General features: G+C 56.9%; 371 protein-coding genes, 7 tRNA genes, 3 rRNA genes, 3 pseudogenes, 1 riboswitch and 3 other annotated features (1 of these 388 cut by a window edge). Of the genes and pseudogenes, 123 read left to right on the plus strand and 261 right to left on the minus strand.

What is annotated here, in order from left to right; all coding sequences use genetic code 11:
* The 3 genes from VA597_RS15795 to VA597_RS15805 all read left to right on the plus strand — a co-directional run.
* Positions 1 to 700, plus strand: partial view of an MFS transporter gene (locus VA597_RS15795; RefSeq protein WP_246419221.1) — the 3' portion only. It extends 491 nt beyond the left edge of the window; 700 of the gene's 1,191 nt are visible here — the last part of the coding sequence; its start codon lies off the left edge, out of view; its stop codon occupies positions 698 to 700.
* A gap of 66 nt (positions 701 to 766) precedes the next feature.
* The gene (locus VA597_RS15800; RefSeq protein WP_326974861.1) at positions 767 to 1,432 is read left to right on the plus strand and encodes an ABC transporter ATP-binding protein; all 666 of its coding nucleotides are present in this window, start codon (positions 767 to 769) and stop codon (positions 1,430 to 1,432) included.
* Positions 1,429 to 2,187 (plus strand): ABC transporter permease, encoded by a 759-nt coding sequence (locus tag VA597_RS15805; RefSeq protein ID WP_066648709.1) that lies wholly within the window; start codon positions 1,429 to 1,431, stop codon positions 2,185 to 2,187. Before VA597_RS15800 ends, VA597_RS15805 begins: the two co-directional genes overlap by 4 nt.
* A gap of 252 nt (positions 2,188 to 2,439) precedes the next feature.
* Here the strand turns inward: VA597_RS15805 and VA597_RS15810 are convergent, their stop codons facing one another.
* Positions 2,440 to 2,583 (minus strand): hypothetical protein, encoded by a 144-nt coding sequence (locus VA597_RS15810; protein WP_243112480.1) that lies wholly within the window; start codon positions 2,581 to 2,583, stop codon positions 2,440 to 2,442.
* Between the two features lie 18 nt (positions 2,584 to 2,601).
* Positions 2,602 to 2,730, minus strand: a pseudogene (locus VA597_RS15815) (hypothetical protein); the annotation flags it as partial.
* A gap of 54 nt (positions 2,731 to 2,784) precedes the next feature.
* On the opposite strand from VA597_RS15815, the gene VA597_RS15820 reads away from it, so the two are divergent.
* The 17 genes and pseudogenes from VA597_RS15820 (at position 2,785) to VA597_RS15900 (ending at position 15,873) form a co-directional block, all read left to right on the plus strand.
* Positions 2,785 to 3,225, plus strand: a complete 441-nt coding sequence (locus VA597_RS15820; RefSeq protein WP_066648712.1) for a MarR family winged helix-turn-helix transcriptional regulator — start codon at positions 2,785 to 2,787, stop codon at positions 3,223 to 3,225.
* A 41-nt stretch (positions 3,226 to 3,266) separates the two neighbouring features.
* Positions 3,267 to 4,076, plus strand: a complete 810-nt coding sequence (arsM, locus tag VA597_RS15825; RefSeq protein ID WP_212506667.1) for an arsenite methyltransferase — start codon at positions 3,267 to 3,269, stop codon at positions 4,074 to 4,076.
* Positions 4,077 to 4,090: 14 nt separating this feature from the next.
* The gene (locus VA597_RS15830) at positions 4,091 to 4,585 is read left to right on the plus strand and encodes a GNAT family N-acetyltransferase (RefSeq protein ID WP_212506666.1); all 495 of its coding nucleotides are present in this window, start codon (positions 4,091 to 4,093) and stop codon (positions 4,583 to 4,585) included.
* 349 nt (positions 4,586 to 4,934) lie between these two features.
* Entirely contained in the window at positions 4,935 to 5,393 is a 459-nt protein-coding gene (locus tag VA597_RS15835; protein ID WP_212506665.1) for a C-GCAxxG-C-C family protein, read from the plus strand.
* A 178-nt stretch (positions 5,394 to 5,571) separates the two neighbouring features.
* Positions 5,572 to 5,901 carry an ArsR/SmtB family transcription factor gene (locus tag VA597_RS15840; protein WP_212506664.1) on the plus strand — a complete coding sequence of 110 codons (330 nt, stop codon included), beginning with the start codon at positions 5,572 to 5,574 and terminating at the stop codon, positions 5,899 to 5,901.
* Entirely contained in the window at positions 5,889 to 7,532 is a 1,644-nt protein-coding gene (locus VA597_RS15845) for an FAD-dependent oxidoreductase (protein ID WP_212506663.1), read from the plus strand. Before VA597_RS15840 ends, VA597_RS15845 begins: the two co-directional genes overlap by 13 nt.
* A 120-nt stretch (positions 7,533 to 7,652) precedes the next feature.
* Positions 7,653 to 7,841 (plus strand): hypothetical protein, encoded by a 189-nt coding sequence (locus tag VA597_RS15850; RefSeq protein ID WP_212506662.1) that lies wholly within the window; start codon positions 7,653 to 7,655, stop codon positions 7,839 to 7,841.
* Between the two features lie 70 nt (positions 7,842 to 7,911).
* Positions 7,912 to 8,265 carry an ArsR/SmtB family transcription factor gene (locus VA597_RS15855; protein ID WP_212506661.1) on the plus strand — a complete coding sequence of 118 codons (354 nt, stop codon included), beginning with the start codon at positions 7,912 to 7,914 and terminating at the stop codon, positions 8,263 to 8,265.
* 45 nt (positions 8,266 to 8,310) lie between these two features.
* Complete coding sequence (arsB, locus tag VA597_RS15860) at positions 8,311 to 9,387, plus strand: ACR3 family arsenite efflux transporter (protein ID WP_175391784.1); 1,077 nt, start codon at positions 8,311 to 8,313, stop codon at positions 9,385 to 9,387.
* A gap of 23 nt (positions 9,388 to 9,410) precedes the next feature.
* Complete coding sequence (gene arsD / locus VA597_RS15865; RefSeq protein WP_212506660.1) at positions 9,411 to 9,803, plus strand: arsenite efflux transporter metallochaperone ArsD; 393 nt, start codon at positions 9,411 to 9,413, stop codon at positions 9,801 to 9,803.
* Positions 9,804 to 9,947: 144 nt separating this feature from the next.
* Complete coding sequence (gene arsA / locus VA597_RS15870) at positions 9,948 to 11,684, plus strand: arsenical pump-driving ATPase (RefSeq protein WP_212506659.1); 1,737 nt, start codon at positions 9,948 to 9,950, stop codon at positions 11,682 to 11,684.
* 73 nt (positions 11,685 to 11,757) lie between these two features.
* A complete protein-coding gene (locus tag VA597_RS15875; RefSeq protein WP_128742608.1) occupies positions 11,758 to 12,027 on the plus strand; it encodes a hypothetical protein in 270 nt (89 codons plus the stop codon).
* Positions 12,028 to 12,122: 95 nt separating this feature from the next.
* Positions 12,123 to 12,214, plus strand: a riboswitch (cyclic di-GMP riboswitch).
* 410 nt (positions 12,215 to 12,624) lie between these two features.
* The gene (locus VA597_RS15880; RefSeq protein WP_128742609.1) at positions 12,625 to 13,074 is read left to right on the plus strand and encodes a sigma-70 family RNA polymerase sigma factor; all 450 of its coding nucleotides are present in this window, start codon (positions 12,625 to 12,627) and stop codon (positions 13,072 to 13,074) included.
* A 535-nt stretch (positions 13,075 to 13,609) separates the two neighbouring features.
* A pseudogene (locus tag VA597_RS15885) lies at positions 13,610 to 13,948 on the plus strand (type II toxin-antitoxin system PemK/MazF family toxin); the annotation flags it as partial.
* Positions 13,949 to 13,982: 34 nt separating this feature from the next.
* Entirely contained in the window at positions 13,983 to 14,315 is a 333-nt protein-coding gene (locus VA597_RS15890; protein ID WP_212506657.1) for a recombinase family protein, read from the plus strand.
* The gene (locus tag VA597_RS15895) at positions 14,312 to 14,629 is read left to right on the plus strand and encodes a helix-turn-helix domain-containing protein (RefSeq protein ID WP_212506656.1); all 318 of its coding nucleotides are present in this window, start codon (positions 14,312 to 14,314) and stop codon (positions 14,627 to 14,629) included. The genes VA597_RS15890 and VA597_RS15895 overlap by 4 nt, the downstream gene beginning before the upstream one ends.
* Complete coding sequence (locus VA597_RS15900) at positions 14,626 to 15,873, plus strand: tyrosine-type recombinase/integrase (protein WP_212506655.1); 1,248 nt, start codon at positions 14,626 to 14,628, stop codon at positions 15,871 to 15,873. Before VA597_RS15895 ends, VA597_RS15900 begins: the two co-directional genes overlap by 4 nt.
* 185 nt (positions 15,874 to 16,058) lie before the next feature.
* Here the strand turns inward: VA597_RS15900 and VA597_RS15905 are convergent.
* The 3 genes from VA597_RS15905 to VA597_RS15915 form a co-directional block, all read right to left on the minus strand.
* A tRNA-Ser gene (locus tag VA597_RS15905) sits at positions 16,059 to 16,147 on the minus strand.
* 697 nt (positions 16,148 to 16,844) lie between these two features.
* On the minus strand, positions 16,845 to 19,079 hold the full coding sequence (locus tag VA597_RS15910; protein WP_128743817.1) for a glycosyltransferase family 39 protein: 2,235 nt from the start codon (positions 19,077 to 19,079) through the stop codon (positions 16,845 to 16,847).
* Positions 19,080 to 19,256: 177 nt separating this feature from the next.
* Entirely contained in the window at positions 19,257 to 20,342 is a 1,086-nt protein-coding gene (locus tag VA597_RS15915) for a M20/M25/M40 family metallo-hydrolase (RefSeq protein WP_128743818.1), read from the minus strand.
* Between the two features lie 855 nt (positions 20,343 to 21,197).
* Here VA597_RS15915 and VA597_RS15920 point away from each other — a divergent pair.
* From VA597_RS15920 to mscL, 3 genes are all read left to right on the plus strand, one after another.
* A complete protein-coding gene (locus tag VA597_RS15920; RefSeq protein WP_128743819.1) occupies positions 21,198 to 21,539 on the plus strand; it encodes a DUF1292 domain-containing protein in 342 nt (113 codons plus the stop codon).
* A 343-nt stretch (positions 21,540 to 21,882) separates the two neighbouring features.
* Positions 21,883 to 22,758, plus strand: coding sequence for a DegV family protein (locus tag VA597_RS15925; protein ID WP_164919098.1), 876 nt, complete (start codon positions 21,883 to 21,885; stop codon positions 22,756 to 22,758).
* Positions 22,759 to 22,890: 132 nt separating this feature from the next.
* Positions 22,891 to 23,340 carry a large conductance mechanosensitive channel protein MscL gene (gene mscL / locus VA597_RS15930; protein ID WP_128743821.1) on the plus strand — a complete coding sequence of 150 codons (450 nt, stop codon included), beginning with the start codon at positions 22,891 to 22,893 and terminating at the stop codon, positions 23,338 to 23,340.
* Positions 23,341 to 23,464: 124 nt separating this feature from the next.
* On the opposite strand, the gene ruvX is transcribed toward mscL, so the two are convergent.
* From ruvX to VA597_RS15965, 7 genes are all read right to left on the minus strand, one after another.
* Positions 23,465 to 23,902, minus strand: a complete 438-nt coding sequence (gene ruvX / locus VA597_RS15935; protein ID WP_128743822.1) for a Holliday junction resolvase RuvX — start codon at positions 23,900 to 23,902, stop codon at positions 23,465 to 23,467.
* Positions 23,899 to 24,573 carry a histidine phosphatase family protein gene (locus VA597_RS15940; protein WP_128743823.1) on the minus strand — a complete coding sequence of 225 codons (675 nt, stop codon included), beginning with the start codon at positions 24,571 to 24,573 and terminating at the stop codon, positions 23,899 to 23,901. Before VA597_RS15940 ends, ruvX begins: the two co-directional genes overlap by 4 nt.
* Positions 24,574 to 24,709: 136 nt before the next feature.
* Complete coding sequence (locus VA597_RS15945) at positions 24,710 to 25,621, minus strand: dihydroorotate dehydrogenase (protein ID WP_205703173.1); 912 nt, start codon at positions 25,619 to 25,621, stop codon at positions 24,710 to 24,712.
* Positions 25,622 to 25,623: 2 nt separating this feature from the next.
* Complete coding sequence (locus VA597_RS15950; protein ID WP_128743825.1) at positions 25,624 to 26,391, minus strand: dihydroorotate dehydrogenase electron transfer subunit; 768 nt, start codon at positions 26,389 to 26,391, stop codon at positions 25,624 to 25,626.
* Positions 26,388 to 27,320, minus strand: coding sequence for an orotidine-5'-phosphate decarboxylase (pyrF, locus tag VA597_RS15955; protein WP_128743826.1), 933 nt, complete (start codon positions 27,318 to 27,320; stop codon positions 26,388 to 26,390). Before pyrF ends, VA597_RS15950 begins: the two co-directional genes overlap by 4 nt.
* 13 nt (positions 27,321 to 27,333) lie before the next feature.
* Positions 27,334 to 28,611, minus strand: coding sequence for a dihydroorotase (locus VA597_RS15960; RefSeq protein ID WP_326974865.1), 1,278 nt, complete (start codon positions 28,609 to 28,611; stop codon positions 27,334 to 27,336).
* A gap of 39 nt (positions 28,612 to 28,650) precedes the next feature.
* Positions 28,651 to 29,415, minus strand: a complete 765-nt coding sequence (locus VA597_RS15965; protein WP_128743828.1) for a YdcF family protein — start codon at positions 29,413 to 29,415, stop codon at positions 28,651 to 28,653.
* Between the two features lie 324 nt (positions 29,416 to 29,739).
* Here VA597_RS15965 and serC point away from each other — a divergent pair, with 324 nt between their 5' ends.
* Both serC and VA597_RS15975 read left to right on the plus strand, forming a co-directional pair.
* A complete protein-coding gene (gene serC, locus VA597_RS15970; RefSeq protein WP_326974866.1) occupies positions 29,740 to 30,825 on the plus strand; it encodes a 3-phosphoserine/phosphohydroxythreonine transaminase in 1,086 nt (361 codons plus the stop codon).
* A 19-nt stretch (positions 30,826 to 30,844) separates the two neighbouring features.
* Positions 30,845 to 32,023, plus strand: a complete 1,179-nt coding sequence (locus tag VA597_RS15975; RefSeq protein WP_128743830.1) for a phosphoglycerate dehydrogenase — start codon at positions 30,845 to 30,847, stop codon at positions 32,021 to 32,023.
* A gap of 66 nt (positions 32,024 to 32,089) precedes the next feature.
* Here VA597_RS15975 and VA597_RS15980 read toward each other — a convergent pair whose 3' ends face one another.
* The 39 genes from VA597_RS15980 to acpP all read right to left on the minus strand — a co-directional run bounded on the left by VA597_RS15980 (position 32,090) and on the right by acpP (position 53,716).
* Positions 32,090 to 32,254, minus strand: coding sequence for a hypothetical protein (locus tag VA597_RS15980; RefSeq protein WP_164919099.1), 165 nt, complete (start codon positions 32,252 to 32,254; stop codon positions 32,090 to 32,092).
* A gap of 111 nt (positions 32,255 to 32,365) precedes the next feature.
* Positions 32,366 to 33,286 carry an N-acetylmuramoyl-L-alanine amidase gene (locus VA597_RS15985; protein WP_128743831.1) on the minus strand — a complete coding sequence of 307 codons (921 nt, stop codon included), beginning with the start codon at positions 33,284 to 33,286 and terminating at the stop codon, positions 32,366 to 32,368.
* A 162-nt stretch (positions 33,287 to 33,448) separates the two neighbouring features.
* On the minus strand, positions 33,449 to 33,790 hold the full coding sequence (gene rplQ / locus VA597_RS15990) for a 50S ribosomal protein L17 (protein WP_128743832.1): 342 nt from the start codon (positions 33,788 to 33,790) through the stop codon (positions 33,449 to 33,451).
* Positions 33,791 to 33,827: 37 nt separating this feature from the next.
* Positions 33,828 to 34,781, minus strand: a complete 954-nt coding sequence (locus VA597_RS15995) for a DNA-directed RNA polymerase subunit alpha (RefSeq protein WP_128743833.1) — start codon at positions 34,779 to 34,781, stop codon at positions 33,828 to 33,830.
* A gap of 68 nt (positions 34,782 to 34,849) precedes the next feature.
* The gene (gene rpsD, locus VA597_RS16000; protein ID WP_128743834.1) at positions 34,850 to 35,476 is read right to left on the minus strand and encodes a 30S ribosomal protein S4; all 627 of its coding nucleotides are present in this window, start codon (positions 35,474 to 35,476) and stop codon (positions 34,850 to 34,852) included.
* Between the two features lie 27 nt (positions 35,477 to 35,503).
* Positions 35,504 to 35,917, minus strand: coding sequence for a 30S ribosomal protein S11 (gene rpsK / locus VA597_RS16005; RefSeq protein ID WP_128743835.1), 414 nt, complete (start codon positions 35,915 to 35,917; stop codon positions 35,504 to 35,506).
* A 19-nt stretch (positions 35,918 to 35,936) separates the two neighbouring features.
* Positions 35,937 to 36,305 (minus strand): 30S ribosomal protein S13, encoded by a 369-nt coding sequence (rpsM, locus tag VA597_RS16010; RefSeq protein ID WP_128743836.1) that lies wholly within the window; start codon positions 36,303 to 36,305, stop codon positions 35,937 to 35,939.
* Positions 36,306 to 36,340: 35 nt separating this feature from the next.
* Complete coding sequence (gene rpmJ, locus VA597_RS16015; protein ID WP_066650268.1) at positions 36,341 to 36,454, minus strand: 50S ribosomal protein L36; 114 nt, start codon at positions 36,452 to 36,454, stop codon at positions 36,341 to 36,343.
* Between the two features lie 30 nt (positions 36,455 to 36,484).
* Positions 36,485 to 36,703, minus strand: coding sequence for a translation initiation factor IF-1 (gene infA / locus VA597_RS16020; protein ID WP_066650266.1), 219 nt, complete (start codon positions 36,701 to 36,703; stop codon positions 36,485 to 36,487).
* The gene (locus tag VA597_RS16025) at positions 36,685 to 36,972 is read right to left on the minus strand and encodes a KOW domain-containing RNA-binding protein (protein WP_128743837.1); all 288 of its coding nucleotides are present in this window, start codon (positions 36,970 to 36,972) and stop codon (positions 36,685 to 36,687) included. The genes infA and VA597_RS16025 overlap by 19 nt, the downstream gene beginning before the upstream one ends.
* A 9-nt stretch (positions 36,973 to 36,981) precedes the next feature.
* Positions 36,982 to 37,734, minus strand: a complete 753-nt coding sequence (gene map / locus VA597_RS16030) for a type I methionyl aminopeptidase (RefSeq protein ID WP_128743838.1) — start codon at positions 37,732 to 37,734, stop codon at positions 36,982 to 36,984.
* Between the two features lie 2 nt (positions 37,735 to 37,736).
* The gene (locus VA597_RS16035) at positions 37,737 to 38,369 is read right to left on the minus strand and encodes an adenylate kinase (protein ID WP_128743839.1); all 633 of its coding nucleotides are present in this window, start codon (positions 38,367 to 38,369) and stop codon (positions 37,737 to 37,739) included.
* A 16-nt stretch (positions 38,370 to 38,385) separates the two neighbouring features.
* Positions 38,386 to 39,720, minus strand: a complete 1,335-nt coding sequence (secY, locus tag VA597_RS16040) for a preprotein translocase subunit SecY (RefSeq protein WP_128743840.1) — start codon at positions 39,718 to 39,720, stop codon at positions 38,386 to 38,388.
* 1 nt (position 39,721) lies between these two features.
* On the minus strand, positions 39,722 to 40,162 hold the full coding sequence (rplO, locus tag VA597_RS16045; protein WP_128743841.1) for a 50S ribosomal protein L15: 441 nt from the start codon (positions 40,160 to 40,162) through the stop codon (positions 39,722 to 39,724).
* 19 nt (positions 40,163 to 40,181) lie between these two features.
* Positions 40,182 to 40,361: a 50S ribosomal protein L30 gene (gene rpmD, locus VA597_RS16050; protein ID WP_128743842.1), complete on the minus strand. Its 180-nt coding sequence runs from the start codon at positions 40,359 to 40,361 to the stop codon at positions 40,182 to 40,184.
* Positions 40,362 to 40,376: 15 nt separating this feature from the next.
* Positions 40,377 to 40,877, minus strand: coding sequence for a 30S ribosomal protein S5 (gene rpsE, locus VA597_RS16055; RefSeq protein ID WP_128743843.1), 501 nt, complete (start codon positions 40,875 to 40,877; stop codon positions 40,377 to 40,379).
* 20 nt (positions 40,878 to 40,897) lie between these two features.
* Positions 40,898 to 41,257, minus strand: coding sequence for a 50S ribosomal protein L18 (gene rplR / locus VA597_RS16060; RefSeq protein WP_128743844.1), 360 nt, complete (start codon positions 41,255 to 41,257; stop codon positions 40,898 to 40,900).
* A gap of 18 nt (positions 41,258 to 41,275) precedes the next feature.
* Complete coding sequence (gene rplF / locus VA597_RS16065; RefSeq protein WP_128743845.1) at positions 41,276 to 41,824, minus strand: 50S ribosomal protein L6; 549 nt, start codon at positions 41,822 to 41,824, stop codon at positions 41,276 to 41,278.
* Positions 41,825 to 41,839: 15 nt separating this feature from the next.
* Positions 41,840 to 42,238, minus strand: a complete 399-nt coding sequence (rpsH, locus tag VA597_RS16070) for a 30S ribosomal protein S8 (protein WP_128743846.1) — start codon at positions 42,236 to 42,238, stop codon at positions 41,840 to 41,842.
* A gap of 15 nt (positions 42,239 to 42,253) precedes the next feature.
* A complete protein-coding gene (locus VA597_RS16075) occupies positions 42,254 to 42,439 on the minus strand; it encodes a type Z 30S ribosomal protein S14 (RefSeq protein WP_326974869.1) in 186 nt (61 codons plus the stop codon).
* A gap of 12 nt (positions 42,440 to 42,451) precedes the next feature.
* Positions 42,452 to 42,991 carry a 50S ribosomal protein L5 gene (gene rplE / locus VA597_RS16080; protein ID WP_128743847.1) on the minus strand — a complete coding sequence of 180 codons (540 nt, stop codon included), beginning with the start codon at positions 42,989 to 42,991 and terminating at the stop codon, positions 42,452 to 42,454.
* 11 nt (positions 42,992 to 43,002) lie between these two features.
* Positions 43,003 to 43,320 (minus strand): 50S ribosomal protein L24, encoded by a 318-nt coding sequence (gene rplX, locus VA597_RS16085; protein WP_205703259.1) that lies wholly within the window; start codon positions 43,318 to 43,320, stop codon positions 43,003 to 43,005.
* Between the two features lie 18 nt (positions 43,321 to 43,338).
* On the minus strand, positions 43,339 to 43,707 hold the full coding sequence (rplN, locus tag VA597_RS16090; protein WP_128743849.1) for a 50S ribosomal protein L14: 369 nt from the start codon (positions 43,705 to 43,707) through the stop codon (positions 43,339 to 43,341).
* An 18-nt stretch (positions 43,708 to 43,725) separates the two neighbouring features.
* Positions 43,726 to 43,983 carry a 30S ribosomal protein S17 gene (gene rpsQ, locus VA597_RS16095; protein ID WP_128743850.1) on the minus strand — a complete coding sequence of 86 codons (258 nt, stop codon included), beginning with the start codon at positions 43,981 to 43,983 and terminating at the stop codon, positions 43,726 to 43,728.
* Positions 43,984 to 44,002: 19 nt separating this feature from the next.
* On the minus strand, positions 44,003 to 44,209 hold the full coding sequence (rpmC, locus tag VA597_RS16100) for a 50S ribosomal protein L29 (RefSeq protein ID WP_128743851.1): 207 nt from the start codon (positions 44,207 to 44,209) through the stop codon (positions 44,003 to 44,005).
* The gene (gene rplP, locus VA597_RS16105; protein WP_128743852.1) at positions 44,206 to 44,634 is read right to left on the minus strand and encodes a 50S ribosomal protein L16; all 429 of its coding nucleotides are present in this window, start codon (positions 44,632 to 44,634) and stop codon (positions 44,206 to 44,208) included. The genes rpmC and rplP overlap by 4 nt, the downstream gene beginning before the upstream one ends.
* Positions 44,634 to 45,299 (minus strand): 30S ribosomal protein S3, encoded by a 666-nt coding sequence (gene rpsC, locus VA597_RS16110; RefSeq protein WP_128743853.1) that lies wholly within the window; start codon positions 45,297 to 45,299, stop codon positions 44,634 to 44,636. Before rpsC ends, rplP begins: the two co-directional genes overlap by 1 nt.
* Before the next feature lie 19 nt (positions 45,300 to 45,318).
* Complete coding sequence (gene rplV / locus VA597_RS16115) at positions 45,319 to 45,654, minus strand: 50S ribosomal protein L22 (protein ID WP_128743854.1); 336 nt, start codon at positions 45,652 to 45,654, stop codon at positions 45,319 to 45,321.
* A 21-nt stretch (positions 45,655 to 45,675) separates the two neighbouring features.
* On the minus strand, positions 45,676 to 45,957 hold the full coding sequence (gene rpsS, locus VA597_RS16120) for a 30S ribosomal protein S19 (protein ID WP_128743855.1): 282 nt from the start codon (positions 45,955 to 45,957) through the stop codon (positions 45,676 to 45,678).
* Positions 45,958 to 45,983: 26 nt separating this feature from the next.
* Positions 45,984 to 46,817 carry a 50S ribosomal protein L2 gene (gene rplB / locus VA597_RS16125; protein ID WP_128743856.1) on the minus strand — a complete coding sequence of 278 codons (834 nt, stop codon included), beginning with the start codon at positions 46,815 to 46,817 and terminating at the stop codon, positions 45,984 to 45,986.
* An 81-nt stretch (positions 46,818 to 46,898) separates the two neighbouring features.
* Entirely contained in the window at positions 46,899 to 47,189 is a 291-nt protein-coding gene (gene rplW / locus VA597_RS16130; RefSeq protein WP_128743857.1) for a 50S ribosomal protein L23, read from the minus strand.
* Positions 47,190 to 47,813 carry a 50S ribosomal protein L4 gene (gene rplD / locus VA597_RS16135; RefSeq protein WP_128743858.1) on the minus strand — a complete coding sequence of 208 codons (624 nt, stop codon included), beginning with the start codon at positions 47,811 to 47,813 and terminating at the stop codon, positions 47,190 to 47,192.
* A gap of 17 nt (positions 47,814 to 47,830) precedes the next feature.
* Positions 47,831 to 48,472, minus strand: coding sequence for a 50S ribosomal protein L3 (gene rplC, locus VA597_RS16140; protein ID WP_128743859.1), 642 nt, complete (start codon positions 48,470 to 48,472; stop codon positions 47,831 to 47,833).
* Positions 48,473 to 48,546: 74 nt separating this feature from the next.
* A complete protein-coding gene (gene rpsJ / locus VA597_RS16145) occupies positions 48,547 to 48,858 on the minus strand; it encodes a 30S ribosomal protein S10 (protein WP_066650219.1) in 312 nt (103 codons plus the stop codon).
* A 395-nt stretch (positions 48,859 to 49,253) separates the two neighbouring features.
* Positions 49,254 to 50,081, minus strand: coding sequence for a hypothetical protein (locus VA597_RS16150; RefSeq protein ID WP_128743860.1), 828 nt, complete (start codon positions 50,079 to 50,081; stop codon positions 49,254 to 49,256).
* Positions 50,082 to 50,500: 419 nt separating this feature from the next.
* A complete protein-coding gene (gene proS / locus VA597_RS16155) occupies positions 50,501 to 51,937 on the minus strand; it encodes a proline--tRNA ligase (protein WP_128743861.1) in 1,437 nt (478 codons plus the stop codon).
* A gap of 54 nt (positions 51,938 to 51,991) precedes the next feature.
* The gene (locus VA597_RS16160) at positions 51,992 to 52,168 is read right to left on the minus strand and encodes an OadG-related small transporter subunit (protein WP_164918889.1); all 177 of its coding nucleotides are present in this window, start codon (positions 52,166 to 52,168) and stop codon (positions 51,992 to 51,994) included.
* Between the two features lie 12 nt (positions 52,169 to 52,180).
* Positions 52,181 to 53,260 carry a sodium ion-translocating decarboxylase subunit beta gene (locus VA597_RS16165; protein ID WP_128744356.1) on the minus strand — a complete coding sequence of 360 codons (1,080 nt, stop codon included), beginning with the start codon at positions 53,258 to 53,260 and terminating at the stop codon, positions 52,181 to 52,183.
* A gap of 228 nt (positions 53,261 to 53,488) precedes the next feature.
* Complete coding sequence (gene acpP / locus VA597_RS16170) at positions 53,489 to 53,716, minus strand: acyl carrier protein (protein ID WP_066650204.1); 228 nt, start codon at positions 53,714 to 53,716, stop codon at positions 53,489 to 53,491.
* Between the two features lie 190 nt (positions 53,717 to 53,906).
* Here acpP and aroE point away from each other — a divergent pair, with 190 nt between their 5' ends.
* On the plus strand, positions 53,907 to 54,758 hold the full coding sequence (aroE, locus tag VA597_RS16175; RefSeq protein ID WP_164919100.1) for a shikimate dehydrogenase: 852 nt from the start codon (positions 53,907 to 53,909) through the stop codon (positions 54,756 to 54,758).
* Positions 54,759 to 55,105: 347 nt separating this feature from the next.
* Positions 55,106 to 55,879 carry a shikimate kinase gene (locus VA597_RS16180; RefSeq protein WP_164919101.1) on the plus strand — a complete coding sequence of 258 codons (774 nt, stop codon included), beginning with the start codon at positions 55,106 to 55,108 and terminating at the stop codon, positions 55,877 to 55,879.
* Here VA597_RS16180 and VA597_RS16185 read toward each other — a convergent pair.
* Both VA597_RS16185 and VA597_RS16190 read right to left on the minus strand, forming a co-directional pair.
* A complete protein-coding gene (locus VA597_RS16185) occupies positions 55,839 to 57,206 on the minus strand; it encodes a sensor domain-containing diguanylate cyclase (protein ID WP_326974871.1) in 1,368 nt (455 codons plus the stop codon). The genes VA597_RS16180 and VA597_RS16185 overlap by 41 nt on opposite strands.
* Entirely contained in the window at positions 57,188 to 57,547 is a 360-nt protein-coding gene (locus tag VA597_RS16190) for a hypothetical protein (protein WP_326974872.1), read from the minus strand. Before VA597_RS16190 ends, VA597_RS16185 begins: the two co-directional genes overlap by 19 nt.
* A 431-nt stretch (positions 57,548 to 57,978) precedes the next feature.
* Here VA597_RS16190 and aroF point away from each other — a divergent pair, with 431 nt between their 5' ends.
* The 7 genes from aroF (at position 57,979) to VA597_RS16225 (ending at position 65,183) form a co-directional block, all read left to right on the plus strand.
* Positions 57,979 to 59,004, plus strand: coding sequence for a 3-deoxy-7-phosphoheptulonate synthase (gene aroF, locus VA597_RS16195; RefSeq protein ID WP_128743864.1), 1,026 nt, complete (start codon positions 57,979 to 57,981; stop codon positions 59,002 to 59,004).
* Between the two features lie 59 nt (positions 59,005 to 59,063).
* Positions 59,064 to 59,903, plus strand: a complete 840-nt coding sequence (locus tag VA597_RS16200; RefSeq protein ID WP_128743865.1) for a prephenate dehydrogenase — start codon at positions 59,064 to 59,066, stop codon at positions 59,901 to 59,903.
* Entirely contained in the window at positions 59,900 to 60,955 is a 1,056-nt protein-coding gene (gene aroB / locus VA597_RS16205) for a 3-dehydroquinate synthase (protein ID WP_326974873.1), read from the plus strand. Before VA597_RS16200 ends, aroB begins: the two co-directional genes overlap by 4 nt.
* Positions 60,952 to 62,178, plus strand: a complete 1,227-nt coding sequence (gene aroA / locus VA597_RS16210) for a 3-phosphoshikimate 1-carboxyvinyltransferase (protein WP_128743867.1) — start codon at positions 60,952 to 60,954, stop codon at positions 62,176 to 62,178. Before aroB ends, aroA begins: the two co-directional genes overlap by 4 nt.
* Positions 62,165 to 63,235, plus strand: coding sequence for a chorismate synthase (aroC, locus tag VA597_RS16215; RefSeq protein WP_128743868.1), 1,071 nt, complete (start codon positions 62,165 to 62,167; stop codon positions 63,233 to 63,235). The genes aroA and aroC overlap by 14 nt, the downstream gene beginning before the upstream one ends.
* A gap of 29 nt (positions 63,236 to 63,264) precedes the next feature.
* Positions 63,265 to 64,380: a bifunctional chorismate mutase/prephenate dehydratase gene (locus tag VA597_RS16220; protein WP_128743869.1), complete on the plus strand. Its 1,116-nt coding sequence runs from the start codon at positions 63,265 to 63,267 to the stop codon at positions 64,378 to 64,380.
* A gap of 233 nt (positions 64,381 to 64,613) precedes the next feature.
* Positions 64,614 to 65,183 carry a hypothetical protein gene (locus VA597_RS16225; protein WP_128743870.1) on the plus strand — a complete coding sequence of 190 codons (570 nt, stop codon included), beginning with the start codon at positions 64,614 to 64,616 and terminating at the stop codon, positions 65,181 to 65,183.
* 64 nt (positions 65,184 to 65,247) lie between these two features.
* Here VA597_RS16225 and prmA read toward each other — a convergent pair whose 3' ends face one another.
* Positions 65,248 to 66,174: a 50S ribosomal protein L11 methyltransferase gene (prmA, locus tag VA597_RS16230; RefSeq protein ID WP_128743871.1), complete on the minus strand. Its 927-nt coding sequence runs from the start codon at positions 66,172 to 66,174 to the stop codon at positions 65,248 to 65,250.
* 121 nt (positions 66,175 to 66,295) lie between these two features.
* Here prmA and VA597_RS16235 point away from each other — a divergent pair, with 121 nt between their 5' ends.
* Entirely contained in the window at positions 66,296 to 67,681 is a 1,386-nt protein-coding gene (locus VA597_RS16235) for an MATE family efflux transporter (RefSeq protein WP_128743872.1), read from the plus strand.
* A gap of 59 nt (positions 67,682 to 67,740) precedes the next feature.
* Positions 67,741 to 68,556, plus strand: a complete 816-nt coding sequence (locus tag VA597_RS16240) for a putative ABC transporter permease (RefSeq protein ID WP_128743873.1) — start codon at positions 67,741 to 67,743, stop codon at positions 68,554 to 68,556.
* 2 nt (positions 68,557 to 68,558) lie between these two features.
* Here the strand turns inward: VA597_RS16240 and VA597_RS16245 are convergent, their stop codons facing one another.
* The 4 genes from VA597_RS16245 to ilvB form a co-directional block, all read right to left on the minus strand.
* Positions 68,559 to 69,032 carry a GNAT family N-acetyltransferase gene (locus VA597_RS16245; RefSeq protein WP_128743874.1) on the minus strand — a complete coding sequence of 158 codons (474 nt, stop codon included), beginning with the start codon at positions 69,030 to 69,032 and terminating at the stop codon, positions 68,559 to 68,561.
* Positions 69,033 to 69,120: 88 nt separating this feature from the next.
* The gene (locus VA597_RS16250; RefSeq protein WP_205703174.1) at positions 69,121 to 69,495 is read right to left on the minus strand and encodes a RidA family protein; all 375 of its coding nucleotides are present in this window, start codon (positions 69,493 to 69,495) and stop codon (positions 69,121 to 69,123) included.
* Between the two features lie 15 nt (positions 69,496 to 69,510).
* On the minus strand, positions 69,511 to 70,707 hold the full coding sequence (ilvA, locus tag VA597_RS16255; protein ID WP_205703175.1) for a threonine ammonia-lyase: 1,197 nt from the start codon (positions 70,705 to 70,707) through the stop codon (positions 69,511 to 69,513).
* Positions 70,704 to 72,416, minus strand: coding sequence for a biosynthetic-type acetolactate synthase large subunit (gene ilvB, locus VA597_RS16260; protein WP_128743875.1), 1,713 nt, complete (start codon positions 72,414 to 72,416; stop codon positions 70,704 to 70,706). The genes ilvA and ilvB overlap by 4 nt, the downstream gene beginning before the upstream one ends.
* A 52-nt stretch (positions 72,417 to 72,468) precedes the next feature.
* Positions 72,469 to 72,707: a binding site (T-box leader), on the minus strand.
* Between the two features lie 189 nt (positions 72,708 to 72,896).
* Positions 72,897 to 73,152, plus strand: a binding site (T-box leader).
* An 87-nt stretch (positions 73,153 to 73,239) separates the two neighbouring features.
* Between ilvB and VA597_RS16265 the strand changes: the two genes are divergently transcribed.
* Positions 73,240 to 74,934: a carbon starvation CstA family protein gene (locus VA597_RS16265; protein WP_128743876.1), complete on the plus strand. Its 1,695-nt coding sequence runs from the start codon at positions 73,240 to 73,242 to the stop codon at positions 74,932 to 74,934.
* Between the two features lie 82 nt (positions 74,935 to 75,016).
* On the opposite strand, the gene ybaK is transcribed toward VA597_RS16265, so the two are convergent.
* From ybaK to VA597_RS16340, 15 genes are all read right to left on the minus strand, one after another.
* Positions 75,017 to 75,499 carry a Cys-tRNA(Pro) deacylase gene (gene ybaK, locus VA597_RS16270; protein ID WP_128743877.1) on the minus strand — a complete coding sequence of 161 codons (483 nt, stop codon included), beginning with the start codon at positions 75,497 to 75,499 and terminating at the stop codon, positions 75,017 to 75,019.
* Between the two features lie 30 nt (positions 75,500 to 75,529).
* Positions 75,530 to 76,750, minus strand: coding sequence for an NRAMP family divalent metal transporter (locus VA597_RS16275; RefSeq protein WP_128743878.1), 1,221 nt, complete (start codon positions 76,748 to 76,750; stop codon positions 75,530 to 75,532).
* Positions 76,751 to 76,805: 55 nt separating this feature from the next.
* The gene (cysS, locus tag VA597_RS16280; protein WP_128743879.1) at positions 76,806 to 78,212 is read right to left on the minus strand and encodes a cysteine--tRNA ligase; all 1,407 of its coding nucleotides are present in this window, start codon (positions 78,210 to 78,212) and stop codon (positions 76,806 to 76,808) included.
* Positions 78,213 to 78,226: 14 nt separating this feature from the next.
* A complete protein-coding gene (gene cysE, locus VA597_RS16285; RefSeq protein WP_128743880.1) occupies positions 78,227 to 78,901 on the minus strand; it encodes a serine O-acetyltransferase in 675 nt (224 codons plus the stop codon).
* A gap of 50 nt (positions 78,902 to 78,951) precedes the next feature.
* Positions 78,952 to 79,159 (minus strand) — a binding site (T-box leader).
* A gap of 78 nt (positions 79,160 to 79,237) precedes the next feature.
* Positions 79,238 to 79,840 carry a CDP-diacylglycerol--glycerol-3-phosphate 3-phosphatidyltransferase gene (gene pgsA, locus VA597_RS16290; RefSeq protein WP_128743881.1) on the minus strand — a complete coding sequence of 201 codons (603 nt, stop codon included), beginning with the start codon at positions 79,838 to 79,840 and terminating at the stop codon, positions 79,238 to 79,240.
* A complete protein-coding gene (gene rimO, locus VA597_RS16295; RefSeq protein ID WP_128743882.1) occupies positions 79,837 to 81,183 on the minus strand; it encodes a 30S ribosomal protein S12 methylthiotransferase RimO in 1,347 nt (448 codons plus the stop codon). The genes pgsA and rimO overlap by 4 nt, the downstream gene beginning before the upstream one ends.
* Positions 81,184 to 81,201: 18 nt before the next feature.
* Complete coding sequence (locus tag VA597_RS16300; RefSeq protein ID WP_205703176.1) at positions 81,202 to 81,627, minus strand: pyridoxamine 5'-phosphate oxidase family protein; 426 nt, start codon at positions 81,625 to 81,627, stop codon at positions 81,202 to 81,204.
* Positions 81,581 to 82,228: a regulatory protein RecX gene (locus VA597_RS16305; RefSeq protein WP_128743883.1), complete on the minus strand. Its 648-nt coding sequence runs from the start codon at positions 82,226 to 82,228 to the stop codon at positions 81,581 to 81,583. The genes VA597_RS16300 and VA597_RS16305 overlap by 47 nt, the downstream gene beginning before the upstream one ends.
* Positions 82,225 to 83,379, minus strand: coding sequence for a recombinase RecA (recA, locus tag VA597_RS16310; protein ID WP_128743884.1), 1,155 nt, complete (start codon positions 83,377 to 83,379; stop codon positions 82,225 to 82,227). The genes VA597_RS16305 and recA overlap by 4 nt, the downstream gene beginning before the upstream one ends.
* A 90-nt stretch (positions 83,380 to 83,469) precedes the next feature.
* A complete protein-coding gene (locus VA597_RS16315) occupies positions 83,470 to 84,273 on the minus strand; it encodes a class I SAM-dependent methyltransferase (protein ID WP_128743885.1) in 804 nt (267 codons plus the stop codon).
* A 14-nt stretch (positions 84,274 to 84,287) separates the two neighbouring features.
* A complete protein-coding gene (gene prmC, locus VA597_RS16320) occupies positions 84,288 to 85,142 on the minus strand; it encodes a peptide chain release factor N(5)-glutamine methyltransferase (protein WP_128743886.1) in 855 nt (284 codons plus the stop codon).
* Entirely contained in the window at positions 85,142 to 86,107 is a 966-nt protein-coding gene (locus tag VA597_RS16325; RefSeq protein ID WP_128743887.1) for a DUF1385 domain-containing protein, read from the minus strand. Before VA597_RS16325 ends, prmC begins: the two co-directional genes overlap by 1 nt.
* A 200-nt stretch (positions 86,108 to 86,307) precedes the next feature.
* Positions 86,308 to 87,741: a sensor histidine kinase gene (locus VA597_RS16330; RefSeq protein WP_243112547.1), complete on the minus strand. Its 1,434-nt coding sequence runs from the start codon at positions 87,739 to 87,741 to the stop codon at positions 86,308 to 86,310.
* Positions 87,742 to 87,839: 98 nt separating this feature from the next.
* The gene (locus VA597_RS16335; protein ID WP_128743888.1) at positions 87,840 to 88,550 is read right to left on the minus strand and encodes a response regulator transcription factor; all 711 of its coding nucleotides are present in this window, start codon (positions 88,548 to 88,550) and stop codon (positions 87,840 to 87,842) included.
* Between the two features lie 21 nt (positions 88,551 to 88,571).
* Positions 88,572 to 89,921 (minus strand): FG-GAP repeat domain-containing protein, encoded by a 1,350-nt coding sequence (locus tag VA597_RS16340; RefSeq protein ID WP_128743889.1) that lies wholly within the window; start codon positions 89,919 to 89,921, stop codon positions 88,572 to 88,574.
* 385 nt (positions 89,922 to 90,306) lie between these two features.
* Here VA597_RS16340 and VA597_RS16345 point away from each other — a divergent pair, with 385 nt between their 5' ends.
* Together VA597_RS16345 and VA597_RS16350 are read left to right on the plus strand one after the other, a co-directional pair.
* The gene (locus VA597_RS16345; protein ID WP_326974874.1) at positions 90,307 to 90,858 is read left to right on the plus strand and encodes a PadR family transcriptional regulator; all 552 of its coding nucleotides are present in this window, start codon (positions 90,307 to 90,309) and stop codon (positions 90,856 to 90,858) included.
* A complete protein-coding gene (locus VA597_RS16350) occupies positions 90,855 to 92,477 on the plus strand; it encodes an NAD(P)H-dependent oxidoreductase (RefSeq protein ID WP_128743891.1) in 1,623 nt (540 codons plus the stop codon). Before VA597_RS16345 ends, VA597_RS16350 begins: the two co-directional genes overlap by 4 nt.
* 125 nt (positions 92,478 to 92,602) lie before the next feature.
* Here VA597_RS16350 and VA597_RS16355 read toward each other — a convergent pair whose 3' ends face one another.
* From VA597_RS16355 to VA597_RS16380, 6 genes are all read right to left on the minus strand, one after another.
* Positions 92,603 to 93,874 carry a M14 family metallopeptidase gene (locus tag VA597_RS16355; RefSeq protein WP_326974875.1) on the minus strand — a complete coding sequence of 424 codons (1,272 nt, stop codon included), beginning with the start codon at positions 93,872 to 93,874 and terminating at the stop codon, positions 92,603 to 92,605.
* A gap of 98 nt (positions 93,875 to 93,972) precedes the next feature.
* Positions 93,973 to 94,980, minus strand: coding sequence for a 1-phosphofructokinase (gene pfkB, locus VA597_RS16360; protein WP_326974876.1), 1,008 nt, complete (start codon positions 94,978 to 94,980; stop codon positions 93,973 to 93,975).
* Positions 94,981 to 95,029: 49 nt separating this feature from the next.
* Entirely contained in the window at positions 95,030 to 96,508 is a 1,479-nt protein-coding gene (gene malQ / locus VA597_RS16365) for a 4-alpha-glucanotransferase (protein WP_128743894.1), read from the minus strand.
* A gap of 42 nt (positions 96,509 to 96,550) precedes the next feature.
* On the minus strand, positions 96,551 to 97,657 hold the full coding sequence (locus tag VA597_RS16370; RefSeq protein ID WP_128743895.1) for a uridine kinase family protein: 1,107 nt from the start codon (positions 97,655 to 97,657) through the stop codon (positions 96,551 to 96,553).
* A 136-nt stretch (positions 97,658 to 97,793) separates the two neighbouring features.
* The gene (locus VA597_RS16375) at positions 97,794 to 98,981 is read right to left on the minus strand and encodes a GH25 family lysozyme (RefSeq protein WP_128743896.1); all 1,188 of its coding nucleotides are present in this window, start codon (positions 98,979 to 98,981) and stop codon (positions 97,794 to 97,796) included.
* 110 nt (positions 98,982 to 99,091) lie between these two features.
* Positions 99,092 to 99,436, minus strand: a complete 345-nt coding sequence (locus VA597_RS16380) for a winged helix-turn-helix transcriptional regulator (protein ID WP_128743897.1) — start codon at positions 99,434 to 99,436, stop codon at positions 99,092 to 99,094.
* A 155-nt stretch (positions 99,437 to 99,591) separates the two neighbouring features.
* Here VA597_RS16380 and VA597_RS16385 point away from each other — a divergent pair, with 155 nt between their 5' ends.
* Positions 99,592 to 99,987: a pyridoxamine 5'-phosphate oxidase family protein gene (locus VA597_RS16385; RefSeq protein ID WP_326974877.1), complete on the plus strand. Its 396-nt coding sequence runs from the start codon at positions 99,592 to 99,594 to the stop codon at positions 99,985 to 99,987.
* Between the two features lie 73 nt (positions 99,988 to 100,060).
* On the opposite strand, the gene VA597_RS16390 is transcribed toward VA597_RS16385, so the two are convergent.
* From VA597_RS16390 to VA597_RS16415, 6 genes are all read right to left on the minus strand, one after another.
* The gene (locus VA597_RS16390; protein WP_128743899.1) at positions 100,061 to 100,513 is read right to left on the minus strand and encodes a GNAT family N-acetyltransferase; all 453 of its coding nucleotides are present in this window, start codon (positions 100,511 to 100,513) and stop codon (positions 100,061 to 100,063) included.
* Positions 100,514 to 100,557: 44 nt separating this feature from the next.
* Complete coding sequence (locus VA597_RS16395; RefSeq protein ID WP_128743900.1) at positions 100,558 to 102,069, minus strand: AAA family ATPase; 1,512 nt, start codon at positions 102,067 to 102,069, stop codon at positions 100,558 to 100,560.
* Positions 102,059 to 103,420, minus strand: coding sequence for a vWA domain-containing protein (locus VA597_RS16400; protein ID WP_128743901.1), 1,362 nt, complete (start codon positions 103,418 to 103,420; stop codon positions 102,059 to 102,061). The genes VA597_RS16395 and VA597_RS16400 overlap by 11 nt, the downstream gene beginning before the upstream one ends.
* A 23-nt stretch (positions 103,421 to 103,443) precedes the next feature.
* On the minus strand, positions 103,444 to 104,406 hold the full coding sequence (locus VA597_RS16405; protein ID WP_243112835.1) for a leucine-rich repeat protein: 963 nt from the start codon (positions 104,404 to 104,406) through the stop codon (positions 103,444 to 103,446).
* Between the two features lie 37 nt (positions 104,407 to 104,443).
* Positions 104,444 to 105,463: a M42 family metallopeptidase gene (locus tag VA597_RS16410; protein ID WP_128743903.1), complete on the minus strand. Its 1,020-nt coding sequence runs from the start codon at positions 105,461 to 105,463 to the stop codon at positions 104,444 to 104,446.
* 87 nt (positions 105,464 to 105,550) lie between these two features.
* On the minus strand, positions 105,551 to 106,165 hold the full coding sequence (locus VA597_RS16415) for a Type 1 glutamine amidotransferase-like domain-containing protein (protein ID WP_164919105.1): 615 nt from the start codon (positions 106,163 to 106,165) through the stop codon (positions 105,551 to 105,553).
* 304 nt (positions 106,166 to 106,469) lie between these two features.
* On the opposite strand from VA597_RS16415, the gene VA597_RS16420 reads away from it, so the two are divergent.
* The 10 genes from VA597_RS16420 to VA597_RS16465 all read left to right on the plus strand — a co-directional run bounded on the left by VA597_RS16420 (position 106,470) and on the right by VA597_RS16465 (position 113,485).
* Complete coding sequence (locus VA597_RS16420) at positions 106,470 to 107,327, plus strand: patatin-like phospholipase family protein (RefSeq protein WP_128743905.1); 858 nt, start codon at positions 106,470 to 106,472, stop codon at positions 107,325 to 107,327.
* A gap of 172 nt (positions 107,328 to 107,499) precedes the next feature.
* A complete protein-coding gene (locus tag VA597_RS16425) occupies positions 107,500 to 107,964 on the plus strand; it encodes a LytTR family DNA-binding domain-containing protein (protein WP_128743906.1) in 465 nt (154 codons plus the stop codon).
* Positions 107,954 to 108,670 carry a LiaF transmembrane domain-containing protein gene (locus VA597_RS16430; protein ID WP_128743907.1) on the plus strand — a complete coding sequence of 239 codons (717 nt, stop codon included), beginning with the start codon at positions 107,954 to 107,956 and terminating at the stop codon, positions 108,668 to 108,670. The genes VA597_RS16425 and VA597_RS16430 overlap by 11 nt, the downstream gene beginning before the upstream one ends.
* 28 nt (positions 108,671 to 108,698) lie before the next feature.
* Entirely contained in the window at positions 108,699 to 109,118 is a 420-nt protein-coding gene (locus VA597_RS16435; protein WP_128743908.1) for a bis(5'-nucleosyl)-tetraphosphatase, read from the plus strand.
* Positions 109,119 to 109,326: 208 nt separating this feature from the next.
* Positions 109,327 to 109,503 (plus strand): hypothetical protein, encoded by a 177-nt coding sequence (locus VA597_RS16440; RefSeq protein ID WP_164919106.1) that lies wholly within the window; start codon positions 109,327 to 109,329, stop codon positions 109,501 to 109,503.
* Positions 109,500 to 110,369 (plus strand): GH25 family lysozyme, encoded by an 870-nt coding sequence (locus tag VA597_RS16445; RefSeq protein WP_128743909.1) that lies wholly within the window; start codon positions 109,500 to 109,502, stop codon positions 110,367 to 110,369. The genes VA597_RS16440 and VA597_RS16445 overlap by 4 nt, the downstream gene beginning before the upstream one ends.
* Positions 110,370 to 110,381: 12 nt before the next feature.
* Positions 110,382 to 110,660 (plus strand): hypothetical protein, encoded by a 279-nt coding sequence (locus VA597_RS16450; protein ID WP_128743910.1) that lies wholly within the window; start codon positions 110,382 to 110,384, stop codon positions 110,658 to 110,660.
* A gap of 37 nt (positions 110,661 to 110,697) precedes the next feature.
* A complete protein-coding gene (locus VA597_RS16455) occupies positions 110,698 to 110,958 on the plus strand; it encodes a hypothetical protein (protein ID WP_243112548.1) in 261 nt (86 codons plus the stop codon).
* A gap of 303 nt (positions 110,959 to 111,261) precedes the next feature.
* The gene (locus tag VA597_RS16460; RefSeq protein ID WP_326974878.1) at positions 111,262 to 112,332 is read left to right on the plus strand and encodes a hypothetical protein; all 1,071 of its coding nucleotides are present in this window, start codon (positions 111,262 to 111,264) and stop codon (positions 112,330 to 112,332) included.
* 19 nt (positions 112,333 to 112,351) lie between these two features.
* Positions 112,352 to 113,485, plus strand: a complete 1,134-nt coding sequence (locus VA597_RS16465; RefSeq protein WP_128743962.1) for an anaerobic sulfatase maturase — start codon at positions 112,352 to 112,354, stop codon at positions 113,483 to 113,485.
* 60 nt (positions 113,486 to 113,545) lie between these two features.
* Here VA597_RS16465 and VA597_RS16470 read toward each other — a convergent pair whose 3' ends face one another.
* The 5 genes from VA597_RS16470 to VA597_RS16490 all read right to left on the minus strand — a co-directional run bounded on the left by VA597_RS16470 (position 113,546) and on the right by VA597_RS16490 (position 118,852).
* Positions 113,546 to 113,959 (minus strand): DUF3842 family protein, encoded by a 414-nt coding sequence (locus VA597_RS16470; protein ID WP_128744366.1) that lies wholly within the window; start codon positions 113,957 to 113,959, stop codon positions 113,546 to 113,548.
* 60 nt (positions 113,960 to 114,019) lie between these two features.
* The gene (locus VA597_RS16475; protein ID WP_128743963.1) at positions 114,020 to 115,504 is read right to left on the minus strand and encodes a lactate racemase domain-containing protein; all 1,485 of its coding nucleotides are present in this window, start codon (positions 115,502 to 115,504) and stop codon (positions 114,020 to 114,022) included.
* On the minus strand, positions 115,501 to 116,454 hold the full coding sequence (locus VA597_RS16480; RefSeq protein ID WP_128743964.1) for a triose-phosphate isomerase family protein: 954 nt from the start codon (positions 116,452 to 116,454) through the stop codon (positions 115,501 to 115,503). Before VA597_RS16480 ends, VA597_RS16475 begins: the two co-directional genes overlap by 4 nt.
* A gap of 62 nt (positions 116,455 to 116,516) precedes the next feature.
* Positions 116,517 to 117,677: a diphosphate--fructose-6-phosphate 1-phosphotransferase gene (locus VA597_RS16485; protein ID WP_128743965.1), complete on the minus strand. Its 1,161-nt coding sequence runs from the start codon at positions 117,675 to 117,677 to the stop codon at positions 116,517 to 116,519.
* A gap of 17 nt (positions 117,678 to 117,694) precedes the next feature.
* Positions 117,695 to 118,852 carry a class II fructose-bisphosphate aldolase gene (locus tag VA597_RS16490; RefSeq protein WP_128743966.1) on the minus strand — a complete coding sequence of 386 codons (1,158 nt, stop codon included), beginning with the start codon at positions 118,850 to 118,852 and terminating at the stop codon, positions 117,695 to 117,697.
* A gap of 166 nt (positions 118,853 to 119,018) precedes the next feature.
* Here VA597_RS16490 and VA597_RS16495 point away from each other — a divergent pair, with 166 nt between their 5' ends.
* Entirely contained in the window at positions 119,019 to 120,059 is a 1,041-nt protein-coding gene (locus tag VA597_RS16495; RefSeq protein WP_164919109.1) for a LacI family DNA-binding transcriptional regulator, read from the plus strand.
* A 5-nt stretch (positions 120,060 to 120,064) separates the two neighbouring features.
* Here VA597_RS16495 and VA597_RS16500 read toward each other — a convergent pair whose 3' ends face one another.
* The 7 genes from VA597_RS16500 to VA597_RS16530 all read right to left on the minus strand — a co-directional run bounded on the left by VA597_RS16500 (position 120,065) and on the right by VA597_RS16530 (position 126,464).
* On the minus strand, positions 120,065 to 120,583 hold the full coding sequence (locus VA597_RS16500) for a response regulator transcription factor (protein WP_326975691.1): 519 nt from the start codon (positions 120,581 to 120,583) through the stop codon (positions 120,065 to 120,067).
* Positions 120,584 to 120,595: 12 nt separating this feature from the next.
* Entirely contained in the window at positions 120,596 to 120,739 is a 144-nt protein-coding gene (locus tag VA597_RS16505; protein ID WP_326974879.1) for a hypothetical protein, read from the minus strand.
* A gap of 55 nt (positions 120,740 to 120,794) precedes the next feature.
* The gene (locus tag VA597_RS16510) at positions 120,795 to 122,321 is read right to left on the minus strand and encodes a sensor histidine kinase (protein WP_128743969.1); all 1,527 of its coding nucleotides are present in this window, start codon (positions 122,319 to 122,321) and stop codon (positions 120,795 to 120,797) included.
* A gap of 131 nt (positions 122,322 to 122,452) precedes the next feature.
* A complete protein-coding gene (locus tag VA597_RS16515; protein ID WP_128743970.1) occupies positions 122,453 to 123,508 on the minus strand; it encodes an ABC transporter substrate-binding protein in 1,056 nt (351 codons plus the stop codon).
* A gap of 18 nt (positions 123,509 to 123,526) precedes the next feature.
* Positions 123,527 to 124,312, minus strand: a complete 786-nt coding sequence (locus tag VA597_RS16520; protein WP_128743971.1) for an ABC transporter ATP-binding protein — start codon at positions 124,310 to 124,312, stop codon at positions 123,527 to 123,529.
* Positions 124,294 to 125,073, minus strand: a complete 780-nt coding sequence (locus VA597_RS16525) for an ABC transporter permease (RefSeq protein WP_128743972.1) — start codon at positions 125,071 to 125,073, stop codon at positions 124,294 to 124,296. Before VA597_RS16525 ends, VA597_RS16520 begins: the two co-directional genes overlap by 19 nt.
* Before the next feature lie 476 nt (positions 125,074 to 125,549).
* A complete protein-coding gene (locus VA597_RS16530) occupies positions 125,550 to 126,464 on the minus strand; it encodes a LysR family transcriptional regulator (protein ID WP_205703178.1) in 915 nt (304 codons plus the stop codon).
* 133 nt (positions 126,465 to 126,597) lie between these two features.
* Between VA597_RS16530 and VA597_RS16535 the strand changes: the two genes are divergently transcribed.
* Genes VA597_RS16535 through VA597_RS16545 form a run of 3 tightly spaced genes read left to right on the plus strand, consistent with a single transcriptional unit; the run spans position 126,598 to position 128,351 of the window.
* Positions 126,598 to 127,149: a hypothetical protein gene (locus VA597_RS16535; RefSeq protein ID WP_128743973.1), complete on the plus strand. Its 552-nt coding sequence runs from the start codon at positions 126,598 to 126,600 to the stop codon at positions 127,147 to 127,149.
* 18 nt (positions 127,150 to 127,167) lie between these two features.
* On the plus strand, positions 127,168 to 127,782 hold the full coding sequence (locus VA597_RS16540; RefSeq protein ID WP_128743974.1) for a chromate transporter: 615 nt from the start codon (positions 127,168 to 127,170) through the stop codon (positions 127,780 to 127,782).
* Positions 127,779 to 128,351 (plus strand): chromate transporter, encoded by a 573-nt coding sequence (locus tag VA597_RS16545; RefSeq protein ID WP_128743975.1) that lies wholly within the window; start codon positions 127,779 to 127,781, stop codon positions 128,349 to 128,351. Before VA597_RS16540 ends, VA597_RS16545 begins: the two co-directional genes overlap by 4 nt.
* 139 nt (positions 128,352 to 128,490) lie before the next feature.
* On the opposite strand, the gene VA597_RS16550 is transcribed toward VA597_RS16545, so the two are convergent.
* The 8 genes from VA597_RS16550 to VA597_RS16585 all read right to left on the minus strand — a co-directional run bounded on the left by VA597_RS16550 (position 128,491) and on the right by VA597_RS16585 (position 136,893).
* The gene (locus tag VA597_RS16550) at positions 128,491 to 130,113 is read right to left on the minus strand and encodes a mannitol dehydrogenase family protein (protein ID WP_128743976.1); all 1,623 of its coding nucleotides are present in this window, start codon (positions 130,111 to 130,113) and stop codon (positions 128,491 to 128,493) included.
* A gap of 66 nt (positions 130,114 to 130,179) precedes the next feature.
* Positions 130,180 to 130,947, minus strand: a complete 768-nt coding sequence (locus VA597_RS16555) for a GntR family transcriptional regulator (RefSeq protein ID WP_164919110.1) — start codon at positions 130,945 to 130,947, stop codon at positions 130,180 to 130,182.
* A 142-nt stretch (positions 130,948 to 131,089) separates the two neighbouring features.
* The gene (uxuA, locus tag VA597_RS16560) at positions 131,090 to 132,154 is read right to left on the minus strand and encodes a mannonate dehydratase (protein WP_128743978.1); all 1,065 of its coding nucleotides are present in this window, start codon (positions 132,152 to 132,154) and stop codon (positions 131,090 to 131,092) included.
* Positions 132,155 to 132,370: 216 nt separating this feature from the next.
* On the minus strand, positions 132,371 to 133,654 hold the full coding sequence (locus tag VA597_RS16565) for a TRAP transporter large permease (RefSeq protein WP_128743979.1): 1,284 nt from the start codon (positions 133,652 to 133,654) through the stop codon (positions 132,371 to 132,373).
* Positions 133,651 to 134,139 (minus strand): TRAP transporter small permease, encoded by a 489-nt coding sequence (locus VA597_RS16570; RefSeq protein WP_164919111.1) that lies wholly within the window; start codon positions 134,137 to 134,139, stop codon positions 133,651 to 133,653. The genes VA597_RS16565 and VA597_RS16570 overlap by 4 nt, the downstream gene beginning before the upstream one ends.
* An 82-nt stretch (positions 134,140 to 134,221) precedes the next feature.
* Positions 134,222 to 135,274 carry a TRAP transporter substrate-binding protein gene (locus VA597_RS16575; protein ID WP_243112550.1) on the minus strand — a complete coding sequence of 351 codons (1,053 nt, stop codon included), beginning with the start codon at positions 135,272 to 135,274 and terminating at the stop codon, positions 134,222 to 134,224.
* Between the two features lie 48 nt (positions 135,275 to 135,322).
* The gene (locus VA597_RS16580; RefSeq protein ID WP_243112551.1) at positions 135,323 to 136,345 is read right to left on the minus strand and encodes a zinc-binding alcohol dehydrogenase family protein; all 1,023 of its coding nucleotides are present in this window, start codon (positions 136,343 to 136,345) and stop codon (positions 135,323 to 135,325) included.
* A 56-nt stretch (positions 136,346 to 136,401) separates the two neighbouring features.
* Positions 136,402 to 136,893 carry a hypothetical protein gene (locus tag VA597_RS16585; protein ID WP_326974880.1) on the minus strand — a complete coding sequence of 164 codons (492 nt, stop codon included), beginning with the start codon at positions 136,891 to 136,893 and terminating at the stop codon, positions 136,402 to 136,404.
* Positions 136,894 to 137,306: 413 nt separating this feature from the next.
* Here VA597_RS16585 and VA597_RS16590 point away from each other — a divergent pair, with 413 nt between their 5' ends.
* The 6 genes from VA597_RS16590 (at position 137,307) to eda (ending at position 144,061) form a co-directional block, all read left to right on the plus strand.
* Complete coding sequence (locus tag VA597_RS16590) at positions 137,307 to 138,761, plus strand: NAD(P)/FAD-dependent oxidoreductase (RefSeq protein ID WP_326974881.1); 1,455 nt, start codon at positions 137,307 to 137,309, stop codon at positions 138,759 to 138,761.
* A gap of 45 nt (positions 138,762 to 138,806) precedes the next feature.
* Entirely contained in the window at positions 138,807 to 140,042 is a 1,236-nt protein-coding gene (locus VA597_RS16595) for an NAD(P)/FAD-dependent oxidoreductase (protein WP_128743984.1), read from the plus strand.
* Complete coding sequence (locus tag VA597_RS16600) at positions 140,036 to 140,398, plus strand: DUF1667 domain-containing protein (protein WP_128743985.1); 363 nt, start codon at positions 140,036 to 140,038, stop codon at positions 140,396 to 140,398. Before VA597_RS16595 ends, VA597_RS16600 begins: the two co-directional genes overlap by 7 nt.
* 90 nt (positions 140,399 to 140,488) lie before the next feature.
* Positions 140,489 to 141,187 (plus strand): FadR/GntR family transcriptional regulator, encoded by a 699-nt coding sequence (locus tag VA597_RS16605; RefSeq protein WP_442861464.1) that lies wholly within the window; start codon positions 140,489 to 140,491, stop codon positions 141,185 to 141,187.
* A gap of 135 nt (positions 141,188 to 141,322) precedes the next feature.
* The gene (locus VA597_RS16610; RefSeq protein ID WP_164919112.1) at positions 141,323 to 142,357 is read left to right on the plus strand and encodes a LacI family DNA-binding transcriptional regulator; all 1,035 of its coding nucleotides are present in this window, start codon (positions 141,323 to 141,325) and stop codon (positions 142,355 to 142,357) included.
* 18 nt (positions 142,358 to 142,375) lie between these two features.
* Entirely contained in the window at positions 142,376 to 144,061 is a 1,686-nt protein-coding gene (gene eda / locus VA597_RS16615) for a bifunctional 4-hydroxy-2-oxoglutarate aldolase/2-dehydro-3-deoxy-phosphogluconate aldolase (RefSeq protein ID WP_243112552.1), read from the plus strand.
* Between the two features lie 160 nt (positions 144,062 to 144,221).
* Here the strand turns inward: eda and VA597_RS16620 are convergent, their stop codons facing one another.
* The 4 genes from VA597_RS16620 to VA597_RS16635 form a co-directional block, all read right to left on the minus strand.
* Positions 144,222 to 144,398 (minus strand): DUF1540 domain-containing protein, encoded by a 177-nt coding sequence (locus VA597_RS16620; protein WP_128743987.1) that lies wholly within the window; start codon positions 144,396 to 144,398, stop codon positions 144,222 to 144,224.
* Positions 144,399 to 144,553: 155 nt separating this feature from the next.
* Entirely contained in the window at positions 144,554 to 145,162 is a 609-nt protein-coding gene (locus VA597_RS16625) for a hypothetical protein (protein ID WP_128743988.1), read from the minus strand.
* Between the two features lie 15 nt (positions 145,163 to 145,177).
* Positions 145,178 to 146,092, minus strand: coding sequence for a hypothetical protein (locus tag VA597_RS16630; protein ID WP_326974883.1), 915 nt, complete (start codon positions 146,090 to 146,092; stop codon positions 145,178 to 145,180).
* A complete protein-coding gene (locus tag VA597_RS16635) occupies positions 145,989 to 146,864 on the minus strand; it encodes a CocE/NonD family hydrolase (RefSeq protein ID WP_326974884.1) in 876 nt (291 codons plus the stop codon). Before VA597_RS16635 ends, VA597_RS16630 begins: the two co-directional genes overlap by 104 nt.
* A gap of 436 nt (positions 146,865 to 147,300) precedes the next feature.
* Here VA597_RS16635 and VA597_RS16640 point away from each other — a divergent pair, with 436 nt between their 5' ends.
* A complete protein-coding gene (locus tag VA597_RS16640; RefSeq protein WP_326974885.1) occupies positions 147,301 to 148,845 on the plus strand; it encodes a PucR family transcriptional regulator in 1,545 nt (514 codons plus the stop codon).
* A 127-nt stretch (positions 148,846 to 148,972) separates the two neighbouring features.
* Here VA597_RS16640 and VA597_RS16645 read toward each other — a convergent pair whose 3' ends face one another.
* Entirely contained in the window at positions 148,973 to 149,233 is a 261-nt protein-coding gene (locus VA597_RS16645; RefSeq protein ID WP_326974886.1) for a hypothetical protein, read from the minus strand.
* Positions 149,234 to 149,299: 66 nt separating this feature from the next.
* Here VA597_RS16645 and VA597_RS17810 point away from each other — a divergent pair, with 66 nt between their 5' ends.
* The 3 genes from VA597_RS17810 to VA597_RS16655 are packed head-to-tail and all read left to right on the plus strand — an operon-like array spanning position 149,300 to position 151,013.
* A complete protein-coding gene (locus VA597_RS17810) occupies positions 149,300 to 149,788 on the plus strand; it encodes a CBO0543 family protein (RefSeq protein WP_442872800.1) in 489 nt (162 codons plus the stop codon).
* Between the two features lie 34 nt (positions 149,789 to 149,822).
* Positions 149,823 to 150,380, plus strand: a complete 558-nt coding sequence (locus tag VA597_RS16650) for a CBO0543 family protein (protein ID WP_326974887.1) — start codon at positions 149,823 to 149,825, stop codon at positions 150,378 to 150,380.
* Positions 150,381 to 150,395: 15 nt separating this feature from the next.
* Positions 150,396 to 151,013, plus strand: coding sequence for a CBO0543 family protein (locus tag VA597_RS16655; protein ID WP_326974888.1), 618 nt, complete (start codon positions 150,396 to 150,398; stop codon positions 151,011 to 151,013).
* Between the two features lie 237 nt (positions 151,014 to 151,250).
* Here VA597_RS16655 and VA597_RS16660 read toward each other — a convergent pair.
* The 4 genes from VA597_RS16660 to VA597_RS16675 all read right to left on the minus strand — a co-directional run bounded on the left by VA597_RS16660 (position 151,251) and on the right by VA597_RS16675 (position 155,065).
* A tRNA-Arg gene (locus VA597_RS16660) sits at positions 151,251 to 151,327 on the minus strand.
* Positions 151,328 to 151,450: 123 nt separating this feature from the next.
* Entirely contained in the window at positions 151,451 to 151,894 is a 444-nt protein-coding gene (locus tag VA597_RS16665; protein ID WP_326974889.1) for a hypothetical protein, read from the minus strand.
* 78 nt (positions 151,895 to 151,972) lie between these two features.
* Positions 151,973 to 154,633, minus strand: coding sequence for a pyruvate, phosphate dikinase (gene ppdK, locus VA597_RS16670; RefSeq protein ID WP_128744001.1), 2,661 nt, complete (start codon positions 154,631 to 154,633; stop codon positions 151,973 to 151,975).
* A 174-nt stretch (positions 154,634 to 154,807) separates the two neighbouring features.
* Complete coding sequence (locus VA597_RS16675; protein WP_326974890.1) at positions 154,808 to 155,065, minus strand: hypothetical protein; 258 nt, start codon at positions 155,063 to 155,065, stop codon at positions 154,808 to 154,810.
* A gap of 266 nt (positions 155,066 to 155,331) precedes the next feature.
* Between VA597_RS16675 and VA597_RS16680 the strand changes: the two genes are divergently transcribed.
* The 6 genes from VA597_RS16680 (at position 155,332) to VA597_RS16705 (ending at position 163,223) form a co-directional block, all read left to right on the plus strand.
* Positions 155,332 to 156,375 carry a sugar phosphate nucleotidyltransferase gene (locus tag VA597_RS16680; RefSeq protein WP_128744003.1) on the plus strand — a complete coding sequence of 348 codons (1,044 nt, stop codon included), beginning with the start codon at positions 155,332 to 155,334 and terminating at the stop codon, positions 156,373 to 156,375.
* A gap of 14 nt (positions 156,376 to 156,389) precedes the next feature.
* Entirely contained in the window at positions 156,390 to 157,346 is a 957-nt protein-coding gene (locus tag VA597_RS16685; protein WP_128744004.1) for a ribose-phosphate diphosphokinase, read from the plus strand.
* Between the two features lie 98 nt (positions 157,347 to 157,444).
* Positions 157,445 to 158,059: an aminoacyl-tRNA hydrolase gene (pth, locus tag VA597_RS16690; protein WP_128744005.1), complete on the plus strand. Its 615-nt coding sequence runs from the start codon at positions 157,445 to 157,447 to the stop codon at positions 158,057 to 158,059.
* A gap of 51 nt (positions 158,060 to 158,110) precedes the next feature.
* On the plus strand, positions 158,111 to 158,569 hold the full coding sequence (locus VA597_RS16695; protein WP_326974891.1) for a DUF3592 domain-containing protein: 459 nt from the start codon (positions 158,111 to 158,113) through the stop codon (positions 158,567 to 158,569).
* An 11-nt stretch (positions 158,570 to 158,580) separates the two neighbouring features.
* A complete protein-coding gene (mfd, locus tag VA597_RS16700) occupies positions 158,581 to 162,048 on the plus strand; it encodes a transcription-repair coupling factor (RefSeq protein WP_128744007.1) in 3,468 nt (1,155 codons plus the stop codon).
* 122 nt (positions 162,049 to 162,170) lie between these two features.
* The gene (locus VA597_RS16705) at positions 162,171 to 163,223 is read left to right on the plus strand and encodes a peptidyl-prolyl cis-trans isomerase (protein ID WP_128744008.1); all 1,053 of its coding nucleotides are present in this window, start codon (positions 162,171 to 162,173) and stop codon (positions 163,221 to 163,223) included.
* 261 nt (positions 163,224 to 163,484) lie between these two features.
* On the opposite strand, the gene VA597_RS16710 is transcribed toward VA597_RS16705, so the two are convergent.
* A complete protein-coding gene (locus VA597_RS16710; protein ID WP_128744009.1) occupies positions 163,485 to 164,660 on the minus strand; it encodes a hypothetical protein in 1,176 nt (391 codons plus the stop codon).
* 125 nt (positions 164,661 to 164,785) lie between these two features.
* Here VA597_RS16710 and VA597_RS16715 point away from each other — a divergent pair, with 125 nt between their 5' ends.
* Both VA597_RS16715 and VA597_RS16720 read left to right on the plus strand, forming a co-directional pair.
* The gene (locus tag VA597_RS16715) at positions 164,786 to 165,058 is read left to right on the plus strand and encodes a Smr/MutS family protein (RefSeq protein WP_243112553.1); all 273 of its coding nucleotides are present in this window, start codon (positions 164,786 to 164,788) and stop codon (positions 165,056 to 165,058) included.
* A gap of 24 nt (positions 165,059 to 165,082) precedes the next feature.
* On the plus strand, positions 165,083 to 165,826 hold the full coding sequence (locus VA597_RS16720) for a DUF1287 domain-containing protein (protein ID WP_128744010.1): 744 nt from the start codon (positions 165,083 to 165,085) through the stop codon (positions 165,824 to 165,826).
* Between the two features lie 2,116 nt (positions 165,827 to 167,942).
* Here VA597_RS16720 and VA597_RS16725 read toward each other — a convergent pair.
* Both VA597_RS16725 and VA597_RS16730 read right to left on the minus strand, forming a co-directional pair.
* Positions 167,943 to 168,950, minus strand: a complete 1,008-nt coding sequence (locus VA597_RS16725) for a glycosyltransferase family 2 protein (protein WP_128744011.1) — start codon at positions 168,948 to 168,950, stop codon at positions 167,943 to 167,945.
* 20 nt (positions 168,951 to 168,970) lie between these two features.
* Entirely contained in the window at positions 168,971 to 171,457 is a 2,487-nt protein-coding gene (locus VA597_RS16730; protein ID WP_243112554.1) for a YfhO family protein, read from the minus strand.
* 152 nt (positions 171,458 to 171,609) lie between these two features.
* Here VA597_RS16730 and yfbR point away from each other — a divergent pair, with 152 nt between their 5' ends.
* From yfbR to VA597_RS16780, 10 genes are all read left to right on the plus strand, one after another.
* Positions 171,610 to 172,194 carry a 5'-deoxynucleotidase gene (gene yfbR / locus VA597_RS16735; protein ID WP_128744013.1) on the plus strand — a complete coding sequence of 195 codons (585 nt, stop codon included), beginning with the start codon at positions 171,610 to 171,612 and terminating at the stop codon, positions 172,192 to 172,194.
* Positions 172,195 to 172,379: 185 nt separating this feature from the next.
* Entirely contained in the window at positions 172,380 to 173,588 is a 1,209-nt protein-coding gene (locus VA597_RS16740) for an LCP family protein (protein WP_326974892.1), read from the plus strand.
* A gap of 155 nt (positions 173,589 to 173,743) precedes the next feature.
* Positions 173,744 to 175,030 (plus strand): aminotransferase class I/II-fold pyridoxal phosphate-dependent enzyme, encoded by a 1,287-nt coding sequence (locus VA597_RS16745; RefSeq protein ID WP_128744014.1) that lies wholly within the window; start codon positions 173,744 to 173,746, stop codon positions 175,028 to 175,030.
* Positions 175,031 to 175,081: 51 nt separating this feature from the next.
* Positions 175,082 to 175,405: a cyclic-di-AMP receptor gene (locus VA597_RS16750; protein WP_128744015.1), complete on the plus strand. Its 324-nt coding sequence runs from the start codon at positions 175,082 to 175,084 to the stop codon at positions 175,403 to 175,405.
* A gap of 2 nt (positions 175,406 to 175,407) precedes the next feature.
* Positions 175,408 to 176,277: a DNA polymerase III subunit gene (locus VA597_RS16755; protein ID WP_128744016.1), complete on the plus strand. Its 870-nt coding sequence runs from the start codon at positions 175,408 to 175,410 to the stop codon at positions 176,275 to 176,277.
* 29 nt (positions 176,278 to 176,306) lie between these two features.
* Positions 176,307 to 177,176: a PSP1 domain-containing protein gene (locus tag VA597_RS16760; RefSeq protein WP_128744017.1), complete on the plus strand. Its 870-nt coding sequence runs from the start codon at positions 176,307 to 176,309 to the stop codon at positions 177,174 to 177,176.
* A gap of 69 nt (positions 177,177 to 177,245) precedes the next feature.
* Positions 177,246 to 177,419: a DUF362 domain-containing protein gene (locus VA597_RS16765; RefSeq protein ID WP_128744018.1), complete on the plus strand. Its 174-nt coding sequence runs from the start codon at positions 177,246 to 177,248 to the stop codon at positions 177,417 to 177,419.
* Positions 177,420 to 177,505: 86 nt separating this feature from the next.
* Positions 177,506 to 178,285 (plus strand): tRNA1(Val) (adenine(37)-N6)-methyltransferase, encoded by a 780-nt coding sequence (locus VA597_RS16770; protein ID WP_128744019.1) that lies wholly within the window; start codon positions 177,506 to 177,508, stop codon positions 178,283 to 178,285.
* The gene (gene rsmI, locus VA597_RS16775; RefSeq protein ID WP_128744020.1) at positions 178,282 to 179,124 is read left to right on the plus strand and encodes a 16S rRNA (cytidine(1402)-2'-O)-methyltransferase; all 843 of its coding nucleotides are present in this window, start codon (positions 178,282 to 178,284) and stop codon (positions 179,122 to 179,124) included. The genes VA597_RS16770 and rsmI overlap by 4 nt, the downstream gene beginning before the upstream one ends.
* A gap of 108 nt (positions 179,125 to 179,232) precedes the next feature.
* Complete coding sequence (locus VA597_RS16780; protein ID WP_326974893.1) at positions 179,233 to 180,585, plus strand: chloride channel protein; 1,353 nt, start codon at positions 179,233 to 179,235, stop codon at positions 180,583 to 180,585.
* 53 nt (positions 180,586 to 180,638) lie between these two features.
* Here VA597_RS16780 and VA597_RS16785 read toward each other — a convergent pair whose 3' ends face one another.
* The 14 genes from VA597_RS16785 to mreC all read right to left on the minus strand — a co-directional run bounded on the left by VA597_RS16785 (position 180,639) and on the right by mreC (position 197,323).
* Complete coding sequence (locus VA597_RS16785) at positions 180,639 to 181,841, minus strand: AfsR/SARP family transcriptional regulator (RefSeq protein ID WP_128744021.1); 1,203 nt, start codon at positions 181,839 to 181,841, stop codon at positions 180,639 to 180,641.
* An 81-nt stretch (positions 181,842 to 181,922) separates the two neighbouring features.
* Positions 181,923 to 182,435, minus strand: a complete 513-nt coding sequence (nrdG, locus tag VA597_RS16790) for an anaerobic ribonucleoside-triphosphate reductase activating protein (RefSeq protein ID WP_128744022.1) — start codon at positions 182,433 to 182,435, stop codon at positions 181,923 to 181,925.
* A complete protein-coding gene (locus VA597_RS16795) occupies positions 182,425 to 184,755 on the minus strand; it encodes an anaerobic ribonucleoside triphosphate reductase (protein WP_128744023.1) in 2,331 nt (776 codons plus the stop codon). Before VA597_RS16795 ends, nrdG begins: the two co-directional genes overlap by 11 nt.
* A 168-nt stretch (positions 184,756 to 184,923) precedes the next feature.
* Positions 184,924 to 186,933: a WD40/YVTN/BNR-like repeat-containing protein gene (locus tag VA597_RS16800; RefSeq protein WP_128744024.1), complete on the minus strand. Its 2,010-nt coding sequence runs from the start codon at positions 186,931 to 186,933 to the stop codon at positions 184,924 to 184,926.
* Positions 186,934 to 186,957: 24 nt separating this feature from the next.
* A complete protein-coding gene (locus VA597_RS16805; RefSeq protein WP_128744025.1) occupies positions 186,958 to 187,356 on the minus strand; it encodes a winged helix-turn-helix transcriptional regulator in 399 nt (132 codons plus the stop codon).
* Positions 187,353 to 188,000 carry an epoxyqueuosine reductase QueH gene (locus tag VA597_RS16810; protein WP_128744026.1) on the minus strand — a complete coding sequence of 216 codons (648 nt, stop codon included), beginning with the start codon at positions 187,998 to 188,000 and terminating at the stop codon, positions 187,353 to 187,355. Before VA597_RS16810 ends, VA597_RS16805 begins: the two co-directional genes overlap by 4 nt.
* 87 nt (positions 188,001 to 188,087) lie before the next feature.
* A complete protein-coding gene (aspS, locus tag VA597_RS16815; protein WP_128744027.1) occupies positions 188,088 to 189,884 on the minus strand; it encodes an aspartate--tRNA ligase in 1,797 nt (598 codons plus the stop codon).
* A 45-nt stretch (positions 189,885 to 189,929) separates the two neighbouring features.
* Positions 189,930 to 190,844 carry a serine hydrolase domain-containing protein gene (locus tag VA597_RS16820; protein WP_128744028.1) on the minus strand — a complete coding sequence of 305 codons (915 nt, stop codon included), beginning with the start codon at positions 190,842 to 190,844 and terminating at the stop codon, positions 189,930 to 189,932.
* An 18-nt stretch (positions 190,845 to 190,862) separates the two neighbouring features.
* On the minus strand, positions 190,863 to 192,188 hold the full coding sequence (hisS, locus tag VA597_RS16825) for a histidine--tRNA ligase (RefSeq protein WP_128744029.1): 1,326 nt from the start codon (positions 192,186 to 192,188) through the stop codon (positions 190,863 to 190,865).
* Positions 192,189 to 192,479: 291 nt separating this feature from the next.
* Positions 192,480 to 192,884: a methylglyoxal synthase gene (locus tag VA597_RS16830; protein WP_128744030.1), complete on the minus strand. Its 405-nt coding sequence runs from the start codon at positions 192,882 to 192,884 to the stop codon at positions 192,480 to 192,482.
* A gap of 24 nt (positions 192,885 to 192,908) precedes the next feature.
* A complete protein-coding gene (locus VA597_RS16835; protein ID WP_128744031.1) occupies positions 192,909 to 193,655 on the minus strand; it encodes a P-loop NTPase in 747 nt (248 codons plus the stop codon).
* Between the two features lie 98 nt (positions 193,656 to 193,753).
* Positions 193,754 to 195,892: a penicillin-binding transpeptidase domain-containing protein gene (locus VA597_RS16840; protein ID WP_128744032.1), complete on the minus strand. Its 2,139-nt coding sequence runs from the start codon at positions 195,890 to 195,892 to the stop codon at positions 193,754 to 193,756.
* Between the two features lie 2 nt (positions 195,893 to 195,894).
* Positions 195,895 to 196,416: a rod shape-determining protein MreD gene (gene mreD, locus VA597_RS16845; RefSeq protein WP_128744033.1), complete on the minus strand. Its 522-nt coding sequence runs from the start codon at positions 196,414 to 196,416 to the stop codon at positions 195,895 to 195,897.
* A 1-nt stretch (position 196,417) separates the two neighbouring features.
* Positions 196,418 to 197,323 carry a rod shape-determining protein MreC gene (mreC, locus tag VA597_RS16850; protein ID WP_128744034.1) on the minus strand — a complete coding sequence of 302 codons (906 nt, stop codon included), beginning with the start codon at positions 197,321 to 197,323 and terminating at the stop codon, positions 196,418 to 196,420.
* A 222-nt stretch (positions 197,324 to 197,545) separates the two neighbouring features.
* Between mreC and VA597_RS16855 the strand changes: the two genes are divergently transcribed.
* Genes VA597_RS16855 through VA597_RS16870 form a run of 4 tightly spaced genes read left to right on the plus strand, consistent with a single transcriptional unit; the run spans position 197,546 to position 200,186 of the window.
* Complete coding sequence (locus VA597_RS16855) at positions 197,546 to 197,920, plus strand: GntR family transcriptional regulator (RefSeq protein WP_128744035.1); 375 nt, start codon at positions 197,546 to 197,548, stop codon at positions 197,918 to 197,920.
* Positions 197,910 to 198,779, plus strand: a complete 870-nt coding sequence (locus VA597_RS16860; protein ID WP_128744036.1) for an ABC transporter ATP-binding protein — start codon at positions 197,910 to 197,912, stop codon at positions 198,777 to 198,779. Before VA597_RS16855 ends, VA597_RS16860 begins: the two co-directional genes overlap by 11 nt.
* Positions 198,776 to 199,546 (plus strand): hypothetical protein, encoded by a 771-nt coding sequence (locus VA597_RS16865; protein WP_128744037.1) that lies wholly within the window; start codon positions 198,776 to 198,778, stop codon positions 199,544 to 199,546. The genes VA597_RS16860 and VA597_RS16865 overlap by 4 nt, the downstream gene beginning before the upstream one ends.
* Positions 199,547 to 199,574: 28 nt before the next feature.
* Positions 199,575 to 200,186 (plus strand): methyltransferase family protein, encoded by a 612-nt coding sequence (locus VA597_RS16870; RefSeq protein ID WP_128744038.1) that lies wholly within the window; start codon positions 199,575 to 199,577, stop codon positions 200,184 to 200,186.
* A gap of 59 nt (positions 200,187 to 200,245) precedes the next feature.
* Here the strand turns inward: VA597_RS16870 and VA597_RS16875 are convergent, their stop codons facing one another.
* From VA597_RS16875 to VA597_RS16910, 8 genes are all read right to left on the minus strand, one after another.
* On the minus strand, positions 200,246 to 200,797 hold the full coding sequence (locus VA597_RS16875) for a TIGR01440 family protein (protein WP_128744039.1): 552 nt from the start codon (positions 200,795 to 200,797) through the stop codon (positions 200,246 to 200,248).
* Between the two features lie 96 nt (positions 200,798 to 200,893).
* Complete coding sequence (locus tag VA597_RS16880; protein WP_128744040.1) at positions 200,894 to 201,367, minus strand: late competence development ComFB family protein; 474 nt, start codon at positions 201,365 to 201,367, stop codon at positions 200,894 to 200,896.
* 6 nt (positions 201,368 to 201,373) lie between these two features.
* Positions 201,374 to 202,135, minus strand: a complete 762-nt coding sequence (locus VA597_RS16885; RefSeq protein WP_128744041.1) for a ParA family protein — start codon at positions 202,133 to 202,135, stop codon at positions 201,374 to 201,376.
* A 127-nt stretch (positions 202,136 to 202,262) separates the two neighbouring features.
* Positions 202,263 to 203,210, minus strand: a complete 948-nt coding sequence (locus VA597_RS16890) for an L-lactate dehydrogenase (protein WP_128744042.1) — start codon at positions 203,208 to 203,210, stop codon at positions 202,263 to 202,265.
* A 25-nt stretch (positions 203,211 to 203,235) separates the two neighbouring features.
* Positions 203,236 to 204,102: a DMT family transporter gene (locus tag VA597_RS16895; protein WP_128744043.1), complete on the minus strand. Its 867-nt coding sequence runs from the start codon at positions 204,100 to 204,102 to the stop codon at positions 203,236 to 203,238.
* A 48-nt stretch (positions 204,103 to 204,150) separates the two neighbouring features.
* Positions 204,151 to 205,242 carry an A/G-specific adenine glycosylase gene (gene mutY / locus VA597_RS16900; RefSeq protein ID WP_243112556.1) on the minus strand — a complete coding sequence of 364 codons (1,092 nt, stop codon included), beginning with the start codon at positions 205,240 to 205,242 and terminating at the stop codon, positions 204,151 to 204,153.
* Positions 205,243 to 205,354: 112 nt separating this feature from the next.
* Positions 205,355 to 205,693: a thioredoxin gene (trxA, locus tag VA597_RS16905; protein ID WP_326975692.1), complete on the minus strand. Its 339-nt coding sequence runs from the start codon at positions 205,691 to 205,693 to the stop codon at positions 205,355 to 205,357.
* 213 nt (positions 205,694 to 205,906) lie between these two features.
* Entirely contained in the window at positions 205,907 to 206,788 is an 882-nt protein-coding gene (locus VA597_RS16910; protein ID WP_128744045.1) for an NAD(P)/FAD-dependent oxidoreductase, read from the minus strand.
* Positions 206,789 to 206,967: 179 nt separating this feature from the next.
* On the opposite strand from VA597_RS16910, the gene VA597_RS16915 reads away from it, so the two are divergent.
* From VA597_RS16915 to VA597_RS16930, 4 genes are all read left to right on the plus strand, one after another.
* On the plus strand, positions 206,968 to 207,621 hold the full coding sequence (locus tag VA597_RS16915) for a cytochrome c biogenesis CcdA family protein (RefSeq protein ID WP_128744046.1): 654 nt from the start codon (positions 206,968 to 206,970) through the stop codon (positions 207,619 to 207,621).
* Positions 207,622 to 207,633: 12 nt separating this feature from the next.
* On the plus strand, positions 207,634 to 208,206 hold the full coding sequence (locus VA597_RS16920) for a TlpA family protein disulfide reductase (protein ID WP_128744047.1): 573 nt from the start codon (positions 207,634 to 207,636) through the stop codon (positions 208,204 to 208,206).
* Between the two features lie 25 nt (positions 208,207 to 208,231).
* Entirely contained in the window at positions 208,232 to 210,688 is a 2,457-nt protein-coding gene (locus VA597_RS16925) for a DsrE/DsrF/DrsH-like family protein (RefSeq protein WP_128744048.1), read from the plus strand.
* Between the two features lie 183 nt (positions 210,689 to 210,871).
* Positions 210,872 to 211,843, plus strand: a complete 972-nt coding sequence (locus VA597_RS16930; RefSeq protein ID WP_128744049.1) for a type I phosphomannose isomerase catalytic subunit — start codon at positions 210,872 to 210,874, stop codon at positions 211,841 to 211,843.
* Positions 211,844 to 211,939: 96 nt separating this feature from the next.
* Here the strand turns inward: VA597_RS16930 and ymfI are convergent, their stop codons facing one another.
* The gene (ymfI, locus tag VA597_RS16935; protein WP_128744050.1) at positions 211,940 to 212,665 is read right to left on the minus strand and encodes an elongation factor P 5-aminopentanone reductase; all 726 of its coding nucleotides are present in this window, start codon (positions 212,663 to 212,665) and stop codon (positions 211,940 to 211,942) included.
* Between the two features lie 172 nt (positions 212,666 to 212,837).
* Between ymfI and VA597_RS16940 the strand changes: the two genes are divergently transcribed.
* Complete coding sequence (locus VA597_RS16940; protein WP_128744051.1) at positions 212,838 to 213,359, plus strand: BclA C-terminal domain-containing protein; 522 nt, start codon at positions 212,838 to 212,840, stop codon at positions 213,357 to 213,359.
* A 328-nt stretch (positions 213,360 to 213,687) separates the two neighbouring features.
* Entirely contained in the window at positions 213,688 to 214,293 is a 606-nt protein-coding gene (locus VA597_RS16945) for an exosporium glycoprotein BclB-related protein (RefSeq protein ID WP_326974894.1), read from the plus strand.
* A gap of 58 nt (positions 214,294 to 214,351) precedes the next feature.
* On the opposite strand, the gene VA597_RS16950 is transcribed toward VA597_RS16945, so the two are convergent.
* The 8 genes from VA597_RS16950 to polA form a co-directional block, all read right to left on the minus strand.
* Positions 214,352 to 215,731, minus strand: coding sequence for an NCS2 family permease (locus tag VA597_RS16950; RefSeq protein ID WP_128744053.1), 1,380 nt, complete (start codon positions 215,729 to 215,731; stop codon positions 214,352 to 214,354).
* Between the two features lie 220 nt (positions 215,732 to 215,951).
* Positions 215,952 to 217,715 (minus strand): phosphoenolpyruvate carboxykinase (GTP), encoded by a 1,764-nt coding sequence (locus tag VA597_RS16955; RefSeq protein ID WP_128744054.1) that lies wholly within the window; start codon positions 217,713 to 217,715, stop codon positions 215,952 to 215,954.
* 162 nt (positions 217,716 to 217,877) lie between these two features.
* Entirely contained in the window at positions 217,878 to 218,894 is a 1,017-nt protein-coding gene (gene tsaD, locus VA597_RS16960; RefSeq protein WP_128744055.1) for a tRNA (adenosine(37)-N6)-threonylcarbamoyltransferase complex transferase subunit TsaD, read from the minus strand.
* Complete coding sequence (locus tag VA597_RS16965) at positions 218,882 to 219,094, minus strand: hypothetical protein (protein ID WP_128744056.1); 213 nt, start codon at positions 219,092 to 219,094, stop codon at positions 218,882 to 218,884. Before VA597_RS16965 ends, tsaD begins: the two co-directional genes overlap by 13 nt.
* Positions 219,095 to 219,220: 126 nt before the next feature.
* Positions 219,221 to 219,673, minus strand: coding sequence for a ribosomal protein S18-alanine N-acetyltransferase (gene rimI, locus VA597_RS16970; protein WP_128744057.1), 453 nt, complete (start codon positions 219,671 to 219,673; stop codon positions 219,221 to 219,223).
* On the minus strand, positions 219,673 to 220,839 hold the full coding sequence (locus tag VA597_RS16975; protein ID WP_128744058.1) for a hypothetical protein: 1,167 nt from the start codon (positions 220,837 to 220,839) through the stop codon (positions 219,673 to 219,675). Before VA597_RS16975 ends, rimI begins: the two co-directional genes overlap by 1 nt.
* Complete coding sequence (locus VA597_RS16980) at positions 220,836 to 221,666, minus strand: putative RNA methyltransferase (protein ID WP_128744059.1); 831 nt, start codon at positions 221,664 to 221,666, stop codon at positions 220,836 to 220,838. Before VA597_RS16980 ends, VA597_RS16975 begins: the two co-directional genes overlap by 4 nt.
* A 1-nt stretch (position 221,667) precedes the next feature.
* Positions 221,668 to 224,235 carry a DNA polymerase I gene (gene polA, locus VA597_RS16985; protein ID WP_128744060.1) on the minus strand — a complete coding sequence of 856 codons (2,568 nt, stop codon included), beginning with the start codon at positions 224,233 to 224,235 and terminating at the stop codon, positions 221,668 to 221,670.
* A gap of 223 nt (positions 224,236 to 224,458) precedes the next feature.
* On the opposite strand from polA, the gene dusB reads away from it, so the two are divergent.
* On the plus strand, positions 224,459 to 225,448 hold the full coding sequence (gene dusB, locus VA597_RS16990) for a tRNA dihydrouridine synthase DusB (RefSeq protein ID WP_128744061.1): 990 nt from the start codon (positions 224,459 to 224,461) through the stop codon (positions 225,446 to 225,448).
* Here the strand turns inward: dusB and VA597_RS16995 are convergent.
* Complete coding sequence (locus tag VA597_RS16995; RefSeq protein ID WP_128744062.1) at positions 225,445 to 226,470, minus strand: GNAT family N-acetyltransferase; 1,026 nt, start codon at positions 226,468 to 226,470, stop codon at positions 225,445 to 225,447. The two genes, dusB and VA597_RS16995, sit on opposite strands and share 4 nt — an antisense overlap.
* A gap of 28 nt (positions 226,471 to 226,498) precedes the next feature.
* Positions 226,499 to 227,341, minus strand: coding sequence for a DegV family protein (locus tag VA597_RS17000; RefSeq protein ID WP_128744063.1), 843 nt, complete (start codon positions 227,339 to 227,341; stop codon positions 226,499 to 226,501).
* Positions 227,342 to 227,472: 131 nt separating this feature from the next.
* On the opposite strand from VA597_RS17000, the gene VA597_RS17005 reads away from it, so the two are divergent.
* Positions 227,473 to 228,537 (plus strand): InlB B-repeat-containing protein, encoded by a 1,065-nt coding sequence (locus tag VA597_RS17005; RefSeq protein WP_128744064.1) that lies wholly within the window; start codon positions 227,473 to 227,475, stop codon positions 228,535 to 228,537.
* Positions 228,538 to 228,592: 55 nt separating this feature from the next.
* Here the strand turns inward: VA597_RS17005 and VA597_RS17010 are convergent, their stop codons facing one another.
* Entirely contained in the window at positions 228,593 to 228,856 is a 264-nt protein-coding gene (locus VA597_RS17010; RefSeq protein WP_128744065.1) for a hypothetical protein, read from the minus strand.
* Positions 228,857 to 228,912: 56 nt separating this feature from the next.
* Positions 228,913 to 229,620 (minus strand): ABC transporter ATP-binding protein, encoded by a 708-nt coding sequence (locus VA597_RS17015; RefSeq protein ID WP_128744066.1) that lies wholly within the window; start codon positions 229,618 to 229,620, stop codon positions 228,913 to 228,915.
* A gap of 74 nt (positions 229,621 to 229,694) precedes the next feature.
* Between VA597_RS17015 and VA597_RS17020 the strand changes: the two genes are divergently transcribed.
* Complete coding sequence (locus VA597_RS17020; protein ID WP_128744067.1) at positions 229,695 to 231,215, plus strand: phosphomannomutase/phosphoglucomutase; 1,521 nt, start codon at positions 229,695 to 229,697, stop codon at positions 231,213 to 231,215.
* A 107-nt stretch (positions 231,216 to 231,322) separates the two neighbouring features.
* Here the strand turns inward: VA597_RS17020 and spoVAD are convergent, their stop codons facing one another.
* Together spoVAD and spoVAC are read right to left on the minus strand one after the other, a co-directional pair.
* Positions 231,323 to 232,345, minus strand: coding sequence for a stage V sporulation protein AD (gene spoVAD, locus VA597_RS17025; protein WP_128744068.1), 1,023 nt, complete (start codon positions 232,343 to 232,345; stop codon positions 231,323 to 231,325).
* A 15-nt stretch (positions 232,346 to 232,360) separates the two neighbouring features.
* Positions 232,361 to 232,804 (minus strand): stage V sporulation protein AC, encoded by a 444-nt coding sequence (gene spoVAC, locus VA597_RS17030; protein WP_326974895.1) that lies wholly within the window; start codon positions 232,802 to 232,804, stop codon positions 232,361 to 232,363.
* 215 nt (positions 232,805 to 233,019) lie between these two features.
* Between spoVAC and VA597_RS17815 the strand changes: the two genes are divergently transcribed.
* Both VA597_RS17815 and VA597_RS17035 read left to right on the plus strand, forming a co-directional pair.
* Positions 233,020 to 233,307 carry a PadR family transcriptional regulator gene (locus VA597_RS17815; RefSeq protein WP_442861496.1) on the plus strand — a complete coding sequence of 96 codons (288 nt, stop codon included), beginning with the start codon at positions 233,020 to 233,022 and terminating at the stop codon, positions 233,305 to 233,307.
* Entirely contained in the window at positions 233,304 to 233,819 is a 516-nt protein-coding gene (locus tag VA597_RS17035; protein ID WP_128744069.1) for an HAAS signaling domain-containing protein, read from the plus strand. The genes VA597_RS17815 and VA597_RS17035 overlap by 4 nt, the downstream gene beginning before the upstream one ends.
* A 72-nt stretch (positions 233,820 to 233,891) precedes the next feature.
* Here the strand turns inward: VA597_RS17035 and VA597_RS17040 are convergent, their stop codons facing one another.
* From VA597_RS17040 to VA597_RS17060, 5 genes are all read right to left on the minus strand, one after another.
* On the minus strand, positions 233,892 to 234,779 hold the full coding sequence (locus VA597_RS17040) for a hypothetical protein (protein WP_128744070.1): 888 nt from the start codon (positions 234,777 to 234,779) through the stop codon (positions 233,892 to 233,894).
* Between the two features lie 18 nt (positions 234,780 to 234,797).
* A complete protein-coding gene (locus VA597_RS17045; RefSeq protein WP_128744071.1) occupies positions 234,798 to 236,438 on the minus strand; it encodes a hypothetical protein in 1,641 nt (546 codons plus the stop codon).
* 252 nt (positions 236,439 to 236,690) lie between these two features.
* Entirely contained in the window at positions 236,691 to 238,079 is a 1,389-nt protein-coding gene (locus tag VA597_RS17050) for a TrkH family potassium uptake protein (RefSeq protein ID WP_128744072.1), read from the minus strand.
* A 25-nt stretch (positions 238,080 to 238,104) separates the two neighbouring features.
* Positions 238,105 to 238,623 carry a QueT transporter family protein gene (locus tag VA597_RS17055; protein ID WP_128744073.1) on the minus strand — a complete coding sequence of 173 codons (519 nt, stop codon included), beginning with the start codon at positions 238,621 to 238,623 and terminating at the stop codon, positions 238,105 to 238,107.
* Positions 238,624 to 238,741: 118 nt separating this feature from the next.
* A complete protein-coding gene (locus VA597_RS17060) occupies positions 238,742 to 240,148 on the minus strand; it encodes a hemolysin family protein (RefSeq protein WP_128744074.1) in 1,407 nt (468 codons plus the stop codon).
* A 332-nt stretch (positions 240,149 to 240,480) separates the two neighbouring features.
* Here VA597_RS17060 and nifJ point away from each other — a divergent pair, with 332 nt between their 5' ends.
* Entirely contained in the window at positions 240,481 to 244,044 is a 3,564-nt protein-coding gene (nifJ, locus tag VA597_RS17065; RefSeq protein ID WP_128744075.1) for a pyruvate:ferredoxin (flavodoxin) oxidoreductase, read from the plus strand.
* A gap of 83 nt (positions 244,045 to 244,127) precedes the next feature.
* On the opposite strand, the gene VA597_RS17070 is transcribed toward nifJ, so the two are convergent.
* The 8 genes from VA597_RS17070 to VA597_RS17105 form a co-directional block, all read right to left on the minus strand.
* A complete protein-coding gene (locus VA597_RS17070; RefSeq protein WP_128744076.1) occupies positions 244,128 to 244,550 on the minus strand; it encodes a CBS domain-containing protein in 423 nt (140 codons plus the stop codon).
* A 74-nt stretch (positions 244,551 to 244,624) separates the two neighbouring features.
* Complete coding sequence (locus VA597_RS17075; protein WP_128744077.1) at positions 244,625 to 245,083, minus strand: hypothetical protein; 459 nt, start codon at positions 245,081 to 245,083, stop codon at positions 244,625 to 244,627.
* Positions 245,084 to 245,342: 259 nt separating this feature from the next.
* Positions 245,343 to 245,678 carry a hypothetical protein gene (locus VA597_RS17080; RefSeq protein WP_128744078.1) on the minus strand — a complete coding sequence of 112 codons (336 nt, stop codon included), beginning with the start codon at positions 245,676 to 245,678 and terminating at the stop codon, positions 245,343 to 245,345.
* Between the two features lie 21 nt (positions 245,679 to 245,699).
* A complete protein-coding gene (locus tag VA597_RS17085; protein WP_326974896.1) occupies positions 245,700 to 246,311 on the minus strand; it encodes a hypothetical protein in 612 nt (203 codons plus the stop codon).
* Between the two features lie 432 nt (positions 246,312 to 246,743).
* On the minus strand, positions 246,744 to 247,253 hold the full coding sequence (locus tag VA597_RS17090) for a hypothetical protein (protein WP_128744080.1): 510 nt from the start codon (positions 247,251 to 247,253) through the stop codon (positions 246,744 to 246,746).
* Positions 247,254 to 247,314: 61 nt separating this feature from the next.
* Positions 247,315 to 247,995 carry a hypothetical protein gene (locus VA597_RS17095; RefSeq protein WP_128744081.1) on the minus strand — a complete coding sequence of 227 codons (681 nt, stop codon included), beginning with the start codon at positions 247,993 to 247,995 and terminating at the stop codon, positions 247,315 to 247,317.
* A gap of 106 nt (positions 247,996 to 248,101) precedes the next feature.
* A complete protein-coding gene (locus VA597_RS17100; protein WP_128744082.1) occupies positions 248,102 to 249,217 on the minus strand; it encodes a C10 family peptidase in 1,116 nt (371 codons plus the stop codon).
* Positions 249,218 to 249,589: 372 nt separating this feature from the next.
* A complete protein-coding gene (locus VA597_RS17105) occupies positions 249,590 to 250,369 on the minus strand; it encodes a helix-turn-helix domain-containing protein (protein ID WP_128744083.1) in 780 nt (259 codons plus the stop codon).
* A 249-nt stretch (positions 250,370 to 250,618) separates the two neighbouring features.
* On the opposite strand from VA597_RS17105, the gene VA597_RS17110 reads away from it, so the two are divergent.
* Entirely contained in the window at positions 250,619 to 252,022 is a 1,404-nt protein-coding gene (locus VA597_RS17110; RefSeq protein WP_243112557.1) for a S1C family serine protease, read from the plus strand.
* 181 nt (positions 252,023 to 252,203) lie between these two features.
* On the opposite strand, the gene tnpA (VA597_RS17115) is transcribed toward VA597_RS17110, so the two are convergent.
* From tnpA (VA597_RS17115) to VA597_RS17135, 5 genes are all read right to left on the minus strand, one after another.
* Positions 252,204 to 252,674, minus strand: coding sequence for an IS200/IS605 family transposase (tnpA, locus tag VA597_RS17115; RefSeq protein ID WP_128742696.1), 471 nt, complete (start codon positions 252,672 to 252,674; stop codon positions 252,204 to 252,206).
* 211 nt (positions 252,675 to 252,885) lie between these two features.
* Complete coding sequence (locus VA597_RS17120; protein ID WP_128744084.1) at positions 252,886 to 253,365, minus strand: hypothetical protein; 480 nt, start codon at positions 253,363 to 253,365, stop codon at positions 252,886 to 252,888.
* Positions 253,366 to 253,387: 22 nt separating this feature from the next.
* A complete protein-coding gene (locus tag VA597_RS17125; RefSeq protein WP_128744085.1) occupies positions 253,388 to 254,671 on the minus strand; it encodes a competence/damage-inducible protein A in 1,284 nt (427 codons plus the stop codon).
* A 16-nt stretch (positions 254,672 to 254,687) separates the two neighbouring features.
* On the minus strand, positions 254,688 to 255,866 hold the full coding sequence (gene thiI, locus VA597_RS17130; protein ID WP_128744086.1) for a tRNA uracil 4-sulfurtransferase ThiI: 1,179 nt from the start codon (positions 255,864 to 255,866) through the stop codon (positions 254,688 to 254,690).
* A gap of 13 nt (positions 255,867 to 255,879) precedes the next feature.
* Positions 255,880 to 257,019: a cysteine desulfurase family protein gene (locus VA597_RS17135; RefSeq protein ID WP_128744087.1), complete on the minus strand. Its 1,140-nt coding sequence runs from the start codon at positions 257,017 to 257,019 to the stop codon at positions 255,880 to 255,882.
* A 237-nt stretch (positions 257,020 to 257,256) separates the two neighbouring features.
* On the opposite strand from VA597_RS17135, the gene VA597_RS17140 reads away from it, so the two are divergent.
* The 7 genes from VA597_RS17140 (at position 257,257) to VA597_RS17170 (ending at position 263,304) form a co-directional block, all read left to right on the plus strand.
* Positions 257,257 to 257,604 (plus strand): hypothetical protein, encoded by a 348-nt coding sequence (locus VA597_RS17140; RefSeq protein ID WP_128744088.1) that lies wholly within the window; start codon positions 257,257 to 257,259, stop codon positions 257,602 to 257,604.
* Positions 257,605 to 257,632: 28 nt separating this feature from the next.
* Positions 257,633 to 259,177 (plus strand): ABC transporter substrate-binding protein, encoded by a 1,545-nt coding sequence (locus tag VA597_RS17145; RefSeq protein ID WP_128744089.1) that lies wholly within the window; start codon positions 257,633 to 257,635, stop codon positions 259,175 to 259,177.
* 29 nt (positions 259,178 to 259,206) lie between these two features.
* A complete protein-coding gene (locus VA597_RS17150; RefSeq protein WP_128744090.1) occupies positions 259,207 to 260,151 on the plus strand; it encodes an ABC transporter permease in 945 nt (314 codons plus the stop codon).
* 14 nt (positions 260,152 to 260,165) lie between these two features.
* The gene (locus VA597_RS17155; protein WP_243112558.1) at positions 260,166 to 260,942 is read left to right on the plus strand and encodes an ABC transporter permease; all 777 of its coding nucleotides are present in this window, start codon (positions 260,166 to 260,168) and stop codon (positions 260,940 to 260,942) included.
* Positions 260,943 to 261,079: 137 nt separating this feature from the next.
* Positions 261,080 to 261,748 (plus strand): GNAT family N-acetyltransferase, encoded by a 669-nt coding sequence (locus tag VA597_RS17160; protein ID WP_164919115.1) that lies wholly within the window; start codon positions 261,080 to 261,082, stop codon positions 261,746 to 261,748.
* Positions 261,735 to 262,265, plus strand: coding sequence for an RNA polymerase sigma factor (locus tag VA597_RS17165; protein ID WP_326974898.1), 531 nt, complete (start codon positions 261,735 to 261,737; stop codon positions 262,263 to 262,265). The genes VA597_RS17160 and VA597_RS17165 overlap by 14 nt, the downstream gene beginning before the upstream one ends.
* Positions 262,240 to 263,304: a DUF4179 domain-containing protein gene (locus VA597_RS17170; protein WP_243112559.1), complete on the plus strand. Its 1,065-nt coding sequence runs from the start codon at positions 262,240 to 262,242 to the stop codon at positions 263,302 to 263,304. The genes VA597_RS17165 and VA597_RS17170 overlap by 26 nt, the downstream gene beginning before the upstream one ends.
* 34 nt (positions 263,305 to 263,338) lie before the next feature.
* Here the strand turns inward: VA597_RS17170 and pstA are convergent, their stop codons facing one another.
* The 14 genes from pstA to lepA form a co-directional block, all read right to left on the minus strand.
* Positions 263,339 to 264,226: a phosphate ABC transporter permease PstA gene (gene pstA, locus VA597_RS17175; RefSeq protein ID WP_128744094.1), complete on the minus strand. Its 888-nt coding sequence runs from the start codon at positions 264,224 to 264,226 to the stop codon at positions 263,339 to 263,341.
* Complete coding sequence (gene pstC, locus VA597_RS17180) at positions 264,223 to 265,107, minus strand: phosphate ABC transporter permease subunit PstC (RefSeq protein WP_128744095.1); 885 nt, start codon at positions 265,105 to 265,107, stop codon at positions 264,223 to 264,225. The genes pstA and pstC overlap by 4 nt, the downstream gene beginning before the upstream one ends.
* 84 nt (positions 265,108 to 265,191) lie before the next feature.
* A complete protein-coding gene (locus tag VA597_RS17185; protein ID WP_128744096.1) occupies positions 265,192 to 266,118 on the minus strand; it encodes a phosphate ABC transporter substrate-binding protein in 927 nt (308 codons plus the stop codon).
* 331 nt (positions 266,119 to 266,449) lie between these two features.
* Complete coding sequence (locus tag VA597_RS17190) at positions 266,450 to 267,412, minus strand: P1 family peptidase (protein WP_128744097.1); 963 nt, start codon at positions 267,410 to 267,412, stop codon at positions 266,450 to 266,452.
* Positions 267,409 to 267,963, minus strand: a complete 555-nt coding sequence (locus tag VA597_RS17195; protein WP_128744098.1) for a flavoprotein — start codon at positions 267,961 to 267,963, stop codon at positions 267,409 to 267,411. Before VA597_RS17195 ends, VA597_RS17190 begins: the two co-directional genes overlap by 4 nt.
* A complete protein-coding gene (locus tag VA597_RS17200) occupies positions 267,960 to 268,754 on the minus strand; it encodes a phosphopantothenoylcysteine decarboxylase domain-containing protein (RefSeq protein ID WP_128744099.1) in 795 nt (264 codons plus the stop codon). Before VA597_RS17200 ends, VA597_RS17195 begins: the two co-directional genes overlap by 4 nt.
* A 92-nt stretch (positions 268,755 to 268,846) precedes the next feature.
* Positions 268,847 to 269,773 (minus strand): C39 family peptidase, encoded by a 927-nt coding sequence (locus VA597_RS17205; RefSeq protein ID WP_243112560.1) that lies wholly within the window; start codon positions 269,771 to 269,773, stop codon positions 268,847 to 268,849.
* Between the two features lie 234 nt (positions 269,774 to 270,007).
* A complete protein-coding gene (locus VA597_RS17210; protein WP_128744100.1) occupies positions 270,008 to 270,541 on the minus strand; it encodes a hypothetical protein in 534 nt (177 codons plus the stop codon).
* A gap of 264 nt (positions 270,542 to 270,805) precedes the next feature.
* Positions 270,806 to 271,966, minus strand: coding sequence for a molecular chaperone DnaJ (dnaJ, locus tag VA597_RS17215; RefSeq protein ID WP_128744101.1), 1,161 nt, complete (start codon positions 271,964 to 271,966; stop codon positions 270,806 to 270,808).
* A gap of 133 nt (positions 271,967 to 272,099) precedes the next feature.
* A complete protein-coding gene (gene dnaK / locus VA597_RS17220; protein WP_128744102.1) occupies positions 272,100 to 273,956 on the minus strand; it encodes a molecular chaperone DnaK in 1,857 nt (618 codons plus the stop codon).
* 55 nt (positions 273,957 to 274,011) lie between these two features.
* Positions 274,012 to 274,617, minus strand: a complete 606-nt coding sequence (locus VA597_RS17225; protein WP_164919116.1) for a nucleotide exchange factor GrpE — start codon at positions 274,615 to 274,617, stop codon at positions 274,012 to 274,014.
* A gap of 17 nt (positions 274,618 to 274,634) precedes the next feature.
* Positions 274,635 to 275,666 carry a heat-inducible transcriptional repressor HrcA gene (gene hrcA / locus VA597_RS17230; protein ID WP_128744104.1) on the minus strand — a complete coding sequence of 344 codons (1,032 nt, stop codon included), beginning with the start codon at positions 275,664 to 275,666 and terminating at the stop codon, positions 274,635 to 274,637.
* A 729-nt stretch (positions 275,667 to 276,395) separates the two neighbouring features.
* A complete protein-coding gene (gene hemW / locus VA597_RS17235) occupies positions 276,396 to 277,529 on the minus strand; it encodes a radical SAM family heme chaperone HemW (RefSeq protein ID WP_128744105.1) in 1,134 nt (377 codons plus the stop codon).
* Entirely contained in the window at positions 277,522 to 279,330 is a 1,809-nt protein-coding gene (gene lepA / locus VA597_RS17240; RefSeq protein WP_128744106.1) for a translation elongation factor 4, read from the minus strand. The genes hemW and lepA overlap by 8 nt, the downstream gene beginning before the upstream one ends.
* A 171-nt stretch (positions 279,331 to 279,501) precedes the next feature.
* Between lepA and VA597_RS17245 the strand changes: the two genes are divergently transcribed.
* Both VA597_RS17245 and VA597_RS17250 read left to right on the plus strand, forming a co-directional pair.
* Complete coding sequence (locus VA597_RS17245) at positions 279,502 to 279,945, plus strand: MarR family winged helix-turn-helix transcriptional regulator (protein ID WP_128744107.1); 444 nt, start codon at positions 279,502 to 279,504, stop codon at positions 279,943 to 279,945.
* A 59-nt stretch (positions 279,946 to 280,004) separates the two neighbouring features.
* Complete coding sequence (locus VA597_RS17250; RefSeq protein WP_128744108.1) at positions 280,005 to 281,222, plus strand: MFS transporter; 1,218 nt, start codon at positions 280,005 to 280,007, stop codon at positions 281,220 to 281,222.
* Positions 281,223 to 282,934: 1,712 nt separating this feature from the next.
* Here the strand turns inward: VA597_RS17250 and VA597_RS17255 are convergent.
* The 4 genes from VA597_RS17255 to gpr form a co-directional block, all read right to left on the minus strand.
* Positions 282,935 to 283,543, minus strand: a complete 609-nt coding sequence (locus VA597_RS17255) for a hypothetical protein (protein WP_128744109.1) — start codon at positions 283,541 to 283,543, stop codon at positions 282,935 to 282,937.
* A gap of 19 nt (positions 283,544 to 283,562) precedes the next feature.
* Positions 283,563 to 283,790 (minus strand): hypothetical protein, encoded by a 228-nt coding sequence (locus tag VA597_RS17260; RefSeq protein WP_128744110.1) that lies wholly within the window; start codon positions 283,788 to 283,790, stop codon positions 283,563 to 283,565.
* Positions 283,791 to 283,887: 97 nt separating this feature from the next.
* A complete protein-coding gene (gene spoIIP / locus VA597_RS17265; protein WP_128744111.1) occupies positions 283,888 to 284,943 on the minus strand; it encodes a stage II sporulation protein P in 1,056 nt (351 codons plus the stop codon).
* A 316-nt stretch (positions 284,944 to 285,259) separates the two neighbouring features.
* On the minus strand, positions 285,260 to 286,072 hold the full coding sequence (gene gpr, locus VA597_RS17270) for a GPR endopeptidase (protein WP_128744112.1): 813 nt from the start codon (positions 286,070 to 286,072) through the stop codon (positions 285,260 to 285,262).
* A 93-nt stretch (positions 286,073 to 286,165) separates the two neighbouring features.
* On the opposite strand from gpr, the gene rpsT reads away from it, so the two are divergent.
* Positions 286,166 to 286,432 carry a 30S ribosomal protein S20 gene (gene rpsT / locus VA597_RS17275; RefSeq protein WP_128744381.1) on the plus strand — a complete coding sequence of 89 codons (267 nt, stop codon included), beginning with the start codon at positions 286,166 to 286,168 and terminating at the stop codon, positions 286,430 to 286,432.
* 155 nt (positions 286,433 to 286,587) lie between these two features.
* Positions 286,588 to 286,740 (plus strand): hypothetical protein, encoded by a 153-nt coding sequence (locus tag VA597_RS17280; protein WP_164918890.1) that lies wholly within the window; start codon positions 286,588 to 286,590, stop codon positions 286,738 to 286,740.
* 256 nt (positions 286,741 to 286,996) lie between these two features.
* On the opposite strand, the gene spoVAE is transcribed toward VA597_RS17280, so the two are convergent.
* Positions 286,997 to 287,353 carry a stage V sporulation protein AE gene (gene spoVAE, locus VA597_RS17285; protein WP_128744113.1) on the minus strand — a complete coding sequence of 119 codons (357 nt, stop codon included), beginning with the start codon at positions 287,351 to 287,353 and terminating at the stop codon, positions 286,997 to 286,999.
* 62 nt (positions 287,354 to 287,415) lie between these two features.
* On the opposite strand from spoVAE, the gene VA597_RS17290 reads away from it, so the two are divergent.
* Entirely contained in the window at positions 287,416 to 288,207 is a 792-nt protein-coding gene (locus tag VA597_RS17290; RefSeq protein ID WP_326974900.1) for an HAD hydrolase family protein, read from the plus strand.
* A gap of 2,158 nt (positions 288,208 to 290,365) precedes the next feature.
* Here VA597_RS17290 and secA read toward each other — a convergent pair.
* From secA to VA597_RS17320, 6 genes are all read right to left on the minus strand, one after another.
* Positions 290,366 to 293,116: a preprotein translocase subunit SecA gene (secA, locus tag VA597_RS17295; RefSeq protein ID WP_326974901.1), complete on the minus strand. Its 2,751-nt coding sequence runs from the start codon at positions 293,114 to 293,116 to the stop codon at positions 290,366 to 290,368.
* A gap of 178 nt (positions 293,117 to 293,294) precedes the next feature.
* On the minus strand, positions 293,295 to 294,437 hold the full coding sequence (locus tag VA597_RS17300; protein ID WP_326974902.1) for a GerAB/ArcD/ProY family transporter: 1,143 nt from the start codon (positions 294,435 to 294,437) through the stop codon (positions 293,295 to 293,297).
* Positions 294,438 to 294,477: 40 nt separating this feature from the next.
* Positions 294,478 to 295,623 (minus strand): GerAB/ArcD/ProY family transporter, encoded by a 1,146-nt coding sequence (locus VA597_RS17305; protein ID WP_326974903.1) that lies wholly within the window; start codon positions 295,621 to 295,623, stop codon positions 294,478 to 294,480.
* Positions 295,624 to 295,633: 10 nt separating this feature from the next.
* A complete protein-coding gene (locus VA597_RS17310; protein ID WP_326974904.1) occupies positions 295,634 to 295,843 on the minus strand; it encodes a hypothetical protein in 210 nt (69 codons plus the stop codon).
* Entirely contained in the window at positions 295,844 to 296,998 is a 1,155-nt protein-coding gene (locus tag VA597_RS17315; protein WP_326974905.1) for a Ger(x)C family spore germination protein, read from the minus strand. It abuts the gene before it with no gap.
* Complete coding sequence (locus tag VA597_RS17320; protein ID WP_326974906.1) at positions 296,995 to 298,503, minus strand: spore germination protein; 1,509 nt, start codon at positions 298,501 to 298,503, stop codon at positions 296,995 to 296,997. Before VA597_RS17320 ends, VA597_RS17315 begins: the two co-directional genes overlap by 4 nt.
* 335 nt (positions 298,504 to 298,838) lie before the next feature.
* Here VA597_RS17320 and galE point away from each other — a divergent pair, with 335 nt between their 5' ends.
* From galE to VA597_RS17335, 3 genes are all read left to right on the plus strand, one after another.
* The gene (gene galE / locus VA597_RS17325) at positions 298,839 to 299,837 is read left to right on the plus strand and encodes a UDP-glucose 4-epimerase GalE (protein WP_128744121.1); all 999 of its coding nucleotides are present in this window, start codon (positions 298,839 to 298,841) and stop codon (positions 299,835 to 299,837) included.
* Between the two features lie 127 nt (positions 299,838 to 299,964).
* Positions 299,965 to 300,447 carry a hypothetical protein gene (locus VA597_RS17330; RefSeq protein ID WP_326974907.1) on the plus strand — a complete coding sequence of 161 codons (483 nt, stop codon included), beginning with the start codon at positions 299,965 to 299,967 and terminating at the stop codon, positions 300,445 to 300,447.
* Positions 300,448 to 300,535: 88 nt separating this feature from the next.
* Positions 300,536 to 300,838, plus strand: coding sequence for a DUF2087 domain-containing protein (locus VA597_RS17335; protein ID WP_326974908.1), 303 nt, complete (start codon positions 300,536 to 300,538; stop codon positions 300,836 to 300,838).
* Between the two features lie 65 nt (positions 300,839 to 300,903).
* On the opposite strand, the gene VA597_RS17340 is transcribed toward VA597_RS17335, so the two are convergent.
* The 3 genes and pseudogenes from VA597_RS17340 to VA597_RS17345 all read right to left on the minus strand — a co-directional run bounded on the left by VA597_RS17340 (position 300,904) and on the right by VA597_RS17345 (position 301,620).
* Positions 300,904 to 300,999: an aminomethyltransferase beta-barrel domain-containing protein gene (locus tag VA597_RS17340; protein ID WP_326974909.1), complete on the minus strand. Its 96-nt coding sequence runs from the start codon at positions 300,997 to 300,999 to the stop codon at positions 300,904 to 300,906.
* Positions 301,000 to 301,081: 82 nt separating this feature from the next.
* Positions 301,082 to 301,188, minus strand: a pseudogene (locus tag VA597_RS17820) (tRNA 2-thiouridine(34) synthase MnmA); the annotation flags it as partial.
* On the minus strand, positions 301,189 to 301,620 hold the full coding sequence (locus tag VA597_RS17345) for a hypothetical protein (protein ID WP_128744124.1): 432 nt from the start codon (positions 301,618 to 301,620) through the stop codon (positions 301,189 to 301,191).
* Between the two features lie 153 nt (positions 301,621 to 301,773).
* On the opposite strand from VA597_RS17345, the gene VA597_RS17350 reads away from it, so the two are divergent.
* Both VA597_RS17350 and asnB read left to right on the plus strand, forming a co-directional pair.
* On the plus strand, positions 301,774 to 302,430 hold the full coding sequence (locus VA597_RS17350; RefSeq protein WP_128744125.1) for a CpXC domain-containing protein: 657 nt from the start codon (positions 301,774 to 301,776) through the stop codon (positions 302,428 to 302,430).
* Between the two features lie 24 nt (positions 302,431 to 302,454).
* Positions 302,455 to 304,320 carry an asparagine synthase (glutamine-hydrolyzing) gene (gene asnB / locus VA597_RS17355; RefSeq protein WP_128744126.1) on the plus strand — a complete coding sequence of 622 codons (1,866 nt, stop codon included), beginning with the start codon at positions 302,455 to 302,457 and terminating at the stop codon, positions 304,318 to 304,320.
* 45 nt (positions 304,321 to 304,365) lie between these two features.
* Here the strand turns inward: asnB and VA597_RS17360 are convergent, their stop codons facing one another.
* A complete protein-coding gene (locus VA597_RS17360; RefSeq protein ID WP_164919117.1) occupies positions 304,366 to 304,527 on the minus strand; it encodes a hypothetical protein in 162 nt (53 codons plus the stop codon).
* A 215-nt stretch (positions 304,528 to 304,742) separates the two neighbouring features.
* Between VA597_RS17360 and VA597_RS17365 the strand changes: the two genes are divergently transcribed.
* Positions 304,743 to 304,943 carry a helix-turn-helix domain-containing protein gene (locus tag VA597_RS17365; RefSeq protein WP_326974910.1) on the plus strand — a complete coding sequence of 67 codons (201 nt, stop codon included), beginning with the start codon at positions 304,743 to 304,745 and terminating at the stop codon, positions 304,941 to 304,943.
* An 81-nt stretch (positions 304,944 to 305,024) separates the two neighbouring features.
* On the opposite strand, the gene tnpA (VA597_RS17370) is transcribed toward VA597_RS17365, so the two are convergent.
* From tnpA (VA597_RS17370) to VA597_RS17385, 4 genes are all read right to left on the minus strand, one after another.
* On the minus strand, positions 305,025 to 305,495 hold the full coding sequence (gene tnpA, locus VA597_RS17370; RefSeq protein ID WP_128742696.1) for an IS200/IS605 family transposase: 471 nt from the start codon (positions 305,493 to 305,495) through the stop codon (positions 305,025 to 305,027).
* 214 nt (positions 305,496 to 305,709) lie between these two features.
* Positions 305,710 to 306,237, minus strand: a complete 528-nt coding sequence (locus tag VA597_RS17375) for a hypothetical protein (RefSeq protein ID WP_128744127.1) — start codon at positions 306,235 to 306,237, stop codon at positions 305,710 to 305,712.
* A gap of 323 nt (positions 306,238 to 306,560) precedes the next feature.
* Positions 306,561 to 308,243 carry a phospho-sugar mutase gene (locus VA597_RS17380; RefSeq protein WP_128744128.1) on the minus strand — a complete coding sequence of 561 codons (1,683 nt, stop codon included), beginning with the start codon at positions 308,241 to 308,243 and terminating at the stop codon, positions 306,561 to 306,563.
* Between the two features lie 50 nt (positions 308,244 to 308,293).
* A complete protein-coding gene (locus VA597_RS17385) occupies positions 308,294 to 308,758 on the minus strand; it encodes a YfcE family phosphodiesterase (protein ID WP_128744129.1) in 465 nt (154 codons plus the stop codon).
* Between the two features lie 80 nt (positions 308,759 to 308,838).
* On the opposite strand from VA597_RS17385, the gene VA597_RS17390 reads away from it, so the two are divergent.
* The 3 genes from VA597_RS17390 to VA597_RS17400 are packed head-to-tail and all read left to right on the plus strand — an operon-like array spanning position 308,839 to position 309,770.
* Entirely contained in the window at positions 308,839 to 309,009 is a 171-nt protein-coding gene (locus tag VA597_RS17390) for a hypothetical protein (RefSeq protein ID WP_164919118.1), read from the plus strand.
* The gene (locus tag VA597_RS17395; RefSeq protein WP_128744130.1) at positions 309,010 to 309,387 is read left to right on the plus strand and encodes a hypothetical protein; all 378 of its coding nucleotides are present in this window, start codon (positions 309,010 to 309,012) and stop codon (positions 309,385 to 309,387) included. It begins immediately after the preceding gene.
* Between the two features lie 8 nt (positions 309,388 to 309,395).
* Positions 309,396 to 309,770: a hypothetical protein gene (locus VA597_RS17400; RefSeq protein WP_128744131.1), complete on the plus strand. Its 375-nt coding sequence runs from the start codon at positions 309,396 to 309,398 to the stop codon at positions 309,768 to 309,770.
* 101 nt (positions 309,771 to 309,871) lie between these two features.
* Here VA597_RS17400 and VA597_RS17405 read toward each other — a convergent pair whose 3' ends face one another.
* From VA597_RS17405 to proB, 3 genes are read right to left on the minus strand one after another with little or no spacing between them, the layout of a single operon-like run.
* Positions 309,872 to 310,963 (minus strand): hypothetical protein, encoded by a 1,092-nt coding sequence (locus tag VA597_RS17405; RefSeq protein ID WP_128744132.1) that lies wholly within the window; start codon positions 310,961 to 310,963, stop codon positions 309,872 to 309,874.
* A gap of 16 nt (positions 310,964 to 310,979) precedes the next feature.
* Complete coding sequence (locus VA597_RS17410) at positions 310,980 to 312,224, minus strand: glutamate-5-semialdehyde dehydrogenase (protein ID WP_128744133.1); 1,245 nt, start codon at positions 312,222 to 312,224, stop codon at positions 310,980 to 310,982.
* Positions 312,225 to 312,263: 39 nt separating this feature from the next.
* Positions 312,264 to 313,064 carry a glutamate 5-kinase gene (gene proB, locus VA597_RS17415; RefSeq protein ID WP_128744134.1) on the minus strand — a complete coding sequence of 267 codons (801 nt, stop codon included), beginning with the start codon at positions 313,062 to 313,064 and terminating at the stop codon, positions 312,264 to 312,266.
* A 225-nt stretch (positions 313,065 to 313,289) separates the two neighbouring features.
* Between proB and VA597_RS17420 the strand changes: the two genes are divergently transcribed.
* On the plus strand, positions 313,290 to 313,604 hold the full coding sequence (locus VA597_RS17420) for a helix-turn-helix domain-containing protein (protein WP_128744135.1): 315 nt from the start codon (positions 313,290 to 313,292) through the stop codon (positions 313,602 to 313,604).
* Between the two features lie 39 nt (positions 313,605 to 313,643).
* Here VA597_RS17420 and VA597_RS17425 read toward each other — a convergent pair whose 3' ends face one another.
* From VA597_RS17425 to VA597_RS17480, 12 genes are all read right to left on the minus strand, one after another.
* Positions 313,644 to 315,857: a polyribonucleotide nucleotidyltransferase gene (locus VA597_RS17425; protein ID WP_128744136.1), complete on the minus strand. Its 2,214-nt coding sequence runs from the start codon at positions 315,855 to 315,857 to the stop codon at positions 313,644 to 313,646.
* Positions 315,858 to 316,041: 184 nt separating this feature from the next.
* Positions 316,042 to 316,305 carry a 30S ribosomal protein S15 gene (rpsO, locus tag VA597_RS17430; RefSeq protein ID WP_128744137.1) on the minus strand — a complete coding sequence of 88 codons (264 nt, stop codon included), beginning with the start codon at positions 316,303 to 316,305 and terminating at the stop codon, positions 316,042 to 316,044.
* Between the two features lie 190 nt (positions 316,306 to 316,495).
* A complete protein-coding gene (gene ribF / locus VA597_RS17435) occupies positions 316,496 to 317,431 on the minus strand; it encodes a riboflavin biosynthesis protein RibF (protein ID WP_128744138.1) in 936 nt (311 codons plus the stop codon).
* 264 nt (positions 317,432 to 317,695) lie between these two features.
* Positions 317,696 to 318,598: a tRNA pseudouridine(55) synthase TruB gene (gene truB / locus VA597_RS17440; RefSeq protein WP_128744139.1), complete on the minus strand. Its 903-nt coding sequence runs from the start codon at positions 318,596 to 318,598 to the stop codon at positions 317,696 to 317,698.
* Entirely contained in the window at positions 318,595 to 319,551 is a 957-nt protein-coding gene (locus VA597_RS17445; protein ID WP_128744140.1) for a DHH family phosphoesterase, read from the minus strand. The genes truB and VA597_RS17445 overlap by 4 nt, the downstream gene beginning before the upstream one ends.
* A complete protein-coding gene (gene rbfA, locus VA597_RS17450; protein ID WP_128744141.1) occupies positions 319,538 to 319,897 on the minus strand; it encodes a 30S ribosome-binding factor RbfA in 360 nt (119 codons plus the stop codon). Before rbfA ends, VA597_RS17445 begins: the two co-directional genes overlap by 14 nt.
* 324 nt (positions 319,898 to 320,221) lie before the next feature.
* The gene (gene infB, locus VA597_RS17455; protein WP_326974911.1) at positions 320,222 to 322,804 is read right to left on the minus strand and encodes a translation initiation factor IF-2; all 2,583 of its coding nucleotides are present in this window, start codon (positions 322,802 to 322,804) and stop codon (positions 320,222 to 320,224) included.
* Between the two features lie 15 nt (positions 322,805 to 322,819).
* Positions 322,820 to 323,125, minus strand: a complete 306-nt coding sequence (locus VA597_RS17460) for a L7Ae/L30e/S12e/Gadd45 family ribosomal protein (RefSeq protein WP_128744143.1) — start codon at positions 323,123 to 323,125, stop codon at positions 322,820 to 322,822.
* Positions 323,115 to 323,387 (minus strand): RNase P modulator RnpM, encoded by a 273-nt coding sequence (gene rnpM / locus VA597_RS17465; protein ID WP_128744144.1) that lies wholly within the window; start codon positions 323,385 to 323,387, stop codon positions 323,115 to 323,117. Before rnpM ends, VA597_RS17460 begins: the two co-directional genes overlap by 11 nt.
* Before the next feature lie 33 nt (positions 323,388 to 323,420).
* The gene (nusA, locus tag VA597_RS17470; protein ID WP_128744145.1) at positions 323,421 to 324,491 is read right to left on the minus strand and encodes a transcription termination factor NusA; all 1,071 of its coding nucleotides are present in this window, start codon (positions 324,489 to 324,491) and stop codon (positions 323,421 to 323,423) included.
* The gene (gene rimP, locus VA597_RS17475) at positions 324,488 to 324,991 is read right to left on the minus strand and encodes a ribosome maturation factor RimP (protein ID WP_128744146.1); all 504 of its coding nucleotides are present in this window, start codon (positions 324,989 to 324,991) and stop codon (positions 324,488 to 324,490) included. The genes nusA and rimP overlap by 4 nt, the downstream gene beginning before the upstream one ends.
* Before the next feature lie 126 nt (positions 324,992 to 325,117).
* Positions 325,118 to 325,654, minus strand: coding sequence for a stage V sporulation T C-terminal domain-containing protein (locus VA597_RS17480; protein WP_128744147.1), 537 nt, complete (start codon positions 325,652 to 325,654; stop codon positions 325,118 to 325,120).
* A gap of 215 nt (positions 325,655 to 325,869) precedes the next feature.
* Here VA597_RS17480 and VA597_RS17485 point away from each other — a divergent pair, with 215 nt between their 5' ends.
* Complete coding sequence (locus tag VA597_RS17485) at positions 325,870 to 326,316, plus strand: hypothetical protein (RefSeq protein WP_326974912.1); 447 nt, start codon at positions 325,870 to 325,872, stop codon at positions 326,314 to 326,316.
* Between the two features lie 518 nt (positions 326,317 to 326,834).
* Here the strand turns inward: VA597_RS17485 and VA597_RS17490 are convergent.
* The 23 genes from VA597_RS17490 to VA597_RS17600 form a co-directional block, all read right to left on the minus strand.
* The gene (locus VA597_RS17490) at positions 326,835 to 327,572 is read right to left on the minus strand and encodes a hypothetical protein (protein WP_326974913.1); all 738 of its coding nucleotides are present in this window, start codon (positions 327,570 to 327,572) and stop codon (positions 326,835 to 326,837) included.
* Between the two features lies 1 nt (position 327,573).
* Positions 327,574 to 328,020 carry an NUDIX hydrolase gene (locus VA597_RS17495; RefSeq protein WP_128744150.1) on the minus strand — a complete coding sequence of 149 codons (447 nt, stop codon included), beginning with the start codon at positions 328,018 to 328,020 and terminating at the stop codon, positions 327,574 to 327,576.
* The gene (locus tag VA597_RS17500) at positions 328,021 to 328,608 is read right to left on the minus strand and encodes an Rnf-Nqr domain containing protein (RefSeq protein ID WP_128744151.1); all 588 of its coding nucleotides are present in this window, start codon (positions 328,606 to 328,608) and stop codon (positions 328,021 to 328,023) included.
* Positions 328,608 to 329,252 (minus strand): Rnf-Nqr domain containing protein, encoded by a 645-nt coding sequence (locus tag VA597_RS17505; RefSeq protein ID WP_326974914.1) that lies wholly within the window; start codon positions 329,250 to 329,252, stop codon positions 328,608 to 328,610. The genes VA597_RS17500 and VA597_RS17505 overlap by 1 nt, the downstream gene beginning before the upstream one ends.
* Complete coding sequence (locus tag VA597_RS17510) at positions 329,242 to 330,219, minus strand: RnfABCDGE type electron transport complex subunit D (protein ID WP_326974915.1); 978 nt, start codon at positions 330,217 to 330,219, stop codon at positions 329,242 to 329,244. Before VA597_RS17510 ends, VA597_RS17505 begins: the two co-directional genes overlap by 11 nt.
* Positions 330,216 to 331,238 carry a 4Fe-4S binding protein gene (locus VA597_RS17515; protein WP_128744154.1) on the minus strand — a complete coding sequence of 341 codons (1,023 nt, stop codon included), beginning with the start codon at positions 331,236 to 331,238 and terminating at the stop codon, positions 330,216 to 330,218. Before VA597_RS17515 ends, VA597_RS17510 begins: the two co-directional genes overlap by 4 nt.
* A 15-nt stretch (positions 331,239 to 331,253) precedes the next feature.
* On the minus strand, positions 331,254 to 331,904 hold the full coding sequence (gene rpe / locus VA597_RS17520) for a ribulose-phosphate 3-epimerase (RefSeq protein ID WP_128744155.1): 651 nt from the start codon (positions 331,902 to 331,904) through the stop codon (positions 331,254 to 331,256).
* Positions 331,905 to 332,112: 208 nt separating this feature from the next.
* Positions 332,113 to 332,373, minus strand: coding sequence for a hypothetical protein (locus VA597_RS17525; RefSeq protein WP_128744156.1), 261 nt, complete (start codon positions 332,371 to 332,373; stop codon positions 332,113 to 332,115).
* Between the two features lie 123 nt (positions 332,374 to 332,496).
* Complete coding sequence (locus VA597_RS17530) at positions 332,497 to 333,957, minus strand: G5 domain-containing protein (protein ID WP_326974916.1); 1,461 nt, start codon at positions 333,955 to 333,957, stop codon at positions 332,497 to 332,499.
* 377 nt (positions 333,958 to 334,334) lie between these two features.
* The gene (locus VA597_RS17535; protein ID WP_128744158.1) at positions 334,335 to 334,610 is read right to left on the minus strand and encodes a hypothetical protein; all 276 of its coding nucleotides are present in this window, start codon (positions 334,608 to 334,610) and stop codon (positions 334,335 to 334,337) included.
* A 222-nt stretch (positions 334,611 to 334,832) separates the two neighbouring features.
* Positions 334,833 to 335,234 carry a 30S ribosomal protein S9 gene (gene rpsI / locus VA597_RS17540; RefSeq protein ID WP_128744159.1) on the minus strand — a complete coding sequence of 134 codons (402 nt, stop codon included), beginning with the start codon at positions 335,232 to 335,234 and terminating at the stop codon, positions 334,833 to 334,835.
* A 15-nt stretch (positions 335,235 to 335,249) separates the two neighbouring features.
* Positions 335,250 to 335,678, minus strand: a complete 429-nt coding sequence (rplM, locus tag VA597_RS17545; RefSeq protein WP_128744382.1) for a 50S ribosomal protein L13 — start codon at positions 335,676 to 335,678, stop codon at positions 335,250 to 335,252.
* A 524-nt stretch (positions 335,679 to 336,202) separates the two neighbouring features.
* Positions 336,203 to 336,607 carry a DUF1284 domain-containing protein gene (locus VA597_RS17550; RefSeq protein ID WP_128744160.1) on the minus strand — a complete coding sequence of 135 codons (405 nt, stop codon included), beginning with the start codon at positions 336,605 to 336,607 and terminating at the stop codon, positions 336,203 to 336,205.
* Entirely contained in the window at positions 336,604 to 337,155 is a 552-nt protein-coding gene (locus tag VA597_RS17555) for a biotin transporter BioY (RefSeq protein ID WP_326974917.1), read from the minus strand. Before VA597_RS17555 ends, VA597_RS17550 begins: the two co-directional genes overlap by 4 nt.
* A 359-nt stretch (positions 337,156 to 337,514) precedes the next feature.
* A 5S ribosomal RNA gene (rrf, locus tag VA597_RS17560) occupies positions 337,515 to 337,630 on the minus strand.
* A 153-nt stretch (positions 337,631 to 337,783) separates the two neighbouring features.
* Positions 337,784 to 339,376 carry a putative ABC exporter domain-containing protein gene (locus VA597_RS17565; protein WP_164919120.1) on the minus strand — a complete coding sequence of 531 codons (1,593 nt, stop codon included), beginning with the start codon at positions 339,374 to 339,376 and terminating at the stop codon, positions 337,784 to 337,786.
* Positions 339,348 to 340,082 (minus strand): ABC transporter ATP-binding protein, encoded by a 735-nt coding sequence (locus VA597_RS17570; protein WP_128744163.1) that lies wholly within the window; start codon positions 340,080 to 340,082, stop codon positions 339,348 to 339,350. The genes VA597_RS17565 and VA597_RS17570 overlap by 29 nt, the downstream gene beginning before the upstream one ends.
* Before the next feature lie 44 nt (positions 340,083 to 340,126).
* Positions 340,127 to 340,582 (minus strand): hypothetical protein, encoded by a 456-nt coding sequence (locus tag VA597_RS17575; protein ID WP_128744164.1) that lies wholly within the window; start codon positions 340,580 to 340,582, stop codon positions 340,127 to 340,129.
* Positions 340,583 to 340,809: 227 nt separating this feature from the next.
* Positions 340,810 to 341,109 carry a hypothetical protein gene (locus VA597_RS17580; RefSeq protein ID WP_128744165.1) on the minus strand — a complete coding sequence of 100 codons (300 nt, stop codon included), beginning with the start codon at positions 341,107 to 341,109 and terminating at the stop codon, positions 340,810 to 340,812.
* 96 nt (positions 341,110 to 341,205) lie between these two features.
* Positions 341,206 to 344,145, minus strand: a 23S ribosomal RNA gene (locus VA597_RS17585).
* A 504-nt stretch (positions 344,146 to 344,649) separates the two neighbouring features.
* Positions 344,650 to 344,726, minus strand: a tRNA-Ile gene (locus tag VA597_RS17590).
* A gap of 178 nt (positions 344,727 to 344,904) precedes the next feature.
* Positions 344,905 to 344,980 (minus strand) — tRNA-Ala (locus tag VA597_RS17595).
* A 246-nt stretch (positions 344,981 to 345,226) separates the two neighbouring features.
* Positions 345,227 to 346,745 (minus strand): 16S ribosomal RNA (locus VA597_RS17600).
* Together the 16S and 23S rRNA genes with 2 tRNA genes alongside form the textbook arrangement of a ribosomal RNA operon.
* A 420-nt stretch (positions 346,746 to 347,165) precedes the next feature.
* Between VA597_RS17600 and sleB the strand changes: the two genes are divergently transcribed.
* On the plus strand, positions 347,166 to 347,852 hold the full coding sequence (sleB, locus tag VA597_RS17605; RefSeq protein WP_243112561.1) for a spore cortex-lytic enzyme: 687 nt from the start codon (positions 347,166 to 347,168) through the stop codon (positions 347,850 to 347,852).
* Between the two features lie 219 nt (positions 347,853 to 348,071).
* Here sleB and VA597_RS17610 read toward each other — a convergent pair whose 3' ends face one another.
* The 18 genes from VA597_RS17610 to rpmH all read right to left on the minus strand — a co-directional run bounded on the left by VA597_RS17610 (position 348,072) and on the right by rpmH (position 364,862).
* A complete protein-coding gene (locus VA597_RS17610; protein ID WP_205703181.1) occupies positions 348,072 to 348,668 on the minus strand; it encodes a GNAT family N-acetyltransferase in 597 nt (198 codons plus the stop codon).
* A gap of 76 nt (positions 348,669 to 348,744) precedes the next feature.
* The gene (locus VA597_RS17615; RefSeq protein WP_128744167.1) at positions 348,745 to 349,455 is read right to left on the minus strand and encodes a hypothetical protein; all 711 of its coding nucleotides are present in this window, start codon (positions 349,453 to 349,455) and stop codon (positions 348,745 to 348,747) included.
* Positions 349,456 to 349,796: 341 nt separating this feature from the next.
* Positions 349,797 to 349,873: transfer RNA gene (locus VA597_RS17620), tRNA-Val, on the minus strand.
* A 6-nt stretch (positions 349,874 to 349,879) separates the two neighbouring features.
* Positions 349,880 to 349,954 (minus strand) — tRNA-Glu (locus VA597_RS17625).
* Between the two features lie 6 nt (positions 349,955 to 349,960).
* A tRNA-Met gene (locus tag VA597_RS17630) sits at positions 349,961 to 350,037 on the minus strand.
* A gap of 126 nt (positions 350,038 to 350,163) precedes the next feature.
* Positions 350,164 to 350,898, minus strand: a complete 735-nt coding sequence (locus VA597_RS17635) for an acyl-[acyl-carrier-protein] thioesterase (RefSeq protein ID WP_128744168.1) — start codon at positions 350,896 to 350,898, stop codon at positions 350,164 to 350,166.
* A complete protein-coding gene (gene serS / locus VA597_RS17640) occupies positions 350,895 to 352,175 on the minus strand; it encodes a serine--tRNA ligase (protein ID WP_128744169.1) in 1,281 nt (426 codons plus the stop codon). Before serS ends, VA597_RS17635 begins: the two co-directional genes overlap by 4 nt.
* Positions 352,176 to 352,210: 35 nt before the next feature.
* Positions 352,211 to 353,065 (minus strand): ParB/RepB/Spo0J family partition protein, encoded by an 855-nt coding sequence (locus VA597_RS17645; protein WP_128744170.1) that lies wholly within the window; start codon positions 353,063 to 353,065, stop codon positions 352,211 to 352,213.
* 63 nt (positions 353,066 to 353,128) lie between these two features.
* Complete coding sequence (locus VA597_RS17650) at positions 353,129 to 353,893, minus strand: ParA family protein (protein WP_128744171.1); 765 nt, start codon at positions 353,891 to 353,893, stop codon at positions 353,129 to 353,131.
* Positions 353,894 to 354,340: 447 nt separating this feature from the next.
* On the minus strand, positions 354,341 to 355,153 hold the full coding sequence (locus VA597_RS17655) for a ParB/RepB/Spo0J family partition protein (RefSeq protein WP_243112562.1): 813 nt from the start codon (positions 355,151 to 355,153) through the stop codon (positions 354,341 to 354,343).
* A gap of 453 nt (positions 355,154 to 355,606) precedes the next feature.
* On the minus strand, positions 355,607 to 356,320 hold the full coding sequence (gene rsmG / locus VA597_RS17660) for a 16S rRNA (guanine(527)-N(7))-methyltransferase RsmG (RefSeq protein ID WP_128744173.1): 714 nt from the start codon (positions 356,318 to 356,320) through the stop codon (positions 355,607 to 355,609).
* Positions 356,317 to 358,197 (minus strand): tRNA uridine-5-carboxymethylaminomethyl(34) synthesis enzyme MnmG, encoded by a 1,881-nt coding sequence (mnmG, locus tag VA597_RS17665; protein ID WP_326974918.1) that lies wholly within the window; start codon positions 358,195 to 358,197, stop codon positions 356,317 to 356,319. The genes rsmG and mnmG overlap by 4 nt, the downstream gene beginning before the upstream one ends.
* A gap of 2,409 nt (positions 358,198 to 360,606) precedes the next feature.
* The gene (gene mnmE / locus VA597_RS17670; protein WP_128744175.1) at positions 360,607 to 361,995 is read right to left on the minus strand and encodes a tRNA uridine-5-carboxymethylaminomethyl(34) synthesis GTPase MnmE; all 1,389 of its coding nucleotides are present in this window, start codon (positions 361,993 to 361,995) and stop codon (positions 360,607 to 360,609) included.
* Between the two features lie 57 nt (positions 361,996 to 362,052).
* On the minus strand, positions 362,053 to 362,865 hold the full coding sequence (jag, locus tag VA597_RS17675; RefSeq protein ID WP_128744176.1) for an RNA-binding cell elongation regulator Jag/EloR: 813 nt from the start codon (positions 362,863 to 362,865) through the stop codon (positions 362,053 to 362,055).
* A gap of 39 nt (positions 362,866 to 362,904) precedes the next feature.
* The gene (locus tag VA597_RS17680; protein WP_128744177.1) at positions 362,905 to 363,909 is read right to left on the minus strand and encodes a YidC/Oxa1 family membrane protein insertase; all 1,005 of its coding nucleotides are present in this window, start codon (positions 363,907 to 363,909) and stop codon (positions 362,905 to 362,907) included.
* A 98-nt stretch (positions 363,910 to 364,007) separates the two neighbouring features.
* Complete coding sequence (yidD, locus tag VA597_RS17685) at positions 364,008 to 364,274, minus strand: membrane protein insertion efficiency factor YidD (RefSeq protein WP_128744178.1); 267 nt, start codon at positions 364,272 to 364,274, stop codon at positions 364,008 to 364,010.
* A complete protein-coding gene (gene rnpA / locus VA597_RS17690) occupies positions 364,271 to 364,606 on the minus strand; it encodes a ribonuclease P protein component (RefSeq protein ID WP_128744179.1) in 336 nt (111 codons plus the stop codon). Before rnpA ends, yidD begins: the two co-directional genes overlap by 4 nt.
* Positions 364,607 to 364,727: 121 nt before the next feature.
* Entirely contained in the window at positions 364,728 to 364,862 is a 135-nt protein-coding gene (gene rpmH / locus VA597_RS17695; RefSeq protein WP_128744180.1) for a 50S ribosomal protein L34, read from the minus strand.
* Between the last annotated feature and the right edge of the window lie 297 nt (positions 364,863 to 365,159).

Below are 365,159 nucleotides of genomic sequence, written 5' to 3' on the forward strand. Positions count from 1 at the left end.
GAAATATCGCTCGGCGTTCCTCTGGTCCGTCATTCCGGGCGTCGTCGCCGTGACGATCATCCCGCTGATCCGGGAGGAAAAGGGAGCCGCCCCAAAACAGCGGAGGCTGGCCTTTCGGGGCCTGAAACTGGACGCAAGACTGAAATGGTATTTCGCCGTTCTCTTCCTTTTCTGCCTCGGCAACTCTTCCAACGCCTTCTTGCTGCTCAAGGCGCAGTCGCGCGGGTTTTCCACCTCCGAGGTGATGCTGCTCTATCTGATTTTCAACGTTTCCGCGTCCATTCTGGCGATCCCGGCCGGCCGGCTGTCGGACCGGTTCGGCAGAAGCAGGGTCCTGATCCCCGGCTATCTGATCTACGGCCTGGTCTATCTGGGGTTTGCCCTGCTGACGTCGAAAGTCTCCCTGCTGATCCTGTTCGTCGCCTACGGCGCTTATACCGCCTTTATCAGCGGGGCGGAACGGGCGTTGATCGCGGAGGCGTCGCCGGCGGAATATAAGGGGACCGTGCTCGGCGTCTACGGCATGCTGCAGGGCTTCGGCCTCCTGTTTTCCTCCATAATCGCCGGCGGGATGTGGAATGTCTGGGGCTCCGACGCGCCGTTCTGGTTCGGCGGCGTTCTGGGCATCGTCTCCGCCCTGCTGATCGCTGTCATCCTCCGCTCCGGGAAAGGGCGGAAAGCGGCGGACCGTTCGGATTGAAGCCGGAACAGGAGGAAATTTTCAGAAAAAGCGGCCGCTGCCGCCGCGGAAAGTCTTGATCTTGAGGTGAAAGCATTGGAACAGCTCACATTCCGGGATGTTTCCTACCGGCAGGGCGGAAAAGAGATTCTCAAAGACGTTTCGGCACAGTTTTCAGCCGGCGACTTTGTCTCCATCGTCGGCCCCTCCGGAAGCGGGAAGAGTACCTTTTTACGGCTGTGCTGCCATCTGATCAGCCCGACGGAAGGAAAAATCTTCTTCCATGGGAAGGATATGCTTCAGGAAGATCCGATCGGGCTGCGGAAAAAAATCAGCTACTGCTTTCAGGAGCCGGTCCTCTGGGGGAATACGGTGGAAGACAACGTCGCGTTTCCCTACCGCGTCAGGGACCGGAAGATCGACCGGGAAAAAATCGTTTCGCTGCTCGCCCGCTTCAATCTGGACGAAAGCTACCTCTCGCATGAGGTCAAAGGGCTGTCGGGAGGGGAAAAACAGCGGATCTCCCTGATCCGCACGCTGCTTTTCGAACCGGAAATTCTGCTGCTGGACGAAGTGACTTCCGCACTCGACGCCGAGAACACGGAACTGATTGAAAAAGAAATCCTCCGGCTGAACCGGAAGGGCGTCACGGTCCTGTGGGTCACCCACAACACCGCCCAGAGCCGGAAATACGCCAGCCGGCTGCTGCCTCTGGAAAACGGCCGAATCCAATCATCGGAGGAAATCAAATGAACGGTGCGAATATCAGCGACGCCTCTCTTCTGATGGCGTCTTCGTTAGTTCTCGTCTCTCTGCTGTTTTCCTATTTTCAGAAACTTAGGCTGGAAAAAGAGACCCTCATCAGCGTCATACGGGCGGTCATCCAGCTCTTTGCGGTGGGATATGTCCTTCAATTTATCTTCAGACTCCGCAACCCGGCCGTCACGACGCTGATTGTGCTCTTCATGATCTTTAACGCGGCCTTTAACGCGGCCAAGCGGGGAAAAGGGATCAAAAACGGAATTCTGATTTCTTTCCTTTCCATTTTAGTCGGCGCAGGCGCCACGCTTTCCGTCCTGGTCCTCTCCGGCGCGGTGCGGTACGAGGCGAATCAGATCATTCCGATCAGCGGCATGATCATCAGCAACGCCATGGTCGCCATCGGCCTGTGCTACCGGCAGCTCACCGGCGATTTCAAAAGCCGGAGGAACGAAGTGGAAATCAAGCTTTCGCTGGGCGCGGACCTTCTTCCGGCTTCGATGGATATTCTCCGGGACTCGATCCGCACGGGGATGGTTCCCACCATCGACTCCACGAAGACGCTGGGAATCGTCTCCCTTCCCGGCATGATGACGGGGCTGATCCTTGCCGGCACATCCCCGCTCATGGCAATCCGGTACCAGATCATGGTGACATTCATGCTGCTGTCTACGACGGCGATTTCCTCATTTATGGCCTGCTTTCTCTCTTACCGGACCTTCTTCAATGAGAGAAAGCAACTGCTATAGCGCTTTTAAAATAAACGGCCCCTCGCGGACTGCTCCAGCGTGTGGGGCAGAATCGCCGCAAAAGGGCCGCTTTTTGCCGGGTATAGGGCAAAAAGCAATTTTTCGCCTTTGCCCCGGACATAGGAAAAAGGGCCATTTTGCAACAGCCCCTTCTGTTTGGTTGCGGAGGCAGAATTTAAACCAACGGCCTTTGGGTTTTACCGCTGACACAGAAAGCCTTGGACTGGGAACTGAAACATTGAATTTTCTGGTTCACTTTGGCCAATTGCTTTTCATGGAGGCGATGCGACCTTCCACATCCCTTTTATGTGCCATTAGAATTTCGCAGCGCTGAGGCAGAGTCTGCTCCGCCCTGCGGCTCAGATCGACGAATTCCCTGATCTTTTTGATTGGCATTCCGGTGTTTTTCAGGCAAAAAACCAGACCAAGCCACTCCAGGTCTTCTTCCGAAAAACGCCGGACGCCGCCGCAGATAGTCTTTTGCCGGCAGAGGTAGCAAGCTGGCCCCCACTCCCTACCCCCAACGTAGGCAAATATTTTTATTTAACTATTGCAATATACAACTGTTGTATGATAGAATATGCACGAGGTGATGAAATGATTGACCAAGGGAGCGCAATCCTGAGAGAGCTGATCCGGGTGCTTGTAAGGAACTTAGGCATCCTGGAAAAAGGCGATGCCTCTTGCTGCGGCGTTACGATCACGCAATGTCACGCCATTGTCGAAATTGGCCGGAAAGAAAAAATATCACTGGTGGACCTTGCCGACTTATTGGGCGTGGACAAAAGTACCATGAGCCGGACTGTCAATAACCTTGTGGAAGCGGATTTAGCGGTGCGGGAACTGGATGCTGAAAACAGGAGATATGTTACAATTCAGTTGACAGAAAAGGGCAAAGATGTATTCCGGAATATTGAAAAAAGCATGGAGAGCTACTACAAAGGGATATTCGGTTCCATTCCAGAGGATAAAAGAAGTCAGGTGCTGGAAAGCTTGAAGCTCCTGGCGGACGCGGCGCAACGCAACAAATGCTGTTAATCGGAAATGATTTTATTGCTAATTTTAAGGAGGCTATCTTTATGTCGAAGAACATTCGGGAAGAAATCAAGGAGCATTACGGCGATATTGCAAAAAAAGTGTCTGAAACCGCAAAAAGTTCCTGTTGCGGTGGCGGGTCTTGCTGCGGTGATATATCGAATGATCTGTATTCTGTAGAATATGTTGCCGGATTGCCGGAAGAAGCGATCCGGGCCTCGTTGGGCTGCGCGAATCCGGTTGCCCTTGCAAACCTGCAAAAGGGTGAAACGGTGCTGGATTTGGGCAGCGGCGGCGGGATAGACGTGCTGATTTCCGCAAAATTTGTGGGCGAAACAGGCAAAGCCTATGGATTGGATATGACCGACGAAATGCTGGAACTGGCGAATCGCAATAAGGAGAAGATCGGCGCGAAAAATGTTGAATTTATTAAAGGATACATTGAGAATATTCCACTGCCAGACGAATCTGTTGACGTTGTTACATCGAACTGTGTAATCAACCTGACTGAGAACAAGGAAGTCGCTCTGAGAGAGGCTTATCGGGTCTTGAAAAAGGGCGGAAGACTTGCGATTGCTGATATTGTTGAACTGAAAGCCGTTCCGGATGAGATTCGCAAAAGCGTCCAAATGTGGGTCGGCTGCATTTCCGGGGCATTGAGCGTCGCAGAATATGAACGAATTCTGAAAAAAGTCGGCTTTACAAACGTAGAAATTACGCCTGTCAATATCTATACAAAAGAAATCATCCGAAGTATTGCGGAAGAAAAGGAACTTGGTGAGATTTACTCCCACCTAAACGAAGATGCCTTGGACGGTGCTTTTGCGGGCGCACATGTAAAGACATATAAATAGAGAAAGGCTTTGAAATGGACTTTACGATTGAGAAGATGGAACCGGCCGACTGGCCTCAGGTTTCTACCATCTATTCGGCAGGCATCAAAACCGGGATCGCAACTTTCCAAAGAGACGTTCCAAGCTGGAAGGAGTGGGATCAAAGCCATCTGAATTCCTGCCGTTTTATTGCACGATTCAATGATGTGATTTTGGGATGGGCAGCTTTATCCCCAACCTCCAGCAGATGTGTCTATGCGGGAGTAGCCGAAGTCAGCATATACATCGATCCGGAATATAAACATCAGGGCATAGGAACTAAACTCCTGAAAAATTTAATTCAGCAGTCGGAAAAAGAAGGTTTCTGGTCTTTGCAAGCCGGAATCATCAAAGAAAATACCCACAGCCGAGAATTACATCAGAAATGCGAGTTTCGGGAGCTTGGCTTCAGAGAAAGATTAGGACAGATGTCAAATGAAAAATGGCATGACGTCGTTTTAATGGAGCGCAGAAGCAAAGCTGTTGGCTGAATCAATCTATTTCAAGTAGAAAGCAGTGGCATAAAATGGTTCTTCTTTTCATAACTTTACTGATCATCGTCGCGGTAACTCCAAGGGAAAGCAACTCCGATTATGAGGAATATTGCCGGATGGAATGCTGGAGCAGGAGATTTCCGAAATCGTCGAATTAGTCAGAAGGCGGCTTCACGAACAAAATTCGTGAAGCTCCTTTTCTTGTCAGGCATTTACCAGTTCTAAAAATATTTATAAATTCGATTTTTCGATTTAAAGATACTGACAATCATCGATATTGACTTTATACTGTATCATAATATATATTACATATCCGATTACTTTAATTTAGAGGGGAGCAACAGCAATGACATTACAAAAAGAAGTGTTGGCCACCCAAGCCGTTGATCTATTCAGAAATGGGCTCTATTGTTCGGAAGCAATTCTTCAGGTTTTTAATAAGGAGCTTGGCCTGGGATTGAATGACACTGCCATAAAAATGGCAACCGGATTTGGCGCAGGTTTAGGTGCGTCGAAATGCTGCTGTGGCTCGCTGACAGGTGCAGTGATGGTTTTAAGCGCCGTGAAAGGCAGAACAAGTACAGAAGGCAATGTAGATGAGGTGTTTTCCTTAACTCAGGAATTGCATAATGAGTTTAAAAAAAGATATAAAGCTACCTGCTGCCGTGTGCTGACGAGATCAGTAAAATGGGGAGAACCGGAGCATCATCAGCTCTGTGAGCAATATGTCAGAGGTGCTGTAGAAATATTAACTGATATTTTAGAGAGGGAAAGTAAGCCAGCACCAGTAAAAAGCAATGGGTAACCTGGAACTGAACTAAATTAAACCCAAGGCCGCAGAAACAGCTTGCCGCCTTGGGTTCTATTTTATAAAAATTTTTCTCCGACATATTGACATTCATCGATATAAGTATATAATATAGATGAATTTGAATGAAATTGATGCATGTCTATCTTGCGCAAAACTGGGAGGTGTACAGAAAATGAGATATTCCCACGCGGAATATGCCCCGGTGTTTAAGGCGCTGTCCGACGAAACGCGGCTGAAGATCGTCGAGATGCTTTCCTGCGGCGAAATGTGCGCCTGTGACATACTGGAATCCTTCAAGATCACGCAGCCTACTCTTTCCTACCACATGAAGATCCTGACGGATTGCGGCCTTGTGAACGGCAGGCGCGAAGGAGCTTGGATGAGGTATACAATCAACGTCAAAAAGGTTTCCGCCATAAAAAAATTCTGGGACGAAATCACATCGGAGCATCGGGATTGTATCTGTAATAATGTCGAGGAGGCAGGAAAATGCGAATCATAATCATAGGTGCAGTTGCTGCCGGAACTTCCGCAGCGGCAAAAGCAAGAAGGAACAGCGAAAGCGCCGAAATTGTCGTCTATGACAAGGACAGCTTTATTTCTTATTCCGGCTGTGGTATGCCCTATTACATCGGCGGCGAAGTCGAAAACGCAGACGAACTCACCCCACGCGATCCCGCGTTTTTCAAAAGTAAATACAATGTGGATATTTTGATCCGTCATGAAGTGCTCTCGATTAACCCCGATCAAAAGGTTCTGAAAGTCAAAAACCTTACCACCGGAGAGGTGTTTTCCGATTCGTATGACAAGCTGGTGATCGCAACCGGCGCGCAGGCGGTTGTTCCGCCGATCAAGGGCGCGGACGGACGACATATCTTTACCCTGCGCAATATCAACGACATGAACCGCATCAAGGTTTATATCGATGAAAACCGTCCGAAGCGTGCGGCGATCATCGGGACGGGCTTCATTGGGCTGGAAGTGTGTGAAAATCTGAAAAAGCTCGGCCTGGAGGCGACCCTGCTGGAAAAATTACCGCAGGTGACGCCGGGGCTCGACAGCGATATGGCCGTCTATGTACGGGACCATATCGAAAAGAACGGCGTTCCCGTCCTAACGGCCGTTTCTGTCGTGGAGATCACGGAAAGCGGTGTCATCCTATCGGACGGCAAAGAGATTCCCGCGGATCTGGTCCTGATCTCCGCCGGGGTCCGCCCCAACACAGTGTTGGCGAAGGCGGCGGGGATCGAACTCGGCGTCTCCGGCGCGATCCGCGTGAACACAAAGATGCAGACCAGCCAGCCGGAGATCTATGCCTGCGGCGACTGCATCGAGCAGTTTCATACGGTGACGGGGAAACCGGTTTACCGGCCATTGGGTTCCACTGCCAACAAGACCGGCAGAATCGCCGGTGACAGCATGACGGGCGGCGATCTGGAATTCAGAGGCATCCTCGGTACCGGAATCTTCAAAATATTTGATATGACGGTAGCGCAGACCGGTCTTTCCGAACATGAGGCGCTTGCTTTGGGTTATCAAGTCCAGGTTTGCCACAACATCAAGCCCAACAGGCCGGAATACATGGGCGGCCGGGAAATGGTCATCAAGGGAATCGCCGACCGCGTGAGCGGCAGACTCCTGGGTGCCCAGATTGTCGGGTATGAGGGCGTGGACAAGAGAATCGACGTGTTTGTGACAGCGATCACCTTCAAGGCGAAAGTGGAAGATCTTTTCCATCTCGATCTGGCCTATGCCCCGCCGTTTTCCACCACAAAGGATCCGGTGATGTACACCGGCATGATCCTGGACAACGCCATTCACAGGGGCAGGCCGCTGATTACGGCGCAAGAGCTCGATACCCTGGTGCAGTCGGGACAAAAGTATACGCTGATCGACGCCAGAGCTGCCGCTCAATATGAAAAGAATCATATTGAAACCGCGAAGAGCATCCCCCACGCCAAAGTGAGAGCCGCGGCCGAGTCGTTGGATAAGGACGCGATTACGGTTACCTACTGCAATAAGGGCGTAACCGGAAACGCAGCGCAGAACATCCTGATCAACGACGGATTTCAAAAAGTTTATAATCTCTCGGGAGGTCATAAGCACTACTGCAAAATACATTCAGAGAAATAAACCGGTATTATGTTCTTGTAACAAATAGTCAACGAGAACATATAGTATGCGTATATGAGCATCTAAGTATAAAAGCTTTAAAGGTAAATCCTATTTAACTGAAAGGAGGAGGATTTTGGTATGAAAAACGATTTGAGTATTAACAACTTCAATGGTGTTTCATACAGAGATGATATTTCTTTCAGTATTATTAACATGAACGGAATTACAAATAAGGATGATATTTCCTTAAGTGTTAATGACATGAACGGCGTTTCAAATAGGGATGATATTTCCTACAGTATAAATAAAATGAACGGTATTTTATAAGGACAATGTCCGGATTTGGCTACGATCCAGCCAAAAGAAACATATAAAGCTCATAGGAAGGGAGTTGTAAATGGTTGAATTTTTCAAAGCCCTGTCGGAGGAAAGCCGACTGCGGATTCTTTCTTTGCTGCTTGAACGGGAGATGTGCGTGTGTGAAATTGAAGCATCCTTAAAAATGACACAGTCCAATGCTTCACGTCATCTGACCGCCTTAAAAAATTGCGGAATTCTTGACAGCTTCAAAAAAGCACAATGGACTTATTATCGGATCAATAACTGCTTCAAGCGCGATAATGCTGAGCTTTGGGAGTATCTCCAGTATCACTTGAGGGAACTTCCAACTTACAAAATTGATCTGGCAGAGTATCAAAAGTGCAGCGGTCAAAAGTTATGTGACACGATTTCTCCACAACAGAAACATTGAGATTGCAATTCAAGTTTTTTAGTATGATATTTAGGGGCGATTATAATGAGTGATGAAAAAACACAAGGCATTGGTTTCTTTGAGAAGTATCTGACGGTTTGGGTGCTTCTCTGTATGGCGGCAGGCATTCTGATCAGTAAATTTCTGCCGGTAATTCCTGCATTTCTGGAAAAACTTCAGTACGCGCAGCAGAATATTCCGATCGCGATTCTGATCTGGATCATGATTTATCCCATGATGCTGAAGATCAATTTCCAATCCATTAAAAACGTGGGAAAGCATCCCCTCGGTATCCTCATATCGAGCGGGAGCAGTTGGGTGATCAAACCATTCCTGATGCTGGGGCTGGCAACTCTCTTTCTTAAAATAGTATTCAGCGCCTTTATCCCCGCCGACCTGGCACAAAATTTTGTTACAGGCGCGGTCCTGTTGGGGACGGCTCCCTGCACCGCGATGGTGTTTGTCTGGAGCAATCTCGCCAAAGGCGATCCAGCGCACACCCTTGTACAGGTTTCGGTCAATGATCTGCTGATTCTTGTTCTGTTTGTACCGCTGGTTTCCTTCCTGCTCGGCGTGAACAACGTTCAGATCCCTTGGGATACCCTTATTTTCTCAGTCGTGCTCTTTGTTGTAGTCCCTTTGGTCGGGGGTGCTGTTACACGAGTTACGATGATCAAAAAAATGGGAGAAACGGCTTTCAATGAAAAATTTGTTTCCAAGTTTGACAATGTAACGACGCTGGGCTTGTTGCTGACTTTGATCATTATTTTCTCATTTCAAGGCAACATCCTTCTGGAAAAACCGCTTTATGTCCTGATGATCGCCGTACCGCTGATCCTCCAGAATCTTATCTCCTCTACGTTTACCTATTTGCTGTGCAAATGGACAAAACAGCCGCACAATATAGCGGCGCCGGCATCCCTGATTGCCGCTTCCGACTTCTTTGAACTTTCAGTCGCGGTAGCAATCTCGCTGTTCGGCCCAAACTCGCCGGTCGTGCTGGCCTGCACTGTCGGCGTCCTTACGGAAGTCCCTGTGATGCTGATGCTTGTCAGAATCATTACGAAAACCAAAGACTGGTATTACAAAGGCTGGCATTCTAAACCTGCCGTTAACAACTAATTTTATTTTAGGAGATGTCTTATATGAAAAAAATGCAAATCTTTGAACCTGCCATGTGCTGCTCAACCGGCCTTTGCGGAGTTGGAGTCGACTCCGAGCTTCTCAGGATTTCGACTGCCCTGAATACACTCAAAAAAAACGGGATCAATGTTGAACGGTTCAATTTGTCCAACGCTCCGCAGCAGTTTGTAAACGATAAGACAGTCAACCACTTTATCAACACAAAGGGCGTTGAAGGGCTGCCCGTCACTGTTTTGGATGGAGAAATCGTGATTGCAGGCCGGTATCCGACCAATGAAGAATTTGCCAACCTGCTCGGCGTTCCGGAAACTCTGTTCGGCGGAAAGCCGAAGGCCGTTAAAGTTACTCCGAGAAGGTCAGGCGGATGCGGCTGCTCGGGAGGAAAGTGCTGCTGATTTGGTTCATACTTTCTGCTGAGAAAGAGATTTAGCACTTCTAACAAGATGATAGGAGCATATCTTCCCAAATCAGTTATGTGAATTTTTCACAAGGGACGAGGATGCTCCTTATCTTTTTATCGAAAATTGGAGGTTATCATCATGGAGAATTTTAATCCGCAATCGATCAGGTTGACAAAATATTTATTTTACACGGGAAAAGGTGGAGTTGGAAAAACATCGACGGCGTGTGCTACGGCCGTTACCCTTGCGGATAGCGGAAAAAAGGTCCTCTTAATCAGCACGGACCCCGCCTCGAATTTACAGGACGTTTTCCATACGGAGCTTACGAACAAAGGGGTAGCGATTAAGGAAGTCCCCAATCTGGTTGTTTCCAACCTCGATCCCATACAGGCAGCAGCAGAATACAGGGAAAGTGTCATCGGCCCCTATCACGGCAAACTACCTGATGCGGTGATTAAAAATATGGAGGAACAGCTTTCCGGTTCGTGCACGGTCGAGATTGCAGCCTTCAATGAGTTTTCAAAGTTCATCACGGATGAAACGGTGCGAAAAGGCTATGACCACATTTTGTTTGATACCGCCCCGACCGGGCATACCCTCCGAATGCTGCAACTGCCGTCTGCGTGGAGCAACTTCATAAGCGAAAGCACGCACGGAGCTTCCTGTTTAGGCCAGCTTTCGGGATTGGAAAGTAAAAAGGAAGTTTATAAAAAAGCCGTCAAAACCTTATCCGACGGGAATCAGACGACGCTGATTCTTGTTTCGCGTCCGGAAGAAGCACCTTTGAAAGAAGCGGAACGAGCATCCAGGGAACTGGCGGAGATTGGTATCAACAATCAAACACTGGTGATCAATGGTGTGCTAACTTCTTACGATGACAGCGTTTCCGAAAGTCTGTATCGGAAACAGCAGGATGCGCTTCTGAGTATCCCGCAACGCTTGAAAAAACTGGTCGCATACCGGATTCCGCTCCGAGCCTATAACATTACCGGAATTGACAATGTCAGGGCTTTTCTGACCCAGAATCAGTATAGGGTCCGCGATGAAAAAATCAGGGCTAAATCGATTCCTCATCTGGAAGATGTCATTGACGATCTGTATCGCACGAATAAGAAGGTCATCTTTACCATGGGGAAAGGCGGCGTCGGGAAAACCACCATTGCGGCTGCGATTGCACTGGGTCTTTCAAAAAGAGGCAGGAAGGTTCATCTGACCACCACAGACCCGGCCGGGCACCTGAAATCCGTAATCAGCGAGGCCAGCGGCATCACCATGAGCCATATTGATGAACAAGCCGAACTGAAAAAATATCAGGAAGAAGTGCTTACCAAAGCGAGGAAAACCATGTCCGCTGATGATATCGCTTATATCGAGGAAGATTTACGTTCTCCCTGTACGCAGGAAATCGCAGTATTTCGGGCTTTTGCTGAAGTTGTAGAGAAAGCGGAAGACCAGACCGTCGTGATCGATACCGCTCCGACAGGACATACCCTTTTGCTGCTGGATTCCACCCAAAGCTACAATCAGGAAATCAAACGCTCCCAGGGCGAAATCCCGGAATCCGCGAGAAAACTTCTGCCTCGCCTCCGCAATTCTGATGAAACCGAGGTCATTATTGTAACTTTGGCCGAGGATACGCCCGTCTATGAAGCACTGCGCCTTGAGGAAGATTTAAAGCGTGCCGGCATCGAAGCAAAATGGTGGGTAATCAATTCCTCCTTCTACCGGACCGGTACAACGAATCAAATACTTTCTGCGAAGGTGAGCAACGAAATCGAGTGGATCAACAAGGTGGATGAACATTCCAAGGGAAATTTTGCGGTAATTGCATGGAGCGCTGAGGAAATCGAAGGAGATAAACTGCTGACAATATAAGCTAACACTTTCCAATGGGACGATTGTGTCATTATAAAGATATCATAAAATGATAGAACTGGAGAAATGAAAGATGAAAATTACAGAAGAAGCAAAATCCTTGATTCAGGCGGCATTTGATTCCAATGATTGTGACTGTTTAAAAGTATCACAGCAGCAATCCTGCTGCGGCACATCCTTGCAATTTGAACTGATCAAATTGCAAGCAGGCGAGAAGTCCGTCTCCATTGACGGGGTCCCTGTTATGATGGATGACCAGACTCAAACAAGGACAGAGGCTGTGACACTTGCAGCTGAAAATGGCGAGCTGACCATTCAGGACGATCAGTCATGCTGCTGTTGATGGAAACAGTAATATGGAATCCCCCCATTCCCTGCAAATCACGTGCGCCTATCATACGGAAGCACAAGCCGAAAGATGTTAAAACAACAAAATAGTCAAACCAAGGGCAAACCCATTTAACGATGGGGACGCAAAGCCATAGGGTCTAAAGTGCGTAAAAGCGCGCTATGACAGCCTGGCTGCCGGAAGTCGCACTTGAAAGCTTGCCCTTTTTACGGGCAGGCTTTCATTGTTTTTATAGCTTCTGACGGATAATTTGAACAAAGATCATTCATGGCTCTGCTATGTCCCTTGGTGAAAGGGGAACCCATGAGTATTCTTTACTTCTTCCTTTTCCGGAGGTTGAAATAAAGACGGCGAATCCCGTACACACTCGCCTCCATTAACTGAATATATTCAAAAATCAGCACTTTGCCGTCCCGGGCAAAGTGCTGATTTTTTATTTTCGACAACAAAAGCCCCGCCTCGACCGCTAAAGAACAGTTTCGATTTTAAGCTCTTTTCTTTTTGTAGAAGCGTGTCGAATCGACATTGCCGATCCCCTCCGCTTGTTCTTCATTTCCGGATTTCAACAATCACGAAATGGAGGACAAGCTTATGGCAAAGTATCGGAGAAAAACAAATTACCGGGATAAATATCCCGATGTAAGCAAAGAAATTATCGAGGTTCTGGAGAAAAGCGACCGCCTGATGGAATACCAGCAGTACGACATCAAAGTCGAACGGTGCAGGATTGATTATGGCAGTGGGACCGTTACATACATTCCAAGCCGGGAGGACTCCTACGAGCGGCTTCTGGAGGAAAACAGACAGTTTGTCACCGAGATTGAAAGTGTTGAGGATGCCGCGATCAAGACGGTGCTGATCGGGAAAATGCTGGCCTGCCTCAAACATCTCGCCCCGGAAGAACAGGAGTTGATCACCGCTCTCTTTTTTATGGATAAGAGCGAGCGCCAGCTATCCAGAGAAACCGGGATCGCGCAGCGGACAATTCACGATAGAAAGGTAAAAATCCTGGCGGAATTAAAAAAACTTATGGGAAAATAAAAATTTATCCGCTCAACCCCCTCACTCAACGTGGAAATAAGTGAGGGGGTTTTACTCTTCCCTCATTGCTCTTTGAAAATTTCATATCCGGCAGCATAAATACATGATCTGTCCGGCCGTGATGAGCGGCAGCGACATTGACGGGCGCGCCAAGACTACCTGCGGATGGGTGACAGACATCCGTTGAACCGATGGCATCGAAGGCGACGAGCGGCAAAGCCCGGTTATAAAGCAGCCCGTGGTGGGTTGTTTCGCAATGAAACGGACAGTGCTAACGCTACTTCCGTCCAGCCACAGCCCCGCCTGAAAGCGGGATCACGCAATGGGGGCGGCTCGGTGAGAACCACGGAGAGGTGAAATCCCTATGGTGTTTGCTTAACCGGCAAACCATTTATGTTGCCGCCCTCGCTTCGGGAAGCAGTGCCGAATAGAAGCGTCCAATCGATAAAATGAAGAACAAGCTTTATATAGATTTGAGGGACAGCCATGTCAAAATGGCTGTCCCTTGTTACATACAGTGGCGGAGGTGCTCGGCATGAATGTGAGCAGAGGCGATATTTTCTATGCGGATTTGACGCCGGTAGTGGGCTGTGAGCAGGGCGGCGTCCGCCCCACCCTGATTATTCAGAATGACATTGGCAACCGATACAGCCCCACCGTAATCGTTGCAGCCATCACCAGCCGCATGGAAAAGAATCCTTTGCCTACCCACGTACCGTTGACGGGAGAGCAAATCGGACTCCGGCAGAATTCAGTCGTAATGCTGGAGCAAATTCGCACCATTGACCGCTCCCGCCTGCGCGCGTATCTGGGGCATGTTGGCAGCGAGTGCCTTCGGAATGTTGACGAGGCCCTGGGCGTCAGCCTGGGCCTTTTTATCAAACAAGCTGAGATAAAGGAGGAGCAGTATGAAACGAGCATGGCTTTATTGCCGTATAGACGCGCCGGAGGATCGAAACGGCGCACTGAAAAAGCAGGAAAAACAGCTTTATGATTTTGCGGAACAGCTGGGATATCAAATTGCCGGAGCAAGCGTTGATCTTGATCAGAATACTGAATTGGAGAAGCTGATACAGGCAGCCGCCATGGGACGTTTTGACATTCTCCTTGTCGACAGCCTGTTTCATATTCATCGCGACCGCCGTCAGGCGCTTGCCTGTGTGCGTGAATTTCAAAGTCTTGAGATTGAAGTTTTTTCTCCTTTGGAAGTTTATATCTCCGCAGGGGAGGGTTCGAAATGATTGCCGTTTCTGAACGAGTCTACCTCTCCATGTTCAAGGATGAGCCGGAAGTTCTCACCGTTCCCGAGGCCGCCAAACTGCTGCGAATCGGTATTAATCAAACCTATCGCTTAGCACGGAACGGCCAATTGGGAAGCATCCGGATCACCAACAAGGTGCTGGTTCCCAAGCTGTCCGTTGTGGCGTTTCTGGTCGAAAATAACCCGTGCAGGTTTGTACCGTTTGACACCTGGCTTTCTCCGTCCGAGTGTGGTATTGTGTGTACTGCCGACGGCAGTACCGGAGAAAATCACGTGAAAGGAGAACGGAAATGAAACGAATTACAGGCCGTTTGGCCACGAAAAATCAGAAATGGTACGCCGTATTAAATTTGTATGACACAGAAGGAGTCCGCAAGCAAAGATGGGTCAGTCTTGACCTAGAGGACAAGCGCGGCACGAAAACGGAAGCCAATCACCGGCTCGCCGAGGTGTTGGCGCAGTACAACGTCGGGGATTTATACCTTCAGGAAAACATGACCCACGCGGAACGGGAACGCAACCGGATCGCCAATATGTTGGTGGAAAATTATCTTCCGGAATGGCTGGAGCAGCACAAGCCCAATATTTCAAGCTCCACCTACCTGAATTACAAGAGAATGATCAACGGAAGGATGACAGCTTTTTTCAAGCCGATGAAGCTCAAGGTAAAGGAGGTCACCGGCGACGAAATCAACGCCTACTACACGACGATCCGCTCCGACGGGCTGAAGGGCACGACGGCACAGCGCCACCACGCCATGCTGCACAGGGCTTTCCAGCAGGCGGTAAAGCGGCGCATCATTCCCACCAATCCCTGCCTGCAAGCGGACAGGCCCAAATCCGTGCCGTTCATTGGCAGCTACTACAACGCCGAGGAACTGAAGGAGCTTCTGAACTGCGTCGAGGGGGACCCGATCCGCTTGGTCATTATGCTAGCGGCCTACTACGGCCTGCGCCGCAGCGAGGTGCTGGGGCTGAAATGGTCGGCGGTAGATTTTACCGCCAAGACGGTCAGCATCCGGCACAAGATTCTGGAGGAGGAAACCAAAAGCGGCGTTGTGCTCAAGGGCTACGATGTGATGAAAACAAAATCCTCCTACCGCACCCTTCCGCTGATCCCTCACATTGAGGAGGAGCTTCTGGCGGAGCAGGCAAGACAGGAGGAAATGCGAAAAGTCATGCGCGGCGTTTACGACAAAAAATATTCGGAGTACATATGCGTGGACGCGCTGGGCGGCCTGATTACCCCGCAGTATGTCAGCAGTCATTTCCAAGTCATTCTGAAAGAAAACGGGCTTCGGAAAATCCGCTTCCACGATTTGCGGCACAGCTGCGCCTCGCTCCTGCTGGCAAACAATATCCCCATGAAAATGATCCAGGACTGGCTGGGGCACTCCGACATGGCGACCACCGCCAACATCTACTCGCACATCGACAGCTCCAGCAAGCTGACCAGCGCAAACATGATTGAAGAGGTGCTTGGAGTGACCGAGGAAGAGGAAAATCCAGAGAGTCGCAAGGGCAAAAATCCGGAATAAATTCTCCGCAAATTCGAACCCTCGCAACGTGCTTATAACGCAGGAGACTTTTCCATCTTGCAATTTTCTTGCAGGAAAGCCGCAAACCCGCTTGCTCCAATTTCCTCGCAAGTGGGGGAAGCAATGCAAAAGTTGGCATAAAAACGTCCTAAAAGACCAGAAAAGCCGGACTTTTAGGACGATTGTGGCGGAGAGGATGGGATTCGAACCCATGTGACGTTGCCGTCAAACTGATTTCGAGTCAGCCCCGTTATGACCACTTCGATACCTCTCCATGTATTTTCAACCGATTGCTCGGTGAAAAGGCGATATTCAGTTGATTGCAAAATTGCAAGAAAACTGCAAGATGAAAATTAAAACTACTGTAAAACCAGAGCCGCAAACCCGCATGAATACAGGCTTTGTCGAACCTGTCCCATCGCTGACCACACGCGATTTCGAGTCAGGCCCGTTATGACCACTTCGATACGCTTCCATATTCAATTTTACCCCGCTTTTCAGGGTGGCACAGGCGTTAGAAACGTGTTAGAATAGAACCGTGGATTCCTGAGTATTGCGGCTCGGAAACCCAGCAAACACGGGCATCTGCGGAATTTGGCCACGGATTTGGACAAGCCCGTTTCGAGTGCGGCCCGTTATGACCACTTCGATACGCTTCCGATTAAATTATTTCAAAGGATTAACGACCAGCGCATAAGCTCAATTGCAACACAAAGAATACCAAAGAATTCAGGAATCAGGGATTTTCTAAGCAATGAGCTATTGGGTCCACTACGACTTCCTGCAATTGCTTTGGTAGGCCCTATAGCACCTCCCAAATGTGCTTTTTTATTGTACCGGTAAACGTAAAAAAAGTCAAGGGTTTTCCCCGAAAGCAGTCGGTTATAGGAGCATTTGTCTCAGCTCATATCTGACAAGCCTCAAGAACCAAACTGAAAAGGCGCAAAAAGCGCGCCTTTTCAGTTTGGGACTTATGAAGCATTTTGATAAGCAGACAGATCATAAAGCGTTTGGGAGCCGCCGGTCACCAGACCCGAATCAGAGGAAGAACTCCACACGCTGGAATCCACTGCCGTGCCGTGTTGCTCGACCCATTGGGTCACTTCGTCAGAGGAATTTCCGCCCATGCCTCCCCTCCCTCCAACCATGTAATATTTCAACTCACCCGATTTCACCATCTGCTCCAGTTTTTCCACGGTCAGAGACCGGTTGGTCCCACTGAACCCCCCCACCGCCATGACCGGCTTGCCGGTGGCTAAAATAATCGGTTCCGCTTCACTGGCACTCGATACCGCAAGCAGATATTTCTCTCCCGTATTATTCTTTTCAAGAAATGTAATTAGAGCTGAATCGGAGGAAGTACCGGACCGATTCCCGAAGTTTCCGCCGTCCTGCCGGCCGGTTTCCACATTGCCGCTTTCGGTTCTGTCGCCATCAGACGGCATGTCCCGATTACCGCCCGCCTGTCCGAACATCGACGTTTCCTCCGCGGAAGGGCCGGCGGAGGGAATGGAAGAATTGATGTTTCCCCACAGCGCGGAGTATCCCGTCCACACCGCCGGCGCAATCAGAAGCCCGGCAAAGCCGACGACAACGCATGCCAGCGCCAGTTTGCCGCCCGGATTTTTTTTGAAGAAGCGCAGAAGGAGCAGGAAAACAGCCGGTATTCCCGCTGCCACACAGATTAAAGGAATCAAAATTTTTGAATAGCCTGAATAGGACTGAAGCATTACAGCCTGAACGGCAGCCGTCGAAACAAAGGACGCCGGAAGCAGATAACCCGACGGGCCGCCGCTGCGGTAAAGCCTCCACAGTTCGGTCGCGCCGATGCCGGCCAGAGCGGCGAGATACGGTGCCATGGCTGAAATATAATAAGGGTGGAAGAACTGTGCCACACTGAAATAGCCGACCATCGTCACGACGGAACCTCCCCAGAGCAGAACCCCGCGCAGCAGCTTCCGGCGCCGTTCTTCATCGGCGCCGCGCATCCCGATCAGCATCGCCAGAACGGAGAACAGGCCGAACGGGAGAAGCCAGCTGTCCTGCCCGCCAAGGGTGGTGTTGAACATGCGCAGAATCCCGGCGCTTCCACCGCCGTTGAACATATTTCCCCCGCCCCCGTTGCCTCCGGGGCCTCCGGGAAAGCCGTCTGTTCCACCCTGCCCGAAAGTTCTTCCGTCATCCCTCTGGGTATCCCCGTCCGCACGTGATTCCGAACCGCTTACGCTGTCCGAACTCGAACCCGACGACAGTGATGACGTCTGCCCGCTGTCCTGAGTCCCAACTGGTCCATCACCCTCCAGCCAGCCCTGCATGCCGCCGTCGGGCACGCTGTTCTCCTCGTCCGTTTCGGCCTGTCCCGGCATCCCGGAGCGGTTTCCGCCGAATGTGCCGCCCGACTGTCCCGTGATCCTCTGGATCCCGTTATAGCTGAGGGCAAGCTCCAGTTCGGAATTATTCGAGCTGTTGTCCACATAAGGCCGCTCGCTCGCCGGAGTCAGGTCTACGATCACGGACCAAGACAGGGACACCGTCAATAGGACGAGCGCCGCCACTGCGAGATGCCATATCCGCTTTCTCCACCTGAGGCTCGTGCCGAAAAAGTAAACGGCGTAAAGGGCCGGAAGGATCAGGAACGCCTCCAATGTTTTGGCATTATAAGCGATTCCCAGGAAAACCATGGACAAAATCAAATAGCGGAGCTGCCCCCGGTCTGAAGCCGCCACCATGGCCCACGCGGAAAGCGCCATGAAGAAAATCAGCACCGAATCGGTGTTGTTGGTTTTGCTGATCACAATGAAAATCGGCGAGAGCGCAAGCACCAGCGCGGAGATGAGGCCGGCAGCAGTGCCGAAATGGCGTTTGACGGCGCAATAGACAATCGCAACCGTCGCCACCGCGGCCAGGCACTGCGGCAGAATGATGCTCCAGCCGTAAAATCCGAACACCTTCGCAAAGGCGGTCTGCACCCACAAAGAAACGGGGGGTTTGTCCACCGTGATCCATCCGCCGGGATCCAGCGAAGCAAAGAAAAAATTTTTCCAGCCGGTCAGCATGCTTTTCACGCTGGCGGCGTAAAACTCATTGCTGTAACCGAGATTCCAGATATGATAAACGGACAGGAAGGCCGCCAGAAACAGAATCAGGGTCAGCGCGGCCGCTTCACGATATTTTCTGATGATCCTCACGTTTTGCATTTTCAGCATTTCAAATTCACCCTGTCTTTACTTTTTTGTAGGATACCCCTTGTTTATGAAGGCAGGATGAATGGTTCATTAGGAGGTGATGAAAGAATGCGGGCAATCTTTTCCAGGCGTTCCGCCAGCCATGCAAAGCTGGGCGTCAACGGCTCGGGCCGCCGGGCGGAAGCCAAAACAAACCGGTCAGCCGAATCGGGCAAGGGCAGAAAACAGGGCGAGCGCGGACGGGAGGATCCGGTCGTTGAACTCGTAACACTCTGTATGGAGCTGAGGCCAATCCCGACCCGCGCCGATTCCCACCATAACCGCCCTTGCACCGGAACCGTAATATCCGAAATCCTCCGACCAGCGGAAAGGCTCCGAGATCTCGTCACAGTCCAACCCGGCTCTGAGGCTGACTCCCTTCAACCGCTCCAGGGTTTCGCCATCGTTTATCGTCGCGGGAAAAACATCGCAGAAAGAATCGGATTCTTCCACCCCGTCCGGCGCCGCTTCCGCTCGGGCGCTCTGCCGGATGGAAGCAATCAGCCGATCCAAGTCGTCCTCCAGCCACGCCCGGAGCGTAAGCCAAACCTCCGCCGTGCCGGCGGCGGAGCCGAAAGCCTTTTCACCGATTTTCGCACCGATCAGGGTTGCCATCGTCAGCCCCTTGTAACGAACCGGCTCTGTAATCGAGGGCAGAGCGCTTAGGAAACGGGCCGCGGCAAATCCAGGATTGCGTCCGTTTTCCGGATAAGCGGCGTGGGACGGCCTGCCGGCAAAAGACAGGGTCATCCCTCTGGAAGCGCACGCGAAGGTGCCGCGGCGCAGCAGCACGGTCCCCTCCTCCCATCCGGGAATATTATGGAAGGCATAAATCCGATCGATCCCGTATTTTGAAAGAGCCCGGCAGCAGACCTTTCCTCCGGCGCCGGTCTCTTCCGCATGCTGAAAGAGGAGAACGATGTTCCGCCCCAGCTTTTTGTGTTCGAGAAAAAGGCCCAGCCCGGCCAGAGCCGCGCAGTGTCCGTCATGCCCGCAAAGGTGGGCGCTGCCGCCCCGGAACGGCAGCGCGTCCATATCCGCCCGGAAAGCGACGGTTTCAGCGGCGCCCGGTTCCTCGTGAACGGCGCAGAACCACGCCCCCTCATCCTCCAGTCTCAGGGAAGTATGGGCGCGCAGAAATTTCATCAGAAACGCTTTCGTTCTCTTTTCGCTGCCGGATGGTTCGGCAAGGCGGTGCAGGCCGCTCCTGAGCGCCAGCACCATTCCAATGATCTGTTGTTCCAATCGTACGCCTCCGGATCAGACTGTATTCGACGAAAAATCGCCTTTCCCGATTATATTCCAGCCCTGCGGAGGATTCAATAGATTGCCGCAAGAAAATGACCGCGGTTTCCCCCATAATGGAAAAGCGCGGCGGAAACCATTCCACCGCGCCGCAATTCGATAAAATCAGCCGGGCCTCCGGCGGAAAACCGCCGAAGGCCCAAACGATAAACTGTGTCAACTGTTTCATTTTCCGCCCCGGCAAAGACCGATTCTCCAGAAATCAGCTGCCGCGGTAAAAACTCCCCAAATCAATACATCGGAATCACCTTTGCCGTTTCCTCCGGTCTGTTCGCCGCCCGCGTTTCATCCTCTGAACCGCCCTGAAAAATCTGTTCCGGAAGAACTGGCTTCATTCGAAGCCGGGATTCAGCTTTCAAAGGGATTTGCAGCGTGCCGGCCAAACAAAATCTTCTGCAACAGGCCGTCTCGCACCTCATTCCTTTCTCTGTTTTTACTCTTTTGCGGATGCATCCGTCCAACAAACGTCAATTGCCTTTCGCCGGTCCTCTTCCCTGTCCATTGGACTCACTCCCTTCAGCGAAAAAGTCCGTTTTCATCCCGATGCCAGTCTCTGTTTTCCATCTTCCGCAGCGGCCGCCGCTCGGGAAAACTGCATCGTCCTTTCTATCGTCCCTTTTCCTTACGGCTTTATTATAAGGGCAAATATGGTATAAGTCAATAGTTTCAATTAAAATAAAAATATTTTTTAGTATATTTTTGTTGCATATAATTTTCCTGTTGACTTGCGGGTCCTTACAGCGTAGAATAGTAACGACAGCAAAGACGGAAATGAATCTTAAGGAGAGTACCTCGATGCAAGATGAATTCGGCCCTGATATTCTGACTTTGGTTGACGACGAAGGCAACGAGCATGAATTTGAAGTCTTGGACGTCATCGACAACGACGACGGGTGCTTTTACGCCCTGCTCCCCGTTCTCAGCAGCCCTCAGGACAAGGTCGACGCAGAGGGGACCTATTACATCTTCGAGTCAATCGAGGAAAACGGAGAACAGCAACTGGCCGAAGTGGAAGACGAAGCCCTGCTTGACCGGCTGGCAGAACAGTTCGAGAACCGGTTTGAAGAGCTGTATGGCGACGAAGACGAGGACTCCGACGATGTTCCGCCGGAAGAGGAAGACAATATCGAAGATTGATTTTTTTCGCTGGCATCCTGCCTGGTGCGCGGATTTGTGCAGAAATAACCCTACAATATTGAATCGGGAGCATCGGCTCCGGCGGCGGACTTCAGACCTCCCGGCATTTGCCGGACGAAGGGAGTGCGAAACCGTCGGGCGGGCACCCACCTGCTACGAGTAGCAGGTTATTCAACACAGTACGGCCAGGCGGGTCTTTATATTTTTAACGGTTTGTCCCTGATTTCAGGGGCTTTTTTTATTGGCCGCTACAGTTTCGCGGATTTGTCGATGGACAATCCGGGCAAAAAAAAGTATAATCAGGATGATATCATACTCTTGGCTGAAGATTAGGAGGCGTAGTATGGCGGATTATGTGATTGCGGCGGCCTCCACCGCCGACCTTCCGAGGGAGTTTTTCGAGGAGCATGATGTGCCGCTGATCAGCTATTCCTTTATGCTGGGCGACAAAATCTGTGAGGACGACTGCAGGGAAAAATCCCGGGAGGAAATGTACAGGCAGATGCGGCAGGGAGCCATTCTCACCACGTCGATGATCAACGTTCTGACTTACTATGAGTTTTTCAAAAAGCTTATGGATACTGGAAAAGACGTTATTTTCCTCGATATGTCGCGCGAGCTTTCTCACTCGTATGTCACAGCCGGGGAAGCTGCGGAGAGAATCCGGAAAGAATATCCGAACCGGCGCTTTTATCAGATGGATACGCGCTGCGTATCCGGCGGGCTGGGCCTGCTCGTCATCAATCTGGTGCGTCTGCGCGACGAGGGAAAAAGCTTTGACGAAGTGATTGCTTGGGGAGAGGCGAACAAGCTGAAAATCATCCACCGCTTCACAGTCGACGACCTGAATTACCTCAAGCGCGGCGGCCGCGTTTCCAACGCATCCGCGCTGGTCGGTTCGCTGCTTTCCATCAAGCCCGTCCTGTATGTATCGGACGAGGGAAAGCTTGTCGTCGCTTCAAAGGTGCGCGGCCGGAAAGCCGCTCTGCTCACCATTCTGAACCGGATGAAAGAAGACCTCGTTTCCCCCGACGGTCAGGAAATACATATTCTCCACGCCGACTGTCTGGCGGATGCGGAACTCATGCGCGACAAAATCCTGGAAACTTTCCCCACGGTTGGAAAAGTCGTTATCACCAGCCTGGGCGTCGTCATCGGCGCTCACTGCGGGCCGGGCCTTTTCACCATCTTCTATTTCGGGGATAAACGCTGCCCGTAAAGCTAGACAGGGCAGCCGCCCCTTCGCTGCGAAAGGCCATCCTTTCGCAGTTTTTTGTTCTCTCCGCCGGGCCCCCGGCACCGGGAAGGTCCGGATGGAAAAGCCCAAAAAACACGAAAGGGATGAAGCATCATGCTGAAAGAATTTAAAGAATTTATCTCCCGCGGCAACGTGATGGACCTGGCGATCGGCGTCATGATCGGCGCGGCGTTTTCCTCCATCGTTTCGTCCGTGGTAAACGATCTGATCACGCCTGTGATCGGCGCCGTTTTTGGAAAAATCGATTTTTCCAATCTGTACCTTGTCCTGGACGGGAAAAGCTTCCCGTCGCTGTCCGCCGCCAAAGAAGCGGGCGCTCCCGTGCTTGCCTACGGCAGTTTTCTGACGGCGGTGATCAACTTCCTGATCATCGCGTTCTGCGTCTTTCTGCTGAGCAAAGCCATCAACCGCCTCGTCCACCGGAACGAAGCGGACCAGGCGGAAGAAACGGTCGCGCAGACGAAGATCTGCCCGTTCTGCAAAACGGAAATCCCCAGGGACGCGACCCGCTGCCCGAACTGCACGTCCGAGCTGGCGGACTGAGCCTGTGTGCATGCCCGCCGTTCCGCATCCGGCGAAAGGACATGCTTTGGAAAGCGAAAGCCGCGCCCGGTAAAAGCAATTCAGCTGCGGCAAAAACGGAAGGGTTCCCGGCCCCCTTGGGGCATCAGGAAAGCCTTCCGTTTTTTTGCCGGTTGCGGCGGTAGCTGAGATAGTCCTGCAGGATAACCGTCGCCGCGACGGCATCGATGACCGCTTTTCGTTTCTTCCCGCGCGTGTCGGTATCGTTGAGATACCCGTGCGCGGTGATTGTCGTGCCCCGCTCGTCCCACAAGACGACCGGAAGGACGCTCAGCGTTTTCAGATGCTCCGCGAAAGCGCGCGCGTTTTGCGCGCTCTCTCCTTCCGAACCGTCCATATTCCGCGGCAGCCCGACGACAATGCGACCTGCGGAAAGGGCTTTTGCCTCTTCGGCCACCATATCGGCCAGACGGTCCCAGTTTCGTTCCGCAATGGCGCGAACGGGCGAGGCGAGAACCTCGTCTTCATCGCAGACGGCGAGGCCCGTGCGCGCCTTTCCAAGGTCCACGGCAAGAATCCTCACGGTGCGATCGCCTCCGCGCCTGAAAGATCCTCTCCGTTCTTTCGGTAAACGGAATATTCCCGCGGAAGATGGGAGGCATCGTTCATCGTGACGACCTTCGCCTGCAGGCTGTCATCAAAATCCACCACACTGACCGCCGTATTGTCGCACCAGCCGATTTCTCCCACCCGATCCAGCGGCCGGCCGAGCGCGCGGCACAGGAAATTGCGGATCGCACATCCGTGGGAAACAATGCAGACCATCTTTCCGCGGTTTGCCCCGGCAATGTCAACGGCTGCCGCCCAGACGCGGTCGTATACCTCTTTCATCGATTCGCCGCGCTCCGCCTGGAATTTTTCCGGAGATTCGTTCCAGATTTTTACCATCAGGGCATCTTCCCGTTCGATTTCTTCCCAGGAACGTCCCTCCCACGCGCCGACGTCGATCTCGGACAGGCGGGGATCGATCTGAATCGGAAGGTCATGATACTGATTGATGGCCTGGGCCGTTTTAAACGCGCGTTTGAGCGGGCTGGAGTAGACCGTCGCGAACGGCTCGTTGCGCAGGCGCAGCGCGATCAGTTCCAGCTGGACCGCGCTGTTCCCGCTGACGTCGCAGTCCGTGCGCCCCTGCAGGACGCCCTTGGTGTTGCCTTCCGCCTCGCAGTGGCGGACAAAGATCAGCCTTGTCAATTTCTTTTTCCCTCCGATTTTTTCTTTCGCTCGCAGTACGGGGGATTTCCCGGCCTGTGATGATGTTTTCTGCACGCTTCGCAGTCGCCGTGCCGTCCGCATTTGACCTTCGGGCACGGACAGGCTCCGTTTCTCTCTACCATGGCCTCACCTTCCCGGTCAGTTCCGCAGCTGATTTCAGATGATTCTCTTCCAGATAGGCTTCCAGGCCCGCGAGGATTTTGACCGGCGCATAGGGGTCGGAAAACAGGACGGTGCCGATCTGCACGGCCGACGCGCCGGCCAGCAGCATTTCGACGGCGTCCCGCCAGGTGGTGATCCCGCCGAGGCCGACGATGGGGATCTTCACGCGGGAACTCGCCTGCCAGACCATCCGCAGCGCGACCGGAAGCAGCGCCGGGCCGGAAAGCCCGCCCGTGTTGTTCCGAAGAACCGGACGGCGGGTTTGAAGGTCGATGCGCATGCCGGTCAGGGTGTTGATCATGGAAAGCGCATCCGCGCCCGCGTTCTCCACCGCAGCCGCGATTTCCCCAATATCCGCCACATTCGGGGAGAGCTTAACCATCAGCGGCTTTTTACAAAACCTCCGGACCGCTGCCGTGACCGCCGCCGCGCTTTCGCAGGACGTCCCGAACGCCGCGCCGCCCTGCTTCACATTCGGGCAGGAGATATTCAGTTCGATCATGTCCACATCCGAATCGGAAAGGCGCTCCGCCATTTTACAGTAATCCCGCGGCGTGTTCCCGGCGATATTCGCGATGACCGCCGTTCCCTGCTTTCTCAGCCAAGGCAGGTCTTCCCGGATAAAACGCTCCACGCCCGGATTCTGCAGCCCGACGGAATTGAGCATCCCGCCCGGCGTCTCGGCGATGCGCGGCGGCGGATTGCCGGGGCGCTCCTCCAGCGTGAGGCCCTTGCAGGAAATGCCGCCCAGCGTGGAAAGCGGGTAGAATTCCGCGAATTCCTTTCCGAAGCCAAAAGTCCCGGAGGCGGCGATCAGCGGATTTTGAAGCGGTACGCCCGCAAGGTTGAGTTTTAAATCCGCCATGCTCATTCCTCCCATACGACGGTCCGCGCGTCGAACACGGGGCCGTCCTTGCACACATGCCCGTAGTACGGCCCGTTTCCGCCGCGCAGCCTGACCGCGCAGCCGAGGCATGCTCCGATGCCGCAGGCCATGCGCTCCTCCATCGAAACATAGCACGGAACGCCGCGCCGCGCCGCGGCTCCGGCGGCCGCGCGGAGCATCGGTTTCGGCCCGCAGGCAAAGACTACGTCGAATTCAATGTCATCCATCAGGTCGGCGACAAGCCCGTGATACCCAAACGAGCCGTCGTCGGTAGCGACGCGCACCTGACAGCCAAGCGATTCAAAATCCTCCCTTAAAGTCACCGCGTTTCGGCTGCGGAAGCCTGCCGCCAGCACCGCGCGCGCTCCGAACGGCTTTGCGGCTTCAAGCAGCGGCGGAACGCCGATCCCCCCGCCGACAAACAGCGCCCTGCGGGACGGATCGCCCAAATCGAAGCCGTTTCCAAGCGGCGCGAGCAGGTTGACCGTTTCTCCCGGATTCAGGAGCGACAAAAGCCGCGTTCCGTCTCCGCGGATCTGAAAGACAAAGCGGAGCGTCCCGTCTTCCCGGCTGATCTCACAGATTGAAATAGGACGGCGCAGTGTTTTTCCCGGCACCTGAAACTGTGCGAACTGGCCCGGGCGGGCGATCCGCGCCGCTTCCGGGCAGAAAACGGTCAGATCGAAGATACCGGGCGCAAGCTCCGCCTTTTTCAAAACGGCGCAGTCCGCCGTGTCATAGCGCTTCACAGGCGGATCCTCCCGATCCCTTTCAGAATCGCGTCCCGCATAGTCTCGGCTTCCTGAGCGGCCGCCTTTGCATAGTCTTCCGGCGCAACGTTCCTCTTCTGCCAGGCGCAGAGAATGGAGCGGGAGGCATTCACCACCGCTCCGAGGCCGTTTTGGTCAAACGCAGGCGCAACGTCCCCGGCGCCGCCGCCCTGCGCCCCATAGCCCGGGACCAGAAAGAACGTATGGGTCAGCATGTTTCGCAGCTCGCCGAGCTGTTCCGGCCAGGTCGCGCCGACCACCGCGCCGACGCCGGTGTAGCCGTACTTGCCGGGCAAATCTTTTCCCCATTCCTCGCAATATTGCCCCATCGTTTCATAGAGAGGCTCGCCGCCCTCGAACAGCTGGTTCTGCAGCTCGTCGGAAGACCGGTTGGAGGTTTTTACCAGGACAAAGATTCCCTTGTCCTCCTCGCGGCAGACATTGATCAGCGGCGAGATCCCGTCCGATCCGAGGTATCCGTTGACCGTCAGCGCATCGCCGCCGAACGCTTCCGCCGTTTCCCCGGCAAGATCGGTTCTGCCCAGATGCGCCGCCGCATAGGCCTGCATGGTGCTTCCAATATCGTTGCGTTTACCGTCCGTGATGACGAACAGGCCTTTTTCCTTCGCATACGCGATGGTATCGTGCAGGGCCTTTACTCCCTGCCAGCCGTACATTTCATAATACGCGCACTGCGGCTTGACGGCGGGCACGATGCCGCACAGCGCGTCGATCAGGCCCTTGTTGAATTCCAGAATCGCGGCGGCGGCCCCGTCCAGCGTCTTCCCGTATTGCCCAAATGCTTTTTCCTTGATAAAATCGGGGATATAGTCGAGTTTCGGGTCAAGTCCCGCCACCGTGGGGTTCTGTTTTTGCGCGATTGCTTCGATCAGCCGGTCCAGAGCCATAGTCGAATCCTCCTTATTCCTCCTGTTGATAGACGATCTTCCCGCTGAGCAGGGTCATCCGGACCCTGCCGGTCAGTTTCATCCCTTTGAAAACCGCGTTGCGGCTTTTCCCGTGCAGCTTTGCAGGTTCCACCGTCCACGTTTCATTCGGGTCAAACAGCACAAGATCCGCCGGGGAGCCCGGCGCCAGTGTTCCGCCGGGAACGCCGAGCAGCCGCGCGGGCGTGCAGGACATGAGTCCGATGAGCTGCGCAAGAGTTAAAATCCCCGGCAGAACCAGAAATGTGACGCCCGCCGCCAGGCTGGTCTCCATGCCGATCACGCCGCTCGGCGCGGCGAGAAAATCGGTCTTCTCCTCCGGTGTGTGCGGCGCGTGGTCGGTCGCGATGACGTCGATCGTGCCGTCCCGCAGCCCCTCGGCGACGGCCGCCCGGTCCTCCTCCGCGCGCAGCGGAGGGTTCATGCGGTAATCCGCGTCGCGGCGCAGCAGCTCGCGCTCCGTCAGAGCAAAATAATGCGGGGCGGTCTCACAGGTCACGGGAACGCCCCTGCGCTTTGCATCCCGGATCATCCCGACGGAGGTTTTCGTGCTGACATGGCAGATGTGTACCGGCAAACGGTATGCCTCCGCCAGAGACAGTTCCCGCGCGGTGCCGCAGTCCTCCGCGGCGGCGGGGATTCCGGGGACGCCAAGGGCGCGGGACACCTCCCCCTCGTTCAGCTTGCCTCCCGCGGCGAGCGAAAGGTCCTCGCAGTGAGACGTGACAAAGAGGCCGAGTTCCGCCGCCCCCTGCATCGCACGGGCCATCAGCGCGGAGTCCGCCACCGGCCTGCCGTCGTCGCTGACGGCCCTTGCTCCGGTCTCCCTTAGTTTCCTCAGATCGGTCGGCTCCGCGCCGGAAAGCCCCTTGGTGATTGCTCCGGCGGCATAGACGCGGGCGTCCGCGCCTTCCGTCCTTTGCAGGAGGCTACTTACTGTCTCCGCATTATCGAGCGCGGGCCGCGTGTTCGGCATGCAGAGCAGGCTGGTCACCCCGCCCGCCGCCGCCGCGCGGCAGCCGGAAAGCACGTCCTCTTTTTCGGTGAAGCCGGGGTCGCGCAGATGGACGTGCAGATCGATCAGGCCCGGCGCGGCCACAAGGCCGGAAGCGTCGATCACCCGCGCGTCCTCACAGGCAACGGCCCCGCCGATCCGTTCAATCTGACCGTCGCAAACCAGCAAATCCCCTGTTTCATCCGTCCCATGGGACGGGTCCAGGATTCGGGCACCCCGAAGCAACAGTTTTTCCAAATGATTCCCTCCGTCCGGTGATAAAAAACAGGCTCCGCCTTACGGCAGGAGCAGATAGGCGGACAGCGCCAGCAATTCCCGCGCCCAGCAGGCCGAGAAGATATACCACGGAGTCCGGGCGGGAGCCGCATAGGCCGCCGCGCCGCACCCGCGCGCGATTGATCGGGCGCGGTATTCATGATATTCGTCGGTCACGATCGCCAGTGTGCGGTTCAGGCCGTTTTGATCGATAATTTTCAGGGCGTTCCCGATATTCTCCCGTGTGGAAGTCGACCGGTCCTCCAAATAGAGGCGCGAGGGATCGACTCCAAGGCTGACAAGCCCTTCCCGGATCACTTCGGCCTCCGTGCGGTTTTCACCGCGGCCCCGTCCGCCGCAGGCAACGCAGGCGGCCTTCGGATGCGCGTTCAGATAATCCGCCGCCGCTTCGATGCGCACCCGCAGATCGGCGCTCGGAACGTCGCCGCTCACCTTGCTGCCGAGCACCAGCACCGTCGCCGTTTCCGGCGGGGCGGCCGCCGCGCCGGAAATCATCAGGCCGGTCAGCACCGCGGCCCACGCAAGGCCCGCGCAGAACAGAACCAGAACCGCCTTCGCCGTGTTCCGGGCCGCTCTGCTCCGTTTACAGACGGCACGGATCCTGCCGGAAAGCAGGACACAAAACAGAATCAGCAGGCATACTGTGATACCAAAAACATTGCCGATATTCAGCACGTTCCAGTGAATCGGTCCAAGAAACCAGAAAAGGCCCAGAACGGACAGAATTCCAAGGACCCAAAGCGCGGCGCGTCTGAATTTTCCCAATGGGATCACCTCCCGGTTATTATAGCATAAAACTATGCCGCTTCAAACATACGTACCGAAAAAAGCATATACCATTTGTATATTCATAAACTTATATTGCAAAATGTTCCTTCTTTCTTCAAAAAACGGTGAATTCTTCTTTCTTCTGCCTGTAATGGTGTTTCACTTTACATTGGAAAATTAATTAAAAATTAAAAAAATTAGACATCTTTTTTAAAAAATTATCGCTTTAGCAATGCAATTCGATGCTTGCCTTTTCCAGCCTGGCGCATTATAATTAATAATTATGGCAAGGCTGTAAAAATATACAATTGGAGGTTCATCATGAAACGTGTTTACAACTTTTCCGCGGGCCCGTCCATGCTTCCGGAAGCCGTACTCCGCCGCGCGGCGGACGAAATGCTCGATTACAAGGGCTGCGGCCAGTCCGTCATGGAGATGTCCCATCGATCTAGCGAGTACGAGGGGATCATCAATTCCGCGGAGAGCTTGCTTCGCGAAGTAATGGGAATTCCATGCAGCTATAAGGTTCTGTTCCTGCAGGGCGGCGCCGCCACACAGTTCGCGATGGTGCCGCTGAATCTGATGAACAAAAACAAAAAAGCGGATTTCGTCGTAACCGGGCAATGGGCGACAAAGGCGTGGAAAGAGGCTTCCCGTTATGGGGAGACCAAGGTGATTGCCTCTTCCAAGGACAAAACCTTCACGTACATCCCGGAACTGGACCCCTCCTCGTTTTCCAGGGACGCCGATTATTTTCATATCTGCATGAACAATACGATCTACGGCACAACCTACCAGGACCTGCCCCAGACCGGTGACATTCCTCTGGTGGCGGACGTTTCCTCCTGTATTCTGAGCGCTCCGCTCGACGTTTCCAGATTCGGGCTTCTTTACGCCGGCGCGCAGAAAAACATGGGTATTGCGGGTCTGACCACCGTCATCATCCGTGAGGACCTGATCGGCAGCGCGATGGAGATCACGCCGACCATGCTGGATTATAAGACGCACGCCGACAACGGTTCCATGTACAATACCCCTCCGTGCTATTCCATCTATATCTGCATGCTGGTGCTCGACTGGCTGAAAAACACCGTCGGCGGGCTTTCCGAAATGGAAAAGATCAATCGGAAGAAGGCCGGAATCCTCTACGATTTTCTCGATCATTCCAGACTGTTCCACGGCACGGTCGTCCCGAAGGACCGCTCGCTGATGAATGTTCCTTTCGTCACGGGAAATGCCGAAACGGACGCGAAATTTGTCTCCGAGGCGAAGGCGGAAGGCTTTGTGAACCTGAAGGGACACCGCACGGTCGGCGGGATGCGCGCATCCATCTACAACGCCATGCCGGTCGAGGGCGTGGAAAAGCTGGTTGCCTTCATGGCCGAATTCGAACGGAAAAATGCTTGATGAACGGAGGATTCAACCCATGTACCATATCAAATGCCTGAATAAAATCTCGCCCGTCGGAATCAGCCGTTTCGGCGAAGGCTATGCCTGCTCGGAGGGCATGGAAAACCCGGAGGCGGTCCTGGTCCGCTCCGCTTCCATGCTTGAAACGGAACTGCCGGAAAACCTGCTGGCCATCGCCCGCGCCGGAGCGGGAGTCAACAACATCCCGATCGACCGGTGCAGCGAGCGGGGCATCGTCGTCTTCAACACCCCGGGCGCGAACGCGAACGCGGTCAAGGAGCTGGTGATTGCCGGCCTCCTGATGTCTTCGCGCAAAATCGTATCGGGAATCGAATGGGCCAAAACGCTGAAGGGCCGCGGCGAGGAGGTCGGCAAGCTGGTCGAAAAAGGCAAAGGGCAGTTCTCCGGTCCTGAAATCAGCGGAAAAACGCTCGGCGTCATCGGCCTCGGAGCCATCGGGATCCTGGTCGCGAACGCGGCGCATTCGCTCGGAATGGAGGTCCTCGGCTACGACCCGTATCTCTCGGTCGACGCCGCGTGGGGTCTGTCCCGTGCGGTCCGGCACGCGCGGTCTCTGGACGATATCTTCGCGGAAAGCGACTATATCACGATCCACGTGCCGCTGCTGCCGGACACCAGGGAAATGATCAACGCGGAAGCCATTGCGAAGATGAAGGACGGCGTCCATCTTTTGAATTACGCGCGCGGCGGGCTGTTCAGCCGGCCGGACGTGCTGGCGGCGGTCAAATCCGGAAAAGTTGCCACTTATGCGACCGACTTCCCCGACGACAGCCTGATCGGCGTCCCTAACGTGCTTGTCACCCCGCACCTCGGCGCTTCCACTCCCGAATCGGAGGACAACTGCGCGCGCATGGCGGCAAACGAGCTGATCAACTACCTGGAGGATGGGAACATCTGCAATTCCGTCAACCTGCCGAACGTTTCGATGCCGCGCAACGGCTACACCCGCATCTGCTTGTTCCACAAAAACGTGCCGAATGTCATCAGCAAGCTCTCCGGCATTCTGGCGAACGCCAATATCAATATCGAGAACATGCAAAGCAAGGCGAAGAAGGAATATGCTTATGTGATCCTTGACGTAACCGGCGAAATTTCCGGGGACACGGCGGCGCACCTGGAGCAGCTCCCGGAGATCGTCCGCGCGCGCGTTATCCCGCCAAAGAACAAATCATGATCTGCTTATGATTCGAAAGGCCGCTTCCCGGCTGGGGAAGCGGCCTTCTGTCTCTTTCCGGATCTTTCAGCCGCAATGGCGGACCTTCGTCTGCAGCCGGTGAACCAGGCGGCTCATAAAGTTGAAAAGCAGGCAGGCCAGGAGGTAGGCAACGTGAAAAAATGCGGCAATCGTCATAATAACAAGAAAGAGGACCCCGCCAAGCCTCAGCGCGTCAATGAAAACTCCCATCACAAACCATTCCCCTTTTAATTTACGATATCTTTGTCCTCTTCGTTTTACAACAGCGGAATCAACAAAATTTTCAATCCAAATCGTGCAAGTAAATCGGATGTCAGGGCCTCAGGTTACCGTAACCAGGCATTTGGCCGTCAGGCCGTTATCCGTTCTCGCCTCGATGGTGGTGCATCCCCTCGCCACGCCGAGGACCGTCCCGCTTTGGACCACCGCCACCTGGGAGTTGTAGGAACTCCACGAGGTCCGGTTCTGATAAACATTGGTATTGATCAGCGTCACAATGGAATTCAATTCACAGGTTTTACCGGCCTTCACATTCACGGAAGCCCGGTCCATCTCAACGGCAACCGGCACATACGCATTCATTGCAACGCAGGTCGCAAGGCTCTGCGCGATGGCGTTCGTACTGCTCTCAATCCACTGAACGTCGCTCGGATTGTCGTGATAGGCTGTTTCAATCAGGCAGTGCGGCATGGACGGCATGGACATCTCCCACAAAGCGTCGTTCGTATCGAGGCTGACCGCGCTTTTGTCAGGATAAATAAAATTTCCCTTGACCAGATTGGCGAAACGCAGGCTCTGCGCATCCCCGGTCGGATAAAAGATTGTTGTCCCGTTCGTCTTGGGCCCTCCGTCTTTTGCATTGGAATGAATGGCCAGATAGAGATCGCATTTTGCCGCGGAGGCTTGCTTTGCGCGGTTCACAATCGTATTCCTCTGGTTGGAGCGGCCGCCGGTCTGTGCCGCCGCCAGAACCGATTCGATCCCATAGGCGTTCAGGCAGGGCACCATTGCCTCCGCGACCTGCCGCATGTGGTATTCCTCGCTGCCGGAACCGTCGCAGTAGGGGTTCCACGTCTGGCAGGAAGGGCTGAGATAGACGCGGTAGGTATGGGCGGTATAGACGGGCCGCGCCGTAAAAATCCCCGTTGTGCTTTTTGCCTCTGCCTTGCCGGTACCGGAACCTAAAATTACCGCGCCGGCGAAAATGAGTGACAAGGCTGTTTTCCATTTCCCGGTCTTCATCCAATCCCCTGTCTTTCCAAAATTTGCTTCCTTTACATCTTACCCTGAATTAAATTGAAATTGTTTCTTGTTTCGCAAAATAAAAGGCATAAAAAAAGTCGCCCCCAGGTTATATCCCGGAAAGCGACTGACAAATTCCCTTCGTTTTACCGCAAAGAGAACTTATAGAAGTTCGATGATTGCCATTTCGGCCGCATCCCCGCGGCGGGGTCCGATTTTGGTAATGCGCGTATATCCGCCGTTGCGGTCCGCGTATTTCGGTGCGATTTCCGTGAACAGCTTGTGCGCGACGTCTTCCTTCGTCACAAAGCCGCCAATCAGGCGTTTATGGGCAAGCGTGTCTTCTTTTGCAACGGTGATCATTTTTTCCGCCAGGGAACGGACTTCCTTGGCGCGGGTCACCGTCGTTTCGATTTTTCCTTTTTCCAAAAGAAAGGTTACCATCGCCCTGAGCATGGCCGTTCTGTGGTCGGTGGTCCTTCCGAGCTTTCTGGTACCGGGCATCGAACTATCACTCCTTTACCTTAGGTTCCGCAAAGGACTATTCGTCGTCCTTGCGCAGATTGAAACCGAGAGAGGCCATCTTCCAGACAACCTCTTCGAGGGATTTGCGTCCAAGGTTGCGTACCTTCATCATGTCGTCCTCCGACTTGCTGATGATGTCGCCAACCGTGTTGATTCCGGCGCGTTTGAGGCAGTTGAAGGAGCGAACCGACAGGTCCAGTTCCTCAATCGTCATCTCCAGCACTTTTTCCTTGCCCTTGTCGTCCTTTTCCACCATGATCTCGGTGCTGCTTCCCTTGTCGGACAGGTCGACAAACAGGTTCAGATGTTCAGTCAAGACTTTCGCGGCAAGAGAGACCGCCTCCTGAGCCCCGATCACTCCGTTGGTGGAAACCTCAAGCGTCAGCTTGTCGAAATCGATGCTCTGACCGACGCGGGTCGGCTCCACATTGTAATTCACCTTGTAAACGGGAGTGTAAATGGAATCCACCGGGAGCACGCCGATGATGCTGGCGTTCATATTCTGCTTGTTCCGCTCTGCGGAGACATAGCCGCGCCCCTTGTCCAAAGTGAGTTCCATGTACAGTTTGGCGCCGTCCCCCAGCGTCGCAATGTGCATGTCCGGGTTGAGAATTTCCACCTCGCTGTCGCACTTGATTGAGTCGGCCGTCACTTCACACGGCCCCTCGGCGGAGATCTCAACTGTTTTGGGCCCGTCGCAGTGCATCTTTGTCGTCAGTCCCTTGATATTCAGGATGATTTCCGTGACATCCTCCTTCACGCCGGGGATCGTGGAAAACTCATGCAGAACGCCATCTATTTTAATGGAAGTGACTGCCACGCCTTGAAGCGAAGACAGGAGCACGCGCCTGAGACTGTTGCCCAGCGTGGTGCCGAACCCGCGTTCGAGGGGTTCGACAATAAACTTGCCGTACGTTCCGTCGCCCGATAACATACTCGTCTCAATTTTTGGCTTCTCAAACTCGATCATTAGCGACCCTCCTTGACCTGTAGCGGATCAAATTATCTGCCGTGATGGCTCCTGCACTGCAGAACACGTTACTTGGAGTACAACTCAACAATGAGAGTCTCGTCAACCGCAAGGTCAATTTCCTCACGCGTAGGCAGCGCAAGAACTTTGCCCTCCAGAGTCTCGCGGTTCACGTCAAGCCATTTTGGAACCGGGCGGGAGGCGTTCGCCTCGAGCACGGACTTAATTTTGTCGCTCTTGCGGCTTTTGTCCTGAATGGAGACCACATCCCCCGGCTTTACCAGGCAGGAGGGAATATCCACGCGGCCCCCGTTTACGGTAAAGTGCCCGTGCACAACAAGCTGGCGGGCTTCCGCTCTGGAGCTGGCCCAGCCCAGGCGGTAAACAATATTGTCAAGCCTGCGTTCCAGAAGGATGAGCAGCTCGTCGCCGGTCTTTCCTTCCTTTTTGGTGGCCATTTCATAATATTTCAAGAACTGGGATTCCAGTACGCCGTAGTACCGCTTCGCCGTCTGCTTTGCGCGAAGCTGAAGGCCGTACTCAGAGGTCTTTTTGCGTCCCTGGCCGTGCTGGCCGGGCGCATACGCCCTGCGCGTCACCGCGCATTTGTCCGTGTAGCATCTCGCCCCTTTCAGAAAGAGCTTCTGGCCCTCCCTGCGGCAGAGTTTGCAGACGGAATCTGTATATCTTGCCATCTTTTGGTTGCACCTCCTAAAAATCGGTTACACGCGTCTTCTTTTCGGCGGACGGCATCCGTTGTGCGGAATCGGCGTTACGTCCTTGATCATGCTGACCTCCAGCCCCGCGCCCTGCAGCGCGCGGATGGCGGCCTCACGCCCGGAGCCGGGGCCCTTTACGTATACTTCAACCGACTTCATGCCGTGTTCCATGGCCGCTTTCGCCGCGGTCTCCGCCGCGGTCTGCGCTGCAAAAGGAGTGGACTTTCTGGAACCCCTGAAACCGAGTTCGCCGGAGCTTGCCCAGGAAACCGCGTTGCCCTGAACATCGGTGATAGTGACAATCGTATTGTTAAAAGTGGACTGAATATGGGCGGAGCCACGATCGATATTCTTGCGTTCACGGCGCTTACGCACGCTGGAGGATTTTTTCGCCCCCGCGTTTTTCTGTGCTGCCATTTATGATATCCCTCCCAGATTATTTCTTCTTGTTGGCCATGGTTTTTCTCGGTCCCTTTCGGGTGCGCGCGTTTGTCTTCGTGCGCTGGCCCCTGACTGGCAGCCCTCTGCGGTGGCGGACACCGCGGTAGCAGCCGATTTCGATCAGCCTCTTGATATCGAACGCGACGTCGCGGCGAAGGTCGCCCTCCACGCGGCAGTGATGGTCGATGTATTCCCTGATTTTCGCCGCGTCATCCTCCGTAAGGTCCCTGACACGGGTGTCCGGATCCACGCCCGTTTCCGCGCAGATCTGAGTCGCGGTCTTGCGGCCGATTCCGAAAATATAAGTTAGAGCAATCTCAATGCGCTTATCTCTCGGCAGATCAATACCTGCTATACGCGCCATACTGGTTGCACCTCCGTTTTAAATAGGTTTGCGCCTTAGCCCTGGCGCTGTTTATGCTTTGGGTTTTCGCAGATCACCATGACCTTGCCCTTGCGCTTGATGACTTTGCATTTTTCGCACATTTTCTTTACAGAAGGTCTGACTTTCATGTTAAGGTCCCTCCTTGCAGAGATCTCCGGTTATTTCGAACGCCACGTGATTCGCCCGCGCGTCAGGTCATACGGCGACAGCTCAATGGTAACTTTGTCGCCGGGCAGAATCCGGATGAAATTCATCCGCAGTTTGCCGGAAATATGCGCGAGTATCGTGTGGTGGTTGGGAAGCTCCACCGTGAACATGGCGTTCGGCAGGGCTTCGGTTACGATACCTTCGGTTTCAATTACGTCCTGTTTCGACATACATTTGCCTCCTCATGGGGAAAGCGGTCCCCCGCTCGATAAGCGGCCAGGGCCCGGCGTATTTCACGGTTGGTCTGCAATGACTGTTCGGGCAGCAGCGTGCTGGTTGGAAAAAGGTGTTTCACATTTTTTCGTTTGGGATGTTCCAAGCTGCGCCGCTTCCCGTCGCAGATCGTGACGGAAAGCGCATCCGCCTTCAGCACTGCAAAAAAACCGCCCTTGTCTCGCCCGGCAGCGGACCGAACCACCAGTCCTCTGATGAACTCCATGTCTGCCCCCTAGTCCGGAATGGTCAGAATCACCGGCCCGTTGGGAGTGATTGCAATGGAATTCTCAAAGTGCGCGGAAAGTTTTCCGTCCGCGGTCACGGTCGTCCAGCCGTCCTCGAGGACTTCGACCTCTTTGACGCCCTGATTGATCATCGGTTCAATGGCGATGGTCATGCCCGGCAACAGGCGCACGCCCCTTCCGGGCGTGCCGTAATTGGGAACACTTGGGTCTTCATGCATCTTCGCGCCTACTCCGTGGCCGACAAAATCGCGTACCACCGAGTAACCGCGAGCTTCGGCATACTGCTGAACCGCGCTGCCCACGTCGCCCAGCCGGTTTCCGGCCACAGCGGCGCGGATCCCCTCGTACAGGCTTTCGCGCGTCGTTTTCATCAAGGCCTGCGCCTCCGGGCTGACCCGGCCGCACGGGAAGGTAAAGGCATTGTCGCCGACAAAACCTTCGAAGGTCGCGCCGACGTCGATGCTGACGATGTCGCCCTCCTTGATGAGGTGTTTCTTGCTCGGTATGCCATGGATGACTACATTGTTGACGGAAACGCAGGCGCTTGCGGGATACCCGCCATACCCGAGGAATGTGGGCGCAGCGCCCTCCCCCTCGATGACCCGGCGGGCCACGCGGCTGATCTCCCACGTTGAAACGCCGGGCTCCACCGCGGCGCCGGCAGCTTTCAGGGCATTGGCCGCGATCCGGCCCGCCTGCCTCATGATTTTAAGCTCTCGTGCTGTTTTTAAAACGATCATAATCAAGCCTCGATTGCTTTGAGTACGGCGCGGGTCGTATCGGAAACGCTGTCGCATCCCTGCACCGTGCAGAGTCTGCCCTGTTTCCCGTAATAACCCTTTAACGGTTCCGTCTGCTCGTGATATATTTTCAGCCGCGCCTCTATGGTCTCCGGCTGGTCATCCCTGCGCTGAACCAGGGTGCCTCCGCAAAGGTCGCAAACGCCTTCCACCTTCGGTTTTTTGTTGACGATGTGGTAGGGAGCGCCGCATTTTTCGCAGACACGGCGTCCGGACAAGCGGGCCATGATCGTTTTTTCCGGGACCTCAAGGTCGATGACCCGGTCGATTACGACGCCCATTTTGTCCAGAGCCTCGGCCTGGGGAATGGTGCGCGGAAAGCCGTCCAGAATAAATCCGTTCCTGCAATCCGGCTCGGCAAGGCGTTCCTTGATGATCCCGATGACGATCTCATCCGGGACCAGCCCGCCGGATTCGGTATAGGCTTTCGCGCGCAGGCCCATTTCCGTGCCGCTTTTCAGCGCGCTTCTGATAATATTGCCCGTCGATATGGCGGGAATGCTCTTTTCGCGGGAAAGGACTTCCGCCATGGTGCCTTTTCCCGCTCCGGGTGCGCCAAGAAATATAATGTTCAATTCCAACACTCCTTCATCAATCGAGGAAGCCTTTGTAATGCCGCATCATCATCTGGGATTCCATCTGCTGCACGGTTTCCAGGGCTACGCCGACCAGAATCAGGATGGACGTGCCGCCGACCGAAAGGTTGCTCATGCCGGTCGTGGCACCGAAAATAATCGGCATCAATGCAATGAATCCCAGGAACAGCGAACCGATAAAGGTCACCTTGGAAAGGACCCTGGCAATGTAATCGCTGGTCGACTTGCCCGGACGGATACCTGGAATGGTGCCGTTGCTCTGACGGAGATTATTGGCCATCTCAATGGGATTATACTGGATTGTCATATAAAAATACGCGAAAAGAATAATAAGAAGAAAATACAGGAATGAGTAAAGCCACCCTGTCGAGGAAAACGCATCGAAGAAGCTTTTCCAGAAACCCGTCGCCACACGATTGCCCATCAACAGCTGAATCGTGCTGGGAATGACGAGGATCGAACTGGCGAAGATGATCGGCATCACGCCGGACATACCGATCTTGATCGGTATATGGCTGCTCTGCCCGCCGTACATCTTCCGTCCGACCACGCGCTTTGCGTACTGTACGGGGATGCGGCGTTCGGCGTCATACATAAAGACGATGACCCACATGATGACCAGAAACAGGACGGCGAACAGCGGAACGAGGAAGTAATATTTCCCGAAGCTGGTCGGGTCCTGACCCGCGGCCTGCCAGAAGGTCCCCAGCGTGTTGATCGTGTGCGGCATTCTTGCGACAATGCCGGCAAACAGCAGGATGGAAATTCCGTTGCCGATGCCGAACTGGTTGACTTGCTCGCCCAGCCACATCATCAGCGCGGCGCCCGCCGTAAAGGTCATGACAATGACAACCGCGGCGAACACGGCCTGCCAGCCGTGGTTGTATTGGGTAATTGCGGTTCCCTGATAGGAACTGTTCCGCAGATAGAAATAGTAGGAAGTGCCCTGAATCAGCGCCAGGATCACAGCCACATAGCGGGTCAGTGCCCCCAGGCGCTTCCGGCCTTCCTCCCCTTCCTTTGCCATGCGTTCCAGCGCCGGAATGGCGACTGTGAGCAGCTGGATGACAATGGAGCTGTTGATATACGGGGTCACGCTCATGGCGAACAGCGTCGCGTTCGCAAAAGCGCCGCCGGACAGCATATCCAGATAGCTCAGCGCCGTTCCGGTCTTTCCGACCTCCGTCATCAGCCCTTTCAGGGCATCCGTGTTCAAAAACGGAACAGGGATGGCCGCCCCGAAGCGGAATACGATGATAATAAACAGCGTGAAGAGCATCTTTTTGCGGAGATCGGGAATCGACCAGGCATTCTTGATGGTTTTGAACACCTCAGATCACCTCGGCCTTCCCGCCAGCGGCCTCTATCTTCTGCTTGGCGGATTCTGAGAAGGCAGAAACCTTTACATTCAATTTTTTTTCGAGCTTGCCGTTGCCCAGGATTTTCACCCCGTCGCAGCAAACCTTGACGATGCCGGTGTCGATCAGGGCCTGTGTGTCCACCGTCGCGCCGTCTTCAAACCTGTTGAGCGTGCCGACGTTCACCGCCTTGATGCTGCTGGCGAACACATTGGTGAAGCCCCTCTTCGGAAGACGGCGCTGCAATGGCATCTGGCCGCCTTCAAAGCCCGGACGGATCGATCCGCCAGAACGCGCCTTCTGTCCTTTATGGCCCTTGCCGGCGGTTTTGCCCTGGCCGGAACCAATTCCCCTGCCGATTCTTTTCGGCTCTTTTTTGGACCCCGGTACCGAAGTTAGATCATGTAACTTCATTAATTCGCACCTCCTTATCTTACGCTTTGCTTACCTCGATGAGGTGGATGATCTTCTGCACCTTGCCCTTGGTCTGAGCGTTATCGGGCTGAACCGACTTGTCGCCGATTTTTGTCAGGCCAAGCGCCCGGGCGGTTGCAATCTGGTCCTTTTTGCTGCCGATCAGGCTCTTGACCAGCGTGATTTTCAGCTGTTCCATCCTGCGCGCCCTCCTTTATGCAAATAATTCCTTGACCGATTTTCCGCGCGTCTTTGCGACCTGCTCCGCGTTGCGGAGCTTCTTCATGCCGTCCAGCGTCGCGCGGACGACGTTGCACGGGTTGTTGGAGCGAAGCGCCTTGGTGCGGATATCGCGGATGCCGGCGGCCTCCACAACCGCACGGACCGGGCCGCCGGCGATGACGCCGGTACCGGGTGCCGCGGGCTTCATCAGGACCCTGCCCGCGCCGTACGTGCCGATGATTTCATGCGGGATGGTCGAGCCGCGCATGGCAACCTGAATCAGGTTTTTCTTCGCGTCCTCGATCCCCTTGCGGATGGCGTCGGGAACTTCGCCCGCCTTGCCGATGCCGAAGCCGACGGTTCCGTTGCCGTCGCCGACGACGACCAGCGCCGCAAACTTGAAGATGCGGCCGCCCTTTACGGTTTTGGAAACGCGGTTGATGGCAACCACATGTTCTTTCATTTCCATGGATGATGCGTCAATTCTAGCCAAAAGTTTTTCCTCCTCCTTCGTCAGAACTTGAGGCCGCCCTCGCGGGCGCCTTCGGCCAGCTCTTTGACGCGGCCGTGGTACAGATAGCCGCCGCGGTCAAATACGACCTGTTCAATGCCCTTTTCGGCGGCGCGTTTTGCAATCAGCCCGCCCACCTTGCGTGCGGCTTCCTTGTTTCCGCCGTTACCAGTAAACTCCTTGTCCAGTGAGGAAGCCGCGGCAAGCGTTACTCCCCTGACATCGTCAATCACCTGGGCGTAGATGTTGTTGGTAGAGCGAAATACATTCAGGCGCGGGCACTCGGCCGTGCCCGAAATCTTGCCGCGCACCCTGCGGTGGCGGTTCAATCTGGCCTTGTTGGTGTCAGCCTTGTTCACCATTTGTGATTCACTCCTTCATTACTTCTTTGCGCCCTTGCCGGCTTTGCCTTCCTTGCGGCGGACGTGTTCACCGGTGTAGCGGATTCCCTTGCCCTTATACGGCTCCGGCGGACGCTTCTCGCGGACTTCCGCCGCAAACTGCCCGACCTGCTGTTTATCCGGGCCAAGGATCACGATCTTGTTCGCCGTGGGGCATTCGATGGTAATGCCGTCCACTTCCGGAACCGTCACCTGATGGGAATAGCCGAGGTTCATGACCAGGTTCTTCCCCTGCTTCTGCACACGGTAGCCGACGCCGTTGACGTCCAGCTCCTTTTTGAAGCCCTCCGTCACGCCCGTAACCATATTGTGGATCAGCGAGCGGGTCAGGCCGTGCAGGGATTTGTTCTCTTTTTCATCGTCGGGACGGGTCACGTGGATCTCGCTGTCCTCGACGCTGACAGTCATGTTGGGATGGACCTTTTGCGTCAGGGCGCCCTTCGGGCCCTTCACCGATACAACGCTGCCGTCAACCGAAACGGTGACGCCGGCGGGAATATTTATGGGTTTTCTTCCAATTCGCGACATTGCTGCACCCCCCTGTTACCAAATAAATGCGAGAACTTCGCCGCCCACGTTCTGCTTGCGGGCCTCGCGGTCCGTCATGACCCCCTTGGAGGTCGAAACGATCGCGATGCCCAGGCCCTTCATCACCTTGGGCAGGTCCTCGGCGTTGGAATAAATGCGAAGGCCCGGCTTGCTCACCCTGCGCAGGCCGTTGATGACGGCGGTCTTTCCTTCGCCGTACTTCAGGTTTACCTTGATGATTCCCTGCTTGCCGTCCTCTATCACCGTATAGTTTTTGACATAACCCTCGTCCACAAGAATCTGCACGATCGCTTTTTTCATATTGGAAGCGGGGATCTCCACGGAATCATGCTTTGCGGAACTCGCATTGCGGATGCGGGTAAGCAAATCGGCAATCGTATCTGTAATCTGCATGCCGTCTCCTCCTTTTTACCAGCTCGCCTTTTTTACGCCGGGAATCTCGCCCTTGTAGGCAAGCCCCCGAAAGCAGATGCGGCAGATTCCGAATTTGCGAAGATAGGCGTGCGGCCTGCCACAGATTTTGCAACGGTTGTATTCGCGGGAAGAAAACTTCTGTTCTCTTCTCTGTTTGACTTTCATGGAAGTTTTGGCCACAAGAATCCCTCCTTATTTCGCAAACGGGGCGCCGAGCAGCGTTAAAAGCTCTCTGGATTCCTCGTCGGTTTTCGCGGTCGTCACAAAGCAGATGTCCATTCCGCGGACCTTGTCGATTTTGTCGTAATCGATTTCCGGGAAAATCAGCTGTTCTTTGACGCCCATGTTGTAATTGCCCCTGCCGTCGAAGGAATTCGGGTTGATGCCGCGAAAGTCCCTGACGCGCGGGAGCGCCACGTTGAAAAGCCGGTCCAGAAACTCATACATCCGGTCGCCGCGCAGCGTCACCTTGACGCCGATCTTCATGCCCGCGCGGACCTTGAAGTTCGCAACCGACTTCTTTGCTGTGGTCACCACGGGCCGCTGCCCGGTGATGGCTGCGATATCGCCCATCGCGGAGTCGATCACCTTGGAGTTCTCCTTGGCTTCGCCGGCCCCGATGTTGATGACGATCTTATCCAGCTTGGGAATCTGCATGACGCTTTTGTAGGAAAACCTCTTCATCAGCGCCGGTGCGATTTCCTTCCGATACTGCTCCTTCATTCTTGCCATGTTCATCCTCCTTACAGCGCTTCGCCGCATTTTCTGCAAATGCGTTCCTTCGTGCCGTCCTCATACAGCTTGTGGGAGACACGGGTGGGTTTGCCGCAGTGGGGGCAGACAAGCTGGACCTTGCAGGCGTACAGGGCGCCCTCGGCTTTCACGATACCGCCCTCTTCGCCCATTTTGCGGGGCTTCACATGTTTACTCACCATGTTGATCCCCTCGACGATGACCTTGCCCTCCTTCGGGCTGACCTGAAGGACTTTGCCCTTCTTGCCGCGGTCCTTGCCGTTTAAAACAATCACGGTGTCACCGGTTTTAACATGAATCTTTTTAATCATCAGCGAACACCTCCCTTAAAGCACTTCAGGGGCAAGACTTAAGATCTTTACGTAGTCCCTGTCGCGCAGTTCCCTGGCCACCGGGCCAAAGATGCGCGTGCCCGTTGGGTTTTTGTCGTCCTTGATCAGAACGGCGGCGTTCTCGTCGAACCGGATGTAGGTCCCGTCCTCGCGGCGAACACCCGAAGCAGTACGCACGACCACCGCCTTGACCACGTCGCCCTTTTTCACGGTGCCGCCCGGCGCCGCCTTCTTGACCGACGCTACGATGACATCGCCGATATTCGCGTACCTCCTGCCGGTACCGCCAAGCACGCGGATGCACATGAGCTGCTTCGCGCCGGTGTTGTCGGCAACGTTGAGGTATGTCTGCTGTTGTATCACGGTGCGTTCCTCCTTTGCTTACTTGGCCTTCTCCAAAATCTTGACCAGACGCCATCTTTTATCCTTGCTCAACGGCCGGGTCTCCATGACGCGCACGCGGTCGCCGACGGAGCATTCGTTGTTTTCGTCATGCGCCTTCAGGCGCACGGTGCGCTTGACAACCTTTTTGTAAAGCGGGTGCTTCACGCTGTCTTCCACCGCGACGACGATGGTCTTATCCATTTTGTCGCTGACGACCTTGCCGACCTCGGTTTTTCTGATATTCCTGTCGCTCACGTTTCATCTCCCCCTTCCGTTACGCATTGGCGCTGTCTCTGAGTTCATTTTCGCGCAAAACGGTCTTGATGCGTGCGATATCCTTTTTAACAGCCTTAATACGCATCGGATTGTCGAGCTGATTAATGGTAAGCTGGAAACGGAGGTTGAAAAGCTCGGCCTTGAGATCCTTCAGCTTGCTTTCAAGCTCTTCCGCGCTTAATTGTCTGACTTCCGCTGGCTTCATGACTGCTCACCATCCGTTTCTTCCTTGGCAACAAATTTGCACCGGATCGGCAGTTTGTTGGACGCGAGGCGAAGGGCTTCCTTCGCGGTTTCCTCGGAAACGCCGCCCATTTCAAACAGCACGCGTCCCGGCTTTACGACGGCCACCCAGTACTCGGGCGCGCCTTTACCGGAGCCCATGCGGACCTCGGCGGGTTTTTTCGTGACCGGCTTATCCGGGAAAATTTTGATCCAGACCTGCCCGAAACGCTTTGTGTAACGGGTCATGGCAACACGGGCCGCCTCGATCTGGTTGGCGGTGATCCATGCCGGTTCCAACGCCTGAAGGCCGAACTGGCCGTAGTCGATCTTGTTGCCGCGGGTGCATTTCCCGGTCATGCGGCCGCGCTGTACTTTGCGGTATTTCACGCGCTTTGGCATCAGCATTACTTGCTGCCCCCTTCCCTGCGGGGCTTACGGCTGTCCTGCAGGACTTCGCCCCTGTAGATCCAGACCTTCACGCCGATGCGCCCGTAGGTCGTGGCGGCCTCGGCAAACCCGTAATCGATGTCGGCACGGATGGTCTGAAGAGGAATCGTGCCGTCGTGGTATTGCTCTCTTCTGGCGATTTCAGCGCCGCCCAGACGGCCGGAAACCTGCGTCTTGATCCCTTTGGCGCCCATCTTCATGGCGCGGCCGATGCTCTGCTTCAGCGCGCGGCGGAAAGAAATTCTTTTTTCGAGCTGCTGCGCGATGTTTTCCGCGACCAGCTGTGCGTTCAGGTCCGGGTTTTTCACCTCTACGATGTTGATCGTAACGGGTTTTCCCAGCTGCTTTTCGCACTGCAGGCGAAGCTTTTCAATTTCAGCGCCGCCTTTGCCGATAACGATGCCCGGCTTTGCGCAATGGATGTGAAGGCGCACCTTGGAGGCGTCGCGCTCGATCTCTATTTTTGGAACGCCGGCGGGTTTCAGCTGCTTAAGCAACATCTTGCGCAGCTTGTAGTCTTCGACGAGCGTGTCGCCGAAGACGTTGTCCTTTGTAAACCAGCGGGAATCCCAGTCTTTGATAATGCCCACACGGAACCCGTGCGGATTGACTTTCTGGCCCATAATTTACCTCCTCCTCAGCTTATTCCTGTTCTTTCAGCACCATGGTCACGTGCGAAGTCCTCTTTAAAATCTGGAACGCACGCCCCTGCGCTCTCGGACGGATGCGTTTGAGGATCGGACCAGGAGAAACAAAGCACTGAGAAACATACAGTTTGGAAACGTCCATGCCGTGATTGTTCTCTGCGTTGGCCATAGCCGATTTCAGCAGTTTTTCAAGGCTCTCGCTCGCGGCTTTCGGCGTGTGCTTCAGGATAGCCATCGCTACGTCGACCGGTTTGTTGCGGATCAGGTCGAGAACGATCTGAACCTTGCGGGGAGAGATGCGGGCATATTTCAGATAAGCCCTTGCTTCCATGCGATACACTCCTTTCAGCCGTTATTTGCCCGGCGCCGTTGTCTTGGAGCCGGAATGTCCCTTGAAGGTGCGGGTGGGGGCGAACTCGCCCAGCCTGTGACCCACCATGTCCTCCGTCACGTAAACCGGGACATGCTTGCGGCCGTCGTGAACCGCTATCGTATGGCCGACAAAATCCGGGAAGATCGTGGAGGATCTGCTCCAGGTCTTGACGATCTTCTTTTCGCCGGCCGCGTTCATCTCCTGAATCCTTTTAAGCAGCACAGGCTGAACATAAGGACCCTTCTTTACGCTTCTGCTCATAACTGACAAGCTCCTTTCTGCACGCCTTATTTGCCGTTTCTGCGCTTGACAATCATCTTGTCGGAGCGGTTGTGGTGAGCGCGGGTCTTGTAACCCAGGGTCGGCTTGCCCCACGGGGTGACCGGTCCGGGACGTCCGATGGGGGCTCTGCCCTCGCCGCCGCCGTGCGGGTGGTCGTTCGGGTTCATGACGGAACCGCGGACTGTCGGCCTCCACCCCATGTGGCGTTTGCGCCCTGCTTTGCCGATCTTCATGTTTTCATGGTCGCCGTTGCTGACCTGGCCGATGGTCGCCATGCAGGAGATCGGCACGTTGCGCAGCTCGCCGGAAGGCAGGCGCAGCAAAGCCATCCCGTTTTCCTTGGCCATCAGCTGGGCCATGATGCCGGCCGCGCGGGCCAGCTGGGCGCCCTTGCCGGGGTACAGCTCCACGTTGTGGACGAAGGTGCCGACGGGGATATTTTCCAGTGGAAGCGCGTTGCCCGGCTTGATGTCCGCAGAAGTGCCGGAAACCACCGTGTCTCCGACCTTGAGGCCCTCGGGGGCGATGATATAGCTTCTGTCGCCGTCCTCATACTGAACCAGCGCGATGAACGCGGAGCGGTTCGGGTCGTACTCGATGCTGGCGACCTTGCCGGGAGCGTCGAATTTCTGGCGTTTGAAGTCGATCAGGCGGTACTTTCTGCGGTTCTTGCCGCCGCGGTGGCGGACGGTGATGCGGCCGTAGCTGTTGCGGCCGGAATTGTTCGGAAGAGACTCTAAAAGGCTCTTTTCCGGCGCCTTTTTGGTCAGGACCTTATAGTCCATGACGGACATATTGCGCCGTGAAGCCGTAGTCGGCTTAAAATTAATGGTTGGCATTCTTTCACACTCCTCATGATGGCTTTGCGGGGAGATGCCGGCTCCCCATCCATGCCTCTGCTCTTTTCCTGCAGGCAGAGATTACATCATGCCTTCAAAAAATTCAATCGTTTTGCTGCCTTCGATCAGGGTGACGACCGCTTTTTTCCAGGAACTGGTGTAGCCCTGGCTTTTGCCCTGGCGGCGCAAATGGCCGCGGACGTGAAGAGTATTGACCCTGTCGACCTTGACGCCGAACAGTTCTTCCACCGCGCGGGCAATATCGATCTTCGTCGCGGATTTGGCGACCTCGAAGGTATACCGTTTTGCGCCGATTCCGGACATGCTTTTCTCCGTCACGACCGGGCGGAGAATAATATCCTGTGCTGCCATTTAAGCATACACCTCCTCGATCTGAGCGACCGCATCCTTGACGACGATGAACTTGTCTGCGTCCAGAATATCGTAAACGTTCAGGGTATTGACCACTGCGGTTTTCACGCCGGGAAGGTTCCGGGAGGAAGCGATGATCTTTTCATCCGCGCTCGGCAGAACGATCAGGGCCTTCCTGTCGGAGCCGACCGCGCTGAGCATGGACGCGATGGTCTTGGTCTTGTATTCCTCCAGCGAAAGGCTGTCGAGCACGATCATGTCGCTGTCGAGGACCTTGCTGGAAAGAGCGGATTTCATGGCGAGACGGCGTTCCTTCTTGTTCAGCGTATAGCTGTAGTCGCGCGGCTTGGGGGCGAAAACGACGCCGCCGTGCCTCCACTGAGGAGCGCGCGTGGAGCCCTGTCTCGCATGGCCCGTGCCTTTCTGTCTCCACGGCTTTCTGCCGCCGCCGGAAACTTCCGCGCGGGTTTTCGCCGCCTGCGTGCCCTGGCGCAGGTTCGCAAGGTGGTTGACCACCAGGTCGTGCATCACCTTTTTGTTCGGTTCGATTCCGAACACGGTCTCGGACAGGTCCATCTTTTCGACTTCCTTGCCGGCCATGTCAAGTACTGCTACTGTAGGCATTCCGATTCCTCCTTCCCTCACGCCCTGGCAGCTTTCACGCTGTCGCGGATAACCACGATGCCGCCGTTGGGGCCGGGAACCGCGCCCCGGATGGCGATCAGGTTGTTTTCAGCATCCACCTTGGCGACGGTCAGGTTCTGCACCGTCACCTGCTCCGCGCCCAGATGGCCGGCCATTTTCATGCCGGGCAGCACCCTGGACGGGGTCGAACACGCGCCGTTGGAGCCGCCGTGGCGGGCAACCGGGCCGGAGCCGTGGCTTTCCTTCAGGCGCTGGAAGTTCCAGCGCTTGATGACGCCGGCATATCCCTTGCCCTTGCTGACGCCGGTCACGTCGATTTTGTCGCCGGTCTCGAACACGTCCGCCTTGACCAGATCGCCTACCTTGTAGGCCTCCGGGTCGTCAAAGCGGAATTCGCGCAGCGTCTTCTTCGGGGCCACGTCCGCTTTTGCGAAATGCCCTTTCACCGGTTTTGTCACCTTCGCCGCTTTCAGGTCGCCGTAGCCCATCTGAACGCTTGCGTAACCGTCGTTCTCCACGGTCTTTTTCTGCGCGATCACGCAGGGGCCGGCTTCCACGACCGTTACGGGGATGACTTTTCCCTGCTCGTCGAAGATCTGCGTCATGCCGATCTTCTTGCCGATAATCCCTTTTTTCATTCCTACATTTACCTCCTGTGCAGGTTATTGGTTGGCTTTAAAACCAACTTGACCCCGGCCGCCGGTTGGTTGAATCAGAGTTTGATCTCCACTTCAACGCCTGCGGGGAGCTCCAGGCCCATCAGGGCCTCAACCGTCTTGTTCGACGGCCGCAGAATGTCGATCAGTCTCTTGTGGGTCCGCATCTCGAACTGCTCGCGGCTGTCCTTGTACTTGTGGACGGCGCGCAGAATCGTGATGATCTGCTTCTCGGTCGGGAGCGGAACCGGTCCGGAAACTCTCGCGCCCGTGCGCTTTGCCGTTGCAACGATCTTTTCGGCGGACTGGTCCACCAGCTGGTGGTCGTACCCTTTGATTCTGATCCTGATTTTCTCCTTGACTGCCACTGGAAAATCGCCTCCTTATCATAGTTGGCGGGCGGCGCTTAAAACCTGAACACCGTGCCGGGTGTTTCTTCAACCCCAAATGAAAAACCGGATTCCTTTTTGGGCGAAATCCGGGTGCAGGTTCAAAACGTCTGAGCGCAAAAGGCCGCAGAGCGGAACCTTCCGCATGCTCAAAATTATTTGTCGCCCGGTTTAAAATCGGACATACTCCACGGAAAAACCGGCGCTATCGCGCCGCAACCTCCCGCTTCAACGCATATCTGTCGCAGTCGTGCCTTATTATAGTACCACATGGCCGGATGTTTTGCAACAATTATTTTTCTCCCGCGAGAGGAAATTTATTCCGGTCCCCTGAAAATTTCAGGCGGAGAAAGCTTTCTCCGCCCAGAACCCGCTTACTTTTTGACAAAATAACTCCAGGCCGCATTGCCGGTCCTGAACCCGGAGGTCTGGTCGTAATCCACGATCAGCTCCTCGTGGTCGTCCAGCGCATGGGAAACAGGGATGCTGACTCCAAGACTGTCGTCCTTAAAATAAACGCTGCAGTTCTGCATTCCGGACTGAAGGACCGCAGAGGTGTAACTGACCGCTTTTTTATCCGACATCTGCTTCTTTACGGCGTTCTGCAAAGCGGTCAGCATCGCGCTGTTCTTCTGAACCATATCGGCAACGGAAACGGCCTTCTTGTTTTTTAAGTCGTAATTGACCGCACGGAAATAGGAGACGCTGTCGTTTCCGTCGGATTTATCCACGGTCTCGCGGAAAGTCACGCTGATAAAATCGTCTCCCTGGTAGGATACATGATCGGATACCTTGACTTTCACTTCTTTCGCGGCTTTTGACGTTCCAAGGGAATTGATTGTCTGGAGCGCCGCATTCTTCAGGAGAGTATTGACGGCGTCATAATTGGTTCCATCTGAGGAAAGCTGGGGATAGGAAGCCTTATAGCTTCTGTTGTTTTGGTCGTATTTGTAGTCCACCGTCTTAACGGTGTAAGGGGATTTCTTGATAACGACCGGAGGCCTGGAGACTGCCCCGGAAACCGTAACCCCGGAATACAGGCTGTCGGAGGATGTCCCGCTTGATGCCGAGGACGAACCGGTTCCTTCGGACGACGCGGCCGCGCCGGAAGAAGTGCCGGAAGACGAGCCGGTCTGTCCATGGCAGGCGGCCATGGACAGCAACATGGAAGCCGATAAAAGGAAGATTAAAAATTTTTTCATAAGTATCGATTCACACTCCTAACGATTAACAACGTTATTCAATACGGTCAGCCAAGCGGCCGGTTCACCGGCAAAGGCGACGGGAAAAGGAAACCTTTTCTTGATTATTGCGCTATTATTTTACACGCAATCATCCGCCGATTCAAGTTACAAAACTTTGCGAAAAGATCACAAAACTGTGAACAAATCGGAAAAACAGGTTGCGAAACGCTGAAAGTACCGTTCGGCGCTGCCTTTTTTCATCGCTTCGGGAACGGCCGTTCCCTTAAATTGGAAATCAGGGCGTTGTGCCGCCCGGCTCCGGCCTTGAAGCCCCTCGGCATCCTTTTAACGCAATATATAGAAAAAGCCGCGTTGAAAATCCGCAGCTTTTTAAGATTTTTATAAGCTGATAAACTGATTCTGTCAAGGGCAGACCGTCAATACGCCTTGCCCCAGACGACCAGCTTTTCCGCCGGCTTTCCGCAGCAGACGCAGGTTCCGGAGCCGTGCTCGTGACCGAACGGGATGCAGCGGGAGGAAACGCCCGCCACCTCCTTGAGTTTTTCCTCGCACGCGGCGTCTCCGCACCACATTGCTTTGATGAAGCCGGGTTTCGAGCCGGCGATCTCCTTCATCTCATCGAGCGTTTTCGCTTCATAGGTCTTGCCTTCGCGGTTTTGCAGCGCCTTCTCGTACATGTCGTTCCGGACTTTCCCAAGCTGTTCCGCAACGGCCTCTTCCAGATTGCCGAGCGGGACGAAGACCTTCTCCCGGTCGGTGCGGCGGACCAGCACGCACTGGTCTTTCCCGATGTCCTTCGGGCCGATCTCCAGGCGGAGCGGAACGCCCTTCATCTCATACTGGGAAAATTTCCATCCGGGGGACTGGTCGGAATCGTCCGTTTTCACGCGGAATTGCTTTTTCAGCCGCGCCTGAATCTCCCCGGCTTTTTCGAGCACGCCGGGCTTGTGCTGCGCGACCGGCACGACGACGACCTGGATCGGCGCGACCGCGGGCGGCAGGACAAGGCCGCTGTCGTCGCCGTGGGTCATGATGATCCCGCCGATGATGCGGGTACTCAGGCCCCAGGAGGTCTGGAACGGATGGCACAGGGAATTGTCCCTGCCCTGAAACGTCACGTTGAACGCTTTTGCAAATCCGTCGCCAAAGTAATGGCTGGTGCCGGACTGAAGGGCCTTTCCGTCATGCATCATGGCTTCGATGGTATAGGTTGCCTCCGCGCCGGCGAACTTTTCGCTTTCGGTCTTTTGTCCGCGCAGAACCGGAATGGCAAGCTGCTTTTCGCAGAAGTCCGCGTAAACCTCCAGCATCCTCAGGGTCTCAGCGCGCGCCTCTTCGGCGGTTTCGTGCATCGTGTGGCCCTCCTGCCAGTGGAATTCCACCGAGCGCAGGAAGGGGCGGGTCGTCTTTTCCCAGCGGACCACCGAACACCACTGGTTGTACAGCTTCGGCAAGTCCCTCCAAGAATGGATCACGCGTGCATAATGGTCACAGAACAGCGTCTCCGAAGTCGGGCGCACACACAGGCGCTCCGGCAGCTTCTCGCTGCCGCCCATCGTCACCCAGGCAACCTCCGGCGCAAACCCCTGCACATGCTCCTTTTCCTTATTCAAAAGGCTTTCCGGAATAAAGAGGGGCATTGAAACATTTTCATGCCCAAGCTCCTTAAAGCGCCCGTCCAGATATTTCTGGATGTTTTCCCAGATGGCCCAGCCGTACGGCTCGATGACCATGCAGCCGCGGACGCTGGAATAGTCCATCAGCTCCGCCTTTTTTACGATATCCGTATACCACTGGGCAAAATCCTCCTCCATGGGAGTGATTGCCTCCACCAGTTTTTTCTGTTCCGCCATTGCTGTTTCCCCTTTATGCTGAAATCCGCGGCCCCATCCGGGGCCGGCGGTTCGTCATTCCCTGTTTTTCGTCGCGCGGTTCAAAATCACGATCACCAGAAAGATCAGAAGCATCACGAGAAAGATCCCCGCCATGCCCTTGCCCATCAGTTCCAGCGAACGGCCGATATCGGCGCCGTTCACCGGGCCGACCGGCCCCCGATACGCACTCAGCAGAAAACCGTAGCTCATTGCGGCGCCCCCCTATCCTAAAAAGTTCTTTGCAAGCGACAGAATAATGCCGCCCGCAACCACCGAACCGATCTGCCCCGCCACATTCGCGCCGATCGCGTGCATCAGCAGGTGGTTCTGGTTATCCTCCTGCAAACCCATTTTCTGAATCACGCGCGCCGACATCGGGAATGCGGAAATTCCTGCCGCGCCGACCATCGGGTTGAATTTCCTTCCCTCCGGAAGAAAGAGATTCAGAAATTTTGCAAACAAAACTCCGCCGGCGGAGTCGAATACAAAGGCAACCAGGCCGAGCGCCATAACCGCCAGCGTGTTCCAGCGCACGAACACGTCCGCTCGCATCTGGAACGCGATCGTGATGCCGAGAAAAATCGTGATCAGGTTCGCCAACGGTCCCTGCGCGGCCTTCGAGAGGCTTTCGAGCCTTCCGCATTCCCGGATCAGATTGCCGAACATCAAAAGGCCGACCAGCGCGACGGAATCGGGGGCGATCAGCCCGGCGATCATCGTAACGATGATCGGAAACAGGATTCTCGTCGTCTTTGAGACGGAATCCGGCCGGTAGGGCATCCGGATCTGCCGCTCCTTCCGGGTCGTGACCAGCCGGATGGCAAACGGCTGGATCAGCGGGACCAGCGCCATGTAGGAATAGGCCGCGACGGCAATGGCCCCTTTGTAATCGCTGTCCAGCACCTGGGAAACCAGGATGGACGTCGGCCCGTCCGCCGCGCCGATCACGCCGACCGACATGGCGTCCCTGAGCGGAAAGCCGAGCAGCACCGCCGCCGTGACGGTAAAAAAGATGCCGAACTGCGCGGCGGCGCCGAACAGGATCATCCGCGGGTTCGACAGCAGGGGCCCGAAATCGATCATGGCGCCGATGCCGACGAAGAGCAGCAGCGGCATGGCCTCCGAAGCGGCGATCCCCTTGTTGAACAGCCACTCGATGATCCCGTTGTCCCCCAGGACGCCCGAATAGGGCAGATTGACCAGAATGGCGCCGAAACCCATCGGCAGAAGCAGCGAAGGTTCAAAATCCTTTTTAACGGCCAGCCAGATCAGCAGCCCGCCGACAGCCCACATGACAACCATCTGCGGGGTAATGCCGAAGACCCCCTTCAGCAAAAAGTCGAATTGACTCAACAGCTTTGACACTCCTTTGTTTTCAGCAGCCCCGGCAAACGGAACAGAGTATTTGGCCACATGCAGTTATTATAGCGGAAACTCCGCGCCTTTTCAAGAAAAAAGCGGCCGCACCCGCCCTCAACGCAAAAAAAATCCGCCATGCTTCCGCACGGCGGATCGAAGGACCAGTCCTGTTCAGACGTGATCTTCAATGTATTTTACCAGTTCTCCGACCGTCTTGATGTTTTCGACTTCTTCGTCGGGAATCTCGATCTCAAACTCATCCTCAATCGACATCAGAAGATCGACGACATCCAGAGAGTCCGCCCCAAGATCATCGGCAATATTCGTATCTGCAGTAATCGTGTCCTCCTCAACGTCAAACTGCTCGCTTAAAATCGCCTTAACCTTCTCAAAAACCATGTTATATCCTCCTTAGATCTTAAAAATCACTCGTGTGCAACCAAAAATCCCAGTGTGGACAAAGGAATCCCGACTGTGCTACAATTGCACGGGTGATGGGACCCGAAATCCCGGGTTCCGAATGCCTATCCACATATTATTAGCAATGCTCCGCTTTGTCAATATTTTTTTTCGCCGGAGGTTGTTTGATTTGAAAATTTTAAAATTCGCTGTCATCGGGCACCCGATCGGACATACGATGTCCCCGTTCATTCAATCCCGGCTTTTCTCTCTCTCAGGAGTAAATGCGCAGTACGGTTCGATGGACGTCGCGCCGGAATCGCTGAAAGAGTTTCTCTCCCGCCGGGACGGCTGGGACGGATTCAACTTCACTATCCCCCACAAACGCGCCATTATACCCTTGCTGGACTCATTGGACCGAAAAGCGCAAATGACCGGCTCGGTCAACACCGTGAAGATCGAAAACGGAAGGCTCGCCGGTTTTACGACGGACGGGGACGGATTCCGTCTGTCCCTGCAGGCGGCCGGAGTCCCGCTGAAAGGCCGGACGGTGATACTCGGCGCGGGCGGAGCCGCGCGCGCCATAGCCTTTGAGGCCGCGCTCGCCGGCTGCGGGGTAACCGTCGCGGCGAGAGAGCACTCTTTCCCCGCGGCGGCGAAGCTTTGCGGCGATCTGAACCGGAAAATCCCGGGCGCCGGCGTCCGGGCGTGCCGGATCGGCGAAGTCGAAGGGACCATGGACCTGCTGGTCAACGCGACGCCGGCGGGCATGTATCCGGACGTGAAGTCCTGCGCGGCGGATGAAAATCTGGTCCGGCGGGCCGGCTGCGTGTTTGACGCGGTTTACAATCCTCAGGAAACCCTGCTGATCCGGCTCGCGAAAAAAAGCGGCATCCCGGCAGTCGGCGGCATGGCCATGCTGGTATGGCAGGCAGCGGCGGCGCAGACCGTCTGGACCGGCGCGGGATTCCCTGTGAGCGAAATCGACCGTCTGTGCAGCGACGCCATCCTTGAAATGAAGAAAAAATTCGGGAACGCATGAATTAAAAAAAGACTTGACACTCTCCAAGAGTTGTATTATGATACAGAAAAGATTCGGAGAAGGGAGTTTCAACATGAAGTTTCCGTTCAGTGTGCGATTTATGTTTTACGGATACCCCCGCTATTATTTCGCGGATGGGTTTACTTTCGCATACCCGGAAACTGACTGTGAGCTTTCTCGTGCCGGCAGGCGAAGGCCGTAATGGAATTTTATTTTCGGTCTTTCCCCTGACATTAAAGATGCATCGGCGGAGCTGGCAGCAGCCCCGCCGTTTTTTTTATGCATCCGGGCTTTTGCCCTCCGGACGGCGTCAGGCGCAGCCCCGTCAGAATCAGGGAGGAACTGTAATGATTATCGTACTGAAACCCGGCTGTACACAGCAGCAGATCAGCGATTTCTGCGCATCCCTTCGCGGGGAATACGGCGTCGGGATCAACACCTGGTCCGGCACCCAGAGTACCATGCTCGGTCTGATCGGGGACGATTCCGCGATCGACATCGACTCTGTCGCGGCACAGGAGCTTGTGGAAAGCGTCAAACGCGTGCAGGAAATCACCCGTTTTTACGAAGAAACTGCTTTCGAGATAAAGAAAAGGCTAGGAAATATCGTTCTGTGCGGATTCATGGGCAGCGGAAAGACTACGATCGGCGGCTTGCTGGCCGGCCGGACCGGCCGGACCTTTATCGATATGGACCAGTGGATCGAACAGAGAGAAGGCTGCACGGTCCCTGAAATTTTCGCCAGATACGGAGAAAGCCGCTTCCGCCGTCTGGAGCGCGAGGCCTCCCGCGAGCTTTCGCTTCGGACCGGGATCATCATCGCCACAGGCGGCGGGACGATCATCAACCCGGACAACGCCTGGGAGCTGAGATCCGGCGGAACCATCATTATGCTCGACGCGTCCCTTCATTCGGTGCGGACGCGGCTGCAGGGCGACCTCACCCGGCCGCTGCTGCGGAAGAAGGACGGCGGGCGGGCAATGGAACAGCTATACCAGGAGCGCCTGCCCGTCTACCGCGGACGGTCTGAGCTGATCGTCCCGGCGGACGGGTCGCCGGAGCAAACGGCGGATCTGGTCCTCAAAGCCCTTCAGCCCAATTCCGAATCCCAGCCTGCGTGATTTGATCGATTTCCCTCGTATAAATACGAAACGAATTTTTACCGCTGTTTTTTGCCGCATACATGGCGGCATCCGCTTTTCGGAACAACTCCTCATAGGAGGATCCGTCATGCGGATAAAAGGAGATCCCAACGCTGCCCGAGAGGCCGCAGCAGCCGGAAGCCCGGCTGGCGCGGAACGCGTCCCCGATGCTTTCCGCTTTCTTTACGGCCAGCTCCACCGACAGGATCCTTCTCAGGAATACCACGAATTCGTCCCCGCCGACGCGGGCGACAACGTCCTTCTCGCGGAACAGCCGTTTGATGCGGGAGGCCGTCTCGACAATCATCTCGTCGCCTTTCAGATGGCCCAGACGGTCGTTGATCTTCTTAAAATTGTCGATGTCGATGACAAAGAGCGCATGGCGCTCGCCCTTCCCGCTTTGCGCGATGATCCGGTTGATTCTTTCCGTTGCGGTCACCCGGTTGAACAGCCCGGTCAGCAGGTCGTGCTCCGCCTGCCGCCTCAAAGCGATCGATTCCCTTTTGCGGCGGTCGATGTTTGAAATAACGACGATCAGGCGCGTTGCCTCCCCCTGGTCGTCGAAAAACGCCGTGGGATGCACATTGCACCAGATATAACCCCCGCCGGCCTCGCGGAATCGGAACTCGCCGTCTTCCATCGGTTTCCCCCGCAGCAGACGGAGGGTCCTGTCCAACAACAGCCTGCGGTCCTGGCCGTAAATGACGGAGCTTTTCTCAAGATATTCCAAAAGGTTCCCGCACTGCGGGAATCCGGTCCCGAACTTCGCCGTAAATGTGGGCGAATAGTAAATCTTCCCGGTTTTCAGGTTGAAATCCAGGATCGGGTCCGCGGCGTGTTCCAAAAGCATGCGGTAACGCTCTTCCGTGACTGCGAGCTCCTCCTGCGTCTTCTGGGCTTCCGTAATGTTCATTAAAACGCTGTACAGCCAGATATTGCCGTTGCAGTCCTCCTGCAGCCTGGTTTTGTCCAGAATCCAGATCAGGCTTCCGCCCTTCCCCGCGATGCGGTAGGTGATCTCCGCCGCGCCGTCCTGCTTTCTGCGTCCAACCGCCCTGCGAAGCAGAAGGCCGCGGTCCTTTTCACAGACCATGCGGATAAACCGATCGTCAAATTGAGAGGCGATCTCCCCCCTGCCAAATCCGGTCATCCGGCAGAAGCCTTCGCTGACAAAATTCAGCGTCAGGAACTCGTCGTTCCGGCAGCAAAGCACTCCGCAGGGGACGTTGGCGGTCAGGGCCTCCAGCTCCCGCGCCTGTTCCAGCCTCAGCCTGCGGGAACGCCTGCTCAGAGTGATGTCTTCCACCACCCCGCAGAAATATTCGTCCCCCCGGGTCCTTTTTGCAGCCTGACCCGGTAGGAAGCCCAGATGTGGTGCCCGTCCTTTTTGATCAGCCGGAGCTCCGGTTTCGCATATCCTTTTTCCGCAATTTCTTCCTCAAGGCGCTCCCAGTCGACCGGGGGGCTGTTGCGCAGCACCGGCGCCGGACCTCCGTCCAGCAGCGCCGTGACCTCGCCGTTCGCGAAGCCCAGCGTTTTGTAAAAGGAACCGCTCGCATAGAGAATCGAAAGTCTTCTGTCTTTCCGGCAGCACAACAAGCTGCAGCCAAGGCCTTCGATCAGTTCTTCCAGATTCAAGCTCTCCATTGCGCTGCTTCCTTCCGGAGAATTTCCAAATTGTGGTAATAAATACATTCTATCAACACCGGGAAGAGAATGCAAGTACCGCCCGCATATTTCCATAAATATCTTTATCGAACCGGTCCCGCGCCTTTGGGACGCCGGACACGGAGAAAGGAATCCCCTCATGAGGCTTTTTTCGTTCAGTGAGCGATTTATATTCTACGGATACCCCCGCCATCCTTTCGCGGACGGGTATATTTACGCATACCCGAAAACCGACTGTAAGCTTTCCCGTGCCGGCAGGCGCAGGCCGTAGCAACATTTCGGCCTTTGTCCTGACATGAAACGCAACGGCGGAGCTGGCAGCAGCTCCGCCGTTTTTTACGCGTCCGGGCCCTTTTGCCCGCCAGACGGAACCAGGTGCCGCCCCGCCCTTTAACATAGGAGGAACTGTGATGATCATTGTACTGAAACCCGGCTGCACGCGGCAGCAGATCAACGATTTCTGCGCATTCCTGAGAGAGGAATACGGCGTCAGGGTCAACACCTGGGTCGGCACCCAGAGCACCGTGCTCGGCCTGATCGGGGACACCTCCGCGATCGACATCGATTCCATCGCGGCGCAGGAGCTTGTGGAGAGCGTGAAACGCGTGCAGGAACCGTACAAAAAGGCGAATCGGAAATTCCACCCGGACGACACGGTGGTGACCCTGCCGGACGGGCGGAAAATCGGCGGCGGCGGACTCGCGCTGATCGCCGGCCCGTGCTCGGTGGAAAGCCGGGAGCAGATCTGCGGCATCGCGCGGCAGGTCAAAGCGGCGGGAGCCGGTTTTTTGCGGGGAGGCGCGTTCAAGCCCCGGACATCGCCGTATTCGTTCCAGGGCCTGAAGGCCGAGGGGCTTGAGCTTCTGCGGGAGGCGAAAAAAGAAACCGGCCTGCCGATCGTCACCGAGCTGATGAGCGAAAGGCACATCGACCTGTTTCTGGAAAGCGGCGTGAACATCATCCAGGTCGGCGCGCGGAACATGCAGAATTTCGAACTGCTCAAAGCGCTGGGCAAAATCCGCAAGCCGATCCTGCTCAAACGGGGCCTGTCGAACACGGTCGAGGAACTGCTGATGAGCGCCGAGTATATCATGGCCGGCGGGAACAGCCAGGTCATCCTCTGCGAGCGCGGCATCCGCACGTTCGAGCCTTACACGCGCAACACGCTGGACATCTCCGCCATCCCGATCCTGAAGCGCTTCTCCCACCTTCCCGTCGTCGCGGACCCGAGCCACGCCTCCGGCCACTCCTGGCTGGTGGAACCCCTCGCGCTGGCCGCCGTGGCCGCCGGAGCGGACGGCCTGATCATCGAGGTCCACAACAACCCCGCCAAGGCCCTTTCCGACGGGGCGCAGTCCCTGACGCCCGGCCAGTTTGAACGGACTGCCTCCCTCCTGAGGATGGAAGCGCAGGCTTTCGGAAGACGGTTGGACTAACGGATGCGTTTCTGATATACTATGTGAAAATTTATCCGTGCAGAAGGAGGCGTTTCCAAATGAATCAGAACGTCGTCGTGGCCGGTCTGGGACTGATCGGCGGCTCGCTTGCAAAGGCGTTTCGGAAATACAGCGACTGTACCGTGACCGGAATCGACAGCGACCCCGGGGTGGTCGCCGCCGCGCTGAGCTGCGGGGCGATCCGGCGCGAAGCGGGACTGGAGGACCTTGAGAGCGCGGACCTGCTGTTTTTATGCCTGTATCCACAGGCGGATATCGACTTTCTGCTCAAGCATGCCTCTTCCCTTCGCCCCGGCTGCGTCGTCACGGACGTGTGCGGGATCAAATCCTTTTTAAGCCCGCGCCTTTCGAGGATCGCGGCGGAGCACGGCCTCACCTATATCGGCGGGCACCCAATGGCCGGAAGGGAAAAAGGCGGTTTTGCGAACAGCGACGCCGACCTGTTCCTGGGGGCGAGCTATCTCCTGGTGCCGTGCGGCGCGGCGCGCGATGCAGTCGATACGATGACCGCCGTTGCGGTGGAGCTTGGCTTCGGCGGCACGGTCGTCACTACGCCGGAAGAGCACGACAGGGAAATCGCCTTCACCAGCCAACTGCCGCACGCCCTCGCCTGCGCTTATGTCAAAAGCCCGCAGTGTCCCGGCCACGCGGGATTTTCCGCGGGGAGCTACCGGGACGTGTCGCGCGTGGCGGCCATCAACGAGGCCATGTGGGCCGAACTGTTTCTCGACAACCGCGAAGCCCTGACGGAAGAGCTGGACACGCTGATCGGCAACCTGCGGGAGATCCGCGACGCGGTCGACGGACACAGTGAAGAAGCTCTGCGCTCCCTCCTGCGGGAGGGACGGCTGATCAAGGAAAGGCTGGGAGAGGCATGATTTTGACAGTCAATACGTCAAGGCCCTACCGGATCCTCATCGAACGCGGCTGCCTCGGCCGCGCCGGGGAAGAGGCAGCGAGGGTTTTTCCGAAAGGGGCGAAGGCCGCGGTCGTCACCGATTCCAACGTGGGACCGGTTTACGCCCGGCGCATTGCCGCATCTTTCAGCGCCGCCGGTTTTCAAACGTCCGTTTTCACCTTCCCCGCCGGGGAAGAGCACAAACGTTTATCCGTGGTTTCGGAGATGTACGCGGCCTTTTCGGAGCAGGAGCTGACGCGCAGCGATTTTATCGCCGCGCTCGGCGGCGGAGTGACGGGCGACCTGGCCGGATTCGCCGCCGCGACCTATCTGCGTGGAATCCGCTTTCTGCAGATTCCGACCTCCCTGCTCGCGCAGATCGATTCGTCCGTCGGCGGGAAAACGGGAGCGGACCTTCCGGAGGGCAAAAACCTGGTCGGCGCGTTCCACCAGCCTTCGCTGGTGCTGATCGACCCGGATACGCTTTCCACCTTGCCGGAACCGTTTTTCGCGGACGGGATGGGAGAGGCGGTCAAATACGGCTGTATCCGGGACCGCGCGCTGTTCGAAAAAATTGCCGAAGGAAATATAAAAGAGGAGATGGAATCGATGATCTGCCGCTGTGTGGACATTAAAAGGGAACTGGTCGAGCGCGACGAGCTGGACAACGGCGACCGGATGCTCCTGAATTTCGGGCACACGTTCGGCCACGCGCTGGAAAAGCTTCACGGCTACAAGGGCCTGACGCACGGCGAAGCGGTCGGGATCGGCATGGTCATGATGTGCCGCTGCTCAGAGGCCGCCGGCCTGACCGAGCCGGGGACGGCGGGGAAAATCGCCTCCGCGCTCCGGACGTACGGTCTGCCGGTTTCGGATCAAATGGAGCCGAACCGTATCGCGGAAGCCGCCCGCCTGGACAAAAAGAGCCGCGGAGGCAGCATCAATCTGGTCCTCCTCCGGAAAATCGGCGAAAGTTTTCTGCACCCGGTTCCCCGCGGGGAACTCGGACGGTTCCTGGAGGCGCTGTCATGAGCCTCATACGGTGCTCCCCCGCCGTCCTGTCCGGCCGGGTGCGGGTCCCGATTTCCAAAAGCGCGGCGCACCGCGCGATGATCGGCGCTTTCCTCGCGGGCGCGCCGGACCCGCTTCCCGCGGGCGAAACCGTCAGCGAGGACCTGACTGCGACCCGCTCGGCGCTCGCGGCCCTGTTTGCCGCGGAGCGGAACGGGGAACCGGCGCTCGCCGACTGTGGGGAATCCGGCTCCACGCTGCGGTTCCTGATCCCGGTCGCCGCGGCGCTCGGGACCCCGGCGGTTTTTTCCGGCCGCGGGCGGCTGCCGCAGCGGCCGCTCGGCGTTTACCTCGACTGCCTGCCCCGCCACGGGACGGCATGCGAAAGCGCCGGCGGGCTTCCCCTGAGCGTCTCCGGCAAACTGCAACCGGGCACCTACTTTCTGCCCGGAAATGTAAGCTCCCAGTTTATCACGGGGCTCATGCTCGCCCTGCCGCTTCTGGACGGGGACAGCGAGATCCGCCTGACCTCCCCGCTGGAATCCGCCGGATACACGGATATGACGATTGAGATCCTGAAGGGCTATGGGATCGAAATATTTCCGGCTGAAGCGGGCTGGAACGTGCCGGGGACGCAGGAATTCCGCCCTTCCGGAGCCGGCATCGAGCGCGACTGGTCGCAGGCCGCGTTCTTCCTCGCGGCGGGGGCACTTGGAGGGCAGGTGGAACTTCCCGGGCTGCGGCCCGATTCCACCCAGGGCGACCGGGCTGCGGAAGAGCTGTTCCGCCGGTTCGGCGCGCGGCTCTCCTGGAACGGCGGCGTGCTGAGCGCCGGGCCGGGCGAGCTGCGCGGAATCGAGATCGACGCTTCCCAGATTCCGGATCTCGTGCCCGTTCTCGCCGTCACCGCAGCGGCGGCCCGGGGCCGCACCGTCATTCGGAACGCCGGGCGGCTGCGGCTCAAAGAGAGCAACCGGCTTGCCGCAATGGCGGACGGACTCCGCGTTCTCGGCGCACAGGTCCGGGAAACGGAGGACGGTCTGGTGATCGACGGCGCCGGCCGTCTGCGCGGCGGGACAGTGGAAGGCCGGGACGACCACCGCATCGTGATGGCGATGGCGGTCGCCGCGCTTGTTTCGGACGGGGACGTCACCGTGACGGACGCCGGAAGCATCCGGAAAAGCTACCCGGATTTTTTCCGGGACTACAATCTGTTGGGAGGAAAAGCGTATGATCTGGGGTGATCGGGTCCGGCTGACGGTCTTCGGAGAAAGCCACGGTCCGGCAATCGGCGCCGTTCTGGAGGGGCTTCCCGCGGGAGAGCCGGTAGACCTGGACGAAATCAGCGCGCAGATGGCCCGGCGCGCGCCGGGGCGGGACGCTTCCGCCACTCCCCGAAAGGAGGCGGACGCGCCCGGAATCCTGAGCGGGCTGCTGGAAAACCGGACGACCGGCGCGCCGCTGTGCGCAGTCATCGAAAATGCCGATACCCGCTCCGGCGATTATGAAGACCTCCGGAATGTCCCTCGCCCGGGTCACGCGGATTTCACGGCGAATATCCGCTACGGCGGGTTTAACGACGTGCGCGGCGGCGGGCATTTTTCGGGCCGCCTGACCGCGCCGCTGGTGTTCGCCGGGGCGGTCTGCCGGCAGATCCTCCGGCGCCGTGGAATCGCGATCGGCGGGCACGTCCTGTCCGTCCACGGCGTTTCCGACACGCCGTTCGACCCGGCGGATATCCCCGTCTCCCTTTTGGACCGCCTCTCTTCCCTTTACTTTCCCACCATCGACCCGAAGGCGGAAACCGCCATGCGCGCGGAAATCGAGGCCGCCCGGCAAAGGCTGGACAGCGTCGGCGGCGTGGTGGAATGCGCCGCGGCGGGAATCCCAGCCGGAGCGGGCGGGCCGCTCTCCGACGGGACGGAATCCCTATTCTCCTCGATCCTGTTCGGCATCCCCGCCTGCAAGGGAGTGGAGTTCGGCGCCGGTTTTGCTTCCGCCGCCCTGTTCGGCAGCGAGAACAACGATCCGTTTGTGTTCGACGATGCCGGGAACGTAAGGACCGAAACCAACCACTCGGGAGGCATTCTCGGCGGCATCACGACCGGAATGCCCGTCGTTTTCCGCGCCGCGTTCAAGCCGACCCCCTCCATCGGCCTGCCCCAGCGGAGCGTGAACCTGAAAACGGGCCTGACGGAAGAATCGGCGGTAAAGGGACGGCACGACCCATGCATCGTGCCCCGCGCGGTTCCCGCAGTGGAAGCCGCCGCCGCGCTCGCCGTGATCAATCTTTTGCCGTAATAATGATAATCCAGAGAAAGGTCGCTGTCATGGAACTGGAAGAATTGAGAAAACAAATCGACGGAATCGACGACGGGATTCTGGAGCTTTTCCTCCGCCGGATGGAATGCGCAAAACAGGTTGCCGAAGTGAAGCGCCAAAAGGACCTGCCGATCTTCAACGAGGCGCGCGAGCAGAAAATCCTGGATGATATCTCCCGCAAGGCCGGGGAATCCGGCGGGCAGGCCCGCATTCTGTACGCCAATCTGATGGCGATGAGCAGAGAAGTCCAACACCGCGCGCTCGGCAGCGGGGATTCTCTGCGCCGTTCGGTGGGAAACGCTTTTCATCCGACGGAGAAACCCCGCATCGTAGCGTGCCTGGGACAGAAGGGCTCCTACTCCCACGAGGCGGCGGCCCGTCTTTTCTACGAGGCGGAACCGGTCTTCTTTTCCGACTTTCCGTCGATCTTCGCATCCGTCGATCGCGGGACCGCCAGCCTCGGCGTGCTGCCCGTGGAAAATTCCACGGCGGGTTCCGTCAATGAAGTCTACGACCTCATTTTGAAATACCGTTTTTCAATCGTCGCCGCCGTAAGCCTTCCGGTGAGGCACTGTCTTGCCTCGCGGGAAACGGAATCGGGCCGCGTCCGCGTCGCGTATTCCCACCCGCAGGCGCTGCGCCAGTGCGCGGGATATCTGCAGGAACACGGGATTCCCGGCCGGGAGTGCTCCAGCACGGCGGAAGCCGCGGCCCGCGCGGTAAGGGAAAGCGGGGCGGCGGCGATTTGCTCGGAGCACGCGGCGGCCGACTTCCGTCTGAATCTTCTGGAGCGGAACATCCAGGACAGCGACGGCAACCGGACGCGCTTTATCGCCATCGGGCGCAGTCTGCTGATTCCGCCGAAGGCGGACAAAATCAGCCTGTGTTTCGCCGTACCGCACCGCATCGGCACGCTCTGCTCGGTGCTGGCCCGCTTTGCCGCCGCCGGCCTCAATCTGACTAAAATCGAATCCCGTCCGATTCCGGGAAGGAATTTCGAATACGATTTTTATCTCGATTTTTCCGGTTCCGCCGCGGATGCGAAAACCCTTGACCTGCTCTGCGCCCTGTCGGAGGAACTGCCGCGCTTTTCCTTCCTCGGGAATTATGTCGAGACAGAATAGCGGCGCCGCAACTTTACTTTTCCCGGCCTGAAGTCAAAAACAACGTGACAATTTGTTTCTTTTTTCCAGATGGTACATCAGCCCAAAATTATCTTAGAGAAAATTATTATTCTATTTCATGATATGATATAAATTATTGAATTTCAATAATTTCAGCATGTAAACCTAGATACGCTTGACAGGAAACGACCTGCCGGCAAACTGGGCCTGAAACCTGCGGAAGGGGGACTGAAATGATAAAAAAGTTCTTTTTGATCTGGATTGGAGTGATCCTGCTGGCCCTGCCGTCCTGCGCGGCGGGCCCTTCCGCCGATAAAGCAGAAAGCCACAGCCAAACTTCGGCTGGCAGTCAGGTATCTGTAAGCAGTCAGGCACCCATGAGCGGCGGGGCATCCTCGGCAGGCCCGGCACTTTCCAGCAGCCGGGCACCCGCGTCAAGCGCAGATTCCAGCAGCACTTTAAGCAAAACAGCCTCCAATATTGTGTTTCGGGAGGGAACCGCAAAGGATGGAAAGGTGATTCTGTCAAGCTCCGATCTCACCGGATTCTATACGGAAGACGATACGTTCAACCACAGTTATAAGATGATCGGATTCAAGCTGAAGAAAAGCGCGGAAGAGTCTTTCTCTGAGGAAACGGAAAGATTAGCCAAATCCGAGGGCACCCTGTCTCTCTGGGCGGGGGAAGAGCGTCTGAACAGTTCAACCCTTTCCGATCCGATCATCGGAGACACGTTTGTGCTTTCGCATCTGGAGGAAGACCAACTAGACGGCATTTGTAAAAAACTGAAAAGCGCGGATTGAAATTTATCCCATTGATATAAAAATATGGCGCCCGCCGGAAATCCGGCGGGCGCCTTTATGCACATCATCTATCCGCCGTTTGTCTGACGGCAAGGGCAACCCAGCCCTTTTCCTCTTTTCTGCCGACGACCGCAAAGGAATTCTTCAATCCGTCCAGCACATCCTGTTCCCGCTCGTCGATGATGCCGCTCAGGATCAGAATCGAATCAGGGACCATGAAATTCCCGATGTCTTTCAGAAGTTCCAGAATTACATCCGCCACAATATTTGCCGCGACGACTTGAAATTTCCCCTCCACCCGGTCGGTCAGGCTGCCGCAGATGCCGGTGAAGCGATTTTCAACATGGTTGCGCTCCGCGTTCTGCACGGCGGTTTTGACCGCAAGCGGGTCGATGTCCACGCCGACGGCGCGCTCTGCGCCGAGCAGCAGTCCGGCGACCGAAAGGATTCCGCTGCCGCAGCCGACATCGAGCATCGAGCAGCCGGGGACAACAGATTCCTCAAGAAATTCCATGCACAGCCGCGTCGTCTCGTGCGTTCCCGTGCCGAACGCAATACCCGGCTCCAGATCGAGCACCACGCGGCCCTCCGGATTTTCAGCCTGTTCCCAGTCAGGGCGGATCAACAGCCTTTTCCCGACCGGGATGGGGTGAAAGTACTGTTTCCAGTTATTGATCCAGTCCTCCTGCGCGCAGGAGGCTGTTTCAATACCGTATTTGATTCCCGACGCCGCGTATCGCTCGCGCAAAAACGCGATTGCCTCCGCGGGACTGTCCTCCGGAGCGATATAAACATGAACGACCGCTTTCGAGCGGTCTTTTTTCAGCAGGTCCTCGTCGATCAGGTCGATATGGGCGATCTGCTCCACCTCTTCCTGAAGATGTGAATAATCTTCAATATAAATCCCATACGGCACCGTCATCTGCGCAATATCGCCCGCCGCATCCGCCTGAGCCGCGTCCACCGTGATTTTTACTTCCGTCCAGTCCATCCAGCTTCCTCCGCTTTTTATGATTTCAATCTCAATTATAACGGAATACCGGAAGAAAATACAGATTTATTTTGGCCGCCGCGCGAATACATTTGAGTAAAAGAAAAAAAGGTGGCCTCAAATGAACCGGAAACGCGTATTTATCCGAAACGCGGTCCTCATGACGCTGGGCTCCGCCGCCCTGCGGTTTTCCGGACTGTGGTTCCGCACCTGCATCTGTTCCTGGATCGGCGCGAGCGGAGTTGGAATTTACCAGTTGATTTTCTCCATTTTTTCACTCGGCATTACGGCATGCACCTCCGGCATCGGGCTGGCAGTCACGCGCATGGTCGCGGAGGGCAAGGGTTCCCGGCGGTATCTCCGGGGCTGCATGGGCTTTGCGCTGACCATGAGTCTGCTGGCGGGCGGCGTTCTCCTTGCCGTTTCAGACTTTGCGGCCAACCGGCTGATCGGCACCCCCGCGGCGGCGGACCCGCTGCGCCTGCTCGCCCCCGGACTGCCGTTCATCGCGGCCTGCGCCTGTCTGAAAGGATATTTCTTCGCAAACCGGAATATCGTCGTTCCCATGATCGGAGAATTTTGGGAACAGCTTGCGACCATCGGAATTTCGTATCTTCTGCTCACCCGTACCCCGCTGCCGGAGCTGAACGCGCTGATGATCGGTTCCACCATCGGCGAAGCGGCGGCGCTGGCCTACGTTGCCGCCGCGTTCTTCTTCTATATCCGCAGGCACGGCCTCCCGGAAGGCGGCGGGACAAACTCGCGCGTGCTGCGCAATATCCTGCACATCGCGGGACCGATGCTGGTCGGCTCCTTCCTGCGCAGCTCGCTGTTCAGCGCCGAAAACCTCCTTATCCCGGCAGGTCTTAGAAAGTTCGGCGCCGGCGGAGTCGCGGCGCTGGCGCAGTACGGCGTAATGCAGGGAATGGTGATGCCCGTCATCTTCTTCCCGATGTCGTTCGTGAGCTCCGTCGCCATGCTGCTGATTCCGGAAATCGCGGAGGCGGTGGCGCGCAACCAGAGAAGCACGGTGAAATCCTCCGCGGAACACGCGTTCCGAACAACCCTGATGTTCGGCTTCGTGACCAGCGCGATCCTGATTGTTTTCGCGGACGAAATCGGCGGGATTTTTTTCGGGAACGCGCAGGCCAGCAATATTCTTCGCATCATGGCCCCGATTGCTCCGCTGATGTACCTCGACAACGTGGTGGACAACATGCTCAAGGGGCTGGATCAGCAGATGTACTCCCTCAAATACAATTTCAGTGATTCCGTGATGCGCGTCGCGCTGATCAGTTTTCTGATCCCCGTTTTCGGCATCCGGGCCTACCTCGCCATTTTGTATTTCAGCGAAATCTACAACGCCTCCCTCAGCATCAGCCGTCTGCTGAAGGTTACCAAACTCGAAGTCGACATCCTTGGCTGGATCGTTTTCCCCGCAGTGACGGGCGCCCTCCTCTATTACGTTCTGGTTCTGCTGAAAAAGACCGTTTTCTATTTCATTTGACAAACCCCGCCCGAATCGTTAAACTGTTACTTAATACTCAAGGTAGGGGAAAAAGACACATGAGCGATATCCGAACTCTGCTCCTTATTTTCGCGCTTTACAGCTTCCTGGGCTGGGCGATCGAAAGCATTTACTGCTCCATTCCCGCCGGAAAGCCGATCAACCGGGGATTTCTGGCCGGACCGTTCTGCCCGATCTACGGCGCCGGCGCCATGCTGGTCGTCGAAGTTCTGACCCCTTTCAAGGAAAATATTCTTCTTCTGTTCGCCGCGGGCGCGCTTCTGACCAGTCTGGTTGAATATCTGACCGGCTGGCTGCTGGAAGTGCTGTTCCACACGAAATACTGGGACTATTCGTCTCATCGCTTTCAGATTCACGGCAGGGTGTGCCTGAAAAACTCCCTGCTGTTCGGCGTGATGAGCGTCGCCGCCGTCCATGGTTTTCAGCCCTTTTTGCTCTCGCTGGCGGAGCGAATCCCAAGCCGCGTTCTTTCCTGGCTTTCGTTTGGACTTGCCCTGTATTTTCTGGCGGACACCGCGCTGTCCGTCATGGAAGTCACCCGCCTGAACGGGATGCTTTCCGAACTGCAGCAGGTGATGGACGAGATCAAAGAAAGGGCGCACACCGCGCGCGTGGAAACACGGGAAGTCCTTCAGGACATGATCGCCGCGCGACTGGATGGAATGGACGAAAATACAAAAGCGCGCCTGCGCGCGCTCTATGAGCAGAAGGAAAAGCTGGAATCCGGCTTTCACCTGCTCCAGCGCCGCATTCTCCGCGCGTTCCCGACCATGCGCAGCGCGAAAAGCAACGAATCCCTGCTGCGCATCCGCGAGCTTCTGCAAAACTACGGGAAATTCATCCGCCGCGGATAAGTTCAAAGCAGACGTTCAAACCTGATTTCATGCCGGATCGGAATGCCGTCCTCCCCGGTCAGCAGAATTTCAGGTTTGATTTTCCGCGCCCGTTCGACCGCGCCGCGGAAAAAAGCCGCCATATCGAAGCCGCGCTTCTGATAAAACCGCATCGCGCGGGCGTTGTCGTTCGTCGTGTACAGATACACCATATGGCAACCCTTCCCCTTTGCCGCACTCACGGCGGCGGAGAGCAGCGCCGATCCGGTGCCCCGGTTTTCGTTCACGCTGTCAAGCGATACGACTTCACATTCTTCGCCTTCCACAAGAAAGGTGACGGCGCCCGTGACGGTTCCGTCCTCCACGGCAGCAAAGCCGTCCAGGCCCGTGAGCCGGATCGAGCGCCCGCCGGAAACCATCACGTCCGATCCCCATTGCCGTGCGAGAAATTCCATAACTTCCCGGCGGCTGCGGTCCGTAATTGCCCAAAGCTCCATGAAAAGGTCTCCCCCAATTCACCGGATTTCTTTCTGTTGCGCCGCATGCGGCAACCAGCGGGCACGGTTCGGAAAGCCGTCCGTTCCGTTACAGCGCCGCGATGGCTTCCACTTCGACGAGGGCGCCCTTCGGCAGCTCGCGCACCGCGACGCAGGAGCGCGCGGGCTTGCCTGTAAAGTACTTTGCATATACGGCGTTGAACGCCGCAAAATCGTTCATATCCTTCAAAAAGCAAGTTGTTTTTACGACGTCTTCAAAGTCGGCGCCGGCGGCTTTTAAAACCTCGCCGACATTTTTGCAGGACTGTTCCGCCTGCACCGAGATGCCGCCCTCGACGACCGCCCCGGTCGCGGGGTCGATCGGAATCTGCCCGCTGGAAAACACAAGATTCCCGGCCACGATCGCCTGGGAGTACGGGCCGACGGCTTCCGGCGCTTTTTTGGTATATACGGTTTGATTCATAGGTAACTCTCCTTTTCAGCTCTCCAAGATATGGTATCCGGCGCGCACGACGGCGTCGCGGATTCGGTTCAGATGGTCGCGGTCGCGGGTTTCCACGCCGATGGACAGCGTGCAGGCGGTGATGTCCGCCTCGTCGCCGGAGTGGTCGTGCCGCACGGAGACGACGTTTCCCCCCAATTCCGCGATGACGGTGGAAACCTCCCGCAGCTCGCCGGGCTTGTCGACCAGTTCGATCACCAGTTTTCCCTGCCGCCCCGCCCGGGTCAGGCCCCGGCTGATGACGCGGGAAAGGATAGTCACGTCGATATTTCCTCCGGAGACCAGGCAGACGGCTTTTTTGCCCCGGACGTCCACCCGGTTGAACATCGCGGCGGCGACCGCGACCGCGCCGGCGCCCTCCGCGATCAGCCGGTGCTGCTCCATCAGGGCCAGGATCGCCGCCGCCGTCTCGTCGTCCGTCACGGTGACGACCTCGTCCACATACCGTTCGCACAGGTCATAGGTCAGCTTTCCGGGGCATTTGACCGCGATTCCGTCCGCAAAGGTCGAAACGCGCGGGAGCGGCGCTACTTTTTTGTCCTTCAGCGCCCTCGCCATGGAGGGCGCGCCGGTCACCTGCACGCCGTAGACCCTGCACTGCGGCCGCAGCGATTTGACCGCGCACGCGACGCCGGAAACGAGTCCGCCCCCGCCGACCGGAACGATGACCGCGTCCGCGTCCGGCAGTTGCTCCAGGATCTCAAGCCCGACGGTCCCCTGGCCGGCGATGACGTCCGGGTCGTCAAACGGATGGATAAAAGTCGCCCCGCTCTCCTTCTGCAGCCGGCGGGCCTCCTGATACGCGTCGTCGTAGACGCCCTTCACCAGCCGCACCTGCGCGCCGTAGGATTTGGTGGCCTCCACCTTGGAGATCGGCGCGCCCTCCGGGATGCAGATCAGCGCGGGGATGCCGCTTTTCGCCGCCGCCAGTGCCACGCCCTGCGCGTGGTTTCCGGCGGAGCAGGCAATCACGCCCTTTTCCTTTTCCTCTTCGGACAGGCGGCTGATCTTATTGTACGCCCCCCGCACCTTGAAGGAACCTGTCACCTGAAGATTTTCGGGCTTCAAATAGAGCTTTCCCTCCGGATGGAGGCGCGGGGCTTCCATCAAATCTGTCCTTCGGACAACGCCCTCGAGAGTGCGGGCCGCCTCCTGAATCCGTTCCAGCGTCATAAAATGCACACCCTGTCCCTATCATAGCAGATTTTTTCTTCCATTTCCAGAATCGGTTCCTCCACCGAGCCGCTCGCGGGCACCATCGGCAGCACGTTCAGGTCCTTGCGGACGGGGCAGTTGACCAGCACCGGCCCGCCGCACGACAGCGCGCGCTCCAGCACCGTCTCGATCTCCGATCTGCCGGAGACCGTCATCGCCCGCACGCCGAACGCCTCCGCCAGCTTTTCGCAGTCCACCGCGTCCTCGACGTCCGACTGGGAAAAGCGCCCGCCGTAAAACAGCTTCTGCCACTGGCGCACCATGCCGAGGGTGGAATTGGACAGAACCAGTTCGATCACCGGAATTCTCTCCCGTGCCAGAGTGGAAAGCTCCGCGCAGTTCATGCGAAAGCTTCCGTCCCCCGCAATATTGACGACCGTGCGGTCCGGCTTCGCCATTTTCGCGCCGATCGCCGCGCCGAGGCCGAACCCCATGGTTCCCAGGCCTCCGGAAGTCAGGAACGTCCTCGGTTTTCGGAATGTGCCGAACTGTGCCGCCCACATCTGGTGCTGGCCGACCTCCGTCGTCAGAATCGCGTCCGGCCCGGCCAGCCGGCAAAGCGTTTCAAGAACCTCCTGAGGCAGGATCTCCTCTTCTTCCCTTCCCTCCTGGTGCAGCGGATAGTCCCGTTTCCACTCTTCGGCCTGTTCCAACCATTCGCCGTGGCTCCGCGGCCTGAAAAGCGGCAGCAATTCTCTCAGCACCGCGCCGACGTCCCCCTGCAGCCGGAGGTCGACGCCGATGTTTTTGCCGAACTCCGCGGGATCGATATCGATCTGAAGGATCCGGCAGTTCCGGGCGAAATGTTCCCCATCGCACAGCACGCGGTCGGAAAAGCGGGTGCCGACAGCGACCAGCAGGTCGCACCGCTTCAACGCCTCTGCGGAGGCCTTCGTGCCATGCATGCCCAGCATCCCGAGGTATCGGCTGTCCTCCTGGTCAAACCCGCCCTGGCACATCAGCGTGCAGGAAACCGGGGCGTCCAGCGTTTTTGCCAGAAGAGCGAATTCGTGTGAGGCGTCCGAGGCGACAACGCCGCCCCCGCCGTACAGGAGCGGCCGCTCGCTCTCCTCCAGCATCGCCGCCGCCCTGCGGAAGCTCTCCGGCGAAGGGAGCGCCGGTTTTTCTGCCTTTTTGGGGGCGGCCGGAACAAATTCCGTCCTTTGGGCGGAAACGTCCTTCGGAATGTCGATCAGCACGGGACCCTTCCGCCCGGAGCCGGCCAGATCGAACGCCTCGCGCACCACATTCGCCAGCTCCGAAACGTCGCGCACCAGAATGCTCTTTTTCGTCACCGGGCGGGTGATGGAGGTGATGTCCACCTCCTGGAAGCTGTTCTTTCCCAGGAGGGCCCGCTCCACATTCCCGGTGACCGCGACCAGCGGGGTCGAATCCGCATAGGCCGTCGCGATGCCGGTCACCAGATTCGTCGCGCCGGGGCCGGAGGTCGCGATGCAGACGCCCGTTTTCCCGCTCGCCCGGGCATAGCCGTCTGCCGCGTGGGCGGCCGCCTGCTCGTGCGCCGTGCGGACGTGCCTGATTTTCGTCCGGTATTCATACAGGGCGTCGTACAGGTTCAGCACCGCCCCTCCCGGATAGCCGAAGACGGTGTCCACCCCCTGTTCCAGCAGGCATTCCATCAGAATCTGGGATCCGGTCAGCATCATGAAAACTCCTCCTTCATTCTTCGCGCGGACAACAAAAAAAGCTTTCGCCTCAAAAAGAGGCGAAAGCTGATCGCTTCGCGGTACCACTCTTATCCGCCGCCGAAAAGGCGGCATCTCTGCGCGCATCCAACAATGCGCTCTCCTGTAACGGGGAGTTCCGGGACGGCCTACTCGCGGACTTTCAGCCTCCTGCTCAAGGGCGATTTCGTGCGGGCTCCGCGCCGCCTCGCACCACCCGGCGGCTCTCTGAACGCGGAGGGACCCTCAGTCCTTCCCTATCAACGCAATTGAAATATTTTTATTATCATACTTTGATTTCCGGTGTTTTGTCAATCATTTTCATTGATTCACATAACATTTCATCTATTCCAACAAATTATTTTGACTGAATTTGGCTATTTATTATCATATCTTCTAAATCATAAAAAAATAATTGACAAGTTAATGCCTCCGTGCTAAGATGGTCCACAACAGAATATCAAAAATGCAGTGAGCGGGCAAAAGTTCGGTTACGACCCCTTTCAGAGAGCCGCCGGGGGTGCGAGGCGGCAGGAAGTTCCGATACGACATCACCCGTAAGCAGCCGGTTTGAAAGGCTTTGGGCCGATTAGATCCGGACGGTTCCGTTCCGTTAAAGGCGGACGTATTTGGTGGGCCCGCCTGATACGGTTGAGGTGGCCGCAGTGCTGCGGCAAACAGAGTGGTAACGCGGAGAAATGAAACCCCCGTCTCTGATTTAAAAAATCAGAGACGGGCTTTTTTTATCCTTTAACGGCCCGATATTCTGGAGAACCCGTGACGATTGAGGAAGGAAGCAAGCATTATGAACGGATTGGCTATCATTATCGTTTCCATTGCCGTTTTGGGCGGCGGCTACGTCTTTTACGGCAGATGGCTCGTAAAAAAGTGGGGGATCGATCCAAACGCGGAGACTCCCGCCTACACGCATGAGGACGGGCAGGACTACGTTCCGGCCCCGAAGGGGATCGTCTTTGCGCACCAGTTTTCCACCATCGCGGGGGCGGGCCCCGTCACCGGCCCGATTCTCGCCGCCATGTTCGGGTGGCTCCCGGCGCTTTTATGGATCCTGGTCGGGGGCGTGTTTTTCGGCGCGGTGCAGGATTTCGGCGCGCTGTACGCCTCCGTCAAAAACGAGGGCAAATCCATCGGCCTGATCATCGAGCAGTATATCGGCAAGACCGGCAAGCGCCTGTTCCTGATCTTCTGCTGGCTGTTCTCGCTTCTGGTCATCGCGGCGTTCGGAGACATGGTGGCCTCCACGTTCAACGCCTACGCCGTTGCGGGCCAGGTCAGCAAGCCGAGCGCGGCGGCCGGCTCCATTTCGCTGTTCTATATTCTCGGCGCCGTCCTGTTCGGCCTTTTCATGAAATACGCCAAGCCCAACCAGGGCGTGACCTTTGCGGCCGGCCTGATCCTGTTCGTCGCCATGATGGCGGCCGGGATGGCGTTCCCCGTTTATCTTGATAAAATGCAGTGGCTGCTGGTCGTGTTCGCCTATATTTTCTTCGCGGCGGTCGTCCCGATGTGGATCCTGATGCAGCCGCGCGACTACCTGAGCACCTTCCTGCTGATCAGCATGATCCTCGGCGCGGTCGTCGGCATTTTCATGACCAATCCGGACATGAACCTGCCCGCGTTCACCTCTTTCAACGTCGACGGCAAAATGCTGTTCCCCACGCTGTTCGTCACCATCGCCTGCGGCGCGATCTCCGGATTTCACAGCCTGGTTTCCTCCGGAACCTCCTCCAAACAGGTGAAAAACGAAAAGGATATGCTCGGCATCGGCTACGGCGCCATGATCGTCGAATCGCTGCTCGCGGTCGCCGCGATCGTCGTCGCGGGCGCCGCCGCGAAGAGCGGCAAGCTGCCGGCCGGCACCCCGTTTCAGATCTTCTCCGCCGGCGTGGCCGGATTCTTCCAGAAATTCGGCATGTCGGAATATGTCGCGAAATGCAGCATGACGATGTGCGTTTCCGCGCTCTGCCTGACGACCCTTGATTCCGTCGCCCGCATCGGCCGCATGTCGATGCAGGAACTGCTCTACGACGAGGATGGAAAGGCCCACACTCCGGTCACGATTTTTCTGACAAACAAGTATGTGTCCACGATTGTTACTCTGTTTTTCGGCTTTGTACTCTCGCTCGGCGGGTACAACAACATCTGGTCGCTGTTCGGCGCAACCAATCAGCTGCTCGGCGCGCTCGTGCTGATCGCGCTGGCCGTATTCCTCAAAACGACGGGACGGGAGGGTTGGATGCTCTACGTGCCGATGACGGTGATGCTGGTCGTCACCATGACCGCGCTGGTTCAGGCCGTGATCAACATCTTCGTGAAGATCGGCGCGGGCAAATTCGTGTTCCTGACCGACGGGCTCCAGCTCATCGTCGCCGTGCTGCTGATGGCGCTGGCGGTGATGGTCGCCTTTCACTGCCTGCAAAAATTGTTCGGCAAGGAGAAAGACAAGAACACGCCCTCCGTTGCCAAAGAAGCGACCTGAGCGGACCCTTTCCTCTCATGTGAAAACCGCCGGGCGGGTGAAATCCCCGTCCGGCGGTTTTTGTACGCTTTGCGGCCACTCTTCATCGGATCGCGACCGGCGCGGTCTTCGCTCCGGTCAGGCGCATCAGGTCCGTCGGGGCCAGCTCCACCTGCGTCCCGATCTTTCCGCCGCTGACGATCATGCTCTCCAGCGCTTCGCAGCTTGAATCCAGCACGGTGGCGTACTGCTTTTTCATGCCGACCGGCGAACAGCCGCCGCGGATATATCCCGTGACCCTGTTGATTTCCGACACATGGATCATCTCGACGGATTTTTCCCCGACGCTCCTCGCCGCCGTTTTCAAATCGAGTTCCTCCGCGACAGGCAGGACAAATACAAAAAAGCCGCCGGACGCCCCCCGGGTCACAAGGGTCTTAAACACCCGGTTCACGTCCTGCCCCAGTTTGGCCGCGACGGAAACGCCGTCGATCTTTCCGTCCTTATTTTCATAATAATACGAACGATATTTTACGTTTTCCGCTTCCAGAATCCGCATGACATTTGTTTTATTTTCCTTTGCCATCAAAAATCTCCTTTGCCCGTTCCTCTTTTATTATAGCGCCATATGGAAAAATGTAAAGGCGCAGACCGCCGCCAGGACCGCGACGCAGAGCCATGCGCGAAGCCTCTGCCCCGCCGAGTTCGCCTCTTCCCCCATCACCTCGCGGCTGGAAGTCAAAAGCGTCAGGAAAATGAGCACCGGCGTCATCAGAACGCCCCCCGCAACCTGGACAAACACGGCGGCGGAGTTCAGAGGCAGGCCGGGAATCAGCACCGCGGCGGCCGACAGCAATACGCTGACGCCGTAAACCGCATAAAAGCCGGGGGCATCGCGGACGCTGTCGTTCAAACTGCCCGGCCACCCGAACGCTTCCGCGATGCTGAAAGAGGAGGACAGCGACACGGTGATGGCGGCGAGAAACCCGGAGTTAAACAGACCCAGCGCAAACAAAATTCCGGCGGCGGGACCGATGCGCGCGGAAAGCGCCGCAACCAGGCCGGCGGGATCCGACGTCTCCAGATCCGGCACTATTCCAAAGACGGAAGAACCGGCGACGATCAGCGCCGCCGCGACGGCAACCTGGCAGACGCACCCGGCGAAAACATCCTTCCTGCCGTCTCGGATCCGGCGCGACCGGGCGCCCTGGTCCGCATAGGCGGAATTCTGATAAAAGATCATCCAGGGGGCGACTGCGTTTCCGATCAGCGCCGCCGCATACCACCGGAAATCGCCGCCGGTGGAAAGGCGCAGGCTTTCCGCAGCGCCGACGCCGGACCTCGACGCAAAAGCCAGGAAAAGGAATACAAGATTGTACATTCCGATGAAGAGGCCCAGGCGTTCTTTTTTTTGGTATCCTCCGAACAGGGCAACGGAAAGGATCAGCGCGGCGCTGAGCAGCACCGCCGGAACACGGTCCAGCCCAACCAGCCGAAGGCCGGCGGACATGCCGACAAACTCGGTCAGAAGCGTCAGGAGATTTTCGATCATCAGGGCAGTTACCTGGCAGATCATCCAGCCGCACCCGTAGCGTTCCCGCAGCAGGCGCGTATACCCGACCCGCGACACGATGCCGAGCCGCATCGCCATCTCCTGCACCGTATAGGTCACCGGCATCAGGCAGAGCGCCAGCGGGACAAATACGGCGGGGCCGAATTTCGCCCCCGTGAGCGCATAGGAAAGAATGCCGCCCGCGTCGTTGTCGGCCATTGCGGCGAGCATTCCCGGCCCGAGAAAAAGGAACAGAAAAAAGGGACCGCGCTTTCTTCCGGACATGAAAACACCCCCAAGGGCAGTCTATGCCCTGGGGATGTTTTCTGCTCATGTGAAATTATCCTTCCGGTTTCCACTTGACGCCCTGCGGCGTATCCTCCAGCACCACATGGCGTGCCTTCAGCTCATCGCGGATGCGGTCCGCGGTGGCCCAGTCCTTTTCGGCGCGCGCTTTGGTCCGCTCGGCGATCAACCGCTCAATTTCTTCGTCCGCGCCGGTCTCCGCCTTCGTGTACAGCAGGCCCAGGACCTCCGCGAGGCCGTTGAACAGGTCGAGAGCAAACAGGCAGATCTCTTTGGAGGGATCTTTTTCCGCCGTCAGATTCGTATTGATGTCCTTCGCCAGATCGAACAGGGCGGAAACCGCGTCCGCCGTGTTCAGGTCGTCCTCCATCGCCTCGATGAAGCGGTCCTGCCGGGATTCGAACAAACGGCGCAGTTCGCGCTCCCCCTCCTTTTCCCCGTCCGGAGCATGCTGGATCAGGAATTCCAGGTTGCCGCGGCAATTGTACAGGCGCTCCAGCGCGGATTTGCACTGTTCGATGACCTCTATGCTGTAGTTGATCGGCGAACGGTAATGGGAAGAGATCATCAGGTAGCGGATCGGCTCATATCCGTACTGCTCGGCCACATCGCGGACGGTAAAGAAATTGCCGAGCGATTTCGACATCTTTTTATTGTCCACATTGATGTAGCCGTTGTGCATCCAATAGTGCGCGAACGGCACGCCGTTGCAGCACTCGCTCTGCGCGATCTCATTCTCATGGTGAGGAAAAATCAGGTCCTGCCCTCCGCAGTGGATGTCGATCGTCTTCCCGAGGTAGCGGCGCGCCATGGCGGAGCATTCGATGTGCCAGCCCGGCCTTCCATTTCCCCAGGGAGAGGTCCAGCTCGGCTCCCCGGGCTTCGAGCCCTTCCAGAGAGCGAAATCGAGCGGGTCCTCCTTGTGCTCGCCGACCGCGATGCGCGCGCCGGATTTCAGGTCGTCCAGCGGCTGATGCGAAAGTTTTCCATAGCCTTTGTCTTTCAGCGTGCGGAAATAGACGTCCCCGTTCTCCGCCGGATAAGCATAGCCTTTTTCAACCAGCCCGGAGATAATGGAGATGATCTCGTCGATATTCTCCGTCGCGAGGGGATGAACGGTGGCGGGACGCACGTTCAGCCCTGCGGCGTCGGTTTTGTATTCCTCGATATATCTCTGGGACACTGTGAGATAATCGGTTTTTTCCTCATTCGCCCGCCGGATGATTTTGTCGTCGATGTCGGTGAAGTTCTGAACGAAGGTCACTTCCATTCCACGGTACTCCAGATACCGGCGAAGCACGTCGAACACGCAGATCGGCCTCGCGTTCCCGATATGGATGAAATTGTAAACGGTCGGGCCGCAGGCGTAAATCTTTGCCTCACCGGGGGTGATGGGGACAAATTCCTCTTTCCGCCTTGTCAGCGTGTTGTAAATTTTCATTTTCATGTCCTCCTTCAGGAGCTTTTCGCCGTTCTTTGTCTTCCCTGATCGGAAACAGTATTTTCCACTGCGTCAAGCTGTGCGCGAATTTTCCGCAGCTCCACCCCCATGTAGCAAAGCTGCTGGGAGACCGGGTCGCCGATGTGAATCTGGTCCAGATTCGCCGGGCGCACGCCGTCCAGCCGGACGATCCGGGCGGGCACCCCAACCGCCGTCGCGTTCGCAGGCACTTCCTCCAGCACGACCGCGCCCGCCGCGACCCGGGCGTTGTCCCCGACGTGGAACGGGCCCAGGATCTTCGCGCCGGCCCCGACCAGCACGTTGTTGCCCAGCGTCGGGTGGCGCTTGCCGTGGTCCTTGCCCGTCCCGCCCAGCGTCACGCCCTGATAAAGAGTGCAGTAGTCTCCGACTTCGGCGGTTTCGCCGATGACGACGCCCATGCCGTGGTCGATGAACAGCCCCTTGCCGATGGTAGCACCGGGGTGAATCTCGATTCCGGTCTTATGCCGCGCCCTCTGGGACAGCCAGCGCGCGATGAATTTCTGGTTGTGCTGAAAGAACCAGTGCGCAAGACGATAGGATCGGACCGCCTTGAAACCGGAATAGAGAAAAAATACTTCCAGCCGGGAACGGGCCGCCGGGTCACGGTCGATGATGGAATCAAGGTCTGCTTTCAAACTGGAAAACATAGAAGAACCTCCTGTGGAAAACGGTGGAAGCCGCCTCCGTCCCCAATGGGGACGGAGGCGGCTTCCACCGCGGTTCCACTCCGCTTTATCGCTTAATGTGCCTGTAACGGGGCCGGCCGTGCGGAGATACTGTAAAAGTTCCCCCCGCCTGCTCACGGACGCACTTCATTTCCCTGCTCTGCCGAAAGCGCTTTCAGCCGACGGCGCTATCTCTCTATTGCCTTTCAGGAAACTACTTCTTCCGATCGCTGCATTTCAAATCTGTTTCATAATAGCCGGAACACAGTCCCGGCGTTACACAGTATAATACAAAATTTTGATTCTGTAAACCCCGCTTTATTTTGTGGTGTCAATCAGCTGAATATTCTGCATCAGGTAAACCACGCCGGAAATGACCGCGAACACGGCGGAAATCAGCACCAGAAAACTGCCGATCCAGGTCAGCGCAAACGCCCCGTCCGCCCCGCCCAGCGTGAAGGCCGGGATACTGCCCCTGTCGACCAGCTCCAGAATAAACTGGAACGCGAGCACCGCCGAAATCGCAATGATCTGGCTGACGGTCTTCGCCTTTCCCCAACGATTCGCGGCGATGACCTGTCCGCTTTCCGCCGCGACAAGCCGGATGCCGGTCACAATAAATTCCCGCGCGAGGATGAGGATCACCACCCAGGTATCCGCAAGCCCGAGTTGGACAAAGCAGATCAGCGCGGTCATCACAAGGATTTTGTCCGCCAGCGGATCCATGAATTTTCCGAAATTGGTCACCTGATTGTTTTTTCTCGCGATTTTGCCGTCCAGGTGATCGGTATAGGAGGCAATGACAAACAGAATCAGCGCCCAAAGATAATGAAGTCCGATTTCGTCCGGTGCAAGCATGACGACGAGGAAAACCGGAACAATGCAGATCCGTGCGATGGTCAGCCGATTCGGCAGATTCATAGCGATTCCTCCTGATTCCCGACGGCGTGCCCGGCCGGATCGCCGTCGATGCAGTCCGTGATTTTCACATTGACAAACCGGCCCGGTCCCGGTTTTCCGCGAGAAGAGAACCAGACCCTTCCGTCGATGTCCGGCGCGTCCGCCGCGCTCCTTCCGTAGCAGAGTCCCTCTTCCCGGTCGCAGCCTTCCGTCAGCACCCGAAGGGTTTTCCCCATGAGCGCTTCTCCCTGCTCCTGCATGATTCCCATCTGAAGCTCCATGATGAATTCCGCGCGGCGGCGTTTCTCCTCCTCGTCCAGCTGATCCGGCAGGGAGGCCGCCGCGGTCCCCTCCTCCCGCGAATAGGCAAAGCATCCGAGGCGCTCAAACCGGACGTCCCGGACAAACCCGCAAAGCTCGTCGAACTCCGCTTCCGTTTCGCCGGGGAACCCGGCGATCAGCGTCGTGCGCAGCGTCACCCCGGGCACGGCATCCCGGATTTTACCCATCAGGGCGGTCAGGGATCCGCGGTCCCCGGCCCTCCGCATCGCTTTGAGGACCCTGGCGCTGCAGTGCTGGAGCGGAAGGTCCAGATATTTGACGATTTTCTCCTCCTCCGCCATGGTCTGAAGAAGCTCGTCCGTGATGGAATCGGGGTAAGCATAGAGGAAACGGATCCATTCCAGCCCTTCGACGCGGCAAAGCCGGCGCAGAAGCTCTGACAGCATCAGTTTATGGTACCGGTCATATCCGTAACGGGACGTGTCCTGTGCGATGAGGATGATTTCTTTTGCCCCGCTCTCAGCAAGCCCGCGCGCTTCCCGTTCGATCTCCTCCATCGGGCGGGAGCGGTACGGGCCGCGAATCGCCGGGATCGCGCAGTAGGAGCACCGGTTGTCGCACCCCTCCGCAATTTTCAGGTAAGCCGTGTAGTCCGGGGTCAGCAGGCTGCGCTCTCCGCAAAGAGGGAGCGCCGTCTTTTCCGGAAACAGCTCCGTTTTGCCGCCGCCCAGCGCCTGCCGGACCACCTGGGCGATATTGCTGTTCGCCCCGATGCCCGCGACCGCGTCCACCTCCGGCAGCTCGCAGAGAATCTGCTCCCGGTAGCGCTCCGCCAGGCAGCCGGTCACGACGATCGCTTTGACGCGCCCCTCGGCCTTTTTCCGCGCAAGCTCCAGGATTTCGCCGATGGATTCCTGCTTTGCCGCGTCGATAAACCCGCAGGTGTTGACAATCGCGACGTCCGCTTCCCCCGCGTCCTGTTTCAGTTCATAGCCCGCTTTCCGCAGAATCGCGAGCATCAGCTCCGCGTCGACCTGATTTTTGGGGCAGCCGAGATTGACGAGTCCCACTGAATACGCCATATTTTCTCCTGATTCCGTTCATACGGTAAAATTCTCAGAGCGGAAGTTGCTGTAATATCTGCCCGACAGCGCCGTGAATTTCAGCACGCAGTAGTCGGGGGCCGCAACGCCCTCCGGATAGTATCTGTCGTCGCCTTCACGCCAAATCGCCGCTTTGTTTTCCGCGTCCTCCAAAACCTCCATGGTACCCCTGAGCATCACGCCGCGGAAAAACCGCTTGTCGCAGAAATAAACACACGCCTTGGGGGATTGACGGTATTGTGCCACGCGGAGCGACGATGTGTTGGTCGTAAAATAAAATGTTCGGATTCCCTCCCGTTTTCTGGGGGAAAACATCGCCTTCAGGTTTGGAAAACCGTCCGCGTCGACGGAGCCGACGCAAGCCGTTTTCTGTTTGTCAATCAGATTGCCGATCGTCTTCTCCGCATCCCGCAAAATTGCCATCCTCCTCAAATTCTCTGAGCGCGCTTTTGATATCGTCCCAACGATAGCCGAGCCTTTGCAGCGCCGCGACGGTTCGGCGGCGGCCCTTTTCGTCGCCCAGGGACCGGGCGTATTTCTTTTCCAGCAGCCGGCGGATCGCCTGCACCGGGTCCGGCGCGTTTTCCTCCGCGATGCGCGCCGCCAGGTCCCGGCCGATTCCCCTTTTTTCCAGCTCCCACCGCACTCGCGAAGCGGAACAGCCCTTGCGTTCGAACAGCTCTGCGGCAAGGTTCCGGGCATATTCCCCGTCATTGACCATTCCGAGCTCGGCAAGGTGCCGTGCGGCCCGCTCGGCTGCCTCCCTCGGAACGGTCCGCGCGACCTTGTCGGCCAGTTCCTTTTGGGAATGGGCGCGGTGCTCCAGCAGATAAAGCGCCTTTTCCTGCGCGCGCCGCGCGTCGCTTTTCCGAATCAGCTCATGCAGCCGCTCATCCGTCAGTTCCGCCCCCGGTTTCAGCCCGGAGAGCGCGAAAGTCTCCGTGTCCACGCTGACGGCGAATTCCCCGTCGATAAAAAGGGCCGTCAGGCCCTTTCGTCGCGGCTCCGCCGCGGAAAGCATCATTCGTCGTCCGCCTCAATGTCGATATCGGCGTCCGCCCCGCCGCCCGCCTCCGGACGGCTTTTCGCGGGACTCTCCGCCGGCTCCACCGGGCGCGGGCCCGAACCGCCTCCGGACGGCTTGCTGAACAGCTCCGACATGTGCTGCCGGATCAGCTTTTCCAGCTCGTCCGCCGTCTCCGGGTGCTCAAGAAAAAAGGTCTTCGCATTTTCACGGCCCTGCCCGATCCTGTTGTCATTGTAAGAGAACCAGGCGCCGCTCTTCTGCACAAGGTCGAGCTGGACGCCGAGGTCCAGCAGCTCGCTTTCACGGGAGATGCCGTGCCCGTACATGATATCGAACTCCGCGGAGCGGAACGGCGGCGCGATCTTGTTCTTGACCACCTTCGCCCTGGTGTGGGAGCCGATCATCTCCGTCCCGTTTTTCAGCGTTTCCACTTTACGGATATCGATGCGCACGGAGGCGTAAAATTTCAGCGCCCTGCCGCCGGGGGTCACTTCCGGGTTTCCGTACATCACGCCGACCTTTTCGCGGAGCTGATTGATAAAAATCGCAACGCAGTTGGATTTGGAAATCGCGCCGGCCAGCTTGCGCAGAGCCTGGGACATCAGGCGGGCCTGAAGGCCGACGTGGCTGTCGCCCATTTCCCCCTCGATCTCCATCCGGGGCACAAGGGCCGCGACAGAGTCGACCACGATGACGTCGATCGCGCCGGAGCGGACCAGCGCCTCCGTGATTTCCAGCGCCTGCTCGCCGGTGTCAGGCTGGGAGACCAGCAGGGAATCCACATCCACGCCGAGCGCGCGCGCATAGACCGGGTCCAGCGCGTGCTCCACATCGATAAACGCCGCGTTGCCTCCGTTCTTCTGCCCCTGCGCGATGCAGTGCAGCGCGAGGGTCGTTTTGCCGGAGCTCTCCGGGCCGTAGATTTCAATGATCCTGCCGCGCGGCAGGCCGCCGATGCCCAGCGCGAGGTCCAGCCCGAGCGACCCGGTCGGGATCGCCTCGACGTGCATGGCCTCATTCTGCCCGAGACGCATGACCGCCCCTTTGCCGTATTGCTTTTCAATCTGCGCCAGCGCCGTTTCGAGCGCCTTCTTCTTGTCGGTTTCCTTATTGATCAGCTTTTCCGGCATTTTCTTTCCCGCTGCCATCCTGTATTCCTCCCGTCAGGCGTCCTGTTTTTCTTCCCGTCCATTATAGCCGATCTGCCGGGGAAAAGCAAGGACTTTGCGAACAAATGTTTAGGCTTTCATGCCGAGGCGCATCCGATAGCAAAACTCAATGGAAAACTCCGCATCTCCAAAGATTTCCCACATCCGCCTGGAAAATTCCATCAGCGCCGAACCCATTCTCTCCGGCATGAACCCCTTGGATTTCTGAAATCCGGAGCGGCTTGCCAGCATTGCGGTCAGCCGCTCCGCCGTGCAGGTCTCCGAATTGGAAAACAGCAGCTCGCGGGCGTAAGAAAAATACCCGCTTTCCCGGATGTTCCGCAAATGCCGGGACTTGTCCCAGCGTGTGGCGGCACTTCCCGGACAAAGCTCTTCCTCCAGCCCCCAGGCGTATTCGTCCAGGCGTTGGAATTCCAGTTCGGCGCGGGCCCCGCAGACCGGGGGCCAGTCGTAGTCATAGGCGGCAAACACGCCGCCCGGCCGCAGGATGCGGGCGATTTCCGGAAGCGTCGCGGCGGGTTCCATCCAATGGAAGGACTGGGAACAGGTCACGGCGTCCGCGCAGGCATCGGGAAGTCCGGTGTCGTTCGCAAACGCCGAATGGAATTCAATTCCCGCGATGCCTTCCGCCTTGCCGCGCGCGGCCGCAAGCATATCCGCGTTCGGCTCGATGCCGACCACCCTCCCGGCATGGCCGGTCCACGCCAGGGTGGACAGACCTGTCCCGCAGCCGAGGTCGACAACTGTTTCCGGGGAACGGCCCAGATATCTCTTTATTTCCTCAATCGCCTGGGGCGGGCAGTGGGGCCTCGCTCCATCGTAAAGACCCGCAAAACCCGTAAACCGGTCCGCGTTCCGTTCCTGTGGATTCATGCAGAATTCCCTCCTTATTCCGGCTTCAGCCCGGAAACGACCCGTTCGATCCGATTGAAATCCCTGAAAAAGCGCAGGCGCTCCATGCCCGCGCCCGCGAAGATGCGGGCGACCTCCTCCGCCTGGCCCTCGCCTACCTCCGCGCAGAGCGCGCCGCCGTTCCGCAACGAAGGGACCCAGTGCGCCGCGATCGCCCGGTAAAAGCCGAGGCCGTCCGCACCGCCGTCCAGAGCCTCGCGCGGCTCCCGAAGCACTTCCCGCTGAAGGCCGGGCAACTCGTCCGTGCGGACATAGGGCGGGTTCGATACGATGCAGTCCAGCTCCCGGAACGGCCGCGCCGACTCCGGATCCAGAACGTCGAGCCGGACGGCACGCACGTTGGGAAGCCCGCTCCGCGCGATGTTCCGGTTCAGATATCCGAGCGCCGGTTCCATCCATTCGACGGCCCGAACATCGCTTTCAGGAAACCGGTCCGCAAGTGCGAGCGCCACCGCGCCCGTGCCGGAGCACAGGTCCAGCACGGCGGGCGCCGCCGTGCTTTCGAGCATCGCGGAGGCGGTTTCGACCAGCAGTTCGGTTTCCTCGCGGGGGATCAGCACGCCCTCTCCCACCAGCAGGCTCCTGCCGCAGAACGGCCACTCCCCCAGAAGATACTGGAGCGGCCGCCCGCCGCGGCGTTCCCGAATCAAATCGCGAAAGCGGTCCGCAGCCTCCGGGCCCGCCTCCTCCCGCGCGCGGAGGATCCTCTCCTGCCGGGAAAGACCGAACGCTTTTTGGAACAGGCAGTCCGCTTCAAAACCCGGGCCTTCGATTCCCGCGCGGGAAAGAGTTTTCCGCCCTTGCCGATACACCCCTTCAAGCGTTTCCATCAGCTCGCCTTCAGGTCGATCCTGTCCTCCCCGTTTTCGGGGATGACTCCCTTCATCGCGGCGATCGCGGTCTCGATCATCGAATCGTCCGGCTCCCTGGTCGTGATGCGCTGGAACCAAAGCCCCGGGGCCGCGATGATCCGGGTCAGCGTGTTATCATTTCTGCCGCAGTAGCGGATCATCTCGTAGCCGATGCCCATCACCAGCGGGATGCACAAAAGCTTGACCGCCGTTCGCAGGAACGGGTTGGAAAACGGAATGAAAAATCCGATGATGATTCCGACGAGGAGCATCAGCACGAGGAAGCTGGTGCCGCAGCGCGGATGAAACCGCTGATGCTTTCTCACGTTCTCCACCGTGAGCTCCTCGCCGCTCTCATAGCAGAAGATCGTCTTGTGCTCCGCACCGTGGTATTCGAACAAGCGCCGGATATCTTTCATGCGGGAGATCAAAACGATATAGCAGAGAAAAATCAGGATGCGCATCAAGCCCTCCAAAGGAGAGCGCCAAACGGAAAAGCCGGGCCCGGCCATACCCTGAACCAGGTTGAACAGCCAGGTCGGAAGAATGAAAAACAGCGCGATGGCCAGCAGGATGCCGAGAACCGACCCGATTCCCATGACGACGTTCATGATTTGATCGCCGAAATGATCGTTCAGCCATTTGTCGAACTTGGTTTCCTCGCCTTCCTCAATGTCTTCCAGGCCGGAAATCTCGGCGGAGCGCGACAGAGCCCGGTAGCCGACCGCCATGGAATCCACAAAGGCGAACACGCCACGCAGAACGGGCAGCTTCCAGAAGGAACTGCGGGCGCGCGGGTCTTTCGCCGAAAGCTCTTCCAGCGTGATTTCGCCGTCCGGCTTGCGGACGGCCAGAAGCGTTTTTTTCGGGCCGCGCATCATGATTCCCTCGATCAGGGCCTGTCCGCCGATGGATGTGATGCACTTTATTTTTTCTCTGGGCATAAACTCCTGGTTTCCTTTCTCAGACCGCCGATAAAGTTGCGCAACCGCAAAATTGCGTGCAATTTTGCTTGCCGCGTTGGCTGTACCTGCAAACCTCGGTCACATACAAGAAGTATGTTCCCTCGTTTTCAGATTTACCGCCTTGCCTTGCACAATTTTCGACGGTCTGCGCGGTTTTATCCGGCAGGCGGCTCTTGACGCTATGTCTCTTTCAGCTCGTTTTCCAGTCTGTCGTAGGTGGGAATTCGGATCGTGACGGCGGTGCCGATATTTTCATGGCTTTCGATGTCAAGGCTGCCGGAATGCAGATTCATGATCTCGTCCGCGAGCGCGAGCCCGATGCCCGACCCGCGCACGGTTTGATTCGCCTTGTAGAATTTCTTTTTCACGTTCGGCAGATGCTCGGCGGGAATGCCGCAGCCGTTGTCGCTGATGACGACGCGGATGAAGCCGCCCTCCTCATCCGCGGTCACGCTGATGGTGCCGCCCTCGTTCGTGTATTTCAGCGCGTTGTCCAGGACGTTGACAAACACCTGGCGCAGCCGGTTGATGTCTCCCAGCACCGGCGAAAGCATCTCCGGCTCCTCGTACAGCAGGAATTTATGCTCCGAGGCGGCCCGCTCGCTGAACATGTAGACGGCCTCTCCCAGCTCGGCCAGGATGTCGATTTTATCCATCGTCAGCGTCATGCGGCCGCTCTGCATGCGCGAAAAGTCCAGCAGCTCCTCCACGATGCCGGAGAGGCGCTCCGATTCCCGCACGATGATGTTCATGCCGCGGCTGAACGTCTGCCGGTCGGTGTCGCCGGCCTGGATCGTCTCCGCCCAGCCCTTGATGGCGGTCAGCGGCGTCCGCAGCTCATGGGAAACGGAGGAAATAAAGTCGTTTTTCATTTTTTCGCTCTGCCCCAGCTCGTCGGCCATGTCGTTGATGGTGTCGCAGAGCTGGCCGATCTCGTCGTCGTTCGACTTCAGGATGCGCGCCTTGAAGTCGCCCTGCGCGATCAGCCTGGCCGTCGCGCCGATGCGCTTGATCGGAACGATGATCGACCGCATGAAATAATAGCTCGACAGGATAACGAAGAGCAGGATCAGCAGCCCCGCGATGATCAGGGCGCCCACGATGATGACGATCTGCCGGTCCGCCTCCTCCAGGGAGACGACGTACCGGATGGCGCCGACCGTGCTTCCGAGATTGCTGCGCATCACGCGGGTCACCGCCATGACCTTTTCCCCGCCCGTGAGCCGGCCCGTCCAGGTGCCGTAGCCGCTCGCGCTTTTCAGGGCGGCTTCGTAATCCGGGATCTGCTGGTCTTCATCCGGCGCGAAGCCGATGGAGGTGATCAGGATCTTTCCGGAGGAATTGATGACCATCAGTTCCATGTTTTCCTTGTTCGGGAAATTTTCAACATAGCTGCGCGCCGCGGTGGAAAATTCAGTCGGGGATTCCCTGCCGTAGCTGGAAAACATGTTCGTCAGCTCGTCGCTGCGCCCGTTTAAAGCCGAGCGGATCCCATTGTAAACATACCCCTGGATCACGGCGGAAAGGGTCGCGATCAGCGTGACCACGATCAGCAGAATCACCCCGAGGCTGTTCAGCAGCCACCGCCTTGTGATGCTGCTCTTCTGGATCATGCCGGTCCCCCCTTTTTCCGCGGGCCAAGCCCCAATTCAAATCAGCGGTTCCCTTCGATCTTTGCCCCGCGCCTCCCGCCGCAGGCGCGAAAATGAGGCTACGCCCCTCCCTCCCATTTGTACCCGAGGCCCCAGACGGTGATAATATGCCTCGGGTTGGAGGGTTCATCCTCGACCTTCATCCGAAGTCTGCGGATGTTCACATCCACGATCTTTTCCTCCCCGTAATACGCTTCGCCCCAGACGTGCCTCAGGATATCGGTCCGGTCGAGCGCGGTGCCCGGATTGGAGAAGAAATACTCCATGATCTGGAACTCCACCTGCGTCAGCTCCACCGGCGTCCCGCGCCGGAACAGCGTGCGGTTGCGCAGGCTGAGCACAAATTCGCCCGAGCGGATCTCGTCCCGCAGAGCGCCGTGGCCGCGGGACTGCTCCAGCGCGACGCGGCGGTAAACGGCGTCGACGCGCGCGACCAGCTCGCTCGGTGAAAACGGTTTGGTGACATAGTCGTCCGCCCCCATCATCAGCCCGCTGACCTTATCCATCTCCTGTGTTTTAGCCGTCAGCAAAATGATCCCGATGGAGCCGCTCCTGCGGCGGAGCTCCTTGCAGACCGCGAGGCCGTCGAACTGTCCCGGCATCATGATGTCCAGCACAGCGACGTCGATCCCGTCCCCCTCGCGGTCGTAAATCTGAAGGGCTTCCTCCCCGTTGGCCGCCTCACGCGTCTCGTACCCCGCCCGCTTTAAATTGATGACGACAAATTCGCGGATGGCCTGTTCGTCCTCCGCAACCAATATTGTTTTCATTCGTCTACCTCCCCCGACCTGTTAATCTTGTGATATCACCTGAAAAGCCTCCTGAATCTCGCTCTTCGTCATGGAAAGGGGGTTATCCGGAGTGGGCAGGCTGGCGGCAAACACGGAATTGTCCTTTTCCGACAACTTGAAATAGCTCTTGACCCCTTCCCCCTGATCCCATTCCCTGCCTGGAAAAGTCTGGATGGTGAGCAGCGGCGCGCCGGTAAATCCCGCCTTGTTTTTCTGCGTTGTCAGCCACTCATAGACCGTCACCATGCGGGAGCTCGGGTCGAGCTTCGTCGTGACTTTCCCCCGCCACATATCGGGAACCAGAAACCAGTAGCCGTCCGAATAGTTGATGAACATGCTCATCACGCGGAACAGCGTTTCGGTGTCCGTGTCGTAGCGGAACCAGCTGGTCAGATAGGCGGAATCGTCCGCCGTCTTTCCGCTGTAGCCCGGCATCAGCGTCACCATCGGAATCTCGATGATCCGGTCGCCGTTGATGTCCCTGCTGACAACGGAGGTATTCCGCTCGGTGCTTTTGGCGCTTTTTGTCCTCGGGTCATAAAACGGCGAACGCAGCGTTTTCGTCTTTTTATCCCAATAAAGAAGCTCCGTCACCATGGTGTCCGCCGTCTTTACCCCGTCCAGAACAATCCCGACCTGCTTTTCATTGATCAGGCCCGTCAGGACGGAAGCGTATTTTGTCACGCCGATATCCAGCGGAGCGGAACCCATCTGCTCGATCGCGCCGCCCTTGACCCGCAGCAGCTGCGCCGAAGCCGGCTGGTCCCCGACCGTGACGCTTGCGGTAAAGATCTCGTCCCGGCCGTCCCCGTCAAAATCCATCACGGCCATCTCGGTGTAGCTCTGGTTCATCTGCAGTTCCTTCATCTGGCCGTTCTGCTGATAGTAGGAACAAATGTCCCCCGTGTTGTTCAGGCTGCTTCCCCAGCCGACAATCACCTCATCCTTGCCGTCGCCGTCCAGATCCCCGAAGCAGACCCGGTCCACATTGGAAGCCGGGTTGCTGAAAGAGCCCATGCTTTCCCATTTCCCGCCGTTTTGGCGCATGAACATCACATTGATCCCGGACGTTTCGTCGTCTTTCTGATAAAATGCGATTGCCTCGTCGTTTTGGTCCCCGTACAGATCGTGTTTGATGATCGCGGAGCGGTACTCGCCGGCGGAGGGATATTTCAGCGTCATTTTCCCGCCGGCCGTGCTCTCCAGCAGGCTCTGGATATCCGCCTCGTTCTCCCCGGTCGGCTTCGGCGCGTGCATCAGCGACTGGGCGTCCAGGCCGACGAAGGAACAGCCGGACAGGGAAACAACCATCAGAAGCAGAACCGCGATTACGGCTGTTTTCCGCTTCATGAAGCATCCCCCCTCCGGCTTTGATCCTGTTTATTATAACATGAACCGCGAAGCTGCGGAAAACGCGACCCGCCCGCAATTATGGTTTAATGTTCTCTCAGGCATCGGAAGCTTTGCTTCCGTTTATGCCGTGAGGTTATTATAACATGAACCGCAAAGCCGTGGAAAACGCAGCCGGCCCGCAATCATGGTTCAATGTTCTCTCAGGCATCGGAAGCTTTGCTTCCGTTTATGCCGTGAGGTTATTATAACATAAACACTATAAAAAAACAGTATCAAATCTGTAAACATACGCCCAGCCTCGGTCCCGCCGCGCAAGGTCTTGACAATAGTACACATATTGCATATGATACAAGTATACTATATGATGAATGGAGTGACAGGCATGTCGCTGAAACACGGATTGCTTGGAATCCTGAATTACGGGAGCATGACGGGATATGATCTGAACAAGGTCTTCGAAGATTCTCTGTCCTTTTTCTGGAAAGCCCAGCAAAGCCAGATCTACCGGGAGCTTGCTTCCCTGGAACGCCTCGGGCTGATCTCGTCGGAGCTGGTTGTCCAGGACGGCCGCCCGAACAAAAAAGTATACCGGATCACGGGGGAGGGCAGAAAAGGACTGGACTCCTGGCTGAGAAGCGGACTAAGCGACGACCTGTTCATCAAACGCAGCGGCTTTTTGATGAAAGTCTTTTTTTCCGGGGAACTCCGGCCGGAAGAGACGGCGCGGATGCTCCGCGCCTACCTCGCCCGCTGCGAGGCGGAGCTGAAGGCGATGGAACAAATCCCGGCTGTCATTGAAGCGCACAGACTCCCGGGGGACCGGCCGGAAAAGGCGCTTTGCTGGCGGATGACCGCTCTCTACGGGCTGGATTACTACCGGATGCAGATCTCCTGGGCTAAAAAAGCCATCGCGGAATTGGAGGCCGGCCAATGAACATACTGGTTTTGAACGGAAGCCCCAGAGGGGAAAACAGCAGCACGCTTCAGCTGGCCCGCGCCTTTCTTTCCGGCATGGAGCGGCAGGCGGAAATCCTCGCCGAGATCATTCCCGTGTCCAAAAGAAAGATTGAACCGTGCAGGGGCTGCTTTTCCTGCTGGACAAAAACGCCCGGAATCTGCGTCATCCGGGACGATATGGAGGAAATCCTGAAAAAATACCGTTCCGCGGACCTGGTTCTCTGGAGCTTTCCGCTTTATTACTTCGGCATGCCCTCCCAAATGAAAGCGCTGACCGACCGGCTCCTCCCGCTGAATCTGCCGGAGATCCGCCCCGGCGGCGCGGGCGGAAACAGGCATCCCGCGCGTTACGACCTCTCCGGTCAGAGGCATGTGCTGATTTCCACCTGCGGCTTTTCCAGCGTCAGGCAAAACTATGAGGCTCTTTCAAAACAGTTCGATCTGATCTTTGGAGCGGGAAATTATGAATCTGTTTTCTGCCCGGAGGGAGAGCTGTTCCGGCATCCGGAGCTGCGGGCCCGCACCGGGGAATATCTGGATCTGGTCAGGCGGGCCGGGATGGAGTACGCCCGCGCGGGGCGGATCCCCGGCGAAACCAGGGAGGAGCTCTCCGGGCTTCTTTACCCGCAGGAAATTTTTTTGCAAATGGCCAACGCAAGCTGGGCGGTCGATTCCCCCGCAGGGGGAAAAGAAAAAAAGGAAGGGCCGGACCAGGCCGAGGCGTTCCTGCGCCAGATGTGCGCACTCTTTCATCCCAAAGCGGCCGCAGGGCTGGCGGCGGTTCTTGAGTTTGAGCTGACAGACGTACAGAAAACCTTCCAGATGACGATTCACGGCGGTTCCTGTGTCCTTACGCCGGGAAGCGGGAAACCGTTCACCACGAAAATCATCACTCCGCTTTCCGTCTGGATGGACATTGCCGCCGGCAGGCTGAGCGGCCCAGCGGCCCTGAGCGAGGGAAAGTACCGGGTGCTGGGGGATTTCAGCCTGATGCTGAAACTGGACGAACTGTTCGGCGCCGCCCGGGGGGAAGACGCATCCCCGGCGAAGCGGGAGCTGAAAACCAACATGATGCTGTTTCTTTTTCCCTGGATCGCTCTGTGGGCCCTGCTTCCCTACAGCCGGACTGCGGGCGCGGCGGCGGGGATTCTCGCCGCCGCCGCGCTTCCGGCTTTGAGCGCGCGGTATCGGCTGACGCCCTATGAGAGAGCGGGCTGCCTGCTGGTCGGTTTACTCTCTTCGGGCCTTTTGATTGCGCCGGTCGGGACGGCGCCGCTCCTTTGTGTTTCCTATCTTTGTTTTTCCTCTCTGTGGCTGATCTCCTGCGTACTCCGCATCCCTCTGAGCGCACACTACTCCTGCCGGGATTACGGGGGCAGCCGGGCTTTCCAGAATCCGCTGTTTCTCCGCACCAATCGGATACTGACCGCTCTGTGGGGCGTTCTATACCTGCTGACCGCGGCATTTTCCCCCTATGCCATGCAAAGGGGAATGGCCGGGCTGCTCACCGCGGCCACCATCGCGGCCCCGGCGCTCCTGGGCCTGTTCACCGCATGGTTTGCCAAGTGGTATCCGGCGAAAGTTGCCAGAGGATAGCGGACCGATCCCCCGGCCTTTAAAAGCAGGGGATCCAAACCCTCTCCTCCGGAACCGAAGAAGGCTTCTCCCGCATGGCGCAGGAGAAGCCTTCTTTCGCGTAAAGCCGGCGGTACGCGGTGAAATCAGACCGTGGAAGTATAAAGGAGCATCGGAAGATTTTCCTCATAGATCGCGTCGAACTGAGAGATCGGGATCGGATTGGTCCCCTGGCCCACCTCTACGGTGTAACCCGGCCTGCGGTATTCCTGGGTGAACCAGTCCTTGTACCCGGAGTAGGAAGTGACCCCGGACGCCTCCTCCAGCGCGTAGCCGCTGATCCGGGCCATCTGCTCCCCGATGACTCTCGCCTCCTGCGGCGCCATATTCATGAAATTCCAGTAAATGACGCGTCCCTGAGAGTGATAGGCGATCACCAGCCGGAAATTGTGCGCCTGCGTGAAACGGACGACCGCGCGCGACTCCGGCTCCGAAAGGGGATAGGGCCCCGGGTAGCGGGTCGGGCCGGGGCCGGTGATGCCGAGCGCCTCGGCCGCCTCCCTGCCCAATTCCCAGGCGGCGTCGTAATTGTGGTTCAGGTCCACCCCGCGGATGTTGGCTTCCCAGTCCGTGGAGAAATCCGCGCTGCCGCCGTTCCACCGCACCAGATCCGCCGCATAGGGATTTCCCCTCTGCAGCCCGTCGATGACCAGGTTCACGCCGTCCGGATTGACCATCGGCATCAGGTAAATACTGCTTTGCTGCCACAGGGCGTTCACGTCGTAGCCCGCGGGGCTTCCGCCGTAAGCGTAGGCCCTCAGGACATCCTCGGCAAATTTCATCAGCACGGGCGTGGTGATCCACTCCAGCGCGTGATGCGCCGCGTTGTAAAACACCTGATTCGGCCCCCTGCCCAGCCGGAGGGTATAAAGCGTTTTCCCCAGCGCGCTGTTCCCCGAATTCGTGACCTCCAGGAACGGATACCGCGCTTTCAGGCCCTGTATGCTGCGCATCAGCACCTCATACGTAAACGCGGTGTCGGTCGGCACAACGTCAAAGGAATACGGCACCACGATCCGGCGTCCGGGCGTCAGGTTTTCCGGACTCGATTCCGGATTGGCCGTGGTCAGCGCCTGCACGGAAGTGCCGTATTTCTGCGCGATCCCGTAAAACGTGTCGCCGGGCTGGATCGTGTACAGATCGTAGCCCAGAAGGAACCGCTCCAGAACACGCCAGGTCGCGGGCCCGATGACTCCGTCCGACGCAAGGCCGAACCTCTGCTGAAAGCGCGTCACCGATTCGCGCGTTCCCGGACCGAAAACCCCGTCCACCGGGCCGTCAAGAAAGCCGGCCCGCTTCAGCACCGACTGGACCTCCATCACGTCGCTTCCCGACAGGCCCTCCCGAAGCGTCCTCATGCAATCACCCCAAATACACAATGATTCTTTGCTATCATTTGTATTGGGGTGACAAAGCGATTATTCCACCGACTTCCCGATTCCGTCGAGCGCGGGCCTTAATCCATTCTCTCCGCGGAAATCCGCGGCAGCATCTTCATAAAATCCCCGCGGCCGCACATCTGCGTTCCCTCCAGGATCAGCGAGCCGTGCGCTGCCGCAACTCCATACCGCAGGATCTCCGGCAGCGGAAGGCCCCTTACCATCGCATAGCTCATGCCGGCGACCAGCGCGTCGCCCGCGCCCTGCACACCCCGGACCGGAATGTCTGCGCCCGCGGAAAAGTACGCCTCGCCCGCGGTGACCAGCAGAGCGCCGTCCCTTCCCAGCGAAGCACAGACCATACCCGCTCCAAGACCGATCAGCCGCCGCGCGGCGCGCACCGCGTCCCGGCGCGAGACAATGCGTTCTCCCGCCGCCTCCTCCAGTTCCTCCCGGTTCGGCTTGATCAGGCACGGGCGCGCCCGGATCCCCTCCAGCAGGAGTTCCCCCCGGGCGTCGAGCACGGTTCTGACCCCATGCCAGGCCGCGCGTTCGGTCAGGGTTCGGTAATACGCTGCGGGAACGCCGGGCGGCACGCTGCCGTCCAATATCAGGAGCGACGCGCCCGGAAGGCAGCGCTCCAGAATGATCTCGAACTCCTCCAGCGCCTCCGGCCCCACTTCGGGGCCTCTTTCATTCAGCTCGCTCATGACGCCGGTCGCGGCGTCGAAAATTTTGATGTTCGTTCGCAGGGCTCCGTTCACTTCCGCGAAGTCGCAATCGATCCCCCTGCTTCTCAGGACATCCGTCAGGAACGCGCCGTTCTGTCTGAAATTGAGTCCCAGGCACCGCGTATCCTCCCCGAGATTTTTCAGCGCGGCGCTGACGTTGACCCCCTTTCCTCCCGCGTCGCTCCGGGAGGCCAAAATGCGGTTCGTACCTCCCGGCGCGAATCCTTCCACTTTCACGGTATGGTCAATACACGGATTCAATGTGACAGTGAGGATCATCTCAGCCCCCCCTTTTTTCCTGCCGAGCCGGAACCGTCCGGTCGCGCCGGGCCGGAACCGCTGTGCTCCGGACAAAGCATGAAAAACTGCCCCTCCCCACCCGGAAGGGCAGCTCTTCCCGCTCTCAGCATGTCACACGTCCGTACAGCGCGGCCAGCGAGCGGATCTTTTCGGCCAGCTGCGGCGTCAGCTCTTCTTTTTTGACCCGCCAGCGCCAGTTCCCGCCGACCGTGCCCGGCCTGTTCATGCGGGCAAAGGCACCAAGGCACAGATAATCCTGCATCGGGATGACGCAGGTGTCCGCAACGCTGCCGAGCGCCGCGCGGATCATGCCGTAGGTAAAGCCGCCCTCCCCCGATATGTTCAGATACCGCCGCGCGTACTCCACGTCTTCGGGCGGCGCGCTGTGCTGCCAGTCCTCCGTGGTGGTATTGTCGTGCGTGCCGGTGTAAACGACGCAGCCGCGCCCATAGCGGTAGGGCAGGTAATCGCTCTCTCCCCGCGAATCGAACGCAAACTGAAGGACCTTCATCCCGGGAAAACCGCTTTCTCTCAGCATGAGGCGGACATCGTCGGTCAGAAATCCAAGGTCCTCCGCAAGGATCCGGACGCCGGGGATCTCTTTTTTCAAGGCATCGATAAACCGGATTCCCGGCCCCTTCCTCCATCGGCCGCCCGCCGCGTCCCGGTCCGCGGCGGGGACGGCGTAATAGCTCTCAAAACCGCGGAAGTGGTCGATCCGCAAGGCGTCGCAGACGCCCGCCATGAATTTGATCCTGCGGATCCACCAGGCATATCCGTCCCGTTCCATCCGTTCCCAGTCGTAAAGCGGGTTGCCCCACAGCTGCCCGGCCGGGGAAAACGCGTCCGGCGGGCACCCGGCGGCCTCCGTCGGCCTCAGTTCGCCGTCCACCTGGAACAGCTCCGGACGGGCCCAGAGATCCGAGGAATCCGGTGAAACATAAATCGGGATATCTCCTATGATTTCAATGCCGTTTTGGTGCGCGTAGCCGGTCAGCGCCCGCCACTGGCTGAAAAACAAATACTGAACCGCCTTCCACAGACGGACGCGGTCCGGCAGACGCGACCGGGCGGCCTCGACGGCGCCCCGGTCCCTCAGGCGAAGCGGCGCCGGCCAGCCGCTCAGGGGAGCCATGCCGTTTTCCTCTTTCAGCGCCATGAAAAGCGCGTAATCGTCAAGCCAGTCGGCATTGTCTTCACAGAACGCCCGGAACGGCCCGTCGTCCTGGCTCAGCCGCCGCGCCGCGCGGAAAAGAAGCGGGATGCGTTCCTGAGACAGCGCCCCGTAATCCACGAACCGGGGATCGTCTCCAAACCGAACGGATGAAATTTCCCCGCCGCTCAAAAGGCCCCGCTCCCCCAGCAGCTCCAGATCAATCAGGTACGGGTTGCCCGCGAAAGCGGAAAAGCTCTGATAGGGGCTGTCCCCGCAGCCGGTGGGACCGATCGGAAGAATCTGCCAGCAGCGCTGGCCGGCACTTTTTAAAAAGTCAATAAATCGAAACGCCTCTTCCCCAAGGCTCCCTATCCCGTGGGGGGAGGGCAGGCTGCTCAAAGGCAGCAAAATACCGCTGGTACGAATAAAGAACGCCCCCGATCCCGTTGTTCCGCATTCTGCGGGCTGTTATTCCAAAGTTTCAAAATTCGAGGTATCCAAAGTCAGATCACAGCTCTCCTTGACTTTCATCGCCTCAAAATACCGCTCTTCCGCCGGGATCCACCACTCCAGAAAATCATGCAGCCTGTTTCCGCCGCTCCGGAGGAAGATCCTCTGCTGCTGCACATTGGGCAGGCAGGTCAGAAAGACGCGGTAATCGTAACAGGCGCGAAAATCGGTGTGAAGAGAATAGCTGCCCTCCACGACGGCGAGCCCGCCCGGCTGAACATCCACCGGCGGCAGCATGGTTCCGCGCCGGCAGGAATAGGGGCGGTAGCTGATTTTCTCCCCGCTGTGCAGAGGAACAAGAACTTCTTTCAGAAAGCGCTCCCGGTCGATGTTTCCTCCCGGCTGGGACATCCATTCCTTTTCGCGCCGCTCGGGCGGAAGATAAAAATCGTCCATATGGAACACGCTGCAGCCGAACACCTCCGACAGAAGACCGGCCAGAAAAGACTTTCCGCTGCCGCACCTGCCGTCCAGGGCGAAAATTTCCGGCCTCTGGCCGGGATGGGAGTGCATCCGCTCCATCACCGCGCGGAAAACGGGAAGGTAGAAGGAATAAGCCGCTTTGACGACCCGGTAATGCGGACCGTAATTTTCCCTGTATGCGCCGCTGTGCCGGACGGGGCCGTACCCTGAGGCGGCATACTGCCTCAGGAAGGAATCCATCTCCTCCCGTCCGACGCACAGCAGCCCTTTCGCCGCCATATCGCCGAGAAGCTCCAGCTTTCGCAGCAGCCTTGTCCTGTTTCCAAGATGGGTGTTCGCCGTAGCGGCGCTCATAAGGTTCAAAAGAGGAAGAAACTTCTCCGTCGCGGGACCCGGTTCGAGAAAAATCCTGCACAGGCCGTTCCCGATCGATTCCATGCGCGGCCCTTGGCCCGCCGATTCTTCCGGGACCGGCAGGGAATCATACTCTTCCTTCAGCTTCTCCAAATTGTGTCCGGGGTCCGGCCCCAGGTGAGAGCATCCGAATTCATTCTGATACAGGAGCTTGACATAATCCACGGGTTCCATACGGGGATACGCCCTGCTGTGCCATAGAATTACTTCAAAAAGCTTCTCATCCATAAGATCCCTCCAGATTAATCTCGAACCATTATAGCATAGCGGCCGGTATCTGTCGACGGAACGGCCGACAGGAAACGCCGCGCCGGCCCGCTTTCAAACGGTGCTCGGCACGGCGTTTCCTTCGTTCTTCCCGCAGTCAGGCTACTGCAACGACGCAGCGGCGGACAGCCTTTGCTCCGGACGCAGCGGAGTAAAGCGAAGTGCTGCCGCTGCCAGTCGCAGTGATTTTCACATAGTAACATCCGCCCGAAGCCTTCCGGGAAACGACCTGCATAACCGCGGAGTTGCCGCTTGAAAAAGAGGGAACTCCCGAAACGCCGTTCGGCGTGAACTTAAAGGTGTAGCTCTTCCCCTTCCGCAGGGCCATCGCGGACGGGCTGTCCGAAAGCAGAGAGAGGTCGGAAACCTCAGGAGCCGCGTTCGGGTAGTCCCGATAGGAATAGTCCAGGTCCACCTGAGCGGATACGCCCGCTACCGTTCCCGTGTGGGAGTACTGCCACATCGTGTAGCTGCCGCCGTACCTCGGCTGGCTCACGTCGATGTGGGCGACCCATTTGTCGTACGGCGCCAGAACGGAGCCGTTCAGCTTATTCGTGAGCATGTCAGCATAGCTGTACACGCCGGCCCGGTACCCGGCATCCGCAATGGTCTTGCAGAACGCCGCCGCAATGGCGGAAACCTGTTCGCTTGCAAGCGCATACTGCGAATCCTCCTCAATATCGAGGAAAACCGGATAATCCAACGCTTTCCCGTTCAGGATGCTCAGACATACGTTCGCTTCCTTCACCGCGTCCGCTTCGTCGAGGGCGTAGCTGCGGTAGTAAACGCCGACTTTGAGTCCGGCGGCCTTCGCCCCGTCGTAGTTCGCGGCAAAGGTGGAATCCGCCTGCGACAGCTCGTCGCCGTATCCGGCGCGCAGCAGGGCAAAGCTCACGCCGCTGTTTTTCACGGTGCTCCAGTCAATCGTCCCCTGTTTCTGGGAAACGCCGGAGACATCGATGCCTTTTACTCCGACCCGGACCGTGCAGCTCACGCTGCGGCCGTCCCCCGTCGTCGCGGTCACAGAGGCGACACCCGGCCCGGCCGCCGTTACCGTCCCGTGGGAAACCGTAGCAACCGCCGGACAGTTTGTATTCCAGAGCATCCCGTAAGTCACGTCCGCACCCTGAAAGGTCACGGTCAGTTGAACGCTGTCCCCCTTCGCAAGGTTCACGCTTGAACTGCTGATGGCCGGAAGCATCACATTCTCCGCCGCGGAAGCCGGCAGAGCGGCGGAAACCGCGAAAACCAGCACCAGCAGAAGAGAAACCCATCTTTTCTTCATGACTGCTCATCTCATTCCTGTAGTTCTCTTTTTTCTGTTCTTCATTATACTCGCGCCGAAATTAGCTGTCAATATCATCCAATTCCCCTTGGGCTATTCGGGAAACCTGCTCAAAGGTTTCTTTCATGAGCGCCCATTTCCCTGCCGTAATCAATCCCCCAGTCACGCATCGCGTCAAGGACAGGCCCCAGGCTGTATCCCGTGCGCGTCAAAGTGTATTCCACGCGGGGCGGGACCTCCGGATACACCTTCCGCGTCAGAAGCCCCGAGTGCTCCATGTCCCGCAGATTGGAGGTCAGCACCTTCTGCGAGATGCCGGCAATCGACTTTTTCAGCTCCCCGAACCGGCGGGTCCCTTCCATCAGGTCGCGCAGAATCAAGACCTTCCAACGGTTCGCGATCATTGTAAGAGTCACTTCAACGGGGCAGTCAGGCAGTTCTTTCTTCTGATCCATAAAAACTCTCGTCCTTCCGGTATCTTTGTCATACTTGGTATCCGATCGTTCTCTACCTTACAAAAATGTGCCTACTTCACATCCCGCAATTACCATCCTATAATAACCTTAACGGCAAAATCATAAAAAGTCAAGCGTCATGGGAGGTTAAGAAAATGAATCAGATTGTGAAAGCCCTGGAGGAAACAAAGGTCTTTTACGTTGCGACGGTGGAAGGCGACCAGCCGCGGGTGCGTCCGTTCGGCGCCGTGATGGAATACGGGGGCAGAATCTATTTCAGCACGAACAACACCAAGAACGTGTACCACCAGATGAGGAAGAACCCCAAGGTGGAAATCTGCGGCTGCAAGCCGGACGGAACCTGGGTCCGCGTCACGGGCAGGCTGGTCCGCGACGACAACGACGGCGCCAGGGCCGCCATGCTGGAAAAGATGCCGGAGCTGAAAAGCATGTACCGCGTGGGCGACGGCAAATTTGAAGTTCTTTTTCTTGAGGATGCGGAGGCCACGCTCTACTCGATGACGGACGCTCCGAAAAAAATTGCCGGATAGCCCGCGAGAGCAAAACGGCGTCGGTTTCAAAAGGGGACCCGGAAGTCAAATCCGAGTCCCCTTTTCTTCGGTTTCAGAAATCTAAAATCATCTGACAGTACGGAAGATCCTGAAAGCCCAGCCGGCGGTAAAGAGAAATCGCCCGCTGATTTGCGCCCTCCGCTTCCAGCCGGAGCCTTTTCACATTTTCCGGCAGGTGTTTCTTCAAATAGGCGAGATAGGCATGGCAAAGGCCGCGGCCGCGGTAGTCCGGCTTGATGTAAAGCTCCTCGGCCCAGACGACCATGCCGCCCGCCTCCTGGGAAAAGGTCTTGGCAAGAAGCCCGTAGCCCGCCACATCGCCGCGAACCTCCAGAAAGAAAGCCTGTGCGTATTCCTCCGACCGCATCAGCTCCCGAAATGTGTTTTCAAAATAGGAACGCGGAAGAGTGTGGTCGACGGCATCCGAGGAATAAAAGTCCTGCGCCATCTGAAGATAAGCCTCCCGGTCCTCCTCTTTTAATTTCCGAATGACGATTTCGTCCATAGCTGCCTCCTGTTTTACAATGAATGCTCTTCTCCGTTTTCCGGTCAGGTGGAAAGGCCGTCGATGTCCTTCAGGATTTCCCTCCTGCGGCCGCCGAGCAGCAGACTGCGGTTGTAACGGTCATACGGTTCCGAACCGTTTTCCAGGATAAATCCGGAGCTGTAAAATCCGACCGTCAGCTCCGTGACGAAAATCACCATCTCCTGGCTTTCTCCAAACGTCACCGACATAAAATCAAAGGCGTGATTCAGCATTTTCGACGCTGTTTCGGTGATTTCTTCCTTTCGCGCGGTCTCTTCCCCAAAGTGCTTTTTCACGGTTTCGAACGCCTCTTCGGCCCCGGGCCGTTCCATTCGAAGCAGTTCGTCGGCGTAATTCTCCAGCAGCCGGACGCATCGGGACTCCGCCGTTTCTCCGTCGCGGTCGAGCCGTCCGCTCTCCCGCCGCAGGGCAAGAGAGTCCGCCGCCTCCCGCGCCAGCCGCCGCAATACGGCCTCCGGGTCGACGGTCTCTTTCTTCAGTTCTTCCTTCCATTCGCCGAGGCGCTCAAACACCGCCTCAACCGACCGGTCGGTCAGCTCGGCGTCCCGGAACGCGCTGTTGAGGCGGCTCAGCAGCAGGCCGATCACGCTCAGCCTTTCGTCGAACCGGGCATGCTGCAGCATGGCGACCGCGCGCTCCGAAATTTGCCCGTTCAGGATCTCGTCGACGCGGTAATCATCGCGGTACTTCTGATAAAGTTCGTAATAATTGGCAAAATCCTTCGCGACGGCTGGATTCTGGATGTACTGGAGAATCAGGTCCTGCCCGATTTCAAGTTCCAGGCTCTCGCAGACCGTCATCATTTCGGAAAGGTCCTCCCAGCCGCGCGCCGTCGCGAACGCGGCCCCGTCCGGCGTGGTTTCGATCCGGTAAAAATTCTCGCCGCGCAGCTCCAGATAGGACAGAATCGCTCCGTGGATCGACTGCCGGTAGGCGTATTCCTTCCAGACGGAGAAATCCGGCTGCACATCGATTTTTCTCACGCGGTCCAGCGTGACGATGTCGAATTCGCGCGCCGAGCGGTTGTACTCCGGCGGATTGCCGGCCGCGACGATGATCCAGCCCTCCGGCACCTTCTGGTTGCCGAACGTCTTGCCCTGCAAAAATTGCAGCATGGTGGGAGCCAGCGTTTCGGAGACGCAGTTGATCTCGTCGATGAACAGAATGCCTTCGCAAAGGCCCGTCTGCTCCATCCGGTCGTAAACGGAGGCGATGATCTCGCTCATGGTGTACTCCGTCACGGAAAACTCTTTTCCTCCGTAGGTCTTCTCCCGGATAAACGGCAGACCGACGGCGCTTTGGCGGGTGTGGTGCGTGATGGTGTAGGCCACCAGCGCCACCCCGCACTCCCGCGCCGCCTGTTCGACGATCTGCGTCTTGCCGACGCCGGGCGGGCCCATCAGAAGCATCGGCCGCTGGCGCACCGGCGGGATGCGGTAATTTCCGTTTTCGTCCCGCTTCAAATACGCCCTCACGGTATTTTCGATTTCTTCCTTCGCCTGTTTAATATTCATAATGAGGCAGGTCCTCCCAGTCTTCTTGATTTTCCGCCGTTTCCGGTTTCCGGTCCAGATCGTCCGGCTCCAGGATCAGCTTCATGGCCCACGGCGGCACATCCGCGTCGGTGAAATCGTCCCGCAGAAAGACGAAGGCGACGTCGTAGGGCGGTCTGTGTTCCGGGTAAACGCCCCGTCCATCCGTAAAATAGATCAGCCCCTTGAGGCGCCGGAACTCCTTCCCGCGGAGCAACTCGTCCACATAGCGGAACACCGGACGGAAATCCGTGCCGCCGCTGCCGATCAGCTCGAAGTGATCCATATAATCCCGCAGTTCTTCCCCGTTCGTGATCTTCCGGTCGGACCGGACCGTTTCGTCGCACTGGACGATGTGGATGTTGACCCGGCGGAAGAAGCTTTCGGTATCTTTCAGAATGGAATAGGTCTGCTCCAGAAACCCGCGCACCAGACGGCCGGAGCAGGACATCGAGGTGTCCACGGCGATCACGAAATCCTCGATCCGGCGGGTCTCGCGCGTTTCCTGCGGTTCGATCAGCGGCAGGTTGCCGTAAAGGCGCAGGCCGTAGGAATAAAAGATCGGGTCGAACGAGTCCGGGTCCAGCCGTGCCTCCTCCCGCAGAACGGCGAATTTCCGAAGAAAGCGCCGGTAATCATACCGCTCCCTGTTTTCCACCCGGACCTGGGAAAGAATCGCCTGTGCGTGTTCGGCGGGGTCTTTCGAGAGGGTCTCCATGCCGGTCTGCATTTTCCGGCTGATGTCGTCCCATTTCTGTTGGAGCGGCGGCATTCCGGCGGGCGGTCTTTTCTGCGGGTCCGGCCAGAAAGAGTGGTCGTCGATCCGAAACTCCCGCTCAAGTTCCATGCGCGCCTCGAGATTCAGGTCCATCGTCCGGAGCAGCTCGTAGACTTTCTCCGCCGTCGGCACCTTGCATTTTTCGCGGAGCGTTTCGTAAAAATTTCGCCGGAACCAGGAGGGGGACTGCCGCACGGAGCGCTGCGCGATCCCGTCCAGCACGGATTCCATCGCAATGTCGCAGGCGAGGTCCCACAGTTCCCGGTCCTCTCCGGGCCGCTTCCAGAGGTGGCGGAACACGCAGTGCAGGACGCAGTGGAGGTATCCGCGGTTGATCAAAATCCGGTTTTGCCGGTATCGGACGAAAAGAAGATCGGGGTCGTAAAAAAGGCTGGCTCCGTCCGTTCCCAGATATTCCGCGCCCGGCCTCATCTCATAGGAGAGCGCGCTGAGCGCGAGGTCGAGAAAGCGCATGGAAAGGTACAGGTCCGTTCGGGATTCCTTCAGAATGCGGTCCCCGATCTCCCGCACCCGTTCTTCCATTTCATCCGCCATGGCGCTCCTCCTTCCGCGGTGTCTTACAGGTCATAGGTCTTTTTCTTCGGGGCGAAGCGGCGGTGCCGTTCATCGAGCAGAACGCAGAGACACTCCGCCCGCTCCAGCCGGGAAGCTTCCTCCGCCGCGGCCGCGAGGCTTTCGGGAGTGAAGACGCCGTTTGCCGAAAGAAACAAGAGCCCGTCCGGATCGTCTTCCCGGACCAGCAGGCACGCGGCGGCAGCCGCGTTATTTTTCAGGCAGGAGCGGTAGCGTTCCGCCGCGGCTTCCGTCAGGTGGACCGGTCGGCGCAGGCGCTCCAGCGCGATGCGCAGCAGTGTTTCCGGGGCCGTTTCGCTCCGGGCCAGCGGAAACTGCGCGTCGTAGCCTTCCGCATCCAGCCCGTCCCCCCGGAAGCACTGCCGGTAGCGGAAGCCCGCCCCGTGGATGAAATGCTCAAAAATGCGGGCGGGGCAATTTTCGACGGATTCCTCATAATACTCCGGAAAAATCCAGACGGACTCCTCTTTTTCGGAGCGGAAGACGACGCGGACCTCCCGCTGAAGCTCCGCGAGAATTCCCCGCAGACAGGTTTTCGCGCCCGCAGGGGCTACGACCGCGATCCTTCCGAGGGCCGCGCAGTTCATGAACGCCCCGTTTCCGACCTGCGCGGGCCCCTCTCCCAAAGAGAGGAGCGACAGGCCGGTGCAGTTGTAAAACGCATAGGCCCCGATCGACCTCAATCCCGAAGGCAGCCGGATCTCCCGAAGGGACGCCCCGCCGAGAAACCGCTCCCCGCCGCCGGGCGCCTCGGCTTCGTCCGTCAGGGCCTCGCGGATTTCGGCGCCCGGAGGAAGCTGCGCCCCGGCGGTTTCCGGAGAGGAAAACGCGTAGGCGCCGATTTCCCGCACCGGCAGCCCGCCGATCTCGTCGGGGACGCGGACGGACGCGCCCGATCCCGAACAGGAAAAGACGGACGCGCCGCCCGGAACGGCGATATATCGCACCTTCAATCCGCGCACCCTTTCCTTTCAAAATTCACGATCAATCCCGGCCCACATACCGCTCCAGCAGCTTCAAGGTGTTGTCGGCGCCGTCCACATGGGACCGCTCGTACCCGTGGGACGCGTACACCCCGGCCCCGATCAGGCCGTGCTTCAGGTCGTAGCCCGCGGCCAGCGCCGCATCCGCATCCGACCCGTAAAACGGATAAACATCCACTGCAAAGTCAAGTTTTGCCTGTTCCGCGCAGCGGATCAGCTCCGTCGTGACCTCGTAGTCATACGGTCCGCGGGAGTCCTTTGAGCAGATGCTCACCATGCGTTCGGTGCAGGAAAGGCCCTCCCCCACGCAGCCCATGTCCACGCTGAGGATCTCCTTCGCGTCCGCGGGCAGCGCGCCGCAGGCTCCGTGCCCGACCTCCTCGTACACGGTGATGAATGCGTAAACCTTCCGTTTCAGGGACAGTTTCTTCTCGGAGATCCGTTTCGCAAGGCCCAGAAGGATCGCCACGGACAGCTTGTCGTCCAGAAAACGGCTCTTGATGTATCCGCTTTGAGTCACGACCGTGCGCGGGTCGAAGCAGACAAAGTCCCCGGCGCGGATGCCCAGCTTCCCGGCGTCCTCTTTTTCCTTCACATCTTCATCCACCACGACCTCCATGTCGTCAAAGGTCCTGCTCTGCTCGGAAAATTTGTTGTTGACGTGAATGGAAGGGTCGTTCATCTGGAGCGTTCCCTCGAAAACCTTGCCGGAACGCGTGCGGATGCGGCAGTTTTCCGTTTCGCAGTTGTTCGCGTTCAGGCCGCCGATGTTCGTAATGCGCAGCCTGCCGTTCTTCTTGATTTCGGCCACCATGCCGCCGAGCGTGTCGATATGGGCGGAAAGGATCAGCGGGTCCCCCTCGCCGCCCAGATCGCAGACCACGCAGCCTTTGTTGGTCAGATACGGCTGAAACCCCAACTTCCGGAATTCCTCCATCGTGTACCGCGTCACTTCACCGGTAAACCCACTGGGACTGTCGATCGAAGTCAGCTTTTTGAGCTGGTTCAGAATAAATTTCATTTTCCTCTTCCTTTTTCAATCTTCGCGTTCTGAAGCGCGGGCGGGATTTTCTCCGCGCCTTTTCTTCTAAATCCGACTTCCGTTCCGTTATTTGATCAGAACATGACTTGTTTCCCTCCCGGTAAGGATGCCCTGTCCGTCGTCAAGCCTGATTACTTTACATGCATGCTTTCTCTCATATTCCGCCGTCCGCTCTTCCAGATTCGGAATCTCCGACAGCATTCTGTGATAATGCGGAAGAATTTCGACATCCGTCAGATGCAGTCCCGACAGGTCGGTCAAGCCGACTTCCTCATTCAGCTCCGGGCTGAATCCGGCAACCAGCCGGATGTCCTTTTGCAGAACGATGCTGCCCGCGCTGATTCCGACGATAATTTTGCCCTCCGCAAAATCTCTGAAGAAGTCTCCGCATGCCGCGCACTTCATCTGCCGGAGCAGATAAAAAGGATTTCCCCCTATGATTTCGATCAAATCATAGGCTTTGAGCAGTTCCGACTCCTGCGTGTCAAGGTCGAAACAATCCACGGACAGACCCAGGGATTCCAGCTGCGCGGTCAGCTTCGGAACATGCCAGTCCCTGTCCTTGTATCCGACGGAAGCGGTGGTGATCATCGCGGCCCTTTTTTCACGGGAAGGCAGCTGCTTTCCCACTTCTTCCAGCAAAGACCGGGATGATAAACCATTCGAAGTCAGAAGCACCATGAGCATCCCTCCCGCCGAATTTCTTCGCAGCCGGACAATGAAACGCTCTGCGCCAGGCCGTGCAGAGTGTCCCCTTTTCCTTCAGGCCGCAGGTTTAAAGTTATTATATTCCGATCCGCGGCCGATTACAACACCAACGGGGGACAGGTGCCGCCCCCTGCCGATTCAGCGCCACGGATAAAAATGATTCCGATTCTGCAAATCAGATGGTGAAATCCCGCGGTCCGTGCTATAATTGGAATTAAGAATTGCACTGCGATAAAATTACGGGATTTTATCTAATGTTTGGAGGGAGAATTACAATATGACGGGAGTGATCGACGTCGGCGGAGGACTGCGTGGAATTTACGGCGCCGGAGTTTTCGACTATTGCCTGGACCATGGAATCGAGTTTGACTATTGCATCGGCGTGTCGGCCGGCAGCGCGAACATTGCCTCTTTTCTTGGAAAGCAAAAAGGCAGGAATTACCGGTTTTATATGGAATACGCTTTCCGCAGGCAGTACATGAGCCTGCACAATCTGATCCACACAGGCTCCTATATCGACATGGATTATGTTTATGGCGAGCTTTCCAATTTGAACGGGGAAAATCCGCTGAACTATGAAGCGATTAAAAACTCGCACAGTCAGATGAAAGTCGTCGCGCTGAACGCGGTGAGCGGAGGAAGCACCTATTTTGACAAAAACGACATGGCGCAGGACAGTTACCATATTTTGAAGGCGTCGTCCAGCATCCCCGTCGTCTGCAGGCCCTATTCCGTGGACGGAATTCCGTATTACGACGGCGGAATCGCCGACCCCGTGCCGATCCGGAAGGCTTTTGGCGACGGATGCGACAGGGTCGCCGTCATTCTGACAAAGCCGCGGGACACGGTGCGGGTGCAGAAAAAAGACGCGCCGTTTGCCAGGCTGCTGCGCCGCCGATACCCCAAAGCCGCCGAAAACCTGCTGCTGCGCTACCGCAAATACAACGAGGGCGTCGCCCTCGCAAAGGACTACGCGAAACGCGGGAAAGCGCTCATCATCGCGCCGGACGACTGCTGCGGAATGAGCACGCTGACGAAGAAGAAAAGCTGTATCGACCAGATGTACCGCAAGGGATATGCCGACGCGCGCGCGCTTCCGGCGTTTCTGCACCGGACGGATACGATTTCCGCATAAGATTCTTTCTGCGGGGCAGCCTGTTTCCACAGGACGGCGACCGGTGAAAAGCCCCGAAACGGCATCTCATCCGCAATTTCATACCTGTTGCCGGCCTGAGACGACCGGATACCCGAATCCCCTTTTCCTGCTCCGGGAAAGCCGCTATACTGTACCCATAAGAGGTGGGCAAATGAAGGTTCGAATTGAAGTGACCGATGACCTGGAGGAAGACGAGGTCCTGATCCGCTGCGGCCGCGTGGATCAGACCATCCGGAAAATACACCAGTTCATTCTGGACCAGTCCAAGCCGGGACCGAAAATCACCTTTTATCGGCAGAATCAGGAATACTATTTTCCGCTGGAGGATGTTTTGTTCTTTGAAGCGGAGGGCGATCACGTCTACGCCCACACGGCCGACGGAGCCTACCTGGTCAAATACCGGCTGTATGAGCTGGAGCAGATTCTTCCCCGCAGCTTCGCCAGGGCGGCAAAGTCCGCCATCGTGAATGTTCTGAGGATCTATTCCATCACGCGGGACCTCACTTCCTCCAGCCTGATCCAGTTCGCGGGCACCTACAAACAGGTTTACGCGTCCCGGTATTATTACGGGGAACTGCGGCGGCGGTTAAATGAAAGGGGAACACATGAGATATAGAAATTGGTTTTGGGGCATTTTCTTTTTGGCGGCGGCGGTTTTCGTGATTGCAAGCCAGACCGGCGCGTTCGCCAGCATCGGATTCTGGAGCATCGCCGCGACCGTACTGCTTGCGGCCGTGTTGATCAGCAGCCTGACGGATCTGAATTTTTTCGGTCTGTTCCTTTCCGCGGCTCTGCTCTACCTGATCTATCAGCACCCGCTCCATCTGGTTATTTTTCCGTTTTGGCAGCTGGTGCTGGCGGCCGTTTTTGCCTCGACCGGGTTCAGCATGATCTTCCACAGCCGTTATCGCCATCATTGGCACCGGTACAGCCATTACAATGGAGCGGATAAGTCCGATCAAAAAACAGAGGAATCCATCGACGGCAACGATATTTTCATCAAAACGAATTTTAGCGAGTCCTGCAAATACCCGCACTCCGACAATCTCCACAGCGCCCGTCTCGCCTCCTCTTTCGGCAAGCTGAGCGTTTTCTTCGATCAGGTTCAGCTCGGTCCGGAGGGCGCGGAGGCCGGCGTCGACGTGAGCTTCGGAGAAATGATCCTCTATGTGCCGAAAAGCTGGCGTGTGGTCGATCATGTCCACGCGGCATTCGGGGCCGTGAACAGCAACCTTGACACGGCGTCGGCCGACGCCGGAGCGCCGGCGCTCACCCTGACCGGCAGCGTGTCGTTCGGCAACCTCGTCATCCGTTACACATAACCCTATTTTACAGAAAGCGGTTGGTTTCATGAATCAGGAAAAATCCTGCGGAGCGGTTGTTTATTCTAAGGCCGGCGGAACTTTGAAATACCTTCTGATCCGGCACGTCAACGGCGGGCACTGGTCCTTTCCCAAGGGTCACGTGGAAGCCGGGGAAAATGAAAAACAAACCGCGCTGCGCGAGATCCGGGAGGAAACCGGGCTGAACGTCACTCTCGACCCCGGATTCCGCCGGATCGCATCTTACAGCCCGGCGGAGGGGGTCTGGAAAAACGTGATCTACTTTACAGCGGAAGCCAATGACCCTCGGCTGAAGACACAGGCGGCGGAGATACTGGAGGCCGGGTGGTATCCTTTCAGTGAAGCAAAAAGAAAAATTACCTATCCGAACGACGCCGCACTTTTTCAGGAGGCGGACGCATACCTCAGGGAACGCGGCAGGGTCTGAAAAAGGGAATCCAAACGGGGTCCGGGCGATTTTTATCGCGCCGGGCCCGATTTTTTTGATCCGGTGAGTCTCCAAAGGGCAAACGAAGCGGAAATAGAGGGGTTTATTGAAAAGGCGGGATCCCGTGCGATTCGGCAAAACCCGCGGCACCTGCGCCGGTCCCGCAACATATTTTGAAAAGGGTCCGCTAAGAAAGGAGACTTGCATTGTGACTGGTCGGAAAATCCATGAGATGATCAAAAACCTCGCCCTTGGCATGACATGGGATCAATGGGCCGGGACGGACAGAGACAGCTTGGCTGAAGCGAACCAAATCCGCCGCATCCACGCGGCCGGAATTGCCGAGGAACGGGAGGCTCTGCGGAAAGCGGGGCGTTTCCAATGAACGAGCGGTGGATTGATGTCTCCGCCCATAACGGCACGATCGACTGGGCGAAAGCGGCGGCTTCCGGCATTCGGGGCGCGATTCTGCGGGCCGGTTACGGAAACAGTGTTTCACAGACGGACTCACAGTTTAAAAGCAATATCAGCGCAGCGGCGGCGGCTGGTTTGAAAACGGCCGTGTACTGGTTTGGATACGCCGATTCCGAATCCGACGCCATGGCGGAATGGTCGGTCTGCAAGCAGGTGATTGAGCCATACCGCGGCAGCATCCTGTTTCTCGCTTACGATTATGAATACGCATCCGTAAACTACTACAGGAAGATGCACGGAACGGCTCCGTCCAACGAGCTGATCAACAGCATGGTCGGAACATTTCTGGGCGCTGCAAAAAAGGACGGCTGGAACCCCGTTCTGTATTTGAACAACGATTACCGTACGAATATTTACTCTGCCGAAACGCTCGGATTGTGGGACCTCTGGCTTGCCGATTACAGCGCCGGACCGGACGTTGCCTGCGCCGTGCAGCAGACGTCTAATTCCGGTACGGTGCCGGGAATTTCCGGAACCGTGGATTTGGACATCGTATTCCACGATTTTTCAAAAACGGCGACTTCGGTGCAGATTGACACCACCATGGACCTTTCCCGCCCTCACGGCCAGTATTATACGGTGAAAACCGTCTGTCCGCAGCAGGTGTCCGTTACGGCCGGGACCGGCGGAATCGTCACCATCGTGCCGTTTCCCAAAAGCGGGAACGAACAGCTGTTTGCCCTGGTGGCCGTCGGCTTCACCGGAACGGAAACAGGAATCTACACGGCCGCTCCGGGGGAAAAGCCCCTGAAGCGCTTTATTTTCCGCGTCACGTAAGGTGGGATGACTTTGTCGGTGCAAAACTGGATTGCCCTGATCAGCGCTATCGTGGCTTTTCTTGCGCTGCTGGTTACGCTGCTGCGCGGGATCAGGTCCGAAGCGCGGGAGGATGGGAAAACGGCGGAGGTGCTGCGCCAGGTGAACGCCCAGCTGGAAAGCATCAGCAAGCAGGAGGCGGCCAACAGCGCCAGAATCGAAACCATTGTCGAGCGGGTTGTCATTGTGGAGCAATCCGCCAAGCAGGCTCATTTTCGCATTGACGAACTGAGGGATGAGCTGCATAAATGAAAGCCGGACGATTCCGGCAGAAAGAGGGTTTTTGGGGATGAATTGGAAAGAAAAGCTGTCTTCACGTAAATTCTGGGTCGCCGTCGCCGGACTGGTTGTCGGCGTGATCGCTCTGTTCAGTCCCGGCACGGACACTTCTCAGGTCACCGGCGTCATTATGGCGCTCGGCTCGGTCGTCGCCTATATTGTGGGCGAGGGAATGATCGATGCCGCAGCCGCCGGGACGGCGCAGGACCCGGCTGAAAACAGCGGCGGGCAGGCCGGGGACTCCACCGGCAAAACCAATCCGCAGGGATAACTCTCCCCGGCGCTCTATCGATCGAACGGGCCTCCGGCAAACGGAGGCCCGTTCTGCGTTAACGCGTCCGGCCGGCCCGGCGCGGAGCCCCGCGGGGGCCAGACGTATCCCCAATAAATGAATTCCCCTGACCCGGCCTTCTTTTCCTGGTGTGAGAAGGCCGAAGAAGGACGGTCAGGATTTCTTTTCTCAACGTCCGGATGATTTGTCATCTAACTATAAAAAGTGCGCTATTATATGATATAATATAAAAAATGCGGGAAATACTGCGAATTAAAATCCATCTCAACCGGAGGATCACGAATGAATTATAAAATCTCGGAAGAAGATTACGTCTCCGTTCTTGAACAGCAGCTGAAACAAAAGCGAAAGAGCCCGGTCCAGCTTTTCGTGTTCCTGTTGAGCACGGCGGGTCAGATGCTGGTCGTTTGTTACCTGATCCTGTCCACGCACGCCTCCGGAATCAGGGCCGCCGGCCTGGCTGCCCTTTCGGTTATCCTGACAGCGCTTTCCCTGGTCAATTTTCTGCGTCTTCGTCCCCGGGCGAAAAATTATTTCAGGGTCCTCCGCGCCAAGGGAAAGATTTCGGAGGAATTCTGGAAGCTTCATACCCTGAAGCTGGAGGGGGAAAAGCTGTCCGTGCGTTTCGGTTCCATTTCAAACTCGTGCGGGATCACGCAGATCAGAGTGGCCGACAACAAGGTCAACGCATACCTTTTACATTTGGGACAAACCCAGTCGATTTTCGATATCGTCCCTTATTCCGCGTTCGGAAATGAAAAGCAGCGCGCGGAATTCCCGGAAACGATCCATCAGGCGGCGTTTCAATGCAGCCTGAGCGGCAGTGAGGCCATCCGCGATTCTATTTCTCCCGACGCGCGCGTGCTGGCGGAGTTTACTTACGGCGAGCCGGCTTATCTGAAAGACCAGAGAAACGCGTTCCGGCGGATGTTCACGACGAAGCTGGCTTGGATGCCCATAAGCATCCTCCTGCTTGTGATCCCCTGTATTTTTCTTTTCTACGCAATTTCCAGTGGACGGATCGTCCTGGTTCTTCTGGCCATCGCGGTTATGATCCTTCTAAACTTTCATTATATCCGGATTTTCTCCCCTCTCATCGACCGGCATATCCGGCGCGACGCGAAGGAACTTCTGCCGTACTTCCCGGACGGCCGTTTCAAGGTCTATCTGGATCAGGCCCGGAAGCAGGTTGTTCTGGCAGGCTCCATCTACTGCATGTCCTTTGCATTCCCGGAAATCAAGGCTGTCCGCAAAATTCCCGGCGGGGCGGCGTGTTATCTGAATCAGAACCTGGTCTTCACCTTTCCTTTCGCGGGAGACGTTTCTGAAATTCAGTCCATTCTCAACAAATAGCAGAAAGGAAGGACACGGCTTGAAAAATGTCAGCCTTCTGATCAAACCCGCTTCCAGCCTGTGCAACCTGTGCTGCCGCTACTGTTTTTACGACGATGTCTCCGGAAACCGTTCGGTCAAAAGCATGGGGCTCATGACCAGCGAAACAGCGGAAAAGCTGATCCGTTCCGCCTGCGAGGCCGTGGAGCCGGGCGGGACAATCTCTTTTGCCTTTCAGGGCGGAGAACCCACTTTGGCCGGTCTCGATTTTTACAGAAACTTTCTTGAAATTGAAAGCAGATACGAGCGGCCGGGCATTCGGGTCAGCCGCGCGATCCAGACCAACGGCGTGGTCCTCGATGAAGAGTGGGCGTCGTTTCTCCGGGAACATCAGTTTCTGGTCGGCCTCTCCGCGGACGGTACGAAGGACCTCAACGATCTTTACCGAAAGGACCGGGAAGGAAAAGGGACCTGGAACCGGATTACAAGCGTTCTGCATCTGCTGCAAAAAAACCGGGTGGAGGTCAATCTGCTCTGTGTCGTGACGGGCCAGTGCGCGCGCAGCCCGCAAAAAGTCTACCATACGCTGAAAAAACTCGGCGTGCAGTACCTGCAGTTTATCCCGTGCCTCGATCCTCTGAAGGGACAGCGCGGCGAAGCGCCTTATTCCCTCTCTCCGGACGCTTACGGAAAATTCTTATGCGGTCTTTTTGACGCCTGGTATCTTGACTGGAAAAGCGGCGAATATGTCAGCATCCGGCTCTTCGACGACTATGTCCATCTGATGATGGGCCTGCCCTCCGGTTCCTGCGCCACCTCTGGCAGCTGCGGAAGCTATTTTGTCGTGGAGAGCGACGGCAGCCTGTATCCCTGCGATTTTTACGTTCTGGACGAATGGCGGCTGGGGACGCTGGAAAACGCGTCTTTGCCCGGCGCCGGCGCTTGTGCGCTCGCCCGGAAGTTTCAGGAGGAGGGATTGAAAAAGCCGGATGCCTGCGCCGGGTGCAAATGGTTTCCCATCTGTCTCGGCGGCTGCAAGCGGGACTGGCAGCCGGTCGGCGGCAAGCTGCAAAACTATTACTGCCCGTCTTTCCAAAGATTCTTCGAGTACACCGCTCCGCGGCTGGCTGAGGTCGCCCGCACGGTAGCGCAGACTCCTCCGAACGGATATTGAACAGAAAAAGGGCCCTCCTTTCGTCTTTTTGAAAGGAGGGTCCTTTTTTTCGCAGGGCTTTCAGCCTACCCGGATCAGCCTGGCCGCCTTGTCGACGGCATGTTCAATATAACCGGCTAAAGTCATATCCTGCGCCCCGGCAATCGAACAGTTGCACTTGTTGACGGGGATCAGAATCTTCTGCGCCGTGCTGTTCCCCACGGCCGCCGCCATCGCCGGGGTAATTTCCCCCAAAAGGGAATCCGCGATCAGGATGCCGAGCGGGCCTAAAATTAAATCCGCCCTGGCGCAGTTGACCAGAACCGGGTTCTCTCCGGTAGCGCCCTCGCTGGCCCCCGCTTTCAGCATGGAGGCGGTCGCAATGCTGTTGGTCCCGATCGCAGTCACCGGCTGGTCCGGCAAAATCTGCCGCAGCCGGGCGATCAGCTGTTTTCCAAGGCTGCCGCCCTGTCCGTCGATCACGATGATTTTCATAGCTTTTTCCATTCCTCCGGCTTGCGTTTCCTTGCCGCGTTTCCCTGGGATAAACCGCAATCAGAGTGTGAATCCGCAGTCGGCGTGCCCGTTGGTCCCGTCGTAGGGTTCATCCTTCATGCAGAGATGGACGGAAGCGATCTTGAACGTCTGAGGAAGCGCCAGAATATTCGGGTGATCGCCGACGTACTTCTTTTTGGCGTCGGCAAGAGCCTCTTCAAAAGTGGCGCGGGTTTTCAGGCCCATTCCCCTCGCAATGCCGGGCTGTTCCGCTCCCACAAGGTAGATGGCGGAGGTGTTCTGTTCGGCAATGTCGCCGCAGCTCATCATCGAGAACCCGTGGAACGGGTGGAATGCGTTGCAGTAGCGGTACTTGCGAATATATTCCTCGTTGGTCGCAAAATACTCGCCGTAACGGTTCATGTCGGCCAGCGTGTTCATATGGTCGTGCTGGAACATTTTGTACAGTTCCGGCAGGTACGGCCAAAGCTCCTCGTGGAAATACCCGTTGCAGATGGAGGAGCAGATCATGACGCAGTGGTCGCTCATGATGCGTTTGAAGCGAAGCACCTGCGCCGACAGCGCCTGCATCAGCATGATCGGATTCGTGCCCATGCCGTCGCCGTAGTGGAACTTCTGAGGCATGCCGAACACCAGCACGTCGTACTTTTTTTCCGCCCAGTTGACATAGGTGCGCTTGTCCGCCGTTTTCCAGGAAACCGGCTGCATTTCCTTCGCGTAGCCGCTGTTGATCTCGATCTGGCGGGATTTGGAATCCAGCACCGCGTCGCAGCAGAAAAATTTCTTGCCCATGCATTTTTCCATGTGCATGCCGATTTCATTGAACTTGGTGCGCATCAGCGAATGGCCGCTGACCGGGCAGAAATCCGCGCGGTGCATGACCTCCGGCACATGGTGGGAGGCGATGCTGCGCCAGTGGGTGATGCCGGTCGCACAGTGCTTGTACCCACCGGAATAGCCGCCGTAGGGATTGCTCTGCGTGTGCCCGATCAAAATGGCGACGTCGGAGTCATAGACGTATTTGTTCATCAGAACGGGATCGCCGCGGTCCGTCGTGCCCAAATTGACCATATGGTCGTAATCCTCGCTGTCGTGATTGACGATCTGGTGGGTATACCAGAACTGATGGAAAATTTCAGGCCCCAGCACGTTGTAGATTTCCTGCTGTGTATTTTTGCGGTGCAGGCCGTTCGAGCAGATCAGAAGGATGTCTTTCTTTTCCACTCCCGCCTTGTACAGCTCATCCAGAATGATCGGGATGCAGACTTTGCGGTGCGCGGTCGGCTGCTCGCCGCCCTTGACGTTGTCAGGGAAAATGATGGTCACCCTGGACCCCTTGTGCGCCAGCTCGGAAAGCGGCTCCATCCCGATCGGGTGAAGAATGGATTCTCTTGTCGCCTCCACCAGCTTGTCCTCCGGAATATAAGGCGGATCCGGCACCGTTACCCCGGGAATAAATACATCCGTGTCGTCCGGCAGATTTGCCGGCATGAGCCCCTGCCCATATTCAAAATCGAGTTTCATACATTTTCTCCTTCCTTATTACCAGCAAGATATTTTTCCACGATTTTTTTCAGATCTTCGGTGAAAAATCCGATTTCACCGGAAAAACGGGTCAGCGCGACAAGCCCGCCGTCAACGCTGTCGATGCCGCCGATCATCTCGGCGTTTTCTTCCTTCAGGCCGCCGCCGTACACGACGGGAATTTCAAATCCAAACCGTTCCCCAACAATCTCCTTAATCATCGACGAGACGTAGGAGATATACTCTTTCCCGGGAGGCGTCTTTCCCGGGCCGATCGCCCAGATCGGCTCGTAGCCGATTGCGATCTTCCGCTCCGGAAGATACTCCGTAACGCCCTTCAGGCCGCGGGCCAGTTGAGCGGACAAAACGGCCTTCACCCTGTTTTGCTGCTGTTCCATGCTGCCTTCGCCGCGTTCCTCGGCGGTTTCCCCCATGCAGAGCAGCACGTTCATTCCCTGCTCCAGCGCGGAAAGGACTTCGCGGTTAATCAATCCGTCCACCGCCGCGGCACACCGTTCGCGGAGCGGCGCGTCCTGATTCCAGTCCGGCTGAAAGGCCCCGATAATTTCCTGCTTGTCGCGCCGCTCCTCGGAGTGCCCGACGATCGACCATCGGCAGCCCATCTGCCAGGCGCTGGCCGCCGGCATATTGCTTGTGAAAGCCCCGAAATTTTTGCCCTTTTTAATATTGTCGCGAAATACGCTCTGGCAGCCGACCGAGAGCCGGCCCCTCTGCTCCGCCGGAAAACCGCCGATTGCTTTTTGCGCCGGCAGAATCAGGGCTTCCGGAACAAAGTAAACGACGTTTACGTCCGGAAACAGCCCGATGCCGAGATTCACGCTGTCCTTCATGACCTCTTCGATCCATTCCCCCGGCTGTTCCGAGGGACAGACGCCGCCCTTTTCCCTGGGCACGTCAAACCGTTTTAAATTGATAAAAATATTTTTCATCCGTTTGCCTCCTTCCAGATGTTCCGCCGATATGCCTGAGCGCCCCGTTCGGGCTCTTCCCGTCAATCTCCGAACCAGGCAAAATCAAGCAGATCGCCGCCGATGAGCGGCCGGCACCATTCGACGAAACGGTCCGTTACGCCAAGACCCTCCTCCGAGATAAACTCCTTCGGCATGGGTTTTTCATGCATCATGACTTCTTCCACCGGAATTTCAATGACGCGCATGGAGTAAGGCGAGCTGCCGGTCCGCTCAAATCCGATCATCACGCCCGTTCTGCCCTCCAGCGCCGCTTTGCAAGCCGTTTCTCCCGCCAGAATCGCTTCGTCCCGGTCGACCGGCGACTGGTTCAGGACCGACGCCCTGCCGAGAATTCCGGGCTTTTCGCTCCTTGCCTTGATTCCAAGCCGCTTGATGACCAGTTCTGCCAGGTAGGCGCCCACATCCCCAAAGTATGTGTCTCTTCCCCTCTGCAGGATCGGCGGGACGATTGGGGAACCGTCCGCTTTTTTCAGGCCTTCGCTGGCGACGATCACGGCACAGCCGTGTTCGTCAAACAGTTTTTTGGTATCCGCGAGGAATCTTTCTTCATTGAAAGCAAACTCCGGCAGATAGATCCGGTCCGGGCCCGTCCGCCCGCTCTGCCCGGCAAGGGCGGAAGCGGCCGTGATCCAGCCCGCGTTCCGTCCCATCGCCTCAATCACGCAGACATGAATCGGCATGGAGCGCACGTCCTGCGCGATTTCCGCGGTGGCCTGTGCCAGAAAGCGCGCGGCGCTGCCGTAGCCGGGGCAATGGTCCGTAATGGCGATGTCGTTGTCCACCGTCTTTGGAATTCCGACCACGCGGATCCCCTCGCCGCGCGCGGCCCGGTAGAGCTTTCCGCAGGTGTCCATGGTCCCGTTGCCGCCGTTGAGCAGCACACAGCGGATGTTATGCTTCTTCAGGATGGAAACCATTTTCAGGTAATCGTCTTCCTGAAGATGAGTGCGCGAGGTTCCGATCGCGCTTGCCGGCGTCTGCTTCAACAGCTCAAGCTCTCGCTGGGGCACCTTGGAAAAATCGATGAAATGTTCCGCCAGTAGGCCCGCCGTACCTCCGACCGCTCCGTAAATCGCTTCAACCTCTCCATGCTTTTTCGCTTCCATCACCGAGCCGTAAAGCGACGCGTTGATGACGGCCGTCGGGCCCCCTCCGTGAAGAATCAGCAAATTCCCATTCATATACTTCTCCCCTTTTCTCAGCACTGACCCTTCCGGTACCGCTCGGCCATTTCCTCCAGCGGCACGCGCTCAACCAGAGGCGCTTTCCCGACCGAGCCAAATTCCACGATCAGCGTGCCGACGACTTCTTTGACGCCGCGCTCAACGCAGTCCATCAAAGCGGCCACATCCTGATCCGGAAGCGTACCGAACATGACGGTATCCATGATTGGCGGGAAGAAAGCGCGCGGGTCGAACTGTTTCTTCTTCTCCTCCATGATCTTCCAGACCGGGCCGACCGAGTTGCTTTCGCGAAGTTCCGGCCTGTTTTGGAACAATTCTCTCATGTTCCGGGTGACCGCCAAACGGATATCGGTATCCACATTGATTTTTCCGATGCCGCACGGAATGGCCGCTTTCAGCTCCTCGATGGGGATGCCGTGCGCGTTCTGAATGTTTCCGCCGAGTTCGTTGATTTCACTGACGATATACTGCGGCACGGTGGAAGAACCGTGGGAGACCAGAACGGCAAACAGGTTTTCGTGCATCAGGCACTCGTTTGCGGCGATTGCGATTTCCCGGCGCAGCTTGACATTTTTGCCCTTGACCGCCCCGTGCATGGTCCCGTAGGAAATGGCCAGACAGTCGGCCCCGGTCTTTTTGATGAATTCAACCACTTTCATCGGGTTGGTATAGGTGGAATTCTGCGAAAAGACGTGGTCCTCCACTCCGGCCAGAACCCCGAGCTCCCCTTCGACGGTCACGCCCCGCTCATGGGCGTATTTCACGACTTCCCTCGTCAGTTCCACATTCTTCTCAAACGGGAGCGACGAGCCGTCGATCATGACGGAGGTATAGCCGTTATCGATCGCGGCCTTGCAGGAATCGAAATCCCTGCCGTGGTCCAGGTGGAGAACGACCGGGATGGGGGAATCCCCGCCGTATTTTTTCACCGCGTCGGCAATCCGCTTTGCTCCGGCCTTTTTGTCTTCGAGCGTCGCGTTCATGAAATCCGTGCGGCCTCCCATGAAGCCGTTGGCAAGGTCCGCCCCCTGCAGAATCGCGGCGGAACGGAACATCTCATGGACTTCGATGGCCGCTTTTGCCTGTGCAACGGCGTTGACATTGAACGCACCCTGAGCAAACCCGTATTTTTTTGTTGCCTCCAGTACAGGCCTTAATGGAACCAGTGCCACGCAAAACATCCTTTCTTCTGTCAAAATTTCACACAAGACGTAACAGAGCTTTTATTTGCTTAGATTCTAACACCAAACAGACCGGTTCAACGCGGAATTTTACTAAAACGTTTGCGTAACTTGTTTCAATATGGTATCATAAAATTCCATGGAAGGAGGCAGTCCGATGACTCTGAAAGAACTGGCACGGCTAGCGGGCGTTTCCGTTTCTACCGTGTCGCGGGTCGTCAATAAGAACGACCCCAACGTCGCCGGCGAAGAAGTCCGCGGCAGGATCTGGGACCTGGTCCGCCAAACCGGCTATGTCCCTAACCGGTCCGCCCAGAGCCTGAAACTGGGAAACCCTCCTTCCCAACCCGGGTCCAGACGCAAGATCGCCTGTATTTTCGCCCGCACGCCGGACGGAAAAACCGATCCGTTTTTCTCCCAGATTTTCCGGTCGATCGAATACGAGTGCATCAAAAACCAATATGAAATGACCGGCGTCTACACGGCGCTGAACCTGAAAAACACGGTCCAGAACCTTTCGGACGCCCGCTATGACGGGATCGTTGTGCTGGGCCGGTATTCCCATTCCCTGATGAACCAGATTAAAAAAGGCTCGAAAAATATTGTCTACACCGGCCTGAACCCCATCAGCGACCCCTATGACCAGATCATCTGCAACGGCTACGAAACGGCAAAAACCGCCGTGCGGTATCTGCATACCCTGGGCCACACCTGCATCGGCTACCTGGGAGAGAAATCGGACGAAGTTCGCTACCGCGGATATTACGACGCGATTCAGGAGCTCCGGCTCCCGCTGCGGCAGGAACACATCGTCGAAGCGGAGCAATCCATGCAGGGGGGCTACCTGGGCGGAAAAAAAATCCTCACCGCCGTTCTGGGCTCCTCCGAATTCGTCGCTACCAGACCGACCGCCATCTTCTGCGCCAACGACAGCACTGCCGTCGGAGTCATGAAAGCATTTCACGAGGAGGGGATTCGGATTCCGAAGGAAATTTCGATCATCAGCATCGACAACACCGAAATCTGCCAGTTTACCTCCCCCATGCTCACCGCCATCCATATTCCGAAGGAGGAACTGGGAAAAATCGCCGTGAAGACTTTGATCGACCGCATCGAGGGCGGGCATTCCCTCCCCATGAAAATCGAGATTCCCTTCACGCTGGTCACGCGCGAAAGCTGCGCCCGGCCCGCTGGCTGAATTCTTTAGAAAAGATAGCCGATATTCAGCTCGTTAATCAGCGTGACAATTTCCTTTGTCCGCCTGCACTGGAATTTTCGCAGCAGGCTTTTGATCTGGGTCTTGACCGTGACCAGCTCGACACAGCGGATTTCCGCGATTTCACTGGCCGATTTTCCCTTGAGCAGCAGTTGGATCAGCTGCCGCTCCGCCGGAGTCAGCTGTGCGATGCTGTTGATAAAAAACAGCAGGCTGCGTTCGGAACGGCGAAGACGGGAGTACTCCTTAATCACCTTCTGCTGGATGTTTACCTCCATGATCGGCTCCCCCCGGTAAGCCGCCCGGATGTGCCGAAGAATTTCCTCGTAATCCTGCCCCTTGACGACATAATCGACGGCTCCGGTCCCCATCGCGGTCAGAATCATCTCTTCCGTGTCGTGCGCGGTCAGGTAGATGATTTTCTGGTCGCGTTTTTTGTCCCGGATGATCTCGGCGGCCTCAATGCCGGAATGCAGGGTCTCCATCTCGATATCCATCAGGATAATGTCGCATTCGGCCTAATCGGAAAGCCGCAGGATTTCCTGTTTTGAGTGCGCCGTTCCGACGACGGTCATATCGCTCTGCTGATTGATAAATTCGCACAAATCGTCGCAAAGCAGCTGAAAATCTTCCGCGATTGCGATTCTGATTTTGTCTGCCATGGCGTTTCTCCCCTTTATCCTTGATGCCGCTGCGCCGCTGGCCTTCAAAGAAGCTTCAGTCCAATGGAATATAGTCCTTTTTCGCGCGGGGCTCATACCTCGGCAGGGTCAGGAAAAAGCTGCTGCCATGACCGGGGACGCTTTCGAACCGGAGCATGCCGAAATGGCTTTTGGCAATCCGCTTTACATAATGCAGCCCCATTCCCCAGTTATAGTTCGTGTTTTTGGTCGTGTAGAACGGGTCGAAGATCTTTTTCTGCTCGCTTTTTGAGATTCCCCCGCCGTTGTCACTCACTTCAAAAAAGGTATAGATTCTTCCGTTGTACGTTTTCAGGCTGATTTCCCCCTGCGGTCCTCTGCCCGCGGCGAGAATCGCCTCCTGCGCGTTCATCAGCAGATTGCAAAGAGCCTCCGAAAGGCTTTCTTCGTCCGCGAGGACGAACATATTCGGAAGAAGATCCAGTTTGACCTCGCTTTCCGGATATTTGCCGTGAAAACGCCGGATCGCGAGACCGGCGATCCGTTCCGCGGAAACCGGACGCAGAATGATGGAATGCGATTTTGTGTTTGCGTTCAGCCGGTTGATGCGAGTCAGCATATTTTCGTTGAGCTGCCCGAGCAAATCGATGTTTTCTCTCAGAGCCGCAAGGTCCGGCGAATCCGAATCCAATATCTTCCGGATTCTTTTGTGCACCACGCCGCAGGAAAGAATCTGGTTTTTAATGCTGTGTACAAAAACCGAAATGCCCGCGTTCGTGATTTCGAACTTCCGCTGCAGTACAACGTCTTCCAGATTCGTCTTATAATTGACCTGCGTGTAGCGGACCAGGTTCCAAAACCCCACAAACGAAGAGAAAATCGTGACCGCCGTCAGCAATACCCAGCCGAAGAGAGGCATTGCCGGATTGGAATAGGAGATCCCGCTGACCCAGAGATATTCCGAGCCGTACAGCTGGTAGACCTGGATCGGGTCCTGAAGGCAGTTGATACCATACAGGAACGCCAGGCTGATATGCAAAATCAGAATATTTCGAAACTGCCTTCGGAAATAGGCGACCGGAACCGCAGAGTATTCATGGACCATCAGAAATATGCCGGCCGCCAGGTAAAGCAGGATCCAGACCAGCGTCAGCGACATCATCCAGGTCTGAAGGGCAAACCGGTTGCACACCACCACATAGAACACCTGCGGATAGTACAGAATCAGCGAGGCGGCGGGCGGCAGGAAAAACAGGTGCATCCATTTTCTGTTGCGGGAAATAAAGGGAATCGTGGAATAGCTGATCGAAATCAGCAGCAGAAAATAAGGGAACAGGTAGCGCCCGACGGCAATCAGGTAACCGAGCTTGTCAAGCGTGATGATGGCGTACTGCATTCTGGTCTGAATCCGGACCGACAAGAACAGAAAAATATACTGGGCGTGGCTGAGCCCCCCAATTTTCGCCGTGTACAGAATGATCCCGGAAAGCATGAGGATCAGGCTTGTACAGAGCCCGAAAAACAGCAGGGAACTGATGTTTTTCCTCATCACGGTCAAGATGACGGAATCCAGAAATAGAATTACCAATATGATGATCAGCATACGAAACTCCTTTTCGCAATGAAGTTCCTGTCGACACTAATATACCCCTTTCCCTGTTTTGGAGTCAAATGCGCGCAGAACGGCGGAAAGGAATCCTTTCAGCCGTTCTGCGCAGTATTTTATCGTTAGGTTTACTTCTGGTTTGCTTCGTATGCTTCGATCATGATGTCGGGGCTGAAATAATTGCTCACATCGACAGCCGCAGCCAAAGACCCGCTGGAAACGAAGTTTTTCTGCTGGACCTCATACATCTTCTTCAGGCTTCCGTCCTTCGCCTGGTTATAGACCTGCTCCGCCTTTGGCCATTCGCTGTCACCGGTCGTTTTTTCAATGGTCGTTTTGTCCTGCTGAATCAGCTCCGCGACCCAGTCGGCCACCTGATTTAAGTGGCTCTCCCTGTAATCCTGCGCTTTCAGAAGGGCGCTCGTGAACCGGACCAGGTTCTCCTGATGGCTTGTGTAATAGTCGTTTGTGCAGATGAAGCTGGACGGGGACGTCGTTTTATCCGCGAACGTCTTGTTGTTGGCAAGGACCATGACCTTGTCTCCCATTTTCTCCTGGATGGTGATCGTGGAAGGCGACCAGGTCGCGCAGGCGTCCACTTTGCCGCTGATCATGGCGGTCGCCGCGGCGGAAGCGTCCATCTGAACCACGTTTACATCCTTTTCCGTCATACCGGCCGACTCCAGAACCAGTTTTAGAATCTGTTCGCTCGACGTACCCAGCGTCGCCGCAACGGTCTTGCCTTTCAGGTCCGCGGCCTTTGTGATGCCCTTCTCCTTGTTGACCATGACCTCGTCGTTGATGGAAGAGTCGTCATAGGCAAAGATTTTTGCCTGGCCCTTGGCACAAAGCACGTGGGCGCCGGTGCCGATCTGGGCCACGTCGATGTTCCCGCTGCCCATGGCGGCGATTTCATCGGGGCCTTTGGAGAACTTCACGGTCTCGATGTCGATTCCCTGTTCCTTGAAATAGCCCATTTGAATTCCGGCAACCACCGCGCTTGCGCTGCTCATGTTCGGCATGTACGCCACTCTCATTTTAATCGTGGGCAGCGCGGAGGAAGCGGAAGAACTGGCCGCCGCGCTGGACGACTGGCTCGTTTGGGATGAACCGTTTCCGCCGCATCCCGTGAATGCCGCCGCGATCATCAATACACTGACCATGGCGCTGAGTAATCTTTTCATAAAATCTCCTCCAAAAATTTATTTTTTGATCTCAAGGTATTCCTTGTAAACTTTCCCCCAGATATAATTCTTCAGCTCTATAAAGCGCGGAGTCATTTTTGTCTCCTGATTGCGCGGATACGGAATGTCGATCGAAACGCTCTCCTTGATCCGTCCCGGACGCGCGCTCATGATGACGACGGTCTGCGCGAGCAAAATCGCCTCCTCCACGTCGTGCGTAATGAAGAAACAGGTTTTCTGTTCCTTCTCCCAGGTTTCCAGCAGATCCTCCTGCAGCTGGGCCCGGGTCTGCGCGTCCAGCGCGCCGAAAGGTTCATCCATCAGCAGGATTTCGGGGTTCATCGCGTATGCCCTCGCGATCGCGACTCTCTGCTTCATTCCGCCCGACAGTTCTTTTGGGTAGCTGTCGGCAAACTCCTGCAGCTCCACCATTTGGAGATATTTATCGACGACCCCGTTCATCTCCGCTTTTGTCATGCCCTTGAGCTTTAACCCAAACTCGATATTTTTGCGGACGGTCAGCCAGGGGAACAGCGCATACTGCTGGAACACAACGCCGCGTTCCGGGCCGGGCGCGCTGATTTCCTTTCCGTCAAGGCAGATCTTTCCGGAAGTCGGCTCCTGCAGCCCGGCGATCATATTCAGCAAAGTGGATTTTCCGCATCCCGAGGGACCGATCACACAGACAAACTCATTTTCTGTGATGTCCATGCTGACACCGTTGAGCGCGACCGTTTCGCCTTTTACTCCGGAAAACACTTTCTTTACATTGTCGATCTTCACTTTCACTGCGTTTCCTGCCATGAGGTTAATTTCCTTTCTAGGAATTTTACAATCCGCTCAAACGCAAGCCCGATCACGCCGATTACGAGAATGCCCATCAGGACCGTCGGCATATCGTAATATTCGCCGGCCGACGTGATCATCATGCCCAGTCCGCTGGAAGCGCCCGTCATTTCCGCCGCGATCAGAGTGGTCAGGGCGGTGGAAAGCCCCAGGCGCATGCCGACCAGCAGGAAGGGGATGGAGGCGGGGATGATGACCTTGAGAAAAATATCCCTGTCGTTCGCCCCAAGCACTCTTGCCGCTTTAATCAGCGTCACGTCAACGTCGCGGATTCCCTGGTAAATGGTAATCACGTTGACCAGGAAAGTCGCGATGAAAATAACCACGACTTTCGCGGATTCTCCCACCCCTACTCCGGCAATGACCAGTGGGATGTAGGCCAAGGGCGGAATATTGCGGATGAACTGAATCCAGGGCTCGACCAGGTTCCGGAACACTTTATACCAGCTCATCAGAAAAGCCACTGGGATCGAGATGAAAAATCCAAGCAGAAAGCCGCACAGGACACGGAAAAGGCTCATGCCGGTATTGACCCAGATAATCCCGCTTTCGGCTTTCGAGAGAAAAGACTCCACGATTTTCGAAGGGGAGGAAAATACAATGGAAGTGGAAGGAAGAACGGACAAGAGCTGCAAAACCACCAGAGCAAGCAGAAAAGAAATCAACAGCCAGATGCGGCCGCTCGTTTTTTCCGATTTAGGAATATTCTTCCGTTTCATATGTCGTGTTTACTCCTGTTCTCAAAAATATACTTTTCGCAGGAAAGCCTGCTTTATCCGCTATTCGATCTGATCGCCCAAGACTCAAATTCTGTCTCATCTGGCCTGACTTGATTTAGAAATTGAATTTTTAAACATGTTTTACCCATCTTTTCGCGGCGCATCGTATCAACTTTGTCTAAATCATACTATTGAAACGAAAACTGCGCCAGTATGATTTTTTATCCTACCTTTCAAAGTCATCCGGTAATCGGCGGATAGATTCCGAAGATCAACTAAAGCCGTACTCCGATTTGCGGATTGCGCTTATGGAAATCCCGCGAACCAGGGGGAATACCCGGCAGGCATGCCGGCAAGAAAAACGGCGCTGAGCCAGATGGCCGACAGGCTGGCGGCGGCGCTCCTCCGGATTCGGACAAAAAGCCGGGGCGGCCGTTCCTTCCGAGCAGCCGCCCCGGCTTTTTGTCCGTTGCCCGCTAAAACAGGCCGCCGTACCTGGGCAGGGGGTAGTCCATCTCATAATTTTTGCAAAGCTGTATAAATTCCCGAAAAAGTTCTGTCATGAGCTTGTCTTTGTGGTGAACAATAAAGAAACAGCGTTTCAGCGAAAGCCCCTTCACCGTAAGCGTATAGATGAGCCCCCTTTCCAGAGGGCCGGTGATCATACGGCTGGGAACCACCGCAATCCCAAGGCCGTGGAGAACAGCATTGACCAGAGCGGTGGTGCTCATGCCCTCCCAGGCGGGGGTGACCGCGATGCCCGCTTTCGCGGCCGCCTGGTCGAACACCTCCCGGGTGCCGCTTCCCCGCTCCCTGAGGAGGAACCGCTGGCGCTGAAATTCATCGATCGTAAGAACCTGCCCCGGCCGGAACGGCGCGCGAGCCGGACAGATGACCGAAAGGGAATCCTCCATGTACGCCTCCGCCGTCAGCGCCTTCTCGTGGACCGGCGTTTCGACCAGAGCGAAATCCAGTCGATTCTCAATCAGATCCCTTTCCAGCAGGTTCGACGGGCCTATGAGGACCCGCACGTCCGCATGCGGATGCGACGCGGAGAAAGCCTCCACGTAGCTGGGCATGAACTGCGAACCGATCGTGATGCTGGCGCCGATCCGCAGGATGCCGGAGGCGTCCCAGCCTTTCAAATCCTTTTCCATGTCGTCAAACAAAGCGGAAATTCTCAGCGCATACTCGCGGAACCGCTTCCCGGCCTCCGTCAGATACAGCCGCTTTGAGATCCGGTCAAACAGCAGGACGCCGTACTCGCTTTCGATCTCATGGACCGCCACCGTGACCGCCGGCTGGGTCATATAGAGCTTCGCGGCCGCTTTCGTAATATTGTTGCCGCATTCGCAGACGGCCAGAAAGATGCGGATATGCCGTATCGTCAAGACATCCCCTCCCAATCATAAACAATACGTAATGATATCAATAAAATTATATTATTTCCATTATGATTTATCAAGTGCTATCATAATGAATAAGACAAAGGACCCGGGAAAGAAAGGAGCTGACAACCCGGCTATGAAATACCGCATTCGGTCCGGGACGCTGTTTTCTGTTGAAAAAGGCCGGGCCGCCGTCAGTCTGGCTTCCATTAAAGGCCCGTTTTATTCGGTCAGGCGGGCCATTCTTTCGCCGGATGGAAGGGCGGTGCTTTACACGGATATCCAAGCGGCCCGCAGCGGCGGAATATCCGCACACAAATACGTCATAATGGACCCGCGGAAACGCGTTGTTTTTTCGGGAAAGCCGGAATGCGCCGCCGGAGACGATCCGAATTCCACCGGAGAGTCCGTCCCGCGCATTCCGCGTATGGACCGCGTCCGAATGAGGATGGGCCGGTCCGTTTACAATCTGAAAATGCTGAACAGCCAGAATTACTGCATGACGGACGAACGGGGACACAAAGCTGCGGAAATCATCCACGACGGAATCGGGGGCGGCTGGACCGTGGAGGCCGACGGCGCCATCGCTCCGGCCATTCTGATGGGAATTTTTATATTCAGCCGCTACCTGGAAAAAGAAACCGAATTCGTCGCGACGCGACTGCCGGACGGGAACTCCGGATTATGAAACGGGGGTATGTTTTGAATGAAGAATAAAAAAGAAACGGAGAAAAGGACAGCAGAGGAAACCGCAAACAAAAACGGCGTTCTGAGAAAGCTGTTTTTTTCCACTCTGTATTTAAGCACTTTCACCTTTGGAGGGGGCTATGTCATCGTAACCCTTCTAAAAAACAAGTTTGTCGACGAGTTACATTGGATCGACGAAGACGAGATGCTGGACCTGGTGGCGATCGCCCAGTCTTCCCCCGGCGCGATCGCGGTCAACGGGGCGATCGTCGTCGGGTATAAACTGGCGGGCTTCCCGGGCATCCTGTGCTCGATTCTTGGCGCCATCCTCCCGCCGCTAATCATCCTGACGGTGATCTCCTATTGCTACGCCGCCTTCAAGGCCAACTTTGTGATCCAGGCGCTCCTGAAAGGGATGCGCGCCGGCGTGGGGGCCGTGATCGTCTCCGTCGTCTACGATATGGGAAGCAACGTCGTCCGGCAGAAGGACCCTCTCCTCCTCGCGGTCATGGCGGCGGCATTCATCGCAAACTACTTTTTCGGCGTCAACGTGATCTATATTATTCTTCTTGTGGCGGCCCTCGGCGTGGTCAGAACTCTTTACCGGGAACGCGGAAAGGATAAGACGATATGATTTTTGCGAGGCTGTTTTTTGCATTCCTGCAAATCGGCGCTTTCAGCTTCGGCGGCGGCTACGCAGCCATGCCGCTGATCCAGGCGCAGGTCATCAACCAGTACCACTGGCTGACCATGGGAGAGTTCACCGACCTGATCACCATCGCGGAAATGACGCCCGGTCCCATCGCGATCAACGCCGCGACCTTTGTTGGAAATCAGGTTGCCGGCATCCCGGGCGCCCTGATCGCTACCTTCGGATGCGTGCTGCCCTCCTGCATTTTCGTGACGGTTCTGGCGTGGCTTTACACCAGGTACCGCAATCTGAGCATCATGCAGGGCGTTCTGGAATCGCTGCGGCCCGCCGTTGTGGCAATGATCGCCACCGCCGGGATCCTCATCCTCGTTCCCTCTTTCTTCCTGAACGGAAGCATTTCCTTTGCGGCGGGCAATTTCCAGATCCGTCCCGTGATCTTTTTCGCCGGCGCGCTGTTTCTGCTCAGGAAATTTAAGATGGACCCCGTCAAGGTGATGGTTCTCTGCGGGGCTGCGGAAGTGGCTTGGGAAAGCGCCGCAAAGTTTTTATGATTCAACCCGCCGCAATTTTTACCGCAAAAAGCTAAAAAGATGTTTTCCACAAGTTAAGCCGTGCTGGAAAGATCCAGCACGGCTCTGTTTATCAATGCGTATTCTATCCGGTCCCGGGCGGCTGATTTGCCGCAGGCATTTATGCCTCTTCCGACAGATGCTTTTCCAGCGTGGAACGGACGGCGCCCACCCCGGAAACAAGCTCCTCAAAATTCTTCTCCGCGATATCCCCGAGGCCGGCCGCATACAGATCGACGCCGAAAATGCTCCCGTCTGAAAAAATCGGCGCCAGCTCGGTATGGAAAGGCCCCTTCTGCCCCAGTTCGACGCGGGCAAGGTGGGAGCTCACTTTCTCATACAGCGGATCCGGGCTGACCTCAAACGGTTTCCCGGAATCGTCGATCCCCATCAGGTACCGGCACCATCCGGCCAGCACCAGCGGAATCAGTTTCAGATCCTTTACGTCCAGGGCGGGGCTGCGCAAGTACGCCTTGATCGTTTCCCCGAACCGGATCGGAAGCTTCTGGGACGTATCCGTCGCAATCCTCTGGGGAGTGTCGGGCATAAACGGATTGGGAACACGGACGTTCAGAACCTCGTCGATGAACTTGCGGGGATCGATGATCCCCGGATCCACCACAACGGGAAGACCTTCCCGGTATCCGATTCTCTCCACCAGCTTGCGAAGGTCGGGGTCCTTCATTTCGCTGCTGATTTTCGTGTACGACAGCAGGCAGCCGAAGATCGCCAAAGCAGTGTGAAGCGGGTTCAGGCAGGTGCATACTTTCATTTTTTCCACCTTGTCCACCGTCTCACGCGTCGCGAACATAACCCCGCCGTGTTCCAGCGCGGGACGGCCGTTCGGGAACCAGTCCTCCACCACAAGGTACTGGACCTCTTCCGAATTGACGAACGGCGCGGTGTAAGTATGCTTCCGGGTGATGATGTCGGCCGTGTCCTCAAAGCCGCACTCGCCCAGCATCTTCCTCACGCTTTCGTCCGGCCTCGGGGTGATCTTGTCGATCATCGTCCACGGGAAGGAAATCAGCTTCGGATCGTTGAGGTAGGCGGAGAACCCCTCGTCCGCGAAGCCGTTCCTCACCCACTCCTGCGCAAAGCGGTTCACCGCCTCGTACAGCTTGCTTCCGTTGTGGGAGCAGTTGTCCATGCTGACCAGCGCGAGCGGCAGCTTTCCGGCGAGATAGCGCGCGTGGAGAAGAGAGACCAGCTTTCCGATATAGCTCTTGGGGCCGCCCATTCCGTTTGCAAAGTCCTCCGCCACATCCGGAAGCAGCTCGCCGTTCGGGCGGACCAGGCAATATCCCTTTTCCGTGATCGTAAAGCTGACCATCTGGAGGGAAGGACTGACGAAAATTTCCTTCAGGCGCGAAGCGTCCTCCCGATACCGGCCGTCGACAATCAGGGACTCCGCAATGCTGCCGACAACGGTCTTTTCTATGTTGCCGTCCGCCTTCAAAGTCACAAGCAGGCTCAGATTGTCATGAGGGCGGTATGATTTCTCTATGATCTCGTAGTCGTAGCCTTCGGCCACGATAATCCCTTTCTTTTCGATCCCTTCGTTCAGCAGGTTCTGCTGAACATTCGCGAGAAAGGCGCGAAAAATGTTGCCGGCCCCGAAATGAATCCAAGCCGGCTCTTTCCGCGTTTCCCGACGGACTTTTTCCAGGTCGAAGCGCGGCAGCTCGATCTCCGCCTTCTGCCAGGCGCCCTGATTCTTCAGTTCCTGCAAATTCAGTTTCATATTCTGTTCCTCCATGATCTCCGGCCCGGACGGAAAAGATCCCGCCCGGGCCGCGAAGTTCATTCTCTATTCCAGTTTCCGCAGAAAATCGGACTGCAAAAAATAGGAAGGCTGCCGGCGCATGCCCTGTTCCCGTTCGAAAAGATCGGGGTAGCGCTCCTGAAGCTCCAATTCTTCCCGGTTGATTTTCTCCAGATGATATTTCAGAAGCTTTTGCACTTTTTCTTCATTTTTGTGAATGATACAGTCCAGTATTTCTTCATGCTGAATGATGATGTTGTCGAGAATCACTCTCTGCAGCACGGTGAGAAGCCGGACCCTTCTGTAATGTCCGGAAACATTCTGGAGCGTCTCCCAGCAGAGCAGCTTATCCGTAGCGGTAAAAAATACCTTATGGAAATTGTCGTCGTATCTCAGAAGCTTGCGGCAGTCATGGCTCTGCGCGCTTTCCTTCTGGTCATTCAGACATTTTTTCAGGCTTTCTATGTCCTCTTCCGTATGTTGGTTCATAAAAACGGAGACCGTTTTTTCTTCCAGGCAGGCGCGAAGAAAACGTTCCTCCTCGACGCGGTGCAGGTTAATCCGGGAAATCATGGTCCCGCGCTGCGGCAAAGAGGTAATCAGGCCTTCCTTTTCCAGGCGGATCAGCGCGTCGCGGACCGGAGAGCGCCCTACGTTCCATTCCTCCGCGATATCCTTGATGCTGACGACCTCGCCCGGCCGGATTCTCAGCTCGATGATGTAGCCTCGGAGATTGGTGTAAATATCGTCGCTCATCGTCTTCGTCCGCTTCCGGAATTCTTCTCCGTTCCTTACCGCTTTTTCATGGTCCATCCCTTTCATTTCCCTTCCGCATGCCTACAAGTCAGATCTTGTCAAGCGCCGTTCAAATACCGTTTTTATCAGTATATCATAAATTTTGTAAAGAAAAAAGACGAGCCGGACGCGTTAAAATTTCATTGAATTCACGGCGGACTTAAACGGATTTTACAATGCTTTCCCAAAGTCCATTCAGATAAGCCGCGCCCAGGGCACGGTCATAAAGGCCATAGCCGGGCATGGAGACCTCGCCCCAGATGGCCCTTCCGTGGTCGGGACGGATCACGCCGTCAAATCCGGTGTCGTACAGCGCCTTCATCACGGCATACATATCGATCGAGCCATAAGAAGACAGATGGGCGGTTTCTTCAAAGCGTCCGGGCCCGGTATGCTTCAAATTGCGGACATGCGCAAAATAGATGCGGCCTTTCAGCGCATGGATGATGTCCGGCAGATCGTTCTTGGGGTTGGAGCCCAGGGAGCCGGTGCAGAGGGTGACGCCGTTGCAGGGATGATCCACCATGTGAATCAGCCGCAGGAGATTCTCCTTGTTCGTCATGATTCGGGACAGCCCGAATACGGACCAGGCGGGATCATCCGGATGGATGGCCATTTTGATGTCGTATTTCCCGCATACGGGCATGATTGCTTCCAGAAAATATTTCAGATTTGAGAACAGGGTTTCCTCATCGACGTTTTGATACAGCTCAAACAGCTTTTTGATTTCAGCCATCCGCTCCGGTTCCCAGCCCGGCATGACAAATCCATTGGATTTTTTGTTGATGGATTCAAACGCTTTATCCGGATTGATCCGATCGATCACTTCCTGATCATAGCTCATCGCCGTGGAACCATCGGGATTTGGTTTCGCAAGGTCCGACCTCGTCCAGTCGAAAATGGGCATGAAATTATAACAGACAAGATGAATCCCTTCCTGACCGAGATGATCCAACGTTGTGATATAGTTTTGAATGTACTGGTCCCGCTCCGGCGTTCCCGCTTTGATCGAATCATGGATATTGACGCTTTCGATTCCGCTGATGTGCAGACCGGAAGCCTCCACTTCTTTTTTCATCGACCGAATCGCTTCCACCGGCCAGACCTCTCCCGGCCTGGTTCCATACAGCGTCGTAATGACGCCCCGGACACCCGGGACCTGCCGAATTTGCTCCAACGTGACGGAATCGTAGCCGGTCCCGAACCATCTCATCGTCATTTCCATATCATCAGAACTCCCATCTGTTATTTTCTACATTTCTTCGGACAGCTTTTTATGAGATGAAACGCAAACTAAAAAACGCAATTTGACCGCACCGGATCTCCCGCGTTTAAAAAGCGCGGGTTCCCAGGGGCACTGCCAGCTGCCTTTCCGGAAACATCCGCGCGGCCGCCGCGGCTGGCGGCCGCGCCACCGGCCCGCCGGCGGAGCCAAAAACATTTAAGAGGCGGGGAAGAGCAGCGGAATGATCCACATGTAAAGCTGCGGCACATAAGTGATCAACAGCAAAACGCCGATGCTCGCCAGCAAAAACGGCATAACCTGTTTCGTTATCTTGGCGAGTGAAACTTTTCCGATGGAAGACGAAATAAAAAGGCAGAGGCCAACCGGCGGAGTGGTCAATCCAATGACGAGGTTCAGGACCAGAATCAGAGTGAATTGAATCGGGTCGACGCCGACGGAGGTCGCAACCGGCAGCAGGATCGGCATCAGAATGATAATGGCGACGGTCGTGTCCATGAAGGTCCCGACAAACAGCAGAAGAAGGTTGATCAGCAGCAGCACCAAAAACTTATTCGTCGTCAGGCTCAGGATACCGGCCGCAACCATCTGCGGGACCTGCTCTCTCGTCAGGATCCAGGCAAACAGATTCGCGATGCCGACCAGCAGTTCAATGGAAGCCGTTGCGACCATGCTGTCGACAAAAATTTTAGGCAGATTCTTCAGATGCAGGTCGCGGTAAACAAACAGCCCTACCACCAGCGCGTAAACCACGGCGATAATGGAGGCTTCCGTCGGGGTGCAGACGCCGCTGAGAATCAGGAACAGGATCAGGAGCACCAGAAGGATCGCCCAGATCGCTTCCCGGAGCGTGTGCAAAACCAGCTTTAAAGAGGTTTTCTCTCCTCTTGGATAATTTCTTTTTTTGCAGATAATAAACGCCATGGCGCTCAAAACAACCGCGAGAATCAGGCCGGGGAAAATGCCGACAGCAAACAGTTTGCTGACCGACAGGCTTGCGACCGTGCCGGCGACGATCATCGGCACGCTGGGCGGAATGATCGGGCCGAGCGTCGAGGCGCTCGCCGTCAGGGCAGAGGCGAAATCCGCGTCATAGCCGTCGTTGATCAGGGCCGGAATCATGATGCCGCCGATGCTTGCGCAGTCGGCCGCGGCGGTTCCGGAAATACCCGCGAAGATCATGGAAGCGCCCACGTCCGCCATGGCCAGTCCTCCCGTGATGCGGCCGAACAGGGCATTGCAGAAACGGACGATCCGCTCGGTGATTCCGCCCGTGTTCATCAGGTTGCCGGCGAGGATAAAGCCGGGGATGCAGATCAGGACGAAATTGTCGATTCCGGAATACATTTTCTGCGGAACCACAGCGAGCGAAATTCCGGTCGAGGCAAGGTAAAACACGGAAGAGAGTCCGAGGCAGAACGCAATCGGGACGCCGATCATAACAAAAACAAGGAAAGAGATAAAGAGCATCATTACCATCATTGCGCGTCACCCGCCTCTTCATTTTTATTGGTCAGGACTTTAATCATGTCAAACACCGTGTAAAGCATCAGGAAGAAGCTGGAGACCATTGTGCCGAAATAAATATAATTCATGGTGATGGGCACTGTGTCCGCGATGAAAGTCGCGCCGGACTGCGTGAATCCGATCGACTCCACAAAGACGACAAGGTTGAAGCCTAAAACCAGAAGATTGATCAGAATCGAGTAAACCTTTCTCGCGTTCGAATGGAGCTTCTGCTCCAGAATGTCGACATTGACATAGGCGTTTCTGCTTTTGGCCAGCCCGGTCGTGTAAAATACGCCGCTGATAAAGAAGAAACGGGAAACTTCCTCCGTCCAGGACGGCGCCTGGGGGAGCAGGGATCTGCTGATCACCTGAATCAGGACCGTGCAGATCAGGCCCACTAGGCAGAAAATGGAAATAACGCTGAAAATTCGATCCAGCACTCGTTCAATTTTTTTCATAAGCCAATCCTTTGCAGTCATACTTTTATACAAAGCCGGTCCGCAGCAAAATTACGGACCGGCTTCATCCGTCAACTGTGTCTCACTTAAAGGTTGCCTTGATTTCGTCGTATACTTTCTTCTGCTCGTCGTTCAGCGTGGAAAGGACGCCGGGCGTCATCGCTTTTTCAAAAGCATCCTGATCGACATCGACAAACTTCATGCCCTTCTGCTCCAGCCATGCGCGGTCGTCCTTTTCGCTCTTCTCAAACAGCTGGTTTTCATAGGTCTGCATTTCCGCGGCGGCATCCGTGACGACCTTCTGAAGGTCCGCGGGCATGGAATCGAATTTCTTCTTGCCGATCGTAACGTAGATCCAGCTCCGGACATGGTCCGTCATCATGCAGTATTTCTGCACTTCCTGGAAATTGTTCGATTTAATCATCGCGAAGGGATTTTCCTCGGCGTCGATCGTGTTCTGCTGCAGGGCCGTAAACACTTCCGTCAGCGCCATCGGGGTGGGTTTCGCTCCGGCGGATTCCCAGGGTTTGATATAGAGGGGAGCGTTCGGGATTCTGAGGCGGAGTCCTTTCAGGTCGGCCGGAGTCTTGATCTCTTTATTCGCGGTCAGTTCACGGGGTCCGCGGACAAAATAGGTCAGGCAGTACATGCCGGCTTTCTGTGAGATCTCGTCCTCGATCTCTTTTCCGATCGAGCCGCTCGCCAGTTTGTTCAGGCTCTCTTCATCTTTTACCAGGTAAGGAACGGCAACCATAGCCGCGAGCGGCGCCCATTTCTGAAGCGTTTCACCGGTGACCAGCATATCGGCTGTTCCGTTCTGCACGGCCTGGATCACGTCGGTTTCCGCGCCGAGCTGGTTGTTGGGGTATACTTTGACTTCGATCTGTCCCTTGGACTTTTCTTTGACCGTATCGGCAAATTTCACAGCCGCTTTGGACCAGGGGTCATCCTCATTGGTCGTTAAGCCGAAAAGCAGGCTGTACTTCGCATTTCCGGATCCTCCGGCCGTGGTTGAAGCTGTACCGCCCGCAGAGCCTGTACCAGAAGAAGTGCCTGAAGAGCAGCCCGTGCCGACCGACGCCACCATCAGGGCGGCCAGAACAAGACAGGTCAGTTTTCCAAACTTACTTTTCAAAATTCTCTCTCCCTTTCTTTTGTTTGAAAATTATAAACAAAAACGAAATCAGAACTGAAGAATGATTTTTGAGATTTTTTCCGGTTCTGAATCGTTCAGTTTTAACGCTTCCAAAATATTTTCAAAATAGAACCTGTGAGATATCATCCTGCCGGGCTGGATCAGACCCTTTTCAAACCATTCGATCACCTGCGGGAACTTATGGCTGTTCAGACGGGAACCGTGGATCTCCAGCTCTTTCTTCGTGATGTCCAGTTCGGCAAGGGCCGACGCCTTCGGCGTAAAGCCAAGCGTGACGATCCCGCCCGCATTCGAAGCGATCCGGACGGCCTGTTCAAGAATCGCCGGCACGCCGACCGCGTCTACGATCTTATTGACTCCGCGTCCCTGTGTCACTTCCATCGCATATTCTTCGAGGTTCTGGCGGGAAGGATTCACGGCGTAATCCGCCCCAAAGCTCTTCGCCTTTTCCAGCCGGGAATCGAGGAGGTCGCTGACCATGCACCGGGCGCCGATCACCTTGCAGGCCTGAAGGACAATCAGTCCGATCGGGCCGCAGCCGTTGATCAAAACCAGGTCGTCCGAAGTGATCTTGCCGCGCCAGATGACTTGCGCCGCAATGGAAAACGGCTCCACAAGCGCGGCCTCCTCAAAGCTGAGCCGATCCGGAACCCGATAGACGTTCTGCCGGGGCGCGATCATGTACTCCGCAAATCCGCCGTCGGCATGGACGCCGCGAACCTTCAGATTTTCACAAACATTCGGATGACCTTTCCGGCACGCATAGCAGTGCCCGCAGCCGACGACCGGGTCAATGACGACATGATCGCCCTTTTTCAGCGTGTCGGAATCGGAACCCATTTGAACGATTTCGCCCGCGATTTCATGCCCGATGATGCGGGGATACGTCGCGAGAGAATTGGTGCCCTTGTAAATTCCGACGTCCGAGCCGCACAGGCCGGCCGCCCTGACCCGGATCAGGACTTCGTTTTCACCGATTTCATCCGGCAGATGCTCCGTGGAAATGACGAGATCCCCAGGTTTGTTCACTTTGACTGCTTTGTACTCCAAACTCAACATCTCCTAACAGCGATAGACGCATATTCCATAAATGCCGGGCAGCGCTCTCAGGCGTTCTGCTTTGGCAGATCGGTCTTGAAAAAGATCAGCGTAAACAGCATGACGGCCATCATTACAATGACCGGACCGGTTATGTTTTTTTCGAAGGCCGTTCCAATCACGATCACGCTCAGGGTGAAGGCGATTTCAGCTTTCGCTGTCAGCAGGGAAAAACTGCTGAAACGGTAAAGAGCCCTTCTTGTCCGCTCATTCTTCAGATCCGGCAGCAGCTTTGTAGAATACATCCTCCATTCGGGATGCGCCTGAAACAAAGCGAGCAGGAAATAAGAAACCACCTGAAGGACGAGCAGATACAATAAGTAATTTTTGGAAATGGTCTCCGATTTCAATGAAAACAGGTCCGGTATCTGTTCCGGAACAAGGTTGTACCGCAGGATCAATGTCAGGGACGAGGCGCACACCGACAACAGCGCCATTGCCTCAAGCAGTAAACTCAGCAAGCCCGTTTTGCCTTGGATCTTCGAACGCAGAGGATTCATAACCGGCCTTCCTTTCTTCCGTAATTCACTAATCGATTAATATATTAGTACTAATATACTAAACTGTCCATTCGCATAATTCATGAGATATTTTGTAATAATTTATTTAATTTTCACAATTTTTGCTGTAAAAGTTCGAAATTAAAGAGAATCGATCATCCTTTTATTTCTTTTTCGCAGACTGTTTTTATAATAAAAAATATAAATTCTGAATATTATTTCAGCATTTATCTCTATATTATTGTACTTATCATGATATGGTAGTATCTATATTTTATTTGTAAAAGAAATAATTTCATATTTTTACCACATTACACCCAAAATTATTACAAATTTAAGATTATATCTTTACATTACTGCTTTCACATGCTATAACTATTTTATAAAACATTGGACCATTATGAGGTGAATCAATGATGCAGCAGTTCGATGTAATCATCATCGGGGGCGGTGTTGTCGGCTCGGCCGTTGCCCGGGAACTATCAAGATACAAACTGCAAATCGGCGTGCTGGAAAAAAACATGGACGTCTGCAACGAAACCAGCGGACGGAATTCCGGCGTGGTGCACGGCGGCTTCGCCTACGACACCGGAAGCCTGAAAGCGCGGCTGTGCGTGGAAGGCAACCAGGAATTCGACCGCGTCGCCGAGGAACTGGACGTTCCATTCCGGCGCACCGGAAAGGTCCTGGTCGGAAACACGGACGAGGATATGGGGAACCTGGAAAAGGCCCTGCTTCAGGGGAAGCGGAACGGAGTCCAGGGGCTGACCCTGATCGGCCGGGAACGCCTGCACGAGCTTGTACCCGCCGTGCGGGGCGAATTTGCGCTGCTCTCCCCAAACAGCGGCATCGTCGACCCGTTCCGGTACACCATCGCGCTTGCCGAAAATGCGGCGATCAACGGAGCGTCTTATTTTTTCGGACGGGAGGTCAATTCCATTCGCAGAAATCCGGACCAGTCCTACACGATTTCGACAACGGACGGAGAATTCCGCACGCGCTGGATCGTCAACAGCGCGGGACTGGGATGCGGCAGTATTTCCGACATGCTCGGGATCACGGGGTACCGGATCATCGGCTCGAAAGGGGACTACATTATTCTGGACAAAAAGACCGGTCCCCTGCTTCCGATGCCCGTTTACCCCGTTCCGAGCAATACCTATATGGGAGTCCATGTGACGCCGACCGTCGACGGAAACGTCATCGTCGGACCAAACGCGGAAAACGTAACGAATTTTACTTATTACGGCGTCCCGCAGAAAAGTATTGATTTTCTGGCGGAAAACGCCTCAAGTCTCTGGCCCTGCATCCGCAGGTCGGACTACATCCGGAACTATTCCGGAATTCTGCCCAAGTGGGTGGATGAAAACGGCGCGATTCAGGATTTCCGGATCGAAGTACGGGACGACATCGCCCCCCATGCGGTGAATCTGGTCGGCATCGAGTCCCCCGGACTGACGGCCGCCCTTCCGATTGCGAGAAAGGTGGTTTCCCTGATGGCGGAGCGGGCCGATTTGAAACCGAATCCGGATTTTCAGCCCCGCCGCAAAGGCCCGGAGCGTTTCGCCGCGCAGAGCGAGGAACGGAAACAGGAACTGATCGGTCGGGACCCGGACTACGGCGATGTGATCTGCCGCTGTGAGGAAGTGACGAAAGCGGAAATCCTTCAGGCCATCCACAACCCGCTCGGCGTCTGTACTCTCACCGGGATCAAATACCGGACGCGCTCCATGATGGGCCGCTGCCAGGGCGGGTACTGTCAGATGCGCGTTGCGGAGCTGATCGAGCAGGAGCTGGGCATCCCGCCCGAAGCGCTTCTCTACGAGCGGAAAAACTCCAGGCTCTTTACGGGAAAGGTCCGGGGCTAAACGGGCCGGCGGACACGAAAACATTGGGAGAAGAAGGTGCTACTCTTGGAACAGAAAGACGTAATCATCATCGGCGGAGGTCCGGCCGGGCTTGCCGCGGCGGTCGAACTCTGCCGCAGGGGCGTCAGGGATATCCTGATTCTCGAGCGCGAAGAAACCGCCGGCGGCATTTTGAAGCAGTGCATTCACGACGGATTCGGCCTCACGAGATTTCATACGACGCTCAGCGGACCGGAATACGCGCAGCGGTTCCTGGACGAAACGGAAAAGGAAAACATCCAAATTCTGACCGGGACTTCCGTCCTGTCCCTCACTCCGGACCGGGTCGTCACGGCGGTGGGGCGTGGTGGACTCAAACATTTTAAGGCGAAAGCGGTGGTTCTCGCGATGGGCTGCCGGGAACGCACGCGCGGAGCACTGGCGATTCCGGGCGAGCGGCCCGCCGGGGTATTCACCGCGGGAGTCGCCCAATCCTACATCAACCTGCACAATAGGATGGTCGGAAAGCGGGCCGTTATTCTGGGCTCCGGCGATATCGGCATGATCATGGCAAGACGGCTGACGCTGGAAGGCGCCGAGGTTTCCGCCGTCTTTGAAATACAGCCCTATCCGAGCGGCCTGCCGCGAAACATCCACCAGTGCCTGGAAGATTACGGCATCCCGCTTTACCTGAGCCATACGGTCACGGATATCCACGGAAAAGCGCGGCTGACCGGCGTTACGGTCTCTCAGGTCGATGAAAAGCTGAAGCCGGTCCCCGGCACGGAGCAGGATTTTTCCTGCGATACCCTGATCCTCTCCGTCGGCCTGATCCCGGAAAACGAGCTTTCCATGCAGGCCGGCGTCCAAATCGACCCCCGGACGAAAGGGGCAGTGGTGGACGAATTCTGCCGGACCAGCGTGGAAGGGATCTTTGCGGCCGGCAATGTGCTTCACGTTCACGACCTTGTCGACTTTGTATCGCTGGAGGCGGAACGCCTCGCCGATTCCGTCGCCGAATATGTCAAATCGGGCAGCCTGCCGGAAAACCGGCTGAGCATTTCAGCGGATAAAAATATCAACCATACCGTCCCGCAGAAAATCAGCGGCAAAAACGGCTTTACCCTGTCCCTGCGGGTCAGCCGGCCCCTCGCCGGATGCGAAATTCAGGTTCTTCAGAACGGTAAAGTGATACAGAGTAAAAAAATGAAAAAAGCCATTCCCGCCGAAATGATTCAGATTCCCGTCAGCCGGGAATCCCTCTCCGGGAACGGAAACCTGGAGGTGCGGGCGCTATGCTGAAGAAATTTGTGTGTATCATATGCCCCAACGGGTGTGAAATCTCCGCGGAAGTGGAAGACGGAAAAATCATCTCCCTGCAGGGGGCCGGATGTCCCCGCGGCCAGGAATACGTCCATCAGGAGTTGGTCAATCCGGTCCGGAACATCGCTTCCTCCGTACTGCTGGAGGGCGGCGCCCTTCCCCTGGCCAGCGTCCGCCTGTCGAAACCCGTGCCGAAGGATCGGATCTTCGACGTGATGAAAGAAATCAAGAAGGCAAAGCTGACGGCTCCCGTATCGATCGGTCAGACGGTGATTCCCCACGTTTTGGGACTTGACAGCGACGTCATTGTCACTAAAAATATTCCCGTCCGCTGATTTTTAAAGACAGGTGTTTCACAGCGGAGTCTTTTGTGATAAACTTGTTGGAAAGAAAGGATCCGCCGGCGGATCCGGAAGGGGCGGCCAATGCAGGAGAAAACACCCCGTCCCGCCATGGATCAGGAAACCCTGATCGAGCGGACGACGAACGGAATCATAAAAATCATTCAGGAAAAAAATTATCAGCCCGGAGACCGGATCCCCAATGAATACGAGCTCTGCGGCATGCTCGGCGTGAGCCGGAACACGGCGCGCGAGGCTTTGCGCTCGCTCGCCACAAGCAACGTCATCGAAATCCGCCAGGGAGCCGGAACGTTCATTTCGGAAAAGATGGGCATTCCGGACGATCCGCTGGGGTTTTCCATGATCAAGGATAAAAACAAGCTGACGAGGGACCTGCTTCAGCTCCGCTGCGTCATTGAGCCTCCGATCGCCGCTTTGGCCGCGCAGAACGCCACGCCGCAGGACATTGCGAAGCTGGAAATCGCCCTGCTGGAAGTGGAGGGGCAGATCGCCCAGCACACCCGGTTCGCGGAAAAGGACCGGAAATTTCACGCTCAGATCGCGCGCTGCTCCGGCAATCTTGTCGTTTCCAACCTGATCCCGATCATCAGCGAGGGAGTCACCGTGTTCTCTTCCGTGGTCGGGCGCCAGGAATACGAGCAGACGCTGAAATCCCATCGAAGCATTTTTGAGGCGATCCGGGACAGGCACCCCATGGAAGCGGAACAGGCGATGCTTTTCCACCTGCTGTATAACATGAACCGTTTCCGCGTCGGAAATTAATCGGAAAATACCCGCGGTCTGTCTTGACTTTTTTACCGCCGTTCTCTATAATGAAGTCGTCTCGGATGGTAAACCGGTTTCCGAAATCAGTTTCCCCAACGCCTTCATCAATCGAAAATGAAGCAGGTCTGTATTATGAAAGAAAAGCACGTCACAATCGATCTTGTTGCTCAAACCGCCCGGGTTTCCAAAACGACGGTTTCCCGTTTTCTGAACGGCAAATTCGACTCGATGTCCGCCGAAACCAGGGACCGGATCCAAAAGGTAATCGAGGATCTGGAATATCACCCCAGCAGGATCGCGCGAAGCCTGAAGGCAAGCAGCCGCCAGACGATCGGGTGCGTCATCGCGGACGTGGGCAGCCCGTTTTCTTCCATTTTGCTCAAAGGGATCAACGACATTTGCAGCTCCAGCGGATACCAGGTCCTGTTTTCCGACAGCAATAACCGTCCGAAACGGGAAATAGATTGCATCCAGAAACTTCTGGAGCATCAGGTGGACGGCCTGATTCTGAACACGACGGGCGGAAACGACGGTTATTTGGCGGAGCTGAGCCAAAGAGGCGTCCCCATCGTGCTGGCCGACCGGAGCATCGAACCGCGGGACGTCATCAGCACGGTCACGACGGACAACTACCGGTCGGCCTATGCCTGCATAAAGCATCTTTTCGAAAACGGATACCGCAAAATCGCATTTTTTACCCAGGGAAACGGAACCGTCAGCCCCCGCGTCATCCGATACCGGGCATATCTGGACGCGATGAGGGAACTGTACCGGGAGGACGGCGGTCCCTCCTCTTATGTGATCGACGAAAACGATATTAAAAGCTGTACGGACAGTCTCGCCGACTTTATCGGGCGGCATCCGGCTGAACGATGCGCCGTTTTCGCCGTCAACGGCGTCACCTCTCTCGCCGTTCTCCAGGCCGCGCGGCAGGGCGGATACCCGATCGGCGAAGGACTTGGCCTCTGCGGCTTCGACGATTGGGGCTGGGCGTCCCTGGTTCCGCCCGGCATCACCACCATCACGCAGGACTCCTACGGCGTCGGAACGCGGTCCGCCAAGCTCCTGCTGCGCCGGCTGCGCGGCAAAAGCCAGGCCAGGCCGCAGTATATTGAACTTCCAAACCATTTGAATATCCGCGGCTCAACAAGCCCGGACCGCGGATAAAAGGACAGGAGAAGAAAAATGAAATCAGTAACCGACAGAATGGCGGAACTTAAAATTATCCCGGTTGTCACCCTGGAAGACCCGGAAGACGCGGTTCCTCTGGCATCCGCTCTGATCGGCGGCGGGATTCCCGCCGCCGAGGTCACTTTCCGGACCGAAGGTGCCTATCAATCCATTCAGGCGATTTCAAAAGCGTTCCCTGATATGCTGGTGGGGGCGGGAACGGTCCTGAATCCGGCCCAGGTCGATTCCGCCGCCGAGGCGGGGGCGAAATTCATCGTTTCCCCCGGCCTTGACCCCGAAACGGTTCTTTACTGTCAAAAGATTGGGATTCCCATCTTTCCTGGCTGCGTGACAGCCGGCGAGATTCAGAAGGCGATCGGGCTCGGCCTGAGCGTGCTGAAATTCTTCCCCGCGGAGCAGTCGGGCGGCCTGGGCGCGCTGAAGGCGCTTTCCGCCCCGTTCACGCAGATCCGCTGGATGCCGACCGGCGGAATTAATCTGAACAATATCGGAACCTATCTCTCTTTCCCGAAAATTTTGGCCTGCGGCGGAAGCTATATGGTCGGAAAAGCCGATATCAGGGCAAAGAACTGGGATAAGATCACGGAGCTTTGCCGGCAGACGGTCCGCCTGATTCAGGATAAGCCCGAATCCGGGGAACCCGTTTCACCGGCGGCCGGACTTTCGGGAAAGAAAGCCTACGATTTCGTCGCGCTGGGAGAAAGCCTGATGAGGCTGTCCTCCGCTCCGGATCAAAGGATCTCCGGCGGCGGCTCCTTTACCGCCTGCATCGGGGGATCGGAACTGAACGTCTGCTCCGGAATGGCGCGGCTGGGCTGCAAATCCGGTTTCATCACCTGCCTTCCCGGCAATGAGATCGGAAAATTCGCCCTGCATGAAATTCAAAGGATGGGGGTCTCCCGGGAGCTGATTTCCATCGACAGCGAAAAGGACGCGCGGCTGGGTGTCTATTACTCCGAGGGCGGCGCGGCTCCCCGGAAGCCGAAGGTCGTATACGACAGAAGCCACAGCTCCGCCGGGAAACTGGATCTGAGCTTCCTGCCGCAGTCGGTCTATTCGGATACGAAAATCTTTCATACAACGGGGATCACGCTTGCCCTGCCGCCGGTGCGCAAAACAGCTGTCGAAGCGATCAAGCGCTTTCACGCCGGCGGAGCCCTCATCAGCTTCGACGTGAACTTCCGCGCCAACCTCTGGGACGAACAGACGGCCCGCCAGGTCCTGACGGAAATTTTCCCCTATGTGGATATCCTGTTCATCTCGGAGGAATCCTGCCGGAGAATGTTTCAAAAGACCGGCACTCTCCGGGAAATCATGAAGAGTTTTGCCGCCGAGTTCAACATCCGGATCGTAGCGACCTCCGCGCGCAAAGTCATCAGTGAAAAGGAACACGCCTGGAACAGCACGGTCTATTCCGCGGAGAAGGATGAATTTTTTACGGGTACGCCTTACTCCCCCATTTCCGTCGCCGATCGGATCGGAAGCGGGGACGCATTCGACGCCGGGGTGCTGTACGGCCTGCTCGCATGCCAATCCGAACGGAAAATGATCGATTACGGCAATGCGATGGCCGCGCTGAAATGCACGGTTCCCGGCGATTTGCCCGATTTTGACAAGGAAGACGTCGAACAGCTGATGGAGCTTCATAAAAGCAACGATCAGAGTGAAATGATCCGGTAAGGAAAAACAGCCGGGCGGACACGTTCCCGTGTCTCCTCGCCGCATTTTTCAATCAGCCCGGCCGGAAAGAAACGCCGCACGTTCGCTTCTGCAAACGTGCGGCTCTTTTTATCAGATTTTATTTTATTTCTGTTTGCCTTTGACGACGGACAGAAAAGATTTACATGGTCTCATGATTTACAAAAGTCGAGCAGCACGTTGAATCGCTGGACTCCGCCTTGTTGGTTCCTCTGCCGCCCATGGCATTGACTTCCAGATAATCCGCATAGCACATATGCTGCTTATTATAATGGCAGTTTTCAACACCGCATTTTACCTGCATTTTGGGTGCGTCCATTTTTATCACCTCCCGTCCTCCGTATTGTTCCCCCGAAATGAAAGAATAATAACGACATCCCGGTTTTTAAACCGGCAACTCTTCGCCGGAAACGGAGGCCGGGTTCACGGGCCGTGAGAACGCGGTCAAGGAGTAAAAATCGTCGGGATTTGAAGTTATTTGCCGCTGCCGCTTTTTAACGGGAGCAAATCGGTCAGAGGGACTTTCATTTTCACGGCCCGCCTCAGTGCGTCGCGGAATTCTTCGCGGCTTGCGAGAAAAAGACTCTCGTCCGGCAGGCTTCCGAACAAATCCATATATTTGGATTCGAAGCGTTTGACAGGATCTGAACCATCGGGATTCCCTTTCCCCGCCGCACCTTTTTTCATTAATTCCAGCGCGTCGCTTTCCAGAGAATTCATCAGTCCGCCGATGTCAATCGATGAATCGTCCGGATAAATAACGCTGACATTTCTGGCGCCGAAGAGCACGTCGAGAAACAGCGTTTTTCCGTCAAGCTCAAACTCCATGTCGGCCCGCGCCAGCTTCGCGGATCTGTATTTTGCGATGAAGGCATCCGTGTCCGCGATCCGGGTAAAGGATTCTCTCAGGCCGAAATCAATAAAAGATTCCTCGTCCTTCAGCGTGACGGACTTGACGCGGAAAGCCGCGCGGCGGCAGACCGCCGCGGCGAATGCCAGGCCGAACTCATTGTCGTGAAAATGGTCGGAGCCGAAGTTGTCGGATTGATGTCCCCTGCGCCCGGCATGGTCCAGCAATTTCATGGTATGATTCCTCCTTTAGTCGTCCCACGGGTAATGGATCGACACATTGGCATATTTCAGTTTGCCTGTTTGGTCGTCGCGGGCATTCTCCATGTGGTCCCTGTAATCGTTATAGCTCGCTTTGGTTTCTTCGGAGCATTCTCCGTTAAAATTGATCTTTGTCTCAAAATGAGCGTCCGGGGCGGATGCCAGTTCCCCGATGTGGTCCGTTATTGCCTCCTGTGTGCATTTGGGGGCTGAATTGCCGTCCATGACCGTGATTTCGTGACTCACGGCGCCATCCGCCTCGCGGACGGTATGATTTTCAATAATATTCTGTTCCCCCGCGTGGACCTGCCGGGACTTCGGGCTGTCCACGTTTTCCTGTGCGTCCCCGCGTGAAATATCCGCATCCGCCACTTCATCCTTAAAATTGCCTGCGGAGTCGTTGATGGAGGAACGGTCGACGTGGATCTGTTCTCCGGACTGGGAAACCGCATCCGGATGGGAATCCTTGCTCACATCGCCGATGCGCAGCGACAGAGCCGCCGCCGCAGTTTGGCCGAGTTTTTTGTCGTCGTTCTCAAAGGCGGAACGGTCGAAAGAGACCGGCTGCTCAGGGTGGTCCTTATTATACGCGTCCACCGCGGCGTCTATTTTGTCGAAACAACCCGACCAATCGGACTTGCTGTTTAAATCCTTGACGCCGGAATTCGATTTGCTGTGGGCCATGCATTCCACCGCGACCGCGTCGACCTGTTCGTCGGAGAAGCCGGCTCCCTTATAATCTTCCCTGTTTGCCAGAACTTCAACCGCGGAATTTAAGGAGTGATTTTTTCTGACATCGTCAAACGACTCCGCTTTTGATATGGCATAGGACGGGTTTCCATGGACATCTTCCGACTCTTTCAGGGCATAACCGCCCTTGTACCATCGTGACGGTATCCTCAACAAAGGTCTTGCAGGCGACCTCCTTGACAATGTTCTCTTCATAGGCGGGGTTGGGAATGCCGCCGCAGAAATAGCTCTCGCGGTAAAGGTCGCTCTGGCCCTCCCACGCTGCCAGGCAGGCCAGGTGGGGCGGCTGCTCCGCCGCGATCTTCCAGTTCTCCATGCAGACGCCGGAGTTGCCGAACAAAGTGCACCTGCCGTTGCACCAGGCCTGAGCGGCGGCCCATTCGACGAAGTCATAGCCGTCCCGCGCGTCCTCCGTGCCCCACAGGTTCACACAGCCTTCGGAATTGCCGACGCCGCGCGCGTCGACATTGGCTACCGCGTAGCCATAACGGCACCAGTAGCCGGGATCGGCGGATTCAAACTTTGCCATCTTGGAAACGGCCTGAGGAGGGACTCCCATCAGCTTCCAGTCATCCTGGCCTTCCGCCGGACGCTTGCCAAAATAACCCCAGGAAACGATGCAGGGAACCTTCCCGGCAGAATCGGAAGGGCGGTAGATATCCGCATAGATCGTAACGCCGTCCCGCATCTTCACCGCCACGTCCTGCTCGCAGATGATGCCGGGGCCCGCCTGATAGGTGCGGGGGTTCAGCTCCGCGCAATAGCTGAACATCGCCGCCGCGGGGTCGACGTTCACATTGCCGCTGGCTCTCATCTCATCCATTTGCCTCTTGGTCTTGCCGGTAGTCCCCTTAACGTATACAACATCGAATTCCTGGCCGTCGAACGTTTTCTTTACGATAATCCGCTCGCGATTGTCTTCCATATTGAAACTCCTTTCTATGTTTCGCCGGAAACCGCTCCGGTTTCGGAAAGCCCTCGGGAACCGCAGCGCCAAACCGTCGGACGGCCCGCGGGTCTTTTTTCCCTGATGTTCATTATATAGCCCGTTCCTCAAAAGCACATCGTGCCGCCGCACAGCATTTCAAATTCCGATCGGCAATATCCTCCATCCTGATTTTTCTTTGTGCAAATCGACCACTTTTCTTTCGCCGATCAACCACATCCCTCGGCACATCCTATTTTCACCGGGCTTCCATGCGCCGGGGAAGCATAATTTGCACAAAACCTATGGAATATTTTCTTGTTTTCTTTCGAAAATCAATATATAATAAAAATGCTATAAATCCCTCTATCTTCACAGAAAAGAGCTGTTCCGAATGACTTGGAGAGAAATTTCTACGAAATTGTGCTGTGGCACAATGGTCATTTTGCAAGAAACCGATTCGAATCAGGAATATCAGTCCTTGGTTTTTCTCGGTGAATATGAACAGAAATTCTGTCAGTCGGTTTTATACTTTTGTCCTTTCACGGTCTTTCAGCATCTGAAGCTTCCGGAAAAGCTTTCGGTGATCCTGTATTCCGAGGAAGCTCCTTCCAAGGAATATCTGTGCGGCCATACGGCAAATGCCGCTTATTTTTCCGACCGGGCCGCATTCACAGGCTGCTACAATCAGCTGTGTTCCGATTTTCAGCTCATCTACAGGATGGACGGCTGCATGCAAAGTCTTTCCGCCCTGATCTGTGCAAACGCCAGCCTGACGGAAATCGCGGACAAGATCGCCGGTATCTATTCTCATCCCGTCAACATTGTAAATAACTCTTTTTCCATCCTCGCCAGTTCGACGGCCTATCCGTTTTTCAGCGCCGACCTGATTTCAGACAATCAAAGAGGTTACGTTCCTCCCGATATCATCCGCCTGATCGATATCCCGGCGCTGAGGATCGGGAAGTCGTCGCGGGAACCGATGCTGATCTTTCACAAAAAAGCGCAGCTTCCGCCTGAGGCTGAAGAGTTTAAGCACTACTGTACTCCGATCCTGATCAGCTCCGTCATCGTGGGCTATTTCAGCGTGTATCTGAGGCCGGAGGAATATTTGCCGGAAACCCTGATCCGTTATTTACCGCAGATCGCCAATCAGATCAGCCTGCAAATGCAGAAGCAGGACTTCTACACCATCAATAAGGCGAATTACTACACCAACCTTTTTTCCAATTTGCTGAGCGAGAACTGCGATCCCAACGGGAAATGGGAGGAGCGCATCTGTGCCTTCGGGTATCAGCTCAAGGATATCAAATATATCCTGGTCGCCGATATTCCCAAATCCATCCGGGACAGCTATGGAATTCAGGAACTGAGCAAAGCTCTGCAGAGCATCTTTGAAAACAGCATTTTTATTATTCAGAACAGCCAGATCATCTATCTGGCAAGCTATGACGACTGCTCCAACCCGCTGAAAACGATCCTGGCAAAATGCGCCGAATTTATGGATTCGATGATTCTGAAAGTCGGTATCAGCTCTTCATTTACCTCGATCGACGGCGTCCGGGAACATACGATGCAGGCCCGGGCCGCAATTGAGGTCGGCGAAATCTTCGATCCCCAGATCAACGTCTATCCGTACGACCGCTACCGCCTGAAATATATGGTTTACAAGCTGTCCTCCAAATTTGATATATCGATGTTCTGCCTTCCGCAGCTGACGACGCTGTTGGATTATGACAAGAAGCACAATTCACAGCTGACTTACACCCTGTTCATTCACCTGAGCAACCCGCACACTCCGGCATCGGCCTGCAAGCGTCTTCACATTCACAAAAACACGCTGTATTTCCGTTTGGACAAGATAAAAGAAATCACCGGACTGGACTTTGATGATCCGAGCATTTCCGCCATGCTGCTGGTCTCCTTCATGATACTTCGCCTGCGCCATGCCATTAACTGGAGCATGCCGGATCTCATATGAATTTTACCGGCACTCTTTCCAATTAAAGCTGCATCAACTGGCTTACCTCCCTCCTGGATTTCTTTGAGGCTCACTCGGTGAGAATACAACGGATTTAGCAACGCGCAGAAGCCGGAAGAAAGCGCGGTTACGACATAAAGCGGGCTTTAACCACATCCATACAAAAAATAAAAAACAGCATCGGACAACCGAAAATGGCTGTCTGACGCTGTTTTTTCTGCTTTTTCCGGCGCGCTCGCAATAAAAGCCGTGAAAGCGCAAGGCCGCTTCCGGGCTGCGCCGGAGGGTGAGAGCTCACAGTCTTCTGATTAACGATCCTACCCGTCGAATTTTCGGGGCTCAATATTGGGTTACCTTCGGCAAATTGTAATTTCACATAATATTTCATAGTATTCGAAACATACTAAACAGTATTATTGAGGCTTAAGGTTGGGTAAAAATGATACTTTTGATTATGGCGATTATTGCTGTTTATTTATGTTATAAGAAAGGTGATTGGAAACACTGGAAACTTTATTATCCCACGATACTCTATTACATCATAATCAGCATCAATGTGAGCATCATTACAGATGAAAAGCCCCTGTGGCTGTTTTATGGTTCTTCCCCGATCGATAGAGGCTGCAATTACGTCTTGGAGTTTATTGTTTTCCCCTGCATCATCATTTTATTTTTATCCAATTTTCCTGAACAGCATTTAAAACAGGTCTTTTACCTATCCTCATATATTCTGATTTTATCTTTCTGTGAAATGATGTTCTGCATTACAAAAGAAATCGTCTATTATAACGGCTGGAATATCTGGCTTTCTGTAATTCTTTATATCATGACTTTTCCCCTCTTGATTTTACATGACAGAAACCCTTTAGCAGCATGGTTCATTTCATTTTTATTAATTTATGGAATGATAACATATTTCAAAATACCTATCAATAGCATATAAGGACAAATTTCGACAAAAGGGGGGAGAGTAAAACATGATCGGTAAAATTTCAGACATACCAAGAGATGTAGGCATTCAGAAACAATTGACCGATATGCATGTCAAAGAATGGTTTGAGTCAGATGTGTTTCACTTTCGCTGGTGGTTGTTGATTTTTCTTGTGATCGCCATGCTGTTGATTTGGTGGAGGCTCCTGGACAAGTCGAGGATTTTCGAGATCAGCCTCTTTGCGATATTGTCGGCCATCGTATTCATGGGCGTCCATGAGTACGGGGAAGAACTGGTCCTATGGGAGTACCCGACCGATCTTATCCCCATATTCCCACCTTTGTCTTCCTTCAATTTAGTCGGTCTTCCTTTTGCATATTCTTTAGTCTATCAGAGGTTTGGCAGGAGGAAAAGCTTTCTATGCGCAGCGGTTATAACGACGGCCTTTATCTGTTTTCTAATCGAGCCCCTTCTGTCATGGGGAGGTTTTTATTGCCTCCTTCATTGGAACTACTTTTTCAGCGCCGTTATCTATTTTACGGTTACCGTTATCGTAAGAGCCGTGATAAAAAGAATTTACGCAATAGCAAAGCAAGCTGAATGAAAGGATACGGTATAAATGCAATCCACGTCTCAGGATATCGTGAAAAATGCAGCGGTGCAATGGGAATTGACCGTGGCCCGGTTTGAAGAATGGTCCAGGTATGTTTTTCATTTCAAATGGTGGCTGCTGCTTGCGGTATTTATCTTGTCTGCATTAATCTGGTGGAAATTAATCGACAAATCGAAATTGGTTGAGATCGTCGTATTCACGGGGATCACATGCATTATTGTTTTAGCATTGGATGAGCTTGGGGAAGAGCTGACCTTGTGGGACTACCCTATCGAACTTATCCCCCTTTTTCCTCCGATATCGTCTATTGATCTGGCAAGTCTGCCCATGATTTACTCTTTAATCTATCAGTATTTTTACACTTGGAAGAGCTTTGCGATCGCGTCTTTTATATTTTCCGTTTTTTCCTGTTTTGTTTTTGAACCGCTCTTTGTGCTGGTTGGAATATATCAAATGATTACGTGGAAAAGCTATTATGGATTACCGATTTACTTCGCCATAGCCCTATTTTCCAAAGGTGCGGTGGCATTGATGTCTAGAATTGAAAAAAATATAAATCATAACAATTTAAGTCGGCCTTCGGGTATCCAAGCATTCTCCGGGCGCCCATTTCAGCGCCGATGATAAAATGTCACCGGTGGGTTCTCGCCCTCCAAATACGCAAAAAAGACAGGGGCAAAAGCCCTGTCTTTTTCTGGCGCGCTCGGAGGGACTCGGGTAGTGCGGTTCTGGGCCGCGTTCCGCGGACCCCTTCATAAAGCCCGTGAAAACGGAAAACCGCTGCGGTCCTCCGGGCTGCACCGGTGGGTTCTCGCCCTCCAAATACGCAAAAAAGACAGGGACAAAAGCCCTGTCTTTTTCTGGCGCGCTCGGAGGGACTCGAACCCACGGCCTTCTGATTCGTAGTCAGACACTCTATCCAGCTGAGCTACGAGCGCATTCTCAAGGAAGCTGGCATTGAAAACATCCTCCATTCACAATGACAGCTTAACTATTATATTAGATCGAGAGGAAAAAGTCAAGCCCTTTTGCCTGAATATTATCCTCCGGGCCGGAAGCTGTCAGGTTTCCTTCGAAGACGGCACGCAGATACAGAATCCCCAGGCGGCCAGCGCAAGGGAAAGCAGCGATGCCAGAATAATGAAATAATGCAAACCAGTCATCGCAACGGAATCCACCATTTTCCGTTTCGCCGCGGTAAAAAAGCACGCTGCCGCCAACATGTAAAACGCGCTGAGACAGGCCGCCATCCCAAAATTATAGCGCTCCCTGAGAAAGATCAGTAAAAAGGCCGTCAGGATCGGAAGCAGACAAGACAGCAGCAAATAAACAAGCGCGTTGTTGGAAAAACCCATGCCGGCATAGCGGTGAATCATTCCGAAGACACTCAGCGGCTCCTTGTCTCCCGGTGTCGAAGAGGCTGCCATGCCGACCGGCAGAAACTGCATCCCAATCAGCAGCGTCTGGATCAGAATCAGCAGAATCTTCACCTGTTTCTTCTGCATATATTTCAATCTCCCTCCTGAAAAGAATTCCCCTGCGAAAACGCAGGGGAATCTCGCTTCAAAACGTTTAAAACGGAATCAGGCTTTTGCCCTTTTTTCCTTAATTGCCGCCTGGGCAGCCGCAAGGCGTGCGATCGGCACGCGGAACGGTGAGCAGGAAACATAATCAAGGCCGGCAAAATGGCAGAACTCGACGGAAGACGGGTCACCGCCATGCTCGCCGCAGATGCCGAGGTGAATGTTCGGGCGGGTCGCGCGGCCGTCTTCGACCGCCATCTTGATCAGCTTGCCCACGCCCACCTGGTCGAGATGCGCAAACGGATCGGATTCGTAAATTTTCTTCTCATAGTAATAATCAAGGAACTTGCCGGCGTCGTCGCGGCTGAATCCGAAGGTCATCTGGGTCAGGTCGTTGGTGCCGAAGCTGAAGAACTCAGCCTCCTTGGCAATGTCGCCCGCGGTCAGCGCGGCACGCGGAATCTCGATCATGGTGCCGACCTGGTACTTCATCTTGACGCCCGCCTCGGCGATGATCTTGTCAGCCGTGGCGACGACGACGTCCTTGACATATTTCAGCTCTTTGATCTCGCCCACGAGCGGAATCATGATGCGCGGTTCGACATTGTAGCCCGGATGCGCCTTGTTGACGTTGATGGCGGCGTTGATGACGGCCGCGGTCTGCATCTCGGCAATTTCCGGATAGGTGACGGCAAGACGGCAGCCGCGGTGACCCATCATCGGGTTGAATTCGTGCAGGCTAGCGATCACGTTCTTCAGGTGCTCGACGGTGATGCCCAGTTCGCCTGCGATCTCCTTGATATCCGACTCCTTGGTCGGCAGGAACTCATGCAGCGGCGGATCCAGGAAGCGGATAATCACCGGACGGCCTTCCATCGCGCTGTACAGGCCCTCGAAATCGCCCTGCTGGTACGGCATGATCTTCGCAAGAGCCTTTTTGCGCTCCTCGACCGTCTCGGAAACGATCATCTCGCGCATCGCCTTGATGCGGGTGCCTTCAAAGAACATGTGCTCGGTGCGGGTCAGGCCGATGCCCTCGGCGCCGAATTCACGCGCCTGCTTCGCATCCTTCGGGGTGTCCGCGTTGGTGTAAACCTGCAGTCTCCTCGCCTTGTCGGCCCAAGCCATGAAGCGGCCGAAGTCGCCGGAAATGGTGGCCGGAACGGTCGGAATCGCCGCATCGTAAACATTGCCGGTGGAACCGTCAATGGAGATGTAGTCGCCTTCCTTCACGGTCTTGCCTGAAAGAGTGAACTGCTTTTTGTCATAGTCAACGACAATTTCGCCGCAGCCGGAAACACAGCAGGTGCCCATGCCGCGCGCGACAACCGCCGCGTGGGAGGTCATGCCGCCGCGGACGGTCAGGATACCCTGCGCGACCGCCATGCCCTCGATGTCTTCCGGAGAGGTCTCAAGGCGCACCAGAACGACCTTTTCGCCTTTCTTCGCCCACTCCTTTGCATCGTCGGCGGAGAAAACGACTTTGCCGCAGGCGGCACCCGGAGAAGCCGCCAGGCCGTGGCCGATGGCTTTCGCCTTCTTGATGGCTTCGGCATCAAACTGCGGGTGCAGCAAAGCGTCGAGCTGCTTCGGCTCCACGCGGAGAACGGCCTCTTCCTCATCGATCATGCCCTCGTCCACCAGGTCGCACGCGACCTTCAGCGCGGCGGCCGCCGTGCGCTTGCCGTTGCGGGTCTGCAGCATGAACAGGTGACCGTCCTCAATGGTGAATTCCATATCCTGCATGTCCTTGAAATGATTCTCAAGATTCGTCGCAATTTTGACGAACTGATCGTACACTTCCGGCATCTGATCTTTCAGGTGGCTGATCGGGGACGGCGTGCGGACGCCGGCGACGACATCCTCGCCCTGCGCGTTGATAAGGTATTCGCCGAACAGCGCCTTCTCGCCGGTCGCCGGGTTGCGGGTGAACGCGACGCCCGTGCCGGAGTGGTCGCCGGAGTTGCCGAAAGCCATCTGCTGGACGTTGACCGCGGTTCCCCATTCGTAAGGAATTTCATTCATCTTGCGGTAAACGTTCGCGCGGGGGTTATCCCAGCTGCGGAACACCGCTTTCACAGCCTCGATCAGCTGCTCCTTCGGCTCCTGCGGGAACGGCTTGTGCTCGTTGTCCTCATAGATCTTTTTGAAAATGCCGACCAGCTTCTTCAGGTCTTCGGCAGTCAGGTCGACGTCGTTCTTCACGCCTTTTTCGGCCTTCATTTTATCGATTTCTTCTTCGAACAGGCTCTTGGAAACGCCCATGACGACGTCCGAGAACATCTGAACAAAACGGCGGTAGCTGTCATAAGCAAAACGCGGATTGCCGGTCTTTTTTGCCAAGCCCTCAACGGCCTCGTCATTCAGGCCCAGATTCAGGATCGTGTCCATCATTCCGGGCATGGATTGACGCGCGCCGGAACGAACGGAAACAAGAAGAGGATTGCTGATGTCTCCGAAGGTCTTCCCGGTGATTTTCTCCAGGCCCTTCATATGATCAAAAATATCCTTCTCAATTTCTCCATTGATCTGGCGGCCGTCCTCATAGTACTGGGTGCAGGCATCGGTGGTGATGGTAAAACCCTGCGGCACCGGCATCCCGGCTTCGGTCATTTCTGCCAAACCGGCGCCTTTGCCGCCCAGAGTGTTCTTCATCGTGGTCATGTCGCCGTGAAAGGCCTCGCTGCCCTCGGTGAAGTAGTAAAGATATTTATTGCTCATGAAACTACCTCCTGAAAAGAATAAAAATTGTGTTTGGTGAACATTCGCGTTCGATCGCAAATCGCTCAAACTGTATTATATCAAATACCCGAATCAAATGCTATATGTTTTTCCTAATCACAGGCATTATTTTTTCCCTTGTTTCCTAAAAAATTCCGGTGTGGGGCCGGAAAGTCAGCCCAGCAGGAACTTTGCGTACGCGGCGTCCGCCCGCCGGACCAGGATGACATAATAATCCTTAATGGAAGGCCCTCCCCGGGAGAGGCCCCCGCTCCTTCCTCCCAAGAAATTCATGGAAAACCGGAGCGAATTGTTTCTGGTCTTCGCCTTGAATTTCATCCCGCCTTCCCGCAGCATAATCTGTTTTCTGAGATATTCTTCATAATCCGTGCTGAGGTAAACCTCAACCCAATCCGCATCAAACAGTTTCATGGAGCATCTCCCTTCTTTCGGAACACGGACCGGGTTTAACCGCAAATCCTGATTACCATTTATATCCATTTTCTGGTTCTATTTTATTTCATACAAGGGAAATAGTCAAATCATTTTTAACAGGAAGCCGCAAGAAATTTAACATATGGCCTGAAATAGCTTGAAAAAAAAAATGAATATGAGATAATAGTAGCGAAAGAGACATGGAACGCAATACAGCAAATATGCAGAAAAATGCAGACCCCATAGGTTACGGAGGAATCAGCATGCCACAGGAAAACTGCGCCGTGATTCTGGCTGCGGGAGAAGGAAAACGGATGAAGCGGGACTATCCGAAGGCCCTCGCCCCCGTTCTTTTCAAGCCGATGCTGGAATGGGTCCTCGACTCCGTGAAAGCGGCTGGGATCGGGCGTCTGTGCGTCGTAACCGGCCATCTGCACGAACAGGTGGAACGGTTTGCGGCCGCATACGACCGCAGCATTCAAATCGCTTACCAGCCGCAGCGGAGGGGCACCGGGCACGCCGTGATGATGGCGGCCGATTTTTTGCGCTCAAACGCGGGTTCGGACGTTTTGATCCTGAACGGGGACTCCCCGCTGATCAGCTCAAAGGATATTCAGAAAGCGCAGGGAGCTCACCGTGAAAAAAGCGATGCCGTAACGGTCATTTCGGCGGAAGTCCCGGACCCCGCCGGGTACGGGCGCATCGTGCGCGACCCGCAGACCGGATCTCTCGCCGCCATTGTGGAGCAGAGGGACGCCTCCCCGGAAGTCCGAAGGATCCGGGAAATTAACTCCGGAGCATACTGGTTCCGAGCTGAAGACCTGCTCGGAATCCTTTCAGATATCAGGGACGACAACACGCAGGGGGAATACTATCTGACGGACGCCGTCCGCCTCCTGATCGAGCGGGGCAAAAAAGCGGGCGCCTGCAAGGCCGGCAGCGCGGATGCGGTGCTGGGCGCCAACGACTGCCTTCAGCTCTCGGAGCTGAACCGCATCGCGCGGGAAAAAATTCTGACCGCTCTCCTTCTGCAGGGGGTCGATATTCCCTGCAGGGACGGAGTCGTCATCGGACCGGACGTCGCCGTCGGCCGGGGCGTCAGCATCCTGCCTGGAACGATCCTCCGGGGCAGGACATCGGTGGGGCCCCGCTGTGTGATCGGCCCCAATACCGTCGTGACGGACTGCGCGGTCGGCGAAGGCGCGGTCCTTAATTCCGTACAGTGCAGCGGCTGCACCATAAAGCCTGGGCAGACCGTTGCTCCTTATACCACCATGACCGAAAAAGCAAAGACAGACAAAAAATAGGGGGATAAACACAAATGAGTTTTCATGGGAAAGACATCAAAATCTTTGCCGCCAGCGCAAGCCGGGAAACGGCTGAAAAGATCGCCAAATGTTTGGGGCTTCCGCTGGGCAGAAGCGATGTCGGCACGTTCAGCGACGGTGAAATATCGGTCTCCATCTACGATTCGGTCCGCGGTTCCGACTGCTTCATTGTTCAGTCCACCTGCGCGCCCGTCAACAACAACCTGATGGAGCTGCTGATTATGATCGACGCCATGAAGCGCGCTTCCGCGGCGAGGATCACCGCCGTCATTCCTTATTTCGGCTACGCCCGCCAGGACCGCAAGGCGAAGGCGCACGACCCCATTACGGCAAAGCTCTGCGCCGACCTGCTGACCACGGCCGGGGCGAACCGGGTCCTGACCATGGACCTGCACGCGTCGCAGATCCAGGGGTTTTTCAACATCCCGGTCGACCATCTGCTGGGGGTGCCCCTGCTCGCCTCCCACATGAAGGAGCTGATTGCCGGGCACGCCGATGAATATGTTGTGGTCTCCCCCGACCTCGGCTCCGTCACACGGGCGCGCAATTTTGCCAGCCGCCTCGGGGTCCCGCTCGCCATCGTGGACAAACGCCGGCAGAAGGCGAACGTCTGCGAAGTCATGAACATCATCGGCAATGTGAAGGGCCAGAAGGTCATCCTGGTCGACGACGTGGTCGACACCGCCGGCACGCTCTGCAACGCGGCCCAGGCGATCATGGACAGCGGCGCCCTGCAGGTCACGGCCTGCGCGACGCACGGCGTGCTCTCCGGGCCCGCGATCGAGCGGATCCAGAACAGCCCGATCAAGAATCTCTTCCTGCTCAGCACCATTCCGATCCCGAAGGAAAAAATGCTGCCGAATATGACGGTCCTCTCCGTCGCTCCGCTGTTTGCCGAAGCGATCGACCGCATTTACGAGGACAAACCGGTATCCCCCATGTTTGTCTGATTGACTTGCGGCCGGGCGGCTTTTCTGCGTTCTAAGGCGGGGCGGATCATCCGTCCCGCCCGTTTCCGTATTCTTCTTTACGATTTTAGGAGTGTGCCATGCTGAACAATCTGTTCCACATCCGGCCGCAGCCGGCCGGTCAGGCGGAATACCTGGTGGTCGGCCTCGGCAATCCGGGCCCCAAATACGAGGAGACCCGCCACAACGCCGGATTCATGGCCGTCGATTACATCGCCGGGCAGGCCGGCGCGACCATCGACCGGCTGAAATTCAAAGGGCTCTGCGCCCCGGCGCGGATCGGCGGAAAAAACGTGCTGCTGCTAAAACCCGGAACCTACATGAACCTGAGCGGCCAGAGCGTGGTGGAAGCGATGGGCTTCTACCATATTCCCCCGGAAAAGGTCATCGTGCTGTACGACGACATCAGCTTCCCTCCGGGAAAGCTGCGCATCCGCTTAAAGGGCAGCGACGGCGGGCAGAACGGGATGAAGAACATCATCTATCTCACCGGCAGCGACCGTATTCCGCGCATCCGGCTCGGCACCGGCGACCGGCCGGACCGGCGGTGGGACCTCGCGGACTGGGTCCTTTCGCGCTTTTCGCCGGAGGACCGCAAGCGGTTCGATGAGGCGGTCGCACGCGCGAACGACGCCGTCGCCCTGATGGTGCAGGGCAAAGCGGCGGATGCGATGAATCTTTACAACGGGAATTGACCTGCCCGGCTGTCCGCTTCTAATGCGGCTGAAACGCAGGGGGAGGATCGCATGCATTTTTTTAAAACTGTTTTTTCACCTAAAACTATCATGGAATGCTTTTCGCTGGCTTTGCGATTCGTCGGCGCGGCCTATGCCGTGATAGGCGCGGTTTCCGCCGATTTCGCCGATCTGGAGATCGGCGCGGTACTTTTGCTTCTCGCCCTGTGCCTATGGCTCGTTGCAAACATGCACAACAAAAAGGTAGAAATTCTGAGGGAGAACGGCTTTCGCGTTCAGGCCAGAATCCGTTTCATCCGTAAGTATTGGCTGACCGGCATTTCATGCGGGGCACAAAGGCACCCCTGGCGCTTTTTCTATGAATACAAATACGGCGGGGAAAGTTATCGAGGACGCAGCGACCTGCTGTGGGAACACCCGGATTTTGGGTCCGGCGATCCGGTAACCGTTTTGATCGATGAAAACAATCCCGAAAAAAGCTGCCCCGATTTCATTCCCGCATTCAAATAAAGGGGATTTTCATGGAATTTCTGACAAACGCGATCCGCGGACTCAAGGAATTTTCAGACCTGGAAGCCGCGGTTGACAGCCGGGCGCTGCCGGCCGCGGTGACCGGTGTCTCCGGGGTCCACAAGGCAAATATCATCTATTCGCTCTGCGCCGACCTGCGGCGCAGGGCTTTTGTCGTCGCGGGCGACGAACCGGAGGCGCAGCGGCTTTGCTCCGACCTCGCGGCAATGGGCCTGAAGCCTCTGTTCTACCCGGCGCGCGACTTTTCCTTTCATGACGCGGAGGGCAGTTCGCACGAATACGAGCATCAGAGGCTGCAGGTACTGGAACGCATCCTCTCCGGCGGCTGCGACGCGGTCGTCTGCTGCATCGACGCCGCGCTGCAGCTCACCATCCCGCCCGCAGAGCTGAAACGCCGCACCGCCGTGCTCGAGGCGGGAAAAAGCGTACCGATGGAACGGGTGCTGGAAGCTCTTTCCGCGTGCGGCTATGAGCGGGCCGTGCAGATCGAGGGCGCGGGGCAGTTCGCGTCGCGCGGCGGAATCCTGGATTTCTATCCCCCGGGCGGCGAAGCGCCGGTCCGCGCGGAATTTTTCGGGGAAGAGATCGATTCGCTGTCGCTGTTCGACCCAATCTCCCAGCGGCGGACCGAGAACATCCAAAGCGCCGTGATCGAACCGGCGGCGGAAGCGCTGATCGAACATCCCCGGGTCCTGGCGGAACGGATCCGGAAGCTCGCCGGCGAGCTGCGGGGGAAAACCGCCCCGGCGGCCAAAGCCGTCCTGAACGAACAGGCCGGCAAGCTGGAAAACGGTCTGCGCCTGGGCTGCGCGGATAAATTTCTTCCCCTTCTGTACGGGGAAAAGGCGACGCTTTTCAGTTATCTGACGGATGACGCCCTGCTGTTTGTCAGCGAACCGGTCAAATCGCGCGAGCGGATGCGCGGCGCGCTGTGGCAGTGGGGCGAGGACCTGAAGGACCTGTTCTCCGACGGGACGCTCTGCCGCGGCCTGGACAGCTACAGCGGGGACTGGGCCTCGGCTCTTGCGGCGTTTGAACGCTTCGGCGCGGTCTATCTGGACGCCTTCGTTCACGGCGGCTACGAAACGCCGGTGCGCTCCCTCATCGGCATGAGCGCGCGCCAGCTTTCCACCTGGGGCGGCAGCATCCAGCTCCTGGCCGAGGACCTGCAGAACATGCTCGCGAACCGCTGGGCCTGCGCCGTGCTGTGCGGCTCCGACCGCGCGGCGCGCACCGTCGCCGCGGATTTGCAGGTCAAGGGGATCAACGCGGCGTTTGTGGAAAGCCCGGTCAGGATCGAACGCGGCGAGGTGGTCGTGACCATCGGCGCGCTGTCCGGCGGTCTGGAATACCCCGGCGCCTTCTTCGGCCTGATCACGCACGGGCGCGCGGCGCTTCCCCATGTGAAAAAAGCCAAAAAGAAAAAGAGCGGCGAGGCGGTTTACAGCATTTCCGACCTGACGCCCGGGGACTACATCGTCCACGCCACACACGGCATCGGCGTCTTTGAAGGGATCCATAAAATCGACATGAACGGCGTCGTCAAGGACTACATCAAGGTGCGGTACGCAAAAAGCGACCTTCTGTACGTCCCGGTGACGCAGCTCGACATGGTGTCCAAATACATCGGCCCGCGGGAGGACGCCAACGTCCGCCTGAGCCGCCTGGGCGGCAGCGACTGGCAGAAGGCGAAGGCCCGGGTGCGGCGCGCGGTCAAGGATATCGCGGACGACCTGATCCGGCTTTACGCCCAGCGGATGCAGGCCCAGGGGCACGCGTTCGCCCCGGACTCGGAATGGCAGCACGACTTCGAGGCCCATTTCGAGTTCGACGAGACGGAGGACCAGCTGCGCTGCATCGAGGAGATCAAGGCGGACATGGAAAAAAGCGCGCCGATGGACCGGCTCCTGTGCGGAGACGTCGGGTTCGGCAAGACGGAGGTGGCGCTGCGCGCCGCGTTCAAATGCATCACGGATTCCATGCAGTGCGCGATGCTGGTGCCGACCACGATCCTCGCCTGGCAGCACTACCAGACCATCACCCGGCGCATGGAGGGCTTCCCCATCCGCGTCGAGCTGCTTTCGCGTTTCCGGACGCCGAAGGAGCAGGAAGAAATCATCAGGAAACTTGAGCGCGGCGAAATCGACATGGTGGTCGGAACGCACCGCCTGATCTCCAAGGACGTCGAATTCCGCAATCTGGGCCTCATCATTGTCGATGAGGAGCAGCGCTTCGGCGTCGCGCAGAAGGAGCGTCTGAAATCGCGGTACAAGGACGTGGACGTCCTCACGCTCTCCGCGACGCCGATTCCCCGCACGCTCAACATGGCGCTGTCCGGCATTCGGGACATGAGCGTGATCGAAGAGGCGCCGCACGACCGGCACCCCGTTCAGACCTATGTGCTGGAACACGACGACGGCATCATTTACGAAGCCATCCGCCGCGAGCTGCGGCGCGGCGGGCAGGTTTACTACCTGCACAACGACGTGGGGAGCATCCAGCGCGCCGCCGCGAAGATTCAGGAGGCGATCCCGGAAGCGAAGGTCGGATTCGGCCACGGAAAAATGAATGAGCAGGAGCTTTCGGAGGTCTGGCGGCGCCTGATCGAGCAGGAAATCGACGTCCTGGTCTGCACCACGATCATCGAGACCGGCGTGGACGTGCCGAACGTCAACACGCTGATTATTGAAAACGCCGACCACATGGGCCTTTCGCAGCTGCACCAGATCCGCGGCCGCGTCGGGAGGTCCAGCCGCCGGGCGTTCGCCTACCTGACCTTCAAGCGGGACAAGGCGCTTTCCGAAATCGCGCAGAAGCGCCTGTCCGCCATCCGCCAGTTCACGGAGTTCGGCTCCGGGTTCAAGATCGCGATGCGCGACCTGGAGATCCGCGGGGCGGGCAACATCCTCGGCGGAGAACAGCACGGGCACATGGAGGCCGTCGGCTACGACATGTACCTGCACCTGCTGGCCGAGGCCGTCGGCCGCGCCAAGGGCGAAACGGTGCAGGAGTACGGCGAGGAATGCCTGGTCGACATGCAGGTCACCGCCCACATCCCGGAAAGCTATATTTCCGACCTGAACCAGCGGCTCGACATCTACCGGCGCATCGCGGACATCCGCACGCGCGAGGACGCGCTCGACGTCACCGACGAGCTGATCGACCGCTTCGGCGAACCGCCGGCCAGCGTAAACGGCCTGGTCGACATCGCGCTGCTGCGCAACGTCGCCTCCCGCCTCGGCATCCGCGAAGTCCGGCAGCAGGAAAACACGCTGTTCCTCTATTCCGACCGCATCGACATGAAAAGGATCGGCGCTCTGGTGTCCGCCCTGCGGGGCCGCGTGCTGCTCAACGCCGGGGCCAAGCCCTATGTCAGCGTGAGGATCGCCCAAAACGAGACTCCCCTGCAGACGCTTTCCCAGGCCCTGAAGCTGATGGAGGCCCCGCCGGAAGGATGAAGGCCGGATGAGAAAACCGGCCAGGATGAAAAAAGCATGGACAGCCCACCCGAAAAAGTGTATAATTGCAATAATCCATCAAACGCCGCAGGAAGAATGTTAAGAATATCGGAGTGTGTCATATGAAAAAAATAAAAAAGATCGCCGCGCTGCTCCTCGCCGCGGTCATGCTGGCCTCCACAGCCGCATGTTCCTCCGACAAGAGCTGGTGTGCGAAAAACGACAGCCTGACCGTGCCGGTCGGGAGTTATATTTACTATCTCTACTCCGCGTACGCAAGCGCCTCTTCCAAAGTGCCGGACTCCACCAAGGCCGTGCTGGACCAGAAGATCGACAGCAAGGACGCCGCGACCTGGATCCGCGAAAAGGCGCTGAATTCCGCCAAATCGCTGTTCGTCATCGACAAGAAAATGAAGGACCTGAAGCTGACCCTGACGGACGCCGAGAAATCCACCATCAAGACCAGCACGGACAACTTCTGGAACAGCTACGGAAGCACGCTGGAGGAATACGGCGTCGCGAAGAGCTCCTACGAGCTGGCAGCCGCCGAATACGGAACGAAATATCAGAAGGTCTTTAACGCCGTTTACGGCAAGGGCGGGTCCAAGGCGGTTTCGGACAATGAGCTGAAAAGCTTTTTTGAGAAGAACTACACCGATTTCTCTTACGTGCTGTGCAAGCTGTACAAGACGGATTCCAGCGGAAATTATTCCGCTTCGTTCTCCGACACCGAAAAGAAAAAGGCCGAGGCCCAGTTCAACGATTACGCTTCCAAGATCAAAGCCGGGACCATGACGCTTCAGCAGGCGGCCGACGCTTACAAATCCGCCGATCCGGACATTTCGGTCCAGACAGAAACCGTCGATCTCAAGACCAACACGCAGGGATACCCGGACGATCTGGTAAAGATACTGGACGGCATGAAGGCCGGAGAAACCAAGGCGGCGGAGATCTCGGACGGTTACCTGTATCTGTTGGCAACAAAGAACGACATCACGAAAAAGACCGAGGAGCAGATGAAAACCGACAGCGGGCGCAGCGGCCTTCTCGCCGATTACAAGGGGCAGGAATTCTCCGACGAAATTTCCAAGGAAGCCGATTCCATCAGCGGCGTGACCGTAAACGAAAAAGCGGTCAATTCCTATAATCCGTCGATGTTCGTGACGGAGGAGTAATTGCTGAAGCATCTAAAAGGACCGGCCCATATGGGCCGGTCCTTTTAGATGTTATTTTAATTATCTGTATTGGAGGAACTTATAAGCATTTTAAAAGGAAAACGATTATTTCTTTGGTTAGTGTTAGCTAACCTCTGTGACTTCAGTTTACCATCACTCAGCCGTTCTGTCAAGGCTTTTCCTGAAAATTCGCTCTTTTTTATAGAAAAGCGCTCCGCCAGGCAGAGGCAGCGCGGCAAATGAACGCTGCCTGTTTCCTCGTCAGTACAGCACGACCGTGCCGTCCTTCACCGCGCAGCGGCATTCATAGCTCTTCTGACTGCCGGTCTGCGCATCGTAGACGGAATTGAATTCAAAGGAATCCTTCCCGTCGGTCAGAAGGTAGCGCGCGATGAGGAACCGGTCGTCCACGCAGGTGACGAATTTGCCGAGGTCGCTCGGAAATTTCGCGTCCACTCCGGAGTTCATGACGCCGGCCACTTTGCAGAAGCCGTCGGCCTCCGTGATGCGGTAGGCGCGCCCGCCCTGCGGGTCGATGCTGAACATCGCGTCTTCCTCCTCCTGCCCAAGGCTGAGCGTCGCGGCGACCGACTTTCTGCCGCTGCGCTTGTCATAGGCGCACAGGCGCTGGTCCCCGGTCGGGAAATAGCGCGCCCGGAAGTAGAGGCTGCGGCCGTCCATCCCGGCATAGCGCACCAATCCGCTGGTTCCCGCACTGAGAATCAGTTCCAGCGGGACGCGCTCCTCCCCCGCCTTGACCGAAACGATCAAATCCAGCAGGGGGCAGAGCCAGACGTTGTCGTTGACTTCGTCCCCCAGCCAGCGCATATTGCGAAAACATTTGAGCTTTTCCTCTTCGTTCCCGTGCGGCTGGAGGACCAGAATCTGACGCTCGCCGTCCAGATCATAGGAAATCAACCCGGCGGCGTTTCCATTGCAGATACGCGGGTCCCTGACGTAGTAATACCGCCCCTCGTCCAGATCGTACAGATAGGCCACGCGGGAGAAGCCGGTCAGTTTTTTGTATTCGCGGAACAGACGGCGGTGGCGTTCGTTCGCGCAGGTATATAAGATCACGTGGCTTTCGTCGAGCGCGCGGCATTCGGCAAAGGCGCCGATGAAATTCAGCCGGGCCATGCTTTTCTCCGCTCCGGTATTCTTGTCCACCCGCAGAATCCAGACCGTGCTTTCGCCGGATTCCATCACGACGACGATGTCCTCCGGAAAGCTGAAAAAGTGCTGCACATAAGCCGGGTCGGTTAAAAAGTAGTTCGCGATAATGCGTTCCCGGTGCGTTTTCAGGTTGTATTCCAGAAGGAAAAGGCTGTTGTGCCCCTCCTCCGATTTTTCTTCGGCGTAATAGATCCTGTCCGCTTCAAATTCAATCAGCGAAACATTGCTGCTGGTAAACAGATTCCGCAAATCAACCACTTTCACCGGTCTCACCCCCGACCTTTTCATTATATCAGAAACCATCGAAAAATCCAATTCCGCATTGCCCGCTCAGGGCCTTTTTTTCTCATTTCATGCTATAATAGGAATCATCAGGGAGATGAAACGCCGTGCATGTGGTAAAAGCGAACTCAATGCTCGAAGTGGACCTTCACGGACTGACCGCGGAGGACGCGAAGCGCCGACTGGAACATCTTCTTTCGAGCGCCGGACCGGAGGTCAAGGAGGTCCGGGTCATTCACGGCTACAACTCCGGGCAGGCCCTGCGCGACATGGTCCGCCTGAGGCTGAAGCATCCGCGCATCGCCTCCAAGCTCGTCACGCTGAATCCGGGGGAAACCAGGCTTCTGCTCCTTCCCCCGGAGAAAAAGAAGGGCCGCTGACGGCGGTTCAGGGGGGATTTTCCGATGCTTCACCGAAACCGGGCGTTTCTCTTTTCCGTACTCGCGGTGCTTGCCTGCGGGGCTTTTCTCGCCGTTTTCTGGCTGCGGCCTCAGCCCGGTGGCGGAGCCCGCCCCGGAAAAAGCGGGGCGTCCTCGAAGGCAGCGTATTACACGGCGGCGGATTTCGGAATCCAAACCGTCCACAGCCCCGTTGATTTCAATCAGAACGGAACGGACGATTACACCGACCTTCTGCTCGGGGCGCGCGGGGACGCGGAAAACATGCCGGAATACGACAATTCCTATTATCAGGGCGGGTATCCGCCGGACGGTTCCGGCGCCTGCACGGACCTCGTCTGGCGCGCGTTCCGGAACGCCGGGTACTGCCTGAAGGACATGGTGGACCGGGATATCGCGGAACACGCGTCCGACTACCCCGTCAACGGGAAGCCGGACCCGAACATCGACTTCCGGAGGACGGCGGATCTGAAAATCTATTTTGAGCGGCACGCCGTCTCCCTGACGACGGACCTGAAGCAGACCGCCGAGTGGCAACCCGGCGACATCGTCACGTTCGGGACCCACCACATCGGGATCATTTCCGACCGCCGGGACAAGGACGGCGTTCCCTTCCTGATCCACAACGCGGGCCAGGCGGAGCGCGAGGAGGATGTGCTGGCGCACTACGGCGAAATCAGCGGGCATTTCCGGTTCGACGCGAGCCGGCTGGACAAAAACGAACTGATTGCGTTCGATTCATCGAAATGAGGAGGCCTCTTTGCGCTCAGGCCGCGCGGGGCCGTTTTTTCTGGCCTGTGGCCCGGTGGCTCTTAACCTTTTATTTCTTCTGATTTTCTCTTTTGCGCTCGGGCCGCGCAGGGACGCACAGCGTCTTTTGCGCCTACGGCGGTCGCGACTTCAGCCTTTTTTGCGAACAGGCCGCGCAGGCCCGTTTTTTCTGGCCTATGGCCCGGTGGCTCTTAACCTTTTATTTCTTCTGATTTTCTCTTTTGCGCTCGGGCCGCGCGGGCCCATACTTTCGTAATCAGACGAAAGTACGCAAAGCCTGAGTCGGGGGGAACTTCAACTTCCCAACGGGAGGGGCACCTAAACGTTCCCCCCGACGCCCCCCGGCACCTGTCATGCAAAACGGTTCCGTTATCAAGCGAGTGATTCCCATTGGACGTTCCCAATCTTACGCCAAATGTAAAAAGGAAGCTCTCTGAAAATTTTCAGCTTTCTTTTACAACACCCTATGGCATCAGCTTTTCAGCCCCCGTCGTCAATGAAAAGCTGTTGTTAGAAGAACAGAAAAAATTTTCTTGACGGCTCCCGGGGGGTGTTAGGGGGACCATCCGGTCCGGACGTGCCTACGGCATACCCGGCTGAGAAAACATCGTCGCTTCCCTGTTTTTTCGCCGCTCCGGGAACGTAAATCGTAGATGCAGCGGTACGCTGCCCCCACCCGTACTTTGCCTCCTTTCGGGCAGGCTGAGCCTGCATGCACGTTTTCCGCCCAGGGTTTGCTGAGTGGAAACCAAAGGAGAGCGCAAGACTGTTTCTGACTGCTGTCCATAGTCATGATCCGCCGTAGGCGAGTAAGACGCTGTGCGTCCCTGTCCGGCCTGAGGACAGAAAAAGAAAATAGAAGAAATAACAAGTGAAGAAGCCCCGGGCCGCAGTCCGAAAAGAGCGACCAGACCCGGCAGTTCCGGGAGAACCCTATCTCCGTCCCGCTAAACAAGGCAAGCGTGCAGGCTCAGCCTGCAATTTTATAGTTGAATTTTGGTAAATTAAGGATTATAATAGAATCGCAAGGTAAATAAAAAACGCAATGCAGGGATGGAGTGTGCAACCACCCCACCCCCTGCATACGGAGAGCCACCCTCCATATACCACGGAATTCACCGCGCATTGCAGGACCTATTATACTTCCTTTTTCTGTTTTTGTACAGGGGAAGGAAGGAGAAACACTTCTTTTTCCTCCTGTATCTGCGCGCGCGCCGGTGTATGGAATGACAAATTCCGTACCGGCGCTTTTTGTTGCCTTGCGGGCAACGATGACGTTGCATCCAACGGCCCACCGTTCAGCAAGCAGTGAAATGATCGGTTGAGACAGGTGGGACGGAGGAAGGAATCTCCCGACGGCACATTACGCCACTTTCAAAACCCCGGTTTCCAAAGCGTTGGGGAAAAAGCTGATGGACAGCTTTCCCCATGCCGTGGGCGCCGCAGGTGCGAACGGGTCGAATGGCCTGGGAGATTTCCGGAACCGTCCTGCCAAACCAAACCGCGAATTTTCGCCGTTCCGTCTGGCAGGCCGAAGGGTGCGGCGACACGCCGCCCGCCGGCGGAATTCCGAATGTATGTGAAAGAAGTATGAACGCGGAAAGTCCAGCCCATACCCGGCGCAGTGAGAGAGATTCCGCCGGCAAAAAAAGGGAGCGGAGCGTCCAATCGGGCGCTTCGCTCCCGATTTTTATTAACAATCCGTTGAATCACTTCGTCATAATACGGAAGGCAGTATTTTACCTCAGGCTGGACGTAGACGTGCAAACATCTTTTACGCTACCGGTTTCTTTTCAAATACTCTGTGGCCATAGCTTTGGAGCCCCGTCGTCAATGGGAAGCAGTCGTCTGATAACAGAACCGTTCTGCATGACAGGTGCCGGGGGTGCAGGAGGGACGGTTAGATACCCCTTTCGATGGGAATTTGAAGTCCCCCCTCTTTTATTCGTTTCAGCATTCCCCAATAGAGGGCTCCAAAGTTGAGATGTTAGATTCAATCAATTTGATTCTGATCTTCATGGTCGCGTAGCGCAATAGACGCTTTGCGTCCCTGCGCGGCCTGCGCGCAATGAAGAAACATAGAAGAAATTTTGGGTTAAAAGTCACCGGGCCTTGGGCCCGCAGAAAATCCGGCCGGATGGTCCGTGCCTTCCGGACCGGCGATGCGCTGTTCCTCGATCCGGTACCGCGGGCGGGCCTTTGTCTCCGCATAGATTTTGCCGATATACGTGCCGAGGACGCCCATGCCGAGGAGCACCAGCCCGCCGAGCAGCCACAGCGACCAGAACGCCGCGATCCAGCCCGCCCATCCGGCGGCAAAGTGGGCGATTCCCGCCCAGACGGTGCCGATCAGGCCGATCAGGGCCGTCAGCATGCCGAGGTTGAAAATCAGCTTTAACGGCTTCACGCTGAACGACGTGATGCCGTCCACGGCGAACGCGAGCATTTTTTTGAGCGGATATTTTGACTCCCCGGCGAACCGCTCGTGCCGGTCATAGGTGACGACCGCGCTGCGGTAGCCGATGAGCGGGACCAGCCCGCGCAGGAACAGGTTCACCTCGCGGTACTCCGAAAGCGCGTCCAGCGCCCGGCGGCTCATCAGGCGGTAATCCGCGTGGTTGTAGACCACGTCTACCCCCAAAACCGCCATGAAGCGGTAGAATCCGAGCGCCGTCGCGCGCTTGAAAGCCGTATCGGTTTCCCGCTTGTTCCTCACGCCGTACACCACGTCGCAGCCGTCCAGATATTTCCGCACAAACTCGTCGAGGACGTCGACGTCGTCCTGAAGGTCCGCGTCCAGGCTGACCGCGCAGTCCGCAAATTTCCGCGCGGTCATCAGCCCGGCCAGCAGCGCGTTCTGATGCCCCCGGTTGTGCGCCAGCTTGACTCCGCCGACCAGCTCGTTGCGCTCATTGAATTCCGAGATCAGCCGCCAGGTGGCGTCCCGGCTGCCGTCGTCCACAAGCAGCATCCTGCTTTTCGGGTCCGCCAGTCCGGCGGACATCATCGAACGCAGCTTTTCCGTCAGGCGTTTTACCGTTTCCGGCAGGACCTGTTCCTCATTGTAACAGGGGATGACAAGATAAACGACCGGTACCGACATGGGAACCTCCACCTTCGCTTTCAGTTTTTCATTTCTTCTTCCGGATTTTTTACATCCGGAACGGCGTGCGGCGGGGCCGGGAAAACCCTCCCCGCGGGGTGAGACAGGCGCGGCGCGCGCAGATGCACCACCCGATAGATTTTTCTCTTTTTTTTCTGCTGTCCGCGGTCATACCGCCGGGTCACGATATAATAGAACGCAAACAGGAGGATTCCGCCCGCCGTCGCCGCGGCGCCCAGGGCCAGACCGGGCGTTTTGTAGCTGAAACGGATCCGGGAGGTCCCCGCCGGGACCCGGACGGCCATGAAGCCGACGTTCACCTTGACGATTTCCGCCGGTTTTCCGTTGACCTCGACGGTCCAGCCGCCCTCCCACGGGACGCTGAAAAACACCAGGCTGCTTTTGTCCGACGTAAACTCCGCCGAGAACCCGCCGTTGTCCTCCGTGAAAGAGGCGCATGCCTGTGCCGCCCGCGCGGTGCAGTCCGAAAAATAAGCCTCCTGCGAATAGTCCTGGCCGTTGACGTCCAGGTGGGAAAGGCCCTTCGCGTTCTTCCCCACGTCCGCGTCCTCCAGAACCACGGCCTTGAGCAGCAGCAGATTCCGATCGTCCTCCGCCAGGCCGTTGTATTCGGAGCGCGTCACATAGCTGTCATAAGCAAAGCCCATCGGGACAAAATAGTCGTTGCGGTAGACGTCGCAGCCGTTCTGCGTCGCGTAATAGCTCCACCCCGGCATGGCGGCGGTCCCGTCCTCCCCGGTGAACTTCTTTCCGGAATCGACGGGGTCGAACAGCCAGAGACAGCTCGTCAGCCCCCGTAGGCCGTAGTATTTCACGTCCGGGCGGGAGCCGACGTCCCGCTGCACGCCGATTGTCGGGTAAAATTCCATGACCGAGCCCGGCACGATGCTGTGGAACGCCTGAATGCTTGGCTTCTGCCAATACATGGCCTGGTTGTCCATGCCGTCGAAAACGTCGATCCGGCTGAACTCATCGGAATCCGGCAGATTGATCTGATCCCCTTTATTAAGCGAATAGGGGATGATCCATTTGTGGGTGTCGTCGCTCTGCGTTTTGCCGAGCGCGATGAAATAGGCCGCGTAAACAACGGTAATCAGCGTGATGCCGCCCATCAGGTAATGGAGGAACTGTTTGCGGTTCCTCCGGTAAAAACGGAAGGACAGCGTGAAAAGCGCGATGCTCAAAAGAGCGACGGCCACGTAGGGCCAGAACCGGGTCGGGTAATCCTCCAGCCCGAAGACGGTCTTTCCCTCTGAGGTTTTGTTCGGCATCAGCCCGATCGGGAGCGCGATGCCCAGTGTGATCCCCAGCGTCCATTTGATCGCGCGGGGCCAGTCCGATCTGCGGTCCTGCAGCGCCAGAATGGTCGCCAGCGCCAGCATCAGCGTCAGCATATAGAACCAGCGCGCGTAGTAGGACATGTTGAACAGCTGGAACGCGGCGTTCAGGATCGGCACGAAGGCCATGAAAAACAGGATGCAGATGATCGTTTTCAGCCAGTGCTTTTTCCTCACCTGGACAAACGCGAACACCCCGCTCATGCCGACGAGCGGGAACCACGCGCCGAGCGAAGCCCACTTCGCCTCCGAATTCGGGGTGAAGTTCGGGCGCGCCGGAATGTCCGGCGGGAAGAAAAAGCACTCCAGAATGTGGATATACCGCTGGTTCCAGTCGTAGAGGAGGGTCCCCCAGCCGGAGGGCGGGTTGTCGACGCGCGGATTCTGCACCGCCGCCAGAACGGTCGGCACAAGAAGGACCGAAGCGCACAGAACGCCGAGGACCGCCTCGCAGGCCAGAAGCAGAAAATCGCGCACCGAAAGCGTCCAGTTACGGCTCAGGAGGCGGACAAACCAGTAGATCAGCAGGAATACAACCTGTCCCACAAAAAAGTACCAGTTGACCATCGCGCACAGGAAGACCGTCAGTGCGAACACCCCGCGCCGGCGCGAATCCATGTACTCGTCCAGCGCCCAGAGCATCAGCGGAAAAAAGACGATCGCCTCGTGAAAATGGTTAAAGAAAATATTGTAGATGGAAAATCCGGAAAACGCGTACAGCATGCCGCCGATCACGGCGTAATCCGGGTCGCGGACATACCGCCGCAGATAGTTGAACGCCGTGAGGCTCGCGCAGCCGAATTTCAGCATCAGCAGCGGGCCCATCAGATGCGGCACCATCCAGCTCGGGAACGGGATCGTCAGCCAGAAGAACGGGCTGCCCAGCAGGTAAAACGTATAGGACCCGATAAAATTCGCGCCGAGGTCCGTCGTCCAGCTCCAGCCGATATTCCCGCTCCGGACCGCGTCGTGGCACATCTGGTAGAAGGGGACCTGCTGGACGTTGTAATCACCGTAAAAGAGGAAATATCCGCCGTCGAACAGAATAAAAGGAATAAAAAAAAGAAAGGATACGGCAAGGCCGTAAAAAAAAGCCTTGTAAAAATATTCCCTTGTCCCGTTTCCCCTCAGACCGTGAATTTTACCCACTGCTCCGCCTCCCATGCACCTTATCGTTCCATATTATAACACACCGCCCTGCCGAAACAAGAAAGATTCCTGGAGAAATGATGAATTTTTTGTATTGAAAATATGAGAAAATACGGTATGATAAGAAGGTACGGGCAAAGGGGGACTGATTCGTGTTCCATTTTTTCGCCGTGCTGTCGCGCATGAAAAATATCAACCGCTGGGGCCTGATGCGAAACACCCGGCAGGAAAACCTGTGCGAGCACAGCTTTGAGACCGCCGTCATCGCGCACGCGCTTGCCGTCCTGCGCAACACCCGCTTCGACGGAAACGCCGACCCGGGCCGCGCCGCCGCGCTCGCCCTGTTCCACGACGCGCCGGAGATCATCACGGGGGACATGCCGACTCCCGTCAAATATTTCAGCCCGAAAATCCGCTCCGCCTACCGGGAGGTGGAATCCGTCGCGCGGGAGCGCCTGCTCGGCTTCCTGCCGGAGGACCTGCAGGGCGTGTACCGCCCGCTTCTGGGAGAAACCGCGGAACCCGGCGACGCGGAGCTGCTGAAGCTGGTCCGCGCGGCGGACAAGATCTCCGCGGTCATCAAGTGCGTGGAGGAAAAACGGATGGGAAACACGGAGTTCTGCCAGGCGGAAACGGCCCTTCGCAATTCGGTCAGGGAACTGCGTTTGCCGGAGGCGGACTGCTTCATGGAAGAATTCCTGCCCTCGTTCAGCCTGACGCTGGACGAACAGGAATAATTGGAAAATTTCCAGAAATTTTACAAAAAATAATTTTTTTCCGCAATCATAGAAAGCGGCCTTTTCTTTATACTATTACGGTTAAGGACGCACAGTTTCTTTCCGCGGACCTCCGATCAGGACGCGCCTGCGGCGGACGCACAGCGTCTTTTCGCGCCTACGGCGGACACGGCTTTGGCGCGGTTATGCTTTTCAGTCTGCGGTTCGTCCCGGGCACGCTTTCAGGGAAACTCTTTGCAAACACGGCTCGTTCCGCCGCCGGGAGTTTCTTCTCTCTGCGCCGCCCGGACAAAGCCACAGATTTCCACGTTCCGCACGGCGGGCCGAATCATGAAGGGATGGATGAAGTGAAAAGAAGAAGAAGGCACCTGCTCCGGAATATTTCCATTTTGGTCCTAAGTCTTTTGATGCTTACCGCGGGGGTCGGCTGCGTTTACGCCGACAGCCTGTTGAACAGAATCAACTTTGCCGATCCGCAGGAGGAAGAGCCGCAGTCGACCGGCTCCCTGTTTGAAACCAACTCCGGCGGCGGGACGGACAGCGCCAACGCCGGGCTCCTGGGCGGGCTGTACCATGACGACGCCATTACCAACATTCTGCTGCTCGGCGTGGACAATTACCAGAAAAACGACACGGGCCGCAGCGACAGCATGATGCTGGTTTCAGTGGATACGCGCCATAAAAAAATCAAACTGACCTCCTTTATGCGCGACCTGTATGTCGCGATTCCCGGCGTCGGCAGCAACCGCCTGAACGCCGCCTACAGCATGAACGGCGGCGGGGTCAAGGGGGCACAGGCTGTCGTGCGCACGCTCGAATCGAATTTCGGCGTGGATATCGACCGCTATGTCATTATAGACAATGACGCTTTTAATAAAATTATCGACCGGCTCGGCGGAGTCAAGATCACGCTGACGGCGGCGGAGGCCAAGCTGGTAAACCAGTATTCGGGGGATTCCAGGCGGAATCTGAAAGCCGGCACGTTCACGCTCAGCGGGGCGCAGGCCCATTATTATTCGCGCATCCGCGCGATCGGCGACGATTTCGAGCGCACGGAGCGGCAGCGCAAGGTGTTTTCCAGCATCGTCGATTCCCTGAAGGGCTCCAGCCTGCCGACGATCTACGGCGCGCTGGCCGATACGCTGAATCTCGTGACGACAAACATGACCAAATCGGAAATTCTGGCGATGGCATCGAATTCCCTCACGTACCTGAATTATCCGATCAGCCAGGACCGGGTGCCCGCGAACGATGAGTATACGTCTGAAACCGTGATGCTGGGCGGAACGGGGGCCGATGTTCTGGTTCCCATTCTCGACAAATGCAAAAAAGACATCGCATCCTTTATTTTCGAGAGCGATATTCCCGATAAGGTCTACAACAACGCGGGCTAACCGGCGCGTCGCCGGTCCCGGCGGCCCGCTGTTCAGTGCGCAGAAAAAGAGCAGTTCAGTTGAGCGGGACGGTATCAAGAAATCCCCCGACAGTCCAAGGCTTTAACCCGCGCGGCGATTCTGCCGCGCGGCTTTTTTCGAAAGGAGGCGGGCGCGTGTCCGCACCGCTCTATGAAGCATTGGTCCGGCACGCCGCCCTCGGGCGGGCATCCTTCCATACGCCGGGCCATAAAAACAATCCCGCCGCCCTCCCGGACGGCCTGTCCCGGCTCGATCTGACCGAGCTGCCGGATACCGGCAGCCTGTACGACGGCGGCGGTCCGGTCGAGCGGGCGGAAGAACTGGCCTCCTCCCTGTTCGGCACGGCGCGCACCTGTCTTTCCGCGGGGGGATGCACGCTGTGCGTCCAGGCGATGTTCCGCCTCGCCGCCCCGCACGGCGGAACAGTCCTCTGTGCCCGAAATGTCCACCGCAGCGCGGTCGGCGCGATGGCGCTGCTCGGGATCGAACCGGTCTGGGCGATGCCGGAGGATCTGGTCCATGCGGTGGACACCTGCGGAGCGGACGTGAAAGCCGTTTATGTCACCAGCCCGGATTATTACGGGCGGCTGCTCGACATCGCCGCGATTTCCGCGGCGTGCCGCAAAAAGGATCTTCCGCTTCTGGTTGACTGCGCGCACGGGGCGCACCTGATGTTTACCGAACCAAAGCTGCACCCGCTTCTCCGCGGCGCTTCCATGACCGCCGACTCCGCCCACAAGACGCTCGGCGTCCTGACCGGCGGAGCGTGGCTGAACATCGCGGACTCCCGCTTTGCAAAGGACGCGAAGGAGGCGATGGCCCTGTTCGGCTCCACCAGCCCTTCGTTTCCGGTTCTCGCCTCTCTCGACCTGTGCCGGGAGCGGCTGGAACGAAATTCCGGCGCCTTCCCTGTTCTGCAGGAGCGCGTGAGCCAAATCCGTTGCCTGGCCCGGTCGCGCGGGATTCCCTCGCCCGAAGGCCTCTGCGACCCGACGCGGCTGGCGCTGAAAACGTCGGAAATCGGGCTGGCCGGCATACAGGCCGCCGAGCGGTTCCGTGCCGCCGGCGTCGAGCCGGAGTATGCGGACCGCTCGTTCGTGATTTTCATCCCGACGCCGTTCAACACCGAAGCGGACTTTCTCCGGCTGGAACAGGCCGTCCGCCGGCTCCCCGCCGGGGATCCGCTTCCTGAAATTCCCTCTTTTCCGCCGCTCTGCCCTTCCGTCGTTCCCCTGCGGGAGGCGGCGCTGGCCGAAACCCGGTCTGCCCCGCTCTCCCGGGCCGCCGGAGAAACCGCCGCGCAGATCGCCTGCCCCTGTCCGCCGGGCATTCCCGTCGTCATGCCGGGCGAGCGGATTTCAAAAGAGGCGGCGGAGTTTCTGCGCGGCACTGGCATTTATGAAATAAAAGTGATAAAATAGAATAGAACAAAGTATTTCATCATCAGGATCTCACGAACGGGAGGGATACGAATGAAGCTGGTATTGGCGATTGTAGGCAACGACGACAGCGGCATGGTCTCCTCGGCACTGACCAAGGAGGGCTTTTCCGTCACAAAGCTCGCGACAACGGGCGGATTCTTGAAGAAGGGCAACACAACTTTTATCGTCGGCACGGAAGATGAAAAGGTGGACCAGGTCATTTCCATCATCGCCGGCCAGAGCCGGCGCCGCACGCAGCTCGTCCCGAGTACCACCACCATGGATATCGGCGTCTACTCCGCGTTCCCGGTGGAAGTTACCATCGGCGGTTCCACGATCTTTGTGCTGAATGTGGACCGCTTTGAAAAGGTATGAGTTTGAATTTTGAAGGTTTTTCCGGCAATCCGGAGGTCAAGAGGAGCTTGTCCCTTGCCTTTGATGAGGGACGTTTTCCCCACGCGGTTCTTCTGGAGGGTTCTCCGGGCAGCGGAACCGACATCCTCTCCGGGATTCTTGCGAAGGCGGCTGTCTGCCTTGCGGAGAACGAACGGCCCTGCGGGCGCTGCCCCGGCTGCGTCAAGGCGGCCGCGGGCTCCCACCCGGACATCCTGACGCTGGACGGCGACGGCAATCCCCGCGTTTTTCCGGTGGACGCCGTGCGGGAGATCCGCGCCGGAGCCTACATCCTTCCAAACGAGGCGCCGAGGAAGGTTTACCGTCTCTTAGGCGTGCATAACATGGCGGAACCGTCTCAGAACGCGCTTCTAAAAGTTCTGGAAGAACCGCCCGAAAACGTGATTTTTCTTCTGACCGCCTTCAGCGCTTCCGCCCTGCTGCCGACCATCCGGTCCCGGGTGCAGATTTTTACTCTGGAAGACGGCGGGGGGAGCGAAGAGGGCCGCGGGGAAGCGGCGGCGGTCGCGCGCGCGGTCGTGGCGCCCGGCGAGGCGGAGCTGCTGTTCCAAACGGCGCCGCTCATCCGGGACCGCGACCGACTGCGCGCCGTTCTGGCACAGCTTTTTTTGCTGCTCCGCGACGCCGCCGTGCTTCGGGCGGGAGGAAACTCCAGCCTCTCCGGCGAAAGCGGCGCGGCGGCGTACCTCGCCTCCAAGCTGACCCGGAAAAGCCTGATGCTTCTTCTGGAGGAAACCGGGCGCGCCCGGCGCGCGCTGGAGCAAAATGCAAACGCGGCGCTTCTGGTCACCGCCCTGTGCGCGGGGCTGAGGGAAGCGGCCGGAAAATCATAAATGGAAACAGCGACGAAAAGGAGGGCCATATGGCCGAGGTAATTGGCGTGCGATTTAAGAACGTCGGCAAGGTCTATTATTTTGACCCGGCCGGCAACATCCTGAAAAAGGGCGACAAGGTGATCGTGGAGACCGCCCGCGGAGTGGAATGCGGGGAAGTCGCCATGGAAAACCGCCAGATCGGAGAGGAAGAGCTTGTGCAGCCCCTGCGCCAGCTTATCCGCACCGCGACGGAAGAGGACCTGCAAAAGGTCGAGGAAAACAAGAAAAAAGAAAAGGCGGCCTTTGGGATCTGTCTGAAGAAAATCGCCGCCCATAAGCTGGAAATGAAGCTGGTCGACGTGGAATACACGTTCGACAATTCGAAGATCCTGTTCTATTTTACGGCGGACGGACGCGTCGACTTTCGCGAACTGGTCAAAGACCTCGCCTCCGTTTTCCGTACCCGCATCGAACTGCGGCAGATCGGCGTGCGGGACGAGGCGAAAATGCTCGGCGGGCTCGGCATCTGCGGCAAACCGTTCTGCTGCGCGACGTTCCTCGGCGGGTTCCAGCCCGTTTCGATCAAAATGGCCAAGGAGCAGGGCCTTTCGCTGAATCCCGTGAAAATCTCCGGCATCTGCGGCAGATTGATGTGCTGCCTGAAATATGAGCAGGAGACTTACGCCAGCCTGCTGCGCAGCGTCCCCGGGATCAATTCCGTCGTCATGACGCCGAAGGGGCGCGGGGTGGTGGCGGACAACAACCTGCTGACCGAGACCGTCTATGTCCGGCTCGACTCCTCCCCGGACACCCCCACGCAGGCGTTCCGCGCCAGAGACGTCCGCGTATTGAAAAGCGGAAAAAATGCAGTCAGCAAGGACGAGATGGAGCAGCTGAAAACCCTCGAGGGGAACTAAATTTACGGTTGCAATTTTGCATTTTTATGTTACAATAGGTCTATATAAAGTATTGGAGGTGTTCCTTTTATGGCATATGTTATCAGTGATGATTGCATTTCCTGTGGTGCCTGCGCCGGTGAATGCCCGGTGGAAGCAATTTCGGAAGGCGATGGCAAATTCGTGATTGATCCGGAAAAATGCACGGAGTGCGGATCCTGCGCGGAGGTCTGCCCCGTCGGTGCGCCGAAACCGGAAAACTGATTCCGACAGGACAAAAAGACGGAGCGTTCTGCGCCCGTCTTTTTTCTTTTTCAGCCAATTTGAAACGCCATAGGAGGACCGCAGCAATGGAACGCCGGGATGTTCGCCTCCGGGCGGAGGAAGCTCTCCGCACAGACGGGAAGCTGGAGCCACTTTCTTCCGGCTTTTACGCCGTCACCGGAAAAAATCACACCTTTAATACCGACACAATCCTGCTCGCCGATTATTCCATGCCGCGCCCCGGTGAAACCTGCGCCGATTTCGGCACGGGCTGCGGCACGATCCCGCTTTTATGGTGCGCCCGGTCCGCTCCGCAGCGGGTATACGCGGTCGAGCTTCAGGAGGAAGCCTGTGAACTCGCGCGCAGTTCCGCCCGTTTCAACGGGTTGGAGAACCGGATCGAAATCGTGCAGGAGGATATCCGCCTCCTGAAGGACAATCGTTCCATCCCCCGCAGCCTCGATCTGATCGCCTGCAATCCTCCCTACCAGCCGGACGGGTCCGGACAGCACAGCACACAGGAAAGCCGCCGGATCGCGCGGCACGAGGTCGCCTGCAGCTTTTCCGAAATCGCAGCGTCCGCCGGGGCGCTTCTTCGCTGGGGCGGACGCTTTTTTTTCTGTCTTCGGCCCGCGCGCCTCTGCGACGCCATTCCGGCGCTCCGGACGGCCGGGCTGGAACCGAAACGGCTCCGTTTTGTTCAGCAGCGCGCGGACAAGGCCCCTTTCCTGTTTCTGATGCAGGCGAACCGGGGCGGACGGCCCGGCCTTTCGGTGCAGCCGGCGCTGCTGGTCGAGTCGGAAAGCGGCGGCTGGTCCGAAGAGATGCTGAGAATCTACGGAGATTACAAGGAGGGGCGGACATGAGCGGAAAGCTGATTGTGGTCGGCACGCCGATCGGGAATCTGTCCGATTTTTCGCCGCGCGCGCGGGAGGCGCTGGAAAGCGCCGACTTTATCGCGGCGGAAGACACGCGCGTTACCGTAAAGCTGCTCAATCACTTCGGGATCAGGAAGCCGATGATCTCCTATTTTGAGCACAACAAATACGAAAAAGGAGACGTGATCTGTGAGAGGATCGGGGCCGGAGAAACCTGCGTGCTGGTGACCGACGCGGGAATGCCCGCGATTTCAGACCCCGGTGAACTGCTGGTCGCTCAGTGCGCCGAACGCGCCCTGCCCGTGTTCGTTGTCCCGGGTCCCAGCGCCGTCATTTCCGCTCTGGCGGTTTCCGGACTGCCGACCGGGCGCTTTACCTTTGAGGGTTTCCTCAGCGTTTCCAAAAAAAGCCGGCGCGAGCATCTGGAAGAGCTGAAAACGGAACGGCGCACCATGGTGTTCTACGAGGCGCCGCACAAGCTTGCCTCCACCCTTGCCGATATGGCGGAAGCCTGGGGCGGCGGGCGGCGGGTCGCGCTGGCGCGCGAATTGACGAAAATCCATGAGGAGGTCATCCGCACGACGCTGGCACGGGCGGCGGACCGTTACGTGGGGGAGACCCCCAGGGGAGAATTCGTGCTCGTGATCGAAGGCGCGCCGGAACCGAAGCAGGCGGAGTCCTCCGCCGCGGACGCGCTGAAGCTGGCGCGGGAGTATCTCGGCCAGGGGCTGTCCGCGCCGGAGGCCGCAAAGCGGGCCGCGGCGGAAACCGGGCGCAGGAAAAACGAACTTTACCGGGATCTGACGCACGGCTCCGGAAAAGACTGAATACGCGGCTGGGTTTGCCAAACGGACTCCGCTTTTTTCTTTTCAGTCTTAATAACTGCATTTTCTTCCTTTATACTGAAATTATCATGATAAATTAGGTGAATGCGAATGAGTGTAAAGGAATACGCGAAACAGACCGTTGCGAAAGCGGCAAATATCATCCGTGGAGATTCCGCCCGGCACGGGGAGTGGAAACACCAGTTAAACGAATTTGCTGTCTGTCAGTGCGGAAGCCCGCGGGACATGATCTCCATCCTCGGGTCTTTTTTCAAGTGGAGCATCATCTCCATACTGATTGGCGCCGTGGCTGGCGGGGTAGGCACTCTGTTCTATTTCTGCATCCGGTATGTTACGATGCTGCGCACCACTTACGGATGGCTGATCTGGTTTCTTCCACTGGGCGGTCTGGCCATCGTGTTTCTCTATCACATGGGCAAAATCACGCAGCCAAAGGGAACGGATCTGGTGATCGAAGCGGTGCGGTCACCGGAACCGATCCCCACCATGATGGCGCCGCTGATTTTTATCGCAACCGCAATTACGCACCTGTTCGGCGGTTCGGCGGGCCGCGAGGGAGCCGCCCTTCAGCTTGGCGGCAGCCTTGGTTACCGGATCGGGAGCCTGTTCCGCCTTGATGAAAAAGATCTGCACGTGGTTACCATGTGCGGCATGGCCGCCTGTTTTTCCGCCCTGTTCGGGACGCCGCTGACCTCCACTCTGCTGGTAATGGAAGTGATAACGGTCGGCGTCATGTATTATTCCGCTCTTGTTCCCTGCATCGTCGCCTCTATTGTCGCGGCGGGCATCTCCCGGTCGTTTCATGCGATTCCCACGCAGTTCACCGTCACCGGAACGCCCGATATCGGCGTCTTGCCGCTCCTGCAGGTGGCGCTGCTGGGAATCCTGTGCGCGCTGGTCAGCATCCTTTTCTGCTTTGTAATGCATGGCACTGGCCTGCTCTGCAAAAAATGGATTCCGAACCAATACATGCGTGCTGCGGCCGGCGGGGGCTTGCTCATTTTCCTCTCCCTGGTGTTCGGCCGGGATTACCTGGGCATGGGCAGCGACGTAATTGCCGCGGCCTTCCTGCAAAGCTCACGGCCGGAAGCGTTTTTGCTGAAACTTCTCTTCACTGCCGTGACGCTCGGCGCGGGGTTCCGCGGCGGCGAAATTGTTCCCGCTTTCTTTGTCGGGGCTACGTTTGGCTCCTTCACCGGCAGCCTGATCGGATTGAACCCTTCCTTTGGGGCGTCCGTTGGCTTTATGGCGGTATTCTGCGGGGTGACAAACTGTCCTTTGACCTCGTTTGTCCTCAGCGTCGAGGTTTTCGGTGAAAAGGGAATCATCTACTATCTTCTCGCCGCCGGAATCAGCTACATGCTCTCCGGGTATTCCAGCCTATACAGCCAGCAGAAAATCCTGTACGCAAAAGACAAATCCCTTTATATCGGCGGCGAATAAAGCACAAAAAAGCGGGCGCCTCACAGGGTGCCCGCTTTTTTGTGACAGACCGGCTATTCCATGATGGAAGTGATCTTAGTGCTCACACGAACGGCATCACGCCGGTAATCAAACCTGAATTTGCGCATCACCCGCTGCACGACACCCTGCGCGGTTTCCGACGTGACGGTCTGCAGCATGGCAATATACTGCGTCGCACTGCAGGAGGCCACCGTGTCCCCTCTTCTCATTCCGGTCAGAATGGCATTTTTGAGCTTTTCAGAGGCGGCCCTGAGGACTTCCGGCTCCGGCATGCCGCCGTCCCTGCCGTTCATCGTAAACAGAATCAGGAATATGGAAAGGCCGGTGCGCGGCATCATCCGGACCTGGGACCGATACAGATATTTAAACATATCGTAATCACAGTAAAAAGCCCCTTTGATTTTTGTCTTCTCCTGAAGGTCGCTGTGGATGCTTTCCAGATCCGTCTGCGGCCGGCTGCTGTCCGATATCCGGCTGACGCACGGTTTAAAAAGGCCGCTGAGATTGACCCCGAATTCCTGGTAGAACAGCTTCACAGTGCGGTCGTAGTGGTCGAACGCCTTCCCCTCGCAGCCCGTGTTTGAATAAGCCTGCAGCAGCAGAATATGGACCGGCTCCTCATAGGGGAACAGGCGGAGCGCTTCTTCGCAGACCGGGATCATCTCCTCAAAGCGGTCCTTTTGCGCCAGCAGGCCGCAAAGGCCGACAACACAGCGGAGATACAGTCCCATATAGCGCGTACTCTGCAAAATCACCCAGGTTCCATAGGAAGATTTCGGCAAAAAGCCGTTCTGATAAAGCCCGATCGCCTTCCTGTACCATCGGATCCGCTTTTCAACCGGGGCTTTTTGCAAACAGGCTTTTTGAGCGTATTCAAGGAACCGCTCGGAATCCACACTGCATTCATACTGGTTGTTCCATACGTAGGTCCCGTTTAAAAAAATAATAAATTGGGACTGGTCGCCGGACAAGTCCCCCAGAATCGTGCGCGCCCGGTAAACGAGGTTCTTCAGGGCATTTTCCGGGTCCCCGCACTCGCGCCCGTCCCAGATATCCCGGAGAAGCCGGTTCAGCGGCACGGGAACATTGCGCTGCGCAATGAGATATTGAATCAGCATCCAGACCCTCTTGGTACGCCCTTTCAGATTTGTCAGAGTTTTTCCGTTAATGGTAATTGAAAATTCGCCAAACATCTGGACGCTGATTTTAGTATTTTTCCCGGAATACAAACTCATCGCTTCCCATCCGAAATTCTACATTCAGTGTACCATAAACCGCGACGATTTACAATTCTGGAACCTCGGCTCTGTAAGAAGTTAATTTTCTTCCAGTTTCTCCAAAACGAGCTGATGGAGACGTCTGCTTTCGTTTAAATCGATCACCCGCTGGTTCCGGCTGCCGCGAAACAGCAGCGTCAGATCCTTCTGCTCCTGCAGAAACGGGCCGTCCACCAGCACGTCCGTCCGGTCAAGAAGGTCCTTGACCTCAGGGTCACGCATCGCCAGAAGCTCCTCGTACCGATACCCGGAGTAGGTGGTCACATCCAGCCCGGCGGAATGCACAAGGGAAGCCAGCTCCGCCAGCGGGCCCGGCTGGCAGAACGGTTCGCCGCCGCTGAAGGTAACGCCCCTGAGCAGCGGATTTTCGCGGATCCGGCGGAAAAGATCGTCCGTATTCATCACGGTTCCGCCCTCAAACGGGTGGGACTGGGGATTGTGGCAGCCCGGGCAGCGGTGCGGACACCCCTGCACGAACACGACGAACCGGATGCCCCTGCCGTCCACGATGGATTCCGGCTCAACGCCGCAAACGTTCAGTTCAGATGCCATGCTTGACCCGGTCCCTTTCCTCCGCGCGTTTCGCGTCGTTGAACCGGTCCAGCGTGCCGACCAGGTAGCCGGTGATGCGGCGGATGCGCTCGAATTTCGGCCCTTCGTCCTCCGTCCGGTGGCAGTGCGGGCACTCGTTGTCGATGATCCCATTGTAGCCGCAGACCGGGTCGCGGTCGACCGGATGATTGACGGAGCCGTAGCCGACGCCGCTTTCCTTCATGCAGCGGATGATGGCCTCGAACGCCTCCGGGTTTTTCGTCGTGTCGCCGTCCAGCTCCACATAGCTGATGTGGCCCGCGTTGGTCAGGGCATGATAGGGAGCCTCCAGTTTGATTTTTTCAAACGCGCGGATGGGAAAATAAACGGGAATATGGAACGAATTCGTGTAGTACTCCCGGTCGGTGACACCGGGGATCTTTCCATATTTCTTTTGGTCGATCCTGACAAAGCGCCCGGAAAGACCCTCCGCGGGTGTCGCGAGAAGCGTAAAATTCAGCCCCGTTCTCTTCGATTCGTCGTCCATGCGCTTTCTCATATGGCCGATGATCTCAAGGCCGAGCTTCTGGCTTTCCGGGCTTTCGCCGTGGTGTTTTCCGGTCAGAGCCTTCAGCGTTTCCGCGAGGCCGATAAACCCGACGCTCAGCGTGCCGTGCTTGAGGACTTCCTCGATGCTGTCCTCCCAGCCGAGCTGATCGCTGTCGATCCAGACGCCCTGGCCCATCAGGAACGGATAATTGTAGACTTTTTTGGAGCACTGGATCTTGAATCGGTGCAGCAGCTGCCGGACGACCAGGTCGATGCGCTTGTCAAGGATCTCATAGAATCTGCCGACGTCTCCGTGCGCCTCGATGCCGATGCGCGGCAGGTTGATCGAGGTAAAGCTCAGGTTCCCGCGGCCGCAGGTCACCTCACGGTCCGGGTCGTGAACATTGCCCATCACGCGCGTGCGGCAGCCCATATAGGCGACCTCCGTATTGTAGTCTCCCGGTTTGTAGTACTGGAGATTGAACGGGGCGTCGAGAAAGCTGAAATTCGGGAACAGGCGCTTCGCGCTGACCCGCACCGAAAGCTGGAACAGGTCGTAGTTCGGGTCCCCCGGATTGTAGTTGACGCCCTCCTTGACCTTGAAGATCTGTACGGGGAATATCGGGGTCTCCCCTTCTCCGAGGCCCGCCTTTGTCGCGAGCAGCAGATTTTTCATCGCCATGCGGCCCTCCGGCGACGTATCCGTTCCATAATTCAGGGAACTGAACGGAACCTGAGCGCCCGCGCGCGAATTCATGGTGTTCAGGTTGTGGATCAGCGCTTCCATTGCCTGATACGTGGCGCGGTCTGCTCCCCTGACCGCCGCCCCGACCGCATACCGGTGCGCCTTGGCCGCCTCCCGCTCCGCGATCTCCTCAAAGCCCCCGGCGCGCTGATGCTCCGGCAGATATTGAACGAAGCGGATGCCATATTCGTCCGCATTTCCCATCGTGATGTCATCTCCCACCGCGCGGCGCGTCTCGACGGTCAACGCGTCCGCGTCGGCGGCTTCCATGCCGTGGGCAACCTGAAAATATTTGGAAAGCTCCTGAAAATAACACCGGCGGAACGTTTTGGCGACGCCCGGAGCCATGGAAAAGTCGAAATTCGGGATGCTCTGGCCGCCGTGCATCTCGTTCTGGTTCGCCTGAATCGCGATGCAGGCCAGCGCCGCGTAGGAGCTGATGTCGTTCGGCTCGCGCAGCGTGCCGTGCCCGGTGCAGAAGCCTCCTTGAAACAGCTTCAATAGGTCGATCTGGCAGCAGGTCTCCGTCAGCATGTAGAAATCTTCGTCGTGGATGTGGATGTCCCCGCTCAAATGTGCGGCGGCGATATCCTTCGGCAGTATGTAGTTGTTGATAAAATATTTGGAGCCCTCCGAGCCGTACTTCAGCATCGTCCCCATGGCGGTGTCCGCGTCGATGTTGGCGTTTTCCCGCTTCAGGTCGATGTCCTTCGCGTCGCGGAACGTCAGCTGGCGGTAGATATCCATCAGGTCGCCCTCAGCCTGCCGGATCTTCGTATGCTCCGCGCGGTAAAGGATATAGGCTTTTGCGGTTTTTGCGAAATCCTTCGCAATCAGCATCTCCTCCACGGCGTCCTGAACCTGCTCCACCGTCGGCGTGCCGCCGCCGTCGAACTTCCCGGAAATCCGGGAGGTCAGGCGGTCCAGCTCCTCCCCGGTCATTTTTTCGGTCCCCACCGCCAGATTTGCCTTTTCAATCGCACTGCGAATTTTTTTTTCATCAAACGGAACGACCGACCCGTTTCGTTTCTGAATCCGTGTCGCCATATTAACTTCATCCTTTCCGGTTCTTTTCCACCGGAAGATCGTTCCGGCGGACGAGTGTAATAAGAATTATACTTGTTTTTATCCGGAATGTCAAGAAAGGATCTACAAGATATAGTGTGTTAATTTTTTAATTTTCGACAGTGAATACCATCTGTAGTTATCGCTTATTTACTGCCATGTCCAGGAGCGGCCGCCGTCGACCGTCGCGAGCAGACCGTGCGCGGCCAGAATCCAGCCGTGCCCGTCGTCCGTAAACTGCATGGGACAACGGTCCCGCGCCGTATCGAAAGTGTCTTCCCCAAGCCCCTTCGGCAAAAGATGAGGATCCCACGTTTTGCCCGCGTCCTGCGTGGTCAGCAGTTCATATCGGATTTCCGATTCTCCGGAGGATCCCGACGCGAGAAGAAATCCCCTGCCCGCAGACAAGAGGGCGGCCGCAACGGCACCGTCGTCCTTTAAAGCGATCGTTGGGCTTTCCCAATCCGTTTTCCCGCCGGCAAGGCGGCTCAGCGCGCTTTGGTTGGATATCACGCTGTCCCCGCCGCTGTACGCGGAGGGGTTCCACGTTTTCCCGCCGTCCGCGGTCCGGTAAATCCGCCCTCCCTTTACGATCATCGCTCCGCCTTTTTTGTCAAAAAACCGGAAGCAGTCCGGCGTTTCATTTGGAGCAAGGCCGCCGCACAGCCTGCTCCATGTGACGCCGCCGTCCAGGGTATGCAGAACCGAAAGCGAACCGTCCGAAGCGCCGACGGGCGCCGCCAGAACCCAGCCCTCCTCCGGGCTGATAAAGGACAGATTTTCGACAAAGTACTCACCGGTAAAGCTCTTGACCGTCAGCCAGCTTTGTCCTCCGTCCTCCGTTTTCAACAGCGCGTTCGGATCGGAGAGTTCTCCCAGTCCGTAGCCGGTCCGGCTGTTGACAAACGAAAAGTCGACGGTCGGCGCCGGCGCCGGGTAGAGCTGCTGCCAGTTGTCCCCGCCGTCTTCGGTTTTCAGCAGGTAATCCCCGCGGTTCGGGTCCATTCCGACGGCCCATCCCAATTGAGCGGTCTGAAACACAATTTCCCTCGCGCTGGTGATTTTCTGGGTCTCCTCCACATTTTCCGAATTCGAAGCACCGGCCACCTGAAAGCTTTTTCCTCCGTCGCGCGTGACGGAAAGGCCGCCGTCGACCGGGCCCGCGCCGACATTCAAAGGGATCCATCCGGTCTGCGAATCCACAAAGCAAAGCCCCTGCGGAGTCGGGCGGACGCTTTTGACCCCGCCGGCCTTGCTCCAATGCAGCCCGCCGTCCGCCGTGTGGTACAGCTCCCCGTTCCAGGTGGCAAGGTCGGAGGTCAGGAACCACCCCTCCTTGGCATTCAGAAAATCCACGCCGGCACAGCCCGCTCCGCCCTCGTCCATCTTTTTCTGGAACTGGCGCCGCCAGCTCCTCCCTCCGTTCGACGTGTATCGGATGGAAACGCTGCTTTTCTTCCTGTTCACACCGACGACCCATCCGTTTTTCCCGTCCGCAAAGCACATTTGGACCGGGATAAAATCCTTGATTCCGAATGAAACGGCAGTCCAGGCCGTTCCGCCGTTCTTTGTTCGCAGCAGACGGCTCCCGGTGAGCGCAAACGCCGTCTGAGCGTCTCCCGCCCACAGCGCGGGCTTTGATTCGGATTCATCGGAAGAACTTTTCCACTGCACCGTCCAGCTCTTCCCGCCGTCCTTCGTGTGGAGGACGGAATAGCGCACCAGTTTGGAAACATTGGCAGCGGCGGCCCTGGACGTTTCCTGCGAAACCGCCCAGCCTTCATTTTGATCCGCAAAAAGGACCGCGTCAAGCTGCCGGCTGTCGTCACCTGTTTTGGTCCAGGTTGCTCCGCCGTCCTGCGTCGTCAGAAGCTGCGACCGGTAGGAATCGGAACCGGATTCATACCGGTCCCGGATCATCCATCCGGCATCGCCGTCGAGAAAATCGATGCTGTGAAGCTCAAAATGATTGTCCTCCCCTGCGATCTGTACCTCTTCTCCCGGTTTCAGGCCCGCTTGCGAAGAAACGGACTGCGAGCTGCCGGACGCGGGCAGGGAGTCAGCACCGCTGCTTTCCTCCGAGCTTGACGGGGTCGGCGAGCACCCCCCCTGCGCCGTCAAAATGAAAACTGCCGTAAGGATTCCAATCCATCTTTTCAACAGACACTCCTCCTGTCCGAAAAATCACCGGGCGGCAAAGTGATTCACAGCCCAAGCATAAATCGATTCCAGCACGGGAAGCAAGCCCGTGCCTTCGCCTGTCAAGGCGTATTCCACCCTCGGCGGGATTTCCTGATACTGCCGCCGCTCGACCAGGCCGGATGCGGTCAGCTCCCGGAGGCTTTGGCTCAGCATCATGTCCGTAATTCCGGAGACACGCTGCCGGATTTCTCCGTAACGGGCCGACTCGCCGTCGCGCAGCGCCCATAAAATGCGCAGCTTCCATTTTCCGCCGATCAGCGATACCGCGCGCTGCAGAGGCGCATCGCTTTCCGGCCCCGGCGCGAGGGGACTTTCCTGCAAATACTGGTTCTGTTCCTCCTCGCGCCGGTTCCGCTTCTCCCGTTTTTTCTTCTTTTTCAATCCGGTCCGCCCCCTCCGCGCGCCGCGCGTTTTCGCCGTGCCGCCTCCCTGGAAAACGGGCATCCGCAGAAGTCCTGCCGGTACAGCCCGTATTCGCGGGAAAGCTCGATCGACCGCTGATACCCGCGGCTCTTCTTGAAATCGGAGGGCAGATAAGGCACTTCGTACTCGCCGGAAAGCTCCTGCCCGATCTCATTGAGCTTTTGTGCGTCTTTATAGGGACTGACCGTCAAAGTCGTAGCAAAAAAATCGTATCCGCCCGCCCTGGCGTACTTCGCGGTCTCCTCAAGCCGCAAACGGTAACAACCCGCGCAGCGTTCGCCGCCCTCCGGTTCCTGCTCCCTTCCGCGGGCCATTTCAAGAAACTGGCGGACGTTGTAACGGCCCTCGATGAATCGCGCGGGATAGCTCTGCGGCAGTTCGGAGAGCAGGCGCTTGACCTCCGCCGCGCGTTTTTGATACTCGTCTTCCGGCAGGATGTTCGGATTGTAGAAAAACACCGTGATCCGGAAACACGGCGAAAGCTGCTCCAGGACACTGCTCAGGCAGGGGGCGCAGCAATCGTGCAGCAGCAGCGTGGGTACCCGGCCTTCAAAGCCGTTGATGATTTCCAGCATTTGATTTCTGTAATTGATCTTGTTCATGATGCGCCCTCCTTATCTCTAAAGAATACCATTCATTTTCCGTTACAGGGTTTTACGGGCCGCCGGTTTTTCAGACCTCATGATGTTTTATTCCGTCTTTTTATCCCGCGGCAGAATCGATATTCCAAGCTCCTCAAGCTGTTTCAGGTCGACTTCATCCGGCGCGCCGCTCATCAGCTCCGCGGAGGAAGCGACTTTCGGGAACGCGATGACGTCGCGGATGCTGTCGCAGCCCAGCATCAGCATGACCATGCGGTCCAGGCCGAACGCCATGCCGCCGTGCGGCGGCGCGCCGTAGCGGAACGCGTCGATCAGGAAACCGAAGCGCCTCTGCGCCTGCTCCGGGGTAAAACCGAGCACCTTGAACATCCTTTCCTGAATATCGGGCCGGTTGATGCGGATCGAACCGCCGCCGAGCTCGTTGCCGTTCAGCACCATGTCGTAGGCGACGGCCAGCACGCTGCCGGGGTCGGATTCCAGCTTGTCGAGGTCCTCCTCGCGCGGCATGGTGAACGGATGATGCATTGCGACAAAACGGTTTTCCTCCTCGCTGTACTCAAACAGAGGGAAATCCGTCACCCACAAGAGGCATGGCTTCGAGTCGTCGATCAGCCCGAAGCGGGATGCCAGCTCCCTGCGCAGCGCGCCGAGGGAGTCGAACACCGCTTTGTTTTTGCCGTCCGCAACCAGAAACAGCACGTCGCCCTGTTCGGCGCCGAGGGCCTTCCGCACCGCCACGGCTTCTTCGGGCGCGAGGAATTTCTCATAAGACGAGGTCTCCTTCTCCGAAGCGAGCCGCGTCCACGCGAGGCCCTTCGCACCGTAGGCTTTCACCCATTCGCCGAGCTTGTCGATCTCCTTGCGGCTCAGGGCGTCGGCCTTCCCCTTCAGGTTGATGCCGCGCACGCTGCCGCCCGCCGAAAGCGCGCCCGCGAACACGCGGAACTGCGTACCCGCCAATACGCCGCTCAGGTCGGTCAGCTCCATCCCAAAGCGCAGGTCCGGCTTGTCGGAGCCGAAGCGGGTCATCGCCTCGTGCCAGGTCATGCGCCGGAGCGGGGTCGGGATATCGATATTCAAAACTTTTTTATAAACATCCTTGACACACCCCTCCGCGATGGCCAGAACGTCGTCCTGCGAAACAAAGGACATCTCGAAGTCGACCTGCGTGAACTCCGGCTGGCGGTCGGCGCGCAGGTCCTCGTCGCGGAAGCAGCGGGCCACCTGCATGTAGCGGTCGAAGCCGGAAAGCATCAGAAGCTGTTTGTAGAGCTGCGGCGACTGGGGCAGCGCGTAAAAGCTGCCCGGGAACACGCGGGAGGGCACCAGATAGTCGCGCGCGCCCTCCGGCGTGGATTTGATGAGGTCCGGCGTTTCGATTTCGAGAAAGCCGTTGTCGTCGAAATAGTCTCGCACGGCCTTGACGATGCGGTGCCGGCCGATGATTTTCTTCTGCATGTCCGGTCTTCTCAGATCCAGATAGCGGTATTTCAGACGAAGGTCTTCCTTCACATCGGTTTTTTCCTCCACGGCGAACGGAGGGGTCTCGCTCTTTGCGAGCACGCGCAGCTCCGCGACGTCAAGTTCAATCTCTCCGGTCGGAAGATCCGCGTTTTTCGAAGACCTCTCCTTTACCGTGCCGCGCGCCGCAAGCACAAATTCCGCCCGTGCGGCGAACGCCTTCTGAAAGACCTCCCGGTCCGTTTTCTCCCCGAACGCAAGCTGGACGATCCCCGTGCGGTCGCGCAGATCGATGAAGATGAGCTGCCCCAGGTCGCGCTGGCGCTGCACCCATCCGCAGACGGTCACTTCCCTGCCGCAGTCCTTCGCGCGAAGTTCCCCGCAGTAATCGGTCCGTTTTAAGCCTGTCAATGATTCCGGCATATCCATTTCCCCATTCTTTATCTTAAATAAAATCCGATTTTAACTTTACAGCCTGGGAGCAATCTCGTCAAAAACGGCCCTGACGATCGAATAGGGCCGCTGTTCCTCGTGCGCGGTGACGGTCACCGCGGCTTCCCGCTCCGGCAGAAGGATGCAGAACTGTCCGTATTTTCCGTCCGCGCGCCAGGTCCCCGGCGCGGAGCAGAGCCACACCTGGTATCCATAGCCCGCGAGGCACTCCGGCTCTTCACAGCCGTCCCATCCGCTGGGGATGGAATCCGCCGACATGTTTTTCAGATATTCTTCGCTCACTAGCCGCTTCCCATCCCAAACCCCGTGATGGAGCAGCAGGCGGCCTAGGCAGCTGAACTCGTCCAGAGTCAGGAAGAACTGGGTCGCACAGAGCGTGTGTCCCTGCGGATCGGCGTGCCACTGCGGATTTTCAATCCCAAGAGGGACAAACAGGCGCGGGACCAGAAAATCCCGCACGTTTTTTCCCGTGACCTTTTCCACCGTGCGCCCCAGCATGTAGCAGCAGGCGTTGGAATAGAAAAACTGCACCCCCGGCTGTTTTGTCACCGGAACGCGGAAAAAAAGCTCCGCCCAGTCGTCCTCCATTTTCCGCCCGTCCAGTTCTCCGAACCAGAAGTGCAGCTTGCCGGAGGCCATGTGCAGCAGGTCCCGCAGCGTGATCGCCTCGCTTCCCGGCGCCGCGATTCCACGGTACTCCGGAAAGAAATCCAGCACGCGGTCGGAGAGGCTGAACCGGCCGTCTTCCAGACACATGCCGACGGCCAGGGAAGTAAAGGTCTTGGAGGCCGAATAGAGATTCACCGGGTCGTTCGACCGCCAGAAGTGCGTGACGGATTCCCCGCTGCTCCGTTCCACGCGGATGCCGTACACATGGAGCTCCTGTTCCGCCGCGGTCAGGCGGAACCCATCCAGTATGGATTCTTTCATTTGATGTCCCCCGATTCCCTAAAAAGAGAGGCTTTCGTCGTCTTCTGCCTGCGCGCTGATCGCCGCGAACTGCCCCTCAAAGTCGTTGTTCAGATTGACCTTCGTCTTTTCTCCCGTTTTCATGTTCTTGATTACGCCCAGCCCCTGATCGAGCTCGTCGTCGCCGACAACCAGGGTAAACTGCGCGCCGAGCTTGTCCGCGTATTTCATCTGGGCGTTCAGGCTGCGGCCCATTTCGTCGCAGAATGCCGCGACGGAACACTCGCGCAGTCCCTGCGCCATGCGGAACGCCGTGCGCTGCGCCGCCTCTCCGATGGAAGCGATATACAGCTCGCAGGGCTGCGGCTCCGGAAATTCCACTTTCTGCGCCTGCATCACCATCAGCAGGCGTTCGAGGCCGAGGCCGAATCCCAGCGCGGGGGTCGGCTTTCCGCCCATCTCCTCCACCAGCCCGTCGTACCGGCCGCCGCCGCAGACGGTGCTCTGTGCGCCGAGATCGGAGGATACGAACTCGAATACCGTGCGGGTGTAGTAATCCAGGCCGCGAACGATGGCCGGGTCGATCTCATAGGAGATATGAACGGAATCGAGCGCCGATTTGACCCCGTCGAAATGCGCCCTGCAGTCATCGCACAGATAGTCGAGAATGCGCGGGGCGTCTTTCGCAGCCTCGGCGCAGTCCGGCTCCTTGCAGTCCAGAATCCGCATCGGGTTCCGTTCAAGGCGGGAAAGACAGGTCTCGCAGAGCCGGTCCTTCCGCTCCGTAAAATAGGCTTTCAGCGCCTTGGAGTACTCCGCGCGGCAGTCCGGACAGCCGATCGAATTGATCTTCAGCTTCAGGCCTTTGACGCAGAGCCGGTCGAATAAACCGTGCGCGAACGCGATCAGCCCGGCGTCCGCCAAAGGCATCGGCGTGCCGAAAATCTCCACGCCGAACTGGTGGAATTCGCGCTGGCGGCCCGCCTGCGCTTTCTCGTAACGGTAACAGGGGGTTAGGTAATAAAATTTCTGCGGCGCGGGGCTGTTGTACAGCCCGTGTTCCAGATACGACCGCACCACCCCGGCGGTGCCCTCCGGCTTCAGCGTGACGGAGCGCTTCCCCTTGTCCTCAAACGTATACATTTCCTTCTGTACCACGTCGGTGGTTTCCCCCACGGAGCGCCGGAACAGGCGGGTGTCCTCAAACACAGGGGTCCGGATCTCCGAAAACCCGTTCACGGCGGCTTCCTCCCGCATGACTTCCTCCACCGCCTGCCAGCATTCGCTGATCTCCTCCGCCTTCACGCTCCCGCTCTTTCCGGGAAGAATATCCTTTGTCCCTCTCTGTGCCTTGATCTGTTCCATAAACGGCTCCTTTTCTTCAGAAAATAAATAGTAACTCCCCGGCACAGCCGCGGTTTTTCATATTATAACAAAAAATCCCCGTCCCAATGGAAAGGGACGAGGGAGTTTCCTCTCGTGGTGCCACCCTTTTTCAGGGGCCGGAAACGGCCCCCCTTTCGCTCGCCCCTCCTGGGGCGGAAAACGGCTCCCGGATGTCTTCGCAGAGGTCTCGTTTTGCAGGCCCGCTCTCAGCCGCGGCGGACCCTCGCTGTGCAGAAACCCCGGTTACTCCTTCCGTTCCCAGCCGGAAAATCAGCCTTTCGGGTTCAGAATGTCGCGCCAGTCCAGATCGCCACGCTCCAGCCCGTGGATCAAGACCTCCGCCGTCGCGATGTTCGTCGCGACCGGAATATTATGCACGTCGCACAGGCGCAGCAGATTCATGTCGTTCGGCTCGTGGGGCTTGGGGTTCAGCGGGTCGCGGAAAAACAGGAGCAAGTCCACCTCGTTGCAGGCGATCCTCGCCGCGATCTGCTGGTCGCCCCCCTGGGGGCCTCCCAGGAACCGCTGGATCTCAAGACCGGTCGCCTCCGAAACCAATTTTCCCGTCGCCCCCGTGGCACAAAGCGAGTGGCGGCTCAGGACGCCGCAGTATGCGATGCAAAACTGAACCATCAGCTCTTTTTTCGCGTCGTGAGCAATTAATGCAATATTCATAAATTGATCCTCCAAAAATCAACATTAAAATCGATTCACTGAGGGGAGAGGCACCTGTTCGCCCTCCAGCCTGGCGGCCAGACGCCCCGCCGCGAGCGCTCCGGGCGAAGTCTCCGGCGCGGCCTGCGCCTTCAGCGTCGCCGCCGCCAGAAGCGGATCCTCCGGAATCACGGCGATCAGCCTGACGCCCGCGGCGTCGATCACGGAGTCCAGGTCCCCGTAGCACTTCTGCGCCCGGAACCGGACGCCGGAAAACCGGTTGACCACAAGCCTCTGCTGCCGGACTCCGGCCTCCTCCAGGCTCCGCCGGGCACGGGCCGCCGCCCTCAGGCTGACCGGGTCAGGCGTCGCCACAACCAGCGCCCTCCGGGCCGCGGCCGCGGCGCTGAAAAAGCCCTGCCCGATCCCCGCCGGGCTGTCGATCAGGATATGGTCGTAATACCGGGAAAGGACCCCGACGAGCTGCCGCATCACTTCCGGGCTGACAACGTCCTCTTCCGTCCCCGGAGCGGAAAGCAGGAAAAGATTCGGCTCAAACGCACTTGGGTAAACCGCTTTCGCGGGTTCCGCCGCGCCGGAAACGACATCCGCGATGTCGAACACACGGTGGTCGAGGACACCGAGCATATGGTCCAGGCTTCCAAGGCCGGCGTCGCAGTCGATCAGCAGTACGCGCTTTCCCCGTGCAGCGAGGGCGGCCCCGACAGACGCCGTGACCGTCGACTTGCCGACCCCGCCTTTTCCCGATGTAATGACTGTTACCGAATCCATAGTTAGTCCCTCATATTACCCATATTACCACAACAAATGATAAGAGTAAAGCATTTTAGCTGTCTGTTTTCACAAATTTTACAGTGCGACGCTTTCCGCTATCGCTGCGAAGACGCGGACGACGAAGCGCCGGAAGAAGCGTTCTGCCCTGCCTGCCCGGAAGCGGACGGCATGACCAGATTTCCGTTCCCATCCACGGTTTTGCCGTAAAAATAGGCGTCGAGGACATCCTTCGCGACGGTCATGCAGTACTTGCCGGTCGCGCCGTGTTCCAGCACCACCGCGACCGCAATCTGGGGATGGTCGTAGGGGGCGAACGCGATGAAGGTGACATTGTCGGAGTGCGGGGTCAGAACCGCCGTGCCGGTTTTCGCCGCGATCGGAATCCCGTAGTTCTTAAAGATCGACGAGGCGGTGCCGGCCGTCGCCACGCTGCGCATGGCCGCCTTGACATAGTCGATATAGCTCTGGTCGACGCCGATGTTCTCCACCTCCTGCGGCTTCGTCTGGGAGATGACCTTGTCCCTCGCATAATTGGTTATTTTATCCACAACATGGGATTTTAAACGCTTCCCGTTGTTCGCGATCGTCGCAACATAAGTCGCGAGCTGCAGCGGGGTGAACTGGTTGTCGCTCTGGCCCACCGCCGCCTCGACGGTATCCGCGTCCCACCACGATCCGCCGGAAGCGCTGCGCTCCGCCGGGCCGGCGAGAACGCCGGCGTTCTCGCTCAGCTCGATCCCCGTCTTCGCACCGAGGCCGAAACGCGGCGCATAAAGGTTCAGCGTGCTGATGCCGGTGCGGTAGCCGACCTCGTAGAAAAACGAGTTGCTGGATTTTTCAATCGCGTAGTTCGCGGTGATCATGCCGTAGTTGCCGATGCTTCTCAGCGGCAGCCCGACGTCCGAAAAACGCGTGTACAGGCTGTTGCCCAGAATCCGGGTGGAGGTGGTGATCGACTTTTCCTGCAGGGCGGTCAGCGCCACATAGGGCTTGACGATCGACCCCGGGGTGAAAATTCCGTTGAACGCCCGGTTGATGAGCGGAAGGTTTTTGTCCTGAAGCAGCTGACTGTAGTAATTGGTATCGCTGAGATATTCGTTCTCGTCGTAAGTCGGAAACGTGGACGCAGCGAGAACCGCAAAATCGCTGACGCGCAGCACCACCGCGCCGCCGGCCACGCAGTCTTCGCCGTGCCCGCTGGAAGAGCCCTGGTAACGCTGAGCGCACAGCGTCCGCCCGTACTCGCGCGTCGCCTTGATGTTCTGCGCGAGCGAAGTGTTGAGGACCTTTTGAAGGTTGCTGTTGATCGTCAGATAAACGGTTTCCCCCGGCTGCGGAGAGGCGGTCACCGTTTCGGAGGCGACGTTCCCCTGCCCGGTCAGTTCAACGACCTTCTCGCCGCTCTTGCCGCGCAGGGTACTTTCAAACGCCTGCTCGATCCCGCTCTTTCCGATGCGGTCGTTGTAGGCGTAGCCCTTGTCCTTGAGCGTCTTCCACTCTTCGGCGGAAATGGAGCCGATCGTGCCCAGAATGTGCGGCAGCAAAGTGCCGTCCGGGTATTCCCTCACCGTGGTCAGCTTTGTCTGGACACCCGGCAGTTTCATGGAATTTTCACTTAAGACCCCCACCGTGTCCTTGCTGATGTCGCTTGCAAACGTATAGGGCGCCGAAACGGAAAAGCCGGATTTCGTCATATTGTACCGGACGGAGACGATGTCGCGCGTATCCTTCGCGGAATATCCGCCGCACTCGTACCGGTCGGTCAGATGCTGCATGCACTGGGCGGCCGTCGCATAGGACTCCACATTGAGAAAATCCTTTGACTTCAGCGTCTTGATCTCCTTGTCCTCCCCGGAGACAAACTCGTATTCCCCTTTCGAATTCACCGTGATCGGCAGCTCGTCCACCCATTTTTCTCCCTTGGAATCCAACAGGCGGATCAGCGTCAGGATCGTCTGGTTCTCCGTCTCCTCCGTCAGGTAGGCCTTGTCGAACACGATGGCATAACCGGTTCGGTTGACCGCCAGCCCGTTTCCGGCGGAATCCAGGACCTCGCCGCGGGAGGTATCCATCTCCACCTGATAAAGGCTGGACTTATCCGCCTTTTCCAAAAAGGAGGCCCCGTTGACGATCTGCCAGTCAAACAGCCGCAACGCATAGACGAAAAGGGCTGCAAGCACCAGCAGTCCGGCAAAAAGGCGGCGGCCCCGGCCGCCGGTTTTCTCTTCTTCCATCGTCATTCCTCCTTTGAGCGGATCTGCAGCGCAAGCGCGCGGTTGAAATAATATGTGAGCGGCATGCACGCCGTCGTGTAGCAGAAGAGAGGCAAATAGCGGACCAAAAGCGCATAGCCCGCGTGCTCGTATCCGCTCATCACAAAAAAGAACACCCACTGCAGCAGAAACGTCGCGGCCGACGCGGCGGCCGTGAGCAGCAGGGCGGAAAAGAAATTCGTCTGGAACAGATTCGCTGCGATCAGGGAAATCAGATAGCATCCCCCCGCCAGAAGCAGCGCGTGAAACCCCAGCATGCTGCCGAAGCCGAAATCGATCAGAAGCCCGCCCGCGAGCCCGAACGCCATGGCGGCGGTCTCGCTTTCAAACAGGGCAATGGAAAGCGCCGCCGGGAGCACCAGCACCGGACGCGCCGATTCGATCGGCGGAATCAGCCCGGGAGTTTCCTGCAGCACAAACAGCACCAGCAATTCCAAAGAATACGCAAAAAAGCGGATCACTTTCAATTTTGTCGTCCCGCTCATGTCATTTTCCCCCTTGAGAGGAAGATGAGGAAGACGGCGGGGAAGACGATTTTGTATCGTCGTCCAGCGCCTGGCCCTGGCCCTGGAACGACGTGATCACCATCACGTCGCGCACGGTCTTGACATCGACAAAAGGCGTGACCTCCGCGTAAAGGGAGACGTCGTACGGATCGTTCTTCACGCTTTTCACGGTCCCGACCACAAGGTCGCGGGGATAGATCCCGCCAAGGCCGTTCGTCACAACGATGTCTCCCGCTTTGGCTTTCGTGTCCGCGGACAGATAGCCGAGCTTGACGACACCCTGATCGGCGAGCTTGATATCGGTTGCGACCACACCGCTTTCCCGGTTCACTTTGTCCATTGCGCTGATCTTTGTGTCCGGCGAAAGAATGGTGGTCACCCTGCTGTAATTCGCGCTGACGGAGGAAATCCATCCCGCAACGCCGCTTTCCGTTATGACGGGATCGTATACGGAGATCCCGGCCAGGGAACCCTGATCGATGGTAAACTGATAGAACAGGCTGGACGGGTCGCGGGCGATGACCGCGGCGGAAACCGGTTTAAAGTCCTTGTTGTCGTTTTTTAATTCAAGGAATTTGCGCAGCTGCGCATTTTCCTGCTGGTACGTATAATAATTGATCAGTTTGCGGTTCAGCTCGTCCACCTGCTGTTTCAGGCGTTCGTTTTCCGCTTCCAGTTCTTCCTTCGACTGCGTTGCAGACTGGGCCGTCGCCGCCGCGTTGTTCGTGACCAGCGTGCTGACGCGCTCCATCGGCGTGGAAAGGAAGCCGAACGCGTCCGTCAGGAACGAGCCGCCCGAGCCTGCGGTGGTCAGCATCAGCCCAAACAGGACGAAAACGGTGATAATTAAAATTTTAAATCCGTTGGAGTGGAAAACGTCCTTCATCCGGCACGGCCCTCCTTGTCCGTTTTCTTCGGCGGACGCATTCGCGCCGCCGCAGCTTTATTGAGTTTTTATTATAGCATGCTTTGGTTCGGGAAACAAGGTTCCGGCACAGTTTCGCGTTTGCCGGCCGGCGGAAAAATGCGGAAAACGGGGTATTGACAAAATTGTCCGATTGTTATACAGTTAGTTACATGAGTAATTAACTAATGAGGAGTGACCGATGTGCCTCCCGATTTTTCAAATGACAAACCGATTTTCCAGCAGATTGCCGAAGAGCTGGAGGACGCCATTTTAAGCGGCGCTTTCAGGGAGGAAGAACAGATTCCTTCCACTACGGAAATCTCGGTCAACTACAAGATCAATCCCGCCACCGCGCTGAAGGGCATCAATCTGCTGGTGGAAGAATCCGTCGCTTACAAGCGCAGGGGAGTCGGCATGTTCGTTTCTCCCGGCGCGAAACAGCGGATTCAGGAAAAACGCAGACAGTCTTTCTTCCGCGCCTTTGTCCTCCCGCTGGTGCGGGAAGCCGGAAAGCTGGGCCTTGGACCGGAGGATACGGCGGAACTGATAAAGAGAGGTTTTAAGGATGCGAATTGAACTAAAGGGCGTGACCAAACGCTTTCAGGGCAAAACGGCGTTGGACCACGTCACCGTTACGCTGGAAGACGGTCATATCTATGGTCTTCTCGGACGCAACGGCGCGGGAAAAAGCACGCTTCTGAACCTGATTGCGGGCCGGCTGTTCCCCACGGAGGGCGAAATTCTGGCCGACGGCGAACCGGTCTGGGAAAACGACCGCGCGCTCGGCAGAATCTACTGCATGTCGGAGGCAAATTATTTCCCCGACGGTTTGTGCGTGAAGGATATTTTCCGCTATACCGCCGATTTTTATTCCGGCTTCGACCTTTCCTACGCGATGGAACTCGCCGACCGTTTCGAGCTGGACCCCGGCGCAAAAAACGGCAGGCTTTCCACCGGATACAAAACCATTTTGAAGCTGACGGCGGCTCTGGCCACCCGCGCCCCAGCCCTGCTGCTGGACGAACCGGTCCTGGGGATGGACGCCGGGAACCGCGAGCTGTTCTACCGCGAACTGGTCCGGAACTTCTCGGAGCATCCGCGCCTTGTCATTTTTTCGACCCACCTGATTGAAGAGGCCGCGAAGCTGATCGACCGCGCCGTCATGCTCAAGCGCGGAAAACTCATCCTGAACGAGGACGTGGAAACCTTACTGGAGGACTCGTACCAGGTGCGCGGCCCGGCGGAGGCGGCCGGCCGGTATGCCGAAGGAAAGACAGTGATCGGCTCCGAGCAGTTCGGCGGCCTGAAAACCGTTTACCTGCGCGGAAAACCGGACGCCGCCGCATTGGGGGAAGATCTCACCTTTGAGAAAACGGACCTGCAAAAGCTGTTCATCGAACTGACGGGAACTCCGCGGAAGGAGAATCACGAATGAATCTGAAACCGATCATCCGGCTTCAACTCCGGCATGTTTACCGGATTTTCCGGATTATGTACCTGATTGTCTACGCGACGGTAGCCCTGAATGTGGTTTATGAACTGACTTACCGCAGCGGCGGGCAGGTTCAGCTGCATACCTCCGGGCTTGAGCTGGCGACAATCATCACCATTTTTATCGTCGGCCTCAACTGTTTCAGGGAATACTTTCCGTTCTATTCGGCCAACGGCGTTTCGCGGCACCGCGTTTTTTCCGGCGTGGTTCTTTCCCTTGGAATCACCGCGGCCTGCACCGCGCTGATCGACACCGTCAACACGGTGATTTTCTCCCTGTTCATGGACTACCGGCCGATGTACGCCACCGGCCTGCATAGTCTGGCGAGCTTTTCCGTTACGGGCCGTCTCTCCTCCGCACCCGTGCTGACCGCTTCCCTGCTCCTGAAAAATTTACTCTGGTGCTTCTGCGCCTACCTTGTCTTCGCGCTGTTCGGCCTGTTTCTGTCCATGCTGTATTACCGGATGAACCGGGCGCAGAAACTGGTTTTCTCCGCCGGAATTCCCGTCCTGTTGCTGGTTGTTCTGCCCGCGGTTGACCAGAATATCACCGGAGGGCGCATCACGGCTGCGTTTTTGAGCGTCCTGCAATGGTGGATGGCATGCATGATGAACCCTGTTTCCGACCTTGCGGCGCATCTCGTCCTCGCCGCCCTGTTCTCCGGGGCCGCTTTCCTGCTGATCCGACGCGTGGAAATCCGGCAATCATAATATTCCCTTTGGAAAGGAGCCTGTCATCATGGGGAATCCTTCTGATTTTTCAAGCGCCTCGGAATATTTCTGGTTTAACATCGCGTTTTATTTTCTGTGCGCCGTCGAATTTCTGGTCTGGCTGTTCACCTCAAGCCGCTGGGCGCGGCACGGCGAGCGGGTAAAGCCGGACCCTTCGATGTGGCTGCTCGTGTTCGGCTGGGCGGGCAGCGTCTACCTGAGCCTTCTGCTTCGCAGCCACGCCGTCCCCGCTGAGATGCAAAGCCTGCTGCTTCCCCATGCATTCTATTTTTTCGGCATGGTGCTTCTGGTCGGCGGAGCCGTCCTGCGGGCCGCCGCCGTATGGGCTCTGAAACGTGCCTTTACGCTGAACGTGCAGATTGCCGACGGCCAGCGCCTGATTACAACCGGGCTTTACCGCTTCCTCCGGAACCCGGCGTATACGGGAAGCATCCTCAGTCTGCTGGGAATCGCGTTCTGCCTGCGCAGCGCGCTTGCCCCGGTCGCCGTTCTCGTCCTCTGCGCCGTCTGTTACGGGGTCCGCATCCGCAAGGAGGAAAAAGCGCTCTCCGGTCAGTTCGGCGCGGAATTTGAAACCTATCAAAAGCACACCTGGCGGCTGTTTCCGGGAATTATTTAAGCGCACAAAAAACCGCCCCGGCACGTGGAAAATGTGCCGGGGCGCCTATTATTTTGTTTTCAGCCGAGCTCCGGGTCGTAGTGCGCCCGCTCTCCGCCGATATATTTCGGCCTGGTCCTCGCGCAGACCAGATTCGCCTCTCCGATCTTTTTCACATTCAGCCGCACCGGCACCGCGACCGGGCGCAGGTGCATCCCGATCAGCGTGTCGCCGATGTCCATCCCGGCGTTCGCCTGAACGGACTCCACCGCCGCCGGATGCTGGAAGGCACGGTAGGCCGCCGTGGCGAATGAACCGCCCGCCTTGGGCTGGGGCACCGCGTTGACGATGGGCAGACCGTATTTTTCAGCCGCTTCCTTCTCCAGGACGATCGCGCGGTTCAGATGCTCGCAGCACTGGGCCGCGAGATAGATCCCTCTGTCCTTCAAAATGGGATAAATCGCGCCGAACACCGCGTTCGCCGTCTCCTCGCTGGAACCGGAGCCGATCTTCTTCCCGCAGATCTCACTGGAGGAGCATCCGACCACCAGAATGTCGCCCGGCCTCAGCGTAACGGCATCCAGAAATTCCGTCACGGCCCCGCGGGCCTGTTCTTCAATTTCGTTCCGCATTGCAAAAACCTCCGTTCGCAATCGAAATCACTGTTACAATACTATCATACCCCAAGGCCGCGCGAAATGCGCTCCCGGGGGAAAATAAAACGGTTATCAGTGCCTGGGCTTCGCCCGCACCCGGATGGTCGCCTGAATCATCGCCGTAACGACCTGTGCGTTGGTCTGGGCGTCGATATCCGGCGGGACCTGGCCGCTGGAAAGCACCATGTACTTCGGCGGCAGCTTGTTGAGCGCCATTGCCACAATATCCTTTTTGCACCGGTCGCAGCGGCAGCACTGGAACCTCGACAGAACCGAATCCAGCTTGCTCAGAACGATCCCTTCCATAATGTTGACCACTTCCGTCTGGCGGCTGTCCAGCGAGGGAACGCTGATCTTATGGGGCTCCGGCGTGCGGTGCCGCACGGGCGTTTCGCGTTCGGAAGCTTCGCCGGCATCCGTCCCCTGCGCTGCGGCCGCCTCATTGACCGGTTCGGTTTCCTCCATGGGCTGCCTCTGCTTCGACTGGGACGGCATCAGCTTTTTATACATCAGTTCCTTGTCGATCTCTTTTTTCGACCTCGGCATGAGCCGTCAAACCCCCTTTGCGAGCAGCTCGTCGATCAGTCTGCCGTAGTCCTGCGCGATATGGCTGTGGGAATCGTATTCAAACACGTTCTGCTGAAGCGACTGCGCCTCGCTGGCCGAAACACTGCTGCGGATAAAGCTGTCGAACAGCCGGATGTGCAGGTCCTCCGCGATCAGTTCCGCCGTTCCGCGGACCTCCCGGCTCAGGCGCGTGCGCGGGTTGTACCGCGTCAGCAGAATCCCCGCGATCGCCAGATTCGGGTTGCAGTATTTTTTGACGCGTTCCACGGTCTCGTAGAGCTGCGCAATGCCCTGAAGGCTGAAAATATCGGAAAGCATCGGCACGATGATCTGGTCCGACGCGGTAAAGGCGTTGATGGTCAGGATTCCGAGCGCCGGGGGCGTGTCCAGCAGAATATAATCGTAGAACGGCTGAATCGGCCTGATTGCTTCTTTCAGCAGAAATTCGCGCCCCGTATTGGTAAATTCCAGCTCGATCCCGCTTAAGAGGATGCTGGAAATAATGATGTCCATGCTGTCCGTTTTCTGGATCGCGTACTGGGTTTTGACCTCGCCTTTCAGCACGTCGTAAATCGAGGCGCTGGTCTCCGAGTCGGCCCCTACGCTGAACCCGAGATTCCCCTGCGGGTCGAGATCGATCGCCAAAACACGGTAGCCCCTCTTTTTCAGCCCCGCGGCCAGAGAGCAGGTCGTCGTCGTTTTGCCGACTCCTCCCTTTTGATTGGAAATTGAAATCACCTTGGCCATTCCGATTCCCCTTTCCCGTGATTCGACACGTTTCGAATAATATTATTATATCGTTTCGCCCGCCATATTACAAGCGTCCCAATAGAAAAGCCCCGCCGCAGCGGCGGAGCCTGTCATCCGGGAAAATTTACATGCTCATCGCAAGTTCAAAGTTCCTGCGCATCGTTTCGCAGGAATCTGCGAAACGTTTCCGTTCCTCCGGCGTCAGATCAATTTCGACGATCCGTTCCACGCCGCCCGCGCCGAGGACCGCCGGGATGCTGGCGTAGACGTCCTTCTGACCGTACTGTCCCTCCAGCAGGCAGGAAACCGGAAGGATCTTTTTTTCGTCGTGAAAGATGGTCTTGACGATTTCCGCAAGCGCCGTGCCGATGCCGAATTCCGTCGACTTCTTTCCGTGGAGAACGGTCCAGCCGCCTTTTCTGGCCGCCTCCGCCACTTCGTTCAGGTCCAGTTTTCCATAGGTCTCCGGATCCCGTTTCATCAGGTCGAAAAGCGGGATCCCCGCGACGGCCGCGTTCGACCACGGCACCATCTGGGACTCCCCGTGTTCGCCCATCACATAGGCGTGAATGGACTTCTGGTCCAGACCCGTGCGCTCTGAAAGCTCTCTGCGCAGGCGGGCGGAATCCAGCGTCGTGCTGGTCGAGATCACGCGCTTCGCGGGAAAGCCGGTGTGCGCCTGCAGATAGTGCGCGATCACGTCGGCCGGGTTCGAGATGCTGACGAGCATCCCCGAAAAGCCGGAATCCCTCATCGGGCCGACGATGGTTTTCATCTCTTTGATGGTCGCGCCGAGGGTATCCATTCTGGTCTGTTTCCCGTCCGGCAGCGGACCCGCGGCCATGACGCAAATGTCCGCGTCCGAAAGCTCGTCGTAGCCGCCCGCACGCACGTTGACGTGGTGCGGGAGATATACCGTCGCGTCCGCAAGGTCCATCGCCTGGGCGACGGCCTTGTCTTTGTCCGTATCGATATACACAAGCTCGTCGCAGACTCCCTGCGTAATCAGGCTGAAGCCGCAGTGCGACCCCACGTGCCCCGCCCCAATGACCACAATTTTCCTTGTTTTCATCCTGCCGACCTCCTGAAAGTATATTTTATGTACCGGAATGCGAAGCGACGAAATGGTCGCGCCACACGCACCACCCGGTGACAGATATCAGCACCACGGCCCCGCCGAACAGCGCATACGGCCCCGGCGCCTCCCCATAGCACAGAAAAACCCAGACCGGGTTCAAAAGCGGCTCCAGCGCGCCGATGAGCGAACAGGCGAGCGGCGGGCAGTTCTTCAGGGCCAGCCCGTAAAGAATATAGGGCACGCCGAGCTGAACGATCCCAAGGACCAGAATCCCGGCAACGCATCTCACCGAAAGCTCGGGCGGAAAGAAAAACGCCACGGGCAGACCGACCACGGCCGTGGCGAGATGCGCGAACAGAATGCCGCTCATGCGCGAATCCATGTCCGCCCAGGCGGACACAAGATAATTGATCGCCACCAGCACGCCGGAAAACAGCGCGATGCCGTTGCCAAGCAAGCCGCCGAACGTCAGGCGGCCGAGGAAAAACATCGCGATGCCGCACATGGTCCCCGCGACCGCGACCACATCCGCGCGGTGAAACCGCTGTTTGAGGAAAACAGCGGAAAAAACGACGATGAAAGCGGGAGCAGAATATTGCAGCACGATCGCGTTCGCGGCCGTCGTGAGCTTGTTCGCCACGACAAAGGAGAACATCAGCCCGCACATGGTGATGCAGCTCAGCATGGAGTAGCGGTCGACCCGGATCCGGATTCCGACGTACCGGATATAAAGAAAAATGACCCCCGCGGCCAGCAGACTTCGGGAGGCCGATATCACAACCGGATTCCATGGAAGCAGCTTGATCAGCGCTCCTGAGAAGCTCCAGAGCACCGCGCTCCCCATCATCAGAAAAACAGACTGCCTCCGGGCATTTGACAACACCATCCGGCGATTCTCCCTTTTTCAACAGCAATGCGATCAATCTGGTCCATTTTAGCACAGTTCTCCCCGGGACTTCAAGATGCGCAGGAAATTTTTGTAGGCGGAGGGTACGGCGCACCGGGCGCTCAGGTCCTCGGGACCCGCCCAGAAGAAGCCGTCCGCCCGCTCCTTCGTGTGGGCAAGGTATCCCGCCATGTGCCACTCCACATGGGTGAAAACATGTTTCGCCCCGGGCAGGGGCTCCGCTTCCGCCTCCGGAAAGCCCCATTCGTCCAGGGTCCGGCGCGCCTCCCCGGCCGAAAGCGTCCCCGGCACGCAGGGAAACTCCCACATGCCCGCCAGCAGACCGGTCTCCGGGCGTTTCCGAAGCGCCGCTTTTCCTCCGCACAGGATCAGAAACACCGTTTTTTTCTCCTCCCGGCGCGCGGGTTTCGGGGAAACGACCGGGAGCGACGCGGCCTGCCCCGTTTTCAGGCCTTCGCACAGCGCGGAGAGGGGACAGCCCGCGCACAGCGGCGCGCCGTTCGGCAGGCAGACCGTCGCGCCGAGCTCCATCAGCGCCTGGGTGAAATCCCCGCTGCGCCCGGCGGGATAAACGCCGCGCAGCTTCTCCGCCGCGCCCCGCTTCACGGCGGCGCCGCGGATATCCCTTCCGTCCGCGGTCAGGCGCGCAAGCACCCGCAGCACGTTGCCGTCCACGGCGGGCTCCGGCCTGCCGTAGGCGATGGAAGAAATCGCGCCCGCGGTGTACTCACCGATTCCGGGCAGCTTGAGAAGCTCCTTCGGATCGCTTGGAAGGACTCCGCCGTATTGCTCCAGGACCGCCCGCGCCGCCTTTTGCAGATTCCGCGCCCGGCTGTAATACCCAAGTCCCTCCCAGAGCTTCAGGAGCCGGTCTTCGGATACTTCGGCCAGCGCGCGCAGATCGGGCAATTCGCGGACAAACCTCTCAAAATAGGGCCTGACCGCCTCCACGCGCGTCTGCTGGAGCATGATTTCAGAGACCCACACGCGGTAAGGCGTCGGGTTGTCCCGCCAAGGCAGGCTTCTTGCGTTTTCGCCGTACCATCCGAGCAGCGGCTCCGTGATTTTTGAAAGTTCCATCTTTTTCTTTCCCTTCGCCGGACAGGATTCCATCTTCATGATACCACGCCCCGCAAAAAATTGCTTCCGGAAAAGCCGCATAAAAAAATCGGGGAAAACCGAAACCGGCTCTTCTCCCCGAAATTTTATTTTCACAACCGCTCCGCCCGGTTCAGGTGCCGATCATTTCCAGGATGGCCTTCTTGCTCCGCAGCCCGACGGACCGGGCGGCCACCTTTTTATCTTTCAGCAGGACCAGCGTCGGAATGCTCATGATGCCGAACTGCTCCGCAAGCTCCGGCTCGCTGTCGATATCGACCTTTCCGACACGCACCTTTTTCGCGGTCTCTTTCGCCACCTCGTCGACGATCGGGGCCGCCATGCGGCACGGTCCGCACCAGGGGGCCCAGAAATCGATCAACACCGGTTTGCCTGAATTCAGGACCTTGTGAATATTCTTTTTCGTAATGGTCATCGCCGCCATTGTTCTCTCTCCTTTTTGGCATTTGATTTCAGTTCTGCTGTATTGTATGAAGGAGAGGGAAAAAGTTCCGTAACATTGTCACATATGAAAAATAATGCGATAACGCGCCCGCAGTGAGAGCAATTTCCTCCGTCCCGACGGGCTTTCCGGAAAGCTGTGACAGAGCGCTCCCGATGGGAATGATACGCTTATAACCGGAAAAAGTCCTTTGTCATGGCCGCCGCAGGCGCGAAAGACGTTTTACATCCGGGCTGAAGGTGCGGCGGCACGCTGCCGGAACTCCCTGACGATGTCGGTGCCCGCCAGCGCCCCGTCGCACACCGCTTTGGAAATCTGAAGCAATCCGCCGGTGCAGTCTCCCGCCGCGTACAAGCCCGGCACGTTCGTGCGGCGCTTTTCGTCCACCGCCACCGAAACGCCGTTGACCTGAGCCCCGACCTTCCGCGCGAGATCCGCGCTGCCCGCCACGCCGACCGCGACAAACAGGCCGGCTGTTTCAAGCTCCGTTCCGTCTTCGAACCGAATTCTGTGAAGCGTTCCTTCCCCGGTCAGCTTCGCGATCTTCCGGGTCTCCACCGCCGTTTCCTTCGGAAACGCGGCCTGCGGCTCTTTCCCGTCCGTCAGAATCGTGACGGACGACGCAACCGGAAGCAGCTCCGCCGCCTCGTGCAGCGCGTAATCGCCGGCGCCCAATACGACGACCGGTTTTTTCCGGTAAAAGAAGCCGTCGCACACGGCGCAGTAGCTGACGCCCTTCCCTTCAAACTCCGTCAGGCCGGAAATTTTGGGCGTACTGCGGGAAGCCCCCGTCGCCATGACGGCAAACGGCGCGCGATAGGCGCTCCGCTTGGTTGAAATCAGGAATTCCCCGTCCCAGGAGAGGCCGACCACCTCATCCGTCACAATCCGCGCGCCGAGGCGTTTTGCCTGCGCGATCCCGTTTTCCAAAAGCCGCCGCCCGGAAACCGGTTCGGCAAACCCGTAATAATTTTCGATCCTGTCCGACTTTTCCAGCGCGCCCGCCCCGGAGGCGAGGATCGTCGTGGAAAGCCCTGCGCGTACCGTATACAGTGCGGCGGAAACTCCGGCGGGGCCGCCTCCCATGATAATCACGTCAGGCATGACTGTTCCTCCGATCTTTTTACTGTCTATCATAGTTCTCTTTATCCGTTCCTTCCGTGACGCCGTCACAAAGTTAAAGTTAAATTTTTAACTCTGTGTGATTTTGTCACGGAAAAAATAAGATGCTGCGATTATTATATACTCGTAATTAAAAAAAGGAAAGGCAGGAGAAATTTTGTATGGAATATTTGATTTCCTTTCTCGAAGGCTTTGTCACCTTCATTTCCCCCTGCCTGCTTCCCATGCTGCCCGCCTACGCGTCCTTCTTCGCCGGGCAGGACTCTTCCTCCAAACAAACGGCGCTGAAAAACGCGCTCGGGTTTGCCGCCGGATTCACCTCCGTCTTTCTTGCGCTCGGCGCGTTCGCCGGAACGTTCGGCGCGGCGGTCCGCCAGCACTCCCGAGCGGTCGGATGGATCGCCGGGGCCGTGATGATCCTGTTTGGCCTTCATTTCATGGGAGTCCTGAAGATCGGCTTCCTGAACCGCAGCCGCGTTTCAGGGTACCGGCCGGAGCAGCTCGGATTTTTCCGCTGCGCATTGTTCGGGGCCGCGTTTTCCATCGGATGGACGCCCTGCGTCGGCGCGTTTCTCGGCTCCGCGCTGATGCTCGCGGCGGCGGGCGGCGCAAGCGCGCAGGGCATTGCCCTGCTGTTCGCGTATTCGGCGGGACTCGGCATCCCGTTTGTGGCCGCCGCCCTGCTCATCGACCGGCTGAAGCGTTCGTTCGACTGGATCAAGCGCCATTACCGGGCCGTGACGGCGGCTTCCGGAGTCCTTTTGGTCCTTGTGGGAATTCTGACCGCGGCGGGCCTGCTGGTCCCGCTGTCCTGAGGAGGGAGAGCCATGAACAGAAAGCTGAAAACACTCCTGCTGACCGCGGCTTTTGCCGCTGCTCTCGCTGCGGCCTACTTTGCCTACACCGGGCTTTCCGCCCGATACCGGCCTGAAACGCAGCTTCCCGGCACGGATTCCCAGGCGGCTTCTTCCGCCACGGCGGCCCCGGACTTCACCGTGTACGACGCGGGCGGAAAAGCCGTCCGCCTGTCGGATTTCCGGGGAAAACCGGTCGTTCTCAACTTCTGGGCAAGCTGGTGCTACTACTGCAAACAGGAGATGCCCGAATTCAATGAAGTTTACGGAGAGGAAAAAGGCAACGTGCAATTCCTCTTTGTAGACTGGACCGACGGGCGGCAGGAAACTCAGGAAAAAGGCGAGGCATTTTTAAAAGAGAACGGCTACCTCTTCCCCGCCTATTTCGACCTGGACCAGGACGCGGTGTCCGCTTACGGGCTGACGGGCATCCCGGCGACCGTTTTCATCCGGGCGGACGGGACGGTCGCCGGAGGGCAGTCGGGCGCCATGGACAAGGACACGCTGAAAAAAGGGATCGAACTGATCCGGGACGACAAATCCTAAAATCACACGAAAGGGGTATTCAGATATGAAGATACTGATTGTCGGAGGCGTCGCGGGAGGCGCGAGCGCGGCATGCCGGCTGCGCAGGCTCAGCGAGGACGCACAGATCATTCTGTTTGAGAAGGGGGAATACGTTTCCTACGCAAACTGCGGACTTCCGTATTACATCGGCGGCACCATCAAGGACAAAGACCGGCTGCTGGTCACAAAGCCGGAGACCCTGCGCAGCCGGTTCAACATCGATGTGCGCGTCCAAAGCGAAGTCACCGCCGTCAACCGCGAAAAGAAGACCGTTACGGTCCTGAACCACGCGGATGGTTCCGAATACGAGGAGAACTATGACAAACTGATTCTTTCCCCCGGCGGAAACCCGAAGAGGCCTCCCCTTCCCGGCATTGATCTGCCCGGCATTTTCACCCTGAGGACCGTTCCGGACACATTCCGCATCGACGAATACATCACGGGGCATCGCGCGCGGAGTGCCGTTGTGGTCGGCGCGGGCTTCATCGGCGTGGAAATGGCGGAAAACCTGAAGGAGCGCGGGCTGAACGTCACCATCGTCGAGTTCCTTCCGCAGGCCGTCGCGCCGCTGGACCCGGAAATGGCGGCGATCCTGCACCGGCATCTGCGCGAAAACGGCGTCAGGCTCCGCTTTAACACCGGCGTGGAGGGCTTTGAACAAAAGGACCGGCTCACGGTCAAACTGTCCGACAAAACGGAGCTTCCCGCAGACCTGGTGATTCTGAGCATCGGCGTCGCGCCGGACAGCACCCTCGTAAAGGATGCCGGGCTTCCGCTCGGAATCAAAGGCAGCATCAAGGTCGACGACATGTTCCGGACCGGCGACCCGGACATCTACGCCGTCGGCGATGCGATCGAGGTCCGGCAGGCCCTCACCGGCGGGGAAACCCTGCTGGCGCTGGCCGGTCCGGCCAACCGGCAGGGCCGCGCGGCGGGCGAAAACGTGCTGGGAGCCCGCACCGTCAGGGCTGAAGGCGTCATCGGCAGCTCTGTCCTGAAGGTGTTCGGCCTGACGGCGGCATCCACCGGCCTGAACGAAAAACAGTTGAAGGAACAGAAGCTGCCGTACCGGAAAACCTACGTGCATCCGGCGGATCATGCTTCCTATTATCCGAATTCCGTTCCGCTGAGCATGAAACTGCTGTTCTCGCCGGAGGGCAAAATCTACGGCGCGCAGGCGGTCGGCGCGGCGGGCGCCGACAAGCGCATCGACGTGATCGCGTCAGCCATTCATTTCGGCGGCACGGTCTACGATCTGGAAAAGCTGGAGCTGTGCTATGCGCCGCCCTATTCTTCCGCCAAGGACCCGGTGAACATTCTGGGTTTTACCGCCGCCAACATTCTGCGCGGCGACGTCAGGCCGTTCTACGCCGAAGACACCGACAGCCTGGACCGCGGCAGGGTCACGCTGCTGGATGTCCGCACGCCGGAGGAAGCCTCGACCGGAATGATCGACGGCGCCGTCAATATCCCGGTCGACGAACTAAGAAGCCGTCTTTCCGAGCTGCCGAAGGACAAACCGGTCTACGCGTACTGCGCGGTCGGCCTGCGCGGCTATGTCGCGTGCCGCATTCTGACGCAGCACGGGTTTGACTGCTACAATCTGAGCGGCGGCATCAAGACCTGGCGCGACGCGCACGATAAACCGGACGCCCCCTCGCCGACCGACTGCATCGGCATGAAAAAAGGCGGCGGACCGGCAAAGTCCTGCGACCTGCCTCTTTCCGGCAATGAAACCGTAATCGAGGTGGACGCCTGCGGCCTGCAGTGCCCCGGACCGATCATGAAAACGGCGCAGGCGGTCAAAGCGGCGGCAGAGGGCGAGATTTTGCGCATCCGCGCGACGGACCCCGGATTCGTCTCCGACATCGGCGTCTGGTGCGAACGGACCGGGAACCGCCTGCTCGGAACAAAGCGGGACGGCGCCGCCTATGAGGTACGCGTGCAGAAATACGCCCCCGCTTCCCCCGCGGCCGCGCAGCCCGCGGGCGGCAGCGACAAAAGCATCATCGTGTTCAGCGGCGACCTGGACCGGGCGATCGCTTCGCTGATCATCGCGAACGGAGCGGCCTCCATGGGCCGGAAGGTCACCATGTTCTTCACCTTCTGGGGGCTGAATGTTCTGCGCAGAAGCAACCGCGTCGGCGTCAAAAAAGACTTTATGGAGAAGATGTTCGGGGCCATGATGCCGCGCGGGACGCAAAAGCTGGGTCTTTCGCGCATGAACATGCTCGGCATGGGACCGAAGATGATCCGCGGCGTGATGAAGCGCAAAAACGTCTCTTCCCTGGAAGAGCTTCTTCAGTCCGCCATCGACTCCGGCGTCAGGATCGTCGCGTGCCAGATGTCCATGGATATCATGGGAATCCGCAGGGAAGAGCTGATCGACGGAGTGGAAGTCGCCGGGGTCGCCACTTTCCTGGGCGCCGCGGAGCAGTCCGACACCAATCTGTTCATCTGACGGAGGACAGAGCAAAAAAGAGAGGCCGCTTACCGGAAATCCCGTCCGGCAAGCGGCTCTTTTCACGGATTCTTCCCAATGGATCAAATTGTATTTTCCCATGAAACGGGGTATAATTTTCGTAGATATCTTTGAAAACAGAGTCTCAACATACGTTATATCTTGTTGTGAGGAGTGATAAAAATGAATACGCCGTATCCCATCCGCCTGAACGCCGCCTGCAAGGATTACCTCTGGGGCGGCACCCGGCTGAGAACCGAATATCATCAGAACAGCGCGGCGCGGAAGGTCGCGGAAAGCTGGGTCCTTTCCTGCCACCCGAACGGCCCGGCCGTCATCGCAAACGGCGAATGCAGGGGCCTGACCCTCGCGGAATATATCGGCAGGGCCGGCCGCAGGGTTCTGGGCACGGACTGCGAAAAATTCCCGGATTTTCCCGTGCTGATCAAGCTGATCGACGCGAAGGAAGCCCTTTCCATTCAGGTTCACCCGGACAATGCGTACGCGCGCGCGCATGAGGGCGGGTCCGGAAAAACCGAAATGTGGTATGTCATCGGCCGCGAGAAGGGCGCGTTCCTTTACTATGGCTTCGATCACGAGATTTCAAAGGAAGAATTCCGCGAGCGGATCGAAAACAACACGCTGCCCGAAGTCCTCAACAAGGTCATGGTGGAGCCCGGGGACGTCCTGCTGATTGAATCCGGCACGCTTCACGCCATCGGCGCCGGAATCCTGATCGCCGAGGTCCAGCAGAACTCCGACCTGACCTACCGTATCTCCGATTACGGCCGGCTTGGAGCCGACGGGAAGCCCCGCGAGCTCCACATTCCGCAGGCGCTCGACGTTACGCGCCGCTGCCGGCCCGAACGCCCCGTCGGCCCGCAGGGAGAAGAAATCGCGGAACCCGGGTGCGTCCGGCAGCTGCTTTCCTCCTGTGAATATTTTACCGTCACCCACATGAAAATTACGGAATACACGCTGTGCGCGGGCGAAAAGAGCTTTCAGTCCCTTGTTTGTCTGGACGGCGACGCGGTGCTTCTGGACCGCGGCAGGGCGCTTCTCCCGTTTGGAAAAGGGGACAGCATCTTCATTCCCGCGGGATTCGGCCGCTATACCGTCAAGGGCGACTGCGAAATCCTCCTCACCGAGGTCTAAGGCGTGCGGCGCCGCTCAGCGGGCGGCACCCGAACCCGTCCCGCCATTACCGGCTAAAGCGCTTCAGCTTATCCCGCCGGCGGGCTGCCCGGATGGTCAGATCACCATTCCGCCGCTGACCCCAAGCACCTGGCCGGTGATAAACCCGGCCTGCGGCGATGCGAGGAACGCCGCGGCCTGCGCGATATCCTCCGGCGAACCGATCCGGCACAGCGGGGTCTCCCGCCGAAGCTGTTCCATCGTTTCCCCGGAAAAACCCGCGTTCATTTCCGTGGCGATCACCCCGGGGGCGATGCAGTTGACCCGGATGCCGGAAGGGCCGACCTCCTTGGCCAAAGCCTTCGTCAGGCCGATGACGGCTGCCTTGGCGGCGGAGTAATGCACCTCGCAGGATGCGCCGACCTGCCCCCACATGGATGAAATATTGATGATGCAGCCGCTCTTTTCCCGGATCATGGCCGGAAGGACGGCGCGGCAGCAAAGGAACACGCCGCGCACATCCACATTGAACATTTCGTCCCAGTCGCGGTCCGTCAGGTCGGTGAACAGCTTCTGCTGGGCAATGCCCGCATTGTTGACCAGCAGATCGACTTTTCCCGCGGCGCGGAACAGTTCCGCCACCTGAGCGGAATCGGAAAGATCCGCCCGCGCCAGAACGGCGGCTTCCCCGCCGTGAGCGCGCGTCAGCTCTTCCAGCAGGCTGCGCGCGCGCTTCTCGTTTTTGTGGTAGTGCAGCACCATCCGGTAGCCTTCGGCGGCGAGCCGGGCGGACACCGCCCGCCCGATTCCGCCGGAGGCCCCCGTAACAAGCGCTTTTTTCATGCGTTCCTCCGCCCTTCCGCTTTCTCCGCTTTTCAGGTTATTGTACCATAACGGACGCAAAAAGGCACGCGGAAAACGATCGTGCAGCAGACAAATTCTCTTTTCCCGCATAGTATATACAGAGAACGGTCTATTTCGGCCGTTTCAGTCTTTGCGAAAAGGAGGCTTTTTCTTGAGCTGTTTTAGTTATAATGATCTCAACCCGTGCCATCGGGTGATCCCCGCGTTCGTTCCGATCCAGCCGTGCTGCCCGTGCTGCCCGCCTGATCCCTGCCCGCCCTGTCCCTGTCCCTGCCCCCCCACTCCTCCCGTTTGCGATCCCAGGGTTCCGTCCTACGCATTTTATTACACCACCGCATCACAGGCCGTTGCAGCGGGTAACGGCGTGGTCTTCGGGGCTGGCAGCTCCACTCCGGACATCGTCCTTTCCAACGGGGCCTTGTTGTTCTCCAAGCCGGGTATCTATCTGATTCAATACCAGATTTCCCTGACCGCTCCTGTAGCGGGCACCACAATCAGCCTTTCCCTCAACGGGTTCCAAGTCGCCGGTTCAACAGTGGTCACAACCACGGACACCGGCTACAGCGGCCAGGCGATTGTCAGCGTCCCTGCCGGCGGAATCGTCTCTCTGACGGTGAGCGCCGCTTCGACTGTTTCCTTCGCCAGCATTACAGCCGTTCGCATTTCCTGCTAAAAGATTGCTTCCCGGTTCCGGCATGCCGGAAGTGGGAAGCCTTTTTATACCCTTGCGCGAAAATTCCGTTCCTGCATCTTAATTTTTTATTGGCAGAAAAGAATTGATTACATAGAATGGTAGAAAAGGTGTACCGTTTGCTTACCGGTATATCCGTCTGACAGCAGGAGGGGATCTTTTGGGTTGCAATCATGGTTTTTCAAACCGCAGCGGCCGTAACGCGGCCGAAAATTCCGCCCCGGCCATTTTGGGAACCGGCGGGCGCTTCAGCCCTTCGCGTCCTTCGAATTCTCCGGGACTTCCCGGGCCTCCCGGGCCGCGGGGTCCAATGGGATTTCAGGGGTTCACGGGGGACCCCGGTCCGGCGGGCCCTCCGGGACCCCGGGGACCGATCGGTCCGAGAGGCCCGGCCGGAACAGCCGGACCGGCCGGTTCCTCGGCAATCATTCCATTCGCTTCCGGCACGCCGGTCACTCTGACAACGGTGGCGGGGGGCGCGCCCGGTACTGTCGGGCTGGTCGCTTTTGGCGTGAGCGCGCCCGGCGCCTTCCTTCTCGGATCCATCGACTTATCGGATCTTGCCAACTTCGCGTTCTCCATGCCGCGCAGCGGGATCGTCACTTCCGTCGCCGCCTTCTTCAGCACAACGGCGGCGCTCTCCCTAGCAGGCACCTCCCTCGTGATCACCGCCCAGCTGTACAGCTCGGCGATCGTAAACAACACATTCTCGCCGGTTCCCGGGGCTTTCGTCAGCCTGCCGGCACTGAGCGGCACGGTCCCCATCGGGACTCCCGTGAGCGGCATCACGAGCGGCCTTGCCGTTCCCGTCACCGCGCAGACAAGCCTTCTAATGGTCTTCTCCGCATCCGCGTTGGGCATCACTTCGATCAACACGGTCTGGGGGCATGCCAGCGCGGGAATTTCCATCAACTAATTTCACTAAAAAAAGTCCTCGTTCCGAAATGGAACGAGGTTTTTTTGGTACGCACAGTCTAAAAATGAACGTATTCCAAAACATAGCGAATGATAAACAGCACCGCGATGATATACAGGATCGGGCTGACCTCTTTCGCTTTGCCGCGCACCAGCTTGATGAAGCAGTAGCTGATGCTCCCGAACGCAATGCCCTCCGAAATGCTGTAGGCAAACGGCATCATGGCAATGGTCAGGAAGCAGGGAATGGCGGTCTCCATATCGTCCCAGTCGACATCCCTCACGCCCCCGATCATCATCACGCCGACAATCAGCAGGACCGGATAAGTCGCGGAGCCCGGGATAAACCCGAGGAACGGGGAAAGGAAAATCGCGAGGATAAAACAGATGGCAGTCGTCACGCTCGTCAGGCCCGTTTTTCCGCCTTCTGAAATTCCCGCGCTGGATTCCACATAGGTCGTCACCGTGGAGGTCCCGAACACCGAGCCGACCGCGGTCGCAATGGCGTCGGCCATCATGGCCCGCGTCGCGTTCGGCAGCTTGCCCTCCGGAGTGAGGAAACCGGCTTTTCCCGCCGTGCCGTACAACGTGCCGACCGTGTCGAACATGTCTACCATGGTCAGGGAGATAAGAACCGCGATCAGCGAGAAGAGCGCCACGCCAAAGCCCTCGTTTGTATGGAGCAGTTCCGGAAATCCGTTCAGGAACTGTCCGAAAGTCGGCGCGAGGGAACTGCCGGTCGAGAGGCCTTTGGCGATTCCGACGTTGGCGCCGAAACCGAACTGCATGACGGCGCCAACGAGGCTGGTGGCAACGATGCTGATGAAAAGGCCGCCCTTCACGCCGTAAACAACCAGCAGCACCGTAATGAAAATTCCGATCAGGGCAAGCGCCGTGGACGGAGCCGTAAAGTTCCCGAGCGTGATGATGGTGGATTCGCTCGGCGCGACGATCCCGGCGCCTTTGAGCGCGACAATCGAAATAAACAGCCCGATGCCGCCGCTGATGGCCCTTTTCATTGAAAGCGGAATGGCGTCCACGATCTTCTCACGGATGCCGCTCGCCGTAATCAGAATGAAAAGCGTGCCGGAAATGAAAACCGCGGCCAGCCCGGCCCTCCAGGAAAAGCCGTAAGTGCCGCAGATCGTGTAGGCGAAGAACGCGTTCAGCCCCATGCCCGGAGCCTGTGCCAGCGGATAGTTCGACAGAAGGCCGCTCATCAGGGTGCCGATTGCCGATGCGATGCAGGTTGCCAGCATCACCGCGCCCTTGTCCATCTTCGCGTCGCCCAGAATGGCCGGATTGACGAAAATGATATAAGCCATGGTGAAAAATGTGGTGAGCCCCGCAAGGATCTCCGTGCGGACGTCCGTGCCGTTCCCCTTCAGGTTGAAAAAGTCGCCCTTGGGATGGATCGCCGACGATGTACTGTCTGCCATGTTCGAATTCCTCCATAAAAATAGAAATTGCCCGACTCAGTCGCCGGGCCCCGTTTCAATTATAAAATAAGTATACCGGGTAATTATTTTTTAAGCAATGTGGTATTTACACAAAATTTCAAATTCTGATATAATTTATTCATACTTTTTATGAAATATCGAAAATTAAGTCAAAAAAGGCGGCATCCATGCCTGGAATGCCGCCTGGTTTAACCTGAGCCTATGCAAGCCGATCTTTTAATTTATTCAATTCCGCTTTGATTTCCGGCGGGAGCTTCTCGCCGAATTTCTGGTAGAATTCCTCAATCCCGTCGGCTTCCTTCCGCCATTCCGCTTTGTCCACATCAAGAATCGACTGCAGCGTGCCGATATTCATGTCAAGATCCGTCAGATTGATGTCGTCCGCTTTCGGCACATAGCCGATCGGGGTATCCACCGCGTCCGCCTTGCCCTCGCAGCGCCTGATGATCCATTCGAGCACGCGCAGGTTGTCACCGAAACCCGGCCAGATAAAGTGGCCCTGCTCGTCAAGCCGGAACCAGTTGACGTTGAAGATCTTCGGGGCCTTGTCGCCAAGCCTCGCGCCCATGTCGATCCAGTGCTTGAAATAGTCGCCCATATGGTAGCCGCAGAACGGCAGCATGGCCATCGGGTCGCGGCGCACGACGCCCACGGCGCCGGTCGCGGCGGCGGTTGTTTCGGAGGCCATGATGGAACCTACGAACACGCCGTTGTTCCAGTCCCTGGACTGGTACACCAGCGGAGTGGTGTGCGCGCGGCGCCCGCCGAAAATGATCGCGGAAATCGGGACGCCGCGGCCGCTGTCGAACTCAGGGCTGACGCACGGGCAGTTCTTGGCCGGCGCGGTGAAGCGGCTGTTCGGGTGGGCGCCCTTTTCCTTGCTGGTTGTCCCATCCCAGGGGCGGCCTTTCCAATCCATCCCGTTCTTCGGCGGATTGTGGTCGAGGCCCTCCCACCAGACGGTGTTGTCGTCCAGATTATGCGCTACATTTGTAAAGATCGTGCCGGATTTCGTCGTCGCGAGCGCGTTCGGGTTGGACTTTTCGTTGGTGCCGGGCGCCACGCCGAAGAATCCGTTCTCCGGATTGACGGCCCACAGCCTGCCGTCCGGACCGACGCGCATCCAGGCGATGTCGTCGCCGACCGTCCAGACCCTGTAGCCCTTTTTGCGGTAGAACTCCGGCGGAATCAGCATGGCGAGGTTCGTTTTGCCGCACGCAGACGGAAACGCCGCCGCAACATATTTGATCTCGCCCAGCGGATTCTGAATCCCGAGAATCAGCATATGTTCCGCCATCCAGCCCTCGGTTTTGCCAAGGTAGGAGGCGATGCGCAGCGCGAAGCACTTTTTGCCGAGCAGGACGTTCCCGCCGTAACCGGAATTGACGGAAATGATGGTGTTGTCCTCCGGGAAATGGCAGATGTACCGCTTTTCCTCGTCGATCTGGCATTTGCAGTGGAGGCCGCGCACCCATTCACCGCTGTTGCCGAGCGCTTTGACAACCTCCGTGCCGACCCGGGTCATGATGCACATGTTCAAAACAACATAAATAGAGTCCGTCAGCTCGATGCCGATCTTTGAAAACGGCGAGCCCACGGGTCCCATCGAATAAGGGATGACGTACATCGTGCGGCCCCGATAGCTGTTTCTGGCAATGCCGTACAGCATTTCGTAGGCCTTCGACGGCTCCATCCAGTGATTGGTCGGCCCCGCGTCTTCCTCTTTGCGGGAGCAGATAAAGGTGCGTCCTTCCACGCGCGCCACGTCGTTGACCGCCGTGCGGTGGAGATAGCAACCGGGCAGCTTTTCCTCATTGAGCTCGATCATTTCGCCGGTTTTGCAAGCTTCGGCTCTCAATAATTCAATTTGCTCCTGAGTTCCGTCAATCCAGAGAACTTTGTCCGGAGTGACAAGCGCCTTCATTTTTTCGATCCATTCCAACACCGATTGGTTCTGAGTCATATGCCTCTCCTTTCGGCCCAATGGCCAATTGAATATATTACTATTATAATACAACAATTTTTATTAATCAATCTTTCCGGACATGCCCGGGAATGAAATATTGGCAGTCTGATGGTTTTATTTCGTGCAAAATGAATAACATTCGTAAATTTCCTGCAAAGATTATACAGGAGAAAATTCCACCGGAAGCTCGGCACAGGCGTTCAGGTCCGGACCGGCGATATTTCCCGCGGCAAATTCATAGTACCCCTGCGCCGCGACCATGGCCCCGTTGTCGCCGCAGAGGGAAAGCCGCGGGCAGTAAAAGGAGAGGCCGCGCTCGGCACAGCGCGCGCGCAGCTCCCGGCGCAGAAGGGAATTGGCCGAAACGCCGCCCGCCGTGACCAGCTTTTGGGCCCCGGTTTGCTCTGCCGCCAGCAGGGCGTTTCTCACCAGGCAGTCGACGACGGCCCTGCGGTAGGACGCCGCAAGGTCCGGAATCGAAACCGTTTCTCCGCGCTGTTCCGCGTTGTGCAGCAGATTGATGACATTGGTTTTCAGGCCGGAAAAGCTGAAATCAAAGGGCGCGCCGTCCACGGAAGGCCGCGGGAGCCGGTACGCCTTATCATTGCCGCTCTCGGCAATTTTATCCAGTTCCACCCCGCCGGGATACGGCATGCCCATCGCGCGCGCGGCTTTGTCGAACGCTTCGCCCGCGGCGTCGTCGCGGGTGCGGCCGAGCACACGAAAGCCGGTGTAGCCCCGCACGTCGATCAGGTGCGTGTGACCTCCGGAAACCACCAGGCACAGGAACGGAGGTTCCAGCTCCGGGTGGGTCAGGTAATTCGCCGCGATGTGGGAGCGCAGGTGATGCACCGGCACAAGAGGCTTGTCCGCCGAAAGGGCCAGCCCCTTCGCGAAATTGACGCCGACCAGCAGCGCGCCGATCAGCCCGGGGGCATAAGTGACCGCAACGGCGTCGATCCCGTTCAGATCCGTCCCCGCGTCGTCCAGCGCCTTCTGCACGATACCTGAAATCGCCTCGCAGTGCCTGCGGGACGCAATTTCCGGCACGACTCCGCCGTACAGCCGGTGTTCTTCCACCTGAGAAGCCACCGCATTGGAGAGGATCGTCCTGCCGTCGTCCACCACGGCGGCGGCGGTTTCGTCGCAGGAGGATTCAATTCCTAGAATTCGCATGGGTCCTCCGGTTCCTCCTCCCGAACGGCGGGACGTCTTTCCAGCCGGCGCTTTTTCCATCTGTCTGCCGGTTTCTCAATCGTATTGTTGTTGCCGCAGCTCACGGTGGTTCCGGCCTTGATCGGCGCAATCAGGAATCCGACGACGATCCCGATAAACGTGCAGGCCAGCGCCAGCAGCCGGGCCTCTTTTTTCGACATGGCAAATCCCCCTTTTTTCATAGGACAAAACATCTCTTCCCCGCGTTCGGAAGCATCCCGGTACCGTCCCGCCCGTCTTAACCGGCCGTCCGCTCCCTGCCGGCCGGCGGGCTGAAGGACGCAGCGTCACTCTGCCCGGAAATTCAGCGTCAGAATCAGCGCGTCCTCCGGCGGCGAACGGTAGAAGTTTTTCCTGCGCCCGGCCTCCCGCAGGCCGAGCGATTCATAGAGCGCGACCGCCGCCGCGTTGGAGGGCCGGACTTCCAGGCTGAAAAATCCCGCGTTCCGCCCCCGCGCCCGCTCGATCAGCCCCTGCGTCAGCGCGCGGCCGACGCCCCCGCGCCGGAAGCGCGGGAAAACGGCGATATTGTCCACATAGCATTCCCCGCAGACGCAGTGCATCCCGGCGTAACCCGCGACCGCCCCGCCGCACTCCGCGACCAGAAACACGGCGGTATCGCAGGACAGCTCCGCTTCAAGCCCCTTGAGTGTCCACGGTTCGGCAAAACAGATCCGCTCCAGCTCCGCAAGACTGTCCAGATGGCGCGCCGCCATGGGAACCAGTCTCAGACCATCCATCAGCGCCGCACCACCCTCCAGTCCGAGCCGTCCCGGATCCGGTAAATGACATGGATCGCGACCCAGATCAGGTTAAAGAGCATCAGAACGGAAAACAGCTTCATGCTGATAAACCGGAACCGGAACAGAAAGCGGCTGTAGGCGTAGAGGGAGGACAGCACCGTGATGACCGGAACATAAAACTTTTCCGGGAAATAAAACGCAAACACGACGGAGAGCAGGTCCGCGGGGTACCAGTACCGCTCGTGCATGTACGGCAGAAAATACGGCAGCATCATGGTGTAGAACAGCGCAAGGGAAATCAGCATTTCGTCGTTCAGCTGGAACTTTTTCGAACACAGATAGGCGAACGAGAACAGGACCAGCGCGCCTGCGGCCAGCACCGCGGCGCCGCCGAAGGAATCCGAAACATCGGAAGGAAACCAGGAGTACAGATTCGGCAGGTTCATGGTCGGTTCCCGGTATTCCTGCGCCTGTTGGACGTAGACGGTCAGCAGTTCGCCGAAATCACGGCCGAGCAGCGCGGCGGGCAGAATGGAGATCAGATAGACGAGCGGCGGGATCAGCAGGCAGCGCGCCCTTATTTTCCGCTTCAGCAGCAAAAGGAGCAGAAACGGGGCGAGGAACACCGCCTGCAGCTTGAGCGCGAACGCAATGGAAAACGCCGTGACCGCGCGGACTTCCCGGTCCTCCATCAGGTAACAGACACAGCCGAGCAGCGCGGCGGTATAGATGGAATCGCACTGCGCCCAGACCGACGAATTCAGAATGACGGTCGGCAGAAACAGCGTGATGGCGTAGGCGATCTCCCCCCAGAACTCGCCGTACTTGCGGTCGACCATGCGGAACACAAAGTACGCGGCCGCGACGTCCCCCGCGCACGACAGGGCTTTAATGAGATGCAGGCCGGAAAACGGAAGGTAGGAGACAAGGCCGAGCAGGTAGTAGTAAGCGGGCGTGTAGTCGCCGAAATCAAGGCCGGCCGCCGCAAGCCCTCCGTTCTGCCGGATCAGTTCAAACCACCCGGAGAGAAACTGCCTGTAGTCGCTGGAGACATAGCCGAAAAATCTCAGCCGGACCGCCATGGCGAGGACCGTCACGGCGATCATGAAAAAAATATTCTCCGCTTTGACAAAATTGACGAATGCCTTTCGCTTGCTCATCATTCTCCCACCTTGCGATAGAGTAAGAAATCGAATCCTGTTTCCGTGGTCAGCGCTTGGGTCCGGGCAAGGCGTTCGCAGCCTTCGCGCGGGGTTTTGCGGAAATAAGGGGTCATGGCGAACAGATCCTCCACGGCCCGTGTCCCGCTGATCGCAACGGTTCCCCTCACCGGCACGCGTTCCAGAAAGGCGAAGCCGGGATATTCCGTGTCCCTGCGCTCGTTCTCATACGGCTCGTCGTACAGGAGTTCTTTCAGCCCGTACAGATGGCGCTCCGACGGAACAGCGAGGACCAGAAGGCCCCCCGGGCGCAGGACCCGGAGCAGCTCTTCGGGCACGATCGGCGCGAAAACATCCGTCACGGCGTCCACGGAACCGTTAAGAACGGGAATGCCGAACATGCTGCCGACCGCAAAGGAAATTTCTCCGTATTTTTTCGCCGCGGCCCGCACGGCGGATTTGGAAATGTCGAAGCCGTACTGCTCCGGCCTTCCGCCGTTTTCCAGAAGGAACTCCCGCAGCCGGCCCGCGTAGTACCCTTCGCCGCAGCCCGCGTCCAGAAGCACGGGGCGGTCCGTTTCCACATGGTCCCGAACCAGCGCGTTCAGCCGGTCGCTGAAAATCCGGTAGTACCCTGACTCCAGGAACCTGCGGCGGGAGGCGATCATCTCCCGGCTGTCGCCCGGATCGGCGGAGTGCCTCTTGTTCGGCGGCAGCAGATAGACGTAGCCCTCTTTCGCGATGTCGTAGCTGTGCCCGTTCGCACAGCGGCAGGCCTTTTCTTCCCGCGCGAGCGGCGCCCCGCAGACGGGGCATGCGAAAATCCCCATGCTATGCCTTCGCCTCATACCAGGTTGTCCCGGTCTTTGCCTCGGCGATCATCGGGACGGAGAGCGAAACGGCGTTCTGCATCTCCTCCGTCAGCAGCGCGGCAACCCGTTCCGCCTCCTCTTTCGGGGCCTCGACGATCAGTTCGTCGTGCACCTGCAGAATCAGCTTCGCTTTCATTTTCTCCCGATCCAGGCGGTCCCGCACGCGGATCATCGCGATTTTGATGACGTCGGCCGCCGTTCCCTGGATCGGCATGTTCCGCGCCACGCGCTCCCCGAACGAGCGCAGGTTGAAGTTGGAGGACTTCAGCTCCGGCAGGTAACGCCGCCGCCCGAACAGCGTCTGGACGTAGCCGTTCTCCTTCGCCTCCTCCACCACGCGTTTCATGTAGGAATCCACGCCGGAAAAGTTCGCGAGGTAATCCGTGATGTACTGCTTCGCCTCGGCGACGGAGACATGGATGTTCTTCGAGAGCGAAAACGCGCCGATGCCGTAGACGATGCCGAAGTTGACGGCTTTCGCCCGGCTGCGCATCAGCGGAGTGACCAGTTCCTCCGGCATATGGAACACCTGCGCCGCCGTGCTGCGGTGGATGTCTTTTTCTTCCCGGAACGCCTGGATCATGTTCCGGTCGTTCGCGACGTGCGCCAGCACCCGCAGTTCGATCTGCGAATAGTCCGCGTCCACCAGCACCCAGCCGGGGCGGGCGACAAAAAACCGGCGCATCTCCCTGCCCAACTCCGTGCGGACGGGGATATTCTGAAGGTTCGGCTCCGTGGAGCTGATTCGACCCGTGCGCGTCTCCGTCTGATTGAAGCTGGAATGGATCCGGCCGTCCGGCGCGACCACCTTCAGCAGGCCGTCGCAATAGGTGGATTTCAGTTTGGCCAGCGCGCGGTAATCCAGAACCATCTCGACCGCCGGGTGGTCGTAGCGCAGCTTTTCCAGCGTTTCCGCGCCGGTGGACCAGCCGGTCTTCGTCTTCTTTCCATGCGGAAGCCCCAGCTTGACAAACAGCGCGTCGCCGAGCTGCTTCGGCGAATTGAGGTTGAACTCATACCCGACCGAATCAAAAACCTGGCGCTGGAGCTCCGCGATCCGTTCTTCCAGCTTTTCCCCGAAGGAACGGATTCCCTCCGCGTCCACCGCGAAGCCGACGTTCTCCATGCCGGCCAGCACCCGGGCCAGCGGAATCTCGATATTCCCGAGCAGTTCCGTCTGGGAATTCTCCGCGATTTTTTCCTGGAGCCGGTCGGCAAGGCCCGGCAGCACCGCGGCGGCGGCCTGCGCTTCGCTCCATTCCCCTGCGGGCTCCGGAACGCCGTACTCCTTCGCAAGGCGCGCCGGCTCATAGCCGGAGGCGGACGGGTTCAGCAGATACCCGGCCAGCATCGTGTCGAATACGGGACCCTTCATCGGGATTCCGTCTCTCAGCAGGATGGAAAAAAGCGGCTTGACGTTGTGCGTGTTTTTCCGGACGGACGCATCCCCAAACAGCGCCCGCAGCGTTTCCTCGCCCTCCACGGTATGAATCACGCCGCCCCGGTTCCACAGGACGCGCAGGTCACCCTCCGCAAAATCCGCGAGGATGTCGGCGCGGCCGTCCCCGCGCGCGGCTTTGAGCAAGGCGGCCGCATCCGTGTGTTCCGCGACGACGGCGGACGGCTGCGCCGCGGAAGAAACCTGCGGCGGCTCCGGGGCGTTCAATCCCATTTTCTCGATCAGTGAGAAAAATTCCAGCTTCGCCATCAGCGCCGCGGCTCCCGCGCAGTCGCACGGGGCGGGGATGTAATCCTTCAGGTCGGTGTCGATCGGCACGTCGGTGCGGATGGTGCCGAGCCGGCGGCTTAAGTACGCGCTGTCCTTTCCTTCCGCCAGCTTTTTCCGGATGCCGTCTTTGATCTCAAGTTCCGGAAGATGGCCGTAGATGTAGTCGATGGAGTGATAGGCCTGGATCAGCTGTCCCGCGCCTTTCGGGCCGATGCCCGCCACGCCGGGGATACAGTCGGAGGAATCGCCCTGAATCGCCTTGATCTCGATCATTTCCTTCGGGATCACGCCGTAGTCCTCTTCGATCTTTGCCTCGTCGTAGAGCGTCACCTGCGGCTGCCCCATCTTGGTGGAGGCAAGCCGGACCGTCACGTGCGGGCCGACCAGCTGAAGGCTGTCCCGGTCCCCGGTCGCCAGGACGCACTCGTCCCCTTCTTTTTCGCACTGCCCCGCAAGCGTGCCGAGGATGTCGTCCGCCTCGAACCCTTCGCAGGTGACCAGCCGGTACCCGAGCAGGGTGAGCAGTTCCTTGAGCGTGGGAAGCTGCTGGGCCAGCTCCGGCGGCATGCCCTTGCGGTTCGATTTGTAGCCGGCGTATTCCCGATGCCGAAACGTCGGCGCGCGCAGGTCGAACGCGACTGCCACCGCGTCGGGGGAAAGCTCCGTTTTCAGCTTGTGGAGGATGGTCAGAAAGCCGTAGATCCCGTTGGTGTACAGCCCCTCCTTCGTCGTCAGGAGCCGCACGCCGTAGAACGCCCGGTTCAGAATGCTGTTGCCGTCCAGTACCAATAATTTCATCGCTTTTCCCCCGGATACAAGTTATGGAAGTATTATATCACTTTCCCATGCAAAAATTAAGAGTTAACAGTGCCGTAACGGAAAAAGAAACTGCGCTGTACAAATAAACGGGCAGGCGGTATAATAAACCGGTTCCCGATCCGATAAAAAGCACCGCCGGAAAATCCTGAACAGAGGCAGCCGGACTGCCAGTTTAAAATAGATGGAACAGGGATGTTACTTTATGGATACCATTAAAATCGGCGCGGTCGAGCTTATGGGCCGCGCGGTGCTTGCACCGATGGCCGGCGCGGGCGACCGCGCGTTCCGCGAAGTCTGCGCGGCGTACGGCGCGGCGATGACGGTCAGCGAAATGGTCAGCGCCAAGGCGCTTCAATTCAACGATAAAAAGACAAAGGACCTGATGGAGCTCGGGGACGCGGCCCGCCCCTCGGCCATTCAGCTGTTCGGAAGCGAACCGGGCGTGATGGCCGAAGGCGCGAAGCGCGCGATGGAGTTTTTCCCCGACTTGATCGACATCAACATGGGCTGTCCCGCTCCGAAGATCACCGGTCCGGGCGCGGGCAGCGCCCTGATGAAAAACCCGCCGCTGTGCGGGGAGATCGTCGCGGCGGTCAAAGCCGCCGTTCCCGTGCCGGTCACGGTCAAGATCAGGGCGGGCTGGGACGGGAAAAGTAAAAACGCCGTCGAAGTAGCAAAAATCTGCGAGGGGGCCGGCGCCGCCGCGGTGACGGTTCACGCGCGCACCCGCGCGCAGATGTACGCCCCGTCCCCCGACTGGAACATCATCAAGCAGGTCGGGGAAGCCGTCGGGATCCCCGTTATCGGCAACGGGGACGTGACGGACGCTCCCTCCGCCGCGCGGATGCTGGAGGAAACCGGCTGCAACGCGATTATGGTCGCGCGCGGCGCCCTGGGCAATCCGTGGGTGTTCCGGCAGATCAACGCCTATCTGGCGGAGTCCTGCCGGATCGTCCCGCCGCCGGGCGTGCACGAAAAAATGCTCGTCCTTATGCGGCAGGCGGAGCTGGCATGCCGCTACAAGGGCGAGCATCGCGCGATGAACGAGCTGCGCGGGCACGCGGGCTGGTATCTGAAAGGACTGCGGGGCGCCGCCGGATTCCGGCGCAGGGCGTCTCTTCTTTCTTCCCTAAAGGAACTGGAAGCGCTCACCAAAGACGTGATCGCGGAAAACGCCGTGCCGGAGGGTTAGGCCTCCTCCCCTCCGCTGAACCTCATCCGCACGAACTCATCCTCGCCGAGCGGCGTTTCCCGCCGGTAACGCACGGTTTCCAAAAATCCGGCGCTCCGGTAACAGGAAACCGCCCGGCGGTTGAAGGAGCGGACCTCAAGCTCCAGGTCCCGGCCCGGATACCGGAAAAAGAACTCTCTGAGAACCAGCCCCATGATTCTTCTCCCGTAGCCGAGGCCGCAGAGGTCCGGCCGGACGCCCAGGCCGAGCAGGAGCGCGCCGTCCCGGCTGAAAAAGCGAAAAAAGCCGCACAGTTCTCCTCTTTCGTCCTGAACGGCATAAAATTCGCTCTTCCTCTTGTCATCATCCGCCATCGCCCATCCGCGCGCGCAGACCTCCTCCCACGGAAAGGAGTTGTAGACCGCGTAAGGCCCGTCGTAACGCCAGGAGCAGATTTCCTCTGCGTGCTCCCGCGTCAGTCCCGCCGCGCGGAACCGTTTCCGCTCAAGGTCCTCATACCCTCCGCGCGTCATGAGATAGCAGACTTCGTCCAGCTTCACGCCGCGGTAATCCGTGTAGGAACCGGCGAGCGTCTTTTCATAGCGGAAACCGCACTTCTCGATGACCCGCCTGGAACGCGCGTTGAAGGGAAAATGGGCGACGGACAGAAAATCGAGCCTCATTTCCTCAAACGCATACCGCTCGGCCCGCCGGACCGCCTCCGTCATCAGGCCCTTACCCCAGCAGGAGCGCGAAAGGACGTAGCCGACTTCCCGGCAGGAACCCTCACCCTCGTGAAAAAGCCGGTCCGAGTGCAGGCCGAGCGAACCGACGACCTTTCCCGTCTCCTTCAGGACGACCGCGCTCACTTCCCCGTTTCCCACGAAATTTTTCAGGATCTCGCGGCTCTCGTCCATGGAACAATGGGGCTTCCAGCCCGCGTTCGGCCCGATTTCCGGGTCCTTCGCATACGCGTAAAAGTCCTCAAGGTCCTCCATGCACCAGGGCCGCAGCAGCAGCCTGCGGGTTTGCATCGTCTTCATGCGGATCCCCTCTTTCCCGGCGGACGTCTTATTTCTCCAGATAGAATATAACAAGCGTGTTTGGCCCGGTGTGAGTCGTCATCGCGCAGCCCGCGCGGGAATTGAGCACCTCGCGGAATCTGCCGCTTTCCCTTACCAGATCCGTAATTTCGCCGAAAAGCTCCTGATCCATGCCGGTGGTGGTAACAAAGGCGCGCTCGCCGTCCGGGTTCGGCTGGGACAACACAAAACGCGCGTATTCCTTACAGACCTGGCGGAAATTTCCCCGGAATTTTTTGCAGACCGAAAGCTCCCCCTGATTGTCCAGAAGCAGGCATGGGCGCAGCTTCAGAAGGTTTGCCCCGAACATCTGCAGCATGGTGGCCCTCCCTCCCCGATAGGCGAATTCCAGCGTGTCCAGAAGAACGTAGGCGCGGACTCTTTCCTTGTCCTGTTCAATCCGTGCGGAAATTTCATCGGCCGGAAGGCCCGCGTCCCGCATATCCGCCGCGCGCAGAACCAATAATCCCTGTGCCGAACTTAACGTGTACGTGTTGATGACATGAACGTTTTCGAATTCCTTCGCGGCGATGCAGGCGTTCTGGTAGGACGACGAAAATTTGGAATTCATGGCAAGATGCACCACGCTGTCGCCGTTTTCCGCCGCTTTCCGGAAGACCTCGAAAAAGTCGACCGGCGGGGGAGCGGCGGTTTTCGGCAGCCGCCTCGTGCGCTCATAGTCGTCAAACAGCTCGTCCGGCCCGATTTCAAATACATCCTTATAGGACTGATCGCCGATGTTGATCGACAGCGGAACAATGCTGATCCCGCGCTGTCTGTAAAGGTCCGGAAACAAATCGCAGGCGCTGTCGGCGCTGATCAGAACGGCCATGAAAAATTCCCCCACTTTTATAATCGAAAGTCATTATAACACCGCCGTGCGTGTTTTTCAAACGCCGCCCCTAAAATTGTTAGTTCTTTCTTCACGGTTTCGGTTGTATTCAAGCCGCGAAATATGATAATATGAGTAAAGTTCACATGGGAGAGGATTTGCAGATGATGAGAAGAAACGCAAAAAAGTACATAATCGTTCTGTTCGCCGTGACGATGAGCGCGGCACTGTTTTTCATGACGGCGCTTGCGCAGGCCGAAGTTGCGGCGGAATCCGGCCCCGTTTCCTCAGGCTCTGCTTCCTCCCCGGGTTCTTCCTCTTCCAAATCGCCCGGCGAGCCGGAAAGCCCTCCCTCTTCGGACGGAAACGGGAACGTGGACGTTCCCTCGGAGGGGGAGACCGTCCCCGTCAAGCTGGACTACAACGACGGCAGCGCGATCAAAATTGTCAATGTCAAACAGGGAGCGCACGTCAGTTCCCTTCCCGTTCCCACGCGCAAGGGATATGTTTTCGACTACTGGACCATGAAGGGAGCAAGAGTCTCCTCCTCGTTTGAAATCTATTCCGAAATCACCCTGACCGCCCAGTGGGAAGCGAGCGCCGCATCCAGCCGGAAACCCTCCAGCTATGCGAGCGTCGACACGCACCAGCGGGAAGTGGAGCAGGCCGCCTCCCAGGCGGAAGCGGCGATCAGCGACCCCGATGTCCTCTCCTCCGAAGACTGGGGCTCTCTCCTTTCGACCGGGCAGCAGGCCTCGAGCGGCGCGCAGGACGCGTCTTCCCAAACGTCCTCCGCCGCCCCGAAAGGAGGGGGCGGCTCCTGGCTTTTCCCGGCCGGAATCGCTCTGATCGTCCTTTCGGCCTGCGGCATCGGGACGTTTGTTTACCTGCAGTTCTTCAGCGGCCCCGGCCCGCGCGGACCGGGTGCCGGAGCCGGTCCGGACGTCTCCGACGGCATGGAATTTACCGACATCAGCTCCAGCAGCACCGGTCCTTACCCGGCGCCTCCGCAGGAGCCGTCCGGGACGCCGCGGGGTAAAAGCAAAGACGGCGATACCGACACCATGCCTGTCCCGCCGCAGGCGCGGCAGCGGCCGGAACGGAGCGGCTATGACCCGTCCAGGTCCCAGGCAAAGCCTGTCGGCGGCGAAAAAAAGGATTTCGACTGGGATAAATTCTTCAACGACGATATTTGACCGAATCGGCAAAAACGGCCGGAGCGTAAACCGCTCCGGCCCGTTTTTTGTTTCGTTACTTCGGGTCTTTTCCCGAATCCCCGAACAGGTTGAAACGAAACAGCCTGGATTCATCCTCGGGGTCTTCGCACATGACAAAAGCCTCCGCGATCTTGCCTCCCTCAATCAGCCGTGTCAGACCCACGAGCTGGCTGAGTTTGCTTTTCAGGTTCAGGCGGTCATCCTCGTCGGTGACCAGAAACACCTTGCCTTTGCATTCGTCAAGAACCTTTAAAAATGAATTGACGTCGACATCGTGCAGTTGAACGGGGGAAGTCATAAAAGAGCCTCCTTAACTAACTTTGCCGGTGACGGCATAATTTTTCTATTTCCATATTATACCAGAATTTGCCGTTTGTCAATCCGTTTTTCCTCCCCCGCGATTTTCCCGTCCTGAATCCGCACGACGCGGTCCGCCGTCTCCGCGATGCGGCTGTCGTGCGTGATCAGCACGACGGTGCGGCCCAGGCGATGAAGCGAATGAAGAATCTCCATCACCTCTCCGCCCGACCGGGAATCCAGGTTCCCGGTCGGCTCGTCCGCAAGGATGATCGGAGGGCGGGCGGCAATGGCGCGCGCGATGGCGACCCTCTGCTGCTGCCCGCCGCTCATCTGGGCGGGCCGGTGATGCATCCTTCCGCCCAGGCCGACCTGCATGAGCGCTTCCTGTGCCAAAGTGCGCCGCTCGGTTTTGGGGATTCCGCGGTAGACGAGCGGCAGCTCGACATTTTCAAGCGCATCCTCCCCGCCGATCAGGTTGAAGCTCTGAAAGATAAATCCGATCTGCCGGTTGCGGATCTGCGCCAGTTTTTTTTCGCTCAGGCCCGAGACGTTTTCCCCCTCGAGAAAGTATTGGCCGGAGGAGGGCGTATCCAGGCACCCGATGATATTCATCAGGGTGGATTTTCCGCTGCCGGAACGGCCCACGATCGCGAGGAATTCGCCCTTTTCCACTCTGAGGGTGACTCCGGCAAGCGCGCGGATCTCGCATTCTCCCATATGATAGATTTTCGTCAGATCAGTCACTGAAATGAATGGTTCCATTCTCTCTCCCCGTTTACAAATGTCCGCGCCGGTTTTATAATGAGATCGAATCAACGATGAAAGGGGCCAGGACCTTGTTAAATATCAACTGGAATCAGCTGAAAAGCGGAACGGATATCCGGGGCGTCGCAAGCGCGGGCGTCGCAGGAGAACCGGTGAACCTGACCGACGAGACGCTTGCGAGGCTGGCGCAGGGCTTCGCGCTGTGGCTGTCGGCGCGGGCCGGCAAACCGGCGGACCGGCTGGCCGTGGCCGTCGGGCACGACAGCCGCGTTTCCGCGGACCGCATCTTCGCCGCCGTTTCCGGCGCTTTGGCCGCCGCGGGAATCCGGGTTCTGGACTGCGGGTTAGCCTCCACGCCGTCCATGTTCCACGTGACGCGGGGCCTTTCCTGCGACGGTTCGGTGCAGATCACCGCGAGCCACCATCCCTGGAACCGCAACGGGCTGAAATTCTTCACACCGGACGGCGGGCTGGACGGCCCGGACATCGAGCAGATCCTGCTCCATGCGCAGAACGGCGACAGGCCCGCTCCCGGCGGCGGTTCGGTGGAGAAAGCCGACTACATGAGCACATACTGCGCCGGGCTGCGCGACATGATCCGCAAGGGGGTAAACGCCGCCGACTACGACAGGCCCCTCTCCGGATTCCACATCGTGGTCGACGCCGGGAACGGCGCGGGCGGCTTTTACGCGCGGGACGTTCTGGCGCCGCTTGGCGCGGATGTTTCCGGCAGCCAGTTTCTGGACCCGGACGGCATGTTTCCGAACCACATTCCGAACCCGGAAAATGAAACGGCGATGCGCTCCGTCCGCGGGGCGGTGCTGCGCGCCAAGGCGGACCTCGGCGTCATCTTCGACACGGACGTGGACCGCGGCGGGGCCGTCGACGCGGCCGGGGACGAGATCAACCGTAACCGCCTGGTCGCGGTCGCTTCCTGCATCGCTTTGGAAAACTGTCCCGGCGGCACGGTCGTGACCGACTCCGTCACTTCCAGCGGACTGACGGAATACATAGAAAAGACGCTGGGCGGAAAACACCACCGCTTCAAGCGCGGATACCGCAACGTGATCAACGAAGCGGTCCGCCTGAACAAGGAGGGGGTGGACTGTCCTCTCGCGATCGAGACCTCCGGCCACGCGGCCATGCGGGAAAACTTTTTCCTCGACGACGGCGCGTATCTTGTGACCAAAATCATCATCCTGTCGGCCCGGCTGCGCACGCAGGGCAAAACTCTCGGCGATCTTCTCGCCCCTCTGCGCGAACCCGCCGAGGCGCTGGAGCTTCGCTTTCCGATTCGGAAGGAAAACTTCCGCGAATGCGGGGAAGCCGTGGTCGCCGGTCTGGAAACCTATGCGCGCCGGCAGCCCGGCTGGACCGTCGCCCCGAACAACTACGAGGGCGTCCGGGTTTCGCTCGACGGCGAGCGCGGCGGCGGCTGGTTCCTGCTTCGGCTGAGCGTGCACGACCCGATCATGCCGCTGAATGTCGAAAGCGACCGGAACGGCGGCGTGAAGCGAATTCTGGAGCAATTAGCCGCTTATCTGGACGGATGCGAGGGGCTGGACCTTTCGCCTTTAAAAAAGAGCCTCTGACTTTCGTTTTCGGAACGGCAGCCCGCCGCCGGGAGCATTTGACCTCCGTCCCGCCAAACCGTGCCGGCCTTTTTCTGTTTGCTAAACGGCGGGCTGAAGATGCAACGTCACGTTGCCGTCAGAAGGACCAGATGCGCGACGCTGGGGATGCTCTCCCCCTGCTGGGAGGAGGTCGGCGACATCAGCGCGCCGGTGCCGATGAACACCACTTTATGGAGCTGCCCCTGCTCCATCTGCTGCAGAATGGCGGAGCAGAGGATCGCGGCGCTGCACCCGCAGCCGGAGCCGCCCGCGTGAACGTCCTGTTTTTCGCGGTCGTAGATCATGATCCCGCAGTCGTTGTGGACCGGCTTGATGTCGATGTTCTCCTTCTGAAGCAGCTCTTCCAGAAGCTCGCTGCCCACAAAGCCCAGATCCCCGGTCAAAATCAGGTCGAACTCCTCCGGCGAGGATTCCGTGTCGCTGAAAAAGTCCAGCAGCGTCTGCGCGGCGGCGGGCGCCATCGCTGCACCCATGTTGTTGGCGTCCTTGATGCCGAAGTCCGTGATCCTGCCGAACGTGACCGCGTTCAGGCTGATTTTCGCCTCCGGGTTGTCCTGCCTTTTTCCAAGCAGGACGGCTCCGGCCGCCGTCGCGGTCCATTGGGAGGTCGGCGTGCGCTGCCCGCCGTATTCCAGCGGAAACCGGTACTGCCGCTCCGCCGAACAGAAGTGGGAGGAGGTCACCGCCGCGGCGCGGCCCGCGGCGCCGGATTCCACAAACAGCGAGGCGATTCCGAGCGTCTGCGCCATGGTGGAGCAGGCTCCGAACTGGCCGAGGAACGGAATGTCGAGGCTCTTGAGGCCGAACGTGGAGGAGATGCACTGGTTGAGCAGATCCCCCGCAAAAATGCAGTCGATATCCGTGTTCTTCAGATTCGCCTTGCGAAGGGCGATGTTGACCGCCTCGTTCTGCATGCGGCTTTCCGCCTTTTCCCAGCTGGATTCCCCCAGCGTCGTGTCGTTGTGGCACTGATCGTAATACTGTCCGTACGGGCCTTCGCCCTCTTTTTTGCCAACGACCGACGCATACCCAAGGACGGCCGGATGCGTCGTCAATTCAAATGTGTATTTTCCCTTTTTCTGCGGCATGCGCTCAACTCCCCGTCAATATAAATGGAAAAACCACAGGATCAGCCCATACAGGATGGACGCCGCGGTCCCGTAAACCAGCACCGGCCCGGCGATGACGAACATTTTTCCGCCGATGCCCAGAACATACCCCTCGTTTTTGAATTCCATTGCCGGGGATACAATCGAGTTCGCAAACCCGGTAATCGGCACCAGGGACCCCGCCCCGGCGTGCTTCGCAATGTTGTCGTAAACGCGCAGCGCCGTCAGGAGCGCGCTGAGAAAAATCAGTGTGATGGAAACGAAGGTGCTCGCTTCCTTCTGGTCCAGGCCGAAGGACATGTAGAGATGGAGGATCGCCTGCCCAAGCGTGCAGATGCCGCCGCCGAACAGGAACGCCATCGCCATGTTTTTCCCCCATTTGGTCGGCGGGGAAACCTTGTCCGCCATCGTTTTATAATCCTTTTTCGATACTGTCAATGTTTTCTTCTCCTTTCGTTTCAGTCGTCCTTATTTTGCCGGAAACGGGGATGAATATGCGGAGGACATTCCTGTTTTCCTTGACAGCGGCGCAGAGTCGTTCTATACTGTTTAGTAATACTAAATATTTTACAATCAAGAGGTGAAATGTTCTGGATGACCGATACGAGCGCCAACTGAAAAAAGGCGCGCTGGAGATCGTCATTCTCCGGCTGATCGAACGGCACCCCGCCTACGGATACGAACTGCTGACGGAGCTGGAGCGGAAAAGCAGCCGGTTTTTCAGCCTTCGGGAAGGAACTCTTTACCCGGTTCTGTACCGTCTGGAAGACGACGGCCTGATCCACGCGCAGTGGAGCACGGACAAAATCCGGGGCGCGCCGAAAAAAGTATACACCATCACGCCTCTGGGGCGGAGAGAGCTGAAACGGCTCTGCGGAATTTGGGAACAGTTTTCAAAAAGCGTAAACGACATACTGACGGAGGAGGACTCGTCTCAATGATGACAAGGGAACAGTATTTGAAAGAAGTATCCGGCGCCCTGCGCCGGTCCGGAATGCCGCGAAAGACAAGGAAGCGGCTGGAAACGGATCTCGCCTCCGATTTCAGCGCCCGGTTGGAGCGCGGGGAATCCGCAGGGGAGATCATCCGAGCCATGGGCGCGCCGGAGGCGCTGGCCGGCGAATTCCTTTCCGAAAACAGCCGGGGCGCACCGGTACGCACACCTTCGGAAAAGCTCCTGCTGGCGCTCGGCATTCTTTTCTCCGCATTGACCGCCGCGGCCGGACTCCGGCTCACGGCGTTTTCCGGCCCTGCCAGCCGCATTCGGATGTGGCTGAACGGCAGCGAGGCGGCGGCAAAGGGTCAAACCATCATCGGGGGAGCCGACGGGCCGACTGCGATTTTTGTCACGTCCCGGCCAGGCCCGTTGGCCTATGGGCTGTTCGTTCTGTTCCTGGCCGCCTGTATCTCCTGTTTTATCCTGTACTCCCGTTCCCGCCGAAATCGAAAATAGCACAAAAAGACAGGCCTTCCGGAAACCGAAAGGCCTGTCTTTGTAAAACCGGACTGACTGGAATGATCAGGTTCACACTACCACATACTCATCGCTGTGCAGCCGTCTTAGCTTCTGCACAAAACTGTTGTTCGCAAAAGGCTGCTTCGATTGTTCCATTCTTGCAAAAAAGGCAGCGTAAGATTCCGGCTTCAATCCGCGATTTTTCGGTTCATCCGGGGCGCTGGGTTCCTTGTTCCCACTGTTATGATAATCATTCCAGATCGACGAAATCGTGTCGTTGATGTCATTGAGCATGTTGATCGCGCTTTTCAGATCTTGCTCAAAGTTTTCCGAAGACAAATGAAAATTTTCGAACTCCCGAATCTTCTCCTTCAATCCGGACGCGCCTTGCCCCAAGCCGGGCGTCATGGAAATGAAGGCCAAATATGTTCTCATGCATAAAATATCAGTGGCATCCGGCACATGAGCCGCCGGCTCATCCTTTGGGTACCCGTTCTGCAATAAAAACTGTTTGTCGCTTTGCAGCTGGGTAAGCGTATCCTGATAGGACTTCTTCTGCGCGTCGGTCAGTGGCTGCGCGCCGTCCTGTCCGTTCAGCAGTCCCTGATAATAAGAAATCTGATCGTTGTAATAGTGGTAATGATTCAGCAAATTGTTGCATGTTTTTTCGGAATCTCCGACGGCGCTTTTGAGTCCGGTGAGGCTTCCGTAAACCGGATTTTCCTGCGTGATCAGCCGGTATTCGTCCTCTTCCCGTTGTTCCTGCAGTTTTCTGGCATATTCCTCCTGCCGGTCTTCCCGGTCAATCCGGTCAAAATTCAATCGGACTTGCTCCGGCTTAGAAGCCTTCCCATTGGAATTTAATTTCACGCTTTGGTCATTCAGGACAACGTTCTTTGTCACGGAAAAATCCGTGTTTCCCGTCTGCGCCTTTGTGTCCAGACAAATTCCATCCATTGCTTTTTCCCTCCCTGATCACGAGATCTCAACCCAATGCAGCGCGGCATCGCCCGGGACGCTTGTCAATATCCACCTGTTGCCCAAAATGGCATATACGTAAGGTTTTTTCCCATTATTGACAACGGCTCCCGCGGCGGCGCTGACACTTAGATGATACTGATCGTTGCCGCTTGATATTTTCAGGTCCGTAGGATAGTAAAAAATTGTATACTCAGGTTGTGAGCTATAGTATGTATATCTCGTATCCTCTCCTGAGCAGTCCCCTAAATAGATTTTACTTGTATCATAGCCTAACGCGCTGAAATACTTTCTTATATCGTTACAATTAAACTCGAATTTACCCTCTGAATCCGTATAGACAGTTGTATCCATGCCGTGGCCGTTGGTAACCGGAAGATAAATCCGCACCGGAGCGTTGGCTTTCGGCGATGAATCCTCTCTGTAGACCAGCGTACCTTTTACCACAAAACCAAAACCCAAATCATATTTGCTCAATTCAGCGGGAAATTGTTTTGACTCCACCTGGTTCAATACCCATCTGGCGTCTTGCTCCGAACCCCCAACTTTTTTCGCTAATTCTATTGATTTTTGATAATCAATCCAATGTTGGGTTGCGTCATCCTCCGCAATTGGGTCATAATCCTTATGATAATTATTTGAAACATAAAGATCTTTGATTGTAACGTCTGGATCGCTTACCGCTACATTTAAAATCACCCAATCGGACCATGCATTATGTTTATCGACCACTCTGAGCCAAATTTTATAGTTGCCTGATTCCGCGAACTGAATCCCAAGCGTTTCATCATCGACAATTGCGGCTGCAAAGTCTACGTTCTGGACAAGCTGCGTTCCATCTTCCTTTGTAATATAAAATCCAAGATCCGTTATCACATCAGAATCGTCGCTATCTGTGGATGTCTTCCATGAAATCACTTCAACCTGATCCGTATCAAATTTATCGTATAAATACTGAATATTACAAACGGGACGAGTATTTCCATCCGCAGGTTCTACAGAAATAACGATCGAAAACACATTCGACAGCGCACCTCTGGCATCTTCTACTTGAAATGTCATAACATACTGTGCGGCAGTGGTAAATTGCGTAACAAAACCGGATCCGTCATTAAATGTTCCAATAATCGAATCATTTGGAATACCGCCGACGTTTTTTTTCACGATAGCATCGCCGTCAGGGTCATATGTAAAATCTTGACCATCGTATGACCATAACCAGCCAATCTGAGTCTCTGTGGTGACATTTCCATCGATGAGAGAATCCGGATTTAAAATCGCATATTTTAAGTCTGCAACCGGCGGATTATTTTGTGTTTCAGAGTTCTCCGCTATCTTACTGTCATACACAGCTTTTTTATCCTTCGTAGATAATAAATCAGTGTTTTTTGAAATTGACATTTTATCGCGTAAGAAATTTTCAAGCTGCTTATGAACTGTTAAACCCTCGACGTCCTTTATTTTTTCAGAAGCATCTTCAAATCTTTCTTGATCAACCGAATTTGCTGTTTTTTTGATATTACTTATATCAAAACTGCTCTGATTCGTCTGTGACGTAATCGTAGAACTGGTGTTCTCAGAATGAGATTTCTGTTGAGCCGTTTTCGCTCTCGCGCTCACGGCCGGTGTAATAATCAAAAATAAAATGCTAAGAACAAGTCGATGATAAGGAAATTTTTTTGATCTTCTTTTTCATATTATTTTCTCCTCTCGAATAATTATGTTTCAATATTATCATCAAATTCTCACAATGTCAAATTTTATCATTATTGGCTCAAAATGTAATTACTTGTTTTTTTCATCCGTAAAGAAGAACCGGACCATCCGGGATATTCCCGAACGGTCCGGCTGAATTGATTTCATTTTCCGATCAATGAACCGCGCAGAGACTCACCCCACCACGATCTTGCCTTCAGGCAGAACCGTTCCGGAAGACGCGGAACGGCCCTTGCGCAGGGTAAACGCCAGCCCGAGCGAGACGGGCCCGACGCGGCCGATGTACATCGCGCAGACCACCGCCACTTTGGCAATGTTGGTCAAAGTCGGCGTCACGTTTGCCGTAAGGCCGACCGTGCCGAACGCGCTCGTCGCCTCGAACAGTGCGTCCACGCCGTTCGTCGCCGGGTTCGTCGTCATAATGACGCCGGCGGTCACAATGATCACCAGCACGCCGATCGTCAGGATCGTCAGCGAACGGTAAACCGTAAATTTATCCAGCCTGCGTTTGAGGACGACGGCATCTTCGCTGCCGCGCATCACGCTCATGACCGCCGTGACCAGCACCACAAAGGTCGTCGTCTTGATGCCGCCGCCGGTCGATGCCGGCGAGGCGCCGACGAACATCAGGAATACCATGATCAGCTTGGTCAGATCCCCCAGGGACCCGATGTCCACCGTGTTGAAGCCCGCCGTCCTCGCCGTGACAGACTGGAAAAAGGACGCGTTCAGCTTTTCGCCGAAGTTCATCCTCTTGAGCGTGTTGCCGTTTTCGCAGACAAAAAACAGCAGCGTCCCCGCTACAATCAGGAGCAGCGTCATGCGCAGAACGATCTGGGAATGGAAATGAAGGGCGTGCGGACGCTGCTTGTGCAGCCGCGGAAGAATTCTGGCGTAGAAAATATCGTTAATAACAACAAAACCCAGGCCTCCGGTCACAATCAACGCGGCGACCGTCAGCGTGACGAGCGGATCGCCCGCATAACCCACCAGGCTGCTGCCCGGATCGACAAAGCCCATGATGTCGAACCCGGCGTTGCAGTAAGCGGAAATTGCAGTGAAAAAGGAGATCCAGATTCCGTGCGGACCATACTGCGGCACAAAACGCAGCATCAGAAGAATCGCGCCGGCGGTCTCGCAGGAAAAAGTAAAGAACAGAATGATTTTGATCAGGCGTTTGACATGCATCATGCTGCCCGCCGTGTTTTCGGCCGCAAGCTGCATATCCCGAAAGCCCAGCTTCCGCTTCAGCAGAAGCGAAAATCCGGTTGTAAACGTGACCAGCCCGAGCCCCCCGATCTGAATCAGGAGCAGGATGACGGCCTGGCCGAAAAGATTCCAATGGGTCCAGGTGTCGAACAGCACCAGCCCCGTAACGCACACCGCGGAAGTCGACGTGAACAGCGCGTCCAACGGCGAAGTAGGCGCCCCATTCCTCGCCGAAACCGGCAGAGCCAGAAGAAAAGCGCCGGTCAGAATCACCACAAGAAAACTCACCACAATCAGCCGGACGGGCGGGATGCCCTTCAGCTTCTTTTTTAACGCGGGAATTTCCTCTCCCATTTCATCCACCTCATTGCTGTGAATCTCATAAAAACAGTTTTTTCATCGCCTTGCTGGAACCGATCCACGCCGCGAGCGGCAGCCCCAGGCCGTAGCAGACGGCCAGTTCGCCCAACCCGACGGAAACCGCCTGCGTCAGAAATTCGGCCCAGGCGAAACCGCCGGGCGAAAGGATGACGATCTCGGCCCCGACAAACACCGCGTTGACCAGAACCGGCGGCAGCGGCGCCAGAACCGGAAGCCCGCGCCAGCGGATATTCCGCAGAAGGCGCGTTCCCACGGCGGCGATCAGCGTGGCGGCCGTGCCGACCACCATATCCGTGCTGTAGCCGCTGAAAAGATTCGCCAGAAAACAGCCGACCGTCAGTCCCGGGATTGCCGAAAACGTGAAAACCGGAAGGATGGTCAGCGCCTCCGAGAACCGGAACTGCACCGGGCCGTAGGCCAGCCCCCACAGGGCCGCCAGAAGGGTCAGCACCGTGTAAAGCGCGGCGATCATCGCCGCTGACGCCAAAGAGAATGCGCGGTTTGTCCTTTGTTGCATATTTAGTTCCCCCGTAGTTTTATTTTAGGTCAGGATGTTGCGACTGACCCCGCTGCTTTCTCAGCGGTTCTAATACGATACAACAAAATCCCGCGAAATGCAATCCTCAATTCCCGCTTTAATTCCCGCTTTTTCCCGGTTCCGGCTGCGTTTTGGGAACGGGCGCGTCCTTTTCGATCAGGATCCTCGCGATTCTTCGCTCTTCCATCGCGGCGACGGTCAGCGTCAGGCCGTCGAGCTTCACCTGCGGATGCTCGTTTTCCCGCGGCAGCCTCCCCAGCCGTTCCATCATCAGCCCGGCGACAGTATCATAGTCCCCCTCCGGCAGATCGACGCCCAGCATTTCCGAGACCTCGTCCACCGGCGCGGTCCCCTCCACGTCGAACCGGTTCTCGCCGTCCCGGTGGATCTCCTCTGCCTCGTTGTCGTATTCGTCCTGAATGCTGCCGACGATTGCCTCGAGAAGATCTTCCATCGTGATGATCCCCTCCGTGCCGCCGTATTCGTCGACAACCACGGCGATCTGCACGTGATGCGCCGTCATATCGGAAAAGAGCTCGCCGCAGAGCTTGCTTTCAGGGACAAAATAAGCCGGGCGCATCACATCCGTCAGGCGGATTCCGGGCTCTACCTGTTTTCCCACATATTTGAGCAGATCCTTGACATAGATGATCCCGGTAATGCTGTCCAGGTCCTCGTGGAAAACGGGGATGCGGGAGTAGCCGTTGTCCATTGCCAGCGTCACCGCGTCTCCGACGGAGTCCGTGTCCTCGGCGGCAATCACGTCCGTCCGGTGCGTCATGGCCTCGTCCACCGTGAGATCGCTGAACTCGAAAATGTTCGAGATCATGTCCTTTTCATTTTCGTTCAGGACCCCTTTTTCCTCTCCGGCGTCCACCATCATGAGAATCTCCTCCTCCGTGACGGTCTGCCCGCCGCTGTCCGGGTCCACGCCAAGAAAACGCAGCACGACGTTCGTGGAGGCGGTCAGCAGGGAAACGACGGGGCGGAAGACGGACGCAACGGCGGAAAGCACGCCCGCGAAGTGAAACGAAAGCTCCTCCGCACGCTTCATCGCGACCTGTTTCGGCACCAGCTCCCCAAAAACCAGGGAGAAATAAGACAGCAGAAGCGTAATGAGAAGCGTCGAAGCACCCTTGATGAAAGAGGGAGAAAAAGGCAGGAAGCTCAGGAGAGCGGCAAGATCGTCCGAAAAGCTCTCCGAGGCGGAGGCCGACGTCAGAAAGCCGGCCAGCGTGACGCCAATCTGAATCGTGGAAAAAAAGCGGCTGGAGTTCACGGTGAGTTTTTGCAGTTTCTGGGCTCTTCGGTTCCCGTCCTCCGCCATCTTTTCAATTTTGGCGTCATTCATGGTGATGACTGCGATTTCACTCGCGGAAAAAAAGGCATTGATCAGGATCAGAACGATGAGAAGCAGCACGGCGGCAAACGGAGAATCCGCGCGGGATGCCCCGGAAGCCGCCAACAGCAACGGAATCGTTTGCCCGTCAGGGTCGGATGACATAAGTTTACCCCTTTCAGAATGAAAATGAATCCAATATTATTATATTATTTTATTGTATCGTTTCCTGCAACCGCTGTCAATGCGGCGCGCGGGGAACCCGTCACGGCCGCGGGGCTCTTCCGTCCCCGCAACAACGACTGCAAAGCTTTTTTTAATGCTGAAAATTTTTTGGTCATTATGCCATTTCTGCTAATTTTTTTCGATAAGTTTTCATGCTTTTTTCAGTAATTTTCCTTTACACGGAAGACAAAAGATGTTAAACTTTAGTCAAGTACAGATCCTTGTGCTGTACCCAACGGAATTAATTATCCGTAAGGAGGAAAATAAGGACTATGGATTCAAGAAAAATGAAAACCATGGACGGCAACAACGCCGCAGCATATGTGTCATATGCGTTTACCGACGTCGCTGCCATCTACCCGATCACGCCTTCTTCCGTCATGGCGGATGAGACGGACAAGTACGCCGCAGCAGGCAAGAAAAACCTGTTCGGCAGGCAGGTCCAGATCACGGAGATGCAGTCCGAGGCCGGTGCATCCGGCGCAGTGCACGGATCCCTGGCGGCAGGCGCGCTGACCACGACCTACACCGCCTCCCAAGGTCTTCTGCTCATGATCCCAAACATGTACAAGATCGCCGGCGAATTCCTTCCGGCCGTCATGCATGTCTCGGCCCGTTCGCTCTCGACGCAGGCGCTGTGCATCTTCGGCGACCACTCGGACATTTACGCGTGCCGCCAGACGGGCTTTGCCATGATCTGCTCGAACAGCCCGCAGGAATGCATGGATCTGGGCGCCGTCGCGCATCTTTCCGCCATCAAGGGAAGCATGCCGGTCATGCACTTCTTCGACGGGTTCCGCACCTCCCACGAGATTCAGAAAATCCACATCTGGGACGACAAGGATCTCGGCGAACTGCTCGACTGGAACGCCGTTGAGAAATTCCGCAGGGATTCCATGAACCCGGAGCATCCGGTGACAAAGGGCACCAGCGAAAACGACGACCTGTTTTTCCAGGTCAATGAAGCCAGCAACAGCCACTACGACGCTTTCCCCGAAGTCGTCGTGGACTATATGAACAAAGTCAACGCGAAGATCGGCACCGATTACAAGCCGTTCAACTACTACGGCGCGCCGGACGCGACGGAAGTCATCATCGCGATGGGCAGCGTGTGCGAATGCGCGGAGGAAGTCGTCGACTACCTGAACGCGGCAGGTGAGAAAGTCGGCCTGGTCAAAGTCCATCTGTACCGTCCTTTCGTCGCGAAATATCTGCTCGACGTTCTGCCGAAGACGGTCAAGAAGATCAGCGTCCTCGACCGCACGAAAGAGCGCGGCTCCATCGGCGAACCGCTGTACCTCGATATCGTCGCCGCCTTCAAGGACACCGAATTCGCCACGACCCCGGTCTACACCGGCCGCTACGGCCTCGGCTCCAAGGACACCAATCCTGGCCAGATCGTCGCCGTTTACCGCAATATGCAGTCCGCTTCCCCGAGGAAGCGCTTCACGATCGGCATCACCGACGACGTGACCAACCTTTCGCTCGAGGTCAAGGAAAATCCGGACACCACCGCGAAGGGCACCCACTCCTGCAAATTCTGGGGCCTCGGCGCGGACGGCACCGTCGGCGCGAACAAGAACTCCATCAAAATTATCGGCGACCACACCGACATGTATGCACAGGGCTATTTCGCCTACGACTCCAAGAAATCCGGCGGCCTGACCATCTCCCACCTGCGTTTCGGAGCCAAGCCGATCAAGTCCACCTATTATGTCACCAAAGCGGATTTCGTCGCGTGCCACAAGCCTTCTTACGTCGAATCCTTCGACATGGTTCAGGACATCAAGCCCGGCGGAAGCTTCCTGCTCAACTGCGAATGGGAGTCCGTCGAGGAGCTTGACAAGCACCTGCCCGGCAAGATGAAGAAATATATCGCCGACAACAGCATCAACTTCTACACCATCAACGGCGTGAAGCTTGGCAAGGAGCTCGGCCTGGGCGCCCGCATCAACACGGTCCTGCAGTCCGCGTTTTTCGCGATCGCCGACATCATCCCGAAGGAACAGGCCATCCAGTATATGAAGGACGCCGCCACAAAGTCCTACAGCAAAAAGGGCGAAAAGGTTGTCGCGATGAACCACGCCGCCATTGAGCGCGGCGCGACCGATTTCGCGAAGGTCAACGTTCCGGCCTCCTGGAAAAACGCAGCCGACGATTCCGTTGTCCCGACCGCAACCGGCAGCGACAAAGAGCTCGTCAACTACGTCAACAAGGTCCTGATCCCGGCCAACCGCTACAAGGGCAACGAGATCCCGGTCTCCGACCTGATGCCGATGGCAAACGGCACCGTTCCGGCCGGTTCCGCCGCCTATGAGAAGCGCGGCATCGCGATCGACGTTCCGCAGTGGATTCCGGAAAACTGCATTCAGTGCAACACCTGCTCTTATGTCTGCCCGCACGCGGTCATCCGTCCGGTCGTCATGACCGAGGAAGAAGCCGCCAAAGCGCCGGCCGGCATGAAGTTCAAGGACATGACCCTGATGAAGGGCTACAAGTTCGGCATCACGATCTCCACTCTGGACTGCACGGGCTGCGGCTCCTGCGCGACGGTCTGCCCGGGCATGAGGGGCAACAAGGCGCTTGAGATGAAGCCGATGGACACCCAGCTGGACGGCCAGGAATATTACGACTTCGGCCTGAGCCTGCCGGAAAAGCCGGAAGTTGCCGCAAAGTTCAAGCCCACCAGCGTCAAGGGCAGCCAGTTCAAGAAACCGCTGCTTGAGTACTCCGGCGCCTGCGCGGGCTGCGGCGAGACTCCTTACGCGAAGCTGATCACACAGCTGTTCGGCGACAGGATGTACATCGCCAATGCGACCGGATGCTCCTCGATCTGGGGCGGCTCCGCTCCGGCGACCCCGTACACCAGGAACGCGAAAGGCTTCGGCCCCGCGTGGAACAATTCCCTGTTTGAGGACAACGCCGAGTTCGGCTACGGCATGGCTCTTGCCAACAAAGCCATCCGCGGCAGGCTCCAGGAATACGTCGACAAGATTGCCGCTTCCGCCGACGCCTCCGAAGCTCTGAAGAGCGCGTGCGCGGAGTGGAAGGCCACCTTCGGCAGCAGCCTTGAAAACCGCGAGCCGGCCGACAAGCTGATTGCGGAACTGGAAAAGGCCGCTTCCGGCAGCGGCGAGCTGGCCGGGCTTGCCAAGAAGACGCTGGAAGACAAGGACTATCTTGCGAAGAAGTCCATCTGGATCTTCGGCGGCGACGGCTGGGCCTATGACATCGGTTACGGCGGATTGGATCACGTCCTCGCTTCCGGCGAAGACGTCAACGTCTTCGTCTTCGATACCGAGGTGTACTCCAACACCGGTGGGCAGGCTTCCAAGTCCACCCCGATCGGTTCGGTGGCGCAGTTTGCCGCAACCGGCAAGTCCACGAAGAAGAAGGATCTGCCCGGCATGGCCATGACCTACGGCTACGTCTACGTCGCGCATGTCGCGATGGGCGCCGACTACAACCAGACGATCAAGGCCATTGCGGAAGCTGAAAGCTATCATGGTCCTTCCCTCATCATCGGCTACGCCCCCTGCATCAATCAGGGCATCAAAAAGGGCATGAGCAAATCCCAGATCGAGGAAAAGGAAGCCGTCGCTTCCGGTTACTGGAAGAACTTCCGCTACGATCCCCGCCTGGCTGAAGAGGGCAAGAATCCGTTCCAGCTCGACAGCAAGGCTCCGACGGCATCTTACCGCGACTTTATTATGGGCGAAGTACGCTACAACTCCCTGACCCGCGCCTTCCCGGAGCGCGCCGAGGAACTGTTCCAGAAAGCGGAAAAAGTAGCGAAAGAGGATTACGAGCATCTCGAGAAGCTCTCAAAGATGTAACTCCGGCTTACGGACAAAAGCGGCCCCCGTACAGGAATCCTGTACGGGGGCTTTTTCTTGTGCTTCTCGGTCCCGCCCGGGTCTCATCCCTGGCCGCCCGGCTGCGAAATTCCGTTCAGAGCCTGTCCCGCGCTGCCCTGCGAGTCCTGCGAAACGGAAATATCACCCAGCGCGACGATGCCGACCAGCTGGTTCTGCTCAACAACCGGCAGACGGCGGATCTGCTGTTCGCTCATGATCTTCGCGGCCTCCCGCACGTCCATTTCCGGATTCCCCAGCACCGGATTGGAACTCATCACTTCCGAAACTTTCCGGTCCGAGCCCTGCTTCCGCGCGGTGGCACGGAGAGTGATATCCCGGTCCGTCACAATGCCGACGACCTGCTTCTGCCGGCAGACGGGAATTGACCCCACATGGTACTGCTTCATCAGCTGCGCCGCCTGTTCGATGGTATCTTCGGAACCGACACAGGCGACATCCTTGGTCATAATATCCTTTACCTTCATATTGCTCCACCTCATCCGTAGCCTAACCGGAATTGGAACGATTATACAAAAGCATTGAAAGCCTATCTAATATTTTAAGACGCCCATATATTCTGAACTAAATAGATCAAAGACAATTTTTTGTCAAATAAGATATATATTTTAGTTTGCCGATCAGATTTCTTAAAAACTTTCCATTGATAATCATGGGAGAAGTCTGGATATCTTTGTGTATCTACTTTTAATGTTTTAAGGATTGTAATGATCTGCTCCTGAATCTCCGTATTTTTTTGTGAAGACATTCCTTTTAAAACCAATGCATCTTCCTGTGTATCTGTGCCTTTCAATGCGTAAATTTCATATGTTTCCCCATCGCCCGTTCCGCCGAATTCAGAAACGGAATATTGCTTTTTGAAATTGCTCGGTATGATTAAACCCCAAGTTTCCTGATACATTCTAGTATCTGCCGTAAAATACCCGTAAAGGAAAAATCCAAGTGGAATACCTAAAATGATCAAAAAAATGATGACGATCCCTCGGTTCGACTTTCGCATCACTCATTCCTCCGGATATTCCCTTTTTGTTTTGTATTAAGGTCCTCGCTATTGAAATCAGTCTATCATAGGACCTGTAAATTTTCCAAAATGATTTAAGAGCTTCTGCGGGCAAAAAGCAAAACAAGACTTCAGCGCCGGTGAAAATTTCCGGCGCTGAAAACCCGAAAGGAGTAACTTTAGAAACCCTATTGCTTTTCATATGTCTGGAACATCCGCGCGGTTATCTGTTCCGTGGTCTATCTTTCAAAGCAATCTACTAACCTTGCCGAAGCTCATATAGTTTAAATGTCGCAAATACAAAATATAAGCCTCCGGCTATTGCCAGAATCAATACTTTTAAAACGCCCCAATTTCCAGGAATTATATGCGACAATATAACCTGCAGGAAAACAAACCCTACATCACACAATACAATATAAGGTCTTTGCTTTCGCTGACTGTATTTCACATATTTGACAAGTTGAAGGACTCCAGAGACAACGGCAAAGCAAAGCCATAAATCATAAGTGGATTTTCCTCCTAATGCAATTCCGACGAAAGGAATTGGGAGTAAAAAATAAGTTATTCGTACAAATTCTTTTTGAGAGATCAATCCATTACCTCTTTCTTAATTTTACCACCTACCCTGAACGCCGTTGGGAAATCCGCCATCGAATTCTACACCAATATATACGCCTTCCCCATAGGTATGTGCCTGAATACAAAGATAACAAAAATTACTAATTGATGCAACACCTATTACGCCTAATACGGTTGTTATAGCAGTAGCGACAGGTCCCCCGGTCATAGTAGCAACCAAGTCCAAAGCCGCTATCATAGCTGTTGGTCCCGCAGAGGCTGCGGCAAGTAAAAGTGTATCAACATCGGACGCTGTGAAATAGATAACGGTTCCTTCAATAAAAACATTTGGCTGTATTTGAGAACCTGAATGATTATAATTTTTGTTAATCTCTTTTGAAGAGTCTATTATTTTATGCAGAAAAATCAGGTCAGAATTTGTAAAAGAGTATTTCTTTATTAGTTCTTCATCTGATAAACTTAACGCTAGGACATTATTTTCATCCAAACTAAATTCACTCAATATTTTACAATATTTTTGCAGAAATTGTTTTTCCGATTGACTCAAAGACTGGTTCAAATCAACAGTTAAACGCTTCTCAATAAGTTCTTGACTTTGAAAAGCATTTGTTCTCTCCGCCGCGAACGCGGGCACACAAACCGCCATGGACAGCGCGAAAACCAGAACCGGACTGACAGCCTTTTTCCAACTCCTTAACATTTTTGTTCCTCCCTTTTATTTTGGCCTATGGACGTACGAAAGAACTGCCGGGGGCAGGGGAACAAGTTCCTCTCTAAATCGTCCATCGGAGTCATCCTCTTCCTGAAACAAAAATTTATTTCGGATGCTGCGCAGCATGGAAATCAGTCTATCCTTGAACCTGTAATTTTTTCCTTCTACTTATATACCGTTTGAGAGCCCCGATTTGTTACACTTTTTTTAAAAAAAATTAAAAATTCTTTTGTAAAGGGGCTAAAGCAGGACAAAAAGGCCCGCTGCGGCTCAAAGCCGCAGCAGGCAAGTTCCTGAGACTCCATTATGCAAAAGCTCTAAAATTTTGCCGATCAGCCTAGATGCAGCCGGATCAGGCCTTTTCCCCTAATTATCCCAGCGGAAATAACAAATCCGGTTTTCCTTCGTATCGATGACCGCACCCGATATATGGCCGTATGCTTTATCCCAAAAGGACAGCGGCGCGACCGGCAGCTTTTTGTCGTTCTGGATTCGATAATAACCGCTTTCGGCGGACAGATATTGACGATAATAAGCCCTTGCGGCCTCGTCGGTGCTTCCGGCCAATTGTTCCAATAACCCGTCGACCAAATACGGCTTCATCGGAAGCCGTGACCAGTCCGCCATATTATTTTTACCGAGCGCCGTTTTCATTTCATCGGAGGACAGTTGAAACAGATCAAACAGATCGCCGTCCGTGAAACCGTAATCCTTCTTGCTGAACACAATCTCAGGCTTGCCCGGCACCTGAAACAGAAGATCATTCTGAAAATCGAGAATTCTCTGATCCGGCTTTGTCGAAAAATGATGCCATATGAGCAGTACGGAAGCCAGAAGCAGTACCCCTGTCAGCGACAAAACGATTTTTTTCCGCATGAAGAAACGCTCCTATCATACAAAGCGATCCGGACTTCCAGCGTGGGCAAGTTCCTGGAACTCAGAGACTGTCCGGACTCGAGAGCATCTGGTTCAAAGTATCCCATGACAAATTTGAATTTGTTTTAGAATAGGATTCCAAAAAATATACATAACCCAGATGCTTGAATTCCGCGCAGAAACAATACCGAAAAGCGTTTTCTTGGTAAGCACGATATTTCACCGTAATTCCGTTAATGACTTTGGCTGCCTTGCTTTTTCCTAAAAGACTTTCATATCCGGGATCTTTCTCTGAACCAACGATGGATGGGTCGTTGTCCCTGAAAAAGATAGTCAGATTAGCATAGTCGTCATCAACGTCAAACTGCTTCCCGCCGTAAAGCACTTGAGCGGACAACATACTCCACGTCTTCCTGTCATTGATATTTTTTCCCTTTTGATCTGCATATTCCAGAATAAATTCCGTATACGGCTTAGGGCTGTTCTGTTTCAACTCCAGCTTGTCAAGCAGCAAGTCTCCTCCAAACAGCTTTACAGCTTCGTCAATGGACGTGATGGTCGTATGCGTTTTATCCCAGTTTGGGTCCTGTCCATGGCCTTTATAGTTTCCAGTAAAAAGAGGGATGAGACATATTCCAACTACAGCCACGATTGCCATAAGCGCAATCGCATTTGGAATCATTTTTCTTATTTTAGACGGATCGCTCGTATTGGCTTTTTTGATTCTTCGTTGACTTTGCAACGACGATCCTCCCCTTTAAATTTTCATTAAATTCTTAATATATAAAATTATATGAGGACAAAGCTTTGACACCTTGCCCTCATTTCGGCCTTAATTAAATAAATAATTATGAAATGTTATATTGTGCATTGCTCCCAAAAATACTAGTACCATCTGGCAAAGAGCAGATATGAACTTCTGAACTACCATTCCAACCAAAATGACATATGAACGTATAATCTCCTGGATTTTCATCTTCATTATAGCCATATGCAACAACGGCATGATTTCCCGCGCCCTCCAAGTTACCAAAGAGAATTACTGGACGTTTATAATAATTCATTTCATTTATCATGCCACTAGTACCTACGTGCCAGCTTGCACTTTGTGGCAGACTGTTATTATAGCAAAAATCGTTGATTACCTTGGCAATATCCACAGCGTATGTTGATGCACCGTAACCATCATCCTTACCAACATCAATCAGGTCATTAGTTAATGTGGTGCTATTAACTGGTCTATCCCGAGAAGAAAGTTTAATCTTTCCGCGGCAATTATCCCAGTATTTTAAAATAAGGTTTGCAGCAACGTATCCGCAGTAGCCTCCACTAACATATCCGAATCCAGATTTGTGATTACGAAACCAAGTATAAGAATTAACCCAATGATTTTTTCCCGCGGATTGCAGTTGATTTGTTGGTGATTTAGAAGTCTTGCCATTCAAATAATCTGAAACTACTTTATTTGTCTGAGAGATCAGCGCTTTATTGATTTTTTGACAATCTTGAGCGGCTGCATCTGCATCCGAAATAATTGTTCCTAATATAGTATGTTTATAACTATTCCCGGATTTAACATAATAATATGTGGGTCCACCGTAATACAAATCAGCATTTAATCCTTCATATGGAGATTGAGATTGGACAGACGACTCAACAACAATGCCGGATTCCGGATGAATAATATAATAGCCAGCAGGACTACATTCAACTAGTTTATATTCATTTCCGGCAAAATCATGTAGAATCTTTGTATTGCTTACTGATATTTTTGCATTAGCTGCATCAATTTTTGTATCCACAAATGATTCTATCCGTTCTGTACCAGAGCTTTTTGCGTTATCAGATTCAGCCGCATAGGATGTTGCAGTAAGTGGTGAATCCGCGAAGGCGGGCACGCACACCATCATGGACAGCGCGAAAACCAGAACCGGACTGACAGCCTTTTTCCAACTCCTTAACATTTTTGTTCCTCCTTTTTATTTTCGGCCTATGGACGTACGAAAGAACTGCCGGGGGCAGGGGAACAAGTTCCCCTCTAAATCGTCCATCGGAGTCATCCTCTTCCTGAAACAAAAATTTATTTCGGATGCTGCGCAGCATGGAAATCAGTCTATCCTTGAACCTGTAATTTTTTTCCTCTACTGATATACCGTTTGAGACCCCCGATTTGTTACACCTTTTTTAGAAAAAAATAAAAATTCTTTTGTAAAGGGGCCGAAAACAGGACAAAAAGGCCCGCTGCGGCTCAAAGCCGCGGCAGACAAGTCCCTGGGAGCCATTTTGCAACAGCTATGATAAATCGCGTGTTCTGAGTGTAAAGACCGGGGCACAGGTCAGCCGAGCAAAGCGGTGAACAGGCGCAGCAGCGGACCCCACAGGCGAGGGTACTCCTCCCGGATCAGTTTCACTGCCTCCGGTGAGCGAAAGCCTCCCCGCCCGGCCTGTCGCAGAATGACGGTGCGCGCCCCCTCCGCCATATTCCCGACGGCGACGCGCCCTTTCGCGTACCCTCCCACGGCGATGTCCGAGGCAACCGCGCAGCCGCCGACGGCGTACTTTCCGACCGCGAGGCCGCCGATCGACAAAATCCCCGCGGCAAGCCCTCCCACAGCGACAGCGCCGGCGGCAATTCCGCCCACGGCAAGGAGCAGCCCCACGGAAAATCCTGCAAATGCAAGCAGGCCCAGCGCGACCCCGCCCAGGGAAATCAGCCCGGCCGCCACCCCGCCGACAGAAACCAAGCCGACGGCTACATTCCCGACCGCCACGATCCCTTTTGCCCGGTAGATTTTCCCCCTGCCCAGATTGACGTGCACCAGAGGAATCCCCAGCAGTTCCCGTTCGCTCCTGTATTCATAATGCCGGCAGGCGTACCGTTCGTTTCTTCCCTCGGCCGTTTGACCGGATCGGCGGCTTTCATCGCCCCGGACCAAATCGTCCAGGCTGACTTCGAAGAAATCGCCCAGCGCGATCAGCTTTTCCGTTTCCGGCACGGACTGTCCTGATTCCCATTTGGAAACCGCCTGTCTTGACACTCCCAGTTCCTGTGCAAGACTTTCCTGGGACATTCCCCTTTTCTTTCTCAGTTCCTGCAGTCTTTCGGGAAACCTCATTCCATCGCCTCCTTTTCCCATCATACCGCAAACGGACGCCGGTTTCCACCACGGCCGGCTTGAAGTTTGTCAACCCGCGGTTGCGCCGGGCTTTTTTGCCCTTACAGGGGGGCCGAATCGCCAAAAAAGCTCAACTATTCCCTTAACATAAATTTCTCTTTTTATTCATAAAAATATCAATTAGTTATCATACCTTTTTCACAGTCATCCGCGATAATAATACCAAACCACTCAGAAAGGATGATCGTCATGAGGAATCCATTCAGAAAAGACCGCGAAGACGATTCCAATCTCTCTTCCAATACGAATTACGGCGCCGATTATCGCAGTGACTGGAAGGATTCTTCCGAGCAGCCCAACCAAACCGTTTGGCAGGGCGACTGTTACCACTCCTATCGCTCTCCCGGGACACCCACCCCGCAGAACGGCTATCAGGAGGAGCCCTCTCCCACAGTAACCGTTATGGAGAAAGCCCCGAAAAAGCGAAAAAAACATATTTTGAGAAATGTGCTTGCCGGCCTGGCGGCGTGTCTGGTCGTTTCCGCCAGCTCCATTACAGGTTTCGCCTACCTCATCAATACCGGTACCATCAAAATGAATTCCGGCAGTTCTTCGCCGGCCTTTACCATCGTGAAGGACAGCGCCTCCAGCAAGGTCAGCACAACCAATACGGGCACGTCCGGGGCCCTGACGCTGGAGCAGGTCGCAAGCAAGGTCGTCCCATCGGTGGTCTGCATTCAGAATTACCAGGTAAATCAAAGCAACGCCTACGCCGCAGGCGGCTTTGGCTCCAGTGACAAGACCAGCGAGGTTTCGCCCGCGAGCGAAGGCAGCGGGATCATCGCGACCAGCGACGGCTATATCATTACCAACGCGCACGTGGTGGACAGCGCCTCTTCGCTGAAGGTGATCCTCTCCACCGGTAAAACCTATCAGGCAAAACTGGTCGGCAGCGACAGCGTCACGGATCTTGCGGTCATCAAGATTGACGCGACGGGCCTCACAGCTGCGGAATTCGGTTCCAGCGGCGACCTTCAGGTGGCGGACCAGGTTATGGCGGTCGGCAATCCGGGCGGCCTGGAATTCAACTCCACCGTCACCATCGGCTATGTATCTGCCCTGAACCGTGAAATCTCGAATACCGAAACCGGCTACACCATGAAATGCATCCAGACCGACGCGGCTATCAACCCCGGCAACTCCGGCGGCGCGCTGGTCAACATGAAGGGGCAGGTCGTCGGGATCAACTCCTCCAAAATCGTCGCCACCGGCTATGAGGGGCTCGGGTTCTCTCTTCCGATCAACGAGGCCCAGCCGATCATCAGCGACCTGAAGCAGTACGGCTATGTGAAGGACCGCGCGGTGCTCGGAATCTCCGGCCAGTTTATCGACAGCATGACCTCCCGCTTTTACGGCCTTCCGGAAGGCATGTACGTTTCCTCCATCTCCAGCTCGGCGGTCACCAGCGCGGGCATCCAGAAGGGCGACGTCATTACGAAGATCGACGGAACCGCCGTGACCAGCCTGAATGTGGTCACCTCTGAAATTGCCAAGAAGAAACCCGGCGAAACCGTAACCCTCAGCGTGACGAGAGCGCTGACCGGGCAGACCTTTACAGCCACCGTCAAGTTGGCGCAAGCCACCGGCTCCTGAGTCCTCCCGGTCCGGCAGGCCGGTCACCCCCCGATATATTTTTGCCGAATCAAAACCACGCGTTGAACGCGTGGTATGCACAAGCCCTGAAAGGGCATAGTACTGGCGCGCGTCTCAAGACGCACTGAAATAGGTTACCAACCGCATTACTTTTACAGGCCGCCGCTAAAGCGGCCTTCTTTTATGCCTTTGATTCCTTGCTACCCGTAAACGGGTCAATATACTCTTTGAAACTTATTTGATCTGAGGCAATATCTTCCTGCAATTGATTTTTGATATATTCTTCAATTGCTTTCTTGTTACGACCCACTGTGTCTACAAAATAGCCACGGCACCAAAAATGTCGCGTTCCATACTTATACTTCAAATTTGCATGCCTATCGAATATCATCAGGCTGTTCTTTCCTTTGAGATAGCCCATGAATTGTGCCACACTGAGATTCGGCGGAATGCTTACCGGCATGTGAATGTGGTCTGGACACGCCTCAGCTTCGAGGATTTCCACTCCCTTCTGCTCACACAGCTTCCTTAAAATCTTGCCTATATCTGCTTTTATCTGCCCATATATTTCTCTTCTGCGATATTTTGGAGCAAATACAATATGATACTGGCATCTCCACTTTGAATGTGATAAACTTTGTATGTCTTTCATGACAAAATCTCCTTTTGTTGGTAATGCGGTTGGCAAACCTGCATCTATTCTAACAAAAGGAGATTTTCTTGTATCTAAAGATTCTTATCCCACCAGCAAAGCTGGTGGTTCTTTGCGCTGAAGCTGCAAAAGACGCGCCCTGACCGGCTGAAAAGCCGTTTCAGGGCGCGTTTCCCGTTTCCGTACATCCTCTGGGCAAACATCCTTCCAGTTAATCCTTGGGATGTGCCCCGGAATATTGAAAGTCCATTCTCACGGGGGCCGGAATTTCTCCGCTCAGCCCGAATTTCGGCTTCAGCCGTCCGAACGCGGCCGGCAGCATTTCCAGAATCTCGCCGGGATCGTCAGGAAGAATCAAAATCGCCCTGTCGGCGCTTTCCACCAGGTACCCCGTCGATTCACGGCCGGGCAGACGCAGCACCCCTGCCGGCTCCCCGTCTTCGCCGGTCGGAACGCGGAGCGTGCGGAACAATGGTGCGGAGCAGGCCGGGCGCCCTCCCGCGGCCTCGCTGACAGTGAAAACCACCGCGTTTTTTTTCAGCAGTTCCGCCATGCCCGGGTTCAGCCGGTTTTCCAGCGTGCAGACCCGAACCTCCGCAAGGGCCAGAGAAAACCAGCCGGCGGCCCGGCGGATGGTCTTTTCACAGACGGATGTCCGCCTGGAACAGTAAAACAAAAGGCCAGCGTCCATTTTCATTTCCTCCCGGGTCGTTTCAGCCGGCCTTATGCTCGTTGGAATAAGCCGGCTTTTCCTCGCCTCCCAGTCCACACAGGCTGCGGCGGAGCATGTCCAGCGCGTTGGATGCCGCCAGACTGCGCAGGTAATCGCGCCCGCGGTAACGGCCGGCGGGCTTCATTGCGCGGATCTTGACGCCGTCCGCGCCGCAGAGGGCCAGATAGACCAGGCCGACCGGCTTTTCCTCCGTGCCGCCGCCCGGTCCGGCGATCCCCGTGATGCCGATCCCATAGTCCGCGCCGGAGCGCTCCCGCACGCCGCGCGCCATCGCTTCCGCCGTCTGCGGGCTGACCGCGCCGTATTGCCGCAGGGTTTCCTCCGGCACGCCGAGAAGCATCGTCTTACTTTCGTTCGCGTAGGTGACGCATCCCATGTGAAACACGTCGGAGGCACCCGGAATGTCGGTGATCCGCTTCGCCAGCAGCCCCCCCGTGCAGGATTCCGCCGCCGCGACCGTCTTTCCCTGCGCCGCGAGCTCCCGGACGACCGCCTCCTCCAGGCTTTCCACGTCCACGCCGTAAACGAACGCGCCGAGGCGATTTTTCAGTTCCTCCACCACCGGCGCGCACATTGTTTCGGCGGTCCCTTCGTCCGCAGCCCGCGCGGTGACGCGCACGAACATTTCGCCCTCTTTTGCGTAAGTGGCCGCCGTCGGGTTCGGGCGGGCACACAGGTCGTCGATCTGCTCCGCCACATATCCCTCGCCCAGTCCGAATACATGGACCATATGCGACACGATCGCGGCGTTTTCCCCTTGCGCCAGGTAGGGCATCGCGCAGTTTTTCAGCATGGGGATCAGTTCGAACGGCGGGCCGGGGAGCATGGCGACCCGTTTTCCCCCATCTGTTTCAAAACCGCAGCCCGGCGCGGTGCCGCAGTCGTTTGGGAATACGGTGCAGCCCTCCGGCAGCATCGCCTGCTTTTTCTGCGTCTCCCCCAGCACGCGCCCCCTGAAATACTGCTCGATACGCCGGAGGCTCTCTTCGTGCATCACGAGTTTCTTTCCCGCGGCCGCAGCGACGGTTTCCTTCGTCAGATCGTCCCCCGTCGGGCCGAGCCCTCCGGTGGTAATCAGGACATCGCTGCGCGACAGCGCAAGCTCCACGGCGGCTTTCAGGCGTTCCGGATTGTCCCCGACCGTGCAGGAGTACAGCAGGTTGATCCCCGCCGCGGACAGTTCCCGCGCGACGTAGGAGGTATCGGTGTTGACCGTGTGGCCGAGCAGAAGCTCGGTTCCCACGGAAATGATTTCAGCATTCATGGATTTGTTTCTCCTTTTATTCCACTGGCAGAATCAGCGCCTTCCTGGCATGAGCGACGCACTCTTCGATCAGCGCGCCGCAGTCCAGCGCCTCCTCCGCCCGCTCGACAAATTTCAGCGCGGGCTTTGTTCTGGGATGCTTCGGCGTAAATACCGTGCAGCAATCCTCATACGGCAGAATCGACAGCTCGTAGGTGTCGATTCTGTTTGCAGTCTCGACGATTTCCCGCTTGTCCATGCCGATCAGAGGACGGAACACCGGCATGTGCGCCGCGGCGTCGGTGCAGACGATCGCCTCAAGCGTCTGGCTGGCGACCTGCCCCAGGCTCTCCCCGGTGATCAGCGCGCCGCAGCCCTCGTCCCGCGCGATCCTTTCGGCGCAGCGCATCATCAGGCGGCGCATCAGGACGGTGAACAGCTCCTCCGGGCAGTTCGCCATGATCTGCTCCTGCACCTTCGCGAACGGCACGGTAAACATCGTGATCCGCCCCGCCCAGGCCCCGACCTTAGCGAGCAGGTCCTTCACCTTCTGCTCCGCGCGCTCGCTGGTGTAGGGCGGGCTGGCAAAATGCACGGCGGTCAGTTCCACGCCGCGCCGCGCCATCATCCAGGCGGCGACGGGACTGTCGATCCCCCCGCTGATCAGGACCGCGGCCCTGCCGCCCGTCCCGACGGGGATCCCCCCCGCGCCCCGCTCCGCGTTCCCGTGAACATAGGCGGCGGTATCCCGGACCTCGATCCGGACCGTGTAATCCGGGCGGTTCACGTCCACTTTCAGATGCGGGAACTGAGACAGGAGGTATTCTCCGGCCACATTGCAGATCTGAGGCGAATTGAGCGGAAACTTCTTGTCGGAGCGCTTGCTTTCCACCTTGAAGGTGCGCGCGCCGAAGAGCGGCCCCCGCAGATAGTCCGCGGCGGCGCGCAGGATCGCGTCCATGTCCTTCTCCACCTCGCACGCGCGGGACAGCGCGGCGACGCCGAACACCTTTGAGAGCCGCTCCTGCGCGGCGAACAGATCGGCGCCGTCATGGAGCGGCGAGACATAAATCGTGGACTGGCGCTCCCGCACGTCGAACGCGCCGAGGCCGTCGAGCCGGCGGCGGATGTTGCGGAGCAGCGTTTCCTCAAAACTGTGGCGGTTCAGTCCCTTCAGGACCACTTCCCCAAGCTTTAACAGGATGATTTCTTTCATACGCGTTCACGCGTCAGAGCGGGCGGCGGGTCAGGACCGAAAGGCCCTCCCTCAGCACACCGGCAAAGACGTCGATTTCCTCCTTTGTGTTATAGCGGGAAAAGCTAAGCCGCAGCGCGGAAGCGATGCGTTCCCTCGGCAGGCCCATGGCGGAAAGCACATGGCTCGCCCGCCCCTTGGCGCAGGCGGAGCCGGAAGACACGAAAATTCCATGGTCGGACAGAAAATGCAGCATGGTTTCCGCACGCACGCCCAAAGCCGACAGATTCAGGATATAGGGCAGCGCGTCGGGCGCGGAATTGAACTCGATTCCCCCGATTTTTTGGAGCTCCCCCCGGCAGTAGGAATTCAGTTCCTTCATTGCGCGCAGCTCGGCCTGAACGTCCGGCAGGGCGCCGGCCGCCGCGCCGAATCCGGCGATCAGCGGCATGGCCTCCGTGCCGGGACGGACGTCTTTCTCCTGTCCGCCTCCGAAAACGCGCGGCTCCAGGTGGACGCCGCGGCGGACATACAGGGCCCCGACTCCCTTCGGGCCGTGAATTTTATGGGCGCTCACGCTGAGGAGGTCGATCCCCGCCCTGCGGGGGTTCAGCGGGAGCTTGCCGAACGCCTGCACCGCGTCGGCGTGAACCAGCGCGGGCGCGCCCGCGCTGCGGACGGCCTGCGCCGCCGCTTCCACGGGCAGAATGCTGCCCACCTCGTTGTTTACGCACATCAGGCTGACGAGAACCGTCTTTTCGTCCACCGCGCCGCGGATCTGCTCCGCCGTGATGCGGCCGAAGGGGTCGGGCTTCAGATAAGTGACCTCGTATCCCTCCTGCTCCAGCCGCCTCATCACGTTCAGAACGGAGGGATGCTCGATCTGTGTCGTGACGATATGGTTCCCTCTTCTGCGGAGCGCATGCGCCGCGCCGAACAGCGCCAGGTTATTGCTCTCCGTCCCTCCGGATGTGAAATATATTTCCTCTTTTTCCGCGCCGAGCCGGGCCGCGACCGCCGTCCGGGCCTCGTCCATCGCGCGCTCGGCCCGAAAGCCTAGCGAGTGCAGGGACGACGGATTGCCGTAGTTTTCCGTCATGGTCTCCATCACCTTTTCGGCAGACGCGCGGCAGACGCGGGTTGTGGAGGAATTGTCGAAATAAAGTTCGCTCAAGTACAGGAACCTCCATCCAGTTATTTCTCAATTATTATACACCCTGTCCTCCTTCCGGGCAATGGTTTCCTGACCCTCTGCTCAGGGCCGGTCTTCGCCTTATAACGTAATCCTCCATAATTTTTCAAGAAAAATTGATTAAAAATTGATTTTTTATTGACAAAATAGCGATTCACGTTTATCATAGTAAAAAAATGACGGAGTAATCCGGCGGTGTTACGAAGAAGGAGAAAAAAGGTGCGCAACAGGATTGCACACAAAATGGCGCTCCTCCGTCCCGCGGGATTTTCCGGATATGGTTACGGCACGTTGGTTTCCCTCTCAGGATATGATCTTTATTTTCTTTATATTTTTGCCATAAATAATACCGCAGTCCGGGTCAATTGTGCAGCTCTAAGCGGATCTCGCCGTGTCCGCCGGGGGCGCTTGCGCCCGGAGTGTGGTTTTTTTATGCCGAAGGGGAAAAAAGTGCCTCGATTTCCGTTTATGTTATGCGCTCCCGGATTTCAGGGATCGGAAAAAGAGCAAATCCGCGGAGATTTTCAAAACGGAGGAATGTTCCGTCATTTTTCGTACAAGATTTGAATACAATCCGTTTGATAAGGAGACAGTTATGAACAAGAATTTTATCCGGAAGATTGTATCCGCCGTAGCGGCGGCAGCCATCCTGCTGCCGCTTGCGGCCTGCGGATCGGGCGGCGGAGAATCCTCTTCGTCCTCCTCCGCGCAGTCCTCTCAGCCTTCCGGCGGCGAATTTGTCTTCGGCATGCAGACTCAGCCCGACCATCTGGATCCGTTCCTTGCCACAACGGCCGACACGCGCAGCATCCTGTTCAATCTTTTCGAGGGACTCGTCAAACCGGACAAGGACGGAAATCTGATTCCGGCCGTGGCGGAAAGCTGCACCATGTCCGACGACGCGCTGAGCTATACCTTCAAGATCCGCAAGGGCATCAAATTCCATAACGGAAAAGACGTTACCGCCGAGGACGTAAAATACTCGCTCGACACCGCCGCGGGGCTTTCCGGCGGCAAAGCGCTGGTCGCGGACCTCACGAACATGAAGTCGGTTGAAATAAACGACGCGTCGACCGTAACCCTTCACCTGAAACAGGCGGACTACGAATTCCTGCCCTACCTGACCTGCGCGATCATCCCGAAGGACTACAAGGAGCAGGACACCCATCCCATCGGCACCGGGCCGTTTGAATTCGAGTCCTATACGCCCCAGCAGTCGCTGGTGCTGAAAAAAAATCCCGATTACTGGCAGAAAGACCTGCCGAAGCTGGACAAAGTTACTTTTAAACTGGAAACCGACTCCAACGCCCTCCTGATGGATCTGCAGGGCGGCAGCGTCGACGGCGCCAGCATTGCCAACAACGTCGCTTCCCAAGTCGGCAAAGGGTTTCAGTTGATCCAGTCGAACTCCAATTCGGTCCAGCTTCTCGGCCTGAACAACGCCAAAAAGCCGTTCGACAACGTTAAAGTGCGGCAGGCCGTCAGCTACGCCATCAGCCCGGATGAGATCATCAGCACCGTGAACGACGGCAAGGCGGTCCGCGCGGGCACGCCGGTCATCCCCGGCCTGAAGAAGTATTTCGACTCCGGCCTGACGCACGCCTACGATCAGAACACGGAGAAGGCGAAACAGCTCCTCTCCGAGGCGGGCTACGCGAACGGCTTTGCCATGACCATCACGGTTCCGTCGAACTATACCGTCCACGTGGACACCGCGCAGGTGATCGTCAGCGAACTGAAAAAAGCCGGCATCACGGCCCAGATCAAGCAGGTGGATTTCGCCACCTGGCTCAGCGAGACTTACACCCAGCGCAATTACGAGGCGACCATCATCTCGGTGGACGGCACGACGCTCTCGCCCCGCAGTTACCTCGGCCGTTATGTTTCCGGCGCCTCCAACAATTTCGTGAACTATAAGAGCGGCGAATTCGATTCCGTTTACAAGCAGGCGGAGAACGAGCCGAGCGAGGACAAGCGCGTGCAGCTGTACAAGCAGGCGCAGGAGATTCTTTCAAAGGACGCGGCGAGCGTCTATATTCAGGACATTGCGAACCTGAACGTGCTGAAGGACGGTCTTTCCGGCTTTACGCCCTACCCGCTGTACGTGTTCGACGCCTCCGTGATCCAACGCACGAAGTAAGAGCTTTTTACAGGAAGACAGGTACCGCAATGAAGTTTTACCTGAAAAAACTGCTGACGCTGCTTTTGACGATGGTTCTGGTTTCCCTGATGGCTTTCGCCGCGTTCAACCTGATCCCGGGCGACCCGGCGCAGCTGATTCTCGGTACCCAGGCGACCCCCGCGGCTCTGGCCGAACTGCACCAGAAGCTGGGGCTTGACAAAAGCATGCCTGAGCGCTACGCCGGGTGGCTCTGGAGCCTTCTGCACGGCGATATGGGCACCTCGCTCCAGTACTCCCGGCCGGTTGCGGAGCTGATCGGGAGCCGGCTTCCGGTCACGGCGGCTCTCGCGCTGCTGGCGCTTCTGATGATCTTCACGGTTTCCGTTCCGGTCGGCGTGCTTACGGCGCAGAAGCGAGGCACGCCGCTGGGGCGCCTCCTGGATTCCGTCACCATGCTGAACATCTCCATGCCGGGCTTTTTCCTCGGCATCCTGTTCATTTGGGTTTTCGGGCTTGTCCTCCGTTTCTTTTCTCCGGGGGGCTACGTTTCCTGGGAAGACGATCCCGCCGGATTCCTGCGCTACATGATTTTCCCCTCGCTGGCCGTCGCCCTGCCGAACATCGCGGTCTCTTCCAAGTTCCTGCGCTCCGCGCTGGTCGAGGAATCGCACGCCGACTATGTCCGCACCGCGGTCAGCAAGGGGCTTTCCAGACATATCATTTTATACCGGCACATGCTGAAAAATGCGCTGATCCCGTTTTTGACCCTTTCCGGCATGATGGTCGCCGAGATTTTTTCCGGAAGCATTCTGATTGAGCAGGTCTTCGGCATCCCCGGCGTGGGGCGGCTGCTGATTTCATCCATTCTGTCGCGCGATTTTCCGCTTCTGGAGTCGCTCGTCGTTTACATCGCGTTTCTTGTCGTGCTGGCGAATTTCGCGGCGGATCTGCTGCTGCAGGCCGCCGATCCGCGCATCCGGGTGAAGCCATGAGCCGCGGCCGCAGGTTGTCATTCCGAGTCGGGACAGTTCTGATCGGCCTTGTCTGCGCCGCTGCCCTGATCAGCTTTTTCTACACTCCGTACGACCCCTACGCCATCAACACAGCGCCGCACTTTCTTCCCCCTTCCCCTCAGCACTGGTTTGGAACCGACAACTTCGGCAGGGACAATTTTTCCCGCGCCGTCACGGGCGCGCGGTATTCCCTGTTCGTCGCCGCCGTCACGGTGGCTCTCAGCGGCCTTTGCGGCGTTGTTCTCGGGCTGCTCTCCGGCTATGCGGGCGGGCTGACGAACGAGGTGATTCTGCGGCTGACGGACGCGCTCTCTTCCTTTCCGGCCGTGCTGACGGCGCTGGTGGCCGTCACCGTGTTCAGCGGCGGCAAATTCGCCATCATCCCCGCGCTGGCCATCGCGTTCCTTCCCAGCTTTATCCGGCTGACGCGCAGCGGGACAATGCGCCTGAAAAATCTGGATTTCGTCCAGGCCGCCTATGTCTCCGGCGCCTCCCGGGCAAGGATCATGTTCCGGCATCTGCTGCCGAATCTGCTGCCCACGCTGATCCCGGCGGTGGTCATCGGACTTTCCAACGCGATTCTGGCGGAATCGGGCATGAGCTACCTCGGCCTGGGCATCCAGCCGCCGGTCCCAAGCTGGGGGCGGATGCTCTTCGAGGGGCAGACCTATCTGTTCAACGCCCCGTGGGAAACCCTTTCCGCCGGGCTGATGATGATCGTCACGGTGCTCGGGTTCCACTCTCTGGGAGAAAGCCTTGAGAAGAAATGACCTCCGGCCCGGAGTAAGCCTACGGCGGCCATTGTCGCGGTAAAGCCAATGATCGGTACGAAATGCCGGCGTTCCCGGAAGGATCGGGAACGCCGGCGCTTTTATCGGCAGAGCCGAAAGTGAAAGGAGCGAGAGAAATGATCGAAACCAAACGTCTGCTGTTAAAACCCGCAAGCCCGCTTCTCGTTCAGGAAGTTCTGGACTATTATCTCCGGAACCGGGATTTCCTCCGCCCGTTCGAACCGGAGCGCGCGCCGGAATTCTATACGCCTGAGCACCAGACTGACAGTCTGCGGCAACAAGGGGAAGCGGCGCAAAAGGGAGAATCGTTCTGTTATTACCTTTCTCTGCGGGAGCAGCCGGAACAAGTCCTCGGCAGCATCGCGCTGAATAACATCGTCAGGGGCTGCTTCCAGTCGTGTTTTCTCGGATACCGCCTGGATGAGAAAAATCAGCGCAAAGGCTATATGACGGAAGCCGTCGCCGCCGTGACCGATTACGCGTTCCGGGAACTGGGCCTGCACCGGATCGAGGGCAACGTCATGCCGCGCAATCAGGCTTCACTGCGCGTTCTGGAAAAAGCGGGATACCGGGAGGAAGGGCTGGCCTCTCTTATGAAACTGCCGTCATGCGGAGAGCTGATTTTTTACTCTCAGAGCGGGTTCCGTTCGGATTTGTGGTCGGCGGCCGCTAGATACCCGTCGGTAAAACCTGTCTGTGATTTATTTATGACTGGCGTGCTTTCCGGCACGCTAATTATTTTATTCATTTTTGTAGCATTTTCCGCACTTCATGGGTGTTTGTAGTAAAGGGGGGTGGATATTGAAGCCAGAGCCATTACGTCCGGATGATTGCGCAGAAAAAGTCATCAGGTTTTACGCCGATATGGTGTACCGCCTCGCTTATGCCCGGACAGGAACAAAATGCGATGCCGATGAAATATTTCAGGAAGTATTTTTGCGGTATATCAAAAAGCAGCCCGTATTTAATAATGAGGAACATCGCAAAGCATGGATGATCAGGGTCACAATCAACTGCTCCAATAAGTTATGGAATTCCGTATGGAAAAGGAAAGCCGAACCCCTGACGGACACAATGCCCTTCGAGACAAAACAGGATATGGATCTTTCCGACGAATTACAGCAACTGCCCCAAAAATACCGCGAGGTGATTCATTTGTTTTACTACGAGAATATGTCGCTTGAGGAGATCAGCCGCGCATTGAACCGGAAAAATTCCACGGTCAGGACACAGCTCACCCGAGCAAGAGCATTGCTCAGAAATATTCTGAAGGAGGATGATGATGTTCAGCGAGGAATATAGGCATATGATCGATCAGGTCCATCCAAACGACGAATTATTGTGCCATATTTTAGAATCAGCACACAGCGGCAAAGAAAAGAAGAGCAAAACGTCCGCCTCCTTTCGCAAGCCGGTAATCGCCGTCATAGCAGTTTGCATTTGTATGTCTCTTTCCGTTCCTGTACTCGCGGAAAAGGTGGAACCCGTCTATCAGCTGATGTATACCGTTTCCCCGGAGCTGGCCCAATTTTTTATGCCGGTACAAAAATCCGATGAAGACAACGGCATCAAAATGGAAGTTGCCTCAGCCTGTATTCGCGGCAACGCAGCCGATATTTATATCACGATGCAGGATTTAACCGGAGATCGCATCGACGGCACAACCGATTTGAACGACAGCTACTCCATCAACCGCCCGTTCAGCAGTTTGGCTTCCTGTCAGCGTGTCGGTTACGATCAAAAAACAAAAACCGCGACATTTTTGATTTCGATCACGGAATGGGGAAACCAAAAGATCGCGGGTGATAAAATCACTTTCTCCGTGGGAGAATTTATCAGCGGTAAAAAAGACTACGAGGACATTAGGGTCCCGGTCGATCTTTCGTCGGCCGCGACGGCAAAAAATATAAAAAAAGTAGATTCAACGGGAGGCAGCGGGAAGGACTATGAAAAATATATAGTGGAAGGCAAGACAACTGCGCTTACCCCCTCGCGGGCAATGGACGGATTCCCCGTCGAGGGAATCGAATTGACCGGCATCGGGTATATCGGCGGGAAACTCCATATCCAAACGGCGGTTTACGACAATTTGGACAAGGATAACCACGGCTATTTTTATTTAAAGGACGCGGACGGCAGCATCGTCGATCTTGACTACGCTTTCAGTTTCTTAAATCAATTTCAACAGCCGGGAAGAATCGACTATGACGAATGTGTCTTTGATGTTCCACAGAAAAAGATTGGAAATTACATTCTGTATGGAAGTTTTGTTACTTCGAGCATGCACACAGAAGGAAATTGGCGGGTAACATTTCCTTTGAAGCAAGCCGAAGCATCATAGCTTTGGGAAGCGCCTCATTTCAAGAAGGCGCCGCTCAGTCCCTGCCGCCGGTCATTTTCCGGTCCAGCCGGTGGCCGACCGCGCGCGCTCCGATGCTGAACACGAACACCATGAGGATCAGCGCCGCAGCGGATACGTCCGCCACCTGCGCCGCGTTCGGCGCGACCGCCTCCGTGCGGGAGGCCCATATCTGCAGGGCGAGCGTTTCGCCGGGACGGAACGGGTTGAACGGGCAGACGGGCGAAGAGAGCTTCCACCAGCGCGACCAGTTGATATCCGTGCTCATGCCCGCCGTGTACAGAAGCGCGGCGGCTTCGCCGAAGCCGCGCCCCGCGGCCAGAATGACCCCGGTGATGATGCGGGGCACGCAGCCGGGAAGCATGACGCGCAGAATCGTCTGGCGGTGCGTCGCGCCAAGGCCGAAGCTGCCCTCTTTCCAGGTCTTTGGAATCGCGCGGAGCGCATCCTCCGTCGTCGTTGTGATCAGCGGCAGGCTCAGGATCGAAACCGCGAGCGCGCCCGCCATCAGACTCCATTTGCCGTGTACCGCCACGACAAAGACAAGGTAGCCGAACAGGCCGACCACAATCGAGGGCAGGGAGGAAAGGGTCTCGATGCAGGTGCGGAGGAAACTGGTCAGCCTGCTCTTTTTTGCGTATTCCGCCATGTAAATGCCGGCGGCGACGCCGATCGGCACACTGATCAGCAGAGCGAGGAAGACCAGATAGACGGTATTAAAAAACTGGTTGCCGATTCCGTCCGCGTTAAAAGCCAGCAGGGAACTGTCAAATTCCATAATCCCCTTTCCCAGAATATACACGGTAAAGGCCGCGAGCAGCAGAAGGAAAAAGCCCGCCACACCGTACAGGACCACCGTCATGACGCGGTCCGCCAGGATCGCATTGCGATGCCGCTGTCTCATTGCTCACGCGCCTCCCTGGAAGAGATTCTTCGGACAATCAGGATGAATACAAACGAAATCAGCAGAAGCAGAAGCGCCATGGTCCACAGAGCGGTATTGTATTCGCCGCCCTCCGCCGCGCCCCCCATATCCGAGGCGATCGCCGCCGTCAGATTGTTGGTGGGCGAAAGGACGCCGTCCGGAAAAGCCAGCCGTTTGCCGATGACCATCGCGACCGCGAGCGCCTCGCCGAACGCGCGGGAAAGCCCCAGGATGACGCCGGTCAGCACGCCCGGGCGCGCCGCCGGAAGCAGCACGCGGCGGATGACCTGCCAGCGGGTGGAACCAAGGCCGTAAGCGGCCTCCCGGTACTGCTGCGGAACGTTGCGGATGGAATCGGCGGACACGCTCGTGATCGTCGGGAAGATCATGACCGCCAGCACGATTCCGCCCGCGAGAACGGAATATCCGTAGGGAAGGCGGAACAGATTCTGGATAAACGGGACCAGCACGGTCAGGCCGACCCAGCCGTAGACGACGGACGGAATGCCAACAAAAATCTCGACCGCGGGCTGAAGCAGCTTCTCGCTCAGACGGGGCGAAATGACCGCCATAAAAATCGCCGCGGCAAGGCTGAAGGGCGTTGCGATCAGCAGTGCCAGAAAGCAGATCGCCAGCGAACCGACAATGAAGATCGCCGCGCCGACCTGTCCCCCGCCCTTGAAATCGTCCGCAGGGTTCCAATTCGATGAAAACAGGAATTCCCACACGGAGTGTCCGTAGACCGTAAAAGTGCCGATCCCCCTGTAGCAAAGAAAGGCTCCGATGGAAAGCGTCAGCAGGATTAAAAACAGCCCGCACCCCGTGACCACCGCGCGCCACGCCGTCTCTTTTTTCTTCATAAACGAAAATCCCCCTGAAACGGGCGTAAGACCGAACGGATCTTCTCCGCCGGCCCGGCCCGCAATTCAATATTGGTCCTGGATTTATCTTGTCACCTGCATTTTAGAGGTGGTGTTGTAGCCCAGGGATTCCATCACCGCTCCGTATTCATCGGAAGTCATGTAGTCAAGGAACGCTTTCGCCGCTCCGCCGGCTTCGCCCTTCGTGTACATGTGCTCGTAGCCCCAGACCTTGTATTTGCCGGAATAGGTGTTTTCCAAAGTGGGTTCCACCCCGTCGATCGACATGGTTTTCACGCCGTCGATATCCTTGGTCAGGTAGGAGAGCGCCACATAGCCGATCGCGCCCTTATGCTGTGCGACGGTTTGCAGCAGCGTGCCGGAGTCGTCCGTTTCAAGCGATTTATTGGAAGCTTCCTCTGAACCGTTTAAAGCATACTGCTTAAACAGCGCGCGGGTTCCGGAGGTGGAGGGGCGGGTGACCAGCGTAATCGCTTCATCCGGACCGCCGACGTCCTTCCAGTTTGTCGTTTTCGCCGTAAAGATATCGATCAGCTGCTGCGTGGTCAGGCTGCTGACCTTTTCTTTCACATCCGCGCTGACGATCGGTGCCATGGTGATGACGCAGACCTTGTGGTCAACCAGCGTCTTCGCCTGGTCCGCGGTCAATTTGGATTCCGCTTCCACGTCTGAATTGCCGATATCGACCGTGCCGTCCGCGACCTGCTTCAGGCCCGTGCCGGAACCGCCGGCGTTCAGCGTGATGGAAACATCGGGATTTTTCTGTTTGAATTTATCCGCCGCGTCTTTTACCAGCGGATACAGCGCCGAGGACCCGGAAGCCGTGATGCTGCCGCTGACCGCCGCCGGCTCGGACGAGGCCGTTTCAGAGGCAGCCGTTGAGGAATCCGTCTGCGACGCGGGAGTGGAAGAGGCGCCCGTTCCGGAAGAACACGCCGTCGATATCATCAGAAGCGCCGCAACCATCAGAATTGACAGGTACTTTTTCATATACGATCTCCTTATCTGTTTTTCTATTCTCTTTTGTTCTGTTTCCAATCATAAAGCGCGCTCGTTAAAGGAAAGTTAGGCCTATTTTATCTTCCTGTTATTTTTATGTTAAGAACAGGTTAAATGGTCATAGATCCTCAATACCAGCATTCCCTTTCCGCTGCGGATTATCTCGCCTCCGCCGACGGAAAGAACGTCTTCTGCGCCCGTGTCCGGCGGCGGCATTGTTTTTTATATGCGGACGTGATGGCCGGCCCGGAAATCCGGGGGCGTCTAAAAAGCGGTCCAGGGACATCATGATGTCCCTGGACCGCTTTTTTCATTCCAGCAGCTAAAACAAATTTTTATAAGCGGGGAAACCCGCAAGCGGTTCCGCGCTTTTTACCGCCTGCAAAATAGCGTTTTCCACCGAACGCGCCGCCAGAATCCCGACCACATCCGGATCCGCTTTTACTTTTCCGGTCGCCATTGTGAAGATTGTATCCCCGTCGAACGACGTGTGGGCGGGCCGGACCGCTCTGGCGATCCCGTTCTGCGAAACGGAGGCGAGCTTGTTCGCTTCCGCTTTCGTGAGGACCGCGTTGGTTGCGACCACGCCGATGACGGTATTTCCGCTGAAGATGTCGGCGTCGTTCCGGTAATTTTCGATCATGACCGCCTCGGTGCTGCCGACTGTTTTTTTATCGTCGTTCAGCACGCCGGCGATCAGCCTGTTTGACTCCGCGTCGTAGATGTCTCCCACACAGTTGACCGCCATGACGGCGCCGACCATCAGTTCCCCCGTCCGCAGGCAGAACGAGCCGATCCCGCCCTTCATCGCGTGGTCAAGGCCCCGGATCTTTCCGATCGTGGCGCCTGTGCCCGCTCCAACGCTGCCGACGGGAAACGCGCCGCTGCCCGCGTTGAGGCAGGCCTCATATCCCATTTCCTTGTCCGGCCTGATCCTGTAATCGCCGCATTTCAGATCGAACAGGATCGCTCCGCAGACGATGGGGACTCTCGTTACCTTCACGTCCCGGCCGACTCCCCGCTCCTCCAGATACTGCATCACGCCGGCGGCCGCATCCAGGCCGAACGCGCTGCCTCCCGCGAGAAGAACGGCGTGAATCGACTTTCGCAGGTTGACCGGATCCAGAGCGTCCGTCTCCCTTGTGCCGGGGGAGCCCCCGCGCGCATCGACGCCCGCGACGGCGCCCTCTTCGCAGATCACCACCGTGCACCCCGTCGCCGCGTCGAAATTCTGGGCGTGTCCGACTTTCAGCCCTCCGATATCGGTAAAATTGGCTTGTTTCAAGAAGCATCTCCCCCGCGCCGAAGGCGCTCTTCCACCGTTTTCACAATCGTGCCGACCTCAGCCAGCGCCCCCCTGCCGACATCCCCGCAGGCCAGCTTTGCCTCTTTGGGCGGGATGATCTCGAACCCGAACCCGCGAAGCCTCTCGAGGTTTCCCCGCACGATCGGGTTTTCATACATCCGGGTGTTCATCGCGGGAGCGACGTAACGGGGAATGTCACGGACCGCAAGCGCTGCGGAGGTGAGCATGTCGTCCGCGAGCCCGTTCGCCATCTTCCCGATCACATCCGCGGAGGCCGGGGCCACCAGCAGCAGGTCGGCCTGCCTTGCAAGCGAAATATGCTTCACCTCGCTCGGCTCCTCCTCCTGAAACACGTCCGTATAGACCCTGTTCTTGGAAAGAGTCTGAAGCGTCAGCGGCGTGATGAACTTCGCCGCGCCTTTCGTCATGATCACGTCGACACGATAACCGTCCCCGGTGAGGATACTGGCGAGGTCCGCCGCCTTGTACGCGGCGATGCTTCCGGTTACGCCCAAAAGAATATTTTTCACCGTCGTCCCTCCCTATCAATCAAACTCAGCACTTTTCCGGCGATGCCCTTCGCGATTTCCTCCTTGCTTTCAAAACGCTCCCAGGTCCGGCCGGGGGACAGGAGATACCCCGCGTGCCTGCCGCGGCTGATCTCGGTCAGATCGTTGGCCAGCACCAGGTCGCAGGAGTTTTTCTCAAGAACCCCGTACCCGGCGTCCAGCAGTTCCTGCTTCTCGACGCCGTTAAGCAGCTTGAAGCCGACCAGGACGGTCGACGGCTGCAACGCTTTGACAAGCCCGATCAGCTTCGGCGTCCGCCTCATACAGAGCATCAGATTTCCGACGTTGGAGCCGACTTTCCGGCTGCGGTCGAGCACGCGGTCATTTTCCCTCACGCAGGCGGCGAGAAATTCCGCGAGCGAGCCTTTCGACTCAAACTTTTCCGGGCCGAACGGGAACAGCCTGTCCGCAAGAAACGCCGCCAGATTTTCCGCCGTCGTCACGCTTTCCACCGCGTAGTCGCTGACCGCCATAGAGTGGATGACCGCGTCTATTTTCTCCTGAGTCAGCAGCTTTTCAAGCGCGTCCCCCACTTCGTCCACATCGTGCGTCGGAATGACTTCCACGCAGTCCAGCTCCGGGACAATGGACCCCGGTTCACATACATAATAGATTTTTTCGATTTTCGTTCCGCCCTGCCTGACGAATTCTTCGGCCGTCAGGCTGCCGAGCCTGCCCGTTCCGGTGTTGGCGATTCTCCGGACCTGGTCGATTTTCTCCGATGTTCCGCCGGCGGTAATCAGAATCTTCATGCTTTCTCCCCTCTTCCCGCATCTGCTTTTTATTTATTTTATCACATTGAAACAAGATTGCAATCCTCAAAAGCGGGACGGGGGCTGCCCCCTTACGCCGAAAATGCCCACAGGTCGCGGATCTGCGGCTTCAGCCGGTCGTAGCTCCACGTTTCCCGGCTTCTCTCTTTGCTGTTCGGGTCCCGGACGACAAAGGCGCCGTCCTGAAATTGGCAGATGACGAGGAAATGTCCCTGCGTGGTGAAATCCCCGGGCCCCATGCAGCAGATGATCGGATTCCCCTCGGACAATTCCTGCGTCATCCGGCCTTTACTCAGCGGAATTTCCCGGGAATTCAGCCCCAGCTTCCGCGCTCCCTCGGACATCAGCGTCCAGAGCGTGCTGTTGCTCTTTTCATCCAGATATCCGTGCTGTTCGCTGAAATCCGCGATCGCCTTTGGATTTTTCGACATGTCCCCCGTCAGCCCCACGGTCACCATGGAAAGGCAGGTCGGGCCGCAGCCGTCCAGCGCGATGATGCCATTCCCGTAAGGCGCGTATCCCCAGTCCTCGTCCCACTGCATCAGCAGGGGAATCTGATCTTTTTGATACCTGCCCGACAGGTCGATTTTCTTCGAAAAAGTCCCCTTCTTTTCCGGATAGTCCAGCGTGAAGTCAAGCAGCTCAGGATTCTTCCCGAGCGATTCCAGCAGCCGTTCCGGATACCGTCCGGGATTCCGCACGACCGGTTCGAGCCTCGGATCGGTTTTCGCCATCGCCTCCAGAGCCTCCGACGTGCTTTCGGGCAGGGCGTTGTTTCCCGTTCCCTCATCGGGCGCGGCGCTGTCTTCGGTTTCAGCATATGCGGGCGGCGCCGGGTCCGCCCAATTCCATATTCCCCGATAGCACAGCACTGAAAATACCGCGATCAGAAAAAGGAGGAAGAAAGGATGGCGTCTTTTACGCCGTCTGTTCCGCTGTCTTTTTTCTCCGTGTTCATATTCGTAGTCGTATCCGTCGTCATATTCATTCCGGCTCACTGTGAAAACGCTCCTCTTAGAACAGGTTGTCCCTTTATATGATGCAAACCGTTATTATCCTGACTTTGCTGTATTATAAATTATAGTACAGTTAATGCAATTTTGTCAACGTCCCCTTCGGAGGCAGCGGCGGAAGAAAATCGGCACATAAGAAAGGATGCACCCCTGCGAAAAAAGATGCCCTTTTCCAACTGCTTTCTCACAAATTTATCCTGTCAGCCTATGTATCCGCCCTTATTGCGCGGGCGCGGAGGAATTGCTCTCCGCCGAGAAAATGCTTTCCGTCGAGCCGTCCGCATAACGCGCCTCAAAGTTCGAAAACGGCGCCGACGCGGCATTCCCCGTTAAAGTCACCGCCGTTTTCCCCTGATACTGACAGACGACGGTCACCTTTTCAACGCCGCAGTCCAGGGGATTGGAGGTGAGCTCTTGGTTCACGGCCCCGACGATCGCGCCGTAATATGCCAGGTTCAGGCCCTGCTGGAATGTGGGGAGCGAGGCCGCCGAAACAATTTGCTGTTCCTGCGGGCTTTGCGGGGCGTTGTTGAGGTCCACCGTCACCGTCAGCGCCGGCCCCGACCGCGCGCACGACACGACCTGCGCGTTTGCCGTCCCGATGCGGCGCGCCAGCCGGTCGGAAAGGCTGATGCCGACACTTCTCTCAAAACAAATTCCGAGAACCGCTCCCACGACCAGGGTTGCCGGCAGCATCGCCGAAATCCGAAACCGCCGGAATTTTTCCGTAGTTCCAAAATGAAAAATGTTCACAAAACAATCCCCCTGTAATCACACAAACACGATATTTCCCATTTCATCCGTTTCTGTTTGATCAAAAATAAGCGAAGAAGGCGGGGAACCGCTCGCTTTTTGTCCCCAAAAATTGCTTTCCCAATTCAATATTAATTTTATAATACCTATTTGTCAATATAATGAATTCTTTTATTGAAAATATTGACGTGCAAACAAAAAAGACGCACCTTTTTTGCAAAGGATGCGCCTTTTTCTTCCTTTATTCACCTGTCAGAACTCCTGCTACTCTCCGAACATATCCTTGATTTTATTGAAAAACGATTTCCGGTTCTGATAATTTTTGTCGTCCGCGCCGGAATCGAACTCCTGCAGCAGATCTTTCTGCTTCTGGGAAAGGTTCTTCGGGACTTCGATCGTCATGCGCACATACTGGTCGCCGCGGCCGCGGCCGCTGAGCTTGGGGATTCCCTTGCCCTTCAGTTTGAACACATCGCCCGGCTGCGTGCCGGCATGCACCTGATACTCCACCTTGCCGTCGATGGTTGGGACGACGACCTCCGCGCCAAGCGCCGCCTGGGTGAAGGTGATCGGCATTTCGCACCAGATGTCGTTGCCGCGGCGTTCGAAGATCGGGTGGGGCCGGACGCTGACGTAAACGTGCAGATCGCCGCCCGGCCCTCCGTTGACCCCTGCGTTGCCGCGGCCGCTCACATTGAGGACCTGCTCGTTGTCGATCCCCGCGGGAATGCTGATCTCAATCGCCCTTTCGCGCTTGATCCTGCCGGATCCTCCGCAGGTGCGGCACGGTTCTTCGATCACTTTGCCGGTTCCGCCGCAGCGGTCGCAGGTCCGCGCTGTCTGCACCACCCCGAACGGCGTGCGCTGGCTGACCCGCACCTGGCCGTTTCCTCCGCACTGCGGGCAGGTTTTCGGTTCGGTCCCGCTTTTCGCCCCGGTGCCGTGGCAGTCGGGGCAGGAGTCGACCTTTTCATAACTGACGGTTTTTTTGCAGCCCTTTGCCGCCTCCTCAAAGCTGATCGTGACCGTGGTCTCGCTGTCGCTGCCGCGGCGCGGAGTGTTCGGGCTGGCCCTGCGCCCGCCGCCAAAGCCGAAACCGCCGAAATCAAAGCCGTCGAATACGCTGTTGAAAATATCATCTATATTGATCCCGCCGGTGAACGGGCTGCCGCCCGCCGCGCCCGCGCCGAAGCTGGGGTCCACGCCCGCCTGGCCGAACTGGTCGTAACGGGCCCGTTTATCCTTGTCGGACAACACCTCATAGGCCTCGTTGACCTCTTTGAATTTCGCCTCGGCCTCTTTGTCCCCGGGGTTCAGGTCCGGGTGGTACTTCTTCGCCAGTTTGCGGTACGCCTGTTTGATTTCGGCTTCCGTGGCGTTTTTAGGAACGCCCATCACCTCATAATAATCCCTTTTGTCAGCCAATCTGAATCACTCCCGAGAATACGCGTTGAGGGCAGCCGAAAGGGCTGCCCTGACCCGCGTTTTATGTCAACGCCGCATCGCCGCGGAAACGGCTCCCGCCGCTTCCTGTCTGGTCCCGCGGACGGATTTGAATTTATTTCTTATCCTTGTCATCGACATCCCTGTATTCCGCGTTGTAAACGTTTCCGTTTCCGTCCTGCGGCGCTGTGCCGCCGTCCTGCGCGGGCGGAACCGGTCCGCCGGCCGGCTGCTGGGGCGCGGCATTTTTGTAAAGCTTTTCGCTCGCGGCATACATGGCCTTCTGCAGTTCGTCGCTCTTGTCCTTGATCTCATCCGCATTGTTCGCGGAAATTTCGCTGCGCAGCGCCGCAACCTTTGCATTCAGGTCGTCCTTATCGGACTGGGGAATTTTGTCCCCGCTGTCCTTGACCAGCTTTTCCACGGAATAGCACAGGTTTTCCGCCTCGTTCTTCCGATCGATCTCCTCGCGGTGCTTCTTGTCCTCCGCTTCGAATTTCTCCGCTTCCTTCACCGCCTTGTCGATGTCGTCCTTGCTCATGTTCGAGCTGGAAGTGATCGTGATCTTCTGCTGCTTGCCGGTGCCGAGGTCCTTTGCGGAAACATTCACGATGCCGTTGGCGTCGATATCGAACGTGACCTCGATCTGCGGAATGCCGCGCGGAGCCGGGGCGATGCCGTCCAGGCGGAACAGCCCGAGCTGCTTGTTGTCGCGGGCAAACTCGCGCTCGCCCTGCAGGACGTTGACCTCCACCTGAGTCTGACCGTCCGCCGCTGTGGAGAAGATCTGGCTCTTCTTGGTCGGAATGGTCGTGTTGCGGTCGATGATCTTGGTCATCACACCGCCCATGGTCTCGACGCCGAGGGACAGCGGGGTGACGTCGAGGAGCAGCAGGCCCTCGACCTCGCCGCCCAGGACGCCCGCCTGAAGCGAAGCGCCGATGGCGACGCACTCATCCGGGTTGATCCCCTTGAACGGGTCTTTACCGGAGAGTTCCTTGACCTTATCCTGAACGGAAAGCATGCGGGTGGAACCGCCGACCAGCAATACCTTGCCGATGTCGTTCCAGGACAGGCCCGCGTCCGACAGAGCCTGTTTGACCGGGCCGACGGTCTTCTCCACCAGGTCGGCGGTCAGCTCGTCGAATTTCGCGCGGCTCAGGGTCATATCCAGATGCTTCGGGCCGTTTGCGTCCGCCGTGATGAACGGCAGATTGATGTTCGTCGAGGTCACGCCGGAAAGCTCGATCTTCGCCTTCTCCGCCGCGTCCTTCAGGCGCTGCATGGTCGCCTTGTCGCCCGAAAGATCGATGCCGGTCTCCCTTTTGAACTCGGAAACCATCCAGTCCATGACCCGCTTGTCGAAATCGTCGCCGCCCAGGCGGTTGTTGCCCGCCGTGGCGAGGACTTCCTGGACCCCGTCGCCCATTTCGATGATCGAAACGTCGAATGTGCCGCCGCCGAGGTCGTAGACCATGATCTTCTGTTCCTTATCCTTGTCGATGCCGTAGGAAAGCGCGGCCGCCGTCGGCTCGTTGATGATGCGCTTGACGTCCAGCCCGGCGATCTTGCCGGCGTCCTTGGTCGCCTGGCGCTGCGCGTCGGTAAAGTAGGCCGGAACCGTGATGACCGCCGAATGCACCGGCTCGCCGAGGTATCCTTCCGCGTCCGCCTTCAGCTTCTGGAGGATCATGGCGGAAATTTCCTGCGGGGTGTAATTCTTGCCGTCTATATTGACCTTGTAGTCGCTGCCCATTTCTCTTTTTATGGAACTGATGGTGCGGTCCGGATTCGTGATTGCCTGGCGCTTCGCCAGCTGGCCAACGATGCGCTCGCCCGTCTTTTTAAACGCCACGACGGACGGGGTGGTCCTTTCCCCTTCCGCGTTCGGGATGACGACCGGCTTGCCGCCCTCAATCACCGCAACGCAGGAATTGGTGGTGCCCAGATCGATGCCTATTGTTTTTGACATATTGATTAACCTCCAATACGTATCATTCAATAAAAATTATAATATATGAAAAAGGTTAGTTGGCCACCTGCACCATCGCATGCCGGATCACCCGGCCGCCAATCTGATACCCTTTTTGAAACACCTTGACCACCGAATTTTCTCCGCTTTTCGGGTCTTCCACATGGGAAATCGCGTTGTGCAGCTCCGGGTCGAAAGGCTCCCCTTCCTTCCCCATCTCCTTGACGCCCAGCTTGTCAAGGGCCGACTGCATTTGCTTCTGCACCAGCTCGACGCCCCTGCGCATATCCTCCGCGGTGCATTCTTTCTGCTCCAGCGCGCGGTCCAGGCTGTCCGCCACTGTCAGGATCTCCTGCACGGCGGCCGCGGTGGCGTCGTTATAAAGGGAAGCCTTCTCCCGCGCCGTGCGCTTGCGGTAGTTATCGTACTCCGCGGCCGTGCGGAGAAGCAGATCCTTCTGCTTTTCCACCTGCCGGTTCGCTTCCTCCAGCTTGCGCTGCAGTTCCGCTTCGGCATTTGCGGCAGCATCTTCCTTCGTCTCTTCCCGCGGCGCCGCCTGTTCCGAAGACTTCTCTTTCTCCGGGGTCGGTTCCTCCGCAGCCTCCGGTCCCTTTTCCAGGTCTTCGGCCTGTGTTTTCTCTTTCTTCTCTTTTTCCTCCAAAACTGGCGCCCCTTTCTTTATTCCAAGTCCATCAATTCCGTCAGCATTCTGCCGACCGAACCGGAGAGATATTCAATGCTGGACATGATCCTGCCGTAATTCATCCTCATCGGCCCGATGATGGCGATGGCCCCCGCGTCCCTGCCCCCGACGCTGTACCGGGAGACGATGACACTGGAATCGCGCAGCTCCGGGCGCCGGCTCTCTTCTCCGAGGATGACCCGGACGTTGTCCTTCGGCTGCGACAGCAGCCTGCAAAGGTCGTCGGGCCGGGAGAGGAAGTCCATGATGCGGCGCAGCTCCTCCTGCCCGAACTCCGGATAAAACAGAAGGTTGATTTCGCCGTTCAGGCAGATCTCCGACTGCATGGATTCCTGAGCCGCGTCCGCGACCGCCATCAGGGCGGAACTGATCATCATCGCCATATCGCCCATCGAGGCCGCCAGAGACTGGATATACGCCGGCGTGATGCTGGAAACCGGAATGCCGATCAGCTTTTCGTTCAGCATGCGGAAAAAGACCCGCAGGATTTCCGGCGTGATATCAAAATCGCAGTGAAACACACGGCTTTTCATCGTCCCGGCGGAAGTCATCAGGATCACCATTGCCGTGCGCCGGCTGGTCTGCACCAGCTGCACGGCGCGGATGACCGCGGATTCGCCGCTCGGCGTGGTCGAAACCGCCGCGAACTTCGTCATGGAAGCGAGCACCTTCGCGACGCCGTCCAGCAGCTTTTCCGGGTCATAGGCGCTCGGAAGGATCAGGCTGTCGATATACCGCTTTTCGTCGCCCGTCATGCCGGGCCGCTTCATCAGCCGGTCGATATAGACCCGGTACCCCTTTTCGGTCGGGACGCGCCCGGCGGAGGTGTGCGGCTGCTCAAGAAGCCCAAGTTCGCTCAGGTCGCTCATCTCATTCCGGACCGTCGCGGAAGAGACGTTGAAGTCAAGGGTCTCGCACAGGGACTTGGAACCCACGGGCTCTCCGGTCAGAATATACAAATCAATCACTGCGGCGAGTATTTTCTGCTGTCTCGGGGTCAGTTCCAATCCCTTTCCCTCCCGTTTCTCCGCTTTTAGCACTCCTCACTTTAGAGTGCTAACGTTCTGTAAATAGAGTACCATTAGTTTATCCCATTGTCAATATGTTAATTGTAAACTAATTATGAAATTCTGCGCCGCGGCTCAGGAATTTCCGGAACCGTAGCGCCGAAACCCTCTTTGTGCCGGCATTCCCGGAAGCTTTTATCGCCAAACCGGAGCCTTGCGGACGCAAAAGGCGTCCCGGCCGGCCCAAAGGGAGCAGCGTCACGCCGCAAACAGGTTCAGACTGTAAAAAATGGTTGAATTTTGAAGAAATCTGGATTATACTGATAGCAAGGCACAATAAAAAGTGCAAAGCGGGGACCGGGCGCGCCAACGCCCCGCCCCCTGCATATGGAGCGCACTCTCCATACACAACGGAATAACCGCGCAATGCTGGAAATATTATACTCCTTCCGTCTTTGCTTGTACAGGGGAAAAAACGGGGTAGGTTCCTGCTTTTCACGCGCGCCGGTGTATGGAATGGAACATTCCGGGACCGGCGCTTTTTTGTGCCCCGCGCAGAAGGACATCCGAGGCGTTCGGCGGCCGCGGATGAAACTGATCGCCGGCGGCACCCTCTCTCTTTTCCGGTGGGTCTGAGTGCAAAGCGTGAAAAGAAGCGGCAGTTCAACTTAGGAACGACAGCCCGGCATTTATGGAGAAGGGCCGCCAAAGGAACGGGCCGTTCGGGGATCATCCCGGACGGCCCGTTCCTTTTCCCTGTGGGGCATAGAGGATTCCCGCCGTCAGCGCGTTCGAGACCAGGAATCCGCGCGGAGTGAAACGGAAGCCATCTTCCGTGCAGACGGTCAGTCCGGCGGCCTCGTAGCGTTTCGCCGCCGATTTCATCCGCTCAGGAACCGGGTGCCCGAACCTTTTCAGGCAGCGCGCGTCGGTCAGGCCTTCGGCCAGGCGCAGCGCCAACATTGCGAACTCCTCAAATCCGCCTCCATCCCCCTCGGAAGCAGCCGGCTCGCCGCGCAGGAACGCGCCGATACTTCTTCGATTGGAATAGCGGCGTCCGTCCAGAAACGAATGCGCCGCTGGGCCGAAGCCCAGATATTCCTCGTCACGCCAGTATTTCAGATTGTGCCGGCTCTGAAATCCATTTTTCGCGAAATTCGAGATTTCATATTGACGAAATCCATGCCGCTCCAGCTCTTCGCAGGCGGAAAGATACAGGGAAGCCGCCCCGTCTTCGTCCGGCAGGCGCAGGCTTTCCCGGTTTTTGAAATAGGCCGTGCCCGGCTCCACTTTCAATAGATAAGCCGAAACATGGGACGCGCCCGCCCTCGCGCAGAATTCCGCCGAAGCGCGCAGGCTTTTTTCCGTCTGGCCCTGTACCGCCAGCATCAGGTCGAGCGAAAGATTCTCAAAGCCCGCGGACCGCGCCTCCGCAATGCATTTTTCCGCCTGTTCCGCCGTGTGCCGGCGGCCCAGCAGCCGCAGCTCCCCGTCGTCCGCCGACTGAAGCCCCAGCGACAGCCGGTTGACGCCCGCCGCACGGATCTCCCTGAAAAAACCGGACAGATCGTCCCCGGGATTTGCCTCCGCGGTGATTTCTGCCCGTTCCAGCCCGAACCCCCGCCGCGCGGCCTCCAGAATCCGGATGATCCGCCTCGCGCCGAGCAGGCTTGGCGTTCCGCCGCCGAAATAGAGCGTGTCCGCCTTCCGGCCCGTTCGTTCCGATTCGTATTTTATATCTTGTATAATACGATCAGTATATTCATTCATCCACTCTTCGGTGCCCCGGATGGAGTAGAAGTCGCAGTAAGGGCACTTGCCGTCGCAGAACGGAACATGAACATATAATCCGATGTCACTCATCCAATTTCAGCACGCTCATGAACGCCTCCTGCGGCACTTCCACCGTGCCGAGCTGCCGCATGCGCTTCTTACCTTCCTTCTGCTTTTCAAGCAGCTTCTTTTTGCGCGAAATGTCGCCGCCGTAGCACTTGGCCAGAACGTCCTTGCGAAGCGCCTTGACGGTTTCGCGCGCGATGATCCGCCCGCCGATGCACGCCTGGATCGGCACTTCAAAAAGCTGGCGCGGAATCTTGTCCTTCAGTTTTTCGGCCATCTTGCGGGCGCGGGCATATGCCTTTTCCTCATGAATAATAAAGGAAAGCGCGTCGACGGTCTCGCCGTTGAGCATGATGTCCAGCTTGACCAGCTTGCTCTTCTGGTAGCCTTTCAGCTCGTAGTCGAACGATGCGTAGCCGCGGGTGCGGCTTTTCAGCGCGTCGAAGAAATCGTAGATGATCTCGTTGAGCGGCAGCTCGTAGTGGATATCGACGCGGTCGGCGTCCACATATTTCATGTCGATGAAAGTCCCCCTGCGCTCCTGGCACAGGTCCATGATATTGCCGACATACTCCTTCGGCGTGTAGATATGCGAGTCGGTGATCGGCTCCTGCGCCTCCGCGATCAGCGCGGGGTCCGGGTAATTGGTCGGGTTGTCAATGGAGATCATCTCGCCGTCCGTTTTGAGGATATGATAGACCACGCTCGGCGCGGTTGTGATCAGATCGAGATCGTATTCGCGCTCCAGCCGTTCCTGGATGATCTCCATGTGCAGCAGGCCAAGAAAGCCGCAGCGGAAGCCGAATCCCAGCGCGGCGGAGGTTTCCGGCTCAAAGGAGAGCGCCGCGTCGTTGAGCTGGAGCTTTTCGAGCGCGTCGCGCAGGTCCGGGTACTTGGCGCCGTCCGCAGGGTAGATGCCGCAGAACACCATCGGCTGCACCGGGTGATACCCGGGCAGCGGCTCCTTTGCGGGGCGGTCCGCCAGCGTGACGGTGTCCCCGACGCGCGCCTCCCGCACCGCCTTGATCGAAGCGGAAATCACCCCGACCTCCCCGGCCTTCAGGCATTCGCTGGGTTCAAAGCGGGTCGCGCGCATATACCCGCACTCCACCACGGTGAACTCGCTGCCGACGGACATCATGCGGATGACGTCGCCGGGCCGGACCTGGCCGTCCTTGACGCGCACATGCACGACCACGCCTTTATACGGGTCGTAGTAAGAGTCGAAGATCAGCGCCCTTAACGGAGCGTCCTCGTCCCCCAGCGGCGGCGGCACGTTTTTGACGATCTGCTCCATGACCGCCTGAATGTTCGTCCCCATTTTCGCGGAGACGCAGGGCGCCTCGTCGGCGGGGATGCCGATCACGTCCTCGATCTCCTTCCGGACCTCCTCCGGGCGCGCGGAGGGAAGGTCGATCTTGTTGATGACGGGGACAATTTCCAGACCCGCGTCCACCGCGAGGTAGGTGTTCGCCAGCGTCTGGGCCTCGATACCCTGGGAGGCGTCCACGACAAGCACGGCGCCCTCGCACGCGGCGAGCGAGCGCGAGACCTCGTAATTGAAATCGACGTGGCCGGGCGTGTCGATCAGATTGAAAACATAGTCCTGCCCGTCCTGCGCGTTATAAACCAGCGTGACGGCGTGCGCCTTGATCGTGATGCCCCGCTCACGCTCCAGGTCCATATCGTCCAGAATCTGGTCCTCCATGTCGCGCAGCGCGACGGACTTCGTCTGTTCCAGAATGCGGTCCGCCAGCGTGCTTTTTCCGTGATCGATATGTGCGATAATGCAGAAATTGCGGATTCTGTCGCGTGGTATTGCCAATCCAATCACCGTTCCTGACTAAAAAATCAGTTCCATCCCGATTTTCCGGGAACAGAACCGGCATTTCAAAAAATTATCTGTATTATACCATAAGAATCAGGAAAAGAAAACGGCGCGGCGGCCAAAACATTCTTCGTTGACAAGATCGTATAGATACTATACAATAAGGATATGAAAAAAACGGAACGGGAATTCATTGGAGAACAATTATTAAATGTAATGTCGGAATGGATGGAGCGGGACGCGCAGTCGCGCCGGTTCGGAACGGACACCCTCCTGTACCATTCGGAGATCCATTTGCTTGCATTTTTGAAGGAACATCCCGGCATTCATGCGGCCCAGATCGCGCGGCTGCTCGGTCTGACGCGCGGTGCGGTTTCCCAGACTCTGGCCCGCCTTACCGCGAAAGGCTTCATCGTCAAGCAGCGGGACCCGGAAAACTGCCGCCGCATCCGGATCACGCTGACTGAAAAAGGCCGGACCGCCTGTAAAAACCACGAGGCTTTGCACCGGCGCAACGAGCAGCGGATCTCCGAAATCCTGAAGGACGCGGACGAGTCCCGGCTGGCGTTTCTGCGGAACTTTCTGGAACAGCTCGAGAAAGCCCTGCTCTGAGTTCCCGTCCGGGCGGGAAAGGGAACCGCCGCCCATTTTTAGAAAAAGGGAGTGTCTCTATGGATCGTCAGGCATTGTGTGAAGAGCGGGAGATCCGGGCCACAAAGCCACTTTTGTTCCTACTGGCCGCGGCCTGTGCCGCGACCGTTGCCAATCTGTATTACATCCAGCCGCTTCTGTCGCAGGTAGCGGAATCCTTCGGCATCCCGGACGCAAAGGCGGGAATGGCTGTGACCGCCACTCAAACCGGCTACGCGCTGGGGCTGTTTCTCTTTGTTCCGCTCGGCGACCGAATCGAGGAACGCGGGCTTCTGGTTAAAATGACTCTGATCTCCGGCCTGTTCCTTCTGGCCGTCGGATTTTCTCCCAGCCTGCCGTTTCTGCTGGTTTGCAGCTGCGCTCTCGGCGCGGCGACCATTGTCCCGCAGCTGATCGTTCCCATGACCGCCCATATTTCCGCGCCCGAGGACCGGGGCGGAAACATCGGCACCGTGATGAGCGGCCTGCTCATCGGCATTCTGCTCTCGCGCACGTTCAGCGGGTTCCTCGGGGCGGCATTCGGCTGGAGGACCGTCTTTTATCTGATGGCGGCGGTGATGCTGGCGTTCGCTCTGCTGCTGCGCTTTCTGCTGCCGCCCTGCCCCGCCCGGACGCACGAGCCCTACGGAAGGCTTCTTGCTTCCCTTCCCACGCTGGTCAAAACGCTGCCCGTCCTGCGGCAAGCCTCCATTAACGGCGCGATGATGTTCGGGGCGTTCAGCGCGTTCTGGACCAGCCTGATCTTCCTGCTCCGCACGCCGGCCTTCGGGATGGGCAGCAGGGAGGCCGGACTGTTCGGCCTGGCGGGGGTCGGCGGCGCGCTGATCGCCCCCCTCGTCGGCCGGATCGCGGACCGCAGGAGCGCCCGGTTCACCGTCGGGATCGGCGTTCTTCTCTCCTCCTGTTCTTACCTGATTTTTCTGTTTGCGGGAAACACTCTGGCCGGGCTGATCGCGGGCGTCATCCTGCTGGATCTGGGAAATCAGTCGGGGCAGGTCTCCAATCAGGCGCGGATTCAGGCGCTTTCCGATGAAATGAGAAGCAGGATCAACACGGTCTTCATGGTTTCCTATTTTATCGGCGGCGCGGCCGGTTCTTCCCTCTCCTCTTTGCTCTGGGGCCTGATGGGCTGGAACGGCGTCTGCCTCGCGGGCGGAGGGATGCTGGCAATCGCTCTTTTTTTCCATTTTGTTTTTTACCGGAGACACAAGTGTCTTTCGCCCACGGCGGACACATAGTGTCTTTTCGCGCCTGCGGCGGACGCACAGCGTCTTATTCGCCTACGGCGTTCACGACTTCAGCCTTTTTTGCAGGCCTGAGGCCCGGTGGCTCTTAATACTAAATTTCTCTTATTCCTTTTTCTTTGCGCTCAGGCCGCGCGGGTCTGTTTTTTCCGGCTTGTGGCACGGTGGCTCTTAACCCAAAATTTCTTCTATTCTATCTTTTTGTCCTCAGGCCGGACTGGCCCGTACTTTCGTAATCAGACGAAAGTACGCAAAGCCTGAGTCGGGGGGAACTTCAACTTCCCAACGGGAGGGGCACCTAAACGTTCCCCCCGACGCCCCCCGGCACCTGTCATGTAGCACATTTATGTTATCAAGCTAATGCTTCCCATTGGACGATTCCCAATCTTACGCCGTATGTAAAAAGATAACTTTCTGAAAATTTTCAGCTTTTAGGTAAATACTCTGTGGCTTTAGTTTTTCAGCCCCCGTAGTCAATGAAAAGCAGTTGTTAGAAGAACATAAGAAATCTTCTTGACGGCTCCCGAGGGGTGTTAGGGGGACCATCCGGTCCGGACGTGCCTACGGCATACCCGGCTGAGAAAACATCGTTGCTTCCCTGTTTTTTCGCCGCTCCGGGAAAGGAAAGCGTAGATGCAGCGGTACGCTGCCCCCCACCCGTACTTTGCTTCCTTTCGGACGGAGCCGAAAGGAAGGGCCTGCGCGGCCTGAGCGCAAATGAAAAAGCAAGAAGAAATGATCGGTTAAGAGCCACCGGGCCCTAGGCCCGCAAAAAGATCGGGCCTGTCCGGCCCAAGGACAAAAAAGAAAATAGAAGAAGTATTGATTAAGAGTCATCGGGCATTAGGCTCGCAAAAGTATGGGCCCGCGCGGCCTGAGCGCAATCATAAAAAATAGAAAAAACAACAGGTTAAGAGTCACCGGGCGAAAGAACTTAAAACCGATAAAATATCAAATCGAATATTACCTGTTGAATTTTGGTAAATTAAGGATTATAATAGAATCGCAAGGTAAATAAAAAACGCAATGCAGGGATGAAGTGTTAGCCCACTCCACCCCCTGCATACGGAGCCTAGACCTCCATATACCACGGAATTCACCGCGCATTGCAGGACCTATTATACTTCCTTTTTCTGTTTTTGTACAGAGGGGGAAGGATGATCCCCTGACCTGATTGCGCGCGCGCCGGTGTATGGAATGACAAATTCCGTACCGGCGCTTTTTGTTGCCTTGCGGGCGACGTGATGCCGCTTCCTTCGGCCTGCCGGACAGAACGGCGAAAATTCGCGACTCAGTTTGGCAGGACGGTCTGGGGAATCTCCCAAAGGCAAAGCCCTTGCGCGGACCCGCCGGTCCATTGGACGAACGTGCCAACGGCGGACGCGATTTCCGCTTGCCGGGAGTTTCTTCCCTCTGTCCCACCCATCTCAGCTAATCATCTCGCTGTCTGCTGACCGGTGGGCCGTTGGATGCAACGTCATCGTTGCCCGCCGGCGGAATTCCGAATGTATGTGAAAGAAGTATGAACGCGGAAAGTCCAGCCCATACCCGGCGCAGTGAGAGAGATTCCGCCGGCAAAAAGGGGGCGGAGCGCCTGAACGGCGCTTCGCTCCCGATTTTTTATCAACCGTATGCAACTGCTTTTTCCTCAGTCCGGACAGGCCCGTTCCTCCGTGCCTAAGGCCCGGAAAGAATAGAGCCGCAAGTCAGTACCGGTTGATATTCCTGTAATACTTGTCGTTCAGGAGCTTCTTTTTGCGCGAGCGCTTCGGCCTGCGGTAACGCTTCCGCCCCATGCCGCGCGGCGGGCGGCGGTTGCTGAGCACGACGATCAGAACGACGACCACCCCGAGCGCGATGCATGCCCAGGCAAGCAGACCGATCCAGTTCAGTCTGTGGGATGACTCCGTGTGCGTCACAACCGAATCCAGCGGGTCGTTTTCGGACACGCTGGCCACGCTGGGCAGCGAGATCCCGCTCGAAACCGGTTCACTGGACGTGATTTCTCCGGAAACTCCGGAATCCAGCCCGGAGGAAACGCCGGACGACGGCGCCCAGGAGGACGCCGTCCCCTTTCCGGTATGTTTCACCGCCTTGGAAGACGAGGAAGGCTTGGAGGAGCTCGGCGGCGAGCTGGCGGGAGGCTTGGAAGACGGAACCGCTTTGGACGAGGCCGGAGGCTGCGAGCTGGAGGTAAGGTCCGGAAAATACGGTTCGTTTTGACTGCCCGTCTCTGCGAAAACACTCAGCGAACTCCAAAGAGCCAAAAGGGTCAATATGGTTAAAATGGACAGCACTTTCTCAAGTCGGTTCATCAAAAGTCCTCCACTGAAACTACACTTTTAACAGTTCTATACAGAAGTTATTATAGCATATCTCCGAGGTATTGCAAGTAAGGGAAAGATTTTTGCCTGTAATTTGATAAATCAGCGTTTTATTGTCGCCAAACCCGATTCTTCGGCACTGCGTGTCCACTTCCAGGAACCCGATCAGAAACCCGATCAGGCAGAGCGTGCCGAACATGGAAGCAAGAAAAATTCTCAGGTCATGCTGTTTTTTCATTTCATTTTTCCTTTTGTTTTTTAGGCCCTGTCCGCTTGCAGCGCGAAGCTCTCCCCCAAGACGATCCCCGCGCGCATGAGCAGGATCAATCCGCTGCTCACGTCAGCTGCGACAGCGCCGCCGCAAGCGCCTTGCCGAAAAGCTCCCCGCCGTAGACGGCTTCTTCCAGCGTATTGGCGTCCGTGCCGATCTCCACCAGCAGCGAGCCGTGGGTCACGTTCTCATTGTACCGGCGCGCGCAGAAATTCAGCGGGCGCCCAAGGTCCGGGTAAAGGTCCGCCATGGATTTCTGAAGGCGCAGGGCCAGCCTCAGATTGTACTCCCAGTCGGGGAAGCCCAGGTCGCCGGTGTCGTCGCAGCCGGAAATGATCATCACCTGCGCGGCCTTTTTGCCGTTCACGACCGCCGTCGGCTTCAGGCGCGTTCCGTCGGAGCGGGTCATCGCGTCGCGGTGAAGGTCGATGGTCACCTGGATGGACGGATACTGCTTCAGGTCCTTCTGCATCGTGACGATCGACCGGTTGTAAGAGCCGTTGTAGGCAGGATAATCGTGATAGGTCGTGTCGTGGATCACGCCGATCCCCGCCGCCTGCAGCTGTTTCGTGATCTCGTCGCCGACGGCGCAGACGCTTTTCGTCTTATCCGTCGTGCGCGTAACCCCGTCGAAGGCCTCCGTTGTATGCGTGTGATAGATCAGGACCTGCGGCGAGGCGTTTTTCTGGATCTTCACATCCGGCTGTTTTTTCAGCTCCGCCCCGATGTCGATGGTATGGTGTTGATTGGAATTTTTGACATAGAAGTTCTCATATTTGCTTCCGCCCGTGTTGATGCACATTTCCTCCACACCGCTTGCAACCGAACCCGTGCCGGTGGATGCGGCCGAAGAGGGCGCTTTGGAAGAGGAAGCCTTTTGGGAAGACGAAGGGGACGCCGATTCTTCCGAGGAAGGCGCGGCGGAGGACCCGGTGGTGTCGTCCGTTTCGTCCGCGCTCTTGTATTCTTCCGCCGCGCCGTAGGGAAGGATGAATCCCGCCGCCGCGACCGCCGTATTCCGGCTGATTCCCTCCGGAAGGCGCACCGCCACGCACGCGACCGCCAGAACGGCGAGCAGCGCCGACACCATCCCCATCAATCGTTCCGTACCCTTTTTCATATCCTTCCTCCGCCACGTTCTTTCCTCTATTTTTATGCGGAAATGGACGGATTCAGACCTCCGGCAGCGCACCGCCGGGCGCACGGCGCCTTTCGCGCCTACGGCGGCCACGACTCAGAACGCATCTGGAATTCAGTACGTACTGTCATGGCTTGCCGAAAAAGTGCTATTTTCACTGTGGGCGCGAAAGATTACAAAGTTCTCTCTTTTGGGTGCTTCCGAATTTGCCGGGAGCCTCTCCCACTCACTCCCGCCAAACCCGGCCCTCGGTTCGCTCCGTTCCAAACGGCGGGGCGTGCGTGCAGGCTCAGCCTGCCTAAGTCAGCTCCTCGAATTCCTCCACGCTGAGCGACGGGTTCACGGCGCGGTTGATCCCCATGGCGAGAAGCCGCGCGCCGCGTTTGATGATCAGGTCCACCTCGCGCGGGGTCACCATCATGGACGCGCCGCGCGGCGCGATCTTGTCCTGAGGCCCGTCGCGCCCGAGCAGGTCCGACGCAAGGGTCGCGGCGTCCACCACGGTCGGGATGCCCATGCTCACCACCGGCACGCCCAGCGTTTCCCGGTCGATGCGCGGGCGCGAATTGCCGACGCCGGAGCCGGGGGAAACCCCGGCGGAGCTGAGCTGGACGGTGCAGCCCAGACGGGACGGGCTCCGCGCGGCCAGCGCGTCCACCGTGATGACCGCCGCCGGCTTGATCTCCCCGACGACGGCCCGCAGCACCTCGAACGCCTCCATGCCGGTCGTGCCGAGCACTCCCGGGCTGATGACCGCGACCGGGCGCAGCCCGTCCAGCCCGGTGACTCGGGCGAGCTCCCCCTTGATATAGCGCGTGGCAAGCACCTCTTCCGCCGCCAGCGGGCCGAGCGCGTCCGGGGTCACGCTCCGGTTGCCGAGCCCCGCCGCGAGGATCATCCCCTCCTGCGGCAAAAGGGCCTCCAGTTCGGAGGCGACCAGCTTTAAAAGCGAATCGTCGGAGTCGATGTGGTCCGAAATCGCCTGGACCTCCATCGTCACATAGGTCCTGCCGCTGTCGTCGATCCTGGTCAGGACGCAGCCGTCCTGCTCCGTCTTTACCTGCTTCGCGGGCTCCGTGGATTCCAGCGCCAGGTCTGTTCGGAAGTTCATTTTCCGTCTTCCCTTCTTTTTAAAAATATCTTGCATTTTCTTTGCATCAATGATATGATTAATTGTAAAACTATGCACAAAGGAGGTAGTATGATGCCAAATATCAAATCGGCCAAGAAACGCGTGAGAGTCATCGCCACCAAAACTCTGATTAACAAGTCCGCGACCGCGGAACTGAAAACGGATATAAAGAAGGCCGTTCTCGCTGCGGGAAGCGGCGATGAAAACAGCGCGCAAACAGTGAAAGCCGCTGTGAAGAAGATCGATCAGGCCGTCGCCAAGGGAATCCTGCACAAAAACAACGCGGCAAGGAAGAAATCGGCGCTTGCCCGCAAACTGAACGCGGCGGCGAAAGCGTGACCCATTCTTCGCTTAAAGCAAAAGCAGAGCGGCACGCCCTGCTTTTTTATTATCCGCCCGTTTTCCCCCCGACGGACAATTGACATTTCGCCGCTTTTTGATTATCATGGATACAGACGGATTTTGAACCCATTGTGCATACGGAGGTGCTCGTTTTGAAAAATACCGGAAAGCTGAATCTGCTGCTTACGATTTTGTCCTCGGTCGCCGCAATGGTCGCCGTGGCGGTTGCCGTCGTTCTGTTTTTTGAAAAAAAGAAAAAGGACGAGGAAGAGCTTGAGCATTACCTCGACTGTTCCATCCAGTAAAAATCCGACGCGGCGCTGCGTTTCTGCGGACAGGGCTTCACACGCCTGTCCGTTTTTCTTTTACGGCCGCCGGCCGGCCCTTTGCAGCCCCGCCCGCCTTCTCCTCTTCCGCTCCAGCTCCCTTTTGACCAGCCGGTAAATGTATTTCGCCACCTGCCACAGAACGGTGAACAGGAAGCTGCCGCTGACCACCCGGAAAATCCGCCAGGCAAGGCTGGCATAGCGGTACCCCGCTTTCGCGTACTGAAAGGCCGGGTTAACTCTTATCCCCCGATTTTGAAAACAAAGCGGCCAGGTAGCCGAAGAACACCGCCGCCGCGATACCGGCAGCCCCCGCCGTCACTCCGCCGGAGAACACGCCCAGCAGGCCGTGTTCCCTGACGGCTTCCAGCGTGCCTTTCGCCATCGAATACCCAAACCCCGTCAGCGGGACGGTCGCCCCGCATCCGGCGAAATCGACCAGCGGCTGGTACACGCCCAGCGCGCCGAGCACCACGCCCAGGGTCACAAAGGTCACAAGGATCCTCGCCGGCGTCATCTTGGTAAAATCGATCAGGATCTGCCCGACAACGCAGATGGCGCCGCCGATGAGAAATGCCCAAACAAAATCCATGCAAAACACCTCAGATGTAGTTTCGCCCGCGGGGCCGATTGTATGCATATCAGGAGGAAAAAATGAACCAGAAAACCGTGTTTTTCGATCTTGACGGGACCCTTCTCGGCACCCGGAACGACCGCCGGTTTCAGATTCCGGAAAGCGCGCTCCGCGCCCTTATCAAACTGCGCGAAAACGGGCACCGGCTCGCGGTCTGTTCGGGACGGCAGGAAGCGTTCATCCATAAATTTTTCCCCGGACTGTTTCAAAGCTACGTCGCGCTGAACGGCGCGCACGTCGTTTTCGAGGGCAAAACGGTTCTGGACCGCCTTTTGCCGGAGGAGCGAATCCGCCGCCTCGCGGCGCATTTTGATTCCTACGGATGCAGCTTCGTCTTCATCGGCAAGCACCACGGCTGGGCGCGGAACGTGCCCCAAAAATTTTTCAGCCGCATGGAGGAAATTTACGGCCTGCCGGATTTCCTCGTTTCGGACTGGGAACCGGAGCAGGTGGAGGCGGGCATGATGGATTTTGTCTTTGAAACGGACGCGGAATACAAAAAATGCGCCGGCGCGTTTACCGGCGGCATGATCCTGAACCGGCACCCCGGCATGCTGACCAACGACCTGAGCTTTTCGGACTGGAACAAGGCGGACGGGATCAGGACGTTTCTTTCGGAATCCGGCATCCCGAAGGAGGACACGGTCGCGTTCGGGGACGGCTACAACGACATTGCGATGATGGGCGCGGTCGGCTGCGCCGTCGCGATGGGCAACGCCGTGGACGAGGTCAAGGACAAAGCGGACTACGTCACCGCCCCGATGTTCGAGGACGGAATCGAACTCGGACTTAAACATCTGGGATTAATTTAGAAGAGGAGCGCCGCGGGCTGAGCTTTTGCGGGCCTGAGGCCCGGTGCCCCTTAACCTTTTATTTCTTCTGATTTTCTTTTCTGCGCTCAGGCCGCGCAGGCCCCTCCTTTCGGTCTTGAACGAAAGGAGGCAAAGTTCGCACGGGGGGATTTTCAACTCCCGTAGGGAGAGTTCCGGAGAAAATCCCCCCTGAACCCCCCGGGAGCCGTCAAGAAGATTTCTTATGTTCTTCCAACAACTGCTTTTCATTGACGACGGGGGCCGAAAAGCTAAAGCCATAGGGTATTTACCTAAAAGCTGAAAATTTTCAGAAAATCACCTTTTAGCTTCCCGTGAAAAACCGGGAACGTTCAATGAGAAGAACTCGCTTGATAATAGAACCATGCTGTATGACAGGTGCCGGGGTGCAGGGGGACGTTTCGGTGCCCCTCCCGATGGGAAGTTGAAGTCCCCCTGCATAGTCTTTGCCTCCTTTCTGCTATATCAGAAAGGAGGGGCCTGTCCGGCCTGAGGACAAAAAGATAAATCAAGAAGAATTTTGGGTTAAGATCTACCGGGCCTCAGGCCCGCAGAAATCCGGCCCGTCCGGCCTGAGGACGAAGTAGAAATAAGAAGAAATAATAGGTTAAGGATCGCCAGCCACCGACCCGCAAAATATAGTTGAATTTTGGTAAATTAAGGATTATAATAAAGTCGCAAGGCAAATAAAAAACGCAATGCAGGGATGAGGTGTGCGACCACCCCACCCCCTGCATACGGAGCCACGACTCCATATACCACGGAATTCACCGCGCATTGCAGGACCTATTATACTTCCTTTTTCTGTTTTTGTACAGAGGGGGGAAGGATGGTTCCCTGACCTGATTGCGCGCGCGCCGGTGTATGGAATGACAACTTCCGTACCGGCGCTTTTTGTTGCCTTGCGGGTGGCGGTTGCCGCGTCCGGCCGAGGCTGAACCCCTCGGCGGTCGCGCGGCGCATGCTTCCCGCCGGCGAAATGAATGTTGTGAAGAGAAACTGTGGAAAAAACAAGACAACCCCTACCATACCCGGCGTGCAGTGAGAATTCCGCCGGCAAAACAGGGAGCGGAGCGCCTTACCTGATGGCGCTCCGCTCCGGTTTTTATTAACAATTAGTTGTATTGTTTCAATAAAATACCCTGCGGCTTCAACTTTAGAGCCCCGTCGTCAATGGAAAGCAGGAATACGGCCATTCCTGATGACGGGGGCCGGGGTGCAGGGGGGGCCATCCGGCCCTCACTCACCTACGGCGCCCACGGCTGAAGAAACGCTGTTGCCTACCTTCTTTCGGTCGCTTCGAAGACCGATACTTTGGATGCAGCGTCACGCTGCTCCCGATGGGAATTTGGAGTCCCCCTGCATAGTCTTTGCCGCCTTTCTGCTATATCAGAAAGTCCTGGCCCGGCGGCCTGAGCGCAAAGAAAAAATCAGAAGAAATAACAGGTTAAGGAGCGCTTGCCACAGGCAACATAACAGGCTCCGTGCACGGCCTGAGCGCAGCGCAATAAACTCAACAGCAATGATTGACTTTATATTTCACTAAGAATATAATATTTATTGCGAACGAGCACCACGTTTTGTTTCTCATTCATCTTCACAAGACGGTTGGGCGGTTGCTCTCTGTAGGATATAATTCCAGAGGAGAGCTGTTTTACGGATTTTTGTTCTCCTCGTGATCGTACATAAAATGTACAGGATGGAGGAGGTATGAATGTATGTAACATACACTGATTTATTTCAGTATACTCTGGTACTTATAGGAATTGTTGCATTATTCAAAGTCAAAAAGAAGTAAGCCGCCTATGCCAGTAGACGGCTTACTATAATTTGGTCAGTGATGTAAGTTGTTGAGAGCAACCGCCTATCGGTGCTCGTTCCATTTATATTATATCTGATTCAAAATTAGAAATCAAGTATTCGTTTCATAATATACGAATCATGGCATAAAAAGCAATAGAATAAGCAGGAAAATACGCGCCGTCGGATTGTTGCATCCGGCGGCACTTCATTGATTGAAATATACGTCGGGAGCTTCCAATCTCCGTCCCGCCAGTCTCAGCCAGCCTTTTACTGTTTTGTAAACGGCGGGCCGTCCCGACCGGATGGTCCGGGCCGAAGGATGCAGCGTCACGCTGCCTTAATCTTCAAACCTGCCGCAGCACTTTTTGTATTTCTTGCCGCTGCCGCACGGGCACGGATCGTTGCGCCCCGGCTTTTTGCCTTTGCGGACCGGCATGTGGGACTGGTCGCCCGCATCCCCCCCGGCCGTGCCGGTCGGCTTCGCGACCTGCTCGCGCTTCGGCTCCTCCTGCGTGCGGATCTGCACCGTCAGCATCATGCGGGCGGTATCCTCGCGGATCGTGGCGATCATGGCGTCGAACATGTCGAAGCCCTCGATGCGGTATTCGACCACCGGGTCCTTCTGGCCGTAGGCGCGCAGGCGGATGCCCTTTTGAAGCTCCTCCATCGCGTCGATGTGGTCCATCCACTGGGTGTCCACGTTCTTGAGCAGAACGACGCGCTCCAGCTCGCGCATGATGTTGCCGCCGAACTGCTGCTCGCGCTTTTCATAGATTTCATGCGCTTTTTCGCTCAGGTCGCGCGCCACATCCGCCGACTCAAGCCGCACTTTTTCCTCGTCGGTGTAATTGAGGTCCCCCGGCCCGATCAGCCAGCCCATGTAGCGGTCGCGCAGACCGTTCAGGTTGATGTTTTCCGGCTCCGCGTCTTTCGGCATGAAGGTGTTCACCTGGTCCTCGATCGCCTGGTCGATCATCTTCAGGATCTGCTCCTTCAGGTTCTCGCCGTTCAGGACCTGGTCGCGCTGGCTGTAAATGATCTCGCGCTGGCGGTTCATGACGTCGTCGAACTGAAGGACATTCTTGCGGATGCCGAAGTTGCGGCCCTCGATCTTTCGCTGGGCGCTTTCGATCGTGTTCGTCAGCATCTTGTTTTCAATCGGCGTGTCCTCGTCGACCTTGAGGCGCTCCATCAGGGAGTTGATGCGGTCCCCGCCGAATAGGCGCATCAAATCGTCCTCCAGGGAGATGTAGAACCGGCTCATGCCGGGGTCCCCCTGGCGGCCGGAACGCCCGCGCAGCTGGTTGTCGATGCGGCGGGACTCGTGCCGCTCCGTGCCGATGATGTACAGCCCGCCGGCATTCTTTACTTCCTCGGCCTCTTCCTTCGTCTGTTCCTTATATTTTTCGGAAAGCTGCCGGAACTGCTCGCGCGCGTCCAGAATCTCCTGGTCGTCGGTCTCCGAGTGCGCGTCCGCCTCGCTGATGAGTTCTTCCGTAATGCCCTGTTTGCGCATTTCCGCCTTGGCCATATAATCCGGGTTGCCGCCGAGAACGATATCGGTTCCGCGTCCGGCCATGTTCGTCGCGATGGTCACGACGTCTTTCCGACCGGCCTGCGCGACGATCTCCGCTTCCTTGTCGTGGAACTTGGCGTTCAAAACCTCGTGCTTGATGCCAGTCTTGTGGAGCAGCTTGCTCAGTTCCTCCGACTTTTCAATCGAGATCGTGCCTACCAGCACCGGCTGCCCGGTCTTGTGGTGTTCGACGATGTCCTCGATCACCGCGTTGAATTTCGCCTTTTCCGTTTTATAGACCACATCCGGCAGATCCTTGCGGATCATCGGCTTGTTGGTCGGAATCTCGACCACGTCGAGCTTGTAGATTTCGCTGAACTCGTCCTGCTCCGTCATGGCGGTGCCCGTCATGCCGGAAAGCTTTGCGTACATGCGGAAGTAGTTCTGAAACGTGATGGTCGCGAGGGTCTTGCTTTCGTGCGCGACCTTCACGCCCTCCTTGGCTTCGATGGCCTGGTGCAGCCCTTCGTTGTAGCGGCGGCCGTACATCAGCCGGCCGGTGAACTCGTCGACGATGATGACTTCCCCGTCCTTGACGACATAGTCGATGTCCTTCTGCATCACGCCGCGCGCCTTGACCGCCTGATTGACGTAATGCTGGATGGAGATGTTGTCCGCGTCGGTCAGGTTGTCGATTTTGAAAAATTCCTCCGCCTTTTTCACGCCGGACTGGGTCAGCGTGGCGGTTTTGGCCTTTTCGTCCACAATGTAGTCCGCGTCCTGGTACAGCTCGTCGTTGTCCTCTTTCTCGTTCAGCTCCGCGACCTTGACGCAGCGGAGGCTCTTGGCGAAATGGTCCGCCACATTGTACATCTCGGTGGACTTGTCCCCCTGCCCGGAAATAATCAGCGGCGTGCGCGCCTCGTCGATCAGGATGGAGTCCACCTCGTCGACAATGGCGTAGCTGTGTCCCCGCTGCACCTTTTCTTCCTTATAGATCACCATGTTGTCGCGCAGGTAGTCGAATCCGAACTCGTTGTTCGTTCCATAGGTGATATCCGCGTTGTAGGCCTTCTTGCGCGTCTCGTTGTCCAGATCGTGCACGATCAGGCCGACGGAAAGGCCGAGAAAGCGGTAGACTTTCCCCATCCACTCGGAGTCGCGGCGGGCCAGATAATCGTTGACCGTGACGATGTGAACCCCTTTGCCGGAAATGGCGTTCAGGTAAGCCGCCAGCGTAGCCACCAGCGTTTTGCCTTCGCCGGTCTTCATCTCCGCGATGCGGCCCTGGTGTAGCACGATGCCGCCGAGGATCTGCACGGGGAAATGCCTCATTCCCAGCACGCGGTCCGCGGCTTCCCGGCAGACTGCAAACGCGTCGGGCAGGATATCTTCGAGCGTTTCTCCCGCGGAAAGGCGTTCCCTGAGCGCCGGGGTCTGCGCTTTCAGTTCCTCGTCGGACATCGCTCTGTATTTTTCTTCAAGCTCCAGCACCGCGTTGCACTGAGGCTGAATCCGTTTCAGTTCCCGCTTGGAATAGTTGCCGAAAAATACGTTTAAAACATTTTTCATCCAATTCACCTCAAAAATAGGTCTGCCGCAAAGCCGTAACCGGCTGATTTTTGTTATTCCGGTTTATTATAACATAGCACCGGCAAAAATGGAAGCGATTTATGCCGCCGCTCCCTCCGGGCGCGGAACCGGCAGGAAGGGCCGGGCAACCGCCCAATCCTCTTTCGGCGACTGAATTTCAGCTATCCTGCGGATTTGGAGAAATGGATTCCTTTCCCGTTTTTGCCGGGTCCCTCCCCCCTTTTTTCATTTCCATTTTTTTGTGAATTTTTCCAACAATCAGGATAAGAATCGGCAGAAGCACCTGAAACGGCAGGGCAATGACAGGATAGATCTTAATAAAATTAAACACTTGCGCCGTGTCACTATGAAGCAGAAGGGACAGGGTTAAAATCAACAGGCTGAACGGAGCGATCAACGGTTCGTAGTCTTTGAGCCCAAACAGTCGGGTGACTCCTTCACAGGAGGAGAACACCAAAACTCCGAGTTTGATAAATCCGGCCAGCACCAGGTTGATTCCGATTACGATCTCAATTCGTGTGAAAAATGCGCCAATCCGTATCACGCTGACACATTCGTAGGACGGAAATAAAGAAACGGACGCGGAATACCCCAGCACCAGAATATTTCTCATCATCGCGGTGAACAGAAAAACGAAAGCAAGTAAAATCCCCTTTACCATGGTGGGAAATAGCTTTTCCTTCCGGTTCATCGCCCCGAACATGGGCACGCACACGATAAGCTCCCCATAGGGCAACACAAAAGAATTCAGAATCCCGTTCAGAAAATCGGGAAGCTTTGTGTGAAGAATCGGCTTCAGGTTGTTCAGTGTCATATATTTGAACGAAAGAACAATCGTCATAAAGATGGTAAGATACAGAACCGGCAGCACGAATCTGCCGACCCTGGCCAGAACGTAGAGCCGTTTGCTCAGAACAAAAACAACAGTTGCCATGATGATGACCGCGATAGCGATCATCGGTGTTTCGATCATGTTCCCAATATGAATAAATTCGAAAAAAGTCCGAAGCACCTGAGCCCCCAGAATGATGAAGTAAAAAACATAAAGCATACAGACGATCAGGCCGACCGGACGGCCCAGCGTGCGGAGAATAATGCAGAAAAAATTCTGTCCGGGGTAAAGTTTCAGAATTTCGGCATGAATCCACGCAAACGGGATCATCAGAGCCACCGCGATCAAAACCGTGATCCACGTATCCTGCTTTGCGCTGTTCGATCCGCTGGAAATCACCGAGCTTCCCATCAGAAACAGCGCGACCGTGCTTTGCATCTGTTTTCCCGAAATATCCTTCCTATTCAAAGCAAGGCCCTCCTTCTTCTCGCCGTTACGACCGGAATGCTCAGCTTTTCTGAGGCTTGAGAGGGATGGATTCCTTTCCTTCTTTCGCCGGTTCTTTTCCCTGCTTTTTCGATTTCTCGATTTTTTTGCGGATTTTTCCTATCACCAAAACAAGAATCGGCAGAAACACCTGAAACGGCATGGAATAATATGGGAGATCTTCGATCCACCGATACATTTCAACCGTACTATCGCTGATCAGTATGGAAGCGGTCAGAATCAGCAGACTGACCGGTGCCACAAGCGGTTCGTAATCCTTGTAGCCAAACACCTTTGCCAATCCCTGACAGGTGGAAAACAGGAGAACGCCGCCCTTGATAAATCCCGCCAGAAGAAGGTTGATTCCGATCAGGACCTCGATGCGCGTAAAAAATTCGCCCAGCGATATGACACTGACCGACTCGTAAGATGGGAAGTTGAAAACTTCGGTAGAGTAGCCCAGCACCAGCATATTTCGCAGGTTCGCGGAAAACACAATAATAAAAGCGAGAAAAACTCCATTTAAAAAAGAGGGGAAAATTTTAGCCTTTCTGTCCAGCGCGCCGAACATCGGGGCGCAAATCACAATTTCACTGTATGGAATGGTAAAGGAGGACAGAACACCTCCCAACAGATCTGCCGGTTTGGAATGAAGGACCGGTTTCAGATGGTTCCAGTCCATCTCCTTGTAGGAAAGCACAATCGTGATTGCGACCGCTACCAGCAGAAAGGGAAACACAAATTTGCTGAGACGCGCCAGCACGTAGAGCCGGTTGCTCAGAACATAAACCGTAACCGCGGAGATGCACACCATGATGGCAATGATCGGCGTTTCCGTCATATTGACAATATGAACGAACTCGGAAAAAAGGCGCAGGACAATCGCGCCGATATTCAAAGTGTTGATGATCAGCAGCACGCTGACGGCCGTACCGGCCGGGCGTCCCACCGCGCGGAAGATGTTCTGAAAATAATCCTGTCCCGGGTAAAGTTTCAGGATCTCCGAATGGACCCAGATCATTGGAATAATCATAACCAATGCCGCCAGAACGCAGAGCCACGTGTCCTGCTTTGCGCGGCTGGAACCGCCGGAAACCAGCGAGCTGCCAATCAGATAAAGCGCTATGGTCGTTTCCATCTGCTTTGCGGAAATACTTGTCTTGTTCATGGATGAACCCTCATTTTATATAATTGGAGAACAGCCCGATCAGCGCCGAAGAAAGACTGACCTGAAAACCGGCGGCGATCATCACATTCAGCACCAGTACGACGGCAAAAATGGGAATCTGAATCCAATAGTAGCGGAATTCCTTGCGTTTCCAGGTTCCGCGCAGGTTAATCCACGCCAGAATGAGATAGAGCGGGAAAAAAATCAAAAAATGAGTCATTTATTCGCCGCCCTTCGTCATATTCAGAGCCGTGTTTTCAATATCGACATCAGCGGTGACCTTAACTTTCAGCGTTTTGAAAATTTCATCCCATCGGGAACCGATCCGGTCCCAATTGTTCGGCTGATTCAGATAAATGGAATTGCCGAAGCCGAAGATGTCGCAGCCGAAACGCTGCTGCACGTTTTTCACCAAGCTGGCGGCTTCATATTGGATGGTCTGGTCGGCGTATTGTTCCACCTTGCTGACTCCAATCTGGGACAGCAGGTCCGTTTCGGCATTCTGTTCCGCGAAGGCGACTCTCATGTGAACATCAATGTCGGCTGTCACCGCCTGTCCTGAGACAATCGGCTTCACCTTTGTTTTGCAGTCAAGAATTTCCAGGCAAAACTGTGTGGAACCAGGTGTAGGACCTGTCAAAAGCAGCCCGCCCTTGGTCTTTCCCCTGATCAGAGTATAATATTTTGCCGGCTCGGCATCCAGCCAGCCGAGCATCTGGTCTCCTTTAAACACCGCTCCGCCGGAAAGCTGGACGGTCTCTCCCTCTTCCGTCTTTTTCTTCTCGATAGAGGGCAGTACCAGTGAAATGCCGTCGGCATTCAGAATATTGGTCACTTCATACAACTGAACACCGGAAGAACTGCCATAATACCCCTCGCTCTCGGCAAGGGTATTATCGATCTGATTGGAAAGGATCTGCCCCGACTGTGGTTTGACACGCAGAAGTTCCCCCGCCGTTTTTTCCTTGGAAATCAGAATCTGCATGGTAATTCGGGGTTCCGCGTCCCTTTTCACCCAGTCTATCACGGGCTTGAGCCCTTTTTTTGCAATGTCGGAGCTTAAAATCAAAATTTTGCAGTGATTGAAGTACAGTTTTTTATCCGATTCCCGCAGGGTGCTGCGGACCGCGTCAAAAACGGTGTCTCCGTCTTCTTCTATGACAAGCGGTTCAAGCTGGGCATTATTTCCCCCACTGGACATTTTGATGCATTCAAACGTCACGTGGTATTGATACCCGTTCTGCCCTTTGTCAACCGCCATGCCGGATACGATGGAGTACGTTTCCAGCTCGTGATAATTCCAGCAGCCGGAAAAAGCAAGCAAAATCAGAACGGCTTGCAGAACGACGACCGCTGTTTTCCATGCCTTTTTCATTGCGGTTTCTCGCCTCCGCCGGACTGCCTGACCTTGTTGTCGGTCAAAAACCTCGGTCTCTTAATCATGGTCCACCAGGGCGCGCGGACATAAGTGTCCTTATAGTCCTGAACGCTGTTCGTGTAAACGTCCGGCATAATCGGAATTCCGAACGAAGTCATGCCGAACAGTCCCGCCAACAGCGCTAAAATGCCCAGCAACAGCCCGTAAAGTCCCAGAACGCAGGCGCACCCCAGCAAAAAGAAGCGATTCAACACCATATATCCTTTCAGGCGTGTTACCATCAGCCCGCAGATGCCCGACATTGCCACAACGACCACAATCGGAGCGCTGACGATCTTGGCGTCCACCGCCGCCTGCCCGATCACCAGGGCGCCGACAATACTGAGGGTCTGCCCCATGATGTCGGGCATGCGGGCGCCCGATTCGCGCAGTATTTCAAAAACGGTCAGCATCATGATGGCTTCCATTGCTGTTGGGAACGGCACGCCCTGCCGGGCGGTGAAAACGCTCATTAAAAGCGGCGTCGGCATCATTTCCTGGTGAAACGTGACCAAGGCGACATAACCAGCCGGAAGGGCAAGTGATAGAATAAATGCAAGAAAGCGAAGGAGTCTGTTGATGGAGGAAAAAACATAATTAGTATAATAATCCTCATCGGACTGAAAATGTTCGATAAACAGGTACGGTACGGTCAGGACCATAGGCGTGCCGTCCAGGAACAGCGCGACGCGGCCCTCCAGCAGTTTGGCGGCCACCACGTCGGGCCGTTCCGTGCTGCCGACGGTTTTGACCGCGGAGTAAGAGTCGTCCTTGATGTTTTCGGTGATGTAATTCGTATCCAGCATCCCGTCGATATCGATTTTTTCCAACCGCCGCTCCAGCTCCGTCAGGACGCTGTGGTTCACGACGCTGTCAAGGTAACAGATGCACGCCTTCGTTTTCGTCCTTCTTCCGAACGTCAGATACTTGAATTTCAGGTCCTGCGTCCTGATTTTTCGCCGCAGCATGGAGAGATTCGTCAGGATCGATTCGTTAAAGCCCTCGCGCGGGCCGCGGATAACGCGCTCGGTTTCCGGCTCCGTGATGGAGCGAAGCATGAACCCTTTCGTGTTGAGGATCAGGGCCTGCGGGCAGCCCTCAATCAAAAGGATCGTATCGCCGTAAACGATTCCCTGAATCAGCTCGTCCACCGCGTCCGTTTTTTTCGCGTCGTTCGAGAACAAGGCCTGCAGCCGGACGGTGTCGATGAGGGAGGCTCCCTCGTCCGGTTGAAAAACAAATTCGAGCAGCGGGTGAATGACGTCCTGATTGATCAGCCGGCCGTTCACCATGCCGTCCGCGTAAACGAGGCAGAACCGTATCGTCTGTTCGCCTCTGTCATTTTCCAATTCTCTGAAAACCAGCGTGTCATCGCCGGTAAACAGGTCGCGGAGATAGCGGATATTCTGCTCAAGCTGGTCCGCCGGGAGCTTGGCCCCCGCAAAACTGTCAGAGGTGCTCATTTTCATTTTCCTTTCCGCCGGGCCGGTATGCCCGGTAAAATTTGCCGACTCGCATATCGTTCCCGCTGAAAATTAGAATATTCGCCCCACCCGCAAATCGGCTTTTCAGTCAGTAAAAATCTTGACCGCACGGGACCATCAGGGGGGAAGGGCCCTTGCGGCGGGCGCACGGCTTTCGGCGGAGCGCATGGAAAAGCCGCACTTGAAACGGGCTCCGCAATGGAGTATGATGGACAAAACGGGCGCGGCCTGTTGCCCGCCGGGCCCGGAAGAAGCCGCGCGGAAACCGTAACAGGCCTACGGCGGTATCTGACCGAAAAAGGAGAAACTTAAAGATGAATATTCTGATTACCGGCGGCGCCGGATACATCGGCTCGCACACCTGCGTCGAACTGCTCCAAAGCGGCTTCGACATCGTCGTGATGGACAATTACAGCAACGCCTCCCCGGACGTGATCGGAAAAATCGAGGCGCTGACCGGAAAAAAATTCCCCGCCTACGAGTGCGACATGCTCGACGAGGAAGGCTTCGAGAAGATCTTTCAGGAAAACGACATCGACGCGGTCATCCACTTCGCGGGCCTCAAGGCCGTCGGGGAATCGGTGGCGAAGCCTCTGGAGTACTACCGCAACAACCTGACCGGCACCCTGAACCTGTTCCGGCTGATGCGGCGGCACGGCGTCAAAAAATTCGTGTTCAGCTCCTCCGCCACGGTCTACGGCATGAACAATCAGGCTCCGTTTACGGAGGAGATGCCCCTCTCCGCGACAAACCCTTACGGCTGGACAAAATACATGATCGAGCAGATCACGCGCGACGCCTGTCGCGCCGACCCGGACATGAAATCCGCCCTGCTGCGCTATTTCAACCCGATCGGCGCGCATCCGAGCGGGCTGATCGGAGAAAACCCGAACGGAATTCCAAACAACCTGATGCCCTACATCATGAAGGTCGCCGTCGGCAAGCTGCCGAAGCTCCATGTCTACGGCAGCGACTACCCCACTCCGGACGGCACCGGCGTGCGCGACTACATCCATGTCTGCGACCTGGCGGCGGGCCATGCAAAAGCCCTGCAAGCGCTCAATTCGATCTCCGGCGCGCGCGCGTTCAACCTCGGCACCGGAAAGGGCAGCTCCGTCCTCGATGTGGTGCACGCCTTCGAGGAAGCGAGCGGCGTGAAGATTCCGTACCAGATCGACCCGCGCCGTGCGGGCGATATCGCGACCTGCTACGCCGACCCCTCCCGCGCGAAAGAGGAGCTGCACTGGGAAGCAAAATTCACGCTTTCCGACATGTGCCGCGACAGCTGGAACTTCATCCGGAAAAATTCGTAACGCCGAAAAGACGCAGGAAAGCATTCCCTGTGTCTTTTATTTTCCTTCCGGGCAAACTCCGGGGATTTGACAAAAGCTGGAAACCGCCGTATGATATTTCCAGCTTGCTTTGCAGAGGAGTGGCCGAATGAATCCGCTGAAAAATCGATCGGCTTTTATCGGGCGGAAAAAATTGTTCCTGGCCGTCTCCCTGTTTGCCGTCCTCTTTTTCGCCGTTGGCGCGGGCCTTGGAACCTGGCTGGGACAACCCGACTCCGGCCTTTCCTCTCGACTGGAGCGCCGCTTCGGCTCCGGGAACGTCACCGGCGTATCCTGTGAACAAACCGGTCCCGAGCTTCACATCACGGCCGATCTGACTTTTATTCCTGAAGAAACCGGGAATTTTCTGGAGCGCTCCCAGTTCTACCAATCAGCCTGTCTTGCGGCAAGAGGCGAACTGCTGTCCGACACCGCCTTTGATCATGTCCGCACCATGAGGCTGACCTTCCGCTATGGCGGCAAAACGACGGCTACCATCCTCAGCGACCGGTATCACGCGGGAGACGTAGAACCGTTTTGCATGTTCCGCTCCGAAAAACCCGGAGCAAGCTTTTCCATGGTGCTGGACTAGCTTTCCATTTTTTTAACCGCCGTCCTGTCCCCTATTCGGAAAACATCCTGCGGACAGGGCACCATTCATTAAAAAAGGAAGCATTTAAATGGACGAATCAACTCTCACCCCCGAACAGAAGCAGGAAGAAAAAATCATCCGAAGCTTTTTTTCTTCCACGGCCCCGCTCAAGCTGAAAACGCTGCCGTCCAAGCAGCAAAAGCTGCAGGTCGTCCTGAAAAGGGTCGCGGAGGCGTTCGAGCCGGGAAAAACCTATTCCGAGCAGGAGGTCAAAGAACTGCTCGTCGGCATCTACGCGGATCACGCGACGCTGAGACGGTCCCTGATCGATTTCGGTTACTTAAAACGCACCAGCAACGGGGCCGCCTACTGGCGGGAAGCCGCCGAATGACAAAGAGGCCGGAACCCTTCTTCAGGGTTCCGGCCTCTTCCGTTTGAACAAGGCGTCCGCGCGCTTTACGGCTCTTTCGTCAGGATTGTTCCGCCGCCCAGCACCGTGTTCCCGTCGTAAAAGGCGGCGGCCTGTCCCGGCCGCGACACAGTCGAATCCAAGGCGCTCCGCGCGGTCCAGCCCCGCGCCGAACCTGATGGCCGGGGTTGCACAGCACGCAGGGATTCGGGGTCCGGCCGGCCGCACACGAAGCGTGACGCCCACAACCTCTACCCCGCTTTTGGCAAAAGCAGGGCGGCGGTTGAACTGTCCACGCCGCCGCTCATTCCCAGCATGACTTTTCCCCTCATTCAGATCACCGGATCGTCGTCGGCCACTTCGCCCGTGCCGTCCGGTTCCTCCTCCGCGGCGCTGAACGAGCGGAAAAAATCTTCACCCTCATCGGAAGCGCTTTCGGCGCAGCCGCTCTCTTCACAGCCGTCTTCCTCTTCCTGATCCGCGCCGGCCGGAACCATCATTTCGTCCAGCTTGGCAAACGCGCGCTTCAGCCTGCGGTCCGCGTTGTCCACGGCGGCACAGAGAGGCTCGGTGCGCTCGTCGGAAGCGTCGCGCATGTTTTCATAATAATATCTGCCCAGCTCGATATAGGAGCGGGCCTCGATTTCTTTCTCGTTGCGAATCACAATTTTCAGCCGGTTGATCATGGCGGCCCTGCGGTTTTTATCCACGACGTAATTGACCGCCTTTGTCACGGAACCAGCGACATTTTTAAAAAGTTCCATTTCGGATCCCTCCTGCCGCGAACGCGGTTTTCATGAATTTGTTCCTATTATACCTCAAAAAGCGTTCCTGCAACAGTATTATTTCATCTATTCCTTTTTTTATGTCAGTGTGATATAATAGGGAAACACGCAGAGAATAAGGAGATAGCGGGAATGTCGACGCAAATGACTGAGGAAATCAGCTGCCCACAGTGCGGCGCGGCCGTGAAAACAGAGCTGTGGCCGGGGGTCGATGCCGCCCGGAATCCGGAGCTGAAGGCGCGTGTGCTGAATGAAACCATGTTTGACTGGCGCTGCCCAGAATGCGGTTACGCAGCCCGGTTTTTATATCCATTTCTGTATCATGACCCGGACCGGAACTTCATGGTGTACCTTTCGCCGAACGGCGGCGGCTGCGGCGAAATCGATCTTAAAACGGAGTTTCCCCAGCTGACCGGCGTCGCCAAACGCCTGGTCACCACGCCGGAAACCCTGAAGGAAAAGGTCCTGATCTTTGAAGCCGGGCTGGACGACAGGGCGGTGGAACTGGTCAAATTCGCCCTCTCCGGCGTTCTGAACCAAAAGCACGGAAAGAAGACGGCGGCGGGCTATTTCTGCTATGCCGACGAACGCGGAAATGAGATCGGTTTTTCTTTTCTGCTGGAGGGCGAGGCCGAGCCCGTGCGCAGGCACACGCGGATGGAAGCGTACCGCAAGTCGCTGGAAATCGTGGAAAGCGCCGGTCCCGACCGGATGGACGGCTTCTTCCCGGTGGACAGCATGACGGCGCAGAAGATACTGGACGGCTACCGCGAAAGTGAAAGCTGCTGACAGAATGGGGCAAAAGAGGAAACTATGTGCGGACTGTGCGGATTTACAGGTGAAGTAATCGACCGCGACGCGGTCATTAAGAATATGACGGATGTCATCACACACCGGGGGCCGGACTCCCGCGGAGTTTATACCGACTCCGATATCGCGATGGGGTTCCGGCGGCTGAGCATCATCGATTTGAAACAGGGCGACCAGCCGATTTACAACGAGGACGGCACGCTGGTTGTGATGTTTAACGGCGAGATCTACAATTATCAGCAGCTGCGGGAAATTCTCGCGGCAAAGGGACACCGTTTCGCGACCAACACCGACACCGAGGTGCTGGTCCACGGATTCGAAGAATGGCAGGAGGACCTGCTGGGCAAGCTGCGCGGCATGTTCGCGTTCGCCGTCTGGAACAAAACGGACAAAAGCCTGTTCCTGGCGCGCGATTTTTTCGGAATCAAACCGATGCACTATACGCAGGTGGGCGGCAGCTTCGTCTACGGCTCCGAAATCAAAAGCATTCTGGAGTTCCCCGGCTTTGAAAAGAAGCTGAATCTGAATGCGCTGAACAACTATATTTCCTTCGAGTACCCGGTCCCTCCGGAAACCTTCTTTGAGGGCGTTTCCTGCCTGATGCCGGCCCACTACCTGTGGTACCGGAACGGCGAGGTGGAGATCAAGCGCTACTGGGAGCCGAAGTTTGAACCGGACGAAACGATGACGGAGGAAGAAGCCGTCGACGAGATCGACCAGGTCTTCGAGGACTCCGTCGCGGCGCACCGCATCAGCGACGTGGAAGTCGGCTGCTTTTTATCCAGCGGCGTAGATTCCAGCTATGTCGCCACTTATTTCACCGGGCAGAAGACCTTTACGGTCGGGTTCGGCGAGGACGAAAAGTACAACGAGATCAGCTACGCAAAAGAGCTTTCCGAAAAGATCGGCGTCGAGCATCACTACAAGACGATCTCACCGGACGAATACTGGGGAAACATCCGCAAGGTGATGTACCACATGGACCAGCCGCTTGCGGACGCCTCCTGCATCGCCCTTTATTTTGTCTCGAAAATCGCGAGTGAATACGTCAAGGTCGTGCTTTCCGGAGAAGGCTCGGACGAGCTGTTCGGCGGCTACAATATCTACCATGAACCGGACGACATGGCGGCCTACCGCCGTCTGCCGCTGGGACTTCGCAGGGCTCTCGCCTCCCTTGCAAGGAAACTTCCGTTTTCGTTCAAGGGCAAGAACTTTCTCATCCGCGGCTCCAAAACCATCGAGGAAACCTTTATCGGCAACAACAGCCTCTTCACCATGGCGGAAAAGCGGGCTCTTCTGAAAGAGGGCGTTCCGGCGACCCGGCCGCAGAAGCTGACGCGCCCCTGGTACGACCGCGTGCGGGATCAGGACGACGTGACGAAAATGCAGTATCTGGACATCAACGTCTGGATGGTCGGGGACATCCTCCTGAAAGCCGACCGAATGAGCATGGCGAATTCCCTCGAGCTGCGCGTCCCGTTCCTGGACCGCAAGGTTTTCGCCGTCGCCTCGCGCATTCCGCGCAGGTTGAAAGTAAATCCGCAGAACACCAAATACGCGCTGCGCAAGGCGGCGATGCGGCATCTGCCGGAGGCGACGGCCCAAAAGAAAAAGCTGGGCTTCCCCGTTCCGATCCGCGTCTGGCTGCGCGAGGAAAAATACAGCGCGATCGTCCGCCAGGCGTTCACCTCCGAAACCGCGGAACAGTTTTTCAACACCGATTTTCTCACCTCCCTGTTGGAGAACCACGTGCAGGGCAAATGCGACAACAGCCGCAAGATCTGGACGGTATTCATGTTTCTTGTCTGGTACGACATCTATTTCAACGGCGCTTCCCACGAGCCGGGCGACCTGCCGATCATAAAATAGCATGAAGCGGAACGATACGTCGAAAATGATGGCTGTCAAGAGCCATCATTTTTCTTTCGAATCGCCTGCGGTTTTTTCAATCCGGACAATGGAATTTTGTTCCTCCCTGTACTGGGCTTCCCCTTCCTGCTGAGCTTGGATAAGGAACTCAACCGCGTCCGCGACTTTTGCCGCAAGCTGAAAGTACATTGTCTTATAATCCGCCACAATGATTCACTCCTATTAAAATCCGTTTATTTCCTCCACGATGCCACAATCAGTGATATATCACTAACAAATATTTAAAAAATTTCTTATTCTATTGATGAGGATTCGTGATATAACACTGGAGGAATGGATCATCAACATCAGACAGGCCGTCGCGGAACGGATCATTGAGCTGTGCCGGCAGCAGGGCATCACGCCGAACGCTTTGAGCTACCGTGCCGCAGTCCACCGTCAAGAGCATCTTGAACGGGGAAAGCCAGAATCCGGACATTGTGACGATCAAGAAACTGTGCGACGGACTGGAAATTTCTTTGGCGGATTTCTTCGACGCAGCTGTCTTTCAGGCTTTGGAACAGGAAATCGAATCAAAACCACGCGTTGAACGCGTGGTATGCACAAGCCCTGAAAGGGCATAGTACTGGCGCGCGTCTCAAGACGCACTGAAATAGGTTACCAACCGCATTACTTTTACAGGCCGCCGCTAAAGCGGCCTTCTTTTATGCCTTTGATTCCTTGCTACCCGTAAACGGGTCAATATACTCTTTGAAACTTATTTGATCTGAGGCAATATCTTCCTGCAATTGATTTTTGATATATTCTTCAATTGCTTTCTTGTTACGACCCACTGTGTCTACAAAATAGCCACGGCACCAAAAATGTCGCGTTCCATACTTATACTTCAAATTTGCATGCCTATCGAATATCATCAGGCTGTTCTTTCCTTTGAGATAGCCCATGAATTGTGCCACACTGAGATTCGGCGGAATGCTTACCGGCATGTGAATGTGGTCTGGACACGCCTCAGCTTCGAGGATTTCCACTCCCTTCTGCTCACACAGCTTCCTTAAAATCTTGCCTATATCTGCTTTTATCTGCCCATATATTTCTCTTCTGCGATATTTTGGAGCAAATACAATATGATACTGGCATCTCCACTTTGAATGTGATAAACTTTGTATGTCTTTCATGACAAAATCTCCTTTTGTTGGTAATGCGGTTGGCAAACCTGCATCTATTCTAACAAAAGGAGATTTTCTTGTATCTAAAGATTCTTATCCCACCAGCAAAGCTGGTGGTTCTTTGCGCTGAAGCTGCAATAGCAAAAAGGAAGGGCCGCGGTTCTGCGGCCCTTCCTTTTATACGGTCCCGTATTTTAAAATTTATTGAAACAATCCGCATCTTTTAACTCTTAAAGCCCTTGAACCATTTCGTAACTTTATCCGTATTGGCCTTGTTTTCATCCTTCGCGACGGTATCCTGATAGATCATCAGGTATTTTCCGCTGTCCGATAAAACCGCGCCCACCTGCTGCCCCATCAAAGAGAACTTTCCGTTCGACTTAACGCCGTCCAGCACCTGTTTCGCGGTGTCGTTGAGGCTGTCCGGATCGTACTCATAAAATTCCGCCGTGACATTGTTTTTTCCATTAAAGGAAAACTGGTACCTCACCCCGCTTTTCGCGCCGATGACATCCGCGCGCATTTTAGTCGGCTCACCGGAAACCGCGCCGTTGCCTGTCAGATATTTTTGAAGGCCCTGCAAATTATCCTCCACGCTGTCCTGTGAAACGGCGGGCGCCGAACTGGAGGGAACCGCCTCGGAAGAGGTTGCCGACGACTGGGAGGACACGCCGCCCACATCGCCTGCCCCGCAGGCTGTCGCCGTCATCAGCAAAGCGGCCGCGGCCGCGAGAATCCAAATCTTTTTCATTTTCCTATCCGCCTTTTCCTAACAAGGTAGCCCGTCCGGGTTAAAAGCTCCGGCGGGCCTGACTTTATTATTATCACTTTTTTTCTCTCTTTTGTCAACCGGTCGAAAAAAACCGTTGGATTTCCAAAAACAGGCGGCGCCCGCAAAATAAGAGGCTGTGCAAAATGATCATTTTGCAACAGCCTTTTTGGATATACAGACCTGCCGTATTGGAGAACCTGCAAATGCACCGCGCCGTTTTCGAACGTTTACGATTGCTCTGTATATACAGGCTTAGTTTACTCTATAAATCCGTTTCTGTCAATTATTTCCTTGCTGTTTTTTCATTTCATCAAGGAGGGAACCGCGCCTTTCAGCTTTTCGATCAGCGCGAGAGACTCCTCCTTCGAGCTTCCGCTGGCGGAAAGATAGGCTTTGATCTTCGGCTCCGTCCCGCTCGGGCGGATGATCACCTTGCCGCCGTTTTCCAGCCGGTATTCCAGCACATTGGATTTCGGCAGATCGATCTTTTGGCCGCCGCTGGTCACGGAGGCTTCGTAATCGCTCCATCCGGATACTTTGAACCCGGCGATCCCGGCGGGCGCGTTTTTGCGCAGGGAATCCATGATGGCGCCCATGCGGAGCATTCCGTCCTCGCCTTCAAACCCGAAATTCATCAGCGCGTTTTCATAATATCCGTATTTTTGGTACAGGGCCTCCATCGCGTCGTACAGCGTCGTTCCCTTTTCCCGGTAGTACTGCGCCATCTGGCAGATCAGCATGCTCGCGTCCACCGCGTCCTTGTCGCGGACATACCCGCCGGAAAGGTAACCGTAGCTCTCCTCAAATCCGAAGAGATAGCGGCCGGTTTCTCCGGCCTGTTCCAGCAGGGCGATCTGGTCGCCGATATATTTGAACCCGGTCAGAACGCGCCGCAGTTCAATTCCGTAATGCTCCGCGACGGGCGTCGCCATATCGGTGCTGACGATGGTCGTGACCGCGACCGGCCGTTCCGGCAAAGTTCCTTTTTCCTTTTTGCTGCGCGCGATGAAATCAAGCAGCAGGACGCCGACCTCGTTTCCGGACATCAGGACGAATTCGCCGTTCCGGTTCACCGCGATGCCGCAGCGGTCGCAGTCCGGGTCGGTCGCCAGCAGCAGGTCCGGCTGAACCTTTTCGCACAGCTCCAGCCCCTTTTGCAGCGCCTCCCGGATCTCCGGGTTCGGGAACGGGCAGGTGGTGAAATTTCCGTCCGGGAACTCCTGTTCCGGCACGACCGCCACTTCCCCAACGCCGATCATTTGAAGGATGCGCGTGACACAGACGCGCCCGGTGCCGTTGAGCGGCGTGTAGACGACCTTCAGCCCCGTGCACGGCTCGGAGAAGACGCGCTGCTTCATCACCTCGTCGAGAAAACGGTCGGTCACGTCGTCCGGAATCAGGGAGACCAGTCCCTCGGCCTGTGCCTTGCCGTAATCCATGCGTCTGATATCATGAAACACGTCGAGCTTTTCGATTTCTGCCAGGACGTCGTCCGCCATCTTCAGCGTGATCTGGCAGCCGTCATCGCCGTACACCTTGTATCCGTTGTACTTTGCCGGATTGTGACTCGCCGTCACGCAGATGCCCGCGTCGCAGCGAAGGGTTCTCACCGCCCACGAAAGGGTCGGCGTCGGGGAAAGTTGCGGATAGATGTGGGCCTTCACGCCGTTCGCCGCGAGCACGGCCGCCGCCTCCCGGGCAAACAGGTCCGATTTGATCCGGCTGTCATAAGCAATGGCCGCGGAAGGGTGCTCTGCATGCTTTTTCAGGTAATTCGCCAGCCCCTGCGTCGCTTTCCGCACCGTATAGACATTCATCCGGTTGGTTCCGGCGCCGATTACGCCGCGCAGCCCTCCGGTCCCAAATTCAAGATCCCGGTAGAAACGGTCGTTGATCTCCTCCGGACTGTTTTTGATCTCTTCCAGTTCCTTCTTCAGGTCCGGGTCATCCAGCGCGTTTTCCAGCCATCTTTCATATTCGCTCATATCCTTGTTCCTTTCCGTACAAATTCGGCATATTCTGTTACAGGGCAGCCTCAGACCCTGAGAATATTGGTTACGATCCCCGCGGGGGTGATGTCCAGTATCCCGTAGGTCCCCGTGCTGCCGCAAAGCGAGCCCGGATTCATGAGATACAGCCCGTCCCGATACTCGGTCAGCGCCTCGTGCGTGTGGCCGAACAGCAGAATATCCGCCTTGCGGCTGCGAGCCGCGGAGATAATCTCATACATGCCGTACTTCACATTGTAAGTATAACCATGGGTATAGAAAATATTTTTTCCGGCCAGCGTGGTGAACCCTTCCGCCGGCAGCATGCTGCCCCAGTCGCAGTTCCCGCTCACCATCAGAAACATCTTATCGCGGAAGCTGTCCCGCGCGTCCGCGGCCTCTTCCTCGCCGTCGCCCAGGTGGATGACAACCTCCGCCCGGGGCTGCTTCAGGATCGCCGCACGAAGAGAATAGGAATCCCTGTGGGTATCCGATACTACCAGAATTCGCATGGAAAGACCTCCGGAACCGCCCTTTTCGGGACGGGTATATATTATTTAGGCATCGCATAAAGATATAGCGGGGTGATGTTATGCAAAACAGCGCGGAAAACCGTCAGTTGCTGGAATCCCTGATGAGCCAGCTCGGTCCGAAGGATCGGGAACGGGTCAAATCACTTCTGGCCGATAAAGGCGCCTGCGAAAAGATTTTGAATTCGCCGGAAGCGCAGGACCTGATCCGCAAGTTCAAGGGAGGAAAATAAATGGAAGATCTTTCCTCCATGCTGAACGACCTCCTGAAAAATCCCGAAAGCATGGAGAAAATCAAAGGCCTGGCGAGCATGCTGGGCGGAAGCGGCGGGTCCGGGTCCGGACCCGCGCCCCCGCCCGATGAGACTCCTGCGGTGCCCGCCGTGCGGGACAGCCGCGCCCCGGAGGGCGTGGATCAGGATTCGCTGCGGATGATCATGAAACTCGCCCCCATGATTTCAAAGTTCCGGCAGGAAGACGACAGCACACGGCTGTTGCGGGCGCTGCGCCCCTTTTTGAACGAAGAAAAGGGAAAAAAGCTGGATCAGGCAATCCGGCTGATGCAGATTGTGCGGATGATCCCATTGATCCGGCGCAGCGGGCTTTTGTGAGGTGAACCATGCCAGGAAATCGAAACGGGGATTCCTATAATTTTCAGAGTCTTCAGGAAGAAGCCGTCAAACGTGCGCGGGAGATGCAGGCGAGGGCGCATTTTCCGGCCCCGGACACTTCCATGCCGGCCGGAGCGCGTCCTGCGCAGGAAGTTTATCCCCATTCAGAACAGCTTCCCATCCATGAAAAGGCCCCCGCGCCTCCGCCTGCCCCGCCGCCTGTGCCGGAACCTGAGGAACCGGCGGAAGACGCCGGCCTAGGTCTGCTTGATACTTTGCTCAAAGACAACGAGCGCACCCTGATCTGGGTCCTCCTTCTGATCCTGCTGGAGGAAAAAGCGGACACGGCGTTAATCTTCGCCCTGATGTATCTCGTAACATAACCGCCGGACATCACCCCCGGACGGGCCAAACCGCCGACAAAATCACGCGGCCTCAAAATTGGCGCGATTTGCGGCGGTTTGCAATTCCCGCCCGGTTTTTTTTATTCGGACAGCGCTTTCACCGCGTAAATATACTGCTTCTGCGTGGAGGGGTCCGTTTTCAGGTCGTATTCCATGTATTTGACAGGCTTCGGCGTCACATTGGAGGATGCCGAACCGGACTGCGCGCGGGTATCGTCGCTCGGCGGCACGTAACCCACCTTCAGGACAACAATATCGTCCTTTTTCTTTGCGTTCTCGGTGTAGGGGGTGTAGGTGCTGTCAAGCGAATAAAGGGCCACATGGAACTGCGCGTTCTGCGAGTCGTACTCAAAAAAGGTTTCCTCCTCAGGGTTCTTCGGCTGAAGCTGGCAGTCGGGGCCGAAGAGCTGGCGGCAGGCATCCACGACATCGCCGAGCGGGACAATCGTTCTTCCGGCGTCGTCGTAATCGGTATAGTTCGCCGCGCTGTCGCTCGTCATGCACTGCCACAGGGAAGCGTTCAGCACAAAATCCGAATCCGCCTTGTCGGGGGAGGAAAACGGCTGCGGATCCTGCGCGACGGCCACCGTCAGGAACTGGTCGTACTGGCGCAGCCCGGTGTCATCCGTCAGAGCGGAATGAATCTTTGTGCCGATTGTCGTCGCGAGAAAGCCCACGCCCACGAGTGCCAGGATCAGGACCACCGAACCGACAAAGATCCCGTAGCGATGACGGCCGCGGCGTCTTGGCTGTGGGCGCGCTGGCGCCGACGCGCCCAGGCCGTCGTCCCATTTCGTCAGCAGGCGCTCGTCGTCGATTCCATCGCTTTCCGGCAGGAAATCATCAATTTCCGTTTCGTTTTCCAGCCTTGCGCGGCGCGCGGCAGTGGATGCGGAGGGCCGCTTCTTTCCGTTTGCCGAGGGCGACGGTACGGATTGTTTCACCCGCTGCGCAGAAGCCTGAGGTTTCTGCTCCTCTTTCGGCATGGATGCCGAAGGTCTTTGTTCCGGCTCCGGCTTCGGCTTTGAAGCGGGAGTCTGTCCCTCCCCCGGTTCCGGAACTGTCTTTCGGGTTTTTTCCTCCGGCGGGGCCTTTTTGTTTCCGGGCGAGTAGGAGGAACGGTAGTCCGCGGAGTACGACTGCGGGTTTTGGTTTTTGTCTTTCGTATCCATGGTATTCTCCCTTATTCTAACGAGTCTGGCCGCTGCCCGTCACGACGAATTTCCACGAGGTCAGCTCAAAGGCGCCCATCGGACCGCGCGCGTGCAGCTTCTGGGTCGAGATGCCGATTTCCGCGCCCAGGCCAAACTCCCCGCCGTCGGTAAAACGCGTGGAAGCGTTGACATAGACGGCCGCCGCATCCACCGAAGCCGTAAAGCGCCGGGCGTTCTCATAGCTGTTTGTCACGATCGCCTCGCTGTGCCCGGTCGAATAACGCGCGATATGCCGGAGCGCTTCGTCCATATCGCCGACCACGCGGACTGCGAGGATATAGTCGAGGTATTCCGTAGCCCAGTCTTCCTCCGCCGCGGGCACGACACAGTCCCCCAGAATCGCCCTGGTTCGCTCGCAGCCGCGAAGCTCCACGTTCTTTTCGTCGAGCTTCGCCTTGATGGCCGGCAGGGCCCGCTCCGCGATGTCCCGGTGGACCAGGACGGTTTCGATCGCGTTGCAGACGGAGGGCCGGGAAGTCTTGGCGTTGTAGATGATCTCAGCCGCCATTTCAACATCCGCCGAATCGTCCACGTAAACATGACAGTTTCCCGCCCCCGTCTGGATCACCGGGACGCGTGAATTTTCAACGACCGAGCGGATCAGCCCCTGCCCGCCGCGGGGGATCAGCACGTCGATATAGCCGGTCAGCCGCATCATTTCCACCGCGGATTCCCTCGACGGGTCCCGCACCAGCTGAATGCAGTCGGGGTTCACTCCGCAGGACTCCAGCGCGCCGCGCATTGCCCGTGCGACCGCCTCGTTGGAACGCAGGGCCTCCCTGCCGCCTCTCAGGATGACCGCATTTCCGGCCTTCAGGCAGAGCGCCGCGGCGTCCGCCGTCACATTCGGACGCGCTTCGTAGATCATGCCGATGACTCCGATGGGTACGCGGATCTTTTCGATTTTCAGCCCGTTCGGGCGGACAAACCCGGAGACCACCTGCCCGACCGGGTCGGCCTGCATCGCGACCGAGCGGATCCCGTCCGCCATGCCGCTCACCCGCTCTTTGGAAAGCGCCAGCCGGTCCATCAGCGGCGCGCTCATATGGTTCCGTTCGGCCTCTTCCAGATCCGTCCGGTTGGCGGCGAGGATCTCCTCTCCGGCGTCTTCCACCGCCCGGGCCATGGCGAACAGCGCCTTTTCCCTGAGCTCTCCTGCGGCGGCCAGCTCCCGGGCGGCAATTTTCGCTTTTTTCCCCATTTCCTCCAAAGCAGTCATTTCATTCTCTCCTGTTTGCTGCATTTTCCTTGTTCTATTCTAGCCGATTTTTTTTCCGAAAACTGTCCCAATTTGCGCGCCCTCGAAAAGGTCGTACAATTTTTCGGGGTACGCCCCGCTGATAATGCAGCAGGGGATTCCCGCCTCGTTGACGAGGGCGGCGGCGTCCACTTTGGTGCGCATCCCGCCGGTTCCGCGCCGGGAACCGGTCCCGCCCGCCAAGGTCCGGATCTCGTCCGTCACCTGCGGCACGAACGGAATTCGTTTCGCATTCGGATTCACGGACGGGTTGCCGTCATAAAATCCGTCGATATCGGTCAGGATAATCAAAAGGTCCGCGCCGATCAGGCGGGCGACGATCGCCGAAAGAGTGTCGTTGTCGCCGATCTGGTTCCCGACCAACTCGTCCACGACGACGGTGTCGTTTTCGTTGACCACCGGGATGATATCCATTCCGATCAGTTCCTGAAAGGTGTTTTCCGTATTCTTCCGGGTGGATTCACTGGCGGTCACATCGCCGGTCAGCAGGACCTGCGCGACAGTTCGGTTGTATTCTCCGAAAAATTTGTCGTAGATAAACATCAGCTCGCACTGGCCGACCGCGGCCACCGCCTGTCGCTTTTCCGTCTCCTGCGGCCTCTCCCGCAGGCCGAGCTTCCCGACGCCGACGCCGATCGCCCCGCTGGTGACCAGCACGATTTCCCTCCCGGAATTCTGCAGGTCGCTCAGAACCTTGCACAGGCGCTCAATCCTGCGCAGGTTCAGTTTTCCGTTCTCATAGGTCAGCGTGGAAGTCCCCACTTTGATCACAATTCTTTTCGCCTGAGTCACTGCCGACATAATTCTGTCCTTTCTTTCCCTTTCATTCCGCTAAGATTATAGCATAATTTCCGGCAAGATTGAACGCGTTTTGCTGAAATTGGGTCCCACCCCAAAGGAATCGCCGCCTGAGGGTAAAAAATCAGTCACAATTTGTGCAAAGTAAATTACAGGTTGATATATCCAACAATTTGTTCTCTGAAAGTGTACGATTATCGAGTAAACTCATTTCAAGGAGCTGATATTATGATTTTCGATTTTGGCTATCGTCTTCGCGAACTGCGGGAAAACAAAGACCTGACCCAAACCCAGGTAGCAAAAAGGCTGAACCTTTCCAAAACCACGATCAGTGGCTATGAGAACAATATTAAAACCCCGTCGCTGGATGTTTTGGTTAAACTCTCCATCCTCTACGGCGTATCTTCCGATTATATCCTGGGCCTGGAAAACCGCAAGCTGCTGCAGATTGACGGCCTTACGATGAACCAGGAAGAAATTTTGAAAATGATTCTGGGTGAGTTCCGAAGCATGAACAAAAAGGCGCCCGCCGCAGACAAGTAACAGAAAAGCGCAGCCGTAAGACTGCGCTTTTTCTTTCGTCTATCTGGGCTGCCTCGGTTTCCCGAAACTTGGCTTCGGACCGGAATGGCCCCGGTCGTCATGCCTTGGCGCGGGCCTGCGGAACGGCCGCGGCTCCGGGTCATTCTCCGGGACCAGGCCGTCCACCTCGATCAGAGCGTCGCGGCGGGAAAGATTCAGCCTTCCCTTGTCATCGATATTCAGCACCTTGACCATGACCTCGTCGCCGATATTGACGACGTCCGTCACCTTTTCGACCCGTTTGACGTCAAGCTGGGAGATGTGCACCAGGCCTTCCTTGCCCGGCGCGATTTCCACAAACGCGCCGAAATCCATCAGACGCGTCACTTTTCCGTTGTAGATGGAGCCCGGCTCCGGATCGTTCGCGATGGTGTCGATGATGCTGATCGCGCGCTTGCAGTTGTCGAGGTCGATGCCGGAAACATAGACATGCCCGTCTTCCTCCACATCCACCTTGACCTCGCACTCGGCGCAGATCTTCTGGATCACCTTTCCGCCGGACCCAATCACTTCGCGGATCTTCTCCAGCGGGATCGAGATGGAAAGCATCTTCGGCGCGTATTTGGAAAGCTCCTTGCGGGGCTCCGGAATCGCCTTGAGCATAATGTCGTCAATGATGTAATCCCTGGCTTTGTGCGTTTTGTAAAGGGCCTCGCGCACCATGTCCGGCGTCAGGCCATTGATTTTCAGATCCATCTGGATCGCCGTAATGCCGGCGTGGGTCCCGGCCACCTTGAAGTCCATGTCGCCGAAGAAATCCTCGACGCCCTGAATATCCACCATGGTCATCCAGCGGTCGCCCTCGGTGATCAGCCCGCAGGAAATGCCCGCGACTGGCGCTTTGATCGGAACGCCCGCGTCCATCAGCGCCAGCGTGGAACCGCAGATAGAAGCCTGCGAGGTCGAGCCGTTGGAGGAAAGGACCTCCGAGACAAGGCGCATGGTGTACGGGAATTCGTCGACCGACGGAATCACCGGCAGAAGCGCGCGCTCCGCGAGGGCGCCGTGGCCGATCTCACGCCGTCCGGGTCCCCTGCTGGGTTTCGTCTCCCCCGTGGAGTAGGAGGGCATATTGTACTGGTGGATGTACCGCTTTGTCTCCTGCTCGTCGATGCTGTCGAAGTTCTGCATGTCGCTCATAGGGCCGAGGGTCGCGACGGTGAGGACCTGGGTCTGCCCGCGGGTGAACATGCCGGAGCCGTGGACCCGCGGCAGCAGGCCGACTTCCGCGGAAAGCGGGCGGATCTCGTTCATCTTCCGGCCGTCGACGCGCTTCTGTTCATCGAGCAGCCAGCGGCGCACCACGTATTTCTGCGTCTTATACATGCATTCGTCGATCTTGGCCTGCTGGTCGGGATAGACCAAATCGAATTTTTCGTGGACCTTGTCGTAAACCGGCTGCAGACGCTCGTCGCGGACGTTCTTGTCGTCTGTATCCAGCGCGGCGCGGACGTCCTCCAGCGCAAAATCCTTGATTGCGTCCAGCATTTCCTGGTCCGGCTCGTTGCTGGGGTAGGAGAATTTCTTCTTGCCGATCTCCGTCTTGATGGAATTGATGAACTCGATCATCGCCTGATTCGCCTTGTGCCCGGCCATGATGCCGTTGTACATGACGTCGTCCGGAATCTCCTCCGCGCCCGCCTCGATCATGGCGATGCGGTCGGCGGTCGAAACGACCGTGACGGCCATTTTGGACTTCTTCCTCTGCTCGCTGTCCGGATTGATGACGAATTCCCCGTCCACATATCCGACGGAGACGCCGGAAATCGGGCCGTTCCATGGAATGTCTGAAATGCTGATCGCGATGGACGTGCCGACCATCGCCGCGATGTCCGGCTCACAGTCGTGGTCGACGCTCATCACGGTGCAGACGACGGAAACGTCGTTGCGCATGTCCTTCGGGAACAGGGGGCGGATCGGGCGGTCAATCATGCGGGAGGTCAGGATCGCCTTGTCGGTCGGCCGGCCTTCCCTCTTCAGGTACGAGCCGGGAATCCTGCCGACGGAATAGAGTTTTTCCTCAAAATCGACGGAAAGCGGGAAAAAATCCACGCCCTCGCGCGGTTTTGCGGAAGCGGTGGCCGCCACGTGGACCACCGTCTCACCGTAGCGGACCAGGCACTCGCCGTTTGCAAGCTGGGCCATCTTGCCCGTTTCCACCACAAACGGCCGGCCCGCAAACTCCGTTTTATACACTTTGTAATTCTCAAACATGAACGTCTCTCCTCCGTTGCGTCTCCGGACAGCGGGTACGGCTGATTTAGCAATAAAACCGGCGTCCAGCCGGCCGCGCGGGGCGTCCGTTTCACTGCTAAATTCCCGTATTTCCCTCTCTCCGGAGACTTCTCATAATAAGCCTAAAGGCAGGCGGTAAGAACCGCCTGCCCTGAAGTGTAAATTATTTGCGGATTCCCAATTTTTCAATAATGACACGGTACCGGGAGATATCGCTCTTCTGCAGATAGTTGAGCATGTTTCTTCTCTGGCCCACCATTTTCAGAAGCCCGCGGCGGGAATGATGATCCTTTTTGTGGGCCTTCAGGTGCTCGGTCAGAGCGTTGATCCGGGTTGTCAGAATCGCGATCTGAACTTCCGGCGAGCCGGTGTCGCCCTCGTGCAGCGCGTATTGTTTGATGATTTCCGTTTTTTCTTCTTTCAGCATAACTGTTCCACCTTTTCATCAATTTCCCACATTCTCAGAACAGGGCCGGTGAAATCCCCACGCACGGGGCGTTCCCCCTGATCCGGGAAAGGGGCGTTTGGATTCTTGGTTCCATAGATTTAGATTATAGCACAGCAAAATGGTTTTGTAAATGAAAACTTACAGTGCGCCTCCGGCCTGGACGGCGCTCTTAAATGCGCCTGGCTGCGGAAACATCCTGCGAAAAAAATTCTCTCGCCTGCGCGCCGTCGCGCAGAATCTGCGCTCTCAGGTCCTCCAGCGTGGGAAACCGGCGCTCCGGGCGGAGAAAACGGAGCAGCTCCACCCGGACGGTCCTTCCGTAGAGCTCACCGCCGCGGTAATCAGGCATCCAGGTTTCCGAAAGCGGCTGGTCGGAGCCGACCGTGGGCTTGACTCCCACATTGGTCACCCCGGCATACCGTTGATTCTCCACAAGAACCTGTGAAACATAGACCCCGAACTTCGGCTGGACGAAGCCCTTCGGCAACTCCTGGTTCAGGGTCGGGGTGCCGAGCGAATGTCCCAGCCTTCTGCCCCGGCGGACCGGCATGCAGTAGCCGAACGGGCGCCCAAGCAGCTTGGCCGCCTCGCCGGCCCGTCCGGCTTCCAGCAGACCGCGGATGCGGGTGGAGCTGACGGGCGTGCCGCCCACCATCACCGCCTTGGCAACCGAAACGGCGACTCCGCGCGCCCCGCAGAGCCCAGCCAGCGTGGAGCTGTCCGCCTTTCCGCCGCGTCCGAACGTAAAATTGAAGCCGCAGCAGACTTTTTTCGCTTTTAAGCAGCCAATGAGAATCCTGTCGACAAATTCCTCCGCGGAAAGATCCTTCACGGCGCGGAATTCCAGAATATACAGCTGTTTCACGCCCATGTGCTCCAGCACGGCGATTTTATCTTCCTGCGACAGCAGCCGCCCGCCGGCTCCTCCGCCCAGGTCCGCAAGCGGGTTTTCCGCAAAGGTGAAAACAGTGGGCAGAAGCCCTTCCGATGCTCCGTCCAGCGCGAGGGAGATCACTTTCCGATGCCCCACATGCAGTCCGTCGAAATTCCCCAATGCGACGGCGCTGTCTCCCTCGGAGGGCGTCAATGTTCGATCAATTTCCATGCTTATTTTTCTCCAAAACAAAAGGATTTATTCTGTGCGGCAGCGTGCCGCTGGCCTCCGGCCGAATGCAAACCGTCGACCGCGGCTGAAAAGCTGCAATCAAATTCAGGTTTTCGCCCGGCGCTCCGGCACCCTTCCCCTCGGCGGCGGTTTCGTTTGGAGGAAGGTCCACACAAGCCTCCGAAAAACGGGCCGGGGCGAATGGAAGGTCAAAACGCTTTTTCCGGCGAAAGCCGTGTTCGCCCCCCGCCGGGCGCGGAATGTTTATCCGCCGGGAAACAGCCTCAGCACGCGGAGCCGGCCGTTCTCGGCGCGGCCAAGCCCGAGAAATCCTCCGGCCGGGTCTTTCACACGGTAAACGGAGCCTTCGCCGGGCGCGGTCCGGCGAAGCGCAGTCCGTTCCAGATCCAGCGCTCCGCCGTTGAGGAACCTCACCGACTGCGCCGGAGACACGCCGACGGACGGCAGATCGGAAAACAGCGTTTCCACCGGCAGGACGCGTTCCTCCAGCCGCCCTTCGGCCGCAAGCTCTTTCGCCCGCGGCAGCGTGATGCAGTCAGAAACCGTGAAACCCGAGGCGCGCGTTCTGCGCAGGGAGGACATTGCGCCGTATGTATGCAGCGCCTCCCCCAGGTCCGCGCAGACCGTGCGGACATAGGTGCCCTTCGAACAGGCGATCCGGAGCGCGCCGGAACGCGCCGCTTCGTCATAGGACAGCAGCTCCAGCCGGTAAATCGTCACCGGACGCGGTTCACGCTCGACCTCGATCCCCCTGCGGGCCAAATCGTAAAGGCGCTTTCCGCCCACGCTGACCGCGGAAACCATCGGCGGCACCTGCAGAATATCGCCGCGGAAGGCGCCGAGCGCCGATTCCACCTCTTCCGCCGTCGCGCCGTGTCCGCTTTCGGCGACGGTCTTTCCCGTCGTGTCCTGCGTGTCCGTCGCGATCCCAAGACGAAACCCGGCCTCGTATTCCTTGTCGGTGTCTGGCAGCAGCGCCTCCGCGCGCGTCGCGCAGCCAAGCAGCAGAGGCAGCACGCCCGTCGCCATCGGGTCCAGCGTGCCCGTATGCCCGATCCGCTTTTCGCGGGTCAGGCCGCGCAGGACGGCAACCACGTCAAAGGAGGTAAAACCGGCGGGCTTGTCCAGAATCAGAATTCCATTCATCCATGCGTCTCCAGATAATTGCGCACCGCGCCGAGCATCTGTTTTTTCGCCTCTTCCAGCGGCAGATCCAGCGTACACCCGGCGGCCCCTTTATGGCCGCCGCCGCCGAACCGCTCACAGATTTCGGAGGCGTTTGCGGGCGGCAGCGCCCGCAGCGACACCTTCCATGCGCCGTCCGCTTTTTCCCGCAGCGTCACGCCGATCAGAACGCCCTCGATTCCGCGCGGAATCGTCGCCAGGCCGTCCAGGTCGTCCTCATTCGCGCCGGATTCGCGGATCATCCGCCTCGATATGACGATCACCGCGGTTTTTCCACCGCAGTCATACTGGATGGAATCCAGTACCCTCCGCTCCATGTCGAGCCTCGCGCGGCTTTTGGTGTCGAACATCTTCCTGTTGATCGTCGGAGCGTCGATCCCCGTTTCGACCAGGTCCGCCGCAATGCGGTAGGTCCGCGGGGTCACGTTGATGTACTTGAAGCATCCGGTGTCCGTCGTGATCCCGGTGTAGAGCGGCGCGGCGATGTCCGGCCCGATCGCGACGCCCAGCTCCCTGAGGAGATCATAGATGATCTCGCAGGTCGCCGCCGCCTTCGGGTCCACGCAGGTCTCGGCGGCGTACCCCGTGTTGGACGGGTGGTGGTCGATGCAGAGCTCCACCCTGCCGCCCCACTGTGATTTCAGCGGCTCGCCGAGCAGGTCTTCGTCCGCGATGTCCACCGCGGCGACAAGGTCCGGTTCAAAATCGTCGTCCGGCAGATCCCGGAACAGGAAGTCGTATTTCGGCCCGATTTCGTCGGAGCAGCGGATCGCCGCGCGCTTCCCCATCCGCCGCAGACCGCGGCACAGCGCCGCGGCGCTGCCGAGCGTGTCCCCGTCCGGGAACTGATGGCTCAGGATCAGCACCCGCCCGGCTCTTCGCAGACGTTCGGCCGCTTCCTTAATCCCTATCATTCCGCTCCTCCTTCAAATCGTTGAGAATCCTGGAAATGTTCGCGCTGTATTCGATCGAATCCGTGGGCTTGAAGATCAGTTCAGGGACCTTCCGCAGGGACAGGCGGCTTCCCAGCTCGTGCCGGATGAAGCCGGAAGCGGATTTCAGGCCTGCCGCGGCCTCTTTCGCACGGTCCATTCCCTCCATCGCGCTGATATACACCGTTCCGTAGGACAGATCGCTCGTCACGTCGACGCGGACGATGCTGATCAGCCCCCGGACCCGCGGGTCTTTCATCTCGCGGAGAATCGCCGTCAGCTCGCGCTTGATATCCTCCGTCACACGTCCCAGTTTATGTCCGGCCATAAAAAATCCCCTCCTAATCAGGATGATGCGCCCACTGCGGACGCGCAGCGTCTTTCGCGCCTTCGGCGGACCTCCGGTCGGGACGCGCCTACGGCGTCCATGACTTTAGTCTTCCCGGAGTATTCCCCCGTACTCCTCCGTTAAGCTCAACAGTCGGGTAGCCCCGCGCTTGTGGCGGACGCACACGTCTTTTCACAGCGTCCTTTCGCGCCTACGGCGTTCTCCACTTTCGCTTTCCGGAAGCATTTTCGTACTCTCCCGCCAAACAAAGCGGACGGGTTTTCACCGTTCCAAACGGCGGGGCGTGCGTGCAGGCTCAGCTTGCTACTCCTTGTATTCTTCCATTTCGAAGGCTTCGAGGATGTCGCCTTCCTTGATATCGTTGTATTTCTCCAGTCCGATGCCGCAGTCATAGCCTTCCGCGACTTCCTTCGCGTCGTCCTTGAACCGCTTGAGGGACGCGATTTTGTCCTCCGCGAGGACGATGCCGTCGCGCACGATGCGGATCTGCGCGGTGCGCGTGATCTTGCCGTTCGTGACGTGGCAGCCGCCGATGGTTCCGACGCTGCTGATGCGGTAGACCTGGCGGATCTCCGCCTTGCCGAGCTGGGCTTCGCGGAACTTCGGGGCAAGCATGCCCTTCAGGGCGTCGCCGATCTCGTTGATGCAGTCGTAAATGACGCGGTAAAGCCTCAGGTCGACGCCGTCGCGCTTCGCGTTCTCCTCCGCGACCGGGTCGGGGCGCACGTTGAAGCCCACGATGATCGCGTTGGAGGCCGAGGCCAGCATGACGTCAGATTCGTTGATCGCGCCGACGCCGCTGTGGATCACGTTGACGCGGACCTCTTCGTTCGTCAGCTTCTCAAGCGACTGGCAGACCGCCTCGACGGAACCCTGAACGTCCGCCTTGACGATCAGGTGCAGCTCCTTCATGTCTCCCTGCTGCATCTGGTCGAACAGGTTGTCGAGCGTGACCTTGGTCCGCGCGTTGAATTTTTCTTCCTTCTGCTCGTTCCGGCGCTGGTCGACCAGCTCGCGCGCAAGGCGCTCATCCGAAACGGCATTGAAGATGTCGCCGCCCGTCGGCACGTCGTCCAGGCCGGTGATCTCCACCGGAACGCTCGGCCCGGCGGACTCGATCGTCCTGCCGTTCTCATCGGCCATGGCGCGCACGCGGCCGACCGTGGTGCCGGCAACGACGATGTCGCCCTGGCGCAGGGTGCCGTTCTGAACCAGAACGGTCGCGACCGGCCCGCGGCCCTTGTCGAGCCGCGCCTCGACGACCGTGCCCTTTGCGGCGCGGTCCGGGTTCGCCTTGAGCTCCTTCATGTCCGCGACCAGCAGGATCATCTCAAGCAGCTCGTGAATTCCGGTCTTCTGCACCGCGGAAACCTGTACGCACGGGACGTCCCCGCCCCATTCCTCCGGCACCAGGCCGTATTTCGTCAGGCCTTCCATGACCATCTGGGGATTCGCGCCGGGTTTATCCATCTTGTTGATCGCGACGATGATGGAAACCTTTGCGGCCTTCGCGTGGTTGATCGCCTCCACCGTCTGCGGCATGATGCCGTCGTCGGCCGCGACGACCAGGACCGCGATATCCGTCACCTGCGCGCCGCGCGCGCGCATGGTGGTGAAGGCCTCATGGCCCGGGGTGTCCAGGAACGTGACGTCGCGCCCTCCGACCTTGACCTGGTAGGCGCCGATATGCTGCGTGATGCCGCCCGCTTCCGTCGAGGTGACGCTGGTGTGGCGGATCGCGTCGAGCAGGCTGGTCTTGCCGTGGTCGACGTGGCCCATCACGACCACGACCGGCGCGCGCTGCACCAGATTGTCGTCCTTGTCCTCGCTGTCGTCGATGATCCTCTCCTCGATGGTCACAACGACTTCCTTCTGCACCTTGGCGTGGAACTCCATCGCCGCGAGCGAAGCGGTGTCGAAGTCGATCACGTCGTTGACGGCGGCAAACACGCCCATGCCCATCAGCTTCTTGATGACCTCCGCCACGGTCGCCTTCAGGCGCGTGGCCAGCTCGCCGACCGTGATCTGCTCCGGGATCTGCACGGTGATCGGCTTGGTCTTGCGTTCCAGCGCGATGCGGCGCAGGCGCTCGGACTCCGTCTCCCTGCGGGCACCCCTGGGCCTGCCGCGGTACTGGCTGCTGCGCTGGGTCAGCTTCTGCTTTTTCACCGTGTTGTCGTTCGGCTTTACCTTCTCCGAGGCGAGGCGGTCGTATTTCTCGTTGTATTTGTCCAGCTCCACATGGGAAGCGTGGGTATCCACGATCCTGCCCGCGGGCCGCTGAATGGAATTGTTCCCATTCCCGCCGCCCTCCAGCCGGATGCTGTTCTGCGGGGCGCGCCGCTGCGGCTGCGCCTTATGATCCTTCTGCACGTTCCGGTTCCCGCCGGAAGCCTGCTGCTGCGCGGGGCGCTGATGGAAATTGCCGCGCTGCTGTTGCTGCTGCTGCGCGGGGCGCTGACCCTGCCGCTGGCGGTTGTCGGGAGGCTGCGGCCTGCCGCCGTTTTCGGGCCTTTTTCCGTCGCTTCTGCGGGGCGCTGAGGAGGAGGAAGCAGCAGGGACGGGGCGGTGAGCGGGCGCCGGGCGCGGCGCCGGGGAAGCCGGTTTCGCCGCGGTTGGCGCGGGCTGGGTGCGGACCGCCACGTCGGGGCGTTCCGGTTCCACCACAACCGGTTTGCGCTTGCTGGCCTCCGCGAAATACGCGTCCAGGCTGTTCGTGTTGTTTTTCTGGGTAAAAGATTCAAACACGACGTCCAGCTCGTCTTCCGTCAGGGCCGTCATATGTTTTTTTGTTTCGCCGGTGTATTTCTGCAAAGCATCGATCACGTCCTTATTCGGGACGTCCAGGTCCTTCGCGACCTCGTGAACCCTGTATTTAATCATCATAGTACGAATTCCTCCTCAATCTTCCGCGTTCAGCGCGAGCAGCTTCTTTGCAAATCCTATATCATTTACCGCAAGTACCCCCGTCCTTTTCCCAATGGCACAGCCGATTTCATCCATGTTCGCACGAAGAACCGCCGTTTCCGCCTTTCCCCTCGCCGCAGCCTCGCTGACCGCGCGGGCCGTGCGCGGGGAAAGATCCGACGCAAGCAGAACGAGCGGACATCCTCCGCCGAGCGCCGCCTCGCACGCGGCGTCGCTCCCCAGGCTGAGTTTTCCGGCCTTCCTCGCAATCCCCAGCAGGGAAAGCAGCCTACGATTCATTCCCGTTCAGTTCCTCCTCCAGGCGGTCATACACCTCATCCGGGATCCGGCAGGAAAAAGCTTTTTCCAGCCGTCTGGCCTTCCGCGCCGCCTTCAGGCAGTCCGCGCTTCTGCAGACATAGGCGCCGCGCCCGGGCTTTCGGCCGGTCAGGTCCAGCGAAATCTCGCCCTCGGGGGATTTCACTACCCTCACAAGCTCCTTTTTCGGCTTCATCTGCCCGCATCCCGCGCACATGCGCAGCGGCACTTTTCTTTTCTGCATCGCAACACGCCCCCTTCGGCAGTCGTTCCCCGATTATTCTTCCGCGGGTTCCTCCGCCGGCTCCTCATAGAATCCGCTCTCCGGCTTGATGTCGATTTTCCAACCCGTCAGCCTTGCGGCAAGGCGGGCGTTCTGGCCTTTGTTTCCGATCGCGAGCGAAAGCTGGTCGTCCGGGACCGCGACCCGGCACGCGTGGGAGCCGTCCTCCGCCGGAACAACGTCCACAACGCTGGCCGGGGAAAGCGCGGAGGCGACGAACTGCTTCGGGTCGTCGCTGTACTGGACGATATCTATTTTCTCGCCGCTGAGCTCCGCCACGATGCGGTTCACGCGCATCCCCTTCGCGCCGATGCAGGAGCCGACCGCGTCGACGTCCGGGTTGTGGCTCAGGACGGCGATTTTCGTGCGGGAGCCCGCCTCGCGCGAAACCGCCTTGATCTCGACCGTCCCGTCGTAGATTTCCGGCACCTCCGCCTCGAACAGGCGCTTGACCAGGTCCGGGTGGATCCGGCTGATGATCGCGCGCGGGCCCTTCTCCGTCTCCTTGACGTCCGCGACGTACACTTTGATGTGGTCGCCTTCCCTCAGCTTTTCGCCCGCCACCTGCTCCGACTTCGGCAGCACGGCCTCCGCCTTGCCGATCGAAAGCGTCGCGGCGCCGGAGCGGGGGTCGACCTGCTCGACCACGGCGCTGACCAGTTCCTGGTGCTTGCTTTCGAATTCCTGCAGCATGCGGTCGCGCTCGCCGTCGCGGATGCCCTGACGGATGATGTTCCTCGCCGTCTGCGCGGCGATACGCCCGAATTCCTTCGTGTCAAGCGGAACGGCGACCTTTTCTCCGGCCGCGGCCGCGGGATCGATTTCCCTTGCTTTTTCCAGCGTGATTTCCTTCCCTTTGTCCGTTATGTCCTCAACGACGGTCTTGCGCAGGTAAACCTCGAAATTTCCTTTCGCCTGGTCCACGTTCACCACGCAGTCCTCGTTGCCGTAGCTGTTTTTGCAGGCCGTGACGATCGCCTTTTTGATCCGGTCCACCATAAAATCAACCGAAATGCCCCGCTCTTTTTCCAGCAGGTTCAGGGCGTCAAAGATTTCGCTGTTCATTTTTCCTCATACTCCTCCAATTCATCCTCTTCCAGCAGCCGCACCCAGGCAGTGTCCCGAAGGGACAGGCGGGCCGTTTCCCCGGACTCGGCCCGAAGCGTCAGCTCTCCGCCGCCGTATCCGGCAAGTTCCCCCGTAAAATCCCTGGTTCCGTCCGGCAGCGGCCGGATCAGCCTGGCCGCCACGCGGGAGCCCAGAAAGGCCGTAAAATGTTCGCTTCGCCGCAGTTCCCGGTTCAGTCCGGGGGAAGAAACCTCCAGGCAGTAGGGTTCGCGGATCGGGTCAAGCTCGTCGAGCGGCCCGTTGACCGCGCGGCTCAAAGCCTCGCAGTCGTCGATGCCGACCCCGCCGGGCTTGTCGATAAAAATCCTCAGGTACCAGGCGCCGCCTTCCTTTTCATACCGGACGTCCCAGACCGAGAGGCCGAGCCGCTGCGCGAACGGCAGCGCAAGACGCCAGACCGCGCCGGCAACGCCGCCCTCTTTCCCTTTTCCCGCCAAAACGCTTCACCCCGCTATACAAACAAAAGAGCGGGTCGCCCCACTCTTTCATCCCATCATTCATATACTTTTGCTATTTTAACACATAAAAAGTAAAATTGCAAGGGAATTCCGAGAAAGATTCCGCTATTCCTCCATTTGCTTTCCGAGAAAGGCCGCCGCGACCTGCACCAGCTTCATTTTGGTTTCGTCCGGGGCCGCCTGCGTGTCGTCCTCCAGCAGGATCACGGCGCCCGTCACGTCGCTGGAAGCCAGGATCGGGCAGACGACGCTCGCCATGCGGTCGATCCCCTCGATAGGCTGCAGCTTTTCGCCGCTGGTGTTGATGAAGGTCCGCCGCGACTGCATGCATTCCTCCAGCTCCGGCGTGACGCGGCGCTCCAGGTATTCCTTGCGGGATACTCCGGCCGCGGCAACGACGTGGTCCCGGTCGCAAATCAACATAGGCAGGCCCGCCGTGCGGTTTAAAACCTCCGCATACTGGAAAGCAAACGTGGAGAGCTCCCCGACGGGTGAATATTTTTTAAAAATGACTCCCCCCTGCGAATCCGTGTAAATCTCGAGAGCGTCTCCCTCGCGGATTCGCAGAGTTCTGCGGATCTCCTTCGGTATTACAACACGACCCAAGTCGTCAATCCTTCTTACGATTCCTGTGGCTTTCAAAATTGATTTCCCTCCTATGTGGTGATTTACAACCATATTATCCGCAGGAAAGGGCTGACTATGCAGGATTTAACAAGGTTGTTTCTGGAAATTGATAGCAGCATTTCAGCGGGGCGCGGGGCTTGTAAACCGGCCGAAAGCGGTTTATAATAATTTATATTTTAAAAATATTTTAAAAGAAAAGCCGTATGGCATTCCATGATGGAGGGTTCACCGTGAAAAAAACTGCCGGATTCCTTACCGCCGCGCTTGCCGCGTGTCTTCTGGTCCTTTCCGCGTGCTCCGCACGCACCCCGATTTCAAGCGATGATTTTCAAAAAAAAGCCGAGGCTCTGGGGTACAAGGTGTCGCAGGACTCTTCCTCCTCCGGTTCGGACGCAAAAACGCTGACCGCCGCCAAAAGCGATTCTGACACGCAGATTACTTTTACCACGTTTTCAGACGCTTCCGCGGCGCAGGAACAGTACGCTTCGCTGAAAGAAAGCCTGAAGGCGACGGGCGGGACAAGCACGGTCGATTCGGACTCCTACAACAAATACACCGCGCAGAACGGCGAGATCTATTATACCCTGGTCCGGATGGGCGATACCCTTCTTAACTGCAAGGGCACGGTCGGCAAAAAGGACGAAATCGACAATTTCGTCAAAGAGATCAAATATTGAGGTTTTCCCGCAAGAGGAAAAGGCGCGCCGGGCGGCGCGCCTTTTTTGATACCCCTTTTCACAACAAAAAACATCCGGGCCCGGCGGGCGGAAGGAGGACAGTGGTGCAGGCTGTGCTCCCGCCCCGCCGGGCTCCGGCTGCCGCAAGGCGCAAAAAAACGCCGTACACGGAAATCAATCCATATACAACGCCAACAAAACACACGCAAATCCAACCGATACCCCCTGTACAAACGGACGGACAGGCGGTATAATAGGAACCGCAATGCGCTGATGATTCAGTTGTGTATGGAGGGTGGTTCTCCGTATGCAGGAGGCCGGTGCGCCAACACCTGTCTCCGCATTGCACTTTTTGTGCCTCACAAGTTCATGATACCACTTTCCCGTTTGAAGTCAAGGGAAAACCGGCAAATTCCGGCAAAATATGGAAAATGGAACTTTCAGCCGCCGCGCTTCGGCGCCGGCAGTATAAAAAGAGGAGGAACCCCACCGGGCTCCTCCTCTTTTTGCGGCTTTTTTCAGTTTTTGACTTCCGTCACGGTTCCGGTTTCCGTGTCCAGGCTGAAATAATAGGCCGGGTAGGAGCTGCTGTCCCCCACGCTGCGCATCTGCTGCGTCCGGTACAGGATCGCCCCGTCCTTGTACGACGCGGTCACGGCCGTGCTCCCGCACACGCCATGAAACGCATCCATGCTGCAGACTTTTGTTTTACCGGTTCCGTCCAGCCTGATTTTATCGATTTCAACCAGAGGGCTGATGTAATAGACCCAGTCCCCCGCGATGCACGGGCACAGGACGATGTCGTCGACGATGACTTTGTCCCCTGTCCCGTCTTTTTTCCTGACGTGCAGCTTGTATTCGTCCTTGTTGCTGTCGTAGGCTTCCCAGACGCCGTCCGTGCTGATTTCGTACCCGGTGTCGTAGTTCTTCGATTCCACGCTCGGAGCCGTCGAAGCGGCGACCGAGGCCGCGCTCTGCGAAACGGCGCCTTGAGAGGAATCTGGCGCGCCGCTCTGAACCGCTGTCTCCCGACTGACCGCGGAACCTGCGCTTTGGCTTGAGCCTTCCCGGCTGGAAGAACTTCCGTTTCCCGCCCGCGCGGTTTTCCCCCCGCACCCAGACAGGAGAAGGAAAGCGGCCAGCGCCACGGCAATCACTCCGTTTCTGATCTTCGTATGAAAACCCCCATCTTTGAATTTATTACCATTATAGCACTTTACGCCGCAATTGGGCAAAATTTCCGCCGGGAGCTCCATTTTATTTTTCTTCTATCAGTTTTTGCGCCCGCCGGAACAGCTCCGGCTGGATCTCCGGATAAGTCAGGCTGTCCGGATCGGGAAAATCGTCCCTCAAAGCAATTTCCGCCATCTCAAACTTCGGAAGCGGGCCGAACTCCCCGATCTCCGCAAAATAAAGCATCCCGAACAGTTCTTTCCCGCCGTTGACCGCGCCCGTTACGGAATACACGCAGACCCGGGTGAGCGCGTACCGGAGGGCCCCGGTCTCCTCGAACAGCTCCCTCCGGGCGGCGTGCCCGATCTCCTCCCCCGGCTCCCGGTGCCCGCCCGGCACTTCCCAGGTCTTCCGGTCCCGGTGCCGGCAAAGCACCCATTTGCCGCGGCAGCGGGCGACGATCACCGCGTATTTCAGCAGGGACGGATCGACATTTTCATAAAACCGGACCAGGGTATCGCTTTTCTCCATTTAAAACACCCTTCCCCCGGCAAACCCGGCGAACGCCATCGACAGGATGCCGACATATAAAATCGAAGCGGGCAGGCCGCTGAACGCCTCCGGCATGTCCGGGTTGCGGCACTTCGCCTCCGCGTGGGTCAGGACCGCCGACGCCAGATAAAACGCGGCCCCGGTCCCGACCGCGTACCCGGCGGCCTGGACCGGGTCAAGCGAAAAGCCGCGCTGCGCGTAGGGCATGGCCAGCACAATGGTGTTCATCGCGGACGGGGCCAGAAGCGGCCCGATCTTTTTCATGGCGCGGGCGGGAAGGACGGCGCGCATCAGAAGGGAGGTCAGAAGATACGCGGCCGCGGCCGCCGCGGCGAAACAGGAGGACCGCAGGATCGCTTTCGTTCCGTACGCCGGCAGGAACGAATTCAGCCAGACTCCCGCAAAGGCGGAAAGCAGGGTAAACCAGGTGATGAGCAGTGAGTAGATCCCGATGGAGGCCGGGCGCTGCGCGGCGCGCAGCGCCCGGCTGAACCCGGAGCCGCCCACAAAAAGAAGATTTTCCGCGCCGACCGCCAGAAGGGCGGCCAGAACCAGCTTCAAAAACATCACGGCATCCTCCTTTTCATCCGCTCCGCGCTCCTGCGGGACCTCAGGCGGTTGATCCACTGGATCAGCGCCGCCAGGAAGCCGAGCAGCAGAAATCCGGCAAACGGCAGGTCCGCCGCGCGGCCGACCGCAAAACCCGTTCCGCCGGGAAGGCCGGCTCCTCCCATCCAGGCTCCGCGCAGCACAGCGATCAGAAACGCCGTCACCGCAAATCCGGCGGAGCAGCCCAGCGAATCCGCCGCGACCGCCAGCGCCACGTGCTCCGGCGCATATTCCTCCGCGCGGGAAAAGACGACGGAATTGCAGATCATCAGCCCGGCCGCCATCCCGAGATTCGAGACGGAGCCGGACAGCAGCAGGTCCGTCAGGAACCCCGCCGGAACATAGAGCGCGGCGGAGACCAGCAGGACCAGGCCGGGCCGGAACCAGCGCGGGACCAGCATCCCCGTCAGGCAGAGCAGGAGCGACGACGGAAGGGACAGCGCCAGAAACAAAACGGAAAGCGCCGCCGCGTTCTTCACGTTCCATGCGGCTGCGGCGATCGGATACATGCCGAGCGCCCCGATCAGGACGGGATTGCGGAACAGCAGCCCGTTAAAAAAGATCGGGCCAGCGCCGTGCGGCAAAAGCCTTTTATCCTTCATGTGGTTTCCCCTCCCAGCCGCGCAGGCGGAACACGGCGGAATCCATCAGCGGCGCGACCGCATCGGCCATCAGCAGCGCGAAGCACGCCCCCTGCTCATAGACGCCGAACCAGCGGAACGCCATGGTCACCGCTCCCGCAAAGGCGCCGTAAAGGCACCGCCCGGGAAACGTGCGCGGCGACGTGACCGGATCGGTCACCATGAACACGGAACAGAAAAAAAGAGAGCCAGAAAGAAGCTCGTATTTGACGGAAGTCAGCGGGCTGCACAGGATGCGCGGAAACAGCGCCGCGGCCAGAGCGGCCGCGCCGAGAAAGCAGACGGCGGCCTCCGGTTTCGCCGCCCTGGTGAGAAAAAGCAGGATCCCGCAGGCTCCGATGATCAGGACCCCCGTCGCGCCGAGCGGCCCGGGGAAATTCCCCCACAGCATGTTGAACGGGAGAATGTCCGGCTTGAACCCCTGTTTCAGCACCGCCGCCGGTGACAAAGCCGTGCCGAACGAGCCGGCCCCGAACGGCGGGAACAAGGCGGGAGCGGACGGGTCGAAATAGGAAAAGACCGTCTGCGGCCAGCAGAGGGCGGCAAACGCCACGCCGGCGGCGGCGGGATTGAACGGGTTGCGCCCAAAGCCGCCGAACGGCTCCCTGACCACAAGGACGGCGAAGGCGGACGCGGCGCAGGGAAGCCAGAGCGGCGCGTTCAGCGGCAGGAGCATCGGGATCATCAGCCCCGTCACCAGGACGGAAATCTCCGTTACGGAGATGCTTTTCCCGCGGATCAGGCAGAACAAAATATGGCAGAAGACAGCGGTCAGCATGGAAGCTCCCGCGGCAACCAGGGGGCGTGGCCCATAACGGATGACGGGAATGATCAGCAGGGCCAAAAGGGCGAGCAGCACGCTGCGCATCATGGAAAAGACCGTGAATTCGCCTTTTATATAGGGAGAGCCGGCATTTTTCAGCATCATGGATCTCCCCTGCCTTCCTTGATTTTGATCGCGCGCCCCACTGCGGCCGCCAGATCGATTTCCGACGGGCAGACGACGCTGCACGCCCCGCACCGGATGCAGCGTTCCACGTTAAACAGCCGGAACGGGTCCGGCGAGCCGGATTCCAGCTGCTGCAGGATCATCCACGGGATGATGCCGCGCGGGCAGGCGCGTTCGCACCGTCCGCAGCCGACACAGGGCAGCGCCGCGCGCCGGGGCAGGCGTTTCATCGCGAGGATGCAGCGGGTCGCCGTCGTCACCGGTTCGGAGAGATCGGTGACGCTTCTTCCGTTGACCGAGGAGCCGACCACCACCGCCGCCGTTTCGGGAAGCGGATTCCCGGCCGCCAGCACGTCCCGCAGCGGCGTGCCGATGCGGACCCGGCAGTTCACCCAGCGGGCGGCGCCGTCCCCGGCCACGGTCACCACCGTCTCGCTCTGCGCCAGCCCGCGGGAAGCGGCGGCCGCTAGCGCCAGGCAGGCCTGCGCGCCGACCAGGCAGGCCGCTTTCCCTTTCCCGGAAAACTTCCTGCGCAGAAGCGCCGCCGCCGGGTAGCGGTCCCCCGCGGTCAGGAACTCCACGGCCGTACAGGCTTTCTGCGCGCGGCGGATCTCTTCGCGGGACGCGGCCGCGATTTTTTTGGAAACCGCTCCGCACGCCAGCGCCGCCAGATTCAGTCCGGCCAAAACCTGAGCCGGATTTTCACGGAACACCGCCTGACCGGCGGAGGTCATCGGGTCTTCGTCGAAGCAAGCGGCGACCAGCACCGGCGCGTCCGCCGCCGCAAAGCGCGCCAGCTTCTTCCCCAGCGGCTCCCCGTCGAGCTCGTCCACGATTCCGGCCATCTCAGCCGCCCCGATGATTTTCGCCGCGCCCGCCTTTTTCCGCAGCGGAGCGAACATCTTCGGCGCCGGCAGCTTTTTAGGGGCGGGGATCGTGATGATTTGTTCTTTGAGCGAAGGTTCCTTCGCCAGATCCAGTTTGACTCCGCGCGGCATTGCACCGTACCTCCGTTATTTCAGGGCCGCCTCGGCCGCCGCTTTCAGATTGCGGATCGCCGCCGCGGAATCCGGCGCTTTAAAGACGCCGGTCCCCGCAACGCAGACGTCCACGCCCGCCCGTGCCGCCAGGGCGATTGTTTCCGCGTTGACGCCTCCGTCGATCTGGACCGTAAGATCCGGCTTTTTCTCTTTGAGCCGCCGGACTTTTTCCATCATATCCGGCATGAACTTCTGCCCGCCGAAGCCTGGCTCCACCGTCATGACCAGCACCATGTACAGCCGGTCGAGGTAGGGAAAGACCTCCTCCGCCGGCGTTCCCGGCTTGACCGCCATGGCGGGTTTCGCGCCGGCCTCCCGGATAACCTCGATGGTTTTGCCGGGGTCTGAAAAAGACTCCGCGTGAAATGAAACGATATCCGCTCCGCACTCTAAAAAGGCCGGCGCATAGCGCAGCGGCTCGTCGATCATCAGATGCACGTCGAACGGCTTGTCCGTGTACTGCCGCATCGCGGCGATCACCGGCGGGCCAAAGGTCAGGTTCGGCACAAAGTGCCCGTCCATCACGTCAAGGTGAATCCAGTCGGCCCCGGAAATATCCATCCGTATGATTTCATCGCTCAGCTTGGAAAAATCCGACGCCAGCATGGAAGGTGCAATCAGCATTCCATATCCCCCCGTTTGCTTTTATTGTACCCTACTTCTCCGCTTTTTTCAACTGAATCCGCCGCGCTTGTCACAGGTGTCTGCCGGAGCCAGGCTCCGGCAGACAATCTATGATCAAGCGGTTTCAATATATTGGCCCCGCACTCTTATTGTATGCTGCGACTCCGGATTTGGCAGTAAAAAAGGGGCCTCCTTTGTGTGATTCCTCTTATTTTTCTCCGCGGGTCTTTTTGATCTCCCTCGCGAATTCCACACAGGCCAGAACCAGCACGGCCGCGGTCACCGCGCGCAGCGCCCAGCCCCAGGCCCCGGTGAACAGGTTCAGCCCGGTATAGGCCCCCGCCGCCCACCATGCCCCGAGGATCAGAAAAAATCCGCCGATGGGGTAAAACACCCGATTCTCGCTTCCCATGCGGAAAATCAAAAGGATGCCGACCAGCACCCACAGCGCCGCGTAAAAATATCCCATGATACAGTCCCCCGCTCCCGTGTTTTTCTATCACTATAACCCGGACCGGCCCCGGTGTCAACACTGTTCCGGCGCAAAAAGGGCGGGGGCCCCGCGGCTCCCGCCCTTTCGTTTCCATAACAATCACAGAACATAAACGTTCATGGTCCTGGTCCCGATTTTCATGCACTGGGAATAGGAATCATAGTACAGATCGGCGATGATGACGCCGCGCATCGCGGCGCCGCCCGTGTCCGCGGCAACCGCGTAGCCGTAAACCAGTTTTCCGTCCGGAGAACAGATATACAGCCTTGTGCCGTAAGGGATCACCTTCGGATTCACGGCCACACGCCCAAACGCGGCCTTCGCGCCGGTGGATGTCCAACCGCCGCCGGTATAGCAGGAGCACCGGCCGGTCAGCACTTTTTTATACCGCACCGTCTTGCCGTTCTGGTCGGTCAGCGTGCCGTCGGAGCCGACCGAAGCCACTGCGCTGCGCTTCTTTGTTCCGTACAGCGTGACCTGATCGACCGGCTTCGTCACAACGGAAGAGCTGACGTCCTGCGTCTCGGCCACCTTGCCGTCGACCAGCTTCTGGCGCACGACGACTTTTTCCGTTCCGTTTTGCCCCGCCGTCTTGACCTCCGTCTTTCCCGCGGCGAGGGAGGAGTCCTTTTGGGTGACGGTCTTGTAGGGGATCGCGCGCGTCTCGGTCACTTCTTTGTAAGCGACGCGCGCAATGCTGATCTCCATCCCCGGGTTGACCGTTTTGTCTGGAGCGATACTCAGCGTGTCGTCGGAGCCGAGCTGCACGCCGGCCTGCCGGACCGCGTCCGAAACGCTGCCTTCCTTTACCGTGGCGGCGACCTTGCACCCGTCCGCGGCCACCGTAATCTGGATCATCCGCGTCACCTGGATTTTCGTCCCGGCCTCCACCGTTTCGCTTTCCGCCGGCGTCACCAGATCGTCGGCATCCAGGCTGACACCGGCCTGACCGAGCACGCTGCCCACTGTGTCGCCGTAGTGCGCGGTCACCGTTTTGCTTGTTCCGTCCGCCTCGACGGTCACTTTCCGCGCGGTTTTCACCGAGATGATAACGTCGCCGGCGTGATCCGGGTCGTCGCTGCGGGAAATCAGATCATTCGGTCCCGTCTTGACTCCCGCTTTCAGAAGAATCTGGTCCGTTTCCGGCGAGGTCATTTCAACCTGGCCGACCGTCCCGTCGCATGTAACGGTCGCCACATGCGTGGCCGCCATGACCGTTCCCACCGAACCGACCGTAACCAGAATCATCAGCGCAAGCGCCGCTCCCTGTTTGAGCAGCGCAGACCGCATTGCCGAACCTTCGTCCTCTATCCGGCTGCGGATCAATAAAAGCGCGATTTCTTTTCTTCTGCGCACAGATGAGGTCAGTTGTTGAACCAGACCCGCTTTCCGCGCCGTATTCCAGCTTTTCCAAAGTCCCATGAAAAAACGGCAGAACCGCGTTTTCGTCTTTGCCACAGAGGTTCCGGCACGCCGGAGCAGCCCGAAATGGCACGCGGATCTCATCGCTTTTGCAAGCCTGCGGAAAAAATGGAGAACAGGCTCGAAGTTCTTACGCATAAATTCACCCTTTTCCGTCAGCCAGCGGGGGTTTTTTGCGTTGCTTTCCCCACTTGCCGGCCGTCAGTGCTGAGCAATTACATCAATGCGTGATATTATATTCACCGATTGCCCATATGTCAAATCGTACGCGTTCCTGAATTTGTGCATTATCAACAATCCGCGTTCTCTTTTAATTCCAATTTCGACCCGAAAAGCAGTGGTGTCCCGTCCCGTAAGGGGATGATTTCTGTGCAACATGCAAGAAAATGATTGGTTACAAAGCTGTTACAACTATTACAGCGCTGTTTTTTGTGCTTAGAAAGCATCAAATCCTTCCCTTTCCGTTCACATCCCGTACATAAATCTCCGGAAAGGCGCGCGGCGTCTGAGTTTTTTCAAGGTCTGAAAAAATCCGGCAATTTGTTGATTTTTGTCATGTTTCCGCTGTTTGTTCCATTCATTTTTTGCAGCTGTGCCCCGTTCGGATCCCGGCATCCGCCATCTGAAATTGATCCTGAAACCCAGGTTCCGAGAAGCTGCATTACTTCCTTCTTATATGAAATTGAATTTAGGACTTCTTCTTGGGGACCTGCAAGGCGTCTCCCGCCGGAATCACTTGAATTGTTCAGGGCGATTGGCCGGGGCAGGGAAATCGGCATGGCGATATCCATCAACCGATCTTCTCAAAGCTCGGTCTTGCTTTTTGCAAAGGCCCCGGCGGCCGTACCTGCATATCCGTGAATTGGTTTTAAAGACGGGCTGTCGGTTCCTTACCATAAACCGCATGTAAACTTTTCCTTCCTTATATAAAGCCGTTTTACGGCAGATTTGCGGCAAAAATGGAAAAAAGCCCTTGCAAACGCAGCGTTTGCAAGGGCTTTTGAATGCTGAAATTATCTCTTGGAGAACTGGGGAGCGCGGCGGGCCGCTTTGAGTCCATACTTTTTGCGTTCCTTCATTCTGGGGTCACGGGTCAGCAAACCCGCCTTTTTCAAAATAGGGCGCAGATTTTCGGAGTCATACTGCAGCAGGGCCCTCGCCACGCCGTGGCGGACTGCGCCGGCCTGCCCGGTCACGCCGCCGCCCGCCACACGGCAGACCACGTCGAACTTCTCATCGGTCTTGGTCAGGACAAGAGGCTGGCGGACAATCAGCTTGAGCGTCTCCAGGCCGAAATAATCGTCGATATCGCGATCGTTGATCGTGATTTTACCTGTCCCCTGATAAACCCTGACACGCGCGACGCTGCTTTTTCTTCTTCCGGTTCCGTAAAAATAAGGTGCTTTTTCGTACATTGTGTGATCCTCCCCTTACAGTTCCCAGGCCTGCGGCTTCTGGGCGGCGTGGCGATGCTGGGCACCGTCGAAAAGGCGGAGCCTTGCCATAGCGGCGCGTCCCAGAGCGTTGTCCGGAATCATACCCTTGACGGCAAGTTCCATTGCCTTGCAGGGCTTTTCTTCCATCAGGGTCGAATACCCTACCTTCTTCATGTGCCCGACATACAAAGAAGGCTGATAATAGATCTTCTTCTCCAGTTTTTTGCCGGTCAGGACCGCCTCGCGGCAATTGACGATGATGACATGGTCTCCGCAGTCGACATGCGGCGCGAAAATCGTTTTATGCTTGCCGCGAAGCAGAACAGCTGCCTGTGCGGCGACGCGCCCAAGCGGCTTTCCGGCTGCGTCGATGACATACCATTTGCGCTCGATGCTGCCGGTTTTCGGCATATAGGTGGACATGGTTGTTACCTCCTGAAATTTGTTCGGCATCCTTTTGCTCCCGCTGAACCGCGGGGTCCTCTGAAACCGCGCGAAACCAACGCGGAAAATTGCATCTTCGATCTTACCACAAGCCCGGTCCCGTGTCAAGATAAAAAGTCCGAAATTTTAATTTATTCAGCCAAAACTCCTAGTATCTCTTTATTCTGCCCTATCTCTTGCGTTTTCTACGATTTCATTTCACGTTAAAAAGGTGATTTTCAGGCGGCCGATTGTAAACCTTCTCTTTAATATTAGTTTACAATCGGCCGCCTTTGCGCTCTTGAGTGTCAGGCTGTGAGGAGAACGCGTCCGTTCAAATTATATACCGATTGTTAATTTCAAAATGTTTTAAACACTTTCAACACAGTTATCAACATCTTGTTCTTGACAAGATACGATCAACGATATTTTGTGACGGCCTGTGCAAGATATCCTTTTCGCTTGAAATGAGAAAACACCGCCGGAACTGACGGCGGTGTTTTCCGTTTGGTGAAACGACCAAATCAGAGAAGGAACTTCTCCTGCTGTTCGCGGCAGAGGGAATCCCAGCGGCAGTCGGAGCAAACCGCGGCGCGGGCCGGGCGGGAGATGACAATCGGGTTTGTTATTTGCTCCAGTTCCCGCCATGGGAGAACCTGCCCGACGCCCAGCCCGCAGGCCGCAAGGCATTTCCGGTCGTAGCGGGCAGATTTTTCCGAAGTCGCGCAGACGCCACTCCGGTTGTTTGGACAGCGCGCACAGATCCGATCCGTCCCGCTGGTCAAAATGACCCGCTGGTCCGGGTTTTTCCGCAGATACCTTTGAATTCCGGCCATTCCCGCCACAAAATCATCGCCATACCCTCTGCCGATAAAAAAACGCAGGCAGAGGGCGTGATGCGGCCGCAGAGGGAGAAAAAATCTGTTCATGCCGCGCCGGCGCTGTGGCTCAGGCGTCCGTAAACAGCGCTGAGCCGGACGGAAACCACAACTGCGACCGCGATCTTCAGAGCATCCCCGACGAGGAATGGAAACACGCAGAGCGTCAGGGATTCCCAGAGGGCCCGTTTCGTGACGATCATAAACCAGGCGGTGCCAAGAAAATAGCAGACCGCCATTCCCACCGCCATGGATACCGCAAGCGAAAACGGCCTGCGCCCTGTCAGGCCCGTCATCAAGCCGATCAACCACGCGGCTGCGGCGTAGCCCACAATATAGCCGCCCGTCGGACCGGCGATGATTCCGATCCCGCCGCTGAATCCGGCAAAAACAGGCAGCCCCGCGGCGCCCAAAAGAATGTAAATCATCTGGCTGACCAGTCCGCCGCGCGCGCCGAGAATCCCGCCCGCCAGAAACACGGAAAACGTCGCAAGATTGATCGGCACCGGGCCGATCGGAATGGAAAACTGCGAAAGAACGGCGGTCAGCGCGGCGAACATCGCACAGGCCAGCAGTTCGAATGTCTTTTTTCCCTTCATACCAGATCTCTCCTTTTCTATAAGTATAAGAACTCTTCTTCCTATTGTCAACCATAAATTATTATTCGGTTTACAATAGGGCCGTTTTCCCGGGAAGTCTTCCGTTTTTCGGCAGACCCCTCTTCCGCAATAAACGGATATCCCTCATGCCGCAAGCGTCAAAATAAAAAGCAGGATCCCTCTTTTCGAGGCGTCCCGCATCATATTTAATGTTCGCCCCCGGCCCGCGCGCCGCCGAGGGAGAAATACCGTGATCTTATCGCAACACGGCTAGGCCGCATTTTTCTGTCTTTTGCTGCGTTTATGGGACATAGAAAACAATAAAAAAAACAGCCACCCTATTGGATGACTGCTTTCTGTGTCGGCGCCACCTATTGTCCCGGGCCGTTACCAGCCAAGTATCTTCGGCGCAGATGAGCTTAACTTCCGTGTTCGGAATGGGAACGGGTGTACCCTCATCGCAATCGGTACCAACTTGTTTCGTGTTTTAGCGACTTGATTATAATACCACGGTTTCCGACAGAATGCAAGTATATTCTTTACTTTTTTCAAGTTTTTTTAATTTTGCTTCAAAAAAGAAGAATAAAAGAAGCTTGCCCCGTTTCCCCATTCCTTATTCATTTTCGCATTAATTTTCGCAGGAGGACAGAATGTTACGGCAGAAATAAAAGATCAAAAACGACACCAGGGTATTCCACAGAACAAGCGGCAAGGCGGCCAGCAGCGGAGCCGCGCCTTCAAACGAGGCCTTCATTGAAACCGCCGCTATCAGCGTCCCGGCGGCTCCCGGCAGAAGGATAAGGATCAGCAGAAGCATGTAAAGCATCATGACCGGGCCCCTGTTCGGCGCACTTCCCAGCACGCGCCGTCCCAACACGCTCCCCGCAGTAAACAGGAACCCAAACGAGGCATACGCGAGGATGCAGGCCAGCCCCGTGAAAGGGTTGGCGCGAAGGGCCGCACAGAGAACGGCAAAAACGGCCAGCCCGTCCGCCGCGGGACGGATCACCGTCGACAGACCGGCCCAGAACAGCTTCCGGAACGGATCCTCCGGCACCATGTAAAGGTACGGTTTCCCCAGCTCGCCGGACCAGTCCCCGGCGGCGCTTTGGAAAAATAGGACGTAAACGCTGAACCCGCATCCGGCGAGGAGCATCGCGTCCGCCGTCGCGGGGGCTGCATTTGATCTTCCGATCAGCGCCATCACACCGGCCGTCGCCAGGTTAATCAGCAAAAGGATCAGCGCGGATCCGCTGACCGGTGCAAACCGGCCGCCGCGGCGGTCTTCCCGCAGATGTTTGTAAAAAAACACGCTGGCGCCCCATCCCGCGCCAATCCCGGTCTTCCCGATTCTCTCCTTTGCACGGGTTTTCACAGGACGTTTCCCCTTTGCGGACTGACGCAGCTCAAAGCTTTTTTCCGCATTGCTGAGAACGTCTTCATAGTAATCCGCATCGATCTTGAGAAGCAGCAAAATCGTCAGTGCAAGGAATCCGGCGGTCAGGGCAAGATAAAGCCCTGCTCTTCCGCCGTTTCCGGCAATCAGCGCGAACACGGCGCCTCGGACCCACCCTACGACGGGGAAGGCGTCCAGAAGCGGGGACGCGGCCGTTTGATAAAGCACCGTCAGGGTTGGATTCTCCCTTGTCTGATACAGCACAAAAAGTGCGATCAGGAGAGGAACCGCCAGAATTCCGGCTTTGACGGATGCGCGCTGAGCGGGTCCGCGGTTCGCGATGCAGTACAGGCACAGTGCCAGTACCTGGACAACAACCAGAAACAGCGCCGTACCCACGATCAGCACAACAACATCCGCGGCGGTAATTTTGAAAGCGTTCATCAGCATTCCGCTGTAGAACAGCAAAAAGGCAAAGCCGGCAAAAGTCTTGCCGGTCTGGCGGATCAATCCGTAGGCCAGGATCGTCTTCGGCGAAACCGGCGAAACAAACAGCAGGTTGACGTCCGGCAGCCGGAACAGCGAAGAGCCGGATTCCAGCGCGGACAGCGCGGTGATCGTTCCCAGCACCAACAGCCAGACCAAAAAACCGCTCTGCAGAATAGCAGGATCCATCCGCCCCTTTTCCTGCACCGGCGTGCTCAGAAGCATCCAGACGATCAGGGCGACGGAGGCCAGAACCGCGATCAGCCGCGCGGGCTTCCGAATCAGCCGTATCGCCTCGTTCTTGATCTGTTTACGCGCTATGTACAGAATCGTCCCCAAGGTTCTCTTCCCTCCCTTCCGTGATCGAGAAGAAAAGCTGCTCCAGGCTCTCGCCGTTTCCCTCCATTTCAGGGCGCGTGCGTTCCGCCGCGATTTTTCCGCTCATCATGATCAGCGCCCGGTCCCAAACCTGCCGGACCGTATCCAGCATATGGGTGCTGATCAGGACGGAGCAGCCGCGGGCGCGCAGTTCGCCGATGACGTCGCGCAATTCCTTGATGGCGTGCGGATCAAGGCCGACCAGCGGTTCATCCAACAGGATAACTCTCGGCTCCGGCAGCAGTGCGCAGCAGATGCTCAACTTCTGCTGCATCCCTTTTGAAAGCTCGCCGCCCAGTTTGCTTCTCTTGTCATCCAGTTCCAATCGTTCCAGAAGAGCATCGGCTTTCCGTTCCCAGTCCCCCACGCGGTAGGCGCGCGCGATGAATTCCAGATGTTCCAGCACCGTCAGCGACTCCATCGGCGCCGGGATCTCCGGGATATAGCCAAAGCACCGCTTTGCCTCCACGCTTTTGTTCGGGTGCCCGCACACCAGCACGGTTCCCTCAAACCGCAATAACCCCGCAATGCTTTTAATTGCGGTGGATTTCCCCGCGCCATTCGGGCCGGCCAGAACGGCAACCTCTCCGTCTTCTACCCGGAAGGTCACATCGTCGTTTGCCAGCAGTTTGCGGTAGCGTTTCGTCAGGTGTTGTATCTCTAACATACTTTTCTCCTAAATCATTCTTTTTTCGTTATCCGTTTCATCGCTTAGAAAAACAATCTGTGTCCCATCGATATGGAAAAACTGAAAAACATCATGACCAGGATCGTCAGCAGAATTCCTGCGGCGATCACCGCGATGCCGCCGATCATTTCTTTTTTCGCCCTGGACGCGAGCGCTTGCTCGTAAGGATTCGCCTGTGCTGCGGCCGGGTTTTTCTCCCCGCATTTCGGGCAGCAGAAATCGGAAACATCGTGCGGATACCCGCAGTTGGCACAGCGGACCATGCGGCGGCCAGAGCCGCGGACACACAGATAGACGATCCCCGGAATCAGGCCGAGAAATCCAATGGCAAGGCCCCAGATCAAAGCGTCCGGGTTCCCCTGCGCCTGTGCGTCGTGATAGGCGGCGAGCGCGAACAGAACATGCTCCGTCAAATACAGAAGAGCCAGAAGCAGCATCAGTGAAAGCGCGATAAAACCAAACCCGGCGGAAACAGCCATGAGAAAACCTCCAACCATATTATACTAATACAATAATACAGCAACCTCGATATCATGTCAAATCCGAAATCATTAGAATACCTTCATCATACATGATTTCAAATTTATTTTCAAACGTAATTTTATACATGGAAAAAATGACGGAAAAAAGCAGCAATCAATCAAAAAGCGGAAACGCGCCAACGCTTCCGCTGAAATTCGTATCCCTTTAAGAAAAATTTCTTTAATCAGCAGCCTGCTGAGACAGTAAGCTTTCCACAGCCGTTCCGCACCGACTCCACCCATTCCTTGTTCTCCTCCGGGCCATCTTCTTCCGGATGGGATAAGATCAAAGCGGCAGCGTATAAATTCTTTCTGTAATTTAATACAATGCAATTCCCTGCATTTCGTATTTTAAATCTGAACTGACAAAAATCAAACGCCTGGTCATTACGAAAGATCAAAGGTCCGGCAATATCAAAAAAGCCATCGGAAAACCCGATGGCAGAAATAAAGAAAAAGACCCGCTGTGAGAGCGGGTCTTCCATTTCCGAACACCGAATATGAACTCAAAGAACTCATACCCTGAAAACTGAATAAAGACTGAGAAGGGAAAAGCGAACTTGAACGGGCAAACCAAAAATATGGTCAAGCCCTCGGCCTATTAGTACTGCCAAGCTGAACACGTTACCGTGCTTACACACGCAGCCTATCAACCTTGTAGTCTACAAGGGGCCTTACCAGCTTATGCTGTGGGATATCTCATCTTGGAGCCGGCTTCACGCTTAGATGCTTTCAGCGTTTATCCGATCCGCACATAGTTGCCCAGCTGTGCCACTGGCGTGACAACTGGTGCGCCAGAGGTGCGTCCATCCCGGTCCTCTCGTACTAAGGACAGCTCTCCTCAAATATCCTGCGCCCACGACAGATAGGGACCGAACTGTCTCACGACGTTCTGAACCCAGCTCGCGTACCACTTTAATCGGCGAACAGCCGAACCCTTGGGACCGAATACAGCCCCAGGATGTGATGAGCCGACATCGAGGTGCCAAACCTCCCCGTCGATGTGGACTCTTGGGGGAGATCAGCCTGTTATCCCCAGGGTAGCTTTTATCCGTTGAGCGACGGCAATTCCACTCTCATACCGCCGGATCACTAACTCCAACTTTCGTTTCTGCTCGGACCGTCATCCTCGCAGTCAGGCTGGCTTATGCGTTTACACTCTCCCGCACGGTTTCCGTCCGTGCCGAGCCAACCTTTGAGCGCCTCCGTTACGCTTTTGGAGGCGACCGCCCCAGTCAAACTGCCCGTCTAACAATGTCCCCCGGCCGGATTCACGGCCGCAGGTTAGAATTTCAGCAACTTAAGGGTGGTATCCCAAGGACGACTCCGCTCCAGCTGGCGCCAGAGTTTCAAAGTCTCCCACCTATCCTGTACATAAATTACCGAAACCCAATATTAAACTGCAGTAAAGCTCCATGGGGTCTTTCCGTCTTGTCGCGGGTAACCGGCATCTTCACCGGTACTACAATTTCGCCGGGCGGGTAATTGAGACAGTGCCCAGATCGTTACACCTTTCGTGCGGGTCGGAACTTACCCGACAAGGAATTTCGCTACCTTAGGACCGTTATAGTTACGGCCGCCGTTTACTGGGGCTTCAATTCAATGCTTGCACATCTCCTCTTAACCTTCCAGCACCGGGCAGGTGTCAGCCCCTATACGTCATCTTTCGATTTGGCAGAGACCTGTGTTTTTGCTAAACAGTCGCCTGGGCCTATTCTCTGCGGCCTCATCTCTGAGGCACCCCTTATCCCTAAGTTACGGGGTCAATTTGCCGAGTTCCTTAACTACCCTTCTCCCGTTGGCCTTGGAATCTTCTTCCTGTCTACCTGTGTCGGTTTGCGGTACGGGCGCATCGGATATCCCATAAGACTTTTCTCGCCCTGCTCTAAGCATGCTTCCCTACTAAATTTCGGTCCCTTGCGCCCGGGTCAACCAACGCCCGGGTCATGCCCTTTGCAGGTGTCATCTTACTTAAATCCTTCTGCGGCTACGGAATGTCAACCGTATGTGCATCGGCTACGCCTTTCGGCCTCACCTTAGCTCCCGGCTCACCTGGAGCGGACGAACCTTCCTCCAGAAACCTTAGACTTTCGGCCAATATGATTCTCACATATTTCTCGCTACTCATTCCGGCATTCTCTCTTGAATGAAATCCACCGGCGCTTCCGCTCCGACTTCAACTCTCATTCAACGCTCTCCTACCATGCTCAGCCATTCTCCACGCTCTCAATCCTTTTCAGCTTTTAAGTAATTTCGCGTCGCTGCGCGCCGCCAGATTCCTTCTTCACTTTCGCTAATTGAGGTTATGGAGAATGACTGAGCATCCCAAGCTTCGGTACACGATTTTAGCCCCGTTGAATTTTCGGCGCAGGGTCACTCGACCAGTGAGCTATTACGCACTCTTTTAATGAATGGCTGCTTCTGAGCCAACATCCTGGTTGTCTGTGCAACCCCACATCCTTTGCCACTTAACCGTGTTTGGGGACCTTAGCTGTGGGTCTGGGCTGTTTCCCTTTTGACGATGAAACTTATCTCACACCGTCTGACTCCCGTATATCGATTATCCGGCATTCTGAGTTTGATAGGCTTCGGTAGCCTTTCGGCCCCTAGACCATTCAGTGCTTTACCTCCGGTAATCTGATACGAGGCTAGCCCTAAAGCTATTTCGGAGAGAACCAGCTATCTCCGGGTTCGATTGGAATTTCTCCGCTACCCACACCTCATCCGCTACCATTTCAACGGGAGTCGGTTCGGTCCTCCATGGGGTTTTACCCCCACTTCAACCTGGACATGGGTAGGTCACCCGGTTTCGGGTCGAATACAACTGACTTCATGCGCCCTGTTCAGACTTGGTTTCCCTGCGGCTCCGTCCCTTAAGGACTTAACCTTGCCAGTTACATTCACTCGCCGGACCATTCTACAAAAGGTACCCGATCACCCGTTGACGGGCTCTCGGTGCTTGTAAGCACAAGGTTTCAGGTTCTTTTTCACTCCCCTTCCGGGGTCCTTTTCACCTTTCCTTCACAGTACTCTTCACTATCGGTCACTGGGTAGTATTTAGGCTTGGAGGGTGGTCCCCCCACGTTCCCACCGGATTTCTCGTGTCCGGCAGTACTCGGGATACAGCCCGCTCCGCTTTCCCTTCGCATACGTGACTTTCACACTGTCTCGTCGGCCTTTCCATGCCGTTCTGCTCGGGATCGCAGACTCTTTGGCTGTCCACACCCCGAAGGCATTGCTGCCTCCGGTTTGGCCTCTTCCGCGTTCGCTCGCCACTACTTGCGGAATCTCAATTGATTTCTCTTCCTCGCCCTACTTAGATGTTTCAGTTCAGGCGGTTCCCCCCGTAAAGCTATGAATTCACTTTACGGTGACCGGACATAACTCCGGCCGGATTGCTCCATTCGGACACCTATGGATCAAAGCCTGCTTACGACTCCCCATAGCTTTTCGCAGTTTGCCGCGTCCTTCTTCGGCTCCCAGTGCCAAGGCATTCCCCTTGCGCTCTTTGTAGCTTGACCATGTGATTTTTTGGTTCTTCAAAATTGTAGTTTTTCTATCAGATTAATCTTTTAGAATAACAACTTTTCTCGCTTTATCTGCTTCTCGCTTTATTCAGTTTTCAAGGTACAACCTGAGGTTGACGCACGTCGCGGGTCAGCTTTCAGTTCAAAGAACCTTACCTGCCGCGGCCTTTACCAGCCTGCAGATTACACACAACATTCCTTTTCACTTTCATGAACCGGAACATCATATGTATTGACACACAGTGTCTCTCGTCGCGCTCTCGCCCGTCGGTTTCCCTGACTCACGGTCGCGGATTCAAAATACCATATGTAATTGTGAACCTTTTGGGAGCGTCTTCCGACTGTCCCGCCCGATTCAGTTTGTCTCCCGCTCTTTTCTTCACGGCGGGCCGTGCATGCAGACTCAGTCTGCTGGTGGGCTTAATCCTCGAGTCACACTCTGCCTGAATGGCTTATGTGGTTCTCGTATGGATTAATCCCGAGCGCACTGTCGTGCGCTGGTGGGCTTAAGTGGACTCGAACCACCGACCTCACGCTTATCAGGCGTGCGCTCTAACCGGCTGAGCTATAAGCCCATATTTTGTTGTCGGACGCTCTGGCTAGAGGTTTGATCCCCAATCCTTCGCATTTCCAACGCCGGTTTCAGGTTCTTACCCTTCACCCTGTTCACTTTTCGGACTTCCTTCTGTTGCGCGGGCACTCTGCCGGCTGTTTCCAGCCCGTTCTGTGCGCGACGAAACGGACGTCTGTCCGTGGTGGAGATAAACGGGATCGAACCGTTGACCTCCTGCTTGCAAAGCAGGCGCTCTCCCAGCTGAGCTATACCCCCATATGGAAGTGATTCAACTGTCTGGTTCTTCTCAGTTCTCTCTCACTGAAGTTCCCTACACTGATTCCGGGAGCCTTTTCAGACTGTCCCGCCACTTAAAGGCACTTTCCTGCCGGTTCTCACCGGCGGGCCGTGCCTCCAAGCTCAGCTTGGGGCCTTCAAAATTAAACAACGATTGTTCAGAAGTCGTCTTCCGTAACCGACCTAGGATGTCTGAGCCATTGTTCATGACTCATGTCTCCATAGAAAGGAGGTGATCCAGCCGCACCTTCCGATACGGCTACCTTGTTACGACTTCACCCCAGTCGCCAATCCTACCTTCGGCGGCGCCTTCCTTGCGGTTAGGCTACCGACTTCGGGTATTACCGGCTCCCATGGTGTGACGGGCGGTGTGTACAAGGCCCGGGAACGTATTCACCGCGGCATGATGATCCGCGATTACTAGCAATTCCAGCTTCACGCAGGCGGGTTGCAGCCTGCGATCCGAACTGAGACCGTTTTTGGGGTTTTGCTCCACCTCGCGGCTTCGCTTCCCGTTGTTAACGGCCATTGTAGTACGTGTGTAGCCCAGGTCATAAGGGGCATGATGATTTGACGTCGTCCCCACCTTCCTCCGTTTTGTCAACGGCAGTCTGATTAGAGTGCTCTTGCGTAGCAACTAATCACAAGGGTTGCGCTCGTTGCGGGACTTAACCCAACATCTCACGACACGAGCTGACGACAACCATGCACCACCTGTCTCAACTTTCCCCGAAGGGCACCTAATGCATCTCTGCTTCGTTAGTTGGATGTCAAGACCTGGTAAGGTTCTTCGCGTTGCTTCGAATTAAACCACATACTCCACTGCTTGTGCGGGCCCCCGTCAATTCCTTTGAGTTTCAACCTTGCGGTCGTACTCCCCAGGTGGATTACTTATTGTGTTAACTCCGGCACGGAAGGGGTCAGACCCCCCACACCTAGTAATCATCGTTTACGGCATGGACTACCAGGGTATCTAATCCTGTTTGCTACCCATGCTTTCGTGCCTCAGCGTCAGTTAAAGCCCAGCAGGCCGCCTTCGCCACTGGTGTTCCTCCCGATCTCTACGCATTTCACCGCTACACCGGGAATTCCGCCTGCCTCTACTTCACTCAAGCACCACAGTTTCAAGTGCAATCCATGAGTTAAGCCCATGGTTTTCACACCTGACTTGCAGTGCCGCCTACGCACCCTTTACACCCAGTAAATCCGGACAACGCTTGCTCCCTACGTATTACCGCGGCTGCTGGCACGTAGTTAGCCGGAGCTTCCTCCTCAGGTACCGTCATTATCGTCCCTGAGGACAGAGGTTTACAATCCGAAAACCTTCTTCCCTCACGCGGCGTTGCTGCATCAGAGTTTCCTCCATTGTGCAATATCCCCCACTGCTGCCTCCCGTAGGAGTCTGGGCCGTGTCTCAGTCCCAATGTGGCCGTTCAGCCTCTCAGCCCGGCTACCGATCGTCGCTTTGGTGGGCCGTTGCCCCGCCAACTGGCTAATCGGACGCGAGTCCATCTCTCAGCGGATTGCTCCTTTGATTCCAGTGCCATGTGACTCCGGAATATCATGCGGTATTAGCGTCCGTTTCCAGACGTTATCCCCCTCTGAAAGGCAGGTTCCTCACGCGTTACTCACCCGTCCGCCACTAAACCATCTCTAAGCAAGCTCAAAAATGGTTCCGTTCGACTTGCATGTGTTAGGCACGCCGCCAGCGTTCGTCCTGAGCCAGGATCAAACTCTCTAAAATTTGGTATATATTCGCCTTCCGGCGTTTATATCTCTTTTAGAGCGTCTTCGGCTCTTAAAGTCCGATACACTAACGTATCGCTTGTGATTTTTTTTGAAAGAGTTTTCCGTCTCTTTTTGTCCGAAAGTACTTTTCACTCTCGTCCTTTACGGGTTCCTTCTTCTGTCTCTCGTTGTTTAATTTTCAAGGTCCCATGCGGCTTCCCGGCCCTTTCGGACCCTCTTTCCGCAGCGCCCCTTTCGCAAGGCGCTTCACTATAATACCAAAACAACCTCCTCTTGTCAACCCTTTTTTTCATTTTTTTTGTTGTTTTCGGTTCCTTCGACCAAATGGAAAAATCTGGAACCATCAGCAATGGATTTACGTCAGGGATAAATCGGAGGTTTGAGGGAAAAATCTGTGATAAGAGGTGGTATTCTCTTGAATGGTAAAGTGATCTATTTATGGAAGGTATTCGTTATCGTTTTAGTCAATATTCTATTGATCGCCGTGGTAACTCACATGGGCAGTTCCATCCAGACCCTTTCCAAAGTCGGTTCCACCGGGACCGAGGTAAGGCAGATTCAGACAAGACTGAAAAACTGGGGATACTACAGCGGCGCGGTCGACGGCGTTTACGGAACACAGACCAAAAACGCAGTGATCTACTTTCAGCGTAAAAACGGACTGACCGCAGATGGCGTCGCCGGTCCCGCAACGCTGAGCGCGATCGGTCTTCCGTCCGGCACTTCCGGCGGGGGATCGGGAGGATACAGCAGCAATGATGTCAATCTGCTTGCCCGGGTAATATCCGCAGAATCCCGCGGCGAACCGTACGAGGGTCAGGTTGCGGTCGGCGCGGTGATCCTCAACCGGATCCAGCACCCCTCCTTTCCGAATACGCTCGCCGGCGTAATTTATCAGCCAGGGGCTTTTTCCTGCCTGAACGACGGCGGAATCAACGCGGCGGTTTCCAGCTCGGCTTACAAGGCGGCGCGGGACGCCATCAACGGCTGGGATCCTTCCGGCGGCGCGATCTATTATTACAATCCCGCAAAAGCAACCAGCAAGTGGATTTTGTCAAGGCCCGTCCTGGTGGTAATCGGCGACCACCGGTTCTGCAGTTGAATGACCCGGCATTCAATTTTATGCGTCAGCCGGCGCGGCAGTTCGCCGTGCCGGCTGATATTTGCGCCGAACAATCTATACATTCCGTTAATTTAATCTTGTATTATACAATTCGTTCTGCTTTTTGAAGAACTTATTGCTGATTCGCTGCATTCCCTTTTTCAAGTTAAATACTTACCGTACTATTCAGTTTATATATACCATATATAATGTATAATTTTATGACCTTGTTTCCAGAATACGGCTGTATCGGGACAGGACCTCATTCAGCACACTGCGGTCGATGGCGCGGATCGGCGTCATCGGCGCCGGGTCCGACCCATGACTGCCAATACTCTTCTCAAACAGCGCCACATCGTGCCACCCGCCGCGCTTGAATCCCGTGCGGCGATATTCGCCCAGCCTTCGGAAGCCCAAGGACTCGTGCATCTTTTCACTGTTCCGGTTCGGCACCGTAATAATCGCGTAAACATTCTGAACTCCCTGCAAACGCAGCATTTCGAGCAATGCCCCGTACAGGGTTTTTCCGTATCCGCGCCTCAGGGCGGAACGTTCCACATATACGGAAAGCTCCGCGTTCCAGCGATAGGATGCCCGCTTCTGATACCGGCTTGCGTAAGCGTAAGCTGCGACGGCTCCATCTGACTCACAAACCAAGTAGGGATACTCTTCTGATATCGTCAGAATCCTATCCCGGAATTCCTCCGGGGAAGGCGTTTCTTCCTCGAACGTGATTGCCGTTTCCATAATATAAGGACGATAAATATCCAAAATCTTTTCCGCATCCGTCTCACGGACAAACCTGACCAACGCCATCGCAATCCTCCTGACGCTTCATTTTTATCTTTCTGAAACCTCCGGCCCGGCCGAGGGAAACCTTGGCTGTGGACAATCAATCCACCTTATATGGAATTCCATTAATAAGAAGGGTGATACCGTCCTGCCATTCGATGTTCATCGTGTTGAATTCTCCCCATTTTCCGGTGTAAACTCTGGTTATTTTTACAAACCTTCCAAGTCCCGCATTCCTCTCCGAAGCATTATTTTCAACATCCACCAGCGTATTTCCGCCTAACGCGCCTTGGTCGGAATCGATCACAACCGCTGTATAGGATCGGTCCGGAGACGTTACCCGATTGACAACGGTTTTCTGTACAAGCTGTCCAAATGTCATTGCAAAGAAGGATGCCGCCAGGAGAAGGAACAGAAGAAAACTATTCATCACGACGCATACCGTACTGAAAACCGATTTGTTTTTACATAAAACAGATATGACAAAACAGGACGCAAAGCAGCTTAAGGCGTGCAAAGTAAGAAGAAAAACATTTCCCCCTCGGACGACTAATCCAATCATACAAATATATAGCAGTGAAGCGGGCGGCAAAAACTGAGAAACAATATTCGCCGCTTTTGTGGAAACTTTTCTTCCAGCCACACAGACCGCCGTAAGTACCGCTTCGATGAACACAGACAGGACAAACCACATCATTTCATGATCCACAACAAACTGATAGCCAAAACACTTGGATGCAATGAAAGGAGTCGCAACAAGCAGCAAAAGTGAAAAACAGATTACCGGCACCCGCCCCGTCAGCTTGTCCATTGCATACACCACCATTTTAAAAATTGCCCTATCCTTATATTTAGGAAGACATTGTTCCCTAGCCCATCGCTATCCATATCCAAGTATAACATAAAAATGATTGCTGTGGAAAGCAAAAAAAGGAGCGCTGCAAAAAGGCACACTCGGTTCATGCGGTTCCGGGCCGCGGGCGCAAAGCGCCTTACTCGCCTACGGCGGCCACGTCTATGCCAAAAGAGGAAAAAAGGACAAGCTCATCGCACGGGGAAATCTTCATCGTCACCCTCAGGGCTGCGCCGAGGTTCGAATCCATCCATTGCATAAATCAAAAATAGAGGCACCCATGCGGGTGCCTCTATTTTTGGTGGACACAGCGGGACTCGAACCTGCGACCTCTCGCGTGTGAGGCGAGCGCTCTAACCAGCTGAGCTATGCGTCCACAATTTGGTGACCCGTACGCGATTTGAACGCGTGTTACCGCCGTGAAAGGGCGGTGTCTTAACCACTTGACCAACGGGCCATAAAATGGTAGCGGCAATTGGATTCGAACCAACGACGCTTCGGGTATGAACCGAATGCTCTAGCCAACTGAGCTATGCCGCCACAAAATTCCACTCTTAAACAGCGGAGCGTTAATCATTATAACGCATGTCCGCATGATTTGTCAATATGTTACCGAAAATAATATCTTTTATACGTAAGGATATTTCTTTCAAACGATCAAACGGACTATTTGAACAAAATGCGCGCTTCAAAGCTCAGGCCGGCCGAATTCTCGCCGCGCACCAGCGCCTCTCCGCCCTGACGCCGCGCAAACAGACGAAGCCGGTCTCCCGGCGACATCTCGCCCAGATAATCAATCTGCAGGCCGCTCACCGCGTCCCCGGCCGCATCCGGTAAGAAGTCGTCGACAATATCGGCGTAGACGGCGTTGTTCATGTGTCCGTTGGAGTCCAGATCCGAACGGTAAACGGGGCGCTCGCCGACCAGCGGAAGATCGTCCGGCGTTATGGCGCGGACCATTTTTTCCTCCGGATCAACCGGCACATCGCGGAAAACGTGAAGATCAATAAACGCCTGCGGACGCCGGAGCTGGTGCGTGGCCGCGTCGGCCAGCACCGTCACCTGCATCGCGTCGATCAAAAGCGCGCCGCTTTCGTCATAAAATTTAAAGTCGCGGTAAAACCGTACGCCGCCGCGCCCCCGCGGATGGGTGCGCACTTCGATTTTTTCCCGATGGGACGGCAGGCGGAAAATTTTCACCCGGTTGCATACCAGAAAAAACACCAGCCCGGTCTTTTCCAGAAATTCTTCATATCCGATATGCAGCAGGTCCACATGCTGCTCGCTGGTCTCGTGCACGTGCCGCAGAACCGCGCCGAGCTTCATCCGGTTATCCGGGCCGACATCATAAACCGGGACGGTCAGGCGGCGCACATACTCGGCAGTCAGGTCCTCCCTCATGGCCGGATGACATCCGTTCCCAGATAATTTCTCAGCACTTCCGGCACCGTAACGCTGCCGTCCGCATTCTGATACTGCTCCACAATGGCGGGGAACAGCCGGCTGGTGGCAAGACCGGACGCGTTCAGCGTGTGAACGTAATGCAGCTTTTTGTCCGCTCCGCGATATTTGACATTCCCTCTTCTTGCTTGATACTCGCGTGCGTTGGAAGCCGAGCTGACCTCCTTGTAAATTCCCATGGAGGGGATCCAGACCTCGATGTCGTAGGTGCGCGCCATTGAGAACGAACAGTCGCCCGCCGCAAGCTTGCTCAGGCGGTAATGGAGCCCCAACTCCTGCACGAGGTTCTCCGCCTTGTGCACCAGCTCTTCAAACGCCTTGTCCGAATCCTCCGGTCTCGTGTACTGGACCATTTCAACCTTATTGAACTGGTGTCCGCGGATCATACCGCGCTCTTCCGAACGGTAGCTTCCCGCTTCCCTGCGGTAGCAGGGTGTATAGCCGATATACTTTTTCGGTAGCTCGTCTTCGTCCAGGACTTCGTCCCTATGGAGATTGACCAGCGCGGTTTCCGCGGTGGGCAGCAGAAATTTTTTATCATTTGTCGTCGGATTCTGAATCCAGTAGTCCTCGTCCACAAATTTCGGGAACTGGCCGGCGACATATCCGCATTCATACTTCAGCATGTGCGGCAGAAGCATGAACTGGTAACCGTCGCGGACGTGTTCATTGATAAAGAAATTGATGAGCGCCCATTCCAGCCGCGCGCCCATTCCGGTGTAGATCCACGAACCTGCGCCGGAGAGCTTGGCTCCGCGCTGATAATCGACAAGGTGCAGGCTCTCGCAGAGGTCCACATGGTTCTTCGGTTCAAAATCGAACTTCGGCTGCTCTTTGAAATAGCGCAGCGGCTTGTTGTTCTCCTTGCCTCCCGCGACCACGTCCTCATCCGGAAGATTCGGCAGGCTGAGCAGAAGCTCCTTTTGCTTTTCCTCGATTTCGTTCAATTGAGTCTCACAGTTTTTGATCTCGCCGGAAAGAGACTTCATTTTCGCCATCAGTTCGGAAGCGTCCCCGCCCTGCTTTTTGATCTGAGGAATCTGCTTGGAGGCTGAATTCTGTTCCGCGCGCATGGTTTCCACGCGGCCCGTTACCTCGCGGCGGCGGCTGTCGATTTTCAGAATATCGTCGACGATTTGATCCGCGTCGTATTCCCTTTTCTTTGCCCCGGCCTTGACAAAATCGGGATTGCTGCGAATCAGTTTGATGTCAATCATATCGGTTGCTCCTTTGGTTTTTATATTCTGCTTTCTTATTCTATAGTATTGTCATGAATCTTCCGGATTAACTCGGCCAAGTCGTCCTGCCCGTAAAATTCGATCTGAAGCAGGCCCTTCTTTGCGGTTCCGGTCACATGTACTTTTCTGCCCAGATTTTCGCGCAGAGCGAGTTCCGTCTCCTCGTAAAACTTCACGCGGGGCGAAACCTTTTTCACGTTCGGGCGTCTGTTCGCCCTTTGCGCCATCTTTTCGATCTCCCTTACGGAAGCCCCGTCCGCCGCGGCTCTCGCAGCCTCCAGCATCAGCCTGCCGCTCGGAAAACTCAGCAGCGCACGGGCGTGCCCCGCGGAGAGGACCCCTTTTTGCACCATCGCGCGGATCTCTTCCGGAAGGTTCAGCAGCCGCAGCGCGTTCGCCACGGCGGGCCTGGATTTTCCGACCGTGCCGGCCACTTCCTCCTGCGTCATGCCGTAGGTGTCGATCAGCGACTGGAATCCCTGCGCCTCCTCCAGTGGATTCAGATCCTCCCGCTGGAGATTTTCGATCAGCGCAAGCTGCATGACCTCGCTGTCGCTCATTTCCCTCACGACGGCCGGGACTTCCTTCAGTTCCGCGATGCGCGCGGCGCGCCACCGGCGCTCCCCCGCCACGATCTGATAGCCGCCGCTGAAAATCGGCCTGACCAGCAGCGGCTGCAGCACGCCGTGCTGCCGGATCGATTCCGCCAGTTCCTGCAGGGACTGCTCGTCAAAGTCCCGCCTCGGCTGGCCGCGGTTCGGCTCTATTTCATCCAGATGCAGAAGCACGGCCGTACGGCCGCCTTCCACGTCGTTTTCCGCGAAGATCGCGTCGAGGCCCTTCCCCAGGCCGCCCTTTTTTCCTGCCATTTTACCGCCTGCCCTTCCCTTCTTTGCCGCGCCTCTTTTCACAGGCCCGGCCTCTCTCCATTTTCAGCGCGCGCCGCCTTCCATTTCCTCCGCCAGAGCATTGTAGCAAACCGCTCCCTTTGACGAACGGTCGAAATACTGGATCGGCTTGCCGTAGCTCGGCGCCTCCGAAAGGCGCACCGCACGCGGAATCACCGTGCCGAACACACGGCGGGGAAAATATTTTTTCACCTCTTCCACCACCTGCTGAGTGAGGTTGAGCCTCCCGTCGAACATGGTGAGCAGAACGCCCTCGATCTCCAGGCGGCTGTTGTACTGCCTTTTTACGCGCCGCACCGTGTTCATCAGCTGCGTCAGGCCTTCCAGCGCATAATACTCGCACTGAATCGGAACAAGCAGCGTATCCGCCGCGGTCAGGGCGTTTGTCGTGATCATCCCGAGCGACGGCGGGCAGTCGATCAGGATATAATCGTAGGATTCGCGAACAGGGGCCAGCGCGTTTTTCAGGCGGGATTCCCTGTGCTCCAGATCGACCAGTTCGATCTCCGCCCCCGCGAGGTCCATGCTGGAAGGCAGAAGATCCAGGTGCTCGAACTCCGTCTTCAGGACCACATCCTGCGCGGTTTCTCCGCCGATCAGCACCTCATATACGGTATTTTTGCGGTTTCTGCGGTCGATCCCGACTCCGCTGGAGGAATTTCCCTGCGGATCCGCGTCGACCAGGAGCGTATTTTTTCCTCTCAGGCCAAACGCGGCCGAAAGATTGACCGCCGTGGTCGTTTTGCCGACTCCTCCCTTTTGGTTGGCAACCGCAATGATCTTGCCCAAAGCATTTCCCCCTTCCTGCGGGCTTTTTGCATCCCGCAGGGTACCCGATTCCCGCCGGACGCGGGAAGTTTGGTATTATTATAGCACGACTCTTTGGGAAGATAAAGAAATTTTTCCGGGAATCCTTGCCCTTTCCGCGGCGTATTTCTTCTGAAAAGCGGCATGCGGCCTGGATTTCCTGCCGTGTTTCATGTGAAACAATTTCTTTTTATCCCAAACCGCAGCATCATATATTCCTTTCGGGCCCGCCTGCGGAACGGCGGGGGGTGCTGTTCGGGCCAACGCGGTGCGGAACAAATTCAGGCCCGGCCGAATCTCAGGAAGCGGTTTTCGGCTGCGGGGCCGCCGCTTGAAAAAACGCGGATAACAGAACGGGCCGGACTTTCGTCCGGCCCGTTCTGCGGGAAATGATATAGGGAAATAGGAGTAAAAACTTATACTCTGAATTCAGGCGGGTTTTCTGCCCCCCGCATAGGCCTGGGATTTCGGAATCCTGACGACGCATTCGATGTAGTCCTCCGTTTCGCTCTGGAGGGTCTGCGCGCTAATTCCGCTCTGCTTCATGGTTGCAATCGCATGGGAAATCGTGTTGAGAAAAATCCGTACGTCCTTAATGACGGGCGTCTTTTTCTGATTGCTGTTTTTATCGCCGCAAAGCAGCTTTTCTATATATTCCTCCGTCTGGCGGACATTGTATCCTTTCTCGATCACTGTTTCCAGCGCCTCTCCGCGCTGCATTGGATTCTCCAGACGAAGCAGGGCGCGGGCATGCCGTTCGCTCAACCCCGCCGAAACAATCTGCTGCCGTTCCGTTTCCGTAAGCCGCAGCAAACGAAGTTTGTTTGCGATGGAGGACTGGCTTTTCCCCAAACGCGCGGCCGCCTCTTCCTGCGTGATGTTCCAGCGTTCAATCAGTCTGCGGATTCCCTCGGCTTCTTCAAAAAGCTCAAGATTGCTGCGCTGAATGTTTTCCGTCATCGCCATAACGGCGCTTTGATCCGGCGTGCAGCTGCTGATCAGGCAGGACGCCGTTTTCAAACCCGCCATTCGGCAGGCCCGAAGCCTTCGCTCCCCCGCGATCAGTTCGTAGCCGTTTTCCATCTTCCGGACGAGCAGCGGCTGCAGCAGCCCGTTTTCCCGGATGCTCCGGGACAGGCCGAGCAGTTCGTCCTCCCGGAACGTCCGCCGAGGCTGCGCGGGGTTTGGCCGTATCAGATCAAGGCTGATTTCAACCACCTTGCTTTTATCTCTGAAAAGCAACGCCGCCGCCTCCTTCGCTTGTCCTTGGTACAAGCATAACACGCCGCCATAACGGATTTTGTAAAAATTTGTCCCTTTCCAAATATATTTTTCTTTCCATACTTTACCCGGCTTTTCCAATTTTATCATGGATATCGTTTCCAACTGAATTCTTGGGATCTTTTTAAATTTTTAACAGGCCCCGCCTCTTTCTGTTGAAAACTTCTTTTTCCTTTTCTATTTCGCGGCGCCGATTGCCGAAAAACCGCATCGGAAAGGCAAAATTCCAAGTATTTAAAAAGCTCCCGGCTTTCAACCAAAAAAACAAAGGCTGTTGAAAACCACCTTTGCCGGCGCGGAAGGCAGGTCATCCAGCGCGAAGAAGATCACGGAAAAGAACAAGCTCACGGCGTACTCTTCAAATCCGCTTTTAAAAAATTTTCCACCGAATCCGCAGATCCGGTGGAAAATTTTTCAGAGCGGCAATTTTGCGATTTTCGATCCGTGACGCGGGTATACGGCGGGCGTCGGAGTTTTTCGGCGAATCGTCACCAGGCTGCGCCCGTCCCCGCCGGGCAGTGTGTATTCCACCGCGGAAACCGTTTCGCACCCCAGCAGCGAAATCGCTTTCTCCGCGCTTCCCAATTCCGCCTTTACCTCCGGTCCCTTCATCGCGGCAAACAATCCTTCCGTTTTCAGAAACGGGAGGCAGTACTCGCACAGGACCGGAAGCCGCGCGACGGCCCGCGCCGTCGCGAGATCGAACCGTTCCCGGTATTCCGGCTTTCGCCCGCCTTCTTCCGCGCGCAGGTGAACGAGCTCCGCTTTCAGAGAAAGAGTCCGAAGAAGCTCTTCCAGAAAAATCAGGCGCTTGTTCAGCCCGTCCATCAGGGTCAGCTTCAGGTCCGGCCTCAGGATTTTCAGCGGCACGCCGGGAAATCCCGCCCCGGTGCCGACGTCGATCAGCTTCGCCCCCTGCGGGATTTTCAGGTATTTCAGAATCAGGATGCTGTCGAGAAAATGCTTTTCCGCGATCTCCTCCGGCTCTTTTAAGGCCGTCAGATTCATTTTCTGATTCCACTCGGCCAGCAGCTCCAGATAAGTCTGAAATTGTTCCGCCTGTACCGGCGAGACCGGAATCCCGTATTCCGCCGCCGAAGAGATCAGCCACTCCCCGATCTGTTTCACAACGCTCCCTCCCCGCGCCGGGCCAGCCAGATCAGCAATACGCTGATGTCTGCGGGGCTGACGCCCGAAATGCGAGACGCCTGCCCGACGCTTTCGGGGCGGACGGATTGCAGCTTTTCCTGCGCTTCCGTCCGAAGGCCGGCGATTGCGCCGTAATCGACATTCTCCGGCAAAGCGCGGCTTTCCAGCCGCCGCATCTCGTTGATCTGCGCCTTCTGCCTGCGGATATACCCCTCGTATTTCAGTTCGATCTCCACCGCCTCAAACACCGACGCCGGAAGACGCGGCCGATCCGGATCGACCGCACTCAGCTTTCCATAATCGAGCTGCGGCCTTCGGATCAGCTCCGAAAGCCGGATACCCGTCGAAACCGGCGATGTTCCATGTGAAACAAGCAGCTCGTTCAGTGCCTCCGACGGCGGCAGGACTGTATTTTTCACCCGTTCCAGTTCACCGGAAACCTGCTCCTGCTTCTTCTGGAAACGCGCCCAGCGGCGGTCGCCGATCAAGCCGATCTTTCGCCCGATGGGGGTCAGCCGCGCGTCGGCGTTGTCCTGCCGCAGCACCAGGCGGTATTCGCTGCGCGAGGTCATCATACGATATGGCTCCAAGGTCCCCTTTGTAATCAGATCGTCGATCAGCGTGCCAATGTAAGAACCGGCCCGGTCGAGGACCATCGGTTCCCTGCCCTGAATTTTTAGCGCGGCGTTGATTCCGGCGACCAGCCCCTGCGCGGCGGCCTCTTCGTAACCGGAGCTGCCGTTGAACTGCCCCGCGCCGTACAGGCCCGGAAAATCGCGGAATTCCAGCGTCGCGCCCATTTGAAGCGGGTCGGCGCAGTCGTATTCGATCGCGTAGGCCGTCCGCATGATCTGCACATGTTCAAGCCCGGGGATCGTCTTGTAAAAGGCGGTCTGCACGTCTTCCGGCAGGGAGGAGCTCATTCCCTGAAGATACATCTCCTCCGTATCCAGCCCGCACGGCTCGATAAAAAGCTGATGCCGCTCGTGGTCGGCGAACCGGACGATTTTTGATTCGATGCTCGGGCAGTAGCGCGGCCCGACCCCTTCGATCTTTCCGCTGAACAGCGGGGAACGGTCGAGGTTGTCCAGGATGATCTTCTTCGTTTCCGCGTTGGTCCAGGAGATATAGCAGACTTCGCGGTTCTTTCCGGGCGTCTCCGTATCGTAGGAGAACGGCACGACCGGCTCGTCCCCCTCCTGTACTTCCAGATTCGTAAAGTCGATGCTCGATTTCAGCACCCGCGCCGGCGTCCCGGTCTTGAAGCGGCGAAGGCGGATCCCGAGCTTTTCCAGCGACGCGCCGAGGAACGCCGCAGGGAACATCCCATCCGGGCCGCCGTCCCAGGACTGTTCGCCGATATAGATCTTTCCGGTCAGATAAGTTCCGGTCGCAACGATAACCGCCTTGACGGAATAGACCGCGCCCATTCTGGTTTCGACCAGCCACGCGCCGCTTTCCATCCGGAAGAGCGCGGTGACCTCCGCCTGCTTCAAGAACAGGTTTGGCTGCAGCTCCAGCTTGTGCTTCATGATCTTGCTGTATTCGCGGCGGTCGATCTGCGCGCGCAGCGAGTGGACGGCGGGGCCTTTGCCGCGGTTGAGCATACGGCTCTGGAGAAAACATTCGTCGGTCGTGCGCCCCATTTCTCCGCCGAGCGCGTCGATCTCGCGAACCAGGTGGCCTTTCGCCGTCCCTCCGATCGAGGGGTTGCACGGGCAGTTGCCGACCGCATCCAGATTGATGGTAAAAACGAGCGTGCTGCACCCGAGGCGCGCGGAGGCAAGGCCCGCCTCGATCCCCGCGTGCCCCGCGCCGATCACCGCCACGTCGTATGTTCCCGCATCGTATGTCAAAATATTCCCTCCAGTATTACTTTGGTCTATATATTCCAAATTGTTGATATTTTAAATTCAGAGAATCGCATGATTTCTGCATTTTGTCAATGGAAGGTCTTTGCGCTCAGGCCGGACGCACAGCGTCTTTCGCGCTCAGGCCGCGCGGGCTGATCTTTTGCGGGCCCAGGGCCCGGCGATCCTTAATCTATTATTTCTTCTATTTTCTTTTTCTGTCCTCCGGCCGCGCGAGTCTGTTTTTTCGGGCCTGAGGCCCGGTGCCCCTTAACCTTTTATTTCTTCTGATTTTCTCTTCTGCGCTCAGGCCGCGCGGGCCTGTTTTTTCTGGCCTGTGGCCCGGTGCCCTTTAACCGGTCATTTCTTCTTATTTTCTTCTTTGCGCTCGGGCCGCGCGGGCCTGTTTTTTCTGGCCTGTGGCCCGGTGACTCTTAACCTGTTATTTCTTCTTATTTTCTTCTTTGCGCTCGGGCCGCGCAGGCCTGTTTTTTCTGGCCTGTGGCCCGGTGCCCCTTAACCGGTCATTTCTTCTTGTTTTCTTCTTTGCGCTCGGGCCGCGCAGGCCCCTCCTTTCGGTCTTGAACGAAAGGAGGCAAAGTTCGCACGAGGGGATTTTCAACTCCCGTAGGGAGAGTTCCGGAGAAAATCCCCCCTGAACCCCCCGGGAGCCGTCAAGAAGTTTTTTCTGTTCTTCCAGCATCTGCTTTTCATTGACGACGGGGGCTGAAAAATTAAAGCCACAAAGTATTTACCTAAAAGCTGAAATTCTTCAAAAAGTTACCTTTTTACATACGGCGTAAGATTGGGAATCGTTCAATGGGAAGCACTTGCGTAAGAATTCGTTGTTGCTTCATGACAGGTGCCGGGGTGCAGGGGGACGTTTAGGTGCCCCTCCCGACGGGAAGTTGAAGTCCCCCTGCATAGTCTTTGCCGCCTTTCTGCTATATCAGAAAGGCGGGGCCCGCGCGGCCTGAGCGCAAAGAAGAAAATAAGAAGAAATGATCGGTTAAGGGGAACCGGGCCATAGGCCCACAGGAATCCGGCCTGAGGACATAGAAAAAATGAATAGAAGAAATTTTGGGTTAAGAGGCTCCGGGCGCCAAGCACTCAAAAACCGAAATAATATCAAATCGAATATTACCTGTTGAATTTTGGTAAATTAAGGATTATAATAGAGTCGCAAGGTAAATAAAAGGTGCAATGCAGAGGCAAGGTGTCGTAACCACCCGCCTCCTGCATACGGAGAACAGACCTCCATATACCACGGAATTCACCGCGCATTGCAGGACTTATTATACTTCCTTTTTCTGTCTTTGTACAGGGGAAGGAAGGATAAACACTTCTTTTTCCTCCTGTATCATGCGCGCGCGCCGGTGTATGGAATGACAAATTCCGTACCGGCGCTTTTTGTTGCCTTGCGGGGCGGCGTGACGCCGCTTTCTGCGGCCCACCATTCAGCAAGCAGTGAAAAAGCGGCTGGAATGGGTGGGACGGAGGCAGGAAACTCCCGACGGCACATTACGCCGTTTTCAAAACCCCGGTTTCCAAAGCGTTGCGGGGAAAAGCTGGCGAACAGCTTTCCCCGAGCCGAGGCGCCGCAGGCGCGAAAGGGTCGAATGGCCTGAGAGGTTCCCGAAACCGTCCGCCGGACGTTCGGCAAGCCATGACAGAGCGTGACCCGTGCGAGTGACGCATGGAATCCGGGTATGCTTTGGGTCGTGGCCGCCGCAGGCGCGAAAGCGCTTTGCGTCCGGTGGGCCGTTGATACAGCGTCACGCTGTGCCCGCCGGCGGAATTCCGAATGTATGTGAAAGAAGTATGAACGCGGAAAGTCCAGCCCATACCCGGCGCAGTGAGAGAGATTCCGCCGGCAAAAAAGGGAGCGGAGCGTCCAGCCCGAATGGCGCTCCGCTCCCGATTTTTATCAACAATTTGTTGAATTATTCCTATAAAATACTCTGTGGCTTCAATTTCCGAGTCCCCGTCGTCAATGAAAAGTGGTTGCCGGAAAGTTTTTCACTCTTTACATGAAAAGCGGGGAAAACTTTGAGGACGTTACGGCGTTCCCAAAGTTAGCTTTCGGGAGTTTCCGACCTCTGTCCCGCCTGTCTCAGCCCACCCTTTACTGTTTTGTAAACGGCGGGCCATTGGCAGCGGCGATACGCCGCTCCCGCCAAATGACGCTTTCAATTTTTACCGCGATCAATGGCGGGGCGCGTGTGCAGGCTCAGCCTGCTGAACGGCGAGCCGTCCCGACCGGATGGTCCGCTCCTAAGGCGGACACATAATGTCTTTCACACCTATGGCGTTCCCGACTTTAGCCTTCGGGAGATTCCAATCTCCGTCCCGCCCGTCTCAGCCGGCCTTTTACTGTTTTGTAAACGGCGAACCGTTGGCAGCGGTGACACGCCGCTATTTGCCGACGCAGAACTGGGAAAACACGGAATCCACGACCGCGACGGTCGCCCGCTCGCCGGTCAATTCCAGAAGCGCGGAAACCGCATCCTCCACCGAAACCGTCACCGCGTCGAACGTCATCCCGCTTTTCAGCGCGTCCAACGCCTCGTCCACGCTCCGCATGGAGCGTTCCGCCGCATCGCGCTGCCGCTCCGTGTACAGCATCCCGTCCGCCGGGTCCAGCTCCTTTGTCCCCAGAAGCTCCGCGACCGCGTCTTCCAGCTGGGACAACCCCTCCCCGGTTTTAGCCGAAAGAGATACAATCTGTTGAATTTTTGATTCAATAAACTCTTTGTCAATTTTCATCGGCAGATCGATCTTGTTAAGCACCGCGATGCAGGGCGCCTGGCCGATTTCCCGGATCAGCATCCGGTCTTCTTCCTCCAGTTCCTGAGAAGCGTCGAACACCGCGAGGATCAGACGGGCGGCGCGGAGCCGGTCCCGCGCGCGTCCAACCCCGGCTTTTTCGATCGGATCGGCGGTATCGCGCAGCCCCGCGGTATCCGCAAGCCGGAGAGGAATCCCTCCGAGCAGCACCGTGTCCTCCACAATATCGCGCGTCGTGCCCGCGAAATCGGTGACGATCGACCGTTCACAGCCGGCGAGCAGGTTCATCAGCGTAGATTTTCCCGTGTTCGGGCGCCCCGCGATCACCGTATCGACCCCTTCGCGCAGAGCGCGCCCCGCGTCGAACCCGCGCAGCAGTGATTCCAGCTCCGTTTTCACGCCGCCGAGGGAAGACGTGAGTTCTTCCTCCGTCACCTGGGGAATGTCGTCTTCCGGATAATCGGCCCATGCGGAAAGATGGGCGGCGGCTCCAAGCAGCTTTTCCCGGATGCTCCGGATACGGCGCTCCAACGCGCCGCCGTGCCCCGCGAGCGCCGCCTTTGCCGCCTGTTCGCCCTGCGCGGAAACCAGCTGCATGACGGATTCCGCCTCAGTCAGTCCGATCTTACCGTTGAGAAACGCGCGCCGTGTGAATTCGCCGGGTCCGGCCGGAACCGCGCCCGTCTGGAACACCGCGCGGAGGAGCCGGCGCAGGATCGCCAGCCCTCCATGGCAGGAAAGTTCCACCACATCCTCCCCGGTAAAACTCCTCGGCGCGCGGAAATTCAAGGCGACGGCCTCGTCGATGTCGCCGTCCGCGTCATGGACTTTTCCGTAAAGGGCACAATAGCCCCCGATTTCGTTCAGGCTTTTTTTGTGCAGGGGAACAAAAACCCGGTCCGCGATTTCGCGCGCCCGCGGCCCGGAGATCCGCACGATCCCGATTCCCCCCGGCGCCTGGGATGTGGAAATCGCCGCAATGGTCGCGCCGGACTCATTGTATTTTTTCTGATCCATAAAAAATCCCTCAAAAAAAGAGGACAATTCCAAAGGAACCGCCCTCCCGTCCGCTGTTTACTTTTTCGGTTCGATCTTCCCGTACAGGGGAGCCGCCGCCGACCGCTGCGCCGGGGCCTGGCGCTCCTCCCTGTTTGGCGTCCGTCCGCCCGCCGGCGGCGTTTCCCTGGGACCGGAACGATACGGCTGCTTGTTCCTCGGCCCGCCCCGGCGGTTGTAACCGCTCCGGCGGGACGCCGGGCGCTCTCCGGCGGTCGGGCCGATCACCACATGCCGGGCAACGTCCTCGCCTTCCGACCAGGACTTTGCCCCCTCAACGGTCTGAACCGCCGTATGAATAATCCTGCGTTCGTATGGATTCATCGGCTCCAGGGAGACATTCCGCCCGATCCGAAGGGATTTCTCCGCCATTTTTCGGCCCAGGTTTTCCAGCGTCTGCTTCCGCTTGTCCCTGTAATTTCCAATGTCAAGGCTGATCCGGTAATAAGTGTTTCCGGCGTGGTTTGCAACCAGTCCCGTCAGATACTGAAGCGCGTCGAGAGTCTCTCCGCGGTGGCCGATCACATAGCCGATGTCGCTGCCGTCCAAGCAAAGCACCGCCCCGCTTTCCTCCCTGCTGATCTCGATCTGAACGGTTCTTAATCCCATATTTTTCAGAACGCGCCGCAGGTAATCGGCGGCAATCTGCGCGGGGTCGTCCTCGACGTAAACCCTCACCTTCGCCGGACTTCCGCCGAACAGCCCAAACGTCTTTTTCATCGGCATCTCAAGGATCTCAAACTCCGCCTCATAGGATTCCACGCCCAGCTGCCTGCATGCAGCTTCCCTTGCGAGTTCCACGGTTTCGCCGGTTCCAATCGCTTCTTTCATTCGGTAATCCCTCCCAGAAATCGACCCCTGTTCCTGCGTCTATTTCCGCGGCTTTCCGGCCTTTGCCTGCCGGTCTTTCCCTTCCGGCCGGCTTACCGCCGCCGCCGCGACAGGCTTCCTGTTTTGCTCTTCCTGTTCAAGCAGGGCAATGCGCCTCGCTTCCGCCTTTGCGCCCAGATCCGCCGGGCTGTACCAGATATTCAGAATGACGGTCTGCAAAAACCCGGTAATTGTGGAAATGATCCAGTAAAATCCCACCGCGGCAGGCATCGTGCAGGCAATCCACGCCGTGAAAAGCGGGAAGAAATAAAACATATATTTCATGCAGCCCTGCTGCTGCTGTTGCATCCCAGGCTGGAGCTTCATGGTAAAATACTGCGTAACAATGGAGGATACCAGGCACAGAACCGGTATCGTCCACAGGTTGGTCCTGAACAGCGTCCCGAAAATGTTTGAGGCGTCGCTCGGCGTATCCAGCAGATTAAGCCCAAGAAAGCTGAACCCGTGGCTGAACGATTGGATTCTCGCAAGCTCGTCCGCGCTGAACATGGTCAGGTACGGTTTGAGATCCGCAAAATGTTTGACGATTTCAATCTGGGCGTAGCGCGTATCAATCGTCTGTCCGAGGCCCGGAATCAGTTTAAGCATGTCCGACGCGGCGTTCGCCGCGGTCCCGGAAACGTGGAGCGCGTTGATGAGCGGGTAGAGCACCGTGTAATAAAGGCCCATCATGATCAGAAGAGGAATCACCATTGTCAGGCATCCGCTCGCCGGGTTCACGCCTTCTTTTTCATACAGCTTCTGCGTTTCAATCTGGAGCTTTTCCCTGTCCTTCGCGTATTTTTTCTGCAGTTCCTTCTGCTTGACCGCTATTTTGCTGTTCGCCGCCATGGAAATCTGCTGTTTGACGGAAAAAGGAAACAGGATGACCTTGGTTACAACTGTAAACAGGATGATGGAAACCCCGTAATTTTTGACCAGTTCGTAAAAAAACCAGAGCAGGTAGCCGAGAGCGCTACCGAAAAAGTTAAAGAAATCGTACATACAGAATATTCTCCTCTGTCCGGCGGAAAACCGCCGGATGGTCGCCGGAGTCAAAAAGCCGGCGTACTGAAGTGGGGCGCGGGCCGCTTGATTCGAAGTTACCCTTTTTTCTCTTTTGAAGCGCCGCGGTCGGCGGAGCCGTGGAAAAACAAATGGTCCGGAACGGGGTCATACCCCCCGCGGGAAAACGGATTGCATCGCAGAACGCGGTAAAGCGCGAGAAAAAAACCTCTGAAAGCGCCGAACCGCTCGATCGCCTCGACCGCATAATTGGAACAGGTCGGGTAGTATTTACAGCACGGTTTTTTATAAGGGGATATGGCCTTCTGGTAAAACCGGATCAGCAGAACCAGGACTGACTTCATTTGAGCACTCCCGCGCTTTTCAACTGCCGCTCCATCACGCGGCTCAGATCCGTGCTTTTCATCGCGGGCGTTTTCGCCCTCGCGACAAAGACCAGGTCGAATCCCGGGCGGATCTCCCCCGGCAGCGTGCGAAACGCTTCCCGGATCACCCTGCGGGACCGGTTCCTGTGCACCGCGTTCCCGGTTTTTTTGCTTGTCGTGATTCCCACGCGCAAAGCGCTTTTCCGGTTTTTCAGCACATAGGTGACAAGCGCCGGGCCGACAAAGGACTTTCCTCTGGAATAAGCCCTTTGAAAATCCCTGTTCTGATTCATCGATATAAATTCTTCCATTTATCAAACCCAAGACATACCGGTTTTTCTGTTGAATAAAGAAAGGCCACAAAGAGTGGCCCTCTCCCGACGGGAAACATGCCGCGGCTTCCGCCGTGTTTCGGGCCTGTCCGTCCAGTACTCAATAACTCAGTTTTGCCCTGCCCTTTGCTCTGCGGCGGGAAAGAACCTTGCGTCCGTCCGACGTGGACATGCGCTTGCGGAATCCGTGTTCCTTTTTCCTGTGCAGTTTTTTTGGCTGATAGGTTCTAAGCATGAAAAGACCCCCCTTCGAATCTAAACAAAAGACCCTTTGCGGAATATTATATCTTATCTGCCGGCGGCCTGTCAACCATACAGTTCCCGCGCCGGCGCGCAAAACCGCCGGAATTCCAGACGGCACTGCCCGCAAATGGTCCTATAGGGTTAAATATACCACAAGTTTACCAATATGGAAAGCAAAAAAACCGGAAAATAAAAAATTTATTGAGAACGCGAAGAAAAAGCGGACGCGGCGGCCAAATCAAAATTTGAAAAAAGTAAAAATCTGTGTTACTATAAGTAATGATACCCG

Origin of the sequence: Caproicibacter sp. BJN0012 (assembly GCF_035986805.1) — a bacterium.
Classification (GTDB): Bacteria; Bacillota; Clostridia; order Oscillospirales; family Acutalibacteraceae; genus Caproicibacter.

Bases quoted from the DNA above. Each gene is read 5' to 3' on its own strand.
- ilvA (WP_205703175.1), bottom strand. From the start codon at position 70,707: ATGACGCTGGAACGGATTCAGGAGGCGGCCCGCACTCTCGAGGGCGTT.
- VA597_RS16435 (WP_128743908.1), top strand. From the start codon at position 108,699: ATGAATCAGGAAAAATCCTGCGGAGCGGTTGTTTATTCTAAGGCCGGC.
- VA597_RS17305 (WP_326974903.1), bottom strand. From the start codon at position 295,623: ATGAACAAGACAAGTATTTCCGCAAAGCAGATGGAAACGACCATAGCG.
- VA597_RS16740 (WP_326974892.1), top strand. From the start codon at position 172,380: ATGCTTTTCAGTCTGCGGTTCGTCCCGGGCACGCTTTCAGGGAAACTC.
- proB (WP_128744134.1), bottom strand. From the start codon at position 313,064: ATGTCGGCAGTGACTCAGGCGAAAAGAATTGTGATCAAAGTGGGGACT.
- VA597_RS16980 (WP_128744059.1), bottom strand. From the start codon at position 221,666: ATGGGGATTTTCGCATGCCCCGTCTGCGGGGCGCCGCTCGCGCGGGAA.
- VA597_RS17535 (WP_128744158.1), bottom strand. From the start codon at position 334,610: ATGGATATCGCCATGCCGATTTCCCTGCCCCGGCCAATCGCCCTGAAC.
- VA597_RS16345 (WP_326974874.1), top strand. From the start codon at position 90,307: ATGTCGCTGAAACACGGATTGCTTGGAATCCTGAATTACGGGAGCATG.
- VA597_RS17515 (WP_128744154.1), bottom strand. From the start codon at position 331,238: ATGCCGCGCGGAGTCAAACTGGATCTGGCGAAGGAACCTTCGCTCAAA.
- rpsK (WP_128743835.1), bottom strand. From the start codon at position 35,917: ATGGCAGCACAGAAAAACGCGGGGGCGAAAAAATCCTCCAGCGTGCGT.
- VA597_RS17550 (WP_128744160.1), bottom strand. From the start codon at position 336,607: ATGAACAGATTTTTTCTCCCTCTGCGGCCGCATCACGCCCTCTGCCTG.
- VA597_RS17260 (WP_128744110.1), bottom strand. From the start codon at position 283,790: ATGAAAAAACAGCATGACCTGAGAATTTTTCTTGCTTCCATGTTCGGC.
- galE (WP_128744121.1), top strand. From the start codon at position 298,839: ATGAATATTCTGATTACCGGCGGCGCCGGATACATCGGCTCGCACACC.
- VA597_RS16915 (WP_128744046.1), top strand. From the start codon at position 206,968: ATGGAATATTTGATTTCCTTTCTCGAAGGCTTTGTCACCTTCATTTCC.
- VA597_RS16150 (WP_128743860.1), bottom strand. From the start codon at position 50,081: ATGAAAAAATTTTTAATCTTCCTTTTATCGGCTTCCATGTTGCTGTCC.
- ppdK (WP_128744001.1), bottom strand. From the start codon at position 154,633: ATGAGCAATAAATATCTTTACTACTTCACCGAGGGCAGCGAGGCCTTT.
- VA597_RS17150 (WP_128744090.1), top strand. From the start codon at position 259,207: ATGAAGTTTTACCTGAAAAAACTGCTGACGCTGCTTTTGACGATGGTT.
- tnpA (WP_128742696.1), bottom strand. From the start codon at position 305,495: ATGAAAGACATACAAAGTTTATCACATTCAAAGTGGAGATGCCAGTAT.
- rimI (WP_128744057.1), bottom strand. From the start codon at position 219,673: ATGGATGGTCTGAGACTGGTTCCCATGGCGGCGCGCCATCTGGACAGT.
- spoVAE (WP_128744113.1), bottom strand. From the start codon at position 287,353: ATGGATTTTGTTTGGGCATTTCTCATCGGCGGCGCCATCTGCGTTGTC.
- VA597_RS16425 (WP_128743906.1), top strand. From the start codon at position 107,500: ATGAAGGTTCGAATTGAAGTGACCGATGACCTGGAGGAAGACGAGGTC.
- VA597_RS16395 (WP_128743900.1), bottom strand. From the start codon at position 102,069: ATGAATATTAAACAGGCGAAGGAAGAAATCGAAAATACCGTGAGGGCG.
- VA597_RS16720 (WP_128744010.1), top strand. From the start codon at position 165,083: ATGCTTCACCGAAACCGGGCGTTTCTCTTTTCCGTACTCGCGGTGCTT.
- VA597_RS16485 (WP_128743965.1), bottom strand. From the start codon at position 117,677: ATGAATGGGAATTTGCTGATTCTTCACGGAGGGGGCCCGACGGCCGTC.
- VA597_RS16325 (WP_128743887.1), bottom strand. From the start codon at position 86,107: ATGCCCAGAGAAAAAATAAAGTGCATCACATCCATCGGCGGACAGGCC.
- aroC (WP_128743868.1), top strand. From the start codon at position 62,165: ATGATCTGGGGTGATCGGGTCCGGCTGACGGTCTTCGGAGAAAGCCAC.
- VA597_RS17085 (WP_326974896.1), bottom strand. From the start codon at position 246,311: ATGGCGGTTTGTGTGCCCGCGTTCGCGGCGGAGAGAACAAATGCTTTT.
- VA597_RS16760 (WP_128744017.1), top strand. From the start codon at position 176,307: ATGGCCGAGGTAATTGGCGTGCGATTTAAGAACGTCGGCAAGGTCTAT.
- rpmH (WP_128744180.1), bottom strand. From the start codon at position 364,862: ATGCTTAGAACCTATCAGCCAAAAAAACTGCACAGGAAAAAGGAACAC.
- VA597_RS16315 (WP_128743885.1), bottom strand. From the start codon at position 84,273: ATGAATCCACAGGAACGGAACGCGGACCGGTTTACGGGTTTTGCGGGT.
- rplO (WP_128743841.1), bottom strand. From the start codon at position 40,162: ATGAAGTTACATGATCTAACTTCGGTACCGGGGTCCAAAAAAGAGCCG.
- VA597_RS15855 (WP_212506661.1), top strand. From the start codon at position 7,912: ATGGTTGAATTTTTCAAAGCCCTGTCGGAGGAAAGCCGACTGCGGATT.
- VA597_RS17425 (WP_128744136.1), bottom strand. From the start codon at position 315,857: ATGTTTGAGAATTACAAAGTGTATAAAACGGAGTTTGCGGGCCGGCCG.
- rpsI (WP_128744159.1), bottom strand. From the start codon at position 335,234: ATGTACGAAAAAGCACCTTATTTTTACGGAACCGGAAGAAGAAAAAGC.
- spoVAD (WP_128744068.1), bottom strand. From the start codon at position 232,345: ATGCCGCAGAAAAAGGGAAAATACACATTTGAATTGACGACGCATCCG.
- rplP (WP_128743852.1), bottom strand. From the start codon at position 44,634: ATGCTGATGCCAAAGCGCGTGAAATACCGCAAAGTACAGCGCGGCCGC.
- VA597_RS17495 (WP_128744150.1), bottom strand. From the start codon at position 328,020: ATGGAGAAAAGCGATACCCTGGTCCGGTTTTATGAAAATGTCGATCCG.
- VA597_RS17680 (WP_128744177.1), bottom strand. From the start codon at position 363,909: ATGTACGATTTCTTTAACTTTTTCGGTAGCGCTCTCGGCTACCTGCTC.
- mscL (WP_128743821.1), top strand. From the start codon at position 22,891: ATGCTGAAAGAATTTAAAGAATTTATCTCCCGCGGCAACGTGATGGAC.
- VA597_RS16515 (WP_128743970.1), bottom strand. From the start codon at position 123,508: ATGAAAAGATTACTCAGCGCCATGGTCAGTGTATTGATGATCGCGGCG.
- VA597_RS17490 (WP_326974913.1), bottom strand. From the start codon at position 327,572: ATGGAGCTCCCGGCGGAAATTTTGCCCAATTGCGGCGTAAAGTGCTAT.
- VA597_RS16785 (WP_128744021.1), bottom strand. From the start codon at position 181,841: ATGAGTTTGTATTCCGGGAAAAATACTAAAATCAGCGTCCAGATGTTT.
- VA597_RS17090 (WP_128744080.1), bottom strand. From the start codon at position 247,253: ATGCGGAAAAAAATCGTTTTGTCGCTGACAGGGGTACTGCTTCTGGCT.
- rplQ (WP_128743832.1), bottom strand. From the start codon at position 33,790: ATGCCCGGTACCAGAAAGCTCGGAAGGACCACCGACCACAGAACGGCC.
- VA597_RS17290 (WP_326974900.1), top strand. From the start codon at position 287,416: ATGAACCAGAAAACCGTGTTTTTCGATCTTGACGGGACCCTTCTCGGC.
- VA597_RS16650 (WP_326974887.1), top strand. From the start codon at position 149,823: ATGATCGGTAAAATTTCAGACATACCAAGAGATGTAGGCATTCAGAAA.
- infA (WP_066650266.1), bottom strand. From the start codon at position 36,703: ATGTCGAAACAGGACGTAATTGAAACCGAAGGTATCGTAACCGAAGCC.
- VA597_RS16565 (WP_128743979.1), bottom strand. From the start codon at position 133,654: ATGATGGTAATGATGCTCTTTATCTCTTTCCTTGTTTTTGTTATGATC.
- rplM (WP_128744382.1), bottom strand. From the start codon at position 335,678: ATGTCCACCTATATGCCGAAAACCGGCAGCATCGAGCGCAAATGGTAT.
- VA597_RS15975 (WP_128743830.1), top strand. From the start codon at position 30,845: ATGTACCATATCAAATGCCTGAATAAAATCTCGCCCGTCGGAATCAGC.
- VA597_RS15910 (WP_128743817.1), bottom strand. From the start codon at position 19,079: ATGCTGAAAATGCAAAACGTGAGGATCATCAGAAAATATCGTGAAGCG.
- VA597_RS16380 (WP_128743897.1), bottom strand. From the start codon at position 99,436: ATGGATCAGAAGAAAGAACTGCCTGACTGCCCCGTTGAAGTGACTCTT.
- VA597_RS16795 (WP_128744023.1), bottom strand. From the start codon at position 184,755: ATGGCGACACGGATTCAGAAACGAAACGGGTCGGTCGTTCCGTTTGAT.
- aroF (WP_128743864.1), top strand. From the start codon at position 57,979: ATGATCATTGTACTGAAACCCGGCTGCACGCGGCAGCAGATCAACGAT.
- VA597_RS16430 (WP_128743907.1), top strand. From the start codon at position 107,954: ATGAGATATAGAAATTGGTTTTGGGGCATTTTCTTTTTGGCGGCGGCG.
- rpsS (WP_128743855.1), bottom strand. From the start codon at position 45,957: ATGAGCAGAAGCGTAAAGAAGGGTCCTTATGTTCAGCCTGTGCTGCTT.
- VA597_RS15850 (WP_212506662.1), top strand. From the start codon at position 7,653: ATGAAAAACGATTTGAGTATTAACAACTTCAATGGTGTTTCATACAGA.
- VA597_RS16200 (WP_128743865.1), top strand. From the start codon at position 59,064: ATGAATCAGAACGTCGTCGTGGCCGGTCTGGGACTGATCGGCGGCTCG.
- arsD (WP_212506660.1), top strand. From the start codon at position 9,411: ATGAAAAAAATGCAAATCTTTGAACCTGCCATGTGCTGCTCAACCGGC.
- VA597_RS15985 (WP_128743831.1), bottom strand. From the start codon at position 33,286: ATGAAGACCGGGAAATGGAAAACAGCCTTGTCACTCATTTTCGCCGGC.
- VA597_RS17530 (WP_326974916.1), bottom strand. From the start codon at position 333,957: ATGCGTAAGAACTTCGAGCCTGTTCTCCATTTTTTCCGCAGGCTTGCA.
- rplF (WP_128743845.1), bottom strand. From the start codon at position 41,824: ATGTCGCGAATTGGAAGAAAACCCATAAATATTCCCGCCGGCGTCACC.
- VA597_RS16945 (WP_326974894.1), top strand. From the start codon at position 213,688: ATGGGATTTCAGGGGTTCACGGGGGACCCCGGTCCGGCGGGCCCTCCG.
- jag (WP_128744176.1), bottom strand. From the start codon at position 362,865: ATGAAAGAAGCGATTGGAACCGGCGAAACCGTGGAACTCGCAAGGGAA.
- VA597_RS17110 (WP_243112557.1), top strand. From the start codon at position 250,619: ATGAGGAATCCATTCAGAAAAGACCGCGAAGACGATTCCAATCTCTCT.
- VA597_RS16680 (WP_128744003.1), top strand. From the start codon at position 155,332: ATGCCACAGGAAAACTGCGCCGTGATTCTGGCTGCGGGAGAAGGAAAA.
- mnmE (WP_128744175.1), bottom strand. From the start codon at position 361,995: ATGGATCAGAAAAAATACAATGAGTCCGGCGCGACCATTGCGGCGATT.
- VA597_RS17420 (WP_128744135.1), top strand. From the start codon at position 313,290: ATGATTTTCGATTTTGGCTATCGTCTTCGCGAACTGCGGGAAAACAAA.
- VA597_RS16585 (WP_326974880.1), bottom strand. From the start codon at position 136,893: ATGAATCCTCTGCGTTCGAAGATCCAAGGCAAAACGGGCTTGCTGAGT.
- ribF (WP_128744138.1), bottom strand. From the start codon at position 317,431: ATGGAAATTGATCGAACATTGACGCCCTCCGAGGGAGACAGCGCCGTC.
- VA597_RS16625 (WP_128743988.1), bottom strand. From the start codon at position 145,162: ATGAAATTGCTGGACCATGCCGGGCGCAGGGGACATCAATCCGACAAC.
- VA597_RS16470 (WP_128744366.1), bottom strand. From the start codon at position 113,959: ATGAAAATCATCGTGATCGACGGACAGGGCGGCAGCCTTGGAAAACAG.
- VA597_RS16160 (WP_164918889.1), bottom strand. From the start codon at position 52,168: ATGAGCTACGGTTTTCTGCTGAGTGCGTATCGGGGGCCGGTCGGCCCG.
- VA597_RS17645 (WP_128744170.1), bottom strand. From the start codon at position 353,065: ATGGCAGGAAAAAAGGGCGGCCTGGGGAAGGGCCTCGACGCGATCTTC.
- ybaK (WP_128743877.1), bottom strand. From the start codon at position 75,499: ATGGCAAAGGAAAATAAAACAAATGTCATGCGGATTCTGGAAGCGGAA.
- arsA (WP_212506659.1), top strand. From the start codon at position 9,948: ATGGAGAATTTTAATCCGCAATCGATCAGGTTGACAAAATATTTATTT.
- VA597_RS15900 (WP_212506655.1), top strand. From the start codon at position 14,626: ATGAAACGAATTACAGGCCGTTTGGCCACGAAAAATCAGAAATGGTAC.
- VA597_RS16225 (WP_128743870.1), top strand. From the start codon at position 64,614: ATGATAAAAAAGTTCTTTTTGATCTGGATTGGAGTGATCCTGCTGGCC.
- VA597_RS17075 (WP_128744077.1), bottom strand. From the start codon at position 245,083: ATGCGAAAGTCGAACCGAGGGATCGTCATCATTTTTTTGATCATTTTA.
- VA597_RS17145 (WP_128744089.1), top strand. From the start codon at position 257,633: ATGAACAAGAATTTTATCCGGAAGATTGTATCCGCCGTAGCGGCGGCA.
- eda (WP_243112552.1), top strand. From the start codon at position 142,376: ATGAAATCAGTAACCGACAGAATGGCGGAACTTAAAATTATCCCGGTT.
- VA597_RS17615 (WP_128744167.1), bottom strand. From the start codon at position 349,455: ATGGACAAGCTGACGGGGCGGGTGCCGGTAATCTGTTTTTCACTTTTG.
- VA597_RS16190 (WP_326974872.1), bottom strand. From the start codon at position 57,547: ATGGAGAGCTTGAATCTGGAAGAACTGATCGAAGGCCTTGGCTGCAGC.
- mreD (WP_128744033.1), bottom strand. From the start codon at position 196,416: ATGAGCGGGACGACAAAATTGAAAGTGATCCGCTTTTTTGCGTATTCT.
- pstA (WP_128744094.1), bottom strand. From the start codon at position 264,226: ATGAGACAGCGGCATCGCAATGCGATCCTGGCGGACCGCGTCATGACG.
- VA597_RS17120 (WP_128744084.1), bottom strand. From the start codon at position 253,365: ATGGACGCTGGCCTTTTGTTTTACTGTTCCAGGCGGACATCCGTCTGT.
- VA597_RS17570 (WP_128744163.1), bottom strand. From the start codon at position 340,082: ATGTTAGAGATACAACACCTGACGAAACGCTACCGCAAACTGCTGGCA.
- VA597_RS16375 (WP_128743896.1), bottom strand. From the start codon at position 98,981: ATGAAGAAAAGATGGGTTTCTCTTCTGCTGGTGCTGGTTTTCGCGGTT.
- rpe (WP_128744155.1), bottom strand. From the start codon at position 331,904: ATGCTGATTGCACCTTCCATGCTGGCGTCGGATTTTTCCAAGCTGAGC.
- VA597_RS16420 (WP_128743905.1), top strand. From the start codon at position 106,470: ATGACGGGAGTGATCGACGTCGGCGGAGGACTGCGTGGAATTTACGGC.
- tnpA (WP_128742696.1), bottom strand. From the start codon at position 252,674: ATGAAAGACATACAAAGTTTATCACATTCAAAGTGGAGATGCCAGTAT.
- nifJ (WP_128744075.1), top strand. From the start codon at position 240,481: ATGGATTCAAGAAAAATGAAAACCATGGACGGCAACAACGCCGCAGCA.
- VA597_RS17105 (WP_128744083.1), bottom strand. From the start codon at position 250,369: ATGAGGTTTCCCGAAAGACTGCAGGAACTGAGAAAGAAAAGGGGAATG.
- VA597_RS16475 (WP_128743963.1), bottom strand. From the start codon at position 115,504: ATGAAACTCGATTTTGAATATGGGCAGGGGCTCATGCCGGCAAATCTG.
- rsmI (WP_128744020.1), top strand. From the start codon at position 178,282: ATGAGCGGAAAGCTGATTGTGGTCGGCACGCCGATCGGGAATCTGTCC.
- VA597_RS16965 (WP_128744056.1), bottom strand. From the start codon at position 219,094: ATGTCGAAAAAAGAGGCCCGGCTGCTGGCGCTGGCCTGCACGTTTATC.
- VA597_RS17315 (WP_326974905.1), bottom strand. From the start codon at position 296,998: ATGAAAAAGGCATGGAAAACAGCGGTCGTCGTTCTGCAAGCCGTTCTG.
- VA597_RS16950 (WP_128744053.1), bottom strand. From the start codon at position 215,731: ATGGCAGACAGTACATCGTCGGCGATCCATCCCAAGGGCGACTTTTTC.
- VA597_RS16920 (WP_128744047.1), top strand. From the start codon at position 207,634: ATGAACAGAAAGCTGAAAACACTCCTGCTGACCGCGGCTTTTGCCGCT.
- VA597_RS16930 (WP_128744049.1), top strand. From the start codon at position 210,872: ATGAATACGCCGTATCCCATCCGCCTGAACGCCGCCTGCAAGGATTAC.
- VA597_RS17050 (WP_128744072.1), bottom strand. From the start codon at position 238,079: ATGGGAGAGGAAATTCCCGCGTTAAAAAAGAAGCTGAAGGGCATCCCG.
- rpsM (WP_128743836.1), bottom strand. From the start codon at position 36,305: ATGGCGCGTATAGCAGGTATTGATCTGCCGAGAGATAAGCGCATTGAG.
- VA597_RS15995 (WP_128743833.1), bottom strand. From the start codon at position 34,781: ATGATCGAGTTTGAGAAGCCAAAAATTGAGACGAGTATGTTATCGGGC.
- VA597_RS17580 (WP_128744165.1), bottom strand. From the start codon at position 341,109: ATGGAAGACCCGCTCTCACAGCGGGTCTTTTTCTTTATTTCTGCCATC.
- rplV (WP_128743854.1), bottom strand. From the start codon at position 45,654: ATGGAAGCAAGGGCTTATCTGAAATATGCCCGCATCTCTCCCCGCAAG.
- spoIIP (WP_128744111.1), bottom strand. From the start codon at position 284,943: ATGAAAAAGGGTACGGAACGATTGATGGGGATGGTGTCGGCGCTGCTC.
- VA597_RS17410 (WP_128744133.1), bottom strand. From the start codon at position 312,224: ATGACTGCTTTGGAGGAAATGGGGAAAAAAGCGAAAATTGCCGCCCGG.
- VA597_RS16445 (WP_128743909.1), top strand. From the start codon at position 109,500: ATGAACGAGCGGTGGATTGATGTCTCCGCCCATAACGGCACGATCGAC.
- VA597_RS16890 (WP_128744042.1), bottom strand. From the start codon at position 203,210: ATGAAAACAAGGAAAATTGTGGTCATTGGGGCGGGGCACGTGGGGTCG.
- rplE (WP_128743847.1), bottom strand. From the start codon at position 42,991: ATGGCAAGAATGAAGGAGCAGTATCGGAAGGAAATCGCACCGGCGCTG.
- recA (WP_128743884.1), bottom strand. From the start codon at position 83,379: ATGGCAGCGGGAAAGAAAATGCCGGAAAAGCTGATCAATAAGGAAACC.
- VA597_RS16910 (WP_128744045.1), bottom strand. From the start codon at position 206,788: ATGCCTGACGTGATTATCATGGGAGGCGGCCCCGCCGGAGTTTCCGCC.
- VA597_RS16415 (WP_164919105.1), bottom strand. From the start codon at position 106,165: ATGGTGCTTCTGACTTCGAATGGTTTATCATCCCGGTCTTTGCTGGAA.
- VA597_RS16265 (WP_128743876.1), top strand. From the start codon at position 73,240: ATGAACGGATTGGCTATCATTATCGTTTCCATTGCCGTTTTGGGCGGC.
- VA597_RS17395 (WP_128744130.1), top strand. From the start codon at position 309,010: ATGGAAGATCTTTCCTCCATGCTGAACGACCTCCTGAAAAATCCCGAA.
- VA597_RS17510 (WP_326974915.1), bottom strand. From the start codon at position 330,219: ATGATGCTGAAAAATGCCGGCTCTCCCTATATAAAAGGCGAATTCACG.
- VA597_RS17185 (WP_128744096.1), bottom strand. From the start codon at position 266,118: ATGAAAAAGTACCTGTCAATTCTGATGGTTGCGGCGCTTCTGATGATA.
- VA597_RS17255 (WP_128744109.1), bottom strand. From the start codon at position 283,543: ATGAACCGACTTGAGAAAGTGCTGTCCATTTTAACCATATTGACCCTT.
- infB (WP_326974911.1), bottom strand. From the start codon at position 322,804: ATGATGATTAAATACAGGGTTCACGAGGTCGCGAAGGACCTGGACGTC.
- pth (WP_128744005.1), top strand. From the start codon at position 157,445: ATGCTGAACAATCTGTTCCACATCCGGCCGCAGCCGGCCGGTCAGGCG.
- dnaK (WP_128744102.1), bottom strand. From the start codon at position 273,956: ATGTCAAAAACAATAGGCATCGATCTGGGCACCACCAATTCCTGCGTT.
- VA597_RS17320 (WP_326974906.1), bottom strand. From the start codon at position 298,503: ATGAGCACCTCTGACAGTTTTGCGGGGGCCAAGCTCCCGGCGGACCAG.
- aspS (WP_128744027.1), bottom strand. From the start codon at position 189,884: ATGCCGGAATCATTGACAGGCTTAAAACGGACCGATTACTGCGGGGAA.
- aroB (WP_326974873.1), top strand. From the start codon at position 59,900: ATGATTTTGACAGTCAATACGTCAAGGCCCTACCGGATCCTCATCGAA.
- VA597_RS17810 (WP_442872800.1), top strand. From the start codon at position 149,300: ATGGCGATTATTGCTGTTTATTTATGTTATAAGAAAGGTGATTGGAAA.
- VA597_RS16600 (WP_128743985.1), top strand. From the start codon at position 140,036: ATGCTGAAGAAATTTGTGTGTATCATATGCCCCAACGGGTGTGAAATC.
- VA597_RS16555 (WP_164919110.1), bottom strand. From the start codon at position 130,947: ATGGACCATGAAAAAGCGGTAAGGAACGGAGAAGAATTCCGGAAGCGG.
- aroA (WP_128743867.1), top strand. From the start codon at position 60,952: ATGAGCCTCATACGGTGCTCCCCCGCCGTCCTGTCCGGCCGGGTGCGG.
- VA597_RS17350 (WP_128744125.1), top strand. From the start codon at position 301,774: ATGTCGACGCAAATGACTGAGGAAATCAGCTGCCCACAGTGCGGCGCG.
- VA597_RS16410 (WP_128743903.1), bottom strand. From the start codon at position 105,463: ATGAAATTTATTCTGAACCAGCTCAAAAAGCTGACTTCGATCGACAGT.
- VA597_RS15830 (WP_212506666.1), top strand. From the start codon at position 4,091: ATGGACTTTACGATTGAGAAGATGGAACCGGCCGACTGGCCTCAGGTT.
- VA597_RS16305 (WP_128743883.1), bottom strand. From the start codon at position 82,228: ATGATGCTTTCCGCGGCGGAGCCGCGACGAAAGGGCCTGACGGCCCTT.
- VA597_RS17040 (WP_128744070.1), bottom strand. From the start codon at position 234,779: ATGGATGGAATTTGTCTGGACACAAAGGCGCAGACGGGAAACACGGAT.
- VA597_RS17015 (WP_128744066.1), bottom strand. From the start codon at position 229,620: ATGGAACCATTCATTTCAGTGACTGATCTGACGAAAATCTATCATATG.
- VA597_RS16535 (WP_128743973.1), top strand. From the start codon at position 126,598: ATGAAATACCGCATTCGGTCCGGGACGCTGTTTTCTGTTGAAAAAGGC.
- rpsH (WP_128743846.1), bottom strand. From the start codon at position 42,238: ATGCAGATTACAGATACGATTGCCGATTTGCTTACCCGCATCCGCAAT.
- prmC (WP_128743886.1), bottom strand. From the start codon at position 85,142: ATGGAAACGCTTGAAGGGGTGTATCGGCAAGGGCGGAAAACTCTTTCC.
- VA597_RS16705 (WP_128744008.1), top strand. From the start codon at position 162,171: ATGAAAAAAATAAAAAAGATCGCCGCGCTGCTCCTCGCCGCGGTCATG.
- VA597_RS16510 (WP_128743969.1), bottom strand. From the start codon at position 122,321: ATGCTGATCATCATATTGGTAATTCTATTTCTGGATTCCGTCATCTTG.
- VA597_RS17610 (WP_205703181.1), bottom strand. From the start codon at position 348,668: ATGGCGTTGGTCAGGTTTGTCCGTGAGACGGATGCGGAAAAGATTTTG.
- VA597_RS16275 (WP_128743878.1), bottom strand. From the start codon at position 76,750: ATGTCCGGAAGAAAGCGCGGTCCCTTTTTTCTGTTCCTTTTTCTCGGG.
- VA597_RS16810 (WP_128744026.1), bottom strand. From the start codon at position 188,000: ATGAACAAGATCAATTACAGAAATCAAATGCTGGAAATCATCAACGGC.
- VA597_RS17375 (WP_128744127.1), bottom strand. From the start codon at position 306,237: ATGAAAAAGATTTGGATTCTCGCGGCCGCGGCCGCTTTGCTGATGACG.
- VA597_RS17500 (WP_128744151.1), bottom strand. From the start codon at position 328,608: ATGTTTTTGAAGCTGGTTCTGGCCGCCCTTCTGGCGGTCGGCGCGGAA.
- VA597_RS16840 (WP_128744032.1), bottom strand. From the start codon at position 195,892: ATGGAAGAAGAGAAAACCGGCGGCCGGGGCCGCCGCCTTTTTGCCGGA.
- VA597_RS16590 (WP_326974881.1), top strand. From the start codon at position 137,307: ATGATGCAGCAGTTCGATGTAATCATCATCGGGGGCGGTGTTGTCGGC.
- VA597_RS16025 (WP_128743837.1), bottom strand. From the start codon at position 36,972: ATGGAGTTCATCAGAGGACTGGTGGTTCGGTCCGCTGCCGGGCGAGAC.
- VA597_RS16370 (WP_128743895.1), bottom strand. From the start codon at position 97,657: ATGGATGAGAAGCTTTTTGAAGTAATTCTATGGCACAGCAGGGCGTAT.
- VA597_RS16860 (WP_128744036.1), top strand. From the start codon at position 197,910: ATGCGAATTGAACTAAAGGGCGTGACCAAACGCTTTCAGGGCAAAACG.
- VA597_RS16665 (WP_326974889.1), bottom strand. From the start codon at position 151,894: ATGCAGAAGAAACAGGTGAAGATTCTGCTGATTCTGATCCAGACGCTG.
- VA597_RS16455 (WP_243112548.1), top strand. From the start codon at position 110,698: ATGAATTGGAAAGAAAAGCTGTCTTCACGTAAATTCTGGGTCGCCGTC.
- VA597_RS16610 (WP_164919112.1), top strand. From the start codon at position 141,323: ATGAAAGAAAAGCACGTCACAATCGATCTTGTTGCTCAAACCGCCCGG.
- VA597_RS16885 (WP_128744041.1), bottom strand. From the start codon at position 202,135: ATGGCCAAGGTGATTTCAATTTCCAATCAAAAGGGAGGAGTCGGCAAA.
- VA597_RS17000 (WP_128744063.1), bottom strand. From the start codon at position 227,341: ATGGCCGTTCTGATCAGCGCCGACAGCGCCTGCGATTTGTTTCCGGAC.
- nusA (WP_128744145.1), bottom strand. From the start codon at position 324,491: ATGAACAGCGAAATCTTTGACGCCCTGAACCTGCTGGAAAAAGAGCGG.
- VA597_RS17160 (WP_164919115.1), top strand. From the start codon at position 261,080: ATGATCGAAACCAAACGTCTGCTGTTAAAACCCGCAAGCCCGCTTCTC.
- VA597_RS16975 (WP_128744058.1), bottom strand. From the start codon at position 220,839: ATGATGAGCAAGCGAAAGGCATTCGTCAATTTTGTCAAAGCGGAGAAT.
- VA597_RS17405 (WP_128744132.1), bottom strand. From the start codon at position 310,963: ATGGATACGAAAGACAAAAACCAAAACCCGCAGTCGTACTCCGCGGAC.
- ilvB (WP_128743875.1), bottom strand. From the start codon at position 72,416: ATGATGCTGACCGGATCCCAGATTCTGATGGAATGCCTGCTGGAACAG.
- arsB (WP_175391784.1), top strand. From the start codon at position 8,311: ATGAGTGATGAAAAAACACAAGGCATTGGTTTCTTTGAGAAGTATCTG.
- VA597_RS17125 (WP_128744085.1), bottom strand. From the start codon at position 254,671: ATGAATGCTGAAATCATTTCCGTGGGAACCGAGCTTCTGCTCGGCCAC.
- rpsC (WP_128743853.1), bottom strand. From the start codon at position 45,299: ATGGGCCAGAAAGTCAATCCGCACGGGTTCCGTGTGGGCATTATCAAA.
- mutY (WP_243112556.1), bottom strand. From the start codon at position 205,242: ATGAAGATGGAATCCTGTCCGGCGAAGGGAAAGAAAAAGATGGAACTT.
- VA597_RS16780 (WP_326974893.1), top strand. From the start codon at position 179,233: ATGAGTGTAAAGGAATACGCGAAACAGACCGTTGCGAAAGCGGCAAAT.
- VA597_RS16895 (WP_128744043.1), bottom strand. From the start codon at position 204,102: ATGGTGTTGTCAAATGCCCGGAGGCAGTCTGTTTTTCTGATGATGGGG.
- VA597_RS16605 (WP_442861464.1), top strand. From the start codon at position 140,489: ATGCAGGAGAAAACACCCCGTCCCGCCATGGATCAGGAAACCCTGATC.
- VA597_RS16540 (WP_128743974.1), top strand. From the start codon at position 127,168: ATGAAGAATAAAAAAGAAACGGAGAAAAGGACAGCAGAGGAAACCGCA.
- gpr (WP_128744112.1), bottom strand. From the start codon at position 286,072: ATGAACTTCCGAACAGACCTGGCGCTGGAATCCACGGAGCCCGCGAAG.
- secA (WP_326974901.1), bottom strand. From the start codon at position 293,116: ATGAAAAATGTTTTAAACGTATTTTTCGGCAACTATTCCAAGCGGGAA.
- VA597_RS15835 (WP_212506665.1), top strand. From the start codon at position 4,935: ATGACATTACAAAAAGAAGTGTTGGCCACCCAAGCCGTTGATCTATTC.
- VA597_RS17060 (WP_128744074.1), bottom strand. From the start codon at position 240,148: ATGTCATCCGACCCTGACGGGCAAACGATTCCGTTGCTGTTGGCGGCT.
- VA597_RS16350 (WP_128743891.1), top strand. From the start codon at position 90,855: ATGAACATACTGGTTTTGAACGGAAGCCCCAGAGGGGAAAACAGCAGC.
- VA597_RS16640 (WP_326974885.1), top strand. From the start codon at position 147,301: ATGGTCATTTTGCAAGAAACCGATTCGAATCAGGAATATCAGTCCTTG.
- VA597_RS16830 (WP_128744030.1), bottom strand. From the start codon at position 192,884: ATGAATATTGCATTAATTGCTCACGACGCGAAAAAAGAGCTGATGGTT.
- VA597_RS17505 (WP_326974914.1), bottom strand. From the start codon at position 329,252: ATGAAGGATAAAAGGCTTTTGCCGCACGGCGCTGGCCCGATCTTTTTT.
- VA597_RS16880 (WP_128744040.1), bottom strand. From the start codon at position 201,367: ATGCCGAGGTCGAAAAAAGAGATCGACAAGGAACTGATGTATAAAAAG.
- VA597_RS16995 (WP_128744062.1), bottom strand. From the start codon at position 226,470: ATGAAGACGATGCAAACCCGCAGGCTGCTGCTGCGGCCCTGGTGCATG.
- VA597_RS15820 (WP_066648712.1), top strand. From the start codon at position 2,785: ATGATTGACCAAGGGAGCGCAATCCTGAGAGAGCTGATCCGGGTGCTT.
- VA597_RS17335 (WP_326974908.1), top strand. From the start codon at position 300,536: ATGGACGAATCAACTCTCACCCCCGAACAGAAGCAGGAAGAAAAAATC.
- VA597_RS17245 (WP_128744107.1), top strand. From the start codon at position 279,502: ATGAAAAAAACGGAACGGGAATTCATTGGAGAACAATTATTAAATGTA.
- pstC (WP_128744095.1), bottom strand. From the start codon at position 265,107: ATGAAGAAAAAAGAGACGGCGTGGCGCGCGGTGGTCACGGGGTGCGGG.
- cysE (WP_128743880.1), bottom strand. From the start codon at position 78,901: ATGTTTTCCAGTTTGAAAGCAGACCTTGATTCCATCATCGACCGTGAC.
- proS (WP_128743861.1), bottom strand. From the start codon at position 51,937: ATGGCGGAACAGAAAAAACTGGTGGAGGCAATCACTCCCATGGAGGAG.
- VA597_RS16645 (WP_326974886.1), bottom strand. From the start codon at position 149,233: ATGAAATATTATGTGAAATTACAATTTGCCGAAGGTAACCCAATATTG.
- VA597_RS17635 (WP_128744168.1), bottom strand. From the start codon at position 350,898: ATGAGGGAGGACCTGACTGCCGAGTATGTGCGCCGCCTGACCGTCCCG.
- VA597_RS16655 (WP_326974888.1), top strand. From the start codon at position 150,396: ATGCAATCCACGTCTCAGGATATCGTGAAAAATGCAGCGGTGCAATGG.
- VA597_RS16685 (WP_128744004.1), top strand. From the start codon at position 156,390: ATGAGTTTTCATGGGAAAGACATCAAAATCTTTGCCGCCAGCGCAAGC.
- VA597_RS16220 (WP_128743869.1), top strand. From the start codon at position 63,265: ATGGAACTGGAAGAATTGAGAAAACAAATCGACGGAATCGACGACGGG.
- VA597_RS16235 (WP_128743872.1), top strand. From the start codon at position 66,296: ATGAACCGGAAACGCGTATTTATCCGAAACGCGGTCCTCATGACGCTG.
- VA597_RS16620 (WP_128743987.1), bottom strand. From the start codon at position 144,398: ATGGACGCACCCAAAATGCAGGTAAAATGCGGTGTTGAAAACTGCCAT.
- ymfI (WP_128744050.1), bottom strand. From the start codon at position 212,665: ATGAAAAAAGCGCTTGTTACGGGGGCCTCCGGCGGAATCGGGCGGGCG.
- VA597_RS16635 (WP_326974884.1), bottom strand. From the start codon at position 146,864: ATGGAAGACAATCGCGAGCGGATTATCGTAAAGAAAACGTTCGACGGC.
- VA597_RS16675 (WP_326974890.1), bottom strand. From the start codon at position 155,065: ATGAAACTGTTTGATGCGGATTGGGTTGAGGTTTACCTCAGCACGGAT.
- uxuA (WP_128743978.1), bottom strand. From the start codon at position 132,154: ATGGAAATGACGATGAGATGGTTCGGGACCGGCTACGATTCCGTCACG.
- hemW (WP_128744105.1), bottom strand. From the start codon at position 277,529: ATGAGTGACATCGGATTATATGTTCATGTTCCGTTCTGCGACGGCAAG.
- VA597_RS16250 (WP_205703174.1), bottom strand. From the start codon at position 69,495: ATGAATCAAACCGTATATACCAAAAAAGCGCCGGAAGCCGTCGGCCCG.
- pyrF (WP_128743826.1), bottom strand. From the start codon at position 27,320: ATGGCTCTGGACCGGCTGATCGAAGCAATCGCGCAAAAACAGAACCCC.
- prmA (WP_128743871.1), bottom strand. From the start codon at position 66,174: ATGGACTGGACGGAAGTAAAAATCACGGTGGACGCGGCTCAGGCGGAT.
- polA (WP_128744060.1), bottom strand. From the start codon at position 224,235: ATGAAATTATTGGTACTGGACGGCAACAGCATTCTGAACCGGGCGTTC.
- VA597_RS16865 (WP_128744037.1), top strand. From the start codon at position 198,776: ATGAATCTGAAACCGATCATCCGGCTTCAACTCCGGCATGTTTACCGG.
- VA597_RS16870 (WP_128744038.1), top strand. From the start codon at position 199,575: ATGGGGAATCCTTCTGATTTTTCAAGCGCCTCGGAATATTTCTGGTTT.
- VA597_RS17385 (WP_128744129.1), bottom strand. From the start codon at position 308,758: ATGCGAATTCTGGTAGTATCGGATACCCACAGGGATTCCTATTCTCTT.
- tsaD (WP_128744055.1), bottom strand. From the start codon at position 218,894: ATGCGAATTCTAGGAATTGAATCCTCCTGCGACGAAACCGCCGCCGCC.
- VA597_RS16390 (WP_128743899.1), bottom strand. From the start codon at position 100,513: ATGGACGAAATCGTCATTCGGAAATTAAAAGAGGAGGACCGGGAGGCT.
- mfd (WP_128744007.1), top strand. From the start codon at position 158,581: ATGGAATTTCTGACAAACGCGATCCGCGGACTCAAGGAATTTTCAGAC.
- VA597_RS17310 (WP_326974904.1), bottom strand. From the start codon at position 295,843: ATGACTCATTTTTTGATTTTTTTCCCGCTCTATCTCATTCTGGCGTGG.
- VA597_RS16495 (WP_164919109.1), top strand. From the start codon at position 119,019: ATGACTCTGAAAGAACTGGCACGGCTAGCGGGCGTTTCCGTTTCTACC.
- VA597_RS16505 (WP_326974879.1), bottom strand. From the start codon at position 120,739: ATGGCAGACAAAATCAGAATCGCAATCGCGGAAGATTTTCAGCTGCTT.
- VA597_RS16355 (WP_326974875.1), bottom strand. From the start codon at position 93,874: ATGAGGACGCTTCGGGAGGGCCTGTCGGGAAGCGACGTGATGGAGGTC.
- rpsO (WP_128744137.1), bottom strand. From the start codon at position 316,305: ATGCTGAAAGAAGAAAAAACGGAAATCATCAAACAATACGCGCTGCAC.
- asnB (WP_128744126.1), top strand. From the start codon at position 302,455: ATGTGCGGACTGTGCGGATTTACAGGTGAAGTAATCGACCGCGACGCG.
- cysS (WP_128743879.1), bottom strand. From the start codon at position 78,212: ATGAAAATTTACAACACGCTGACAAGGCGGAAAGAGGAATTTGTCCCC.
- rnpA (WP_128744179.1), bottom strand. From the start codon at position 364,606: ATGGAAGAATTTATATCGATGAATCAGAACAGGGATTTTCAAAGGGCT.
- hisS (WP_128744029.1), bottom strand. From the start codon at position 192,188: ATGGAACAGATCAAGGCACAGAGAGGGACAAAGGATATTCTTCCCGGA.
- VA597_RS16520 (WP_128743971.1), bottom strand. From the start codon at position 124,312: ATGGCAGGAAACGCAGTGAAAGTGAAGATCGACAATGTAAAGAAAGTG.
- rpmD (WP_128743842.1), bottom strand. From the start codon at position 40,361: ATGGAACAGCTGAAAATCACGCTGGTCAAGAGCCTGATCGGCAGCAAA.
- VA597_RS15920 (WP_128743819.1), top strand. From the start codon at position 21,198: ATGCAAGATGAATTCGGCCCTGATATTCTGACTTTGGTTGACGACGAA.
- rplR (WP_128743844.1), bottom strand. From the start codon at position 41,257: ATGGTGAACAAGGCTGACACCAACAAGGCCAGATTGAACCGCCACCGC.
- VA597_RS17400 (WP_128744131.1), top strand. From the start codon at position 309,396: ATGCCAGGAAATCGAAACGGGGATTCCTATAATTTTCAGAGTCTTCAG.
- mreC (WP_128744034.1), bottom strand. From the start codon at position 197,323: ATGAAGGACGTTTTCCACTCCAACGGATTTAAAATTTTAATTATCACC.
- map (WP_128743838.1), bottom strand. From the start codon at position 37,734: ATGATCGTTTTAAAAACAGCACGAGAGCTTAAAATCATGAGGCAGGCG.
- VA597_RS17055 (WP_128744073.1), bottom strand. From the start codon at position 238,623: ATGCAACAAAGGACAAACCGCGCATTCTCTTTGGCGTCAGCGGCGATG.
- VA597_RS17575 (WP_128744164.1), bottom strand. From the start codon at position 340,582: ATGGCTGTTTCCGCCGGGTTTGGTTTTATCGCGCTTTCACTGATGCTG.
- rplW (WP_128743857.1), bottom strand. From the start codon at position 47,189: ATGGCAGCACAGGATATTATTCTCCGCCCGGTCGTGACGGAGAAAAGC.
- serS (WP_128744169.1), bottom strand. From the start codon at position 352,175: ATGATTGACATCAAACTGATTCGCAGCAATCCCGATTTTGTCAAGGCC.
- VA597_RS17070 (WP_128744076.1), bottom strand. From the start codon at position 244,550: ATGAAGGTAAAGGATATTATGACCAAGGATGTCGCCTGTGTCGGTTCC.
- VA597_RS16765 (WP_128744018.1), top strand. From the start codon at position 177,246: ATGGCATATGTTATCAGTGATGATTGCATTTCCTGTGGTGCCTGCGCC.
- VA597_RS16460 (WP_326974878.1), top strand. From the start codon at position 111,262: ATGAATTATAAAATCTCGGAAGAAGATTACGTCTCCGTTCTTGAACAG.
- VA597_RS17100 (WP_128744082.1), bottom strand. From the start codon at position 249,217: ATGTTAAGGAGTTGGAAAAAGGCTGTCAGTCCGGTTCTGGTTTTCGCG.
- VA597_RS15945 (WP_205703173.1), bottom strand. From the start codon at position 25,621: ATGGCGGATTTAAAACTCAACCTTGCGGGCGTACCGCTTCAAAATCCG.
- VA597_RS16835 (WP_128744031.1), bottom strand. From the start codon at position 193,655: ATGGATTCGGTAACAGTCATTACATCGGGAAAAGGCGGGGTCGGCAAG.
- VA597_RS16245 (WP_128743874.1), bottom strand. From the start codon at position 69,032: ATGGAGCTTTGGGCAATTACGGACCGCAGCCGCCGGGAAGTTATGGAA.
- VA597_RS15840 (WP_212506664.1), top strand. From the start codon at position 5,572: ATGAGATATTCCCACGCGGAATATGCCCCGGTGTTTAAGGCGCTGTCC.
- VA597_RS17445 (WP_128744140.1), bottom strand. From the start codon at position 319,551: ATGATAGGGATTAAGGAAGCGGCCGAACGTCTGCGAAGAGCCGGGCGG.
- VA597_RS16955 (WP_128744054.1), bottom strand. From the start codon at position 217,715: ATGACTCAGAACCAATCGGTGTTGGAATGGATCGAAAAAATGAAGGCG.
- rnpM (WP_128744144.1), bottom strand. From the start codon at position 323,387: ATGCAGAAAAGAAAAGTGCCGCTGCGCATGTGCGCGGGATGCGGGCAG.
- rbfA (WP_128744141.1), bottom strand. From the start codon at position 319,897: ATGGCCGGACATAAACTGGGACGTGTGACGGAGGATATCAAGCGCGAG.
- VA597_RS16180 (WP_164919101.1), top strand. From the start codon at position 55,106: ATGATTATCGTACTGAAACCCGGCTGTACACAGCAGCAGATCAGCGAT.
- VA597_RS15805 (WP_066648709.1), top strand. From the start codon at position 1,429: ATGAACGGTGCGAATATCAGCGACGCCTCTCTTCTGATGGCGTCTTCG.
- arsM (WP_212506667.1), top strand. From the start codon at position 3,267: ATGTCGAAGAACATTCGGGAAGAAATCAAGGAGCATTACGGCGATATT.
- thiI (WP_128744086.1), bottom strand. From the start codon at position 255,866: ATGAAAGAAATCATCCTGTTAAAGCTTGGGGAAGTGGTCCTGAAGGGA.
- rpsD (WP_128743834.1), bottom strand. From the start codon at position 35,476: ATGGCAAGATATACAGATTCCGTCTGCAAACTCTGCCGCAGGGAGGGC.
- VA597_RS15810 (WP_243112480.1), bottom strand. From the start codon at position 2,583: ATGCCAATCAAAAAGATCAGGGAATTCGTCGATCTGAGCCGCAGGGCG.
- VA597_RS17250 (WP_128744108.1), top strand. From the start codon at position 280,005: ATGGATCGTCAGGCATTGTGTGAAGAGCGGGAGATCCGGGCCACAAAG.
- VA597_RS17555 (WP_326974917.1), bottom strand. From the start codon at position 337,155: ATGAAGGGAAAAAAGACATTCGAACTGCTGGCCTGTGCGATGTTCGCC.
- VA597_RS16770 (WP_128744019.1), top strand. From the start codon at position 177,506: ATGGAACGCCGGGATGTTCGCCTCCGGGCGGAGGAAGCTCTCCGCACA.
- rplC (WP_128743859.1), bottom strand. From the start codon at position 48,472: ATGAAAAAAGGGATTATCGGCAAGAAGATCGGCATGACGCAGATCTTC.
- truB (WP_128744139.1), bottom strand. From the start codon at position 318,598: ATGAATGGAATTCTGATTCTGGACAAGCCCGCCGGTTTTACCTCCTTT.
- VA597_RS17330 (WP_326974907.1), top strand. From the start codon at position 299,965: ATGAATCCGCTGAAAAATCGATCGGCTTTTATCGGGCGGAAAAAATTG.
- VA597_RS16695 (WP_326974891.1), top strand. From the start codon at position 158,111: ATGCATTTTTTTAAAACTGTTTTTTCACCTAAAACTATCATGGAATGC.
- VA597_RS16385 (WP_326974877.1), top strand. From the start codon at position 99,592: ATGAATCAGATTGTGAAAGCCCTGGAGGAAACAAAGGTCTTTTACGTT.
- VA597_RS16725 (WP_128744011.1), bottom strand. From the start codon at position 168,950: ATGTCGGTACCGGTCGTTTATCTTGTCATCCCCTGTTACAATGAGGAA.
- VA597_RS16820 (WP_128744028.1), bottom strand. From the start codon at position 190,844: ATGAAAGAATCCATACTGGATGGGTTCCGCCTGACCGCGGCGGAACAG.
- VA597_RS17165 (WP_326974898.1), top strand. From the start codon at position 261,735: ATGGGTGTTTGTAGTAAAGGGGGGTGGATATTGAAGCCAGAGCCATTA.
- VA597_RS16330 (WP_243112547.1), bottom strand. From the start codon at position 87,741: ATGATCCAGAAGAGCAGCATCACAAGGCGGTGGCTGCTGAACAGCCTC.
- VA597_RS17200 (WP_128744099.1), bottom strand. From the start codon at position 268,754: ATGAAGATTCTGATTACCGCCGGCGGAACATCGGAGAAAATCGACCAG.
- VA597_RS16335 (WP_128743888.1), bottom strand. From the start codon at position 88,550: ATGAAAACAATATTGGTTGCGGAGGACGAACAGGCCATCCGCGAATTT.
- VA597_RS17380 (WP_128744128.1), bottom strand. From the start codon at position 308,243: ATGAGCGAATATGAAAGATGGCTGGAAAACGCGCTGGATGACCCGGAC.
- VA597_RS15875 (WP_128742608.1), top strand. From the start codon at position 11,758: ATGAAAATTACAGAAGAAGCAAAATCCTTGATTCAGGCGGCATTTGAT.
- VA597_RS16925 (WP_128744048.1), top strand. From the start codon at position 208,232: ATGAAGATACTGATTGTCGGAGGCGTCGCGGGAGGCGCGAGCGCGGCA.
- VA597_RS16875 (WP_128744039.1), bottom strand. From the start codon at position 200,797: ATGCGGAACGAAATTGAAGAACAGGCCCGCGGGGCCGTGACGGAATTT.
- VA597_RS15890 (WP_212506657.1), top strand. From the start codon at position 13,983: ATGAAACGAGCATGGCTTTATTGCCGTATAGACGCGCCGGAGGATCGA.
- VA597_RS16340 (WP_128743889.1), bottom strand. From the start codon at position 89,921: ATGAAGCGGAAAACAGCCGTAATCGCGGTTCTGCTTCTGATGGTTGTT.
- VA597_RS16525 (WP_128743972.1), bottom strand. From the start codon at position 125,073: ATGAAACGGAAGAATATTCCTAAATCGGAAAAAACGAGCGGCCGCATC.
- VA597_RS16750 (WP_128744015.1), top strand. From the start codon at position 175,082: ATGAAGCTGGTATTGGCGATTGTAGGCAACGACGACAGCGGCATGGTC.
- VA597_RS16165 (WP_128744356.1), bottom strand. From the start codon at position 53,260: ATGGTTGTCATGTGGGCTGTCGGCGGGCTGCTGATCTGGCTGGCCGTT.
- VA597_RS17035 (WP_128744069.1), top strand. From the start codon at position 233,304: ATGATGACAAGGGAACAGTATTTGAAAGAAGTATCCGGCGCCCTGCGC.
- serC (WP_326974866.1), top strand. From the start codon at position 29,740: ATGAAACGTGTTTACAACTTTTCCGCGGGCCCGTCCATGCTTCCGGAA.
- VA597_RS16545 (WP_128743975.1), top strand. From the start codon at position 127,779: ATGATTTTTGCGAGGCTGTTTTTTGCATTCCTGCAAATCGGCGCTTTC.
- VA597_RS16570 (WP_164919111.1), bottom strand. From the start codon at position 134,139: ATGAAAAAAATTGAACGAGTGCTGGATCGAATTTTCAGCGTTATTTCC.
- VA597_RS17170 (WP_243112559.1), top strand. From the start codon at position 262,240: ATGATGATGTTCAGCGAGGAATATAGGCATATGATCGATCAGGTCCAT.
- VA597_RS15880 (WP_128742609.1), top strand. From the start codon at position 12,625: ATGGCAAAGTATCGGAGAAAAACAAATTACCGGGATAAATATCCCGAT.
- rpmJ (WP_066650268.1), bottom strand. From the start codon at position 36,454: ATGAAAGTCAGACCTTCTGTAAAGAAAATGTGCGAAAAATGCAAAGTC.
- VA597_RS16240 (WP_128743873.1), top strand. From the start codon at position 67,741: ATGAGCGATATCCGAACTCTGCTCCTTATTTTCGCGCTTTACAGCTTC.
- nrdG (WP_128744022.1), bottom strand. From the start codon at position 182,435: ATGGCATCTGAACTGAACGTTTGCGGCGTTGAGCCGGAATCCATCGTG.
- VA597_RS15925 (WP_164919098.1), top strand. From the start codon at position 21,883: ATGGCGGATTATGTGATTGCGGCGGCCTCCACCGCCGACCTTCCGAGG.
- pgsA (WP_128743881.1), bottom strand. From the start codon at position 79,840: ATGAATCTGCCGAATCGGCTGACCATCGCACGGATCTGCATTGTTCCG.
- rplD (WP_128743858.1), bottom strand. From the start codon at position 47,813: ATGCCTACAGTAGCAGTACTTGACATGGCCGGCAAGGAAGTCGAAAAG.
- VA597_RS17005 (WP_128744064.1), top strand. From the start codon at position 227,473: ATGAGTAAAGTTCACATGGGAGAGGATTTGCAGATGATGAGAAGAAAC.
- VA597_RS17345 (WP_128744124.1), bottom strand. From the start codon at position 301,620: ATGGAACTTTTTAAAAATGTCGCTGGTTCCGTGACAAAGGCGGTCAAT.
- acpP (WP_066650204.1), bottom strand. From the start codon at position 53,716: ATGGTTTTTGAGAAGGTTAAGGCGATTTTAAGCGAGCAGTTTGACGTT.
- VA597_RS16300 (WP_205703176.1), bottom strand. From the start codon at position 81,627: ATGGCAATTTTGCGGGATGCGGAGAAGACGATCGGCAATCTGATTGAC.
- yidD (WP_128744178.1), bottom strand. From the start codon at position 364,274: ATGAAGTCAGTCCTGGTTCTGCTGATCCGGTTTTACCAGAAGGCCATA.
- VA597_RS17390 (WP_164919118.1), top strand. From the start codon at position 308,839: ATGCAAAACAGCGCGGAAAACCGTCAGTTGCTGGAATCCCTGATGAGC.
- VA597_RS17010 (WP_128744065.1), bottom strand. From the start codon at position 228,856: ATGACTTCCCCCGTTCAACTGCACGATGTCGACGTCAATTCATTTTTA.
- VA597_RS16480 (WP_128743964.1), bottom strand. From the start codon at position 116,454: ATGAAAAATATTTTTATCAATTTAAAACGGTTTGACGTGCCCAGGGAA.
- rimO (WP_128743882.1), bottom strand. From the start codon at position 81,183: ATGGCGTATTCAGTGGGACTCGTCAATCTCGGCTGCCCCAAAAATCAG.
- VA597_RS15845 (WP_212506663.1), top strand. From the start codon at position 5,889: ATGCGAATCATAATCATAGGTGCAGTTGCTGCCGGAACTTCCGCAGCG.
- dusB (WP_128744061.1), top strand. From the start codon at position 224,459: ATGGATACCATTAAAATCGGCGCGGTCGAGCTTATGGGCCGCGCGGTG.
- rpsT (WP_128744381.1), top strand. From the start codon at position 286,166: ATGCCAAATATCAAATCGGCCAAGAAACGCGTGAGAGTCATCGCCACC.
- VA597_RS16550 (WP_128743976.1), bottom strand. From the start codon at position 130,113: ATGAAACTGAATTTGCAGGAACTGAAGAATCAGGGCGCCTGGCAGAAG.
- rpmC (WP_128743851.1), bottom strand. From the start codon at position 44,209: ATGAAGCCAGCGGAAGTCAGACAATTAAGCGCGGAAGAGCTTGAAAGC.
- VA597_RS15895 (WP_212506656.1), top strand. From the start codon at position 14,312: ATGATTGCCGTTTCTGAACGAGTCTACCTCTCCATGTTCAAGGATGAG.
- rplB (WP_128743856.1), bottom strand. From the start codon at position 46,817: ATGCCAACCATTAATTTTAAGCCGACTACGGCTTCACGGCGCAATATG.
- VA597_RS17460 (WP_128744143.1), bottom strand. From the start codon at position 323,125: ATGAATCGTAGGCTGCTTTCCCTGCTGGGGATTGCGAGGAAGGCCGGA.
- VA597_RS17525 (WP_128744156.1), bottom strand. From the start codon at position 332,373: ATGGGATATTTTTACGCGGCGCTGTGGGTGCTGGTCGGCATCCTTTTG.
- VA597_RS16400 (WP_128743901.1), bottom strand. From the start codon at position 103,420: ATGGCGGATGAAATGGAAGAACGGGTGCGGGAGATCGGGGACCGCATT.
- VA597_RS15980 (WP_164919099.1), bottom strand. From the start codon at position 32,254: ATGGGAGTTTTCATTGACGCGCTGAGGCTTGGCGGGGTCCTCTTTCTT.